The organism is Pseudonocardia sp. ICBG1142 (assembly GCF_020496255.1).
Lineage (GTDB): Bacteria > Actinomycetota > Actinomycetes > Mycobacteriales > Pseudonocardiaceae > Pseudonocardia.
Genome location: NZ_JAHLJC010000004.1, coordinates 111,638 through 573,010 on the forward strand (window position 1 = coordinate 111,638; position 461,373 = coordinate 573,010).

418 protein-coding genes, 6 tRNA genes, 3 rRNA genes and 6 pseudogenes (2 of these 433 only partly in view) are annotated in these 461,373 nt (G+C 73.6%); 219 read left to right on the top strand and 214 right to left on the bottom strand.

Annotated features, from left to right (window positions below; all coding sequences use genetic code 11):
- On the bottom strand, window positions 1-343 hold the 5' end (the start) of the coding sequence (locus tag KPL59_RS02990) for an MSMEG_0569 family flavin-dependent oxidoreductase (protein WP_226359855.1). It extends 992 nt beyond the left edge of the window; 343 of the gene's 1,335 nt are visible here — the first part of the coding sequence; its start codon is at window positions 341-343; its stop codon lies off the left edge, out of view.
- 290 nt (window positions 344-633) lie between these two features.
- On the opposite strand from KPL59_RS02990, the gene KPL59_RS02995 reads away from it, so the two are divergent.
- The gene (locus tag KPL59_RS02995) at window positions 634-771 is read left to right on the top strand and encodes a hypothetical protein (RefSeq protein WP_226359856.1); all 138 of its coding nucleotides are present in this window, start codon (window positions 634-636) and stop codon (window positions 769-771) included.
- 18 nt (window positions 772-789) lie between these two features.
- Here the strand turns inward: KPL59_RS02995 and KPL59_RS03000 are convergent, their stop codons facing one another.
- Entirely contained in the window at window positions 790-1,554 is a 765-nt protein-coding gene (locus KPL59_RS03000) for a transposase (protein ID WP_226359735.1), read from the bottom strand.
- A gap of 129 nt (window positions 1,555-1,683) precedes the next feature.
- On the opposite strand from KPL59_RS03000, the gene KPL59_RS03005 reads away from it, so the two are divergent.
- The 8 genes from KPL59_RS03005 (at window position 1,684) to KPL59_RS03040 (ending at window position 9,272) form a co-directional block, all read left to right on the top strand.
- Complete coding sequence (locus KPL59_RS03005) at window positions 1,684-2,058, top strand: MSMEG_0572/Sll0783 family nitrogen starvation response protein (protein WP_255676293.1); 375 nt, start codon at window positions 1,684-1,686, stop codon at window positions 2,056-2,058.
- A gap of 187 nt (window positions 2,059-2,245) precedes the next feature.
- Window positions 2,246-3,448, top strand: coding sequence for an MSMEG_0568 family radical SAM protein (locus KPL59_RS03010; protein ID WP_226359858.1), 1,203 nt, complete (start codon window positions 2,246-2,248; stop codon window positions 3,446-3,448).
- A 2-nt stretch (window positions 3,449-3,450) separates the two neighbouring features.
- Window positions 3,451-4,977 (top strand): MSMEG_0567/sll0787 family protein, encoded by a 1,527-nt coding sequence (locus KPL59_RS03015; RefSeq protein ID WP_226359859.1) that lies wholly within the window; start codon window positions 3,451-3,453, stop codon window positions 4,975-4,977.
- Complete coding sequence (locus KPL59_RS03020) at window positions 4,974-5,840, top strand: carbon-nitrogen hydrolase family protein (protein ID WP_020623658.1); 867 nt, start codon at window positions 4,974-4,976, stop codon at window positions 5,838-5,840. Before KPL59_RS03015 ends, KPL59_RS03020 begins: the two co-directional genes overlap by 4 nt.
- A 1-nt stretch (window position 5,841) precedes the next feature.
- A complete protein-coding gene (locus KPL59_RS03025; protein ID WP_075312088.1) occupies window positions 5,842-6,675 on the top strand; it encodes a carbon-nitrogen hydrolase family protein in 834 nt (277 codons plus the stop codon).
- A 3-nt stretch (window positions 6,676-6,678) separates the two neighbouring features.
- Window positions 6,679-7,779 (top strand): MSMEG_0565 family glycosyltransferase, encoded by a 1,101-nt coding sequence (locus tag KPL59_RS03030; RefSeq protein WP_226359860.1) that lies wholly within the window; start codon window positions 6,679-6,681, stop codon window positions 7,777-7,779.
- A 65-nt stretch (window positions 7,780-7,844) separates the two neighbouring features.
- On the top strand, window positions 7,845-7,988 hold the full coding sequence (locus KPL59_RS03035; protein ID WP_226359861.1) for a hypothetical protein: 144 nt from the start codon (window positions 7,845-7,847) through the stop codon (window positions 7,986-7,988).
- A gap of 378 nt (window positions 7,989-8,366) precedes the next feature.
- The gene (locus KPL59_RS03040; protein ID WP_226359862.1) at window positions 8,367-9,272 is read left to right on the top strand and encodes a hypothetical protein; all 906 of its coding nucleotides are present in this window, start codon (window positions 8,367-8,369) and stop codon (window positions 9,270-9,272) included.
- A gap of 250 nt (window positions 9,273-9,522) precedes the next feature.
- Here the strand turns inward: KPL59_RS03040 and KPL59_RS03045 are convergent, their stop codons facing one another.
- The 5 genes from KPL59_RS03045 to KPL59_RS03065 form a co-directional block, all read right to left on the bottom strand.
- Window positions 9,523-10,737, bottom strand: coding sequence for a helix-turn-helix domain-containing protein (locus KPL59_RS03045; protein ID WP_226359863.1), 1,215 nt, complete (start codon window positions 10,735-10,737; stop codon window positions 9,523-9,525).
- 71 nt (window positions 10,738-10,808) lie between these two features.
- Window positions 10,809-11,000: a ferredoxin gene (locus KPL59_RS03050; protein ID WP_020622593.1), complete on the bottom strand. Its 192-nt coding sequence runs from the start codon at window positions 10,998-11,000 to the stop codon at window positions 10,809-10,811.
- A complete protein-coding gene (locus KPL59_RS03055; RefSeq protein ID WP_020622592.1) occupies window positions 11,000-12,418 on the bottom strand; it encodes a fatty acid desaturase in 1,419 nt (472 codons plus the stop codon). The genes KPL59_RS03050 and KPL59_RS03055 overlap by 1 nt, the downstream gene beginning before the upstream one ends.
- A gap of 131 nt (window positions 12,419-12,549) precedes the next feature.
- Entirely contained in the window at window positions 12,550-13,323 is a 774-nt protein-coding gene (locus tag KPL59_RS03060) for an ABC transporter permease (RefSeq protein WP_226359864.1), read from the bottom strand.
- The gene (locus KPL59_RS03065) at window positions 13,320-14,261 is read right to left on the bottom strand and encodes an ABC transporter ATP-binding protein (protein ID WP_226359865.1); all 942 of its coding nucleotides are present in this window, start codon (window positions 14,259-14,261) and stop codon (window positions 13,320-13,322) included. The genes KPL59_RS03060 and KPL59_RS03065 overlap by 4 nt, the downstream gene beginning before the upstream one ends.
- 104 nt (window positions 14,262-14,365) lie before the next feature.
- Here KPL59_RS03065 and KPL59_RS03070 point away from each other — a divergent pair, with 104 nt between their 5' ends.
- From KPL59_RS03070 to KPL59_RS03090, 5 genes are all read left to right on the top strand, one after another.
- Window positions 14,366-15,499, top strand: coding sequence for a histidine kinase (locus KPL59_RS03070; RefSeq protein ID WP_226359866.1), 1,134 nt, complete (start codon window positions 14,366-14,368; stop codon window positions 15,497-15,499).
- Window positions 15,496-16,200, top strand: coding sequence for a response regulator transcription factor (locus KPL59_RS03075; protein ID WP_226359867.1), 705 nt, complete (start codon window positions 15,496-15,498; stop codon window positions 16,198-16,200). Before KPL59_RS03070 ends, KPL59_RS03075 begins: the two co-directional genes overlap by 4 nt.
- Window positions 16,201-16,380: 180 nt before the next feature.
- Window positions 16,381-16,629 carry a three-helix bundle dimerization domain-containing protein gene (locus KPL59_RS03080; protein ID WP_226359868.1) on the top strand — a complete coding sequence of 83 codons (249 nt, stop codon included), beginning with the start codon at window positions 16,381-16,383 and terminating at the stop codon, window positions 16,627-16,629.
- 48 nt (window positions 16,630-16,677) lie between these two features.
- Complete coding sequence (locus KPL59_RS03085; protein ID WP_226359869.1) at window positions 16,678-16,914, top strand: hypothetical protein; 237 nt, start codon at window positions 16,678-16,680, stop codon at window positions 16,912-16,914.
- 163 nt (window positions 16,915-17,077) lie between these two features.
- A complete protein-coding gene (locus KPL59_RS03090) occupies window positions 17,078-18,367 on the top strand; it encodes an aromatic acid/H+ symport family MFS transporter (protein ID WP_226359870.1) in 1,290 nt (429 codons plus the stop codon).
- A 122-nt stretch (window positions 18,368-18,489) separates the two neighbouring features.
- On the opposite strand, the gene KPL59_RS03095 is transcribed toward KPL59_RS03090, so the two are convergent.
- The 3 genes from KPL59_RS03095 to KPL59_RS03105 form a co-directional block, all read right to left on the bottom strand.
- Window positions 18,490-20,097 carry an NAD(P)/FAD-dependent oxidoreductase gene (locus KPL59_RS03095; RefSeq protein ID WP_226359871.1) on the bottom strand — a complete coding sequence of 536 codons (1,608 nt, stop codon included), beginning with the start codon at window positions 20,095-20,097 and terminating at the stop codon, window positions 18,490-18,492.
- A 3-nt stretch (window positions 20,098-20,100) separates the two neighbouring features.
- Entirely contained in the window at window positions 20,101-20,874 is a 774-nt protein-coding gene (locus KPL59_RS03100) for a cyclase family protein (protein ID WP_226359872.1), read from the bottom strand.
- 123 nt (window positions 20,875-20,997) lie between these two features.
- Window positions 20,998-21,972: an AraC family transcriptional regulator gene (locus KPL59_RS03105; RefSeq protein ID WP_226359873.1), complete on the bottom strand. Its 975-nt coding sequence runs from the start codon at window positions 21,970-21,972 to the stop codon at window positions 20,998-21,000.
- A 151-nt stretch (window positions 21,973-22,123) separates the two neighbouring features.
- Between KPL59_RS03105 and KPL59_RS03110 the strand changes: the two genes are divergently transcribed.
- The 3 genes from KPL59_RS03110 (at window position 22,124) to KPL59_RS03120 (ending at window position 25,451) form a co-directional block, all read left to right on the top strand.
- Window positions 22,124-22,915: an SDR family oxidoreductase gene (locus KPL59_RS03110; protein ID WP_226359874.1), complete on the top strand. Its 792-nt coding sequence runs from the start codon at window positions 22,124-22,126 to the stop codon at window positions 22,913-22,915.
- Between the two features lie 5 nt (window positions 22,916-22,920).
- Entirely contained in the window at window positions 22,921-24,447 is a 1,527-nt protein-coding gene (locus KPL59_RS03115) for an NAD(P)/FAD-dependent oxidoreductase (RefSeq protein WP_226360116.1), read from the top strand.
- A 164-nt stretch (window positions 24,448-24,611) separates the two neighbouring features.
- Entirely contained in the window at window positions 24,612-25,451 is an 840-nt protein-coding gene (locus KPL59_RS03120) for a PaaX family transcriptional regulator C-terminal domain-containing protein (protein ID WP_226359875.1), read from the top strand.
- Between the two features lie 492 nt (window positions 25,452-25,943).
- Here KPL59_RS03120 and KPL59_RS03125 read toward each other — a convergent pair whose 3' ends face one another.
- The 5 genes from KPL59_RS03125 to KPL59_RS03145 form a co-directional block, all read right to left on the bottom strand.
- On the bottom strand, window positions 25,944-26,357 hold the full coding sequence (locus KPL59_RS03125; protein WP_020625041.1) for a RidA family protein: 414 nt from the start codon (window positions 26,355-26,357) through the stop codon (window positions 25,944-25,946).
- 1 nt (window position 26,358) lies between these two features.
- Window positions 26,359-28,059: an indolepyruvate oxidoreductase subunit beta family protein gene (locus tag KPL59_RS03130; protein WP_226359876.1), complete on the bottom strand. Its 1,701-nt coding sequence runs from the start codon at window positions 28,057-28,059 to the stop codon at window positions 26,359-26,361.
- On the bottom strand, window positions 28,059-30,290 hold the full coding sequence (locus KPL59_RS03135; RefSeq protein ID WP_226359877.1) for an indolepyruvate ferredoxin oxidoreductase subunit alpha: 2,232 nt from the start codon (window positions 30,288-30,290) through the stop codon (window positions 28,059-28,061). The genes KPL59_RS03130 and KPL59_RS03135 overlap by 1 nt, the downstream gene beginning before the upstream one ends.
- Before the next feature lie 81 nt (window positions 30,291-30,371).
- Window positions 30,372-30,632 carry a hypothetical protein gene (locus tag KPL59_RS03140; RefSeq protein ID WP_226359878.1) on the bottom strand — a complete coding sequence of 87 codons (261 nt, stop codon included), beginning with the start codon at window positions 30,630-30,632 and terminating at the stop codon, window positions 30,372-30,374.
- A gap of 38 nt (window positions 30,633-30,670) precedes the next feature.
- Window positions 30,671-31,999, bottom strand: a complete 1,329-nt coding sequence (locus KPL59_RS03145; RefSeq protein WP_226352330.1) for a phenylacetate--CoA ligase family protein — start codon at window positions 31,997-31,999, stop codon at window positions 30,671-30,673.
- A gap of 241 nt (window positions 32,000-32,240) precedes the next feature.
- On the opposite strand from KPL59_RS03145, the gene KPL59_RS03150 reads away from it, so the two are divergent.
- The 4 genes from KPL59_RS03150 to KPL59_RS03165 are packed head-to-tail and all read left to right on the top strand — an operon-like array spanning window position 32,241 to window position 36,719.
- Window positions 32,241-33,074: a fumarylacetoacetate hydrolase family protein gene (locus tag KPL59_RS03150; protein ID WP_226359879.1), complete on the top strand. Its 834-nt coding sequence runs from the start codon at window positions 32,241-32,243 to the stop codon at window positions 33,072-33,074.
- Window positions 33,071-33,526, top strand: coding sequence for a cupin domain-containing protein (locus tag KPL59_RS03155; protein ID WP_051050234.1), 456 nt, complete (start codon window positions 33,071-33,073; stop codon window positions 33,524-33,526). The genes KPL59_RS03150 and KPL59_RS03155 overlap by 4 nt, the downstream gene beginning before the upstream one ends.
- Window positions 33,523-34,413, top strand: coding sequence for an acyl-CoA thioesterase II (locus KPL59_RS03160; protein ID WP_226359880.1), 891 nt, complete (start codon window positions 33,523-33,525; stop codon window positions 34,411-34,413). The genes KPL59_RS03155 and KPL59_RS03160 overlap by 4 nt, the downstream gene beginning before the upstream one ends.
- A complete protein-coding gene (locus tag KPL59_RS03165) occupies window positions 34,410-36,719 on the top strand; it encodes a bifunctional salicylyl-CoA 5-hydroxylase/oxidoreductase (RefSeq protein WP_226359881.1) in 2,310 nt (769 codons plus the stop codon). Before KPL59_RS03160 ends, KPL59_RS03165 begins: the two co-directional genes overlap by 4 nt.
- Window positions 36,720-36,791: 72 nt before the next feature.
- Here the strand turns inward: KPL59_RS03165 and kynA are convergent, their stop codons facing one another.
- From kynA to KPL59_RS03180, 3 genes are read right to left on the bottom strand one after another with little or no spacing between them, the layout of a single operon-like run.
- On the bottom strand, window positions 36,792-37,640 hold the full coding sequence (kynA, locus tag KPL59_RS03170; RefSeq protein ID WP_226359882.1) for a tryptophan 2,3-dioxygenase: 849 nt from the start codon (window positions 37,638-37,640) through the stop codon (window positions 36,792-36,794).
- Window positions 37,637-38,866: an aminotransferase class V-fold PLP-dependent enzyme gene (locus KPL59_RS03175; RefSeq protein WP_226359883.1), complete on the bottom strand. Its 1,230-nt coding sequence runs from the start codon at window positions 38,864-38,866 to the stop codon at window positions 37,637-37,639. Before KPL59_RS03175 ends, kynA begins: the two co-directional genes overlap by 4 nt.
- Before the next feature lie 27 nt (window positions 38,867-38,893).
- On the bottom strand, window positions 38,894-39,280 hold the full coding sequence (locus KPL59_RS03180; RefSeq protein WP_226359884.1) for a DUF5313 family protein: 387 nt from the start codon (window positions 39,278-39,280) through the stop codon (window positions 38,894-38,896).
- Window positions 39,281-39,327: 47 nt separating this feature from the next.
- Here KPL59_RS03180 and KPL59_RS03185 point away from each other — a divergent pair, with 47 nt between their 5' ends.
- Window positions 39,328-39,777: a MarR family winged helix-turn-helix transcriptional regulator gene (locus KPL59_RS03185; protein WP_020625052.1), complete on the top strand. Its 450-nt coding sequence runs from the start codon at window positions 39,328-39,330 to the stop codon at window positions 39,775-39,777.
- Between the two features lie 52 nt (window positions 39,778-39,829).
- On the top strand, window positions 39,830-40,345 hold the full coding sequence (locus KPL59_RS03190; RefSeq protein ID WP_226351525.1) for an isochorismatase family protein: 516 nt from the start codon (window positions 39,830-39,832) through the stop codon (window positions 40,343-40,345).
- Window positions 40,346-40,351: 6 nt separating this feature from the next.
- On the opposite strand, the gene KPL59_RS03195 is transcribed toward KPL59_RS03190, so the two are convergent.
- Both KPL59_RS03195 and KPL59_RS03200 read right to left on the bottom strand, forming a co-directional pair.
- The gene (locus KPL59_RS03195) at window positions 40,352-42,538 is read right to left on the bottom strand and encodes a transglycosylase domain-containing protein (protein ID WP_226359885.1); all 2,187 of its coding nucleotides are present in this window, start codon (window positions 42,536-42,538) and stop codon (window positions 40,352-40,354) included.
- 64 nt (window positions 42,539-42,602) lie between these two features.
- Window positions 42,603-46,061, bottom strand: coding sequence for an indolepyruvate ferredoxin oxidoreductase family protein (locus KPL59_RS03200; protein WP_226359886.1), 3,459 nt, complete (start codon window positions 46,059-46,061; stop codon window positions 42,603-42,605).
- 153 nt (window positions 46,062-46,214) lie between these two features.
- Between KPL59_RS03200 and KPL59_RS03205 the strand changes: the two genes are divergently transcribed.
- The 5 genes from KPL59_RS03205 (at window position 46,215) to KPL59_RS03225 (ending at window position 50,282) form a co-directional block, all read left to right on the top strand.
- On the top strand, window positions 46,215-46,658 hold the full coding sequence (locus tag KPL59_RS03205; protein ID WP_226351489.1) for an Lrp/AsnC family transcriptional regulator: 444 nt from the start codon (window positions 46,215-46,217) through the stop codon (window positions 46,656-46,658).
- Between the two features lie 39 nt (window positions 46,659-46,697).
- Window positions 46,698-47,366: a hypothetical protein gene (locus KPL59_RS03210; protein ID WP_226359887.1), complete on the top strand. Its 669-nt coding sequence runs from the start codon at window positions 46,698-46,700 to the stop codon at window positions 47,364-47,366.
- Window positions 47,367-47,382: 16 nt separating this feature from the next.
- The gene (locus KPL59_RS03215; RefSeq protein WP_226359888.1) at window positions 47,383-48,891 is read left to right on the top strand and encodes an IS1634 family transposase; all 1,509 of its coding nucleotides are present in this window, start codon (window positions 47,383-47,385) and stop codon (window positions 48,889-48,891) included.
- 20 nt (window positions 48,892-48,911) lie between these two features.
- Window positions 48,912-49,547, top strand: a complete 636-nt coding sequence (locus KPL59_RS03220; RefSeq protein ID WP_226359889.1) for a glycosyltransferase — start codon at window positions 48,912-48,914, stop codon at window positions 49,545-49,547.
- A gap of 120 nt (window positions 49,548-49,667) precedes the next feature.
- Window positions 49,668-50,282: a hypothetical protein gene (locus tag KPL59_RS03225; protein ID WP_226359890.1), complete on the top strand. Its 615-nt coding sequence runs from the start codon at window positions 49,668-49,670 to the stop codon at window positions 50,280-50,282.
- On the opposite strand, the gene KPL59_RS03230 is transcribed toward KPL59_RS03225, so the two are convergent.
- From KPL59_RS03230 to KPL59_RS03245, 4 genes are all read right to left on the bottom strand, one after another.
- Entirely contained in the window at window positions 50,279-50,704 is a 426-nt protein-coding gene (locus KPL59_RS03230; RefSeq protein ID WP_226359891.1) for a zf-HC2 domain-containing protein, read from the bottom strand. The genes KPL59_RS03225 and KPL59_RS03230 overlap by 4 nt on opposite strands.
- Before the next feature lie 666 nt (window positions 50,705-51,370).
- Window positions 51,371-51,487: ribosomal RNA gene (gene rrf, locus KPL59_RS03235) — 5S ribosomal RNA — on the bottom strand.
- Between the two features lie 105 nt (window positions 51,488-51,592).
- Window positions 51,593-54,696 (bottom strand): 23S ribosomal RNA (locus KPL59_RS03240).
- A 316-nt stretch (window positions 54,697-55,012) separates the two neighbouring features.
- A 16S ribosomal RNA gene (locus KPL59_RS03245) occupies window positions 55,013-56,532 on the bottom strand.
- Together the 16S, 23S and 5S rRNA genes form the textbook arrangement of a ribosomal RNA operon.
- A 733-nt stretch (window positions 56,533-57,265) precedes the next feature.
- Here KPL59_RS03245 and KPL59_RS36680 point away from each other — a divergent pair.
- The gene (locus KPL59_RS36680; RefSeq protein WP_226351639.1) at window positions 57,266-57,889 is read left to right on the top strand and encodes a methyltransferase domain-containing protein; all 624 of its coding nucleotides are present in this window, start codon (window positions 57,266-57,268) and stop codon (window positions 57,887-57,889) included.
- A 3-nt stretch (window positions 57,890-57,892) separates the two neighbouring features.
- Here the strand turns inward: KPL59_RS36680 and KPL59_RS03255 are convergent, their stop codons facing one another.
- Window positions 57,893-58,696, bottom strand: coding sequence for a PP2C family serine/threonine-protein phosphatase (locus KPL59_RS03255; protein WP_020624704.1), 804 nt, complete (start codon window positions 58,694-58,696; stop codon window positions 57,893-57,895).
- A 192-nt stretch (window positions 58,697-58,888) separates the two neighbouring features.
- Between KPL59_RS03255 and KPL59_RS03260 the strand changes: the two genes are divergently transcribed.
- Window positions 58,889-58,962: transfer RNA gene (locus KPL59_RS03260), tRNA-Arg, on the top strand.
- 96 nt (window positions 58,963-59,058) lie between these two features.
- Here KPL59_RS03260 and KPL59_RS03265 read toward each other — a convergent pair.
- The 4 genes from KPL59_RS03265 to KPL59_RS03280 all read right to left on the bottom strand — a co-directional run bounded on the left by KPL59_RS03265 (window position 59,059) and on the right by KPL59_RS03280 (window position 62,027).
- Entirely contained in the window at window positions 59,059-59,529 is a 471-nt protein-coding gene (locus KPL59_RS03265; RefSeq protein WP_226351638.1) for a nuclear transport factor 2 family protein, read from the bottom strand.
- Between the two features lie 246 nt (window positions 59,530-59,775).
- Window positions 59,776-60,597, bottom strand: a complete 822-nt coding sequence (locus tag KPL59_RS03270; protein ID WP_226359892.1) for a family 1 encapsulin nanocompartment shell protein — start codon at window positions 60,595-60,597, stop codon at window positions 59,776-59,778.
- A gap of 2 nt (window positions 60,598-60,599) precedes the next feature.
- A complete protein-coding gene (locus KPL59_RS03275) occupies window positions 60,600-61,172 on the bottom strand; it encodes a hemerythrin domain-containing protein (RefSeq protein WP_226351636.1) in 573 nt (190 codons plus the stop codon).
- A 9-nt stretch (window positions 61,173-61,181) separates the two neighbouring features.
- Window positions 61,182-62,027, bottom strand: a complete 846-nt coding sequence (locus KPL59_RS03280; protein WP_226359893.1) for a serine/threonine-protein kinase — start codon at window positions 62,025-62,027, stop codon at window positions 61,182-61,184.
- A 358-nt stretch (window positions 62,028-62,385) separates the two neighbouring features.
- On the opposite strand from KPL59_RS03280, the gene KPL59_RS03285 reads away from it, so the two are divergent.
- Window positions 62,386-63,198 carry an LmeA family phospholipid-binding protein gene (locus tag KPL59_RS03285; RefSeq protein ID WP_075307712.1) on the top strand — a complete coding sequence of 271 codons (813 nt, stop codon included), beginning with the start codon at window positions 62,386-62,388 and terminating at the stop codon, window positions 63,196-63,198.
- A 120-nt stretch (window positions 63,199-63,318) separates the two neighbouring features.
- On the opposite strand, the gene KPL59_RS03290 is transcribed toward KPL59_RS03285, so the two are convergent.
- Window positions 63,319-64,818, bottom strand: a complete 1,500-nt coding sequence (locus tag KPL59_RS03290) for an FAD-dependent oxidoreductase (protein ID WP_226359894.1) — start codon at window positions 64,816-64,818, stop codon at window positions 63,319-63,321.
- A 13-nt stretch (window positions 64,819-64,831) separates the two neighbouring features.
- Window positions 64,832-65,761, bottom strand: a complete 930-nt coding sequence (locus KPL59_RS03295) for a diiron oxygenase (RefSeq protein ID WP_020627538.1) — start codon at window positions 65,759-65,761, stop codon at window positions 64,832-64,834.
- A 186-nt stretch (window positions 65,762-65,947) separates the two neighbouring features.
- Between KPL59_RS03295 and KPL59_RS03300 the strand changes: the two genes are divergently transcribed.
- Both KPL59_RS03300 and KPL59_RS03305 read left to right on the top strand, forming a co-directional pair.
- Window positions 65,948-66,772 carry a collagen binding domain-containing protein gene (locus tag KPL59_RS03300; protein ID WP_075307718.1) on the top strand — a complete coding sequence of 275 codons (825 nt, stop codon included), beginning with the start codon at window positions 65,948-65,950 and terminating at the stop codon, window positions 66,770-66,772.
- Entirely contained in the window at window positions 66,765-67,577 is an 813-nt protein-coding gene (locus KPL59_RS03305) for a YceI family protein (RefSeq protein ID WP_226359895.1), read from the top strand. The genes KPL59_RS03300 and KPL59_RS03305 overlap by 8 nt, the downstream gene beginning before the upstream one ends.
- Before the next feature lie 106 nt (window positions 67,578-67,683).
- Here KPL59_RS03305 and KPL59_RS03310 read toward each other — a convergent pair whose 3' ends face one another.
- From KPL59_RS03310 to KPL59_RS03360, 11 genes are all read right to left on the bottom strand, one after another.
- Window positions 67,684-68,013, bottom strand: coding sequence for a hypothetical protein (locus KPL59_RS03310; protein ID WP_226351631.1), 330 nt, complete (start codon window positions 68,011-68,013; stop codon window positions 67,684-67,686).
- A 38-nt stretch (window positions 68,014-68,051) separates the two neighbouring features.
- The gene (locus KPL59_RS03315; protein ID WP_226359896.1) at window positions 68,052-69,347 is read right to left on the bottom strand and encodes a YeeE/YedE family protein; all 1,296 of its coding nucleotides are present in this window, start codon (window positions 69,345-69,347) and stop codon (window positions 68,052-68,054) included.
- A gap of 23 nt (window positions 69,348-69,370) precedes the next feature.
- Window positions 69,371-71,377, bottom strand: a complete 2,007-nt coding sequence (locus tag KPL59_RS03320) for a hypothetical protein (RefSeq protein ID WP_226351629.1) — start codon at window positions 71,375-71,377, stop codon at window positions 69,371-69,373.
- Entirely contained in the window at window positions 71,377-73,209 is a 1,833-nt protein-coding gene (locus tag KPL59_RS03325) for a selenium-binding family protein (RefSeq protein WP_226359897.1), read from the bottom strand. The genes KPL59_RS03320 and KPL59_RS03325 overlap by 1 nt, the downstream gene beginning before the upstream one ends.
- Complete coding sequence (locus tag KPL59_RS03330; protein WP_226359898.1) at window positions 73,206-73,556, bottom strand: hypothetical protein; 351 nt, start codon at window positions 73,554-73,556, stop codon at window positions 73,206-73,208. Before KPL59_RS03330 ends, KPL59_RS03325 begins: the two co-directional genes overlap by 4 nt.
- Window positions 73,557-74,328: 772 nt before the next feature.
- Window positions 74,329-75,201, bottom strand: coding sequence for a 4-hydroxyphenyl-beta-ketoacyl-CoA hydrolase (gene couO / locus KPL59_RS03335; RefSeq protein ID WP_164514865.1), 873 nt, complete (start codon window positions 75,199-75,201; stop codon window positions 74,329-74,331).
- Window positions 75,202-75,215: 14 nt separating this feature from the next.
- Window positions 75,216-76,199 (bottom strand): 3-hydroxyacyl-CoA dehydrogenase NAD-binding domain-containing protein, encoded by a 984-nt coding sequence (locus KPL59_RS36685; RefSeq protein ID WP_226359899.1) that lies wholly within the window; start codon window positions 76,197-76,199, stop codon window positions 75,216-75,218.
- Complete coding sequence (locus KPL59_RS03345) at window positions 76,196-78,139, bottom strand: acetoacetate--CoA ligase (protein ID WP_226359900.1); 1,944 nt, start codon at window positions 78,137-78,139, stop codon at window positions 76,196-76,198. The genes KPL59_RS36685 and KPL59_RS03345 overlap by 4 nt, the downstream gene beginning before the upstream one ends.
- Window positions 78,136-78,909 (bottom strand): crotonase/enoyl-CoA hydratase family protein, encoded by a 774-nt coding sequence (locus KPL59_RS03350; RefSeq protein ID WP_226359901.1) that lies wholly within the window; start codon window positions 78,907-78,909, stop codon window positions 78,136-78,138. The genes KPL59_RS03345 and KPL59_RS03350 overlap by 4 nt, the downstream gene beginning before the upstream one ends.
- Window positions 78,909-80,417 (bottom strand): long-chain fatty acid--CoA ligase, encoded by a 1,509-nt coding sequence (locus KPL59_RS03355; RefSeq protein ID WP_226359902.1) that lies wholly within the window; start codon window positions 80,415-80,417, stop codon window positions 78,909-78,911. The genes KPL59_RS03350 and KPL59_RS03355 overlap by 1 nt, the downstream gene beginning before the upstream one ends.
- A 57-nt stretch (window positions 80,418-80,474) precedes the next feature.
- Window positions 80,475-80,954, bottom strand: a complete 480-nt coding sequence (locus tag KPL59_RS03360; protein WP_226353383.1) for a MarR family winged helix-turn-helix transcriptional regulator — start codon at window positions 80,952-80,954, stop codon at window positions 80,475-80,477.
- An 85-nt stretch (window positions 80,955-81,039) separates the two neighbouring features.
- Here KPL59_RS03360 and KPL59_RS03365 point away from each other — a divergent pair, with 85 nt between their 5' ends.
- On the top strand, window positions 81,040-82,371 hold the full coding sequence (locus KPL59_RS03365) for an MFS transporter (RefSeq protein ID WP_226359903.1): 1,332 nt from the start codon (window positions 81,040-81,042) through the stop codon (window positions 82,369-82,371).
- Between the two features lie 70 nt (window positions 82,372-82,441).
- Here the strand turns inward: KPL59_RS03365 and KPL59_RS03370 are convergent, their stop codons facing one another.
- The gene (locus KPL59_RS03370) at window positions 82,442-83,893 is read right to left on the bottom strand and encodes a DHA2 family efflux MFS transporter permease subunit (RefSeq protein WP_226359904.1); all 1,452 of its coding nucleotides are present in this window, start codon (window positions 83,891-83,893) and stop codon (window positions 82,442-82,444) included.
- 163 nt (window positions 83,894-84,056) lie between these two features.
- On the opposite strand from KPL59_RS03370, the gene KPL59_RS03375 reads away from it, so the two are divergent.
- The 4 genes from KPL59_RS03375 to KPL59_RS03390 all read left to right on the top strand — a co-directional run bounded on the left by KPL59_RS03375 (window position 84,057) and on the right by KPL59_RS03390 (window position 87,587).
- Window positions 84,057-85,223: a geranylgeranyl reductase family protein gene (locus KPL59_RS03375; RefSeq protein ID WP_226359905.1), complete on the top strand. Its 1,167-nt coding sequence runs from the start codon at window positions 84,057-84,059 to the stop codon at window positions 85,221-85,223.
- Between the two features lie 52 nt (window positions 85,224-85,275).
- Entirely contained in the window at window positions 85,276-85,815 is a 540-nt protein-coding gene (gene idi / locus KPL59_RS03380; RefSeq protein ID WP_226359906.1) for an isopentenyl-diphosphate Delta-isomerase, read from the top strand.
- Window positions 85,816-85,839: 24 nt separating this feature from the next.
- Window positions 85,840-86,850: a small ribosomal subunit Rsm22 family protein gene (locus KPL59_RS03385; protein WP_226353387.1), complete on the top strand. Its 1,011-nt coding sequence runs from the start codon at window positions 85,840-85,842 to the stop codon at window positions 86,848-86,850.
- A gap of 164 nt (window positions 86,851-87,014) precedes the next feature.
- Entirely contained in the window at window positions 87,015-87,587 is a 573-nt protein-coding gene (locus KPL59_RS03390) for a hypothetical protein (protein ID WP_020625846.1), read from the top strand.
- 17 nt (window positions 87,588-87,604) lie between these two features.
- Here KPL59_RS03390 and KPL59_RS03395 read toward each other — a convergent pair whose 3' ends face one another.
- Entirely contained in the window at window positions 87,605-88,606 is a 1,002-nt protein-coding gene (locus KPL59_RS03395; RefSeq protein ID WP_226359907.1) for a GTP-binding protein, read from the bottom strand.
- A gap of 98 nt (window positions 88,607-88,704) precedes the next feature.
- On the opposite strand from KPL59_RS03395, the gene KPL59_RS03400 reads away from it, so the two are divergent.
- A complete protein-coding gene (locus KPL59_RS03400; protein ID WP_226353389.1) occupies window positions 88,705-89,715 on the top strand; it encodes a carbohydrate kinase in 1,011 nt (336 codons plus the stop codon).
- Window positions 89,716-89,730: 15 nt separating this feature from the next.
- Here KPL59_RS03400 and KPL59_RS03405 read toward each other — a convergent pair whose 3' ends face one another.
- The gene (locus KPL59_RS03405) at window positions 89,731-90,678 is read right to left on the bottom strand and encodes a glycoside hydrolase family 16 protein (RefSeq protein WP_226359908.1); all 948 of its coding nucleotides are present in this window, start codon (window positions 90,676-90,678) and stop codon (window positions 89,731-89,733) included.
- Window positions 90,679-90,898: 220 nt separating this feature from the next.
- On the opposite strand from KPL59_RS03405, the gene KPL59_RS03410 reads away from it, so the two are divergent.
- Window positions 90,899-91,300, top strand: a complete 402-nt coding sequence (locus tag KPL59_RS03410) for a cupin domain-containing protein (RefSeq protein ID WP_226359909.1) — start codon at window positions 90,899-90,901, stop codon at window positions 91,298-91,300.
- A gap of 10 nt (window positions 91,301-91,310) precedes the next feature.
- Here the strand turns inward: KPL59_RS03410 and KPL59_RS03415 are convergent.
- The 4 genes and pseudogenes from KPL59_RS03415 to KPL59_RS03430 all read right to left on the bottom strand — a co-directional run bounded on the left by KPL59_RS03415 (window position 91,311) and on the right by KPL59_RS03430 (window position 96,617).
- Window positions 91,311-92,344 (bottom strand): annotated as a pseudogene (locus tag KPL59_RS03415) (PHP domain-containing protein).
- A 10-nt stretch (window positions 92,345-92,354) separates the two neighbouring features.
- Window positions 92,355-93,938 (bottom strand): CHAD domain-containing protein, encoded by a 1,584-nt coding sequence (locus tag KPL59_RS03420; protein ID WP_226353392.1) that lies wholly within the window; start codon window positions 93,936-93,938, stop codon window positions 92,355-92,357.
- A gap of 59 nt (window positions 93,939-93,997) precedes the next feature.
- Complete coding sequence (locus KPL59_RS03425) at window positions 93,998-95,485, bottom strand: FAD-binding oxidoreductase (protein ID WP_226353393.1); 1,488 nt, start codon at window positions 95,483-95,485, stop codon at window positions 93,998-94,000.
- A 178-nt stretch (window positions 95,486-95,663) separates the two neighbouring features.
- Window positions 95,664-96,617 carry an NAD(P)/FAD-dependent oxidoreductase gene (locus KPL59_RS03430; RefSeq protein ID WP_305080513.1) on the bottom strand — a complete coding sequence of 318 codons (954 nt, stop codon included), beginning with the start codon at window positions 96,615-96,617 and terminating at the stop codon, window positions 95,664-95,666.
- A gap of 74 nt (window positions 96,618-96,691) precedes the next feature.
- On the opposite strand from KPL59_RS03430, the gene KPL59_RS03440 reads away from it, so the two are divergent.
- Window positions 96,692-97,303 (top strand): MSMEG_1061 family FMN-dependent PPOX-type flavoprotein, encoded by a 612-nt coding sequence (locus tag KPL59_RS03440; protein ID WP_226359910.1) that lies wholly within the window; start codon window positions 96,692-96,694, stop codon window positions 97,301-97,303.
- Here the strand turns inward: KPL59_RS03440 and KPL59_RS03445 are convergent.
- Window positions 97,290-98,261 carry an o-succinylbenzoate synthase gene (locus KPL59_RS03445; protein ID WP_226353395.1) on the bottom strand — a complete coding sequence of 324 codons (972 nt, stop codon included), beginning with the start codon at window positions 98,259-98,261 and terminating at the stop codon, window positions 97,290-97,292. The genes KPL59_RS03440 and KPL59_RS03445 overlap by 14 nt on opposite strands.
- A 50-nt stretch (window positions 98,262-98,311) precedes the next feature.
- On the opposite strand from KPL59_RS03445, the gene KPL59_RS03450 reads away from it, so the two are divergent.
- From KPL59_RS03450 to KPL59_RS36695, 5 genes and pseudogenes are all read left to right on the top strand, one after another.
- Complete coding sequence (locus KPL59_RS03450; protein WP_226359911.1) at window positions 98,312-98,917, top strand: TetR/AcrR family transcriptional regulator; 606 nt, start codon at window positions 98,312-98,314, stop codon at window positions 98,915-98,917.
- A gap of 26 nt (window positions 98,918-98,943) precedes the next feature.
- A complete protein-coding gene (locus tag KPL59_RS03455; RefSeq protein WP_226353396.1) occupies window positions 98,944-99,705 on the top strand; it encodes a siderophore-interacting protein in 762 nt (253 codons plus the stop codon).
- A gap of 52 nt (window positions 99,706-99,757) precedes the next feature.
- The gene (locus tag KPL59_RS03460; protein ID WP_060711037.1) at window positions 99,758-100,498 is read left to right on the top strand and encodes a response regulator transcription factor; all 741 of its coding nucleotides are present in this window, start codon (window positions 99,758-99,760) and stop codon (window positions 100,496-100,498) included.
- A gap of 274 nt (window positions 100,499-100,772) precedes the next feature.
- Window positions 100,773-101,459 (top strand): annotated as a pseudogene (locus tag KPL59_RS36690) (histidine kinase dimerization/phospho-acceptor domain-containing protein); the annotation flags it as partial.
- Between the two features lie 295 nt (window positions 101,460-101,754).
- Window positions 101,755-101,994 (top strand): annotated as a pseudogene (locus KPL59_RS36695) (ATP-binding protein); the annotation flags it as partial.
- Here the strand turns inward: KPL59_RS36695 and KPL59_RS03470 are convergent.
- The 3 genes from KPL59_RS03470 to KPL59_RS03480 all read right to left on the bottom strand — a co-directional run bounded on the left by KPL59_RS03470 (window position 101,980) and on the right by KPL59_RS03480 (window position 103,973).
- Window positions 101,980-102,786 carry a MerR family transcriptional regulator gene (locus KPL59_RS03470; RefSeq protein WP_226359912.1) on the bottom strand — a complete coding sequence of 269 codons (807 nt, stop codon included), beginning with the start codon at window positions 102,784-102,786 and terminating at the stop codon, window positions 101,980-101,982. The pseudogene KPL59_RS36695 and the gene KPL59_RS03470 sit on opposite strands and share 15 nt — an antisense overlap.
- Before the next feature lie 383 nt (window positions 102,787-103,169).
- A complete protein-coding gene (gene speG / locus KPL59_RS03475) occupies window positions 103,170-103,709 on the bottom strand; it encodes a spermidine N1-acetyltransferase (protein WP_020626815.1) in 540 nt (179 codons plus the stop codon).
- A 63-nt stretch (window positions 103,710-103,772) separates the two neighbouring features.
- Complete coding sequence (locus KPL59_RS03480; RefSeq protein WP_143510313.1) at window positions 103,773-103,973, bottom strand: hypothetical protein; 201 nt, start codon at window positions 103,971-103,973, stop codon at window positions 103,773-103,775.
- Window positions 103,974-104,136: 163 nt separating this feature from the next.
- On the opposite strand from KPL59_RS03480, the gene KPL59_RS03485 reads away from it, so the two are divergent.
- Together KPL59_RS03485 and KPL59_RS03490 are read left to right on the top strand one after the other, a co-directional pair.
- A complete protein-coding gene (locus tag KPL59_RS03485) occupies window positions 104,137-105,807 on the top strand; it encodes an AMP-binding protein (protein ID WP_226359913.1) in 1,671 nt (556 codons plus the stop codon).
- 53 nt (window positions 105,808-105,860) lie between these two features.
- Window positions 105,861-106,799 (top strand): sucrase ferredoxin, encoded by a 939-nt coding sequence (locus KPL59_RS03490; RefSeq protein WP_226359914.1) that lies wholly within the window; start codon window positions 105,861-105,863, stop codon window positions 106,797-106,799.
- On the opposite strand, the gene KPL59_RS03495 is transcribed toward KPL59_RS03490, so the two are convergent.
- Both KPL59_RS03495 and KPL59_RS03500 read right to left on the bottom strand, forming a co-directional pair.
- Entirely contained in the window at window positions 106,796-107,581 is a 786-nt protein-coding gene (locus tag KPL59_RS03495) for an HAD family hydrolase (RefSeq protein WP_226359915.1), read from the bottom strand. The genes KPL59_RS03490 and KPL59_RS03495 overlap by 4 nt on opposite strands.
- Window positions 107,578-108,096: a GNAT family N-acetyltransferase gene (locus KPL59_RS03500; RefSeq protein ID WP_226359916.1), complete on the bottom strand. Its 519-nt coding sequence runs from the start codon at window positions 108,094-108,096 to the stop codon at window positions 107,578-107,580. The genes KPL59_RS03495 and KPL59_RS03500 overlap by 4 nt, the downstream gene beginning before the upstream one ends.
- Window positions 108,097-108,306: 210 nt before the next feature.
- Between KPL59_RS03500 and KPL59_RS03505 the strand changes: the two genes are divergently transcribed.
- The 5 genes from KPL59_RS03505 to KPL59_RS03530 all read left to right on the top strand — a co-directional run bounded on the left by KPL59_RS03505 (window position 108,307) and on the right by KPL59_RS03530 (window position 116,349).
- Window positions 108,307-110,454, top strand: coding sequence for a glycosyltransferase family 39 protein (locus KPL59_RS03505; RefSeq protein WP_226359917.1), 2,148 nt, complete (start codon window positions 108,307-108,309; stop codon window positions 110,452-110,454).
- Window positions 110,455-110,537: 83 nt separating this feature from the next.
- On the top strand, window positions 110,538-111,824 hold the full coding sequence (locus tag KPL59_RS03510; RefSeq protein WP_226351823.1) for a bifunctional glycosyltransferase family 2/GtrA family protein: 1,287 nt from the start codon (window positions 110,538-110,540) through the stop codon (window positions 111,822-111,824).
- A complete protein-coding gene (locus KPL59_RS36485; RefSeq protein WP_308187826.1) occupies window positions 111,821-113,974 on the top strand; it encodes a glycosyltransferase family 39 protein in 2,154 nt (717 codons plus the stop codon). The genes KPL59_RS03510 and KPL59_RS36485 overlap by 4 nt, the downstream gene beginning before the upstream one ends.
- 156 nt (window positions 113,975-114,130) lie before the next feature.
- Window positions 114,131-114,682 carry a PH domain-containing protein gene (locus tag KPL59_RS03525; RefSeq protein ID WP_020627359.1) on the top strand — a complete coding sequence of 184 codons (552 nt, stop codon included), beginning with the start codon at window positions 114,131-114,133 and terminating at the stop codon, window positions 114,680-114,682.
- A complete protein-coding gene (locus tag KPL59_RS03530) occupies window positions 114,679-116,349 on the top strand; it encodes a PH domain-containing protein (protein WP_226351825.1) in 1,671 nt (556 codons plus the stop codon). Before KPL59_RS03525 ends, KPL59_RS03530 begins: the two co-directional genes overlap by 4 nt.
- Here the strand turns inward: KPL59_RS03530 and KPL59_RS03535 are convergent.
- Window positions 116,312-117,871, bottom strand: a complete 1,560-nt coding sequence (locus KPL59_RS03535) for a helicase HerA-like domain-containing protein (RefSeq protein ID WP_226359919.1) — start codon at window positions 117,869-117,871, stop codon at window positions 116,312-116,314. The genes KPL59_RS03530 and KPL59_RS03535 overlap by 38 nt on opposite strands.
- A 79-nt stretch (window positions 117,872-117,950) precedes the next feature.
- Between KPL59_RS03535 and orn the strand changes: the two genes are divergently transcribed.
- From orn to KPL59_RS03555, 4 genes are all read left to right on the top strand, one after another.
- Window positions 117,951-118,583 carry an oligoribonuclease gene (gene orn, locus KPL59_RS03540; protein ID WP_043280303.1) on the top strand — a complete coding sequence of 211 codons (633 nt, stop codon included), beginning with the start codon at window positions 117,951-117,953 and terminating at the stop codon, window positions 118,581-118,583.
- Between the two features lie 64 nt (window positions 118,584-118,647).
- A tRNA-His gene (locus KPL59_RS03545) sits at window positions 118,648-118,720 on the top strand.
- Between the two features lie 49 nt (window positions 118,721-118,769).
- Window positions 118,770-118,842, top strand: a tRNA-Lys gene (locus KPL59_RS03550).
- Between the two features lie 24 nt (window positions 118,843-118,866).
- A tRNA-Lys gene (locus KPL59_RS03555) sits at window positions 118,867-118,942 on the top strand.
- Window positions 118,943-119,032: 90 nt separating this feature from the next.
- On the opposite strand, the gene KPL59_RS03560 is transcribed toward KPL59_RS03555, so the two are convergent.
- Window positions 119,033-119,803, bottom strand: a complete 771-nt coding sequence (locus KPL59_RS03560; RefSeq protein WP_226360117.1) for an amidohydrolase family protein — start codon at window positions 119,801-119,803, stop codon at window positions 119,033-119,035.
- A gap of 63 nt (window positions 119,804-119,866) precedes the next feature.
- Window positions 119,867-120,289, bottom strand: a complete 423-nt coding sequence (locus tag KPL59_RS03565) for a MarR family winged helix-turn-helix transcriptional regulator (protein ID WP_226359920.1) — start codon at window positions 120,287-120,289, stop codon at window positions 119,867-119,869.
- Between the two features lie 91 nt (window positions 120,290-120,380).
- Between KPL59_RS03565 and KPL59_RS03570 the strand changes: the two genes are divergently transcribed.
- The gene (locus KPL59_RS03570; protein WP_226359921.1) at window positions 120,381-121,298 is read left to right on the top strand and encodes an alpha/beta hydrolase; all 918 of its coding nucleotides are present in this window, start codon (window positions 120,381-120,383) and stop codon (window positions 121,296-121,298) included.
- 83 nt (window positions 121,299-121,381) lie between these two features.
- Window positions 121,382-122,830 carry a DHA2 family efflux MFS transporter permease subunit gene (locus KPL59_RS03575; RefSeq protein ID WP_226359922.1) on the top strand — a complete coding sequence of 483 codons (1,449 nt, stop codon included), beginning with the start codon at window positions 121,382-121,384 and terminating at the stop codon, window positions 122,828-122,830.
- Between the two features lie 16 nt (window positions 122,831-122,846).
- Here the strand turns inward: KPL59_RS03575 and KPL59_RS03580 are convergent, their stop codons facing one another.
- The 7 genes from KPL59_RS03580 to KPL59_RS03610 form a co-directional block, all read right to left on the bottom strand.
- Entirely contained in the window at window positions 122,847-123,656 is an 810-nt protein-coding gene (locus tag KPL59_RS03580; protein WP_226359923.1) for a D-glutamate cyclase family protein, read from the bottom strand.
- A complete protein-coding gene (locus KPL59_RS03585; RefSeq protein WP_226351832.1) occupies window positions 123,653-124,984 on the bottom strand; it encodes an MFS transporter in 1,332 nt (443 codons plus the stop codon). Before KPL59_RS03585 ends, KPL59_RS03580 begins: the two co-directional genes overlap by 4 nt.
- A 181-nt stretch (window positions 124,985-125,165) precedes the next feature.
- Window positions 125,166-125,639 (bottom strand): VOC family protein, encoded by a 474-nt coding sequence (locus KPL59_RS03590; protein ID WP_226351833.1) that lies wholly within the window; start codon window positions 125,637-125,639, stop codon window positions 125,166-125,168.
- A gap of 11 nt (window positions 125,640-125,650) precedes the next feature.
- Entirely contained in the window at window positions 125,651-126,598 is a 948-nt protein-coding gene (locus KPL59_RS03595; RefSeq protein WP_083695674.1) for a biotin-dependent carboxyltransferase family protein, read from the bottom strand.
- Window positions 126,595-127,248, bottom strand: a complete 654-nt coding sequence (locus KPL59_RS03600; RefSeq protein WP_226351834.1) for a carboxyltransferase domain-containing protein — start codon at window positions 127,246-127,248, stop codon at window positions 126,595-126,597. Before KPL59_RS03600 ends, KPL59_RS03595 begins: the two co-directional genes overlap by 4 nt.
- A complete protein-coding gene (locus tag KPL59_RS03605; protein ID WP_226360118.1) occupies window positions 127,245-128,033 on the bottom strand; it encodes a LamB/YcsF family protein in 789 nt (262 codons plus the stop codon). Before KPL59_RS03605 ends, KPL59_RS03600 begins: the two co-directional genes overlap by 4 nt.
- Complete coding sequence (locus KPL59_RS03610) at window positions 128,033-128,707, bottom strand: GntR family transcriptional regulator (protein WP_226359924.1); 675 nt, start codon at window positions 128,705-128,707, stop codon at window positions 128,033-128,035. Before KPL59_RS03610 ends, KPL59_RS03605 begins: the two co-directional genes overlap by 1 nt.
- Before the next feature lie 145 nt (window positions 128,708-128,852).
- Here KPL59_RS03610 and KPL59_RS03615 point away from each other — a divergent pair, with 145 nt between their 5' ends.
- Together KPL59_RS03615 and KPL59_RS03620 are read left to right on the top strand one after the other, a co-directional pair.
- Window positions 128,853-129,521, top strand: coding sequence for a class I SAM-dependent methyltransferase (locus KPL59_RS03615; RefSeq protein ID WP_083702270.1), 669 nt, complete (start codon window positions 128,853-128,855; stop codon window positions 129,519-129,521).
- Window position 129,522: 1 nt separating this feature from the next.
- Window positions 129,523-130,482: an asparaginase gene (locus tag KPL59_RS03620; RefSeq protein ID WP_226351836.1), complete on the top strand. Its 960-nt coding sequence runs from the start codon at window positions 129,523-129,525 to the stop codon at window positions 130,480-130,482.
- A 55-nt stretch (window positions 130,483-130,537) separates the two neighbouring features.
- On the opposite strand, the gene KPL59_RS03625 is transcribed toward KPL59_RS03620, so the two are convergent.
- The gene (locus tag KPL59_RS03625) at window positions 130,538-131,515 is read right to left on the bottom strand and encodes a YafY family protein (RefSeq protein ID WP_226359925.1); all 978 of its coding nucleotides are present in this window, start codon (window positions 131,513-131,515) and stop codon (window positions 130,538-130,540) included.
- A 105-nt stretch (window positions 131,516-131,620) separates the two neighbouring features.
- Here KPL59_RS03625 and KPL59_RS03630 point away from each other — a divergent pair, with 105 nt between their 5' ends.
- Window positions 131,621-131,950, top strand: coding sequence for a putative quinol monooxygenase (locus KPL59_RS03630; RefSeq protein WP_020623433.1), 330 nt, complete (start codon window positions 131,621-131,623; stop codon window positions 131,948-131,950).
- Between the two features lie 22 nt (window positions 131,951-131,972).
- Here the strand turns inward: KPL59_RS03630 and KPL59_RS03635 are convergent, their stop codons facing one another.
- Together KPL59_RS03635 and KPL59_RS03640 are read right to left on the bottom strand one after the other, a co-directional pair.
- Window positions 131,973-132,977, bottom strand: a complete 1,005-nt coding sequence (locus KPL59_RS03635; protein WP_226359926.1) for a TerC family protein — start codon at window positions 132,975-132,977, stop codon at window positions 131,973-131,975.
- Between the two features lie 110 nt (window positions 132,978-133,087).
- On the bottom strand, window positions 133,088-133,987 hold the full coding sequence (locus tag KPL59_RS03640) for a hypothetical protein (RefSeq protein WP_226359927.1): 900 nt from the start codon (window positions 133,985-133,987) through the stop codon (window positions 133,088-133,090).
- A gap of 119 nt (window positions 133,988-134,106) precedes the next feature.
- Between KPL59_RS03640 and KPL59_RS03645 the strand changes: the two genes are divergently transcribed.
- Together KPL59_RS03645 and KPL59_RS03650 are read left to right on the top strand one after the other, a co-directional pair.
- Window positions 134,107-135,579, top strand: coding sequence for a glycosyltransferase (locus KPL59_RS03645; protein WP_226359928.1), 1,473 nt, complete (start codon window positions 134,107-134,109; stop codon window positions 135,577-135,579).
- Between the two features lie 440 nt (window positions 135,580-136,019).
- A complete protein-coding gene (locus KPL59_RS03650; RefSeq protein WP_226359929.1) occupies window positions 136,020-136,565 on the top strand; it encodes a MarR family winged helix-turn-helix transcriptional regulator in 546 nt (181 codons plus the stop codon).
- 107 nt (window positions 136,566-136,672) lie between these two features.
- Here the strand turns inward: KPL59_RS03650 and glpK (KPL59_RS03655) are convergent, their stop codons facing one another.
- On the bottom strand, window positions 136,673-138,190 hold the full coding sequence (gene glpK, locus KPL59_RS03655; protein ID WP_226359930.1) for a glycerol kinase GlpK: 1,518 nt from the start codon (window positions 138,188-138,190) through the stop codon (window positions 136,673-136,675).
- Entirely contained in the window at window positions 138,187-138,945 is a 759-nt protein-coding gene (locus KPL59_RS03660; RefSeq protein WP_149664096.1) for an IclR family transcriptional regulator, read from the bottom strand. The genes glpK (KPL59_RS03655) and KPL59_RS03660 overlap by 4 nt, the downstream gene beginning before the upstream one ends.
- Window positions 138,946-139,247: 302 nt before the next feature.
- On the opposite strand from KPL59_RS03660, the gene KPL59_RS03665 reads away from it, so the two are divergent.
- The 8 genes from KPL59_RS03665 to KPL59_RS03700 all read left to right on the top strand — a co-directional run bounded on the left by KPL59_RS03665 (window position 139,248) and on the right by KPL59_RS03700 (window position 147,781).
- Entirely contained in the window at window positions 139,248-139,988 is a 741-nt protein-coding gene (locus KPL59_RS03665; RefSeq protein WP_374111595.1) for an MIP/aquaporin family protein, read from the top strand.
- A gap of 55 nt (window positions 139,989-140,043) precedes the next feature.
- Window positions 140,044-141,561, top strand: coding sequence for a glycerol kinase GlpK (gene glpK / locus KPL59_RS03670; RefSeq protein WP_226359932.1), 1,518 nt, complete (start codon window positions 140,044-140,046; stop codon window positions 141,559-141,561).
- Between the two features lie 130 nt (window positions 141,562-141,691).
- Entirely contained in the window at window positions 141,692-143,404 is a 1,713-nt protein-coding gene (locus tag KPL59_RS03675; RefSeq protein ID WP_226359933.1) for a glycerol-3-phosphate dehydrogenase/oxidase, read from the top strand.
- A gap of 16 nt (window positions 143,405-143,420) precedes the next feature.
- Window positions 143,421-143,723 (top strand): hypothetical protein, encoded by a 303-nt coding sequence (locus KPL59_RS03680; RefSeq protein WP_020624847.1) that lies wholly within the window; start codon window positions 143,421-143,423, stop codon window positions 143,721-143,723.
- 110 nt (window positions 143,724-143,833) lie between these two features.
- Complete coding sequence (locus tag KPL59_RS03685) at window positions 143,834-144,427, top strand: DinB family protein (protein ID WP_226359934.1); 594 nt, start codon at window positions 143,834-143,836, stop codon at window positions 144,425-144,427.
- 93 nt (window positions 144,428-144,520) lie between these two features.
- Complete coding sequence (locus KPL59_RS03690; RefSeq protein ID WP_226359935.1) at window positions 144,521-145,597, top strand: cytochrome c oxidase assembly protein; 1,077 nt, start codon at window positions 144,521-144,523, stop codon at window positions 145,595-145,597.
- A gap of 44 nt (window positions 145,598-145,641) precedes the next feature.
- Window positions 145,642-146,598: a threonine/serine dehydratase gene (locus KPL59_RS03695; protein WP_226351847.1), complete on the top strand. Its 957-nt coding sequence runs from the start codon at window positions 145,642-145,644 to the stop codon at window positions 146,596-146,598.
- Window positions 146,599-146,665: 67 nt separating this feature from the next.
- Window positions 146,666-147,781 (top strand): NAD(P)/FAD-dependent oxidoreductase, encoded by a 1,116-nt coding sequence (locus tag KPL59_RS03700; RefSeq protein ID WP_226359936.1) that lies wholly within the window; start codon window positions 146,666-146,668, stop codon window positions 147,779-147,781.
- Here KPL59_RS03700 and KPL59_RS03705 read toward each other — a convergent pair.
- Window positions 147,758-148,228, bottom strand: a complete 471-nt coding sequence (locus KPL59_RS03705; RefSeq protein WP_226360119.1) for a DUF2127 domain-containing protein — start codon at window positions 148,226-148,228, stop codon at window positions 147,758-147,760. The two genes, KPL59_RS03700 and KPL59_RS03705, sit on opposite strands and share 24 nt — an antisense overlap.
- A 176-nt stretch (window positions 148,229-148,404) precedes the next feature.
- Here KPL59_RS03705 and KPL59_RS03710 point away from each other — a divergent pair, with 176 nt between their 5' ends.
- Entirely contained in the window at window positions 148,405-150,357 is a 1,953-nt protein-coding gene (locus KPL59_RS03710; protein ID WP_226359937.1) for an MFS transporter, read from the top strand.
- Here KPL59_RS03710 and gndA read toward each other — a convergent pair.
- From gndA to KPL59_RS03725, 3 genes are all read right to left on the bottom strand, one after another.
- Entirely contained in the window at window positions 150,245-151,681 is a 1,437-nt protein-coding gene (gene gndA, locus KPL59_RS03715; protein ID WP_226351851.1) for an NADP-dependent phosphogluconate dehydrogenase, read from the bottom strand. The genes KPL59_RS03710 and gndA overlap by 113 nt on opposite strands.
- A gap of 94 nt (window positions 151,682-151,775) precedes the next feature.
- The gene (locus KPL59_RS03720) at window positions 151,776-152,651 is read right to left on the bottom strand and encodes an alpha/beta fold hydrolase (RefSeq protein WP_226351852.1); all 876 of its coding nucleotides are present in this window, start codon (window positions 152,649-152,651) and stop codon (window positions 151,776-151,778) included.
- A 223-nt stretch (window positions 152,652-152,874) separates the two neighbouring features.
- Window positions 152,875-153,051, bottom strand: a complete 177-nt coding sequence (locus KPL59_RS03725) for a hypothetical protein (RefSeq protein WP_226359938.1) — start codon at window positions 153,049-153,051, stop codon at window positions 152,875-152,877.
- 15 nt (window positions 153,052-153,066) lie between these two features.
- Here KPL59_RS03725 and KPL59_RS03730 point away from each other — a divergent pair, with 15 nt between their 5' ends.
- Window positions 153,067-155,127: a UvrD-helicase domain-containing protein gene (locus tag KPL59_RS03730; RefSeq protein ID WP_226359939.1), complete on the top strand. Its 2,061-nt coding sequence runs from the start codon at window positions 153,067-153,069 to the stop codon at window positions 155,125-155,127.
- On the opposite strand, the gene KPL59_RS03735 is transcribed toward KPL59_RS03730, so the two are convergent.
- The 4 genes from KPL59_RS03735 to KPL59_RS03750 form a co-directional block, all read right to left on the bottom strand.
- Complete coding sequence (locus KPL59_RS03735; protein ID WP_226351866.1) at window positions 155,124-155,981, bottom strand: SCO1664 family protein; 858 nt, start codon at window positions 155,979-155,981, stop codon at window positions 155,124-155,126. The two genes, KPL59_RS03730 and KPL59_RS03735, sit on opposite strands and share 4 nt — an antisense overlap.
- Window positions 155,982-156,031: 50 nt before the next feature.
- The gene (locus tag KPL59_RS03740) at window positions 156,032-156,616 is read right to left on the bottom strand and encodes a DUF3090 domain-containing protein (protein WP_020624835.1); all 585 of its coding nucleotides are present in this window, start codon (window positions 156,614-156,616) and stop codon (window positions 156,032-156,034) included.
- A gap of 96 nt (window positions 156,617-156,712) precedes the next feature.
- A complete protein-coding gene (locus KPL59_RS03745) occupies window positions 156,713-157,426 on the bottom strand; it encodes a histidine phosphatase family protein (RefSeq protein ID WP_226351854.1) in 714 nt (237 codons plus the stop codon).
- 30 nt (window positions 157,427-157,456) lie between these two features.
- Window positions 157,457-158,278: an undecaprenyl-diphosphate phosphatase gene (locus KPL59_RS03750; protein ID WP_060710947.1), complete on the bottom strand. Its 822-nt coding sequence runs from the start codon at window positions 158,276-158,278 to the stop codon at window positions 157,457-157,459.
- 168 nt (window positions 158,279-158,446) lie between these two features.
- Here KPL59_RS03750 and KPL59_RS03755 point away from each other — a divergent pair, with 168 nt between their 5' ends.
- Both KPL59_RS03755 and KPL59_RS03760 read left to right on the top strand, forming a co-directional pair.
- A complete protein-coding gene (locus tag KPL59_RS03755) occupies window positions 158,447-159,394 on the top strand; it encodes an aldo/keto reductase (protein ID WP_226359940.1) in 948 nt (315 codons plus the stop codon).
- A gap of 104 nt (window positions 159,395-159,498) precedes the next feature.
- A complete protein-coding gene (locus KPL59_RS03760) occupies window positions 159,499-159,783 on the top strand; it encodes a DUF5703 family protein (RefSeq protein WP_020624831.1) in 285 nt (94 codons plus the stop codon).
- 29 nt (window positions 159,784-159,812) lie between these two features.
- On the opposite strand, the gene KPL59_RS03765 is transcribed toward KPL59_RS03760, so the two are convergent.
- Both KPL59_RS03765 and KPL59_RS03770 read right to left on the bottom strand, forming a co-directional pair.
- The gene (locus tag KPL59_RS03765) at window positions 159,813-160,583 is read right to left on the bottom strand and encodes an SDR family oxidoreductase (protein WP_226359941.1); all 771 of its coding nucleotides are present in this window, start codon (window positions 160,581-160,583) and stop codon (window positions 159,813-159,815) included.
- A 51-nt stretch (window positions 160,584-160,634) separates the two neighbouring features.
- A complete protein-coding gene (locus KPL59_RS03770) occupies window positions 160,635-161,966 on the bottom strand; it encodes a M20/M25/M40 family metallo-hydrolase (protein ID WP_226351856.1) in 1,332 nt (443 codons plus the stop codon).
- 99 nt (window positions 161,967-162,065) lie between these two features.
- Here KPL59_RS03770 and KPL59_RS03775 point away from each other — a divergent pair.
- Both KPL59_RS03775 and KPL59_RS03780 read left to right on the top strand, forming a co-directional pair.
- A tRNA-Leu gene (locus tag KPL59_RS03775) sits at window positions 162,066-162,150 on the top strand.
- A gap of 348 nt (window positions 162,151-162,498) precedes the next feature.
- On the top strand, window positions 162,499-162,822 hold the full coding sequence (locus tag KPL59_RS03780; protein WP_226359942.1) for a nuclear transport factor 2 family protein: 324 nt from the start codon (window positions 162,499-162,501) through the stop codon (window positions 162,820-162,822).
- A 13-nt stretch (window positions 162,823-162,835) separates the two neighbouring features.
- Here KPL59_RS03780 and KPL59_RS03785 read toward each other — a convergent pair whose 3' ends face one another.
- The 10 genes from KPL59_RS03785 to KPL59_RS03830 form a co-directional block, all read right to left on the bottom strand.
- The gene (locus KPL59_RS03785; RefSeq protein ID WP_226359943.1) at window positions 162,836-163,585 is read right to left on the bottom strand and encodes a Glu/Leu/Phe/Val dehydrogenase family protein; all 750 of its coding nucleotides are present in this window, start codon (window positions 163,583-163,585) and stop codon (window positions 162,836-162,838) included.
- A 55-nt stretch (window positions 163,586-163,640) separates the two neighbouring features.
- Entirely contained in the window at window positions 163,641-164,405 is a 765-nt protein-coding gene (locus tag KPL59_RS03790; protein ID WP_226359944.1) for a transposase, read from the bottom strand.
- Between the two features lie 92 nt (window positions 164,406-164,497).
- Window positions 164,498-164,797 carry a Glu/Leu/Phe/Val dehydrogenase dimerization domain-containing protein gene (locus tag KPL59_RS03795; protein ID WP_374111587.1) on the bottom strand — a complete coding sequence of 100 codons (300 nt, stop codon included), beginning with the start codon at window positions 164,795-164,797 and terminating at the stop codon, window positions 164,498-164,500.
- A gap of 63 nt (window positions 164,798-164,860) precedes the next feature.
- On the bottom strand, window positions 164,861-165,781 hold the full coding sequence (locus KPL59_RS03800) for an LnmK family bifunctional acyltransferase/decarboxylase (RefSeq protein WP_226359945.1): 921 nt from the start codon (window positions 165,779-165,781) through the stop codon (window positions 164,861-164,863).
- Between the two features lie 4 nt (window positions 165,782-165,785).
- Window positions 165,786-166,037, bottom strand: a complete 252-nt coding sequence (locus KPL59_RS03805; RefSeq protein WP_020626707.1) for an acyl carrier protein — start codon at window positions 166,035-166,037, stop codon at window positions 165,786-165,788.
- Entirely contained in the window at window positions 166,037-167,071 is a 1,035-nt protein-coding gene (dmpG, locus tag KPL59_RS03810; RefSeq protein WP_226359946.1) for a 4-hydroxy-2-oxovalerate aldolase, read from the bottom strand. Before dmpG ends, KPL59_RS03805 begins: the two co-directional genes overlap by 1 nt.
- Window positions 167,068-167,961, bottom strand: a complete 894-nt coding sequence (locus KPL59_RS03815; RefSeq protein WP_226359947.1) for a hypothetical protein — start codon at window positions 167,959-167,961, stop codon at window positions 167,068-167,070. The genes dmpG and KPL59_RS03815 overlap by 4 nt, the downstream gene beginning before the upstream one ends.
- Complete coding sequence (locus KPL59_RS03820; protein WP_226359948.1) at window positions 167,958-168,779, bottom strand: 2-keto-4-pentenoate hydratase; 822 nt, start codon at window positions 168,777-168,779, stop codon at window positions 167,958-167,960. Before KPL59_RS03820 ends, KPL59_RS03815 begins: the two co-directional genes overlap by 4 nt.
- Window positions 168,776-169,759, bottom strand: coding sequence for a methyltransferase domain-containing protein (locus KPL59_RS03825; RefSeq protein WP_226359949.1), 984 nt, complete (start codon window positions 169,757-169,759; stop codon window positions 168,776-168,778). The genes KPL59_RS03820 and KPL59_RS03825 overlap by 4 nt, the downstream gene beginning before the upstream one ends.
- A gap of 32 nt (window positions 169,760-169,791) precedes the next feature.
- On the bottom strand, window positions 169,792-170,412 hold the full coding sequence (locus KPL59_RS03830) for a response regulator transcription factor (protein ID WP_226359950.1): 621 nt from the start codon (window positions 170,410-170,412) through the stop codon (window positions 169,792-169,794).
- Window positions 170,413-170,752: 340 nt separating this feature from the next.
- On the opposite strand from KPL59_RS03830, the gene KPL59_RS03835 reads away from it, so the two are divergent.
- A complete protein-coding gene (locus KPL59_RS03835; RefSeq protein ID WP_226351754.1) occupies window positions 170,753-171,976 on the top strand; it encodes an ISAs1 family transposase in 1,224 nt (407 codons plus the stop codon).
- On the opposite strand, the gene KPL59_RS03840 is transcribed toward KPL59_RS03835, so the two are convergent.
- The 3 genes and pseudogenes from KPL59_RS03840 to KPL59_RS03850 all read right to left on the bottom strand — a co-directional run bounded on the left by KPL59_RS03840 (window position 171,884) and on the right by KPL59_RS03850 (window position 175,673).
- Entirely contained in the window at window positions 171,884-173,218 is a 1,335-nt protein-coding gene (locus KPL59_RS03840; protein ID WP_255676266.1) for a M20/M25/M40 family metallo-hydrolase, read from the bottom strand. The two genes, KPL59_RS03835 and KPL59_RS03840, sit on opposite strands and share 93 nt — an antisense overlap.
- A gap of 8 nt (window positions 173,219-173,226) precedes the next feature.
- Window positions 173,227-174,636, bottom strand: coding sequence for an MFS transporter (locus KPL59_RS03845; RefSeq protein ID WP_226359952.1), 1,410 nt, complete (start codon window positions 174,634-174,636; stop codon window positions 173,227-173,229).
- 179 nt (window positions 174,637-174,815) lie between these two features.
- Window positions 174,816-175,673: pseudogene (locus tag KPL59_RS03850) on the bottom strand (transposase family protein).
- 154 nt (window positions 175,674-175,827) lie between these two features.
- Between KPL59_RS03850 and KPL59_RS03855 the strand changes: the two are divergent.
- Both KPL59_RS03855 and KPL59_RS36700 read left to right on the top strand, forming a co-directional pair.
- Window positions 175,828-177,231 (top strand): PLP-dependent aminotransferase family protein, encoded by a 1,404-nt coding sequence (locus tag KPL59_RS03855; protein WP_226359953.1) that lies wholly within the window; start codon window positions 175,828-175,830, stop codon window positions 177,229-177,231.
- A gap of 1 nt (window position 177,232) precedes the next feature.
- On the top strand, window positions 177,233-178,414 hold the full coding sequence (locus KPL59_RS36700) for a CdaR family transcriptional regulator (protein ID WP_226359954.1): 1,182 nt from the start codon (window positions 177,233-177,235) through the stop codon (window positions 178,412-178,414).
- Here KPL59_RS36700 and KPL59_RS03865 read toward each other — a convergent pair.
- From KPL59_RS03865 to KPL59_RS03875, 3 genes are all read right to left on the bottom strand, one after another.
- Window positions 178,365-179,762 carry a DHA2 family efflux MFS transporter permease subunit gene (locus tag KPL59_RS03865; RefSeq protein WP_226359955.1) on the bottom strand — a complete coding sequence of 466 codons (1,398 nt, stop codon included), beginning with the start codon at window positions 179,760-179,762 and terminating at the stop codon, window positions 178,365-178,367. The two genes, KPL59_RS36700 and KPL59_RS03865, sit on opposite strands and share 50 nt — an antisense overlap.
- A gap of 109 nt (window positions 179,763-179,871) precedes the next feature.
- Window positions 179,872-180,720, bottom strand: coding sequence for an NAD(P)H-binding protein (locus tag KPL59_RS03870; protein WP_226359956.1), 849 nt, complete (start codon window positions 180,718-180,720; stop codon window positions 179,872-179,874).
- Window positions 180,721-180,764: 44 nt separating this feature from the next.
- A complete protein-coding gene (locus KPL59_RS03875; protein ID WP_226359957.1) occupies window positions 180,765-182,078 on the bottom strand; it encodes an MFS transporter in 1,314 nt (437 codons plus the stop codon).
- Between the two features lie 122 nt (window positions 182,079-182,200).
- On the opposite strand from KPL59_RS03875, the gene KPL59_RS03880 reads away from it, so the two are divergent.
- Together KPL59_RS03880 and KPL59_RS03885 are read left to right on the top strand one after the other, a co-directional pair.
- Window positions 182,201-182,341, top strand: coding sequence for a hypothetical protein (locus KPL59_RS03880; RefSeq protein WP_226359958.1), 141 nt, complete (start codon window positions 182,201-182,203; stop codon window positions 182,339-182,341).
- 6 nt (window positions 182,342-182,347) lie between these two features.
- Window positions 182,348-182,764 carry a transposase family protein gene (locus KPL59_RS03885; RefSeq protein WP_226359959.1) on the top strand — a complete coding sequence of 139 codons (417 nt, stop codon included), beginning with the start codon at window positions 182,348-182,350 and terminating at the stop codon, window positions 182,762-182,764.
- Here KPL59_RS03885 and KPL59_RS03890 read toward each other — a convergent pair.
- Window positions 182,761-183,984: an ISAs1 family transposase gene (locus tag KPL59_RS03890; RefSeq protein ID WP_226351754.1), complete on the bottom strand. Its 1,224-nt coding sequence runs from the start codon at window positions 183,982-183,984 to the stop codon at window positions 182,761-182,763. The genes KPL59_RS03885 and KPL59_RS03890 overlap by 4 nt on opposite strands.
- A 138-nt stretch (window positions 183,985-184,122) precedes the next feature.
- Here KPL59_RS03890 and KPL59_RS03895 point away from each other — a divergent pair, with 138 nt between their 5' ends.
- The 3 genes from KPL59_RS03895 (at window position 184,123) to KPL59_RS03905 (ending at window position 186,390) form a co-directional block, all read left to right on the top strand.
- Entirely contained in the window at window positions 184,123-184,452 is a 330-nt protein-coding gene (locus KPL59_RS03895; protein ID WP_226360120.1) for a transposase family protein, read from the top strand.
- A 157-nt stretch (window positions 184,453-184,609) separates the two neighbouring features.
- Window positions 184,610-185,374 (top strand): transposase, encoded by a 765-nt coding sequence (locus tag KPL59_RS03900; RefSeq protein ID WP_226359944.1) that lies wholly within the window; start codon window positions 184,610-184,612, stop codon window positions 185,372-185,374.
- A 251-nt stretch (window positions 185,375-185,625) separates the two neighbouring features.
- Complete coding sequence (locus KPL59_RS03905; RefSeq protein WP_226359944.1) at window positions 185,626-186,390, top strand: transposase; 765 nt, start codon at window positions 185,626-185,628, stop codon at window positions 186,388-186,390.
- Here the strand turns inward: KPL59_RS03905 and KPL59_RS03910 are convergent.
- Entirely contained in the window at window positions 186,383-186,538 is a 156-nt protein-coding gene (locus tag KPL59_RS03910) for a hypothetical protein (protein WP_226359960.1), read from the bottom strand. The two genes, KPL59_RS03905 and KPL59_RS03910, sit on opposite strands and share 8 nt — an antisense overlap.
- A 755-nt stretch (window positions 186,539-187,293) precedes the next feature.
- Between KPL59_RS03910 and KPL59_RS03915 the strand changes: the two genes are divergently transcribed.
- From KPL59_RS03915 to KPL59_RS03925, 3 genes are read left to right on the top strand one after another with little or no spacing between them, the layout of a single operon-like run.
- Window positions 187,294-188,748, top strand: coding sequence for an aldehyde dehydrogenase (locus KPL59_RS03915; RefSeq protein WP_226359961.1), 1,455 nt, complete (start codon window positions 187,294-187,296; stop codon window positions 188,746-188,748).
- Window positions 188,745-189,998, top strand: a complete 1,254-nt coding sequence (locus tag KPL59_RS03920; RefSeq protein WP_226359962.1) for an aminotransferase class V-fold PLP-dependent enzyme — start codon at window positions 188,745-188,747, stop codon at window positions 189,996-189,998. The genes KPL59_RS03915 and KPL59_RS03920 overlap by 4 nt, the downstream gene beginning before the upstream one ends.
- The gene (locus tag KPL59_RS03925) at window positions 189,995-191,125 is read left to right on the top strand and encodes an FAD-dependent oxidoreductase (RefSeq protein WP_226359963.1); all 1,131 of its coding nucleotides are present in this window, start codon (window positions 189,995-189,997) and stop codon (window positions 191,123-191,125) included. Before KPL59_RS03920 ends, KPL59_RS03925 begins: the two co-directional genes overlap by 4 nt.
- A gap of 23 nt (window positions 191,126-191,148) precedes the next feature.
- On the opposite strand, the gene KPL59_RS03930 is transcribed toward KPL59_RS03925, so the two are convergent.
- Window positions 191,149-191,883, bottom strand: a complete 735-nt coding sequence (locus KPL59_RS03930) for a GntR family transcriptional regulator (RefSeq protein WP_075333077.1) — start codon at window positions 191,881-191,883, stop codon at window positions 191,149-191,151.
- An 883-nt stretch (window positions 191,884-192,766) separates the two neighbouring features.
- On the opposite strand from KPL59_RS03930, the gene KPL59_RS03935 reads away from it, so the two are divergent.
- The 17 genes and pseudogenes from KPL59_RS03935 to KPL59_RS04015 all read left to right on the top strand — a co-directional run bounded on the left by KPL59_RS03935 (window position 192,767) and on the right by KPL59_RS04015 (window position 212,235).
- On the top strand, window positions 192,767-194,143 hold the full coding sequence (locus tag KPL59_RS03935) for a histamine oxidase (RefSeq protein ID WP_226359964.1): 1,377 nt from the start codon (window positions 192,767-192,769) through the stop codon (window positions 194,141-194,143).
- Between the two features lie 85 nt (window positions 194,144-194,228).
- Complete coding sequence (locus KPL59_RS03940) at window positions 194,229-195,599, top strand: Rieske 2Fe-2S domain-containing protein (protein WP_075307835.1); 1,371 nt, start codon at window positions 194,229-194,231, stop codon at window positions 195,597-195,599.
- Window positions 195,600-196,122: 523 nt separating this feature from the next.
- Window positions 196,123-197,114, top strand: a pseudogene (locus KPL59_RS37400) (hypothetical protein).
- Window positions 197,115-197,131: 17 nt separating this feature from the next.
- Entirely contained in the window at window positions 197,132-198,727 is a 1,596-nt protein-coding gene (locus KPL59_RS03950; RefSeq protein WP_226359965.1) for an amidohydrolase, read from the top strand.
- Window positions 198,728-198,893: 166 nt separating this feature from the next.
- Complete coding sequence (locus KPL59_RS03955) at window positions 198,894-200,543, top strand: ABC transporter substrate-binding protein (protein ID WP_226359966.1); 1,650 nt, start codon at window positions 198,894-198,896, stop codon at window positions 200,541-200,543.
- On the top strand, window positions 200,540-201,406 hold the full coding sequence (locus KPL59_RS03960) for an ABC transporter permease (protein WP_226359967.1): 867 nt from the start codon (window positions 200,540-200,542) through the stop codon (window positions 201,404-201,406). The genes KPL59_RS03955 and KPL59_RS03960 overlap by 4 nt, the downstream gene beginning before the upstream one ends.
- Entirely contained in the window at window positions 201,403-202,491 is a 1,089-nt protein-coding gene (locus KPL59_RS03965) for an ABC transporter permease (RefSeq protein ID WP_226359968.1), read from the top strand. Before KPL59_RS03960 ends, KPL59_RS03965 begins: the two co-directional genes overlap by 4 nt.
- 7 nt (window positions 202,492-202,498) lie before the next feature.
- Entirely contained in the window at window positions 202,499-203,197 is a 699-nt protein-coding gene (locus KPL59_RS03970; protein ID WP_075307841.1) for an alpha/beta fold hydrolase, read from the top strand.
- On the top strand, window positions 203,194-204,201 hold the full coding sequence (locus tag KPL59_RS03975; protein WP_226359969.1) for an ABC transporter ATP-binding protein: 1,008 nt from the start codon (window positions 203,194-203,196) through the stop codon (window positions 204,199-204,201). Before KPL59_RS03970 ends, KPL59_RS03975 begins: the two co-directional genes overlap by 4 nt.
- Complete coding sequence (locus KPL59_RS03980) at window positions 204,198-205,214, top strand: ABC transporter ATP-binding protein (RefSeq protein ID WP_374111588.1); 1,017 nt, start codon at window positions 204,198-204,200, stop codon at window positions 205,212-205,214. Before KPL59_RS03975 ends, KPL59_RS03980 begins: the two co-directional genes overlap by 4 nt.
- Complete coding sequence (locus KPL59_RS03985; RefSeq protein ID WP_226359971.1) at window positions 205,211-205,975, top strand: amidohydrolase family protein; 765 nt, start codon at window positions 205,211-205,213, stop codon at window positions 205,973-205,975. The genes KPL59_RS03980 and KPL59_RS03985 overlap by 4 nt, the downstream gene beginning before the upstream one ends.
- A complete protein-coding gene (locus KPL59_RS03990) occupies window positions 205,972-206,433 on the top strand; it encodes a cytidine deaminase (RefSeq protein WP_226359972.1) in 462 nt (153 codons plus the stop codon). The genes KPL59_RS03985 and KPL59_RS03990 overlap by 4 nt, the downstream gene beginning before the upstream one ends.
- Window positions 206,434-206,459: 26 nt before the next feature.
- Window positions 206,460-207,272, top strand: coding sequence for a creatininase family protein (locus KPL59_RS03995; RefSeq protein WP_226359973.1), 813 nt, complete (start codon window positions 206,460-206,462; stop codon window positions 207,270-207,272).
- Window positions 207,273-207,294: 22 nt separating this feature from the next.
- A complete protein-coding gene (locus KPL59_RS04000; protein WP_075307848.1) occupies window positions 207,295-207,933 on the top strand; it encodes a cyclase family protein in 639 nt (212 codons plus the stop codon).
- The gene (locus KPL59_RS04005; protein ID WP_226359974.1) at window positions 207,930-209,426 is read left to right on the top strand and encodes a gamma-glutamyltransferase; all 1,497 of its coding nucleotides are present in this window, start codon (window positions 207,930-207,932) and stop codon (window positions 209,424-209,426) included. Before KPL59_RS04000 ends, KPL59_RS04005 begins: the two co-directional genes overlap by 4 nt.
- A gap of 106 nt (window positions 209,427-209,532) precedes the next feature.
- A complete protein-coding gene (locus tag KPL59_RS04010) occupies window positions 209,533-210,726 on the top strand; it encodes an aminotransferase (protein ID WP_226351860.1) in 1,194 nt (397 codons plus the stop codon).
- A gap of 72 nt (window positions 210,727-210,798) precedes the next feature.
- Window positions 210,799-212,235, top strand: a complete 1,437-nt coding sequence (locus KPL59_RS04015) for an MFS transporter (RefSeq protein ID WP_226359975.1) — start codon at window positions 210,799-210,801, stop codon at window positions 212,233-212,235.
- A gap of 51 nt (window positions 212,236-212,286) precedes the next feature.
- Here KPL59_RS04015 and KPL59_RS04020 read toward each other — a convergent pair whose 3' ends face one another.
- On the bottom strand, window positions 212,287-213,942 hold the full coding sequence (locus KPL59_RS04020; RefSeq protein ID WP_226351861.1) for an FAD-dependent oxidoreductase: 1,656 nt from the start codon (window positions 213,940-213,942) through the stop codon (window positions 212,287-212,289).
- A gap of 165 nt (window positions 213,943-214,107) precedes the next feature.
- Between KPL59_RS04020 and KPL59_RS04025 the strand changes: the two genes are divergently transcribed.
- The 5 genes from KPL59_RS04025 (at window position 214,108) to KPL59_RS04045 (ending at window position 219,518) form a co-directional block, all read left to right on the top strand.
- Window positions 214,108-215,262 (top strand): DegT/DnrJ/EryC1/StrS aminotransferase family protein, encoded by a 1,155-nt coding sequence (locus tag KPL59_RS04025; RefSeq protein WP_226359976.1) that lies wholly within the window; start codon window positions 214,108-214,110, stop codon window positions 215,260-215,262.
- 203 nt (window positions 215,263-215,465) lie between these two features.
- A complete protein-coding gene (locus tag KPL59_RS04030; protein ID WP_226359977.1) occupies window positions 215,466-216,065 on the top strand; it encodes a sigma-70 family RNA polymerase sigma factor in 600 nt (199 codons plus the stop codon).
- A 216-nt stretch (window positions 216,066-216,281) separates the two neighbouring features.
- Window positions 216,282-217,142, top strand: coding sequence for a DUF5134 domain-containing protein (locus KPL59_RS04035; protein WP_226359978.1), 861 nt, complete (start codon window positions 216,282-216,284; stop codon window positions 217,140-217,142).
- Window positions 217,139-218,545 (top strand): PepSY domain-containing protein, encoded by a 1,407-nt coding sequence (locus tag KPL59_RS04040; RefSeq protein ID WP_226359979.1) that lies wholly within the window; start codon window positions 217,139-217,141, stop codon window positions 218,543-218,545. Before KPL59_RS04035 ends, KPL59_RS04040 begins: the two co-directional genes overlap by 4 nt.
- Window positions 218,546-218,624: 79 nt before the next feature.
- Window positions 218,625-219,518 carry an oxidoreductase gene (locus KPL59_RS04045; RefSeq protein ID WP_226359980.1) on the top strand — a complete coding sequence of 298 codons (894 nt, stop codon included), beginning with the start codon at window positions 218,625-218,627 and terminating at the stop codon, window positions 219,516-219,518.
- 51 nt (window positions 219,519-219,569) lie between these two features.
- Here the strand turns inward: KPL59_RS04045 and mftD are convergent, their stop codons facing one another.
- Window positions 219,570-220,787: a pre-mycofactocin synthase MftD gene (mftD, locus tag KPL59_RS04050; RefSeq protein WP_043282775.1), complete on the bottom strand. Its 1,218-nt coding sequence runs from the start codon at window positions 220,785-220,787 to the stop codon at window positions 219,570-219,572.
- Window positions 220,788-221,409: 622 nt separating this feature from the next.
- Between mftD and KPL59_RS04055 the strand changes: the two genes are divergently transcribed.
- From KPL59_RS04055 to KPL59_RS36710, 8 genes are all read left to right on the top strand, one after another.
- Entirely contained in the window at window positions 221,410-222,261 is an 852-nt protein-coding gene (locus KPL59_RS04055; RefSeq protein WP_374111596.1) for a LytR/AlgR family response regulator transcription factor, read from the top strand.
- A gap of 104 nt (window positions 222,262-222,365) precedes the next feature.
- The gene (locus KPL59_RS04060) at window positions 222,366-223,376 is read left to right on the top strand and encodes a hypothetical protein (RefSeq protein ID WP_226359982.1); all 1,011 of its coding nucleotides are present in this window, start codon (window positions 222,366-222,368) and stop codon (window positions 223,374-223,376) included.
- Window positions 223,377-223,561: 185 nt separating this feature from the next.
- The gene (locus KPL59_RS36705) at window positions 223,562-226,510 is read left to right on the top strand and encodes an LCP family protein (protein ID WP_226359983.1); all 2,949 of its coding nucleotides are present in this window, start codon (window positions 223,562-223,564) and stop codon (window positions 226,508-226,510) included.
- Between the two features lie 157 nt (window positions 226,511-226,667).
- Complete coding sequence (locus KPL59_RS04070) at window positions 226,668-227,438, top strand: ABC transporter substrate-binding protein (RefSeq protein ID WP_226359984.1); 771 nt, start codon at window positions 226,668-226,670, stop codon at window positions 227,436-227,438.
- Window positions 227,435-227,668, top strand: coding sequence for a hypothetical protein (locus tag KPL59_RS04075; protein ID WP_226359985.1), 234 nt, complete (start codon window positions 227,435-227,437; stop codon window positions 227,666-227,668). Before KPL59_RS04070 ends, KPL59_RS04075 begins: the two co-directional genes overlap by 4 nt.
- A 77-nt stretch (window positions 227,669-227,745) precedes the next feature.
- Window positions 227,746-228,723, top strand: coding sequence for an iron ABC transporter permease (locus KPL59_RS04080; RefSeq protein WP_226350907.1), 978 nt, complete (start codon window positions 227,746-227,748; stop codon window positions 228,721-228,723).
- Window positions 228,720-229,772, top strand: a complete 1,053-nt coding sequence (locus tag KPL59_RS04085; protein WP_226350908.1) for an iron chelate uptake ABC transporter family permease subunit — start codon at window positions 228,720-228,722, stop codon at window positions 229,770-229,772. The genes KPL59_RS04080 and KPL59_RS04085 overlap by 4 nt, the downstream gene beginning before the upstream one ends.
- Window positions 229,769-231,244, top strand: coding sequence for an ATP-binding cassette domain-containing protein (locus tag KPL59_RS36710; RefSeq protein WP_308187827.1), 1,476 nt, complete (start codon window positions 229,769-229,771; stop codon window positions 231,242-231,244). Before KPL59_RS04085 ends, KPL59_RS36710 begins: the two co-directional genes overlap by 4 nt.
- A 7-nt stretch (window positions 231,245-231,251) precedes the next feature.
- On the opposite strand, the gene KPL59_RS04100 is transcribed toward KPL59_RS36710, so the two are convergent.
- A complete protein-coding gene (locus KPL59_RS04100) occupies window positions 231,252-232,880 on the bottom strand; it encodes an asparagine synthase-related protein (protein WP_226359986.1) in 1,629 nt (542 codons plus the stop codon).
- Window positions 232,881-233,140: 260 nt separating this feature from the next.
- Here KPL59_RS04100 and KPL59_RS04105 point away from each other — a divergent pair, with 260 nt between their 5' ends.
- The 4 genes from KPL59_RS04105 to KPL59_RS04120 all read left to right on the top strand — a co-directional run bounded on the left by KPL59_RS04105 (window position 233,141) and on the right by KPL59_RS04120 (window position 236,795).
- Window positions 233,141-234,571, top strand: coding sequence for an NAD(P)/FAD-dependent oxidoreductase (locus tag KPL59_RS04105; protein ID WP_226359987.1), 1,431 nt, complete (start codon window positions 233,141-233,143; stop codon window positions 234,569-234,571).
- A 92-nt stretch (window positions 234,572-234,663) separates the two neighbouring features.
- Window positions 234,664-235,107, top strand: a complete 444-nt coding sequence (locus KPL59_RS04110) for a nuclear transport factor 2 family protein (RefSeq protein WP_226359988.1) — start codon at window positions 234,664-234,666, stop codon at window positions 235,105-235,107.
- Between the two features lie 247 nt (window positions 235,108-235,354).
- Window positions 235,355-235,666 carry an integration host factor, actinobacterial type gene (gene mihF, locus KPL59_RS04115; RefSeq protein WP_020621796.1) on the top strand — a complete coding sequence of 104 codons (312 nt, stop codon included), beginning with the start codon at window positions 235,355-235,357 and terminating at the stop codon, window positions 235,664-235,666.
- Window positions 235,667-235,778: 112 nt separating this feature from the next.
- The gene (locus KPL59_RS04120) at window positions 235,779-236,795 is read left to right on the top strand and encodes an alpha/beta fold hydrolase (protein ID WP_226359989.1); all 1,017 of its coding nucleotides are present in this window, start codon (window positions 235,779-235,781) and stop codon (window positions 236,793-236,795) included.
- On the opposite strand, the gene KPL59_RS04125 is transcribed toward KPL59_RS04120, so the two are convergent.
- Complete coding sequence (locus tag KPL59_RS04125; protein WP_226359990.1) at window positions 236,777-237,475, bottom strand: response regulator; 699 nt, start codon at window positions 237,473-237,475, stop codon at window positions 236,777-236,779. The genes KPL59_RS04120 and KPL59_RS04125 overlap by 19 nt on opposite strands.
- Window positions 237,472-239,109: a sensor histidine kinase gene (locus KPL59_RS04130; RefSeq protein ID WP_226359991.1), complete on the bottom strand. Its 1,638-nt coding sequence runs from the start codon at window positions 239,107-239,109 to the stop codon at window positions 237,472-237,474. Before KPL59_RS04130 ends, KPL59_RS04125 begins: the two co-directional genes overlap by 4 nt.
- Before the next feature lie 238 nt (window positions 239,110-239,347).
- Between KPL59_RS04130 and KPL59_RS04135 the strand changes: the two genes are divergently transcribed.
- The 8 genes from KPL59_RS04135 to KPL59_RS04165 all read left to right on the top strand — a co-directional run bounded on the left by KPL59_RS04135 (window position 239,348) and on the right by KPL59_RS04165 (window position 248,898).
- Window positions 239,348-240,370, top strand: coding sequence for a Bug family tripartite tricarboxylate transporter substrate binding protein (locus KPL59_RS04135; RefSeq protein ID WP_374111589.1), 1,023 nt, complete (start codon window positions 239,348-239,350; stop codon window positions 240,368-240,370).
- 139 nt (window positions 240,371-240,509) lie between these two features.
- A complete protein-coding gene (locus KPL59_RS04140; protein WP_226359992.1) occupies window positions 240,510-241,589 on the top strand; it encodes a tripartite tricarboxylate transporter substrate binding protein in 1,080 nt (359 codons plus the stop codon).
- Entirely contained in the window at window positions 241,586-242,110 is a 525-nt protein-coding gene (locus tag KPL59_RS04145) for a tripartite tricarboxylate transporter TctB family protein (RefSeq protein WP_226359993.1), read from the top strand. Before KPL59_RS04140 ends, KPL59_RS04145 begins: the two co-directional genes overlap by 4 nt.
- Before the next feature lie 16 nt (window positions 242,111-242,126).
- Window positions 242,127-243,635, top strand: coding sequence for a tripartite tricarboxylate transporter permease (locus tag KPL59_RS04150; protein ID WP_075312238.1), 1,509 nt, complete (start codon window positions 242,127-242,129; stop codon window positions 243,633-243,635).
- 195 nt (window positions 243,636-243,830) lie between these two features.
- On the top strand, window positions 243,831-245,801 hold the full coding sequence (locus KPL59_RS04155) for an amino acid transporter (protein ID WP_226359994.1): 1,971 nt from the start codon (window positions 243,831-243,833) through the stop codon (window positions 245,799-245,801).
- Window positions 245,802-246,130: 329 nt separating this feature from the next.
- On the top strand, window positions 246,131-247,249 hold the full coding sequence (gene sfnG, locus KPL59_RS04160; RefSeq protein ID WP_043276063.1) for a dimethylsulfone monooxygenase SfnG: 1,119 nt from the start codon (window positions 246,131-246,133) through the stop codon (window positions 247,247-247,249).
- A gap of 163 nt (window positions 247,250-247,412) precedes the next feature.
- Window positions 247,413-247,484 carry a putative leader peptide gene (locus tag KPL59_RS37405; RefSeq protein ID WP_350590274.1) on the top strand — a complete coding sequence of 24 codons (72 nt, stop codon included), beginning with the start codon at window positions 247,413-247,415 and terminating at the stop codon, window positions 247,482-247,484.
- 184 nt (window positions 247,485-247,668) lie between these two features.
- Entirely contained in the window at window positions 247,669-248,898 is a 1,230-nt protein-coding gene (locus KPL59_RS04165; protein ID WP_226350914.1) for an acyl-CoA dehydrogenase family protein, read from the top strand.
- A 173-nt stretch (window positions 248,899-249,071) separates the two neighbouring features.
- On the opposite strand, the gene KPL59_RS04170 is transcribed toward KPL59_RS04165, so the two are convergent.
- A complete protein-coding gene (locus KPL59_RS04170; protein WP_075312242.1) occupies window positions 249,072-250,385 on the bottom strand; it encodes a TMEM165/GDT1 family protein in 1,314 nt (437 codons plus the stop codon).
- 316 nt (window positions 250,386-250,701) lie between these two features.
- On the opposite strand from KPL59_RS04170, the gene KPL59_RS04175 reads away from it, so the two are divergent.
- The gene (locus KPL59_RS04175) at window positions 250,702-251,871 is read left to right on the top strand and encodes a thiolase family protein (protein ID WP_226359995.1); all 1,170 of its coding nucleotides are present in this window, start codon (window positions 250,702-250,704) and stop codon (window positions 251,869-251,871) included.
- A 214-nt stretch (window positions 251,872-252,085) separates the two neighbouring features.
- Window positions 252,086-253,582, top strand: coding sequence for a S1C family serine protease (locus KPL59_RS04180; RefSeq protein WP_226359996.1), 1,497 nt, complete (start codon window positions 252,086-252,088; stop codon window positions 253,580-253,582).
- Window positions 253,583-253,693: 111 nt separating this feature from the next.
- Here the strand turns inward: KPL59_RS04180 and KPL59_RS04185 are convergent, their stop codons facing one another.
- The 3 genes from KPL59_RS04185 to KPL59_RS04195 are packed head-to-tail and all read right to left on the bottom strand — an operon-like array spanning window position 253,694 to window position 255,598.
- Complete coding sequence (locus KPL59_RS04185) at window positions 253,694-254,350, bottom strand: DedA family protein (RefSeq protein ID WP_020621552.1); 657 nt, start codon at window positions 254,348-254,350, stop codon at window positions 253,694-253,696.
- Window positions 254,347-255,147, bottom strand: coding sequence for an MBL fold metallo-hydrolase (locus KPL59_RS04190; RefSeq protein ID WP_226359997.1), 801 nt, complete (start codon window positions 255,145-255,147; stop codon window positions 254,347-254,349). Before KPL59_RS04190 ends, KPL59_RS04185 begins: the two co-directional genes overlap by 4 nt.
- 16 nt (window positions 255,148-255,163) lie before the next feature.
- The gene (locus KPL59_RS04195; protein WP_020622685.1) at window positions 255,164-255,598 is read right to left on the bottom strand and encodes a TIGR03618 family F420-dependent PPOX class oxidoreductase; all 435 of its coding nucleotides are present in this window, start codon (window positions 255,596-255,598) and stop codon (window positions 255,164-255,166) included.
- 209 nt (window positions 255,599-255,807) lie between these two features.
- Here KPL59_RS04195 and KPL59_RS04200 point away from each other — a divergent pair, with 209 nt between their 5' ends.
- Complete coding sequence (locus KPL59_RS04200) at window positions 255,808-256,464, top strand: hypothetical protein (protein WP_226350919.1); 657 nt, start codon at window positions 255,808-255,810, stop codon at window positions 256,462-256,464.
- The gene (locus KPL59_RS04205; protein ID WP_226350920.1) at window positions 256,461-257,186 is read left to right on the top strand and encodes a class F sortase; all 726 of its coding nucleotides are present in this window, start codon (window positions 256,461-256,463) and stop codon (window positions 257,184-257,186) included. The genes KPL59_RS04200 and KPL59_RS04205 overlap by 4 nt, the downstream gene beginning before the upstream one ends.
- Here the strand turns inward: KPL59_RS04205 and KPL59_RS04210 are convergent.
- On the bottom strand, window positions 257,126-258,355 hold the full coding sequence (locus KPL59_RS04210; protein ID WP_226350921.1) for a citrate synthase: 1,230 nt from the start codon (window positions 258,353-258,355) through the stop codon (window positions 257,126-257,128). The genes KPL59_RS04205 and KPL59_RS04210 overlap by 61 nt on opposite strands.
- 69 nt (window positions 258,356-258,424) lie before the next feature.
- Between KPL59_RS04210 and KPL59_RS04215 the strand changes: the two genes are divergently transcribed.
- From KPL59_RS04215 to KPL59_RS04240, 6 genes are all read left to right on the top strand, one after another.
- Entirely contained in the window at window positions 258,425-259,597 is a 1,173-nt protein-coding gene (locus KPL59_RS04215) for a citrate/2-methylcitrate synthase (protein WP_226350922.1), read from the top strand.
- A 104-nt stretch (window positions 259,598-259,701) separates the two neighbouring features.
- Window positions 259,702-261,180: an MFS transporter gene (locus tag KPL59_RS04220; protein ID WP_226359998.1), complete on the top strand. Its 1,479-nt coding sequence runs from the start codon at window positions 259,702-259,704 to the stop codon at window positions 261,178-261,180.
- Window positions 261,181-261,710: 530 nt separating this feature from the next.
- On the top strand, window positions 261,711-261,950 hold the full coding sequence (locus KPL59_RS04225) for a hypothetical protein (protein ID WP_226359999.1): 240 nt from the start codon (window positions 261,711-261,713) through the stop codon (window positions 261,948-261,950).
- 60 nt (window positions 261,951-262,010) lie between these two features.
- Window positions 262,011-263,753 carry a 3-oxoacyl-ACP synthase III family protein gene (locus KPL59_RS04230; protein ID WP_226360000.1) on the top strand — a complete coding sequence of 581 codons (1,743 nt, stop codon included), beginning with the start codon at window positions 262,011-262,013 and terminating at the stop codon, window positions 263,751-263,753.
- A 183-nt stretch (window positions 263,754-263,936) separates the two neighbouring features.
- Complete coding sequence (locus KPL59_RS04235) at window positions 263,937-269,564, top strand: biotin carboxylase N-terminal domain-containing protein (RefSeq protein ID WP_226360001.1); 5,628 nt, start codon at window positions 263,937-263,939, stop codon at window positions 269,562-269,564.
- The gene (locus KPL59_RS04240; protein ID WP_226360002.1) at window positions 269,548-270,327 is read left to right on the top strand and encodes a beta-ketoacyl-ACP reductase; all 780 of its coding nucleotides are present in this window, start codon (window positions 269,548-269,550) and stop codon (window positions 270,325-270,327) included. The genes KPL59_RS04235 and KPL59_RS04240 overlap by 17 nt, the downstream gene beginning before the upstream one ends.
- 63 nt (window positions 270,328-270,390) lie before the next feature.
- On the opposite strand, the gene KPL59_RS04245 is transcribed toward KPL59_RS04240, so the two are convergent.
- Together KPL59_RS04245 and KPL59_RS04250 are read right to left on the bottom strand one after the other, a co-directional pair.
- Window positions 270,391-271,575 carry a glycoside hydrolase family 3 N-terminal domain-containing protein gene (locus KPL59_RS04245; protein ID WP_374111597.1) on the bottom strand — a complete coding sequence of 395 codons (1,185 nt, stop codon included), beginning with the start codon at window positions 271,573-271,575 and terminating at the stop codon, window positions 270,391-270,393.
- Window positions 271,576-271,745: 170 nt separating this feature from the next.
- Complete coding sequence (locus KPL59_RS04250) at window positions 271,746-272,735, bottom strand: glutathione S-transferase family protein (protein ID WP_226360004.1); 990 nt, start codon at window positions 272,733-272,735, stop codon at window positions 271,746-271,748.
- A gap of 35 nt (window positions 272,736-272,770) precedes the next feature.
- Here KPL59_RS04250 and KPL59_RS04255 point away from each other — a divergent pair, with 35 nt between their 5' ends.
- The 3 genes from KPL59_RS04255 (at window position 272,771) to KPL59_RS36720 (ending at window position 275,975) form a co-directional block, all read left to right on the top strand.
- Window positions 272,771-273,976 carry an acetyl-CoA hydrolase/transferase C-terminal domain-containing protein gene (locus KPL59_RS04255; RefSeq protein ID WP_226360005.1) on the top strand — a complete coding sequence of 402 codons (1,206 nt, stop codon included), beginning with the start codon at window positions 272,771-272,773 and terminating at the stop codon, window positions 273,974-273,976.
- 338 nt (window positions 273,977-274,314) lie between these two features.
- Complete coding sequence (locus tag KPL59_RS36715; protein WP_083907896.1) at window positions 274,315-275,130, top strand: class I SAM-dependent methyltransferase; 816 nt, start codon at window positions 274,315-274,317, stop codon at window positions 275,128-275,130.
- Window positions 275,127-275,975: a methyltransferase domain-containing protein gene (locus KPL59_RS36720; RefSeq protein ID WP_083907895.1), complete on the top strand. Its 849-nt coding sequence runs from the start codon at window positions 275,127-275,129 to the stop codon at window positions 275,973-275,975. Before KPL59_RS36715 ends, KPL59_RS36720 begins: the two co-directional genes overlap by 4 nt.
- A 13-nt stretch (window positions 275,976-275,988) precedes the next feature.
- On the opposite strand, the gene KPL59_RS04265 is transcribed toward KPL59_RS36720, so the two are convergent.
- From KPL59_RS04265 to KPL59_RS04285, 5 genes are all read right to left on the bottom strand, one after another.
- Window positions 275,989-276,900, bottom strand: coding sequence for an alpha/beta fold hydrolase (locus KPL59_RS04265; RefSeq protein WP_226350881.1), 912 nt, complete (start codon window positions 276,898-276,900; stop codon window positions 275,989-275,991).
- Window positions 276,864-277,436, bottom strand: coding sequence for a GtrA family protein (locus KPL59_RS04270; RefSeq protein ID WP_226350880.1), 573 nt, complete (start codon window positions 277,434-277,436; stop codon window positions 276,864-276,866). Before KPL59_RS04270 ends, KPL59_RS04265 begins: the two co-directional genes overlap by 37 nt.
- A gap of 128 nt (window positions 277,437-277,564) precedes the next feature.
- Entirely contained in the window at window positions 277,565-278,251 is a 687-nt protein-coding gene (locus KPL59_RS04275) for a protocatechuate 3,4-dioxygenase subunit alpha (protein ID WP_226360006.1), read from the bottom strand.
- The gene (gene pcaH / locus KPL59_RS04280) at window positions 278,248-278,946 is read right to left on the bottom strand and encodes a protocatechuate 3,4-dioxygenase subunit beta (RefSeq protein ID WP_020625980.1); all 699 of its coding nucleotides are present in this window, start codon (window positions 278,944-278,946) and stop codon (window positions 278,248-278,250) included. Before pcaH ends, KPL59_RS04275 begins: the two co-directional genes overlap by 4 nt.
- A 28-nt stretch (window positions 278,947-278,974) precedes the next feature.
- Complete coding sequence (locus tag KPL59_RS04285) at window positions 278,975-280,198, bottom strand: 4-hydroxybenzoate 3-monooxygenase (RefSeq protein WP_226360007.1); 1,224 nt, start codon at window positions 280,196-280,198, stop codon at window positions 278,975-278,977.
- Window positions 280,199-280,268: 70 nt separating this feature from the next.
- On the opposite strand from KPL59_RS04285, the gene KPL59_RS04290 reads away from it, so the two are divergent.
- Complete coding sequence (locus KPL59_RS04290; RefSeq protein ID WP_226350878.1) at window positions 280,269-281,027, top strand: IclR family transcriptional regulator; 759 nt, start codon at window positions 280,269-280,271, stop codon at window positions 281,025-281,027.
- A 57-nt stretch (window positions 281,028-281,084) separates the two neighbouring features.
- Window positions 281,085-282,212: an epoxide hydrolase family protein gene (locus KPL59_RS04295; protein ID WP_226360008.1), complete on the top strand. Its 1,128-nt coding sequence runs from the start codon at window positions 281,085-281,087 to the stop codon at window positions 282,210-282,212.
- Window positions 282,213-282,216: 4 nt separating this feature from the next.
- On the opposite strand, the gene KPL59_RS04300 is transcribed toward KPL59_RS04295, so the two are convergent.
- Entirely contained in the window at window positions 282,217-283,392 is a 1,176-nt protein-coding gene (locus KPL59_RS04300; protein WP_226360009.1) for an FIST N-terminal domain-containing protein, read from the bottom strand.
- A 137-nt stretch (window positions 283,393-283,529) separates the two neighbouring features.
- Window positions 283,530-283,997 carry a S26 family signal peptidase gene (locus KPL59_RS04305; RefSeq protein WP_226360010.1) on the bottom strand — a complete coding sequence of 156 codons (468 nt, stop codon included), beginning with the start codon at window positions 283,995-283,997 and terminating at the stop codon, window positions 283,530-283,532.
- Here KPL59_RS04305 and sodN point away from each other — a divergent pair.
- The 4 genes from sodN to KPL59_RS04325 all read left to right on the top strand — a co-directional run bounded on the left by sodN (window position 283,950) and on the right by KPL59_RS04325 (window position 285,862).
- Entirely contained in the window at window positions 283,950-284,357 is a 408-nt protein-coding gene (sodN, locus tag KPL59_RS04310; RefSeq protein WP_020628231.1) for a superoxide dismutase, Ni, read from the top strand. The genes KPL59_RS04305 and sodN overlap by 48 nt on opposite strands.
- Before the next feature lie 128 nt (window positions 284,358-284,485).
- The gene (locus KPL59_RS04315; RefSeq protein WP_020628232.1) at window positions 284,486-284,818 is read left to right on the top strand and encodes a helix-turn-helix transcriptional regulator; all 333 of its coding nucleotides are present in this window, start codon (window positions 284,486-284,488) and stop codon (window positions 284,816-284,818) included.
- Window positions 284,815-285,300 carry an SRPBCC family protein gene (locus KPL59_RS04320; protein ID WP_020628233.1) on the top strand — a complete coding sequence of 162 codons (486 nt, stop codon included), beginning with the start codon at window positions 284,815-284,817 and terminating at the stop codon, window positions 285,298-285,300. The genes KPL59_RS04315 and KPL59_RS04320 overlap by 4 nt, the downstream gene beginning before the upstream one ends.
- 28 nt (window positions 285,301-285,328) lie before the next feature.
- Window positions 285,329-285,862, top strand: a complete 534-nt coding sequence (locus tag KPL59_RS04325) for an AAA family ATPase (RefSeq protein ID WP_226360011.1) — start codon at window positions 285,329-285,331, stop codon at window positions 285,860-285,862.
- 9 nt (window positions 285,863-285,871) lie between these two features.
- Here the strand turns inward: KPL59_RS04325 and KPL59_RS04330 are convergent, their stop codons facing one another.
- Window positions 285,872-286,168 (bottom strand): hypothetical protein, encoded by a 297-nt coding sequence (locus tag KPL59_RS04330; protein WP_226360012.1) that lies wholly within the window; start codon window positions 286,166-286,168, stop codon window positions 285,872-285,874.
- 7 nt (window positions 286,169-286,175) lie between these two features.
- On the opposite strand from KPL59_RS04330, the gene KPL59_RS04335 reads away from it, so the two are divergent.
- Window positions 286,176-286,727 (top strand): DUF1697 domain-containing protein, encoded by a 552-nt coding sequence (locus tag KPL59_RS04335; RefSeq protein ID WP_226360013.1) that lies wholly within the window; start codon window positions 286,176-286,178, stop codon window positions 286,725-286,727.
- A 282-nt stretch (window positions 286,728-287,009) separates the two neighbouring features.
- Window positions 287,010-287,609 (top strand): superoxide dismutase, encoded by a 600-nt coding sequence (locus KPL59_RS04340; protein WP_149666649.1) that lies wholly within the window; start codon window positions 287,010-287,012, stop codon window positions 287,607-287,609.
- 67 nt (window positions 287,610-287,676) lie between these two features.
- Here the strand turns inward: KPL59_RS04340 and KPL59_RS04345 are convergent, their stop codons facing one another.
- Window positions 287,677-288,969, bottom strand: a complete 1,293-nt coding sequence (locus KPL59_RS04345) for a competence/damage-inducible protein A (RefSeq protein ID WP_020624980.1) — start codon at window positions 288,967-288,969, stop codon at window positions 287,677-287,679.
- 406 nt (window positions 288,970-289,375) lie between these two features.
- On the opposite strand from KPL59_RS04345, the gene KPL59_RS04350 reads away from it, so the two are divergent.
- Window positions 289,376-290,818, top strand: a complete 1,443-nt coding sequence (locus KPL59_RS04350; protein ID WP_226360014.1) for a glycosyltransferase family 2 protein — start codon at window positions 289,376-289,378, stop codon at window positions 290,816-290,818.
- 84 nt (window positions 290,819-290,902) lie between these two features.
- Here KPL59_RS04350 and KPL59_RS04355 read toward each other — a convergent pair whose 3' ends face one another.
- Window positions 290,903-291,382 carry a thioesterase family protein gene (locus tag KPL59_RS04355; RefSeq protein ID WP_226352964.1) on the bottom strand — a complete coding sequence of 160 codons (480 nt, stop codon included), beginning with the start codon at window positions 291,380-291,382 and terminating at the stop codon, window positions 290,903-290,905.
- A gap of 255 nt (window positions 291,383-291,637) precedes the next feature.
- On the opposite strand from KPL59_RS04355, the gene KPL59_RS04360 reads away from it, so the two are divergent.
- Both KPL59_RS04360 and KPL59_RS04365 read left to right on the top strand, forming a co-directional pair.
- Window positions 291,638-292,030 (top strand): STAS domain-containing protein, encoded by a 393-nt coding sequence (locus KPL59_RS04360; RefSeq protein ID WP_226360015.1) that lies wholly within the window; start codon window positions 291,638-291,640, stop codon window positions 292,028-292,030.
- Between the two features lie 141 nt (window positions 292,031-292,171).
- A complete protein-coding gene (locus KPL59_RS04365) occupies window positions 292,172-293,425 on the top strand; it encodes an amidase family protein (protein WP_226352965.1) in 1,254 nt (417 codons plus the stop codon).
- A 19-nt stretch (window positions 293,426-293,444) separates the two neighbouring features.
- On the opposite strand, the gene KPL59_RS04370 is transcribed toward KPL59_RS04365, so the two are convergent.
- On the bottom strand, window positions 293,445-294,491 hold the full coding sequence (locus KPL59_RS04370; protein ID WP_226352986.1) for a PLP-dependent cysteine synthase family protein: 1,047 nt from the start codon (window positions 294,489-294,491) through the stop codon (window positions 293,445-293,447).
- 306 nt (window positions 294,492-294,797) lie between these two features.
- Between KPL59_RS04370 and KPL59_RS04375 the strand changes: the two genes are divergently transcribed.
- From KPL59_RS04375 to KPL59_RS04385, 3 genes are all read left to right on the top strand, one after another.
- Window positions 294,798-295,673 (top strand): hypothetical protein, encoded by an 876-nt coding sequence (locus tag KPL59_RS04375; RefSeq protein WP_226360016.1) that lies wholly within the window; start codon window positions 294,798-294,800, stop codon window positions 295,671-295,673.
- A gap of 93 nt (window positions 295,674-295,766) precedes the next feature.
- Window positions 295,767-296,180: an STAS domain-containing protein gene (locus KPL59_RS04380; protein ID WP_226352967.1), complete on the top strand. Its 414-nt coding sequence runs from the start codon at window positions 295,767-295,769 to the stop codon at window positions 296,178-296,180.
- Window positions 296,181-296,436: 256 nt separating this feature from the next.
- Window positions 296,437-296,763, top strand: a complete 327-nt coding sequence (locus KPL59_RS04385) for a WhiB family transcriptional regulator (RefSeq protein WP_060710891.1) — start codon at window positions 296,437-296,439, stop codon at window positions 296,761-296,763.
- Between the two features lie 94 nt (window positions 296,764-296,857).
- Here KPL59_RS04385 and KPL59_RS04390 read toward each other — a convergent pair whose 3' ends face one another.
- Window positions 296,858-297,319: a hypothetical protein gene (locus KPL59_RS04390; RefSeq protein ID WP_226360017.1), complete on the bottom strand. Its 462-nt coding sequence runs from the start codon at window positions 297,317-297,319 to the stop codon at window positions 296,858-296,860.
- Between the two features lie 393 nt (window positions 297,320-297,712).
- Window positions 297,713-300,010 (bottom strand): SpoIIE family protein phosphatase, encoded by a 2,298-nt coding sequence (locus tag KPL59_RS04395; RefSeq protein ID WP_226360018.1) that lies wholly within the window; start codon window positions 300,008-300,010, stop codon window positions 297,713-297,715.
- A 215-nt stretch (window positions 300,011-300,225) separates the two neighbouring features.
- On the opposite strand from KPL59_RS04395, the gene KPL59_RS04400 reads away from it, so the two are divergent.
- From KPL59_RS04400 to KPL59_RS04415, 4 genes are all read left to right on the top strand, one after another.
- The gene (locus KPL59_RS04400) at window positions 300,226-300,654 is read left to right on the top strand and encodes an STAS domain-containing protein (RefSeq protein WP_158071457.1); all 429 of its coding nucleotides are present in this window, start codon (window positions 300,226-300,228) and stop codon (window positions 300,652-300,654) included.
- 37 nt (window positions 300,655-300,691) lie between these two features.
- Entirely contained in the window at window positions 300,692-301,168 is a 477-nt protein-coding gene (locus tag KPL59_RS04405; protein ID WP_083907735.1) for an ATP-binding protein, read from the top strand.
- 1 nt (window position 301,169) lies between these two features.
- On the top strand, window positions 301,170-301,946 hold the full coding sequence (locus tag KPL59_RS04410) for a SigB/SigF/SigG family RNA polymerase sigma factor (protein ID WP_020624056.1): 777 nt from the start codon (window positions 301,170-301,172) through the stop codon (window positions 301,944-301,946).
- A 90-nt stretch (window positions 301,947-302,036) separates the two neighbouring features.
- A complete protein-coding gene (locus KPL59_RS04415; RefSeq protein WP_226352972.1) occupies window positions 302,037-303,254 on the top strand; it encodes an NAD(P)/FAD-dependent oxidoreductase in 1,218 nt (405 codons plus the stop codon).
- A 63-nt stretch (window positions 303,255-303,317) separates the two neighbouring features.
- On the opposite strand, the gene KPL59_RS04420 is transcribed toward KPL59_RS04415, so the two are convergent.
- The gene (locus KPL59_RS04420; protein WP_226352973.1) at window positions 303,318-303,539 is read right to left on the bottom strand and encodes a DUF3618 domain-containing protein; all 222 of its coding nucleotides are present in this window, start codon (window positions 303,537-303,539) and stop codon (window positions 303,318-303,320) included.
- 275 nt (window positions 303,540-303,814) lie between these two features.
- Between KPL59_RS04420 and bcp the strand changes: the two genes are divergently transcribed.
- The 3 genes from bcp (at window position 303,815) to KPL59_RS04435 (ending at window position 305,041) form a co-directional block, all read left to right on the top strand.
- On the top strand, window positions 303,815-304,282 hold the full coding sequence (bcp, locus tag KPL59_RS04425) for a thioredoxin-dependent thiol peroxidase (protein WP_060714385.1): 468 nt from the start codon (window positions 303,815-303,817) through the stop codon (window positions 304,280-304,282).
- A gap of 35 nt (window positions 304,283-304,317) precedes the next feature.
- Window positions 304,318-304,968, top strand: coding sequence for an HNH endonuclease (locus KPL59_RS04430; RefSeq protein WP_226352974.1), 651 nt, complete (start codon window positions 304,318-304,320; stop codon window positions 304,966-304,968).
- Window positions 304,968-305,041: transfer RNA gene (locus KPL59_RS04435), tRNA-Leu, on the top strand. The genes KPL59_RS04430 and KPL59_RS04435 overlap by 1 nt, the downstream gene beginning before the upstream one ends.
- Window positions 305,042-305,059: 18 nt before the next feature.
- On the opposite strand, the gene KPL59_RS04440 is transcribed toward KPL59_RS04435, so the two are convergent.
- Entirely contained in the window at window positions 305,060-305,773 is a 714-nt protein-coding gene (locus KPL59_RS04440) for a TVP38/TMEM64 family protein (protein WP_226352975.1), read from the bottom strand.
- Window positions 305,774-305,903: 130 nt separating this feature from the next.
- On the opposite strand from KPL59_RS04440, the gene KPL59_RS04445 reads away from it, so the two are divergent.
- Window positions 305,904-306,302 carry a carboxymuconolactone decarboxylase family protein gene (locus tag KPL59_RS04445; RefSeq protein WP_226360019.1) on the top strand — a complete coding sequence of 133 codons (399 nt, stop codon included), beginning with the start codon at window positions 305,904-305,906 and terminating at the stop codon, window positions 306,300-306,302.
- A gap of 3 nt (window positions 306,303-306,305) precedes the next feature.
- On the opposite strand, the gene KPL59_RS04450 is transcribed toward KPL59_RS04445, so the two are convergent.
- The 10 genes from KPL59_RS04450 to KPL59_RS04495 form a co-directional block, all read right to left on the bottom strand.
- Window positions 306,306-306,992, bottom strand: a complete 687-nt coding sequence (locus KPL59_RS04450; RefSeq protein ID WP_226352977.1) for a non-canonical purine NTP pyrophosphatase — start codon at window positions 306,990-306,992, stop codon at window positions 306,306-306,308.
- Window positions 306,989-307,789, bottom strand: a complete 801-nt coding sequence (gene rph, locus KPL59_RS04455) for a ribonuclease PH (RefSeq protein ID WP_020624063.1) — start codon at window positions 307,787-307,789, stop codon at window positions 306,989-306,991. The genes KPL59_RS04450 and rph (KPL59_RS04455) overlap by 4 nt, the downstream gene beginning before the upstream one ends.
- A 22-nt stretch (window positions 307,790-307,811) precedes the next feature.
- Window positions 307,812-308,597, bottom strand: a complete 786-nt coding sequence (locus KPL59_RS04460; protein WP_226360020.1) for an MBL fold metallo-hydrolase — start codon at window positions 308,595-308,597, stop codon at window positions 307,812-307,814.
- 8 nt (window positions 308,598-308,605) lie between these two features.
- On the bottom strand, window positions 308,606-309,022 hold the full coding sequence (locus tag KPL59_RS04465; RefSeq protein ID WP_020624065.1) for a hypothetical protein: 417 nt from the start codon (window positions 309,020-309,022) through the stop codon (window positions 308,606-308,608).
- The gene (locus KPL59_RS04470) at window positions 309,015-309,389 is read right to left on the bottom strand and encodes a hypothetical protein (RefSeq protein WP_043278538.1); all 375 of its coding nucleotides are present in this window, start codon (window positions 309,387-309,389) and stop codon (window positions 309,015-309,017) included. The genes KPL59_RS04465 and KPL59_RS04470 overlap by 8 nt, the downstream gene beginning before the upstream one ends.
- A gap of 81 nt (window positions 309,390-309,470) precedes the next feature.
- Window positions 309,471-310,301, bottom strand: a complete 831-nt coding sequence (gene murI / locus KPL59_RS04475) for a glutamate racemase (RefSeq protein WP_020624067.1) — start codon at window positions 310,299-310,301, stop codon at window positions 309,471-309,473.
- Window positions 310,302-310,304: 3 nt separating this feature from the next.
- Window positions 310,305-310,901, bottom strand: coding sequence for a rhomboid family intramembrane serine protease (locus KPL59_RS04480; protein WP_226360021.1), 597 nt, complete (start codon window positions 310,899-310,901; stop codon window positions 310,305-310,307).
- Between the two features lie 49 nt (window positions 310,902-310,950).
- On the bottom strand, window positions 310,951-311,898 hold the full coding sequence (locus KPL59_RS04485; protein ID WP_020624070.1) for a PLP-dependent cysteine synthase family protein: 948 nt from the start codon (window positions 311,896-311,898) through the stop codon (window positions 310,951-310,953).
- 62 nt (window positions 311,899-311,960) lie between these two features.
- A complete protein-coding gene (locus KPL59_RS04490; RefSeq protein WP_043278539.1) occupies window positions 311,961-312,236 on the bottom strand; it encodes a MoaD/ThiS family protein in 276 nt (91 codons plus the stop codon).
- A 115-nt stretch (window positions 312,237-312,351) separates the two neighbouring features.
- Window positions 312,352-312,846: a Mov34/MPN/PAD-1 family protein gene (locus KPL59_RS04495; RefSeq protein WP_075312262.1), complete on the bottom strand. Its 495-nt coding sequence runs from the start codon at window positions 312,844-312,846 to the stop codon at window positions 312,352-312,354.
- A 134-nt stretch (window positions 312,847-312,980) separates the two neighbouring features.
- Between KPL59_RS04495 and KPL59_RS04500 the strand changes: the two genes are divergently transcribed.
- Window positions 312,981-314,666 (top strand): bifunctional UDP-sugar hydrolase/5'-nucleotidase, encoded by a 1,686-nt coding sequence (locus KPL59_RS04500; RefSeq protein ID WP_226360022.1) that lies wholly within the window; start codon window positions 312,981-312,983, stop codon window positions 314,664-314,666.
- 19 nt (window positions 314,667-314,685) lie between these two features.
- Here the strand turns inward: KPL59_RS04500 and KPL59_RS04505 are convergent, their stop codons facing one another.
- Window positions 314,686-315,237, bottom strand: coding sequence for a DUF2017 domain-containing protein (locus KPL59_RS04505; protein WP_075307921.1), 552 nt, complete (start codon window positions 315,235-315,237; stop codon window positions 314,686-314,688).
- 2 nt (window positions 315,238-315,239) lie between these two features.
- Window positions 315,240-315,548: an ATP-dependent Clp protease adapter ClpS gene (gene clpS / locus KPL59_RS04510; RefSeq protein ID WP_060710877.1), complete on the bottom strand. Its 309-nt coding sequence runs from the start codon at window positions 315,546-315,548 to the stop codon at window positions 315,240-315,242.
- A 150-nt stretch (window positions 315,549-315,698) separates the two neighbouring features.
- Between clpS and KPL59_RS04515 the strand changes: the two genes are divergently transcribed.
- Window positions 315,699-316,985 carry a nicotinate phosphoribosyltransferase gene (locus KPL59_RS04515; RefSeq protein WP_226352983.1) on the top strand — a complete coding sequence of 429 codons (1,287 nt, stop codon included), beginning with the start codon at window positions 315,699-315,701 and terminating at the stop codon, window positions 316,983-316,985.
- A 3-nt stretch (window positions 316,986-316,988) separates the two neighbouring features.
- Window positions 316,989-317,564 carry an isochorismatase family protein gene (locus KPL59_RS04520; RefSeq protein ID WP_226352984.1) on the top strand — a complete coding sequence of 192 codons (576 nt, stop codon included), beginning with the start codon at window positions 316,989-316,991 and terminating at the stop codon, window positions 317,562-317,564.
- A gap of 57 nt (window positions 317,565-317,621) precedes the next feature.
- Here KPL59_RS04520 and KPL59_RS04525 read toward each other — a convergent pair whose 3' ends face one another.
- Window positions 317,622-319,454 carry a BCCT family transporter gene (locus KPL59_RS04525; RefSeq protein ID WP_226360023.1) on the bottom strand — a complete coding sequence of 611 codons (1,833 nt, stop codon included), beginning with the start codon at window positions 319,452-319,454 and terminating at the stop codon, window positions 317,622-317,624.
- A 735-nt stretch (window positions 319,455-320,189) separates the two neighbouring features.
- On the opposite strand from KPL59_RS04525, the gene KPL59_RS04530 reads away from it, so the two are divergent.
- Window positions 320,190-321,338 carry an aromatic ring-hydroxylating dioxygenase subunit alpha gene (locus KPL59_RS04530; RefSeq protein WP_226360024.1) on the top strand — a complete coding sequence of 383 codons (1,149 nt, stop codon included), beginning with the start codon at window positions 320,190-320,192 and terminating at the stop codon, window positions 321,336-321,338.
- A 325-nt stretch (window positions 321,339-321,663) separates the two neighbouring features.
- On the opposite strand, the gene purU is transcribed toward KPL59_RS04530, so the two are convergent.
- Window positions 321,664-322,512: a formyltetrahydrofolate deformylase gene (purU, locus tag KPL59_RS04535; protein WP_020627394.1), complete on the bottom strand. Its 849-nt coding sequence runs from the start codon at window positions 322,510-322,512 to the stop codon at window positions 321,664-321,666.
- A gap of 137 nt (window positions 322,513-322,649) precedes the next feature.
- On the opposite strand from purU, the gene KPL59_RS04540 reads away from it, so the two are divergent.
- The gene (locus KPL59_RS04540; RefSeq protein ID WP_020627393.1) at window positions 322,650-323,315 is read left to right on the top strand and encodes a GntR family transcriptional regulator; all 666 of its coding nucleotides are present in this window, start codon (window positions 322,650-322,652) and stop codon (window positions 323,313-323,315) included.
- Window positions 323,316-323,321: 6 nt separating this feature from the next.
- Here KPL59_RS04540 and KPL59_RS04545 read toward each other — a convergent pair whose 3' ends face one another.
- The 10 genes from KPL59_RS04545 to KPL59_RS04590 form a co-directional block, all read right to left on the bottom strand.
- Complete coding sequence (locus KPL59_RS04545; protein ID WP_226360025.1) at window positions 323,322-324,206, bottom strand: bifunctional 5,10-methylenetetrahydrofolate dehydrogenase/5,10-methenyltetrahydrofolate cyclohydrolase; 885 nt, start codon at window positions 324,204-324,206, stop codon at window positions 323,322-323,324.
- The gene (locus tag KPL59_RS04550; protein ID WP_305080514.1) at window positions 324,203-324,823 is read right to left on the bottom strand and encodes a cyclodeaminase/cyclohydrolase family protein; all 621 of its coding nucleotides are present in this window, start codon (window positions 324,821-324,823) and stop codon (window positions 324,203-324,205) included. The genes KPL59_RS04545 and KPL59_RS04550 overlap by 4 nt, the downstream gene beginning before the upstream one ends.
- A gap of 86 nt (window positions 324,824-324,909) precedes the next feature.
- Window positions 324,910-327,390 carry an FAD-dependent oxidoreductase gene (locus tag KPL59_RS04555; protein ID WP_226360026.1) on the bottom strand — a complete coding sequence of 827 codons (2,481 nt, stop codon included), beginning with the start codon at window positions 327,388-327,390 and terminating at the stop codon, window positions 324,910-324,912.
- A 32-nt stretch (window positions 327,391-327,422) separates the two neighbouring features.
- Window positions 327,423-328,076, bottom strand: a complete 654-nt coding sequence (locus tag KPL59_RS04560) for a sarcosine oxidase subunit gamma (protein WP_226360027.1) — start codon at window positions 328,074-328,076, stop codon at window positions 327,423-327,425.
- The gene (locus KPL59_RS04565; protein WP_226360028.1) at window positions 328,066-330,861 is read right to left on the bottom strand and encodes a 2Fe-2S iron-sulfur cluster-binding protein; all 2,796 of its coding nucleotides are present in this window, start codon (window positions 330,859-330,861) and stop codon (window positions 328,066-328,068) included. The genes KPL59_RS04560 and KPL59_RS04565 overlap by 11 nt, the downstream gene beginning before the upstream one ends.
- The gene (locus KPL59_RS04570) at window positions 330,858-331,148 is read right to left on the bottom strand and encodes a sarcosine oxidase subunit delta (protein WP_020627387.1); all 291 of its coding nucleotides are present in this window, start codon (window positions 331,146-331,148) and stop codon (window positions 330,858-330,860) included. The genes KPL59_RS04565 and KPL59_RS04570 overlap by 4 nt, the downstream gene beginning before the upstream one ends.
- A 9-nt stretch (window positions 331,149-331,157) precedes the next feature.
- A complete protein-coding gene (locus KPL59_RS04575; protein WP_226360029.1) occupies window positions 331,158-332,429 on the bottom strand; it encodes a sarcosine oxidase subunit beta family protein in 1,272 nt (423 codons plus the stop codon).
- A complete protein-coding gene (glyA, locus tag KPL59_RS04580) occupies window positions 332,426-333,730 on the bottom strand; it encodes a serine hydroxymethyltransferase (RefSeq protein WP_226360030.1) in 1,305 nt (434 codons plus the stop codon). Before glyA ends, KPL59_RS04575 begins: the two co-directional genes overlap by 4 nt.
- A 171-nt stretch (window positions 333,731-333,901) precedes the next feature.
- Window positions 333,902-335,071, bottom strand: a complete 1,170-nt coding sequence (locus KPL59_RS04585) for an NAD(P)/FAD-dependent oxidoreductase (RefSeq protein WP_226360031.1) — start codon at window positions 335,069-335,071, stop codon at window positions 333,902-333,904.
- Window positions 335,071-335,424, bottom strand: coding sequence for a bifunctional 3-phenylpropionate/cinnamic acid dioxygenase ferredoxin subunit (locus KPL59_RS04590; protein WP_020627383.1), 354 nt, complete (start codon window positions 335,422-335,424; stop codon window positions 335,071-335,073). Before KPL59_RS04590 ends, KPL59_RS04585 begins: the two co-directional genes overlap by 1 nt.
- Before the next feature lie 322 nt (window positions 335,425-335,746).
- Between KPL59_RS04590 and KPL59_RS04595 the strand changes: the two genes are divergently transcribed.
- The 6 genes from KPL59_RS04595 to KPL59_RS04620 all read left to right on the top strand — a co-directional run bounded on the left by KPL59_RS04595 (window position 335,747) and on the right by KPL59_RS04620 (window position 342,442).
- On the top strand, window positions 335,747-337,186 hold the full coding sequence (locus KPL59_RS04595; RefSeq protein WP_226360032.1) for an MFS transporter: 1,440 nt from the start codon (window positions 335,747-335,749) through the stop codon (window positions 337,184-337,186).
- 108 nt (window positions 337,187-337,294) lie between these two features.
- The gene (locus KPL59_RS04600) at window positions 337,295-338,668 is read left to right on the top strand and encodes an L-serine ammonia-lyase (RefSeq protein ID WP_226351311.1); all 1,374 of its coding nucleotides are present in this window, start codon (window positions 337,295-337,297) and stop codon (window positions 338,666-338,668) included.
- 3 nt (window positions 338,669-338,671) lie between these two features.
- Complete coding sequence (locus KPL59_RS04605) at window positions 338,672-340,018, top strand: folylpolyglutamate synthase/dihydrofolate synthase family protein (RefSeq protein WP_226360033.1); 1,347 nt, start codon at window positions 338,672-338,674, stop codon at window positions 340,016-340,018.
- Window positions 340,015-340,686: a GntR family transcriptional regulator gene (locus KPL59_RS04610; RefSeq protein WP_226351309.1), complete on the top strand. Its 672-nt coding sequence runs from the start codon at window positions 340,015-340,017 to the stop codon at window positions 340,684-340,686. The genes KPL59_RS04605 and KPL59_RS04610 overlap by 4 nt, the downstream gene beginning before the upstream one ends.
- Window positions 340,687-340,715: 29 nt before the next feature.
- Window positions 340,716-341,804, top strand: a complete 1,089-nt coding sequence (locus tag KPL59_RS04615) for an S-(hydroxymethyl)mycothiol dehydrogenase (RefSeq protein ID WP_226360034.1) — start codon at window positions 340,716-340,718, stop codon at window positions 341,802-341,804.
- Entirely contained in the window at window positions 341,804-342,442 is a 639-nt protein-coding gene (locus KPL59_RS04620; protein WP_226351307.1) for an MBL fold metallo-hydrolase, read from the top strand. Before KPL59_RS04615 ends, KPL59_RS04620 begins: the two co-directional genes overlap by 1 nt.
- Before the next feature lie 901 nt (window positions 342,443-343,343).
- Here KPL59_RS04620 and KPL59_RS04625 read toward each other — a convergent pair.
- On the bottom strand, window positions 343,344-344,234 hold the full coding sequence (locus KPL59_RS04625; RefSeq protein WP_226351306.1) for a thioesterase family protein: 891 nt from the start codon (window positions 344,232-344,234) through the stop codon (window positions 343,344-343,346).
- A gap of 178 nt (window positions 344,235-344,412) precedes the next feature.
- On the opposite strand from KPL59_RS04625, the gene KPL59_RS04630 reads away from it, so the two are divergent.
- Window positions 344,413-346,473 carry an ATP-dependent DNA helicase gene (locus KPL59_RS04630; RefSeq protein WP_226360035.1) on the top strand — a complete coding sequence of 687 codons (2,061 nt, stop codon included), beginning with the start codon at window positions 344,413-344,415 and terminating at the stop codon, window positions 346,471-346,473.
- A gap of 72 nt (window positions 346,474-346,545) precedes the next feature.
- Window positions 346,546-346,962, top strand: a complete 417-nt coding sequence (locus KPL59_RS04635) for an organic hydroperoxide resistance protein (protein ID WP_226360036.1) — start codon at window positions 346,546-346,548, stop codon at window positions 346,960-346,962.
- On the opposite strand, the gene KPL59_RS04640 is transcribed toward KPL59_RS04635, so the two are convergent.
- From KPL59_RS04640 to KPL59_RS04660, 5 genes are all read right to left on the bottom strand, one after another.
- Window positions 346,963-347,574, bottom strand: coding sequence for a carboxymuconolactone decarboxylase family protein (locus KPL59_RS04640; protein WP_226351304.1), 612 nt, complete (start codon window positions 347,572-347,574; stop codon window positions 346,963-346,965). It abuts the gene before it with no gap.
- 10 nt (window positions 347,575-347,584) lie between these two features.
- A complete protein-coding gene (locus tag KPL59_RS04645) occupies window positions 347,585-348,340 on the bottom strand; it encodes a peptidyl-tRNA hydrolase (RefSeq protein WP_226351303.1) in 756 nt (251 codons plus the stop codon).
- Window positions 348,337-349,596 carry a phosphoserine phosphatase SerB gene (gene serB, locus KPL59_RS04650; RefSeq protein ID WP_075307959.1) on the bottom strand — a complete coding sequence of 420 codons (1,260 nt, stop codon included), beginning with the start codon at window positions 349,594-349,596 and terminating at the stop codon, window positions 348,337-348,339. The genes KPL59_RS04645 and serB overlap by 4 nt, the downstream gene beginning before the upstream one ends.
- A complete protein-coding gene (gene ctaD, locus KPL59_RS04655; protein WP_043280148.1) occupies window positions 349,596-351,350 on the bottom strand; it encodes a cytochrome c oxidase subunit I in 1,755 nt (584 codons plus the stop codon). The genes serB and ctaD overlap by 1 nt, the downstream gene beginning before the upstream one ends.
- A 275-nt stretch (window positions 351,351-351,625) precedes the next feature.
- The gene (locus tag KPL59_RS04660) at window positions 351,626-352,429 is read right to left on the bottom strand and encodes a PIG-L family deacetylase (protein WP_226360037.1); all 804 of its coding nucleotides are present in this window, start codon (window positions 352,427-352,429) and stop codon (window positions 351,626-351,628) included.
- A gap of 206 nt (window positions 352,430-352,635) precedes the next feature.
- Between KPL59_RS04660 and KPL59_RS04665 the strand changes: the two genes are divergently transcribed.
- On the top strand, window positions 352,636-354,219 hold the full coding sequence (locus KPL59_RS04665) for a benzoate-CoA ligase family protein (protein WP_226360038.1): 1,584 nt from the start codon (window positions 352,636-352,638) through the stop codon (window positions 354,217-354,219).
- A gap of 94 nt (window positions 354,220-354,313) precedes the next feature.
- Entirely contained in the window at window positions 354,314-354,757 is a 444-nt protein-coding gene (locus tag KPL59_RS04670) for a hypothetical protein (RefSeq protein WP_020625596.1), read from the top strand.
- Between the two features lie 39 nt (window positions 354,758-354,796).
- Here KPL59_RS04670 and KPL59_RS04675 read toward each other — a convergent pair whose 3' ends face one another.
- Window positions 354,797-355,330 carry a DUF3558 family protein gene (locus KPL59_RS04675; protein WP_226360039.1) on the bottom strand — a complete coding sequence of 178 codons (534 nt, stop codon included), beginning with the start codon at window positions 355,328-355,330 and terminating at the stop codon, window positions 354,797-354,799.
- Between the two features lie 187 nt (window positions 355,331-355,517).
- Here KPL59_RS04675 and boxC point away from each other — a divergent pair, with 187 nt between their 5' ends.
- Together boxC and boxB are read left to right on the top strand one after the other, a co-directional pair.
- Window positions 355,518-357,227: a 2,3-epoxybenzoyl-CoA dihydrolase gene (boxC, locus tag KPL59_RS04680; protein WP_226360040.1), complete on the top strand. Its 1,710-nt coding sequence runs from the start codon at window positions 355,518-355,520 to the stop codon at window positions 357,225-357,227.
- Between the two features lie 3 nt (window positions 357,228-357,230).
- Window positions 357,231-358,643, top strand: a complete 1,413-nt coding sequence (gene boxB / locus KPL59_RS04685) for a benzoyl-CoA 2,3-epoxidase subunit BoxB (RefSeq protein WP_020625593.1) — start codon at window positions 357,231-357,233, stop codon at window positions 358,641-358,643.
- Window positions 358,644-358,667: 24 nt separating this feature from the next.
- On the opposite strand, the gene KPL59_RS04690 is transcribed toward boxB, so the two are convergent.
- Complete coding sequence (locus KPL59_RS04690) at window positions 358,668-359,945, bottom strand: ferredoxin reductase family protein (protein WP_226360041.1); 1,278 nt, start codon at window positions 359,943-359,945, stop codon at window positions 358,668-358,670.
- A 146-nt stretch (window positions 359,946-360,091) separates the two neighbouring features.
- On the opposite strand from KPL59_RS04690, the gene KPL59_RS04695 reads away from it, so the two are divergent.
- Complete coding sequence (locus KPL59_RS04695) at window positions 360,092-361,114, top strand: YdcF family protein (RefSeq protein ID WP_226360042.1); 1,023 nt, start codon at window positions 360,092-360,094, stop codon at window positions 361,112-361,114.
- Window positions 361,115-361,121: 7 nt separating this feature from the next.
- On the opposite strand, the gene KPL59_RS04700 is transcribed toward KPL59_RS04695, so the two are convergent.
- The gene (locus KPL59_RS04700; RefSeq protein WP_226360043.1) at window positions 361,122-362,642 is read right to left on the bottom strand and encodes an alpha/beta hydrolase; all 1,521 of its coding nucleotides are present in this window, start codon (window positions 362,640-362,642) and stop codon (window positions 361,122-361,124) included.
- A 127-nt stretch (window positions 362,643-362,769) separates the two neighbouring features.
- Complete coding sequence (locus KPL59_RS04705; RefSeq protein ID WP_226360044.1) at window positions 362,770-363,969, bottom strand: macrolide family glycosyltransferase; 1,200 nt, start codon at window positions 363,967-363,969, stop codon at window positions 362,770-362,772.
- Between the two features lie 27 nt (window positions 363,970-363,996).
- Here KPL59_RS04705 and KPL59_RS04710 point away from each other — a divergent pair, with 27 nt between their 5' ends.
- The gene (locus KPL59_RS04710; protein ID WP_226360045.1) at window positions 363,997-364,809 is read left to right on the top strand and encodes an alpha/beta hydrolase family protein; all 813 of its coding nucleotides are present in this window, start codon (window positions 363,997-363,999) and stop codon (window positions 364,807-364,809) included.
- Between the two features lie 144 nt (window positions 364,810-364,953).
- Here KPL59_RS04710 and KPL59_RS04715 read toward each other — a convergent pair whose 3' ends face one another.
- Genes KPL59_RS04715 through KPL59_RS04725 form a run of 3 tightly spaced genes read right to left on the bottom strand, consistent with a single transcriptional unit; the run spans window position 364,954 to window position 366,031 of the window.
- A complete protein-coding gene (locus KPL59_RS04715; protein WP_226359033.1) occupies window positions 364,954-365,382 on the bottom strand; it encodes an META domain-containing protein in 429 nt (142 codons plus the stop codon).
- Between the two features lie 38 nt (window positions 365,383-365,420).
- Window positions 365,421-365,795 carry a cupin domain-containing protein gene (locus KPL59_RS04720; protein ID WP_060714438.1) on the bottom strand — a complete coding sequence of 125 codons (375 nt, stop codon included), beginning with the start codon at window positions 365,793-365,795 and terminating at the stop codon, window positions 365,421-365,423.
- A gap of 17 nt (window positions 365,796-365,812) precedes the next feature.
- On the bottom strand, window positions 365,813-366,031 hold the full coding sequence (locus tag KPL59_RS04725) for a hypothetical protein (protein ID WP_143510301.1): 219 nt from the start codon (window positions 366,029-366,031) through the stop codon (window positions 365,813-365,815).
- 126 nt (window positions 366,032-366,157) lie between these two features.
- Here KPL59_RS04725 and KPL59_RS04730 point away from each other — a divergent pair, with 126 nt between their 5' ends.
- Window positions 366,158-368,212 (top strand): copper-translocating P-type ATPase, encoded by a 2,055-nt coding sequence (locus tag KPL59_RS04730; RefSeq protein ID WP_226360046.1) that lies wholly within the window; start codon window positions 366,158-366,160, stop codon window positions 368,210-368,212.
- On the opposite strand, the gene KPL59_RS04735 is transcribed toward KPL59_RS04730, so the two are convergent.
- A complete protein-coding gene (locus tag KPL59_RS04735) occupies window positions 368,205-369,230 on the bottom strand; it encodes a LacI family DNA-binding transcriptional regulator (RefSeq protein WP_226360047.1) in 1,026 nt (341 codons plus the stop codon). The genes KPL59_RS04730 and KPL59_RS04735 overlap by 8 nt on opposite strands.
- An 83-nt stretch (window positions 369,231-369,313) precedes the next feature.
- On the opposite strand from KPL59_RS04735, the gene KPL59_RS04740 reads away from it, so the two are divergent.
- Window positions 369,314-370,966, top strand: a complete 1,653-nt coding sequence (locus KPL59_RS04740) for a glycoside hydrolase family 13 protein (RefSeq protein ID WP_226360048.1) — start codon at window positions 369,314-369,316, stop codon at window positions 370,964-370,966.
- Window positions 370,967-371,060: 94 nt separating this feature from the next.
- On the opposite strand, the gene KPL59_RS04745 is transcribed toward KPL59_RS04740, so the two are convergent.
- Window positions 371,061-372,014 (bottom strand): SDR family NAD(P)-dependent oxidoreductase, encoded by a 954-nt coding sequence (locus tag KPL59_RS04745; RefSeq protein WP_226360049.1) that lies wholly within the window; start codon window positions 372,012-372,014, stop codon window positions 371,061-371,063.
- 175 nt (window positions 372,015-372,189) lie between these two features.
- On the opposite strand from KPL59_RS04745, the gene KPL59_RS04750 reads away from it, so the two are divergent.
- The 3 genes from KPL59_RS04750 (at window position 372,190) to KPL59_RS04760 (ending at window position 374,674) form a co-directional block, all read left to right on the top strand.
- Window positions 372,190-372,768 carry a TetR/AcrR family transcriptional regulator gene (locus KPL59_RS04750; RefSeq protein ID WP_149664784.1) on the top strand — a complete coding sequence of 193 codons (579 nt, stop codon included), beginning with the start codon at window positions 372,190-372,192 and terminating at the stop codon, window positions 372,766-372,768.
- Between the two features lie 88 nt (window positions 372,769-372,856).
- The gene (locus KPL59_RS04755; protein WP_226360050.1) at window positions 372,857-373,381 is read left to right on the top strand and encodes a MarR family winged helix-turn-helix transcriptional regulator; all 525 of its coding nucleotides are present in this window, start codon (window positions 372,857-372,859) and stop codon (window positions 373,379-373,381) included.
- A gap of 135 nt (window positions 373,382-373,516) precedes the next feature.
- Complete coding sequence (locus KPL59_RS04760; protein WP_226360051.1) at window positions 373,517-374,674, top strand: FAD-dependent monooxygenase; 1,158 nt, start codon at window positions 373,517-373,519, stop codon at window positions 374,672-374,674.
- On the opposite strand, the gene KPL59_RS04765 is transcribed toward KPL59_RS04760, so the two are convergent.
- Window positions 374,667-375,890, bottom strand: a complete 1,224-nt coding sequence (locus KPL59_RS04765) for an ISAs1 family transposase (protein WP_226351754.1) — start codon at window positions 375,888-375,890, stop codon at window positions 374,667-374,669. The genes KPL59_RS04760 and KPL59_RS04765 overlap by 8 nt on opposite strands.
- A gap of 139 nt (window positions 375,891-376,029) precedes the next feature.
- On the opposite strand from KPL59_RS04765, the pseudogene KPL59_RS04770 reads away from it, so the two are divergent.
- From KPL59_RS04770 to KPL59_RS04805, 8 genes and pseudogenes are all read left to right on the top strand, one after another.
- A pseudogene (locus KPL59_RS04770) lies at window positions 376,030-376,179 on the top strand (FAD-binding dehydrogenase); the annotation flags it as partial.
- Between the two features lie 12 nt (window positions 376,180-376,191).
- Entirely contained in the window at window positions 376,192-377,598 is a 1,407-nt protein-coding gene (locus KPL59_RS04775; protein WP_226360053.1) for an MFS transporter, read from the top strand.
- The gene (locus KPL59_RS04780) at window positions 377,595-378,380 is read left to right on the top strand and encodes a xanthine dehydrogenase family protein subunit M (protein WP_226360054.1); all 786 of its coding nucleotides are present in this window, start codon (window positions 377,595-377,597) and stop codon (window positions 378,378-378,380) included. Before KPL59_RS04775 ends, KPL59_RS04780 begins: the two co-directional genes overlap by 4 nt.
- Window positions 378,373-380,727 (top strand): xanthine dehydrogenase family protein molybdopterin-binding subunit, encoded by a 2,355-nt coding sequence (locus KPL59_RS04785; RefSeq protein WP_226360055.1) that lies wholly within the window; start codon window positions 378,373-378,375, stop codon window positions 380,725-380,727. Before KPL59_RS04780 ends, KPL59_RS04785 begins: the two co-directional genes overlap by 8 nt.
- On the top strand, window positions 380,724-381,308 hold the full coding sequence (locus KPL59_RS04790; protein WP_226360056.1) for a (2Fe-2S)-binding protein: 585 nt from the start codon (window positions 380,724-380,726) through the stop codon (window positions 381,306-381,308). Before KPL59_RS04785 ends, KPL59_RS04790 begins: the two co-directional genes overlap by 4 nt.
- On the top strand, window positions 381,305-381,958 hold the full coding sequence (locus KPL59_RS04795) for an isochorismatase family protein (RefSeq protein ID WP_226360057.1): 654 nt from the start codon (window positions 381,305-381,307) through the stop codon (window positions 381,956-381,958). The genes KPL59_RS04790 and KPL59_RS04795 overlap by 4 nt, the downstream gene beginning before the upstream one ends.
- Window positions 381,955-382,812, top strand: coding sequence for an alpha/beta fold hydrolase (locus tag KPL59_RS04800; protein WP_226360058.1), 858 nt, complete (start codon window positions 381,955-381,957; stop codon window positions 382,810-382,812). Before KPL59_RS04795 ends, KPL59_RS04800 begins: the two co-directional genes overlap by 4 nt.
- 62 nt (window positions 382,813-382,874) lie before the next feature.
- Window positions 382,875-383,360: a hypothetical protein gene (locus KPL59_RS04805; RefSeq protein ID WP_226360059.1), complete on the top strand. Its 486-nt coding sequence runs from the start codon at window positions 382,875-382,877 to the stop codon at window positions 383,358-383,360.
- Window positions 383,361-383,536: 176 nt separating this feature from the next.
- Here KPL59_RS04805 and KPL59_RS04810 read toward each other — a convergent pair whose 3' ends face one another.
- From KPL59_RS04810 to KPL59_RS04845, 8 genes are all read right to left on the bottom strand, one after another.
- A complete protein-coding gene (locus KPL59_RS04810) occupies window positions 383,537-384,454 on the bottom strand; it encodes a PfkB family carbohydrate kinase (RefSeq protein WP_226350760.1) in 918 nt (305 codons plus the stop codon).
- Window positions 384,451-385,896, bottom strand: a complete 1,446-nt coding sequence (locus tag KPL59_RS04815) for a cytosine permease (RefSeq protein WP_226360060.1) — start codon at window positions 385,894-385,896, stop codon at window positions 384,451-384,453. The genes KPL59_RS04810 and KPL59_RS04815 overlap by 4 nt, the downstream gene beginning before the upstream one ends.
- Before the next feature lie 12 nt (window positions 385,897-385,908).
- A complete protein-coding gene (locus KPL59_RS04820; protein WP_075312282.1) occupies window positions 385,909-386,886 on the bottom strand; it encodes an ADP-ribosylglycohydrolase family protein in 978 nt (325 codons plus the stop codon).
- Between the two features lie 20 nt (window positions 386,887-386,906).
- Entirely contained in the window at window positions 386,907-387,611 is a 705-nt protein-coding gene (locus tag KPL59_RS04825) for a GntR family transcriptional regulator (protein WP_226350759.1), read from the bottom strand.
- A 203-nt stretch (window positions 387,612-387,814) separates the two neighbouring features.
- Window positions 387,815-388,561, bottom strand: coding sequence for an aspartate/glutamate racemase family protein (locus KPL59_RS04830; protein ID WP_305080515.1), 747 nt, complete (start codon window positions 388,559-388,561; stop codon window positions 387,815-387,817).
- A complete protein-coding gene (locus tag KPL59_RS04835) occupies window positions 388,558-389,604 on the bottom strand; it encodes a leucyl aminopeptidase (RefSeq protein WP_226360061.1) in 1,047 nt (348 codons plus the stop codon). Before KPL59_RS04835 ends, KPL59_RS04830 begins: the two co-directional genes overlap by 4 nt.
- Before the next feature lie 98 nt (window positions 389,605-389,702).
- Complete coding sequence (gene aroQ, locus KPL59_RS04840) at window positions 389,703-390,302, bottom strand: gamma subclass chorismate mutase AroQ (protein WP_226360062.1); 600 nt, start codon at window positions 390,300-390,302, stop codon at window positions 389,703-389,705.
- Window positions 390,303-390,508: 206 nt separating this feature from the next.
- Window positions 390,509-390,664, bottom strand: coding sequence for a hypothetical protein (locus tag KPL59_RS04845; protein ID WP_020622688.1), 156 nt, complete (start codon window positions 390,662-390,664; stop codon window positions 390,509-390,511).
- A gap of 196 nt (window positions 390,665-390,860) precedes the next feature.
- On the opposite strand from KPL59_RS04845, the gene KPL59_RS04850 reads away from it, so the two are divergent.
- Window positions 390,861-392,597, top strand: a complete 1,737-nt coding sequence (locus KPL59_RS04850) for a pyruvate dehydrogenase (RefSeq protein ID WP_226360063.1) — start codon at window positions 390,861-390,863, stop codon at window positions 392,595-392,597.
- Between the two features lie 10 nt (window positions 392,598-392,607).
- On the opposite strand, the gene KPL59_RS04855 is transcribed toward KPL59_RS04850, so the two are convergent.
- Window positions 392,608-393,828 carry an ROK family transcriptional regulator gene (locus tag KPL59_RS04855; RefSeq protein ID WP_226360064.1) on the bottom strand — a complete coding sequence of 407 codons (1,221 nt, stop codon included), beginning with the start codon at window positions 393,826-393,828 and terminating at the stop codon, window positions 392,608-392,610.
- A 45-nt stretch (window positions 393,829-393,873) separates the two neighbouring features.
- Between KPL59_RS04855 and KPL59_RS04860 the strand changes: the two genes are divergently transcribed.
- Together KPL59_RS04860 and KPL59_RS04865 are read left to right on the top strand one after the other, a co-directional pair.
- Window positions 393,874-395,082: an MFS transporter gene (locus tag KPL59_RS04860; RefSeq protein WP_075308010.1), complete on the top strand. Its 1,209-nt coding sequence runs from the start codon at window positions 393,874-393,876 to the stop codon at window positions 395,080-395,082.
- Between the two features lie 104 nt (window positions 395,083-395,186).
- Window positions 395,187-396,764 (top strand): AMP-binding protein, encoded by a 1,578-nt coding sequence (locus KPL59_RS04865; RefSeq protein WP_226350754.1) that lies wholly within the window; start codon window positions 395,187-395,189, stop codon window positions 396,762-396,764.
- On the opposite strand, the gene KPL59_RS04870 is transcribed toward KPL59_RS04865, so the two are convergent.
- A complete protein-coding gene (locus KPL59_RS04870) occupies window positions 396,752-397,540 on the bottom strand; it encodes an RNA methyltransferase (protein WP_226350753.1) in 789 nt (262 codons plus the stop codon). The genes KPL59_RS04865 and KPL59_RS04870 overlap by 13 nt on opposite strands.
- A gap of 79 nt (window positions 397,541-397,619) precedes the next feature.
- On the opposite strand from KPL59_RS04870, the gene KPL59_RS04875 reads away from it, so the two are divergent.
- The gene (locus KPL59_RS04875) at window positions 397,620-398,435 is read left to right on the top strand and encodes a crotonase/enoyl-CoA hydratase family protein (RefSeq protein WP_020626272.1); all 816 of its coding nucleotides are present in this window, start codon (window positions 397,620-397,622) and stop codon (window positions 398,433-398,435) included.
- 7 nt (window positions 398,436-398,442) lie between these two features.
- On the opposite strand, the gene KPL59_RS04880 is transcribed toward KPL59_RS04875, so the two are convergent.
- The 7 genes from KPL59_RS04880 to KPL59_RS04910 form a co-directional block, all read right to left on the bottom strand.
- Window positions 398,443-399,285 (bottom strand): SAM-dependent methyltransferase, encoded by an 843-nt coding sequence (locus KPL59_RS04880; RefSeq protein ID WP_064485377.1) that lies wholly within the window; start codon window positions 399,283-399,285, stop codon window positions 398,443-398,445.
- A 5-nt stretch (window positions 399,286-399,290) separates the two neighbouring features.
- Window positions 399,291-400,139, bottom strand: a complete 849-nt coding sequence (locus KPL59_RS04885) for an energy-coupling factor ABC transporter ATP-binding protein (protein WP_226350752.1) — start codon at window positions 400,137-400,139, stop codon at window positions 399,291-399,293.
- Complete coding sequence (cbiQ, locus tag KPL59_RS04890; RefSeq protein ID WP_226350751.1) at window positions 400,136-400,867, bottom strand: cobalt ECF transporter T component CbiQ; 732 nt, start codon at window positions 400,865-400,867, stop codon at window positions 400,136-400,138. Before cbiQ ends, KPL59_RS04885 begins: the two co-directional genes overlap by 4 nt.
- On the bottom strand, window positions 400,867-401,157 hold the full coding sequence (locus KPL59_RS04895; RefSeq protein ID WP_020626268.1) for an energy-coupling factor ABC transporter substrate-binding protein: 291 nt from the start codon (window positions 401,155-401,157) through the stop codon (window positions 400,867-400,869). The genes cbiQ and KPL59_RS04895 overlap by 1 nt, the downstream gene beginning before the upstream one ends.
- On the bottom strand, window positions 401,154-401,912 hold the full coding sequence (locus tag KPL59_RS04900) for an energy-coupling factor ABC transporter permease (protein ID WP_226360065.1): 759 nt from the start codon (window positions 401,910-401,912) through the stop codon (window positions 401,154-401,156). Before KPL59_RS04900 ends, KPL59_RS04895 begins: the two co-directional genes overlap by 4 nt.
- A 130-nt stretch (window positions 401,913-402,042) precedes the next feature.
- Complete coding sequence (locus KPL59_RS04905; protein WP_226350750.1) at window positions 402,043-402,555, bottom strand: hypothetical protein; 513 nt, start codon at window positions 402,553-402,555, stop codon at window positions 402,043-402,045.
- A gap of 290 nt (window positions 402,556-402,845) precedes the next feature.
- Window positions 402,846-403,661 carry a SigB/SigF/SigG family RNA polymerase sigma factor gene (locus KPL59_RS04910; RefSeq protein WP_020626265.1) on the bottom strand — a complete coding sequence of 272 codons (816 nt, stop codon included), beginning with the start codon at window positions 403,659-403,661 and terminating at the stop codon, window positions 402,846-402,848.
- A gap of 151 nt (window positions 403,662-403,812) precedes the next feature.
- On the opposite strand from KPL59_RS04910, the gene KPL59_RS04915 reads away from it, so the two are divergent.
- Complete coding sequence (locus KPL59_RS04915) at window positions 403,813-404,259, top strand: ATP-binding protein (protein WP_226350749.1); 447 nt, start codon at window positions 403,813-403,815, stop codon at window positions 404,257-404,259.
- Window positions 404,260-404,396: 137 nt separating this feature from the next.
- On the opposite strand, the gene KPL59_RS04920 is transcribed toward KPL59_RS04915, so the two are convergent.
- From KPL59_RS04920 to KPL59_RS04935, 4 genes are all read right to left on the bottom strand, one after another.
- The gene (locus tag KPL59_RS04920; RefSeq protein WP_158071455.1) at window positions 404,397-404,546 is read right to left on the bottom strand and encodes a hypothetical protein; all 150 of its coding nucleotides are present in this window, start codon (window positions 404,544-404,546) and stop codon (window positions 404,397-404,399) included.
- Between the two features lie 94 nt (window positions 404,547-404,640).
- Window positions 404,641-406,050: a Re/Si-specific NAD(P)(+) transhydrogenase subunit beta gene (gene pntB, locus KPL59_RS04925; RefSeq protein WP_226350748.1), complete on the bottom strand. Its 1,410-nt coding sequence runs from the start codon at window positions 406,048-406,050 to the stop codon at window positions 404,641-404,643.
- 3 nt (window positions 406,051-406,053) lie between these two features.
- Window positions 406,054-407,580 (bottom strand): Re/Si-specific NAD(P)(+) transhydrogenase subunit alpha, encoded by a 1,527-nt coding sequence (locus KPL59_RS04930; protein WP_226360124.1) that lies wholly within the window; start codon window positions 407,578-407,580, stop codon window positions 406,054-406,056.
- A gap of 293 nt (window positions 407,581-407,873) precedes the next feature.
- Window positions 407,874-408,593 (bottom strand): SDR family oxidoreductase, encoded by a 720-nt coding sequence (locus KPL59_RS04935; protein ID WP_226360066.1) that lies wholly within the window; start codon window positions 408,591-408,593, stop codon window positions 407,874-407,876.
- 102 nt (window positions 408,594-408,695) lie between these two features.
- On the opposite strand from KPL59_RS04935, the gene KPL59_RS04940 reads away from it, so the two are divergent.
- Window positions 408,696-409,520: a helix-turn-helix domain-containing protein gene (locus KPL59_RS04940; protein WP_226360067.1), complete on the top strand. Its 825-nt coding sequence runs from the start codon at window positions 408,696-408,698 to the stop codon at window positions 409,518-409,520.
- A 153-nt stretch (window positions 409,521-409,673) separates the two neighbouring features.
- Here KPL59_RS04940 and KPL59_RS04945 read toward each other — a convergent pair whose 3' ends face one another.
- The 9 genes from KPL59_RS04945 to KPL59_RS04985 form a co-directional block, all read right to left on the bottom strand.
- Window positions 409,674-410,741 (bottom strand): aromatic ring-hydroxylating dioxygenase subunit alpha, encoded by a 1,068-nt coding sequence (locus KPL59_RS04945; protein ID WP_226350746.1) that lies wholly within the window; start codon window positions 410,739-410,741, stop codon window positions 409,674-409,676.
- A gap of 28 nt (window positions 410,742-410,769) precedes the next feature.
- Window positions 410,770-411,555 carry a class I SAM-dependent methyltransferase gene (locus tag KPL59_RS04950; RefSeq protein WP_226350745.1) on the bottom strand — a complete coding sequence of 262 codons (786 nt, stop codon included), beginning with the start codon at window positions 411,553-411,555 and terminating at the stop codon, window positions 410,770-410,772.
- The gene (locus KPL59_RS04955) at window positions 411,552-412,907 is read right to left on the bottom strand and encodes a cytochrome P450 (protein WP_075333043.1); all 1,356 of its coding nucleotides are present in this window, start codon (window positions 412,905-412,907) and stop codon (window positions 411,552-411,554) included. The genes KPL59_RS04950 and KPL59_RS04955 overlap by 4 nt, the downstream gene beginning before the upstream one ends.
- Window positions 412,908-412,935: 28 nt before the next feature.
- Complete coding sequence (locus KPL59_RS04960; protein ID WP_226360068.1) at window positions 412,936-414,147, bottom strand: cytochrome P450; 1,212 nt, start codon at window positions 414,145-414,147, stop codon at window positions 412,936-412,938.
- Window positions 414,144-415,136 carry a 3-oxoacyl-[acyl-carrier-protein] synthase III C-terminal domain-containing protein gene (locus tag KPL59_RS36725; protein WP_226350743.1) on the bottom strand — a complete coding sequence of 331 codons (993 nt, stop codon included), beginning with the start codon at window positions 415,134-415,136 and terminating at the stop codon, window positions 414,144-414,146. Before KPL59_RS36725 ends, KPL59_RS04960 begins: the two co-directional genes overlap by 4 nt.
- A gap of 10 nt (window positions 415,137-415,146) precedes the next feature.
- On the bottom strand, window positions 415,147-420,912 hold the full coding sequence (locus KPL59_RS04970) for an SDR family oxidoreductase (RefSeq protein ID WP_226360069.1): 5,766 nt from the start codon (window positions 420,910-420,912) through the stop codon (window positions 415,147-415,149).
- Window positions 420,909-422,327, bottom strand: a complete 1,419-nt coding sequence (locus tag KPL59_RS04975; protein ID WP_226360070.1) for an acyltransferase domain-containing protein — start codon at window positions 422,325-422,327, stop codon at window positions 420,909-420,911. The genes KPL59_RS04970 and KPL59_RS04975 overlap by 4 nt, the downstream gene beginning before the upstream one ends.
- 288 nt (window positions 422,328-422,615) lie before the next feature.
- On the bottom strand, window positions 422,616-422,867 hold the full coding sequence (locus KPL59_RS04980) for a ferredoxin (protein WP_075334157.1): 252 nt from the start codon (window positions 422,865-422,867) through the stop codon (window positions 422,616-422,618).
- A 20-nt stretch (window positions 422,868-422,887) separates the two neighbouring features.
- Window positions 422,888-423,400: a group 1 truncated hemoglobin gene (locus KPL59_RS04985; RefSeq protein ID WP_226360071.1), complete on the bottom strand. Its 513-nt coding sequence runs from the start codon at window positions 423,398-423,400 to the stop codon at window positions 422,888-422,890.
- A gap of 112 nt (window positions 423,401-423,512) precedes the next feature.
- On the opposite strand from KPL59_RS04985, the gene KPL59_RS04990 reads away from it, so the two are divergent.
- Window positions 423,513-424,436: a helix-turn-helix domain-containing protein gene (locus KPL59_RS04990; RefSeq protein WP_158071454.1), complete on the top strand. Its 924-nt coding sequence runs from the start codon at window positions 423,513-423,515 to the stop codon at window positions 424,434-424,436.
- Window positions 424,437-424,499: 63 nt separating this feature from the next.
- Here the strand turns inward: KPL59_RS04990 and KPL59_RS04995 are convergent, their stop codons facing one another.
- The gene (locus tag KPL59_RS04995) at window positions 424,500-425,609 is read right to left on the bottom strand and encodes an epoxide hydrolase family protein (protein ID WP_226360072.1); all 1,110 of its coding nucleotides are present in this window, start codon (window positions 425,607-425,609) and stop codon (window positions 424,500-424,502) included.
- A 113-nt stretch (window positions 425,610-425,722) separates the two neighbouring features.
- On the opposite strand from KPL59_RS04995, the gene KPL59_RS05000 reads away from it, so the two are divergent.
- The 5 genes from KPL59_RS05000 to KPL59_RS05020 all read left to right on the top strand — a co-directional run bounded on the left by KPL59_RS05000 (window position 425,723) and on the right by KPL59_RS05020 (window position 434,991).
- Window positions 425,723-426,286 (top strand): CGNR zinc finger domain-containing protein, encoded by a 564-nt coding sequence (locus KPL59_RS05000; RefSeq protein WP_308187831.1) that lies wholly within the window; start codon window positions 425,723-425,725, stop codon window positions 426,284-426,286.
- A 254-nt stretch (window positions 426,287-426,540) separates the two neighbouring features.
- The gene (locus KPL59_RS05005) at window positions 426,541-427,050 is read left to right on the top strand and encodes a hypothetical protein (protein ID WP_226360074.1); all 510 of its coding nucleotides are present in this window, start codon (window positions 426,541-426,543) and stop codon (window positions 427,048-427,050) included.
- A 747-nt stretch (window positions 427,051-427,797) separates the two neighbouring features.
- Window positions 427,798-429,768: a DNRLRE domain-containing protein gene (locus tag KPL59_RS05010; RefSeq protein ID WP_226360075.1), complete on the top strand. Its 1,971-nt coding sequence runs from the start codon at window positions 427,798-427,800 to the stop codon at window positions 429,766-429,768.
- A 92-nt stretch (window positions 429,769-429,860) separates the two neighbouring features.
- On the top strand, window positions 429,861-430,625 hold the full coding sequence (locus KPL59_RS05015; RefSeq protein WP_226360076.1) for a transposase: 765 nt from the start codon (window positions 429,861-429,863) through the stop codon (window positions 430,623-430,625).
- A 106-nt stretch (window positions 430,626-430,731) separates the two neighbouring features.
- Window positions 430,732-434,991, top strand: coding sequence for a hypothetical protein (locus KPL59_RS05020; protein WP_226360077.1), 4,260 nt, complete (start codon window positions 430,732-430,734; stop codon window positions 434,989-434,991).
- On the opposite strand, the gene KPL59_RS05025 is transcribed toward KPL59_RS05020, so the two are convergent.
- The gene (locus KPL59_RS05025; protein ID WP_226360078.1) at window positions 434,959-435,192 is read right to left on the bottom strand and encodes a hypothetical protein; all 234 of its coding nucleotides are present in this window, start codon (window positions 435,190-435,192) and stop codon (window positions 434,959-434,961) included. The genes KPL59_RS05020 and KPL59_RS05025 overlap by 33 nt on opposite strands.
- 9 nt (window positions 435,193-435,201) lie before the next feature.
- Between KPL59_RS05025 and KPL59_RS05030 the strand changes: the two genes are divergently transcribed.
- Complete coding sequence (locus KPL59_RS05030) at window positions 435,202-436,227, top strand: RHS repeat-associated core domain-containing protein (protein WP_226360079.1); 1,026 nt, start codon at window positions 435,202-435,204, stop codon at window positions 436,225-436,227.
- Here the strand turns inward: KPL59_RS05030 and KPL59_RS05035 are convergent.
- The 4 genes from KPL59_RS05035 to KPL59_RS05050 form a co-directional block, all read right to left on the bottom strand.
- The gene (locus KPL59_RS05035) at window positions 436,220-436,984 is read right to left on the bottom strand and encodes a transposase (protein ID WP_226359656.1); all 765 of its coding nucleotides are present in this window, start codon (window positions 436,982-436,984) and stop codon (window positions 436,220-436,222) included. The two genes, KPL59_RS05030 and KPL59_RS05035, sit on opposite strands and share 8 nt — an antisense overlap.
- Window positions 436,985-437,076: 92 nt before the next feature.
- The gene (locus tag KPL59_RS05040) at window positions 437,077-437,235 is read right to left on the bottom strand and encodes a hypothetical protein (protein ID WP_226360080.1); all 159 of its coding nucleotides are present in this window, start codon (window positions 437,233-437,235) and stop codon (window positions 437,077-437,079) included.
- Window positions 437,236-437,289: 54 nt separating this feature from the next.
- The gene (locus tag KPL59_RS05045) at window positions 437,290-437,709 is read right to left on the bottom strand and encodes a PEP-utilizing enzyme (protein WP_226351416.1); all 420 of its coding nucleotides are present in this window, start codon (window positions 437,707-437,709) and stop codon (window positions 437,290-437,292) included.
- Between the two features lie 345 nt (window positions 437,710-438,054).
- Complete coding sequence (locus tag KPL59_RS05050; protein WP_226360081.1) at window positions 438,055-439,104, bottom strand: NADP-dependent oxidoreductase; 1,050 nt, start codon at window positions 439,102-439,104, stop codon at window positions 438,055-438,057.
- Window positions 439,105-439,110: 6 nt separating this feature from the next.
- Between KPL59_RS05050 and KPL59_RS05055 the strand changes: the two genes are divergently transcribed.
- Window positions 439,111-439,446 (top strand): helix-turn-helix transcriptional regulator, encoded by a 336-nt coding sequence (locus KPL59_RS05055; RefSeq protein WP_226351418.1) that lies wholly within the window; start codon window positions 439,111-439,113, stop codon window positions 439,444-439,446.
- Between the two features lie 50 nt (window positions 439,447-439,496).
- On the opposite strand, the gene KPL59_RS05060 is transcribed toward KPL59_RS05055, so the two are convergent.
- The 9 genes from KPL59_RS05060 to KPL59_RS05100 form a co-directional block, all read right to left on the bottom strand.
- The gene (locus tag KPL59_RS05060; protein WP_226351419.1) at window positions 439,497-439,979 is read right to left on the bottom strand and encodes a DinB family protein; all 483 of its coding nucleotides are present in this window, start codon (window positions 439,977-439,979) and stop codon (window positions 439,497-439,499) included.
- 2 nt (window positions 439,980-439,981) lie between these two features.
- Window positions 439,982-440,638 carry a class I SAM-dependent methyltransferase gene (locus KPL59_RS05065; RefSeq protein ID WP_374111590.1) on the bottom strand — a complete coding sequence of 219 codons (657 nt, stop codon included), beginning with the start codon at window positions 440,636-440,638 and terminating at the stop codon, window positions 439,982-439,984.
- Window positions 440,639-440,685: 47 nt separating this feature from the next.
- A complete protein-coding gene (locus tag KPL59_RS05070) occupies window positions 440,686-441,675 on the bottom strand; it encodes an alpha/beta fold hydrolase (protein ID WP_226351420.1) in 990 nt (329 codons plus the stop codon).
- A 178-nt stretch (window positions 441,676-441,853) separates the two neighbouring features.
- A complete protein-coding gene (locus KPL59_RS05075; protein ID WP_226351421.1) occupies window positions 441,854-442,303 on the bottom strand; it encodes a hypothetical protein in 450 nt (149 codons plus the stop codon).
- A gap of 54 nt (window positions 442,304-442,357) precedes the next feature.
- A complete protein-coding gene (locus tag KPL59_RS05080) occupies window positions 442,358-443,335 on the bottom strand; it encodes an asparaginase (protein WP_226360082.1) in 978 nt (325 codons plus the stop codon).
- 55 nt (window positions 443,336-443,390) lie between these two features.
- Window positions 443,391-444,047 carry a FadR/GntR family transcriptional regulator gene (locus KPL59_RS05085; RefSeq protein ID WP_226360083.1) on the bottom strand — a complete coding sequence of 219 codons (657 nt, stop codon included), beginning with the start codon at window positions 444,045-444,047 and terminating at the stop codon, window positions 443,391-443,393.
- Window positions 444,048-444,201: 154 nt separating this feature from the next.
- Window positions 444,202-446,799 (bottom strand): rifamycin-inactivating phosphotransferase, encoded by a 2,598-nt coding sequence (gene rph / locus KPL59_RS05090; protein WP_226360084.1) that lies wholly within the window; start codon window positions 446,797-446,799, stop codon window positions 444,202-444,204.
- Between the two features lie 125 nt (window positions 446,800-446,924).
- Window positions 446,925-448,352, bottom strand: coding sequence for a GntP family permease (locus KPL59_RS05095; RefSeq protein ID WP_226360085.1), 1,428 nt, complete (start codon window positions 448,350-448,352; stop codon window positions 446,925-446,927).
- 70 nt (window positions 448,353-448,422) lie between these two features.
- Window positions 448,423-449,592, bottom strand: a complete 1,170-nt coding sequence (locus KPL59_RS05100; protein WP_226351424.1) for a lipase family protein — start codon at window positions 449,590-449,592, stop codon at window positions 448,423-448,425.
- A 198-nt stretch (window positions 449,593-449,790) separates the two neighbouring features.
- Between KPL59_RS05100 and KPL59_RS05105 the strand changes: the two genes are divergently transcribed.
- Entirely contained in the window at window positions 449,791-450,876 is a 1,086-nt protein-coding gene (locus tag KPL59_RS05105) for an alpha/beta hydrolase (RefSeq protein ID WP_226360086.1), read from the top strand.
- 110 nt (window positions 450,877-450,986) lie between these two features.
- Here KPL59_RS05105 and KPL59_RS05110 read toward each other — a convergent pair whose 3' ends face one another.
- Window positions 450,987-451,763, bottom strand: coding sequence for a DUF2382 domain-containing protein (locus tag KPL59_RS05110; protein WP_226351426.1), 777 nt, complete (start codon window positions 451,761-451,763; stop codon window positions 450,987-450,989).
- A gap of 296 nt (window positions 451,764-452,059) precedes the next feature.
- Here KPL59_RS05110 and KPL59_RS05115 point away from each other — a divergent pair, with 296 nt between their 5' ends.
- From KPL59_RS05115 to KPL59_RS05135, 5 genes are all read left to right on the top strand, one after another.
- The gene (locus KPL59_RS05115) at window positions 452,060-452,992 is read left to right on the top strand and encodes a hypothetical protein (RefSeq protein ID WP_226360087.1); all 933 of its coding nucleotides are present in this window, start codon (window positions 452,060-452,062) and stop codon (window positions 452,990-452,992) included.
- A 100-nt stretch (window positions 452,993-453,092) separates the two neighbouring features.
- The gene (locus KPL59_RS05120; protein WP_043279661.1) at window positions 453,093-454,790 is read left to right on the top strand and encodes a GNAT family N-acetyltransferase; all 1,698 of its coding nucleotides are present in this window, start codon (window positions 453,093-453,095) and stop codon (window positions 454,788-454,790) included.
- Between the two features lie 25 nt (window positions 454,791-454,815).
- Window positions 454,816-456,003: an esterase family protein gene (locus KPL59_RS05125; RefSeq protein ID WP_226351428.1), complete on the top strand. Its 1,188-nt coding sequence runs from the start codon at window positions 454,816-454,818 to the stop codon at window positions 456,001-456,003.
- A 13-nt stretch (window positions 456,004-456,016) separates the two neighbouring features.
- Window positions 456,017-456,289 (top strand): hypothetical protein, encoded by a 273-nt coding sequence (locus KPL59_RS05130; protein WP_060710731.1) that lies wholly within the window; start codon window positions 456,017-456,019, stop codon window positions 456,287-456,289.
- Window positions 456,290-456,313: 24 nt separating this feature from the next.
- On the top strand, window positions 456,314-458,368 hold the full coding sequence (locus KPL59_RS05135) for an NAD(+) synthase (RefSeq protein ID WP_226360088.1): 2,055 nt from the start codon (window positions 456,314-456,316) through the stop codon (window positions 458,366-458,368).
- Here the strand turns inward: KPL59_RS05135 and KPL59_RS05140 are convergent.
- A complete protein-coding gene (locus KPL59_RS05140) occupies window positions 458,365-459,810 on the bottom strand; it encodes an amino acid permease (RefSeq protein WP_226360089.1) in 1,446 nt (481 codons plus the stop codon). The genes KPL59_RS05135 and KPL59_RS05140 overlap by 4 nt on opposite strands.
- Window positions 459,811-460,233: 423 nt before the next feature.
- On the opposite strand from KPL59_RS05140, the gene KPL59_RS36495 reads away from it, so the two are divergent.
- Entirely contained in the window at window positions 460,234-460,560 is a 327-nt protein-coding gene (locus KPL59_RS36495; RefSeq protein WP_075310428.1) for a hypothetical protein, read from the top strand.
- A 44-nt stretch (window positions 460,561-460,604) separates the two neighbouring features.
- Here KPL59_RS36495 and KPL59_RS05150 read toward each other — a convergent pair whose 3' ends face one another.
- On the bottom strand, window positions 460,605-461,373 hold the 3' portion of the coding sequence (locus KPL59_RS05150; protein ID WP_226360090.1) for an MFS transporter. Its footprint extends 575 nt past the window's final position; the window shows 769 of its 1,344 coding nt (coding positions 576-1,344); its start codon lies beyond the right edge, outside the window; the stop codon is at window positions 460,605-460,607.

A 461,373-nucleotide genomic window follows, 5' to 3' on the forward strand; every position in this document is an offset into this window, starting at 1 on the left:
CCTCGATCAGCGGCGGGTCGACGAACGCCCGGTAGGCCTCCAGGTAGTCGACGATCTCGCTGCGGACCATGAACCCGTGCGGGTCCGGCCCGGCGTAGGGGAAGTCCGGCAGGTCGCACTGCCAGTTCGGCGTGACCAGGCTGAACGTGTCCCAGCGGTGCCGCTTCCAGGACGAGGCGACGACGTCGCGTTCGAGCACGAGGTGGTCGATGCCGCGCACGTCCAGGCACCGGCTCATCGACAGACCCGCCTGCCCGCCGCCGACGACGACGACCGTCCGGTGCTCACCGTCCAGCTCGGCGGGCGGGGGACGCCGGTCCTCGCGTCGGATCATCGCGGTCATGGGGCCTCCTCGTGGGTGGTCGGGGAACGGACCCACGGTCGACCCGTCGCATTACCGAATCGTGTCGTTCGGACGACGGGAGTATTGCCCCGTGTTACGCAACACGACGGTCACACAGGGCTGATCCGGAATTGTTGTCGTAGTCCGCTCTCAACGTTCCGGCAACAGAACACTGGTGTCGTAGTGATCGCCGGAAACGGTGGGACCCGATTCCATCGCATTCTCCCTCTCCGGCGCTCCCACGCACACGTTTCCCGGCGTGGATCCGTCACACCACGAGGAGCATCCCCATGACCAGCGCCGAGCTGTCCGACGTCGAGAAAAAGAGCCTCGAGGAGATCCCGCACCCCTCGCTGCCCGAGGGTTCGAGCATCTACGGCGGGACGAAGGTCTTCCCCGACCTGCAGGCCGAGGACGGCGAGACCTAGAGGCTTATTCAGGCTCCGTCAGGTAAGTGTGTAGAAGATGAGTCCGATGACTGCCGAGATTGTCGTTTTAAATGTGGCGTAGGGCCGCCGGTAGTCTGTGTGGAGAACTTTCCACGTTTTGATATGGGCGATGACTCGTTCGATGGTGGCGCGTGTGTGGTTGAGGCTCTTGTTGAATGTTTTTTGCCAGTCGAGAAGTTCCCGGCCGGGTGGTTTTTTGAACGGGGTGAGCATGCCGCGCCCGATGTATCCTTTATCGCCGATCGGGGGGTATGTGGCGAGGTGGTCGAGGGCGCCGGATTGGTCGAGGCAATATAGGTCGTGTCGGGAGCCTGGGGTCGGGTCGGAGATCCACGACAGCTGCCCTTCCAGGGTGGCTGCGACCTGGACGACGACGCCGGTGGTGCGATGCTTGCCCGACCACAGACCCGGCACCGCGGCCCATGACCAGCAGGGCAGCAAGGTTCCATCGATGATGTACTGCCGATCGGCACAAAGCTCCTCTGCCGTCGGAACGACACTCCGCAGCGCCTGTGCCAGCAACGGTGTCACCCCCGTGATCGCTCGACTAACCGTCGACTGCGACACCCCATAGGTTTCCGCCAACTCCCACTGCACACGATTCCCGCGCAGATACGCCAACGTGATCACCACCGACCAGAACAACCCCAGAACCGGCGGCCAAGACAAACGTGCCTCCGTCGCGTCCCGCTGATCCTGCTCATACACTATAGCGACAAGATCCTGAATTTCATCACGCCGGAAACCAGTGGTATAGTACATACTGCGGCAGCCCGTTCATCTCGGATTGATTCGGCAAACCAATCTTCGCGATGGACGGGCTGTCGCCCAACCCGACACGCCGGGCTAGATCGTTATTTCACGGGGCCTGAATAAGCCTCCTACTTCACCCTGGTGCACGGCATCGCCCACGAGTCCTCGGTCAGCTTCGTGGCCGTGCTGCAGGCGACCCGTGCCCTGCGCAAGGGCTTCGAGTCGGCCATGTACTTCTACGGCCCCGGCTCGCTGAACTGCCTGGCCACCCGCGGCTTCCCGACCACCGGCACGTCCGCGTTCCCCGGCGAGCACAACATCAACGACCAGCTCAAGACGTTCATGAGCGAGGGCGGCAAGGTCTACTGCTGCCGCTTCGGGCTGTCGCTGCACGGTGCCCGCGAGGAGGACCTGATCGAGGGCGTCATCCCGACGCACCCGCTCGACGTCCAGGACGCCCTCATCTACTACGCCCGCAAGGGCGCGATCATCAACTCGACCTACCAGCTCTGAGGAGACGGCGGGACGCCGTCGCGTACCGGATCCCGCACCGAGATGCAGCACAGGGCGCCCCCGTCGCCCGCCACGCCCGCCGTGGGCTGCGTCTCGGTGCGGGCGGGCGCACCGGTCGCCCCACCGCACCCGGCCCGTCGCATCCGGCCCGTCGCACCCGGCCGTCGCATCCACGGAGGTCCGCCGCATGTCCGCACCGTCCCGTACCGAGCCCGGTCTGCGGGCCCGCGCCGAGCTCGCCGTCCGCGGCGTGGGGCTCGACCCCGACACCGACTCCGACACCGGCTCCGGCTCCGGCACCGACACCGGCGCTGACACCGGCACCCGGCCGGACCGACCCTCCGGCGTGACCGACCTCGGCTCGGTCATCCCGCTGCGCCGCCCCGGCGGGGCGGGACCGTCCGCGGACGGGCACGTGCTCGTCGACGGGCTGGCGACCACGGTCCCGATCGTCGCCGACTCCCCGTACCGGCTGCGGGACGGACGGCTGCTGCGCCGCGAGCCCGGCGGCGGCGTGACCGACATGGGCGTCGCCGTCGACACCGTCGCCCGGCCGGCGTTCTACGACCTCACCACCGCCGACGGCGTGTCCTACGAGAAGATCGCCCGCCTGCACGGCAACGACGTGCTCGCCTCGACGGTGGTACAGACCTGCGTGCGCTACGGCGAGGCCGACCGCTGCCGGTTCTGCGCGATCGAGCAGTCCCTGGCCTCCGGCGCGACGACGGCGGTGAAGACCCCCGACCAGCTCGCCGAGGTCGCCGAGGCCGCGGTCCGCCTGGACGGGGTGCGTCAGATGGTGCTGACCACCGGCACCTCGAACGGCCGCGACCGCGGCGCCCGACACCTGCTGCGCTGCGTGCGCGCGATCCGCGAGCGCGTCCCGGCGCTGCCGATCCAGGTCCAGTGCGAGCCGCCCGCCCCCGACGATCTCGGCGTGGTCGCCGAGCTGGCCGCCGCGGGCGCCGACGCGATCGGCATCCACGTCGAGTCCCTCGACGACGACGTCCGCCGCCGCTGGATGCCCGGCAAGGCCACGGTCCCGCTGTCCCAGTACTGGGCGGCCTGGGACGAGGCCGTGCGGGTGTTCGGCCCGAACTCCGTGTCGACCTACCTGATCGTCGGTCTCGGTGAGGACCCCGACGAGCTCGTCGCCGGCGCCGCGGAGCTGGTCGCGGCCGGGGTGTACCCGTTCGTCGTCCCCTACCGGCCGCTGCCCGGCACCCTCGCGTTCGCCGACGGGGTGCCCGCACCCGACCCGGACCTGCTCGCCGACGTCACCGAGCGGGTCGCCGCGGTGCTCCGCGCCGCCGGGATGCGCGGCGCCGACCAGGCCGCGGGCTGTGCGGCCTGCGGGGCGTGCAGCGCCCTGTCGGCGGCGGGGGGCTGAGCGTGAGCACCACCGACCCGCGCCCCCGCTTCGTGACCGGTGCGCCCCGGCACCTGACCCCGGCACCGCGCTGGATCGCCGACGAGCTGCTCGGCGGCCGCCCGACCCGCGCGGGCGGCCCGCCGGCGGTCACGATCCGTGAGGCCCGCGCCGACGATGCACGCGACCCCGGCGTCGCCGCGTACCGGGCGCTGCGCCGCGCGGTGTTCTGCGTCGAACAGGGCCTGTTCCCCGACCGGCCCACCGCCGACCTCGACGACCACGACGCCGACGGCCGCGTCGTCGTCCTGCTCGCCCACGACGCCGACGGGACCCTGCTCGGCGGGGTACGCCTCGGCCCGACCGGGGCGGCCCACCCCGACATCGGGTGGTGGACCGGCAGCAGGCTGGTGGTGGCCCCCGCCGCGCGCCGCCGCGCCGGTGTCCGCGTCGGCGCCGCGCTGGTCCGCGCCGCGTGCGCGCGCGCCGAGGCCGCGGGTGCCCTGCGCTTCGACGCCGACGTGCAGGCCGCGGGCGCGGTCCTGTTCGAGCGGCTCGGCTGGACCCGGGTGCGCGACAGCGTGGTCGCCGGGGCCCCGCACGTCACGATGCGGTGGCCGGTGACCCGCGTCCAGGATCTCGTCGTCGCGACCAAGGCCCCGCTGGGGGCGCTGCTCGGCGGGCTCGGCCCGGCCGGGTTCGTCGGCGACGACGGCGCCCCCGTCCCGGGCAGTGACCTGATCGCCTGCTGCGACGCGATCGTGCCCGCCATGGTCGAGCGCGACCCTGAGTGGGCGGGCTGGGCCGGGGTGCTGGTCAACGTCAACGACCTCGCGGCGATGGGCGCCGCCCCCGTCGGGCTGCTCGACGCCGTCGGCGCCCGGGACGCCTCCTTCGCCCACCGCGTGCTCAGCGGCGTGCGCGACGCGGCCGCCGCCTACGGCGTCCCGCTGCTCGGCGGGCACACCCAGCTCGACGTGCCCGCGTCGCTGTCGCTGACCGCGCTCGGGCGCACCGACCGGCCCGTCCCCGCCGGTGGCGGGCGTGCCGGGCACCGGGTGCGGCTCACCACCGACCTCGGCGGCGGCTGGCGACCCGGCTACGCCGGACGCCAGTGGGACTCGACGACCTCGCGCACCCGCGCCGAGCTCGCCGCGACCGTCGGCGCCATCGGCCCGGACGCACCGCACCGCCCGGCCGCCGCGAAGGACGTGTCGATGGCCGGGCTCGCCGGGACCCTCGGCATGCTCGCCGAGGCCTCCGGGGTCGGCGCCGTGCTCGACGTCGCCGCCGTCCCCCGCCCCGACGGTGCCACCGCGGGCGACTGGTTCACCTGCTTCCCCGGGTTCGGTCTGCTCACCGCGGACGACCCCGGCGCCCCCGCCCCCGACGCCGGGCCCGCGGTCTCCGCCGAGTGCGGCGAGCTCGTCCCCGGTGCCGGGGTCCGGCTGCGCTGGCCGGACGGCGAGGAGACCGAGGCCGTCGCCGCGGGCGTCACCGGCATGGGCCGTGCCGGCACCCCCGCCCCCCACCCTGAGGAGACCCGATGACGCCCACGACCTTCGGCGCCGCCGCGCAGGGCTTCGTCCGTGACCTCGACGAGGACTTCGACCGGATCGCCGCCACGATCGCCCGCGCCCGCGCGGCCGGGGTGCAGGTGCTCGCGCTGCCCGAGGCGGCGATGGGCGGTTACCTGTCGTCGCTGCACGACGTGCCCGGCACCCCGGCCGACCGGCCCCCGCAGCTGGACCCGGACGGACCGGAGATCCGGCGGCTGGCCGCGCTGGCCGGGGACATGGTCGTCGCGGCCGGGTACTGCGAGATCGGGGACGACGCGTCCGGCGGGCTGCCCTACAACTCCTGCGTCGCCGTCACCGGTGACGGGGTGCTCGGCCGGCACCGCAAGGTGCACCAGCCGATCAACGAGAACTCCAGCTACGCCGCCGGTGACCGGTTCGCCGCGTTCGACACGCCGTACGGCCGCACCGGCATGATGATCTGCTACGACAAGGCGTTCCCGGAGGCGGCCCGCGCGCTGGCCGACGACGGCGCCCGGACCGTGCTGTGCCTGTCGGCGTGGCCGGCGTCGCGGACGAACCGGGCCCCGGTGCTCGCCGACGATCGGTGGGCCCGCCGCTTCGACCTGCACGACCGCTCCCGGGCGTTGGAGAACCAGATCGTCTGGGTCTCGGCGAACCAGGCCGGTACCTTCGGCGACATGCAGCTGGTGGCGAGCGCGAAGATCGTCGACCCGGGAGGCGAGGTGCTGGCGACGACCGGCAGCGAGGCCGGTCTGGCCGTCGCGACCGTCGACGTCGACCAGTCCGTGGACGCCGCCCGCCGCGTGATGGGGCACCTGCGTGACCGCCGTCCGGCGGCCTACGGACCGGGTCCGGTCCGCGCGGGGGTGTGAGGTGCGTGTCGCCGCGGCGGCCGCGAACTTCACCCGGGACGTCGCGTTCGACCTGGAGCGGATCGGCGTGATCGTCGCGCACGCCCGGGAGCAGGGCGTGAGCGTGCTGGTGCTGCCCGACGGCGCGCTCGGCGGCTACGTGCACGACCTGCGCAGCCCCGACCCGGCCGACGACGCGGTGCTGCCGCCCGAGCTCGACCCGGACGGCCCCGAGGTGCGCGCGGTCGCCGCGCTCGCCAGGGAGATGGTGGTGTGCGTCGGGTTCTGCGAGGCCGGACCCGAGCCGGGGGTCCGCTGGAACTCCGCGGTCTGCCTGACCGGCGACGGCGTGCTCGGCAGGCACCGGAAGGTGCACCAGCCCGCGGGTGTGGCCGGGCTGTTCGCCGCCGGGGACGGGTTCACCGCGTTCGACACCCCCGCCGGCCGGATGGGGATGCTCATCGACCACGACAAGACCTTCCCCGAGTCGGCCCGCTCCCTGGCGCTCGACGGCGCGCAGCTGCTGGCCTGCCTGTCGGCCTGGCCGACCTCGCTGACCAACCGGGCTCCCCGGATGGCGCAGGACCGCCAGGCCCGGCTGTTCGACCTGTACGACCAGTCCCGCGCCGCGGAGAACCAGGTGCTGCTGCTCTCGGCGAACCAGAGCGGGCGCAACGGCTCGCTGCACTTCCTGGGCCGGGCGAAGGTCGTCGGGCCGGGCGGGGACATCCTGGCCCGCACCTGGTCCAAGGGCGGGCTCGCCGTCGCCGACGTCGAACCCGCCGAGATGATCGGCTCCGCCCGCGCGGTGCTGCACCACCTCAAGGAACGCCGACCCGACCTCTACCGGGGCTGAGCTGTGCGGATCCGGCTGTCCACCTACTCCACCAAGCCGCGCGGCGGGGTCGTGCACACCCTCGCGCTGGCCGAGGCGCTCGCCGCCGCCGGGCACGACGTCGCGGTGTTCTCACTGGCCCGGGGCGGGGACGCCGGCTTCTTCCGGGCCGTCGACCCCCGCGTCGCGGTGCACCTGGTCGAGGTGCCCGAGGTCGAGGGCGAGACCGTCGGCGCCCGCATCCTCCGCTCGATCGACCTCCTGGCCGCCGGGTTGGCCGAGGCCCCGCCCGTCGACGTGCGGCACGCCCAGGACTGCCTGTCCGCCAACGCCGAGGGTCGCGCGCACGGCTACGGCTCGCTGCTGCGCACCGTGCACCACCTCGACGAGTTCAGCACCCCCGAGCTGGCCGCCTGCCACGAACGCGCCCTGGTCGGACCGGCGGCGCTGGTGTGCGTCTCCCGGGCCGTCGCAGCCGAGGTGCGCGCCGGCTGGGGGCGGGAGGCGACCGTGATCGGCAACGGTGTCGACGCCGCCCGCTTCGCCCGGGCCGCCGACACCGGCGCCGGCTCGCCGTGGCGGGACCGGTTCGGTCGCTACGTGCTCTCGGTCGGCGGGATCGAACCGCGCAAGGGCACCGCCGACCTGGTCGAGGCGATGGCGCTGCTCGGCCCGGGGACCCGCCTGGTGATCGGCGGCGGCGAGACACTGTTCGACTACCGCGACTACCGGTCCCGGGTGCTCGCCCGGGCCGAGGAGCTGGGCGTCGTCCCGGAGATCCTCGGCCCCGTCGACGACGACGCGCTCCCCGGTCTCATGGCCGGCGCGGCGGCGTTCGCGTTCCCGTCGGCCAAGGAGGGCTTCGGCCTGGCCGCGATGGAGGCACTGGCGGCCGGGGTCCCGCTGGTGACCCGGGACCTGCCGGTGCTGCGCGAGGTCTTCGGCGACGCGGCACGGTTCGCCCACGACCCGGCCGGGTTCGCCGCCGCACTCACCGACGCGCTGGCCGCCCCCGACCCGCGGCGCGCGACCGCCGGGCGGGCACTGGCCGCCGCACACACCTGGTCGGCGGCGGCGGAGCGGCACGCGGACCTCTACCGCGCCCGCCTCGCCACCGTGGGGTGACGGAGGACACACCGACTGCGCTAGCCTGGGGCGAACACACGACGTCGACGTCCGGGGGTACGCCGATGCCTGCTCACGAGGCACCCGCTGCGGCCACCGCCGGGGCCCGCTGCCCGCACTGCGCCCGCCCCACCCGCGACGACCGCGACGCCGTCGTGCTGCCGCTGCCCCGCCTGCGCGGCCACGAGGTGCTCGCCGGCGAGCTCTGACCACTGGTCTCACGCCGCTCGCACGCCGCTCGCATATCGCTCGCGCACCGCTGCGCCCACCCGCGGTGGTGACCCGCCTGTACCCGCGCCGATCGCCCTGTACCTGCGCTGATCCGCCGCCGCGCGGGCATCCTCGTTCGCGCGGTGATCCCCTGTTCGCGCGGTGATCCGCCATGCGCGCGGTGATCCGCCTTGCGCGCGGTGATCCGCCTTGCGCGCGGTGATCCGCTGCGCGCGCGTGTCCGGATGCGCGCACCGAGCGGATCAGCGCGCGCACCGGGGATCACCGGTACCGGTGCCCGTCCACAACCGTGGGATTGCTCCACAGGAGGCGAGCCCGTCCCGGTGTGGTGGCCGGATCCGGGCAGGGTCGGGACCGTGGACGAACCGCTGCTGCGCCGCGACCTGCTGAGACTCGGGACGACCGAGGCCGAGATCCGCACCGCCCTGCGCACCGGTCGCTGGACCGGTCTGCGTCCGGGCGTGTACCTGGAGACCGGCGACGAGCGTCTGCGGTTCGCCTCCACACGGCACGCGACCCTGGTGGAGGCGACGTTCCCCACCCTCGCCCCCGGGGCCGTGGTCAGCGGTCCCTCCGCCGCCGTACGGCACGGCCTGCCGGTCTGGGGCGTCCCCCTGACCACGGTGCACGTCACCCGGGACCGCCCGTCCGGCGGGCGCGGCAGGCCGCGGCTGCGCGTGCACGCCTCACCCCTGGCCGACGGCGAGGTCGTCGACGTCGACGGCATCCCGACGACGTCGGTGGCCCGCACCGTCGTCGACGTGGCCCGCACCGCCCCGTTCGAGACCGCCGTGGCCGTCGCCGACGCGGCGCTGCACCGGCATCTGGTCACGCCCGACCGTCTGCGCGACGCGGTGCTCGCCGCCTGCGGACGCCATGGGATCGGCCGGGCCCGGGCCGTCGTCGCGTTCGCCGACGCCCGCGCGGACGGGCCGGGCGAGTCGCGCAGCCGCGTCCGGATGGCGCGCCTGCACGTGGCGACACCCGTACTGCAGCACCCCGTGCTCGACGACCGCGGTCACCGGATCGGCGTCGTCGACTTCTGGTGGCCGGACCACGGGGTGATCGGGGAGTTCGACGGCCTGGGCAAGTACGGGCGGTCGGTGCATCCGGGAGAGGGCGCGGCGGACGCCGTCGTCCGGGAGAAGCGGCGCGAGGACGCCCTGCGGGCCCGACCCGAGGTGCGCACGGTCGTGCGCTGGACCTGGGACGACCTGGACGACTTCGCCGCCGTCGCGCACCGTCTCCCCCGGGCAGCATGATCCGCACCCCGCGCGGTGATCCGCGGCCCGCGCGTGCTTCGACGCGCGCGCGGAGCGGATCACCGCGCGGCAAAGGGATCACCAGGCGGACGGGGGATCGCCGGAGCAAGCGGGGGATCACCGCGGCGGGCTGCGCGGATCGGCGCGGTGCCGGTAGGCCGGCGCGGCAGCGGACCGGCGCGGCGGCGGATCGGCGCGGCGGCGGATCGGCGGACCGGCGGCCGGCGGCGGACCGGCGTCGGGACCCCGGTCAGTCGGGCGGGCGCAGGACCGTCGACCCGAGTACGCGGCAGGCCAGCAGCGCCACCTCGACGTCGAGCCGGTCGTCGCCGAGGGGCCTGCCCCGCACCTCCTCGGCGCGGCGCAGCCGGTACTGCACGGTGTTCTTGTGCAGGTGCAGCTCGCCCGCCGCGGCGGCGAGGCTGCCGCCGCCGCGCAGGTAGGCCGCGAGGGTGTCGCGGAGCCGGGCGTGCTGCTCGTCGTCGATCGCGAGGTCGCCGAGGATCTCGGCGACCCGGTCGGCGAGCAGGTCGGTGCCCGCGTCGAGCAGCAGCAGCGGACCGAGGTCGTCGGCGGTGGTGACCGGGAGCCGGGCCGCGGGAGCGGCGGCGGTGACCACCTCCTGCCCCCGGCGGGCCCGGCGGTGCGCGCCGCGGAACCCGTCGAGGCCGCGGCCGGGACCACCGAGCGCGACCCACACCGGGCCGGGCGGCAGGGTGACCGGACCACCCCCGCCCTGGTACCAGGCCCAGGAGGTGACCGCGTCCGGGGCGACGACCAGCGGGGCGCGCGAGCAGCCCAGGGCGACGCCGAGGTCGGCGACGGCGCGCTCCAGGGCCCGGCCGGGATCCGGGGCGTCCGGGTCGACCCAGAGCACCGCGGCCACGTGCTCCCCCGCGACCGGGTGACCGAGCGCCGCCTCGACCTCGGTGACGGTCCCGCCGCGCCCGGCGAGCACGGCGTCGACCATCGCGAGCCGGGCGGCGTCGCGGCGGCGGACCCAGCCGTCACGTTCGGCCTGGTGGACCGCGACCATCTCCTCGGAGACCCGGTCGACGTAGCCGAAGGCGACCGCCGTGAGCGCGCCGACGGCGTCGCCGACCTCGGCGGTCCCCAGCCCGGACCCGGCGATGCGGCCGATGAGCTCCTGCTGGAACACCGACTGCCCCAGCCGATAGGCCCGCAGGACGACCGTGACCGGAACCCCCTGCTGGGCGAGGCGGCGGGCGATCTCCCCGGCGACCGGGGGCAGTGGCACCTCGCCCGGCGCCCGGCCGGTCAGCACGGCCAGCGCCCCCTCCAGCGACCCCTGCACGGTGGCGACCAGCAGCTCGCGCACGCGGGGGTCGCGGCCGAGCTCGGGCAACCCGGCGTCGATCTCGGCGAGCACCCGGGCGCCGAGCGCCTCGACGTCGTCGCGGACCTCGGTCGCGAGGCGGGCGAGCAGGTCGGTCACCGTCGACACGGGACCGACCGTAGCGCGACGCCCGCCCGGCTCCGGGGATCCGGTGCGGGGCGGGCGTCGCGCGGAGGTGCTCAGCTCTCCAGGGCCAGCGCGCGGGCGGGGCAGGCGCGGACGGCGGCGTCCACGTGCGACCGCTCGGACTCGGGCGGGTGCTCGTCGCGGACGACGACCACGTCGTCCTCCCCCACCTCGAACCAGCCGTCGGCCATCGCCTCGCACATCCCGATGCCCTGGCAGGCGTCGAGGTCGGCGACGATGCGCATCAGACCTCCTCGGTGGTGAGCGCGACGAAGTCGACCTTCTCGCGGACCCCGCAGTCCGGGCAGCACCAGTCGTCGGGGATCTGCGACCACGGGGTGCCCGCCGGGAAGCCCTCGGCCTCGTTGCCCACGGCGACCTCGTAGGTGTAGCCGCAGCCGGGGCAGCGGGCGGCGGTGACGGCGTCGCTCTGGGCCCGCCGGGTGACGTCGGCCGCGGTCTCCGCGGCCGGGGCCGGGTCGGCGGGCGGCGGGTACGCGGCGAGCAGCTTCTCGCGCTTGCCGGGCTGCAGGTTGGCGTAACGCAGGTCGCCGTCGTAGTGGGCCACCACCAGCGGGTCCATCAGCCGGCGGAACACCGGCGGGACGGTCGCGGCCAGCATCATCCCGGTGTAGCCGGTCGGCAGGACCGGGGCCTCCGGGAAGTCGCGCAGCGTCTGGAACCGGCGGACCGGGTTCGCGTGGTGGTCGGAGTGGCGCTGCAGGTGGTAGAGCAGCACGTTGGTGGCGATGTTGTTGGAGTTCCAGGAGTGCTCGGGCAGCACGCGCTCGTAGCGGCGGCGGTCCGGGGGGCCGACCTTCTGGCGCAGCATCCCGTAGTGCTCCATGTAGTTCACCAGCTCGAGCAGGGTGAACCCGAAGACGGCCTGGATCAGCAGGTAGGGCAGCACGCCCCAGCCGAACAGCGCGATGATCGCGCCCCAGAGCACCACCGACATCAGCCAGGCGTTCAGCACGTCGTTGCCGATCCGGAACGGGTGCCGGTCGCGGCGGGCGTAGCGCTTGCGCTCCAGGCGCCAGGCGCTGGTCAGCGAGCCCAGCACGGTGCGCGGCCAGAAGCGGTAGAAGCTCTCGCCCATCCGGGCCGAGGCCGGGTCCTCCGGGGTGGAGACGCGCACGTGGTGGCCACGGTTGTGCTCGACGTAGAAGTGGCCGTAGAAGCTCGGGGCGAGCGCGATCTTCGCGGCCCAGCGCTCGACGTCCTCGCGCTTGTGACCCAGCTCGTGGGCGGTGTTGATCGCGACGCCGGCGACGGTGCCGAGCGTGACCGCGAGGCCGATGTTGCCGACCACCGGGGCGCCCGCGGTGGCGATGTACCCCATGCCCGCGAACAGGCCCGCGTACTGCAGCGGGAGGTAGGCGTAGGTGACCCAGCGGTAGTACCGGTCCTCCTCCAGCTCCTCCATGATCTCGTCCGGCGGGTTCGTCGGGTCCTTGCCCGCGAACAGGTCGATCACCGGGACGATCACGAGGACGACGATCGGGCCCAGCCACAGCGCCACCGACCAGCCGGTGGCCAGGTGCAGCCCGATCGCGAGGAACGGCAGCACCGGCACCAGCAGGCCGAGCAGCCAGGCGTAGCGCTTGCCGTCCTGCCAGGTGTGTTCACCGTTCACCGGTTCGGACAGTGCATAGGTCCGCATCGGGTTCCTCCTCGCGTCGGCTCTGACGGAACGTCGCGAGCAGACGGTAGGGAGATCGGTCCGCGATTCCTCGGTCGTCGGGACCGAAGATCGGCGCCCCGTTCGGTCCCGCGGACCGAACGGGGCCCTGTTCAGCGGTCCCAGCGGAACAGCCGGACCGCACCCACCGCACCGACCAGCACCGCGACGACCAGCCCGACGACGGCGCCGGTGTCCGGCGGGACCCCGCGCCACGCCGTCCCGAGCAGCTCCGACGTCGCGCCGTAGGGCAGGGTCCGGCCGATCTCGGCGAGCGGACCGGGCAGCGTCCGCGGGTCGCCGAACATGCCGCCCAGGAGCCCGGTGGCGAAGAACAGCAGCACCCCGCCCGCGACGGCCGCGTTCGCCGTCGGCGCCAGCGCCGCGACCAGCGCCCCCACCGCGAAGAACGCCGCCGTGCCCAGGACGAGCCCGCCCAGCGCCGCCCACGGCGCGGCGGGCATCCGCGCGCCGAACACCGGCACCGCGACCGCCAGCGCGACGCCGACACCGGCCGCGACCTGCCCGACCCCGACCACCGTCTGCGCCACCAGCACCGGGGCCGGGCCCGCGGGGGTGACCCCGAGCCGGCGCAGGACCCCGCCGCGGCGGTAGGACGCGACGAAGCTCGGCACGTTCACGATGCCGACCAGTGCGAGCACCGTGGCGACCGCGATCGGGAGCCCGACGACCTCCACCACCGAACGGCCGCCGAGCACATCCGGGGGCAGCTCCGGCACCGTCGCGCCGACCATCACCAGGATCAGCAGCGGCAGCACCAGCGGGACCACCAGTCCCGCGGTGTCCCGGGCGACCATTCTGGACTCCGCGGCGACGAGTGCCCGCCACCCGGCGAGCGGCAGCCCGGACCGGACCGGGGCGCTCACGCCGCCACCTCCCCCGCCGTCGCCGGGCGGTCGGCGCGGACCCGGTGCCCGGTCAGCGCCAGGAACGCCTCGTCGAGGCCGGGGCGCTCGGCACGCAGCCCGGTGGCGACGACACCCTGCCGGACGAGCTCCGCGCCGACCGGGCCGAGCAGCTCGCCCTCGCCGGTCACGGTGACGTCGTGCCCGACCCGGCAGACCTCCGCGACGCCGGGCAGGGCGAGCAGCGCGGCCCGGTCGAAGGCGGCGTCGGTCCGGAACCGGACGCGGTCCGCGAGCCCGGCCGCCGCGACGAGCCCGGCCGGGGCGGCGTCGGCGACGACCCGGCCGGCGTCGAGCAGCAGGACCCGGTCGCAGAGCCGCTCGACCTCGTCCATCCGGTGGCTGACCAGCAGCACCGCGACCCCGTCGACGGTGAGGTCGCGCACCAGGTCGAGCACGGTCTCCCGGGAGGCCGGGTCCAGACCGGTGGTCAGTTCGTCGAGGATCACCACCCGGGGTGCCCCGACCAGCGCGAGCGCCACCGACAGGCGCTGGGCCTGGCCGCCGGAGAGCCGGTCGAACCGGGTCCCGGCCTGCGCGGACAGCCCGACCGCCTCGAGCAGCTCCACCGGGTCGCGCCCGGTGCGGTGCAGGGACCGGTGCAGGTGCACCAGCTCGGCGGCGGTGAGCATGTCGTGCAGGGCGGCCTCCTGCAGCTGCACGCCCAGGACCGCGCGGACGGCGCGTCGGTCCCGGCGCGGGTCCAGCCCGAGCACCCGTACCGTGCCGGAGTCGGGGGCGCGCAGCCCCGCGACGCACTCGACGGTCGTCGTCTTGCCGGCCCCGTTGGGTCCGAGCAGCCCGACGACCGACCCCGCGGGCACCGACAGGTCGACCCCGTCGGCGGCCACCGTCTCGCCGTAGCGCTTGTGCAGCCGGTGCACCTCAATCGCATCCATGCCGGTCACAGTGGCGGCCGGACCGGGGCCGGGGTCAGTGCCGGACGTCGTGAACCCGAGCCATGACTTCCGGCACTGGGGACCCCGCCGCACCGTGCCCTACCGTGTCCGACGTGCGCCGGATCGACCCGAACGTCGTGGCCGGACTCATCATGAGTGTGCTGTGCGGGGTCCTCGCCGTCCCGGTGGCGCTGGAGCAGGCCGCCGGCGCCGCGAGCCCACTCGGCCCGCCCTGGCTGTGGTGGGTCGCCTACGCCGCCTTCCTCGTCGCGCTGGTGGTGGGGGGCTGGCTGGACGAGGTCGTCGGCGTGACCGCGACCCGGGCGCTGCTCGCGCTGATGGTGGTCGCCGCGGCGGCGCTGGTCCTGATCGGCGCGCCGTTCGGCTGGCTGCCGATCTTCCTGGTCGTGACCGCGGCCATCTCCACCTACCACCTGCCGGGCCGGGTCACCGCGGCGATCGTCGTGGTCAACGTCGGGGTGGCCGCGGTGGCGACGCTGATCGCGGGGGATTCGGTGCAGGTCGCGGCGGTGACCGGCGCGATCTACCTGCTGCTGCAGAGCGCCTCGGTGCTGCTCCTCGTGACGCTGCACCGCGAGGAGGCGTCACGACGGCGACTGGCCGCCGCGCACGCCGAGCTCGCGGCCGCGGGCGCCGCGCTCGCCGAGACCAGCCGGACACAGGAACGGCTGCGGATCTCCCGCGAGCTGCACGACCTCGTCGGGCACCAGCTCACCGCCCTCGCCCTGGAGCTGGAGATCGCGACGCACACCGGCGCCGACCCGGGCGGGCACGTCGCGCGGGCCCGCGCGCTGGCCGGTGACCTGCTCACCGACGTCCGCACGACCGTCGGGCAGCTGCGCGGCCGCGCCCCCGACCTGGCGGCCACCCTGGAGCGGATCGCCGAGCAGCTGCCCCGCCCGGTGGTGCACGTGCACGTCGCCGACGGGGTCGCCGCCGACGAGGAGCGGACCCTCGCGGTGGTCCGCTGCGTGCAGGAGATCCTCACCAACGCCATCCGGCACGGCGACGCGGACACCGTGTGGATCGACCTGTCCCCCGTCCCCGGCGGCGGCCTGCGGCTGTCCGCCCGCGACGACGGCCGCGGCCCCGCCGCCGACGTGGTCCCCGGGAACGGGCTGCGCGGCCTGGCCGAACGGGCCGAGGCGTTCGGCGGGTCGGTCGACTGGGGCCCCGCCGCACCGCGCGGGTTCGTCGTCACGGCGGTCCTGCCGTGACCGGGCCCACGACGCCCGGTGACCGGCCGGTGCGCGTGGTGCTCGTCGACGACCAGACCCTGGTCCGGCACGGCGTCCGCGGGCTGCTCGGCCTGGCCGACGGGGTCGAGGTCGTCGCCGAGGCCGGGGACGGCGCGGAGGGGGTGGCCGCCGTCGTCGAGCACGACCCGGACGTGCTGCTGCTGGACCTGCGCATGCCCCGTCACGACGGGCTGTGGGCGCTGACCGAGCTGCGCTCGCGCGGGCTCGACGTGCCGGTGCTCGTCCTCACCACCTTCGACGACGACGAGCTGGTCCTGTCCGCACTGCGCGCCGGGGCCCGCGGATACCTGCTCAAGGACGTGACCCTCGACCAGCTCGTCGGCGCGGTGCGGACCCTCGCCGACGGCGGCACCCTGATCAGCCCGGCCGTCACCGACCGGTTGCTGCGCGCGGTGCGCGACGGCCCGCCCCCGGCCGACGACGGCTCCGGCGTCGCCCCGCAGGACCTGTCGGCCCGCGAGGTCGAGGTGCTGCGGCTGCTCGCCGCCGGGCACAGCAACCGTGAGATCGCGCAGGTCCTCGTGCTGGCGGAGGGCACGGTGAAGAACCACGTGTCCAGCGTGCTGCTGAAACTGGGCACGCGGGACCGGACCCGCGCGGTGCTGCGGGCCCTGCACCACGGCCTGCTCGACCCGCCACGGGGCCGGGACGGTGCCTGAACCGACCGTCCGACGGTGACGCGGCGGCGGGTCACGATCGCGCTCCGTGGTCACGGGTGTCACCCGTTCCGACGCGATTGAGCTGCCCGTTCCCGGGTAACTCTCACTCAGCCGGGTGAGGATCGACGGAAGGATCGTCATGACCGACACACAGAGGGACCTCCGTTCCGGACTCCGTCGGTGTCGTCGTCGGACGGGCGCCTGCCGCCGATCCGCCGGCGGCCTCCGGTGACGCCGGACCTCGCCCGGGCCACCGACGCCGTCAGCAGGTTGATCGACGAGCTCGGTCCGGCCGTCAGCCGGGACGACGTGGTCGCCGCCGTCGCGCAGGCCTGCGACGACCTGCGCGGCAGCCCGGTGGGTGCGCTGCCCGAGCTGGTCGAGCGGCTGGCCCGGGCCCGCCTGGAGCAGTCGACCGCCGGCCTCTGAGCCGCTCGGCCCGGCATGGGGAACCGGGCGTCCGGGTACCCCCGCCCGATGAGCGACGACGAGAACGACACCGGACGCGCCAGTCCCCCGATCGACCCGGCACGTGCGCTCGACGAACTCGAGGAACGCGTGCTCGGCAAGCGGATCGACGCCGGCGACACCGAGGCCGACCGCGAGGAGTCTTCTGAGGACACGACGTCCGAGGGCGCGGCCGAGCCGGAACCCGTCGAGGGTGCCGGCGAGCCGGGCGACGCCGGAACCGGGGTGGACGCCCCCACCGACTGAGGCCATCCCGCCCACCGGGCGACCCTCGCGGCCCCGGCACGGACGTCCGGGTCCGGACGCAGCCCGACCGGACCCGGACGCACTGCGTCATGTCCCGACGGTGACGTACGGAACACAACCGACATAAGGTGCCTTCTCGACGATGCCGTCCCAGGAGGTACGCATGACCGACGTGTCCGACCGTTCCGCACCACCGGGCACCGGGACCCGTTCCCGCGCCTGGGTCATCGCCCTGTGCTGGACGGCGATCGTCGTCGACGGCTACGACCTCATCGTCTACGGCACCGTGCTGCCCACCCTGATCTCCGGCGAGTGGGCGCTCGACGCGGGCACCGCGGGCTGGATCGGGTCACTGGCACTGGTCGGCATGCTCGTCGGCGCGCTGCTCGCCGGGACCGTCACCGACCGCATCGGCCGACGCCGACTGATGATCATCTGCATCGCCTGGTTCTCGGTCGCGATGGCGCTCTGTGCCCTCGCCCCGTCCCCGGAGGTGTTCGGCCTGCTGCGGTTCGTCGCGGGCATCGGGCTGGGCGGGGTGGTGCCGACCGCGATCGCGCTGACCGTCGAGTACGCCCCGGCCGGGCGGCGCAACGCGGCGAACGCCCTGATGTTCTCCGGCTACTCCGTCGGCGGCGTCGTCGCGGCGCTGTCCGGGATCGTGCTGCTGGAGCAGCTGGGCTGGCGGGCGCTGTTCTGGATCGGCGCCGGGGTCGGCGCGGTGCTGCTCGTCGTCGTCGCGGTGGCGCTGCCGGAGTCGGCGGCCTACCTGGTCGGGCGCGGTCGCCGCGCCGAGGCGGCCGCACTGGCCGCCCGCTACGGGATGCCGGTCCCCGACGACGCCCCGCCCGGTGCCGGCCGCGCCGGGCTGCGTGCGCTGCTCGACCGCCACCACCTGCGCGGCACGCTGCTGTTCTGGGTCGGCACCGGGTTCGGGCTGCTGCTGGTCTACGGCCTCAACACCTGGCTCGCCCAGATCATGCGTCAGGCCGGCTACCCGCTGGGCGGGGCACTGGCGTTCCTGCTGGCGCTCAACCTCGGCGCGATCGTCGGGGCGCCGCTGCTCGGGGCGCTCGCCGACCGCATCGGGCCGCGCCCGGTCGTCACCGGGATGTTCCTCACCGCGGCGGCGTCGATCCTGCTGCTGATGAACCGCTTCCCGACGCCGGTGCTGCTCGGCCTGATCGCCGTCGCCGGGGCCTGCACGATCGGCACGACGATCATCGTGAACTCCTACACCGCCACCTTCTACCCCGAGCACCTGCGCGCCGCCGGGCTCGGCTGGTCGCTGGGGATCGGCCGGATCGGGGCCATCGCGGGTCCGCTCTACGGCGGCGTCGTGATGGCGACCGGGGCCGGGTTCGCCGCGAACTTCCTCGCCTTCGCGATCCCCGCCGTGCTCGGCGCGATCGTCATGGTGCTGGTCCCGCGGGGCGCAGCGACGCACCCGTGACGGGGCACGTGCGCAGGCCGCGTGCGACCGTCGACACCACCGGATGATCGCCGGGAGTGGAGCGCGCAGCGCAGTGCGCCGCCCCGTGCACTCCACTCCCGGCGATCACCGACGGCCCCGCGTCACCGCCCGGACAGGCGCGAGCGCAGCCGTGCCACCGGCCCGGGGGTCGCGAGCCGGTCGGCGACCAGGAAACCCGACGCCCCGCCCAGCCCCGGACCGGGATGGGTGGACGCGCCGATCTGCCACAGCCCGGGCACCGGCGTCGCGTGCCCGCCGGAGGTCGGCAGCGGCCGCCACCAGAAGTTCTGGTCCAGCTCGGCCGACCCGGCGTAGGGGTCCCCACGCAGCGCGTTCGGGTTGTGCGCGGCGATCGCGGTCGGGTCGAGCACGTCGACCCGGCCGACGAGCTCGCGCAGGCCCGGCGCGTGCGCGGCGACCCGGTCGAGGACCCGCTCGGCGTAGCCCTCGGCGAGGGTGGCGTCCCAGCCGTCGGCGGGGTCCAGCTCGCCCGCCGCGTCGCCGACCGGGGCGAAGGGCAGCTCCTGGAGCTGCAGCCACAGCGCGGCGGCGCCCTCGGGGACCCGGGTCGGGTCGAGCACGTGCTGCTGCCCCACGACGACGGTCGGCCGGCGCGGCAGCAGCCCCGCCTCCGCCTCGGCGCAGGCGATCGCGGTCGAGTCGGACCCGTCGCAGACGTGGACCAGGGGGACCTCGCGCAGCCGGGTGTCGGCCCACGGGACCGGCCCGGACAGCGTCACGTGGATCTGCATCGCGGCCCGACCCGGGCGGTAGCGGGCGGCGGCGGCGGCCACCGGCGGTGGCACCACGGTGGGCGGGAGCAGCGATCCGTAGAGCGCCGGCGGGGTCACCGAGGCCAGCACCGCGCGCCGCGCCCGGAACGCGAACCCGCCACCGGCGACGCCCGTCGCGCGCCCGGAGGCGACCGTGACCCGCTCGACCCGGCAGCCGGTGTGCACCGCGACGCCGAGCTCGTCGAGCAGCCGCTCCCAGGCGGTGAGGAAGTGGCCCGCCCCGCCGGTGACGACCGGCAGCCCGGCACCGTGCATGGTCGCGGCGAAGATCGGGACCATGAGCCCGCCGGACGCGGAGTCCGGGGCCAGGCCGGCGTGCAGCAGCCACGGCGCCCAGAGCCGGTCGGTCTCCGGACCGGTGAACCGGGCGCGCATCCAGGACCGGCCGGAGGTCAGCGCGTCGCGGGCGTAGGTCTCCATCCCGGCGACGCCCGCGGCGCGGGCCAGCGTCGCGACCGGGCCGAGCGTGCCGGGGGCGTGCAGCTCGGCGCCGAGGAGCCCGCCGATCCCGGCGGCGTGCGTGCCGAACCGGTCGATCATGGCCCGGTAGGCGTCGCGGTCGGCCGCCTCGGCGAACCCGGCGACGGTCGCCTCGACCGACCGGTGGGCGAGCGCGACCGAGCCGTCGCCCGCGACCGTCGCGGTGAGCGGGCCGTCGGTGTTGGCGTAGGCGAGACCGTGCCGGTGCAGGTCGTCGCCGAAGGCGGCGTAGGCCGGGCCGGTGACGAACAGCGGGTGCCAGCTCGACCAGGTGTCGTGGACGAACCCATCGTGCTCCTGGGCGGCGACGAACCCACCGACCCGGTCGTGGTCGTCGACGAGCGCGACCGACCAGCCCCCGCGGGCGAGTCGGGCGGCCGCGGCCAGACCGTTGATGCCGCCGCCGACGACGACGGCGTCGTACGTGGCGTGCACGGCTCAGCCCTCGACCAGTGCGAGCACGCGCGCCGGGCTGCCCGAGCCGCCGACGATCGGCAGCGGGCACACCACCAGCACCGCGCCGGTGGCCGGGAGCTGGTCGAGGTTGCGCAGGCTGGTCAGCCCCCACTTGTCCGCGCCCATCAGCTCGGAGTGGCACGGGAACGCGGGCTCCAGGTTCGGCGCCTGCCCCGCGTCGGTGCCCACGGTCTCCACGCCCAGGCCGGTGATCGGGGTCTCGCGCGCCAGCCACCGCGCGCACTCCGGTGCGACGCCCGGGGTGTGCGGGCCGTTCTCGTCGGCGTTGGCGAAGGCCGCCTCGTCCTCGCCGCGGGCCGACCACCCGGTGCGCAGCAGCAGCCACCCGCCCGCGGGCAGCGGGCCGTTCTCCGCCTCCCACGCCGCGACGTCGGCGATCTGCAGCAGGTAGTCGGGGGCCTTCTCGGCCTCGGCGGTCCGGTCGATCACCGCGACCGGCGCGACGAGGGTCGACAGCGGCGCCTGCGAGACGTCGAGGCCGTCCCTGCCGGTGATCCAGTGGTTGGGCGCGTCGAGGTGGGTGCCGGTGTGCTCGCCGGTGCGGATGTTGTTCCAGTACCAGGCCGGGCCGCGGTCGTCGTAGCGGGAGATCTCCTCCAGCTCGAACCGCGCGGTCTGGCCGAACGGCTCGGGCAGCTCGAGGATCGGCGTCGAGGCCTGCAGCGGGGTCGTCAGGTCGACGACCCGGACCGAGCCGGAACGCGCGGCGTCGAGCAGGGCGGAGAGGACGGACACGGGGACCTCCAGGTCGGTCGGGACGTGCCGGACAGCTTCGTCGCACCGATGCGTGTCCGGCCATCCGTTCCGCGCGGCGGCTGTCCGCTCAGAGTCAGCCCCCCAGAGGTCGGCCGCCCGGGGTCAGCCGCGCAGGGTCTCCGAGGGCGACTCCCCGAACCGCTCCCGGTAGGCAACGGCGAACCGGCCCAGGTGCGCGAAGCCCCAGTCCGCGGCGACCTGGGACACCGTGCGCCGGGTCGGGTCGGACTCGGTGAGCTCGGCCCGCACACCGGCCAGCCGTGCCTCGCGCAGCCGCGCGGTCGGCGTGGTGTCGAGGTGGCGGCGGAAGCCCTCCTGCAGGCTGCGGACCGAGAGCCCGACGGCCTCGGCGACGTCGTCGACGGTCAACGGCTCGCGCGCGTGCCCGTCGATCAGCGCCTCCGCGCGGCGGATCACCTTCGGCACCGCGGGCGGCGGGTCGGCCGCGGCGAGCAGCTCGTCGCTGGACGAGTGCGGCACCGCGGCGAGCAGCTGGCTCATCAGCAGCTGCTCGGCCTGGGCACGCAGCACGGGGTGGGTGAGGCCGCCGGGGCCGTCGAGGTCGGTGCGGACCATGTCCACCGTCGACAGCCAGGACCGCGCGGCCGGGGTGGTGAGGTCGACGCTGGTCGCCAGCCGCAGCGGCTTCGACGGCGGGCGGCCCAGCAGCCGGTGCAGCTGCCCGGTCAGCGCTTCGCGCTCGACCCGCACGATGAGCTGCTCGTTCCCGGACTCCCAGGTCATGTCCAGGCCGGCGTCCGGGTCGGGCACCGACGCCGTGCGGGCGTCGGAGACGACCTCGGTGCCGCCGGTGCGCACCAGGGCGCGCCCGGAGAGCGGGATCTGGACCAGGACGAACGAGCGCAGCGGCTGCGGCCTGATCCGTACCGCCGCCCCGTAGGACAGGTAGGACAGCCCGACCGCCCCGAACGCGGCCGTGTTGAACCGGACCGGCGCCGGTGTCGCGCGGTCCACCGGCTCCAGCCGGTGCGGGCAGAACACCTCGCCGACCCGCTCGCGGGCCTCCTCCAGGTCCGGCGAGTGCACCCGTCGGAAACCGCTCAGCACCTCGGTCATGGCACCTCCTCGTGCTCGACCCCGGTTCGTGCGTCCCGGCCGCGTCCCACGGACAGCGACCGCGTGGTGGGGATAGTCACGCCAACCATATAGCCAAATGATGACTGCCATCACGCGTCCGCTAGATGACCGTCATGTTTCGGAGGCTCCCATGACTGACCTGCACGGCCGCACGGTGCTGGTGACCGGCGGATCGACCCTGGTCGGGCACGGTGTCGTCCGTGCCCTGCACGCCGCCGGGGCGTCCGTCGCGATCGCCGACATCGACGAGGCCGGCGCGAAGCCGCTGCTCGACGAGCTCGGCGGGCGCGTCGCGTTCCACCGCACCGACATCACCGACGACGACGCGGTGGCCGCCACCGTCGCCGCCGTCGCCGCCCCGTCCGGCCTGCACGGCCTGGTGAACCTGGCGTGCAGCTACCTCGACGAGGGCGCCGACACCGGTCGGGCCGACTGGCTGCGCGCGCTGGAGGTCAACCTGGTCAGCGCGGTGCAGGCCACCCGGACCGCGCGGCCCCACCTCGCGGCGGCCCGCGGCGCGGTGGTCAACCTGACCTCGATCTCGTCGAAGGTCGCCCAGACGGGGCGCTGGGTCTACCCGGCGTCGAAGGCCGCGCTGGTGCAGGTCACCCGCTCCATGGCGATGGACCTCGCCGGCGACGGCATCCGGGTCAACTCGGTCTCCCCGGGCTGGACCTGGTCGAAGATCATGGACGACCTGTCCGGCGGCGACCGTGCGCACACCGACCGCGTCGCCGCCCCGTTCCATCTGACGGGCCGCGTCGGCGACCCGGACGAGGTCGGCGCCGTCGTCGCCTTCCTGCTCTCCCCGGCCGCCTCCGCCGTCACCGGCGCCGACTGGGCCGTCGACGGCGGCTACTCGGCGATGGGTCCGGAGCAGGCCGTTCCCGCCATCCCCCAGCTCGCGACCGCTTCGGAGTGACCACCATGAAGATCGCCGTCGTCGGGGCCGGATTCGCCGGCCTCTCCTCCGCCAAGGTCCTGACCGGTTTCGGTCACGACGTCACCGTGTTCGAGAAGGCGCCGGACGTCGGCGGGGTGTGGAGCGCCAGCCGCCGCTACCCCGGCCTGACCACGCAGAACGACAAGGGCACCTACTCGCTGTCGGACTTCCCGATGCCGAAGCACTACCCGGAGTGGCCGTCCGGGCAGCAGGTGCAGGAGTACCTGGAGTCCTACGCCCGCCACTTCGGCATCCGCGACGCGGTGCGCACCGACACCGAGGTGCTCTCCGCCGAGCCGCGCGAGGGCGGCGGCTGGACCGTCACCACCGCGGGCGCGGCCGCCGGGGTGGGCGAGTTCGACCACCTCGTCGTCGCGAACGGGATCTTCTCCGAACCGTTCCTGCCGCCGCTGCCCGGCACCGAGGAGCACCGCGCCGCCGGCGGGCGGTACTGCGCGCCGTCGGACTTCACCGACATCGACGACGCCCGCGACCGCGACGTCGTCGTGATCGGCTACGGCGAGTCCGGCTGCGACGTGGCGGTGGCCCTGAACAGCGTGTCGCGCACGACCACCGTGGTGGCCCGCGAGCTGCTGTGGAAGATGCCCCGCCGGATCGGCGGTGCCCTGAACTACAAGTACCTGCTGCTCACCCGGCTCGGCGAAGGCCTGTTCCGCTACGCCCACCTCGCCGGCTTCGAGAAGTTCCTGCACGGCCCGGGCAAGGGCGTGCGCAACGGGATGATGTCGAGCCTGCAGGGCCAGATCGTGCGCCAGCTCGGGCTGCAGAAGCTGGGCCTGGTGCCGGACGGGACGCTCGAGGACATCGCGCGCTCCACGGTGTCGCTGGCCACCGAGGGCTTCTACGAGGCCGTCGCCGACGGCTCGATCACCGTCCACCGCGACACGCTCATCAGCGCGCTCGGTGCCCGCGACGGCAGGCCCGTCGCGATCCTGTCCGACGGCACCGAGGTCCCGGCCGACGTGGTCGTCGCGGCGACGGGGTTCCACCAGCGGGTGCCGTTCCTGTCGCAGGACGTGCGGGACCGGCTGGTCGACGAGCGCGGCAACTTCGAGCTCTACCGCCAGATCCACCCGCACACCGTGGCGGACCTGAGCTTCTGCGGGTACAACTCCTCGTTCCTGTCCCCGCTGTCGGCCGAGGTCGCGGCGCTGTGGATCGGGGTGCACCTGGCGGGCGGGATCGACCTGCCGTCGGTGGAGCAGCGGCGCGCCTTCGTGCAGGAGCGGCTGCGGTGGATGGAGGAGCGCACCGAGGGCAAGCACGCCCGCGGTACGAACATCATCCCGTTCTCGCTGCACAACATCGACGAGATGCTCTCCGACCTGGGCGCCGGCATCGGACGGCGCCGCCGCCTGGCCGAGTGGCTGTTGCCGGTCGACCCCGGTGCGTACGCCCGGATCACCGCCGAGCTGACCGCCCGGCACGCCCCGCTCACCGCGGCCGGGGCGGACCGGCGGACGGGGGCCCCGCTGCGGGCCGCCGGGTGACGAGCACCGCTCCCCCGCGACGCGCCGCACCGTCCCTCCCGGACGGTGCGGCGCGTCGCCGCGTGGCGGGGGCCGACCCGACCACCGCCCTGACCACCGCGCCGACACCCCGCCGTCGGCCCGGCGCGCGGCCCGGCCGCCGCTCGCGGCCGTACGATGCCGACGTGACGACCGTCGCCGAACCGGAGGAGATCCTGGCGCCCGTCCCGCCGCGCCGGCTGATCGTGTCGGTGTACGGGCTCTACGCCCGCGAACGCGGCGGCGCCCTGTCGGTGTCGTCGCTGGTGCGCCTGCTCGGCGGGCTCGGGGTCGACGGCCAGGCCGTGCGCTCGGCGGTGTCGAGGCTGAAGCGGCGTGGTCTGCTGGAGCCGCAGAAGGTCGGCGGCGCCGCCGGGTACCGGCTGTCGGCCGCGCTGGCCGACGTGCTCGCCGAGGGCGACGAGCGGATCTTCTCCCGTCGCCGCGCCGGCGCCGGGGAGGGCTGGCTGCTGGTGGCCTTCTCGGTGCCCGAATCGGCCCGTGACCAGCGTCATCAGCTGCGCAGCCTGCTGATCCGGCTCGGCCTGGGCACCGTGGCTCCGGGCCTGTGGGTCGCGCCGGCGCACCTGGAGGCCGAGGTCTCGCACGCGCTGGACCGCGCCGGTCTGCGCGGGTACACCGAGCTGTTCCGCAGCCGGCACGTCGCCGGACGCCCACTGTGCGAGACCGTCGCGTCCTGGTGGGACCTCGACGCCCTCGCCGCGCAGTACTCGGCGTTCGTCGCCCGCCACGAGCCGGTGCTGCGCGCCTGGCGCGACGCCGACGGCACCGCCGAGCAGGCCTTCGCCGACTACGTGACGCTGGTGACCGTCTGGCGACGCCTCCCCTACCTCGACCCGGGCCTGCCGCTGGAGGCGCTGCCCGAGAACTGGGTCGGCGACCGCGCCGAGGACCTGTTCGGCGACCTGCGGGCCCGCCTGGCCGGCCCGGCACGGGAGCACGTCAGCAGCGTCCTGGACGCCTGAGCCTCCGGGAACCGCGCCGTGCGACCGGCGGCCTGCGGGGGCAGCGCAGTCGTGCCCACCGGCCACGGGCCCCGTGCGTCGCCGGAGCAGGGACGGGCCGTCGCCCGGCAGGACGATCACGGGCAGGCGCCCGCCCGGCAGGGCAACCGCCCGGCTGGGCAACCGCCCGGCGGAGCGACCGCGCGGGCAGGAGGTCGAACGATTCGCTTACCCGGTAAGCGAGTTCGCCGGGGTCGGGCGCCGGGGCGACGGTGCCGCACCGCACCGCGAGTGCACCCTGCCCCGGGTCAGGCCGAGGGCCGACGGCACCCGGGATCCGCCGGCACCGCACACCACCTCCGGTGAATTCGCTTACCGGGTAAGCGAATTCACCGAACCCCCTGGTCCGACACGCTCCACCCGGCCACGGAACACCTCCGCCCACGCCGGAGCCCACGCCGGAGCGCCGGGCCCGGTGGTCCGGACCCGGCGCGAGCGGGCGGGTGGCCGCGCTCAGACCCGGCGCGCCGCGACCGCCTCGATCTCGATCAGCGCCTCGGGCTGCCACAGCGCGGTGACCCCGACACCGGTCATGGCCGGGTACGTCCGCCCGCACAGCTCCTTCCAGATCGCGCCGATCTCCCTGCCGCGGGCCTGGTAGCCCGGCACGTCGAGCAGGTAGATCCGGACCGACAGCAGGTCCGCGGGCTCGGAGCCCGCCGCACGCAGGGCGGTGATCACGTTGGTCAGGGCCTGGCGGAACTGGTCGACGATGTCGCCGTCGACGATCGTGCCGGTCGCGTCCATCGCGGTCTGGCCGGAGAGGTGCACGGTGTCGCCGTGCCGGACGGCGTGGGTGAAACCGGACGGCCTCGCGAGGGTGTCCGGGTTGATGAGCTCGACGTCGGATGCGGTGCCGGTGGTCATGTCAGTGCTTCCCCTTCTTCGACGGGACGGTGGTGGGCAGCCCGGCCCCGGACAGCTGCTGCCGCAGGGCGGCGCCGTCCTCGTCGGCCAGGGCGGCGGACCGCAGCCGGGCGAGCACCGCCGCGGCGTCGGCGCGGCCGCGCAGCTCGCCGGCGGCCCGGCAGAGCAGGGCGAAGCTGTCGTTGCCGTGGGCGTAGGTGGCGCCGTAGCCCTTGAGGACCTTCTGGCAGACGACGACCTCGGTGGCGAGGTCGGTGTCCTCGGCGGCGATCCCGAGCGCGAGCGCCGTCCACGCCTCGATCGCCTTCTGCTCCTCGACGAACCGCAGCGACCGCGGCCGCAGCGGACGCATCCGCGCCATCGTCGCGAGCATCGCGTAGCCGGACACCGAGGTGGTGTCGAGAACCATGCCCTCACAGGTGACCCGGTCGACGGTGCGGGTGAACGCCCGCGACCGGCGCAGCACCTTCCCGAGCCGGTACGGCAGCGTGTCGGTGATCTCCTCGGCCTGCGGGTGCAGGTACTCACGCACCTGGGACAGCTGCGCCGAGGTCACCCGGGCCTCCTCACGGACCCGTTCGAGACGGCGCTTGCGGGTCTTCTGCAGCGCGACGTGGATCGTGTCCTGGTAGCACATCCACAGCGCCAGGTGCCGGGCCGCCTCGGTGGTGAGGCGGGCATCGCCGGACCGGTCGGGGTCGACGGCGGCGAACGCGCGGACCCGGTCGAGGTAGCGGGCGGCGTAGTCGAGGTCCTGGTAGACCCCGGTCCGCACGAGCCCGTGCAGGACCGTGGACCGCGACGCGGCCGGCAGGTCGGCGACGGTGCGGGCGAGCGGCCGCAGGTCCTCCCCCACCAGGGACTCCGGGTCGGTCGCGGCGATGTCGTTGCGCCGCGCCTCCTCGCGCTCCTTGCGCTCCTCGGCGGAGACGGGGCGGGGCCCGATCGCGATGTCGACGGTCGCCGGCGCGCTGGGCGCGGGCGGCGCGGGCGGTGCGGGGGCGAGTGCGGCGGTGGCGGCGTCGAACCCGCCCGCGAACGCGGCCAGGCTCGGCTCGACGCCCTTGCCGGCGTCGCGGATGGCCTGCTCGAAGCGGTCCCGGGAGAAGGGCAGCGCCCCCGACCCGGCGAGCGCCCCGAACAGCGCCGCGGAGATCACGCTGCGGTGCTCCTCGGCGATCGCGGCGAAGTCCGCGGCGACCAGGTGCCGCGCGGCGCGGCCCGCCGCGGCGACGAGCTCGTCGGAGTCGACGCGGCCGTCACCGAGGTGCATCTTCTCGTCGATGGAGTAGACGCGGTTCGTCGAGGTGATCAGCGTGGTGCGGTCGGGGGTGGCGAAGCCGCGTTGCACGGCGCGGCCGCACTCCATCAGCTCCGAGGCGACGACGACGTCGACCTCGCCGGGCGTCGGGAACACCGACAGCACCGGCTCGGCCCGGCCCGCGCCGTCGGCCGAGTCGCTCTCGGGCAGCGGGGGGTGCAGCTCGGCGTAGTAGACGGTCGCCCCGGTCCGCTGGGCGACGCCGGCGACCGAGGTGGTCTGCGCGTGGTAGCCGGCGGCCTCGGCGACGGCCACGACCCAGTCGGCGAGCACCCCGCCGCCCTCGCCGCCCATCGCGAGGATCGCGAGGGTGATCGGGCGGTTCCCGGCGTACCAGGACGCGGTGCCGGTCCGGGTCGGTGCGGGCATCACGGTGGGCATCAGGCTGCCTCCATCCGGGCGGCGCGGCGCTCCAGGCCGCGTCCGACGAGGGTGATCCACCAGGACCGGACGCGGGCGCGGACCCGCTCGCCGGCCGTGGGGTTGTCGACGACGTCGGTGCGGTAGAACGACGGACACAGCACCGCCGCGTGGGCGTTGTTGCCGCAGACCCCGCACCCGACGCAGGAGTCGAGCACGGTCGCGATCGGGTCGGTGCGCAGCGGGTCCGGGTTGTCGGTGATCGTCAGCGACGGGCAGCCGGAGATCCGGATGCAGGCGTGGTCGCCGGTGCAGGTCTCCGGGTCGACGCCGAAGCGTTCGCGCACGACGCGCTCGCCGCGCTTGAGCCTGGCCGCGCGGTCCTTCTTGACCCGGCGCTGCCGGTTGAGCTGGCACTCCGACTGCATGACCAGCAGCTCGGGGCCGGGCTCCCTGCGGCGGAACGCCTTCAGGAAGGTGTCGCGGACGCGGGCCACGTCGTAGGTGTTGTCGATCGTGGTGGCGTTGTTGATGCCGAGCCCCCGTGCGGCCTTCTCGATGGGGTGCTTGGTCGAGCGGCGCTCGAGGGCGGCGTGGCTGGACAGCACGTCCTGCCCGCCGGTGGCGGCGGCGTAGTCGTTGTCGACGACCACCATGACCTGGTCGGACTTGTTGAACACCGCGTTCCCGACGCCGGACACGAGCCCGTTGTGCCAGAAGCCGCCGTCGCCCATGATCGACACGGGCCGCTTCTCGGCGCCGCCGCCGGCCAGCGCGGACGAGCCCGCGGCGCCCATGCCGTAGCCCATCGTCGTCGCGCCCAGGTCGAACGGGGCGTTGATGGCGAACAGGTGGCAGCCGATGTCGGCGGAGATCTGGTGCTGCCCGGTCTCGCGCTCGGCGAGCTTGAGGCCGGAGAAGATCGGGCGCTCCGGGCAGCCGGTGCACAGGCCCGGCGGGCGCGGGCGCACGACCTCGGCAGCGACCCGCGGCGCGAACGGGCTCGCCGGGTCGGCCGGGTCGCGCAGCAGCGACGGCCGGTGGGTGACGACGTCGGGGGCGTACTTGCCGAGGAACTGGTCCAGTCCGCGGGTGATGACCTGGGCGGTGTACTCGCCGCCCGCGGCCAGCATGTCCTTGCCGTGCAGCACGGTCGGGACGTCGGCACGGCGCAGGATCGCGTGCAGGTTCTGCTCGATGTAGTCGGGCTGCCCCTCCTCGACCATGATCACGGCGCGCTTGCCGGCGCAGAACTCGACGATCTCGGAGTCGACGACCGGGTAGGTCACGTTCATGACGTAGGTCGGGACGCGGGTGCGGCCGAGCGTGTCGGAGGCACCGAGCAGCTCCATCGACCGGTTCAGGGTGTTGTACAGCCCGCCCTGGACGATGATGCCCACGTCGGAGGCGGTGCCGTCGCCGGGGAACAGCTCGTTGAGTCCGTGCTCCCGGATGAACTCGACCGCCCGGGGCCAGCGGTCCTCCAGCTTCTCCCGCTCGTGGGCGAACGACGCGGGCGGCAGCACGATCCGGTCGACGCTGCGCCGCGGGGCGTCCGCGGCCTGGGCGACGGTCATCGGCGGCCGCACGTTGTCCTTGGCGACGAACCCGCCGTGCAGGTGGCAGGACCGCAGCCGCAGCTCCAGGAAGACCGGGGTGTTCGACGCCTCGGACAGCGCGAACCCGGACTCCACCGCGTTCACGATCGCGGTCGTGTCGGCGCGCGGGTCGAGCAGCCACATCTGCGACTTCATCGCGAACGCGTGCACCCGCTCCTGCATGATCGAGGAGCCCTCGCCGTAGTCCTCGCCGAGGATCACCAGCGCACCACCGGTGACCCCGCCCGAGGCGAGGTTGGCCAGGGCGTCGGAGGCGACGTTCGTGCCGACCGGGGACTTGAAGGTGATCGCGCCGCGCAGCGGGTGGTGCACCGACGCGGCCAGCATGGCCGCGGCCGTCGCCTCGGAGGCGGAGTTCTCGAACCGGACGTCGAGCTCGTCGAGGATCTCGCGGGCGTCGCCGAGGACGTCCATGAGGTGCGAGATCGGCGCGCCCTGGTAGCCGCCGACGTAGGCGACGCCGGACTGCAGCAGCGCCTTCGTCACGGCCAGGATGCCTTCGACGTGCAGCGTCTCGCCGGCACCGGCGCGCAGCTTCTGCACCTCGGCGGCGGAGGACCGTTCGGCCATGGCCGTCCTCTCGTCGTGGTGGTCGTGGTGGTGGGTGTGGTCGTCGGCACCGACGCTAGGCATCGGATCGCGCGGCGCCTATCCCGTGGACGTGGTCGCTGTCCGATCGGCGCCGCGGGGCGGGTACGGGGGCGGGTACGGCGGTCAGACGCCCACGTCGGTCAGGTGCTCGAAGCGCAGGCCGAGGTCGGTGACGGCGACGGCCACCGGGGCGAGCGCGGCGCGCAGGTTCGCGGCGACGCAGGGCGAGAGGTCGTCGCGGCGCAGCGCGGCGACGATCCGGTCGTAGACGTCGAGCAGGGCCTGCTCGGCGTCGTCGAGCGGGACACCGAGCAGGTCCGTCGCCCGGTCGGCGGCGGCGCGCGGGGCGGACGGCGCGGTGGTCGTGGCGGTGGTCGTGCTCATGGGGGGCTCCTCGCGGGTCGGGTCGGCGGCGGGCCCGGTCAGATGGCCGGACGCAGGTCGGTGAGCCGCTTGGCCTTCAGCTCGAAGCGGGGCAGCTCCCCGGTCGCGGCGCGGCGGACGTGGAAGCGCAGGCCCTCGTGCGCGTCGGCCAGCTCGGCCGCGACCCGCCCGGAGAGCAGGTCCCAGGCGGTGCCGTCGACGGTGGCCGCGGGTTCGAGCAGCAGCTCGATCTCGTCGCGGTCGCCGGGGCGGGAGATGCGGATCTGGAACTCCTCGACACCGTCGAAGCCGCGCACGATCGCCTCGACGGCGCCCGGGTAGACGTTGGTGCCGCGGACGAGCTTCATGTCGTCGACCCGGCCGATGATCCCGCCCTGGTACAGGTCCCAGGTGCGCCCGGAGGTCGTCGCCGTGCCGGGGACCTTCACCACCAGGTCGGCGGTGCGGTACCGCAGCAACGGGGTGGTCGAGCGCCCGAAGGAGGTGCAGACCCGCTCGCCGCGCTCGCCGTAGCCGACCTCGCGCCCGGTCTCGGGGTCGATCACCTCCTCCAGGAGGTGGTCCTCGATGACGTGGCAGCCGCCGGGCTGCTCGGCGGGGGTGAACATGACGATCGTCGACACCTCGGTCATGCCCGCGGTGTCGTAGGCCCGCGCGCCCCACTTCCGCTCGATCAGCGCCGTGGTCTCCGGGATCGACCCGGCGGGCTCGCCGGAGAGGATCACCCGGCGGACCGGGCCGTTCACCAGGTCGATGCCCAGCTCCTCGGCCTCCGCGGCCAGGCGCAGCGCGTAGGTCGGGGTGGACGCGACGACGGTCGCGCCGAAGTCGTGGATCTGGCGCACCCGCTGGGCGGTGGACTGCGCCCCGCCGGGGATGGTCAGCGCCCCGATCTTCTCCAGCCCGTTGTGCAGGCCCCAGAACCCGATGAACGAGCCGTAGCCGAACGCGACGTAGCCGACGTCGTGCGGGCGGACCCCGGCGCCCCACAGCGCGTAGCACCACATCTCCGCCGACCACGACCAGTCCTTGCGGGAGTCCAAGGCACGCAGCGGGGTGCGTCCGGAGGTTCCAGAGGTGGTGTGCAGCCGGATCGCCGACTCCGGCCCGGTGACCGGCAGCTCACCGAAGGGCGGGTGCGCGTCCTGGGACGCCATCCACTCCTCGCGGGTGAGGAACGGGATGCGCGCCAGGTCGTCGCGGGTGCGGATCCGGTCCGGGTCGACGCCGGCGAGGGTGCGCCGGTAGTGCGGGCTGCGGTCCTTCGCCCAGGCCAGCACCCGGCGCAGCTTCGCGAGCTGCAGCTCGACGAGCTCCGCGCGCGGCATGAGCTCGGTCTTGGGGTTCCAGAACGGCTGGTCGGTCACGACGTCCCCTTCTCCCGGCACAAGCCGTATATCGCTGACGTGACGACAGTCATCACAGCACGGAACGGCGACCGCCGACAACCCCCACCACCGAGGCATCCGGAGAACGAGATCAGCACGTCATGGCCGCGAAACGCGGACGCTGTCCACCTGACGCAGATGATCGCGACGCGCTTGCCGCGACACCGTTCATCGTGTTTCAGTGGTTCCCGTCAAGGAGGCGACACAACAGGAGGTCGGGATGCGCCTGGCGACCCTGCGCCGCGCGGACACCACCGTCGCCGCCGTCGCCGCCGACGGGCGGTGGGTGCCGCTGGGGTACCGCGACGTCGGTGCGCTGCTGGCCGACCCGGACGGCCCCGGCCGGGCCCGCGCCGTCGCCGCACCGGGTGCGGTCCCCGGGGGCGAGGACCTCGCCGCGGTCGTCCCGCACCCGGCGAAGGTCGTGTGCTGCGGGCACAACTACGCGGGACACATCCGCGAGATGGGCCGTGAGCTGCCCGCCCACCCGACGCTGTTCACCAAGTTCGCCGACACCCTCACCGGGCCCGCGGACACCGTGACGGTGCCGGACTGGGCCGAGGGCCTGGACTGGGAGGCCGAGCTCGCCGTCGTCGTCGGGGCACCGCTGCACCGCGCGGACCGCGACGAGGCGACCGCCGCGAACGACCTGTCGGTCCGCTCCTGGCAGCGCCACACCGGGCAGTGGCTGCCGGGCAAGGCGTTCGACGCCACCACCCCGCTCGGCCCGGTGCTCGTCACCCCCGACGAGCTGGACCCGGCCGCCGGTCTCTCACTGACCTGCCGGGTCGGCGGCGAGCTCGTGCAGTCCGGCGACACCGCGGACCTGGTGTTCGACGCGCCCGCGCTGCTCGCCTACGTCTCGGCGTTCACCCGGCTGTCCCCCGGCGACGTCGTGCTCACCGGCACCCCCGCCGGGGTCGGCGCCGGGATGTCCCCGCCCCGCGCCCTGGCCGACGGCGACGTCGTCGAGGTCGAGCTGGTCGGCGTCGGCGTCCTGACCACCCCGATCCGCATCGAGAAGACCGGCACCGAGCACAGGGAGTGCGCATGAGTGAGCAGAGCAAGGACGCCACCGAGCTGGCCTGGTCGGCCGTCCCCGTCGTGACCCGGGCCGGGTCCGAGGACACCGGCACCGGCCAGTCCGGTGGCTGCGTCCGTGTCTCCGGCGTGTCGCCGCAGCACACCCCGGCCACCCGGATCTGGTTCGGCCGGGTCTCCAACGAGCCGGGCTACCGCTCGCTGCCGCACCACCACGGCGAGGCCGAGACCGGCGGCTACGTGCTGAAGGGCACCGGCCGCATCTGGTACGGCGAGAACTACGCGCAGTGGATCGAGATGAACGAGGGCGACTTCGTGTTCGTCCCGCCGTTCATGCCGCACGTCGAGGGCAACATGTCGACCACCGAGGAACTGGTGTGGCTGACCTGCCGGACACCGGACAACATCGTCGTCAACCTCCCCGAGGTCGACGACGCGAGCCTCGAGGGATACCGCCGCGCATGAGCACCGAGCACACCACGCCCATGCCCGCGGACACCGAGCGGTCGGTCGCCCCGCTGCTCACCGCCCTGGACCTGCAGAAGGACGGCGACGACGCGTTCCTCGCCCGCCACCAGGTCATCCCGTCGGGCCGCGCCTACGGCGGCGAGCTCGTCGCACAGGCCGAGCGGGCCATGACCCTCACCGTCGGCGAGGACCGCCGCGTCGCGAACCTGCACGGCTACTTCCTGCGCGCCGGCGACGTGCACGCACAGACCCGCTGGGAGGTCGAGCGCGTCCGCGACGGCCGCGGCTTCTCCCACCGCGCGGTGCGCGGCCTGCAGGGCGGCAAGGAGATCTTCCGGGCGATGGCCCAGTTCGCGGTGCCCACCGCGGGTGCCGTCGAGCACTCCGACACGCTGCCGCCCGAGGCGGGTGACCCGAGCGAGCTGCCGAGCACCGCCGACGTGCTCGTCGGCGCGGACACCCGCGACGCCGAGTACTGGCGCTTCCACCGCGGCTTCGACATCCGGCACTCCCCCTCGGCGCTCTACACCGACGCCGGCGGCGAGCGCGTCGCCCGGCAGACCGTGTGGCTGAAGGCCTGGGAACGGCTGCCCGACGACCCGGCGATCCACCGCAGCGCCCTGGCCTACGTCTGCGACTACACCCTGCTCGAGCCGATCCTGCGCCGCCACGGCTCGGCCTGGGCCGACGACGGCGTCGTCACCGCCAGCCTCGACCACGCCATGTGGTGGCACCACGACGGCCGCATGGACTCCTGGGTCGCACTGGTCCAGACCTCCCCGGTCGCCACCCGCGGCACCGGGCTCGGCACCGCCCGCCTCTACTCCGCCGACGGCCGGCTGCTGGCCTCGGTCGTCCAGGAAGGACTGGTGAGTCTCCCGTGAGCTCTCCCGTGGGCGCTGCAGCCCAGAAGATCGTCTCCGTCGGTGGCGGCCCCGGTGGGCTGTTCTCGGCGATCCTGCTCAAGAAGTCCGACCCGTCACGCGAGGTGGTGGTCTACGAGCGCAACCGCGCCGACGACACCTTCGGCTTCGGCGTCGTGTTCTCCGAGGAGACGCTGGACAACATCCGCGCCGCCGACCCGGAGTCGCTCGACCGCATCGCCGCGAAGTTCCGGCACTGGTCGGCGATCGACGTCGACGTCCTCGGGGTACGCGATCGCAGCGACGGGCACGCCTTCGCAGCGCTGGAGCGCAAGCGGCTGCTCGGCATCCTCGGCGAGCGGGCCGCGGAGCTCGGGGTCGACCTGCGCTTCTCCACCGAGGCGCCGGACCTGGACACCCTGCGCCGCGACCACGACCTGGTCATCGCCGCCGACGGCGTGAACTCCCGCATCCGCGAGGCGCTGGCCGAGGAGTTCCGGCCCACCCTGGACCGGCGGACCGCCCAGTACGTCTGGTTCGCCACCACCCGGCCGTTCGACTGCTTCACCTTCCAGTTCGTCGAGACCAGGTTCGGGCTGTTCTGGGCGCACATCTACCCGTTCGACGGCGAGCGCTCCACCTTCATCGTCGAGACGGACTCCGACACCTGGGAGCGGGCCGGGCTCGCGGAGTTCGCCGCCGCCGAGCGCAGGCCCGGCGAGAACGACGAGCGCTCCCTGCGCTTCTGCGAGGAGGTCTTCGCCGACCTGCTCGACGGCCACGGCCTGATCGGCAACAACTCCGGCTGGCTGTCCTTCGGCGTGCTGCGCAGCGGGTCCTGGCGCGCCGGGAACGTGGCGCTCGTCGGCGACGCCGCGCACACCGCGCATTTCTCCATCGGCTCGGGCACCAAGCTCGCGCTGGAGGACGCGATCGGGCTGGTCGGCGCGGTGGACCGGGAACCGACCGTCGAGGCCGCGCTCAAGGCCTACCAGGAGGACCGCAAGCCGGTCGTCGAGTCGCTGCAGCGCTCCGCGCAGACCAGCCTGGAGTGGTTCGAGGGCGTGCGCCGCTACCGTGGCCTGGCCCCCGAGCAGTTCGTGTTCCAGCTGCTCACCCGCTCGCAGCGGGTCACCTACGACAACCTCAAGCTGCGCGACGCCGGCTACGTCGGCCGGGTCGACGCCTGGCTCGCCGACCGCACCCGCGAGCTGGGCTGCGACGTCGAGACCGGCACCCCGCCGATGTTCCACCCCTACCGGCTGCGCGGCATGACCCTGGCGAACCGGATCGTCGTCTCGCCGATGGCCCAGTACTCCGCCGTGGACGGCGTGCCGACCGACTGGCACCTCGTGCACCTCGGCGGGCGGGCGCAGGGCGGCGCCGGGCTGGTCATGACGGAGATGATCTGCACCTCCGCCGACGGCCGGATCACCCCCGGCTGCCCCGGCCTGTACACCGACGACCAGCGGGACGCGTGGGCCCGCGTCGTGCGCTTCGTGCACGAGAACACCGGCGCGAAGATCGCCGCCCAGATCGGCCACGCCGGGCGCAAGGGCTCGACGAAGGTCATGTGGGAGGGCATCGACGAGCCCCTCTCCGACGGCAACTGGGAGATCCTGGCGCCGTCGCCGGTGCGCTACCGGCCCGACAGCCAGGTCCCGCGCGAGGCGACCGAGGCCGACCTCGACCAGGTCGTCGCCGACCACGTCGCCGCGGCACGCCGCGCCGCCGACGCCGGGTTCGACATGATCGAGCTGCACTTCGCGCACGGGTACCTGGTGTCGAGCTTCCTGTCCCCGGTGTCGAACCGGCGGACCGACTCCTACGGCGGCAGCCTGGCGAACCGGGCCCGACTGGGCCTGCGGATCCTCGACGCCGTGCGCGAGGTGTGGCCGGCCGACCGGCCGATCAGCGTCCGGATCAGCGCCACCGACTGGGTCGAGGGAGGTTTCGACGGCGACGACGCGGTGGCCCTGGCCCCGATGCTGCACGCGCACGGCGCGGACATCGTCGACGTCTCGACCGGCCAGACCAGCACCGAGGCGAGGCCGCGCTACGGGCGGCTCTACCAGACGCCGTTCGCCGACCGGATCCGGCAGGAGACCGGCGTCCCGACGATCACCGTCGGCGCGGTGTCCAGCGTCGAGGACGCGAACACGATCATCGCGTCCGGCCGGGCGGACCTGTGTGCCATCGCCCGTCCGCACCTGGTGGACCCGTACTGGACGCTGAACGCAGCCCTGGACCAGGACTTCCGCGGGCACGCGATCCCGAAGCAGTACCGGTCGGGGCTCTCGGCGCGGCGCCGCGCACAGGAGCCGTGAGCCCACACGTCCTGCCCCTGCGGGTGACGCGCGGACGCCGACGGCCGGGCCGGGAGCGTCGGTGCTCCGTGTTCAGAGGGCCGTGCGGACGTCGTAGAGCTCGGGGAAGAAGGTGAGGTCCAGCGCCCGGCGCAGGAAGTCCCGGCCGCTGGACCCACCGGTTCCCCGCCGCACCCCGATCGTCCGCTCGACGGTCTTGAGATGGCGGAAGCGCCACAGCTGGAAGTTCTCCTCGACGTCGACGAGCTCCTCGCAGGTCTCGTACAGGTCCCAGTGGGTCCGCGGGTCTGCGTAGACCGCCGCGAACACCGGCACGAGGTCCTCGCGCCGGGTGTGGGCGACGGTGACGTCGCGGTCGAGCAGGTCCGACGGGACGGCGAAGCCGCGGCGGGCGAGCAGCCGCAGGAACTCGTCGTAGAGGCTGGGCCGGTGCAGCGCCGCCTCCAGCAGCGCGTGCGCGGCCGGGTCCTCGCCGAACAGCTCCAGCATGGCGGCGTTCTTGTTGCCGAGCAGGAACTCCACCGCCCGGTACTGGTAGCTCTGGAACCCCGACGACGTGCCGAGGGCGCCGCGGAACTGCCCGTACTCCGACGGGGTCAGCGTGGCCAGCACCGACCACTGCTCGATCAGCGTGCGCTGGACGGGCTTCACCCGGGCCAGGCGTTTGAGCGCGCGGGCCAGCTCGTCGGCGGCCATGTCGTCGGCGGCGGTGCCCAGCTCGTGCAGGACCAGCTTCAGCCACAGCTCGGAGGTCTGGTGCTGCACGATGAACAGCAGCTCGTCGTGGTGCTCGGGCCGGCTGGGCGGGTGCTGGGCCCCGAGGATCCGGTCCAGGTCGAGGTAGCGGCCGTAGGACAGGTTCTCCCGGAAGTCGCGCACGACGCCGTCCTCGACCACACGCGTGTTGTCCTCCGTGCTCATCGCGCGACCTCCTCGGCCAGCGCGGCCATGCCCGCCGCGACCTCGGCGAACGACGTCGACAGCGGCGCGAGCCCGATCCGGATGCCGTCCGGGGCGCGGAAGTCGCCGATCACGCCGCGCTCCCACAACCGGGCGTTGACCTCGGCGAAGTCGGACCGGCGCAGCGTGACGTGCCCGCCGCGGCGGTCGGGGTCGCGCGGTGAGGCGACCTGCACGCCGTGCTCGGCGAGCAGGGTGTCGGCCAGGTCGAGGGCGAACGCCGTCAGCCGCAGCGACTTCGCCCGGACCGCGTCGATCCCGGCCTCGGCGAGCAGCTCCACGCCGCACTCCAGCGGCACCGAGGCCAGCACCGGCGGGGTGCCGGACAGCAGCGCCCGCACGTCGGGCGCCGGCTCGTGGCCGGGGCCCATCGCGAACGGGGCGCGGTGGCCGAACCAGCCGGTGATCGGCTGGCGCAGCGCGCCGGTGTGCCGGGCGGCGAGGTAGCCGAATGCGGGCGCCCCCGGCCCGCCGTTCAGGTACTTGTAGCCGCAGCCGACCGCGAGGTCGGCGCCCCAGGCGTCGAGCTCGACCGGGACCGAGCCGACCGAGTGCGACAGGTCCCAGAGCACCAGGGCGCCGGCGTCGTGCGCGACCCTGGTGATCGCGGGGCCGTCGGCGAGGAACCCGGACCGGTAGGCGACGTGGGACAGCAGCACCAGCGCGGTGCGCGGCCCGACGGCCGCCGCGACCTGCTCCGGCGTTACCCCGGCGGTCGGGTCGGACTCGATCCAGCGCAGCGACGCGCCGCGCTCGGCGGCGATGCCCTCGACCACGTAGCGGTCGGTCGGGAAGTTGTCGGTGTCGACGACGATCTCGTCCCGGCCGTGCGCCGCGCGCTCGTCGAGGGCGGCACGGGCCAGTTTGTAGAGCAGGACCGTGGTGGAGTCGGCGACGACGACCTGCCCCGGCCCCGCCCCGAGCGCGGCGGCGCCGATCCGGTCGCCGAGGGTGCGCGGGCGGTCGATCCAGCCCTCGTCCCAGCCGCGGATCAGCCGGGTGCCCCAGTCCGCGCGGACGAAGCGCTCCATCCGCTCGGCCGCCGCGCGCAGCGGGCGGCCGAGGGAGTTGCCGTCGAGGTAGGCGACGACGCCGTCGGCGGGCAGGAACCGCTCCCGGAGGGCGGCGAGCGGGTCCTCGGCGTCGAGGCGGGCGGCGACGGCCGCCGGGTCGGGGTGGACGGTCACGGGGCCCATCCTGCCGGGTTCCGGCCCCTAACCGCGCCAGCGGCGCTCGTAGCGTTCCCGCGCGGCCTCGCGGGTCCCCTCGTCGGCCTTCTCGCGCACCGCGGCGGCGCGCCCCACCGGGTACCCCGCCTTGGCGACGCGGTGCTCGGCGGACTCGTACATGTAGGCGAGCGAGTAGAAGTAGCCGAGGATCGCCCCGGCCAGCACCGACAGCGCCCGGACGTACACCGGGCCGGGGATCAGCAGGTAGAGCAGCACGCCGATCGGCAGCAGCTGCACGGTGGTGCGCACCAGGTGACGCAGCTGCCAGGTCCGGGTGGTGACGTCGTGCAGGACCCAGCCCCGGAGCCGGGAGGGCAGCCCGGCGCCGTAGGCGTAGGCCACCCACTGGACGGGGTTCGGCCGCTGATCCATTGTTGGTCCCCCAATTCTTGGTGCACCAACAATGTACGATGGGTGCCATGCCGAGCGCATCCCCGGGTGACGACGACCTCCTCCGGCTCGACCGTCAGGTCTGCTTCGCCCTCGCCGTCGCGGCCCGCAACGTCATCGCGCTGTACCGGCCGCTGCTGGAGCCGATGGGGCTGACCCACCCGCAGTACCTGGTGCTGCTCGCGCTGTGGGAGCGCTCCCCGCGCTCGCTCGGCGACCTGGCCCGGGAGCTCGCGCTCGACCCCGGCACGCTGTCGCCGCTGCTCAAGCGGCTCGAGGCCGCGGGTCTGGTCGACCGGCGCCGGGTCCCGGGTGACGAGCGGACGATGGCGGTGTCGCTCACCGACGCCGGGTGGGCGCTGCGGGCGCGGGCCGAGGCGATCCCGGCGGCGATCGTGGACCGGCTCGGGATGCCGCTGCCGGAGCTGGAGGAGCTGCGGACGGTGCTGGACCGGGTGATCGCCGCGTCGCGCGGCTGACCGGGGCGGTGGTGCGGGACCGGTCGCCGGCCGTACCGTCTCCGCCGTGCTGATGACCGCAGGCAAGGCCGTCCTGCTCCTGGTCGACCTGCAGGAGCGCCTGGTCCCCGCGATGCACGACGGCGATCGCGTCGTCGAGCGCGCCGCCCGGCTCGCCGAGGCCGCGACCCTGCTGGAGGTCCCGGTGCTGGCCACCGAGCAGGTCCCGGAGAAGCTCGGCCCGACCGTCGAGCGGCTCGCCGGCCTGCCGCACCTGGTGATGCCCAAGACCCGCTTCGCCGCCGACGACGGCGTGCTGTTCCCACCCGGCCGCACCGAGATCGTCGTCGCCGGGGTGGAGGCGCACGTCTGCGTGCTGCAGACCGTGCTGGAGCTGCGCGCCGAGGACCGCCGGGTGGTGGTCGTCGCCGACGCCGTCGGGTCCCGGTTCCCGCAGGACGAGCAGCTGGCGCTGGAGCGGGCGCGCGCGGCCGGGGCGGAGGTCGTCACCTCGGAGATGGTGCTGTTCGAGTGGCTGCGCGACGCCGCGCATCCGCGCTTCCGCGAGGTCCAGACACTGCTGAAGTAGGCCCGGTCACCCGGTGCGGGGCTGCAGGTAGGCCGGGTCCGGGTCGGGCAGCGGCACGTCGGCCCGCCCGGCGACCAGCGGGTCGACGGCGGCGAAGAACGGCGGCGCCGCGACGGTCCCGCCGAACGCGCCGTGCCCGCAGTCGCCCAGGTGCACGGGGTCGCCGGGGCAGATCTCCGACGGGTTCGGGCCGTCGGCGAACACCATCGAGGACCCCGCCACGCCGTCGATCCCGCCGGTGGCCCCGACGAACGCGACCGACTCCGAGGAGTTCGTCGTGCCGGTCTTGCCGATCGTGGGGCGCGTCCAGCCCGCGGCCCGCGCCGCGGCCGCCGAGGTGCCGGTCACGGTGTCGCCACCGAGCCCGGCGGCCAGGGTGTGCGCGACGCCGGGGGCGACGGCCTGCTCGCAGGCGGGCCGGTTCACCGGCACCGCCGCACCGTCGCGGCCGGTCACCGACAGCACCGCGTCCGGGGCGCACCAGACGCCGTCGCTCTGGATCGTCGCCGCGACGTTCGCCTCCTCCAGTGTGGACACCGGGCTGACCCCGAGGGTGAACGACGGGAGGTTCGCGAAGAACTGCGACTGCGGCTGGGAGATCCGCGCGTCCGGCGACGAGGGGTCCGGCGTCCCGCCCGCCGCGTTCGACGCGAGGGTGTCGCCCAGCCCGAGCCGGCGCGCCATGTCCACCACCCGGGGGATACCGGTGCGTTCCTCGAGGTCGACGAACGCGGTGTTCGGCGAGGTCGCGAGCGCGACGGGCAGCGGGATCGGGTCCGGGTAGTTCGGGGTGTCGTTGCTGACGGGGTAGCAGCTGCTCCCCGCGCCGGGGAAGCACGCCGAGGCCGGGTCGGGCAGCGTGCTGTCGTAGCCGACGGTGCCCGCCTCCAGTGCCGCGGCGGTGGTGAAGATCTTGAAGGTGGAACCGGCACCGAAGACGTTCGACGGCGCGGCGACGAGGTCGCGCGTGGTGTCGCCGGCCGCGGCGTCGGTGCCGGGCCGCCGGTTGGCGACCATGGCGAGGATCTGGTGGTCGCCGGTGGCGGCGTCGCCGTGGCCGGGCCGGATCAGCGCCAGGGTGTTGGCGACGCCGTCCTGGGTGCGCGGCACATTCGCGTCGACCGCCTGCTGCGCCGACGCCGTCGCGGCCGGGTCGAGGGTGGTGCGGATCGTGTAGCCGCCGGTGTCGAGCTGCTGCTCGGTGAACCCCGCCTTCTCCAGCTCGGACACCGCGTACTCGCAGAGGAACCCGGCGCCGTCGGTGGCGCCGTAACAGTTGTGCCCGGGGACCTGCGGCCCGCCGGGGCGCACCCCGAGCGGCGCGGCCGTGGCCTCGGCGGCCTGGGCCGGGGTGAGCGACCCGGCGTCGCGCATCGCCGCGATCACGGTGTTGCGCCGGTCGGTCGCGGCCTGCGGGTGGCGGAACGGGTCGAACAGCGTGGGGTTGTTGACCGCACCCGCGAGCAGCGCGGCCTGCGGGACCGTCAGGTGCGCGGCGTCGGTGCCGAACCAGGCACGCGCGGCGGCCTCGACGCCGTAGACGTTGCCGGTGAACTCGACGGTGTTGAGGTACCCGGCGAGCACGTCCTGCTTGGACGTGCTGTGCGCCAGGCGCTGGGCGAGCACCGCCTCGCGGATCTTGCGGGTCGGGGTGTCGGCGTGGTCGGCCCGCTGGGCGGCGGGGTCGTCGCGGTCGACGACGTCGATCAGCCAGTTCTTCACGTACTGCTGGGTGATGGTGGAGCCGCCCTGCACGGCGCCGCCCGCGGCGTCGGTGACCAGTGCGCGCAGGGTGCCGACGGGGTCCACCCCGGACTCGTCGAAGAACCGGCGGTCCTCGACGTCGACGATCGCGGCGACCATCGACGGGGAGATCCGGTCGTAGGGGACGGGGATCCGGTACTGCTCGTCGAGGTAGGCGATCGGGGTGCCGTCGCGGTCGGTGAGAACCGTCGCCGCGGGCAGCGCCGCCGCGTTCGGCAGGTCGCCGGTCGTCCCCGGCGGCACGACCGAGGCGACGGCGGCGACGCCGGCCGCGGCGGGGGCCGCGCACCCGGCGAGGACGAGCCCGCCGGCCAGGATCCCGACCCCGAGCCGCCGCAGCACCGACGGGTCCGGGCGGCGCCACCGTCGCCCGGTGCGGGTCTCCCGGAGACGGTCGTTCCAGTGCTGTGCGATCAGGCGTTCCCCCACGCGGGCGATTGTGCGCCGCAACGCTGAGGGATGCCTGAGGCGCGCCCGCGCGAGTCGCTGAGAGTCAGCCGGTCAGGGCGGCGAGCGCGGTCCGGGCCTGCTCCCGGAACCGCTCGACGTTGCCGAGCTTGACGTCCTCGTAGCCGCGCACCAGGTCCGCGGTCTCGGCGACGGCGACCACACCGTCGACGGTGTCGTGCGTGAGCCGGTCCAGCGCGGCGCGGACCAGCGTCTGGTACTCCCCCACCAGCTCGCGCTCCACCCGGCGGACCCCGGCGCGGCCGAACACGTCCAGCGGGGTGCCGCGCAGCCGCCGGGCCGCGCGCAGCGCGCGGAACGCGGGGCCGGCCAGCCGGCTGTCGAGGGCGATCTTGCGGTTCATCCCCAGCGCGCGCAGCACCGGCGGGTGCAGCATCACCGAGACCCGGGCGTCGGGACCGAACGCGGCGTCGCGGCGGGCGGTCTCGACCGGGTCCAGGTGCAGGCGGGCGACCTCGTACTCGTCCTTGTAGGCCATGAGCCGGTGCAGGCCGCGGGCGTAGGCGGCGCCGACGCGCTCGCCGGCCGCGTCACCGGCCCGCGCGGCGGCGATGGCCGCCACCCGGCGGACCTCCTCGGCGTAGCGGTGCGCGTAGGCGGCGTCCTGGTAGCCGGTGAGGTCGGCGATGCGGGTGGCCAGCGCCTCGGTGAGCTCGGGGCCCGTGGCGACCGAGCGGGCCAGCGCCGCGGACACCTCGTCGACGGCGACCGGGGCCGGCTGCGGCGCGAGGAGCGCCCGGCGCACGGCGGCGGCATCGATCGCGGCGGCCCGGCCCCAGCGGAACGCGGTCAGCGTGGTCTCCACGGCCGCGCCGTTGACCCGGATCGCCTCCTCCAGCGCCTCGACCGACACCGGGAGCACCCCGTGCTGGTAGGCGGCACCGAGCAGCAGCATGTTGGTGGGCAGGTGGTCGTCGAACAGCGCCTCGGACAGCGTCTGGGCGTCGACGGCGAGCAGGTCGCGGGTGACCGCGCCGATCCGCTCGACGGCGTCGTCGGTGGAGCCGGGCAGCACGACGCGTCCGGTGACCATGGCCGCGGTCGGCACGAGCGAGGTGTTGACGACGGCGACGGTGTGCCCGGGCCGGGCGACCGCGAGCGTCGCGTCGGAGGCGGTGCCGACGAGGTCCATCCCGATCAGCACGTCCGCGGTGCCGCGGGAGGCGCGCAGGATCCCGTGGTGGGGCTGCTTGGCGATCCGGACGTCGGAGACGACCGGGCCGCCCTTCTGCGCGAGCCCGACCTGCTCCAGCCCGGCGGCGAACAGCCCGTCGAGGTGAGCGGCCATCTGCAGGATCGCCGAGGCGGTGACCACGCCGGTGCCGCCGATGCCGGGCATCCGGATCAGGGTCGCGTCCGGGTCGACCCGCGACTCAGGGGCGACGAGCGTGACCGGCAGCGGCGGGATCTCCCGGCGCGGCCGGGTGCCGGGCACCACCGTCAGGAACGACGGGCAGTCGCCCTTGAGGCAGGAGTAGTCGGTGTTGCAGGACGACTGGTGGATGGTGGTCTTGCGGCCGAACTCGGTCTCCACCGGGAGCACCGACAGGCAGGTCGACTGGTCACCGCAGTCGCCGCAGCCCTCGCAGACCCGCTCGTTGATCAGCACCTTCTCCGCCGGGGCGGGCAGCTTCCCGCGCTTGCGCAGCCGGCGCTCCTCGGCGGCGCAACGGTCGTCGTGGATCAGGACGGTGACGCCGTCGAGGGCCGCGAGCTCCTGCTCGACCGCGGCCAGCTCGTCGCGGTGGCGGACGCTCGCGATCGGGTCGAGGGCGACGCCGCGGTAGTCGCGCGGGTCGTCGGTGGTGACGACGATGCGGCGCACGCCCTCCAGGGCGAGCGAGCGGGTGATGTCGGGGACGTTCATCCGCCCCTCGGCACGCTGCCCGCCGGTCATGGCGACGGCGTCGTTGTAGAGCAGCTTGTAGGTCATGGTGACCCCGGCGGCGACGGCGGCGCGGATCGCGAGCGAGCCGGAGTGGTGGAAGGTGCCGTCGCCGAGGTTCTGCACGAGGGTGCGGTCGTCGGTGAACGGCGCCAGGCCGATCCACTGGGCGCCCTCGCCGCCCATCTGGGTCAGCCCGATCTGGCGGCCGCGGTGCTCGCCGTCGAGGGCGATCATCGCGTGGCAGCCGATCCCCACGCCGACGAGCGTGTCGTCGCCGGTGCGGGTGGAGGTGTTGTGCGGGCAGCCGGAGCAGAAGTACGGCGTCCGGTTCCCGAGCAGGTCCAGACCGATCCGCGACGGCTTCGGCGGGGCGAGGCGCTCCAGGTGCGCGCTCGCCGCGGCGGGCAGCGTCCGTCCGGCGGCGGTGAGCCGGGCGGCCAGGGCGCGGGCGACGTCCTCGGCGCCGAGCTGGCCGCGGGCGGACAGCAGCGGGCGGCCGCGGTCGTCGCGGCGGCCGGTGACCGTGGGCCGGTGGTCGCGCCCGTAGAGCGCGTCGCGCAGGTGGCCCTCCAGGAACGGCACCTTGTCCTCGACCACGAGCACCTCGGCGCAGCCCTCGACGAGTCCGGCGAGCGCGTCGGCGTCGACCGGGAACGGCATGGCGAGGCGGATCAGGCGCACGCCCAGTGCGTCGAGCTCGGCCTCACCCAGGCCCAGGTCCTCGCACGCCCGCAGCACGGTGGCGTACCCGGTGCCGGAGGCGAGCACGGCGAGGTGCGGGTCGCGGGAGGTGAAGGTGACGCGGTTGAGCCCGGTCTCGCGGGCGTACTGGCGGGCGAGGTCGAGCCTGCGGGTGAGCTGGTCGTGCTCGGCCTCGACGGCGGCGGGCCCGACGAGCGGGCCGGCCTGCGCGCGGTCGGTGGCGGGCGGGGCCGGGACGCCGACCAGCTCCGGGCGCAGCGCGCCGAGGTCGACGGTGCAGGAGGCGTCGGCGACGTCGGCGATGATCTTCAGACCGGTCCAGAGACCGGTGGCCCGGGACAAGGCGACCGCGTGCAGCCCGAACTCGATCACCTCGGACACCGAGCCCGGCGCGAGCAGCGGCATCGTCAGGGACTGCGCCATCGGCTCGCAGGAGCTGGGCACGGTGGAGGACTTGCAGGACGGGTCGTCGCCGATGATCGCGACGGCGCCGCCGAGCCGGGCGGTGCCGGCCAGGCTGCCGTGCCGGATCGCGTCGGCGGCCCGGTCGAGGCCGGGGTTCTTGCCGTACCACCAGCCGACGACGCCGTCGTGGCGGCGACCGGGGACGGCGTCGAGCAGCTGGGTGCCGGCGACGGCGGTGGCGGCGAGCTCCTCGTTGAGCCCGGGCCGGAAGACCACGCGCTCGGCGTCGAGGTGGGTCCGGGCGCGGCCGAGCTCGGCGTCGAAGGTGCCGAGCGGGGAACCCTGGTAGCCCGAGACGAACGAGGCCGTGTCGAAGCCGCGCGCGGTGTCGAGGCGGGCCTGTTCGAGCACGAGCCGCACCAGCGCCTGGATCCCGGTCATCGGAGCCCGCCCGTGGGTGGCGAGGTACTTGTCGTCCAGCACGGTCATCGGTGACAGCTCCTCGTCGGGTGGGCGGCGCGGTCCGCTCAGGACAGCGTGACGAGCGCCACGACGCAACAGCCGAGGGAACTCTGACCGAGAGAACGCAACGGATACCGTGCGACGACCACACAGACGTGAATCCGTTGCGCCGGAGGTGCCGTGCCCGAGACCGAGGTCGACGAGCTGGACCACGCGATCCTGCGGCTGCTGCACGAGGACGCGCGCCGCACCTACGCCGACATGGCCGCACGGGTCGGGCTGTCCACCGCCGCGACCAAGCGCCGGGTCGACCGGCTGCGCGAGTCCGGGGTGATCACCGGCTTCACCGTGCAGATCGACCACGCCAAGCTGGGCTGGCCGGTCGAGGCGTTCAGTGAGATCCGCTACGCCGGCACCGCCAGCGTCTCGGAGATCGTCGACACGGCGTCGCGCCAGCCGGAGGTGCAGGCGGTCTACACCCTCGCCGGTGACCTCGACGCCCTGGTGCAGGTCCGGGTGCGCGATCTCGCGCACCTGCAGGAGGTCATCGACCGGCTGCGGCGCAACGGCACGGTCACCGGGACCCGGACGCTGATGGTGCTGGGGCGCTGGACCCGCACGTGATCAGTTACCTATCGCAACGATCCGACCGATCATGATCGGGTGCTCGTTCTCTGCAGTGTCACCGGTTCGCCCTCGCACGGCCGGGCCGTGCTCCCCTTCGTCCGGGCGCTGGGCGATGCCGGCCACCGGGTCGTGGTGGCGTGCCCGCCCGACGTCGCGGGGGTGTTCGACGGTGCGTCTGTCGTCGTCGAGCCGGTACTCCCGACGATGGCCGCCGCCGCCGGACACCTCGGCCCGGTCCTCGCCCGGCTCGGCGGGCCCGCCGCACTGGCGACGCTGACCGCGGCCGAGGTGACGACGGCGCTGCTGCCGACCCTGTTCGCGGGTCCGCAGGTGACGGGCTCGGCGCGGGCGCTGCTCGCACTCGTGCGGACCCACGGGGTCCCGGACCTGGTGCTGCGCGACGGCGGCGAGACCGCGGGGTTCCTGGTGGCCGAGCACCTGGGGGTGCCGTGTGTGAGGGCACCGTCGGGCGCGGGCAACGTCCTCGACCCGCACCTCGTCGCCGACGCGCTGACCGAGCGTCGCGAGGAGCTCGGCTTCGCCGTCCCGGACGACCCGGCTGCGCTGCACCGGTGGGGGCGGCTGGACTGCATGCCGCAGCAGTTCTCGCTGGCCGGACACCAGACCCGAGTTGCACAGGTAGTCAGGGGTCGTGAGCCGTCGGTGCTGGTCAGCTGGCTGCTTGATCGGGATCTGGGGCACTAATCGGTAGTCTCGGGTAGTGCCGTTCGTCCGGAAGGTGAAGACGGCCTCCGGGGCGACAGCGGTGCAGGTCGTGGAGAAGCGCCACGGCGTCCGCCGGATCGTCGCCCACGTCGGCTCCGCGCACGATGACGCCGAGCTCGCAGTCCTGATCGCCTCAGCACGAGACCGCATCCATGCAAGCCAACAGGCGCTGGACCTGGACACCCCGGCCGCTGGGGGTGCAGGTGGGGCGATCGTGACCGAGTCGTCGAGCGAGGTCCTGTGGAACGTCCTGATCGAGGCCTACCGTCGCCTCGGCTTCGACCAGCTCGCAGACGAGGCGTTCCGGGCACTCGTGCTCGCGCGAATCGTCGAGCCCACCAGCAAGTCCGCCGCAGTAGGGGTCCTCGACGAGCTCGGCGTGGCCGCGCCGCACCGCAACACCTTCACCGCGGCGTTGCGCCGCTGCGTGGACAAGGACTACCGAGCCGCCCTCGCCGCCGCCTGTGCTGCGGCCTCGCGCCGGTCGGGTCCGGTGTCGCTGGTGCTCTACGACGTGACCACGCTGCACTTCGAGGTCGAGAACGAGGACAAGCTGCGCAAGGTCGGGATGAGCAAGGAACGCCGGGTCGACCCGCAGATCCAGGTCGGGCTGCTCGTGGACCCGTCCGGGTTTCCACTCGAGGTCCGCTGCTTCGAAGGGAACAAGGCCGAGACCACCACCCTGCTCCCGGTGCTCGACGAGTTCCGTAAGCGGCACCAGGTCAGGGACATGGTCGTCGTCGCGGACGCCGGGATGTTGTCCGCGAGCAACCTAAACGCGTTGGAGGACAACGAGTTCTCGTTCATCGTTGGGTCGAGGATCAGCAAGGCGCCCTACGACCTGGCCATGCACTTCGAACGCCACGGCAACGCCTTCGACGATGGCCAGATCCTCGAGTCACGCCGCGACATAGGGACGGGTAAGGCGAAACGCTCGCGCCGGACCGTCTACCAGTACCGGTTCGCCCGGCACAAACACGACGACCGGGCGATCAACGCCATGGTCGACCGCGCCGAGAAGGTCGCCGCCGGCACCCGGCCGTTGAAGAAGGACCGCTTCGTGCGCATCGCCAACAGCGGAACCGAGGTCGACTGGGCCCTGGTCGAACGCGCCCGCCAGCTCGCGGGTTTGAAGGGCTACGTCACCAACCTGCCAGAGGCCACCATGGGTGGACTCGCGATCGTGGCCGCCTACCACGACCTGTGGCAGGTCGAGGCCAGCTTCCGCATGACCAAATCCGACCTACGCGCCCGGCCGGTCTTCCACCGCGAACGCGACACCATCGAAGCCCACCTCACCGTCGTCTTCGCCGCCCTCGCAGTCTCGCAGCACCTACAGGACGCCACCGGAGTGACCATCAAGACACTGATCAGGACCCTGCGTCCGCTACGCACCATCCGCGTCGACGTCGGCGGTCACCCGATCACTGCAGCGCCGCAGATCACCGACCAGGCCCGCGCCATCCTCAACCGGCTACCCGCCATCAACGCCCCGGGGCACTAAACCTGTGCAACTCGGGCCAGATGGTGCCGGCGCGGGCGTTCCGCCAGGACGACCAGGTCACCCGCGGCGAGACGGTGCCCGGCTGGGTCGCCGCGCTGCCCGGGAACCGGCCGCTCGTGCTCGCGGGGCTGGGGACGGTGGTGCCGACGTTGGCCGGGCGCGCCGAGCGCAGTGCGCCCGTCGACCCGCACGCGGCGCTGCGCACCGTGGCGGAGGCGGCGTCCCGGCTCGACGCCGAGGTGGTGCTGTCCACCGGTGGCCTGCCGGTCGACGACCTGGACCTGCCCCCGCACGTGCATCCTGCTTCGTGGGTTCCGCAGCCGCTGCTGCTCCAGGTCGCGGACCTGTTCCTCACCCACGGCGGCTACAACGGCATCCGCGAGGCCGTGCGGCACGGCGTCCCGCTGGCGGTGCTGCCGCAGTTCGGGGACCAGGAGCACAACGCCGGGCGGGTCGCCGAGCTCGGGCTGGGCGCGCACTGCGGTCCCGACGCCGCCGAGATCGCCGCGACCTGCACGCGTCTCCTGACCGACGACGACGTCCGCGCGCGGATCCGCTCGGCCCAGCGCGCAATGCTGGCGCTGCCGCCGGTGGAGGACGCCGTCGGTGTCCTGGAGGACCTGGCCGCGCGCCGGGTAGCCGTGCTGGCGGCCTGAGCCGCAGGGGTCAGGCGGGGCGGGCCGTGCGGGGCGCGGGGCCCGCAGGCGACGACGGTGCGTGCCCAGGTGCCGAACAGCACGAGCACCCCGAGCACGGTGACGACCAGACCCGGTCCGATGTCGTCGGTGCCGGCGACGGCGGTCTGGCGCGACCACACCGCCCAGAGCCCGGTGACCGCGCCGACGCCGGTGACGGTGGCCGCGGTCCAGGCCAGCGGCCAGAAGCGGGTCAGCAGGGCGAGCACCGACACCCCCACCGCGACGACGGCGACCACGGTGAACAGCCACGGCAGCGGCCCCATGGCGGCCCGGCCGGTGAGGACCTCCCACCCGGCGCCGTGGGTCGACCAGGGCATGAGCAGGGCGGCGACGACGGCGGCGACCCCCGCACCCGCGACGACCGACGCCGGACCGGGGTCGATCCAGCGGTCGACCCGCCACGCGATGCGGGTGAGCTCGTCGGCGAGCTCGGGTGTCGCCTGCGGGGACAGCGCGCCCGGGCCGGGCGTGCGCGGTGCACTCATGCGGCTCCCTCGTCGTCACTGCGGTGTCGTCGCTGCGTGTAGTCGCTGCGGTAGCGGGACGTCGGCACTGCTATTGCACCACGCCGGTAGCGGTCACGGCGCCACCGACGGGGTGGCTCCGGGGGCCGGTCGGCGAGCCCGCCGTGCGCACCGCCCGGCGGTCGCGGCGGTACCGGACCGGCCGCCGCGGTCGGCACCGCTCGCCTAGGCGGCGCGGACGGCGCAGCGGCAGGGCGCGCCCTGCTGGCAGCCGCAGCCACAGGTACTCGCGCATCCGCACGCCGAGGTCGCCGCGCCCACCGGGGCCGGTGCCGCCGAGCCGCCGCAGCAGCCGCAGCAGCCGTCGAGGCAGCTCAGCCGGGGGACGGCCGCGGGCGGTGGTGCCGGAGCCGGAGCGGCGACGCCGAGCGCGGCGAGCACCCGGTCGGTGAGATCGGGGACCGGTTCCGCCGGACCGACGCGCGTGAGCCGGCCGAGCCGGTCGGCACCGTCGGTGAAGGCACGGCAGGACGCGCAGCCGGCGAGGTGGTCCTCGGCCATCGCGCGCTCGTCGTCGGCCGCCTCGCCGTCGAGCCGGGCGGACAGCACCTCGCGGTAGCCCTGACAGTCCATACCATCACTGTCGTACACGAGGCCCGTCCGGTTCCACCCGACCCCCGTCCGTGTTCCGCGGTTCGTACGGCGCGTTCCTCGGTGGCACCGGCACCTGGCGTCCCACTGACAGCCCCGCGGGCCCTCGGGGAACCCGCCCCTTGCCCTTCCCGCGCGCAGCAGAAGGACGCCACCGGCGTGCGTCGCCCCGCTCCCGCCGCTCGCACCGGTACAGCAGCGTCGTCTGGTGGAGCAGCGTCGTCGATGAGGCAGCGTCGGCGGTGGAGCCAGCATCCTCGGTGGACCGGGGGTCACCGTGGCCCCGGCCCCGGGCCGAGTCCCCGCCTACTCTCACCCGCCCTGCCTTACCGCGCCTCATCTATCGCCGCGGGTGCGTGTTCGACCTCGCACACCGTCCTGCGACCTCGCAGCCCTTGCAGCAGATGCGAGGTCACAGAAACCTGTGCAACGTGCCCCGCCCGGCTCACAGCCAGCGCAGAACAGAACAGAACGGGACGGGACGGGTGCGACTCCACGACAGAAGGCGCCCAGAGCACAGGCACACAACGCCCCGCACCCCGCCGGCCGCACTGTGGGCAGCGCTGTCGTGCCCTGGCAGCCTACGAAGAGCCGACCGGAACAGAGCCCAGAAAACAGGAAACGCCCCGGACAATGAAGTCCGGGGCGTTTCCAGTTCATGTTGAATGTCGGCGGCGACCTACTCTCCCACACCCTGGCGAGTGCAGTACCATCGGCGCTGGAAGGCTTAGCTACCGGGTTCGGAATGGGACCGGGCGTTTCCCTACCGCAATGACCACCGACAACACTATTCAACAAACCCCCACACAAACATGGGGGGACCTACGAACACACAACCCGCACAGGGGTTGTGGGCTCAGGGTCACACAGTGGATGCGAACAACTCGTTGTGGCAAGCCCTCGGCCTATTAGTACCGGTCAACTCCACCCCTCACAGGGCTTCCATCTCCGGCCTATCAACCCAGTCATCTCCTGGGAGCCTTACCCACTCAAAGGTGGTGGGAGACCTCATCTTGGAACAGGCTTCCCGCTTAGATGCCTTCAGCGGTTATCCCTCCCGAACATAGCCAACCAGCCGTGCCCCTGGCGGGACAACTGGCACACCAGAGGTTCGTCCGTCCCGGTCCTCTCGTACTAGGGACAGCCTTCCTCAAGTCTCCAACGCGCGCGGCGGATAGGGACCGAACTGTCTCACGACGTTCTAAACCCAGCTCGCGTACCGCTTTAATGGGCGAACAGCCCAACCCTTGGGACCTACTCCAGCCCCAGGATGCGACGAGCCGACATCGAGGTGCCAAACCATGCCGTCGATATGGACTCTTGGGCAAGATCAGCCTGTTATCCCCGGGGTACCTTTTATCCGTTGAGCGACACCCCTTCCACAAGGTGGTGCCGGATCACTAGTCCCGACTTTCGTCCCTGCTCGACCCGTCAGTCTCACAGTCAAGCTCCCTTGTGCACTTACACTCAACACCTGATTGCCAACCAGGCTGAGGGAACCTTTGGGCGCCTCCGTTACTCTTTGGGAGGCAACCGCCCCAGTTAAACTACCCACCAGGCACTGTCCCTGAACCAGATCATGGCCCGAGGTTAAGACACCCAATTCGACCAGAGTGGTATTTCAACAACGACTCCACCACCACTGGCGTGATAGCTTCACAGTCTCCCACCTATCCTACACAAGCCGAACCGAGCACCAATACCAAGCTATAGTAAAGGTCCCGGGGTCTTTCCGTCCTGCCGCGCGTAACGAGCATCTTTACTCGTAGTGCAATTTCGCCGAGTCTGTGGTCGAGACAGCGCCCAAGTCGTTACGCCATTCGTGCAGGTCGGAACTTACCCGACAAGGAATTTCGCTACCTTAGGATGGTTATAGTTACCACCGCCGTTTACTGGCGCTTAAATTCTCCGCTTCGCCCCCCGAAAGGGACTAACAGGTCCTCTTAACGTTCCAGCACCGGGCAGGCGTCAGTCCGTATACATCGTCTTGCGACTTCGCACGGACCTGTGTTTTTAGTAAACAGTCGCTTGGGCCTGGTCTCTGCGACCGGCCATCCCTAGCCCGCACGGGGCATCAAGACAACCGGCCCTCCTTCTCCCGAAGTTACGGAGGTATTTTGCCGAATTCCTTAACCACAGTTCGCTCGATCGCCTCGGTATTCTCTACCTGACCACCTGTGTCGGTTTGGGGTACGGGCCGCAACAACACTCGCTAGAGGCTTTTCTCGACAGCATGGGATCACCCTCTTCGCCTCAATCGGCTACGCATCACCTCTCACCCCTCACGACCCCCCGGATTTACCTAGGAGATCAGGCTACAGGCTTACACCACGACAACCACCGCGTGGCGGAGCTACCCTCCTGCGTCACCCCATCACTTGCCTACTACCAGATCGGATCCCACGCTCCCCCACAAACAACACTCCCGAAGGAGCGAAGGTGGGTTCGGATGGTTAGCATCACCAGCCTCGGCATGGACGCACTATCACGAGCACGGGAATATCAACCCGTTGTCCATCGACTACGCCTGACGGCCTCGCCTTAGGTCCCGGCTCACCCTGGGCGGAACAACCTGGCCCAGGAACCCTTGGTCATCCGGCGGCAGAGATTCTCACTCTGCATTCGCTACTCATGCCTGCATTCTCACTCCCACACCCTCCACCCGTAAATCACTCCCGGGCTTCACCAGACGCAGGACGCTCCCCTACCCAACAACACCACAAAGATGTCATTGCCACGGCTTCGGCGGTGCGCTTGAGCCCCGCTACATTGTCGGCGCAGGACCACTTGACCAGTGAGCTATTACGCACTCTTTCAAGGGTGGCTGCTTCTAAGCCAACCTCCTGGTTGTCCGGGCGATCCCACATCCTTTCCCACTTAGCGCACGCTTAGGGGCCTTAGCCGGTGATCTGGGCTGTTTCCCTCTCGACCACGAAGCTTATCCCCCGCAGTCTCACTGCCGCGCTCTCACTCACCGGCATTCGGAGTTTGGCTGACTTCGGTAAGCTTGTCGGCCCCCTAGGCCATCCAGTGCTCTACCTCCGGTGAGAAACACACGACGCTGCACCTAAATGCATTTCGGGGAGAACCAGCTATCACGAAGTTTGATTGGCCTTTCACCCCTACCCACAGCTCATCCCCCAGGTTTTCAACCCTGGTGGGTTCGGGCCTCCACGACGTCTTACCGACGCTTCACCCTGGCCATGGGTAGATCACTCCGCTTCGGGTCTACACCCCGCGACTCAACCGCCCTATTCGGACTCGCTTTCGCTACGGCTACCCCACACAGGTTAACCTCGCCACGAAGCATAACTCGCAGGCTCATTCTTCAAAAGGCACGCCATCACCCCGCCCCGAAGGACTCAAGGCTCTGACGGCTTGTAAGCACACGGTTTCAGGTACTATTTCACTCCCCTCCCGGGGTACTTTTCACCTTTCCCTCACGGTACTTGTCCGCTATCGGTCACCAGGTAGTATTTAGGCTTGACGGGTGGTCCCGCCAGATTCACAGCGAATTTCACGGGCTCGCTGCTACTCGAGAACAATGCCCACAACAGAACCAAACATTTTCGCGTACGGGGCTATCACCCACTACGGCCGACCATCCCAGAATCGTTCCGCTAACACCGGTTCTCGTTGTCCCATCCTCGGCAGAAGATGAACGACACGCCTCACAACCCCGCACCCGCAACGCCTGCCGGCTTGACACGGACACGGTTTAGCCTCATCCGCTTTCGCTCGCCACTACTCACGGAATCACTATTGTTTTCTCTTCCTGTGGGTACTGAGATGTTTCACTTCCCCACGTTCCCTCCACGCACCCTATGAATTCAGGTACGGGTAACGCCCCATGACGGGCGCTGGGTTTCCCCATTCGGACACCCTCGGATCACAGCTCGGTTGACAGCTCCCCGAGGCCTATCGCGGCCTCCCACGTCCTTCATCGGCTCCTGATGCCCAGGCATCCACCATGTGCTCTTAACAACTTGACCACAACAAGATGCTCGCATCCACTATGCAACACTCAACCCACAACCACACCCAACCAAGAAACAACCACCACCCACCACAAGCAGGCGTTAGGAAGCCCCCGACCAGAGCGGCCAAAGAAAACAACCCGTTCACCAGGTGTCTCCTCAGGACCCAACAGTGTGCCAAGCCAAACCGGTCCAACGAACTGCGTTCCACCCAACGCACCCAACCCACAGACGGAGTTGATGGCGCGATTCAATGAAGGAACCACAGAAACCCACAGAGCAAAACCCTGTGAAGCCATGTGGTGCCCCATCACATGATGGGACTCCTTAGAAAGGAGGTGATCCAGCCGCACCTTCCGGTACGGCTACCTTGTTACGACTTCGTCCCAATCGCCAGTCCCACCTTCGACAGCTCCCTCCACAAGGGTTGGGCCGCCGGCTTCGGGTGTTACCAACTTTCGTGACGTGACGGGCGGTGTGTACAAGGCCCGGGAACGTATTCACCGCAGCGTTGCTGATCTGCGATTACTAGCGACTCCAACTTCACGGGGTCGAGTTGCAGACCCCGATCCGAACTGAGACTCACTTTAAGGGATTCGCTCCACCTCACGGTCTCGCAGCCCTCTGTATGAGCCATTGTAGCATGTGTGAAGCCCTGGACATAAGGGGCATGATGACTTGACGTCATCCCCACCCTCCTCCGAGTTGACCCCGGCAGTCTCCCATGAGTCCCCACCATAACGTGCTGGCAACATGGAACAAGGGTTGCGCTCGTTGCGGGACTTAACCCAACATCTCACGACACGAGCTGACGACAGCCATGCACCACCTGCACACCAACCACAAGGGAAGCCCTATCTCTAGGGATGTCTGGTGCATGTCAAACCCAGGTAAGGTTCTTCGCGTTGCATCGAATTAATCCACATGCTCCGCCGCTTGTGCGGGCCCCCGTCAATTCCTTTGAGTTTTAGCCTTGCGGCCGTACTCCCCAGGCGGGGCGCTTAATGCGTTAGCTGCGGCACAGAAACCGTGGAATGGTCCCCACACCTAGCGCCCAACGTTTACGGCGTGGACTACCAGGGTATCTAATCCTGTTCGCTCCCCACGCTTTCGCTCCTCAGCGTCAGTATCGGCCCAGAGACCCGCCTTCGCCACCGGTGTTCCTCCTGATATCTGCGCATTTCACCGCTACACCAGGAATTCCAGTCTCCCCTGCCGAACTCAAGTGATGCCCGTATCGACCGCACGCTCAGAGTTAAGCCCCAAGTTTTCACGGCCGACGCGACACACCGCCTACGAGCTCTTTACGCCCAATAATTCCGGACAACGCTCGCACCCTACGTTTTACCGCGGCTGCTGGCACGTAGTTGGCCGGTGCTTCTTCTCCAGGTACCGTCAATCACTCTTCGTCCCTGACGAAAGAGGTTTACAACCCGAAGGCCGTCATCCCCCACGCGGCGTCGCTGCGTCAGGCTTCCGCCCATTGCGCAATATTCCCCACTGCTGCCTCCCGTAGGAGTCTGGGCCGTGTCTCAGTCCCAGTGTGGCCGGTCGCCCTCTCAGGCCGGCTACCCGTCACCGCCTTGGTAGGCCATCACCCCACCAACAAGCTGATAGGCCGCGGGCCCATCCCCCACCGAAAAAACTTTCCACCACCAACCATGCAGCCAGTGGTCCTATCCGGTATTAGACCCAGTTTCCCAGGCTTATCCCAGAGTGGAGGGCAGGTCACCCACGTGTTACTCACCCGTTCGCCGCTCGTGTACCCCCGAAAGGGCCTTACCGCTCGACTTGCATGTGTTAAGCACGCCGCCAGCGTTCGTCCTGAGCCAGGATCAAACTCTCCAACAAAACCCTGACAAACAAACACTAGCCACAACACCCGACGGAGGCCGAATGCTGCAACCAAACAAACAATTTGGCACAAAACGCCAAACCGATTCAAATAGCTCGACACACTGTTGAGTTCTCAAAAGACACCCGCACCGCAATCACCCACACCCTCCAACAGAGAGCGGGATCCTGAAGACGGATCGCCTCGACCCACCAAGACAATCACACCGAGAAACTCGGCGAACCACCGGGGGTCAGCTGTCCGCGGGGCCTGTTGACCGAACCACTCAGGGCCCGTTCTGTCCGGCTCACTCGCTGACAGGAAGAAAGTTACGCCATGCGATTCGGGCACGTCAAACCGGGGTCGGAAACACCCGCTGACCTGCGCAAACCCGTCTCCGGGCCGCACAACACCGCGGTCGAGCCCGACCCTGCCGAGCGACGAACGGTCGCCCTGACGAGCTCACCTCGGATACTGGTTGACCAGCACCGATCGCGCAAGTGGAAGCTCGCGGTGGGGGTTCGAACCGGAGCTCCATCCGTCGTTCGTCCCACGCCTGCCTGCTCGCCAACTGTTTTCAAGATTTTTTTCGACCGTCCGTCGTGGCGTCCGGCCGCGACAAACGGTCGGTGGCCTGGAGGTCGTCCCCGGGGGCGACGGGCTCAGGCGGTGATCACGATCGTCGACCGCGGGTGGCCGTTCGTCGTGGTGCCTCGTAGGCCCGGTGCGTCGCCGCGCGAGACTCGACGCGTGCACTCCGACGGAGACGTCCTCCCGCCCGTCCTGCACCGGCTGCGTGCCGGCGCGGAGCTCACGGCCGCGGCTTGGTGCCGTACCCCGGGTGCGACGGGTCGGTTCCGGGCGACCGTCGTCGCCGAGCAGCTCGTGGTGGAGGCGGGCGACAGTGAACCCCTCCGGATCACGGCGTCGCCCGTGGCGCTCCCCCTACGGACCCGGTCGGTGGACCGGGTCGCCGTCCCGATGCTGCTCCCCCACCTACGGGACATCGACGGTCTGTTCGCGGAGCTGCGGCGGGTCCTCGCACCGCACGGGCTCATCTCGGTCCTGGTGCCGGCGCCGCGGTCGTTCGGCTGGCACGGGTCCGCGTTGCGGAAGGCGGTCCGTGGTGCGTGGCGGCACAGGGCGGCCGTCGAGCACCCGGAGTGGCTGGCGGCCGCCGCGGACTTCGCCGTACTCGCCGACGACCGTCTCGACTTCACCCTCGACGGGGACGCAGCGTCGGCCGGCGCCGACGAACTGTGCGCGGCCGGCGTCTACCCGCCCGATCTCCCGGACCGGGCGCGTGCGGACCTCGCGGCGCACCGCACGGCGCTGCGGACGGTCCGGTTGCGGCGGGTGGTGGCCCGGCGCTGAGGATCAGTCCGCGGTGGCGATCTCGGCGACGGCCCCGGCGATCCGCAGATCCTGACCCGGGCCGTCGGCGTCGTCGACCTCCACGACGTCGGCGACGATCGCGGTGATGTTGTCGGGCCCGCCGCCCTCGTTGGCGAGCCTGATGAGCTCATCGACGACCTGCTCCGGCTCGGCGCCGGAAGCGAGCTCGCGGTGCAGGACGTCGTCGTCGAGCACGGCGGTCACACCGTCGGAGCAGAGGAGATAGCGGTCCCCGACGAGGATGTCGACACGGTCGAGGTCCGGTTCCGGCGCGTGGTCGGTGCTCAGCGCGCGCATCAGGACGGAGCGGCGCGGGTGGTGCGCCGCCTCCTCGAGGGTGATCTGCCCCTGGTCGACGAGCTGCTGGACCATCGTGTGGTCGTGGGTGAGCCGGCTCAGCTCGCCGTCCCGCAGCAGGTAGATCCGGGAGTCCCCGATGTGGGCGAGCGCGAGCTGGTCACCGGTGAGGAGCAGCGAGACGACGGTCGTGCCCATCCCCCGCATCTCCGGCTCGTCCGCGGCGCGGCGGGCCAACCGGTCCGTGGCGTCGTTGAGCGCTTCGATCATCTCGGCCGCGAGGTCGATGTCGGTGAGGTCCTGCGGGAGTCGAGACTCCAGCTCGGTGAACACCGACACCGTCGTCGCACTCGCGATCTCGCCGTGGGCGTGACCGCCCATCCCGTCGGCCACGATCAGCAGTCGGCCGGTCGTCGCTCCGGAGTCCTGGTTCGACGTCCGGCGACGGCCCACATCCGACCCGAGCGCGGATCGCAGTCCCAGCACCATGGGGACAGTATGGACGTCACGGTCCGTCAGCGTCGCAGGCGAGGCCCGTTCGGCGTGTGCTTCAACCGGTCGGATGGCGCTATGCCCTGCGCACGGGCCGGATCGGGTGGTTCGTGACGGCGGAGCCGCAGCTGTGATCGCTTGCCCTCCTCGCTACGGTGGGGGCGCACCGGACGAGGTCCGGGGCGGCCGGCCCTCGTAGCTCAGCTGGATAGAGCAAGAGCCTTCTAATCTCTAGGTCGCAGGTTCGAATCCTGCCGGGGGCACTCACCTACACACCGAGTCGGTTGCTCCCGGCACGGGTGTGCTCGTCGTCGGCGTACATCGCCTCCAGACGCGGGCACGTCACTCGGCGGGACCACTCACCGGCCCTGCTGGTCGCGGAGAAGTGCGGCGACCTCGTCCCGCGTGTGCTCGTCGGGTTCGTAGCTGGTTCCCTGCTGGGTGAGGCATCGCCAGCCGTCGCTCCCGTGAACCCAGGTTGCGGTGAACCGGGTGTGCGCGGAGAGGTCCTCGCCGTCGTTGGTCACAGAGTGGGTGAAGTAGTCGCCGTCGAGCTGGGCGATCGGGCCGTTCACCCGGGCCGCGGCTCGATGGACGATGTAGGTCGCTCCTGGTTCGAGGCTCCGGACGAGCGTCAGGTAGCCGTCACGGTCGTAGCGGCGGCCGAAGACGCTGACGTAGAGGAACGCCGGGTGCAGGTACTGCTCGAGCTGGTCGACCAGCCCCGACGAGTTGCACCGGGTCCACTGCTGAAAGCGCAGTCGTAGTGCGGTCGCGATCTCGTCGTCCCACGTCCACGCGGGCGGCGGTCGGTCGGTAGCTGGGGACATCAGGATCTCCGACTCGGGAGGGGGCCGCGGGATCCGCGCGCTGCCGGACCGACCGCAGGGACACACCCATCGTGCGAGCGACCGGTGCCACCGCCCATGCACCTGTCGGAGAAAGGAATCCGTCCGGGTTGTGCGCGGCGACGGAGCGCGGATCCGCGGAGCCACGGAGGTGCGGGCCCGTCCCCCGACACACGACCGTGCCCCGCCGGACGACGACGGGGCACGGTCTCGCGGACGAGCGGCAGGTCAGAGCAGGCGCACGCTCGCGTCCGGCTCGACGGCGCGGAAGGTGAAGCTCTCCTCCAGGTAGAGGTGCACCTCGCGGGCGTCGTGGTCGGAGTAGCCGATCGCCAGGTCCTGGCCGACGTCGAGCAGGAAGTCCCCGCCGCGTTGGCTGACGACGACGGCACCGTCGAGACCGTGTGCACGCAGGATCTGCCCGCCGAGGATCCGGCTCAGGTGCTCGAACAGCGGGTAGCCACCGTGCTCGGCGGTCTCCACGATGCGGGTGTAGCCCTCGGGCGCGATCGCCATCGCGTAGGGGCCCTCGATACCGTTGCGGCGCAGCTGGTCCACCGCACGGGCGACGGCCCCCGGGTAGGTCTCGGGGTCGTCGCCCAGGGCCACCGTGTCGTACGGCGAGACGCCCGCGATGCCCTCGAAGCCGGCCTCGGGCCAGCCGTGGAAGATCGCGCGGTTCTCGATCGCGGCGGCCGCGCGGGCGGCGCGGGCGAGGTCGTCGAACTCCGGGTCCTTCGCGCCGCGCTGCAGGTCGTCGATCTCGTCGCGGGAGACCGTGAACGGGACCCGGAACTCGGCGAACGGCTGCACCCGACGCAGGCGCGCGGTGATGCCGGCACCCGCGACACCGGGCGGCGGCCCGTCGAGCCGCTGCGAGCGGCCGAGGTCGACCGAGGACGTCTGCCAGCCCGCGGTCCCGGTCCAGTCCGCGAGGCGACGCCCGGCCAGCAGCGGCGTCAGGCGCTCGCGGGCCTCGTCGTCGACGGCCTTCCAGGCCGTCGTGGGGATCGGCGCCTTCTCCCGCATGAGGTGGTCGTGCACGGCCATGTCTACTTTCCCTTCAGGCTGCCGATGCCGAGCCCGTCGCGGGTCGGGTCGGACGGGTCGATCTCGGCCTGGATCGCCTCGACGTAGTTCTCGGGGTCCTTGTCGGAGTTGTCGAGACCCGCGGTGGTGGGATGGGCGTCGAGGAACTCCGCGAACTGCTGGCCGAGGGCGTCGCGCAGGCCGGTGGTGGCGTTCAGGCGGAAGTTGGCGAGGCCCTCGTTCTCCTCCTCGCCCATGTGCTCGTCGTTCGCGCGGCGGGCAGCCCAGACACCCTCCCACCACTGCCCGCTGCCGACCGGGCTGCGTTCGGCCTGCGCCACGCCGTCACGGATCTCGTTGTGGTCCCCGATGGCGTCGAGCGTCTCGTCCTTCGGGTCCTCCCCGTGGGCGAGCAGCTGCGGGTAGAAGATCTTCTCCTCGGCCAGGGCGTGCACGTCGAGGCGCGCGGCGAGCGGCTCCCAGAGGCGGGCGAGCTCACGGGGGTCGGCGTCGCGCGCCTGGAGCTCGTCCAGGGCTGCGAACTGTCGGCGGAACCAGGCGTGGTCGTCGAGGATCAAGGTGGTGATGTCCGGCACCCGCGCAGGCTACGACGGTCCGGGGCCGCCGGCTCGCCGGAGATCCATCGGTCGCCGGTGGTGCCGGAGGAGCAGGGCGAGGTCGTCGGCGGCCGACCGTTCGTCCGGGTGCCGGCAGGTCGCGGCGGCCAACGCCCGGTGCAGCCGGGGCGACAGCTCCCCGGGGACCCGCGGAGGCCGGTGCAGCCGGGCGACGGCGGACTCCACCGTGGTCCCCGGGTACTCCCGCTCCCCGCTGAGCGCTTCGAGCAGGACCAGGCCCAGGGCGTACACGTCCGCGGCGGGGCCGACCGTCTCACCGGCGACCTGCTCGGGCGCGAGGTAGGCCGCGGTGCCCAGGACGGTGTCGGTCCGGGTCAGCGCCGAGCAGCCCAGCACGCGGGCGACGCCGAAGTCGGTGAGACGTGCCCGGCCGGTCTCGGCGCAGAGCAGGATGTTGGCGGGCTTGACGTCGCGGTGCACCACCCCACGGGCGTGCAGGTGCGCGAGGCCGGACGCGATGTCGGCACCGATCCCGGCGACCTGCTCGACCGGCAGCGGACCGTGGGCCAGCCGAGCCGCGAGCGTCCCGCCGACGACGAGCTCGGACACCATGAACGGGCGGCCGCGGTCGACGCCCCCGCCCAGCAGCGGCACCAGGCTCCGGTGGTCCAGGTGCGCCATGGTCCGCAGCTCGCGGCACAGCCGGTCGAGGCTGCCGTCCTCGCAGCGGTCGAGGAACAGCTTGACCGCGACCGCCCGGTCCTCGTGCGGGTCCCAGGCCCGGTAGACGGTCGCGGTCGACCCGATGCCGACATGGGTCGCGAGGATGCAGCGGCCGGCGATCACGTCGGTCTCCGGGACCGCAGAGCGCATCACTGCCATGACAGACGGTGCCGCCACCACCCGGGCCCGTGTCCAGACCGGAGCAGGTCCATCACTCTCCCGGGTTGTCCTAAACGCCCCGATGGGGCTGTTCCCGGACCGGATGCCTTGCGGGACAACACCCGGGCGACGGGGTGCCCGCCCCGGGCCGGTGTCGACCGCGGCACGCGGCCGGGCGTCCGTCGACGGCGGGCCGCGCCGTGCGCCGGTGCCGACCGACCGCCGTCGTGCCACCGGCCGACGACGGCGTGCGGGTCGTCGCACATCCCCGACGCGGCCGCGCGGAGGAGCGCCCGGCCTGCGACGCTCGGACCGACCGCGTCCACCGTTCGAGGGAGCCAGCAGCGTCATGGCAGTCGAGACGCCGGCCGGCCCCTCCGCGGCGACGGCCCTGCTCGACGCGGGGACCGCGCCCGGATCGGCGTTGCTCCTGCGCGCGCTGCTGGAGGCCGCGCGGCTGCGCTACGTCGGGCGCCCGACCACGCTGCGCTCCCGCGGGGCCCAGGTGCGGCTGGTGCCGACGGCCGTCGCGTCGTCGGGGCTCGGTGCCCGGGCGCTGACGACCGGGCGGTTCGCCACGGTCACCCTCGCCGCACGCGACGTCGTCCGGCCCGGTCTCACGCTGCGCGGGCTCACCGTGACCGCCGCGGACGTGCGGCTGCGTCCCGGCCTCGCGCCGGAGCTGGTGACCGGCCCGGTGGAGATCGAGGCCGAGCTCGACCCGGCCTGGGTCGCCGGGCGGCTGCGGGAGCACCTCCCGCAGGTCGAGGTGGGTGTCGACGACGACGGCGTCGCCCGGGCCCGGCTGCGTCGCCGTCCCGGGCTCGGGGCCGCCGACCTCGCGGTGTCGGTGGACGGGCATACCCTGTCCTGGAAGGTCACCGGTCTGACCGTCGCCGGGCGGTGGATGGGTCCACCCCGCTCGGCGGACACCCGTCGCTCGGTGCGGGCGATGGTCGACCGCAGCCCGCTGGCGGCGATCCGCTCGGGCCGGGCCGAACTCCCCGGGCTGCCCGGCGCGCTGCGGCTGCACGGGCTGGACCTCGCCCCCGGGCGGATCCTGGTGCGCGGCACGCTCGACGAGTGGCGCCGCAGCGTCCCGGTCGCGCGGATCGACGACGTGCTGCGCGGCGCGCTGTCCCTGCTGGACCTGAGCCGCTGACCCGGGACAGCTGCCCGTGCCCGCCCGTGCCCGAGCCGCCCGCACGTCGATCAGTACTTGAGCGTCGTCGTCCGACCGCGGGACAGCGCTGAGGTACTGATCGACGCGCAGGGTGGCCGGTCAGCTCCGGCGGAGCCGCCGGGTGATGGCGCCCAGGCGCGAGGTCGGGCGGCGCGACGGGAGCAGGCCGGCGACGGCGTCGTCGAGCAGGGACCCGATCGTCTCGGCCGCGCAGGTGCGGTTGGTGCCGATCCCTCCGGACGGGCCCCGCTTGATCCAGCCGACGACGTAGTGGCCGGGACGGCCCTCGACGCGGCCGGCGTCGTGCGGGACGACGCCGCGGTCGTCGTCGAAGGGCAGGCCGGCGACGGAACGGCCGCGGTGCCCCACGGCGCGCACGACCAGACCGGCCGGGATGTCGGTCCCGTCCGCGGTGTGCACCCCCTGGGCCCGGACGGTGCCGTCGATCCGCTCGGGCGCCGAGTGGAACCGGAACACCACCCGTGGGCGCTCGGCCGGCACCGACCAGTCGATCTTCTCCCGGCGGGCGCCGCGCAGCAGCGCGTGCGACGGGGACGCGGCGGGGCCGTCGAGGGACTCGGCGATGCGCGGGTCGTGCTCGTCGACGACGACCTCGACGCCGCTGCGGCCGAGCAGCTCGCGCAGCTCCGGTGCGGTCGCGGCGACGGCCTCGGGGCCACGGCGGGCGAGCAGCACGACCTCGGTGATCGCACCGGTGCGCAGCGCGGCGAGCGCGGCCGGGTCGATCGGCGTGCCCTCCAGATCGGCGGCCGACGCGGTGAGGACCCGGGCGACGTCGATCGCGACGTTGCCGGTGCCGACCACGACGACGCGCTCCACCGAGGTGTCGACGGCGTCGCGCGGCACGTCGGGGTGGCCGTTGTACCAGCCCACGACGGTGTCGGCGGCGATGCTGCCGGGCAATCCCTCCCCCGGCAGGCCCAGGTCGCGCGGCGCGGGCGCACCGACGGCCCAGACCACGGCGTCGTGCCGGGCGGCCAGCTCGTCGGCCGAGACGTCCCGGCCGACCTCGGTGCCCAGCCGCATCCGCACCCGCGGGTGGGAGTGGAACCGGGCGAAGGACTCCCCGATCCCCTTCGTCGACGGGTGGTCGGGCGCGACCCCGAACCGCACCAGCCCGCCCGCGACGTCGAGCCGGTCGTAGAGCGTGACCGTCGACGAGGTGTGCAGCAGCAGGTCCTGTGCGGCGTACATCCCGGCGGGCCCGGTCCCGACGACGGCGACGTCGAGCGGGGCCATGTCCGCGGGCAGCGACCGCGTGAACTTCAGCGGGTACCACTCGTGGAACAGCGGGGAGTCGCCCTCCAGCTTCCCGGCGACCGGCTTGCCCTCGAAGTAGTCCGCGTTGACCTCGGCGTACCCGGCGAGTGATGCGCTCAGCCGCTCCACCGGGAAGATCGCGTCCACCGGGCAGGCGTCGGCGCAGGCCCCGCAGTCGATGCACGCCCGCGGGTCGATGTAGAGCATGTCGGTCGTGGCGAAGTCGGCCTCGTCCGGCGTGGGGTGGATGCAGTTGACCGGGCAGGCGGCGACGCACGACGCGTCGGTGCAGCAGGTCTGGGTGATCGCGAAGGGCACGGCCGGCTCCGGATCAGATCAGGTTGGCGCGACGGTAGAGGGCCAGCGCCGGCTTGGTGAGCAGGCCGCAGGAGGACAGGAACTCCATGAGCCCGGCGCAGGAGGACCGCAGCAGTGCCTTGTGGTGCTCGTTGTTCCGCGCCTCGCGCAGCGCGCGCTTCCGGTCGAGGCCCGCGTTCTCGTACAGGTCCTCGTTCCACATGGCGGTGACGATCTCGTAGGCGGCCAGCGCCACGAACAGGGCCTGGACCTGGCGGCGCAGCGGGCCCGCCCCGCGGAGACGGTCACGCGTCTCCTCGCGGGCGAACTTCATGTGCCGCGACTCCTCGACCACGTGGATGTTGTTGATCGTCCGGACGAACGGGACGACGCGCTCGTCGCGCATCCAGTCCCGCTGCATCACGTCGAGGACCTCCTCCGCGACGAGGATGGAGGCGTAGGCGGCCTCACCGGAGTAGACGGCCGCGCAGAGCCGGCCCATCGCGACGACGCGCTTCTTCGGGATGTAGGCCGGGGCGCCGAGCTTGGCCGAACCGCGGGCGAACATGATCGAGTGGCGGCACTCGTCGGCGATCTCGGTCAGCGCCCACTGGAACGCCGGGTCGGTCGGGTCCTTGGCGTAGAAGTCCCGCAGGATCAGCTGCTGCAGGATCATCTCGAACCAGATGCCGGTCGAGGCGACCGACGCCGACTCCTGGCGGGTCAGCTCCTTGCGCTGCTCCTCGGTCAGCTCCGCCCAGTAGGCGGTGCCGTAGAGACTGCTCCACTCCGGGCTCATGCCGTGGTAGTCGCGGTCCAGCGGCGTGTCCCAGTCGACCTGGGTGGCCGGGTCGAACGAGAGCTCCTCGGAGGACCGCAGGAGGCGCTCGGCGGTGTCGTGCCGGTCCTCCGCGTGCCGGTCGTTCCCGGCCTCGAGCCCGTGCTCCGGAACGGTGGCGGTCATGTCGACTCCTCGCAGACAACGACGTCAATGCTGTAACCACCGGTAACGTTACCACCGGTTACACGTGACGCAAGCCCCCCGAGCGCACGGCGGCCCGATCACCGGCCGGCGACACCGGTGCGGGTGACGCACCGCCCACCCGGGAGGGTTATCGTTGCGATGCGCAACTAACTGGGAGGTCGCGACGTGACACCGGAACGGGACGGACCTGCGGTCGTCGGCACCGTGCGGGGGCGGTCCGGCACCCCCGTGCCGGGCGCGACCGTCACCGTCACCGACCTCGACGGCCGCCAGCACGGGCGGACCGCCAGCGGCGACGACGGCACCTACGCCGTGCCCCTGGGCACCGGCGGGACGTACCTGGTGGTGACCCGCACCGACGGCGCCGGGCCCGACGCCGGGCTGGTCGCCGTCGGCGCGTCCCCCGCCCGGCACGACGTGACCGTCGCCGGCGGCGGCACGGTGCGGGGCACCCTGACCGACGCGACGGGCCACCCGGTCGGTGCCGCCGCCGTCACACTGATCGACACCGCGGGCGAGGTCGTCGCGCACACGCCGACCGACCCGGCCGGCCGGTTCCTGGTCGAGACCCCCGGCACCGGCCCGCACACCCTCACCGCGACCGCACCCGGGCACGGGCCGCTGGCCCGCACCGTCGACGCCGACCCGGCCGCGCCGCCGGTGGAGCTGCGTTTCCCCGCCCTGGCCGGGATCGCCGGTGTCGCCCGCAGCGGCGACGGCCGCCCGGTGCCCGGGGCTCGGATCGTGATCGGCGACAGCGACGGCCGCACCGTCGCCGAGACCACCACCGGCCGGGACGGCAGCTACGAGCTGCACGGACTCCCGCCCGGACGGCACGAGCTGACCGCGAGCGGCTGGGCGCCGGTCGTCGTCGCGGTACAGGTGGCACGGGGGGCGACCACGCCGGTCGAGGTGCGCTTCGGCGCCCCGGACCCGACCGACGACGACCGGATCGGCGGCCCGACGAGGACGGAGCACGGACATGGCTGAGCTCTACGGACGGCTGAGCACCCCCGACGGCTGGCCGGTGACCGGCGCGACGGTCACCGTCATGGACGCCACCGGCGTGCAGCGGGGCCGGGCGGCCAGCCGGGCCGACGGCGGGTTCGCGGTGGCGGAGCTGGCGCCGGGACCGCACACGGTCGTCGTCGCCGCGGCGGGGTACGAGCCCTCCGCGCGGGCGGTCTCCCTCGCCGGGGACGGCGTCGACCTGGGCCGCGTCGAGCTCGCCAGGGCCGGCGGCGCGGTGCTGCCCACCCCGGGGCTGTGGCGGATCGACCCGCAGCACTCCAGCATCCGGGCCACCGCGCTGCACCTGGGCATGAGCCGCATCCACGGCAGGCTGCGCCGGTTCTCCGGCGACCTGCGGGTGGCCGACCCGTTCGAGGCCAGCTCGGTCAGTGTGTCGATCGACGCGGGATCGGTGGACTCCGACGACCCCGACCGCGACTCCCACCTGCGGACCGCGGACTTCCTCGACGTCGAGACCCACCCGGCCATCGGCTACGAGGGCGACGGCCTGACCCGGGTCGACGCCACCCGCTGGACGGTGCACGGGATGCTCTCGCTCAAGGGCGTCAAGGCACCGGTCGACCTGCACATGACCTACGGCGGCACCGGCCCCGACCTGTGGGGCGGCACCCGGGCGGCGTTCACCGCCACCACCGAGATCTCCCGCGACGAGTTCGCGATCGACTGGAACCAGTCGGTGCTGGCCGGCGTGCTCGCCGTCGGGCGGACGCTGCGGATCGACCTCGACGTGCAGGCCGCCCTGCAGGAGGCCCCGCACGCGTGATCGCCCCGCCCGGGAGATCCCGGACGGGGCGATCCCGGCCCGCCTGCCCCGTGCGAGCCGGTTGCACCCCGGGCGGCCCTGTGCACGACCGCCCGGGGCGGACCGGTCAGCTCAGGCCGGCGAGCGCCCCGAACACGGGCGCGGTCAGGTCGACCGGGGTCAGCAGGTCCTTCGGCAGCGGCGCCGCCGGGACGTCCTTGAGCAGGTACACAGGGGTGTTCCCACCCGGCCGGTCACCGGCGGACGGGTTCAGCTCGGCCGAGTCGCTCGGGGTCGCCTCGCCGTCGTAGTGCCAGACGGTGCCGTCGTAGTGGGCGTCTCCGTGGCCGTGGCCCTGGTGGCCCTCGTCGGCGTGCGCGAGCCCGCCGGCCAGGGTGGCCAGCGCCCCGGCGCCGGCGACGGCGGCCAGTGCGCGGGCGGTGGTGCGTGCGGTCATGGTGTGAACCTCTCTGGTGGGGGGAGCGTCCGGCCTGCTCAGCAGAGCGAGTCGACCGGCTTGGGGTTGGTCAGGCCGAACAGCGGCCGAAGCCGCAGCCCGACCCAGGTGCCGCCGAGTGCGACGACGGCCCAGATCCAGCCGTGCAGGCTGAACGAGGCGATGCCGGAGAAGTAGGCACCGATGTTGCAGCCGCCCGCGAGGCGCGCGCCGTAGCCCATCGCGATGCCGCCGAGGACGGCGCCGAGACCGAGCTTCCAGGGGATGCGCTTGTGCAGCACGAACGCGCCGCCCACCGCGGAGGCCACCAGCGCGCCGATCATGATGCCGACGTCGAGGTTGGAGATGCGGTCGGCGAGCACCGGCGCGGCCAGCGACCGGGCGTTCGCCGGGACCTGCCAGTAGGCCAGCCCCGCCATGTCGAACCCGACCGCCTGCAGGACCTTCGAGCCCCACAGCGCGAACGCCGAGGTCACACCCCACGGGGCGGCGGAGACGAACAGGACGGCCGCGTTGAGCACCGCGAGCACGAGCGCGCCGACCCACATCGGCCACGAGCCGCGCAGCACGCGTGCCGCACCGCGGGCCGACGGCGGCCGCTCGACCGGGGGCGGGGTGCGGCGCCGGGCGACGACCCAGGTCACCACGGTGATCCCCGCCGTGACCAGCAGCGTCACCGCGACCGCACCCGGGTAGCCGAGCAGCTGGGCCAGGTTGATGCTCGGACCCTGCGGGACGGTCTGCGTCCAGAAGGTGTGGGTGAACACCGCGAACATCGACCCGACGATGAACCCGAACAGCGTCAGCACGATCGCGGACTGCCCGCTGCCGACGGCGAACAGCGTCCCCGACGCGCACGACCCGCCGACCTGCATGCCGACGCCGAACAGGAAGGCGCCGACGACGAGCCCGATGCCGATCGGGTTGGTGAAGCCCCGCGGGTCCCCGGCGAGCGCGAACCCGGACGAGAGGATCACCGCGAACAGCACCGACGCCGTCGCCAGCATGAGCATGTGCGCGCGGATCGCGGCGCCCTGCCCGACGGCGACGAACTGCCGCCAGCCGGAGGTGAAGCCGAACCGGGAGTGGAACAGCGTGAAGCCCAGGGCCAGGCCGAGCGCGGCGGTGCCCACCATCGTCGCCGGGGCGACGGCGCCCACCCCGACGAGGAACAGCACCGCCAGGACCAGGCCGACCGCGACCACCGGCCACTGCGGCGGGGCGGCCTCGCGGTCCTGCGGGCCGTAGGCGGTGCGCCCGGCGGCGGGCAGCTCGCGCAGGGCACGGACCAGGGAGCCCGGCGACCGGCCGGGCGGATCCTTCGTGATCGACACGGGACTCTCCTCGTGGGTGGCGGTCAGGGGGTCGGGCCGGCGGGGGTGCCGGGACCGGTGTCGAGTGCGGAGCCGATCCGGACGACCGCGCCGCCCGGGAACCACGCCGCCTCGTTGGGCGACCCGTGGTGGCCGCCGTCGGTGTCGGCGGTCATGGGCACATCGACCGGTGCGGCGGCGTACAGCGACGGCACCGGGTCGGCGTAGGTCTCGCCGGACGTGGCGGCCCAGGCTCGCAGCCCGGACAGCGACGGCGCCGAGCCCGGGGCGACGGCGGCCAGCAGCCGCACGTAGCGCTGCGGGGCCGGCTCCTGCGGACCGAAATCCAGCGGGAGCAGGGTGCCCGGGCTCTGGCCGAGCACGCCGCCGGTCAGCAGCCAGGGTGCCAGGTAGGTCCCGCCGAGCGCGGTGGGCGTGGTGAGCGCCGCGCGGGCGGTGTCGCGCACCGTGGTGGCGGCGAGCTGCCAGCCCGAGACGACCAGCAGCGCGTCCTGGGGGCCCGCGGCCGGGCGGACGGGCAGCCCGGCGGCCGCGGCCTCGGCCCGCACGACGTCGGCGGCGGCCCGCGAGCGCGGCGACGCGTCGCCGGCGATCGCGAGGCCCGGCGCGCCCTGGCCGCCGAGCGCACGCACGGTGCCACGCAGGGCACCGGCGTCGGCCGGGTCGAGCACCTCGGACGGGCAGTTCCCGACGGTGGCGTCGCCACCGGCGACGATCCGGCCGACCGTGGCCGACAGGCACTCCGGGGCGTCGGGCCCGGTCGCGCCGGCCGGGGCGGTGCGCTCGGTGCCGACGTCGACCGGCACCGAGCGGGTCAGGCCACCCGCGGTGAGGGTGATCGACGAGGTCCCCGCGGGCAGGTCGACGAGGGCCCAGCCGCCGCGGACCTCCGTGCGGGCGGTGAACGGGACGACCCGGTCCCCCACCCGTACCGCGTACCCGGCGGGGGCGCCCGGGTCACCACCGTGCCCGGCGGGCATCCGTGCGTCCGGGCCGGTCACCTCGACCCCGCCGCCGGTGAGCTGCACCAGGTTGGGTCCGGGGCGCATCGGGGACACCGCCAGGGTCAGCGGGCCCGCACCGAGGTCGACCGAGCGCAGCAGCGCCTGGCCGGGGGTGGCCCCCGGGGCCGGGGCGGGCAGTGCGGCCGGCAGCGTCGCCGCACCGACCGCGGCGAGGGCGGCCAGCACGACCGGGGTGCGGAGACGGTCGCGCAGCTCGGCGGCACGCACCGCGTCGGAGCGGGTCCCGGCCGTCGCACGGCGGGTCACCCACGCCTGCACGGCGAGCAGGGCCGCGACCGCGGCCGGGGCCAGCACGGTGACCAGCACCGCCCGGCCGTAGCCGGTGCCGTGCAGGTCGGTGAGCGAGAACGGTCCGGCGAGGGCGACCCGGACCGCGGCGAGCACCACCCCGACCGTCCCCGCCGCGATGCCGACGATCCGCACCCGGGCGGCCCGCGGCGCCGGGTCGGTAGCGGTGGCCAGGTGCAGCGCGGCACCGGCGGCCAGGGCACCCGCGACCGCGTACCCGGCGTCGAGGACGAACCACGGCGCCGACGGGGTCCCGGCCAGCTGGATCGCCAGCAGGCCGGTCACCACCACCGCGGGGACGACGGCGAGCACCGGCCGCGGGCCGGCGAGCAGCGCGGGCACCGCCACCGTCGCCAGCAGGAGCAGCAGGGTCCAGCCGGAGATCCCGGCGCCGGACCGGGTCACCGCGGCAACCGCGGCGGAGACGGCGACGAGCGCCGCGACTCCCGCGACGACCCGCTCGGCGCGTCCTGGCGTATCGGCGAGGACACGCACCAGGCCGGATCCGGCCACCACGGCGAGCGCGGTGAGCAGGACCAGGCGCAGGGCCGTGTCCGCGAACGGCACGCCGTCGGAGGGTCCTGCGGCGAGGACCGCCGGGGCGGCCCCCGCCACTGCACGGAGCAGGGCGGGGGCGTCCCCGGCCGGGCCGGCGGGCAGGAGCCCGCCGGCCGGCACGAGTGTCGCGAACGACGTCGAGAACGACACGGACGTCATCAGTCCTTGATGTCCTCGTCCGCGGCGACGAACAGCATCGAGTGCGGCTTGGCATTGCCGAACGCACCGTGCGGCCAGTTCTCGCGGTTGAAGTTGACGCAGGTCTCACCGGTGTCCTCGTCCTTGAACGACTCGTCCAGGGACAGCGAGCCGTCCGGGGCGATGTCGGTCATGCAAAGGCGGTGGTCGCCGTCCAGCCCGGTGCGGGCCACGAAGTAGTTCGCGGTCGCGAGGCGCTTGGGCTGGTCGGTGTGGTGGTAGTAGCCGTCGTCACCGAGCTCCAGGTTGTCCAGCGCGCCCCAGTGCGGGCCGGCGCCGGTCTGGTCGGAGTTGATGCCGACGGTGCCCTTGATGGTCGGGCAGTCGGCCTCGGCGCCACCGGCTGTGGTCTCGGAGATCGTGTCGATCGAGCAGCTCGGGTTCGGTCCCGAGGCCAGCAGCTTCTCGATGTCGAGCGCGATGACGCCGCCCGCGGTGCCCTTGTCGTCCGGGCCCAGCGTGCCGGCCTTGCGGCCGATCGTGGCGTGGTAGAGCGTCTTGTCGTCGGCGCTGGTCTGGATCCAGCCACCGTTCGCGCTCGGGCCACCGTTCTCGCCCCCGACGCCCAGGTGCGGCGCGGCGGTCCCCAGGTCGAAGACCTCCTTCCACTCCGGGTTGTCGGCGGTGATGTCGGGCGTGTAGAAGATCGCGCCGCCCTGCATCGTCTGGGCGAAGGCGCCCTTGTGCTCCGGCCGGTTGGTGACCGTGGTCTCCATGACGGCGCGGTTCTCGTTGCGCAGCGGGTCGACGCCGTTGCTCCGCGGGCCGGTCGGCAGGTACTGCACCGACTTGACCTTCGGCTTGTTCAGGTCGGAGATGTCCCAGGTGCGCACCGTGGGCCGCCGCAGGTACGGCGACGGGTTCTTCACCGGGTCGAGGATGATCGTCCGCGGCTCGGCGTAGTCACTGGTGATCATGGTGTTCAGGTCCTCGCGGACCTGGATCCCGTGCGGGTTCGCGCAGGTGGGGTTGCCCAGGGCCGGCATGTTGAGGCACTGGGTCGGGTCCTCGGGCGTCTCCGTCGCGGCCGGGGCCTCGACGAGGTTGCGGCCCTCCTGGTCGAACCTGATGACCGAGCCCGGGGCGCCCGCGAAGCCGTTGCCGGTGCGGACCTCGCCGTTGGTGTAGCGGCACGGACCCGGGGCGACGGGGCCGCCCATGTAGGTGCCGTACGCGGTGCCGTCCTTGAGGACCCAGTAGGCGTCCGGGACCGACCCGCACAGCGTCTGCGACGGCAGCGAGATGCCCGAGAGCTTGACCTCCGGCAGCGCGGCGACGTCGAAGACGTAGGTCGCCGCGGTGAACAGGCCGCCCGCGTAGATCTTGTCGCCCTTGCGCCACGAGTACTGCATGTGGTGCGGCTCGTTCTCCACGAGCGGGCCGACGGTCGCGGTGTTGACGACCTTGCCGTAGTCCGGGGTGCCCTTGGTGACGTCGACGACGGCCAGGAAGTCCGGACCCGGCAGGGCGTCGCGGACCTTGTCGACCGGGTCGAGCAGCGACCCGGGCAGGTTGCGCACGTCCGCCACCGCGGTGTCGGCGATGTTCTCGTCGCCGGCCCAGACCAGGGCGTACTCCTTCTTGGGCCCGTCGGTGGACTGCTGACGGGCCTCCGGCGTGAGGTTGTTCTCGACCCAGTAGTTCTTGCCGTCGGCGCCGGTGACCTCGGACTTGACCTTGTCGATCGTTCCCTGGGCCGACGCGGGGATCGCGACGACCCCGGCGACGACGGCGGCGCTCGCGAGGGCGATCAGCCCCCGCCGCGCCCAGCGGGACTGCGGGAGCAGGCTCATTCGCCGGCCCCGCCGCTCAGGAACGTCGGGGTGATCTGCTTCGGCGCCTTCGACACGACGTCGACCAGCCCGGCGACGGGGACGCCCGCGGGGGCGAAGTCGCGCAGTTGCTGGATCGGCTGGTCGGAGTCGAACGCCTCGTAGGACGACTCGACCGGGGGCGCCGTCGGCGCCGGGTCGGGCTGGTCGTCGTCGGGGGCGCTGAGGATCGGACCGAGGTCGGGGACCAGGTCCGGGGTGGCCGCCTGGGCCGCGCCGGAGAGGCCGATCAGGGCGGTGCCGGCGAGTGCGGCGCCACCGGCGATCAGCCGGATCCGGGAGGCGGACCGTGCGCGGTGCTGAGGCACGACGTGTCTCCTTCTTTCGTGACGGGGAGCGGTTCGGGGCCGATGTGGACGTCCGTCGAGCGGCGGACCGCGGCACCGTCCGGTGTGGACGGTGTCGCGGGGCGCGGGCAGGCGCGGACGTGCGGTGGGCGTCGGACTCCGACCTCCCGGGCCGCCGGGAGGCGGGGCGGGAGGGTCCGCGCGGGGGCGCGGTGGTCGACCGGGAAATCGGGGTACTGGGGCGGTCCCGTGGCTACCGCGGCCGCGGTCCCCGTGGCGGGGACGGCGAGCGGCGGAGCGCGGGCGCGCCCCGGGAGCCGGGCGCGGTCAGGCGCCGGAACAGAGCGCGCTCGCCTGGCGGCGCAGGTCGACGTGACGCCGAACCGCGAACCGGGAGACGAGGTGCATGCGGACCAGTAAACAGACCCGTTCGGAGTAACCACACATCGGACCGGTCCACATCGTGAGATCGGGCCCGCAGCGCCCCCGAAACGGGCGCGGAGGGTGACCTGGACTACTCCGGACGGACCGGGACGACCCACTCCAGAGCATCGGAACGCGGCAGAACAGATCACCCGATCGTGTCAACGACGTCGGGAACCGGATCGCTCCACGCTGCTGACCTGCGACGACGTCGCCGCTGATGATCTTTCCGGGAAGAAGTCCGGACACCTGGTCGTCCGGTGGGGACCGTGGCGAGCCGGATCCGGCGTCCTGCCGCGGTCCGGGCGGTGGTCGCGACGGGTGAGGGGTCCGGTGCCGGATACGGCACCGGACCCCTCACCGGGGCCGATCACCCCAGGCCGAGCACCCGCACGGCGTTGTCCTTGAGGATCATCGGCCGGACCTCGGGCTTCATCTCGAGGGTCTCGAAGTCCGCGAGCCACCGGTCCGGGGTGATGACCGGGTAGTCCGAGCCGAACAGCACCTTGCGGCGCAGCATCGTGTTCGCCGCGCGCACCAGCTGCGGCGGGAAGTACTTCGGCGACCATCCCGACAGGTCGATGTACACGTTGGACTTGTGGGTGGCGATCGAGATCGCCTCGTCCTGCCAGGGCACCGACGGGTGGGCGAGCACCACGGTGAGGTCGGGGTGGTCGGCGGCGACGTCGTCGAGCAGCATCGGGTTCGAGTAGCGCAGCTTGATCCCGCGCCCGCCCGGCAGCCCGGCGCCGATCCCGGTCTGTCCGGTGTGGAACAGCGCGGGCACGCCGAGCTCGGCGATGGCGTCGTAGAGCGGGTAGAAGCGCATGTCGTTCGGCTCGAACGCCTGCAGGCTGGGGTGGAACTTGAAGCCGCGGACCCCGTGCTCGGTGACCAGGCGGCGGGCGCGGGCGACGGCGGCCTTGCCGGTGTGCGGGTCCACCGAGCCGAACGGGATCAGGACGTCGGCGTGCGCGGCGGCCGCGTCGGCGATCTCCTCGCTGGACAGCGGCGGGTGCCCGGTGCCCGACGGCGCGTCGACGGTGAACACCACCGCGGCGATCCGGCGTGCCCGGTAGTGCTCGGCGATCGCGTCGATCGTCGGGGTGCGGTCCTGGTCGGCCTTGAAGTACGCGGCCGACGCGTCGAGCAGCTCCTGGTCGAGAGCCAGACAGCCGTGGCCGTCCTGCTCGACGTGGACGTGCACGTCGATCGCGACGACGCCGGCGGGGTCGATGGGCATGCGGGGAACCTCCGTCAGGGGAGCTCGGTACGGGACTTGGCCTCGAGCAGCGCGGCGAGGACGGCGTCGCGGCGGGCGGCGAGCGCGGGGCCGTCGAGGTCGCCCAGCTCGGCGTGGACGCCGTCGACCAGGGTCGTGGCCAGCTCGGGGGTGAGCGTGACCTGTCCGAGGTCGCGCCACCACCGCTCGGTGGGCGGACCGAGGTGCTCCAGGATGTGCGCGAGCCCGCCGGGGCCGCCGGACAGGTGCTGGTTGGCGAACGGGCCGAGCACCGCCCAGCGCAGGCCGGGTCCGTGGGAGATGGCGGCGTCGACGTCGGCGACGGTCGCGACACCCCGCTCGACCAGCGAGTACGCCTCCTGCCACAGCGCGGCCTGCAGCCGGTTGGCCAGGTGGCCCGGCACCTCGGCCCGCAGCCGGACCGGTCGCTTGCCGAGCGCGGTGTAGAAGGCCGTCGCGGTGTCCACGGCGGCCTCCGCGGTCCGTTCGCCCGGGACGACCTCGACCAGCGGGATGACCTGGGGCGGGTGGAACGGGTGCCCGACGAGCACCCGCTCGGGGTGCCGGGCCGCGCCGCGGGCGATCGTCGTCGGCAGCAGGCCCGAGGAGCTGGAGGCGAGGACGACGCCGGGTGCGGCGGCCTCGTCGAGCTCGCCGAACAGGGTGTGCTTGAGGTCCTCGCGTTCGGGGCCGTTCTCCTGCACGAACCCGGCCGGCCCGGCGGCGGCACCGGCGCTGTCGGCGAACGTCAGGTTGCCGACCGGGAGCGGGCCGTCGTGGCCGGGGAACGGGCCGAGCGCGGCGAGGTCGGCGCGCAGCCGGTCCTCGGCACCCGGGGCGGGATCGAAGGCACGCACGTGCAGGCCGCGGGACAGGAACAGCGCCGTCCAGCCGACGCCGATCACCCCCGTCCCGACGACGGCGACGGTGCCGATCCCGGCCGCCCCGCCGGTGCCCTCGCCGGTGCCGGTGCCGGCGGGGTTCCCGGGCGCGCTCACGCCGGCGTCCCGGAGACGAGGCGGACGAACGCGTCGAGCGCGGTGGGGTCGGCGAGCACGTCGCGGGAGGCGACGTCGTCGACGGCCGCGCCGAGCAGGATCCGCTTCACGGGGACCTCCAGCTTCTTGCCGGTGCGGTTGCGCGGCACGACCGGCACCGCCTCGACCCGGTCCGGGACGTGGCGCGGGGTGAGCTCGCGCCGCAGCGCGGTGCGGATGCGGGCGACCAGGGCGTCGTCGAGGGGGGTGCCGGCGGCGGGCTGCACGAACAGCAGCAGCTCGCCGTTGCCGCCGGCGGGGTCCTCCAGGTGCACGACGAGCGAGTCCTCGACCTCGGGCAGCTCCTCCACGACGCGGTAGAACTCGGCAGTCCCCAACCGGACGCCGCCCCGGTTGAGGGTGGCGTCGGAGCGGCCGGCGACGACCGCGGAGCCGTCGGCGGAGAAGCGGACCCAGTCGCCGTGCCGCCACACCCCGGGCCAGGTGGCGAAGTAGGTGTCGCGGTAGCGGCTGCCGTCGTCGCCCCAGAAGCCGACCGGCATCGACGGCATGGGGGCCCGGATGACCAGCTCGCCGAGCTCGCCGACGACCGGGTGGCCCGCGTCGTCGAACGCGGCGGCGTCGACCCCGAGGCAGGGCCCGGAGATCTCGCCGGAGCGCACCGGCTGGAACGGACTCCCCTGCACGATGCCGGAGCAGACGTCGGTCCCGCCGCTGCCCACGTTGAGCAGCACGTCCGGCCCGAACTGCTCGGTCACCCAGCGGTAGCCCTCCGGCGGCAGCGGGCTCCCGGCGGCGCCGATCTGACGGACCGCGGACAGGTCGTGCTCGACGGCCGGGCGCAGCCCCGCGGCGCGCGAGGCCATGAGGAACCCGGGGCTCGCGCCCAGCAGCGTCGCGCCGGTCTCGGCGGCCAGGCGCCACTGCCAGCCGAGGTCGGGGTGGGCGGGGTTGCCGTCGATCAGCACGATCGACGCCTGCCGCAGCAGCCCGGAGACCAGCGCGTTCCACATCATCCAGGCGGTCGTGGAGTACCAGAGGATCCGGTCGCCGGGACCGAGGTCCCAGCTCAGGGCGTGGTTCTTGAGGTGCTCCAGGAGGATGCCGCCGTGGCCGTGCACGATCGCCTTGGGCAGCCCGGTGGTGCCGGAGGAGAACAGCACGCACAGCGGGTGGTCGAACGGGACCGGGTCCGCGCCCGGCTCCGGGTCGGCGGCCAGCAGTGCGTCCCAGGTCATGGCGTCGGGCACGGTGTGCGGCCCGTACGGCACGGCGACGACGTGGCGCACCCCGGGCAGCCCGGCGCGCAGGGCGGCGACCTCGTCGCGGCGGTCGACGTCGCGTCCGGCCCAGCCGTAGCCGCCGACGGTGAGCAGCACGACCGGATCGACCTGGCCGAACCGGTCGAGGACGCTGCGCGCGCCGAACTCGGGTGCGCAGCTGGTCCAGACCGCGCCGAGCGAGGCCGTCGCGAGGAACGCGACGACCGTCTCGGGCAGGTTCGGCAGGTAGGCGGCGACCCGGGCGCCGCGGCCGACACCGAGCCTGCGCAGCCCGGCGCGGGCGCGGGCGACCTGCTCGCGCAGCTCCGCCCAGGTCAGCTCGACCCGGTCGCGGGTCTGGGAGTACGCGACGACGGCGGTGCGGTCGTCGGGCCCGTCCAGGGCGTGCGCGGCGTAGTTCAGGGTCGCGCCGGGGAACCACTCGGCACCCGGCATCTCCCGGCGCCCGAGCACCGCCCGGGGCGGGGTGTCGAACCGCACCCCGAGGTGGGTCGCGACCGCCGACCAGAACGCCTCGGGCTCGGCCACCGACCAGCGGTGCAGCGCGGCGTAGTCGGGCAGGGCCAGGCCGTGCTCGCGCTCGACGGCGGTGACGAAGCGGCCGATCTGCGTGGTCTCCCGGACGTCGTCGGCGACGGGGCGCAACAGCTCGCTCACCGGCGCACCTTCCCACCGCGGCCGTCGAGGAAGGCCCGCATCCGCTCCTGGGCCTCGGCACTCGACGAGGCGACCGCAGCGACCAGCGACTCCATCATGAAGCCGTGGTCCGGGGACGCCTCGGCGATCCGCGGCAGCGCCTGGAGCACCGCGACGTTGGTGATCGCCGAGTTCCCGGCCACGGTGCGGGCCAGCTCGCAGGCGCGCGCCAGCCCCTCCCCCGGCCCGGCGCGGTAGTGCGACAGACCCAGCGCGTGCCCCTCGTCGGCGTCGAGGACGCGGCCGGTCAACATCATGTCGGTCATCCGGTGCACACCGATGAGCCGCGGCACCCGCACCGAGCCGCCGCCGCCGACGAACAGCCCGTGCTGGCCCTCGGGCAGTGCGTAGAACGTGGAGTCCTCGGCGACCCGCAGGTGGGTGGCCGAGGCCAGCTCCAGCCCGCCGCCGACGACGGCGCCCTTGAGCACCGAGACCACCGGCAGCCGTCCCTCGGCGAGCCGGGCGAACGCGCGGTGCCACATCCGGGAGTGCTCCATCGCCGCGACGACGTCGCGGACGCCGAGCTCGGACAGGTCCAGCCCGGCGCAGAAGTGGTCCCCCTCGGCGTCGAGGACGACGGCGCGCACCCCCTCGGGCGGGCGGGCGAAGAAGTCCTCGATGCCGAGCACGGTCGCGTCGTCGAGGGCGTTGCGCTTGCGCGGCCGGGACAGGCGCAGCACGGCGACCTCGTCGTGCCGCTCCACCGTCAGCGACTCCGGGAGTCCCATCACGACACCTCTTCCCCGGCGGCCGCGGCCGCACGCAGGTCGACGCGCCGGACCTTGCCGGACGCGTTGCGGGGCAGCTCCTCGACGAACCGCACGTACTTCGGGACCTTGTACCGGGCCAGCCGACCGGCGAGCAGTGCGCGCACGGCGTCGGCGTCGAGGTCGGCGCCGGGGCGCAGCTGCACCCAGGCCGCGCCGACCTCGCCCCAGCGCTGGTCGGGGACCCCGACGACGGCGCAGTCGGCGATGTCGGGGTGGGTGACGGCGACGGCCTCGACCTCGGCCGGGTACACGTTCTCGCCGCCGGAGATGATCATGTCCTTGACCCGGTCGACGGCGAACGCCCAGCCCTCGTCGCCGGCCCGGAGCACGTCACCGGTGCGGAACCACTCCCCCCGCCGCGACGCCGCGGTCTCGGCCGGACGGTTCCAGTAGCCCGGGCTGACGTGCGGCCCGCGGACCAGCAGCTCGCCGGGCTCCTCGTCGAGGGGGACGAGCTCGCCGTCGCGCTCGACGGCGACGTCGGTGAAGAAGTGCGGCACCCCGACCGAGGTCGGTGGGTGCGCGGCCGTCCCCTCGCGGGTCGCCATGTGCACCCCGGGCGAGGCCTCGGTCATCCCGTAGCCCTGCTGCAGCGCGACGCCGCGCTCCAGCCAGGCCCGCGCGACCCGCTCCTGCACCGGGGAGCCGCCGTAGACCACCGTGCGCAGCGACGACAGGTCGGTCCGCTCCCACGCCGGGGACTCGCACAGCATCTGCAGCATCGTCGGGACGGCGGCGAAGCTGGTGATCCGGGCGACGGCGATCCGGTCGAGGACCGCCACCGGGTCGAACCGGGCGACGAGCTCGACGCTGCCGCCCTTGAACAGCGTGGGCAGCGTGACCTGGGAGAGCCCGACGCAGTGGAACAGCGGCGAGATGCACAGCGTGCGCTCGTCGGAGCAGACGTCGACGTGGGCGAGCTGGTTGACCGTGTTCCAGGTCAGGTTCCCGTGGGTCAGCACGGCCGCCTTCGGACGGCCGGTGGTGCCGGAGGTGTAGAGCAGCACGGCCGGGTCGTCGAGACCGGCACCGGCGTCGTCGCGGGCGGGCCCGCGGGCCAGGTCCTCGACGCCGCGGACGACCGGGATCCGCGGGGCGGTCGCGGCGACGAGGTCGTCGGCGTCGGGGCCGTGCACGAGCAGCGTCGCGCCGCAGTCGTCGAGCATGTAGCCGATCTCGGCGGGGGCCAGGCGGAAGTTCAGCGGGACCGCGACCGCGCCGAGCCGCCAGGCGGCGAAGCAGGTCTCCAGGGTGGCGACGGCGTTCACCCCGAGCCAGGCGACTCGGTCCCCCCGGCCGACCCCCCGCTCCGCCAGGCCGCCCGCGATCCGGGCGGCGCGCTCGGCCAGCTCGGCGTGGTCGACCGCCCGGTGCCCGTCGGACAGGGCCGGGGCGTGCGGGCTGATCCGCGCCCGGCGGGCGGGCCAGGTGCCCAGCCCGAGGCCGGGACCGGTGATCGGGCTCATGGGGCTCCCTCGCTCCTTGATATCAATCAAGTTGATAGCAAGGTCCTTGCCATGAGGTCAAGCGTCGCCGTCCGGCGGGATCGGGTCGCGACCGACCAGGGCGGCCAGGCACCGTTCGAGGGCGTCGGCGAACACCTCGGCCTGGTCGGGCTCCAGCGCGCCGAGCATCCGGCGCTCGACGACCCCGGCCGCGGAGTGGCAGTCGGCCAGCACCTCGTCCCCGTGGGCGGTGAGCCAGACCTGCAGGACCCGGCGATTGTCCGGCGCCGCGCGGCGCTCGACGAGCCCGTCGCGCTCCATCGCGGCCACGAGCTGCTGCATCGCCTGCGGGGTCACGAAGTGCCGCCGGGCGAGCTGGGCCGAGGAGAGCCCGCCGCGACGCTCCAGCACGCTGAGCGCCGTGTACTGGGCCAGCGTGACCCGCAGCGGGCGCAGCGCCTCCTCCATCCGCGCCCGCTCGGCCATCTCCAGGCGTTTGACCAGGTAGGTCAGTCGCTGTCCGCGCGTCCCCGTCGGTACCGGCACCGCATCCGTCACGTGCGCGATCCTAACGACCCTGGCGTGAATGACAAGCTACTTGCTATAAAGCTGCTTTCCATCTCACCGAAGGCAGGGAGCTGCGATGACGCACCCCCGGTTCTCCCCGACCCAGCGCCGACGCGCGGTCCTGTCGAGCTACCTCGGCAGCCTGATCGAGTACTACGACTTCCTGCTGTACGCGACGGCCTCGGCCGTGGTGTTCAACCGGGTCTTCTTCTCCGACCTCGACCCGCTCGTCGGCACCGTCGCCGCGTTCGGGACGCTCGCCACCGGCTACCTGGCCCGCCCGCTGGGCGGGATCGTGTTCGGCCACTTCGGCGACCGCGTCGGGCGCAAGAAGATGCTGGTCATCAGCATGGTGCTGATGGGTGTGGCGAGCACCCTGATCGGGGTGCTGCCCACGTACGCGCAGGTCGGCGCGCTGGCCCCGGTGCTGCTGATCGTGCTGCGGGTCGTGCAGGGCGTCGCGGCCGGCGGGGAGTGGGGCGGCGCGGTCCTGATGTCGGCCGAGCACGCGTCGTCGCGACGGGGGCTGTGGGCCAGCTTCACCAACGCCGGTGCGCCGAGCGGCATGGTGCTCTCGACGCTGGTGCTGGCGCTGTCGGCGTCGCTGACCGGGGACGCGTTCCTCACCTGGGGCTGGCGGATCCCGTTCCTGCTGAGCGTGGTGCTGCTGGGCATCGGGCTGTTCGTGCGGCTGTCGGTCACCGAGACCCCGGTGTTCGCCGCGTCCGCCGCCGCCCGGCCGACGGCGCCGCGCCGGGCGCCGCTGCTGGAGGTGCTGTCCCGCCCGCGCAACCTGCTGCTCGCCGTCGGCGTGGGGTTCGGAGCCTTCGTCGCGCAGGGGACGCTGACCACCTTCCTCATCTCCTACGCCGTGCGCGCCGGGTTCGAGCGTCAGACCGTGCTCAACGCGCTCACCCTGTCCTCGGTGGTCGCGATCGTCGGCATCATCGGGTTCTCCGCACTGTCGGACCGGGTCGGACGCCGACCGGTCGTCCTGGGTGGGGCGGTCGCGACCGGGCTGTGGTGCGTCGCGATCTTCCCCATGATCGACACCGGCTCGGCGGTGCTGCTCACCCTGGCCGTGGTGGTCGGACAGGGCGTGACGCACGCGGCCTGGTTCGGGCCGACCGCGGCCCTGTACTCGGAGATGTTCTCCACCGGCTCGCGCTACACGGGGGCCTCGCTGGGCTACCAGATCTCCGGGATGGGCGCGGGGCTGTCGCCGGTGCTGTTCGCGTCGCTGCAGGCCGCCGGCTTCGGCACCGGGGTGCTGTCGGCGGTGATCGGGCTGCTCGCGCTGGTCTCGGTCGGGTCGGTGCTCGCGCTGCGCGAGACCGCCCGCGACGGTCTGACGGGCCCGGACGTCCCCGCAGCCGCGGGGACCACCGAGGGCGCCGCCACCCGCTGACCGCCGGCCCGCGCCGGTGTCCGCCCGCGGTCACGGCCCGGGTGTTCAGCGGCGCGGCGGCCCGGCCGTCTCAGACCCGGGCGTCCTGCGGGTCCGACGCCGGGGCGGGCAGCCGGGACGCGACGACCGCGACGACCACCGTCACCAGGGACACGACCGCCGCGACCAGGAACGCCGCGTGCACCCCGGCCGCGTCGACACCGGCGCCGGCCGAGGCCAGCGTCATCACGGTGATGAACAGCGCCGTCCCCGCCGCGCCCGCGACCTGCTGGAGCGTGGTGAGGATGGCGCTGCCGTGCGAGTACAGCTCGCCCGGCAGCGATCCCAGCGAGTCGGTCATCAGCGGCGTGAACATCAGCGCCAGCGCCGCGGACAGGCCCACGTGCAGCACCACGACCAGCCAGAGCGGCGTCGTCGCGGCGAGGGTGGTGAACCCCCACATCACGACCGCGAGCAGCACAGCGCCGGGCAGCACCAGCGGACGGGCGCCGAACCGGTCGTAGGCGCGGCCGACGAACGGACCCAGCAGCCCCATCACCAGCCCGCCCGGCAGCACCACCAGGCCCGCGACGAACGCGCTGTCACCCAGCACGTCCTGGATGTAGAGCGGCAGCAGGATGATCGCGCCGAACAGCGACATGAACCCGGTCGCGACGAGCACCAGCGACAACGTGTACCGGCGGACCGCGAACGGGCGCAGGTCCAGCAGCGGGGCCGTACCGGTGCCGCGCTGCAGCCGGACCTGGCGGTGCACGAACACCGCGAGCGCCACCGCGCCGAGCACCAGCGGCACCCACGGCGGCACCGCGGTGTGCGCGCCCCCGGCGGCGGACTCGCCGATCGCGGACAGCCCGTAGACGATCCCGGCGAACGCGACGGCCGAGATCAGGACCGAGGCGACGTCGAGCGGGGCCCGCGTCGTCTCCGCCTCGACCCGCAGCCGCAGCGCACCCGCGACCAGTGCGACCAGTGCGATCGGCAGCACGATCCAGAACATCCAGCGCCAGCCCAGCGCGGAGAGGATCACCCCGGACAACGTCGGGCCGACCGCGGGCGCCACCGCGATGACGATCGAGATCGTGCCCATCGTCTGCCCGCGGCGGCTCGCCGGGACCAGGCGCAGGATCGTCGTCATGAGCAGCGGGACCATCACCGCGGTGCCGGTGGCCTGCACGACCCGCCCGGCCAGCAGGAACCCGAACGCGGGCGCGACCGCGCACAGCAGGGTCCCGACGCTGAACAGACCCATCGAGGCGAGGTAGACCGACCGCGGCGGGAACCGCCCCAGCAGGTACCCCGTGATCGGGATGACCACCGCCATCGTCAGCAGGAACCCGCTGGTCAGCCACTGCGCGGTCGCCGGGGTGACGCGCAGGTCGGCGATCAGGGCGGGCAGCGCCACGCTCATGATCGTCTCGTTCAGGATCATCACGAACGCCGAGCCGACGAGCAGCCCGATGATCAGCAGGGCTCCGGCGGGCAGCCGCTCGGTGTCGCGGTCGGGGGCCGGCTCGGTGGTCACAACGTGCTCCTCGTGGACGGGACGGACGCGCCACCCACGGCGCCGACGGCACGGCGCCGGCACCCGTCGCGGCCGGGCGACGGGGTGGCGGTGTGGGAGTGGACCACGGCCGGGCGGGCGATGGCGAACCGTTTCCGCCCGGCGCCGGGGGGACAATGGCGCCATGTCCACCTACGACGTCGTCGTGGTCGGGGCGGGTCCCGCCGGCTGCGCCGCGGCGCTCAACGTGTTGCGGCTGCGGCCGTCGGCGTCGGTGCTCCTGCTCGACGCGGCGGCCTTCCCCCGCGACAAGACCTGCGGAGACGGCGTCGCGGCCGAGGTGTTCGACCTGCTCGACGAGCTGGGCGCCACCGGGGTCCGCACGCTCGGCGTCGCGGCGCCGCGACTGCGCCTGCGCACCCCGGCGGGCCGGGTCGTGCACCGCACCGCGCGCCGGCCGAACCGGGTGGTCCCGCGCCGGGAGCTGGACGCGGCGCTGGTCGACGCGGCCGTCGCCGCCGGGGCGCAGCTGCGCCGCCACCGGGTCCGCACCGTCGTCCCCCGCGGGGACCGGGTGCTGGTCGACGACGTCGCCGCCCGGGTCGTGATCGGCGCCGACGGGGCGAACTCGGTGGTCCGCCGCGCACTCGGCGCGCCGGCCGTGCCGCCGTGGTCGACGGCGGTGGCGATCCGCGGGTACGCCCCGGTGGCCGCCGAGCCGGGGACGCTGTCGATCGAGTACGCCGGCGGCGCCGTCCCGGCCTACGCCTGGTCGTTCCCGATCGCGAGCGGCGGCGCCAACGTCGGCTACGGCGTGTTCGACGAGCGCGGCGCCGGGAACCGGGCGTCGCTGCTGGAGCGGCTGGCCGCTCTGCTGCCCGGCCAGGAACCCGACCCGGCCACGCTGCGCGCGCACCACCTCCCACTGTCGACCGCGCCCCGGTTCCAGCCCGACGGACGGGTGCTGCTGACCGGTGACGCCGCGGCGAAGGTGAACCCGCTGACCGGCGAGGGGATCTTCGACGCCGTCGCCTCCGGGATCCTCGCCGGGCGCAGCGCGCTGCGCGGTGACGACGCGGGCGCCGCCCACCGCGCCGCCATGGAGCAGACCTTCGCCCGGCACCACCGCCACGTCGGTGCGCTCGCCCGGCTGGCGGCCCGCCCCGCGTTCCTCGACGCCGCGATCGGCGCCGCCGCACGGCACCAGCGGGTGTTCGACTGCGCGGTGGGGCTGGGGCTGGCGCGGGGCACGGTGTCCCCCGCCGCGCTCGCGGTCGTCGCCGCGCACCTGCCGGCCGCCGCGCTCGGCGCCGTGGTCCGGCGCCGGGCAGCCGCCCGCTCGGGCGTGTGAGCCGGTCCCGTCCCAGGAGCCGCCGCGGCCGGGCTCCGGTAGACAGGACGGCATGGAACAGGTTGTGCTGCTGGACGACGACGGCAACCCGGTCGGCGTCGCGGACAAGGCCACCGTGCACGGTGCAAGCACCCCGCGGCACCTGGCGTTCTCCTGCTACGGCGTCGACGACGCCGGCCGGCTGCTGGTGACCCGGCGCGCCCGCACCAAGACCGCCTTCCCCCTGGTCTGGACCAACACCTGCTGCGGCCATCCCGCACCCGGTGAGGACATGGCCGACGCGGTGCACCGCAGGCTGGCCGACGAGCTGGGCGTCCGCGCGACCGAGTTGCGGATGGTGCTGCCGGACTTCAGCTACCGCGCGTCGCAGGACGGGATCGAGGAGAACGAGCTCTGCCCGGTGTTCGTCGCCCGGATCACCGGTGAGCCCGAGCCGCGCCCCGACGAGGTCGAGGACCTGGCCTGGTGGAGCTGGTCGCGCTTCCGCGCCGCCGCCGACGACCCGGACTCCGGGCTGTCGCCGTGGGCCCGGCTGCAGGCCCCGCTGCTCGACGCGCTGGCCGACCCGCTGCTGGTCGGCGCCCGGAGCTGAGCCCGGGGCTGGTGGAATGGGCAGGTGGTCCCCGAGCCGTCCTCCGCGCTGTCCCACGACCTGTCCGGCGCGCTGGCCGCCGCCCTCGACGACGCACTCGACCGCGTCCCCGCCGCCCGGCTCGCGCCGGTGGTCGAGCGGCTGATCCGCGACTACCGCAGCGGCACGGTGCCCACCGCGCCGATCCTGCGCACCGACGACGACGCAGCCGCCTACGCCGCGTACCGGATGCCCGCCACGCACGCGGCGGTCCTCGACGTGCTGGAGCGGGCGGCCGCGCGGGTGCCCGAGCCGGTGTCGCTGCTCGACCTCGGCGGCGGGACCGGCGCCGCGGTGTGGGCGGCGGCACAGGTGTGGCCGTCGCTGGAGCGGGCCACGGTGCTGGAGGCCGCCACGCCGGCCCGGGCGCTGGGCCGCAGGCTCTCCTCCGGTGCGCCGTCGGCGCTGCTGCGGGCGGCCCGCTGGGAGGCCGCGGTGCTCGGCACCGCCCCGGTGCTGCCCGAGACCGACCTGCTGACCGCCTGCTACCTGCTCGGTGAGCTGCCGGTACCGGTGCGCGAGGCCGTCGTCGACGCCGCCGCCCGGGCCGCGCGGGTCGTCGTGCTCGTCGAACCGGGGACGCCGGCCGGGCACGCGCGCATCCTCGACGCCCGCGCCCGCCTGCTCGCCGCGGGCCTCACCGTCGCCGCGCCCTGCCCGCACGACGGGGCCTGCCCGGTGACCGGCGACGACTGGTGCCACTTCGCCGTCCGCGTCGGACGCAGCTCGCGGCACCGGGCGCTGAAGGCCGGCTCGCTGGGGCACGAGGACGAGAAGTTCTCCTACGTCGTCGGCGTGCGTGACGACGACGACGGGAGCGTCGGCCGGGCCCCGGGCCGCGTTGTCCGGCACCCGCAGACCCGCAAGGGTCTGGTGACGCTGCGTGTCTGCGAGGCGGACGGGACGCTGCGGGACACCCCCGTCCCGCGCAGTCGTCGGGAGCTGTTCCGGCACGCCCGTGACACGGCGTGGGGCGACGCCTGGCCACCCGAGTGAGCCTCGCAGGTTGCTCGCAAGTGGTGGAGGCGAACGTCACAGACGGAACGCGCCGAGGAACGTTGTGAATCCGTAACACGGACCGGCATCGTGGGCGACTGACCGGGCGAGACGGCCATCAGGTGGGCCGCGAGCAGCAGCATTCTCACAGATCGAGCACGACCATGAACGACTTCGTCGCCGGCGCTCCCGCCGACCGCCTGCCCACCCTCGTCCGCACACGTACCGGGTACCGCGTGTACGACCCGGCCCTGATCGCCGGCACCGACTACGTCGTCGACGACGCGGGCGACCTCGTCTACACCCGGCTCCCGGCCGGCGCGCTGACCGGCACCGCCGTCGTCGCGGCCGTCGTGGTGGCCCTCACCGTGGGCGAGAACAGCTGGTCCCGGTCGGCGCTCGCGTTCCTCGTCTGCCTGCCCCTCGCGCTCGGGCTGGTGATCGGGGTGCTGTCGATCATCCACGCGGTCACCGACCCGGTCCGGGCCTACCGTGCCCGCACCGGGCACACCCGCTTCGCCCGCGACATCACCGAGTCCGACGCCGCCTCCTGGCAGCTCTGCGCGCGGGCCGAGCGGCTCGCGGCGACGCCGTCGTGGCAGGCGGGCCGGATCGACCCGTCCCGCAGCCTCGGTGTCCTGCTGTGGACCGCCGTCGCCGGTGGGGAGGCCTGGGCCGCCGAGGCACTGACCCAGCTGGCCGAGCCGGCGACGGGCCCGGACCTCACTTCGGTCTGAGCACTCCCCCGGGACCGTCAGACCGCGTAGCGGGCGACCGGGAGCAGGGCGTCGGCGTCGCGACGGTCGGCGTCGGTCGCGACGCAGGCCCGCAGCGACCGCTGCAGCGCGTCGGAGTCGAGACCGGTGCCGATCAGGACCAGGGTGGTGCGCCGGGGCTCGTCGACGTCCCACCGGGTCCGGTGGAACCGCACGTACCGGCCGACGGTGTGGAGGTCCCAGCGTTCCCGGGCCGGGGCGGCGGCGAAGCGCACCGAGCCCTTGATCCGGTACAGCCCGGACGGCCGGGCGTCGAGCAGGTCCTGCAGGCGGGCGGCGTCGAGCGGTTCGTCGCTGAGGAACGTCAGGCTCTGGTAGCCGGCGTGCAGGTGCTGGGCGTGCGGCTCGTCGACGCGCTCGCCGAGCATCAGCTGCCGTCCCGGCACGATCTCGATGTCGAACAGCAGCGCCGGGTCCACCGCGCCGTCGCGGACCGGGACGATCGGCGCCCGCGGGTTCGCCTCGCGGCACCGCCTGCGGACCCGCCAGAGCGGCCCAGGCCCCACCCTGTCGATCTTGTTCAGGACGACGAGGTCGGCCATCGCGACGTGCTTGTCGAGCTGGGGGTGACGGCGCCGCGAGGTCTCGAACTCCGCGGCGTCGACGACCACGACGAGCCCGCCGAAGCTCAGGTGCTGGCCGAGTGCGGCGAGCACGAGCTGGACCAGGGTCCCGGGCTCGGCGATGCCGCTGGCCTCGATGACGACGACGTCGATCTCGTCGCGGCGACGGGTCAGCGTCTCCAGCACCGAGGAGACGCCACCCTCGCCGACCTCGCAGCACAGGCAGCCGTTGCCGAGCCCGACGACGTCGCCGGCCTGTCCGGCCACACGCATCGCATCGATGCCGACCGACCCGAAGTCGTTGACGACCACGCCGATCCGCGCGTCCCCGCCCGCGGCGAGGAGGTGGTTCAGCAGCGTCGTCTTGCCGGCTCCGAGGAATCCGGCCAGCACCACGACCGGGATCTTCCGGGGCATCCGTTATGCCTACCACGAGAGTGTCGACGCACCGTGACGCGGGCGTGACCCGTCACGGACCCCACCGGGACCCCCGATCGGACCACTACAGTGCCGCCATGCCCGACACAGCCGCCGGACGCCCGCGACGCGGAGTGATCGCCGTCGCCGGAGAAGCACTCGTCGACATCGTCCCCGCGCCGACGCAGGCGGACCGCACACCCGCCGAGCAGTACTGGCAGTTCGCGCCCGGTGGCAGCCCGGCGAACGTCGCGGTCGGACTGTCCCGCCTCGACGTGCCGGCCCGGATGCTGGCCCGCCTCGCCGACGACCTGCTGGGGCGCAAGCTGCGCGCCCACCTCGCCGACAACGGGGTCGACCTGTCGCACTCGGTCGAGGCGGCCGAGCCATCGTCGCTGGCGATCGTGGAGCTGGCCGCCGACGGGCAGGCGTCCTACGACTTCCGGATCGCGGGCACCGCGGACTGGCAGTGGACCGACGACGAGCTCGCCGGTGCCCTCGACGACGGCCCGACCGGCCCCGTCGTCGCCGTCCACTCGGGATCGCTGGCGCTGACCACCGCGCCCGGCCACGACGCGCTGCGCGAGCTGCTCGCCTCCGCCGTGGACACCGCGACGGTCAGCTACGACCCGAACTTCCGGCCGATGCTGATGGGCTCACCGGAGGAGGTCCTGCCCGGCGTGCACGAGCTGCTGGGCGTGGCCGACGTGGTGAAGGTCAGCGAGGAGGACCTGGCCTGGCTGCACCCGGGCCGCAAGCCCGGCGACGTCGTCGGCGAGTGGCTCGAGCTGGGCCCGGCGGTCGTCGTGGTCACCCTCGGGGCGGACGGGGTGCTGGCCGGGACGTCGTCGGGGCTGCACCTGGTGCTGCCCGGCCGCACCGTCGAGGTCGTCGACACGGTGGGGGCCGGGGACAGCTTCTCCGCCGCGCTGCTCGCCGGACTGCACCGACGCGGGCTGCTCGGCGCGACCGCCCGCGACGACCTCTACCGCATCGACCGGCCGACGCTGGAGGCCGTGCTGACCGAGGCCGTCGCGGCGTCGGCGATCACCTGTTCGCGGCACGGCGCGAACCCGCCCACCCGGGCGGAACTCGACGCCGCTATCTGACGCGGCGGTCCGGCCTCAGCGCTGCTCGCGGGCGAGCATCGCGGTCTGCGCCTGCTGTTCGGGCCCGGACAGCTCGCGCGGCCTCCGGCCCGGGAAGTCGCGGGGCTGCCCGGTCGCGGCCGAGCCGGGCGGCAGACTCAGCGTGGCCGCGCTGCTCTGCGGCAGCGCCCACTGCCGGGCCCAGTCCATGTGCATGGCGGTCGGGCCGCCGGCGTTGCCGAAGTAGTCGAGCTGCATGGTCATGTTCATCGGGCGGGGCGGGAACTGGTCGGTGTCGGTGTTGGAGTACCACTCCTTCCCGTTCACGTACCCGGTGATCTTCTCCGGGGTCCACTCCAGCGCGTAGGCCGACCACTGCGTCGAGTCGTGCTCCACCGACCCGTAGTCCTGGTCGTTGTCGGGTCCGTAGTGCAGGAAGAAGCTGGTCTTCTGGCGGGAGTCGTCCATGATCTCCATCCAGTCGATCTCGCCGCCCACCGGGAAGTCCTCGGCGACCGGCCAGAGCAGCAGCAGCGCGTTGATCCCGCCCTGTCCCTCGTCCGACTTCACGCAGGCCTCCCACCGGCCGTAGCGCTGGCCGGGGTGCCAGCTGACGGCGCCGGTGTTGCCGTCCGCGTCGGCGGAGATGCTCATCGCCCCGTCGGCGACGGTGACCGCCTCCGGGGTGCGGGTGCCCTTCTTGTTGTGGCCGGGCTCGGGACCGTAGGGATGCCAGTCCGGCGGGACCGTGGTCCCGTCGAAGTCGGACTCGCGGGTGGGGGCGCCCCAGCCGAGCTTCTGCGCCGCGGTCTCGGTGCAGTGCGACGACGCCGGGGGTGCCGCGGGGTCGGCGACGGTCCGGGTCACGGCGCTCGCCGGAGCGGCGGGTGCCGCCGACGCCGTCGACGCCCCGGCCGTGGTGACCGCCGAGAGCGCGAGCGTCGCGGCCAGCATCGCCACCGTCGTCCTGGTCCTGGTCCGCACCGTGGATCACTCCTGTCACTCGGTCACCTGCAGCCCCATCTCACGTGCGGTGGGTGAGGAGCACCAGTCGAACCACCCGTCCGAGGAGCGCGCGCACGGGTGGGATGCGGTCGCCCGCGTACGGACGGTGATCCTCCTGCGAGCACCGGTGACGTCGGGTGACCGGCCGGTGTGCGACGGCGGGTGTGGCACCCGTGCGTCCGCCTGCCACAGTGGCGGCGTGACACGTCCCGACCTCGCCGTCGCGCTGGACCTCGCCCCGCACCCGGAGGGCGGCTGGTACCGGCGGACCTGGACCTCGCCGGTCGCCGTCGGGACCCCGTACGGTCCGCGTCCCTCGGCGACGGCGATCCTCTACCTGTTCGACGCCCCCGGCCGCTGGCACCGCGTCCGGTCCACCGAGCTGTGGTGCCGGCACTCGGGCCCGGAGGCCGACCTGGTCCTCGGTGGCGACGGGCCGGACCCCGTCCCCGCGGCCCGGTTGCGGCTCGGGCCGGGAAGCCCGCAGCAGGAGGTCCCGGCCGGGGTGTGGCAGCGGGCGGAGCCGGTCGGGCCGGGGCCGGTCCTGGTCAGCTGCGTCGTCTCCCCCGGCTTCGACGTCGCCGACTTCGAGCTGCGCTGAGGGGACGGGCTCAGCGGCGCAGCAGGCCGGCCCGGTCGCGGGTGTTGCGGATCCGCTCCGGGTCCACCCCGCAGGCGACGGCGCGGGCGCAGCCGTGGTCGAGCCAGTCGAGCTGCCCGGGGGCGTGCGCGTCGGTGTCGATCGTGAACTCGCACCCCGCCTCGACGGCCAGGCGCAGCAGCCGCTTCGGCGGGTCCAGGCGTTCCGGCCGGGAGTTGATCTCGACCGCGACCCCGTTCGCGGCGCAGGCGGCGAACACCGCGGGCGCGTCGAACTCCGACTCCGGGCGCTTCCGGCGGCCGGTGACCATCCGCCCGGTGCAGTGCCCGAGCACGTCGACGTGCGGGTTCGCGACGGCGGTGAGCATCCGCTCGGTCATCTCGTCGCGGGGCATCCGCAGCTTCGAGTGCACGCTGGCCACCACCACGTCGAGCGAGGCGAGCAGGTCCTCGGACTGGTCGAGGGCGCCGTCGTCGAGGATGTCCACCTCGATGCCGGTGAGCACCCGGAAGTCCGACCCGGACGCGGCGATCCGCTCGTCGAGCTCCGCGATCTGCTCGACCTGGCGGCGCAGCCGGTCCGCCGACAGCCCGTTGGCGACGGTCAGGCGCGGCGAGTGGTCGGTGATCACGAGGTAGTCGTGGCCCAGCCCGATCGCGGTCTCGGCCATCTCGGCGAGCGGGGAGCCGCCGTCGGAGGCGTCGGTGTGGCTGTGGCAGTCCCCGCGCAGGGACTCCCGCAGCCGCAGCGCCGCCTCCGCCAGGGGATCCCGGTGGCGTCGGCGCGGGCGACGGCGTCCTCCAGCCGTCGCAGGTAGACCGGCTCCTCCCCGGCGACCGACTCCCCCACGCAGCGCGCGGTCACCTCGCCGACGCCCTTGAGGTCGGTCAGGCCGCCCGCGGCGTGCAGCCGGGCCAGCTCCTCGGCGCTGCGGCCGCGCAGGGCGGCGGCCGCGGTGCGGAACGCGCGGACCCGGTAGGTCGACTCCTGCGCGCGTTCGAGCAGGAACGCGATCCGGCGCAGGTCGGCGACGGCGTCTCTCACGCCGCGCAGGCTAGCGGCGCATCCACCGGCGGGCGCGCCGCGTCCACGCCGTCTCCCACACCGTGGGCAGCCTGCGCTCGAGGTCGAGCATGGTCGCGGTGTCCCGGCCGTGCAGCACACCGAAGGTGAACCCGTTGCCGTGCTCCGCACCGGCGCGGGCCCCGAGGGTCCGCAGGGTCTCGCGGGAGACGACGGCGTCCTGGTGCTCGCCGAGCACGTCGGAGACCTTCTTGAGCCGCTTCGCGAACGCCCGCGCCTCCTTCCCGACACTGGGCCGGGCGACCTCGGTGACGTAGCGGAGCTGCTTGCCGGTCTTGCGAGCGTCGTGCAGCGACTCGGGGGCGACGTGGCCGGCGTCGAGGTCGGCCAGCGCCCGCTCCATCCGCCGCTCCAGCTTGCGGGCCGTGCGCCCCACCATCGCCGGGACGACCGTCGCGGCGGGCCTGCGGGCCCGGCGCGACAACGGCGGGTCGGCGAGCAGCCGGCGCAGGGCGCCCTGCAGCGCGGCGTAGCGCTCGCCGTCGACGACCTCCAGCACGGCGGCCCCGGTCTCGGCGCGGGTGCGGGCGAAGTGCCGGGTGACCGCGGCCTGCACCGGGCCCAGCAGCAGCTCGGGCTCCAGCGCGGCCAGCCGGGCGGTCAGGCGCTCCTCCTGCACCTCGGCGTCGCGCTCCCCGGCCAGCGCCCGGCCGAGCCAGCGCAGCTCGCCGACGAGGTGCCCGACCCGCGGCCCCTCCAGGAGCCCGCCGAAGGTGCGCAGCGCGCTGCGGAGCCGGCGGGCGGCGATGCGCATCTGGTGGACGGCGTCGGGCCGGTCGGCGCGCAGGTCGGCCTCGCGGGCGGCCAGGGTGTCGACCTGGTCGCCGAGGTAGCGCAGGAGCAGTGCCCCGGCGCTGCCCTTCCGGCCGGTGCGGCGCGGCGGTTCTGCGGGCGCGGCGGCGGCGAGCAGCGCGGCGAGCCGGGCGTGCGCGCCGCGTGGGGCACGCACGAGTCCGGTGTCACGCAGCGCCTCGTCCAGCTGCCGGAGCCCGGCGGTGTCGGCCGCCCCCGGCTCCACGACGGCCTCGGTCCAGCTCTCGACGGTCGCGACCTCCCCGAGCAGCGCGACGTCGACCTGCTCGCGGGCCAGCGTGGCGAGGTCCGCCCCGGTCGCGTCGCGCAGTCGGTCGACCTGGCGAGTGACGTGCACCCGGCCGACCGGGACGAGCGGCTCGTCGCCGCGGACCCCGCGGACCAGGGCGTCGACACCGTCCGGGACGGCGCGCTCGCCGGTGACGCCCTCGACCTCGCTCGCGGGCAGCGGCACGCGCAGCGGCTCGTCGGCGTCGGGCAGGCGCAGCACCCAGGTCGTGGACGGCGGCACCGCCGACGCGCGGTCGGGCACGGTGTGTTCGACGACGAGCTCGATGCCCGCGGCGACCAGCCGCAGGTCCGCGGTGTCGACCCGTTCCACCTCACGGACCTCGGCCTCGACCACCGGCACGACCTCGGCGACCCCGGCGACGCCGATCAGGCGCGGCGCACCGGTGTGCGACGGACCGCGATAGGTCAGCGCGAGGGCGGAGGGGACGAGGGCCGGGTCGATGGTGCTCATCGAAGAGTGTTCCCGCTCTCCCGGCGACCACGCGCGGCCATCCGGGCGACACGCGCGGTTCAGACCGCCTTGCCCGGGTTCAGGATGCCGTCCGGGTCGAGCGCGGCCTTCACCGAGCGCTGCAGGGCCAGCACCCCGGGGCCCAGCTCGCGTTCCATGCCGTCGCGCTTGAGCAGGCCGACGCCGTGCTCCCCGGTGACCGTCCCACCCAGTTCGACGGCCGCGTCGATGATCTCGTCGAACGCGGCGCGGGTGCGGTCCCGGGCGTCCGGGTCGTCGTGCGGGGTGAGCATCAGCGGGTGCAGGTTCCCGTCGCCGGCGTGCGCGACGGTCGCGATCCGGACCGCGTGGCGGCGGCCGATGTCCTCGATCCGGGCGAGCATCTCCGCCATCCGGGGGCGGGGGACGCAGACGTCCTCGGTCAGCATGCCCATCCCGAGCTGCTCCAGCGCCGGGTAGGCCATCCGGCGGGCGGCGAACAGCGCCTCGGACTCGGTCGCGTCGGTCGCGGCCATCGCCTCGGTCGCGCCGTGCTGCTCGAAGGCCGCGAGGATCGCGTCGGCCTCGGCGGTCGCGGCGGGCTCGGGCAGGTCGGTCTGGGCGAGCAGCAGCGCGGCGGCCCCCTCGGGCAGCCCGGCGTTGCGCCAGGCGTTGACCGCGGCCAGGCACTCCCGGTCGACCAGCTCGAACACCGCGGGCTGCAGCCCCTGCTCGGTGACGGCGGCGACTGCGGCCCCGCAGTCGGCGAGGGAGTCGAAGAACCCGACGACGGTGCGCGGCGCGGCCGGGCGGGCCGGGCGCAGCTTCACGGTGATCTCGGTGATGATCCCGAGCGTCCCCTCCGAGCCGACCATCAGCCCGGCCAGGTCGTAGCCGACGACGCCCTTCGCGGTGCGCCGCCCGACCCGCACGACCTCACCGGTGGCGGTGACGACCTCCAGGGCGAGCACGTAGTCGCGGGTGACGCCGTACTTGACGCAGCACAGCCCGCCCGCGTTGGTCGCGACGTTGCCGCCGATCGTCGACCAGGGCGCCGACGCCGGGTCCGGCGGGTACCAGAGGCCCCGCTCCGCGCAGGCGGCGCGCAGGTCGTCGTTGACCACCCCCGGTTCGACGACGGCGAGCCGCTCCCCCGCCGAGATCTCCCGGATCGCGGTCATCCGTTCCAGGCTGACCAGCACACAGCCGTCGACGGCGTTCGCCCCGCCGGACAGCCCGGTGCCCGCGCCCCGCGCGACGACCGGCACCCGGTGCGCGGCGCAGGCCCGCACGGTCGCGGCGACGTCGGCGGTGGTCCGCGCCCGCACCACGCACAGCGGCGTGCCGTACTCGGCCCACTCGGCCTCGTCGTGCACGTAGGGACGCACGACGTCGGGGTCGGTCAGGATCCGGTCGGCGTCGAGCGCGGCCGCCAGCTCGGCGAGCACCGCGCGCCCCGCGGCGTCCGGGCCGGAGGCGTCCAGCTCCACGGGCGCGGTGGACCCGCCGAAGGGCCGCCCCTCCGGCGCGACGACGACGGGGGCGGCGGCGGTGACGCGGTCGGGCATGACCCGACGGTAGGTCGCCGACGCCCACGCGGCCAGGGCCCGCCACTACCCACCCTCCCCGGGACCTGTCGGGGCTCGTCGAAGTTCGTCGAGATGCGGCTCAGGGCTGCCCGCCGCGACAGCCCTGAGCCGCATCTCGGCGACGGGGCGTGGCGGGCCTGGGGCGGTGCGTGCGGGTTCAGCGGCCCAGGCGCCCCGCGAGCTCCCCCGCCAGCTCCAGCCCGGACAGCCAGGCCGTCTGCACCCGGGACCGGCCCCAGCCGTCCCCGGCCAGGGCGACGCCGTCGTCGCCGAGGTGGAAGGTCTGCTCGCGCTGCGCGGCGGGGGCGGCGAAGCGCCAGCGGTGCACGTGCGTCCACTCCGGCGCGGCGGTGATGCCCAGCAGCTCACGGACGGCGGCGGTCATCGCGGGCACCGCGGCGGCGGGATCGGCGTCGTGGGCGCGCGCGAGGTCACCGGTGGAGTGCGCGACGAGCACCGGCGCGTCGTCGCCGCGGCGGTCGCCGTCGTCGGCGACGAGGGACAGGACGGGGTGGTCGTTGACGAACGCCGCGGGCAGCCGCGGCCAGTCCCGGCCGGCGAACCCGGCGGTCAGGGCGAGCACCGGGTTCCACGCCCGCCCGGCGACGGCGGCGCCCGCGGGGGTGTCCGGGTCGAGCAGCCGGGCGGCCTGCGGGTCGGGCATAGCCAGGACGACGGCGTCGACGCGCTCGCCGTCGACGGTCGGGCCGTCCGGGCCGGGGCGGACCCGCTCGACGGCCCGGCCGGTACGGACGTCCAGGCCGCGGGCGGTGTCGGTGACCAGCGACCGCAGCCCGGCCGGTGCCGCGAACCGCAGCGGGCCGGGGCTGTCCGGGCCCCGGGTGGCGCCGTCGAACACCGCGAGGGTGTCGGTCCACCCGCGGACCAGGCCGTCGTCGCGCCAGCGTCGGACGCGGTCGTCGAACCGGTCGTCGGAGACGGTGAAGTAGGCGGCACCGATGTCGGCGGGACGGTCCCCGTGGCGGTGCACCGCCAGCCGTCCTCCGACCTCGGGGGACCGCTCGTACACCGTCACGTCGACACCGCGGGCCGCCAGCTCCGCGGCGCAGGTCACCCCGGCGATGCCGGCCCCGATCACGATCACGCCCATCCCCGGGACCCTAGGCGGGGGTCGCCAGTGAAGCATGTTCACGGTTAGGGTGACCTAAGAGCGAAGGGGATGCGATGGAACACGTGACCGACGAGGCTAGACTCCGCGAGATCATCGGCGCGGTGCCCGCGTTCATCCGGGACAAGGCGCGTGAGCGCATCGACCCGGTGACCGCGGAGTTCCTGGCGGCGTCGCCGTTCTTCCTGCTGGCGACGGCCGGGCCGGACGGCGTCGACGTCTCACCCCGGGGCGACCCGGCGGGCTGCCTGCTGGTGCTCGACGAGCACACGGTCGCCTTCGCCGACCGCAAGGGGAACCGCAGGCTCGACTCGATGCGCAACATCCTGCACGACCCGCGGGTCGGGATGATCGTCGTCGTGCCGGGGTCGAACGACACCGTGCGGATCAACGGACGGGCCCGGATCGTGTACCGGCCGGACTTCGCCGAGCGGCTCACCGTGAAGGGCTCGACGCCCGAGCTGGCGATCGTCGTCGAGGTCGACGAGCTGTTCCTGCACTGTGCGAAGGCGTTCCTGCGCTCGTCGCTGTGGGACACCGCGACCTGGCCGGACCGGGACACGGTGCCCAGCGCCGGGAAGCTGGTGAAGGGCCAGTACCGGATGCCCGGTCCGGCGCGGGTGATCGACGCGGCCATGCGCCGCGACAGCCGGGTCAACCAGTACTGACCCGGTCGGCCCCGGCCGCGGCGTCGAGCAGCGTGGCGACGCGGTCGTGCCGGTCGCGCCACCAGGCGGCGCGGTCGGCAGTGGCCGCGACCCCGGCCCGGTGCACCGGCTCGGGCGCGACCCGCGGCACGGGCAGGAACCCCCGCTCGGGGACGAGAGGCTCGGCGACGACGTCGGCGGCCAGCAGCGAGACCGTCCCGAGCCCGCAGGCGTGGTGCAGCTCCGGCAGCGCCCCGGCCAGCGCGAGCCCGGCGGCGAGACCGACGCTCGACTCCACCGCCGAGGACACCACGACCGGCAGCCCGACCTCCTCGGCGATCCGCAGGGCCCGGCGCACCCCGCCCAGCGGCGACACCTTCAGCACGACGACGTCGGCCGCTCCGGCCCGCACCACCCGCATCGGGTCCTCGGCGCGGCGGATCGACTCGTCCGCGGCGATCGGCACGTCCACCGCCCGGCGGACGGCGGCGAGGTCGTCGACCTCCCAGCAGGGCTGCTCGACGTACTCCAGGCCCCCGGCGGCCCGGTCGAGCTCGCCGATCGCGGCGACGGCCGTCGCGACGTCCCAGGCAGCGTTGGCGTCCACCCGGACCAGCCCGGCGGGGCCGAGCGCGTCGCGGACGGCGGCGACGCGCTCGAGGTCCTCGGACAGCGGGGCGCCCGGTTCGGCGACCTTGACCTTCGCGGTGGCGCAGCCGGAGGCGCGCACGATCCGCTGGGCCTGCTCGGGCCCGACGGCGGGCACGGTGCAGTTGACCGGCACCCGGTCGCGCACCGGTTCCGGCCAGCCCGTCCCGGCCGCCTCGCGAGCCGCGGCCAGCCACGCGACGGCCTCGCGGTCGTCGTACTCGGGGAAGGGACAGAACTCGCCCCAGCCGGCCGGGCCGGACAGCAGCAGGCCCTCGCGCACGGTGATCCCGCGGAACCGGGTGGTCATCGGCAGGGAGTAGACGTCCATTCCCGCTCACTTCCTACCGTCAGTAACTTACTGAGGGTAAAGTCTCCGGCGTGACCGCGCAGACCGTACCCGGCCCCCGCCGCCGCGTGCCCAGGGCGGAACGCGAGCGCCAGATCGTCGACGCGGCCGTCGCCGTCTTCGGGGAGCGGGGCTACGCCGAGGTCTCGATGGAGCAGGTCGCGGAGCGGGTGGGTGTCACCAAGCCTGTGCTCTACACCCACTTCGGGTCCAAGGAGGGCCTGCTGCTGGCCGCGATCACGCGGGCCCGGGCCGAGCTGCTCGACGTCGTCGCGCAGGCGGCGGGGGCCGCGGACTCGCCGGAGGCGATGCTGCGGGGCGGGACGCTGGCCTTCTTCCACTACCTGGACCGGCGGGCTCCGGCCTGGCAGCTGTTCTGCTCCGAGGCCGGGGTCACCGACACCGCGCTGGAGGAGATCCGCGCCCAGCAGACCGACTTCATCGCCGCCCTGCTCGCCGCGCAGGTCCCCGGCACCGAGCCGACCCGGCTGACCGGCTGGGCGCAGGTGATCGTCGGGGCCTGCGAGCGGCTCGCCGTCTGGCGAGGCCAGGACGAGGCGGTCACCGCGGACCAGGCCACCGAGTACCTGATGGACCTGGTCTGGACCGGCCTGGCGGGCCTCGGCGACCGGACCTGAGCGCGCGTCCGGGACAATTCCCGGCCATGAGCACGACCGCACCACGCCTGCTGCAGGTGGCCCGCACCGAGCGGGTCACCCCTCGCATGGTCCGGGTGACCCTGACCGGCGAGGAGCTGGCCGGGTTCCCCGGGCACGGCCCGGACCGCCGGATCAAGATGTTCTTCCCGGTCGAGGGCCAGGAACGACCCGCCGTGCCGCGCGCCTCGACCGGCGGCCCGGTATGGCCCGCCGGGGAGGCCCGCCCCGCGATCCGCACCTACACGGTGCGCCGCTTCGCCCCCGACGCCGGCGGCCACGGTGAGCTCGACGTCGACTTCGTCGTCCACGCCGGGCACGGGCCGGCCGCCGCCTGGGCCGTGTCGGCCGCCCCCGGGGACTGGGTCGGGGTGTCCGAGCCCGGCGGGCGCTGGGAGCCGGACCCGGCCGCCGCGCACCACCTCGTGATCGGCGACGAGTCCGCCCTGCCCGCCATCGCGACCGTGTGCGAGACCCTCGCCGAGGCGGCCCCCGGGGTGCCGGTCCGGGTCGTCGCCGAGGTCGCCGACGCCGGCGAGGAGCAGACCCTGCCCGGCGACGTCGCCGTCACCTGGGTGCACCGCGGCGCCGCCCCGGCGGGTGAGCCGCTGGTCTCGGCGGTGCGGGCCGCCGAGCTGCCCGACGGCCGCGGCCAGGCGTGGCTGTCCGGGGAGTCCGCCGCGGTGAAGGAGCTGCGCGCGCACCTGCTCGACGAACGGGGGTTCGACCGGCGCGCCGTCTACGCCACGGGGTACTGGCGCGCGCGGTGAACCGACAGCGGACACACAGCCGTCGCACAGGTCCGTGCGGTGTGCTCCTAGCATGACCGAGGTGATGGACCGGGACGCCGACCCGCTGCGCCGCGCCGACGGCGGCCCGATCCGGGTGCTCGTCGTGGACGACGAGCCCACGTTGTCGGACCTGCTCTCGATGGCCCTGCGCTACGAGGGCTGGGAGGTCCGCGCCGCCGCCGACGGGATGTCCGCGGTGCGCCACGCCCGCGACTTCCGCCCGGACGCGATCGTGCTCGACGTGATGCTGCCCGACGTCGACGGCTTCGAGGTGCTGCGCCGGGTCCGCGCCGACACCCCCGAGGTGCCGGTGCTGTTCCTGACCGCGCGCGACGCCGTCGAGGACCGGGTCGCCGGCCTCACCGCGGGTGGCGACGACTACGTCACCAAGCCGTTCTCGCTGGAGGAGCTGGTCGCACGGCTGCGCGGGCTGCTGCGTCGCGCGGGGATGGCCGCCGCCCAGCGCTCCTCGGAGCTGGTGGTGGGCGACCTGGTGCTCGACGAGGACGCGCACGAGGTGTCCCGCGCCGGCGAGCCGGTGGAGCTGACCGCGACGGAGTTCGAGCTGCTGCGCTACCTCATGCGCAACCCCCGCCGGGTGCTGTCGAAGGCCCAGATCCTCGACCGGGTGTGGAACTACGACTTCGGCGGCCAGTCCAACGTGGTCGAGCTCTACGTCTCCTACCTGCGCAAGAAGATCGACGCCGGTCGCCGGCCGATGATCCACACGGTGCGCGGCGCGGGCTACGTGCTGCGGCCTGCCGCGGACTGACCCGATGGTCGTCACCCGCGTCTCCGGCCAGGTCCGCTCGCTGCGGGCCCGGCTCGTCGGCACGGTGCTGCTGCTGTTCACGGTGGCGTGCGTGGCGATCGGCGTCGCGACGACCCTCTCGCTCGACCGCTACCTGTCCACCCGGCAGGACCGCGAACTGTCGTTCTCCCTGGAGGGCTTCGTCGCCCAGCAGACCGGGCGCGCCCCCGGCCGGCTCACCCACGACGACGGCACCCCCACGCCGGGCGGCCAGGGCGGGGGCCCGCCCGGGGGGATGTTCCTCGGCCCGGGCCCCGGCACGAACGCGATCGGGGCGGTGCTGGACGACGGCCGCGTCGTGAGCGCCCGCCTGGCCCAGCGGGGCGGGACCACCACCGCCGTCCCCGAGGCCGACCTGGCCGCGCTGCGCTCGGTGCCCGCCGACACCACCGCCCGCGACGTGACGCTGTCGCTGGGCGACTACCGGGCGATCGGCTGGACCGAGGGGACGACGACCTACCTGATCGCACAGCCGGACAACGCCGGTGCCACCGTGAGCAGGCTCGTCGTCATCGAGCTCGTCGTGCTGGGCGGGGCCGTGGTGCTCACGGGCAGCGCGGCGGCCGTGCTGGTGCGGCGCGCGCTGCGCCCGCTCGAACGCGTCGCCGGCGTCGCCGCACAGGTCGGGAACCTGCCGCTGGACCGGGGCGAGGTGCACCTCGCCGCACGCGTCCCCGACCCCGACCCGCGCACCGAGGTCGGGCAGGTCGGCACCGCGCTCAACCACATGCTCGACAACGTCGAGGGAGCACTCGCCGCCCGCCAGGAGTCCGAGACGCGGCTGCGTCGTTTCGTCGCCGACGCCAGCCATGAGCTGCGCACCCCGCTGACGGCGATCCGCGGCTACGCCGAGCTGTCGCGCCGCGAGCGCGAGCCGGTCCCGGAGCGGACCACCCACGCACTCGCCCGGATCAGCTCGCAGGCCGAACGCATGTCGACGCTGGTCGAGGACCTGCTGCTGCTCGCCCGGCTCGACGCGGGCCGTCCGCTGGAGCGCGCCGAGGTGGACCTCACGCGGCTGGTCCTCGACGCCGTCGGGGACGCCCACGTGGCGGGCCGCGACCACCGCTGGTTCCCGCAGCTGCCCGACGAGCCGGTCACCGTCACCGGCGACGCCCACCGGCTCGCCCAGGTGGTCACCAACCTGTTCGCGAACGGCCCGCACCCACACCCCGCCCGGCACGACGGTCACCGTCACCCTCGGCCACCCCGTCCCCGGCCGGGTCCGGCTCCAGGTCGCCGACGACGGCCCCGGCATCGCCCCGGACGTGCTGCCCCGGGTGTTCGAGCGGTTCGCCCGCGGCGCGGAGGGGCGCACCCGCGCCGGGAACGACACCCCCAGCACCGGGCTGGGCCTGGCGATCGTGGCGGCGGTCGTCGCCGCCCACGACGGGACGGTCGGGGTCGACAGCGCCCCCGGCCGGACGGTGTTCACCGTCGAGCTACCGGTCCGCTGACGGTTCGGCTGCCTCGGAGTCGGCTTCGGGGTCGGCTCGCGGGTCGGACGGGGCGAGGTCGATGGACAGCCGGCGGATGAAGTCGTCCATCGCCTGCTGCATCGTCTGGCGGAAGGCACCGAGCAGGGACTGGGTGGCGACCGGCTGCAGGGCCTCGACCGCCGTGCGCAGGTCCGCGACGCCGTGCCGGGGCAGCCCGGCCGCGACGTGCGCCGCCCAGACCTGCTCGCGGAACAGCTCGACGAAGATCTCGGCGATCTCCCGGGTGCGGGTCAGCAGCTCCTCGCCGACCTGCTGCACCGCCTCCGGGGCCAGCCCGAGCGCGACGGCGTGCGCCCCGGACCGGACCATCGACGGGTTGAGCACGCGCAGCCGACCCGGGCCGGTGCGCTCGATCAGCCCGGACGCGGCCAGCCGCTCGACGAACTCCGGGAACGTCCGGGCGCCGGCCCACTCGGCCAGGTCCTCCTCGGCGAGCTCGACCGCCTCCTCCGGCTGCCACGGCGCGAGCATGCCGCGGTAGAGGCGCAGCGCCTCCTCCGCGCTGCTGGAGGGGGTCTGGTTGATCAGCACGCCGATCGCGGCGAGGGAGAACCCGCGCCGCTGCAGCCCGGCGATCAGCTCCAGCCGGGCCAGGTGGACCGGGCCGTACCAGGCGGTGCGCCCGCGCATCTCCCCCGGCTGCAGCAGGCCGCGGGACAGGTGGGCGCGCACGTTGCGGACGGTCATACCGGCACGTGCGGCGAGCGTGTCGATCGGGAACTCGTCCCCGGCCGTCGGGGTTCCGGACATCGGGGCAGATCCTACTCGCGACGGCCGGGCGCGCACGGTGACGACGAGCGGACCGCAACCACCCCGTGACCCACCGCGACGACGGTCGCGGGCACTCGCCGACGATCAACGATGTCATCGGTCGGCCGGTCCGCACCGCGACATCGGTCCGACACCGGCCAGCACCCGATTCCCGCTGGTCACAGGAGCACCATGGCGAACGTTGACACGAATACGTGTCGAGATAGTAGTGTTCTCGGGTGTCGTCGTCATCAAGGTCGACGCGCCCGACTCCGGTCGCATGCCCGCGGCCGGTGCACGCCGGGCCGGCCGACGGGTCCCCCTCCCTGCCGGCCGGTCCGGTCAGCTCGGTGCGGCCCGTCGACCCGGTGCGGTCCGTCGACTCACTGCGGCCCGTCGACGGTGCGGCCGAGATGGTCGCGCTGCAGCACCGCCATCCGGTAGGCGTCGTGGTAGCGGCCGCTGGCGAAGTACTCCTCGCGCAGCTCCCCCTCGACAACGAAACCGGTGCGCTCGTAGGCACGCACGGCGCGGGTGTTCTCGATGTCGACGACCAGGTACACCTTGTGCAGGTTCAGCACGCCGAAGGCGTAGTCGAGGGCCCCGGCGGTGGCGCGGGCGGCGAGCCCCCGGCCCTGGAAGGCGGGGGCGACGATGATCTGGAACTCGGCGTTGCGGTGGATGTAGTCGATCTCCACCAGCTCGACCAGACCGGCCCGCTCACCCGCGCAGTCGATGATGAACCGCCGCTCGCGGTTGTCGTGCACGTGCCGGGCGAAGATCTCCTGCAGCTCGACGAGCGACTCGAAGGGCTCCTCGAACCAGTACGACATGATCCCGGAGTCGTTCGACAGCCCGTGGACGAACGGCAGGTCCTCCCGCTCCAGGGCGCGCAGCCGCATCTCGGGGGTGGTCGTGCTCATGGGGGCCTCCGCGGTCGACGGACACCGTGCCCGTCGCCCCGGAAACCTACGAGGCCGGTGCGCTCAGCGTCCGACCCGGGCCCGCTGCGGCGTACACGACGGACAGTCGCGCCACGGCAGGCTGCGCGAGTCGGCGGGGCGGGCCGCGCCGCAGCGGCAGACGCCGGCGATGCCGCCGAACCCGGGCATCGACTTGGTCGGACGTCCCGCACGGACCAGCGTGCGGCCAGAAGCGGACGTGTGCGTGGGCAGGTACAGGCGCATCAGGATCCCCGACGGTGTGTGGTGGAGTTCGGCGACCTGTGGGCCACCGAAGGACACATCGTCTTCACCCTACGAAACATGACGGACATACTCAGTGACCTCTGACACAGATCCCCCCACCGGACCCGACGGCCCGGCGGGTCGCCCTGCCAGACTGCGCCGCATGGCTGGCTCCCCGCTGCTCCAGAACCTCTCCGGCACCGCCCGCACCGCCTACGAGCTGGGAAGCGGCACCGCCCGCGCCGCCGTGGCCCTGACCCGCTCGGGAGTCGTCCGCCCGCTCGGCCCCGGGAAGCTGTACGGGATGGGCCGGGCGCTGGTGCGCTACGGCAACAGCATCACCGCGGCGTTCGCCGTCGGGGCGGCCCGCCACCCGTACCGGCTCGCCGTCGTCGACGACGACGGGGTCACCACCTACGCCGAGCTGGAGGAACGCACCGACCGCCTCGCACTGGCCCTGCTCGACTCGGGCGCCGGACCGGGCGCCCCGGTCGGGGTGCTGTGCCGCAACGCCCGCGCACCGATCGAAGCGATGGTGGCGGCGGGCAAGGTCGGCGCCGACGTCGTGCTGGTCAACACCGGGCTCTCGGCCGAGCAGCTACGCGGGGTGCAGGAGCAGCAGAAGCTGCACACGCTCGTCGCCGACCCGGACTTCCTCGACATCGTCCCGCCCGGACCGCGCGTCGTGCTCACCTCCACCCCCGACGGGCCGCGTCCCGCCGGCGACCGGGTGCTCGACGATCTCGACGCGATGGTGGAGCGGGGCGGGCCGGGCGAGCTCCCGTTCAAGCCGGAGCCGTCCAAGCAGATCGTGCTGACCTCCGGCACCACCGGGACGCCGAAGGGCGCCAAGCGGCCGCACCCGTCGACCCTCGCCCCGGCGGCGTCGATCCTCTCGGCGATCCCGCTGCGCGCGGGCGAGCCGACGCACATCGCCGCTCCGCTGTTCCACACCTGGGGCAACGCCGGGCTGCTGCTCGCCTCGCTGCACGGCGCGACCGTCGTGCTGCGCCGCAAGTTCACCCCGGAGGGGTTCCTCGCCGCCGTGCGCGAGCGCCGGTGCACCACGGTGTTCGCGGTGCCGGTGATGCTCCAGCGCGTCCTGGAGTCCGGCGCCGAGGGCTGGGGCGACGACCGGGACGACCCGGCGGGCCCGCGGATCGTGGCCGTCTCCGGGTCGGCGCTGCCCGGCGGGCAGGCCAACCGGTTCATGGACCGCTTCGGCGACTGCCTCTACAACCTCTACGGATCCACCGAGGTCTCCTGGGTCTCGATCGCCGGACCGGAGGACCTGCGCGACGCCCCCGGCACCGCGGGCCGCGCCCCGGCCGGGACCACCCTGGTCATCCTCGACGAGGACGACCAGCCCGCCCCGGCAGGCGTCGACGGGCGGGTGTTCGTCGGCAACGACCTGCCGTTCGAGGGCTACACCGGCGGCGAGGAGGGCCTGGAGGAGCACGACGGGCTGCTGGGGACCGGCGACGTCGGGCACCTCGACGAGCACGGACGGCTGTTCCTCACCGGCCGGGCCGACGACATGATCGTCTCGGGCGGGGAGAACCTGCACCCCGGCCCGGTGGAGGAGCTCATCTCCGGGATGGACGGGGTGCGCGAGGCCTGCGTCCTCGGGGTGGACGACGACGAGTACGGCCAGCGGTTCGCCGCCTGGGTGGTGCTGGAGCCGGGTGCCGACGTCACCGCGGACGCGATCCGCAGCCGGGTGAAGTCCGACCTGGAGAAGTTCGCCGCACCACGGGACGTGCACTTCCTCGACGAGCTGCCGCGCAACCAGACCGGGAAGGTGCTGCGCGCCGAGCTGCCCGGCCGGGACTGACCCGTCCGGGCGGCCCGGGTTGAACTCAGGCAAACCTTCCCTAAGATGGCCCGATGACGGTCACCGCGACACGTGGCGCAGCCGGCGGTCCCGCCGGGGCGCCCGTCGCGGGCTGTTCCGGGCTGAGCGAGGCGCTCGGCGAGCCGATGACCGGCACCGCGCCGCACGTGCGTCGCCTCGTCGCCGTCGAGCACATCGGCGCCTGGCCGCGGAAGGTCGCCGACCACCCGGACCCGGCCGTGGCCGCGCTGTTCGACCGGCTCCGCGCCGACGACGTCATCCTGCTGCTGATCCGCCGCCCCGGCCGCGAGGGCCGCTGCGACGCCGACGGTGCCCGCACCGTCTACGTCGCCGACCTCGCCCCGGGCGGCTCACGGGCGTGGTCGCGCACCGTGCGCAGCACCGACGACCTCGCCGGCATCGACCTCGACCCGGGCGCGGGCACACCGGTGCTCGACCCGGTGATGCTGGTGTGCGCGCACGGCAGGCGTGACGTCTGCTGCGCCGTCCGTGGCCGCGCGCTCGCCGGGGACCTGGCCGCCGAGGGCGCCGACGTGTGGGAGTGCACCCATCTCGGCGGGCATCGGTTCGCCCCGACCGCGCTGGTGCTGCCGACCGGCTACGCCTACGGCCGCCTCGACACCGGCGGCGCGCTGGCCGCGCTGAAGGCCGCGGCCGGCGGCGGTGTGGACCCGTGGTGCTGTCGCGGGCACACCGGGCTGGACCCGGTCGGCCAGCTCGCCGAGCTCGCCGTGCGCGAGCACACCGGGATCGGGGACGCCACGGCGCTGCTGGTCGACGCCGCCGAGCCGAGCATGGGTGGTGACGGCGGGCGTCCGGACGGGCACCTGGTCACCGTGCGCTCCCGCGACGGCCGGAGCTGGACGGTGCCGGTCACGACCGACACGACGCTGCCGCCGCGGCCGCCGTCCTGCGGGGCGGCCCTGGAGGCTGCGACGCCGCTGATCGCGGGCACCCCCGTCGAGCACTAGCCGAACACGCGCTCCAGGGCGCGGGCCAGGCCGTCCTGCTCGACGGTGTCGGTGGACTCGTCGGCGTCGGCGTGCACGTCCGGCGGGGCCTGCCCCATCGCGATCCCGCGGCCCGCCCAGCGCAGCATCGCGCGGTCGTTGTCGCCGTCGCCGACGGCGAGGACCTCGCAGCGGTCGACACCGAGCCGGGCCGCGACCCTCGCGAGCCCGGACGCCTTGGACACCCCGGCCGGCACCAACGTCACCCACGGCAGCTCGTGGTCGAGCGTCGGCTCGGTGCCGGGCACCCGGAGCCGGGAGGCGCGGGCCGCGGTCTCCGCCGGGTCGTGCCCCGGCCAGTACATGACCAGCTTGGGCGTCGGCTCGTCGAGCAGACCGGCGCGGCCGACCTCGGTGACGGTGCCGGCGAGCACGCCGTCGGGGAACGGGGCGCTGACCCGCTGCCCGACGCCGACGTGCTCGCAGGCGAACACCGCCCCCGGGAACAGCTCGGTCATCGTGTCGAGGGCGGCGGTCACGGCCTCGGGGGCGAGCCGCTCCATCGTCAGCACCCGGCGGGTCGCGGTCTCCATCTCGACCGCGCCGTTGGAGGTCAGGGTGACGCCGTCGCGCAGCCCGATCGCGTCCAGCGCACCGGCCACGCCGACGACGGTCCGGCCGGTGCACAGCATCACCTCGGCCCGGGTCCCGGCGAGCGCGATCGCGTCGAGGACCGCGGGACTCGGGGGCCTGCGCCCGTGGACGATGGTGCCGTCGATGTCGAGCGCGACCAGCCGGATCACGTCCCCGACCCTACGTCGAGCCGGAACCGGGCGACGCCGTCGCGGGTCCCGTTGGGGCGCATCCCGATCCGCTCCAGCACCCGCTCCGACGCACGGTTGCCGGGCTCGACGCCCGCGACCAGCGGCGACGCCCCGGCCGAGCGGGCCAGGGCGAGCAACAGGCCGGCGGCCTCGACGGCGTAGCCGCGGCCGCGGCGCGACGGCACCACGCCGTAGCCGAGCTCGACGGCGGCCGGGCCGTCGTCGGGGGCGGGGAACAGCCCCGCACCGCCGACGACCGTGCCGCCGTCGCGTTCGACGAGCAGCCGGTGGCCGAGCTCGCCCCAGCCCGGGCCGCCCGGGTCGCGGGCGAGCAGCCGGGCGACGATCCGGTCGCCCTCGGCGGGGAAGTCCGGCGCCCAGTCGGCGCGCCGGACCCCGGCGACGACGGCCGCGGCGACCTCCGGGGTCCAGCCGGGGAGCACCAGCCGCGGGCCGGCGGGGACCGACGCCGGGAGCGGGGCGGAGATCGGCACGCCGTCGATCCTCCCCCGGGCCCGCCCACCCCGCGCGGCGCCGGCCCGCCCCCGCCGTCCCAGCGCCCCGGCGTCGATCAGTACCTGAGGGCTGTCGCAGCACGGACGAACCGCCCACATGTACTGATCGACGGGCCGGGACGGACCGGCACAGGTGGTTCACAGGTCGATCACCGGCTCCGCACAGCGCGGCGGAGCAGCGTCCCCCGGGTGACGAGCACCCTGTCCCGGCCCCGGCCCGCCCCCACCCCGTCTCCCCCGCCGACCCGCCGGTGGCGGCACCTGCCGCTCGCGGTGCTGCTCGCCGCGACGGCCGCGCTCTACCTGTGGGGGCTGTCGGCCTCGGGCTGGGCCAACGCGTTCTACGCCGCGGCCGCGCAGGCCGGTGGGCAGAGCTGGTCGGCGTGGTTCTTCGGCGCCTCCGACGCGGCCGGGGGCATCACCGTGGACAAGGCGCCGGGGGCGCTGTGGCCGATCGGGCTGGCGGTGCGGCTGTTCGGGCTGTCGAGCTGGAGCGTGCTGGTGCCCCAGGCGCTGATGGGCGTCGGCGCGGTCGCGTTGCTGCACGCCACGGTGCGGCGGGTCGCCGGGCCGGGGGCCGGTCTGCTCGCCGGGGCCGCGCTCGCGCTCACCCCGGTGGCGGTGCTGATGTTCCGCTTCGACAACCCCGACGCGATGCTCGTGCTCGTCCTGACCGGCGCCGCCTACGCCCTCACCCGGGCGGTCGAGCAGGGCCGCACCCGGTGGCTGGTGCTCGTCGGCCTGCTGGTCGGCTACGGCTTCCTCACCAAGATGCTGCAGGCGTTCCTGGTGCTGCCGGCGTTCACCGCGGTGTGGCTGCTCGCCGCCCCGCTCGCCTGGTGGCCGCGGATCCGGGCGCTGCTCGCCGCCGGGGTCGCGCTGCTGGTCTCGGCGGGCTGGTGGGTGCTGGTCGTGGAGCTGTGGCCCGCCGCGGACCGGCCCTGGATCGGCGGCTCCCAGGGCAACAGCGTGCTGGAGCTGGTCCTCGGCTACAACGGCGTCGGCCGGCTCACCGGCGACGAGGTCGGCTCCGTCGGGGGAGGCGCGGGCGGACGCGCCGGTGGCTGGGGCGAGACCGGGCTGCTGCGGCTGTTCGGCTCGGAGATGGGCCGGGAGGCGTCCTGGCTGCTGCCCGCGGCGCTGGTGCTGCTCGGGGTGCTGCTGTGGCGGACCCGGCGGGCACCGCGCACCGATCCGCTGCGCGCCGCGACGGTGCTGTGGGGCGGCTGGCTGCTGGTCACCGGGCTGACCTTCAGCCTGATGGCCGGGATCGTGCACAGCTACTACACCGTCGCGCTCGCCCCGGCGGTCGCCGCGCTGGTCGGGATCGGCGGGGCGACGCTGTGGCACGACCGTGCGTCCGCGGCCGCCCGGTGGTGGCTGGCCGCTGCGGTCGCGGCGACGGCGGTGTGGGCGTACGCGCTGCTGCCCGCGGAATGGCTCTGGTGGCTGCGCCCCGCGGTGCTCGTCGTCGGGCTCGGCGCGGCGCTCGCGCTGCTCGGGGTGCACCGGATGCCGCGGGTCCTCGCGGCCGGGGTGCTCACCGCGGCGCTGCTGGCCGGGGCCGGCGGGACGACCGCCTGGGCGCTGGCGACGGCGGCGACGCCGCACACCGGGGCGATCCCGAGCTCCGGGCCGGCGGGCTACGCGTCCGGCCCGGGCGGGGTCCGGGGTGGTCACGGCACGATGCGCGGGCCGTGGGCCGGCTCCCCGGGCGGCGCATCCGGTGCGGCCGGAGCAATCACCGGTGGGGCCGCCGGGGCACCGGGCGCGACCGGGCCCGGCGGAGCGGCCGGGCAGAGCGGAGCGGCCGCGGGCGCCAGCGCGACCGGGGCCGGGACCGGTGGGACCGCGGGCGCACCGGGTGCCGCGACGGCGGGCGGGCCGGGCGGGCCGGGCGCCCGGTGGGCCGGTGGCGGACCCACCCGGGGGCCGGGCGGCGCCGGCGGGCGCGGCGGCGGCCCCGGGGGCATCCTCAGCGCGCCCACGCCGTCGTCGCAGGTCACGGGGTTGATCTCGGCGGGCGCGGGCAGCTTCACCTGGGCCGCGGCCACGGTGACCTCGATGCAGGCGGCGGGCTACCAGCTCGCGTCGGGGGCTCCGGTGCTCGCCGTCGGCGGGTTCAACGGCACCGACCCCTACCCGACGCTCGCGCAGTTCCAGCAGATGGTGGCGCAGCACCGGATCCACTGGTTCATCGGCTCCGCGGGCACCGGGATGATCTCCACCGCCTCCGGTGGCAGCGACGACGCGCGCCTCATCGCCGAGTGGGTCGCGGCGACGTTCCCGGCCCACACGGTCGACGGCGTCACCCTCTACGACCTGGGCGCGTCGTGATCCCACGACAGGACGCCCGGCTCACAGCCGACGCACAGGTCGATCACACCGCCACGACAGCCCGGGACCCGATCGTCGACCCCATGACCACAGTCGTCACCGGCCCCGCAACCGGCACCCACCCGGGACGCCCCGGAGCGCGTCCGTCCGACCGCGACCGGACCGTGCTCGACATCGTCGTCCCCGTCTTCAACGAGGAGCGCGACCTGGAGTCCTCGGTGCGGCGCCTGCACGAGTTCCTCTCCTCCGGGTTCCCCTACACGTTCCGGATCACCGTCGCCGACAACGCCAGCACCGACGCCACCCCGCAGATCGCGCAGCGCCTCGCCGCCGAGATCGCCGAGGTCACCACGGTGCGCCTGGACCAGAAGGGCCGCGGCCGCGCGCTGCGCCACGTCTGGTCCGGCTCCGACGCCGACGTGCTCGCCTACTGCGACGTCGACCTCTCCACCGACCTCGGCGCGCTGCTCCCGCTGGTCGCCCCGCTCGTGTCCGGGCACTCCGACCTGGCGATCGGGACCCGGCTGGGTCGCGGGTCACGGGTGGTGCGCGGACCGAAGCGGGAGTTCATCTCGCGCAGCTACAACCTGATCCTGCGCGGCGCGCTCTCGGCCCACTTCTCCGACGCCCAGTGCGGGTTCAAGGCGATCCGCTCCGACGTGGCCCGGCGGCTGCTGCCGCTGGTCGAGGACACCGGCTGGTTCTTCGACACCGAGCTGCTGGTGCTGGCCGAGCGGTCCGGGCTGCGCATCCACGAGGTGCCCGTCGACTGGGTCGACGACCCGAACTCCAGTGTGGACATCGTGGCGACGGCCGTCGCGGACCTGAAGGGCGTGTGGCGGGTCGGCCGAGCACTGGCGACGGGTGCGCTGCCGCTGGCCGAGGTCCGCGCGCAGCTCGGGCGGGCGCCGCTGGCCCCGCCGGAGGTCCCCGGGGTGCCGCGGGCGATGCCGTTCCAGTTGGCCCGCTTCGCCGCGATCGGCGTCGCGTCGACGGTGGCGAACCTGCTGCTGTTCCTGGCGCTGCGCGGGACGCTCGGACCGATCGCGGCGAACGTCGTCGCGCTGCTGGTCTGCGCGGTCGCCAACACCGCGCTGAACCGGCGGTTCACCTTCGGCGTCCGTGGTCGGGACCGCGCGGTCACCCACCAGTTCCAGGGCCTCATCGTGTTCGCGCTCGGCCTCGTCCTGACCACCGGCGCCCTCGCCGTGCTCGGCGCCATCGCCCCCGGCGCGCACCTGGCCGTCGAGGCCGCGGTGATCGTCGCGGCCAACCTGGTCGCGACGGTGCTGCGCTTCGTCCTGTTCCGCTCCTGGGTGTTCCGCACCCGGTCCACCCCCTCCCAGCTCGAGAAGGCGACCGCCGCGTGACCAGCACCCTCGACCGGTTCCCCACCCGGTCCGACGCTCCTCCGCCCCCGTCCGACGGTCCGCGCCGCTGGACCCGACCCGTCTCGGTCGTCGCGCTGCTCGTCGCGACGGGCGCGCTCTACCTGTGGAACCTGGCCGCCTCGGGCTGGGCCAACTCCTTCTACGCCGCCGCGGTGCAGGCCGGGGCGAACGACTGGACGGCGTTCTTCTTCGGGTCCCTCGACCCGGAGAACGCGATCACCGTCGACAAACCGCCCGCATCGCTGTGGCCGATGGAGATCTCCGCACGGATCTTCGGGTTCTCGTCCTGGAGCCTGCTGGTGCCGCAGGCGCTGATGGGCGTCGCGGCGGTCGGGCTGCTGTACGCCGCGGTCCGCCGGGTGTCCGGGCACGGCGCCGGGCTGCTGGCCGGGGCGCTGCTGGCGCTCACGCCCGTCGCGGCGCTGATGTTCCGCTTCGACAACCCCGACGCGATGCTCACGCTGCTGCTCGTTCTGGCGGCGTACCTGCTGGTCCGGGGCCTGGAGGACGGCCGGACCCGGTGGATCGCCGCGGTCGGACTGGTGCTGGGGTTCGCGTTCCTGGCCAAGTCGCTGCAGGCGTTCCTGGTGCTGCCCGGTCTGGCCCTGGCCTGGCTGTGGGCCGCGCCCGGCCGTCCGTGGCGACGGGTGTGGCAGCTGCTCGTCGGGGGTGCCGGGATCGTCGTCGGTGCCGGCTGGTGGCTGCTCGCCGTCGCGCTGTGGCCGGTCGACGCCCGCCCGTACATCGGCGGGTCCGGGGACAACACCCCGCTCGGCCTGGCCTTCGGCTACAACGGGCTGGGCCGGATCGTCGGCGGCGAGGGTGGCCGGGGCGGTGACACCGCGCGCGACGCCGCGGCCGGTGCGTTCCCCGGCGGCGCGTTCCCGGGCGGTGCGTTCCCGGGTGGCGCCCCCGGCGGTGGCGGCATGCCCCCGGGCGGTCCCGGCGGCGCGGTCTTCGGCGGTCAGGCCGGGTTCCTGCGGATGTTCGGGACGTCGTTCGGCACCCAGGTCTCCTGGCTGCTCCCGGCGGCGCTGCTGCTGCTCGTCGCGGCACTGGTGCTGCGTGGACGCGCACCGCGCACCGACGCCGTCCGCGGCTCGCTGCTCGTGTGGGGCGGCTGGACGCTGGTGACGGTGCTGGTGCTGTCGTTCATGGAGGGGATCGTCCACCCGTACTACACGGTGGCGCTGGCGCCGGGGATCGCGGCGCTGGTCGCGGTCGGCGGCCGCGAGCTGCTCGGACACCGTGACCTCCGGTGGGTCCGCGGGGTGCTCGCCGTCGCCACCGTCGGGACCGCGGTCTGGGCGTTCGTGCTGCTCGGCTGGTCGCCGCAGTTCCTGCCCTGGCTGCGCTGGGTGGTGCTGGTGGCGGGCGTCGTGTCCGGTGCGGCGCTGCTGGCCCCCGCGCGGGGACGGCGGTGGCTCGCCGTGGCCGTCGGCGTCGCGATCCTGAGCGGTGTGGCCGCGCCGGCGGCCTACGCCGTCCAGACCGTGGCGACCCCGCACGAGGGCTCCATCCCGACCGCGGGGCCGGAGGTCGCCGGGGCCGACCGGGGCCCGGGCGGGTTCCGCGACGGGCGGGGCGATCGCGACCGGGCCGACGGCGCCGGGACGGCCGCGCCCGGGGCCACCGGGGCCCCGGCCGACGCCGGTGGTGGTCTCCCGGACGGTGCCGCGCAACCCGGTACCGGACAGACCGGTACCGGACAGACCGGTGCGGGACAGACCGGTGCGGGTGGGCCGGGCGGGATGTTCGGGGGTGGTCCGGGGACCGAGCGGACCGGCCCGCAGCTCGTCGCGCTGCTACGGGACGCGGGTCCGGCCCGCTGGGCCGCGGCGACGATCGGCTCCCAGGGCGCGGCGTCGATGATGCTCGCCGCGGGCGGGGACACCGCGGTCATGGCGATCGGCGGCTTCTCCGGCAGCGACCCCTCCCCCACCCTGGACCAGTTCCGGCAGTACGTCGCGAACGGCGACATCCGGTACTTCGTCAGCGGCGGCCAGCGGGGCGGCCCCGGCGGCGCTCGCGGCACCGGGGCGGAGATCACCGCCTGGGTCGCGCAGCACTACACCGCGACGACCGTCGACGGCACCACGGTCTACGACCTGTCCGCGCAGACCCACTGACCGTCGCCGCTCGCCGAGTGGCACACCAGGTACCCGTCACCGGTCGACGGGTGCAGCTGGTGTGCCACTCGGCTGCACCCCACTTTCGGCCACAGTGTGCTGCCCCGACGGCGCGCGCGGATGCTCCCGGCGCGCTCCGTTCGGCAGAGTGGGGCCATGACCGCCACCGGCCCCCGCACCGGCGACCCCGGACCCGGGATCCCGACCGACGCGCTGCCGCTCCCGTTGCGCCCACCCGCGAACCGGCTGGATCCCCGCGCGATCTGGTGGTGGCGGCTCTCGGCGGTGCCGGTCCCGCTCGTGCTGCTCGTCGGCCAGGTCGTCGCGTGGTTCCTGCTGCCCGCGGTCCCGTGGCACGGGCTGCTGATCGCGACCGGGGTGCTGACCGTGCTGTGGCTGCTGGTCGGGACGCTCGTCGTACCCGGTCTGCGGTACCGGCTGCACCGCTGGGAGGTGACCGAGGACGCCGTCTACACCCGGTCCGGCTGGCTGGTCCGGGAGTGGCGGATCGCGCCGATCCCCCGGGTGCAGACGGTCGACACCGAGCACGGGCCGCTGCAGCAGGCGCTGGGTCTGGCCACGGTGACCGTCACGACCGCGTCGGCCCGCGGCCCGGTCCGCATCGCCGGGCTCGACGCCGAGGCCGCCGCCGAGCTCGCCCGACGGCTCACCGAGACGACCGGGCGGCACAGCGGGGACGCGACGTGACCGAGCCCGACGCACCCGCCACGGGCACCGGCACCGGCACGCCCCCCGACGAGGTCGAGTGGCGGCGGCTGCCGGTCCAGATGCTGCTCGTCGGCCCGGCCACCGCGCTGCTGCGTCTGGCCCCCGCGCTGGTCGTGCTCGTCCTGTTCGGCGCGGGAAGCGGCAACTCGACCCAGGTCTGGATCGCGGGGGCGGCGGTCGTCGTCACCGTCGCGGCGGGTGTCGTGCGGTGGCGCACGACCCGCTACCGGATCACCGACGAGCGCGTCGAGCTGCACAGCGGGCTGCTGATCCGGCAGCGCCGCTCGGTGCCGCGGGACCGGATCCGCACCGTCGACCTGACCGCACCGCTGCTGCACCGGATCGTCGGGCTGTCGGTGGTGAAGGTCGGATCCGGGCAGAGCAGGTCGGACGCGGGCCTCGACCTCGACGCCGTCACCACCGACGAGGCCGAACGGCTGCGCCGCGAACTGCTCGCCCGGCCCGCCACGGCGGCCGGCCCGGCGACGGCCGCCGCCGGGAGCGACCCCGGCGGGACCGGGACGGCGCCCGTCGGGGTCGACGGGAGGGATGCCGACGGGAGCGGCTCCGCCGGCGGCCCGGCGGACCGGGAGGAGCCCGCCGGCGAGGAGCTCGACCGGATCGACTGGTCCTCGCTGCGCTATGCCCCGCTGACGGTCAGCTCGCTGGCCGCGATCGGCGCGCTGGCCGGCGCGGGCTGGAACCTGCTGAACGAGACCGGTCTCGACCCGCGCTCGCTGCCCGGCGCCGACACCGTCGCCGGGGAGCTGGCGACCGCGCCGGTCTGGGCGACGGTGCTCGTCGCGGTCGGTGCGCTGCTGCTGGTCATGGTGGTCGGCAGCATCGTGCTGTTCGTCGAACGCTGGTGGGACTACCGGCTCAGCCGCGAGCCCGACGGCACGCTGCGGGTGCGCCGCGGCCTGCTGACCAAGCGCTCGCTGTCGGTGTCCGAGCAGCGGCTGCGCGGGGTGACGGTGTCCGAGCCGCTGCTGGTGCGGGCCCTGGGTGGCGGCGCCCAGGCCGGGGCGCTGGCCGTCGGCCTGGCCGGCGACGACGCCGACTCCGGCAGCGGCGCGCTCGGCCCGCCGGTGCGCCGCACGCACGCCCACACGGTCGCCGCGACGGCCACCCGCGCGACCGGCCCGGTCACCGACGGACCCCTGCGGGCGCACCCGCCGCGGGCCCGGACCCGGCGCCTGGTCCGCGCGGTCGGCCCCGCGCTCGTCCCGGCCGCAGCCCTCGGGGTGTTCGCCTGGTTCGACGCCGCGGTGTGGCCGGTCGTGGTCGGCGTCGCGCTGGTCATGGTGGCCGTACCGCTCGCGCTGGACCGCTACCGCGCCCTGGGCCACCGACTCGACGAGCACTACCTCGTCGCCCGACACGGGTCACTGCTGCGCACCACGACCGCGCTGCGCCGCGACGGCGTCATCGGCTGGCGGATACGGCAGAGCCTGTTCCAGCGCCGCGCCGGGGTGCTGACGCTGGAGGCGACCACCGCCGCGGGCGGCGGCTCGGTGCAGGTGCTGGACCTGGACCCCACCGACGCCGTCGCGCTCATGGCCGCGGTCACCCCGGACCCGGTCGCGCCGTTCCGGGTCCCCCCGCGGGTCAGCGACGCCGACGGGTCCCGAACAGACTGCGGGTGATCTCGCGGGTCACCGTGGTGGTGAGCTGACGACCGGTCGGTGACTGCAGGAAGTCCCCGATCTTGGAGAAGATCCCGCCGCCCGGCGAGTCCTGCGGCGGGGGTGGCGGGGCCTGGCCCGGTTCCGGAGCGGGGGCGGGCGCCCCGACCGGCGTCGCCTCGCCACCCGGCCCGGCCGCGATGCTCGCGGTGAGCTTCTCGTAGGCCGACTCGCGGTCCACCATCTGTCCGTACTTCGCCTGCAACGACGAGGCGGCGGCGTCGGCGCGGACGTCGTCGACGGGCAGGGCGGCCATCAGCGAGCGCGGGGCCCGCAGCCGGGTCCAGGCGACCGGTGTGGGCGCGCCGCGCTCGGACAGCACCGTGACGATCGCCTCACCGGTGCCCAGCGAGGTCAGCGCCGACTCCAGGTCGTAGACCTCGGACTTCGGATAGGTCCGTACCGTGCGCGACAGCGCCTTCTGGTCGTCCGGGGTGAAGGCCCGCAGCGCGTGCTGGATCCGCGCGCCCAGCTGGGACAGCACCTCGTTCGGCACGTCGGTGGGCAGCTGGGTGCAGAAGAACACCCCGACGCCCTTGGACCGGATGAGCTTGACGGTCTGCTCGATGCGGTCGAGGAACGCCTTCGAGGCGTCGGTGAACAGCAGGTGCGCCTCGTCGAAGAAGAACACCAGCTTGGGCCGGTCCAGGTCGCCCGCCTCGGGCAGCTCCTCGTACAGCTCGGCGAGCAGCCACATCAGGAACGTGGAGAACAACACCGGGTTCGCCGCGCGTTCGGCCAGCTCCAGCAGGGTGACGACCCCCTTCCCGTCGACCTGACGCATCAGGTCCGCGGGATCGAACTCGGGCTCGCCGAAGAACTCCTCGCCGCCCTGGGCCTCCAGGTTGACCAGCGCCCGCAGGATGACCCCGGCCGTCGCCGGGGAGACCCCGCCGATGCCCTTGAGGTCGGCCTTGCCCTCGTCGGAGGTGAGGTGGGTGATGACCGCGCGCAGGTCCTTGGTGTCGAGCAGCGGCAGCCCGCGCTGGTCGGCCCAGTGGAAGATCAGGCCGAGGGTGGACTCCTGGGTGGCGTTGAGGCCGAGCACCTTCGCCAGCAGGATCGGGCCGAACTGGGTCAGCGTCGCCCGCACCGGGACGGCGACGCCGCCGTCGCCCAGGGACAGGAACTGCACCGGGTACGCGGTCGGGACCCAGTCGTCGCCCGTGTCGGTCGCGCGGGCGGTGACCTTGTCGTTCGGCTCACCCGGCCGGGCCATGCCGGACAGGTCGCCCTTGACGTCGGCGAGCAGGACCGGGACCCCGGCGTCGGAGAGCTGCCCGGCCAGCGCCTGCAGCGTCTTCGTCTTACCGGTACCGGTCGCCCCGGCCACCAGGCCGTGCCGGTTCAGCGTCGCGAGCGGGATCCGGACCCTGGCCTGCGGGTCGCACACGCCGTCGACGAGGACGGTGCCGAGCTCCAGCGCGGCCCCGTCGGTGGCGTATCCGGCGGCGATGGTGCGAGCGGGTGTGTCGTCAGCCACGGCGCGAGCCTAGGGCACACCCCCGACGGTGGCGGGCGAGGCTCGCGCCCGTCGCACCGATGTCACCTAGGCTGTGACGATGACCGATCGGCTGGTGTGGATCGACTGCGAGATGACCGGGCTCGATCTGGGGTCCGACGCCCTCATCGAGATCGCAGCCCTGGTCACCGACGGCGACCTGAACATTCTCGGCGAGGGCGTGGACGTCGTCATCGCCTGCGACGACGCGAAGCTCGACGCGATGCCCGACGTCGTGCGCGACATGCACGCCCGGTCCGGGCTGACCGAGGAGGTCCGGCGCGCGACGGTCACGGTCGAGCAGGCCGAGAAGATGGTGCTCGACTACGTCCGCACCCACGTCCCGGACGCCCGGTCCGCGCCGCTGGCCGGCAACTCGATCGCCACCGACCGCGGCTTCATCGCCCGGGACATGACCGAGCTCGACGGGTACCTGCACTACCGGATGATCGACGTCAGCTCGGTGAAGGAGCTGGCACGGCGCTGGTTCCCCCGGGTGTTCTACGCCAAGCCGGAGAAGGGCCTCGCGCACCGCGCGCTCGCCGACATCCGCGAGTCGATCCGCGAGCTGGCCTACTACCGGCAGGCGCTGTTCGTGGCCCCGCCCGGTCCGACGACCGAGCAGGCGCAGGCCGCGGCGGCCGCGGTCGCGCACGTCGCGGCACCCCCGCAGACCGGTACGACCCCCGGCTGAGGGCTCCCGCGGACCCCGGTCTATAGTTTCTCCAGCGCTTCCGGGAGTCCGGGAGATCGCGATGGTGGGTGTAGCTCAGTTGGTAGAGCACCTGGTTGTGGTCCAGGGGGCCGCGGGTTCAAGTCCCGTCACTCACCCGGTCGCCGATTCTGCAGCAGCAGAGCCGTGCGACGGACAAGTACACATGCGCCGTTAGCTCAATTGGCAGAGCAGCTGGCTCTTAACCAGCGGGTTCGGGGTTCGAGTCCCTGACGGCGCACGCACGATCACAACCGAATAGCACGCGCCGTTAGCTCAATTGGCAGAGCAGCTGGCTCTTAACCAGCGGGTTCGGGGTTCAAGTCCCTGACGGCGCACCACCGATTCTGTGGGGGTAGGACGTCATCGTCCTACCCCCACAGCTCGTCCTGTCCCCTCCAGCTCATGGTGCCGACGGTTCCCGGCCGTGCTCATCCCGGCAGCCCCAGCAGCCGTTCGGCGTTGAGGTGGGCGATCTTCTCCATCGCGAGCGGGGGCAGGTCCGCCTCGCGGAGGAACGCCCGGGCGCCGTCGTTGCCCAGCATCGGGTAGTCGACGCTGAACATGATCCGGCCCACCCCGACCGTCTCGACGCAGAACCGGAGCTGGGCCTGGTTGAACATCCCGCTCGGGGTGATGTGGACGTTCTCCCGGAAGTAGTCCCCGACCGGACGGTCCAGGCGGGTGATCCGCTGCGGAAGGGCCTCCTCGATCCGCTCGAGGTAGAAGGGGACCATCTCGCCCCAGTGGCCGAGGACGAGCTGCAGGTCCGGGTACCGGTCGAACACCCCGGCGAGGACGAGATGGAGGAAGTGGGTCCCCGTCTCGACGTGCCAGCCCCAGGCACTCGTCTGCAGCCGGGCCGTGACGATCGGGTCGAGCCCGCCCTCGTAGTTCGACCGGGAGGTCTCGACCGGCGGGACGCCCGGGTGCAGATGGATGGGCACCCGCAGCTCCGCCGACCGCCGCAGGACGGGGTCGAACCGGGGCTCGTCGAGGAACCCGCCCCCGATCCGGCCGTTGATCATGGATCCGACGAACCCGAGCTCACCGACGGCGCGGGCGAGCTCGTCCGCGGCGGCCTCCGGCACGGCCGTCGGCAGCGCGGCGAAGGCGGCGAAGCGGTCCGGGTGCGCCGCGACGGCCGCCGCCGTGCGGTCGTTGACCTTCCGGACGAGCTGCCCGGCGACGTCGCCGGGCAGCTGCGAGGCTAGCGGGCTACAGGGCTGCCGGCCCCCGACGAGATCCTGCGAGGCCCCGGCGGTCTACTCCACCGGCCCGAGCAGGGCGAGCAGGATCCGCGCCAGCTCGGCCCGGTCCTGCGGCGGGATCCGCGCGAGCCTGCGGTCGAACTCCCGCGCGAGCGCGGCGAGCGCCCGGTCGCGGGCCGCCTCCCCCTCGGCGGTCAGGACGAGCCGGTGGCGGCGCAGGTCGGCGTCGTCGATCTCCCGGCGCAGGTAACTGAGGCCGACCAGGGTGCGCACGTACGCCGTCACGCTCGCCTTCGGGATGACCAGCGTCGCGGCGAGCTGGGCCGGGTAGGGGGACGTGGCGACCTCGGCGAGGACGAAGAACTCCTTCGTCTCCAGGCCCAGCTCCGCCAGGTCGGCGACGCACTCCTCCAGCACGACGGTCAGCAGCCGATGGTTCAGCGACCACAGCTGCGCGGCGTCGACCGACACGAGCACCTCCCATTCCGTACGATGTCGAACAGAGTCGAAGTCGAACTACCTGCATGTCGAACTTCGACCGCTGTCGACCCTAGACGGAGGGGCTCCCGTGCCACTGCAGCACATCACGATCCCGCGCGGGCCCATCCGGCTCGCCGCCGATCTCCACCTGCCCCCCGGCACCGACGGGTCGACTCCCCGGCCTGCCGTGGTGCTGTCGCCCCCGGGCAGCAGCGTCAAGGAGCAGATCGGCGCCGAGTACGCCCGCCGCCTCGCCGACCGCGGCATCGCCGCGCTCGTGTTCGACCCGGCCCACCAGGGGCGCAGTGGTGGCGAGCCGCGCGACCTCGAGGACCCGTACCGGCGGGGCGAGGACATCAGCTACGCACTCGACGCACTGGACACCACGGCCGGGATCGACCCCCGGCGCATCGGCGTGCTCGGCATCTGCGCCGGTGGCGGGTACGCCGTCCACACCGCCCGCACCGACCACCGCATCAGGGCCGTGGGCGTGGTCGTCCCCGTGGACATCGGCACCGCGTTCCGCCGCGGCGCGCCCGACGGCCCCGTCGCCGCACTCGACGCCATGGCGGACGCCCGTTCGGCCGAGAACCGCGCAGGACACCTCACCCGCGAGAAGTGGCTCCCCGACAACGCCGAGGAGGCCGCCGCGCTCGGAGTGGACGACATCGACACGACACAGGCGATCCGGTACTACCGCACCAGACGGGGCGGGAGCGAGTACTCGACGAACCGCCGCCTCGCGCGAGGGGACTCCCTGCTGCTCGGGTACGACGCGTTCCACCTGGTCGACCCGCTCATGACCCAACCCCTGCAGGTCGTCCTGGCCGGGCGCGTCGGCACCACCGGCTCCTCCGAGGCCGGCATGCGGCTCTGGGAGACGGCCCCGAACCCCGTGGACCTCATGGTGGTCGACGGGGCGGGCCACTACGAGATGTACGACGAGCCCACCTACGTCGACGCCGCGGTCGACCGGCTCGCCGGCTTCTACTCCACCCACCTGTAGGCATCGGGCACGACCGCCGCACCCGGCACCGCGGGGCAGGCTATCGTCGCTCCCAGTTCGTTAGCTCCGGACAAGGAGATGCCGTGGGGAACGACGTCGTCGTACCGGCCGGTCCCGCCGGACGCCGGCACCGGCTGCTGATCCTGGCCGTGCTCTGCACCAGCATCCTGATCGTCTCGATGGACGTCACGATCATCAACGTGGCGCTGCCCGCGCTCGTCGCGGACCTGCACGCCTCGATCACCGAGCTGCAGTGGACCGTCGACGCCTACACCGTCGTCCTGGCCTGCTTCCTGATGCTGGCCGGCGCGACGGCGGACCGGGTCGGGCGCCGCCGCGTCTTCCGGACCGGGCTCGTCGTGTTCGGCATCGGGTCGCTGCTGTGCAGCCTGGCTCCGACGGTCGGCTGGCTGATCGGGGCGCGGGTGGTGCAGGCCCTCGGCGGCGCGATGCTCAACCCGGTCGCCATGTCGATCATCACCAACGTCTTCACCGACGCCCGGGAGCGGGCCCGCGCGATCGGGGTGTGGGGCGCGATGGTCGGCATCTCGCTGGGCCTCGGCCCGGTGCTCGGCGGGCTGCTCGTGGACACCGTCGGCTGGCGGGCGATCTTCTGGGTGAACATCCCCGTGGTACTGGCGGCGTGGGTCCTGACGGCGCGGCTCGTCCCGGAGTCGCGGGCCGCCCGTCCGCGGCGGGCCGACCCGGTGGGGCAGCTCCTGGTGGTGGCGCTGCTCGGGTCGACGGTGGCGGCGGTGATCGAGGGGCCGCGGCTGGGCTGGTCGTCGGCGGGGGTGCTCGGGCTGGTGGCGCTGGCCGTCGGCGCGCTGATCCTGCTGGTCGTCTGGGAGCGGCGGCATCCCGAACCCCTGGTGGAGCTGCGGTTCTTCCGGAGCGCCCCGTTCACCTCGGCAACGGTGATCGCGGTCTGCGCGTTCGCGGCGTTCGGCTCACTGCTGTTCCTGTCCGCGCTCTACCTGCAGGACGTGCGGGGGCTCAGCGCCCTGCAGGCCGGGCTGACCCTGCTGCCGGCCGCCGTCGCGACGACGGTGGTCGCGCCGCTGGCCGGGCGGATGGTCGCCGCGCGCGGGGCCCGGCTGCCGCTCGTCCTCGGCGGGACGGCGATGGTGGCGGTCGCGCTGACCTTCTCCCAGCTCTCCCCCGCCACCCCGCTGTGGCTCGTGCTCGTCGCGCACGGGGTGTTCGGCGGCGGGTTCGCGCTGCTCAACCCGCCGATCACGAACACGGCGGTGAACGGGATGCCGCCCGAGCGGGCCGGCGTCGCCGCAGCGGTGGCCTCGACCAGCAGGCAGGCCGGGCAGTCGTTCGGCGTCGCGATCAGCGGGACCGTGGTCGCCACCGCGGCGAGCACCGCCGCCGGGGTGGCGACGGCGTGGGCGGTCGTGGTGCCGCTGACCGTCGTGGTCGTGGTGCTCGGTGTGCTGGGGACCACGGCGCGGTCGCAGGCGTCCGCGGCCCGGGTCGCGGCACTGTTCCCCGCGGCACCGTCGTCCCCCGCCCGCGCGGCCTGAGCGGGGGACGGCGGCGTCATCCGTGCGGAGCGGCGCCCGCGGCGGCGTCGACGGAGTGGTCCAGCACGACCATGTGCCCGGCCGCGTGGGTGAACACGTACTCGGCACCACAGCCGGGCAGGGCCAGCTGCGGGGTGACCCCGCAGGCCCAGAAGACCGGCACGTCACCCTCCTCGACCACCGGCTCCGGCCCGAAGTCCGGCCGGGCCAGGTCGGAGATCCCGATCGCGGCGGGGTCCCCGACGTGCACCGGCGCGCCGTGCCCGGTCGGGTAGCGCGCCGTCACCTCGACGGCCCGGTCGACGAGCGCGGCGGGCACCGCGCGCATGCTCACCACCAGCGGTCCGTGCACCCGGCCCGCCGGCACGGTCGGGCGGGTCGTGACGTACACGGCGGGCGCGGACGAGCGCGGGTTGCGCCGCACCGGGACCCCGGCCCGTTCCAGGGGCTCCTCGAAGGTGTGGCTGCACCCGAGCAGGAACGCCACCGAGTCCGCGCGCCACCGGTCGCGCAGGTCGGTCGGCTCGCCGTCCTCGACGCCGTGGAGCCAGGTCCGGTAGCGCGGGAAGTCGGTGCGGACGTCGACCCGGGTGTCCCCGACGGTGACGACCGGGTCGCCGGTGTTGCCGACGCCGAGCAGCGGGCACGGCGTCGGGTTCCGCACGCAGAAGAGCAGGAAGTCGTACGCCGTCGCCTGCGGGACGACCACCAGGTTGGCCTGCTGATACCCGCCGAACAGGCCCGCGGTGGGCCCGGTCCAGCTCCCGGCGGCGGCCAGTGCCCGCAGCTCGGCCGGGGTGGCTGGCGCCGTCGTCGCGGCGGTCACCGGGCCAGCTCCCGGCGGGCGGTCTCGCGGACGGTGAGCAGGGTCAGCAGTGCGACGACCGTCGCGACCATCAGCAGGTAACCGGGTGCGAGCGGGTCGCCGGTGACCGAGGTCAGCCAGGTCGCGAGGAACGGGGTGAGACCGCCGCCGATGATCGTCCCGCCGTTGAAGGCCAGGGACAGGCCGGTGTAGCGGACCCGGGTCGGGAACTGCTCGGCGTAGGTCGGGTAGGTGACGGCCTGCACGACCGGCATCGGCAGGGCCAGCAGGAACATGCCGAGGACGGCCAGGGTGAAGTCGCCGGTGCCCATCAACGCCATCGTCGGGAGGATCAGCACGGAGTAGCCGAGGAACCCGGCGACGATGAGCTTCTTGCGGCCGTAGCGGTCCGACAGCGCTCCGGCGAGCGGCATCAGGCACGCCACGAACAGCCCGATCGCGGCCATCAGCCAGAACGTGCTCGACTTCGGGTAGCCCAGCTCCGAGGTCAGGTAGATGTTCATGAAGATCAGGCCGATCCAGTAGCCCGCGTTCGACCCGGTGGCCAGCAGCAGCACGGTCACCAGCGCGCGCCGGTGGTGGGTGAGCACCTCCCGCACCGGGGCCTTGGGCAGCTCGCCCGCCGCGCGGCTGTGCTCGAACTCCTCGGAGTCCTCCAGCCGGTGCCGGGCGATCAGGGTGAGCACCACCAGCGGCAGCGCGAGCAGGAACGGGATCCGCCAGCCGAACGCGCTCAGCTGCTCGGCGGTCAGTAGGGTCGAGGTGACCCCCGCGACCAACGCCGCGGTGCCGCCACCGAGGGCGACCCCGACCGGCGTGAAGGACCCGAAGAAGCCGCGTCGGCCCGCCGGGGAGGACTCGGCGAGGTAGGTGGCCGACCCGGTCACCTCACCGCCGGCGAAGAAGCCCTGCGCGAGCCGGGCGAGGACCAGCAGCGCGGGGGCGAGCAGGCCCGCGGTGGCCGCGGTCGGCAGCAGCCCGACCAGGGCGGTCGCGGTGCCCATCCCGGTGATCGTGAACACCAGGACCGGCTTGCGGCCCAGGCGGTCGCCGAGCCGGCCGAGGACGATGCCGCCGAGCGGGCGCATGAGGAACGCGCTGCCGAACACCGCCAGCGTCGACAGCAGTGAGGCGACCGGGTCGGCGCTGGGGAAGAACAGCGGCCCGATGACGACGGCGAGGTAGCCGTAGACGCCGAACTCGTAGTACTCGACGGCGGTCCCGGACGCGGCGGCCAGCGCCGCGCGGCGGGACCGGGCCGGGCTCGGCGACGGGGTGGAGGGGCTCTCGGCGGCCCGCCCGGTGGGGGCGTCGCTTGATAGGGTCATGGGTGTCTCCCGGTGGGGATCCCGCTGCTGCGGGCAGGCGTGATCGCGGTGTGGTGGGCGGAGCAGACCCGGCGCGCGCGAGACGGCGACACCGGTGGCACAGCGGGTCATCGGCGGGCGGCATCCCGCCGATGACCCCGGCCGCGGGCCCGTCCGGGGACGGGCCGCGACCGTGTGGGGATCAGACGGCGAACAGCTGCTCGGGATCGGCGAAGGCCTTGAACTCGAGCGCGTTGCCCGCGGGGTCGAGGAAGAACATCGTCCACTGCTCCCCCGGCTCCCCCTCGAACCGCACGTACGGCTCGATGACGAACCGCGTGCCGGCGGCGGTCAGCCGCTCGGCCAGCGCGCGGAACTCCGGGACGCTCAGCACGAGCCCGAAGTGCGGGACCGGCACGTCGTGGCCGTCGACGGGGTTGGTGCCGGCGACGCCCGCGCGCGGGGTGTCCGACGGCTCGCCGACCTGGTGGGTGACGACCTGGTGGCCGGCGACGTTCCAGTCGGTCCAGCGCTCGGCGGAGCGGCCGCGGGGGAAGCCGAGCAGGGTGCCGTAGAACTCGCGGGCCGCCTCGATGTCGTCCACCGGGATCGCCAGGTGGAACGGCGGGCGCACGGAGGTGACGATCGCGGCGGGTTCCGTGGTCGGTGCGGACACAGGGGTACCTCTCATCCTTCGGTGTCGCGCCCGGACGGGATGGCGTCCAGACGCAGGGGGTCCCCGGGCCGGAGCTGGCCGAGGAGGTCGATGTCGGCGTCGGCGACGACGCCGACCACCGGGTAGCCGCCGGTCACGGGGTGATCGGCGAGGAACAGGATGGGCTCGCCCGAGGGCGGGACCTGGACGGCGCCGAGCGGCACGCCCTCGCTGGGCAGCGACCGGTCGCCGACGGCGAGGGTGGCGCCGGTGAGCCGGATACCGACCCGGTCGCAGTGCCCGGAGACGCGCCACGGCGCGCGCCGGAGCAGGGCGCGGTCGGCAGGACCGAGGACACCGTCGCGGGGGCCCCAGTGGAACCGGACCCGGGTCGCGGGGCCGGGCAGCCGGGGCGCAGCGAGCTCGACCGGCACGGCGGGCGGCTCGCCCGGCACGGGGCCGAGCGGCAGGTCGACGCCCGGGGCGACGGCGGGCGGGCCGAGCCCGGTCAGCGAGTCCCGGGCGCGGGACCCGAGCACGGGGGCGGGTCGGATCCCGCCGCCGACGGCGAGGTAGCTGCGCAGCCCGCGCGGCGGGGTGCCGAGCCGCAGCCGCGCGCCGGCCGGGACCCGCACGCAGCGGGGGTCGGCGACCGGGCGGCCGTCGAGGGTGACCGGGACCGGGGCCCCGGTGACCGCGACCCAGCGCGGCACGTCGAGGACGACCGCGAGACCACCCAGGGTGACCTCGACGGCGGCCTCTCCGGGCCGGTTGCCGACCAGCCGGTTCGCGGTGGCGAAGGCGGCCCGGTCGACCGGACCGGACGCGGTGACGCCGAGATGCGCGAGCCCGGGGCGGCCCGGGTCCTGCACGCTGGCGCCCGGCCGGGCGTCGAGCACCCGCAGCCGCGGGCCGGGGCCGGGTCCCGCTGCGGGCGGGACGGTGGCGGCGCGGGCGGGCGGGTCGAGCAGCGCGGTCATGCGGGCACCTCCACGAAGCGGACGCGGTCGCCGAGCCCGAGCCGGTTGGGCGGGGTGGCGTCGACGTCCCAGAGGACCGCCGTGGTCGTGCCGATCTGGTGCCAGCCACCGGGCGTCCCACCCGGGTAGACCACGGTCTGGTTCCCGGCGATCGCGACCACGCCGGCCTCCACCCGGGGCCGCGGGGTGGACAGCCGCGGCAGCCGCAGCGCGTCGGGGAGCCCGTCGAGGTAGGCGAAACCGGGGGCGAAGCCGAAGAAGCCGACCTGGTGGGTCGCGGCGGCGTGCGCCCGGGCGACCCCGGCCGGGGTGGTCCCGAGCCGGTCGGCGACGGCGGGCAGGTCGGCGCCGTCGTAGCGGACACCGACCTCGACCGTCCGGGCCGGCGGGACGGGGGTGCCCGCGTCGGTGACGGTGGCGGTGACGTCGGGCGCGCCGAGGGCGAGGGTGCGCAGGTGGCGGCGCAGCGCGGCCATCCGGGTGCCGGGGCGCGCGACGACGAGCACGGTGGCCGCGGCCGGGACGACGTCGGTCACCCAGGCGTCCCAGCCGTCGGTCACGGCGCCGTCGGCGACCGCGCGCACGGTCCCGGGGAGGCAGTCCACGATCCAGGACCGGTCGCCGGCGCGGTGCACGGCGGGCGCGGTCACCGGGCCGCCCCGGCGAACGGGGCCAGCGGGGCCGCACCGCAGCCGATCCCCGCGGCGGACAGGGCGTCGCGGGCGGCGCGGGCCAGTGCGTCGGCGCCGGGAGTGTCGCCGTGCACGCACAGCGCGGCGACCGCGCCGCCGGGCGGGCGGACGCTGACGACAGTCCCGTCGACAGCGGTGACCGTCCCGTCGCGGGCGACCGAGACGGCGCGGGCGGCGGCCTCGGCGGGATCGCGGACCAGGTCACCGGGCCGTCCGCGCGGGACGAGACCCCCGGCCGCGGTGTAGCCGCGGTCGAGGAACGCCTCGGCGCGCGGCCCGAGACCGGCCGCGAGCGCGCGGTCCCACACCTCGGTGCTGGGCAGGCACAGCAACGGCAGGCCCGGGTCGACGAGCCGGACCGCCTCGACGAGGGCGTCGGCGTGGTCGGGGTGGGTGCCGGTGGCGTGGTAGAGCGCGCCGTGCGCCTTGACGTACCCGACCCGGGTGCCGGCGGACGCGGCGAACACCGAGAGCGCGCCGATCTGGTAGACGACGTCGTTGACCAGCGTGTCGCGGGCGACGTCGACGAAGCGGCGGCCGAACCCGGCGAGGTCGCGGTAGGAGACGTGCGCCCCGACCGCCACGCCGCGGGCCGCGCAGTCGTCGCAGGTGCGGCGCATGACGTCCGGGTCGCCGGCGTGGAAGCCGCAGGCGACGTTGGCGGCGTCGACGACGTCGAGCAGCGGTCGGTCGTCCGGCACCCAGGCGCCGAAGCCCTCCCCGACGTCGGTGTTCAGCGCGATCACCGCGCGTCCCGTCCGGCCCAGAACGCCGACAGCTCGCCGCGGTCGGCCGACCAGGCCGCGTGCAGGCCGTCCTGGCCGCCGTCGATGTGGGCGAGCACGAGACGGCGGAGCTCGTCGGCGTCGCCGTCGGCCAGTGCCTGGACCATCCCGCGGTGCTCGTCCTGCACGCGGTCGTAGGCGCCGGTGCCGTGCACGTAGAACCGGGAGTACGGCTCCAGGCGGTGGTAGAGCCGGGAGATCAGCTCGTAGCGCAGCGGCAGCCCGGCGAGCCGGTACATGTCCAGGTGGAACGCGAGGTTGGTGCGCGACCAGGCGGCGGCACCGGTGTCGGCGACCCGGTCCATCTCGCCGGCCATGCCGTCGAAGCGGGCGACGTCGCGCCGCGACACCCGTTCCGCGACGTGCGGGGCGAAGCTGGGCTCGACCATCCGGCGCAGGTCGTAGATCTCGTCGATCTCGGCCAGGTCCAGCTCGGTGACGAAGGTGCCGCGCCCGGGCTCGCTGCGCAGCAGCCCCTCCCCCACCAGGGTGCGCAGCGCCTCCCGCAGCGGGATGCGGCTCACGCCGTAGCGGTCTGCGAGCTCCTCCTGCACCAGCCGGTGACCGGGCGGATACACGCCCTCCACGATCGCGCGACGCAGGGCGTCGACCAGCGCGTCATCCGATGCCATGCGTTCTGTATACGGTGGATCCAGCGTGTACGAAAGCCCCTGCCGTCGCGCTTAACAGGACCGACACCGCAGAACACACAGCAGGAACACACGGCAGGAGACACGGTCGCCGCGGCCGCGGCGGAGTGACCCGGGTCGCCCCGACATGACCGCGGAGCCCGCGGCCGCCACGATGGTGCGCATGGCCCGACCCGACCACGCCGTCTTCTTCAAGCGCTCGTTCTCGAAGATGGACCAGCTCGCGACCCCGTTCCTGACCGGGCGGCGGCTGTGCCGCCAGCTCGCCGGGGTGGTGCCGCGCGGCACGAACGGCGTCGTCGTCGAGCTGGGGGCGGGGCCGGGCGTGCTCGCCGAGCCGATCCGCGAGCGCCTCGGCCCGCACGCGCGCTACCTCGCGATCGAGATCGACGAGGAGCTGGTCGCCCACCTGCGCCGGCACAAGCCGTGGCTGGAGGTCGTGCAGGGCGACGTCGCCGACCTGGACCGGATCCTCGACGAGGCCGGCATCACCGAGGTCGACGCGTTCGTCTCGACCCTGCCGTGGGCGGTGTTCCCGCAGACCCTGCGCCTGCAGGTCATGGGGACGATCGCGCGCCGGCTGACCCCGGGCGGGGTGATGAGCATGATCATCACCTGGATGGCGCTGCCGAACCGCGTGCGGGTGCTGCGCGACCTGCTCGACACCCACTTCGACGAGGTCGTGGAGACCGCGACCGAGTGGCGCAACCCGCCGCCCGCCCGCACCTTCTTGTGCCGGCGACCGCTCCCCCAGTTCAACTCCCTCGGCGGGCAGGACACTCGCTCGGCGAGCTGACATGGTCGTCCCGCCCGGGGTCGCCGCCGCCGTCCCGCTGGCCGTCGTCGAGCGGCAGGGCACCGTCGAGTCGGTGCACCTGGGCACCGTGGCGGTGCACCACCCCGACGGCACCGTGACCGGCCGCGGCGACCCGGACGTGGTGTTCCTGCCGCGCTCGGCGCTCAAGCCGGTGCAGGCGGTGGCGATGCTGCGGGCCGGGCTGGACCTCGACGGAGAGCTGCTCGCGCTGGTCTGCGCCTCGCACTCCGGCGAGCCCGGCCACGTCGACGGTGTGCGGCGCATCCTCGCCGGCGCCGGACTCGACGAGACCGACCTGGACAACACCCCGGACCTGCCGCTGGGGGCGGCGGCCGCCGCGGACGCCCGCGCGGCGGGGACGGCGCCGTCGCCGGTGCTGCAGAACTGCTCGGGCAAGCACGCCGGGATGCTCGCCGCCTGTGTGGCCGCGGGCTGGCCGACGGCCGGCTACCGCGATCCCGCGCACCCGCTGCAGCGGCTGGTCCGGGACACCGTCGCCGAGCTGACCGGGGTGCCGGTCGGGGTCACCACCGTCGACGGCTGCGGCGCGCCGCTGTTCGGCAGCACCCCGGCCGGGCTGGCCCGGGCCTTCGCGACGCTGGCGACGGCCGCCCCGGACACCGTCGAGGGGCGGGTCGGGGCCGCGGTCCGCGCGCACCCGTGGTGGGTCGGCGGCACGGACCGGCCGGTGACCCGGCTCGCCGGGGCGGTGCCGGGCCTGGTCGCCAAGGACGGCGCCGAGGGCGTGCTGGCGGCGGCGCTGCCCGACGGGCGGGCGTTCGCCGTCACCGTGCTGGACGGGTCGCCGCGGCCGCTGCCGGTCGTCGCCCGCGCGGTGCTGGAGTTCCTCGGCGCCGGGTCGGCCGCGCTCACCGGGGCGACCCGCACCGATGTGCTCGGCCACGGCACGCCCGTAGGCGCGGTCCGCGCGCTGCTCTGAGCGGCCCGCCCCGCTCCGGGGACACCCCGGCCCCCGCTCCTGCGCGGGCACCGGGTCAGCCCGCGCCGCCCGTACGCGCGTGGTCCGCGGCCCGGCCGAGGCGGGCGGCGACCGCGTCGAGGTGCTCGACCAGCTCGACCGGTTCGACCACCTCGAAGTCGACGCCGAAGAAGCACAGCCACACCGCCAGCGACTCCAGCGTCCAGGCCCCGGCCGCGAGCTCGCAGCGGTCCCCGCCCAGGTCGGTCACGATCCCCGACGCCGGGGTGACGTGCTCGGCGATCCGCTCCGCCGGGGCGTGGAACACGATCCGCGCCCGGTGCGGGTAGGCGCCGGAGGAGATGCCGCGCTGGGCGAACGCGGCGATCCCGCCCTCTGGTTCCGGGCGCGGGGTGAAGCGGGGCCCGGCCGGCAGCTTCGGGCGCATCCGGTCCACCCGGAAGGTGCGGCGGTCGTCGCGGCCGGTGTCCCAGGCGACGAGGTACCAGCGGCGCCCGGTGTGCACGAGTCCTTCCGGCTCGGCGATCCGGCGGGTCTCGGTCCCGTCCCCCGCGACGTAGTCGAACCGGAGGACCTCGTGGTCGCGGCAGGCGGCGGCCAGCGCGGACAGCACGTCCGCGTCGACGGTCGGGCCGCGCGCGGCGAGTGTCGAGGTCGCGGTGCCCAGCGCGGCGACGCGGCGGCGCAGCCGGTTCGGCAGGACCTGCTCCAGCTTGGCCAGGGCCCGGACCGAGGTCTCCTCGATGCCCGAGACCGACCCGCCCGCGGCGGTCCGCAGCCCGACCGCGACGGCGACGGCCTCGTCGTCGTCGAGCAGCAGGGGTGGCAGCGCGGCCCCGGCGCCGAGCCGGTAGCCGCCGGTCACCCCGGGTGTGGAGTGGACCGGGGAGCCGAGGGTGCGGAGCTTGTCGACGTCGCGGCGGACGGTGCGCACGTCGACCTCGAGGCGCTCGGCCAGGGCGGGCCCCGTCCAGTCGCGCGGCACCTGCAGCAGCCCGAGCAGGCGCAGCAGCCGCGCCGATGTCCCCATCACGACGACCAGTGTGCCCCCGATCGCGGTCGGTTCCTGTCCTGGTTGCGGGTCGGCGAGCCCGCCCCGACCCCGGGGTGCCCGGACCGGCCGTCTACGGTCGCCGCCGTGGACACGAGCGAGCGGGTCGGCCGGTACGTGCGGATGGTGGCCCTGGAGGGACAGGGGACCGAGCTGGCGGGCGCGCTGCTGCGGGTCGCCGACGACATGGCCGCCCAGCCCGGCTGCCTCGCCTACGTCGTGAACGCCACCCCCGACGAGCCCGACGTCGTCTGGGTCACCGAGATGTGGTCCGACGCCGCGTCGTCGGAGGCGGCGCTGAGCCGCGACATCGGCGAGAGCGGGCTCGGCGACGTGCTGGCGCTGCTCACCGCGCCGCCGGACTACATCGAGGTCACCCCGCTCGGCGGGCCCGGTCTGGCCGGCCTGCCCGGCTGAGCGCCGGGCCGGCCGGACCGGCTCAGTCGCGCTGCTCGGGGCGCTCCTTGCGGGCTCGCAGCGACCCGGCGTGCGCGGTCGCCGTCGGGTCGCCCTTGGTCTTGATCAGGCTGGCGACGGTGACGATCGCGAGGATCCCCAGGATCACGACGAGGCTGACCATGGTCGGGATCTCGGGCACGGCCGGCGAGATGTCGACGTGCAGCCAGTGCAGGATCAGCTTCACGCCGATGAACGCGAGGATGACCGCGAGCCCGGCCGACAGGTAGACCAGCCGGTCCAGCAGACCCTTGACCAGGAAGAACAGGGCCCGCAGACCGAGCAGCGCGAAGGCGTTGGCGGTGAAGACGATGAACGCCTCCTGCGTCACCCCGAACACCGCGGGGATCGAGTCCAGCGCGAACAGCAGGTCGATGCCGCCGATCGAGACCAGCACGATGAACATCGGGGTCGCGACCCGGCGGCCGTTGTCCCGGGTGAACAGCTTCCCGCCGTGGTACTCCTCGGTGACCGGGAAGAGCTTGCGCGCGCCCTTCACGACCATGTTGTCCTCGATGTCGGGGTCCTCGTCCTTGTGCCGGTAGAGCTGCACCGCGGTCCACAGGAGCAGCAGACCGAAGACCAGGAACATGAAGGAGAACAGGTTGAGCAGCGTCGCCCCGACCGCGATGAAGATCGCACGCATGATCAGGGCGAGCACGATGCCGAAGGTCAGCACCTTGTGCTGGTGCTCCTCCGGGACCGCGAACGTCGTCATGATCACGACGAAGACGAACAGGTTGTCGACCGACAGGCTCTTCTCGACGATGTAGCCGGTGAAGTACTGGGTGCCGAAGTCCCAGCCGTGCATCGTCGCGAACACCAACCCGAACACGATCGCGATCGCGATGTAGAACACCGACCACGCGGTGGCCTCGGTGAATCCCACCCGGTGCGGCCGCATCCAGCCCAGGACGAGGTCCAACGCGAGCAGCGCGACGATCACGCCGATCGTGACGGCCCATTCGAGGCCGCTGATCTCGAGCACCGGAGGTCCTCCTGCAGGTCACCGCACCGGCCACGGTGGCCGGTCGCGGAGCGCACCATATCGGGCAGTCAGGACACCGCGCCCGTCGTGAGGCCGGGCGCGGACGACGATCAGCCCTTCGGACGCGCCGCGAAGACCCCCTCGGCGGGGAACGCGCCGTTCGCCAGAGCAGTCCGGACGAACGCCCCGCCGAGGTCCCCGAGCCGCGCGGCCCCGTCGGCGCCGAGTGCCGTCCACGGCGCGGCGCCGAGGTGGTGGGTGTCGTTCTCGATCCGCTTGCGCAGCGCCGTGCCCTCCTCGGTCAGGGCCGGTTCGACGGCGTCGTCCTCGGCCGTGTCGGCCGGCTGCAGCAGGCCGCGGTCGGCGAGTCCGGCGACGGCGGCGTTCCACTCGGCGGCCGACCAGCCGCGGCTGCCGCGGGCGAAGGCCACGATGAACCCGGTGCCCGTCGCGGTCGCGGTGACCAGGGCCTCCAGCCCGGACAGCCCGGCCTCGACCAGCAGCGCGATGTGCCCGTCGCCGCGGTGCTCGCGCAGGATCGACAACGCGTGCCAGAGGACCAGGTGCGGCGCGGTCGGCCAGGGCACGTCGAGGTGCCCGGCGGCGAGCGGACGCCCGTCGGGGGTGACGGCCTCGGCCGCGGTCCGGGCCAGCCCGGCGGCCTCGGCCATCTCGGGCGAGGCGACGGCGTCGTCGCCCAGGGTGCGGCGCAGCGAGGCGTCGGCGACGGCGAACCGCACGTCGAGCAGATCCGAGGGGGACGCCAGCTCCCAGGCCCGCGGGACCGACTTCGCGACCAGCCTCGGGGAGAAGTTGTAGAACGTCGCGGTGACCACCGACGGCCCGACCGCGCCCATGGGCGCAGCGCGCGGGGCGAAGTAGCTCATCCGGCCCGGTTCCAGCCCCGCGGCGGTGTAGGCCGGCTCGGCCTCGGCGGCGAAGTAGACCTGGGAGTGCAGTGGTTCCAGCCCTCGGGCGAGGCGCCCGGCGGCGACGGCGGTGTCGTTCATGACCGCGACGCTAGTCGGGAGGATCTGAGGATGCCGAGCAGTGCCGGCTCACCCACACGGACACACTCTGCGTGACATGATCATCACGCAAAGTGTCTCCCGGCTAGCGTGGCCGGGCCATGCCCCCGCCCCTCGACGACCGGCCCGCCGACCCGCCGCTCCCCGCGCCCGGCCCCGCCGGACCGGCCGCACCGCCGGTCCTGCCGGTCTCGCCGGTCCCGTCCGACGGCGGCCGGCGCCCGGCGCACCGGCCGGCGCCCGTGGCCCGCCGACGGCTGCGCGACCTGCTCCGCACCCCGGTCCAGATCCTCGCGACGACCGCGGCCGGGGTCGGTCTCCCGCTGCTGACACTGGACGCGGCCTGGCGGCTCGGGACCGACCTGACCGGGCCGGCGTACCTGGTCGTCGTCGCGGCGCTGGTCATGACGGCGACGACGGTGTGGCTGGAGGGCCTGCGTGCACTGCGCCCGTACCGTCCCCCGGCAGCGCCCGCCGCGCCGTGGCCGCCCGCGGTGCTGGTCGTCCCGGCGTACCTGCCGAACGAGGCCGGGACCATCCTCGACACCGTCTCGCACGCCCTGGCCCAGGACTATCCCGGCCCGCTGACCGTCGTCGTCGCCTACAACACCCCCGGTCCGCAGCCGGTGGAGGCGCAGCTGCGGACCCTCGCCGCGGCCGACCCGCGGCTGGTCGTCGTCGAGGTGGCGGACTCGACCACGAAGGCACAGAACGTCAACGCGGCGCTGCGGGCCGCCGACGGCGAGGTCACCGGCATCCTCGACGCCGACCACCACCCGGCACCCGACGCGCTGCGCCGGGCCTGGCGGGCGCTGTCGCACGGCGCCGACGTCGTGCAGGGGCACTGCAGCGTCCGCAACGGCACGGCGTCCTGGGTCGCCCGGACGGTCTCGGTGGAGTTCACCTGCATCTACGGCGTGAGCCACCCCGGGCGGGCCGGGCTGTTCGGGTTCGGCCTGTTCTGCGGCTCCAACGGGTACTGGCGCACCGAGGCGTTGCGCGCGACCCGGATGCAGGCGCAGATGCTGACCGAGGACATCGACGCATCGGTCCGCGCGCTACTGGCCGGGCGGCGCTGCGTCGTCGACCCGGGCCTGCTCTCGCGCGAGCTCGCCCCGCTGACCGTGCGCGCCTGGTGGCACCAGCGGCTGCGCTGGGCACAGGGCTGGTTCCAGGTCTCGCGCCGGCACCTGCGCACCGCGCTGCGCACCCGTGGGCTGCCCGGACGCGCCCGGCTCGGGCTGCTGTTCCTGCTGGGCTGGCGGGAGCTGTGCCCGTGGGTGACCCTGGCGATGGTGCCGGTGCTGGCGTTCGGCCTGCACCACCACGGTCCCGGCGACGTCGTGCCGCTGCTGCTCGCGACGACGGTCTACACCCTCGCCGTCGGCCCGGGCCAGACGCTGCTCGCCTGGCGGGCGGCGCCGCCGGAGCTGCGCCGGCCCGGCTGGTTCCTGGGGTACCTGCTGCTCTCCCCGCTCTACGTCGAGCTGCGCAACGTCGTCGCCAGGGTCGCGCAGCTGCGCGAGCTCACGGGCGACCGGACCTGGGTCATCACCCCGCGGAAGGGGCGCTGAGCGCACGTCACGCCGTCCGGCCGACGCCGGGGCGTTCACCCGCTGATCGGCGCCACGATCGCGAACCGCTCACGCGGAATCCGCCGCGGCGGCCCGACCGGGCTGCTACCGCTTCGCCCGTGCAGCGCGACACGGACCACTCCCGCGACACCGACGACTCCACACCAGGCGACGGACCCGGCCGGGACCTGAGGGACACCCCTGTTCCGCGAACTCGCTTACCGGGTAAGCGAATTCGGGGAACAGGGTCCCCGGAGCCGTCGCACGGCGGGGCGCCACCGGATCCGGGCGCCACACGCGGCCACGGCGGCCACGGCAGTCACGGGGCCGGGGCCGGGACTGAACGGCCAGGCGCGGAGCCCCCGCCGACCCCGCCTCCCGGTGAGGAGGCCGACCGAGTTCGCTTACCCGGTAAGCGAGTTCGGCGGGAGACCCCTCCGGTGAGCCCCGGCCCCACCACCGGGCCGGAGGAGGACCGACGGACGCGAGCCGAGACCGCGGAGGCGCTCGGACCGCTCCTCGCCCGGGCGGAGCTGCTCGGCTTCTACCGGATCCGATCCGTCGCCGAGCGCTTCGGGCTGACGGTGCACGAGTACACGGTGCTCGCCGAGCTGCTGCTCGCCCGCCGTGCCATGACCGGCGCCGAGGTCGCGGAGACCGTCGGACTCGCCACCGGGGGCACGACCCGGCTGCTCGCACGGCTGGAGGAGCGCGACCTGATCGAGCGCGAGCCGGACCCCGACGACGGCCGCCGACTGCTCGTCCTGGTGACCACCCGGGCCCACGAGATCCTCTGGGACGACGTCACCGACACCGGTGCCCGGCGGATGGTGACCGGCGTCCCGGCGGAGTGGGTCGACTGGTTCCGGCCGGTGGCCGGGCGGCTCCTCGACGTCGCCGTGCGCCGGACCCAGGAGATGCGCGACCGCGAGCACCGGGACCGGGTCCGACGACGGCGGCACCAGCAGCGGGCCGCGGAACACTGAGGCCCGCGGCACGGGGGACACGGCACCGGGAGGCACGACACCCGGTCTCACGACACCGGGGGCACTGCACCCGGGGGGACGACACCGGGGCTCCGGACCGTCGCTGCTCAGTCCGACCGCGCCCACCCCGTGCTCCGCTGCACCGCGCGGCGCCAGTTGTCGTGCTCGCGGCGGCGCAGGCCGGGGTCCATCGTCGGCTCCCAGGCGGCCGCCCTGTGCCAGTTGCGGCGCAGCACCTCCGGGTCCGGCCAGTAGCCGACGGCAAGGCCGGCGGCGTAGGCCGCGCCGAGCGACACCGCCTCCGAGCCCAGGGGACGTTCCACCGTGAGGTCCAGGACGTCGGCGACGCACTGCATGAGCAGGTGGTTCGCGGTCATGCCGCCGTCGACCTTCAGGCGGGTGACGGGCAGGCCGGAGTCGGCGTTCATCGCGTCGAGCACCTCGCGGGTCTGCCACGCGGTCGCCTCCAGCACCGCGCGGGCGAGGTGTCCACGGTGGATGTAGGAGGTCAGGCCGACCATCACGCCACGGGCGTCGGGGTACCAGTGCGGGGCGTAGAGACCGGAGAAGGCGGGGACGACGTAGCAGCCGCCGTTGTCCGGGACGGTCAGTGCGAGCGTCTCGATCCGGGCCGCCGTGGAGATCATGCCCAGGGCGTCGCGGAACCACTGCACCAGCGAGCCGGTCATCGCGATGGAGCCCTCGAGTGCGTAGACCGGGTGGTCACCGAACAGGTACCCGACGGTCGGGATCAGCCCCGCCTCGGAGCCCGGGATGCGCGAGCCGGTGTTCTTCAGCAGGAACGCGCCCGTCCCGTAGGTGCACTTCGCCTCGCCGGGTGCGAAGCAGGTCTGGCCCACCAGCGCCGCCTGCTGGTCGCCGAGCGCACCGGCCACCGGCACCCCGTCCAGCAGGCCCGCGCACCGGCCGTAGACGCGCGCGTTCGGCACGATGGTCGGCAGCATGCCCCGCGGCACCCGCAGCGCCGAGCACAGCGCGTCGGACCACTCCAGCGTGCGCAGGTCCATCAGCATCGTGCGGCTGGCGTTGGTGACGTCGGTGACGTGCACGCCGCCGTCGGGGCCGCCGGTGAGGTTCCAGATCAGCCAGGACTCCATCGTCCCGAACAGGACCTCACCGCGTTCCGCGCCCTCGCGCGCGCCCGGCACGTGGTCGAGCAGCCACTGCAACCGCGGTCCGGCGAAGTAGGTCGCCGGACCGAGCCCGCTGATCCGGGCCCAGCGGGCGGCGTCGGTGTCGGCGGCGAGCCCGGCGACGATGTCGGTGGTCCGGGTGTCCTGCCAGGTGATCGCCCGCGCCAGCGGGATCCCGGTGCGCCGGTTCCAGATCACCGTCGTCTCGCGCTGGTTGGCGATACCGAGCGCGACGACGTTCTCCGGGCCCAGCCCGGCCCGGCGCAGCGCCGCGGGCACCACCCGGGTCACCGCCCGCCAGATCTCCGACGCGTCGTGCTCGGCGCGGCCCGGGCTCGGGAAGTGCTGCCGGTGCTCGCGCTGGGCGACCGCGACCATCCGGCCCGAGCGGGTGAACAGCAGGCAGCGCGTCGACGTCGTCCCCTGGTCGATCGCGGCCACCACCCGCTCCCCCGCCGACAGGCCGCTCACGTCAGCCCCTCCAGCCCGTCGGCGATCTCGGCGGCCGCGGAGACCAGCTCCACGACCACCTCCGGCCGGGCGCGGCCGTCGGCGGCGAACAGCTCCTCCACCGGGGCGCCCACCCCCAGCGCCGCGACGGTCAGCCCGCCCCCGCTGCGCACCGGCACCGCGAGCCCGCCGACGCCCGGCTCCCAGCCGCCGGCGTCGGCCGCCCAGCCGCGCCGCCGCGTCGCGGTCATCTCGCGGGCCAGCGCCGCCGGATCGGTCACGGTCGCCCGGGTCCAGGCCGCCAGCGGCTCGACCGCCCGCACCGACGCCGGCGCGAACGCGAGCAGGCACCGGCCCCACGCCGTCGCGTGCAACGGCTGGGTGGTGTTGGTCCGCAACCGCTGCGGCGTGTCGTCGGGCCGGAACACGTGGTGCACCACGTCGACCCCGGCGCCGTCGGCGGACGGCACGCCCAGGTAGACCGCGCAGCCGGTGCCCGCCGCCAGCGCGTCGGCCCAGTTCATCGCCCGCGCGCGCAGGTCGTGCCGGTCCCACGGGGTGCCCAGCCGCCCCAGCCCCTCGCCCAGCAGGTAGCGGCCCGACGACTCCTGCGCCACCAGGCCCTCCTCCCGCAGGGTGCGGAGCAGCCCGTGGGCCGTCGGGCGCGGCAGATCCAGCGCCGCCGCCAGCTCGGCCAGTGCCAGCGGACGCCCCGCGCCGCCGAGCAGCCGCAGCAGCGCCGCCGCCCGCTCCACCGACTGGATCGCCCGTGCCACGCAGCGATCGTAGGCCGTCCGGGCGCCCGACGGACTCGATCATGGGCCGATCGACCCGCAACGTTCGGCATCGTCGAACGGATCGCGTTGCCCACCGACGCGCACGCTCCTAGCGTCGCGCAGCACATGGCGGGGCCGCCCGGTCCCGTGAGGGGGACTCACCAGGAGGGGGTTCGATGACGAGCTCCGAGAACAGCGCGGGCGATCCCGCACCCGCGGCAACGACCACACGGGCGACCCCGGCGACCGCCGAGAAGGCGCCGTCGCTGCTCGGCGAGCTGAGTGCCGAGTTCGCCGGGACGATGATCCTGATCCTGTTCGGCGTCGGCGTCGTCGCACAGGTCGTGACCACGCCCGACGGCAGCAACGGCGGGCACGACTCGATCGCCTGGGCCTGGGGCTTCGGCGTCATGCTCGGCGTCTACGTCGCCGGCCGGATCTCCGGCGCGCACCTCAACCCGGCCGTCACGCTGGCGTTCGCCGTGTACGAGGGCTTCCCGTGGCGCAAGGTCGCCCCGTTCGTCCTGGCCCAGACCCTCGGCGCGTTCGTCGCGGCGCTGATCGTCCGGTTCGTCTACGCGGACTTCATCCGCTCGGTCGACCCGAACCTGACCGAGACCCAGGGCATCTTCTCGACCTCGCCGGGCACCCCGACGACGATCACGACGGCGTTCTTCGACCAGGTCGTCGGCACCGCGATCCTGGTGTTCGTGATCTTCGCGCTGGTCCACCCGCGCAACAAGGGCCCGCTGGCCAACATGGCCCCGTTCATGATCGGCATCCTGGTGGTGGGCATCGGCATGGCCTGGGGTGCGAACGCCGGCTACGCCATCAACCCGGCCCGCGACTTCGGGCCGCGGCTGGCCTCCTGGATCACCGGCTACGACACCGCCTGGGTGACGAGCGACGGCACGCCCTACTGGTGGCTGCCGATCGTCGCGCCGGTGGTCGGTGCTCTCGTCGGCGGCGGCCTGTTCAAGCTGCTGATCGACCGCTACATCCCCGTCGAGGACGCTCCGCAGGAGGTCGGCGACATGCGCTGAGCGCACCCGCCGCACCCATCCCCGATCCACCCGCTCGAGACACACAGGAGAACTCATGGCCGAGTTCGTCGGCGCCGTCGACCAGGGCACCACCTCCAGCCGTTTCATGATCTTCGATCACGGCGGCAACGAGGTGGGACGCCACCAGCTGGAGCACGAGCAGATCCTGCCGCAGGCCGGCTGGGTCGAGCACGACCCGATCGAGATCATCGAGCGCACCAACACCTGTCTCCAGCAGGCGCTCACCAAGACCGGCCTGACCGCGTCCGACCTGGTCGCGCTGGGCATCACCAACCAGCGTGAGACCACCGTCGTGTGGAACCGGCGCACCGGGCGCCCGTACTACAACGCGATCGTCTGGCAGGACACCCGCACCGACCGGATCGCGACCGCGCTCGACCGCGACGGCCGCGGCGACGTCATCCGTCGCAAGGCAGGCCTCCCACCCGCCACCTACTTCTCCGGCGGCAAGATCCAGTGGATCCTGGAGAACGTCGACGGCGTCCGCGAGGCCGCGGAGAACGGCGACGCGGTCTTCGGCAACACCGACACCTGGGTCATCTGGAACCTCACCGGTGGCGCGAACGGCGGACTGCACGTCACCGACGTGACCAACGCCAGCCGGACCATGCTGATGGACCTCGAGACCCTCGACTGGGACGACGAGCTGCTCGGCTTCTTCGGCATCCCGCGGCAGATGCTGCCGGAGATCAAGCCGTCGTCGTCGGCGACCGCGTTCGGCACGACCCTCGCGAACGGTCCGCTCGGCGGCGAGGTCCCCATCACCGGTGACCTCGGCGACCAGCAGGCGGCGACCGTCGGCCAGGTCTGCTTCGCCCCCGGCGAGGCCAAGAACACCTATGGCACCGGCAACTTCATGCTGCTCAACACCGGCACCGAGCTGGTCCGCTCGGAGTCCGGCCTGCTCACCACGATGTGCTACCAGTTCGAGGGCGAGCGCCCGGTCTACGCGCTGGAGGGCTCCATCGCGGTCACCGGCTCGGCCGTGCAGTGGCTGCGCGACCAGCTCGGCATCATCTCCGGGGCCTCGCAGTCGGAGTCGCTGGCCCGCCAGGTCTCCGACAACGGGGGCGTGTACTTCGTGCCCGCGTTCTCCGGCCTGTTCGCGCCGTACTGGCGTTCCGACGCCCGCGGCGCGATCGTCGGCCTGTCCCGGTTCAACACCAACGCGCACCTGGCCCGGGCCACGCTGGAGGCGATCTGCTACCAGTCCCGCGACGTCAGCGACGCCATGACCAAGGACTCCGGGGTGACCCTGGAGACGCTCAAGGTCGACGGCGGCGTCACCCAGAACGAGCTGTGCATGCAGATCCAGGCCGACGTGCTGGGCGTGCCGGTCTCGCGGCCGGTCGTCGCCGAGACCACCGCGCTCGGTGCGGCGTACGCGGCCGGGCTGGCCGTCGGGTTCTGGAAGAACACCGACGAGCTGCGGGAGAACTGGAACGAGGCCCGGCGCTGGGAGCCCACCTGGTCGCAGGAGCAGCGCGACGAGGGCTACGGCCGCTGGAAGAAGGCCGTCGAGCGGACCCTGGACTGGGTCGACGTCGAGTAGGACCCCCGCCCGGTGTCGCCCTCACCACACGTGGGGGCGACACCGGGCACACCCGCGATCGGACGGGTGTTCACCGGGTACTCCCCCGGCAGGACACCCGCGAGCAGGAACCACTCAGGAAGGTCTGATCATGAAATCGGTGGCGCTCTCCCCGGAGGCCCGTACCACGGCGCTGCAGGCGATGGGCGACCGCGAACTGGACGTGCTCGTCGTCGGCGGTGGCGTCGTCGGCACCGGCGCAGCCCTCGACGCGGCCACCCGCGGTCTGACGACCGGACTGGTCGAGGCCCGCGACTTCGCGTCCGGCACGTCGAGCCGTTCCTCCAAGCTCATCCACGGCGGCCTGCGCTACCTGGAGATGCTCGACTTCCGCCTGGTGGCCGAGGCCCTGCAGGAACGGGGCCTGCTGATCCAGACCCTCGCGCCGCACCTCGTCCGTCCGGTGCCGTTCGTCTACCCGCTCAAGCACCACGTGTGGGAGCGCTTCTACGCCGGTGCCGGCGTCGCGCTCTACGACTCGCTCGGGCTGCTGTCGGGCCGGGCCCGCGGCCTGCCGCACCACCGGCACCTGACCCGTCGCGGCGCCCGCAAGGTCGTGCCGTCGCTGCGCAAGGACGCACTGGTCGGGGCCCTGGAGTACTACGACGCCCAGGTCGACGACGCCCGCCACACCATGGAGATCGCCCGCACCGCGGCCGCCTACGGTGCGCACGTGGCGACCCGGGCCCGCGTCGTCGGGCTGCTGAAGGACTCCGGCCGCGTGATCGGCGCGACCGTGCAGGACCTGGAGTCCGGCGACCGGTTCGACGTCCGCGCCAAGGAGGTCATCAACGCCACCGGGGTGTGGACCGACGACACCCAGGGCCTCGCCGGCGAGCGCGGCCAGTTCAAGGTGCGCGCGTCCAAGGGCATCCACCTGGTCGTCCCGCGGGACCGGATCCGTGGTGACGCCGGGCTGATCCTGCGCACCGAGAAGTCGGTGCTGTTCGTCATCCCGTGGGGCCGGCACTGGATCATCGGCACCACCGACACCGACTGGGACCTGGACAAGGCGCACCCGGCGGCGAGCGCTGCCGACATCGAGTACCTGCTCGCGCACGTCAACGAGGTGCTGGAGCAGCCACTGACCCACGAGGACGTCGAGGGCGTCTACGCCGGTCTGCGCCCGCTGCTGCACGGCGAGTCCGAGGCGACCTCGAAGCTGTCCCGCGAGCACGCCGTCGCCACCCCGGTGCCCGGGCTGGTCGTCGTGGCCGGGGGCAAGTACACGACCTACCGCGTGATGGCGCGCGACGCCGTCGATGCCGCCGTGCACTCGCTCGACGCGAAGGTGCCCGCCTCCTGCACCGAGAAGATCCCGCTGCTCGGCGCCGAGGGCTTCACCGCGCTGCGCAACTCCACCCACCAGCTGGCCGCGCGCAGCGGTCTGCACCCGGTGCGCATCGAGCACCTGCTCGGCCGGTACGGCTCGCTGATCGACGAGGTCCTCGACCTCCTCATCGCCGACCCGACCCTCGCCGAGCCGCTCACCGGCGCGGAGGACTACCTGCGCGCCGAGGTCGTCTACGGCGCCTCGCACGAGGGCGCGCGGCACCTGGAGGACATCCTGGCCCGCCGCACCCGGATCTCGATCGAGACGTTCGACCGGGGCGTGGGTGCCGCCGAGGAGACCGCGAAGCTGGTCGCCCCGGTCCTGGGCTGGAACGACGAGCAGATCGCCCGCGAGCTCGACCACTACGTCAAGCGGGTCGAGGCCGAGCGGGAGAGCCAGAAGATGCCCGACGACGCCACCGCCGACGCCGCCCGCCTCGGCGCGCCGGACGTGGTCCCGGTCGTCGGCTGAGCACCGCCGTCCTCGCGTGAGCGGACCCGAGCGGACCCCGGACGGGCGCTACGTCGTCGTCCGGGGCCGCCGGTGGCGCGCGACCGACCCGGCGATCCCGGACGACGTCCGGTCCGCGCTGCAGCAGCACCTCGGGAAGGCCCGCGCCGAGATCGGAGCGGGGCGGCGGACGGGCGACGACGACCGCGTCGCCGCCGCCAGGACGCGGGTGTCCGCCGCCAAGCACGGACTCGGCGAGCGCGGCACCCCCTGGTGGGACCTCGACGACGACGCCCGCCGCGAACGCTGGGAGACCGCGCTGCGCGACCTGGCGGACTGATCGCCCCGGACGGCCCCTCGTCGAGGACCGGACCTGTCCGCGATCGGTCCTATCGTCGTTCCCGTCGGACCGGGATCGCCCCGGTCCGCGGACCCGAGAGGCGGCCCCGGATGAACGCCACCGACGAGAAGCAGGTCCTGACCGGCGAACGTGCCGAGCTGATCAGCACCCTGGAGCGCCACCGTGGCTTCCTGCTGCAGACCGCCGACGGCCTGACCGAGCAGCAGGCGCGCACCCGCAGCACGGTCAGCGCACTGACGATCGCCTCGCTTCTCAAGCACGTCGCGGACACCGAGGAGCAGTGGTTCCGCTTCGCCGTCGAGGGCGCCGCCGCGTTCGGCGAGGTCGACGTCTACAACGACTCCGTCGACTGGGACGCCGTCGACGCCGAGGCCGACGCCAACGGCGGCGACTGGTCCGCCTCCGGCGAACAGTGGGTGGACACCCGGTTCGTCCTGGCCGACCACGAGACCCTGGAGCACCTGCGGGCCCGGGTCGAGCAGGTCGCCGCACGCACCGAGGAGGTCCTGCGTACCGCGGACCTGGACAGCGCACATGCCCTGCCGGTCGCCCCCTGGTTCGAGCCGAACACCTCCTGGTCGGTGCGCCGGGTCGCGATCCACATGCTCGCCGAGATCAGCCAGCACGCGGGCCACGCCGACATCATCCGCGAGGCGATCGACGGCGCCCGGACGATGGGCTGAGCCCCGGGCACGACGGCCCGTGGGCACCGGGGCGGCGGCGGCCGGGACGACCCGGGCGAACGTCGCCGAACGGATCCCGGGCGGGTTCGACGCATGCGTGCCGACCCGCCCACCGTCCCTTCCGCCGGCAGCCGGGTCGGCGCAGGATGGCGCCGTGACCCGCTCCCCCGCGATCCCACGGTGACGGCCGCGGCGCTGCTGCCGCCGCTGACGGCGCTCCGGCTGTTCACGACGTGGCGGTTCGCGCCCCTGCTGCTCGGGACGACCGCCGCGGCGGCGGTGGGCTACGGGGTCGCCGCCCGGTCCCGCCCGGGGTGGTCCCGGAGCCGTGCCGTCGCGTTCGGCGCCGGGCTGGTCGTCACCGTGCTGGCCGGGTCGTCGTTCGTCGGGGTGTACGACGACACGCTGTTCTGGGTGCGCGCCGTGCAGAACCTGCTGCTGCTCATGGTGGTACCGATGCTGCTCGCGCTCGGCGCGCCGCTGACGCTGCTGGCGGCGAGCGTGCCCCGGGATCGGCGGCCGGCCTGGCGCCGGGTGCTGCGCTCCCGGGCCGCGCGGCTGCTGACCGGCCCGTTCGCGGCGACCGTACTGCTCGTCGCGCCCCTGATGGTCCTGTATCTCACCCCGCTCTACGTCGCGACCCTGCGCGACGGCGTCGTGTCCGGTGCCGTCGGAGCGGGTCTCGTGGTGTGCGGGTTCGTCTACTTCTGGACCCGGCTGCGGATCGACCCGACGCCCGCGTCGACGCCGTACCCGGTGACCCTGGTGCTCACGATCGCCGAGATGGTCGGCGACGCCGTGCTCGGGATCGTGCTGTGGCTGGGCCCGACCCTCGCGGCGGCGTACTACCTGGGGCTGCACCGCGGCTGGGGGCCGGACCCGCACACCGACCAGGTGCTCGGCGCCGGGGTGCTGTGGATCGGCGGCGACGTGGTCGGGCTGCCGTTCCTCGGGGTCGTGCTGTGGCTGTTCTCCCGGGAGGACGCACGCCGGGCCCGCGCGACCGACGCCGAGCTCGACGCGGCCGAGGCCCGCGACGCCGAGCTCGGCGCCGCACGGACCCGCGCCGCCGAGGTCACCGGGTCCGACCCCGCCGCGGAGCCCGCCCCGTCCCGGCTGTGGTGGCAGGACGACCCGCAGCTCGCCGACCGCTTCCGCCCCCGCACCTGACCGGGCCGAGGGGCCGGGGTTACGTTGCGGCGGTGGCGGACCAGGTGAGCATCGCAGACATCGAGACGGCGGCGGAGCGGATCGCCGGGGGCGTGGTGCGCACCCCGACCGTCCCCTCCCCCGGGCTGTCCACGGCCCTCGGCGCCCCGGTGCTGCTCAAGCTGGAGCACCTGCAGCGGGCCGGGTCGTTCAAGCCGCGCGGGGTGCTGGCCAAGCTCGCGTCGCTGACCGGCGAGGAACGCGCCGCCGGGATCGTCGCCGTCTCCGGCGGGAACCACGGGCTCGCCGTCGCCGAGGTCGCGGGTGCGGCCGGGGTCGACGCCGTCGTCGTGATGCCGGAGAACGCGCCGGCCCGCTCGGTGACCGCGGCCCGCGCGGCCGGGGCCGACGTGCGGCTCACCCCGGACATCGCGGCCGCGTTCGCGCTGGCCGGGGAGCTGCAGCGGACCGGACGGACGCTGGTGCACCCGTTCGACGACCCGGTGATCGTCGCCGCGCAGGGCACCGTGGGGCTGGAGCTGGCCCACGACGCGGTCGCCCTGGGGCAGCCGCCGACCGACGTGCTCGTCTCCGTCGGCGGTGGGGCGCTGGTCTCCGGGATCGCGGTCGCGGTCCGCGCGTTGCTGCCCGGCACCCGGGTCTGGGGGGTGGAGACCGTCGGCGCGGAGTCGATGTCGACGGCGCTGGCGGCCGGCGGCCCGACCCCGGTGACGATCACGTCCGCGATCACCACGCTCTCGGCGCCGTCGGTGTCGCAGCTGACCTACGACCACGCCCGCGCCCTGGTGCACGAGGTCCTCGTCGTCGACGACGCCGAGGCCGTCCGCGGCACCCTCGCCCTCGCCGAGCACGCCGGGATCTGGGCCGAGCCGGCCGCGGGCTGTCTGGTCCCGGCCGCCCGCCGGATCGTCGAGCGGCACCCGGACGCCCGGCTCGCCCTGGTGGTCTGCGGCGCCAACGCCGACGTCGCCGACGTGGTCCGCGCCGCCGCGCAGCCGTGATGACCGGTGGTGGAGCGCAGCGTCCGCGAGGCGGGCGTGACATTCCACCACCGGCGATCACCGCGGGATGACCGCGTGCGTCCGGGGCGTTGACGCGGGCGTGGAGCGGACCGGGGTCGTGGTGATCGGCGCAGGCCAGGCGGGCCTGTCGACGGCGGCCGGGCTGCGGCGCGGCGGGCTGGAACCGGGCCCCGGGTTCGTCGTGCTCGACGGCGAGGACGGCCCCGGCGGCGCGTGGCGGCACCGCTGGCCGACGCTGCGGATGCGCACGGTGAACGGCATCCACGACGTCGCCGGGATCCGCTCCGGCTTCGACGACCCCGGCGCCGACCCCGACCTGCCCGCGCGGGACGCCGTGCCGGCCTACTTCGCGCGCATCGAACGCGAGCTCGACCTGCGGGTCGTGCGCCCGGTGCACGTCCACCGGGTGTCCGACACCAGCGGGTTGCTGACCGTCGAGACCGACCGCGGCACCTGGGTCACCGACCACCTGGTCAACGCCACCGGCACCTGGACCCGCCCGTTCGTCCCCGCCTACCCGGGCCTGGCGACGTTCCGCGGCACGAGCCTGCACGCCCGCACCTACCCGGGCCCGGAGGCGATGACCGGGAAGCGGGTCGTCGTGGTCGGCGGCGGGATCACCGCGGTGCAGCTGCTGCTGGAGATCGCCCCGTACGCGGCCGCGACGACCTGGGTCACCCGCCGGGAGCCCGAGTGGACCGACACGCCGTTCGGGCCCGAGCAGGGTCGCGCCGCGGTCGCCCGGGTCGAGGAGCGGGTCCGGGCCGGGCTGCCCCCGCGCAGTGTCGTCGGGGTGACCGGGCTGCCGCGCACGCCGGAGGTGCGGGCCGGGATCGCGAGCGGTGTGCTGGTCCGCAGGCCGATGTTCGCCCGGGTCGTGCCGGACGGCGTGGAGTGGTCCGACGGCGCTCGCGTGCCCGCGGACGTGCTGGTGTGGGCGACCGGCTGGCGACCCGCGTTGGGTCACCTCGCGCCGCTGCGGCTGCGCGGGCCGGGCGGCGGGATCGTCATGGGCGAGCCGCTCGACACCGGCGTCGTCGCCGACCCCCGGGTGCACTTGGTCGGCTACGGCCCCTCGGCGAGCACGATCGGCGCGGACCGGGCCGGTCGCGCGGCGGCCCGCGACGTCCTGGCGCGGCTACCCGTCGCGACCGGCGCCTGACCCGTCGGCCTCCCGGCCGAGCAGCCGGTACTCCCGGACGACCATCACGATGATCGCGATGTCGAGCGCGGCGAGGAACGGCAGCACGATGGAGTGCGCGTGCCAGGCGTGGACCAGCTCGTAGACGACGAACACCGCCAGGATCGCCACCGCGGGCGGGTAGGCGGGGCGCCAGCGGGTCAGCAGCGCCGCGACCAGGCCGAGCTTGAGCACCCCGTGCAGCCCGAGGTAGACGACGACGAAGGTGCGGTCCCCGCCGGCGAAGCGGTCGACGCCCTCGGTCAGGTGCCGGGCCAGGGTGCCGTCAGGCGGGCCGATCAGGTCGCGGGCGAGGATCTGCGCGACGACCCGGTGCAGCCAGTCCCCCGACACCAGCACCAGCGCGACGGCGCCCAGCAGCTCCGCGGCCCCGTCGATGCCCTTCACGACCAGGGCGACGCGGAACAGCTGCTCGGTACGGCGGGCCGCGGGCGTCGTGGCCGTCGGACCGGACGTTAGCCATGCGGGGACTGTAGACCCCGCCCGACCTGGGAGTTCCTTTACCCGAGGGAGGATCGGGACGGACGGGACGAGCCGGGCGAGACCGTGGCGCGAACCCGCGCCGGAGAGTACGGTCATTAGCGATGCTCAACAACACGGGGCCGGTCGACCGGTACAAGTGGGTCGCGCTGTCGAACACCACGATGGGCGTGCTGATCGTGACGATCAACATGTCGATCCTGCTGATCGCACTGCCGGACATCTTCCGCGGCATCGGGATCGATCCGCTGGCGCCGGACGACATCGACTACCTGCTGTGGCTGATCATGGGGTACCTGGTCGTCACGGCGGTGCTGGTGGTCAGCTTCGGCCGGCTCGGCGACATGTACGGCCGCACCCGCATGTACAACCTGGGCTTCGCCGTCTTCACGGTGTTCTCGGTGCTGCTGGCCGCCACCTGGCTCCACGGCGACGCCGGCGCGGTCTGGCTGATCACGATGCGGGTGCTGCAGGGCGTCGGCGGTGCGCTGCTGCTCGCCAACTCCACCGCGATCCTCACTGACGCCTTCCCGGTCCACCAGCGCGGGCTCGCGCTCGGGATCAACTCGGTCGCGGCGATCGCCGGCTCGTTCCTCGGGCTCGTCGTCGGCGGGGTGCTCGCCCCGGTGAACTGGCACCTGGTGTTCCTGGTGTCGGTGCCGGTCGGGGTGTTCGGCACGGTCTGGGCCTACGCCCGGCTCCGCGACACCGGCGCCCGTCGCGCGGCGCGGATCGACTGGTGGGGCAACCTGACGTTCGCGGTCGGGCTCGTCGCCGTCCTGATGGGCATCACCTACGGCATCCAGCCCTACGGCGGCGACGTCATGGGCTGGACCAGCCCGCTCGTCCTCGGCCTGATCGGCGGCGGGATCGCGGTGCTGGCGCTGTTCACCTGGATCGAGCGTCGCGTGGCCGAGCCGATGTTCCACGTCTCGCTGTTCTCGATCCGCGCGTTCACCGCGGGCAACCTCGCGAGCCTGCTGGCCGCGCTCGGCCGCGGCGGGCTGCAGTTCATCCTGATCATCTGGCTCCAGGGCATCTGGCTGCCCGAGCACGGCTTCCCGTTCGAGACGACGCCGCTGTGGGCGGGCATCTACATGGTCCCGCTGACGATCGGGTTCCTCGTCGCCGGACCGGTGTCGGGCGTCCTGTCCGACCGCTACGGCGCCCGTGCCTTCGCCACCGTCGGGATGGTGGGCGCGGCCGCGACGTTCCTCGCGCTGCTGGCACTGCCGGTGGACTTCGACTACCGGGCGTTCGCGGTGCTGCTGGCGCTCAACGGCCTGGCGATGGGCCTGTTCAGCTCCCCGAACCGGGCGGCGATCATGAACTCGCTGCCGGCACACCAGCGCGGTGCCGGGGCCGGGATGACCTCGACGTTCCAGAACGCCGCGACGGTGCTGTCGATCGGGGTGTTCTTCTCCCTGCTGATCGCGGGCCTTCCGAACACCCACCACCGACATGCCCATGTACTCGGCAGCTCGCGCTATACGCATCTAAATCAGTATGAGCTAGTACCGGATACTTTGTCAACAGTCGATGAGCCTGTCGACGACGCTGCCCGCGTCCCTGCACGACGGGCTCATGGCCCAGGGCGTGCCGGAGCTCGCGGCGGACCGGGTCGCGGCGCTGCCGCCGGTCGGGATCCTGTTCGCGGCCCTGCTGGGCTACAACCCGATCGCGACGCTGCTCGGCCCGCAGGTCCTCGGGGCGCTGACGCCCACGCAGTCGGCGTACCTGACCGGACGGCAGTTCTTCCCGCAGCTGATCTCCGGCCCGTTCGCCGACGGGCTGACCCTCGCCCTCGGGTTCGCCGCCGTCGCCTGCCTGGTCGCCGCGGTGGCGAGCGCGCTGCGCGGCGGGAAGTACCACCACGTCGACGACGAGGCCGACGTGGCGGTCCCGGTCCCCGCCCGGAGCTGAGCCCGGGCGGGGACCGCGGGGTCAGCCCGTGGCGACCTCACTGCCGTCCTGGCTCCAGCGGGTGTGGAACGCGCCCTCGGCGTCGGTGCGCGCGTAGGTGTGCGCACCGAAGTAGTCGCGCAGCCCCTGGATGAGGTTGGCGGGGCCGCGCTCGCGCCGGTAGCCGTCGTAGTAGGACAGGCTGGAGGAGAACGCGGGGATCGCGACGCCCTGCTCGGTCGCGGTCACCACGACCCGCCGCCACGCGTCCTGCGCGTTCGCCACGGCCTCGGTGAAGTACGGGACCATCAGCAGGTTGTCCAGGTCCGGGTGCGACTCGTAGGCCTCGGTGATCCGGTTCAGGAACTGGGCCCGGATGATGCAGCCGCCGCGCCAGATCCGAGCCATCGCACCGAGGTCGAGGTCCCAGTCGTTGGCCCGGGAGGCGGCACGCATCTGCGCGAAGCCCTGGGCGTAGGCGACGACCTTGGACGCGTAGAGCGCCTGGCGGATGTCCTCGACGAGCTCCTCGCGGTTCGCGCCCGAGCCCGGGGTCGGGCCGCCGAGCGTGGTCGACGCCTCCTTGCGCTCGTCGCGCAGATTGGACAGCGTCCGCGCGAACACCGCCTCGGTGATGCCGGTCAGCGGCACGCCGAGGTCGAGGGCGTCGATGGCCGTCCAGCGACCGGTGCCCTTCTGCTCGGCCTGGTCGACGATGACGTCGACGAGCGGCTTCCCGGTCTTCTCGTCGGTCTTGGCGAGCACGATGCCGGTGATCTCGATCAGGAACGACTCGAGATCACCGGTGTTCCACTCCTCGAAGATCTTCCCGATCTCCGGCGCGGACAGCCCGGCGACGTGCGTGAGCAGGTCGTAGGCCTCGGCGATGAGCTGGATGTCGGCGTACTCGATGCCGTTGTGCACCATCTTGACGTAGTGCCCGGCGCCGCCGGGGCCGACGTGGGTGCAGCACGGGGTGCCGTCGACGTTCGCGGCGATCGCGGTGAGGATCTCCTCGACCTCGGCGTAGGCCTCCTGTGGGCCGCCGGGCATGATGCTCGGCCCGTTGAGGGCGCCCTCCTCGCCGCCGGACACACCGATGCCCATGAAGCGCAGCCCGCGCTCGGCGCAGTACGCGGCGCGGCGGTCGGTGTCGGGGAAGTGCGAGTTGCCGGCGTCGATGATGATGTCGCCCTTGTCGAGCAGCGGGGCGAGCTCGTCGATGACGGCGTCGACCGGCTTGCCGGCCTTCACCATGACGACGATCTTGCGGGGGGTCTCCAGCGCGTCGACGAACTCCTTCAGCGACTCGGCACCGGTGAAGGCGCCCTCGTCGCCGTAGTCCTTCATGAACTCGGTCGTCTTCGAGGTGGTGCGGTTGTGCACCGCCACCGGGAAGCCGCGGCGGGCCATGTTGCGGGCGAGGTTGGCTCCCATCACCGCCAGCCCGGTGACCCCGATCCGGCTCTTCTCCGCCATCAGTGCTTCCTCCGTGTCGTTGCGACGCCGCTGTACCCGACCCATCCTGGCCCGCGGCTACCGGCCGCGCAGCGAGGGACGGCTGTCCCCTCGGTCACCCTTCCCGGCCGCCGGCGAGGAAGTCCAGGAGCAGCGCGCTCGCGGCCTCCGGCGCCTCCTCCGGGATCCAGTGCCCGCAGCCCTCGACGCGCTCGAAGCGGAAGCCGTCGACGTAGGCCGATGACCCCCGCATCTGCCCCTCGGTGAGCGCGAGGTCGCCGTCGCTCCACACCCCCATCGTCGGCACCGTGATCCGCGGGGGCTCCGGCATGGTGGTGGGCACGAACCTCGCCGGGTCGACGTTGGCGCGGTACCAGTTCAGCGACGCGGTGAGCGCACCCGGCCGGGACAGGTCGGCGACGTGCCGCGCGGCCATCGGGTGCCCGTCGGGCAGCGTCGCGTGCAGCCAGCCGCGCAGGAACTGCCAGTCCTCGGCCGGCATCACCTGCTCGGCGACGCCGGGGAACTGGAACCAGAGCATGTACCAGGACATCGCCTTCTGCCGGAACCCCGCGGTGGCGAACGCGGCGGGATGCCCGACGGAGAACGCGGCGTAGCGGGTCACCCGCGGCGAGGCGAGGGTGACGGCCCAGCCGAGCGAGGCGCCCCAGTCGTGCCCGGCGAGGGCGAACCGGTCGATCCCGAGCGCGTCGGCGACGCCGAGGACGTCGGCGACCAGCGCCCGCATCCGGTAGTGCTCGACCTCGGCGGGCCGGTCGGAGTCGCCGAAACCGCGCAGGTCCGGGACGACGACGCGGTACCCGGCCCCGGCGAGCGCCGCGGCCTGGTGGGCCCACAGGGCGGCCCGGTCCGGCCAGCCGTGCAGCAGCAGGACGGGGCTGCCGACGCCGCCGGTGTCGTGCACGGACAGCGTGATCTCGGGCAGCGTCGTGCCGGGGACGGTGATCCGCCGGGGCTCGGGCAGCGTCATGGCGGTGACCGTAACCCGCCCCGCCGATGGGGTCGGGCTCCCCCGACCGCGCCCGCCGGGGCGGCGCTGACGGCAACCGCAGCGCTGGTACACGACCATCGCGCGAGAAAGGTGCACAGGAGGGCGGAGACGCGCTAACCTATGGGGTGCGCTTCGAATCCGAGAACACATCCGTGCACGTTCACCATAACACGAGGGGCAAGGACACACCAGCCCCCGCCCGTCAAGTCCGCGCTCCCCGTACGAGGCCGAACTCGCCGCCGAGACCGACCGGCTCCGCCGGCTGCACGCCCTGCTCGACGACGAGCTCACCGCGGCCACCGAACGCTCCCGCGGCGCCCAGGCCACCCGGGCCGGCGAGGAGCTCAGCGCCCGTTGGGAACGCGACGTCTCGGTGCACCGCTGGCAGGAGCGGGTGCGTGCGCTCACCGCCGCCCGCTCCGGCCTGTGCTTCGGGCGGCTCGACCACGCCGACGGCGCCGACCCGACCCGGGTCGGCCGGATCGGGCTGACCGACCCCGCCGACGGCGAGAGCGCCCTGGTCGACTGGCGGGCACCCGCCGCGCGGCCGTTCTACTGCGCCACCCCGGTCTCGCCCCTGGGGGTGACCCGGCGCCGGCACTACGAGGTCACGGGCACCGCACCGCACGAGCGGGTCACCGCGTACCACGACGACCTGCTCACCGATGCGGTCCCGGTCGACGCCGACCCCGCGTCGGCGTCGGACCCGGCACTGCTCGCCGCGCTCACCGCGCCGCGCGGGGACCGCATGCGCGACATCGTCACCACGATCCAGTCCGAACAGGACGAGATCATCCGGCTGCCGCTGTCGGGCACCGTCGTGATCGAGGGCGGCCCCGGGACGGGCAAGACGGCCGTCGCGCTGCACCGGATCGCGTACCTGCTCTACACCCACCGCGACCGGCTCGCCCGCAGCGGCGTGCTCGTCGTCGGGCCGAGTGCGGGGTTCGTGCACTACGTCGGCGGCGTACTCCCCGCACTCGGCGAGTCCGCGGTCGTGTTCACCACCCCGGGACGCCTCGCGCACGGCGTCGTCGCGGAGGCGACCGACCCGCCGGAGACGGCCCGGCTCAAGGGCGACCTGGCGATGATCGACGTACTGCGCCGGGCCGTCGACGACCGCCAGGAGCTGCCCGGGCGGCCGATCACGATCGAGATGGACGACGTCACCGTCGAGATCGACACGGCCCTGGCCGCCGAGGCGCGCCGCCGCGCCCGCGCCACCGGCCGTCCGCACAACGAGGCCCGCACGACCTTCCGCGACACCCTGAGGCGGCTGCTCGTCGACCAGGGTCTGGAGCGGCTGGAGGTCGGGCTGGAGGACCCGCCGGAGCTCGCGGAGCTGCTGGCGGGGCTGAACATCCCGGAGATCGAGCCCGCCGGGGCGGCCGAGGTGTCGGCCGAGATGCGCGCCGAGCTGCGCGACGGCGTGCGGACCGACCCGCGGTTCCACGCCGCCGTCGAGTCGCTGTGGCCGGTGCTGACCCCGCAGCGGGCGCTGGCCGAGCTCTACGCCGACCCGGACCGGCTGGCCACCGCGGGCGACGGACGGGACCTGTCCGCGCTGCGCTGCCCGCCGGGGACACCGTGGACGGTGGCCGACGCCCCACTCCTCGACGAGCTCGCCGAGCTGCTCGGCCCGGTACCCGAGGACTCCCCCGCCGCAGCCCCCGAGCCGGACGCCGCCTACGCCGCCGAGGTCCTGACCGTGTTGGACTCCGCGGACCGGACCCTCGCCGGGGAGGACCCCGACGAGCTGCGGCCCACCGACTTCGTGACCGCGGACATGCTGGCGAGCCGGCACGTCGCCGGGGTGCCGATGACGGTGGCCGAGCGCGCGGCGGGCGACCGGGACTGGCGCTACGGGCACCTCGTCGTCGACGAGGCGCAGGAGCTGTCCCCGATGGACTGGCACGTGCTGCTGCGCCGCTGCCCGTCGCGGTCGATCACCGCGGTCGGCGACCTCGCCCAGCGCAGTGCCCCGGCCGGTGCCCGGGCCTGGGACGACGTGCTCGCCCCGCACCTGGCCGGGCGCTGGACGCACCGCACGCTGACGGTGAACTACCGGACGCCGTCGGAGATCATGGACGCCGCCGCGGAGGTGCTGGCGACCTACGCCCCGGACCGTCGCCCGCCGGAGTCGGTGCGCAGCACCGGCGAGCCGCCGTGGACCCGCACCGTCACCGCCGCCGGGCTGGCCGACGCGGTGCACGCCGCCGTCGCCGACGAGCGGGCCCGTGCCGGGCGCGGCACGGTCGCGGTGATCGCCCCGGCCGGGACCGACCTCGGTGCGCAGGACGTGCCGGTGCTCACCCCGGCGGCGTCGAAGGGCCTGGAGTTCGACGCCGTGGTGATCGTCGACCCGGAGCGCATCCGGGCGGCCGACCCGGCGGACCTCTACGTCGCGATGACCCGCGCGACGCAGCGGCTCGGCATCCTGGAGGTGGCGGGCTAGAAGGCGGGCCAGGGGATGGCCGGGCCGTAGCCGTCCGGGCCGGGGAAGCGCGGTTCGGCGAGCAGGTGGTCGATCCGGGAGCGCAGCGCCGCGACCTCGCGGCGGGTGACGTGCTCGCCGAGGACGTCGGCGAACGAGTCCGCCAGCCGGGCGCGCAGCTCCTTGAGGGCGGCCAGGTGCTCCTCGCCGAGCTCGTCGCCGACCCAGCCCCACAGGACGGTGCGCAGCTTCGGCTCGCTGTGCAGGGTGAGGCCGTGGTCCACGCCGTAGACCCCGCCGTCACCGGCGAGGATCACGTGCCCGCCCTTGCGGTCGGCGTTGTTGACGACGACGTCGAACAGCGCCATCGCCCGCAGCTGCGGGTGGTCGGCGTGGACGAGCACGACCGGGTCCCCGGCGCCGTCGCGGGCACGGAGCACGGGCAGCCAGCCGCTCGGGATCTCGTGCGGCTCGCACAGCTCGACCAGCGACTCGGTGGCGAGCTGGATGGTCTCCTCGGTGATGTCGCCGGCCTGCTCGCAGTCCGTGCCGTCGTCCGTGTCGCCGTCCGTGCCGTCGCCGCGGGGCTCGGACAGGGCGCTCTCGTCGCCGGAGGAGACCCATGCCTGCACCATGCCGGTGCCGAACGGGGCCTGCTCGCGCAGCACCGTCGGCGGCACGACGTCGAGCCCGGAGACCTGCGAGACGAGGTACGCGCCGACCTCGCGACCGGCGAGCGTGCCGTCGGGGAAGTCCCACAGCGGACGCTCGCCGCGCACCGGCTTGTACACGCAGCGCAGGTCGACGCCGTCGAGCGAGACGGTGCCGAACAGGGTGGCGTTGGAGGCGTCGACCATCCGGCCGGTGATCTCCATGCGGCCGCGCAGGAGGATCTCCGGGACGGCCGGATCGCGCGGGTCGAGCGTCACTCCGTCCCGGCCACGGGGTTGCGGTCGTGGTAGCCGTTGAGGCGCACGCAGACGTGGCCCTCCGGGTCGAGCGGCTCGGCGCACAGCGGGCACGGCGCTCGGCCGGCGTCGACGACCTTCTCGGCGCGCTCGGCGAAGGACTTCGCCGCGGTCGGGGACAGGAACACGCGCAGCGCGTCCGGGCCCTCCTCGGTGTCGTCGAGGACGACCGACTCGTCGATCTCCTCCTCGGTCACCGCGAGCAGCTCGACGACGATCGAGCTCGAGTCCGCGTCCCAGCCCAGACCCATGGTCCCGACCCGGAACTCCTCCTCCAGCGGGACAGCGAGCGGGTCGTTGTCCGACGAGCCGGTGGCCACCGTCGCGCCGAGGAGGTTGTCCTCGCCGAAGCGCTTGGACACCTCGCCGAGCAGCGCCGTGATGCGTTCGGCCAGCACCGAGACCTGCTGTTTCTCCAGCAGGACGCTGATCGTGCGGCTGCTCTCGATCGCCTGCAGGTAGAAGGCGCGATCGCCGGGCTCGCCGACGGTCCCGGCCACGAAGCGGTCGGGTCGGCGGAAGACGTGGATGACGCGTGCCATGACCCTTCCCAGGGTAGGCGTATCCGGCTCCGGGGGCATCCCCGCGGTCACCCGCGGGTGCCGTCATCGCGGCGATGCGAGGTGGATCACTCCGCCTCAGGCGTTGGTGGATCCCCCGACCACGGCGTCGGAGGCGCTCACCGGCTGCCCCTCGCCGTCGGCCGGCTTCGGCTTCGGCTTGGGGACCAGGCTCGCGACGTCGCCGGACTGCTCGTTCATCCGCGCGACGAACGGCCGCAGCTCGGTGTAGGTGACGACACTCACCGAGCAGGTGTCGACGACGATCCGCTGGAAGTTGTCGAGGTGGGTGGCCAGCGCGTCGGCGAGGACGGCCTTGATCACGTCGCCGTGGCTGCAGGCCAGCAGGATCGCGTCCTCCCCGCGCTCGGCGCGGACCCGGGCGACGTGCCGGCGGATCGCCGCGACCGAGCGGGCCTGCATCCCGGCCAGGGACTCGCCGCCCGGGAAGGTCGCGGCCGACGGGTGCGCCTGGACGACCTTCCAGAGATCCTCCTTCAGCAGGTCGGTGATCTTCTGCCCGGTCCACGTGCCGTAGTCGACCTCGGCCAGGTCGTCCTCGACGACCGGTTCCAGCCCGCGGGCCGCCGCGAGCGGCGCGACGGTCTGGCGGCACCGCTCCATCGGGGAGGTCACGACCGAGGCGATCGGGAGGGCCGCGAGGCGGTCGACGACGGCCGCGGCCTGCTCCCGTCCGCGGTCGTCGAGCTCCACGCCCGGGGTGCGCCCGGCCAGCACGCCCGCGGTGTTCGCAGTGGACCGGCCGTGTCGCAGGAGGATCAAGGTCGTCACGCCGACCGAGGCTACGCGGCGCGGCGCCGGTCAGTACGCGCTGACCGCGCCGAGCGACAGGGCGGCGAGCAGGGCGACACCCAGCGCGATCCGGTAGGCGACGAACACGTAGACGGTGTTGTTCTGCACGAACCGGAGCAGCCAGGCGATCACCGCGTAGCCGACGACGAACGCGACCACCACCGCCACCAGCATCTGCGGTCCGGACGGGCCGTCGCCGGCGAACACGTCGGGCAGGGTGAACAGGCCGGCCCCGAACACCGACGGGATCGCCAGCAGGAACGAGTACCGCGCGATCGCGGGCCGGGTCAGGCCCAGGAACAGGCCGGCGGTGATCGTGCCGCCGGACCGCGAGACACCCGGGATCAGCGCCATGGCCTGGGCGAGACCGAGCAGGACACCGTCCCGCCAGGTGATCTTCTCCATCGGCTTGACCTGCGAGCCGAAGCGCTCGGCCAGCCCGAGCAGGGCACCGAACACGATCAGCATGACCGCGACCAGCCACAGGTTCCGGGCGACGCCCTCGATCTGGTCCTTGAACAGCACCCCCAGCACCGCGATCGGGACCGAGCCGATGATGACCAGCCAGGCCAGCCGGTAGTCGTCGGTGGCGCGGACCTCCGCGTTGCCGAACCCGCGCACCCAGGTGATGAACAGGTGCCAGATGTCCTTGGCGAAGTAGACGATCACCGCTGCCTCGGTGCCGATCTGGGTGACGGCGGTGAACGCCGCGCCCGGGTCCCGGCCGAATCCGACCGCCGAGACGATCCGCAGGTGGGCCGAGGAGGACACCGGGAGGAACTCGGTGAGCCCCTGGACGATCCCGAGGACGACGACCTCGATCCAGCTCACGACCGGCTCCCGTCGCGGCCACGGGCGGTGGTGTCCCGGTCGGGGGTCGTCCGGCCCTGGCGGCTCGGCTCCTGGGTGATCACGGGCCGTCACCGTACTCGCCGAGACGGGCGTCACTCTGCGCGCCCTCACCGGTCCGACGGGCCCGCGCGCCTAGGCTCGGCGACCGTGCAACGCAGACCGGTGGGCAGCAGCGGCCTCGAGGTGTCGCGGGTCGGCCTGGGCACGATGACCTGGGGAGAGGACACCTGCCCCGCCGACGCGGCGGACCAGCTGCGGGCGTTCGTCGACGCCGGCGGGACATTCGTCGAGACCGCCGAGGACTACGGCGGCGGCGCCGCCCAGCAGGTGCTCGGCGGGCTGCTGCGGGGCACCGTGCGTCGCGACGACATCGTCCTCGCCGGGCGCGGCACGGCGACCCCCGACACCGGTGAGCGGGCCTCGCGGACCGCGCTGCTGCGCTCACTGGACCGCACGCTGCGCCGGCTGGGCACCGAGTACCTGGACCTGTGGCAGTTCCCCGGCTGGGATCCCCGGGTGCCGCTGGACGAGACGCTGTCCTCCGTGCAGGTCGCCGTCTACTCCGGACGGGTCCGCTACGCCGGGCTGGTCGCCCCGGCGGGCTGGCAGCTGGCCACGGTCGCGGGCAGCGCCACGGCCGGGCCCGACCCGGCCGTCTGCCGCCCGGTGTCGGCGCAGGTGGAGTACTCGCTGCTCGCCCGGGAGCCGGAGGCCGAGCTCCTGCCCGCCGCCCGGCACCACAGCCTCGGGCTGCTGGCCTGGGCCCCGCTCGGCCGGGGCGTACTGACGGGCAAGTACACCGACGGCACACCGGCGGACTCGCGGGGCGCGAGCGCGCTGCTGGCGTCGTACGTGGAGGCGCGCCGCACCGAGCACTCGGCGCGGATCGTGCAGTCGGTCCTCACCGCCGCCGACGGGCTCGGGACCTCGCCGCTGTCGGTGGCGCTGACCTGGGTGCGGGACCGTCCGGGGGTGGCCTCGGCCGTCGTCGGGGCGCGGGACGCGGCCCAGCTGCGGGCCTCGCTCGCGGCCGAGGACCTGGTGCTGCCCGCCGAGATCCGCACCGCGCTGGACGACGTGAGCGATCCCGTCTGAGCCTCCCCGCCGGCCCTGGTGCCCCTTACAGTGGGAATGCCCGACGCGACACCCACCGTTCACCCGGTGGGCACCGACGAGCACGGCACGACCGGGAGGCACGCATGACCGAGGGCGCTGAGAACGGGTCGGAGGACTCCGCCGCCGGGAATCGGGTGGCCGGGACTCGGGACGGCGACGGCTGGACCGACGACCGGTACGAGTACCGCCCGGTGCGCATCGAGGGGGACGTCTCCCGGCTCACGGCGTCGGTCCGGCTGGCGATCCAGGCCGAGTTCTCCGGCTGGGAGCTGTCCCGGCTGCGTCTCTACCCCGGCGGCGTACGCAAGATCGTGCTGCGACGACGGCTGGGCGCCCAGCAGGGGCTGCTGCCCGAGCCCACCTTCTGACGCCTCCCGCCGCTCACCCGCGGTAGGGGTCAGGCGTCCTGCCAGCCGACCTCCGGCGGTGTGCCGGCCCCGCGCGGGCTGGGCACCCCGCGGAACCCGTAGGGCGCGGGCTCGCGACCGGGCTGGACGTACCAGCACTCCCCCGGCTCACCGCGCTCGATCATCTGCTCGATCGCCGCGGCGACGTCGTCGGCCGTCAGCAGCGGGAAGTCGCCGAACTGGGCGCGGACGTTGCCGATCAGCGGGGTGTCGGCGAACCCGGGGCACACCGCGGTGACCCGGATGCCCTCCCCCGCCAGCGCCGGGCCCGCCGCCCGGACGTAGCCGACGACGGCGTGCTTGGTCGCGGTGTAGAGCGCGTCGCCGGGCAGGCCGATCAGCCCGGCCAGCGACGCGGTCGCCACCACGTGCCCGCCCCCGGCGCGCCGCAGTGCCGGGACGGCCGCGGTGAGCCCGAACACCACGTGGTCGAGGTTCACCCCGAGGATGCGGCGGTAGCCGTCCAGGTCGAGGTCGGTGACGCCGGACTGGCCCGCGGTGACGCCGGCGTTGAGCAGTACGACGTCGAGCCGTCCGAACCGCTCCTCCGCCGCGGCCACCGCGGCGGGCAGCGCCGTCGGGTCGGTGACGTCGGCCGGGAACGCCAGCCCGCCCGCCTTCTCCGCGACGGCCGCGGCGCCGTCGGCGTCCCGGTCGACGACGACCACCTGCGCACCCGCCGCCACCAGCCGGTCCACCGCGGCCGCGCCGATGCCCGACGCGCCCCCGGTGACCAGGGCGACCTTGCCCGAGAGATCCATGCTGCCACCCTGCCACCCGCGGGCCGGGTACGTCACGGCGCCGGGCGGAGGTCAGACGGTCCGCAGGAAGCGGTCGAGCACCCGGGTGCCGAACGTCAGCGCGTCCACCGGCACCCGCTCGTCGATGCCGTGGAACAGCGACGCAAAGTCCAGCTCCGGGGGCAGCCGCAGCGGCGCGAAGCCGTAGCACTTCATGCCCAGCGTCGAGAACGCCTTCGCGTCGGTTCCCCCGGACAGCATGTAGGGGACGATCTCGGCGGTCGGGTCCTCGGTGCGCAGCGCGGCCTGCATCGCGTCGGTCAGCGCGCCCTCGAACGGCGTCTCGACGGCGGGCAGGTCGGTGACCCACTCGCGCTCGACGTCCGGTCCGAGCAGCTCGTCGACCTCGCGCAGGAACGCCTCCTCGCGGCCCGGCAGCACCCGGCAGTCGACGACCGCCTCCGCCGTCGACGGGATGACGTTGGCCTTGTACCCGGCGCTGAGCATCGTCGGGTTCGCGGTGTCCCGGACGGTCGCGCCGATGATCCGCGAGATCGGCCCGAGCTTGGCCAGGGCACCCTCGAGGTCGTCCTCCGGGTACTCGACGCCGGTCAGCTCGGTCATCCGGTCCAGGAACGCCCGCACCGTGTCGGTGATCGTGAGTGGGAACGTGTGGTTCCCCAGCCGGGCGACGGCCTCGGCGAGGATGGTGACGGCGTTGTCGTCGTGCAGGAACGAGCCGTGGCCGGGCTTGCCCTTGGCCCGCAGCCGCATCCAGGCGATGCCCTTCTCCGCGGCCTCGATCAGGTACGCCCGCTGGTCCTCACCGAGGGTCAGGGAGAACCCGCCGACCTCACCGACGGCCTCGGTGCATCCTTCGAACAGCTCCGGCCGGTTCTCCACCAGCCACTGCGCGCCCCACTTCCCGCCGGCCTCCTCGTCGGCGACGAAGGCCCACACGATGTCCCGCGGCGGGACGACGCCCTCACGCTTGAAGCGGCGGGCGACCGCCAGCATCATCGCGTCCATGTCCTTCATGTCGACGGCGCCGCGGCCCCAGACGTAGCCGTCCTGGACCGCGCCGGAGAACGGGTGCACCGACCACTCGCTGGCGTCCGCGGGGACGACGTCGAGGTGGCCGTGCATCAGCAGCGCGCCGCGGGTGCGGTCGGCACCCTCCAGCCGGGCGATCACGTTCATCCGCTTCGGCATGCCGGACTCGACGAGCTCGACGTCGTAGCCGACCTCGCGCAGTTTGTCCGCCACGTAGTCGGCGGCCTCGGCCTCACCGGCCAGGGTCTCGGGGTCGCCGGTGTTGGTCGTGTCGATCCGGATCAGCTCCGAACACAGCTGCACGACCTCGTCCTCGGCGCTGGTCGGGTGGTCGTTCGCTGGAGCGGTCATGGGCGTCGTTCTACCACCGGCGGCCCGTACCGACCCCGCCGCAACCCGGTCCCCGGCCTCGGCTATGCTTCCCCCACGACGCGATCGAGAGATCGCGACGTCCGAGTGGCGGAATGGCAGACGCGCTAGCTTGAGGTGCTAGTCCCCGTATAAGGGGGTGGGGGTTCAAGTCCCCCCTCGGACACAGTTTCACGGCTTTCGTGCCATACCTGGCACACCGGTGGTGGAAGGTACTCCGACACCACTGCAGCGGCTGGGCCGCCAGCTCCGGCTGGGCCCAGTGAGCGCCGGCTCCGTCCCACCGCTGCTGGCCCCGGCAGCCGTTGCGGTCGCATCGCGTCACGGCACCCCACTGCGCGTGCCACTCCCCCTCGCCACGCGGCCGACCGGGGCAGCGGCCACGACCATCGCCCTCCCGTCGTCCGCGGCATGTGACTTTCGGGGTAGCGACGTGTGCCGATCGGGGCTTCTACTGCGGTCGCCACGCATTTACATTTCAGCCATGGGCGCACACGGTGACCGGGTCGCTGGAATGTTCGCGGCCATCGACACCCGGAATTGGGACGAGCTGTCGGAGTTCTTCCATCCCGAGATGGTCTACGAGCGGCCCGGATACGATCCGTTCGTCGGCCGCGCTCGCATCATGCGTTTCTACCGCGAAGAACGGGTCATCGCCAACGGGCGCCACACCCTCGACGGCGCGATCGTCGAGGAGGAACGAGCGGCCGCGTGGGGCCGGATCGAGGCCGTGCGCAACGACGGCGAACCCGTCACCCTCGGGTTCGCCGACATCTACCTGTTCGAGGACGGTGCGATCAAGGTGCGCCGCAGCCACTTCTTCGTGCCTGCGGTCTGACCGCACCGCCCCGTCAGGCCTGGGAGACCAGCGGCGGGCCGACGTGGCGCAGCGCCTCGATGCGCCGCTTCGCGAGTTGCTCGGCCGCCGTCGCCGTGTCGATGCCGTCGGCGCGGGCCGCGGCCAGGATCTCGCCGGTGGTACGGCCGATCCGCAGCACCGTCGCCCGGGTCTGCTCGGGGTCGTTCCCCAGCCAGTTGCCCACGTAGAGCAGCAGGCCACCGGCGTTGGCCACGTAGTCGGGCACGTACAGGATGCCGGCGTCGGCCAGCGCCACCGCGTGCCGCGGCTCGGCGAGCACGTTGTTGGCCCCACCTGCGACGATGCGGCAGCGCAGTGCCGGGATCGAGGCGTCGTCGACGACCGCGCCGAGCGCGCAGGGGGCGAACACGTCGCAGTCGACGCCCAGGATCTCGTCCGGATCGACGACCTCGACGGGCAGATCGACGGCCAGTCGTTCGACCTTCGTGCGGTCGACGTCGGAGATGACGAGCTTCGCACCCTCCTGCGCGAGGTGCCTGATCAGCGGCTCGCCGACGTGGCCCGCGCCCTGCACGGCGATGCGGCGGCCCTCCAGCACCGGGGACCCGTCGACGAACTCGACGGCGGCGCGGATCGACTCCAGCACCCCCAGCGCCGTCAGCGGCGACGGGTCCTGAGTGCCGGAGAAGACGCGCTTCGCCTCGACGGCGAGCACGTCCATGTCCGCCTGGCTGGTGCCCACGTCGACACCCGGGATGTAGCGGCCGGCGAGGCTCTGCACGAAACGCCCGTGCGCGCGCAGGAGCGCCTCGGTCTTGAGGCTTATTCAGGCTCCGTCAGGTAAGTGTGTAGAAGATGAGTCCGATGACTGCCGAGATTGTCGTTTTAAATGTGGCGTAGGGCCGCCGGTAGTCTGTGTGGAGAACTTTCCACGTTTTGATATGGGCGATGACTCGTTCGATGGTGGCGCGTGTGTGGTTGAGGCTCTTGTTGAATGTTTTTTGCCAGTCGAGAAGTTCCCGGCCGGGTGGTTTTTTGAACGGGGTGAGCATGCCGCGCCCGATGTATCCTTTATCGCCGATCGGGGGGTATGTGGCGAGGTGGTCGAGGGCGCCGGATTGGTCGAGGCAATATAGGTCGTGTCGGGAGCCTGGGGTCGGGTCGGAGATCCACGACAGCTGCCCTTCCAGGGTGGCTGCGACCTGGACGACGACGCCGGTGGTGCGATGCTTGCCCGACCACAGACCCGGCACCGCGGCCCATGACCAGCAGGGCAGCAAGGTTCCATCGATGATGTACTGCCGATCGGCACGAAGCTCCTCTGCCGTCGGAACGACACTCCGCAGCGCCTGTGCCAGCAACGGTGTCACCCCCGTGATCGCTCGACTAACCGTCGACTGCGACACCCCATAGGTTTCCGCCAACTCCCACTGCACACGATTCCCGCGCAGATACGCCAACGTGATCACCACCGACCAGAACAACCCCAGAACCGGCGGCCAAGACAAACGTGCCTCCGTCGCGTCCCGCTGATCCTGCTCATACACTATAGCGACAAGATCCTGAATTTCATCACGCCGGAAACCAGTGGTATAGTACATACTGCGGCAGCCCGTTCATCTCGGATTGATTCGGCAAACCAATATTCGCGATGGACGGGCTGTCGCCCAACCCGACACGCCGGGCTAGATCGTTATTTCACGGGGCCTGAATAAGCCTCCTTGTGCCGTGCCGGATCACCGATGATGACGCTCTTCGCGCCGCCGAAGTTCACACCGGCGATCGCCGCCTTGTACGTCATTCCCTGGGAAAGCCGCAGGACGTCGTCGAGCGCCGTCTGCTCGTCGGGATACGGCCACATCCGCACTCCGCCGATGCCGGGTCCCAGGGCCGTATTGTGCACCGCGATGATGGAACGGAGGCCACTGTTCGGGTCCGAGCAGAAGACCACCTGCTCGTGTTCCATCGATGCCATCGTGTCGAACAGGTTCATGGAGCAACTCTGGCCGCGTCGACCAGGTTCGGAAATGGCCACCCGCAGCCGAAGTGGACCCTTTCAGCCGGCCGCCACCTCCGCCTCGATCGACGTGGCCGCGAGCAGCTTGCCCGTCGTCGAGTCGTGCAGGCTCAGGTCGGCGATCTCGACCTCCGGCCGTGTCTCGCTGGTCCATCGGCGGACGTTCACGGTGAACACCGCGCCCAGGTCGGCGTTGCCGAAGTAGCCCATCTTCTGGTCGACCACGCGGCGCTCCAGGAACCGCGCGTCGGCGCGGCCGAGCTCGCGCCACAGGCGCAGCAGGGCGGTGTCGAAGATGGCGAAGTAGGACGCGAAGTAGACCAGCCCGGCGCCGTTGACGTCGCGCACCGTGTCGAGCGGGTAGGTGAGGCTGGTGGTGGGACCGGCGACGAAGCCCGGTGGTGCGTCGGTGCAGAACGTGCCCGCCTCCCGCGCCCGTCCGACGATGCCGCGCGGGGAGAACCGGTTCGGGATACGCGGCAGGTCGGCGAACTCGAAGTCGGGCGGCGCCGTGGTGGCCAGATCGGCGTTGGTGCCCGGCCGGGTGCGCGCGATCCAGCGGTTCCAGTTCTCCACGTACATGCAGTCCGGGTGCGGGTTCTCGTAGAACTCCTCCGGTTCCAGCGGCACGTCGGCCCGGTCGAGACCCGCGGGCGCCAGCACGTGCAGCGTCAACGTCGACTGGCTCCCGAACTGGAACACCCGCGAGGTCAGGTCGAGCTCGTCGCCGAACGCGAGCCCGTGCGGGTGGACGACCTTCCCGCCGCGGACCCGGTAGTAGTAGAACGACAGGTAGGCCGGGTCGCCGGTCGCGGTACGGGCGGCATGCACGTTGGTGCGGCACGCCGCGGCCACGGCCTCCCACGTCCAGTCCCCCACCTCGCCGAACACGAGCGAGCCGCCGCTGCACATCCCCGGCGAGACGATCACCCGGCGGGCCAGCGTGTTGACCGTCTGCACGGCCTCAGCCCTGCCGCTGGTCGGCCGGCAGGCGCGTCTCCACCAGCGCGGCGACGTCGCCGAGCGTGGGCAGCTCCAGCAGCTCGTAGTCCTGGACCTCGACGCCCAGGCGGCTGCGCAGCAGTCCTGCGAGCTCGGCGGCGGTCAAGGAGTCCAGCCCCACCTCGCCGCACCGCGCGTCCGCGCTCAGGTCCTCGGCACAGAGCTGGAACTCGTCCACCAGGATCTCGGTGAGGACCGAGTAGGTCGAGATCATCACGCACTCACTTTCTCTGCGGCGGCACGGGCCATCGTCTGGGCGACGTCGACGATCAGGTCCTCCTGACCGGCGACCGCCTGGAGCCGGCCCAGGGCGAAGAACACATCGCGCGGATCGACGCCCTCACGGGCCGACACCTCGATCACGCGGGTCTTGAACCCGGAGAACACTCCGGCGAGCCCGCTCACGATCGCGACCGAGTCGACGGCCGGCGGCGCCGTCATGAGATCGCGTTCGGCGAGGTCGGCGGCGTCGAGGAGCTTGTAGAGATCGATGCCGGTGTCGAACCCGATCCGGTCCAGGACGGGCACGAGCACCTCGAGCTGGGTGTTGCCGGCGCCGGCGCCGAAACCGCGGGCGCACGCGTCCAGGATCGACGCGCCGGCCTCGGCCGCGGCCACCGAGTTCGCCACGGCCATGCCGAGGTTGTTGTGCCCGTGGAACATCACCGGGACGTCGACCGCGGCGCACATGGCCGTGATCCGCTCCGTGACGTCGCCGGGCAGGTAGTGCCCCGACGAGTTCATGATCCCGACTCCGGTGGCGCCGAACCCGACCAGTCGGGCGCACTCCTCGGCGAGGCCATCCGGGGTGGCCATGTGGCTCATCAGGAGCACGGCATGTGCCTCCACGCCACGCTCGCGCAGGTGCTCGAGGTGGCGTTCGGCGAGATCGCCCTCGGTGCAGTGGGTGCCGATGCGCACGAGATCGACACCGTGCGCGACGGCATCGTCGAGATCGCGCACGGTGCCCCAGCCCGGCAGCATGAACACCGCCATCTTGCTGGTGGTGAGCGCCTCCCGGACGGTCGCGAGCATCTCGTCGTCGCTCAGCAGTGCCCGTCCGACCTGCAGCGACGACGCGCCCAGACCGTTGCCGTGCCCGACCTCGACGACGGGCACACCGGCTGCGTTCGCCGCCTCGGCGTACCCGCGGAGCTGCTGCGCGTCGAGCTGGTGGCGAACCGCGTGGTGGCCGTCGCGCAACGTCGGATCGTGGATCTGGATCGTTCGTGCCGGTGCCGCACTCATGACGCCTCCGCCTCGGCGATCGACCGCCGGTCGTCCGCACATCGCTCGGCGATGCTGAGCGCGGCGGAGTTGATGATGTCGAGATTGCCCGCGTAGCGCGGGAGCCGTTCGCCGGAGGCCGTGACCTCGACGGCGACGAACGCCCGCTCGTCCTGCACCGAGCACGCCGACACGACGAACCCGCCGACGAACCCGCGCAGTTCCTTGGCCACGCCCTCGGCGAGGTCTCGGACCGAGTCCTCGCGGAAGCCCGAGCCCAGCATCGACATGGCCACCCGGAAGGTCGCCGGCGGCCGGGCCGGGCTGATGTTGAGGATCGCCTTCACGTCGCCGACGCCGGTGAAGGTGCGGACGGCGTCCTGGGTGGTGTCGACGTACTCGTCGAGGTTGATGCGCGTGCCGTGACCGACGCTGAGCGTCGCGGCCGTGGTGACCACCTCGACGTAGTCGACGCGGTGTTCCGCGGTGATCGCGTGCAGCACCGGGATCGCGGCCTGCCCGCCGCAGGTGACCATGCTGATGTCGCGCAGGCCCGCCGCGCTCGCCCCGTTCACGGTCGGGACGACCATCCGCCCGGCCCGGCTCGGGGTCAGGTCGACCAGCATCGTGTCGAAGGGGGCGAGCCGTTCGGCGTGCTCGGTGTGCGCGACGGCGTTGGTGGCGTCGAAGACGACGTCGAAGGGCTCGTCCACCTCGATGATCGAGGAGATGCCGCGGTCGGCGATCGGCATGCCGAGCCGGGCGGCCTGGCGGAGCCCGGCGTTGGCTCCGTCGCGGCCCACGACCAGGGCCAGGTCCAGCACGTCCGAGTGCATGATCTTGTCGGCCAGGTCGACACCGATGAGCCCGGCGCCGAGCACTGCTGCGGAGAGCCCGCCTGTTCGCTTCATCGGGGAATCCCCCTCTTCTCATCCGGTGGGACGGCCCGTCCCGCGTGGACGGTGATCGCGCCGAGCTGGTCGAACTCGGCGGTGCAGGTGTCGCCGTGCTCCAGCGGGACCGCGGCGTGCAGCGCGCCGGTCATGACCAGGTGCCCGGCTTCGAGGGTGATCCCTTGCTCGCCGAACACGTTGGCGAGCCACGCGACGACCGCGACCGGGTCGCCGAGTGCGGCGGCGCCGGTCCCGCTCGCCACCACCTCGCCGTTGCGGCGGAACGTGACACCGAGTCGTCGGTAGTCGGTGCCGGACGTGGCCTCCACCCAGGAGCCCAGCACGGCCGCCCCGCTGGAGGCGAGATCGGCGATCGTGTCGGCCAGGCGGATGCGCCAGTCCACGATCCGGGAGTCGACGATCTCCAGCCCGGCCGCGACCTCACCGATCGCGGCGCGCGCCTGCTCGACGCCGACGCCGGGCCCGGTCAGCGGCGACGCCAGCCGGAACACGATCTCCGCCTCCACCTTGGGCGCGATGAACCTGCCGCGGTCGAGGACGGCGCCGTCCGCGTGGAGGGTGGAGCCGAACACCGGGGCGAAGTCGGGGGTGTCGACCCCGAACATCTCCTGCATCGGAGCCGAGGTGAGCCCCGCCTTGTAGCCGACGACACTGTCGCCGTCGGCCAGCAGCAGCGCCGTCAGCTCCCGCTGGACGGCGTAGCCCCCGGCCGCGCCCAGGGTCGGGTCGTCGTCGGTGAACGGGGCGACCGGCTGTTGCGTGGCGCGGGCCTCGTACAGGATCTCGGCGCGGCTGCGCGCGTCGGGCGCGATCATCGGCTCGCGATGATCAGGCGGCTGCCCGGCATCGGCAGCGGGGTGAGCGTCACGTCGCCGAACCCGGCACGGGTGAACGCCGCGCGCCACTCGGTCTCGGTCGGGAGGTTCACCTCCATCGACGCGGCGTGCAGGTAGGTGAACAGCGCGCTGAAGGCGCGTTCCCGCGGATCCTGGGCGTACGGGACGCAGTCGGTGACGATGACGCTCCCGCCCTCGGCGAGGCCCTCGCGGCAGGTGCGCAGGATCCCCTCGAGCACCTCCGGCTGCGCCGCGGTGTCGTGCATGACGAACCCGGCGTGGACGACGTCGGCGCCCTGCACCGGCTCCGGGTGCTCCAGCAGCGACTCGATGGGCCGGTTGACCATCGTGAGCCGGTCGCTCACCCCGGCCAGCTCCGCGGCCTGCTCGGCCGCTTCGCAGGCGCCCGCGCTCATGTCCAGGGCCAGGCCGGTGCTGGTCGGCAGCGCCGTCAGCAGCTGGATCAGGAGCCCGCCCGCGCCGGACCCGAGATCGACGATGCGCTGCGGCTTGCGGCTGAGGATCTCCGCGACCTGGCCGGGATAGAAGCCGGCCGAGCCGATCCAGCGCGACGAGATCGCCACGCTGCGCCCGTCCCGGCTGTACCTGCCGGCCACGGCATCGGGTTCGCGCAGGAACTCCGCCGCGTGGTCGAGGTAGGGCCGGTTCGCGGTGAGCGACCAGGACAGGTAGCCCGCGGCGTAGCGCCGGTCGGCCATGTCGGCGCACGGGGTGAAGCTGTCGTCGCCCGCGGGATCGAGCAGGCCGGCGGCGACCAGCGCCCCGAGGAAGGACCGCGCCCCGGCCTCGGGGACCGAGGCGAGCGCGGTGACCTCGGCCAGGGAGAACGGGGCCTCCCCGTCGAGCAGCGCGGAGATGCCGACGTTCTCGGCGATCTCCAGGAGCGCGGCGTCGGCCGCGAGATCGGCGGCGATTTCTCGGACTGAATTCGTGGTCATTCGTCGTCTCCCCATGTCGGACAGTGGGCCATTCAGAGGATCTGCAGGGCCGCCGCCCGGTTGATGGCATTCGTCCGTGAATGCACCCCGAACTTGGCGTAGATGTTTGTGAGATGCCTTTTCACCGTGCCGGCGCAAATGGACAGCCGGGCGCCGACCTGGGCATTGCTGAGCCCCTGCGCGACCAGGTCGAGCACCTCCACCTCGCGGGGCGACAGCGGTCCGCGAGGTGTTTCACCGAACCGGTGAACGGCGATTGCCGGCAGCGCGAGGAGCACCTGGTCGCTGCGTGCGCCGACCGTGCGGACGACGGCGAGCAACTCTGCCCGCGTCGACCGCTTCGAGACGTATCCGTGGGCGCCGGCCGCCATCAGCCTGCGCACGGCACGTGTGTGCCCGTGGACGCCGAGCACGACCACACGCGGCGCCGACGGCGCTGTGACCAGGGAATGAAGCACGTCGACGGGCCCATCCGCGGTCTCCGCGTCGAGCAGCACGACATCGGGCCGGTCGCGCCGCACGAGCGCCACCGCGGCAGGGCCGCCGTCGGCCTGACCGATCACTCGCAGATCGGGCTCGATGTCGCAGAGCTCGGCCAGACACTCCCGCAACAACGTGTCGCTGTCGATGAGGGCCAGGCGCAACTGATTCACCGAAGCCCCTTTCGGATCCACTCGAAGATACTGTCCAGAATACGGTTCTCACGTTTCCTGGATGGAGGTCAACGTTACGCGTCGGTTACTGTTGGACCGCTCTCGGGCGGGACTCAGCACCGATCGAAGAAGTCGTCGAGCACGGGTACGCCGAAACGCAGGGCATCGACCGGAACACGCTCGTCGACACCGTGGAAGGCAGGGCCCCGGCAAAGTCGTGATGGGTGGGTCCTGAGCTGCGGTGATGTGGGGGGTGGGGGTGGGTGCGGACACAGGCTTGGCGTGATCATGAGGGTGTCGAATCCTTGCTCACGTCAGGAAGCCTGTGTCCGCAGTGTCAGTGTCTCCGATCGTTGCTGCTCTGGAAGGCCTGGAGGTCGGTCCTGACGCGGGGAGAGCCGCGCCGGTCGGTGAGGCGGCGGGGTTGTCGCTGGTGGAGGCCCTGTCGCGAGTGCCGGACCCGCGGAAACCACGCGGTGTCCGCCACGGTGTCCTCGCGGTGTTGCTACTGGGGGCGTGCGCGGTGTTGGCGGGGGCCCGGTCGTTCACCGCGATCGCCGAGTACGCCCATGACGTCGGCCGCGCCGTGCTGGACGTGCTCGGGGTGGGCGCGGTCGCTCCGCACGAGTCGACCATCCGCCGGGTCCTGCAACGGGTCGACGCCTCGGCGCTGGAGGCGGCGTTGCAGTCCTGGGTGTTGCCCCAGCTCAGCGCCCAGCCGGCGGCGGAGGGCACACCCCGGCGAGAACAGCGTCGCGTGCTGGCCTTGGACGGCAAGACCCTGCGCGGCGCCCGCGTCCGTGCCGCCGACGGCAGGGTCTGGCTCCCGCATCTGGTGTCGGTGCTCGACCAGACCAGCGGTGGCGTGCTCGGCCAGGTTCAGGTCGCAGAGAAGGGCAGCGAGATCACCGCGTTCACCGCGCTGCTCGACCCCCTCGACCTCGACGATGTACTGGTCACCGCGGACGCTCTGCACACCCAGCGAGCCCACGCCGACTACCTACACCGCCGCGGCGGGCACTACCTGATGACGATCAAAGCGAACCAGCCCACGCTGCTGGCACGGGTACGGGCGCTGCCCTGGACCCAGATCGGCGTCGCTGATCGTCAACGCGGGCGTGGGCACGGCCGCGTCGAGACCCGCACGATCAGCGTGGTCAGCCTGCACCCCTGTCCCGACCTGGGCGCAGAGTTCTTCCCCCACGCATCCCAGGCGATCAAGCTGGTGCGCCGGCGTCGCCCACTGCGGCCTGGCGGGAAGTGGAGAACCGAGACCGCCTACGCGATCACCAGCCTGACCAGCACCGACGCCGATCCAGGACTGCTCGCCCGCTGGATCCGTGGGCACTGGTCGATCGAGAATCGCCTGCACTGGGTCCGTGATGTCTGCTTCGACGAAGACCGCGCCACCGCCCACACCGGTCACGCCCCGCAGGTCATGTCGGCGTTGCGGAACCTCGCGATCACCGCGCTACGCCTGCACGGCGTCAGCAACATCGCCGCAGCACTCCGCCACCACGCCCGCGACCCCCATCGACCACTGACCACCTACAAGATCATCTAGCGACTTTGCCGGGGCCCTGCCGTGGAAGGCGACCGGGAAATCGAAGTCGGCCGGCAGCTTGAGTGGGGCGAAGCCGTAGCAGGCGATGCCGAGCCGGCTGAAGTGCTTCGCGTCCGTACCCGCGGGCAGCAGGTACGGGATCACACCGGCGCCCGGGTCGTGGCGGGCCACGCTGGCCGCCATCGCGTGCGTGAGCGGGGTCGGGAAGTCCGTCTCGACCGCGACGTCCCGATAGAAGATCTCGCACGTCGCGTTCGGCCCGACCAGCGCGACGAAGGACGCGATGAACTCGTCCTCGTGCCCCGGCAGGAACCGGCAGTCCAGCTCGGCGCTGGCCAGGCTCGGGATCACGTTGGTCTTGTTGCCGGCGCTGATCAACGTCGGCGACGCGATGTTCTGCAGCGACGCGCCCACGATCCGTTCGAGCGGGGAGATCGCCTTGAGCAGCGCGTCCGGGTCGTCCGGGTGGAACTGCTCGTCCAGTTCGGCGGACAGCGCGTCGATGAACTGCCGGGTCGTCGGGGTGAGCTGGACCGGGAACCGGTGCTCGCCGACCCGGTGCATGATCTCACCGAGCTGCGCGATCGCGTTGGAGGAGTTGAGCATGGAGCCGTGCCCGGCGATCCCCTTCGTGGTCACCCGGAACCAGATGACCCCCTTCTCCGCGGTCTCCACCAGGTAGAGCCGGCGGCCGTTCGGCAACGTCGCCGAGAAGCCGCCGACCTCACCGATCGCCTCGGTGCACCCCTCGAACAGCTCCGGTCTGTTGTCCACCAGCCATCGCGCGCCGAGCCGACCTCCGTTCTCCTCGTCGGCGACGAACGCGAGCACGACGTCGCGCGCCGGCGGGCGCCCCGCCCGCATCCGCGCCCGGACCACCGCCAGCATCTGCGCCGCGAAGTACTTCATGTCGACCGCGCCACGGCCCCACAGGCAGCCGTCGGCGATCTCCCCGCCGAACGGGTGGTGGCGCCAGAGCGCGGGCTCGGCCGGCACGACGTCGGTGTGGGCGTGCACCAGCAGGCCGGGCCGCTGGGGATCGGCCCCGGGCCAGCGCGCCATCACCGTCGTGCGGCCCGGGCGCGGCTCGATCAGCTCGACGTCGAGACCCACCTCGGTCAGCAGCCCCGCCGCGTACTCGGCGGCGAGCCGCTCACCGGGCCCGCGGTCGTCGCCGTAGTTGGACGTGTCGAACCGCATCAGGTCGCGGCAGATGGAGACGGCCTCGTCCTCGGCACTCATCGGCGCACTCATCGGGCGGGACCCTTCGGCAGGTCGACCTCCGTGAGCGGGCCGGGCCCCTCGACCGCGGGTGTGACCGACTCCAGCGACCTGCCGGTGGTCCGCGGGCCAAGCACCAGCACGTTCACGATCAGGACGGCGAGCGCGGCGGCGACCACGCCGAACACGAACTCCGGCCCGATGACCAACGCGGGGAGCAGGACGTAGGGCAGTGCGGCCGTGGTCAGCCGGCTGATCGAGTACGCGACGCCGGCACCGGTCGCCCGGAGGGCCGTCGGATAGATCTCGCCGTGATAGACGTGGTAGGCATTCGAGTAGATGTTGCTCACCAGCGTGAAGATGAATCCCCACAGGATGATCGTGGCGGGCGACTGGGCGTACCCGAAGAGCAGCCCGGCCACCGCCATGCCACCCGCGGTCACCGCGATCAGCACCTTGCGTTCCACGCGTTCCACGATCGGCAGGGACAGTGCCGAACCGAGCGGGTAACCGATGAAGATGAACCCGAGATAGGCCAGGGAGGCGACGATCGAATAGCCCTTCGCGGCCAGCACCAGTGGGGCGATGGTGCCGAATCCGTAGTAGCCGAACGCCGAGCAGAAGTTGAGCACCCAGGCCATGGTGGTGGTGCGCCGAAAGCGAGGGGCGAAGATGGCCGACAGCGGCATCTTCTCGGCAACGGTCGGACTCTCCGGTTTCTGCTCGGGTTCCGGCAACACCTTTCCGCTCGCGCGGGCAGCGTCCTCCCACTTCGTCATCAGCGCGTCCGCCTCGTCGTGGCGACCGACGGCCTCCAGCCAGCGGGGTGACTCCGGCAGCATCCGCCGCAGCACCCAGACGATCAACGCACCGAGCGCACCGAGGATGAACATCCACCGCCAGCCGTCGACGCCGAATGGGCTCAATGGCACGAGAATGCTGGCCAGGAACCCGGCCGTCGGCACGCCGAGGAAACCCACGGCGTAGGCGAGCGCGGTGAACCGGCCACGCAGCCTGGCCGGCAGCAGATCGGCCAGGTAGGCATCGGCCAGTGCCAGCTCGGCACCCAGGCCCACTCCGGCGAGGAATCGCGACACCACGAGCACCTCGACGTTCGGAGCGAGGCCACCCACGAGCGAGAAGAAAGAATAGATCCCGAGATTCAGCAGGAACGCCCGCCGCCGACCGATCCGGTCGGCCACCCGGCCGAGGAAGATAGCTCCGATGAACTGTCCGACGAACGCGCTCGCCAACACCGCCTTCAACGGGTCCGCGCCGAGCTCGAAATGCTGCTTGAGCACGCCGGAGAGCGTGCCGGCGAGGAAGACCTCGTAGGTGTCGAAGAACAGTCCGAGGCCGACGCACACCACTGCCATGACGTGCAGCCGGGTGATCGGCATTCGGTCCAGCCGCGCCGATATCGTCATCGCATCAGACATAGGAGCCTCGTTCCGTCAAGGAGTCTGCCTAACGAGTTAACACAACCTTGTGTCAGCTGTAACATGTGGCGCGGCGATCACTCGCCGGCGCCGCCCCCGTCGACTACCATCGGCGAGTCTTCCTGCGGCGCGCACCTTTGGATATGGCCAATGACATCGGGAGGCTTATTCAGGCTCCGTCAGGTAAGTGTGTAGAAGATGAGTCCGATGACTGCCGAGATTGTCGTTTTAAATGTGGCGTAGGGCCGCCGGTAGTCTGTGTGGAGAACTTTCCACGTTTTGATATGGGCGATGACTCGTTCGATGGTGGCGCGTGTGTGGTTGAGGCTCTTGTTGAATGTTTTTTGCCAGTCGAGAAGTTCCCGGCCGGGTGGTTTTTTGAACGGGGTGAGCATGCCGCGCCCGATGAGGCTTATTCAGGGCCGCCTGGCGGGCTACCTCGCTGCGGTCCCGACCTGGAGAAACACCGCACTTCATGATCACCCTGAATAAGCCTCGATGTATCCTTTATCGCCGATCGGGGGGTATGTGGCGAGGTGGTCGAGGGCGCCGGATTGGTCGAGGCAATATAGGTCGTGTCGGGAGCCTGGGGTCGGGTCGGAGATCCACGACAGCTGCCCTTCCAGGGTGGCTGCGACCTGGACGACGACGCCGGTGGTGCGATGCTTGCCCGACCACAGACCCGGCACCGCGGCCCATGACCAGCAGGGCAGCAAGGTTCCATCGATGATGTACTGCCGATCGGCACGAAGCTCCTCTGCCGTCGGAACGACACTCCGCAGCGCCTGTGCCAGCAACGGTGTCACCCCCGTGATCGCTCGACTAACCGTCGACTGCGACACCCCATAGGTTTCCGCCAACTCCCACTGCACACGATTCCCGCGCAGATACGCCAACGTGATCACCACCGACCAGAACAACCCCAGAACCGGCGGCCAAGACAAACGTGCCTCCGTCGCGTCCCGCTGATCCTGCTCATACACTATAGCGACAAGATCCTGAATTTCATCACGCCGGAAACCAGTGGTATAGTACATACTGCGGCAGCCCGTTCATCTCGGATTGATTCGGCAAACCAATATTCGCGATGGACGGGCTGTCGCCCAACCCGACACGCCGGGCTAGATCGTTATTTCACGGGGCCTGAATAAGCCTCCGGAAATGGACCGTTTTCCGACCGATATCCTCGGCGTGCTCGGAGACTGGTCGGCCGGCAGTGGGCCGCTCCACCTGCGCATCGCGGGGGCGGTCCGCGACGCGATCGAGTCCGGCGCGCTGCTGCCGGGGCGGCGGCTCCCGTCGGAGCGTCAGCTCGCCGACCAGCTGGCCGTGAGCCGCACGACCGTCGTCGCGGCCTACGACCGGCTGCGCGGCGAGGGCCTGCTCGTGAGCAGGCGCGGCAGCGGCACCCGGGTGAGCCTCGAGGCGCGGCCCCGGCGCGAGTTCACCGCGGCCGTGCCGGAGGGCCGCACCACCTCGATCGTGCGCCGGCTCATCACCGGGCAGAAGGACGTCATCTCACTCGCCATCCCCGACTGGGACGACAGCGCGGGGATCGGCCAGGCGGTCCGGGAGACGGTCGAGTCCGACCTCAAGGAGCTGCTGTCAGGCACGGGCTACCAGCCGCGCGGCCTGCTCACCCTGCGGGAGGCGGTCGCCGACTCCTACACCCGTGCCGGGCTGCCCACCAGCACCGACCAGATCCTGGTGACCAACGGCGCGCACCCCGCGGTGCTGCTGGCCACCCAGCTGTACGTGCGGCCGGGGGTGAGCGTCGTCGTGGAGAACCCGAGCTGGCCCGGCTACCTCGACATCTTCACCAACGCCGGTGCGCAGCTGGTCGGGGTGCCGCTCGACGACGAGGGCATCGACGCCGTCGAGCTGGACCGCACGCTCGCCGAGCGGCCGCCCGCGTTCGTCTACGTGATGCCGACCTACCAGAACCCCACCGGCATCCTCATGTCGCAGGCCCGCCGGCAGGCGCTGGCCCGCATCACCGCGCGCCACCGCGTCCCGGTGATCGAGGACCACTCCTACATCGGGTTGGCCCACGGCGACGCGCCACCACTGCCGATCGCCGCGTACGGCGCTCCGCAGGCCGAGGTCCTCACCGTCGGGTCGCTCGACAACGCCGTCTGGCGGGGACTGCGGGTCGGCTGGCTGCGGGCGTCCGCCGACATCATCGACTCCCTGACCTACCGCAAGAGCCTCATCGACCTGGGCGGCCCGCTGCTCGACCACGCCATCGCCGCCCGGCTGCTGCGCCGTCACGGCTGGCCGATGGCGACCCGCTCGGCCGAGCTGTCGCACCGGCTCGACGTGCTGGAGGAACTGCTGCGCGATCGCTTGCCGAGCTGGCGCTGGCGCCGTCCCGACGGCGGGATCGCGCTGTGGGTGACGCTGCCGCGGCCGAACGCCACCGCCTACGCCCAGCTCGCCCTGCGCCACGGCGTGGAGGTGCTGCCCGGCCCCGCGCTGGACGCCACAGGTCGCGACGACACCCACATCCGCGTCCCGTTCACCCAACCGTCGCACGTGGCCGCCGAGTTCGTCGATCGGCTGGCGCTGGCGTGGGCCCAGCTGGAACGGTCGTGAGGTGGGTAGCGCGCTCGACGAGGACTGGCCCGAGGTCCGCGGGCTGTGTGCCGAGGTGCGCCGCGACGTGCCCGTCATCGTCCCGGAGATCGTCACGCACATCCGGGCAGCGTCGCCCGACTACGAGCACGTCCCGCGCGCCGACCACGAGAAGCACGTCGGTGAGCAGTTCCGCGGCCTGCTCGACGGGCTCGCCGCCCGGTGCCCGCCCACGGCGACGCAGACCGAGGCAGCCCGGGAGCTGGGGCGGCAACGGGCCCGGCAGGGGGTGCGGGTCGAGGAGATGATCGGCGCGTACCACGTCGGCTACCGCGAGATGTGGAACGTGCTGCTGGCCAGGGCCGACGAGCGGGAGCCACCGCTCGCGGCGCACCTGGTGCGCGTCGTGGACCTGTGGTGGACGTGGATCCGGCTGATCAGCAGTGCCTCGGCCGACGCGCACGCCGAGACCCTGCGTTCCCAGCACGCCGTGCAGATCACCATGACGCACCGGTTCCTGGAGATCCTGCGCGCCGGCGAGGACCCGTCGGGTGAGGCCGTGCACCTCGCCCGTGCGCTGACGTTCGACCCGGACGGGTCGTTCCAGGCCGTCTGCTTCCTGCTGCCGAGCCGGCCCGAGGACGGGCTCGACCAGCTGCGCCAACGGCTGCGGCGGCTGCCGGGCACGATCCACTCCGCCACCCGCGGAACGCACGGCGTCGTGCTGGGCCAGGCCGCCGCGGCCGACCTGGTGACCGCGACGGTGCACGAGGCGCTGCCCGGGGAGGCCGTCGGCATCGGTCTGCCCCGGCCGGGCCTGGCCGGGGCCGAGGCCAGCATCGTCGACGCCGAACGGGCACTGGCCGTGGCGGGCGCCGGCGAGGCGGTGCTGTTCGGCGAGGAGTGGCTGCCCGCGACGTTGCTGCCGCACGGGCCACGGCTCGCACCGCTGCTGCAGGTCGGCAGCGACGTCGCCGCCGACCACCCTCATCTCGCCGACGCCGTCCTCGGGTACGCGGAGTGCGGGTTCTCGATCACGTCGGCCGCGAAGTCGCTGAACCTGCACCCGAACTCGGTGAAGTACCGCCTGGACCGCTGGACACAGCTGACCGGCTGGGATCCGCGCGAGGTGCGCGGCCTGCTGAACTCGTGGATCACCCTGCGGATGCGGGAACGGTCGCGTACCGGACGAGCAACGCGATGACGCCGACGCCGACGCCGACGGCGCAGATGACCATGCCGATGTGCATGCCGGTCACCACCGAATCGGCGGAGCTCATGATGCCGCCCAGCACCGCGACGCCCAGCACACCGCCGAGCTGGCGGCTGGCGTTGAACACGCCGCTGCCCGTGCCGGTCAGGCCCGGTGGGGGGCTGACCACCGCGAGCGAGGCCGTCGGTGGCAGCGCCAGCCCGCTCCACAGGCCCTGCAGGGCCATCGCGGCGCCGAGCACCCAGTACGGCGAGGTGGCATCGCACAGCAACATGAGGAGGAAGCCGGGCACCCCGACCAGCGCGGCCAGGTAGACCGGCACGCTCAGCCCGCGCTCGATCATCAGGCGGCTGGTGAGCAACGGCGGGGCGAGCGCCGTCGCGATGGTGATCGGGAGCAGCTGCAGGCCGGCGACCAGCGCACTCGTCCGGTGCACGGTCTGCAGGTAGATCGCGAGCAGGAACAGGGTGCCGAAGAAGACGAACTGGAACACCAGCCCGTTGACGGCGGCGACGGTGAACCGGCGATCGCTGAACAGCCGCGGCGGGACGAGCGGATGGGCGCTGCGGGCCTGGACGACGACGAACGCGGGCACCGCCAGCACGACGAGCGCCCCGGCGGCCAGGATCAACGGCGACGTCCAGCCGTACGACGGGCCCTCCATCAGGGCGAACGCCAGCGCGCCCAGCGCCGCGATCGCCAGCACCTGCCCCCACCCGTCGATCGGACGGCGCGGCCCGCGCGGGATGTCGGTGATCGTGCGGCGGGCCAGCAGGTAGATCCCGACGCAGATCGGCACGTTCACCCCGAAGATGGCCCGCCAGCCGAGCGTGTCGATGAACAGTCCGGAGATCAACGGGCCCGCGGCGAGCGCGGCCGCGCCGGTGCTGCCCCAGATCGCGACAGCGCGCGACCGGGCGGCCGGGTCGGCGAACAGGTGCGGGATCAGCCCGAGCAGGGCCGGCAGCAGCAGTGCCGCCGCGACCCCCTGCAGCAGCCGGAAGCCGATCAGCAGCTCCAGGCCCGGTGCCAGGCCGCACAGCAGCGAGGTGACCGCGAAGCCGAGCACACCGAACCGGTAGGCACGGTCGTTGCCGAGCCGGTCACCGATCGCGCCACCGCACAGGATCAGCGCGGCCACCGCCAGCGTGTAGCCGTTGACGACCCACAGCAGCCCGCTGAACGAGCCGCCGAGCGACTCCTGGATGTGCGGGACCGCCAGGTTGACGATGTTGGTGTCCAGCATGATCACGAAGTTGCCCAGGCACACCGCGAAGAAGCCGAGTGACCGCCGTCGAGTCGGTCCGGCTCCGATCCCGACCTCCACATGCTGCGACATGCACCCAGCGTCTCCCTCGACGGCCGACCGGGTAATGCGCTCGACCACGATTTTCCGGGCCACGAGTTCGTGGAAACCACGAACACCCGGCTCGACGCCGCGTCGCCCGTCAGCGGAAGAGCGCGATGTTCTCGGTGACCCAGTCGTGGAGGGTCAGCGGCGCCCGGCCCGTGACGCGCTCGACCATGTCGAACACCGTCCGGTCCCACTCGACCGACTGGCGCTTCAGCTCGAGGAGCGCCTCGAGCCGAGGCCCGCCCCAGCCGCGCTCGGCGTACTCGGCCCGGGCCTCGGCCGGGGTTCGCTCGACGTGCGCGACGGGCCGGCCGACGACCTCGGCGATGACCTCCACCATGCGGGCCGGCGAGATGGCCTCACCGCCCGTGATCGGCAGAGCCGCGCCGAGGTGGTCGTCGGTGAGGAGCGCCCGGTACGCCACCGAGGCGATGTCACGCGGGTGGACCATGGCGGACGTCGGATCCCCCTGGGTGGTGTGGACGACGCTGTCCGACGCGACGGACCGGGCGTACTGACCCACGAACGACATGAACGTGCCGGGTCGCAGGATGGTCCACCGCATGCCCGACTCCCGCACCACGTCCTCACCACTGCTGTGGCCGAGGCTCAGGGGGTCGGTGGCACCGAACTCGACCCCGCTGGTCGAGAGCTTCACGAGCTTGCCGACGCCGGCCGCTCGGGCCGCCGCGACGAGGTTCGTCTCGTGCACAGGGCCTTCGGGCCCGTAGCCGGGCGGGACGACGAACACGGCGTCCACGCCGGTGAACACACCGTCCAGGCTCTCGGGGCGTTCGAGGTCGCCTCCGACGACCTCGACCCCCTCGGGCAGGTCGGCCTTCTCGGGGAACCGGGTCAGCGCGCGGACGGGTTCGCCGGCCGCCACGAGCTGCGGGACGAGCTCGGAGCCGACGGTGCCGGTGGCACCGGTGATCAGGTACATGGGTGTCTCCTTCGTGGAGGGGTGGATCGGGGAGGAGGTGGGGGTCAGGGCGTGCCGTCGGCCGCGACGCCGGGGGCCGCACCGTCGCCCGTCGCGTCCTCGGGCAGGCGGGTGCTCGGGAAGAACAGCGAGACCACGAACCCGACGACGACGACCGGGACCATCGCGGCGAACACCCGGTGCAGGGAGTCGGCGTAGGCGCCGGCCAGGTCGAACTGCTGCCCGGGCGAGAGGGGCGTGGCGGCATCGGGTGCCACCGAGCGGCCCGCGGCGCCGGGGACGCCACCTGCCGGTCCGAGGTGCTGCGCCGTCTCGATCGCGAATCGCGAGGCGAAGATCGCGGCGAACACGGAGACACCCAGGGACGTGCCCATCTGCCGCAGCATGGTCGTGACGCCGTGGACCGCGCCCATGTCGTGGGTTCCCCCGCCGCTGCGCGCGGCGACGGTGAGCGCCTGCTGGTTGAGCCCGGCCGCGACGCCGAACATCAGCAGGTACAGGATCGTCAGCGGGAGCGGCGTCGCCGGACCGGCGGTGACGAAGAGCAGCGCCGTCAGGGCGAAGAGAGCCATGCTCGCCGGCGGGTACCAGCGGAACGAGCCCGTGCGCCCGATGAGCCGGGCGCTCCCGTACTGGCTCACGACGACGGCCAGCATCATCGCCGCGAGGATCAGGCCCGACTGGCCCGCACCCAGCCGGTCGACCGACTGCAGCCAGAGCACGAGGTAGTTGATGCTGCCGAGGCCGACGAACCCGGCGATGACGTCGACCACCGAGACCACGCTGATCGTCCGGTTCCGGAAGAGCGCGAGTGGGATGACCGGATCGGCCGCGCGCCGCTGCGACAGCACGAACGCGACGACGAGCAGCACCGATGCCACGCAGAGACCGATGACCACGCCCGGGCTCCACGGGTCCGACGTGCCGGCCTGGTTCGCGAGGAGGTTGAGCGCGACGATGGCAGAGGTCAGCAGCACCGCGCCCAGGTGGTCGATCCGCACTCGACCGGGCGCGGATCGCGGAGGCAGGTGCAGCGTCGCCGAGACCATCGCGATCACCGCCAGCCCGATCGGCAGGTTCATCAGGAACGTCCAGCGCCAGCCGAACAGGTCCGTGACGACACCACCGACGGTCGGCCCGGCCAGAGAGGCGACCCCGACGGTGACGGAGATCCAGCCGTAGTACCTCGCGCCCGCTCGCGGCGAGAACATCTCGCCGATGATCGCGAGCACGCAGACGAACAGACCGCCGCTGCCGACGCCCTGGACGACGCGGAACGCGACGAGCTGCCCCATGGTCTGCGCGAGACCGGAACCGGTCGAACCGACGAGGAAGACGACCACGGAAACGACCAACACCTGGAGGCTTATTCAGGCCCCGTGAAATAACGATCTAGCCCGGCGTGTCGGGTTGGGCGACAGCCCGTCCATCGCGAATATTGGTTTGCCGAATCAATCCGAGATGAACGGGCTGCCGCAGTATGTACTATACCACTGGTTTCCGGCGTGATGAAATTCAGGATCTTGTCGCTATAGTGAGGCTTATTCAGGGCCGCCTGGCGGGCTACCTCGCTGCGGTCCCGACCTGGAGAAACACCGCACTTCATGATCACCCTGAATAAGCCTCAGTGTATGAGCAGGATCAGCGGGACGCGACGGAGGCACGTTTGTCTTGGCCGCCGGTTCTGGGGTTGTTCTGGTCGGTGGTGATCACGTTGGCGTATCTGCGCGGGAATCGTGTGCAGTGGGAGTTGGCGGAAACCTATGGGGTGTCGCAGTCGACGGTTAGTCGAGCGATCACGGGGGTGACACCGTTGCTGGCACAGGCGCTGCGGAGTGTCGTTCCGACGGCAGAGGAGCTTCGTGCCGATCGGCAGTACATCATCGATGGAACCTTGCTGCCCTGCTGGTCATGGGCCGCGGTGCCGGGTCTGTGGTCGGGCAAGCATCGCACCACCGGCGTCGTCGTCCAGGTCGCAGCCACCCTGGAAGGGCAGCTGTCGTGGATCTCCGACCCGACCCCAGGGCCCCGGCAAAGTCGCTAGATGATCTTGTAGGTGGTCAGTGGTCGATGGGGGTCGCGGGCGTGGTGGCGGAGTGCTGCGGCGATGTTGCTGACGCCGTGCAGGCGTAGCGCGGTGATCGCGAGGTTCCGCAACGCCGACATGACCTGCGGGGCGTGACCGGTGTGGGCGGTGGCGCGGTCTTCGTCGAAGCAGACATCACGGACCCAGTGCAGGCGATTCTCGATCGACCAGTGCCCACGGATCCAGCGGGCGAGCAGTCCTGGATCGGCGTCGGTGCTGGTCAGGCTGGTGATCGCGTAGGCGGTCTCGGTTCTCCACTTCCCGCCAGGCCGCAGTGGGCGACGCCGGCGCACCAGCTTGATCGCCTGGGATGCGTGGGGGAAGAACTCTGCGCCCAGGTCGGGACAGGGGTGCAGGCTGACCACGCTGATCGTGCGGGTCTCGACGCGGCCGTGCCCACGCCCGCGTTGACGATCAGCGACGCCGATCTGGGTCCAGGGCAGCGCCCGTACCCGTGCCAGCAGCGTGGGCTGGTTCGCTTTGATCGTCATCAGGTAGTGCCCGCCGCGGCGGTGTAGGTAGTCGGCGTGGGCTCGCTGGGTGTGCAGAGCGTCCGCGGTGACCAGTACATCGTCGAGGTCGAGGGGGTCGAGCAGCGCGGTGAACGCGGTGATCTCGCTGCCCTTCTCTGCGACCTGAACCTGGCCGAGCACGCCACCGCTGGTCTGGTCGAGCACCGACACCAGATGCGGGAGCCAGACCCTGCCGTCGGCGGCACGGACGCGGGCGCCGCGCAGGGTCTTGCCGTCCAAGGCCAGCACGCGACGCTGTTCTCGCCGGGGTGTGCCCTCCGCCGCCGGCTGGGCGCTGAGCTGGGGCAACACCCAGGACTGCAACGCCGCCTCCAGCGCCGAGGCGTCGACCCGTTGCAGGACCCGGCGGATGGTCGACTCGTGCGGAGCGACCGCGCCCACCCCGAGCACGTCCAGCACGGCGCGGCCGACGTCATGGGCGTACTCGGCGATCGCGGTGAACGACCGGGCCCCCGCCAACACCGCGCACGCCCCCAGTAGCAACACCGCGAGGACACCGTGGCGGACACCGCGTGGTTTCCGCGGGTCCGGCACTCGCGACAGGGCCTCCACCAGCGACAACCCCGCCGCCTCACCGACCGGCGCGGCTCTCCCCGCGTCAGGACCGACCTCCAGGCCTTCCAGAGCAGCAACGATCGGAGACACTGACACTGCGGACACAGGCTTCCTGACGTGAGCAAGGATTCGACACCCTCATGATCACGCCAAGCCTGTGTCCGCACCCACCCCCACCCCCCACATCACCGCAGCTCAGGACCCACCCATCACGACTTTGCCGGGGCCCTGGACCCGACCCCAGGCTCCCGACACGACCTATATTGCCTCGACCAATCCGGCGCCCTCGACCACCTCGCCACATACCCCCCGATCGGCGATAAAGGATACATCGGGCGCGGCATGCTCACCCCGTTCAAAAAACCACCCGGCCGGGAACTTCTCAACTGGCAAAAAACATTCAACAAGAGCCTCAACCACACACGCGCCACCATCGAACGAGTCATCGCCCATATCAAAACGTGGAAAGTTCTCCACACAGACTACCGGCGGCCCTACGCCACATTTAAAACGACAATCTCGGCAGTCATCGGACTCATCTTCTACACACTTACCTGACGGAGCCTGAATAAGCCTCCTGCTTGCGGCCGAACAGGGAGGCTTATTCAGGCCCCGTGAAATAACGATCTAGCCCGGCGTGTCGGGTTGGGCGACAGCCCGTCCATCGCGAATATTGGTTTGCCGAATCAATCCGAGATGAACGGGCTGCCGCAGTATGTACTATACCACTGGTTTCCGGCGTGATGAAATTCAGGATCTTGTCGCTATAGTGTATGAGCAGGATCAGCGGGACGCGACGGAGGCACGTTTGTCTTGGCCGCCGGTTCTGGGGTTGTTCTGGTCGGTGGTGATCACGTTGGCGTATCTGCGCGGGAATCGTGTGCAGTGGGAGTTGGCGGAAACCTATGGGGTGTCGCAGTCGACGGTTAGTCGAGCGATCACGGGGGTGACACCGTTGCTGGCACAGGCGCTGCGGAGTGTCGTTCCGACGGCAGAGGAGCTTCGTGCCGATCGGCAGTACATCATCGATGGAACCTTGCTGCCCTGCTGGTCATGGGCCGCGGTGCCGGGTCTGTGGTCGGGCAAGCATCGCACCACCGGCGTCGTCGTCCAGGTCGCAGCCACCCTGGAAGGGCAGCTGTCGTGGATCTCCGACCCGACCCCAGGCTCCCGACACGACCTATATTGCCTCGACCAATCCGGCGCCCTCGACCACCTCGCCACATACCCCCCGATCGGCGATAAAGGATACATCGGGCGCGGCATGCTCACCCCGTTCAAAAAACCACCCGGCCGGGAACTTCTCGACTGGCAAAAAACATTCAACAAGAGCCTCAACCACACACGCGCCACCATCGAACGAGTCATCGCCCATATCAAAACGTGGAAAGTTCTCCACACAGACTACCGGCGGCCCTACGCCACATTTAAAACGACAATCTCGGCAGTCATCGGACTCATCTTCTACACACTTACCTGACGGAGCCTGAATAAGCCTCAGGTCACCCCACTTGCCGCAGATCGGCAATGCGACCGTACCGCCGATGAGATAACCCGCGGTGACCCATCCGAACTGGTTCAGGGAACCCAGGTCGCCGACGATGCGTACCAGGAGGCTTATTCAGGCCCCGTGATATAACGATCTAGCCCGGCGTGTCGGGTTGGGCGACAGCCCGTCCATCGCGAATATTGGTTTGCCGAATCAATCCGAGATGAACGGGCTGCCGCAGTATGTACTATACCACTGGTTTCCGGCGTGATGAAATTCAGGATCTTGTCGCTATAGTGTATGAGCAGGATCAGCGGGACGCGACGGAGGCACGTTTGTCTTGGCCGCCGGTTCTGGGGTTGTTCTGGTCGGTGGTGATCACGTTGGCGTATCTGCGCGGGAATCGTGTGCAGTGGGAGTTGGCGGAAACCTATGGGGTGTCGCAGTCGACGGTTAGTCGAGCGATCACGGGGGTGACACCGTTGCTGGCACAGGCGCTGCGGAGTGTCGTTCCGACGGCAGAGGAGCTTCGTGCCGATCGGCAGTACATCATCGATGGAACCTTGCTGCCCTGCTGGTCATGGGCCGCGGTGCCGGGTCTGTGGTCGGGCAAGCATCGCACCACCGGCGTCGTCGTCCAGGTCGCAGCCACCCTGGAAGGGCAGCTGTCGTGGATCTCCGACCCGACCCCAGGATCCCGACACGACCTATATTGCCTCGACCAATCCGGCGCCCTCGACCACCTCGCCACATACCCCCCGATCGGCGATAAAGGATACATCGGGCGCGGCATGCTCACCCCGTTCAAAAAACCACCCGGCCGGGAACTTCTCGACTGGCAAAAAACATTCAACAAGAGCCTCAACCACACACGCGCCACCATCGAACGAGTCATCGCCCATATCAAAACGTGGAAAGTTCTCCACACAGACTACCGGCGGCCCTACGCCACATTTAAAACGACAATCTCGGCAGTCATCGGACTCATCTTCTACACACTTACCTGACGGAGCCTGAATAAGCCTCCAGCGCGGTGGCGACGACCTGGGCATCGAGCAATGACAGGAAGACGGCGGCCATCAGCGCCACCATGACGGTGCGCACCCGAGTGGAGGACAGCTCCGCCGTCAGCGAGCCGGAACGAGGCGTGGACACGACGACATCCCTACGAGACGGTCGACCGGCGCTCGGCTCTCAGCGCGAACGCCAGGTCAACGGTGTGGTCAGAAGTAGACGAAAAGACAGCGCGCGGTGGCGCCGGAGTGGGGTCTCGACCTCTGCGTTATCGCGCGAGTACAGCGAGACAGAGATCTGACCGAGCGTGGCTTCGCTCTCCTCAACCGCGGGTCCTTGTCGTCCGGCTCTGCCGGAGGACCCCCGGTCCTCTTCATTCGCACTTCTTGACCGATCACATCCTCACACAGGAGATCGTGCCCACCATTGAATGCCGGCGAGGACGCTAGCAGGCGAACACTTCAGCGGCAATGCGATATCAGCACGATCCGCTGTCCATGAAACGACACCACGGTCCTGCGACGCCGGCTCGGACACAGATCCTCCGAAACCGGTCACGGGCCTTCGGGCGGTCCCGTGCTCTCCGGACCCGCGCGCGTGACCCCGGCCGCATCCGCAGCGGCCGCCCGGATCGACGGGGCGACCACTCGAGCGAGGGCGAGCCAGAGCAGGTCGGCACCCCTGGTCCGGTCGAGCCCCACGCGGCACCACCGGCGACCTGCGCCGCGTCGGCCGTTCGGCCACCACCACCGCCGGATCGCACGGCCCGTGCGGCCCGTCGGCACGTCTCGTGCCGGCGTCGTTCGACCACGCGCACGGTGTGTGTGGAATCTCTTGCACATCGGATCCAAAGAATCCTAATGTTGGATCCAATCTACGTCAGGTCAGGAGAGTCCGTGCGTTCTTCGTTGCCCTCGCTCGCGCCGTCGGCCGGGCTGTACATCGACGGGGCCCGGATCCCGGCCGGCGACCGGGCCACGTTCCCGGTCGTCGACCCCGCCACCGAGGAGGTCCTGACCCACGCCGTGCAGGCCGACGACGCCGACGTGGACGCCGCCGTCGCCGCCGCGGGTACCGCGCTGCGGGACCGCCGGTGGTCCGGACTCGCCCCGCTGGAGCGGACGGCCGTACTGAACCGGGTGGCCGACCTGATCGAGCGGGATCTCGAGGACCTCGCGATCCTCGAGACCCGCGACAACGGCAAGCCGATCGAACGCTCACGGGCCGACACCGGCCAGGCGGCGCGCACGTTCCGGCACTTCGCCGGCGCCCCGAGCCGGTTGACCGGCAGCACCGTCCCGATCGACGGCGGGTCCCATCACGTCTACACGACGCTGCAGCCGGTCGGGGTGGCCGCGCTGATCCTGCCGTGGAACTTCCCGATCATGACAGCCGCGTTCAAGCTCGCCCCGGCCCTGGCCGCAGGCTGCCCGGTGGTGGTCAAGCCCGCCGAGCAGACACCGCTGACGATGCTGCGCCTGGCCGAGCTGCTGATCGAGGCGGGCGTGCCCCCTGGCGTGGCGAACGTGCTGACCGGCGACGGCCGTGTCGGCGCGGCGCTGACCGCCCACCCCGGCGTCGCGACGGTGTCGTTCACCGGCAGCACCGCCGTCGGCCGGGAGGTCGGGGGCGCCGCGGCAGGCCGGCTCCCGCACTCGACGCTGGAGCTGGGCGGCAAGAGCGCCAACATCGTCTTCGACGACGCCGACCTCGACGCCGTCGTCACCACCGCGATGCGTGCGTCCTTCGGGCACTCCGGCCAGATGTGCACCGCCGGCAGCCGACTGCTCGTGCAGCGCTCGATCCTGCCCGAGCTCACCGAACGACTGCGGGCCGCCGTCGGGCGGGTCCCGATGGGCGACGGGCTCGCCGGCGGGATCTCGGTCGGACCGCTGGTCTCGCACGAGCAGCGCAGCCAGGTACTCGGCTACATCGAGAAGGGCCGGGCGGAGGGGGCCGAGCTCGTCGTGGGCGGGGGTTGTTCGGACGGGCCCGGCTACTACGTCGAACCGACCCTGTTCACCGGCGTCACGAACAACATGGTGATCGCCCGGGAGGAGATCTTCGGCCCGGTCCTCGGCGTCCTCGCCTTCGACGACGAGGACGAGGCACTCGCCCTCGCGAACGACTCGACCTACGGGCTCGCCGCCGGTGTCTGGACCCGGGACCTCGGTCGCGCCCACCGCATCGCCGCGCGTCTCGAGGTCGGGACCGTATGGGTCAACACCTACAACGTGTTCGACCCGGCCCTGTCGTTCGGCGGGGTCAAGGACAGCGGCCTCGGCCGGGACCTCGGTGACGAGGCGCTGCTGGGCTTCGTCGAGTCCCGGGCCGTCGTGGTGGCGCTGTGAGCCCCGAGTCGATCACCGGCCCGGCCCCCCGGCCGGCCCTCGGGACGGCACCCGTGCCGGGGATCGACGTCGCCGCGGAACGGGCCCGCACCCCCGGTGTCACCGAGTCGCACCACCTCAACGCAGCCGGCGCGGCCCTGCCGACCGCTGCTGTCGTCGACGCCGTGGTCGAGCACCTCCGCCGCGAGGAGCGCGACGGAGGTTACGAGGCCGCAGCCGCGGTGGGTGAGGCGGTCGAGGCCGTCTACGACGACGTCGCCGAGCTCGTCGGTGCCCGGGCGGCGGAGATCGCGTTGTTCGACACGGCCACCACCGGCCTGCGGGTGCTGGTCGACGCGCTCGTGAGCAGCGGGACACCGCGGCTGCTCGTGAGCCGCTCGGCCTACGTGAGCCACGCCCTGCACCTCATGGCCCACGCCCGGCGCACCGGGACCGGGCTCGAGATCCTCCCCGTCGACCCCGCGACCGGTGCCGTCGACCTCGACGCCCTCGCGCTGAGCCTGCACGGTGGTGGGCCGGCGATCGTGTTCGTCGCTCACCTGCCGACGTCGTCCGGGCTGGTGGAGCCGGTCGCCGCGCTCGGCGCGCTGACCCGCCGGCACGGGGCCCGCCTGGTCGTCGACGCCACCCAGTCGGTCGGCCACCTGCCCGTCGACGTCGGCGAGATCGGCTGCGACGTACTGGTCACGACCGGGCGGAAGTTCCTGCGGGCCCCGCGGGGTACGGCCTTCGCCTGGGTGCACCCCGATGTGCTGCCCACCCTCGAACCGGGCGCCCCGGACGTGCGGGGTGCCGCGTGGACCGCGGAGCGCGAGTGGACCCTGGCCGGCACCGCACGCCGCTTCGAGACCTGGGAGCACTCGGTTGCCTGCCGGCTCGGCCTGGGGGTCGCGGTCCGTGAGACGGTCGAGCGGGGTCTCGACGTCACCACCGCACATCTGGTCGCACTCGGCGCGAGGCTGCGCGAGCAGCTGCGGTCGCGACCCGGGGTGACCGTGCGCGACCCGGCCGCGAGCACCTCCGGGATGGTGACCTTCACCGTCGACGGCGTCGAGCCCGCCGAGGTCAAGCACCGGCTCGCCGCGGCGCGGGTCCGGGTCGTGACCGTCCCGGCGAGCCACGGTCAGTGGGATCTCGGCGCACGCGAGGTTCCCGCGGTCGTGCGCGCCTCGGTGCACGTCTACAACGACGCCGACGACCTCGACGCCCTGCTGTCCGTCGTGGACACGATCACGGCGGGACACCGGTGACCCGCACCGTGCTCGACGCCGACGTCGTCGTCGCCGGGCTGGGCGTGCACGGCACCGCCGCGGCGTACGAGCTCGCCGCGCGCGGCCGGCGGGTGATCGGCTTCGACCGGTTCGGCGAGGGCCACCGGCGTGGTTCCTCGCACGGGCGGACCCGGATGATCCGCCGCGCCTACCCGAACCCGGTGTGGAACCCGCTGGTCGAGCGGGCCTACGTCGGCTGGCGGCGCTGGGAGCGGCGCACCGGCGAGACGCTGCTGCACCGCACCGGCGGGCTCTACGCCCACCCCGAGCCCGGGCAGCTGCAGGGCCCCGGTTGCGAGACCGTCTCGGACCCCGACCGGCTGCGCGAGCTCGCCCCGGGACTGTCGCTGCCGGACGGCTGGCACGCCGTCTCCGACCCGGACGCCGGTGTGCTGGAGGCCGGGGCCGCGCTGCACGCGGCCCGCGCGGCCGCCCGCACGGACGGCGCCGAACTGAGCTTCGACGAGCCCGTGCTGAGCTGGATGCCCGTCGGCTCCGGGCCGGACGCGGGCGTCGTCGTCCACACCGGACGACGCAGCGTCCGGGCCCGACGCCTGGTCGTCGCCACCGCGGGCTGGGTCCCCGATCTGGTACCCGAGCTCGGCGGACTGTTCAGCACCTGGCGGATCCTCACCGTCACACTGCGTCCGGGGCACCCCGCCGCCGTTCCCCCGTCGCTCCCCGCGTTCTCGGTGCACCGGCCACAGGGGCTGATGTTCGGGCTGCCCGACGTGGCGGGCAGCGGCTACAAGGCCGGCACCGACACCGAACGGATCTGGGGCCCCGAGCGTCCCGTCGACCCGGCGGCCGCGGACGAGGTCGCCGCGCTGTGCACCCTGATGTCCCGGCACGTACCGGAGGTGCCCGCCCACCCGTCCACCGACGTCGCCGAGGCGAGGGCATGCCTCTACACGATGACGACGGACCGCCGCTTCGTCATCGGGAGGCTCCCGGCGACGCCGCAGGTGGTGGTCACCGCGGCCTGCTCCGGCCACGGGTTCAAGTTCGGGCCCGCCGTGGGCGAGGCGGCCGCCGACCTGTGCGACGGGATCGACCGTCCCGACCTCGACTTCGTCGGCGTCACCCGACGACTGACCGCAGCATGACCGCGACGGTCGGCGGATCCGTCTCAGCCGACGAACACCGTGGCGGAGCGCTGCTCGTACCAGCGGGCCAGCGCGTCACCGGCCGCGATGACGTGCGCCCGCATCTCGGCGGCCGCGGCGTCGGCATCTCCGGCGCGGAGCGCGGCGATGATCCGCTCGTGCTCGGCGAAGTTCTCGTCGCGGTGCCGGCTGTCGTTGACGATCAGCTGCGAGGACACGTTGCGCGGGAACGCGCCGTTGATGTCCTCGATGGAGCGGGTGAGCCGGGCGTTGCCCGCGACCTCGGAGATCAGGGTGTGGAAGGCATCGTTGGCCGCCCGGTGCACCGGTGTGCGGCCCTCGCCCTGGGCGGCGGACTGCTCGTACATCTCCCGGTTGTCGCTCTCCAGCTCGTCGAGCTGCTCGCGGGTGATCCGGGCGACCGCGCGGCGGGCGGCGAGCGCCTCGAGCTCGGCGCGCACCTCGTAGGCCTCCCGGACCTCCCACGGCGCGGGCACCCGCACGACCGCGCCGCGGTGCGGGTGCACCGCGATCAGCCCGCCGTTCTGCAGCTGGCGGATCGCCTCACGGATCGGGGTGCGGCTGACGCCGAACAGGGTGGCGAGCTCGGCCTGACGCAGCTGGCCGCCGATCGGGATGTCCCCACCCATGATCATGTCCCGGATGCGGGCGGCGAGATCGTCGACCAGCGTGGCACCCGGCGCTCCCTGCGCGGCCCCACCCTCGGTCCCGTCGGTCTCCGGTGTACGCCGGACCATGCCCGTCCCCCCGTCCTCAGCGCCGTCGCGTGGCGGCGATACCGCGCCGGTGGACCCGAAATGATAGCTGACGGGTGCGTGCTCACCCGGGATGGATCCCAACCCGTGGGTCGTGGATCAGTTCCGCAGGCGGCCGTCCGCCGTCGTCGTCGAGCCACAGCCGTCACTTTCGGATCCACTTTAGTCCGTCATGGATACCAACCGTCGACCCGTGGTCGCTCCGGACTCGTCCGGGCACCCGGTGGAGGAGGACCGACCCGATGAGCGTGATCGAGGGCGTGGCCGCGTCCGGACCGGAACGGACACCGGGAGCCGGGAGTGGCCCGCGGTTCGGCCGGCAGACCCCACCGTCCCCGGCCGAACGGCACTGGACCGAGCCCCTCGCCGAGTCGGAGATCGCCGAGATCGTCGACCTGGTGAAGGCCGACCCGCGGATCGGCGAGCACCCCCGGTTCTGGGGGGTGTCGGTCGACGAGCACCGTGCCCGGGACCTGCCGGCGGGCGTCGGTCGGCCGGTCCGGTCGATCGTCATGAACCCCGACGCGCACGCCGCATGGGAGGTCACCGGCTGGACGTCGGGGACCGACCGGCCGGCGACGTTGCAGACCTGGACCCCGGTGGACGCCCGCCGGCCCGGGATCTCCAGCGAGGAGGCCCGGATGATGGCCCAGGCCTGCCGTGACGATCCCGGGATGCGCGCGGCACTGGCCCGCCGCGGGATCACCGACCCGTCGCTGGTCTGGGTCGACCCGGAGTCGATCACCGGCTTCGAGCCCCCGGAGTTCGCCGGGCGGCGGCTGTCCTGGGGGCGGTCTGGCACCGCGAGCACCCCGACGACAACGGCTACGCGCGCCCGGTCCCCGGCCTGGTCCCGATCGTCGACATGGAGACCTTCGAGGTCCTGCGGATCGAGGACCACGACTCCGGCCCGCCCACCGCCGAGGCCGGGAACTACCGATCCGGTGCCTGGGGCCCGGACCGTGTCGTCGCCCCGCTGGAGATCGTCCAGCCCGACGGGCCGGGCTTCACCGTCGACGGGCACCTGGTGCGCTGGCAGAACTGGTCGTTCCGGGTGGGCTTCACCCACCGCGAGGGCATGGTGCTGCACGACGTGCGCTACCTCGACGGCGACCGCGAGCGCACGGTGCTGCGCCGGGCCGCGGTCAACGAGATGTACGTGCCCTACCTCGACCCGGACCCGACGGCGTACCGGAAGAACTTCTTCGACTGGGGCGAGTACGGCGCGGGCCCGCTCACGGCATCGCTGGCGCTGGGCTGCGACTGCCTCGGCGAGATCCGCTACCTCGACGCCGCCGTGCTGGGCGGGCACGGCGAGCCGCGGACCGTCCGGAACGCGGTGTGCCTGCACGAGGAGGACGCCTCGATCCTCTGGAAGCACGTCAACACCCGCACCGGCCACGCCGAGGTGCGCCGGAGCCGGAAGATGGTCGTCTCCTCCTTCGCCACCGTCGCCAACTACGACTACGGCTTCTACTGGTCGTTCCACCAGGACGGCACGATCGACCTGGAGATCAAGCTGACCGGCATCATGTCGGTCACCGGGCTCGGACCGGACGGGGCCGCCCGGCACGGTCGCCGGGTCGGCGCCGACGTGCAGGCGTCGAACCACCAGCACTACTTCGGGCTGCGTCTGGACACCGCGGTCGACGGGCCCCGGAACCGGCTCAGCGAGATCCACGCCGAGGTCGAGCCCGACCCGGAGCTCGACCCGTACGGCAACGCCTGCCGGATGGTCCGCACGCCGATCACCAGCGAGGCGGCCGGCGCCCGGAGCGCCGACCCGTCTCGCGCGGTGCATTGGCTGGTCGAGAGCACCGAACGGACGAACCGCTTCGGCGACCCCACCGGCTACCGGCTGGTGCTCCCGAACACGACCCGGCTGTTCGCCCGGCCCGGCAGCGTCGTGGAGCGCAAGGCGCCGTTCGTGTCCCGGGCGCTCTGGGCCAGTGCCTACGCCCCCGACGAGCGCTTCATCGCCGGTGAGTACCCGAACCAGGGCCCGCTGGGCGAGGACGGCGTGCACGTGTGGCAGCGGGCCGACCGCCCGCTCGACGACGCCGAGCTGGTGCTCTGGCCGGTCGTCGGCGTGCACCACGACCCGCGTCCCGAGGAGTGGCCGGTCATGGCCGTGCACCGGATCGGGATGCGGATGGAGCCCGACGGGTTCTTCGACCGCAACCCCTCGCTCGACCTGCCGGCCCCGGCCCCCGCCCGGTCCGACGACGGGTGCTGCCACTGATGGCCGCCCTGCGCGGGCGGCCCGGCGCGCGATCCGCGGCCGGAACTCGACCTGTGAACCGATCCCGACGCGAGAGAGGCCCGTCGTGCTGAAGCGCGAGGACAACGAGAAGCTGACCCGCACCGGCCCGGACGCCCCGCTCGGCAGGCTGATGCGCTCCTACTGGCAGCCCGCCGCGCTGGTCTCCGAGATGCCGGAGGACCGGCCGGTCAAGGCCGTCCGGCTGATGAGCGAGGACCTCGTGCTGTTCCGGCGCGACGACGGCGGCTGGGGCCTGATCAGCCGGTTCTGCGCGCACCGCGGCGTCGACCTGTCCTACGGCAGGCTCGAGGACGGCGGCTTGCGCTGCCTCTACCACGGCTGGCTCTACGGGCCGGACGGCCGCTGCCGGGAGCAGCCGGCCGAGCCGCCGTCGAGCACCTTCGCCGACAAGATCCGGATCCGCAGCTACCCCTGCGAGGAGCGCAACGGCATCGTCTTCGCCTACCTCGGCGCGGGCGATCCGCCGCCGTTCCCGGCGTTCGACTGCTTCACCGCGCCACAGGCCTACACCTTCGCCTTCAAGGGGCTCTGGGAGTGCAACTGGCTGCAGGGCGTCGAGGGCGGGATCGATCCGAGCCACGTCTCGTTCCTGCACCGCTTCGTGGGTGAAGACCCGCGTGAGGTCTACGGCCGGCAGTTCAGCGAGGAGGTCGCAGGAACCGGGCAGAAGCTGTCCAAGCTGGTCGGTGACCACGTCCGCCCGGACATCGAGGTCGAGCGGGCCGAGCACGGGCTGCGGGTGTTCGCGATCCGTGAGCTCGACGGGGAGCGCACACACGTCCGGATCACGAACCTGATGTTCCCGAACGCGTTCGTGGTGCCGTTCGGCAACGACAAGGTCTTCGCGCAGTGGCACGTGCCGATCGACGACGAGAACCACTACTGGTACATGGTCCTCTACGACTTCGCCGAGCGGACCGACGCCGAGACCCTGCTCGCGCAGCGGCTGGCCGAGGTGACCCTCCCGGACTACCGGCCGATCCGGAACCGCGGCAACGACTGGGGCTTCGACGCGACCGAACAGAGCGAGCTGACCTACACCGGGATGGGTCTGGACATCAACGTCCACGACCAGTGGGCGGTCGAGAGCATGGGCCGGGTCCAGGATCGGACCGTCGAGCGGCTCGGGGTCTCCGACCGGGCGGTCACCGCGAACCGGCGGCTGCTGCTGAAGTCGCTGGAGGCCTTCGAGGCGGGTTCCCCGCTGCCGGCCCAGCCCCTGGACGCCGACGGCGCCGCGCGGCTGGTGGGTCCGGTCGCCGTCGACATGGTCGGCCCGACCACGGGGTGGCAGGGGCAGTGGGCCGCCCACGACGCCCGTCGCCGTGCCGAGTCCCCGTGGGCGACACCGCTCGGTTCCCCCGCACTGTCCGACGACACGGCGGCCGGAGCGGGGGCGACCGCCGATGCGTAGCGTCGACGAGCGGCCGGTGGCCGAGGGCGGCGGCGGGCACTCCGCCCGCCCGATGCTCGACGCCGACCGCGGCGGCTTCGTCGAACGGCACGGACTGTGGTCCGAGCAGCAGTACGCCGCCGCGGCGCAGCTGCGCCGGGTGGTCGACGAGCTCGGCATCGAGCTGGTCCGGGTCTGCTTCGTCGACCAGCACGGGGTGCTGCGCGGCAAGTCGATCACCAGTACCGCACTGCCGGGCGTCCTGCGCTCCGGACTGACCGCGCCGTCGTCGCTGCTGCTGAAGGACCCGTCCGGGCGCTCGACGTTCGCGGTGTTCGACGGGCTGCGGCTGGACGGCCACCGCGGCTTCTCCGGCGCTGGTGACGTGGTGCTCGTCCCCGACCCGGCCACCTTCCGGGTGCTGCCGTGGGAGAACCGGACCGGGCTGCTGCTCGCCGATCTGCACTACCCCGACGGCGGGGTGGTCCCGTTCTGCACGCGGGGTCTGCTGCGTCGGCAGCTGGGCGCGCTGGCCGGGCGCGGCATGAGCCTGACCGTCGGCCCGGAGCTGGAGTTCCACGTGTTCGCCCGTGCGGACCCGGCGATGGACCCCGCGCAGGTCGGCCGGCCCGGCGCGCCGGGCACCGCTCCCGCGGTCCGGCCGCTCACCCCCGGCTCCCAGCTGCTCGACATCGGTGGCCTGGACCGCTGCGACGAACTGGTCACCGGGATCCACCGGACACTGACCCGGCTGGACCTGCCGCTGCGCTCGATCGAACTCGAGTTCGGGCCCAGCCAGTTCGAGATCACCCTGGAGGCGGGCGAGGCGGCGGTGGTCGCCGACCAGGTCGTGCTGGCCCGTACGGCGATCAAGCAGCTGTGTGCACGGATGGGCCTGCACGCCACGTTCATGTCCCGGCCGCAGGGGGCCGAGACCGCCTCCACCGGCTGGCACCTGCACCAGTCGCTGTGCGATCTCGACACCGGCGCCCCGGTGTTCCCCGGGGCGGGGACCGACTCGGTCCTCTCACCGCTCGGCAGGTCCTACCTCGCCGGCCTGCTGGAGCACGCGGTCGCCGCGGCGGTCTTCGGCACACCCACCGTCAACGGGTACAAGCGCTACCAGCCGCACTCGCTGGCCCCGGACCGCGTGCTGTGGGGGCCGACAACAAGGGGGCGATGGTGCGGGTGGTCGGTTCGGCCGGCGACCCGGCCGCCCGGCTGGAGAACCGTTCGGGGGAACCCGGCGCGAACCCCTACCTCTACATCCTCTCCCAGCTGGTGTGCGGTCTCGACGGGATCGACCGCGGGCTCTCGCCCGGGGAGCCGTCGGACTCGCCCTACCGCGACGAGGCGCCGCGGCTGCCGCGCACCCTGGGCGCCGCGGTCGACGCGCTCGACGCCAGTGCCCTGTTCCGGCGCGAGCTCGGTGACGTCGTCGTCGACTGGTACGTCCACCTCAAGCGGGCGGAGTTCGAGCGCTACCTGGCCGACGTGTCGGCCTGGGAGCAGCGCGAGTACTTCGACCTGCTGTGACCAGCCCGATGAACGACATGGGTGCACTGCTGGTCGTCGGTGACGTCCGCACCATGGACCCGGCCCGCCCACGGGCCGGCGCGGTGGGGATCCGGGGCGACCGGATCGTCGCGCTCGGGTCGGTCGACGAGGTACGGCGCGAGCTGCGCCGGGGGCGCGTCGTCGAGCACGACGCCGGCGGGTTCGTCGTGCCCGGGTTCGTCGACAGTCATGTGCACGTGCTGTGGGCCGGACGGGCGCAGGAGCGGGTCGGCCTCGACGATGCGACGAGCATCGCCGAGATCGGGCACCGCCTTCTCGCGCACGACGCCCGCCACCCCGGTACGGGCTGGATCGAGGCCGAGGCCGGTTTCGACCCCGGGGACCTGGCCGAGGGCCGGCTGCCCACCGCCACCGACCTCGACGCCGCCGTGCCGCACCGTCCGGTCCTCCTCGACCGCAAGGGGCACGACGCGATCGTCAACACCGCGGGTCTGCAGGCTGCCGGGATCGATGCCACCACCCCCGACCCGCCGGGCGGGCGGATCGAGCACACCCGCGACGGCCGGCCGACCGGCCTGCTCGTCGAGCATCCGGCCGCCGATCTCGCACGCGCCGCGATCGGCGAGCCGGACGACGCGCGTCGCGCGGGTTGGATCGAGACCGGCACCCGTCTGCTGCGCGGGCACGGGTTCACCGGCGTGATGGACCCGGCCGTCGGCCCCGCCGAGCTCGCCGCCTACGCGGCCGCGGCACGTTCCGGGCGCCTCGCCACGCGGGTGGTGGTGATGCCGCTGGGCGACGACCACCTCGACGACGCCGCGCTGCAGGCCGCCGTACGACGGTCCGGGGTCGCCGGCGCCGATCCCGGCCGGCTGCGGGTGGGCCCCACCAAGCTGTTCCTCGACGGCGGCGGATCCCTCGGCACGGCCTGGCGGTCGACCCCGTGGCCGGGCACCGACGGCTACACCGGCAACCGGACGCTGAGCATCGAGGCGCTGCGGACACACTGCCGGAGCGCCGCGGCAGCCGGGCGGGGGGTCGGGATCCACGCCGTCGGCGACGCCGCCGTCGACCTCGTGCTCGACATGCTGGGGGAGGTCGACCGGCGGACACCGGTGGCCGGCCTGGGCTTCCACCTCATCCACGCCTACCTCGAACCGAGCGCACGGGCGATGCGGCGCACCGCATCGCTGGGGGTGGCCCTCTCGGCCCACCCTGCTCTCTGGTGGAACGCCGGGGCGTCCGTCGTGGACCGGCTCGGCGAGGCGGTGGCCGCCCGGTCGAACCCGCTCCGTTCCTGGATCGACGCCGGGGTGCTCGTCGGAGGCGGCTCGGACGGGCCCGGGCCACCGCTGTCGGCGCTGCACGGCATGTGGCAGGCGCGCACCCGGAGGATCCGCGGATCCGAGCACCCGGTCGGCCCCGGCGAGGCCATCACCGCCGAGGAGGCGCTGGCCCTGTTCACCACCCGGGCCGCGGCGGTCGCCGGCCTCGACGGGCTCGGCCGGCTACGGGTGGGCGGACCGGCCGATCTCGCCGTGACCGACGTCGACCCACTGGGGCCCGCCGGCCCGCTGCCCGGGGGACGCGTCCTGGCCACGGTCACAGCAGGTGCGCTCCACGTTCCGTGACACCGCATGCGCGCGCTGCACCGCACGTGGTGCACGCCATGCCCTCCGCCTACCCGTTCATGACGACGTAAAGGAACGGAAACAGATCCCGACCTAGACTTCGGTCGGGATACCACTCACAGCATTTTGGATCCATACCACCGACACGTCCTCCGAGGAGATCGCGATGCCGCCCACCACCCCGACCGATCGACGGCAGCTGTCGCGCCGCAGCCTCTTCCGCGGTGCGGGCGCGCTCGGTCTCGGCGTCGGCCTGACGAGCCTGCTGAACGCCTGTGGCGTGGCCTCCCCGGGAGGGGGCGGCGGGGGCACGGCGGGAGGCACGCTCACCGTGGGCACCGACGCGACCAGCGGGGTGTTCGACCCGGCGTTCTACACCACCCTCGGCGACTGGATGGTCGTCGACTCGGTCTGCCGCGGACTGACCTTCTGCGACTTCACCGATCCCGAGCCACGACCGGACCTGGCCGAGAGCTGGACCGTCTCCGAGGACGGGCTGACCTACGAGTTCGCGCTGCGGCAGGGGGTGACCTTCCACGACGGGACGACCCTCACCTCCGCCGACGTGCTGGCCAGCCTGAACCGTCAGCTGAACGCGGACGACCCGACCCTGCCCGACGGCGCCTCTCGCCCGTTCCAGAGCCTGGGCCGCAACCTCGTCTCCCTCGACGCACCGGACGAGCGGACCGTACGCATCGTCCTACAGGGCCCGGACGGCACGCTGCTCGCCCGGCTGTCCGACATCGGGGCGCGCGTGATCTCGAAGGCGGCTCTCGACCAGCACGGCGCCGACATCGGCAAGCACCTGGTCGGCACCGGCCCCTTCCGCCTCACCGCCGCGACCGCCGGGCAGTCGGTCACCCTCGAGGCCTTCGACGGCTTCACCGGCGGGCGGCCGCCGGTCGACCGGGTGGTCATGCAGCAGGTCCAGGACTCCTCCACGATGATCGGCTCACTGATCAGCGGAGCCGTCTCGGTCACCCAGTTCACCCCGTACTCCGCGGTCGGGCAGCTGCGGGCGAACGACGCGGTGACCGTGCACGACACGCCCTACTGCTACGACGCGATGCTGCTGATGGACGTCCGCCGACCGGCACTGGCCGAGCTCGGGGTGCGTCGGGCGATCAACCTCGCGATCGACCGGCAGGCCATCCTGGACCAGGCCTTCTTCGGAGTGGGCACCCTGCCGGCGGGGTATGCGGTACCGCCGTCGATGCCGGGCCACGACCCGTCGCTGGCGGACCTGAGCCGGACCGACGTCGCCGAGGCCCGCCGGCTGATCGAGGCGGCCGGTGCGGTCGGCCGCGAGGTACGACTGATGGCGGCCAGCGACACCTGGCACCCGCGGGCCGCCCAGGTGATCGCCCGAAACCTCACCGACATCGGCCTGACGGTGGTCTCCGACTCCGTCGACCCGGCCGCGTTCTTCAGCCGCGTCATGGACACCGACGACCCGTACCACGAGATCATCGTGTGGGAGCGCAACTCCTACGTCCCCGACCCGGACAACACGGTCGGGAACATGGCCGTCCCGCGGGGCGTGTACGGATCGAGCGCCACCGGTTTCGACACCCTGCCCGGCACCGCGCGATTCACCGAGGACACCGTCGCCGCCCGGAACATGCCGATCGGGCCGGAACGCACCGCCGCCTACTCGGCGATCCAGCGCCGCTGGGCGGAGGACTTCATGGTGCTCTCGATGCTGGTGCACTCCACGAACCTGGTGGTCACCGGCGCGAGCGTGAGCGGTGTCAACGTCAACGCCCTCAGCACCCACCGCTGCTTCCTCGAGGACGCAAGCGTGAGCGGCGCATGACCGCGCCGGCCGTCGGCGGCACGGGCACCGTGCGGCGCGGGGCACGGCGCCGGTTCGCCCGCACACCGGTCGCAGTCGTGTCCTGGGCACTGGTCCTGGCCTATGTACTGCTCGCGGTGGCCGGTCCGCTGCTGGTGACCGGTGACCCGCTGCGCCAGTCGCCGTCGGCGTTGCTGCCGATGGGGTCGCCGGGGCACCTGCTCGGGACCGACGACCTCGGCCGCGATCAGCTGGTACGGCTGGTGCACGGTGCGCAGCCGCTGCTCATGGTGGCCCTCGCCGCGACCGCGCTGGCGACCGTCGTCGGTGTCGCGATCGGGCTCGCCGCCGGCTACCTCGAGGGCCGGGCCGAGCAGCTGCTGATGCGGCTGACCGACGTCGCGCTGGCGTTCCCGTCCGTCCTGCTGATCATCCTGCTGGTCGCCGCGGCGGGGCCCGGCACGTCCAGCCTGGTCGTCGGTGTCGGCATCGCGCTGGCCCCCGGGATCGCCCGGCTGATGCGGGCGCTCGCAGCGCGCGAGTCTGCGCGCGACCACGTGCTCGCCTCCCGGATGGCCGGGACGGGCGGGCTGCGGATCGCACTCACCGAGGTGCTTCCCGGCACCGTCGGACCGCTGCTGGTCCAGGTGCTCACCACGCTGTCGGTGGCCGCCGGGTTCGCGGCCGGCATGTCCTATCTCGGGCTCGGTATCCAGCCCCCCACCCCGGACTGGGGCTACATGGTCCAGTCCGGTCAGGAGTTCCTCTACACCGCGCCGTCGCTGGTCGTGCTGCCTGCGCTGGCCACCCTGGTGTTCGTGGTCGCCTGCAACTTCGTCGGCGACGACGTCCGCGACGCGCTCGACCGGAAGGGGACACCGTGAGCGCCCCGACCACGACGACGACCCGACGGGCGCGCCCCGCCGTCCGGCCGGGAGGCTCCGGGCTGACCCGGCTGATCGTGCGCAGGCTGCTCGCCGTACCGGTGGTGCTGCTCGTCCTGGCCACCCTGGTCTTCCTGGCGATGCGGCTCATCCCCGGCTCGGCGGCCACCGCGCTCGGCGGCGCCGGCGACGGGCTGTCCTCGGAGCAGATCGCGCAGAACCAGCAACGGATCGCCGAGTCACTCGGGCTGGACCGGCCGCTCCTGGCCCAGTACCTGACCTACCTCGGCGACCTGGCCCGGCTCGACCTGGGCAGCTCGTTCTTCGGCGGGAACGACGTGCTCGGCCTGCTCGGCGCCGCGCTCCCGGCCACGCTCGAACTCACCGTCGCGGCGATGGGCATCGCCGTCCTGATCGGCGGGGTCACCGGCCTGGTCGCCGCGGTGTACCGCGGGACCTGGATCGACACCCTGATCCGGGCGGTCGGCACGGTCAGCTTCTCGTTGCCCTGGTTCGCCCTCGGCGTGCTGTCCGTCGTGGTGTTCGGGGTGTGGCTGGGCTGGCTCCCGGTCCTGGGCCGGCTGCCGAACTCGCTGGGCTACGAGCCGACGACCAACATCGTGCTGCTCGACGCGATCCTCCAGAACCGCCCGGACCTCGTCCTGCCCTGGATCGCCCATCTGATCCTGCCGGCCACCACGCTCGCCCTCTCGATGGCCGGCTTCATCACCCGCATCGTCCGGGCGTCGGTCCTGGAGGTGCGCGGCGAGGACTTCGTGCGCACCGCCCGGATGAAGGGCATGACCGAGAACGCGATCCTGCTCCGGCACGTACTGCGCAACTCGGCGCTGCCCATCGTCACCGTGCTCGGGCTGCAGTTCGGCTCGCTGCTGGGCGGCGCGGTCATCACCGAGACGGTCTTCGCCTATCCCGGTGTCGGCGGCATGGTCGTCGCCGGGGTGCTGCAGCGCGACTACCCCGTGGTGCAGGGCGCCGCGCTGGCCATCGCCCTGCTCTACACGCTGGTCAACCTCGCCGTCGATCTCTTCTACCTGGTTCTCGACCCACGTCTGCGGAAGGGATGAGTCACCCGTGCGGATCCTGCTCGTGCACGGCGCCGGCGGTACGCCGGCGACCTGGGACGCCGTGCTGCCGGAGCTGCGGCGCCGCGGCCACGACGTCACGACGGTCACCAACCCGATGACGTCGTTGACCGACGACGTCGCCCACACCACCACCGCCCTCGACGCGCTGCAGGCACCGGTGCTGCTCGTCGGCCACTCCTACGGCGGGGCGGTGATCACGAACGTCGGCCGGGACCCGCGGGTGGCCGGGCTCGTCTACATCGCCGCGTTCGCCCCGGACGCCGGCGAGACCGTGCAGCAGATCGTGGAGCGTTACGACCCCGCGCCGGTCTCGGCGCACATGCGGCGCGGGCCGGACGGCGAGTGGCGCTCCGAACGCAGCGCGGCCTACTGGGCCGAGATCGGCTGGGACCTCGGCCCGGAGCTGCGCGCCGGCCGCATCGCGGAGAACCGGGTCGCCGACAGGAAGATCTTCGAGGAGCCCACCGGTGAGCCGGCCTGGCGCGTGTTGCCGAGCTGGTACCAGGTCGCCGACGGCGATGCGACCCTGCTCCCGGCCGCCCAGCGGGACATGGCCGCGCGGGCCGGCGCCACCACCAGCTCGGTCCCCGGCAGCCACTTCTCCCCGCTGGTGCACGCCGACGAGGTGTGCACGGTGATCGGGACGGCCGTCGCGGAGCTGACCGGCGTCCGGAGCGGACCGTGACCGGACCGCCGGAGATCGTCATGCGGATCCGCGACCTGCGCGGCGGCTTCGACACCCCGGACGGCCGGCTGCCCGCCGTCGACGGTGTCGACCTCGACCTGCGCCGCGGCGAGATCCTGGCCCTGGTCGGGGAGTCCGGCTCCGGCAAGTCCGCGCTGACGATGAGCCTGGTCGGGCTCAACCGCGGCCCGCGCACGCACGTGAGCGGGCAGGTCGAGTTCGGGGGCCGCAACCTGGTCGAGGCGAGCGAGGCCGAGTTGCGCGAGGTCCGTGGCCGCGACGTCGCCGTCGTCTTCCAGGACTCGCTGGCCGCGCTCAACCCGCTGCACCGGGCGGGCGCACAGGTCTCGGAGATGCTGCGGCTGCACCAGCCGCTGCGCCGCGCCGCGGCCTGGGAGCGAGCCGAGGAGCTGCTCGACGACGTCGGCATCGCCAACCCCGCACGCACTGCCCGGTCCTACCCGCACCAGCTCTCCGGCGGGATGCGGCAGCGGGTGATGATCGCGACCGGGCTCGCCAACGATCCCGCCGTGCTGATCGCCGACGAGCCGACCACCGCGCTCGACGTCACCATCCAGGCCCAGGTCCTGGAGCTGCTGCGGCGGCTGCGCGCCGAGCACGACTCGTCGATCGTGCTGATCACCCACGATCTCGGCGTGGTCGCGGAGGTCGCCGACCGGGTCGCGGTGATGTACGCGGGCCGGGTCGTCGAGCACGGCACCCGCGACGAGGTGCTGCGCCGGCCCCGCCATCCCTACACCGTCGGGCTGCTCCGATCGGTCCCGCGGATCGACGGCCCGCCGGCCGAGTCCCTGTTCGCGATCCCCGGCGCCCCGCTGACCGGGGTCGACCGGCCGGAGGGGTGCGCGTTCCGACCGCGCTGCGCGGACGCCGTCGAGGAGTGCGGAACCCGCCCGCCGCTACGGCCCCGAGAGCCCGGCTCGGGACACCTCGACGCCTGCGTACGCGAGCCGGCGACCGCCGGGAACGGGGGTGCCCGGTGAGCGTGCCACTCGTGCGTACCGAGAACCTGCAGGTCTCCTACCGCGACGGCGGGGGCCGCCCGGTGCGCGCCGTCGCCGGGGTGGATCTCGACATCCTCGAGGGCGAGACGCTGGGCCTGGCCGGCGAGTCCGGCTGCGGCAAGTCGACGCTGGGCCGGGCGCTGCTGCGTGCGGTCGGTCCCTCGGGCGGGCGCATCCACTACCGGGGGCGCGACATCACCGACCTGACCAGCACCCGGATGCGGCCGCTGCGTGGGGACATGCAGATGGTGTTCCAGGACCCGTTCGGTTCGTTGAACCCGCGACGCACGGTCGCCGACATCGTCGCCGAACCGCTGCTGCGGGCCCGCGGCATGTCCCGGGGTGCGGCCCACGAGCGCGTCGGCGAGCTGCTGGAGCGGGTCGGGCTGGGACGGGCCGCCGGGAGCAGGCGCCCGCACGAGTTCTCCGGTGGGCAGCGGCAGCGGATCGGCATCGCCAGGGCGCTCGCGCCGTCGCCGCGCTTCGTCGTGGCCGACGAGCCGGTCTCGGCACTCGACGTCTCCATCCAGGCCCAGGTGATCAACCTGCTGACCGGGCTGACCCGCGACGAGGGCCTCACCCTGCTGTTCATCTCGCACGACCTGGGCGTGGTCCGCCACATCGCCGACCGGATCGCGCTCATGTACCTCGGGCAGATCATCGAGGTGGCCCCGAGGGGGGCGTTCTTCTCCGCACCCGCGCACCCCTACGGCGAGGCGCTGCTCTCCGCGGTACCGGTGTTGGAACGGACCTGGGAGCGGATCGTGCTGTCCGGCGAGCTGCCCGACCCCGCCGTCCCGCCGTCGGGGTGCCGCTTCCGGACCCGCTGCCGGCACGCCGTCCGGCGCTGCGCCGACGAGGAACCCGCCCTGCGGCCGATCGGCGAGGGCCGCTCGGTCCGCTGCCACCTGCCACTGCTCGACCTCACCCCACCCGTCCCCGACCCGGCCGCACCGGCCGGCTCCGCCCCCAGGAGGCCCGTCCACCCGTGATCATCGACGCCTACAACACCACCCAGGACGTCCGGGGCCGCTCCGACTACCTGACCGGCGCCCGTCCCGGCCAGGCGCCGCCGCCGTACACCCCGTTCGACCCGCAGCGGATCCTGGACCGGATGGACGCCGCCGGCGTCGACATGGCGATGGTCTGCTCGCTCGCCCAGCGGATCGAGAACGACTTCCTCGTCGAGCTGGTCGGCAAGCACCCGGACCGGCTGATCGGGTTCGGACAGGTCCGCCCGCAGGACGACGACGCGCTGGAGGAGATCGAGCGGATCGCCGCGGCCGGGCTGCGGGGGCTGAAGCTGCATCCGAGCATGCACGGCTACCACGTCGCCGACCACGGGCTGCTCGACCCGGTGTTCGACCTCTGCGCGCGGCTCGGCCTGCCGATCCTGATCAACGCCCTGGACGACGCGTTCTGCGCGCCCCTGGCGATCGAGGAGATCGCCAAGGACCACCCCGGGGTCCCGACGATCATCGCGCACATGGGGGCGGTGTGGAACGTCCCCGAGGCGATCATCGTCGCGGAGCGGCGTGCGCACGTGTACCTGGAGACCTCGGCGACCCTGGTCTCCGACGTCAGGCGGGCCTACTCCCGGCTGGGCCCGGAGAAGATCCTCATGGGCAGCGAGTGGCCCGGCTCCGACTTCGACCTGGAGCGGATGAAGATCGCCAAGGCGATCCCCGACGACGCCGACCGGGCCCTGGTCGAGGGCGGGAACTACGCCCGCCTGCTCGGACTCGGCCGATGAGCGCCGCCGCGGCCGCCGCACTGCTGCGGGTCACGCCGCCCGCCGAGATGACCGCCGCCGACGCCGCGCTGCTCGACACGGCCCAGGCCCAGCTCGGCCGGGTCGTCGTGCCCGGCCGGCACGAGGTCGCCTCCGCGCTGCGCGCCGGTGACGGCACGGTCCACACCGGAGTGCACGTCGAGGGCTCCTGCCGGCGCAGCTCGGTCTGCGCCGAGGGCGTGGCGCTGGGTGCCGCCCGGGCCGCCGGGGTGTCCCTCGCGACCGTCGAGGCCGTGGTATCGGTGCAGGTCAAGCCGGCGGACCGGTTCCGGATCATCGCCCCGTGCGGGGTGTGCCGGGAGCTCATCAGCGATTACGCACCGGACGCGCGGGTGTGGCTGACCCGCCCGGACGACGACACCGTCGTCGTCCGCCGGGCGCTGGACCTGTTGCCCGAGAAGTCGGACCGGCGTTGGTGAGCGCCGGCGAGGAGAGGACCGTTCCCGTGATCACTGCACCACCCCTGGGCCCCGAGGTCGCCGGACTCGCCGCCGAGCTCGGTGGCACCGGATCCCCGGTGCTCTGGGACCGCATGACGTGGCCCGAGGCCGAGCAGGCGGTCACCGGGGCCGACTCGGTGATCATCCCGGTGGGAGCCACCGAGCAGCACGGGCCGCACCTACCGCTGGCCGTCGACTCGATGATCTGCGAGGCCGTCGCGCACGGGGTCTCGGCGCTGACCGGCGTCCCGGTCGTGCCGACCCTCACCTACGGGGTGTCCGGCTCGCACGGCGGGTTCGGCGGGACCGTCTCGGTGCGCCCCGAGACGATGATCGCCCTGGTCGAGGACCTGGTGGACTCGCTGTACCGCGCCGGGGTCCGCCAGTTCGTGCTGCTCAACGGCCACATCTGGAACAACGGTTCGCTCGACGTGTCCGCCGAGAAGCTGCGGGTCCGCCACGGTGACGCCCGGGTCCGGGCGCTGGGCTACGTGACGATGTACCCCGGCCCCGAGGTCGACGGACGCGTCACTTACGGCCGCGGCCTGATGCACGCCAACTTCTTCGAGACCTCGGTGATGCTGCACCTGTTCCCGGACCTGGTCCGGATGGAGCGCGCGGTGTCCCACCGCGACGTCGACTCGTTCTGGGACTACCGGATGGACCAGGTCAGCGACACCGGCGTCTGGGGCCGCGACGTGGCCGAGGCGAACGCCGCGCAGGGCAGCGCCGAGTTCGACCGCTGCGTGCGCACCACCGCGGCCGCGGTGTCGGCCGCCGTGCGCGAGCCGTGGCCGGACCCGTCGCACCGTCCCTGATCGTCCCGGAGGAGAGACCGTCATGAAGATCTACGACATCACCCTGCCCATCCACCCCGAGATGCTGCACTGGGGCCGCAAGCCCGAGGTCGAGGTCGTCGAGTCACTCGCGGCCGGTGACGCCTCGAACGTGACCCGCTGGCGGATCGGGGCCCACACCGGCACGCACGTCGACGCGCCGGCGCATTTCGTCGACGGGGCGACACCGATCGACCAGGTCTCGCTCGACTCGCTGGTCGGGCAGGCCGTGGTGGTCGACATGACCGGTCTGACCGCCGACGTCACCGCCGCGGACCTGGAGGCCGCCGGCGTGGCGGGCGAGAGGCGGATCCTGCTCAAGACGTCCAACTCGGCCGGCATCCTCAAGGAGACCGAACGGGCGCCCAGCTGGATCGGGCTGGCACCGGACGCCGCGACGTGGCTCGTCGCGCACGGCGTCGAGCTGATCGCGATCGACTACCTGACCATCGAGGGCCACTCGCGGACCGACAGCTGGGACGTCCACCACGAGCTGCTCGGCAACGGCGTGCTGATCCTCGAGAACGCCGATCTCGACGCGGTCGAGCCCGGCCGCTACGAGCTGGTCTGCCTCCCGGCGAAGCTCGCGGGCGCGGACGGCTCGTTCACCCGCGCCATCCTGATCGAGCGGGACCGGGTGTGACGACCCGGGTCGCGATCGCGGCACCGCACGTCGCCGGGGTCGACGCGGCGCGGGCGGTCACCGGCCGCGGCGGTGGCGCGCTCGACGCGGTGATCGCGGCCGCGGCGGCGCTGACGGTCGCCTATCCGCACCAGTGCTCTGTCGGAGGGGATCTCGTCGCGGTGGTGCGGCCGGCGGGCGGAGCCCCACGCGCGGTGCTCTCCGTCGGTGCGGCGCCGGCCGGGCTCGACGTCGGCGGGCTGCGGGCCGCCGGCCCACGGATGCCACCCGGTGGCCCGCTGTCGGTGACCGTGCCGGGCTGCGTCGCGGGCTGGGCCGCGGTACACCGGCTCGGCGCTCGCCTCGACCTCGCCGAGCTGGTCGCACCGGCGGTCGAGCTCGCCCGTCGCGGCGTGGGCGTGAGCGCGGGACTCGCCAGGGCGATCTCCCGCCGCAGCGCCGTCGTCGAGGCCGATCCCGGCCTGTCAGCGCTGTTGCTCGACGACGCCGGCCGGCCACGGGGGCTCGGCACGCCGATCACGCAGCCGGCACTCGCCGCCACCCTGACCGCCGTCGGCGCCGGGTGGCGCACGTTCTACACCGGCGCGGTGGGTGCCCGCCTGGTCGCGGGCCTGCGCGAGCTCGGCTGCCCGCTCACCACCGACGACATGGCCTCCCACGCCGCCGAGGACGGCCCGGCCCTGTGCCGCGACGCGCTCGGCGCGACCTGGTCGGTGGCACCGCCGCCGAGCCAGGGGGCGTCGTTGCTCGCGATGCTCCGGTCGGACGGGGACCGGCTCACCACCGCCCGCCGGGCGGAGCTGGCGCGCGACACCCTGCTCGGTGACCCACGCGGCGGACCGATCGACGTCGCCGGCCTGCTGCTGGAACGGGAACCGGCCGGGACGCCGGTCGCCCCCGGCCCCCGACCGGCCGGGGACACCGTCGCCATCACGGCCGTGGACGACACGGGTACCGCGGTCTCGTTGATCCAGAGCGTCTACCAGAGCTTCGGCGCCGGCATCCTGGAACCGGAGACCGGTGTCGTCCTGCACAACCGCGGATCGGCGTTCGCCCTCGACCCGGCGCACCCCGGAGCGGTCCGGCCCGGACACCGCCCCCCGCACACCCTGTGCCCGGTGCTCGCCGAGCGCGGCGACGACGTCGTCGCGCTCGGCTGTCAGGGCGGCCGAGCGCAGGCGTGGATCCTGGCCCAGACCGCCGAGGACGTGCTCGGCACCTCCGATCCGGCCGGGGTCCTGGCACGCCCGCGCTGGGTGATCGGATCACGGGACCTCGGCCGGGAGCGGCCGTCACTCGTCCTGGAGCCGGGCGTCTCCGACGCCGAAGGGCTGTCCGCCGCGGCCCGTGCGCTGTCACTCGACGTGGACACCGTGCCCGAGCTGCACGACGACGCGGGACACGTGCAGGTCGCACGCCTGCGGGCCGGGGTGCTCGATGCCGCGAGCGACGTGCGCGCCGACGGCGCCGCCGACGTTCTCGGTGGTGGCTGAGGGCTCGGATCACGGTCGCGGGAGGGCCGCTGGACCGCCCGGTACGGCGTCGGCGACGATCGGTTCCCACAGGATCCGACGACGACCCGGAAGGCGGCACCCGACGGTGCGACTCGACCCCACGACGGCGGCCGGCAGCGACTCCCCCATCGGCGCGGCCCTCGCGCTCGCCGGTGAGCGGGACCCGGCCCGGAACGCGACGCACCCGCTGCTGGACCTGTCGCAGGCCGCGCCGCCGTACCCGCCGGCACCAGAGGTCGTCGAACGGGTGGTGGAGGTGGCCCGCGACCCTGCCCTGTCCGGCTACGCGCCGGTGCCCGGCATCGCCCCGCTGCGCCGCGCGGTCGCCGAGGAGCTGGCGCGCGACTACGCCGGGGACGTGACGCCGGACGACGTCGTCGTGACGGCGGGCTGCAACCAGGCGTTCGCCGTGGTCGCCGACGCCCTCGCCGGGCCGGGCGACGAGGTGATCTCGCCCCTGCCCTACTACTTCAACCACGACATGTGGCTCAGAATGCGCGGCGTCACCCCGGTGTACCTGGAGCCCGACGCCGACCTGGTCCCCAGGGCCGCCGACGCCGAGGCACTCATCACGCCCCGTACCCGGGCGATCGTGCTGGTCAGCCCCGGCAACCCGAGCGGGGTGACGGTGCCGCCGGAGGAGATCGTCGCGTTCGCCGAGCTGGCGCGCCGCCACGATCTCGCGCTGGTCGTCGACGAGACCTACCGCTCGTTCCGGCCCGACGCGCACGCCCCCGCGCACCCGCTGTTCGCCGACCCGTCGTGGCGCTCGACCGTGGTCAGCCTGCACTCCTACTCCAAGGACCTGGCCATCCCGGCCTACCGGGTCGGGTCGGTGATCGCGGGTCCCGAGCTGCGGCGCCAGGTGCTCAAGCTGCTCGACTGCGTCGCCATCTGCGCACCGCGGGCCGGACAGGAGGCCGCGGTGGCCGGGCTCACCCGGGCCGGGGCGTGGCGGGCCGACCGGGTCGCGGAGATCGCCCGGCGACGGGAGTGGGTCGGGTCCGCGCTCGCCGACCGACCGGGCGGGTTCGAGATCGCCGCGCTCGGCGGATTCTTCGCCTGGGTCCGCCACCCGTTCCCGGATCGCCCGACCCTCGACGTCGTCCGGACCCTGCTGCTCGACCACGACACCCTGACCATCCCGGGCACCGCGTTCCTGCCCGACGACCGGCAGATGCTGCGGCTGTCGGTGGGGCGGGTGGACGAGGCCGCCGCGGCGCTGCTGGCCGAGCGGCTCACCGAGGCCGGGCGGCGGGCGGGGGTGGCCGCCGGCTGACCCGGCCGGGGCGCTCGACGATCGGGGTGAGTGGCACGGAAGAGACCCGGGCGTCGCGGTGTTCGGCCGACCATGGACACCGGACTGCGTACCGGCACCGCGGCCGGCCGCTGGGTCATCACGGCCTGCGTGCTCGGCTCGGGCATGGCGATGCTCGACAACACCGTCGTCACGATCGCGCTGCCCCGCATCGCCGAGGACCTCGGCACCGGTTTCGCGGGGCTGCAGTGGACGGTCAACGGCTACACCCTGACCCTGGCCGGGCTGATCCTGCTCGGCGGCTCACTGGGTGACCGGTTCGGCAGGCGGCGGATCTTCGTGACCGGTGCGGTGTGGTTCGCGGTGGCCTCGCTGCTGTGCGGGCTGGCGCCGAGCGTCGAGGTGCTCGCCGCGGCCCGGGCGTTGCAGGGGGTCGGCGGTGCGCTGCTGACCCCGGGCAGCCTGGCGCTGATCTCGGCGTCGTTCCACGGTGCGGACCGGGCGGCGGCGATCGGGGCCTGGTCCGGGCTCGGCGGGGTCGCGGGGGCGCTGGGCCCGTTCGTCGGCGGGACGCTCGTGGAGTGGTCCTGGCGGGCGGTGTTCCTGATCAACCTGCCGCTCGCGGCGGTCGTCGTCGCGGTGGCGGTGCGGCACGTGCCCGAGTCGCGTGACCCCGATGCCGCGCACCGGCTCGACGTTCCGGGCAGCGTGCTCGCCGTCGCCGGGCTGGCATTGCTGACCTGGGCCGGGACGGCGGCCGGCTCCGGTTCGTCGCCCGGGCTGCAGGTGTGGGGAGCGGGCGCCGCCGGGGTGGCGGCGCTGGTGGCGTTCGCGCTGGTCGAGCGGCGCAGCCGGTCCCCGCTGGTGCCGCCGGAGCTGTTCACCGGCACCGGCGACGCCGGGGACGGGCGCCGGTTCACCGGCGCGAACGTGGTGACGGTGGCCGTCTACGCGGCGCTGGGGCTGCTGTTCGTGCTGCTCGCCGTGCAGCTGCAGATCGTGGCCGGGTTCTCCCCGTTGCTGGCCGGGACCGCGACGCTGCCGGTCACCGTGCTCATGCTGCTGCTGTCGGCCCGCGCCGGGCGGCTCGCGACGCGCACCGGCCCGGCACCGCTGGTCACCGGCGGGCTGCTGCTGGCCGCGGCCGGGATGCTGCTGGCGTCACGGATCGGGCCGGGAGCGGGCTGGTTCACCGACGTGCTCCCGGCGACGGCGCTGGTCGGGCTGGGGCTGTCCGCGGCCGTCGCGCCGCTGACCACCGCGGTGCTCGACGCGGCGGCGGACCGGCACGCCGGCGTCGCGTCGGGGGTCAACAACGCGATCGCGCGGGCGGCCGGCCTGCTCGCGGTGGCGGCCGTGCCCGCCATCGCGGGGATCCGCGGGGACGCCCCGGCCGACCCGGCGTCGTTCGGGCCGGGGTTCACCGTCGCCATGACGATCGGGGCAGGGCTCCTCGCGGTCGGCGCGGCACTCGCCGCCGCCCTGTTGCGGGGTCGCCCCGCGTCTCCGGTCGCAGCCCCGCCCGCCTAGCGGCGACGCGAGGTTCCCGCGGCGACCACCCGGTCACGCCGACCGCGGTGCTCAGCCCCGGACGTCGACCGCGATCAGCTCCGCGGTCCGGCAGGCCAGCGCGACCAGCGCGAGCGTCGGCCCGACCGCCCCGGCCGACGGGAACACCGCGCTGGAGGCGATGTGCACGTTCGGCGTGCCGTGCACCCGGCACGCCGGGTCCACGACACCGGTGCGCGGCGAGTCCGACATGCGCAGCAGGCCCATCTGATGGGTGCCGTCGGTCATGTCCATGTCGTGCACGCGCTCCACGTCGGACAGGTCGACGTGGGCGATCCCGGTCCGCTCCAGCTCCTTGCCGATCAGCGACAGCGAGGTCGCGATCGCCTCCCGGTCGCCGGCGGAGACCCGGTAGTCGACCCGCAGCCGGTGCTGGCCCAACGCGTCGCGCTCGCGGTCGAGCGTGACCCGGTTCGCCGGGTCGGGGGTCTGCTCGGCGTCGAACCGCAGCCGGCAGTGCGCGGAGTCCAGCGGCATGAACGACGGCAGCCGCCGTTCCCCGGTGATCCGCGGCCGCACCCAGCCGCGGGCGAACCGCGCCACCCGCAGCGGGTCGGCGGCGACGTTGCGCATGTGGTGGCCGATGTCGGTGGTGTGGCTGTACTGGGCGTGCGTCCCGGCGGCCTTGAACCCGGCACGGAGCTTGCCCAGGCCCCAGTAGGTCAGGGCGAACGTCGACAGCAGCGCGTCGCCGTGCTCGGCGTCCTTCGGGTCGGCGAACCACAGTGCCGCCTTCAGGTTGCCCAACCGGTGGTCGGCCTGGGCCTGCGGGGACAGCGAGAGCATCCGGCGGGCGTAGACGCCGTCGTCGGTGGGCAGGTAGCCCAGGCCCAGCGCGCGCCCGGCCGTGGTCAGCTGCAGCCGTCCGACCTCGCCCACCGGGTGGGTCATGTAGTGCCGCCCGACCTGGCCGTACTCGTCGCCGATCCCGGCTCCGGTCCCGGTGCCGCCGTAGCCGTCGGAGGCGAGCAGGATCCGGACCGACTCCAGACCACCCGCCGCGACGACGAAGTGCTGCGCCCGGATCCGGATGTCGCACCCCGGCCGCGGGACGACGACGGCCTCGGTCGCGGTGCCCGACACCGGGTCGCGCTCCAGGCGGGCCACGGTCGCGTGCAGGAACAGCCGGATCCGGCCGGCCTTCGCCATGTTCTCCACCGTCGGCGCGAACGACGTCGGCGGGCTCCAGCGCCACAGGTCGTCCCAGCGCAGGGTGTCGCTGCGGAGCCCGGGCGGGGGCGCCGGGAAGCCCGATTCCGCGGCCGAGTACTCGCAGGCGCCGGCGTCGAGGTGCCGCTGGGCAACCGGGTACCAGGCGCGCAGCTCGTCGTGCGGGATCGGCCACGCGGCGCCCGGCATCCACTCGCGGTCGGCGAAGTCGATGTCGTCGAGCGGGGCGCAGCGGCCGCCCCAGACCAGCGAGGTGCCGCCGAGGCGCTTCTGCCGGACGGCGTCGACAGGGTCGTGCTTGCCCCGCCCGCTGATCCCCCGGTAGGTGTCGCGGGCCGTGCGGCTCAGGCCCGGGCCGCCACCCTCCAGGACGACGACGCGCAGGCCGCGGTCGGCCAGCTCGGTCGCGGCCGCGGCCCCGGCCGGACCGCTGCCGATCACGCAGACCTCGGCCTCGAAGATGGAGCCGGGGAGCGCGCGCCGGGTGTCGATGAGCATGGAGGGCGGTTCCTTCCGAACGTGGTGCGGTACTGCCGTTGATGGTGCCCCGGCTCCGCTGTGAGGACGCTGTGGCTGCCCCTACCCTCCCGTCCCCCGGTCGTGCCGACCCCGCCCGGTACCGTGTTGCCCGGTTCACACGGTTCGTATCCGGAGGAGCACGGTATGGGACTCGCCGCCATGGCGACGACCGCACGGGGGATGGCCGCGACGGTCCGGGTCCTCGGGCGCGGGGAGCTGGGCCGCTTCACCGGCGGCGACCGCTCGGAGGTCGCACGGTTCGAGTCCGAGCTCGCCGGGTTCCTCGGGACCCCGCACGCACTGGCCGTCAACAGCGGCACCAGCGCCCTGGTCGCGGCGCTGGTCGGCGCCGGGATCGGCCCCGGCGACGAGGTGCTCGTCCCCGCCTACACCTGGGTGTCGACGGCCGCCGCGGCGCTCGCCGTCGGGGCCGTGCCGGTCCTGGTCGAGGTCGACGCCTCGCTCACGATGGACCCGGCCGACCTCAAGGACCGGATCACCCCGCGCAGCCGGGCGGTGCTGCCGGTGCACATGCTCAACCACGTCGCCGACATGGACGCGATCATGGACGTCGCGGCCGCCCACGACCTCGTCGTGATCGAGGACGCCTGCCAGGCCATCGGCGTCACGTACCGGGGGCGCCCGGCCGGGTCGATCGGCCACGCCGGGGCCTTCAGCTTCAACCAGCACAAGAACATCCGCTCCGGCGAGGGCGGCGCCCTGGTCACCCGGGACCCGAAGTTGTTCGAGCGGGCGTCGATGTACCACGACGTCGGCAGCTACGAGCGCGCCGGATTCGCCGGGGCCGACGCGGACCTGATCGTCGGGGGCAACCTGCGGATGCCCGAGCTGTCCGCGGCGGTGCTGCGGCCGCAGCTGGCCGGGCTGCGTGCGCAGATCGCCCGGCGCAGGCGGCACCGCGACATCATGCTCTCGGCGCTGTCGGACCGGATCGGGCGTGACCTGCAGCCGGTGCCGCACCACGACCCGGCGAACGCCGCCGGGCTGGCGCTGGCCTTCGCGACCCCCGAGGCGGCCACGGAGTTCGGTGCCCGCCGCGGCGTGCACCGGCTGATCGACACCGGGCGGCACGTCTACACGAACTGGCGCTCGCTGCAGGCCCGCAACCCGCTGCACCCCGGGTTCGACCCGTACGCGGCGAACGGCACCGAGATCGACCACGGCCCCGGCGCCTGCCCGCGCACGCTGGAGATCCTGGCCCGGACCTGCGTGGTCGACCTCGCTCCCGAGCTGCCGACGCCGGCGTTCCGACTGCTCGCCTCCCGCACCGCGGGCTGAGCCGCCCGCCGCCCTGCCGGCGGGATCCTCCTCCGCGGCGGGCGGCCTCCGGCGACGCCGCGGAACCACTGATCCACATGTCGGACACCCCGCGACGGCCGCGTCCGGACAGCATCGGCCCGGTCACGCACCGTGTTCCCATTGAGCGGACGGTGACCGGGTCGGGCTTCGTCCCCGAACGGGCGACGGCTACCGTGACCAGCGTGCCCGAACGCCACGACGACGCCACCGTGACGGCGTGGGCGTTGGCCGCGGGGGCCGGTGACACCGCCGCGCTCGCGGAGTTCGTGCGGGCGACCCAGGTCGACGTCCACCGCTTCCTCGTCCACCTCGCCGGCCGCGACGACGCCGAGGACCTCGCGCAGGAGACGTTCCTGCGGGCGCTGCGGTCGCTGCCCTCGTTCGCGGGCCGCTCCACCGCCCGCACCTGGCTGCTGTCGGTCGCCCGCCGGGTCGCCGTCGACGCGGTGCGCACCGCGGTCCGGCGGCCCCGCGTACGCGACCTCGGCGAGGACACCCAGGACGTGCTGGAGCGCGCCGTGCCCCGCACGGGCGCGCAGGAGGCCGTCCTGCTGCGGACGCTGATCGACGCGCTGCCCGACGAGCGTCGCGAGGCGTTCGTCCTGACCCAGGTCCTGGACCTGGGCTACGCCGAGGCCGCGCAGGTCTGCGGCTGCCCGGTCGGCACGATCCGGTCCCGGGTCGCCCGGGCCCGCGAGGACCTGCTGCGCGCCCTCGGCGAGGACGGCACCGGGACCGCCGGGGCGCCCGCCCCCGGTGTCCGGCGCGCCGCCCGCACCTGAGCCCGCGCCGCGTCCCGGCCCGCTCCGCCCGGCCCGCTCCGCCGGGCCAGCTCCACCCGGGCCCGCTCTGCCCGGACCGCCGCCGCGTGCCGTCCCCCACGACGGGGTGACCGGCGTCGCACCCACCGGAGGGGTACCGGCGGGAACCGGACCGGCCGCGCCGACGACCACTCCCGTCGTGCGCCCCCGCACCTCCCCCGCCCCCGAGGAGGACCTGTGATCTCGTCGTTGCCGCTGGCCTGGGCCCTGACGGCGTTGTTCGCCGCGACCGGGTTCTACGCCCTGGCCCGCTGGGCCACCGCGGTCTCGGAGCGCCGCTCCGCCGCGCACCGCACCGCGGAGCTCGCCCACCTGCTGATGAGCGCGGCGATGATCGTCATGACCTGGACCTGGTACGGCAGCGCCGGCCTGTGGACCCAGATCGTCCTGTTCGGTGTCCTGGGCGTGTTCTTCCTGGTCACCGCCTCCCGCGGGATTCCGTGCGGCCCCTCGGGGCGGCTCGCGGGCGCGGCGCACGCGCTGATGGCCGCGGCGATGGTCTGGATGCTGGCCGCGATGCCGCTGATCATGGCCTCGCCGGCGGAGGCCGCGGGCGGCGGCGGTGCCCACGCCCACCACGGCGGCGGCGACGCCATGGACATGGCCGGGACCGCCCACGCAGCGGGCCCGGCCGGATGGGCGGTCGCGGTGACCGTGGCGCTGTGCGCCGTGCTGCTGGCCGCCGCCGGGTACTGGGGTGCCCGCGCGCTGAGCCACGACCGCGTCGCCGGGGACCCGCTGACCCCCGACGACGCCCGCGCGACCGGCGACGCGACCGACCCCGCCGCCTGCGACTGCGCCGACCCCGCCGGGGGCACGGCGGCCGGTGCCGCGCGGACGGCGCCGGCCGAGGTCGGTGGGACGGCAGAGACGACGGGCACAGCGGGCACGGGGGGCACGACCACCGCGGTCGCCGAGCGGGTCGAGGCCCCGGCGGCACCGGTGCGCCGGCTGGGCGCGCGCTCCGACGCCGCCTGCCACGCGGCGATGAGCCTCGGCATGGTCGTCATGCTCGCGGCGATGGTGGCGGGCTGGTGAGCGCCGGCCTCGACACCCGGCCCGGGACCCCCGTCCCGCCGCCCGGGCGCCCGCCGCTGTTCCGGGGCCTGAAGGGCCTCGTCACCCGGATCCACTTCTACGCCGGGCTGTTCGTCGGCCCGTTCCTGCTCGTCGCGGCCCTGACCGGGCTGCTCTACACGCTGTCGCCGCCGATCGAGCGCTGGCTCTACGCCGACGCGCTGACCGCCCCGGTCAGCGGCCCGGAGCTCCCGCTGTCCCGGCAGGTCGAGGCGGCCGTCGCGACCCAGCCGGGCCTGCCCGTCACCGAGATCCGACCCGCGCGCGAGCCCGGTGCGACGACCCGGGTGTCGTTCGACGCCGACCTGCCCGAGAGCTACAGCCGCACCGTGTTCGTCGACCCGTACACCGCGCAGGTGCGGGCCACCCTCGACACCTACGCCGAGTGGCTCCCGGCCCGCGGGGTGATCGACAACCTGCACCGCTCGCTGCTGCTGGGCCCGCCCGGGCAGGTCTACACCGAGCTCGCGGCGTCGTGGCTGGCCGTGCTCACGCTGTCCGGCCTCGTGGCGCAGGTGACCCGCCGGGTACGACGACGCCGTGAGCGACTGCTACCGCGGACCGGCGGCTCGTCGCGGTCGCGGCTGCGGTCCTGGCACGGCGCGGTGGGCGTCTGGGCCTCGGTCGGGTTCCTGTTCCTCGCCGCGACCGGCCTGACCTGGTCGCAGTTCGCGGGGGCCAACGTGAGCGCGCTGCGCACCGCCCTGGACTGGACGACGCCGTCGGTCAGCAGCACACTGCCCGCCGCCGGTGGCGACGCGGCCGCGCCCGTGGCGGGTTCCGCGACGGCTCCGGTCGCCCCGCAGGCGGTCCCCGCCGTCGCCCAGCGGGTCCTCGACGCCGCCCGCGCCGACGGCCTCGCCGGGCCGGTGGAGCTCACCCCGGGCGACCCCGGGGAGGCCTGGAAGGTCCAGCAGACGGTGCGCAGCTGGCCGTCGCAGCAGGACTCCGTGGCCGTGGACCCGGCGACCGGGACGGTCACCGACCGGCTCGCCTTCGCGGACTGGCCGGTCGCGGCGAAGCTCGCCCGCTGGGGCATCGACGCGCACATGGGCCTGCTGTTCGGCACGGTCAACCTGGTGGCGCTCGCCGCGCTCGCCTGCGCCGTGGTCGTGCTGGTCGTGTGGGGCTACCGGATGTGGTGGCTGCGCAGACCGACCCGGCCGGACGGTTCGCGTGGCCTCGCCGGACCGCCCGGGTCGCGGGAGCGGCCCTCCCCCGCCGCGGTGGCGCTGGTCGGGTTCGCCGCGGTGGCGGCCGGGCTGGTCCTGCCGGTGCTGGGGGTCTCGCTGATCGTGTTCCTGCTCGTCGACGCCCTGGTCTCGGCCCGGCGCGACCGGAGGGCCGCCGAGGTGGCGGGCTGACCCGTCCGGGGTGTGGGCGGGCGGGACCCGGGCCGACCGGGTAGACCTGGGGACCCGTCCCCCGTGAAGGAGTCCTCCCGTGTTCCGGACCTCACCCGCCCCCTGGACGACGGCGGACATCCCGCCCCAGCAGGGCAGGACCGTGATCGTCACCGGCGCCACCAGCGGCCTCGGACTGGAGACCACCCGGGCCCTGGTGCACGCCGGTGCACGCGTCGTGCTGGCCGTGCGGAACACCACGCGCGGCGAGGAGATCGCCTCCGAGCTCGGTGGTGCGGTGTCGGTGCGCCGGCTCGACCTGGGCGACCTCACCTCGGTCCGCGAGTTCGCCGCCGGGTTCGAGGGCACCGCCGACGTGCTCGTCAACAACGCCGGGCTGATGGCGGTGCCGTTCTCCCGCACCGCGGACGGCTTCGAGACCCAGCTCGGGGTCAACTTCCTCGGCCACTTCGCGCTGACCGGTCTGCTGGCCGACCGGATCACCGACCGCGTCGTGACGCTGTCCAGCGTGGTCCACCGGATGGGCCGGATCGGCATCGACGACCTGAACTTCGAGCGCCGCCGCTACGAGCGCTGGACCGCCTACGGCCAGTCGAAGCTCGCCTGCCTGATGTTCGCCTACGAGCTGGAGCACCGGTTCGTGGCGGCCGGGTCGCGGCTGCGCTCGATGGCCGCGCACCCCGGCTACGCGGCGACCAACCTGCAGTCGCGCACCGAGTCCGTCCAGGACGCGCTGATGGGCGTGCTCAACAAGGTGGTCGCCCAGTCCGCGGCGGCCGGGGCGCTGCCGACGCTGTTCGCCGCGACCGTCCCGGACCTGCCCGGCGGCGCCTACATCGGACCGGACGGCATCGGCGAGACGCGCGGCAACCCGCGCCCGGTCGGGTCCAGCGCGGCCTCGCACGACCGGCGGATGCAGCGGGCGCTCTGGGAGCGCGCCGAGGAGCTGACCCGGGTCACGTTCCCGCTCTGAACCGACGGTGGTGCGGGGCCCGGTCGCGCCGGGCCCCGCACCACCCGGCGCTCAGAACTTCGAGACGCGGGTGAAGTTCTCCGGGACGATCAGGTCGTCGCGGGAGAGCTCGTGGATCGACTTCTTCCCCAGGCCCAGCAGCGCCTCGTCGATGCCCTTGTAGAGGATCGACAGGACGTTGGTGACCCCGCGCTCGCCCTGCGCGGCCATGCCCCACAGGTAGGCGCGGCCGATCAGGACCGCGCGGGCCCCGAGCGCGAGCGCCTTGACGACGTCGCCGCCGCGGCGGATGCCGCCGTCCATCACGACCTCGACCTGGTCCCCGACGGCGTCGACGATCGCGGGCAGCGCCCGGATCGCGGCCGGGGTGCCGTCGAGGTTGTTGCCGCCGTGGTTGGACACCGAGATCGCGGTGGCGCCCGCGTCGACGGCGCGGCGGGCGTCGTCGGGGTGCATGATGCCCTTGACCATGAACGGGCCGCCCCACTTCTCGCGGAGCCAGGCGATGTCGTCCCAGGTCGGCAGCGGGGTGGTCCACCAGACGCCGTAGGCGCCGAAGAAGGTGGGGGCCTCACCACCGCCGGGGGGCGCCATGTTCGGGGCCTTCAGGTCCGGGATCCTCCCGGACTTCGCCCAGTCCAGCAGGTAACGCGGCTTGGTGATCATCTCGGGCGCGAACTGCAGCGCGGCCTTGACGTCGACCTTCTCCGGGATGGGCGGGCTGCCCCAGTCACGGCGGGTGGCGAAGGTCCAGTCGAGGGTCACGATGAGGCCCTTGGCGCCCGCCCGCCTCGCACGCAGGGCGCGCTCGAGGATGTCCTCCTTGGACCCGGCCCAGTAGACCTGGAAGAAGACCTTGTCGTGGACGGCGCAGACGTCCTCGACCGAGCGGGACGCGAACGACGACAGCCCCATGGCCGTCGACACGGTCTGCTCGGGGTTCAGCGGGTTCTGGATGTTGGAGCTGTGCGCGGCCCGCGCGACGGCGACCTCGCCCTCCGGGTCGACGGCCTGGACGCCGGTCGGCGAGATCAGGACCGGGAGGTCGATCTCCTGGCCCATCACGGTCGTCTTCTGGTCCCGCTGCGGCGGGAGCCCCGCGATGTGCGGGCGGAAGCCGAGCTCGTCGAAGGCGGCGACGTTGTCCGCCAGCGTGATCCCCTGCTCCGCACCGGCGACCAGCGCGTAGTAGACCGACTTCGGCAGGCGCCTGCGCGCCCGTCGCTGCGCCTCCGCGACCGTCTCGAACCAGTCCTTCGTGCTCGCCATGGCTGCCCCTTCGCAGTCGGAGGTGTGCGCCCGGCCGTCGTCGGTCACGGCCGGTCCGACACGCCGACCGGATACGAAACGGTCCCACGTGTCGGTTCTCACGCACGGTAGCGTTTCGGCACCGAGTGCCACAATGACACCCACCCACGGACCGTCCGATCGGCGAGGGCGCGACTCTCCGCCCGACCAGCCACGACGCCGACCCCGGTCCACTCCCCCCGGCCGGACGGCGCCGCTGACACGACCGGCAGCCACGACTCGTGACGCTCCGCTGTCACTCCCCCTCCGACGGCCCACCCCGGATCGTGTGGGGCGCGAGGCGGGACCGGCCGTCGGTGACGCTCCGCGGTCTCGCTACGGTGTGCCCGCAGTCACCGGTCAGCGGGCGGTGTGCCCGCGGCAAGGAGGAGCCGTGTACAGCCACGCGCGGGGTGGGCACGCTTCGGGCGCGACGCCCGGCCCGGTCGGCCATGTGCTGCAGCCCGGGTACGGCGCCGCGAGCAACCACCGGCCCATCGGGGTCCCGGGTCAGCTCCGCGCCCCGGAGCCGCCGCAGCCGTCCCCCGCCGCCCCGGCGGGGACCCGGCTCACCGTCCTCGCCGTCGACGACGAGGAACCGGCCCTGCTCGAGCTGGCGCACCTGCTCGGCGAGGACCAGCGGGTCGAGACCGTGCTGACCGCGCCGAACGCCACGGAGGCGCTGCGCATCCTGCACGGCTCGCAGGCCGACGCGACCACCCCGACCGTCGACGTCGTGTTCCTCGACATCCGGATGCCCGGCCTCGACGGCCTGGAGCTCGCCCGGGTGCTGAACGCGATGGCCGACCCGCCGCCGGTGGTGTTCGTGACCGCCCACGACGACCGGGCCGTCGACGCCTACGAGGTCGGTGCCGTCGACTACCTGTTCAAACCCCTGCGCACCGAGCGGCTGTCCGGCTCGCTGGACCGCACCCTGGCACTGCGCGCGGCCCGGCGGGCCGAGAACGGCCCGCCCGCGGCGCCCGCCCGCCACGGCGCCGACCCGGGTGGCGCGGCCGCGCCACCGGTCGCCCGCCGGGGCGCCCCGGCCGCGACCACCGACGACGAGGTCGTGCCGGTGGAGCTGGCCGGCACCACGAAGCTCGTCCCCCGCTCCTCGATCCGGTTCGTCGAGGCCCAGGGCGGCTACGCCCGGCTGCACACCAACGAGGGCAGCCACCTGGTCCGCATTCCGGTCTCGGTACTGGAGGAGCGCTGGGGCGAGGCCGGGTTCGTCCGGATCCACCGTGCCTACCTGGTGTCGCTGCCGCTGATCACCGAGCTGCGCATGTCCGGGTCGGGGTACGTCGTCCGCCTCGGCAACGGGCCGAGCGCGGTCGAGCTGCCCGTCAGCCGCCGGCACACCGCGGGCCTCAAGCGGATCCTGCGGGGCCGGCCGACGCGGCCGCAGCGCGGCCCCGAGGACGGCCCGGACGGGCCCGTCGTTCCGCGCTGACCCGGGGCGGATGACCGCGGCGGGCCACGGCCCGTCGCCTCACCGACACGCCCGGTGACCGTTCGGACTGCCGGGCGTGATCCTGTCGCCTAGCCTGGTGACCGGTGTCCATCTCGGGTGAGTCCTCGCACGTCCTGTCCGTCACGAACCGTCGTCGCCCCGGGTGGCGCGCACGTCCGCCGGTGCTGCTCCTGGCGCTGCTGACGGCCTGCGCGGTGGTCGCGGGCTGTTCCTCCGCCGCTGCCCCGGCCCCGGCCGCGCCGCCCCCGCCGGCCCCCGCGCAGCCGGCGCCGACCTCCGCCGCGCCCGCGGTGCCGGAGCTGCCCGGCGGCGGCACCGAGGTCTTCCCGGGCCGCCGGATGGCCGCGCTCTACGGCCACCCGGGCACCCCGTCGATGGGGGTCCTCGGCGAGCAGGACCTGCCCCGCTCGATCGCCCGCGCGAAGGACCTCGCCGCCGACTTCCAGCCGCTCGTACGCGAACCCGTCGTGCCGGCGTTCGAGATCATCACGACGGTCGCCGACCGCGTCCCCGGCCCGGACGGCGACTACTCCGCGGAGATGAGCGTCGACGAGCTGCGGCCGTGGGTCGAGCAGGCCGGGAAGGCCGGCGTCTACGTGGTGCTGGACCTGCAGCCCGGCACCACCGACTTCACGACCCAGGCGAAGCGTTACGCCGAGCTGCTCGCGCAGCCGCACGTCGGGCTCGCGCTCGACCCCGAGTGGCGGCTGGAGCCGGGCCAGCGTCACGGCGCGCAGATCGGGTCCGTGACCGCAGCGGAGATCAACCGGACCTCGGAGTGGCTGGCCGCGCTGGTGCGGGAGAAGGGGCTGCCGCAGAAGGTCTTCCTGATCCACCAGTTCCGGGTCTCCATGATCTCCGACCGGCAGACCGTGGTCACCTCCCACCGCGAGCTCGCGACCGTGCTGCACGCCGACGGCTACGGCACCCGCCAGGAGAAGACCGAGACCTGGAACGCGCTGCACGCCGCGCCCCGCCCGCAGGGCCTGTGGTGGGGCTGGAAGAACTTCATCGACGAGGACCGGCCGACCTTCACCCCGCGGGAGACCTACGCCGTCCGGCCCGAGTCGCCGGTCTTCGTGTCCTACCAGTGACGGGTGTGTCCCCCCTGTCCGGAAGCCCCTCCCGGGTGGGTGGCCGCCCACCGAGATCGTGATCACGGCAAGTACTCTCACCGGAACCCGAGCGCCGTCGTCGCCGCCGGGTGCGCAGGCACGTGCCGCTCCTCCGCGCGGCACGGCCGTCCTGCCCGTGCCGACCAGTGAAGGGGGTGCTCCGGGTGGACGAACGACCGCCGGAGGGCTCCCGCCCGACCGGTCCGGACCGGCCACGACGACCCGGCCCTCCCGAGCACGCCCGCCGCGACGACCGTCCCCACCTGCGGGACGAGGCACGGCACGGCGGCCCGCCGCCCCGGGACCGCGCCGAGGTCCCGCCGCACGACCGTCGCGACACTCCGCCGCCGCACCCCCGTGGCGGCGCCGCTCCCCCACCCGGCTCTGCCGGGGGCCCGGCCCCGCAGTCCGGTAGGCCCGGCGACCGCAGACAACCCCGGTCCGGCAGGCCGCCCCAGGAGCCGTCGGGCGGCCCGCGACGTCCCGGGCCGCCCGCCACCGGTGCACCGCGTCCGCCCGCCGGTGACCAGCGCCCGGGAACCGGTCCCGCGGCGCGTCCCGACAGCGGGCGTCCCGGCCGGCCGGACGGAGCCGGGCGTCCCGCCGAGGACGAGTCCTGGCTCCCCCGGCGCGAGCGCGAGGCCCGGGCCGCCGCCCGGCGGGCCGCCGCTTGGACGTCCCGCTCGACGCGGTCGGAGGCCCCGGGCCGTGGTGGGCACAGCGACAGCAGGCCCACCGACATCCGGTCCATCCGCGCGACCCGTCGCGGCATCGGAGAGACCGTGAAGGTCCCCGGCCGGCCGGACACCGCCGCCGAGCACCGGCGGCACCGCGCGTCCGAGCCCGACGCCCCGCCGCAGGAGCGCGACCGCGCGGCCCGGCTGAGCGGCGAGCTGCCGATCGTCCCGCGCCGGCCCGGCGACCGTCCCGGTGGCTCCGTGTCCGGTGGCGCCGTGTCCGGTGGTTCGCGCCCGGACGCACCGTCGCGCCCCGGCGCACCCTCGGCCCCGAGCGGCCCGGGGCGGTCCGGTCCCGGGCCGGTGCCGCCGGGTGGGCCCCGGCGCCCCGGTGACCCCCGTCCCGGTGGCCCCGACCCGCGTTCCGGCGGCCGGCCCGGCGGTGCCCCCGGTGCCCACGGTGCCCCCGCCGGATCCGGTGCGCGGTCCTCCGGCGCGGTCCGCCCGGACACCGTCCCCGGCCGGCCCGACACCGGCAGACCCGACGGCGGCAGGCCCGACGGCCCGCAGGGGCGACCCGCCGACGCGCGCCCGGCCGGCCCGGGTGGCGCCGCACCGGATCCCGCGCGCGACGCCGCACGTCCCGCCCCGCCGCGGCCGCCGCACCCCGGCCTGGCCGCCGGTGCCGCGGCAGGCACGGCAGCGGCCGGCTCCGCAGCGGCCGGCGCCGCGGCATCCTGGAACCGACCCGCCCGGGACGGCCGCGGCGACGACGGCAGCGTCGACGACGACTACGGCGACGGCGAGACCGCGCTGGCCCCGCCCGCCGGCCCGTCGGCCGCGCCCGATCCCGCGCGGCGCACCCTCGCCGCCGCACTCGGCCTCACCGCGGCGTCCACCGTGGTGCCCGGCAGCGGCCATCTCGCGCTGCGCCGTCGTCGTACCGGCGGGCTGATCCTCGGCACGCTGGTCGCGATCGTCGTCGGGCTGGCGGCGGTGGCGCTGCTGGCCCGGCGGTCGACGCTGCTGCAGAACCTGTTGTCGACGACCACGCTGACCGTCATCGCGGGCGCGCTGGTGGTCGCCGGCATCGCCTGGATCGCCCAGGTCGCGCGGACCTACGCGCTGGCCCGGCCGCGCGGGATGCCGCTCGGCCAGAAGATCGTCGGCACCGGGACAGCGGCCCTGCTGTGCCTCGCCGTCGCCGTCCCGTTCGGCTACGGCGTCGAGCTGGTCAACTCCCAGCGCGGGCTGCTGAACTCGCTGTTCCAGGGCGGCGGGACCTCGGCGGCCGAGGCGCTGGGCAAGCCCCGGCTCAACGTGCTGCTGCTGGGCAGCGACGCCGGCGACGACCGGACCGGCACCCGTACCGACACCATGATGGTCGCCAGCATCGACACCCGCTCCGGCCGGACGACGCTGTTCAGCCTGCCCCGCAACATCCAGCGGGCCGAGTTCCCGCCGGGCAGCCCGGCCGCGGAGAAGTTCCCGAACGGCTTCCACGACCCGTCGCAGCCGTTGTCGGGCGACTACCTGCTCAACGCCATCTACGCCTACGCCGAGCAGCACCCGGAGATCGCCCCGTCGGGACCGACCTCGTCGCCGGGCATCAACCTGCTCCAGTCCTCGATCGCGTACATGACCGGCCTGCCGCTGGACTACTACCTCGAGGTCAACATGGCCGGGTTCTCCTCCATGATCGACGCCGTCGGCGGGGTCACCGTGAACGTCGGGCCCGAGCCGATCCCGGTCGGTGGTGTCACCGCGTTCGGCCGGCATGTCACCCCGGACCGCTACATCAGCCCCGGGGTGCAGACCCTGGGCGGCGAGGACGCGCTGTGGTTCGCCCGTTCCCGCCGTGACGGCACCGACTACCAGCGGATGGGCCGCCAGCGCTGCCTGATCCAGGCCGTCATCTCACAGACGACCGCGACCGAGCTGATCTCCCGGTTCCAGAGCATCGCCGCGGTGACCCGGGACAACGTGGCCACCGACATGCCCCAGCAGGTGCTGCCCGCGCTGGCCGTCCTGGCCGACGAGGGGTTCCGGCTGGAGAGCGTCGCGTTCGACCCGTCGCTGCCGGACCCGAACTCCCCGACGGGCTACTTCGTCACCGCCGACCCGGACGTCCCCTACATGCGCGAGGTCGTCCGCAACGCCATCGCCGACCCGCCCCCGGAGCCGGCGCCCGGGACCGCACCGTCACTCGCCGCCCCGACGACGCAGCCGTCGACGAGCTCGGAGTCGTCCCGGTCGTCCTCGTCGAGCGCGTCGCCGACCCCCGACCCGGCCGCGGCCCGGCCGCAGTCGGTCGAGGAGTCCTGCGCGGCGACCGGCGCGGCCGACGTCCCCGCCGGGGCCGAGCCCGGGAACTCGCAGGAGCCGTCCGCGACCGGCTCCGAGCAGGTCGACGGTCTCCGCCCCGACCAGAACTGAGCCCGCCGCAGCCGAGCCGTCACGGTCGAGGCCATCGGAGCGCCGGTGCGGCCGCCCGGCGGCATCTGTGGCGCACACGGCTGCGGTCCGCTCTTCCGTCCGCCGCACCGGGATGATGAAGTGAGGGTCACCTATAAGTTGGAGAGGCGGCCCTTCCGTGCGACGAACGCTCCCCCTGTTCGCCGGTCTGCTCATCGTGCTGATGCTGCTGGCCGGATGCGGCTCACCGGAGCCCGGGACCACACCGTCGGGGGCCACCCCGTCCGGGGACGGTGCGTTCCCGGTGACGGTCCCGACCGCGTTCGGCGACGTCACCGTCCCCGAGCAGCCCCGCCGGGTCGTCGCCCTCGGGTGGAGCGACGCCGAGACCGCGCTGGCCCTGGGCGTCGAGCCGGTCGGGGCCGCGGACTGGCTGGCCGTCGGCGGTGACGGCCTCGGACCGTGGGGGCAGGCCCGCTACACCACCCCGCCGCAGATCCTCGGCACGCTCGAGGTCGACCTGGAGGCCGTCGCGGCCCTGGACCCGGACCTGATCCTCGACACCCGCTCCTCCGGCGACCGGGAGCGCCACGACCGGCTGACCCAGCTGGGCGTGCCGGTGATCGGCATCCCGGCCGGCGGCGAGAACTACAAGACGACCTGGCGCGACCAGCTCCGCATGGTCGGAGCCGCGGTCGGCAAGCCGCAGGAGGCGGCGCGCGCGCAGGCCGACCTGGAGCGACGCTTCGCCGACGCCCGCGCGCAGCACCCGCAGCTGCAGGGCGCCACGGTCGTGTCCGGGGCCCGCAACACCCTCGGCGAGTACGCCGCCTACACCGGCGAATCCGGGCGCCTGGCGTTCCTGAAGGAGCTGGGCATGGTCAACGCCCCGCAGATCGAGTCGCAGCGCACCGACGGCTTCCCGTCCCGATCTCGCGGGAGCGGATGAACCTCCTCGACGCCGACGTCACCGTCATGCAGGCGATCTCGAAGGACACCTCGGCCATCGCGAACGACCCGCTGTGGAAGGCCGTGCCGTCGGTCGCCGCGGGGCGCGGTGTGCTGCTGTCGGACCGCGACGTGTCCCAGGCCTTCTCCAGCGCCTCGGTCGACGGCTGGCGCTACGCCCTCGACCGCACCGTGGGCCAGCTCGCGGACGCGGCGGCGAAGGCGCGGTGACCGCCCCGACGGCCACGCCCACCGTCCCGTCCCCTCCGGATGCGCCGGCGACGGTCCGGCGGCGGCGGTGGCCCGCCGTGGCCGGCCTGACCGTCGCCCTGCTGGCCGTGGCCGCGCTCGGCCTGCTGGTCGGTGCCCGGCCGCTCGCGCCGGGGTTCGTGCTGGACGTCCTGACCGGGGCCGTCGACCGGACCTCCCCGGACGCGCTCGTGGTCACCGAGGTGCGGCTGCCGCGCACGGTGCTGGCGGTCCTGGCCGGGGCCGCGCTCGGTGTGGCCGGGGTGCTCGCCCAGGGCATCACGCGCAACCCGATCGCCGAGCCCGGCATCCTCGGGCTCAACACCGGCGCCGCCCTCGCCGTCGTGCTCGGGATCGCGCTGCTCGGTGTCGACACCCTCAGCGGCTACGTCTGGTTCGGCTTCGCCGGGGCGGCGGTGGCGGCCGTCGTCGTCGCCGGAGTGGCCGGCATCGGCCGCCGCGGCAGCGTCTCCCCCGCGACGCTCGCCCTGGCGGGCGCCGCGCTCGCCGCGGGCCTGCAGTCGATCACCACCCTGTTCCTGCTCACCGACCCCCAGGCCTTCGACGACTACCGGTTCTGGCAGGTCGGCTCGGTCGCCGGCCGGGACCTCGGGATCGCAGCGCAGGCGGCCCCGTTCGTCGTCGCCGGGCTCGCACTGGCCCTGACCTGCGGTCCGCGGCTGAACGCGCTCGCGCTCGGCGACGACGTCGCCCGGTCCTTCGGCCGCCCGGTCGGGACCGACCGCGCCGTGTGCGGGGTGGCCCTGGTCGTGCTGGCCGGGGCCGCGACCGCCGCCGCGGGGCCGATCGCGTTCCTCGGGCTCGCCGTGCCGCACCTGGTGCGGCGCCTCGCCGGGACCGACCACCGGGTGGTGCTGCCGCTGGCGGCGCTCGCCGGACCCGTCCTGCTGCTGGCCGCGGACGTGCTCGGCCGGGTCGTCGCCCCGCCGGGCGAGGTCCAGGCCGGGGTGGTGACGGCCGTCGTCGGCGCCCCGCTGTTCGTCGCGCTGGTCCGGCGGCGGAGGTTCCTGCGATGAGCACCGGGACCGTCACCGGCGGGGATCCCACCGCGGTGTTGCGCCGGATCCGGGCCCGGGCCCGGCGCCGTCGTACGACGGCCGGGCTCGCCGTCGCCGTCGCCGTGCTCGCCGCGTTCGTCACCTCCCTCTCGGTGGGTGCACAGGGCCTCGGGCCCGGCGACGTGCTGGCCGCGCTGACCGGGCTCGGCACGCCGCGCACCGAGCTGGTGGTGCTGCGGCTGCGGATGCCGCGGGCGTTGACCGCGCTCCTGGTCGGCGCGGCCCTCGGCCTGGCCGGGGCCCTGTTCCAGCGGGTGCTGCGCAACACCCTGGCCAGCCCGGACGTGATCGGTGTGGGTGCCGGCGCCGCCGTCGGTGCGGTGACCGCCTCGATCGTGCTCGGTCTGTCCGCCACCGGGACCTCGGCCGGTGCGGTGCTGGGCGCCGTCGCGGCGGCGCTGCTCGTCGCCGTCCTGGCCCGCCGCGACGGCCTCGGCGGTACCCGCTTCGTGCTGGTCGGGGTCGGGATCGGGTCGGCCGCGATGGCCGTCGTCTCCTACCTGATGATCACCGCGTCGCTGACCACGGCGCAGCAGACGCTGGTCTGGCTGACCGGCAGCGTCACCGAGACCGGCTGGTCGACGGCGGTCCCGCTGGCGACGGCCTGCGCGGTGCTCGTGCCCGCGGCGCTGCTGCTGGCCCGCGCGCTGCCCCGCCTGGAGCTCGGTGACGACACCGCGACCGCGCTCGGGCTGCCCGTCGGCCGGGCCCGGGGCGCGCTGCTGGCGGTGGCCGTCCTGCTCGTCGCCGCCGCGGTCGCCGCGGCCGGGCCGGTGTCGTTCGTCGCGCTCGTCAGCGGGCCGCTCGCCGCCCGGCTCGCCGGCCCCGGGCGGGCGTCGCTGCCGCACGCCGCTGGTGTCGGGGCCGCGCTGGTGCTGTTCGCCGACGTCGTCGCCCGCACGCTGATCGCCGAGGTCGCCCTGCCCGCGGGTGTCGTCACCGGTGCGATCGGCGCCCCCTACCTGCTGTGGCTGCTCGCCCGCTCCCGGACCGGAGGAACCCCGTGACCACCCCCGCCACCGTGCCCGCCGGGCCCGCGCTGGACGCCGACGGCCTGGTCCTGCGCTACGACGAGCGCGTCGTCGTCGACGGCCTGACCGTGCACGTCCCGCCCGGCCGGATCACCGTGATCGTCGGCCCGAACGCCTGCGGCAAGTCCACCCTGCTGCGCGGGCTGGGCCGGATCGTCGCCCCGGCCGCCGGGACCGTGCGCCTCGACGGCACCGACGTCCGGTCGCTGTCCGGTCGCGAGCTGGCCCGCAGGCTCGGGCTGCTCCCGCAGTCCCCGACCGCCCCGGACGGCATCACCGTCGCCGACCTGGTGGAACGCGGCCGGTCCCCGCACCAGGGCTGGTTCGGCGGCCGCGGCGACGCCGACGACGCCGCCGTCGCCGAGGCGATGCGCGCGACCGGGGTGCTGGAGCTGGCCGACCGCCCGGTCGACGAGCTGTCCGGCGGTCAGCGCCAGCGTGTGTGGATCGCGATGGTGCTGGCCCAGGACACCGGGGCCCTGCTGCTCGACGAGCCGACCACGTTCCTGGACCTGCCGCACGCGGTGGAGGTGCTGGACCTGCTCGTCGACCGGAACCGGGAGCGGGGCAGCACGGTCGTCGTCGTCCTGCACGACCTGAACCTGGCCTGCCGCTACGCCGACCACCTGATCGCGATGGCCGACGGCGCGATCGTCGCGCAGGGCCCGCCCGCGACGACGATGACCGCCGACCTGGTGCGCCGGGTCTTCGGGATGGAGTCGCGGGTGGTGCCCGACCCGGTCGCGGGCACCCCGATGATCGTGCCCGCCGGACGGCACCACCCGGTTCCCGCGCCGGCCGCCCCGGCCCCCGAACCGGACGCGGTGCGGACCGAGGACGAGCTGCGCGAGGTCGTCGCCGCGCCGCACCCGATGGTCGCGGGCAAGTCCACCGACCGGGTCGACGAGGTCGCCGCCCGGTTCGTCGCCGCCTCCCCGCTGGTGTTCCTGGGCACCACCGCGCCGGACGGCACGGTCACGGTGACCCCGCGCGGCGACGCCCCCGGCTCGGTCCGGGTGCTCGACGGCGGCCGGCGCCTCGCGGTCCCGGAGCGGCCGGGCAACCGGCGCGTCGACAGCATGCGCAACCTGCTCGCGCACGACGGCATCGGACTCACCTTCTGCGTGCCGCGCGCCACGCACGTGCTGCGGGTGCACGGCCGCGCCCGGGTGACCCGCGACCCCGCGGTGCTGGCGCTGTGGGGCCCGGCCGACGCCGAGGGCCAGGGCCCGGCCGGGCACCGGCCGCCGCCGCTCGCGCTGCTGGTCGACGTGCACGACGCCTACGTGCACTGCGGCCGGGCGCTCGCCGCCGCCGGGCTGTGGGACCCCGACAGCTGGGACGGCGACGACGTCCCGGGGGTGAAGGAGCTGGCCGACGCCGCCCGGGCCGACCGCGCGAGCCGCGCCGAGGACCCCGACACCGTCGGACCGGCCGCACGGGTGTGAGCGGGGCTCAGGCCGTCGCGAAGGCCCCGAGCACGTGGTCCGGCCGGATCCCGTCGAAGTGGGACCGCCAGATCCCGTGGTAGAGGATCTCCTCCTCGCTGCGCAGCGGCCAGGAGTCGGACGGGTGCTCGGGCACCTCGTCGGTCAGCCCGGCGGCCGCCGCGGCGGCGGCCTTGCCGGCGGCCAGCTCGGCCAGCACGGTGCCGGCGCCGGAGCCGTCGCCGAACTGCTCCTTGCCGCGCCACAGCAGGTCCTCGGGCAGCCAGCCCTCGAACGCCTCGCGCAGGATCGCCTTCTCCGGCCGGCCGCCGGGGCGCTGCTTCCACTCCGGCGGCAGCGCCAGCGCGGCGCGGACCAGGCCGGAGTCGAGGAACGGCTCGCGGGCCTCCAGCCCGAAGTACATGGTGGTCCGGTCGCAGCGCTGCAGGTTCAGGTGGTGCAGCTGCTCCAGGGAGCGGACCAGCTCGGCCTGCAGGGTGTCCGGGTCGGCGTACTCGGGCCCGTGGACGTAGGAGTAGCCGGCGAACAGCTCGTCGGCGCCCTCCCCGGTCAGCACGACCTTGACCTTCTTCGCCGCCTCGCGGGCGAGGATCAGGTTGGGCACGGCGCTGCGGACCAGGGCCGGGTCGTAGTGCTCGATGACCTCGACGGCGTGGTCGAGGGCCTCGGCGATGTCCTCGGGCGTCACCAGGACCTCGTGGTGGTCCGAACCGATGTGCGCGGCGACCTTGCGGGCCGCGATCAGGTCGCCGGACTCCGCGGTCCCGACGGCGAAGGTGGGCAGCTGCTCGCCACGGGCCCGTGCCTCCTGCGCGGCGATGGCTGCGACCAGCGCCGAGTCGAGGCCACCGGACAGGAACACCCCGACGCCGACGTCGGACATCATCCGGCGGCGCACCGCGGACACCACGGCCTCGCGCACCCGGGACAGGTCGGCGTCGTCCCAGCCGGGGCGGATCGCGCGGCGGGCCGGGCGGACCTCGACCGGCACGGCGTCGGCGAACCGCACCAGCCCCGACGACGGGCTCCACAGGCAGCCGGGCGGGAACGAGCGCACGTACGGACGGTCCTCGGGGTCGAACGCACGGAGCTCGCTGGCGAACAGCACCGTCTCCGACGGGTCCGGCGCGGTGTACGGGACGGCCCCGGCCGCACCGCCGCCGTCACGGAACTCTGCCGGCGGCACCCAGTACAGCGGCTTGACCCCGAATGGGTCCCGGGCGACGAGCCCGGGACCGTCGGTGCGCCCCATGGCGACGGCGAACATGCCGTTGAGCGAGGCGACCGCGGCCTGGCCGTCCCACATCACCGCGTGCAGCGCGGCCTCGGTGTCGGACTTGGTACGCACCGTGCCGTCCGGGAACGCCTTGGCGATGCGCTCGTGGTTGTAGATCTCGCCGTTGCCGACGATCCAGGCGGTACGCGCGGCGTCGGACATCGGCTGGTGCCCGCCGCTGACGTCCATGATCGACAGGCGCTGGTGGCCCAGCCAGGTGTTCCCGACGACCTGCACGCCGGTGTCGTCGGGTCCGCGGTGCGCCACCCTGGCGAGCATCCGCTCGTACTTCTCGGGGTCGGCGGGCTCACCGCCCGGCCATGCCGTGGGTCCACCGAACGCAGCCACGATCCCGCACATGGGCTCCATCGTCGCACGGTCGGCGAGCCCGCATCCGGCTTCCGTTCCCCCACCGTGTGAGTTCGGACTCTGAAAGGCGTTTCCGGAGCGATCCGAATTGCCCCGGCGGCCGAGGGTTCGTACGGTCGGAGACCGGCCAGGACGGCCGCCGTCCACCGCCGACACCAGGACTCAGGGTCCGGAGGCGGGGACCGACACCGGCCATCGAGCAGGTGCGCGGTGACGCCGCGCCAGGACCGACCGACAAGGGGCGGACTCAGGTGAGCACGGCAGAGCACGACGAGCGGCAGGGCCGGCACAAGGTCGTGATCGTCGGCGGAGGGTTCGGCGGTGTGCAGGCCGCCAAGGCGCTCAAGGGCGCCGATGTCGACGTGACCATCGTCGACCGCACGAACCACCACCTGTTCCAGCCGCTGCTCTACCAGGTGGCGACGGGCATCCTGTCCCCCGGCCTGATCGCCCCGGCGCTGCGCCGGGTGCTGAAGAAGCAGCGCAACGTGCGCACCCTGCTCGCCGAGGTCGGCGACATCGACCTCGAGGCCAAGGTCGTGCACGCGGCCGCGCCGGACGGACAGCGGATCACGCTGCCCTACGACACCCTCGTCGTCGCCGCGGGCGCCACGCACGCCTACTTCGGGCACCCGGAGTGGGCCGAGCACGCCCCCGGCCTGAAGTCGATCGAGGACGCCCGGCTGCTGCGCTCGCGCATCCTGGGTGCCTACGAGCTCGCCGAGGTCGCGACGACCGAGGAGGAGAAGCAGGCGTGGATGACCTTCGTGGTCGTCGGCGCCGGCCCCACCGGTGTCGAGCTGGCCGGTCAGCTGGCCGAGCTGGCGCAGTACGTGCTGCCCCGCGAGTACCGGTCGATCGACACCCGTTCCGCGCGGATCATCCTGCTCGACGCGGCGCCGGCGGTGCTCCCGCCGTTCGCGAAGAAGCTGCAGGACTACACCCGCAAGACCCTGGAGAAGAAGGGCATCGAGGTCCGCCTGAACACCATGGCGACCGACATGGACGCCGACTCCATCACGGTCAAGGGCCCGAACGGCGAGGAGCGCATCGTCGCCCGCACCAAGGTGTGGGCCGCCGGTGTGCAGGCGTCCCCGCTGGCCGAGCTGCTCGCGAAGGCCTCCGGCGGCGAGGTCGACCGGGCCGGGCGCCTGGCGGTCGACCCGGACTGCAGCCTGCCGGGCCGCAGCGACGTGTTCGCCATCGGCGACATGGTCTCCACCATCGACCGGCTGCCCGGTGTCGCGCAGGTCGCGATGCAGCAGGGCACCTACGTCGGCAAGCTGATCAAGGCGCGGGCCAAGGGCGACGACACCACCCCGGCCCCGTTCCGCTACTTCGACAAGGGCTCGATGGCCACGATCGGCGCGCGCGAGGCCGTCGCCGACGTGCGCGGCATCAAGCTCACCGGCTGGATCGGGTACTTCATCTGGTGCTACGTGCACGTGATGTTCCTGATCGGCTGGGGCAACCGCTTCGGCACGCTCTACAACTGGCTGCGGTCGCTGCGTTACGCCCGCTACCGCGGGCACCGGCTGATCAGCGTCACCGCCTCCTACGACAAGGCGGTCGACCCCGAGAAGCCGCTGGGCGCCGAGACCGACGAGCGCGCCGAGCTGGACCCGCGGGTCTCGCCCGGCTCGCCACCGGCGCCCGACGAGCGCCCGGCCGCCACGGCCTGAACGGGCCCACGTACCACGACCGACGCCCGGGGGCACGCGCCCCCGGGCGTCGTCGCGTGCGGGGGTGGGTCGCGACGTGGCACCGTGCTCGGGTGACCCCGGCGATGCAGGTCCTGATGCGTGACATCGCGCGGCTCTGGGACACCGCGGCCGGCGCGCTCTACGACGACGGGGACCCCGGCCCGGCGACGGCCGCGCTGGCCGCCGACGTGCGCTGGACCGAGCTGCCCACCGGCGCCGGGGGCCACGGCCGGGACGCGGTCGCCGCGCACCTGGCCGCCGTCGCCGGTGCCCGGCCGTCCGGGCTGACCCGGACCCGGTTGTCCCGCACCGTCGACGTCCGTCGGGTCGTCGACGAGGTCCGCGTCGGCTTCACCCACGACCGGGAGCTGCCGTGGCTGCTGCCCGGGCTCGCCCCCACCGGGCGCGCGGCGGAGGTGTTGGCGGTGCAGCTGGTGCGGGTCCGGCAGGGCCGGATCGACGAGGTCCGGACCCTCTGGGATCTCGCGGGACTGCGCTCCGTGCTCGACGGGTGAGCCCGCCGTCACCGCTTCCGCGGCATCATCGCGCTGACCTGCGGCAACAGCCCCACTCGTCGAATGTGCGACGGGCGGTCGCCCGGGTGCGGTGAACAGCGCCACGGAAGGCCGTGACCAGGCCCGACACGCCCTGAAGAGGGGGTTCCCGCAGGTCGTGGCGATGTCTCTGCCAGTCTGTACCGCGATCGGAGATAGCAGTCCACCCCGGTGAGCGGGGTGCGTGAACCGAGAGGAGTTGTCAGCGATGGCTCTGCCCACCCTGACCCCGGAGCAGCGCGCCGAGGCGCTCAAGAAGGCGGCTGCGGCCCGTACCGCCCGCAAGGAGCTCCGCGACAAGATCGCCAGCGGCGAGGAGACCATCCCCGCTGTGCTGGGGCGCGCGAAGACCGACCAGATCGTCGGCAAGACCAAGGTCGCCGATCTGCTGAAGAGCGTCCCGGGCTGGGGCCCGGCGAAGGTCTCCAAGGTGATGGAGGAGGCCGGCATCGACGTGTCGCGTCGTGCCGCCGGCCTCGGCGACCGTCAGCGCGCCGCGCTGATCGAGAAGGTCGGCTGACCTTCCCCCAGCGCCTCGCGACGGCCCGGCCCGCCCTGTGCGGACCGGGCCGTCGCGTGTTCCGGGCCGGGCGCCGGCGGGGCGTCCGTGCCGGTCTGGCAGCCTGCCCGGTGTGGAGCGGCCCGGTGTCGAGCGGCACGGTGTGGAGTCGCAGGGCACCGTGCGCACGGTCGAGGCCGAGCCGGGCGTGACCCTCTGGGTGCAGGACCTGCCCGCGCACCGGCCGACGCCGGCGGCCCCGGTGCTGCTGATGAACGGGGCGGGCTCGGCCGGGTACGGCTGGCCGGACGCATTGGTCGAGGCGCTGCGCGAGCGGCACCGGGTGGTCCGCTACGACCACCGTGACACCGGTCGTTCCACCCACGCGTTCGAGGACCGGCCCTACGCCGTCGCCGACCTGGCGACCGACGCGCTCGCGGTGCTCGACGGCTGTGGGATCGACCGGGCGCACCTGGTCGGGATCGGGCTGGGCGGGACGCTGGTCCAGCTGCTGGCGCTCGACGCGCCGCACCGCATGGTCAGTGCGGCGCTGCTGTGTTCCGCGGCGCTGCCGTGCTCCGCGGCGCTCGACACCGGCGACGCCGACCTGCCCGGCCCGACCCGCGACGTCCGGCGGATGTGGCAGGAGCTGGGCGACCCGCGCGACGAGGCCGGGGAGCTGGCCTGGCGGGTCGAGTACTGGCGGCGCGTCTCCGGCGGGGTGCTGCCGTTCGACGGCGTCGAGTTCGCCGCACGTGAGCGGCGGATCATGGACCACACCGGGCGGGTCGAGCCGTGCACCGCACATGCCCAGGCCGACCTCGACGGGCTGGACCGCGGCGGCGAGCTGGGCTCGGTCACGGTGCCGACTCTCGTCGTCGAGGCGCCGGAGGACCCGGTGCACCCGCCGCCGCACGCCGACCACCTGGCGGCGCGGATCGGGGCGGCGGCGCAGCTCGTCACCGTCGACGGGATGGGGCATGCGCTGCCGGACCTGCTGTGCGAGCCGATCGCGGCGGTGCTGCTGGAGCACGCCGCCGAGGCCGAGGAGGCGGAGGCCGACCCTGCGACACCGCAGGCGGAGGCCGTCCCGGCGGCACAGCAGGCGGAGCAGGCGCCGCCGGGGGCCGGTCAGCCGACCCAGCGGTAGCGGCGCTCCGGGCGGCCGGTGCCGCCGTAGCGCAGCCGTACGGTGACCTGCCCGGTCGACACGAAGTGCTCCAGGTACCGGCGGGCGCTGACCCGGGACAGCCGGGTGGCCTCGGCGCACTCGGTCGCCGACAGGTCCGCCTCCGCGTCGGTCCCCGAGTGGTCGCGCAGGGTGCCCGCGACGAGCTCGGCGGTCGGGGGGGTGAGGCCCTTCGGCATGCGTTCCGGGCCGCCGGGGGTGCGGGCGGGGGCGGCACCGGTGCCGCCGAAGATCCGGTCGATGTCGGACTGGTCGCGGACGCGGTCCAGGTCGCGCCGTATCCGCGTCGCGCGGTGCACCTGGGCGGCGAGCGCGGCGGAGTCGAACGGCTTGACCAGGTAGTGCAGCGCCCCGCCGTGCAGCGCAGCGGCGACCGTGTCGGAGTCGTCGGCGGCGGTGACGACCAGCACGAACGGGTCGTCGGCGGCCCCGGTGCGCAACCGCGTCAGCACCTCCAGACCGGACATGTCGGGGAGGTAGACGTCGAGCAGCACCAGCTCCGGGCGGAGCCGGGCGGCGGCGTCGAGGGCGGCGGCGCCGTTGTGCGCGACGCCGACCACGGTGCAGCCCTCGATCCGCTCCACGTAGCCGGAGTGGACCTTCGCGACCATGAAGTCGTCGTCGACGACCAGGACCCTCACACCCGCACCCCCGTCGGCGCCACCGGCAGCACCGCCTCGAAGACCGCACCGGCCCTGCCGGCCGGCGCCGGCCGCACCGCGATGGTGCCACCCCGGCGCAGGCACGCCTGCCGGGCCAGGGCCAGACCGAGCCCGCGGCCGCCGATCTCGGCGGCCTTGGTGGAGTAGCCGGCCCGGAACACCTCCTCGGCGAGCTCCGAGGCGATCCCGGGACCGGAGTCGCGGACCTCGATCCAGACCTCGTCGCCGTCGGTGTCGCCGCCGCCGGCGAGCCCGATCTCGATCCGGCGCGGGCCCTCGTGCCCGGCGGTCGCGTCGATCGCGTTGTCGATCAGGTTGCCGAGCACGGTCACGAGGTCGGCGGACAGGTCCGGGTCGTGGTCGGGATCGGTCGGGTCGAGCCGGGACTCCGGGTCCAGGGCCAGCTCGACGCCGCGCTCGGCGGCCTGGCTGTTCTTCGCGCCGAGCAGCGCGGCCGTCGCCGGGTCGCCGACGCTGGCGGTGACCTCGCGCCGCCAACCCTCCGAGGCGGCGACGATCCCGGCGACGAACCGGCGCACCTCGTCGTGCTCGCCGAGCTCGGTGAGCCCGGCGATGGTGTGCAGCCGGTTGGAGAACTCGTGGGCCTGCGCGCGCAGGGTGTCGGTGACGGTGTGCGAGGCGTCGAGACGGTGCTGCAGGGTGGTGAGCTCGGTGCGGTCCCGCAGGGTCACCACGGCGCCCACGATCCTACCGTCGCGTCCCTCGATCCGGACCGGGCGGCGGTTGAGGACCAGGGCCCGGGCGTCGAGCAGGACGAGCTGGTCCTCGCCGTCGGCGGCGCCGGTGAGGACCTCGCGGAGCCGGTCGTCCAGCCCCAGGTCGGCGACGGCGTCGCCCTCCCGGGCACCGGGCAGCTGCAGCAGCTCGCGGGCCACCGGGTTGAGCAGGGTGATCCGGTTCGCGGTGTCCAGCCCGACCACGCCCTCCTTGATCCCGAGCAGCATCGCCTCCCGGCGCTGGACCAGCTCGACGATCTCGTCCGGCTCCAGGCCGAGGGTCTGGCGGCGGACGCGGCGGGCGAGCAGCAGCGACCCGAGGACGCCGACGCCCAGGGCCAGTCCGAGCAGCGCGCCGGTCTCGGCGCGGGCCCCGGCGAGGGACTCCCAGAGCGACGGCGCGCGGATCCCCGCCGACACCAGCCCGGCGACGGCGCCCCGGTCGTCGATCACCGGCACCTGGGCGACGACGGTGCGCCCGTCGGAGTTGCCGACCCAGGCGCGGCCCCGCGGCGCGGTGCTGGCGCCGGGATCGAAACGCTGCCGGACCCGGGACGGGTCGGGTGAGGTGCGCACCACCAGCCCGGCGTCGACGATCTCGATCTCGTCGGCCCCGGACAGGTTCTCCGCGCTGCGGGCGAACGACGGCAGCAGGTCGTAGCGGCGGGTCTGCAACGCCTCGCGGACGGTCGGCACGGACGCGACGTCCTCGGCGACCGACAGCATCCGGCGCCCCTCGGTCCCGCGGAACGACTCCGACGACTGCACCGCGGCCAGCGCCGCGACCGCGCCGAGCAGCACGACCACGACCACCAGCTGCCAGACGAGGAACTGGCGGGCCAGTGGCCCTCCCGTTCCCCCGGCGCTCCGTCGCATGCGCCCAGCGTAGGGCGCGTGCCCGCGGCGGCGACCGCGCGACCGGTGGGACCGCGATCCGTGGGACCGAGCCCGCGGACGACGACGCGGCGCGCGGCTCACCCTCGGTGGACCGGCCCGGCCGCGGGCGCGCAGACTCCGACGGCGGCGGCAGGCAGCGGCACGACAGCGGCACGACAGCGGCGCTGCAACGGCACGGCAGCGACACGGCGACGGGGGGGCGGGCATGGTGGGGACGGTGGCGCGCCTCGGAGGGCCGCCGCCCGCCCGCCGCGCCCGCCGGGGCCAGGTCACCGCGCTGGTCGCGGTGCTCGTGCTGGCCCTCGCCGCGGTCGTCGTCCCGATCGTGCTGACCGGCGGGCCCCGGCCGCTGTCCGACCTGCGCATCCTCGTGCCCAACCCGCCGGGCGGCGGCTACGACGTCACCGCCCGCAGTGCGGCGAAGGTGTTGTCCGACAACGGGATCACCGGTCCGGTCGAGGTGTTCAACCTGTCCGGTGCCGGCGGGATCGCCGGGCTCGGCCGGATCGAGGGCGAGGCCGGCAACGGCAGGCTGCTGATGAGCATGGGGCTCGGGGTGGTCGGGGCGACCGCCTCGCGCGACACCCCGCTCTCGCTCGCCGACACCACGCCGATCGCACGGCTGACCGAGGAGTCGGAGATCGTCGTCGTGCCCGCGGACTCGCCCTACCGGGACGTCCGCGCCCTGCTCGACGCCTGGCACGCCGCTCCCGGCGGGCTCACCGTCGGCGGCGGCTCGACCGTCGGCGGGCCGGACCACCTCGCGACGATGCTGCTGGCCGAGGGCGCCGGCATCGCGCCGGCCCGGGTCCACTACGCGTCCTACGAGGGCGGCGGTCCGCTGCTCGCGGCGGTGCTGCGCGGCGAGGCGGCCTTCGCGGTGTCCGGGGTGGGCGAGTTCGCCGACCAGATCGGGACCGGTGACCTGCGGGGGCTCGCGGTGACCGCGGGCGAACGCGTGCCCGGCCTCGACGTGCCGACACTGCGCGAGTCCGGGGTGGACGTCGAGTTCAGCAACTGGCGCGGGCTGGTCGCGCCGCCCGGGCTGTCCGACGCCGACCGCGCCGCGCTGGCCGACGCCGTCGCCGCGATGCGTGCCACCCCGCAGTGGCGGCAGGTGCTGGCCGCGAACGGATGGCACGACGCCTGGCTCCCGGGCGCGGACTTCGCCCGGTTCACCACCGCCGAGAACGAACGGGTGGAGCACGTCCTGGGCGAGCTGGGCCTGCGGTCGCGCTGACCACTCGGGCCCGCGGGCGGCGCCGTGTCCGTGATGACCGTAACGACCACAAGGACCGTTGTGGCCGTTACGGAGACACCGTTCGGGTGACCCCGCACACTTCAGCGCGTTCGCTTCGCAACGGTGAGATCGGACGCACATGCCCCAGTCGATGGCCCCTCCGCAGTCGCAGGAACCGCCCTCGCAACACCGGCCCACGCCGGACGACCCCGCGCCGCCCGTGCCGCGGCCCCGGGTCGGACCTCTCGTCGGCACGGTCCTGGCCGTCCTGGCCGCCCTGCTGCTCGTCCCGCCCGCGGTCGGTGCGATCGGCGGCGGTGGCGACGGCACCCAGCTCCGCGGACTGCGGATGCTCGTCCCCAACGCCCCCGGCGGCGGCTACGACGTCACCGCCCGCAGCGCGGCCAAGGCCATGGAGGACGCCGGGCTGACCGGGTCGGTCGAGGTCTTCAACCTGCCCGGTGCGGGCGGCACGGTCGGGCTCGGCCGGACCGTCAACGAGGCCGGCGACGACCGGCTCGTGATGAGCATGGGCCTGGGTGTGGTCGGCAGCGTGCACTCCAACGACTCGCCGGCCACGCTGGAGCAGACCACGCCGATCGCGCGGCTGACCGAGGAGACCGAGATCGTCGTCGTCCCCGGTGACTCGCCCTTCCGGAACGTGGGCGACCTGCTGGCCGCCTGGCGGGCGGCGCCCGGGAAGACCCCGGTGGGCGGCGGTTCCTCCCCCGGCGGCCCGGACCACCTGGCCCCGATGCTGATGGCCGAGGGAGCCGGGGTGGACCCGCGCGCGGTCAACTACATCTCCTACGACGGCGGCGGCGAGCTGCTCGCCGCGGTCCTCGGCGGCAAGGTCGCGTTCGGGGTGTCCGGGCTCGGCGAGTTCGCCGACCAGATCGCCTCGGGCGACCTGCGGGTGCTCGCGGTGACCGCGGGCGAACGCGTGCCCGGCCTCGATGCGCCGACACTGCGCGAGTCCGGCATCGACGTCGAGTTCACCAACTGGCGCGGCGTCGTGGCGCCGCCGGGGCTGGACCCCGAGGGCGTCGCGGAGCTGGAGCGCGCCTACGCCGAGCTGCACACGACGCCGGAGTGGCGCGAGGTGCTGGCACGCAACGGCTGGCAGGACGCCTACCTGCCGGGGCCGGAGTTCGGCCGGTTCCTGGCCGACGAGGACGCCCGCGTCGAGCGGGTGCTGACCGGGTTGGGGCTGACGTGACGACCATCGGGGACACCGGGACCGCCCGCTCCTGGTGGAAGGAGCACTCCGAGCTGGGTGTGTCGGTCCTGCTGGCCCTCACCGGCCTGCTGGTGCTCGGCGACACCCTCGCCGAGGGCGGCGGCGGCACCGCGTCCGACCCGCTCGGGCCGCGCACCGTCGCGTTCGTGCTCGGCGCGGCGCTGCTGGTGCTGGCCGCGCTGCTGACCGTCGACGTCCTGCGCGGCGGCCGCGGCGAGGCCGAGGGCGGCGAGGACGTCGACCTCGAGGTGCCGATGGACCTGCGCACGGTCGGGATGCTGGCCGGGGTGATCGTCGCGACGGCGGCGCTGATCCCGCTCGCCGGGTGGCCGATCGCCGGGACCGTCCTGTTCGCGGGTGCCACCTACGCGCTCGGCTCGCGCGCGGTGCTTCGCGACCTCGGCATCGCCGCCGGGGTCTCACTGCTGACCTGGGTGCTGTTCGACGCCGTGCTCGGCGTCGACCTGCCCGGCGGCCCGCTGATGGGGGTTCTGGGATGACCGAGGTGCAGTGCTGATGGGCACGTTCGACCTGCTCATGAACGGGTTCGCGCACGCGCTGACCCCGCAGAACCTGTTGTTCGCCGCGTTCGGGGTGCTGCTCGGCACCGCGATCGGCGTGCTGCCGGGCATCGGCCCGGCGATGGCGGTGGCGCTGCTGCTGCCGGTGACCTACGCCTTCGACCCGACCGGTGCGTTCATCATGTTCGCCGGCATCTACTTCGGGGCCATGTTCGGCGGGTCGACGACGTCGATCCTGCTCAACACCCCCGGCGAGTCCGCGTCGGTGATGGCGGCCATCGAGGGCAACCCGATGGCGAAGTCCGGGCGCGGCGCCCAGGCGCTCGCCACCGCCGCGATCGGGCACTTCATCGGCGGCATCGTCGGCGTGACCGGGCTGGTCCTGGTCGCCCCGCTGATCGCCTCGGTGGCCGTCGACATCGGCGCCCCGGACTACTTCGCGATCATGGTGCTGGCCTTCGTCGCCGTGAGCGGTGTGCTGGGCGCCTCGCGGGTCCGCGGGTTCGCCGCGCTCGCGCTGGGCCTCACGATCGGCCTGGTCGGGCTCGACCCGATCTCCGGGCAGCCGCGGCTCACCTTCGGGGTGCCGCAGCTGGCCGACGGCATCGACGTCATCATCGTCGCGGTCGGGTTGTTCGCGATCGGCGAGGCGCTGTGGGTGGCCGCCCACCTGCGACGACGCCCGCAGGAGGTCATCCCGGTCGGCCGTCCGTGGCTGGGCCGCGAGGACCTGCGGCGCACCTGGAAGCCGTGGCTGCGGGGACCGTTCATCGGGTTCGGCTTCGGCTCGATCCCGGCCGGCGGCGCCGAGATGTCGACGTTCATGGCGTACGTGACGGAGCGGAAGCTGTCGAAGCACCCGGAGCAGTTCGGGAAGGGTGCCATCGAGGGCGTCGCCGGGCCGGAGTCGGCGGCCAGCGCGTCGTCGGCGGGGACGCTGGCGACGATGCTGACCCTCGGCCTGCCGACGACGGCGATCGCCGCCGTCATGCTCGCCGCGTTCCAGCAGTTCGGCATCCAGCCCGGCCCGCTGCTGTTCCAGAAGGAGCCGGACCTGGTCTGGACACTCATCGCGAGCCTGTTCATCGGCCTGGTCATGCTGCTGGTGCTGAACCTGCCGCTCGCCCCGGCCTGGGCGAAGCTGCTGCGGATCCCGCGGCCGTACCTGTACGCGGGGATCCTGTTCTTCGCCTGCGTCGGCGCCTACGCCGTGTCCGGCCAGCCGGTCGACCTGCTGGTGCTGCTCGCGATCGGCGGAATCGGGTTCCTGATGCGCCGGTTCGGGCTGCCGGTGCTGCCGGCGATCATCGGGGTCATCCTCGGCCCGGATGCGGAGCTGCAGCTGCGCCGCGCCCTGCAGATCGCCGACGGCGACGTCACGACGCTGGTCTCCACCCCGCTGGCGGTGGTGGTGTACTCGCTGATCGCGATCTTGTTGGTCGCCCCGGTCGTGCTCCGGGCGGTCCGCGCCCAGCGCGGCGACCGGGAGTCCGAGACGGTCTGACCCGGCCGGCGACCCCGACGACGTCCCGCGGCCGCACCGGCCGCGGGGCGTCGTCGGCACGACAGCGCTGCCCACGGTGCGCGCGGTGATCCGTTCGCCGCGCACGTCCGGACGCACGCGCGCGACGGATCACCGCGCGCGCAGCGGATCACGTCATGGCTGGCGACGACCGTGTCGTAGCGCAATCCTGGGCCGGTGGCGATCACCAAGACCCCGCGACGGGTCCGCGACCGGGTGGGCTCCTGGTTCCTGCAGGACGCGCACCGGCCCGAACGGCACGGGCCGCACACCCGGCCCGAGCCGGAGCACCCGCGCCATCCCTGGTGGAAGGTCATGTGCCTGACCGGCGTCGACTACTTCTCGACGCTGGGTTACCAGCCGGGGATCGCGGCGCTCGCCGCCGGCGTGCTCTCCCCCGTCGCCACCCTGGTCCTGGTCGCGGTGACGCTGCTCGGCGCGCTGCCGGTCTACCGCCGCGTCGCCCGGGAGAGCCCGCACGGCGAGGGCTCCATCGCGATGCTGGAGCGGCTGCTGCCCGGGTGGCGCGGCAAGGTGTTCGTCCTGGTCCTGCTCGGGTTCGCGGCCACCGACTTCCTCATCACGATGACGCTGTCCGCGGCCGACGCCACCGCGCACCTGGTGCAGAACCCGCTGGCCCCCGCCGCGCTGCAGGGGCAGAACGTGCTGATCACGCTGCTGCTGCTCGCGCTGCTCGGCGGGGTGTTCCTCGCCGGGTTCTCCGAGGCCATCCGCATCGCGGTCGCGCTGGTCGCGGTCTACCTGGTGCTCAACGCCGTCGTCGTGGTCGACGGGCTGGTCCGGATCGTCACGGCGCCGCACGTCGTCGCGGACTGGTCGGCGCTGCTCGTGTCCCGCTACCCGGACCCGCTGCTGATGGTGGGGATCGCGCTGATCGTGTTCCCCAAGCTCGCGCTGGGCCTGTCCGGGTTCGAGACCGGGGTGTCGGTGATGCCGCTGGTCCGGGGCCGCGACGGTGACACCGAGGACCGCCCGGAGGGCCGGATCGCGGGCACCCGGCGGCTGCTCACCGTCGCCGCGCTGATCATGAGCACCTTCCTGGTGACTTCCAGCGTCGTGACCGTGCTGCTGATCCCCGAGGCGGACTTCGCCCCCGGCGGGCAGGCGAACGGCCGGGCGCTGGCGTTCCTCGCCCACCGCGACCTGGGGAACGTCGTCGGCACCGTCTACGACCTGTCCACGATCGCGATCCTGTGGTTCGCCGGGGCCTCGGCCATGGCGGGCCTGCTCAACCTGGTGCCCCGATTCCTGCCCCGCTACGGCATGGCGCCGTCCTGGGCCAGGGCCGCGCGGCCGCTGGTCCTGGTGGTGCTGGTCGTCGCGTTCGGGGTGACCGTGCTGTTCGACGCCGACGTCGACGCCCAGGGCGGGGCCTACGCCACGGGCGTGCTGGTGCTGATGACCTCCGCGGCGGTCGCCGTCGCCTTGTCGGTGCGGCGCACCGGGAGCCGCCCGGCAGTCGTCGCGTTCGTGCTGATCGCGCTCGTGTTCGTCTACACGACGGTGGCGAACGTCGTCGAACGGCCGGAAGGGGTGAAGATCGCCGCCTGCTTCATCGCGGGGATCCTGGTGGTGTCGCTGCTGTCGCGCACCCTGCGCGCGTTCGAGCTGCGCGTCACCGACGTCACCCTCGACGACACCGCCCGCGGGTTCCTCGACGAGTGCTCCGGCTCCGGCCGGCCGCTGCGCCTGGTCGCGCACGAGCCCCGCCCCGGCGAGCGGGACAGCGTCGCCCGCGACGAGGAGTACCGGGAGAAGCTCGCCGAGGAGACCGAGGACCACCACATCCCCGACCCCGACCGGGTGGTGCTGGTCGAGGTCACCGTCACCGACCCGTCGGAGTTCGAGTCGGGCATCACCGTGCGCGGCGAGCGGCGCGGCCCCTACCGGGTGCTGACGACGTCGGCGCCCTCGGTCCCGAACGCGATCGCCGCGCTGCTGCTGCACCTGCGCGACGTCACCGGCACCGCCCCGCACGCCTACTTCGACTGGACCGAGGGCAACCCGGTGCGCCACTTCGGCCGGTACCTGTTCACCGGCGTCGGCGAGGTCGCGCCGATCACCCGGGAGATCCTGCGGAAGGCCGAGCCCGACGTGGCCCGGCGCCCCGTGGTGCACGTCGGTTAGGACGGCTCGTGGTGGCCGGCGTGGGTCTCGCAGACGACGTTCCCTGCGGATCTCGACGAAGGCCCCGCGGTGATCTCCCCGGCATCCGGTTGACACCCACCGGCTCTGCGGGTTCGGTGGGACCGTGACCGGCTTCCTGCTGACCCGACGCCGTCACGTCGACAACCTCGTCGTCGTGAGCCAGGCCTGTCGCTGATCGCGTCACCGCAGGTCCGTTTCCTCCCTCTTTCCTCTCTTTCCGGCGCCGTCGTGCGCCCGTCTGCCGTGCCCGGCACACCCCCGAGGAGTCTCCCGTGTCCGATGCTCTCGACACCACGCCCAACACCCGGATCCAGGAGCCGCTGAAGTTCGCGTACTGGGTCCCGAACGTCTCCGGTGGGCTGGTCACCAGCACCATCGAACAGCGCACCGACTGGGGCTTCGAGTACAACAAGAAGCTGGCGCAGACCGCCGAGAACAACGGCTTCGAGTACGCGCTGTCCCAGATCCGCTACATGGCCAGCTACGGCGCCGACCACCAGCACGAGGCCACCGCGTTCTCCCTCGCGCTGGGGCTGGCCACCGAGCGGCTCACGGTGATCGCCGCCGTCCACCCCGGTCTGTGGGAGCCCTCGGTGCTGGCCAAGTGGGTCGCCACCGCCGACCACCTGACGAACGGCCGGCTCGCGGTCAACGTCGTCTCCGGCTGGCTGAAGGCCGAGTTCACCGCGATGGGCCAGCCGTGGCTCGAGCACGACGAGCGCTACCGCCGCAGCAACGAGTTCATCCGGGTGCTGCGCGAGATCTGGACCTCCGACGGCGGCGCCGAGTTCGCCGGCGACTTCTACCGGATCCGCGACTTCGACCTCAAGCCGCGCCCGCTCGACGTCCCGGGCCGTCCGCACCCGGAGATCTTCCAGGGCGGCAACTCCACCGCGGCCCGCTACAACGGCGGCACCGTGTCGGACTGGTACTTCTCCAACGGCAAGGACTACGACGGCTTCTCCGAGCAGGTCGAGGAGGTCCTCGGCCACGCGAAGACCGCCGAGCGCCTGCAGCCGGTCCGGTTCGGCCTCAACGGCTTCATGATCGCCCGCGACGACGAGAAGGAGGCCAGGGACACCCTCCGCGAGATCATCGAGAAGGCCAACCGGCCGGCCGTCGAGGGTTTCCGCGACGCCGTCCAGCAGGCCGGCAACTCCACCGGCGACAAGCGCGGCATGTGGGCCGACTCCTCCTTCGAGGACCTCGTCCAGTACAACGACGGTTTCCGGACCCAGCTCATCGGCACCCCGGAGCAGATCGCCGACCGCGCGATCGAGTACAAGCGGCGCGGCGCGAACCTGCTGCTGCTCGGCTTCCTGCACTTCCAGGAGGAGGTCGAGTATTTCGGCGCGAAGGTGCTCCCGATCATCCGGGAGAAGGAGGCCGAGCTCGCCGCCCGCGAGCCGCAGCTGACCGCCGTCTGACCGGCGGCGTCCGACCGACAACCTGCCCGCACGGGCCCGGCGACCGACGTCGCCGGGCCCGTGCGCGTCTCCGGGGACCGTCCTGACCGGACATCCCGCGCCGCGTCCCATTTCCGGGAACGTCTCGTTGACTTCCGCGGCGATCTACCCGAACACTGGGACCGTGCTGTTCACCGAGCTCACCCGTCGACGCCACGTCGACCTCTCGCGTGTGACCTCCTCGCTCTGTCGCTGACCGGCATCCCCGTCGCACCTCTCCACGTGTGACGGCCGGCGGGCGTCCGTCCCGCCGGTGATCGCCCGGCACCGTTCCCGCAGCCGGGTCCCCTCCCCCCGCGCACCGTCGTGGCGCGCCCGCACCCGGGTGCCCGTGGCGTGCCGTCGAGGTGCCCGGCTCCCTGCACCACGAGGAGTCACCCATGACCACCACCGAGATCCGTCCCGAGACCGTGACCGAGTCCTGGGACCCCGTACCCACCGACGCCGCGGGCTGGATCGCCCGCGCCCGCGAGGTCCGCGCCGTTCTGGCCCGCGACGCCGCCGCCCGCGAGCGCGCCGGCGCCACCCCGCACGCCGAGGTCGCCCTGCTCAAGGCCTCCGGCCTGGTCACCCTGCTCGGCCCGGTCGAGCACGGGGGCGGGGGCCAGGACTGGACCGTCGCCTACCGGGTGATCCGCGAGGTCGCGGCCGGCGACGGCTCGATCGGGCAGCTGCTCGGCTACCACCTGCTGTGGTTCTGGGCCGCGCGCCTGGTCGGCACGCCCGAGCAGATCGCGGCGGTCGAGGAGCAGGCGACCCGCGAACGCTGGTTCTTCGGCGGCGCGGTCAACCCCCGCGACGACGACCTGACCATCCGCGACGAGGGCGACGAGCTCGTCTACGACGGGCGCAAGAGCTTCTCCACCGGCAGCCGGGTCTCCGACGTGACCGTGCTGGAGGGCGTCATCGAGAACACCGACACCCACGTGTTCGCCATCGTGCCGAGCGCCCAGGAGGGCATCGTCTACGGCGACGACTGGGACAACATCGGCCTGCGCCTGTCGGAGTCGGGAAGCGTCACGGTCTCGGGCGTGCGGGTGCCGTGGGCGTCGGCCGCCGGGTTCACCGACAAGGTGTTCGCCCCGCGCGTCTACAACACCTTCAACGTGCCGGTGATCCAGCTGGTGTTCGTCGCGTTCTACCTGGGGATCGCGCGCGGAGCCCTGGAGGCGGGCGCGGAGTACACCCGCACCCGGACCCGGCCGTGGCTCTACGGCGGCCACGAGCGGGCCGTCGACGAGCCCTACCAGCTCGACCTCTACGGCGACTACACGGCCAAGCTCTGGGCGGTGGAGGCGCTGGCCGACGCCGTCGCGGCCGAGCAGCAGCGGCTGCACGACGACGCCGACGCCGTGACCGCCGAGCAGCGCGGCGAGCACGAGGTGCGCGTCGCCGCGGTGAAGGCGCGGGCCACCGAGGTCGCGCTGGAGATCACCGGGGGGATCTTCGAGGGACTCGGCGCGCGGGCGACCCGGACCGAGCTCGGCTTCGACCGCTTCTGGCGCGACGTGCGCACCCACACGCTGCACGACCCGGTCGCCTACAAGCGGCGCGAGGTCGGGGCGTGGGTGCTGCGCGACGAGCTGCCCGAGCCGACCTGGTACACCTGATCCCGGAATCCCCCGGACACGACACCGCCCGCCCCGGTCGCACTGGGGCGGGCGGTGTCGTCGCGCGGCGGTGCCGCGGAGTCATCGGTTTCGGAGCGGCGGCGGGGTCGTGGAGCCGGCGGGGTCGTGGAGCCGGCGGGGTTGTGGAGCCGCCGGGGCCGTCGGCGGGGCGCTCAGCCGACGGTCGTGCGGTCGCCCTCGCCCGCGGGGGTGCGGTCGGTGCGGACCCGCGGGAGGAACCGGCCGGTCCGGGCCCGGTACTCGGCGTACTCGGGGCCCAGAGCACTGCCCAGGCCGGGCTCGTAGACCGCGCGGGCCTGGATCTGCACCGCGACCAGGATCAGCACCCCGGCGAGCACACCGAGCAGGGTCGGGGCCATGAACAGCATCCCGGCGCACCCGACGATCAGGCCGGTCAGCGCGGGGTTGCGGACACGACGGTAGATCCCGCCGGTGGCGAGCACCGGGCGTCGTGCGGCGTCCGGGTCCCCGGCCGCGGCCGCACCGGCCTCGGCGGCCGAGCGGCGCCACACCGTGCCGAGCTGCAGCATCGCGACCGCGACGACGGCGAACCCGAGCAGCAGCAGCCCCGCCCCGACGACGGCGACCGCCGGCCGGGCCAGCACCGAGATCGGCTGCAGCACGTCGAGGGCCACCAGCAGCGGCGCCCCGAAGCCGAGGACCGCGGCCAGCACGAACAGCGTGCGGGCCCACCAGGCCGGGCTGCCCGGGTTCCGGGCGACGTCGAGCCTGCGCTCCCCGCGGGCACGGTGCGCGCGACCGCGGAACCAGAGCCCGACGCCCACGGCGAGCGCCCCCAGCACCAGTGCGGCCCATCCGAGCCCGTGGTGCCCGGCGACGTCGAACACGCGGGCCCAGGCGTTCTCGCCCCACACCTGCGGGACGGCCTCGTACAGCAGCCAGGCGCCGAAGACGAAGAACATCACCGCGGCGCCGATCGAGATGGCCCGCTCCGGGAGCCGCTTGCCGAGCTGGCGCCCGACGACGATGGCCAGCGCGTCCGCGGCGACCATGCCGGCCGTGGACCCGGCCCAGATGCCGATCGACCCGGCGAGGGTGCCGTGCTGGGCGGCCAGGGTGATCGTCGCGAGCATCGTCTTGTCACCGAGCTCGGCGAGGAAGAACGCGACCGACGCGGCGACGACGGCGGATCCGCCGGCCCGCCTGGCCTTGGCCTCCTCGTCCTCGGAGAGGCTGTCACCGCGCAGCGTCCAGGCGCCGAACGCCAGGAAGGCGACCGCGGCGACCAGCGCGATCCAGCCGGTCGGGATCGACGCACCGAGGCCGTAGCCGACGGCGACCGACACGAGGTGGGTCACCGAGGTGGCGATCGTGATCCCGATGAGGACCGGGATCGCGTTGAAGCGCGTCGCGAACGTGAGGGCCATGAGCTGCGACTTGTCGCCCAGCTCGGCCACGAAGATGACGCCGAAGCTGACCGCGAACGCGATCAGGAATCCATCCATGTCCATCCCTCGATCTCGACCGGACCGAGGATGGGTGCCCTCGATCCGGTGTATCCGGATCGAAGGTCTCGCTCGCCTGGTGGTGGTCAGGCCGCTGCGCCCGGGTCGGCCGTCGCAGGACGAGGCGGACCAGTATGTCGAGCGCAGCGTTGGGAGCTACTCCCCTTCGCGTACGAGGAGACGGTACCTCATCGATCCAGAGCGGCTCGACACCTGATGCGCATCCGATGGTGTGACCGCCCTCTCAGCGCCGACCCCCTGCGATGGCTTAGCGTCGCGAACGAGTCGTGTCACCGGTGACCGAGGAGGACCCGTCATGCCCGAGGCCGTCGTCTGTGCCGCCGTCCGCACACCGATCGGGAAGCGGAAGGGTTCGCTGGCCGAGGTCCACCCGGTCGACCTGTCCGCCGCCGTGCTGACCGCCCTGGTCGAGCGGACCGGGATCGACCCCGCCGTCGTCGACGACGTCGTGTGGGGCTGCGTGAACCAGGTCGGCGACCAGGCCGCGCAGATCGGCCGCTACGCCCTGCTCGCCGCGGGCTGGCCGGAGTCGGTGCCCGGGGTGACGGTGAACCGGGCGTGCGGGTCGAGCCAGTCCTCGTTCGACTTCGCGGCCGGGATGGTGCTGGCCGGGCAGTACGACGTCGTCGTCGCCGGTGGGGTGGAGTCGATGACCCGGGTGCCGCTGGGCGCGGGCCGCGACCTGGGGCGTCCCTACGGACCGCTGGTGCGCGAGCGCTACCGCGCCGACCTGGAGTCCGGGGAGTTCCCGAACGGCGACTTCAACCAGGGTGTCGGCGCCGAGCGGATCGCCCGGGACTGGACGCTGTCGCGGACCCGGCTCGACACCTACGCCGCCCGGTCCCACGAGCTCGCCGCCGCCGCGATCGACGCCGGCGCGTTCGACGACCAGCTCGTCGAGGTACCCGGGGCGCCGGGGTTCACCGCCGACGAGGGCCTGCGCCGCGGGACGACCACCGACACCCTGGCCGCGCTGAAGCCGTCGTTCTCCGCGGACGGGGTGATCCACGCCGGGAACAGCTCGCAGATCTCCGACGGCGCGTCGGCGGTGCTGGTCACCACCCCGGAGAAGGCCCGCGAGCTCGGCCTGACCCCGATCGTCCGCTACCACTCCGGGGCCGTGTCCGGCGCCGACCCGCTGCGGATGCTGACCGGCCCCATCCCGGCGACGCAGAAGGTGCTGAAGCGCTCCGGGCTGTCGATCGGTGACATCGGCGCGTGCGAGGTCAACGAGGCGTTCGCGCCGGTCCCGCTGGCCTGGCAGGCCGAACTGGGCGCCGACGACGCCGTGCTCAACCCGCTCGGCGGGGCGATCGCCGTCGGGCACCCGCTGGGCGCCTCGGGCACCGTGCTGCTCACCCGCCTGGTGCACCACATGCGCGACCGCGGGATCCGCTACGGGCTGCAGACCATGTGCGAGGGCGGCGGAACCGCCAACGCGACGATCGTGGAGCTGGTCGCCTAGACCGTCCAGGTTCCGCCCCGTGCTGTGGGTGGGGGTCCTCGGCGGGGCCGCGCTCGCCGCGCCGGGGCCGGGTCGTCACCGTGGGACGGCGCCCTCTCCTGACCAGGGCGTCCCGACCGACCGGCGCGGCCGCGACGGGCACTCTCACCCGATGCCCGAGCGATTCCCAGCGCGGTCACAGGGTCGTCTCAGGGTCGCGGCGCACAGTTGCACCATGACCGAGAACGGGCCGGGAACGGGCGAGCCGTCCGACGGACGGACCTCCACCGCAGGCGGCGCCACCGACCCCGTCCGGCCCGCACCGCGTCACGAGGGGGCGGCCCCCGCCCACCCGACCGGCGACGACGACACCCGCGCACAGGAGGCGACCACCGTGACCGACACCGACCACCGGCAGCAGGGCGGCAGCCAGGGGCCCCAGACTCCGCCGCCGTGGGCGACGACGAGCAACCCCACGATCCCGGCGTACGGCGCGGGGAGCCCGCCCACCTCGGTCTACCCGCCTTTCCCCCAGCAGGGGCCGGCACCGAAGCCGCCGCGCCGGTTCGGCGCGGGCCTGGCCGCCGTCGCGCTGACGGCCGCCCTGGTCGGCGGCGCGGCCGGGGTCGGCGGTGCCTACCTCGTGCTCGACGGCCCCTCCTCGCAGGCCACGCTGACCAGCGCCCCCGCACCCGGCACCCCGGCCACCCCCGCCGACGGCTCGATCGCCGGCGCCGCGGCCGCGATCACCCCGAGCACGGTGGACATCCAGGTGCGCACCGCGCAGGGTCTCGCCGAGGGCTCCGGGGTCATCCTGACCTCCGACGGCCAGATCCTCACCAACAACCACGTGGTGGCGAACGCCGCCGGCGGCGGCCGGATCACCGTGTCCACCTCCGACGGCAGGCAGTACACCGCGACCGTCGTCGGCACCTCCCCCAGCTACGACCTCGCCGTCATCAAGCTGCAGGGCGCCCGGGACCTCAAGCCCGCCACCCTCGGGGAGTCCTCGAGCGTGCAGGTCGGCGAGCAGGTCGTCGCGAACGGCTCCCCGCAGGGCCTGTCCGGCACCGTCACCGCGGGCATCGTCTCCGCGCTGAACCGGACCGTCACCGCGGGCGGCGACGGCCAGCCCCTGGTCGTCTACAACGGCCTGCAGACCGACGCCCCGATCAACGAGGGCAACTCCGGCGGCCCGCTGGTCAACCTGGCCGGGCAGGTCGTCGGCATCAACTCCGCGATCGCCACCGCCGGCCAGAGCTCCGGATCGATCGGACTGGGCTTCGCGATCCCGGTCGACACGGCCAAGCGGGTCGCCCAGGAACTGATGGACTCCGGCGTCGCGACCAAGCCGCAGCTCGGTGTGCAGGGCGCGGTGTCGGCCTCCCGCGGCGCCCCGAGCGAGACCGCGGGCGCACAGATCGCGGCGGTGGAGCCGAACTCGCCCGCGGCGACCGCGGGGATCAAGGCGGGCGACGTGGTCACCAAGGTCAACGAGTACCCGGTGTCGAGCTTCGCGGACCTGATCGCCCGGGTCGGCAACTTCGCCCCCGGCCAGCAGGTCACGCTGACCGTCGGCAGCGGCTCCGGTGCCCGCGAGGTGCCGGTGACCCTGGGCAGCGTGAAGGACACCGCCGCCGCGACCGCCCAGAACGGGGCGCGGACCGTGCCGCAGGACGGCTCCTCCGGCGAGCTGCCGTTCGGCATCAACCCCTTCGGCGACGGCAACTGATGCGATCTCCCCGGGGCGACGCCACGCCCCGGGCACCCACTCCGGCCGGGCGCGACACCCCCCTCCCGTCGCGCCCGGCCGGTTCCGTGTGCGCCGGTGGGCCGTCCGGTCTCAGCCGACCCGGTGGCGGGCCCGCAGCCGGGACCGCACCCGTCCGGCCAGCGCCGTGACCCCGGCGACGACGGCCACCAGCCCGACCGCGAGCAGCGCCGCCACCACCGGGGAGTCGGTGAGGTTGCCGGTCAGCACCCCGAGCACGCCGTAGAGCAGCGTCCACAGCACCGCACCGGCCGCGACGGCGGGCACCAGCTTCGCCCAGGTCATCCCCGACACCGCGGCCGCGATCAGGGTCGGCACCCGCCCCGCCGGGGCGACCCGTCCGACCAGCACGACCAGCCAGCCGCGCTCGGCGAACGCGCCGCGCATGCGTTCGATCCGGGCCGCGGTGCGCGCACCACCGAGCCGCCCGCCCGCGACCGCGGCGCGGACCGGGTCACCGGCCAGCCGGGCGACGGCGAAGGTGACGAGGTCACCCAGCAGGGCCGCGGCGAAGGCCAGCAGCAGCACCACCGGCAGCGACAGCGCGGAACTCGTCATCGCCGTCGCGGCGGCGGCACCGACGATCGCGCCGGTCGGCACCACCGGCAGCACCGACCCGAGCAGCACTCCCCCGGCGACGACGAGGTAGGCGATCCGCCCGGCGTCCGGGCTGAGCTCGGCCTCGAGCCAGTCCTGCGCGGGTGCGGCCAGCAGCTGCAGCGCGCTCACGCCGGCGTCCCGACGGCGGCACCGGGCGGGAGCACCAGAGTGCGGGTGGGCAGCCCGGCCGCGGCGACGGCGTCGGCGAAGTCGTGCGGCGGGCGCACGAGCAGCTCCCGCATCCGGGACCCGGTCCGCCCCGGGACCGAGCACAGCCCGGCGACGGCGAGGGTCCCCCAGTGCACCGGCACCGCGACGGCCGGTGCGAGCCGCCGGACGGCCTCGGCGGCGCCGGCCGGGTCGAGGTGCCCCGGCCCCAGGTTCGGGCCCCAGCCCCACACCGGCAGCGCGGCGAGGTCGATCGGACCCTGGGCGGCGACGTCGTCGAGCCCGGGGAACAGCCCGGTGTCCCCCGCGACGTAGACGCGCAGCCCGTCGCCCTCCAGCAGGTGGCCCATCGCGTCGGTCTGCGGTCCGTGGGTGAACCGCGGCCCCCACCGGTGCCCGGAGTGGTCGGCCGGGGTGCCGGTGACGCGCAGCCCGTCGACGACGCGGGTCTGCCCGACGGCGAGCTCGGAGACCCGGGCGACGCCGCGGCGGCGGAGCCAGTCGCCCGCCCCCGTGGGCACCACGACCTCCACCGACCGGGGCAGCCGGCGCAGCGAGGCCAGGTGCAGGTGGTCGGCGTGCAGGTGGGAGATCAGGACCAGGTCGACCCCCGCGGGTCCCGCCGGGTCGACGGCCGGCGCGGTACGGCGCAACGGGCCGACCGAGTTCCCCAGCACCGGGTCGGTGAGGACGGTGCGGCCACCGATCCGCAGTCGCAGGGTGCTGTGGCCGAGGAAGGTCGTCTCCGGCAGGTCCACACCGGCGAGTATCCCCTCAGGCGTTGCCGAGGACCCGGTCGACCGCGATCTGCAGCACCACCCGCCGGGGGTTCGGCCGGGGCTGCTTGTACTCGGCGGCGTAGCGGCGCTCGGCGTCGGCGACCACGTCGGGCTCGTCCCGCACGACGGCACGGCCCTCCAGGGTGGACCAGGTGCGCCCGTCGACGACGGTGACGCTGACCCGGGCCCCGTCCGGTCCGGCCGCGGCGACGTTGCGCGCCTTCTGCGACCCGCCGCTGCAGATCACCCGGGCGGTGCGCTCGGCCACGTCGACGGTCACCCCCACCGGCGCCGCGTGCGGGGTGCCGTCGCGGCGCAGGGTCACCAGGACGCACGGCCGGCGCTGGGACCAGAGCTCGACGAACGCGTCGGAGACGCCGTCGTCGAGCGACCGGCGACGGCGACGGGGCGGGACGGGGGTGGTGGTCACGTCGCCATCCTGGACGTCGCACCGCCCCGGGCGCGCCCGGCGCGCCGAGGAGCCGGTCACTCCGGGCGACACCACTCGCCCCGGTGATCCCCGTACGGGCGACTTGTCTGGCCCCGCCGACCGGGTGTCGCTTCACTCTCCGCCATCGGACAGGGCGTCCCGTTCGCCCCACCGGTCACGAGGATCACGTTCGTCACAGGGAGTGGATCATGACCGCACGTTCGCTCGTCCGCCGCACCGGCGCCGTCGCCGCCACCGTCACCCTCGCCGCGCTCGCCGGGCTCCCGCTGGCCGGGGCGGCGTCGGCCGCGGAACCGGCCGCCACCCCGGTGACGAGCGCCGTCACGGCCCCGGCCCAGGAGGACACCGAGGAGCCGCCGGCCGAGGACCCCACCGACGACGCGACGCCGGCCGACGACGACCCGGACGCCACCGACCCGGACGAGACCGACCCCGAGGAGACGGCGCCCGAGGAGACGACCACGGCTCCGCAGACGACCACTCCCGCGGCCGGTGCTCCCGCCGCCGGGCGGGGCAGCGACCTGGACTGCGTCGACCTCTCCCGCGCCCAGGCCCAGGCGGTGCTCGCCGCCGACCCCTCGGACCCGAACAACCTGGATCGCGACGGCGACGGCCGGGCCTGCGAGGGCCCGGACCTCGTCGCGGCCGCCGGCACCGGGCAGGTGCGCGCGGTCCCCGGCGGCGGTGTCGAGGCCGGTGACGGCTCCGGCGGCGCCGGGGTCGACCCGACGGTGTTCCTGCTGGTCGGGACCGGTGCGGTCCTCGCCGCCGGGGCGGGTGTCGTCGTGTGGAGCGGGCGCCGCACCGGCCGCGCGTCGCTCCCCCTGACCACCCGCCACTCGTGACCCGCACCCCCGCGCACACCGGTCCGCCGGGCACGAGGCCGGTCGGACGCGGGCGCTGCGGCCCCGCGTGCGGGGCCGGTCCGCGGGAGCTGCCCGGGCCGCACGGCCGCCGCGGGCCGCGCGGGGTGCGACGGGTGTGGTGGGGGGTGCTCGTCGTGCTGGCGCTGGCCGTGCCGCTCGGGGCGCCGCCGGTGGCGATCGGCGGAACGGTTCCGCCGCTGCCCACGAGCACGCTCCGCCCGGCGGCGGCCCCGCTGCCGCCGTCGGACCCGGTGCGGGTGCGGGCGACCTCGATCGGGCTCGACAGCGGGCTCGTCCCGCTCGGCCTGACCGGGCGGGGGACGCTGGAGGTGCCACCCGACGGTGCCGCCACCGGCTGGTACACCGGCGCCCCCGCGCCGGGCTCCCGGGGGCCTGCGGTGCTCGCGGCACACGTCGACTGGGACCACGAGCCGGGCCCGTTCTTCCGGCTGCACGCCCTCGCCCCCGGTGACCTGGTGTCGGTCGACCGCGCCGACGGCACCACCGCGACCTTCGAGGTCCAGGCCGTCCGTCGCTATGCCAAGGACCGCTTCCCCACCGCGGCCGTCTACGGCGATCTGCCCGGCGCGGGCCTGCGGATGATCACCTGCGGTGGGACGTTCGACCGGGGCGTGCGCAGCTACACCGACAACGTGGTGGTGCTCGCCTCGCTGGTCGACCCGGGCCGCGGCCCGGTGTAGACGCCGGTCGGCCGGAACCGCAGGCCGGGCTCGGCGTACTCCTCCAGGGCGTGCGCCACCCAGCCGACGGTCCGGGCGCAGGCGAACAGCAGCTCGCCGGCGTCGGGGCGCAGGTCGTGGGCGTGCATCAGCGCGGCGAGCGCGAGGTCGACGTTCGGGGCGGGGCCGTCCCCACCCCGGTCCATCCCCGCGACGACGGCGTCGACGCAGGCCACGACGCGGTCCGCGGCCGGGTCCGCGCGGAGCCGGTCGAGCAGCACCGTCGCGCGCGGGTCGGCGCCCCGGTACACCGAGTGCCCGAAGCCCGGAACCCGCTCGCCGGCCCGCAACCGCTGGGCGAGCGCGCCGGACGGGTCGTCCCGGGCCTCGGCGAGGAAGCGGTGGGCGAGCCCGCTGACCAGTCCGTGTCGGGGCCCGTCCAGGGCGCCGAGCCCGGCTGAGACGACGGCGTGCACGTCGGCCAGGGTGCTCGCGGCGACCCGGGCGGCGACCGTCGACGACGCCAGGCCGTGGTCGGCGAGCAGGACCAACGCGGCGCGGACGTGCCCGGCCGTCGCCGGCGCGGGTGCCCGGCCCGGGTCACGCAGGAGCGCCGGCAGCAACCGCTCCGCCAGGTCGGCCGGTCCGGACCCCGGGTCCCCGGCGAGTGCGGTCACGACCGTCCCCAGCAGCGCCGACGCCGTCGCCACCACCGCGCCCGGCCGGGCGGTGGCACGCAGCGGGTCGGCGGCGGCCACCGCGGCGACGGCGAGCCGGAACCGGTCGGTCGCCCGTGCCCCGGCGGGGGCGGCGGCGAGCACGGCGCGCGCCGGGGCGAGCAGGTCCGGGGCGGCGTCGAACGACACCCGGCCCGGGACCTCCCACAGCAGCGCGGCGACCTGCTCGAGGTCCGCCGACCCCGCGAGCGCCGGCGCCGCCACCCCGCGGAACCACGGCCCCCCGTCGGCGACGAGTGTGATCCGCGTCCTGATGCGCTCGACCGTCCCGGACGGTTCCCCCGCCTCCCGGCCGCGCGCGGCGAGGGCCTCCACCTCGTCCTGGGCGAACCGGCTGCCCCGCCGCTGCGCGCCGCGCACGCTGGTCAGCAGCCCGCGGCTGGCGTAGGCGTAGACGGTCTCCCGCTTCACGCCGAGGCGTTCCGCGGTCTCGGCGACGGTCAGGTACTCCACGAGATGGACCGTATCAACATTGATCCGATCAATATTGACAACGATTCCCGACGGGCGGACGGTCCGGTCATGACCAGCACCGACAGCACCGGCACCGCCGCCCCGCAGGTCCCACCGGGCCTGCGCGGCGTCGCCGTCACCACTACCCGGATCGGGGACGTCCGCGGGGACGAGGGCTTCTACCACTACGGCCCGTACTCCGCGGTCGACCTCGCGCGCACCCGCACCTTCGACGACGTGTGGTTCCTGTTCGTCCACGGCCGCCTCCCGGGCACCGCCGAGCTCGCGAAGTTCACCGCTACCACCGCGCAGCGCCGGGCCCTGCCCGACGCCGTCGCCGCGCAGCTGCCCGCGATCGCCGAGGCCTGCGGACCCGACCTGCTCGCCGGGCTGCGCACCGCCCTGTCGCTGCTCGGCCCGCAGCACGGGATGCGGCCGCTCTGGGACGACCCGACGGCGGGCCCCCGCGACGCCGCGACCGTCTGTGCCGCGACACCGACCGTCCTCGCCGCGCTGCACCGGCTGCGTCACGGTCTCGACCCGGTCGCCCCGCGCACCGACCTGTCGTCGGCCGCGAACTGGCTGTGGATGCTGGCCGGCGCCGAGCCCGCGCCGGCGCACGTCCGCGCGCTCGACGCCTACCTCGTGGCGACGGTGGACCACGGCTTCAACGCCTCCACCTTCACCGCCAGGGTGGTCGCCTCCACCGGCGCCGACGTCGCGTCCTGCGTGGTCGCCGCGCTCGGCGCGTTCGCCGGGCCGCTGCACGGGGGCGCCCCCGACCGCGCGCTGGAGAGCCTCGACGCGATCGACCGTGACGCCGGCGGCTCGCCGGAGCGCTGGGTGGCCGACCGGCTCGCCGCGGGGATGCGGATCATGGGGTTCGGCCACGCCGTCTACCGCGGGCCGGACCCGCGCTCGGCGCTGCTGCGCGAGGTGGCCGCGGAGCTGGGCGGACCGCTGCCCGCGCGGGCCGCCGACGTCGAACGGCGGGTCGCCGCCACCCTCGCCGAGCTGCGTCCGGACCACCCGCTGTTCGCGAACGTGGAGTTCCACGCGGGCGTGGTGATGGAGGGCTGCGGGATCCCCCGCAGCATGTTCACGCCGACGTTCGCGGTCAGCCGGGTCGTCGGCTGGTGTGCACACGTGCTGGAGCAGGCCGCGCAGCGCCGGCTGATCCGCCCCTCCGCGGTCTACGACGGCCCGCCGCCGCCCGAGCCGGTCCCCCCGCGCGCGGAGTGACCCGGCTTGCCGGACGGGTGACCGGCGTGCTCATCTGATGGGTGACTCCCGCTTCGGCGGGGGTCCGCCGTCAGCACGATCCGTCACCCCACCACGGAGGTCGAGTGTTCCGGGCACGCCGTCCGCACCAGCAGCCCGAGAGCACCCACCCCGGGGGAACCGCACCGGCGCCGCCGCGCCCCGGCGTCGCGATCGCCGTCCTGGCCTCCTGCGGACTGCTCGTCTCACTGGTCCAGACCATGGTCGTGCCGCTGCTGCCGCGGTTCCCGGAGCTGCTCGACGTCAGCGGGTCGACGGCGTCGTGGCTGATCACCGCCAACCTCGTCGCCGGCGCGGTGTCGGCGCCGGTGCTGGTGCTGGGGCGGCTCGGCGACATGTTCGGCAAGCGCCGGATGCTGCTCGTGGCGCTCGGCCTGGTCGGGGCGGGGTCGCTGCTCGGCGCGCTGGCGCCCGGGATCGAGCTGCTGCTCGTCGCCCGAGTGCTGCAGGGCGCCGCGTTCGGCGTGATCGCGCTCGGGATGAGCCTGATGCGCGACGTCCTGCCCGCCGACCGGGTCGGGTCCGGGGTCGGGCTGATGTCGTCCTCGCTCGGCTTCGGCGGGGCCATCGGGCTGCCGATCACCGGCGTCGTCGCCCAGTTCGCGAGCTGGCGCTGGCTGTTCGCCGGGGCCGCGGTGCTCGGCGTGCTGCAGATCCTGCTGGTCCGGCGGCTGGTGGCCGAGTCACGGCTGCGCACCGGCGGCCGGTTCGACGTGCCGGGGGCGTTCGGTGTCGGCGGGGCACTGGTGTGCCTGCTGCTGGCGATCTCCAAGGGCGACGACTGGGGCTGGACGTCGGCGACCGTGCTCGGCCTGTTCGCCGGCACCGTGGTGCTGGTCGCCGCGACCGCCTGGTACGAGCTGCGCGTCCCCGCGCCGCTGGTGGACCTGCGGGTCTCGGCACGGCCCGCCGTGCTGCTGACCAACCTCGCCTCGGTGCTGGTGGGCTTCGCGATGTTCGCGGGCTTCGTGCTCGCCACCCAGATCCTGCAGGCCCCGGTCTCGACCGGCTACGGGTTCGGGCTCTCGCTCGTCGTCGCCGGGCTGGTGCTGCTGCCGATGGGCGGGTCGATGGTGGTGTTCTCCTCGGCCTCGGCCCGGCTGTCGCGGCTGCGGGGCCCGCGCACCACCCTCGTGGTCGGCACGCTGCTCCTCGGGGCGGGCAACTTCGCCTTCGCCGCGATGCCCTCGACGGTGCCGCTCCTGATGGCCGCCTCGACCGTGGCCGCGGTCGGCGCCGCGCTCGCCTACTCGGCGATCCCACTGACGATCATGCGGGCGGTGCCGGAGTCGGAGACCGCCGCGGCGAACAGCCTCAACACCCTGGCCCGGCAGCTCGGCACGAGCTCGTGCACCGCGGTCGTCGCCGCGGTGACGGCGACCTACGTGCTCGGCGACGGCGGACCGCCCTCGGCCACGGCGTACACGATCTCCTTCGTCGCGGCGGGCGCCGCCGGGCTGCTCGCCACGGTCCTGGTGCTGCTCACGCCCGCGCCGAAGGCGGAGACCGTCGCGGCCCCGGCCCCGGCGACCGCCCACGGCTGAACACCGGAGTTCCCCGGAACGGTGTCCGGGAATTCGGGATCGCATTCCGCAGTCGCATTCCCACCGTGCGCCGCCGGGCGGCCGCCGCGGCTCCCGCGTACGACCGTCCACATCGGAGGACGAGCCCCGTCCTCCCCCGTTCGGACGATGGCGCGCACCCCGGAGCGCGGGTGACGATCACCGCGCGGACTGTGACGCCGACGACCATGCCCCCGTCGGCGTGTGCACGTGCCGGGACCGACCGGCCACGCCCGGTGATCGTTCCACTGTGGACCAGCCCGCCCGTCAACCTGCGGGTCTGCGGAGCTCTTTCCGAGAACCGGCGAGTAGACCGACCGGTAACATTCTCGCCGGTAACAGTCGGAGTTGACCGACCATCCGTGAGAGCGCACACTCGGCGGCTGGATCACATTCCGATCGTGACTGTTCATCGATAGCGTTGCAGGCACCGCAACCGATCCGATCGACCAGGCCGCACCGCGTCCCGCCTGGCGATTCCGCCGGTCGTCGCCGCTGCTGGAGGTCGTCACATGAAACCGTTCGTGGTCAACAACCACGACCGACTGGTCTTTCCCGCCAATTTTCTCGGTGAACTCGATTTTTCCGTCATCGACGATCTGGAACAGTTCACGGCCATCGTCGGTCGCGATTTCGAGGCAAAGGCGCCCACCGGCACCGACATCCTGAGGCTTATTCAGGGCCGCCTGGCGGGCTACCTCGCTGCGGTCCCGACCTGGAGAAACACCGCACTTCATGATCACCCTGAATAAGCCTCCCTGGAGCGGGTCACCAACGGTGCCTACGAGAGTCGCTTCGCGCTGCTGCGCGACATGAGCCAGAACCTGTTCTGGGTCAACCGGTACACGCTCACCATGTTCGAGAAGCGCCCGACCCGCTGGCGTGACCTCCCCCGCCACCGCGCCGACGTCTTCCTCCCGCTGCTCACCCCCTGGCGCGACGGCGACAAGAAGATCCGGGCCGTCGCCGACGCCTTCGCCGCGCTCCCCACCACCTGGGACGAGGAGACCGAGCGCCGCATCTTCGACCTCCTCTTCGACGTCTACGGCAACCGCCGTCACCACGCGACCGAGCTGCCCGCGGTCAAGCCGACCGTCGAACAGTTCCTCACCACGCCCGGCGCGCAGACCTTCGTCGTGCCCCACCACGACCCGGACTACCCAGTCTTCTCCTTCACCGAGATCCTCGACGCGCACGCCGAGCGCCCCGAGCTCGAGGCCCTGACCCGGTGGGCGATGGTGCTGCACAACCAGTACCCCTGGGACCGTGCCTCCACCGAGCTGCGCACCGCCGAGGAGATCGGCGACGACGAGTACGTCATCGCCTTCCACCCGCGCAACCGCGACGTCGAGCAGTTCCTGGACCGCGCCACTGGCGCCCGTCCGGCGCGGCGCGGCCGGCTCTCCACCCAGTCCGACCCGGTCGAGCCCGTCGCCCCGCTGCCCCCGATCCGGGTGCGCGAGGCGTTCGCGGTGCAGCCGAAGGTGGAGGCCCTCGCCGTCGTCCGGGGTGAGCACGTCTGCTCCAACGACGACGTCGTCCGCAACTCCGCGTTCTCCTGGTCACCGATGAGCGCCGACGAGATCGCCGCCAAGACCGGCATCGACCAGCGCCGCTACACCGAGCTCGACATCGAGGACCTGGCCTGGGCCGCAGCGGTCCGCGCGCTGGAGCACTCCGGCCGCGACCGCTCCGAGATCGGCGCCGTGCTCGTCGCCACCTGCACCAGCGAGCGGCTCATCCCGTCGCTGTCGACGTGGCTGTCCGGTCGCCTGGGCCTGCTGCAGACGCACTGCTCGGCCGACATCATCGCCGCCTGCGCCGGGCTGCCCTACGGCCTGTCCGAGGCCGTGCGCCAGCTGCAGGAGGTGAACCGGCCGGTCCTGCTGGTCTGCGTCGAAAAGTTCTCCGACAAGATCGGCAACGTCCGCACCTCGCGGATGATCTTCGGCGACGGCGCGGCCGCGATGGTCATCGCCCCGGCCGCCGAGGGCGAGCGCGGCGACGTCGACCTGCTGCAGACCTACGCGTCGGGCCCGGACACCCAGGTGAACTCGATCATCTGGCCGAACCCGGAGTTCGACAACGACATCACCGTCTACGGCCCCGAGGTCAAGGCGCTGGTCGCCCGCTACCTGGCGCAGATGATCGACGAGCTCACCGAGCAGGCCGGACCCGACGGCGAGGGCACGATGCTCGACGCGGTCGACCTGATCGTCCCGCACCAGGCGAACAAGACGATGATCCTGCAGCTCGCGGGCAAGGCGGGGCTCTCGGCCGACCAGCTGTACTTCAACATCGAGTCGATGGGCAACGTGTCCGCGGCATCCATCCCGATCGCGCTGTTCGACTCCGTGGCCGACGGCGTGGTGGCCGGCCGGACCCGGGTCTTCGCGCCCGGCTTCGGGGCCGGCGCGGTGGGCGGCTACGCGGTGCTGGAGATCGACCCGGCCGTGATGGCGCCGGAGGTCCACCTGGACCCGACGGCCGCCGCGGTGGCCGAGCCGGCCGTCGCCCCGACCTCCGACGACGTCCGCATCGCCTTCGGCGAGTAGCACGACCGGGTGACACGGGCCACAGTGGGCGGGAAGATCCCTGTCCGAGAGGTGAGCCCGCCCGCATTCCGGCACAGCCCGGGCGACCGTCCGTACCGACCCGCCGACCGCACGACGACGATGTCGGTGCGGCACCCCGCCGCCACCTCGTCGTCGCACTCGTAGGAGCAGTGAACCCCAGCCATGTTCTCGCGCATCGCCATCGTCAATCGCGGCGAGCCCGCCATGCGGCTCATCAATGCCGTCCGTGAGTGGAACGCCCAGAACGGGCCCGACCGCCGCCTGCGCACGATCGCGCTGCACACCGCCGTCGACCGCCGCGCGATGTACGTCCGCGAGGCCGACGAGGCCGTCCTGATCGGTCCGGACGACCCGGACCACATGGGCGCGAGCCCCTACCTCGACCACGCCGAGCTGGAGCGCGCGCTGCGTGTCACCCGCGCCGACGCGGTCTGGCCCGGATGGGGCTTCGTGTCGGAGAAGGCCGAGTTCGCGGAGCTGTGCGAGCGGCTGGGGATCACCTTCGTCGGGCCGTCGGCGGAGGTCATGCGCCGGCTCGGGGACAAGATCGCGTCCAAGCAGCTGGCCGAGTCGGTCGGGGTGCCGATGGCGCCGTGGTCGGGCGGCCCGGTGGCCGACGTCGAGGCGGCCCGCAAGACCGCCGAGACCGTCGGCTACCCGCTGATGGTGAAGGCCACCGCGGGCGGCGGGGGGCGCGGCATCCGCTACGTGGCGGGCCCCGAGCAGCTCGACGAGGCCTTCGAGCGGGCCGCGTCGGAGGCGTCGAGGACCGCGGGCGACGCGACCGTGTTCCTGGAGCGCGCGGTGTCCGGCGGCCGGCACGTCGAGGTGCAGGTCGTCGCCGACGCCACCGGCGACGTCTGGACCCTCGGGGTGCGCGACTGCTCGGTGCAGCGGCGCAACCAGAAGGTGATCGAGGAGTCGGCCTCCACCGCGCTCGACCCCACGCAGGAGGAGCTGCTGCGCAGCTCGGCCGCCGAGCTGGCCCGCGCCGCGGGCTACGTCAACGCCGGCACCGTCGAGTTCCTCTACCAGCCCGAGGAGAAGCTGCTCTCCTTCCTCGAGGTCAACACCCGGCTGCAGGTCGAGCACCCGGTCACCGAGGCCTGCACCGGTGTCGACATCGTCAAGCTGCAGCTGCACGTCGCCGCGGGCGGCACGCTCGCCGAGGTCGCGCGTGAGGTCCCGGCGGCGCAGGGCTGGGCGATCGAGGCCCGGCTGACCGCCGAGGACCCGGAGCGCGAGTTCGCCCCCGCCCCGGGCCGGATCGAGCACCTGGCGCTGCCGTCGGGTCCCGGCATCCGGGTCGACACGGGCGTGGCCGCGGGTGACGTCATCCCGCCGCAGTTCGACTCCATGATCGCCAAGGTGATCGCCTGGGGCCGCGACCGCGACGAGGCCCGCGCGCGGCTGTCCCGGGCACTGCGCCAGACCGCCGCGGTGATCGACGGCGGCTCCACGAACAAGGCGTTCCTGCTGGACCTGCTCGACCGCGACGAGTTCCGCTCGGGCGAGCTGCAGACCACCTGGCTCGACGGCATGATGGCCGAGGGCTACGCACCGCCCCGCCGGCTCGACGTCGCGCTGCTCGCCACCGCCGTGCTGAGCCACGACGGCCACGTCGCCCGCCAGCAGGAGCGGCTGTTCCGCTCCGCGGAGGCCGGCCGGCCCGAGGTGGGCTACGAGACCTGGCACCAGACCGACGTCACCGTCGCCGGGCAGTCCTACAAGCTCAAGGTCGCCCGGACCCGCGCCGGGCGCTACACCGTCGAGCTGGACGGGACCTCGGTCGACGTCGACGTCGAGCGCAACGGCGCCTACGAGCGCCGGCTCACCGTCGGCGACCACTCCTGGACCGTGCTTTCGGTCGCGCAGGAGGCGGACTACCTCGTGGAGGTCGACGGCGCCGTACACCGCATCTCCGGCGGCGAGGCCGGCATCGTCCGCGCCCCCGCCCCGGCGATGGTCGTCGCGCTGCCGGTCACCGTGGGCCAGACCGTGGCCGAGGGGGACACCCTCGCGATCGTCGAGTCGATGAAGCTGGAGACCTCGCTGCGGGCGCCGTTCGACGGCACCGTCGCCGAGATCCTCGTCCCGGCCAACACCCAGGTCGACGGCGGCACGAAGCTGGTGCGGCTGGAGCCGTCGGCCGACGCGGACGCCGCAACCCCCAGCGGGGAGCGCGCCGACCTGTCCGCGTTCGCCGCGACCGGCGCCGACACCGACCCCGCCGCGACCGCGGCCGCGGCCGACGCGCTGTCCGCGCTGCGCTTCCAGGTGCTGGGCTTCGACGTCGACGAGCGCCAGGCCCGCCCGCAGCTGCGCCGCCTCGCCGGCGCCCGCGAACGGCTGGCGGCCGACGACCCGGCCGTGCTGGCCGGGGAGACCGCCGTCCTGCAGATCTTCGCCGACCTGTGCCAGCTCTCGCGCAACCGGTCCGAGACCGACGACGAGACCGGCGAGACCGAGCGCAACCCGCAGGAGTACCTCTACGCCTACCTGCGCTCCCGCGACGCCGAGGACGAGGGCCTGCCCGAGTCCTTCCAGGCCAAGCTGCGCCGCGCCCTGGCCCACTACGGCGTCGCCGAGATCGACGGCGGCGCGGGCCGCGGCGACGATCTCGGCCCGGCGCTGTACCGGATGTTCCTGGCCCACCGCCGCGCGCCGCAGCAGGTGCCGGTGGTGCTGGACCTGCTGAACTGGCGGCTGCGCCACCCGGAGTCGGTCGCGCACCTGTCCCCCGCGGCGCGCGAGGACTACCTGCGCACGCTCGACGAGGTCGTCGTCGCCACCCAGCTGCGGCACCCGGTCGTCGGCGACACCGCCCGGCTGGTGCGCTACCGCGCGTTCGACGCGCCGGTCGTCGCGGCCGAGCGGGACCGGGCGCTGGCCGAGGTCCGGGAGAGCCTCGACGTGCTGGCCGAGAACCCCGACGCCGAGGACCGGGCGCGCCGGATCGACGCGCTCGTCAGGTCCTCGGAGCCGATCCTCGGCGTGTTCGGCGAGCGGCACGACGCCGTCCTGCTGGAGGTCATGACCCGGCGCTACTACCGGGTGCGGGTGCTGCGCGACCTGGAGCTCGTCGAGCACGCGGGCAAGCCGCTGCTGACCGCCCGCTACCAGCACCTGGGCCGGGACCGCACGCTCTTCGCCTCGGTGATCGACAACAACGACCCGGCCGCCGCGCAGGCCGTGGCCGACGAGCTGCGCCGCCGCGTCGGCGAGCTCGACGGGGACCGCACCGCGCTCGTCGACCTCTACGTCACCTCGACCAAGGCCGACGACGGCGGCGACCCCGACGCCCGCGCCGAGCGCGTCCGCGCCGCCCTGGGGAAGGTGCCCGCGCACCTGCACCGGGTCGCCGTCGCCGTCCGCCCGAACCCGCGCGCCGCGGGCACGGCGAGCGAGGAGGCCGAGCCGCCGACCTGGTTCACCTTCCGGCCCGACGAGACCGGCGAGCTGGTCGAGGACCGCACGCTGCGCGGCATGCACCCGCTCGTCGCGGACCGGCTGCGGCTGTGGCGCTTCCGCGACTTCGAGCTGCACCGCCTGCCCGCCGCCACCGACGTGCACCTGTTCCGCGCCACCGGCCGCGAGGTCACCGCCGACGACCGGCTCGTCGCGATGGCCGACGTCCGCGAGCTGACCGTGCTGCGCGACGAGGAGACCGGCAAGGTCCGCTCGCTGCCGCAGTTCGAGCGGGCGCTCGACGCCTGCATCAACTCGCTGCGTGCCGCCCGCGCCGGGGACCGCACGCTGGCCCGGATGTCGTGGAACCGGATCGCCCTCTACGTGTGGCCGGAGGTCGACGTCCCGCTCGCCGAGCTGGACTCGGTGGTCCGCCGGCTCGCGCCGCGCACGGCCAACCTCGGCCTGGAGCAGGTCCTCGTCGAGTTCCGCACGGCCGATCCGCAGGTCACCGGGGGTCAGGGCGGTCCGCGCTCGATGCTGCTGCGCATGTCGCGCCCGCCCGGCGCGGGGCTGCAGGTCAAGCTCGACCAGCCCCCGACCGAGCCGATGCGCGAGCTCGACGCCTACGACCAGAAGGTGCTCAAGGCCCGTCGCCGCGGCGCCGTCTACCCGTACGAGATCGTCCCGCTGCTCACCGCCCCGATCGACGCCGGCCCCGGCACCTGGCAGGAGTACGACCTCGTCGACTCCGACGACCCGGCCCTGCCGGTGCCGGTCGACCGCGCGCCCGGCGGCAACACGGCCAACCTCGTGCTCGGCGTCGTCTCGGTGCCGACCCGGCGTTACCCGGAGGGCATGAAGCGGGTCGTGCTGCTCGGCGACCCGACCCGGGCCCTCGGCGCGATCGCCGAGCCGGAGTGCCGCCGGGTGCTGGCCGCGATCCACCTGGCCCGCGAGCTGGACGTACCGATCGAGTGGTTCGCCGTCTCGGCCGGCGCGAAGATCGCGATGGACTCCGGCACCGAGAACATGGACTGGATCTCCCGGGTGCTGCGCGGGATCATCGAGTTCACCCAGGACGGCGGGGAGCTCAACGTCGTCGTCACCGGCATCAACGTCGGCGCCCAGCCCTACTGGAACGCCGAGGCCACGATGCTCATGCACACCAAGGGCATCCTGGTGATGACGCCGGACTCGGCCATGGTGCTGACCGGCAAGCACTCGCTGGACTTCTCCGGCGGGGTGTCGGCCGAGGACAACTTCGGCATCGGCGGCTACGACCGGATCATGGGCCCGAACGGGCAGGCGCAGTACTGGGCGCCGGACCTGAGCGGCGCCGTCGGCGTGCTGCTGGCGCACTACGCCCACACCTGGACCCAGCCGGGCGAGCGGTTCCCGCGGCCCGCCCCGACCACCGACCCGGTCTCCCGCGACGTCACGACCGCCCCGCACTCCGGGCCGAACTGCGAGTTCACCACGCTCGGCGAGATCTGGGCGCCGGAGACCAACCGGGAGCGCAAGAAGCCGTTCGACATCCGCTCGGTGCTGCGCGGCGTCGCCGACGCCGACCACCCGACGTCGGAGCGCTGGGCCGACATGCACGACGCCGAGTCGGTCGTCGCGCTCGACGCCCACCTCGGCGGCCAGCCGATCGCGATGATCGGCATCGAGTCGCGGCCGCTGCCGCGGCGCGGGCCGCGCCCGGTCGACGGGCCGTCCCAGTTCACCGCCGGGACGCTGTTCCCACGCTCGTCGCGCAAGTGCGCGCGGGCCATCAACGCCGCGTCGGGCAACCGGCCGCTGGTCGTGCTGGCGAACCTGTCCGGGTTCGACGGCTCGCCGGAGTCGCTGCGCGGCCTGCAGCTGGAGAACGGCGCCGAGATCGGCCGGGCCATCGTCAACTTCGACGGCCCGATCGTGTTCTGCGTGGTCTCCCGCTACCACGGCGGCGCGTTCGTGGTGTTCTCCGGAACGCTGAACGACAACATGGAGGTCGCCGCGATCACCGGCTCCTACGCCTCCGTGCTCGGCGGGGCGCCCGCGGCGGCCGTCGTGTTCGCCGGCGAGGTCAACGACCGCACCGCCAAGGACGAGCGGATCACCGACCTGGAGGCCCGGATCACCCGGGCCGTCACCGACGGGGACGAGGCGACGGCGGCCCGGCTGCGCGGAGACCTCGCCACGCTCCGGCCGGACGTCCGCTCCGAGAAGCTCGGCCAGGTCGCGGAGGAGTTCGACACCAAGCACTCCATCGAGCGGGCGCGGTCCGTCGGCTCGGTGCACCGGATCGTCAGCCCCGACCAGCTCCGGCCCTACCTGGCCGATGCGGTCCAGCGGGGCATGAAGCGCACACTCGACACCCTTGGAGGAACCGCATGACCGCGATCACCGACACCAACCCGGAGCAGCGCGTCGCCATCGTGACCGGGGGGCGCGCGGGATCGGTGCGGCGATCACCACCGCGCTGGCCCGCACCGGCGTGCACGTGGCCGCCGGGTACTCGTCCAACTCCAAGGCCGCCGACGAGCTGAAGGGCAAGCTGGAGGCCGAGGGCGCGTCGATCTCGGTGCACCAGGGCAACGTCGGCTCGCCCGAGGACTGCCAGCGGGTCGTGTCCGAGGTGCTGGAGCAGAAGGGCCGCGTCGACTACCTGATCAACAACGCCGGCATCACCGTCGACAAGACCGTCCGCAAGCTGACCGTCGACGATTGGCACGCCGTGCTGCGGATCAACCTGTCCGGCGCGTTCTACATGACCAAGGCCGTGCTGGAGCACATGACCGGCAACGAGTTCGGCCGGATCGTGAACATCTCCTCGGTGATCGGCCAGATCGGTTCGATCGGGCAGGCGAACTACGCCTCCTCCAAGGCGGGCCTGATCGGCTTCTCCAAGTCCCTCGCCCAGGAGGTCGCGAAGAAGGGCGTCACGGTCAACTGCGTCGCACCCGGCTTCATCGAGACCGAGATGGTCGCCGCGGTGCCGGAGAAGGCGCTCGAGAAGATCGTCTCGAAGATCCCGGTCGGCCGTCTCGGCCAGGCCGACGAGATCGCCCGGGCCGTGCAGTTCCTCGTCGACGACCGCGCCGGGTACGTGACCGGCTCGGTGATCAGTGTGAACGGCGGGCTGGACATGGCGTCCTGACCGTCGTTCTCCCCGGCCGAGGGCCTCGCACAGAGTCGTGCGGGGCCCTCGTGCGTACCCGGGTCAGCCGCGGTGGCAGAGGCCCTTGGCCGCCAGTACCCGCGCGACGGCGGTGTCGTTGTCCTGCGCCGTGAGCCGCCCGTCGGCCAGCGCCTTCTCCGCGGCGTCGAGCAGCGGTGCGACCGGGGTGACGTTGGAGAACAGCGCCATGTCCGCGCCCGCGGTCAGGGCCCGGGTGGTGGCCTCGGCCAGCCCGAAGCGGTCGGTGATCGCCTTCATCGCACCGAGGTCGTCGGTCATGGCGAGACCGTCGAACCGGTAGTTCTCGCGCAGCAGCCGGTAGGCGGCCGGGGCGATGCTGGTGGGCACGTCGGTGGTCAGGCCGGGGACGTCGAGGTGGCCGAGCATGACCCCGACCCGCCCGTCGAGCGGCTTCCCCGGTCCGACGAGGTCGGCGTAGGGCCGCAGGTCACCGGCGCGCAGCTCCTCCAGCGGCGGGGTGCTCACCGACCCCTTGTGCGAGTCACCGGAGCTGTGCCCGTGGCCGGGGAAGTGCTTGAGGACGCCGAACACCCCGCCGGCCTCCTGGCCCTGCACCCAGGCCGCGGCGTAGCGGGTCACGGTGGCCGGGTCGTCGGAGAACGACCGGTCCCCGATGACGGCGGTGCGCGGCTGGTCGGAGACGTCCACCGACGGCGCGAGGTTCCAGGTCACGCCGCGGGCCTTCAGCTGTTCGGCACGCTCGCGGGCGATCTCGGTGACCTGCTCGGGGCTGTCGGACGCGGCCATCTGCCGGGCGCTGGGGACGTCGCCGTCGAGCTCGTCGATGCGCTGGACCCGGCCGCCCTCCTCGTCGACGGCGACGGCCAGCGGCGTGCGGGACGCCTCCTGCAGCGCCGCGAGCCGGCCGTCCTGCAGCAGCGCGGTCGCGTTGCCGCCGAGGAACACCCCGCCGACCTGCGAGTCCCGCACGATCGCGGTGGCGCCGGCCGGGTCGGCCGCGTCCACCCCGACCATCAGACGCTGGGCGAGCCGGTCGCGGGGGGACAGCGCCGCCACCATCGGGGCGCAGGTGTCCGGGTCCGGCGCCGGCTGTGCCCGAGCCGCATCCGGACCGGCGTCCGGCTGTGGGACGCCGGTGCTGTTCGCGGTGAGCTGCGGCCCGGCGACGGCGACGAGCCCCGCCGTCAGCGCGCCCACGACGGCGGCGGTGAGCAGTCCGGTGCTGCGACGACGTCGCTGCCGGATCACGGGGTGGGGTCGTCCAGGCACTCGCATCGCGACCATCGTGACAGGCCCTCGCCGGTCCGGCGCCCCCGCCGCGCCGCCACCGGCTCCCCCGGACCGCACGCGGCCGGGTCCTCCCGCCGGTGCCCGGACGCCCCGCCGTCGCCACGGCGGGGACTCCGACGCCGCGGTCAGCCGATCGCGGGGACTCGCTCGGACTCCGGCGGCGGACCGGGCGGGGTGCCGTCGCCGAACGGGCGCCCGCCCAGCTCCTCGCGGCCGTGTGGGGTCGTCCAGCCGGCGAGGTCGGGCCCCTTCGGGACGATCCCGGTCGGGTTCACCGACGCGTGCACGCCGTAGTAGTGCTGCTTGACCTGCTCGAAGTCGATGGTGTCGCCGAAGCCGGGGGTCTGGAACAGGTCCCGGGCGTAGGCCCACAGCACCGGCAGCTCGGTCAGCTTGTGCCGGTTGGCCTTGAAGTGGCCATGGTAGGCGGCGTCGAAGCGGACCAGGGTCACCCACAGCCGGATGTCGGCCTGGGTGATCGAGTCCCCGACCAGGTAGCGGCGCGTCGACAGGTGATCGGACAGCTCGTCCATCCGCGACCAGAGGGCGTCGTAGGCGCGGTCGTAGGCGCGCTGGGACGAGGCGAACCCGCACTTGTAGACGCCGTTGTTGACGTCGTGGAAGATCCCCTTCCCGATCTGCTCGATCGCCTCCGGGTCGGTCCACAGGTCCGGTGCGCCGTCGCGGTGGAACTCCCGCCACTCGGTGGACAGGTCCCGCTCCAGCAGCGCGTATTCGTTGGTGACGACCTTGCCCGAGGCCACCTCGACCATCGCGGGGACGGTGACGCCCTCGGCGTAGCCGGGAACGGCCTTCTCGTAGGCCTCGCGCAGGTACTCGATCCCGAGCACCGGGTCGACGTTCCCGGGGTCGAGATGGAAGCGCCAGCTGCGCTCGTCGTGCAACGGGCCCGCGATGCCCAGCGAGATCGCGCCCTCCAGCCCGAGCAGCCGCCGGGTGATGATCACCCGGTTCGCCCACGGGCAGGCGCGCGCACCGACGAGGCGGTAGCGGCCCGCCTCCACCGGCCACGGCGACGACCCGTCGGCCGTGATCCGCTCGGCCACCCCGAGCGCCTCCCGTACGAACTCACCGCTGTCCTGGTCGGTCCCCATGCCCGCCAACGCTAGCCCTGTGGTCGGATGGGCGCATGAGCGTCGACGGTGACCTCGAACGCGGTCTGTCCGAGCTGGTCGCGCCGGGCTCCCGGGTGGCGCTGGCCGACGGCTGTGGGCTCCCCTACGCGCTCGCCCGTCCGCTGTCGCGTGTGGCGGCCCGGGCCGGGGGTGTGCGGCTCGTGCTGGGCTGGGTGCCCGGCCCGGCCCCGGATCTCGACCCGGACGCGTTCGCCGACATCCGCACCGTCGTCGGCGGGCCGGGGGCGCGGGTGTTGATCGAGGCCGGGCACGCCCACCGGGTGCCCGCCCGGCTCTCCGCGGTTCCGGCCCTGCTCGCCGGTCCGCTGCGGCCGGACCTGCTGCTCGCCACCGTCGTCCGCGACGACGCCGGTGACCTGCGGTTCGGCGCCGAGGTGTCCTGGATGCGCGGCCTGGCCGAGGCCGGTGTCCCGGTCGCCGCGCTGGTGTCGGCCTCGGCCCCGCACGCCGACACCGGACCGCCGCTACGCGGGGTGGCCGTGCTCGGCGAGGTCGACGGACCGATCGGGGCGCCACACACCGTCGGCACCCCGGCCCCGACCGAGGCCGACCGGGCCGTCGCGGCCGCGGTCGCCGCGCTGGTCCCGGCCGGGGCACGGATCCAGTTCGGGCCGGGCCGGCTGGCCGCGGCGCTGGTCGCGGCCCTGGACGTACCGGTCGCGGTGGACTCCGGGCTGCTCGCCGACCCGGTCGTCGACCTCGACGAGCGCGGGCTGCTGCGCGGCACCCCGACCTCGACGGCCCTCTACGGCAGCCCCCGGCTGCACGACTGGGCCGACCGGCTGGGCCGGGCCGGGCGGGCGACCGTGCGCCCGATCGAGTACACCCACGACGTCTCCCGGCTGACCTCGACCCCGGGGCCGCTGGTCGCGCTGAACACCGCCCTGGAGATCGACCTCGACGGCCAGGTCAACGTCGAGGGCGTCGCGGGGTCGGCGGCCGGGATGATCGGCGGGCACCCGGACTTCGCGGCCGCCGCGGCCCGCGGGCCGGGCCTGTCGGTGATCGCGTTGCCGTCGGCGCACCGCGGCCGCCCGACGCTGGTCGAGCGGCTCGGCGGGCCGGTCACCACGCCGTCGCACGACGTCGACGTGGTCGTCACCGACCGGGGCACGGCGGACCTGCGGGGGCTCGGCCGCGGCGAACGGCGGCGCGCGCTGAGCTCCCTGTGGGGCGGCGCCGTTGCGCCGGACGGATGAACTCGAATCCATGGCGTGACCGGAGTCACTCATCACCCGGGGTGAGTGGATGGGCGCCGCCCCGGGCGCGGCCCGTCGTGGCCGGGCCTCGGTGACTCCGCGTCCCCACCGGACCGACGGCGTGTGACGGCCGTATGACGTCACTGGTGGGCCCGCGCGCGGCCCGGCCCTGTCCCGGCCCGGCCGCCGCCGTCCGGTGAGACCCCGGATGACCGGCCGAGTTGCGCATAGCACAACGCGGCCGGCCGATCCAGGATCACCCTCGGTGAGCGGACAGGGGCCGCGGGGGCACCTACGGTCGGGCCGTCCAGCACCCGAGCGCCGAGGAGGCGCGCCACATGACGGCAGACCAGGAGTTCGGCGACGCGCCGACCGAGGTCCGCGAGTCCACCCACTACCGGCAGGAGTACGTGCAGACGTTCGTCGACAAGTGGGACGAACTGATCGACTGGCGGGCCCGCTACGCCAGCGAGGGGAAGTTCTTCGTCGAGCAACTCCGCAGGCGCGGGGTCACCAGCGTCCTCGACGTGGCGACCGGCACCGGCTTCCACTCCGTCCGGCTGCTGGAGGAGGGCTTCGAGACCGTCGTCTCCGCCGACGGCAGCGCCGAGATGCTGGCGAAGGCCTTCGCCAACGGGATGAAGTTCGGCGGGCACGTGCTGCGCGTCGTGCAGGCCGACTGGCGGTGGCTGAACCGGGACGTGCACGGCGAGTACGACGCGATCATCTGTCTCGGGAACTCGTTCACGCACCTGTTCTCCGAACGTGACCGCCGCAAGGCGCTCGCCGAGTTCTACGCCATGCTCTCCCATGACGGTGTGCTGATCCTCGACCAGCGCAACTACGACGCGATCCTGGACAACGGCTTCAGCTCCAAGCACCAGTACTACTACTGCGGCGACGACGTCGTGGCCGAGCCGGAGTACGTCGACGACGGCCTGGCCCGGTTCCGCTACAGCTTCCCGGACGGCTCCCGCTACCACCTCAACATGTTCCCGCTGCGCAAGGACTACACCCGGCGGCTCATGCAGGAGGTCGGGTTCCAGCGGATCGACACCTACGGCGACTTCCAGTCGACCTACGCCGACGACGAGCCCGACTTCTTCGTGCACATCGCCGAGAAGGCCTACCTCGACCAGGAGGACGTCGCGTGACGCGGACGCCCGAGCACACCGCCGAGCACACTGCCGAACACACCGCCCGGTCGTACTACGACTCCGACGACGCCGACACCTTCTACGCGCGGGTCTGGGGCGGTGAGGACATCCACGTCGGCGTGTACGAGGACCCGGACGAGCTGATCTCGGTCGCGAGCGCCCGCACGGTGACCCGGATGGCGCAGGTCGCCGGGGTCGGCCCGGGCACCCGGGTGCTGGACCTGGGAGCCGGTTACGGCGGCGCGGCCCGCAGGCTGGCGGCCGGGCACGGGGCCGCAGTGCACTGCCTCAACCTCTCCCCCGTCGAGAACGCCCGTAACGAGCGGATGACCCGGGAGCAGGGGCTGGACGAGCAGGTCACCGTCACCACGGGCAGCTACGAGGCCGTTCCGGTCGAGGACTCCTCGGTGGACCTGGTGTGGTCCCAGGACGCGTTCCTGCACTCCGGCGACCGGGACCGGGTGCTCGACGAGGTCGCCAGGGTGCTGCGCCCGGGCGGGCAGGTGGTGTTCACCGACCCGATGGCCGTCGACGGGCTGGACCAGTCCTCGATCCAGCCGATCCTGGACCGGATCGCGCTGTCCACGATGGGCACACCCGGCTTCTACACCGACGGGCTGGAACGACGCGGCTTCACCGGTGTGCGGTTCCACGACCACGCCGGGCAGCTGCCGACGCACTACCGCCGGGTGCGCGAGGAGCTCGTCGCGCACGAGGAGGAGCTGTCGTCGTCGATCTCGCGGCCCTACCTCACCGCGATGAAGGCCGGCCTGCAGCACTGGGTGGACGGCGGGCGGGCCGGGAAGCTCACCTGGGGCATCGTGCACGCCGTCCGGTCCTGAGGACCGCCTGCGGTCAGCCGCCCAGGAACGCGCGGACCGCGGCGGTGGTCGCGGCGGGCTGCTCGTCGACGAGGAAGTGCCCGGCCCCGGCGAGTGCCTCACCGGTGACCAGGTCCGGGTCGGCGGCGGCGCGACGCCACACCTCCAGGGGGCTCTCGGCGTTGGCACCGACGACACCGCGCTCGCCCCACAGCACCAGGGTGGGCGCGGCGATCCGCTCCCCCGCCCGCTCCGAGGCGGCGTCGTGGTCGAGGTCGATCGAGGCGCCCGCCCGGTAGTCCTCCAGCATCGCGTGCCGGGCGGCCGGGTCGGCGAACGCGCGCTCGTAGGAGGCCAGCGCCTCGGGCGGGTGCGCGTCGAGCCCGGAGCCCCAGCCGCCGAGCAACGAGTGCAGGAAGCCGATCGGGTCGCCGGCGATGAGCCGTTCGGGCAGGTCGGCGGGCTGGATGAACAGGAACCAGTGGAAGTACGCCGTCGCCAGCGCCCGGTCGGTGTGGGCGTAGACGTAGGCGGTGGGGAGGATGTCCAGCAACGCCGCCCGCGTGATGCGCTCGGGATGGTCGAGCAGCATCCGGTGGGTGACGCGGGCGCCGCGGTCGTGGGCGACGACGGCGAAGGTGTCGAAGCCGAGGCGGGCCATCACGTCGACCTGGTCGGCGGCCATCGCCCGGAACGAGTAGCCGGCGTGGTTCTCGCCGTCGGCGGGGCGGCCGGACTCGCCGTAGCCGCGCAGGTCCGTGGCGACGACGGTGTGGTCGCGCGCCAGGTCCGCCGCGAGCGGCCCCCACATGGCGTGGGTCTGCGGGAAGCCGTGCAGCAGCAGCACCGGCGGGCCCTGTCCGCCGCGCACCCCGTGGACGACGACCCGCTCCTCGGGCGGCCCGACGGTCAGGTCGAAGGCGTCGAACTCGGCTGTTCCGGGCACGGATGCCGTCCTCCCTGGTCGCCTCGCGCACCGGCGGCGGCCGGGCGTGCCACATCGAACACCCAGAACCGCAGCACCGCGAACCGCAGCAGCCCGCCGACGAGGCTGGCGGCGACGACCGCCGCCTCCTCCCCCGGTGTGGTGTCCCCGGCGACCTGGTGCAGCGCGAGCAGCACCGCGGAGGTGTAGGTCGCGTAGAACGCGACGGTGCCCGCATCGTGCACCCACTCGCGCAGCCGGTGCGCGGGGGCGCCGTCGAAGGCGAAGCGGCGGCTGGCCTCGGTGCTGACCGCGGTGGTGAGGACCAGCGCGACCAGGTTCGCCGGGACGGCCGGGAGCACCGGGCGCAACAGCAGGAACAGCGCGGCGTTCAGCGCGGTCGCCCCGCCGCCGACGACGGCGTAGCGGGCGAGCTGCACGGCGAGGGGGTACCGCCGCGACACCGCGGCGACGGCGCCCGTCACGCGCCCGCGTACCCGGGCGGCGGACTGCGCCGGGTCACCGAACGGCACGTGTGCCGACTGCGCTGCGTCCACCGGTCCTCCCGCCCCTGCTGGGTAGATCTTCGCAGGAGTACCCCCGAAGGATCACCCGAATCAACCGGACGCGTCACACCCGCCACACCGGTGAGGTCCCGGGCGGGTGCCGGCGCGGCCGGGCGCCGTCACAACGCGAGGAACACCGTCTCCCCCTCGCCGCGCAGCCGGATGTCGAACCGGTACCGGCCCGGCCCGTCCGCGACGGCGACGAGCGTGTGCCGGCGGTCGGCCGGGACGGCGGTGAGCAGCGGGTCGGTGGCGTGCGCCGCGGCGTGCTCGGGGAAGTAGATGCGGGTGACGACGCGGTCGAGCAGGCCGCGGGCGAACACCGAGACGTTCACGTGCGGAGCCTCGGCGGAGCGCGCATCGGCACCGTGCGGAGCGCCGGCGGAGCGCGCATCGGCCCCCTGCGGAGCCCCGGCGGAGCGCGCATCGGCCCCCTGCGGAGCCCCGGCGGAGCCCGCATCGGCACCCTGCGGAGCCTCGGCGGGCAGCGCACCCGGCAGCACGGTGCGGATCCACCACCGGCCCTCGTCGTCGGTGGGGCAGCGGCCGAAGCCGCGGAAGCCCTCGACGGACGGCTTCGCCGCGCCGCGGGGGTCGTCGGGGTGGTCGAAGCGGCCGTCCGGGTCGGCCTGCCAGGTCTCGACCAGCGCGTCCGGGACGAGTGCCCCGTTCCCGTCGAACACGGTCCCGCCGATCAGGACGGCGCCCGGGGTGCCGTCGGGCACGACGTCCGGGCCGTCCGGCCAGGGCAGGCCCAGCGCGAGGTAGGGGCCGACGGTCTGGGTCGGGGTCAGCGGCAGGCTCATGCGTGGGGCTCCTCGAACGGGGTGGCGCCGCGGCCGCGCAGCACGATGTCGAACCGGAACGCCAGCGCCCACTCCGGGCGGGTGGCCTCCAGGTCGAAGGTGGACACCAGCCGCGTCCGCGCCTGCTCGGGCGTCGCGTTGTAGATCGGGTCCTGGGCGAACAGCGGGTCGTCCGGGAAGTACATCTGGGTCACCAGCCGCTGGGTGAACGCGCGCCCGAACAGCGAGAAGTGGATGTGCGCGGGGCGCCAGGCGTTGTGGTGGTTGCCCCAGGGGTAGGCGCCGGGCTTGATCGTGGTGAACGAGTAGCCGCCGTGGGCGTCGGTGAGGACCCGGCCGCCACCGGTGAAGTTCGGGTCGAGCGGGGCGGGCCAGTTGTCCCAGCGGTGGGCGTAGCGGCCCGCGGCGTTGGCCTGCCAGACCTCGACCAGGGTGTCCGGGACGGGGCGGCCGTCGGAGTCGAGGACCCGGCCGAACACGACGATCCGCTGTCCCTGGGCCTCCCCGTGCGCACCGACGGTGAGGTCGTCGTCGCCGGGACGGACGGGCCCGGTGAGCAGCGGCCCGGTGATCTCGGTGAGCCGCTGGGGCAGGATCACCGGCTGCTCGGACGGCGCCCGCAGCGCGGTGCTGCGGTAGTCCGGTGAGAGCAGCGGTGCGTGGGTCCCGGCCGGGACGGGGGCGTAGCCCTGCATCGGCGGTCCTTCCTCGTGGTGGGTGGGTCTAGACGGCGCCGTGCGGGAGGCCGACGTAGTTCTCGGCGAGGCTCGTCGCGGCGGCGCGGGAGGTCACGGTGTAGCGCAGCTGGGAGCGTTGCAGCCCGACGCCGAACGCGTCGCCGCCCTCGGTGGCGGGGTCGAAGCGGTGCAGCATCGAGGTCATGAACCAGGAGAAGTGCTCGGCCCGCCAGACGCGGCGCAGGCAGGTCTCGGAGTAGCCGTCGAGGCCCGCGTCGTCGCCGTCGCGCAGCGCGCGGACGACCGCGTCGGCCAGCACCCGGACGTCGGCGATGGCGAGGTTCATGCCCTTGGCGCCGGTGGGCGGCACGATGTGCGCGGCGTCGCCGGCGAGGAACAGCCGTCCGCGGCGCATCGGGGAGGCGACCATGCTGCGCATCGGGGTGACCGAGGGCTTCTCGATGAACTCGCCCTCGTTGATCGTGAAGCCGTCGCAGGCCAGGCGGGTGTGCAGGGCGTCCCAGATGCGGGCGTCGGACCAGTCGGACGGGTCGGTGTCGTTCGGGACCTGGACGTAGAGCCGGGTCACCTCGGGGCTGCGCATCGAGTAGAGCGCGAAGCCGTCGTCGTGGTGGGCGTAGACGAGTTCGTCGGTGGTGGGGGCGGCCTTCGCGAGCACGCCGAGCCAGGAGAACGGGTAGACGCGCTCGGCGATCTCCGGGGCGACGAGCGGGCGGGAGACGCCGTGGAAGCCGTCGCAGCCGGCGATGACGTCGCAGCGCAGGACGTGCGCGGTGCCGTCGGCCGCGGCGTAGGTGATCGACGGGGTGTCGGTGTCGACGTCGTGCAGGGCGACGCCGGTGACGCCGAACTCCACCGGCAGCCCGGCGGCGTCGACGCGGTCGGCGAGCAGGTCCTTCACGACCTCCTGCTGGCCGTAGACGGTGATGCCGGTGCCGACGAGGTCGGCGAAGTCGATGCGGTGGTCGGCGGCGGGTGCGCCGGGGGCCTCGGCGAAGCGCAGCGCGATGCCGGTGTGCGGCATGCCCTCGCGGTCCAGCCGACCGGCGACACCCATCTCCCGGAGCAGCTCCACGGTCGGTGCCTCCAGCACGCCGGCGCGGACCCGCGCCTCGACGTAGGCACGGTCGCGGGACTCCAGGACCACCGACTCGATCCCGGACAGCGCCAGCAGCTTCGCCAGGACGAGCCCGGCGGGGCCCGCTCCGACGATGCCGACCTGGGTCCGGGTCTCGCGTCGCTGCGTCATGGGCATCACCTTCCCGGCCCGGCACCGGAGCATTCGACCCCGCTTCCGCTCTGCGGAAGAATGCCCGGCCATGGGGACACGTCCGGTCCGGTCGGGGGTCACCGCGCGGGTGCTGGACGTGCTGGGTGCGTTCAGCCCGCAGGCCCCGGTGCTCGGGCTGACCGACATCGCCCGGCGCACCGGGCTCCCGCTGACGACGGTGCACCGGATCGCCGGTGAGCTCGCCGCGGGCGGGGCGCTGGACCGCGGCGACGACGGCCGCTACCGGATCGGGCTGCGGCTCTGGGAGATCGCGCAGCTGGCCCCGGCCAGCCACGGGCTGCGGGAGGCGGCGATGCCGTTCCTGGAGGACCTGCACGAGGTCACCCGGCACAACGTGGCGCTCGCCGTGCTCGACCCGGACGACCCCGGCGAGGTCGTCTACGTCGAGCGCCTGTCCAGCCGCGGCGCAGTCTCGATCGTCTCGCGGACCGGGTCCCGGCTGCCGTCGACGGCGACCGGGGTCGGGCTCGTGCTGCTCGCGCACGCCGACCCGGCGGCGGTGGAGACGGTGCTGGCCCGCCCGATCCGCCGGTTCACCCCGTGGACGGTGTGCCGCCCCGACGGCGTCCGTGCGCTGCTCGCCCAGGCCCGGACCAGCGGGTTCGTGGTGTCCGACCGGCAGATCGAGGAGGTGTCGATGTCGGTGGCCGCGCCGGTCCGCGGCGGGGACGGGCCGGTCGTCGCCGGGCTGTCGATCGTCGTTCCGGCCGCGACGAACCCGCACACCCTGGTGCCCGCGGTGCGCGCGGCGGCCCGCGGGATCAGCCGGGCCCTCGCCGCATCGTGATCGTTCCGATGCCGTGGCCACGGCGCCCGTCGTCACGTTCCGTGCCACCGTGGCCGGGTGCGCGACTTCCGGATCGAGATCCCCGACGCCGAGCTGGACGACCTGCGCGAGCGGCTCGCCCGCACCCGCTGGCCGGACCCGGCGACGGTCGACGGCTGGTCCCAGGGCGTGCCGCTGGACTACGCCCGTGAGCTCTGCGACTACTGGCGCACCCGCTACGACTGGCGCCGCGTCGAGGCCGAGATCAACCCGTGGCCGCAGTTCCGCACCGGTCTCGACGGCGGCGGCGACGACGCGGTCGAGATCCACGTGCTGCACGCCCGGTCGAAGCACCCGGACGCGATGCCGCTGCTGCTCACCCACGGCTGGCCGGGCTCGCTCGTCGAGTTCCTCGGCGTGCTGCCCGCGCTGACCGACCCCGAGGACCCGGCCGACGCCTTCCACGTCGTCGTGCCGACGCTGCCCGGGTTCGGGTTCTCCGGCAAGCCCACGACGACCGGGTGGGGGGTCGAGCGGATCGCCGTCGCCTGGGCGCAGCTGATGGACCGGCTCGGCTACGAGCGCTTCGCCGCGCAGGGCGGCGACTGGGGCTCGATGATCACCTCGGCGCTGGGGACCGCCGCCCCGGAGATGCTGATCGGCATCCACCTGACGATGGCGCTAGCCCCCAAGCCCGACGACGCCGAGGCCCTGTCGGCGCAGGAGAAGGCCGACATCCGCTTCTCCAAGGAGTTCTCGCGCTACGGCTCCGGCTACTCCGCTGAGCAGTCCACCCGTCCGCAGACCATCGGCTACGGCCTCGCCGACTCCCCCGCCGCGCAGTGCACGTGGATCGTGGAGAAGTTCTGGGACTGGACCGACTGCGCGGGCCACCCGGAGAACGTGATCAGCCGGGACCGGCTGCTGGACAACGTCATGCAGTACTGGCTGGGGTCGGCCGGCGCGTCCTCGGCGCGGATCTACTGGGAGAGCTTCGCCCGCCGCCGCCTCGACGACGTCGACGTCCCGACCGGTGTCGCCCAGTTCCCGCAGGAGATGGTGAAGCTCCCCCGGTCCTGGCTGGAGCGCCGCTACACCGACCTGCGCTGGTTCTCCCGCCCCGACGTCGGCGGGCACTTCCCGTCGCTGGAGCAGCCCGAGTCCTTCGTCGACGAGGTGCGGGGGTTCTTCCGGACCCTGCGCTGAGCGCTCAGACCACCAGCACGGACGCGGTGAACGCGTGCAGGTGGTTGCCCGGCCCGACCGGGCCGATCTCGCCGGCGGCGAAGAAGCCGGCCACCCGGGGGCCCGTCGCACCGGGGGCGGTCCCGTGCGGGTCGAGACCGACGCGCACGGCGTGCACGTCGTGGTCGGCGTCGCCGAACATGCCGGCGCCGCGGCCGTTGCAGGAGAACAGCAACGCGCCCGCGGCCGGCGCGGCGCGGCGCACCGGGGCGAGCAGCTCGTGCAGGTCCTGGGCGGCGCCCGCGGCGTCGCGGACCTGGAAGCGCACGGTGGTGCCGACCTCGACGAGGTCACCCGCGATGACGGCGCCGTCGCCGACGTCGACGGCCAGCACCGCGCGGACCAGGAAGTCGCCGCGGTCGTGGGACTCGGCGTACTCGTCGACGGCGACGCCCAGGTGCAGCCCGGTCAGCGCCTGCTCCTGCTCCTCGGGCGGCAGGGCGGTGACGATCTCGCGCAGTCGCTCGGCGGCGGGCCGCCCGGCGAGCTCGGCGATCCGGTTGTCCCGGGCGCTGGTGACGACCATCGGCGGCCCGATCGGGCGGCATCCCTGGCTGACGACGACCCGCGCGTCGGACGCACCGCCGAGCAGCACCCCGACCGCCCCGCCGTGGTGCACGGTGCCCCCGGCGAACAGCCGGTCGGCCCCGGGGCCGCCGGTCAGGCCCCCGGTCACCGGGAACCCCGGATGGGTCGACGCGAGCCGGTCCAGGACCCCGCTGACCGGGAACACGGACGGGTCGGCCAGCAGGACGGCGACATGGTCGTCCTCGGCGGGTGGGACCAGGCCGCGCACCGCGATCGCGTCGCGTCCGTCCGGTCCCGCGCCGGGGCGGCGCTGCGCGACCGGGAAGAACGTCCGGACCCGGGTGCCGGGCAGCGACGCCGCCCAGACGGCGACGGCGGGCTCGCCCTCGACGCCGCGGCCGTCGGCCATCACGCCGTGCGCGGTGGTCCCGATCGTCGCACCGGGTCCGGCGAGCTCCATCACCCGCAGTCCGGCGGCCTCGGCCTCCTCGACCGGGACGGCGGGCCCGGCACCGGGGCAGACGAAGAACGCCACGAGGTCGGGGACCGCACCGAGCGCCGCCAGCGCCTGCCCCGTCGCGACCTCCGCGGCCCCGACGAGATCCGGCCCCACGGCCAACCCGTCCCCCACCCGAGCGCCCCCACCGACCACCACGCCCCCGACGCTACGTCAGCGAGCCGCTCCCACACGGGATCCGGCGTCCCACACGGGATCGGGACCCGTGTGGGAGACCGGATCCCGTGTGGGACTCAGCGGCGAGGGGCGGGGATGCGGCCGGGGCGGGGGCAGAGGCGGTAGTGGGCGACGGCGTGGATGCTCGCGGGGCCCAGGGTGGTCGAGTCCGTGGAGCCGAACGGGTTGTCGCCGCGGACGTGCCAGCCGTCGCCGTCGGGGTGCACGGCCCGCTTCACCGACAGCTGCCCGGGGCGGGACTCCCAGGTCACGAGGACGACGTCGCCGGGCCGGACGGGTGCACCGAACCGGACCAGCACGACGTCGCCGTCGGAGAGGGCAGGGGACATCGAGGGCCCCCGCACCGTCACCCGCCGCAGGCGCATCGCGGACTCCCTCCAGAGTGGATCTCTCGTGACGTGGTCGTCCTGCCCGACCACCGTCGCGAGGGTAGGGTCGCCGGTGCCAGAACGATCACCCCACCAGGGAGGACACTCATGCGGCTGTCCCGCATTCTCCGTCCGCGACTGGAGGCCACCGCGCACTGCGACCTCCCCTGCGGCGTGTACGACCCGGCCCAGGCCCGGATCGAGGCCGAGTCGGTCAAGGCGATCCAGGAGAAGTACCAGGGCAACGAGGACGCGGACTTCCGGGCCCGCGCCATCGAGATCAAGGAGCAGCGCTCCGACCTGGTCAAGCACCACCTCTGGGTGCTCTGGACCGACTACTTCAAGCCGCCGCACTTCGAGAAGTACCCGGAGCTGCACGAGCTGTTCAACAAGGCCACCAAGGCCGCCGGCGCGTCGGGCACCAAGGGCTCGAACGACCCGGCCACCGGCCAGGAGCTGCTCGACTACATCGCCCAGATCGACAAGATTTTCTGGGAGACCAAGCAGGCTGCCTGATCGCAGTCCCTGAGACGGCGCTGACCAGCGGGAACCATCTCCCGTCGGTCAGCGCCGTTGTCGTCTCCGAGGCACGGTCACAGCTATATGCCTTGACCGGCATATGCCTGCTGTGGCATGTTCATCGAGTGCGTGATTCCTTCGACGTCCTGGCGGACCCGACGAGACGAGCCATCCTGGACCGGCTGCGGACGCCGCAGGGCTGCGTCGTCGGAGAGCTCGCGACCGCGCTGGAGCTGAACCAGACCGCGGTGTCGAAGCACCTGCGCGTGTTGCGCCACATGGGCATGGTCGACGTGGTCGTCGAGTCCCAGCGCCGTCGCTACGTACTCCGGGCGGATGCGCTGGCCGAGATCGAGACCTGGCTCGCGCCGCATCGCGCCTTCTGGCAGGAACGACTCGACGCCCTGGGCGCACACCTCGACTCACTCGACAGTCCCCCCGGAGAGGAACCATCATGAGCATCCAGGTCACCGTCGATCCCGACGGCCCGGTCCTGCGCTTCGTGCGCCGCTATCCGCATCCGATCGAGAAGGTCTGGGCCGCACTGACCGAACCCGCCCAGATGAGCCGCTGGTTCCCCTGCGAGGTGCAGGCGGAGATGCGCGTCGGGGGAACGATCACACTGACCTTCGAGGGCGGCGAACAGGACCACGCCGAGATCACCGAGCTCGAGCCACCGACGGCGTTCGGGTTCACCTGGGCCGACGAGAAGCTGCGCTGGACCCTCGAACCCGACGGCGACGGCTGCGTGCTGCGGCTCAGCAACACCGTGCTCGACCCCCGCTGGTCGGCGAACACCGCCGCCGGGTGGGACCGCTGCTTCGAGGCACTCGCCGCACACCTCGGCGGGAGCGACCCCGACACCACACCGGGCCCCGACGAGGCCCTCATCGCGCACTACCGTGCGGTGCTCGGGTCAGGAGCCCCGGCAGCTCGGTGACTCCGGACCCCGGCGCTACGGTGCCCCGGTGATCGTGTGGCTGAACGGCGGGTTCGGGGCGGGCAAGACGACCCTGGCCGCCGAGCTGCACCGCCGCCTCCCGGACGCGGTCGTGTACGACCCCGAGGACGTCGGCCTGATGCTCTGGAAGTGGCTCCCGCCGAACGAGGACTTCCAGGACCTGCCGAGCTGGCGGGAGCTGGTCGTCGCGACGGCCCTGTCCCTGCGCAGACACCACGCGCGGACGCTGGTGGTGCCGATGTCGCTCCTGCGCGACGGCTACCGGGCGGAGATCCTCGACCGCCTGGCCGACGCGGGCGAGGAGGTTCTGCACGTCTTCCTGGACGCCGCCCCCGAGGTGCTGCGGGATCGGCTCCGCGCCCGTACGCCGCCACCCGGCGACCACCGACCGGACGGGTCGGCCCTCGACTGGGCCCTGCGCCGACTCGACCCGACCGCCGCGGGCCGGCAGCCGGCGGGGACCCTGGTCCTGCGCTCGGACCGGCTCACCCCGGCGGAGCTGGCCGACGCCGTCCTGGCCGCCGCCGACCGTCCGTCGTGACCGTCGGGGTCAGGACGGCTCCTCGTCGACCTGCGCCGTGAGGTCGTCCACCATCCGCCCGAGCAGCCGGGTGAGGTCGGCGCGGTCCTGCTCCGACCAGCCCGCCATCGCACCGGAGAACCAGCCGAGCACCTCGCGCAGGTAGCGCCCGCCACCGGGGGCGGCGGGCTCGTCGCACCCCGAACGGCCGAGGACCTGGAGCGGCGCGACGCGGCGCTGCGCGAGCCGGTGGGCCCCACCGGCGACCGCATCCGCGAGGCCGCCTCGGCCTTCACCCTCCCGGCCGCCGCGTAGCCGCGGCACCATTCCCGGCGTGCGTACCCACATCGCGCTGCTGCGCGGGATCAACGTCGGCGGCCACGGGAAGGTCCCGATGGCCGACCTGCGCCGGGTGCTCGGCGAACGCGGCTGTGCCGACGTCGTCACCCACATCCAGTCCGGCAACGTCGCCCTGACCAGCCCCGCGGGCGACGACGAGGTCGCCGCGACGATCGCCGCGGCGCTGGTGGAGGAGTTCGGCATCGAGCGCCCGGTGGTCGTGTTCGGCCGTGCCGACTACCTCACCGCAGTGGCGGCGAACCCGTTCCCGCAGGTCACCGACCCGAAGCAGCTGCACGTCCTGTTCCGGGCCGGTCCACGGCCCGACGACCACGAGCGGATCGCGGCCGCGCTGGCGGCCGAGCGGGCGAAGGGCGGCCGGGGCGACGCCGTCGTCCGTGGCCGGACGGTGTGGCTGCATCTGCCCGACGGGCTGAGCCGCAGCGAACTCGCCACCCGGATCTCGGCCCGCACGACCGCGTCGGACCAGGGCGGCACGATGCGCAACCTCGCCACCGTCCGGAAGCTCGTCGACCTCCTGGGCTGAGAACTCCTGGGCTGAGCGCTCCTGGGACGGGACGCGACGAAGCCGTGGCCCGCGCCCGATCGGACGCGACGCCACGGCGCCGTCGACGGCGGATGTCGAGCTGCCAGAACGATCTCCACCGCGTCACCGGCATTCCTGCAAGTGACTTGCAGCAGAGTACATGTGGCGGATCGATCCGTCCACGCGTGCGCGTGGCCGGTCGCGGGTAGTCGGCAGTTGCTACATAGTGGCAAGTGAATCCGCGTGGCACACCGCCGCGCGTTCCCGACCCAGGAGAGGACCATGGCCGAGTACACGCTCCCGGACCTGCCCTACGACTACTCCGCGCTCGCCCCGCACATCGCGCCCGAGATCATGGAGCTGCACCACTCCAAGCACCACAACACCTACGTCCAGGGCCTCAACACCACCCTCGACAAGCTCGCCGAGGCCCGGGACCGCAACGACTTCGGCGCCATCGTCGGACTCGAGAAGACCCTCGCGTTCAACCTCGGCGGCCACGTCAACCACTCCGCCTTCTGGAACAACCTCTCCCCCGACGGCGGCGACAAGCCCACCGGCGACCTCGCCGCCGCCATCGACGAGGACTTCGGCTCCTTCGACGGATTCCAGGCCCACTTCACCGCCGCCGCCACCACCATCCAGGGCTCCGGCTGGGCCATCCTCGGCTACGACCAGCTCGGCGGCCGCCTGCTGATCCACCAGCTCTACGACCAGCAGTCCCAGCTCCCCGCCGGACAGACCCCGATCGTCCTGCTCGACATGTGGGAACACGCCTTCTACCTGCAGTACAAGAACGTGAAGCCCGACTACGTCAAGGCCTGGTGGAACGTCGTCAACTGGGCCGACGCCGCCCAGCGCTTCGCCGCCGCGAAGGGCTGAGCCTCCCCGCACAGCGCAGCGCCCCGTCCGGGTCCCCCGGGCGGGGCGTCGTGCGCAGAGGGTCCGCTCAGCGGTGCGCGCCCGGCCCCGTGACGCCGGTGGCTCGCAGCAGCAGGTGCATGGCCAGGTCGACCGAGCGCTCGCGCACGTCGGCCCGCCCGCCGGGCAGCTGCGGGTCGCGCGCGATGACCTGGCCGTCGGCGGTGGTCACGCAGAAGCAGACGTAGCCGACGGGCTTGGCCTCGGTACCGCCACCGGGGCCCGCGACGCCGGTGATCCCGACGCCGACGTCCGCCCCGAACCGCGCCCGCGCACCGTCCGCAAGTGCCCGCGCGACCTCCGGCGACACGGCCCCGTGCGCCTCGATGAGCGCGGCGGGGACGTCGAGCAGCGCGGTCTTCGCCTCGTTCGAGTAGGCGACCACGCCCCCGGCGACGTAGGCCGACGACCCGGCCCGGTCGACGAGCCGCCCGGCGAGCAGCCCACCGGTGCAGGACTCGCCGGTCGCGACCGTCCAGCCCTTCGCGCCGAGCGCCGCGGCGAGCAGCTCGTCGGTGGTGCTGCCGTCGTCGCTGATGAGCGCGCGGCGGTGCCGGTCGACGATGCGCGCGGCCAGCTCGCGGGCCGCCGGCTCGGCCCCGGGCAGCGGGTGCAGGTCGACCTCCAGCTCCGAGCGACGCAGGCAGGTGGTCACCTCCACCCCGGACACGTCGAGCTCGGTCTCCAGGACGCGCAGCGTCTCGGCGATCTCGGACTCCGGCAGCCCCGCGAAGCGCAGCAACGTCGCCTCCGCGCGGGGTACCCGGGTCAGCAGCTCCGCGACCGGGGCCGACTCCAGCGCGGCGGGCCACATGCCCTGCAGCTCCCGCGGCGGCCCCGGGAGCACGACGACGAGCGGCCCGCCCGGCCGCGTCACGGCCAGCCCCGGCGCGGTCCCGACCGGTTCGAGGACGCTCGCCCCGCGCGGGACCCTGGCCTGCTTGGCCGTCGCCGCGTCGAGCGCGGGCCCGGCCCAGCCGGCGCGGCTCGCCCACCCGGCGACCCGGTCGTGGATCCGACCCTGCAGCGCGGTGTCGACCTCCATCTCCGCTCCGGCGAACTCGGCGACGACCTCGGCCGTCAGGTCGTCGGCGGTCGGTCCGAGCCCGCCCGAGGTGACGACGAGATCGTCGGAAGCGACGAACTCCAGGGCCGAGCGCAGGTCCTCGGCGCGGTCCCCCACCAGCAGGACCCGCGAGACGGCGAAGCCGAGCTCGCCGAGGGAGCGGGCGACGAAGGGGCCGTTGGCGTCGGCGACGTGGCCGGTCAGCAGCTCGCTCCCGGTGACCAGGACCGAGGCGGTGGGGCGGGACTCGCTCATGATCCGAACCTACCCGCGCCCGGACACCCGCACCCCGTCCCGCGGGAGGTCACCATCGGTGCTGGTCCGGGGCGTCGAGGGATCGTCCGGTGTGGACCTCGCACCCGTTCGGGTGACGCGAGAGGCGCGACACGCCAGAAACCAGACCTCTACGGCGTGTCGTCGCAGCAACGATGCCGCTCGTCGTGCCCCGGGAGCGCCGCGGGCAACCGCGCTGCGCGGCCGCCGTCGTCACCCGTACGGCGCATGATCGGGCGCCACGGCTCCGACCTGGGCCGACGCCGTCCGTCGCACCGCATCCGGTGAACTCCGCGACCGCGCACACGCACAGTGTCCGAAATCCGGCAACTGCGCACTCTCAGTGTGAGCACAGCTCGCATACCCGACACTGTGACCCATGTCAGCGATGTCTGCGCCGAACGACGCCGCGACCTGGGTGGGTGAACTGGACCGGCTCGGGCCGCTGCGTGATCTGCGGGTCGCCCCGGGCTTCCACGCAGCCCGTCTGCTCGTCACCGTCGGGGGCACTCCACAGGGTCAGGTGACCGTGCCGCTGCGTGGCGGACGGGCCACGATCGCAGAGCTGCGATCCGCGCTGATCACCCTGGGGCCGCCCGAGGAGGTGACCCCGGCACCGGTGGCGAGCGACCCGGTGACGGTGGTGATCGCGACGCGCAACCGCCCCGAGTCGCTGGCCCGCTGCCTGCGCGCGGTCCTCGCCTCCGACCACCCGGCGCTGTCGGTCGTCGTCGTCGACAACGACCCGCCGGACGAGTTCACCCGCGACGCCGTCGCCGCGGCCGGGTCCCCACGGGTCCGCTACGTCCGCGAGCCGCGCCGCGGGGCCTCGGTCGGGCGCAACCGCGGACTTGCCGAGGCCCGCACCGAGATCGTCGCCTTCACCGACGACGACACCGAGGTCGACCCCGCCTGGGCCTCCCGCATCGCCGGCGCCTTCGCCGCCGACCCCGAACTCGCCTGCGTCTCCGGCCCCGTCCTGGCCGCCCGCCTCGCCAGCCCCGAGGAACGCGCCGCCGACGTCGCCCTGGCCTGGAACAAGGGCTTCACCCCGCGCCGGTTCACCCTCGCCGAACCCCCCGCGGACTCCCCGATCTTCCCCTTCGCCCCCGGCCTGTTCGGCATCGGCGCCAACCTCGCCGTCCGCGCCAGCGCCGCCCGCGCCGTCGGCGGCTTCGACGAGGCCATGGGCCCCGGCACCCCCACCCACGGCGGCGAGGACTGCGAGTTCCTCGTCCGCATGATCCTCGCCGGCCACGTCCTGGGCTACGCACCCGGCGCCTACCTGTGGCACCACCACCGCCCCGACCAGGCCGCCCTGCGCAAGCAGATGGAGGGCTACGCCGTCGGGCTGGGCAGTTTCCTGGCCAAGGTGGCGCTGTCCCCGCAGGGCCGGTCGGTCGCGCTGCGCCGGCTCCCGGCCGCGGTCGCCCGGCTGCGCCACATCTCCGACCGCGAGGCCGGCGCCGGCGTGGCGATGCCCGCCGACGCCGACCAGACGCGCAACCGGGGACTGCTGACCGGCCCGCGCGCCTACCTCCGGTCGCGCCGCGCGGTGCGACGGGCCGGCGGAGCGGTGCCGCCGCTCGTCGGCCCGGCCCGGGCCGGGACCACCGCCCCGCACAAGATCCTCGCGACCGGCGGCCACCGGGCCGTCACGCCCACCCGGCCGCACGGCACCGGCGGGTATCCCGCGGTCGCTCCGTCCGGGGCCGAGGGCACCGGGGGCCGTCCGGCCGCCGCACCCCGTCCGCAGGACAGCGGTGGGTACCGGCCCGTCCCCGCCCGCACCGGCGGCCCGTACGGCGCGGACCCCGCCCGGCGCGGCTGAGCCGTCGCGGGCCCGCACCCGCGGCACCCCGCCACGGAGCCTCCGGCACCTCGACGCCCCCGCCGCGAGGGCGCGCCCCCGCCGTCACGACGGCGTCGGGGCCTCCGGGCCCGGCCCCAGCAGGGCCGGGTCCGACGCCGCGGCCACGAGCCGGCCGTGCGGGTCGGCGACCAGGCGTCGCGTCGTCGTGTCGAGCACCCCGAGGGTGCACTCCACCTCGGCCGCGAGATCGTCCGTCCGGGCCCCGTCGGCCGCGGTCTCCCGGACGATCCGGTGACGCATCGTGAACGGCTTGCGGGTCGTGAACGCGATCGCCGAGTCGATCCACAGCTCGTCGCCGGCGCGCAGCTCGGCCCGGAAGTGTGCCGTCGTCGACAGCAGCACGATCGTCAGGCCGTGCGCCCCGAGCGCGTGCTGGGACAGCCCGGCCGCACGGAGGTGCTCCATCCGGGCGTGCTCGCCGTACTGGTGGTAGACGGCGTGGTTGACGTGCCCGTTCACGTCCATCTCGTAGCTGCGGACACCGATCCGGACCCCGAACGGCGGAGGCATCTCGACGCTCATGGTGGCCACCCTGCCCGCCGGGCCGGACCACCCCCGCCGACGCACCGGACCACGTCGCGGAACGTTTGTGCCACCGCCGACCGCGGTCGTAGGGTGGGTGACCGCGCTGACTAGGCTGGTGCGGAGGCAGCACGAGCGGCACGTCAAGCAACGGCGGCCGGTTGTCACTCACGGTGAAGTCGACGGCGCGTCCGGGACCGGACCACGAGCACGTCGACGGCGCCGACGGCGACGACTCGCGAGGGAGCACGACACATGAGCAGTGAGACGCCCACCGGGGTGGGGGGAGACCAGGGCCCCGACGTCGGCGAGGTCGTCCGCTTCGAGGTGACCGAGCACGGTGACGGCGCCGTCGTCGTCGGTGTGCACGGCGAGATCGACACGGTGACGGCGCCCGTGCTGAGCGAACGCCTCGCCGAGCGGATCGGCTCCGCGAGCCTGCTGGTGGTGGACCTGACCCGGGTCACGTTCCTCGGGTCGGCCGGGCTGGCGGCGCTCGTCGAGGGCAAGGAGAAGGCGGAGAACGCCGGCAGCCGGCTGCGGCTGGTCTGCGGGTCGCACGCCGTCACCCGGGCGCTCGAGGCGACCAACCTGATGTCCCTGTTCGACGTGGCCGACGGTGTGCCGGAGGCACTCCGCACGGCCTGACGACCCGCAGGTCCACGGGTGCCCGGTGGCGCCCGCGGTCCTCGACGCCGACATGGCCGAGCATCTCGGCCGGGCGGGCGCGATTCCCGTCCCTTTTCCCGACCACTCCCTCCGACGACCGGGACGACGAGCCCCACCGCGATGAGCACTCTGCACCTGGACGAGCCGTCCCCCACCTCGGGAGACGGCCCGTCCGGTGTGTCGGGGCTCGCGGCCGCGGTGCGCGAGGGACGGCTGAGCGCGGCCACCGTCGCCGAGCGGCTCCTCGCCGCCCTCGACGACGCGGTACCCGTGGGCGCCGGGCTCGTGGTGGACGCCGGACCGCTGCGCGCGGCCGCCGCGGCGCTCGACCGGCGCACCGACCGGTTCGCCCTGCCGCTGGCGGGGGTCCCGGTGGTGGTCGAGGACGGCATCTCCGTCGCCGGTCGCGGGGACGAGGTCGTGCGCAGGCTGCGGGCCGCGGGCGCGCTCGTCGCCGGGCGGGCGCGGACCGCCGAGCACGAGGTGGGCCTCGACGGCACCCCGGGCGGCCGGGCCACCGCGACCGTGGTCGCCTCCGGTGTCGTCCCGCTCGGGATCGGCGTGGACGGCGACGGGACCCTGCGCTGCGCCGCCGCCGCCCACGGGATCGCCGCGCTCAAGCCGGGCCGCCGGGTGCTCCCGCTGCCCGACGCCGCCGAGCGCCGCTGGTGCGGGCTGGCCGAGCCGACCCTGATCGCCGGGTGCGCGGAGGACCTCACCGTGGTGCTCGACGCCCTCTCCCGCGGCACCGGGGGGCCGGCCGCGCCGTCGTCGGTGCTGCGGCTCACCGCCCCCGCCGGTCCCGGCCCCGGGTCCGGCGCGACGCCCGTCTCCTCCCTGGCCGCGTCGCTGCGGACCGGACGCACCCGGCTCGCCGGGCCGGACGCGGCGTCCGCGGTGCACACGGCGATCCGGCTGCTGCAGGACGCCGGGCTGGGCCTCGTCGCCGCCGACCCGCCGTACCGGGCCGTGCTGGTCGTCCACTCGGCCCGCCGCCGGCAGGCCGGGCTCGCCCGCCGGGTGGAGGACCTCGGCCTCGACCCGGCCGAGCTGCCGCGCAGCGCCCGCAGCCTCGTCCGGCGCGGCCGCCGCGTCCGGCGCCTGGGCGGCCTGCGTCCCGCGACGCCCGCGTCGTGGCGGCAGCGGATGGTCGCCTGGCTCGACGACGCCGGCGCCGAGGCCGGCCTGCTGCCCGCCCCGCCCGGGGCATCCGGTGCCGGATCCACCGGGGTGGCGGCGTGGAACCTGGCCGGGCTGCCGTCGCTGGTCGCGCCGGTGCACCGGCCCGGGGAGCACGGCTGCGTGCAGCTCGTGGGGCGGCCCGGATCGGAGCGACGGCTGCTCGCGACCGCCGCCCTGCTCGCCGAGGGCTGACCCGGCCCGGCGGAGCCGCTCAGTCAGCGGGCGAGGACCAGACCCCGGTCGCGACGAACCGGTCGAGGGTCGCCGTGTAGGGCGCCAGGTCCATCCCCTGGGCGGCGACCCAGGCGTCGTCGTAGTAGCTGTGCCGGTAGCGCTCGCCGCCGTCGCACAGCAGGGTCACGACGCTGCCCGACCGTCCGGCACGCAGCATCTCCGCGACGACCTGGTAGACGCCCCACAGGTTGGTGCCGGTCGACCCGCCGGCCCACCGGCCGGTGCGGTCGCGCAGGTGGCGGGCCGCGGCGACGCTGGCGGCGTCGGGGACCGGGACCATCCGGTCGATCACCGACGGGACGAAGCTCGGCTCCATCCGGGGCCGCCCGATCCCTTCGATCCGCGACGCCGCACCCGTCGCGTACGACGGGTCCCCCGCCGTCCAGCCGGGCAGGAAGGCCGAGCCCTCCGGGTCGACGACGGCCAGCCGGGTCGCGAGCCGCCGGTAACGCAGGTAGCGGCCGATCGTCGCCGAGGTGCCCCCGGTCCCGGCGCCGACGACGATCCACTCCGGCACCGGGTGCGGCTCCTCGGCGAGCTGGGCCAGAATCGACTCGGCGATGTTGTTGTTGCCGCGCCAGTCGGTGGCACGCTCGGCGTAGGTGAACTGGTCGAGGTAGTGCCCGCCGGTGGCCGCGGCGAGCCGCTCGGCCTCGGCGTAGACCTCACCGCCGTGGTCGACGAAGTGGCAGCGCCCGCCCTCCCGCTCGATCAGCGCGACCTTCTCCGGGCTGGTCGAGCGCGGCATGACCGCCACGAACGGCACCCCGATCAGCCGGGCGAAGTAGGCCTCGGAGACCGCCGTCGACCCGGAGCTGGCCTCGACGACCGTGGTGCCGTCGGTGATCCAGCCCGACGCGAGCGCGTAGAGGAACAGCGACCGGGCCAGCCGGTGCTTGAGGCTGCCGGTGGGGTGCACGGACTCGTCCTTGAGGTAGACCTGCACACCCCACTCGGCGGGCAGGTCCAGCACGTGGAGGTGGGTGTCGGCGGAACGGTTCGCGTCGGCCTGGACGCGGCGCATCGCCTCGTCGACCCAGGCGCGGGTACGGGCACAGGAACGGTCGACGGGGTGCACGCCCCCGACCCTAGATCGGTCTCGGAGCCGGCCCGGCCCGGTCCCTCGGTCACGGCGCCGATCCGGGTCACGTCGTGCCCGCGCGGCCCTGCCCCGCGCCGCCCTCCGTGCCCGCAGCGGTGCTCCGTGATCGCGCACGTCACACACCGTCGACCGCCGCACCGGGGCCGTCCGCCGAACGGGGGCTGTCGGGGTGCGTCACGGAGCCGGAGACTGACGCACCGTGAACAGCTGCCCGGGGAGTGCGACGAGGTGACCGACGGTGTCACGGAGACCGGTGCCGAGGTGACGGCCGAGGACGTGCGCGACGACGAGGCGACCCGGCCCGGGGACGCGACGGCCCCGACCGGGCGCGTTCCCGAGGCCACGCCCCCGGGCACCACGGCCGCCGGACTGCCGCAGCGCAGCCCGCGCGGCGGCGACGGTGCCCGCATCGTCGAGCACATCGTCGAGGACCTGATGGTCCGTCTCGCCGCGGCCGAGCACGCGCGCGACACCGCCGAGCGCCGGGCCGACGCGCTCGCCGCCACCCTGGAGGAGGCCCGCTCCCGGCCCGCGGAGACCTTCGGCATGCGCGCGGACAAGGTGCTCCGGATGGCCGAGCACGAGGCCGCGATGCGGCGGCGCACCGCCGAGATCGAGGCCGCGCAGCTGGTGGACGCCGCCCGCGACGAGGCCGCCCGGATGGTCGACGACGCCCGCGCGGAGGTCGACCGGCTGCGCGCGGCCGGGGCGGCCGCACGGCGGGACAGCGAGCTCGTCGCGGACACCGCGGCGTCGATGCACGCACACGTGTCCGGCCTGCGCTCGTCGGTGCGCGACGAGATCGCCCGGCTGCACGCGATGCTGGGGGCCGAGCTGGGCAGGCTCGACGCGCCCGCCCGCGCCTCCCGGGGCGCCGACCAGGGCGAGCGGGTCCGGCGCCCGGTGGGCGGCCCGGCGCACGCGCTGCGCACCGGGGAGACCGCAGGGCCGGACGAGGCCCCCGACGCCGTCGCGGACCGGGACGAGGCTGCCGCCCTCCCGGCGGTGGTGCTGCCGGAGCAGCGGGACGCCGAGCCGTCGCCGCCTGCCGCCCCCGTCTCGTCCACCGCCGGTTCCGAGGGCAGCGCGCAGCAGACGTCCTGAGCCGGGACGGTGCGGTCGCCCGACGGGACGCGTCGCCGGCACCGAGCGGGCTCCGAGTGGCGACGCCGTGCCGCGGTGCCTACCGTCGACCCAATGACCGACCCCCGTCCACCCGGCGCCGGCACCAGCGACGGCTCGGGCACGGCGTCACCCGACGTCACCGACAGCTGCGACGGGCTGCGACTGGAGACCACCTGGCCCGCGGACGGGACGGTCGTCGTCGCGGTGACCGGCGAGCTGGACATGCTGACCGCGCCGGAGCTGCGGCACTCGGTGGCCGAGCAGATCTCGGTGTCCTCGCTGGTCGTGCTGGACCTCGACGGGGTCCGTTTCCTCGGCACGTCCGGACTGGCGGCCCTGATCGAGCTGCGCGAGCAGGCCCACCGGGCCGGCGTCGAGCTGCGTCTGGCGTGTACCGAGCGGCGTGTCCTGCGCCCGATCGGCATCGCCGGGCTGCACCATCTGTTCGACATCCACGACGACGTGCAGGCCGCACTGGCCTCCTGACAGGTGACGTGAGTCATACATCGTCGGTCCGATTCCGCCCGATACCGGCGTGCCGGTCGCAGCGCGCAGGTGCGGGGTGGTGTCGTGAACAGGGGTGATGGCGGTCGGTCCGATCGACCGCCCGCCCCCGGGGGCCGCACGCGGCCGATCGCCGGCACCGATCCCGCCACCCCGCAGGTTTGATCTCGGAGCCCCTCGGGAACCGGGTTGGGGAGCCAACCCGGTCCGCCCGGGCCCCGAGCGACGAGGTGAGCACGTGAGCGACGTTTCCCGGCTTCCCGGCCCGATGGACGACGTGTGGCAGTGGCAGCGACTGGGCGCGTGCCGCGGCATGGACAGCGCCGTGTTCTTCCACCCCGACGGCGAGCGCAACCCCTCCCGGTCGCGTCGCACCGAGCGCGCGAAGCAGGTCTGCCGGGGTTGTCCCGTGCTGCAGGAGTGCCGCCGCTTCGCGCTGGCCAGCCGTGAGCCGTTCGGCGTGTGGGGCGGGCTGGGCGAGTCCGAGCGTCGCGCCATCATCGAGCGCCGCGACGCCGAGCGCATCGTCGCCGAGCAGGGCCCGGGCCTCGCCGCCGTCGTCTGACGGCACCGCTCGACGGCTCACCGATCCGACACGGCCCGCCCGGGCATCGGGCGGGCCGTCCTGCTGCCCGGACGTCCTGCCACACCTCCGGGCGTCACACCGCGGAGGGCAGGGCCTCCGGCCTGGTGATGTCCCCGGTGATCTCCTCCGCGACGGGCCCCACGGGCCGGTAGGGCAGCACCGGAAGGCCGTAGACCCGCGCGACGCGGCGCACCGCGCGACGGACCACCTCGATCTCGGGGTCGGACACCGGTCCGGCGGCGGCCGGGGCCACGCACCAGGTGTCGTCGTCGGGGTCGAACCCGACCAGCTCCGAGAGCGCCGCGACGAGGTCCGCCTCGTCGCCGTCCTGCACCGCCCAGCGCAGCCCGAGGCGGTGCACCCGCACCCGCTCGACCGGCAGCATCACCACCGGCACGTCCCCGGTGCCGTCCCCAGAGCCGTCCTGGGTGCCGTCCTCGGTGTCGTCATCGAGATCGTCCTCGGCGGCCAGCAGCTCCCGCGCCTGCGCCGGTGTCAGCGGACGCCGGACGGGGGCCGGGTCGTCCCGCACCACCAGCAGGTCGGTCTCCCCCGCCGCGCCGGAGAGCGCCGCGAGCGGTCCCCCGCCCTCTCCGACTCCGCAGCGGTCAGCGCCACGGCGACCAGCCTCCGCGGTCGCGTCGTCCCCTGCCCCACGCTCGCCCCCGGCGATCCCGCACGTCCTCGTCCGTCGAGTACAACGCCCGGGTCCCCCGATCGATCGCCGATTACCCACCCGGACGGACGAGTGGGGTCACCCGTTCCACGAGCGGGAGACGACTCCCTGTCCCGAACCCCCGGACGGCCCCGACCGCAACTCCGCCGTGACCTCGGCCCGCCCACCGGTAGTACGGAGGGGCCGGACGGTCGAACGGCGCCGGCCGGTCAGGGCGGCCGGTCAGGGCGGTACGTCAGGCGGGGCGGTACGTCAGGCGGGGCGGTCCAGGCGGATCGCGAGCAGCGCGATGTCGTCGTCGAGCCGGTCCGGCAGGCACACCTCGAGCACCCGCTCGACGACCCGCTCCGGGTCCGCGTCGGACGGCAGCTGCTCCACGGTGCGTTCGATGAGCTCGGTGCGGGCGTCGGCGTCCTCGCCGACGATGTCGGTCAGGCCGTCGGTGTAGAAGACCAGCAGCGACCCCGCCGCACACGGCACGGTGGCCCCGTCGCGGTGCGCCCCGGTGGCCCGCCCGAACTCCGGCACCGCCCCGAGCATCGGCGAGTGGTGCGCGTCGAGCCGGTGCAGCCGGCCCTGCGGATCGCGCAGCAGCGGCGCCGGGTGCCCGGCGTTGGCGTAGGTCAGCTCGCGCGCGCCGTCGGGGCCCGCCGGGCCGAACCGGGCGTAGACCGCGGTCGCCATCGCGGCGATGTCCAGGCCCTGCACCAGCTGGTCGCAGCGGTCGAGCACCGGCCCTGGCGCGTCGCCGCCCCAGGCATAGGAACGCAGCACACCGCGCAGCTGCCCCATCGCGGCCGCCGCCGACAGGTCGTGGCCCACCACGTCGCCCACCGCGGCACCGACAGAGCCGTCCGGCATCGGCAGCACGTCGTACCAGTCCCCACCGACCTGGTTGCCGTCCGCGCCCACCAGGTAGCGGGCCGCGACCCGCATCCCCGGGACCTGCGGCAACGCCGGGAGCAGGCTGTGCTGCAGGGTCGCCGCCGCGGCCCGCTCCACCTCGTAGAGCCGGGCGTTGTCGACGGCCAGCCCGGCGCGGCCCGCCAGGTCCGAGGCCAGGTGCACGTCGCGCTGGGTCCAGCGACGGCCGTAGGGGAACTGGGTGGACAGCGTCACCAGGCCGAGCACCCGGCCGCGGCCGAGCAGCGGGACGACCATCGCCGAGCGGAGCCGCAGCCGCTCGTAGGCGTCGGCCGCCTCCGGGTCGTCCGGATGGACCTCGCGTCCGTCGTCGGGCAGCTCCTGCACCAGGTAGGGCTTGCCGGTCCGCACCGCGGTCTTGGCCTCCTGCTCGATCCGGCCCGTCCCCAGCGGACCGGACCGGGACAGCAGTGCCTCGTCGTCGGCGTCGCGGGCCGCGACGGCCATCCGCTCGCGGCTGGCCCCGTTGGGGGTGTCGAGCAGGTCCACCGTGCACAGGTCGGCCAGCTCCGGCACCACGATCCGGGAGAAGCGACGGCAGGCGTCGGCCACGTCGAGCGCCGAGGTCATCTGGGTGGTCGCCTCGGCGAGCAGCCGCAGCTGGGCCCGCGCCGCCTCGGCGTCGGCCAGCGCCGCCCGCCGCTCCTGCTCGACGACGACCCGTTCGGTGACGTCGCTCTGCACCCCGACGAAGTTGACCAGCTCGCCGTCGCCGTCGTGCACCGGCGAGACGGACACCTGGTTCCAGAACGCGGTGCCGTCGCGGCGGTAGTTGAGCAGCACCTCGGTGATCGGCCGCTGTTCCCGGAGCGCCTCGCGCAGCCGGCGGACCGCGGACCGGTCGGTGTTGGGCCCCTGAAGGAACCGGCAGTTGCGCCCGACGACCTCGTCGAGCGGATACCCCGTCAGCCGCTCGAACGACGGGTTCACCCAGGCCAGCGGGTCGTCCTCACGCTGCGGGTCGGAGATCGTGAACGACATCTCGGTGGCCAGCACGGCGCGGTCGCGCAGGAACCCCATCCGGTCGCGGTCCCCGCCCTGGCCGACCTCGGAGTCCGACAGCGGCAGCAGCACGGCCAGCGCCCGGCCGGGCCCGGTGGTCGGGGGCTGGGCGAACGCGCCCTGTCCCTGGGCACCGGGGTCCGACAGCGCGAACCCGGTCACCCAGACCAGCGTGCTGCTGGCCGTCGCGCCCTCACCCGGGACCGGGACGCCGTCGCGGTCGGGCATCAGGCCCGGCCCGTGCAGCGCCACCGGCTCGCCGGACACCGCCTCGCCGGAAGCGATGCGGGACAGCGGTGACCCCTCGTCGGTGTAGGGCCGGCCGTCCAGATCGGTCAGCCGCACGGACTCGCTCCACTCGCGGACCCCGATCGGCAGCCGCACCGGGCGGTCGCCGGCCAGCTCCAGCGCGGTGGTGTTGGCGTAGACGATCCGGCGGTCCGCGATGTCGATCATCAGGACGGCCACCTGGGTCCCGCCGCGCACGTACGGCATCGCGGGGGTGCTCGGCTGCTCGCCGAAGGACTCCACCGAGGTCGCGACCGCCTGGTCGACGGCCCGGTCCACCGCGTCGCCGGGCGGGCCGGCGGGGGTGTCGGAACCGAGATCGGGATACCGCGTCACCCTGGCGAGCCTAAGGGCAGGCGCCGTGCCGGGCGCACCGAGCCCGGCCGGTATCGTCGGTCCCGGTCTCCTGTCGTGGGTGGACCGGACCGGCGCGGGCCAGGAAGGCTCCGCCGCACCCCCGGTGCGTCGTCGCGATGCGAGAAGGCATCTGCCCGTCGAGAGCACGGCGGCGCTCCACCACGCTTCCGCGCCGCCCGGCGCCCGACACGGAGGTGATCACCCTGCCCGGATCCGCGCCGGCGCAACCGTCCCGGGGGGACGGCGACGCCGAGCTGGACCCCGCCGACTCCGCCCACCTCGGGGTCCGCCTGTCCTCACCGCGCAGTGGCCTGACCGTGCTCACCGTGCGTGGCGAGGTCGACACTCTGACCGCGCCGCGTCTCGAGACGGCCCTCGACGAGCTGCTGAACCTCCCGCCCGACGGCGACGGCCGCGACCTCGCCGTCGACCTGGAGGGCGTCACGTTCCTCGCCTCCAGCGGCCTGGGCGTGCTCATCCACACCGCCCGTCGGGCCGCCCGGGACGGACGGCGGCTGTTCGTCGTCGCCACCAACCGGGCCGTGCTCCGGCCGCTCGAGGTCACCGGCTCCGCCCAGCTGTTCACCGTCCTGCCCGATCAGGAAGGCATTCCCGGCGCCTGAGCGGGCACCCGGTCTGCACATCCCCGCCGGAGGCGACATGATCCGGCCCGACACCCCCCGTCGTACGAAAGGACTCGTCAGCGTGGCCCAGGAGGACGTGGCAGGCACGGCGCACCCCGCCGGCACCGACAACACCGTCGAGATCCGGGTCGCCGCGCGGCCCGCGTTGATCCCCACGGTCCGCGCGGTGGCCTCCGACCTCGCCGCGCGCGCGGACTTCGACCTGGACGCGGTGTCCGATCTGCGGATGGCCGTCGACGAGGCGTGTGCGACGCTCGTCGCGATGGCCACTCCCGGCACGCCGCTGCGGTGCACCTTCGCCGTGTCCGACGAGCGCATCGAGGTCACCGCCCGGGTCGAGACCGGCAGCGGCGCGCAGCTGCCCACCGACAGCTTCGGCTGGCGGGTCCTGCAGACCCTGGCCGACCACGTCGCCGTCGAGACCGGTGAGGAGGACGGCGGCCGCCCCGCCCTCACCATCCGGCTGCACAAGCTCGCAGGTCACGGACTGTGACGTGACGGTGGACCCCCAGTACGCCCACCTCACCCCGCTGCTCGAGCAGTACGCGGGCCTCGACGACGGCGATCCCCGCCGGGAGCGGCTGCGCGAGCAGCTCGTCACCGGCTACCTGCCCGTCGCCCAGCACATCGCCCGCCGGTTCAACCACCGCGGCGAGCCCCTCGACGACCTCGTGCAGGTCGCGACGGTCGGGCTGATCAACGCCATCGACCGGTTCGACCCGGAGAAGGGCGGCGAGTTCTTCTCCTTCGCCGTCCCCACGATCTCCGGTGAGGTGCGCCGGCACTTCCGGGACCAGAGCTGGTCGATGCGGGTACCGCGACGGCTCAAGGACATGCACGTGTCGATCAACGGTGCGGTGTCCGAGCTGTCCCAGACCCTCGGTCGCGCGCCCCGGCCCTCGGAGCTCGCGGAGTACCTCGACCTGCCCGTCGGCGAGGTGCTGGAGGGCCTGGAGGCCGCCGAGGCCTACCGCAGCTCCTCGCTCGACGAGATGCTGTCGTCGGAGGACGGCAGTGCGACCGTGGGCGAGCTGGTCGGCGACGCCGACGCCGAGCTCGACCGGGTCGACTATCGCGAGTCGCTGCGCCCGCTGCTCGCCGAGCTCGCGCCACGGGAGCGGACGATCGTGATGCTCCGGTTCTTCGGCAACCGCACACAGACCCAGATCGCCCAGGAGGTCGGCATCTCCCAGATGCACGTCTCCCGGCTGCTCGCACAGACCCTGTCACGGCTGCGCAACCGGCTCGACCCGGACGACCGCACCTTCTGACGGCCGGGCCGCGCGGCCGCGTCGCACGCCGTCCGCGAAGATCGGGACGGGACCGGCGCACCGTCCGGCCCCGGAGCGGGGAGGTAGGAGATGAGCGTGCCGGAACACGTGCTGGTGGTCGGCGCAGGGCTGGCCGGGCTGCGGACGGTGGAGAACCTGCGCCGGGACGGCTACGAGGGCCGGATCAGCCTGGTGGGGGCCGAGGAGCACCTCCCCTACGACCGCCCCCCGCTGTCGAAGCAGTTCCTCGCCGGCGCGTGGGAACGCACCAAGATCGACCTGTGCACCGCCGAGGATCTCGCCGAGCTCGGCGTGCGCACCCATCTCGGCCGCTCCGCGGTCGCCCTGCGGCCCGGTGAGGACCCGGCCGACGGCTCCGAGGTCGAGCTCGACGACGGCACCGTGCTGCACGCCGACGCCGTCGTCCTCGCCGTGGGGGTCACCTCCCGGGTACTCGACGGCCAGCCGGACTCCGCGCACCTGCTGCGCGCCGTCGACGAGGCCGAACGGCTGCGCGACGCGCTCGCCTCGGCGTCGTCGCTGCTCGTGGTCGGTGCCGGGTTCATCGGGGCCGAGGTCGCGAGCACCGCCCGGGACCGGGGTGTCGCGGTCACCGTGGTCGAGACCGGCACGGTGCCGATGGCGCGGCTCCTGGGCGAACAGGCCGGTGCGGTGGTGGCCCGGCTGATGGTCGACGCCGGGGTCGACCTGCGCACCGGGGTGGCGGTGTCGGAGCTGACGTCCTCGGGTGCCACCCTCTCCGACGGGTCGACGGTGACGGCCGACGAGATCGTCGTCGGCGTCGGCGGGATGCTCGACCTGGGCTGGCTGGAGGCCACCGGCGTCGACGTCTCCGCCGGGATCCCGTGCGACCACCGGGGCCGGGTCGACGGGCTGCCCGGGGTGTGGGCGGCGGGCGACGCCGCCGCCTGGACCGACCCGGACACCGGCGAGCGCACCCGGCTGGAGCACTGGACCTCGGCGAGCGACCAGGCGGCCGCGGTCGCCGCGGACATCACCGGCACCGACCTGCCGCCCGCCGCGGTGCCGTTCTTCTGGTCCGACCAGTTCGGCATGAAGATCCAGCTCGTGGGGTGGCCGGACCGCGCGGACTCGCTGCTGCCGTTGCACGGCGAGGGTCTCGGCGACGGCCCGGTGAAGGGCACGGTACTCGGCTACCTGCGCGGCGACGACCTCGTCGCCGTCGCCGGGTTCGGCGCGGCCCGGCTCGTCGCCCGCTACCGCCGTCCGCTGGCGGAGGGCGCCGACCGCGCCGCGGTGCTGGAGCTGCGCGACGAGCTGGCCTGAGCGGGTTCCGACACACGTCGGGCCCGGCCGGTGACGACACCGGCCGGGCCCGACGGGTACGGATCAGCGGAAGATCGAGCGGACCACGGCAAGTCCGACCAGCGCGCCGACCGCGATGAGCGAGTACTTGATCTTCGGGTCGGCGAGCCGCTCGGCGAGCTGCGCCTTGCCGCCCTCGATGAGGTTCTTCGGGTTCGCCCGGTCCGCCAGGGCGTCCAGACTCTCGGCCAGCGCGTCCCGGGTCTTCTCGATCTCGCGCTGGATGTTCTCGGGGTCGCGGGCCACCACGTCCACCTCCGGTTCGGCCGGTACGCGTCCGCGTCCGGGACTCCTGCTGCTCGCGCCCGACACTGCCCCGACAGCTCTGTCCGGGCACCGCGAGCGGCGTGGGACACACCGTAGCCACCGACGGGGGCGGACCGCGCGCCCGGCCACCGGCGCGCCGCCGATCGGGTGCGCCCGACGGTCGTCGGTGTCGCATCCGTCCACAACCGGCCGGTACGTCCACAGGCACCACACTCGTGGCAGCGCCGCGGCCGGCGGGTGGCACGCTGATCGACATGAGTACACGGCTGCAGGCGGGCGACCCCGCCCCCGACTTCACCCTCGACGACGCCGACGGCACGCCCGTCTCCCTGGCCGACTACCGCGGCCGCAAGGTCGTCGTCTACTTCTACCCGGCGGCGAGCACCCCGGGCTGCACGAAGGAGGCCTGCGACTTCCGCGACAACCTCGCCGAGCTGAACGAGGCGGGCATCGACGTGCTGGGCATCTCCCCGGACAAGCCCGCCAAGCTCGCGACCTTCCGCGACAACGAGAAGCTGACCTTCCCGCTGCTGTCCGACCCCGACCGCGAGGTCCTCACCGCCTGGGGCGCCTTCGGGGAGAAGAAGCTCTACGGCAAGACCGTCACCGGCGTGATCCGGTCGACCTTCCTGGTCGGCGAGGACGGCACGATCGTCGACGCGCAGTACAACGTGAAGGCGACCGGGCACGTGGCGAAGCTCCGCCGGGACTGGAAGGTCTGATGCCGGCCCGGCCGGCGGGCGCGGGGTGAGCGGGCGTGCCCCGCGCCCGCCGGTGGACCGACGAGGAGCTGGTCGCCGCGGTGGCGGCGTCGCAGCGGCTGAGCGAGGTGTGCCACCGCCTCGGGATCCGGACCGGCCGGTACGACCAGCTACGGGCGCACATCGCCCGTACCGGCGCGGACGCGAGCCACATCCCGGGGGCGCTCGACCCCGGGCACCGCAACCACCGCCGGCGCTACACCGACGAGGCGCTGCGGGCGGCCGTCGAGGCGGAGGTCAGCGTGTACGCCGTGCTCCGGCGGCTCGGGTACGAGCCCAGCGGCGGGATGTTCCGGGCGGTGGTCGCGCACATCCGGGCGCTCGAGCTCGACACGACGCACTTCACGGGCCGTTCCTGGGCCCGGGGCCGGACCTTCCCGGGGCGGCGGGCCCGTCCGCTGGCGGACATCCTGGTCCGCGGGTCGAGCTACCGCAGCAGCGCGACCCTGCGCCGGCGGCTCGTCGCTGAGGGGCTGAAGGCCGCCCGGTGCGAGGAGTGTGGCCTGACCGAGTGGCGGGGACGGCCCGTCCCGCTCCAGCTCGACCACGTCAACGGCGACCACACCGACAACCGGCTCGAGAACCTTCGTATCCTGTGCGCGAACTGCCACGCCCTCACCGACACCTGGTGCGGCCGAAAGAACTAGCCGGCGTACTCCAACTGGCAGAGAGACACGGTTTAGGTCCGTGCAAGTGCGGGTTCGAATCCCGCCGCCGGCACGCGTCGCGGCGCCCGCCTCACCCGGCGGGCGACGCGGTCCCGGTCGGCCCGGCATCCCCGGGCGTGACGCCGTCGGGCTCGTCGGGCAGCGGCCGGCGGGCGGCGAGCAGCACCCCGCCGAGCCCGAGCACCGCGCAGATCCCCGACACCAGCAGCAGCGCGGGCGGCACGTGCCCGGTCACCGCGTCGCCGAGGGCCACGACGGCGATGGTGCTCGGCGCCGACCCGATCACGGTGCCGACCAGGTAGGGCCAGAACCGCACCTGGGACAGGCCGGACAGGTAGTTGAGCACCGCGAACGGCACCATCGGGATCAGCCGCAGCGACGTCACCGCCAGCACGCCGTGGTGGTCGAGCCTGCGGCGCACCCACACCGCGCGCGGGTGGCGCGCGTAGCGGGCGACGAGCCCCCCGCCGGTGGCACGGACGAGCGCGAACGCCACGACCGCGGACAGTGCGGTCGCGAACAGGGTCAGCGCGGCCCCGCCGACGGCACCGAACAGCACCCCGGCGGACACGGTGAACACCGTCCGGGGGAAGGGCGGGACGTTGAGCGCGACCTGGAGCAGGACGAACACGACCGGGCCCCAGAGCCCTGCCGACTCGACGGCCCGGCGCAGCTCACCGAACCGGGGGAACGCGGACAGCCCCAGCGACCGGGCCACGAGTACGACGAGTGCGGCCGCGAGCACCAGCCCGAGGCAGCCCAGCAGAAACCGCCACCACCGCACGGACGTCACGGTACCGAGCCCCGCGCCGGCGCCGTCGGCCGCGTCGCCGCACCGACCGGTCCCCCGCCGCCGGTCGTCGGGCGACCTCGGCCGGCGTGCCGTGGGGATGGGCCGTGAGAGGCTGCCGACCATGAGCGACTCGGGTATCGACCCCGCCGAACTGGACGCCGACGGGCTGGCCGTGCGCCGCGAGGTCCTCGGCCAGGACTACGTCGACGCGGCGCTGGGCCGCGTCGACGACACGACCGCGGACTTCCAGAAGCTGATCACCCGCTACGCATGGAACGAGATCTGGACCCGCCCCGGGCTGGAGCGCCGGATGCGCTCGGCGGTGACGCTGACCGCACTGGTCGCGCACGGGCACTGGGAAGAGTTCGAGCTGCACGTACGGGCGGCCCGGCGCAACGGCCTGGCCACCGACGAGATCGTCGAGATCATCCTGCAGACCGCGATCCACTGCGGGGTCCCGGCGGCGAACTCGGCGTTCCGGATCGCGCAGCGCGTCCTGGCCGAGCCGGCCCCCGAGTAGCCCTCAGTCGCGGGCGAGCAGCGCCTGCAGGTGCGGGACGAGTGCGCGCAGCGCGGTCCCGCGGTGGGAGGCGGCGTCCTTCTCCTCGGCGCTGAGCTCGGCCGAGGAGCGGGTGTCGCCCTCCGGGGCGAAGATCGGGTCGTAGCCGAACCCGTTCTCCCCGCGCGGGGCGCGCAGCAGGGTGCCGCGCCACGTCCCGTGCACCACGGTGCGCCCGGGCACGGAGTCCTCCGCGTCGGGGCCGCCGGTGTCGGCAGTGCCGTCGGAGCCGTCGGAATCACGGAGCCCGGCCGCCGCCTCGGGCGTGACGAGCGCGGCGGCGCACACGAACGCGGCGCCGCGGCGCTCGTCGGGGACGTCGGCGGTCTGTCCGAGCAGCAGCGCCAGGTTGGCCGCGTCGTCGCCGTGCCGGCCGGACCAGCGGGCGGAGAAGATGCCCGGCATGCCGTTGAGGGCGTCGACGGTGATGCCCGAGTCGTCGGCGATCGCGGGCAGCCCGGTCGCGGCGGCGGCGTCGCGGGCCTTGGCGAGCGCGTTCGCGGCGAAGGTCGCGCCGGTCTCGGGGGCCTCGGGGAACTCGGGGACGTCGGCGAGCCCGACGATCTCCACCCCGGAGAGCCCCGCGGCCTCGGTGATCCGGCGCAGCTCGACGAGCTTCTTGGCGTTGCGGGTGGCGAGCAGGATCCTCACGCGTCGCCCTCCCCCGCGGTGCCCGGGGCGGCGGGGGCGGTCTGCGCGACGATCTTCGGGTGCGGCGCGGCGAGCACCTCGACCTGGAGGCGGGACAGCTCGGCGATCCCGGCGAGCGCGGAGTCGAGCATCGCGTCGAGGGTCGAGCGGGAGAACGTGGCGCCCTCGCCGGTGCCCTGGACCTCGATGAGGGTCCCGGTCTCGGTGGCGACGACGTTCGTGTCGACCTCGGCCCGCGAGTCCTCCTCGTAGGGCAGGTCGAGCCGGACGCGGCCGTCGACGACGCCGACCGACACCGCGGCGACCTGGCAGGAGATCGGCTTGGGGTCGGACAGCTTGCCCTGCTCCCCGAGCCAGGTGACGGCGTCGCACAGGGCCACGTAGGCGCCGGTGATGGCCGCGGTGCGGGTGCCGCCGTCGGCCTGCAGGACGTCGCAGTCGATCGCGATCGTGTTCTCGCCGAGCGCGCGCAGGTCGATGCAGGCACGCAGGGACCGGCCGATCAGCCGGGAGATCTCGTGGGTGCGGCCGCCGATCCGGCCCTTCACCGACTCCCGCGACGAGCGGGTGTCGGTGGCCGAGGGCAGCATCGCGTACTCGGCGGTGACCCAGCCGAGGCCGGATCCCTTGCGCCAGCGCGGTACCCCGTCGGTGACGCTGGCGGCGCACAGCACCTTCGTGTCACCGAACTCCACCAGCACCGATCCCGCGGGGTGCTTCTGGAAGCCCCGGGTGATGGTCACCGGCCGCATCTCGTCGTCGGTCCGGCCGTCGGCCCTGCCCTCGGTTCGTGTCACCCGACCATCGTAGGAAGCCGGTTCAGACCTCGAACACCGCGTCGGGCCGGGCGAGCTCGACGGTCCCGCCGAAGGCCGCCTTGGCCTCGGCGCCGAGGGACTCGCGGTCGAACCAGGCCGGGACGTGGGTGACGACCAGGCGCCGGGCGCCGGCAGCCGCGGCGTGCTCGCCCGCCTCCCGTCCGGACAGGTGCACCCCGGGCGGTCCGGCCTCGGCGTGCGGCCAGCTGGCCTCGCAGAGCAGCAGGTCGGCGTCGCGGGCGGCCTCGACGAGTCCGGGGCAGGCCGCGGTGTCCCCGGAGTAGGTCAGCACCCGGCCGCGGTGCTCGAGGCGCAGCGCCCAGGCGGGGCAGACGTGCACGACCTCGTACGCGGTGACGGTGACGACGTCGTCGCCGGCGCCGACGGTGAACGGCTCCCCCGCCACGAGGTCGTGGAAGGAGAAGACGTCGGTGAGGTCGGTGCGGGCGTAGTCGGCCTCGGTGACGGCGTCGGCGCGGGCGAAGCGGGCGTGCGCACCGGCCGGGGCGTGCACGGGCAGCTTCCGCGCGGTCGCGTCGAACGGGGGCCGGGGATGGTAGCGACGGTGCACCGCCAGCGACGGGAAGTCCGAGCAGTGGTCGGGATGCAGGTGGCTGAACACCGCGGCGTCGAGGGAGAACGGGTCGGCGTGCCGCTGCAGGGCGCCGAGGGTGCCGTTGCCGAGGTCGAGGGTGAGGCGGGTCGACCCGGCCTCGACGAGGTAGCCCGATGCCGGGGACTCGGGTCCGGGGCCGCTGCCGGAGCACCCGAGAACGATCAGCCGCATGCGCGACCCTAACCCGTTCGTGAGGTGCGCCGCAGCCACCAGAGTCCGACGAACGGCAGGACGAGCGGGACGAAGCCGTAGCCGGCGCCGAAGTGCGACCAGACCGTCTCGCGGGGGAAGTCGGCGGGGACGAACGTGGTGAACGCGCCGACCCCGAGCACGCCGACGAGCTCGAACACCACGGCGGACCAGGCGAGACGGCGGAAGCCGGGCCCGGTGCCCGCCAGCCCGACGGTGGCCAGGATGTAGACGAACCCGGCGAGCGCGGACAGCGAGTACGCCAGCGGTGCCTCGCCGAAGCGTTCGGCGATCTGCACCCCGGCCCGCGCCGAGGCCGAGAGCGCGAAGATGCCGTAGACGGCGATGAGGATGCGGCCGGGGCCGGTGGCGGTGGCGCGGGGCCCGGGGGCGTGGGGCTCAGGCACCGGGCACCCCCGGGATCCACAGGCCCTGCAGGCGCAGCACGGCGACGAGCGTCCCGATCGCGCCGACGGCGATCACGGCCCCACCCCAGCGGCTCGGCTCGGCGGTGGCGAACTGCAGCGCGATCACCGGGACGCAGACCGCGACGGCGAGGTAGATGAGGAAGGTCGACTGTTCGGGCAGGGTGACCCCGCCGAGCAGGACCCGGTACGCCGCGATCGCGGCCTGCACGACGATGAGCGCCACACAGACGCCGACGGCGACGGCGTGCACCCGGCTCGGGGGCCGGTTCAGCGCCGTCGTGACCAGCCCGAACAGCGCGGTGGCCGAGAGCGCCACGGTGATCACCAGGACGAGCGTTCCGATCACGGCGGGAACGCTACCCCCGCGCCCCTCCGACACGGCGCCGGACCCACCGTCGTGGCCGGTGGGCATCCACACCCCCGGCCGTCAGGCGGACGGGAGCGCGGCACCCGCGCGGCCCACGACCGACCCGATCTCCGGGCCCAGGAACCGGCGGCCCAGGCGGGCGAAGGGCTCCGGGTCACCGGTGGCGAGGAAGCGGTGCGGTGCGGGCGGGGCGGTGTCGTCGCGCAGCAGGTCGTGCGCGTGCAGGGTCCGGACCAGGGTGCGGGCGGTCTCGTCGGCCGAGGACACGAGCGTCACGTCCGGGCCGAGGACGATCTCCAGCACCCCGGACAGCAGCGGGTAGTGGGTGCAGCCCAGGACGACGGTGTCGACCCCGGCGCGCTGGAGCGGCTCCAGGTAGCCCTGGGCGACGCCGAGGACCTGGCGGCCGCTGGTGGTGCCGCGCTCGACGAAGTCGACGAACCGGGGGCAGGCGACCGAGGTGATCTCGGTGTCGGGGGCGGCGTCGAAGGCGTCGGCGTAGGCGCCCGAGGCGATCGTCGCGGCGGTACCGATGACACCGATCCGGCCGTTGCGGGTGGTGGCGACGGCGCGGCGCACGGCCGGGCGGACGACCTCGACCACCGGCACCGGGTAGCGCTCGCGGAAGTCGGCCAGGCACGCCGCCGAGGCGGAGTTGCAGGCGATGACCAGCGCCTTGACCCCGGAGTCGACCAGCTCGTCGCCGATGCCGAGTGCGAGGCGCCGGATGTCGGCGAGCCGGCGCGGCCCGTACGGGCTGTGCGCGGTGTCGCCGACGTAGACGATCTGCTCGGCGGGCAGCAGGTCGATGACCGAGCGGGCGACGGTCAGACCGCCGACCCCGGAGTCGAAGATGCCGATCGGGGCGTCGAGCCCGGGTGCGTCGCTCACACCCTAGGAGGGTAGGCGGTCGGCCCGGGACACCCAGTAGGCGGCGAGCACGCCGCCGACCGCGCCGAACAGGTGGCCCTGCCAGGACACCGACGGGTCCGAGGGCAGCACGCCCCAGAGGATGGAGCCGTAGAACAGGAACAGCACGACGGCGAGCAGGATCTGCCTGCCGTTGCGGGCGTAGAAGCCGCGGGTGAGCAGGAACAGGAACCAGCCGAACACGATCCCGGAGGCGCCGAGTACCGGCAGCGGCGAGGTCAGCCACACCCCCAGCCCGCTGATCACCCAGATCGTCGCGGTGACCACGATCCACTGCACCGGCCCGCCGGACATGGCCAGGAACCCGAAGATCAGGAACGGCAGGCTGTTGGCGGCCAGATGCGCCCAGTCGCCGTGCAGCAGCGGCGCGGTGAGGATCCCGGCCAGCCCGTCGATGTCGCGCGGGTAGATCGCCGAGGCGGCGTCGACCATCCCGCCCGACGCCTGGTCGACGGCCTCGAAGACGTACAGCGCGGCGGTGAACACCAGCATGATCGCCGCCGCGCGCACCGGCGCGGGCGGCAGCACACGGGCGGGGCGGCCGTCCGGGGGTGCGGTCATGCCGTCCACGGTACCGGCGCGCCCGCCCGCTATGCCCGTTGTGACCGGTTCAGGCCCAGAGGTGCCCGTCGATGCCCTGCGCGGCGGTGCCCAGGTCACCGGAGTAGGCGCCGGTGGACAGGTACTTCCATCCGCCGTCGCAGACGATCATCACGACGTCGGCGCGCTGACCGGCGTCGAGCGCCTTGTTCGCGACGCCGAGGGCGGCGTGCAGGATCGCGCCGGAGGAGATCCCGGCGAAGATGCCCTCCTGCTCCACCAGCTGGCGGGTGCGGCGAAGCGCGTCGTAGGAACCGACCGAGAAGCGACCGGTCAGCACGGTCTCGTCGTAGAGCTCCGGGACGAAGCCCTCCGACAGGTTCCGCAGGCCGTAGACGAGCTCGCCGTAGCGGGGCTCGGCCGCGACGACCTGCACGTCGGGCTTCTGCTCACGCAGGTAGCGCCCGGCCCCGACGAGGGTGCCGGTGGTGCCGAGCCCGGCGACGAAGTGGGTGATCGACGGCAGGTCGCGCAGGATCTCCGGGCCGGTGCCGCGGTAGTGCGCGTCGGTGTTGGCAGGGTTGCCGTACTGGTAGAGCATCACCCAGTCCGGGTGCTCGGACGCCAGCTGCTTGGCGAGGGCGACGGCCTGGTTCGACCCACCGGCCGCCGGCGAGGAGATGATCTGCGCGCCGTACATCGCCAGCAGCTGGCGACGCTCCTCGGAGGTGTTCTCCGGCATCACGCAGATGATCTCGTAGCCCTTGAGCTTCGCGGCCATCGCCAGCGAGATGCCGGTGTTGCCCGAGGTGGGCTCCAGGATCGTGCAGCCGGGCGTGAGCAGCCCCTGCTTCTCGGCGTCCTCGATCATGGCCAGCGCGGGCCGGTCCTTGATCGAGCCGGTGGGGTTGCGGTCCTCCAGCTTCGCCCACAGCCGCACGTCCTCCGACGGCGACAGGGACGGCAGCCCGACGAGCGGGGTGTCGCCGACGGCGTGCAGCAGCGAGTCGTAACGCACGGGATCTCCTCACGCGCCGGTGCCGGGCGGGCGGGCCGCCCGGCACCGATCTCCGGTGGGGCTCAGCGACCGCCGGCCACGGCCGGGAGGATCGTGAACGTCGAGGACTCCTTGACCGGGGCCTCCAGGCCGCCGGCGAAACGGATGTCCTCGTCGTCGACGTAGATGTTGACGAAGCGGTGCAGCTTGCCGTCGGTGATCAGACGGTCCTTGATGCCGCTGTGCCGCGACTCCAGGTCGTCGATGACCGCGGAGACGGTGTCGCCCTTCGCCTCGACGGTCTTCTCGCCGCCGGTGTGGGTGCGAAGGATGGTGGGGACGGACACGGAGACGGCCATGTCGGTGATCACTCCTGGTGGGGTCGCTCTGGCGTGGACTTCTGCACGCGGCAACGCGGCCGGAGTACGGCGACATTCCCGCGCAACCTCCGGCGCGGGTGCGCGAGAGGGTCGATCAGGCCCGGTCGGGCACGTCGTCGGAGCCGGTGTGGGAGAACATGTAGGACTCCACGACCGCCAGCTCGTCCTCCACGACCTCGCCGTCGGCGAGGTGGTAGGAGCGCACCTCGGGCTCGGCGTCGGCGGTGGCGAGGCCCACGATCAGCCAGTGCTGGTCGGGGGTCCACTCCATCTGGGCGACGTCCTTGGGCGACGGGTAGGCCTCGGGCAGGCCGGTGTGCGCCACCGGGCGCCGCGGCAGCCGCGTGTGGGAGTGGACGACGAGCATGCGGCGCTCACCGGACGCGTCCAGCTCGCGCTCCAGGCGGATGTCCTCGGCCGGGGAGAAGGCGAAGTCGCTCGCCACCTCGTCGGCGTTGGTCATCGGCACGTAGCGCTCGGGGTGCTCACCGGTCTCGGGACCGACGAGCTGCCCGCACGACTCGACCGGGAAGTCCCGGCGGGCGTGCGCGACGATCGCATCGAGGAGGTCGGACCGGAGGACGAGCACGACGTGAGGATACGCGGCCCCGGCGGCGGGACCGAACACCCGCCGGGCCCGCACTCGGCGTTCACGCACTCGACACCACGGTCTGTGATCCCGGCCACGGCCCGGCGGTCGGCGGTGCCTCCATACTGCCCTGCGTGTCCTCCCCCGGTCGCCGTGTCGGAATCGTCCTCGCTGCCCTGCTCGCCGTCGTCCTGGCGGTGGGGGTCACCGTCGAGGCGGTGACGCTCTCCGGCCGTTCCGCCCCGGGTGCCCCCGGCCCCGGCACGGTGCGGCTCATCGCGCTCAACGACCTGCACGGCAACCTGGAACCGCCCTCGGGGTCCTCGGGCCGGGTGACCGACGACGCCGGCGCGCAGGTCGAGGCCGGCGGTGCCGCGTTCCTCGCCGCGCACGTCGCGGCGCTGCGGGCACAGGCTCCGGCGAGCGTGGTGCTGTCCACCGGCGACAACGTCGGCGCGTCCCCGCTGGCGTCGGCGCTGTTCCACGACGAGCCGACCGTCGAGGTGCTGGAGCGGATGGGTGTCGCCGCGTCCGTCGCGGGCAACCACGAGTTCGACGAGGGCATCGCCGAGCTGCGCCGGTTGCAGCACGGCGGCTGCCACCCGGCCGACGGCTGCCGCTTCACCCCGTCCTACGACGGCGCGTCCTTCCCGATCCTGTCCGCCAACGTGACCGACGACTCCGGGCGGCCGGCGCTCGCCGCGTCGACGGTGGTGGAGGCGGGCGGGACCCGGATCGGTGTCATCGGCGCCACCCTGTCCGAGCTGCCCGACCTGGTCTCCCCCGACGGCATCCGCGGCCTGGCCGTCGGCGACGAGGTCGCCGCGGTCGACGCGGCGTCGCGCGGGCTGACCGCGCAGGGGGTGCGGGCCCAGGTGCTGCTGCTGCACCAGGGCGACGAGACGACCGGTGACGGCGGCCCGGACGCCTGTGCGATCGAGCCCGGCGGGCCGGCGTCGCGGATCGCGGCCGCGGTGTCCGCCGACGTCGACGCGGTGTTCTCCGCGCACACCCACCAGCAGTACCTGTGCTCGGCGACCGACCCGGCCGGGAACCCCCGACCGTTCGTGCAGGGCCTGTCGTTCGGCAGGCTGCTGTCGGTGGTCGACCTGGCCCTGACCGGCGACGGCGACGTGGACCGCGGCGCGACGACGGCCCGCAACGAGGTCGTCACCCGCGACGTCACACCCGACCCGGGCGTGGCCGAGGTCGTCGACCGTGCGGTCGCGCAGTCGCGGCCGCTGGCCGAGCGTCCGGTCGGGACGGTGGCCGGGCCGCTGCTGCGCGCGGCCGGGCCGACCGGGCTGTCCCCGCTCGGCACGGTGATCGCCGACGCACAGCTCGCCGCCTCCCGCGGCGACGGCGCGCAGATCGCGCTGACCAACCCCGGCGGGGTGCGCGCGGACCTGGTGCCCGGCGCGGGCGGCCGGGTCACCTACGGGCAGGCCTACACCGTGCAGCCGTTCGGCAACATCCTGCAGACGATGACGCTCACCGGTGCCCAGCTGCGGGCGGTGCTCGACCAGCAGTTCACCGTCGAGGACGGCCCGACGGTGCTGCAGAGCTCGTCGAACCTGCGCTACACGGTGCCGGGGAACCGGGTGGGCGACATCGCGATCGGCGGTGTCCCGGTCACCGACGGCGGCCGCTACCGGGTCGCGACGAACAACTTCCTGTCCGCGGGCGGCGCCGGCTTCGACACCTTCACCGCCGGGACCGAGCTGGTCGGCGGGCCGGTGGACCTCGACGCGTTCGTCGCGTACCTGGGCGCGAACCCGGGATTGACCCCGCCGTCCACCGACCGGATCGTGCGGCGGTGACGGGGCCCGGCCCGTCGGGTCAGAGCCCCCGGACGCGAACCCGGACCAGGGAGTCCTGCACGTAGGTCAGCCAGTGGTAGACGCCCAGGTGCTGGGCCCTCGGGTCGTCGTCGGGCAGCTGCTCGGGCATGTCCTCGCTGACGTCGAGGGCGGTGCCGAGCGCGAGCCGCACGTCATTGAGGGCGGCCAGCCAGGCGTCGACCTGGGCCTCGGTGAGCTCCAGCCGTCCGCCCGCCTCGGGCAGGGTGTCCAGCACGGTCGCCGCGGCGGCGTCCTTGGCCTCGATCAGCGACGGCTCGTGCAGCGAGCGCATTCCGCCGGCGAGGTCGGAGTCCTCGGTGGTGAAGTCCGGCAGCAGCCGGGCCAGCACCCGGTCGGTCGGCCGCGACGTCGGGCCGGTGCGGATGCCGGTGAGCTCGGCGAGCTCGTCGGTGGACGCGAGCTCGGCGCGACCGGCGAGCATCTGGCGGATCTCGGTGAACAGCCCCCGCAGGACGACGGCCTCCTCGCCGGAGAACCCGGACGTGTAGCGGACGCGGTCACCGCGGCCGCTGCGCTTCCAGCCGTTCACCCTCAGGCCCGCTGCATGGTGGCCCACAGGCCGGCCGCGTGGAGCTGGGCGACGTGCCCCTCCACGGTGTCCTTGTCACCGGCCGACACGGCGGCGCGTCCCTTGTGGTGCACGTCGAGCATCAACGCGGTGGCCTTCGCCTCGGGGTAGTGGAACACCTTCTGCAGCACGTAGGTCACGTACGACATGAGGTTGACCGGGTCGTTCCAGACGATGGCCTGCCACGGCGTGTCGGGGCCGGCGGACTCGTCCAGGTCGGGCGTGACCTGCTCGGTGGGCGCCGGGGACGGCGCTGGTGACGGCGCGGACATGCGCCCCATGGTGGCACAGCCGGGACGACGGTCCCGGCCCGACCGCACAGCCCCCGACACGGCCCCCGACACCGGCCCCGGCCCGACCGCTCCGGCACCGACCAGCGCGGCCCCGACCACGTCGGCGGGCGCGGCCGTAGGCTCCCGACCATGACCGGCACGGCCCTGCTGACCGACCGCTACGAGCTGACGATGGTGGCGGCGGCCCTCGCCGACGGCACCGCCGAACGGCACTGCGTCTTCGAGCTGTTCGCGCGCCGCCTCCCCGACGGGCGCCGCTACGGCGTCGTCGCCGGGACGGGGCGGCTGCTGGAGGCGCTGTCGCGCTTCCGCTTCTCCGACGCCGACCTGGAGTTCCTCACCCCGGTCGTCGACTCCGCGACCCTGGACCGGCTCCGCGACTACCGCTTCTCCGGCGACGTCGACGGCTACCCGGAGGGCGAGCTGTACTTCCCCGGCTCCCCCGTCCTCACCGTGACCGGCACCTTCGCCGACGCGGTGATCCTCGAGACCCTCGCGCTGTCGATCTACAACCACGACAGCGCGATCGCCTCGGCCGCGGCGCGGATGGTGACCGCGGCGGCCGGGCGGCCGCTGATCGAGATGGGGTCGCGGCGCACCCACGAGGAGGCCGCCGTGGCCTCCGCCCGGGCCGCGTACCTGGCGGGCTTCGCGACGACGTCGAACCTCGCCGCCGGCGCCCGGCACGGCATCCCGACCGCGGGCACGGCCGCGCACGCCTGGGTCCTGCTGCACGACGACGAGCCGTCCGCCTTCGCCAGCCAGGTCGCCGCCCTGGGCACCGACACCACGCTGCTCGTCGACACCTACGACATCCGCCGCGGCATCTCACACGCCGTCGCGGCCGCCGGCCCGGGGCTGGGTGCGGTCCGCATCGACTCCGGGGACCTCGGGGTACTGGCCCGCCAGGCCCGCGAGCAGCTCGACGCGCTCGGTGCCACCGGGACCCGGATCGTCCTGTCCGGCGACCTCGATGAGTACGCGATCGCCTCGCTGCGCGCCGAGCCGGTCGACTCCTACGGGGTGGGGACCTCCCTGGTCACCGGGTCGGGCTCGCCGACGGCCGGGATGGTCTACAAGCTCGTCGAGGTCGACGGGCGCCCGGTGTCCAAGCGGTCGAGCGCGAAGGAGTCCCGCGGCGGGCGCAAGGCGGCGCTGCGTCGGTTCAAGCCGACCGGCACCGCGGTCGAGGAGGTCGTGTACCCCTACGGCACCGATCCGGCCCCCGGCCCGCACGACCGGGTGCTGCCGGAGCCGCTGGTACGGGGCGGCGAGGTCGTCGCCGACGACTCCGTCACCGGTCTGGAGTCCGCCCGGGAGCGGCTGCGGACGGCGTTGGTCGCCGTACCGTGGGAGGGGCTGAAGCTGTCCCGCGGCGAGCCCGCGATCCCGACCACCTTCCTCACCGGGAGCTGAGCCATGGCCCGAGCGTTGATCGTCGTCGACGTCCAGAACGACTTCTGCGAGGGCGGCGCCCTCGCGGTGGCCGGTGGGGCCGCCGTCGCCGCCGGGATCGGGCCGCTCGCGACCGGCGGCCGGGACGGCACGGCCTACGACCACGTCGTCGCCACCCGGGACGTGCACGTGGACCCGGGGCCGCACTTCTCCGACACCCCGGACTTCGTCGACTCCTGGCCGCCGCACTGCCGCGCGGGGACGCCGGGCGCGTCGTTCCACCCGGCGCTGGACGTCGCGCCGATCGAGTGCGTCTTCGACAAGGGCGCCTACACCGCCGCCTACTCGGGCTTCGAGGGCGCGAGCGCCAACGAGTCGGGCCAGCCGCTCGGCGACTGGCTGGGCGGGCGCGGGGTGACCGAGGTCGACGTCGTCGGCCTGGCGACCGACCACTGCGTCCGGGCGACCGCGCTCGACGCCGCACGGCTCGGACTCGCGACGACGGTGCTGCTGCACCACTGCGCGGGGGTCTCCCCGGAGACGACGGAGCGGGCGCTGGCCGAGCTGACCGAGGCCGGCGTGGAGCTCCGCACGGCCTGAGCCCGGCACCGGCCGGGAACGCGTCCCGGCCGGTGCCGATGCCTCAGTGCCAATCTCTCAGTGGCGCTCGAACGTCGTGACCTGGGTGCCCCGGTCGCCGTCCACAGGGGTGGCGTCGCCGTCCGCCGGAGCCGCGTCGCCGTCGGGGCGCTGCGGGTCCGCCGGGACGCTCAGCGGGTCGACCGCCGCGACCGGGACGGCCGCTCCCCCGGGGTCCGCGTCGGTGGCCCCGTCGTCCTTGGCGAAGGAGCCGACCTTCACGTAGAAGTCGTCGCCGTGGTTGTCGGTCGCCCAGTCGACGGCCTGCTCCATCACCTCGGCGCTCTTGACCGCGCGCAGGATGACCCGGTCACGGCGGACGTCGCGGTGCAGGGCCACGCACAGCAGCACCATGATCACCACGAACGGTGCCGCGACCAGGATCGTGAGGTTCTGGATGCCCGACAGTGCGTCCTCCCCCCCGGTGAGCAGCATCAGCACCGCGACCGCGCCCATCGCGGCGCCCCAGAAGACGACCACCCACTTGCTGGGCTCGATGGTGCCGCGCTGGGACAGGGTGCCCATGACGATCGACGCGGCGTCGGCGCCGGAGACGAAGAAGATCGCGACCAGGACCATGACGAGCAGACCGGTGATGGTCGCCCAGGGGTAGGCGCCGAGTACCTGGAACAGCTGGACGTTGGAGTCGTCGGAGAACTGTGCGCCCTGCTGGGCCTGGGTGATGGCGGTGCCGCCGAAGATGCAGAACCAGACCAGCGAGACCAGGCTCGGCGCGAGGATGACGCCGCCGACGAGCTCCCGGATGGTGCGCCCGCGCGAGATCCGGGCCAGGAACATGCCGACGAACGGCGTCCAGGAGATCCACCACGCCCAGTAGAAGACGGTCCAGCTGGACAGCCATTCGAGCATCGGCTCGCCGCCGACGGCCTCGGTGCGCCCGACCATCTCGAAGAACTGGGAGAAGTAGGCGCCCAGCGCGGTCGGTACCAGGTCCAGGATGATCACCGTCGGGCCCACGACGAACAGGAACAGCGCCAGCGCCCCGGCCAGCACCATGTTGATGTTCGACAGCCACTGGATGCCCTTGGCCACCCCGGAGACCGCGGACAGGATGAACGCCGCGGTCAGCACGACGATGATCGCCGCGAGCACGCCGGCCCCCGGCGCCCCGTCGACCCAGCCGACGGTCTGCATGCCGCCGCCGATCTGGAAGGCGCCCAGCCCGAGCGAGGCCGCGGAGCCGAACAGCGTCGCGAAGATCGCGAGGATGTCGATCGCCTTGCCGATCGCCCCGTCGGCGGCCTTCTGCCCGATCAGCGGGACGAACGCCTGGCTGATGAGCTGCCGGCGGCCCTTGCGGAACGTGGAGTAGGCGATGGCGAGGCCGACGACGGCGTAGATCGCCCACGGGTGCAGCGTCCAGTGGAACAGCGAGGTCGCCATCGAGGTCTGCAGCGCGTCGACGGTGCCGGGCTCGGCGGAGCCGGGGGGCGGTGACCGGAAGAAGGTCAGCGGCTCGTTCACGCCGAAGAACATCAGTCCGATGCCCATGCCGGCGGAGAACATCATCGCGATCCAGGAGACCGTGCGGAACTCGGGTTCCTCGTCGTCGGCGCCGAGTTTGATGCGTCCGAACCGGCTGAAGGCCAGGAAGAGTGCGAAGGCGACGAAGGCGGTCGCGGCGAGGATGAAGCCCCAGCCACCGCCACGCATCAGCGCCCCGATCATCGTGGACGCGGTCGTGCGCAGGCTCTCCGGCGCCGCGACCCCCCAGACGACGAACAGCAGCGCCAACGCGGCACCGATCCCGAAGACCGTCCGGTCCGTGCGGGGGCGTTCCGGTGGTGCTCCGGGGTCCTCGGTACACGACCGGGGATCGACCTGCGTCATGACGTCTCCACCTCTGTCCGGGTGCGGGGAAAGTGCGGTACGTGCGCCGCTCCGTGGGGTCGTGCGGATCCGCGGCCGGGATCACCGGCGCGACGGGTGGACGGGCAGCGGGTGCCGCCGGCCCGGGGACGGGCGACGGTCGGGCGGCGGTCGGCCGGGACCCGGCACCACCTGCTCCCCATCAGATACTCGATTAATATATCTGTGCACGTTATGATGCGGCCGGAGCGGCGGTCAAGACCCGATCCGTCGCCCGGAGCCCGAGGACACCGGAGTCGCCACCGTGCCCCCAGCAGTTCCGACGCCCGACCCGCGGCGACCGGCCCACGCCTCGGGCCTGCACGAACACCACCGTTGCAGCCCCTTGACACCGACCAGGGCGACGCGCTCCCATCGTGGTGCGTATTGAGCGACTCGTTGCTTGTTACGCAACAGTTTCGGTGTTTCTCGTGTGTTACCGCGGCCCCGATCGCCGTCGTCGTCATCGCGCCCAACCCCACTGCAGGAGGTGATCCGCTGTGCCGCAACGGTTCTGCCGCTACCGCACGCCGGCCGCCTCCGGCGCCCGGTCGTCGCACGGGCCCCCGGTCCCGCGGCGCCGGCCTCCGTAACGAACCGATGCCGTCGCACCGGTCCCGAGCTCGACCCGCGAGGGCGACCCCCGCCGGCGCGCCCGATCTCGCCCCAGACCCGCCAGCCGCCCCACACCGACCGTCGCCCACGAGGAGTACCGCCATGACGACCGGCGAGTTGTCGAACCCCGCCACCGAGGGGCAGAGCCTCCCGGACAGCCTGCGAGAGACCCTCGCCGGCCACTACTACACCGACCCCGCGATCTTCCGGGCCGAGCAGGACAACATCTTCCACAAGACGTGGTTCTGCGCGGTGCTGGCCGCGGACCTGGACAAGCCCGGCGCGTTCGAGACCGTCCAGATCGGACGTGAGAGCGTGATCGTCACGCGGGCCAGGGACAACTCCGTACGGGCCTACCTCAACGTCTGCCGGCACCGCGGCGCGCGGCTGTGCACGGAGGAGAAGGGCGAGGTCAGGCGCTCGTTCCAGTGTCCGTACCACGCCTGGACCTACGGCCTGGACGGCAAGCTCATCGCGGCGCCGAACCTGAACTCGATGCCCGACGTCGACAAGGTCGAGTACGGCCTGCACACCGTGCACGTCCGCGAGTGGCTGGGCTACGTGTGGCTGAGCCTGGCCGAGGAGCCGCCGTCGTTCACCGAGACCGTGATCGGCGACGTCACCACCCGGCTCGGCTCGCCGGACGCGATCGTCGGCTACGACGTCGAGAACCTGAAGCGCGGCCGGCGCATCTCCTACGACGTCAAGGCGAACTGGAAGCAGATCGTCGAGAACTTCATGGAGTGCTACCACTGCGCGACGATCCACCCCGAGCTCACCGAGGTGCTGCCGGAGTTCGCCGACGGCCTCGCCGCCCAGTACTTCGTCGGGCACGGCGCCGAGTTCGGCGAGGAGATCAAGGGCTTCACCGTCGACGGCTCCGAGGGGCTCGCCCGGATCCCGAGCATCACCCAGGAGCAGGACCGCCGCTACTACGCCATCACGGTACGGCCCTCGGTGTTCATCAACCTGGTCCCCGACCACGTCGTGTTCCACCGCATGTTCCCGCTGACCCCCGAGCGCACCCTGGTCGTCTGCGACTGGCTCTACCTCCCCGAGGTCGTCGACTCCGGCGCCGACATCGACCGCTCGGTGGAGCTGTTCCACCGGGTCAACGTGCAGGACTTCGACGCCTGCGAGCGCTGCCAGCTCGCGATGGACTCGCGCTCCTACGAGAAGGGGGGCGTGCTCGTGCCCAGCGAGCACCACATCGGCGAGTTCCACGACTGGGTGCGCGACCGGGTGGGCTGATCCCCCGCATCGCACCGCGCCTCACCGCGCTCCCCCGCACCACGACGAACGCCCCGCCCGGCCCCGCCGGCGCGGGGCGTTCGCGCATGCCCCCGGGCCCGACCGGATCAGGCCGGCACGGACGGGTGCCGTGGCACCCCGTCACCACCCCCCGCACCCCACGCGAGGGGTGCGGCGGGACGCGGGGAGGTGCCACGCCGTGCCCCCGCGAGCGGGACCGCAGCTGGGCAAGCGGGACGGCGGCCGGGCAGCAGGGCGGCGACCGGGACGCGGAACGGCCCCGCCCCCGCGGTGCGGGGACGGGGCCGTGGGAGAGCCGCCGCGGCTACCGGAAGACGACCGTGCTGCCGCCGGTGAGCAGGACCCGGCGCTCGCAGTGCCAGCGGACCGCGCGGGACAGGGCCAGTGCCTCGGCGTCGCGGCCGACCATCTGCAGGGCCTTCGGGTCGTAGGAGTGGTCGATCCGGATCACCTCCTGCTCGATGATCGGGCCCTCGTCGAGGTCGGGGGTGACGTAGTGGGCGGTGGCGCCGACCTGCTTCACGCCGCGCTCGTAGGCCTGGTGGTACGGGCGGGCACCCTTGAAACCGGGCAGGAACGAGTGGTGGATGTTGATGGCACGACCCTCGAGCGCCTTGCAGGTCTCGTCGGAGAGCACCTGCATGTAGCGGGCGAGCACGACCAGCTCGGCGTCGAACTCGTCGACGAGCGACAGCAGCCGGGCCTCGGCGTCGGGCTTGGTCTCGGCGGTCACCGGGACGTGCACGAACGGCAGCCCGGCGGCCTCGGCCATCGGCCGCAGGTCGGGGTGGTTGGACACGACCGCGACGATGTCGGCGCCCAGGCTGCCGGCCCGCCACCGGAAGATCAGGTCGTTGAGGCAGTGCCCCAGCTTGGAGACCATGACCAGGATCCGGGCGGGGGCGCCGTCGTGGAAGGTGAAGCTCATGCCGAACTCGGCCGCGACCGCCTCGAAGTCCCGGCTGATCACGTCGAGGTCCACCTCGTGCTCCGCCCCGACCTGGGTGCGCAGGTGCAGCCGGCCGCGCAGCGGGTCGTCGAACTGCTGGTACTCGCCGATGTCGCAGCCGTGCTCGAACAGGAAGGCGCTGACCGCGCGCACGATGCCGGTGCGGTTCGGGCAGCTCAGGGTCAGGATGAAGGAACGGGACACGGCGGCCTCTCCTCGGGTCGGACGCGGTCCGCGGCGACCACGGACCCCTAGATGGTGCATTGATATATCAGTCATAGTCAAGAGGTGTGGGCATGTCCGAGAACTGTTACGCACACATGACGGGTTAGCATGCGACGGTGACCGCACTGCCCGACGACGCCGAGCCGGAGTACACCTCGCTCGCCGACAAGGCGTACACGGTGATCCGGGACCGGCTGATCATGCTCGACATCCCGCCGATGACCGCGATCGACGACGTCGCCCTCGCGAAGTCCCTCGAGGTCGGTCGCACGCCGGTGCGGGAGGCCCTCAAGCGCCTGGAGATCGACCGGCTGGTCGTCTCCTACCCACGGCGCGGGACGTTCGCGACCGGGGTCGACATCACCGACCTGGCCTACATCTCCGAGATCCGGGTGCAGCTGGAGCCGCTCGCGGCGCGTCGCGCGGCCGAGTACGCCGGCCCCACGACCCGGGCCGACCTCGCCGAGCTGGCCGACACGATCGACCGGATCGACGTGCGCACCCTGGACCGCGACGCGCTGATGCGCTGGGACCTGCACGTCCACCGGACGATCTACGAGGCGGCGGCCAACCCGCACCTCGAGGACACCCTGATCCGCTATGACAACCTGGCGACCCGGATCTTCTGCCTGTTCCTGGACCGGATGACGCACTTCGACCAGCACGTCGGCGAGCACTCGGGCCTGCTGCGGGCCATCGCGGGGCAGCAGGCCGACGAGGCCGCCGACCGGGCCCGCGCGCACGTCATCGGGTTCGAGAAGGCGGTCCGCGAGGTCGTCTGACCCGGCTCAGACGTGGGCGCGTGCCGAGCGGACGGTGTGTGCCAGCAGCAGCGCCGTCGTCACCGGTCCGACGCCGCCGGGCACCGGCGTGAGCGCACCGGCGCGGGTCGCGACGTCGGCGGCGTCGACGTCGCCGACCAGGCTGCCGTCGGGCGCGGTGTTCGTCCCGACGTCGACGACGACCGCGCCCTCGGCGACGTGCTCGGCGCGGATCAGCCCGATCCGCCCGACCGCGACCACGAGCACGTCCGCGGTGCGGGTGTGCTCGGCGAGCTCCTTGGTGTGGCGGTGGCAGATGCCGACCGTCGCGTCGCGTTGCAGCAGTAGCTGGGCGGTCGGCTTGCCGACGACCAGCGAGCGCCCCACGACCACGGCGCTGCGCCCGGCCAGCTCGACGCCGTGGTGGTCGAGCAGCTCGAGCACCGCGGCCGCGGTGGCCGGCGGGTAGGCGGGCAGGCCCGCGGCGAGCCGGCCGGCCGAGAGCGGGTTGGCGCCGTCGACGTCCTTCTCCGGGACGATCGACGCGGCCAGCTCCTCGACCCGCACACCGTCGGGCAGCGGGGTCTGCAGGATGATGCCGTGCACGGTGTCGTCGCTGCTCAGCCGGGCCAGGGTGGCGCTGATGGACTCCGCGTCCGCGTCCGGGCCGAGGTCGAGCACCTCGCACTCGACGCCGACCCGGCGGGCGGCCCCGGACAGCGAGCGGACGTACCAGCCCGCGCCCTCGTCGGCGGTGGCGACGACGACGGCCAGCCGCGGCACGACGCCGAGGACGGTGAGCGCGGCGGCCTCGGCCTGCACCCCCTGGCGCAGCTCGCGGGCGCGCGCGGTGCCGTCGAGGACGACGTGGTCGGGGTGGGGGGCCGGCCGGGTGGTGGGTGGCGGGGTCATCGGCGGATCTGCTCCCGGACGTCGTCGGTCACCTTGTCGGCCCGGCGCAGCAGGTCGTCGACGCCGGTCAGCGCCGCGGACAGCTCGCCGCGCGCCTGCGGGTCGGTGAGGCCCGCCAGGTTGATCTCGACGTTGAGCCGGGCGGTGCTCGCCGCGGCCCGTGCGGCGTCGGCCGCCGCGCCCACGTCGCTGATCACGTTGGGGTTGCCGATCGGCCGCAGCCGCTCGGCGAGGTCGACCACCTGCTCGGCGGCGCGGATGACCTGTGCGGGAATCCGTCCCGCCTCGACCGTCGCGGCGGCGATCGCCGCGCTGCGGGCCTGCTTCGCCTCGTCCGTGTCGCGCGGGAGCTTGTAGGCCGCGCCGACCGCGCCGAACGCGCGGGCGTCGTCCTCGGCGAGGCCGAGGCCGGTGATGCGCAGTGCGTCGGCCCGGTTGCGGACGTCGAGGACCGTCTCGGCGTGCTCGGCGTAGCGCTCGCCGTCGGTGTAGCGGGCGACCATGCCGAGCAGGGCCGCGGCCTGGGCGAGGTGCAGGCCGGCCGTCGCGCCGCCGCCGGGGGCGGGGACGCGGGCGGCCAGGTCCCAGAGGAACCGGTCGAGGGTGTCGGAACGCATGGGGGTCCTTCCGTGCGGCGGAGCGACGGTGCGTCGTCGGGTGCGGAGGCGGGGGCGGCCGGTCGGGCCGCCCCCGCCCCACCGGGTCAGCGCCGGATGCGGCTCATCTCCGGGTCGAACAGCGGCTCGGCCGCCACCGAGGCACGGATCCGGCGGTCGAAGTACTGGATCTCGACCGTCGCCCCCACCGGCAGCCCGGCGGGCAGCCAGGCGTAGGCGATCGGGGTGCCCAGGGTGTAGCCGTAGGCCGCGGAGGTGACGTAGCCGGCGGGCTCGCCGTCGACCAGCACCGCCTCGTGACCGAGGACGACGCTGCGGCCGTCGTCGACCGTGAGGCAGGTCAGCCTGCGGGTGACGGCGTCCGGGTCGATCTTCTCGACGGCCTCGCGGCCGACGAAGTCGCCCTTGGTGTGCGGGCGGACCGCGAAGCCGAGCCCGGCCTCGTAGGGGTTGTGCTCGGTGGACATGTCCGCACCCCAGGAGCGGTAGCCCTTCTCCAGACGCAGGCTGTTGAACGCCGCGCGCCCGGCCGCGACCACACCGAGCGGGCGCCCGGCCTCGTAGAGCACGTCCCACAGCTTCCGGCCGTACTCGGCGCTGGTGTAGATCTCCCAGCCGAGCTCGCCGACGTAGGACAGCCGCATCGCGGTCACCGGGATCCCGGCGATGTGCGCGGACATCGCGCGGAAGTACTTCAGGCCTTCGTGGGAGAAGTCCTCGCCCGACAACGGCTGGACCAGGTCGCGGGCCAGCGGCCCCCACACGCCGATGCAGCAGGTGCCGCCGGTGATGTCACGGACGGCCACCGAGTGGTCGTCGGGCAGGGCGCGGCGCAGGTGGTCGAGGTCGAGGTGGGAGTTCGCGCCGACCTGGAACAGCTGCTCGCCGAGACGGGCGACGGTGAGGTCGGACCGGACGCCGCCCGCCTCGTCCAGCATCAGGGTGTAGGTGACGGCGCCGACGGACTTGTCCATCTTGCCGGTGGTCAGGCCCTCCAGGAACGCGCACGCCCCCGGCCCGGAGACCTCCAGGCGGGTCAGCGGGGTCATGTCGTACATCGCGACCGCGGTGCGGGTCTTCCAGGCCTCGACCGCGACGACCGGCGAGTGGAACATCGCCGACCAGGCGTCGCGGGACGGGGCGCGCCACTGCGGCGGCATGTCCTTGGCCAGGGCGGCGTTGGCCTCGTACCAGTGCGGGCGCTCCCAGGCGTGGGACTCCAGGAAGAACGCGCCCAGCTCCCGCTGCCGGTCGTGGAACGGGCTGGTCCGGATGCCGCGCGGGGACAGCTTGGGCTGCAGCGGGTGCAGCACGTCGTAGATCTCGACGAAGTTCTGCTGGGAGGTCTCGTCGACGTAGGCGTCGGTGGTCTCGACCTCGTCGAACCGGTTGACGTCGCAGCCGTGCAGGTCGAGCTCGCTGCGGCCGTCGACGAGCAGCTGCGCGACCGAGCGGGCGACGCCGGAGGAGTGCGTGACCCACACGGCCTCGGCGACCCAGAAACCGGCGACGTCGGGCGACTCCCCGATCAGCGGGCCGCCGTCGGGGGTGAAGGAGAAGACACCGTTGAACCCGTGCTCGATCTTCGAGCGCTGCAGACCGGGCAGCAGCTGCTGGCTCTGCTCCCACTGCTGCGCGAAGTCCTCCTCGGTGAAGGGCAGCATCGAGGGCTGGGTGCGCTCGCCGACCTCGCCGTCGCCGACCTCGGGCAGCTCGGAGATCGACACCGGCATCGGGCGGTGGGCGTAGGAGCCGATGCCGAGGCAATCGTTGTGCTCGCGGTAGTAGAGGTCGGCGTCCTGGTGGCGCAGGATGGGCAGCCGCGCCTCGACGAACTCGTCGTTGCGGCCGACGAGCTGCTCGACCTGGGTGGTGCGGGCGTACTGGTGGGCCAGCGGCAGCAGCGGCACCCGCATGCCGACGAGCTTCCCGAGCTCGCGGCCCCAGAACCCGGCGCAGGACACCACGATGTCGGCGGGGACGGTCTCGCCGTCGGCGGTCTCGACGCCGGTGACCCGGCCGCCGGACTGCGCGATGCCGGTGACCCGCACCGAGCCGCGGAAGACCGCGCCGCGGGACTCGGCCCGCCGGGCCAGCGCGACGACGGCGCGAGCGGCCTTGGCCAGGCCGTCGGTGGGGGTGTGCAGGCCGCCGAGGACCTGGTCGGGGTCGAGCAGCGGGTGCAGCCGCGCGCACTCGGCCGCGTCGACGACCGCGGCCGGCACGCCGCGGGAGATCGCCCAGCCCTGCTTGCGGTGCAGGTCGGCGAGCCGCTCCGGGGTGGTCGCGACCTCCAGGCCGCCGACCTGGTTGAAGCACCAGCCGTCCGCGGTGGTGCCGTCGTCGAGACCGAGGAGCTTCTCGACGGTGTAGGTGGCGAACGCGGTCATGGTCTTCGACCCGGTGGTCTGGAAGACCAGGCCGGGGGCGTGCGAGGTGGAGCCGCCGGTCAGGGGCAGCGGCCCCTGGTCCAGGACGGTGACGTCGGTCCAGCCGCGGGTGGTGAGCTCGTCGGCCAGGTTCGCCCCGACGATCCCGGCTCCGATGATGACGACACGGGGGGTCATGGTGGTCTCCTTGTGCGTGGTCGTCGGGCGGGTCAGCGGGCGAGGGACGGGACGTCGGAGCCGCCGAACTCGAGGGCGGCGTCGAGCAGCCAGTCCGCGAGGTAGCCGGCGAACGAGCTGCGCACGTGCAGGTCGAACACCGCTCCCCCGTCGGCGTCGGACCGGTCGTCGCGGGCCAGCAGGAGCACGGCGGCCCGGCCGAGCAGCGTCTGGGCGCTGCTCCCGGCCGGGAACGAGCGCGGGTGCAGGTCGAGCGCGCAGCCGAAGGACAGCAGCTCGCGGGCGAGCCGGCCGCCGATCCGCAGGACGACGCGCTGGGCGGAGGTGTCGGTCGCGGCGCCCCCGACGCCGGTGTCCCCGGCGACGAGTGCGCGCAGCGCGGCCTCGCCGACGCCCCGGTTCCCGGTGTGGCTGGTGACCAGCCACTCGTCGGGGCCGAGCCAGACGACCTCGCCGTCACCGGTGTCGACCCAGGTGTTGGGCCGGACCGGCAGCGGGACCCCGAGCGCGGCGTCGACACCGGCACGGGCCGGTGCGGACGGGTCGAGCCGCAGCGTCACCGACTGCGCGACCGGGAGCACCTCGACCGTGAGATCGCCCCGGGTGTCGCGGGACAGGGCGGCCAGCGCCGGGACGTGGGCGTCGAGCGGGTGGGTCGTGGGCAGCGGGATCGACTCAGCCGTCACGGCGGGCTCCTTCCGGGTCGACGAGGACGGGTCCGGTGATCTCGACCGGGACCAGCGCCCCCTGGTGCGGGACGTGCACGACGTCGCCGATGCGGTCGCGGCCACCCGTGAGCAGGGCCAGGGCGAACGGCCGCTCCAGCTCCGCAGACAGGTAGCTGGAGGTGACGTGGCCGAGCATCGGGACCGGCGGCGGGGGCAGGGTGCCGTCGGGGGAGAACTCGACGATCTGCGCGCCCTCCGGCAACCGGGTGCCGCGGTCGGTCGGGAGCAGCCCGACCAGGTGCTTGCGCATCGGGTCGGTGTTGGAGGCGCGGGCGAAGGAGCGCTTGCCGACGAAGTCGACCTTCTTCTTCGACACCGCCCAGCTCATCCCCAGGTCGTGCGGGGAGACGGTGCCGTCGGTGTCCTGCCCGATGATCGGGTAGCCCTTCTCGGCGCGCAGGACGTGCATCGTCTCGGTGCCGTAGGGGGTGATCCCGTACGGCTCGCCGGCCGCGATCAGCCGCACCCAGACGGCCAGGCCGTACCGGGCGTCGACGTTGACCTCGAAGGCCAGCTCGCCGGAGAAGGAGATCCGGGCCAGCCGGACCCCGACGCCGTCGAGCTCGGTGTCGCGCCAGGTCATGAACTCGAACGCCGCGGCGGAGGCGTCGACACCGGGGAACACGGCGGAGATCACGTCGCGCGAGCGGGGCCCGACGACCGGGAACACCGCCCAGTGCTCGGTGACCGACGTGAGGTTCACCTTCAGGTGCGGCACCTCGGTCTGGCGCCAGTCCTCGAGGTGGTCCAGCACCGAGGCCGCGCCGCCGGTGGTCGTGGTGAGCAGGAACCGGTCCTCGGCGATGCGCAGCACGGTGCCGTCGTCGGTGACCATGCCGTCGTTGCCGCACATGACGCCGTAGCGGACGCGGCCGACCTTCAGGCTGCTCATCAGGTTCGTGTAGACGAGGTCGAGGAACTGCCCCGCGTCCGGCCCCTGGACGTCGATCTTGCCCAGGGTGGAGCCGTCCATGATCGCGACGCCGCGGCGGGCCGCAGCGCACTCGCGCAGCACGGCGGCGTCCATGTCCTCCCCGGCCAGCGGGTAGTGGCGCGGTCGCTTCCACTGGCCGACGTCCTCGAACACCGCGCCGTGGGCGACGTGCCACGGGTGCACCGCGGTGGTGCGGACCGGGTCGAACAGGTCCCCGCGCTCGCGGCCGGCGAGCGCGGCGAACGACACCGGGGTGTAGGGCGGGCGGAACGTGGTGGTCCCGAGGTCGCCCGCCGGGCGGCCCAGCAGCTCCGCGGTGATCCCGGAGGCGATGGTGCCGGAGGTCTTCCCCTGGTCGTGGGCGGTGCCGATGGTGGTGTAGCGCTTCACGTGCTCCACCGAGCGCAGCCCGGCGCCGACGGCCCGCTCGATGTCGGCCACCGTCGCGTCACGCGCGATATCGACGAACTGGCGCGTGGAGTCGCCCGCGGTGCGCCACAGCACCAGGCCGGGGGTGCGCGCCGGCTCGGGTGCCGAGCTCGGGGCGTCGCCGCCCGCGCCGTCGTACAGGCAGCCGGCCAGGTCGAGGGTGCCGTTGGCGGCGCCGATCACCTCGGTGCCCGCGACCGCGGCGCCGGGGCGGAAGGCGCCCAGGCCCGCGTCGTAGACGAGCTGGCCGCGGACGTGGCTGAACAGGTGCGCGGTCGGCGTCCAGCCGCCGGAGACCAGCAGCAGGTCGCACGCCAGCACCTCGGTGCCGTCCCCGGTCGCGACGTGCGCGGCGGACACCCGTCCCGCGTCGTCGCCGTCGGAGCCGACGACGGTGGCCCCGGCGCGCAGGGTCACCCCGGCCTCGGTGCACTCCCGCGCGCGCTCGGCGGGCAGCTCGGAGCGGGCGTCGACGAGGGTCACCCGGGCGCCGGCACCGGCCAGGTCGGCGGCGGCGAGGTAGGCGGCGTCGTCGGTGGTGAACACGACGACCTCGCGGCCGGCGAGCACGCCGTAGCGGTGCAGGTACTCGCGCGCCGCGGAGGCGAGCATGACGCCCGGCCGGTCGTTGTCGGCGAACACCACGGGGCGCTCGATCGCGCCGGCCGCGACGACGACCTTCCCGGCGCGGATGCGGTGCACCCGCTGGCGGGACCGGTGCGCCGGGGCTGTGCCGAGGTGGTCGGTGCCGGTGCTCGTGCGCCGCTCCAGGGCCAGGACGAACCCGTCGTCGTAGTGGCCGAAGGCGGTGGTGCGCTGCAGGTGGTGCACCTCGGGGTTCTCGGCCAGCTCGGCGACGACGTCGGCGACCCAGCGGTGCGCGGCGCGGCCGTCGATCCGGTCGGTCGGGACGAGCGAGCCGCCGGCCTCCGGACGGTCGTCGACGAGCACCACGCGGTCGCCGCGGCGGGCCGCGGTGCGCGCGGCGAGCAGCCCGGCCGGGCCGGCGCCGACCACCAGGGTGTCGCAGTGGGCGTGGCGGCGGTCGTACCGCGCGGTGTCGGGCACCGTCGCCAGCCGGCCCTGCCCGTTCAGCCCGCGGGCGACCAGGCCGTCGTACAGCTCGACGGTGGCGGCCTGCAGCATCGGCTCGGGGAACGGCTCCTCGATCTGCACGAGGCCGACCGGGTCCTCGGTCCAGGCCCCGCCGATGCCGCGGGGGCGGCCGAGCTTGACCGAGCCGCCGAGCACGGTGACGCCGTGCGCGAGCAGTGCCGAGGCGAGCGTGTCGCCCGGGTGACCGGTGTAGGTGGTGCCGTCGAAGACGAAGGTCAGTGTACGGGTGCGGTCGATGCGCCCGTACCCGTCGATGCGGGTCATGTGCGGGTCCCCGGGATCTGCGGCCGGGCCTCGCCCATCGGGTAGACGGCGAGGAACCGGTAGGTGTGGGTGTCGCGGACGGCGTTGAACCAGCGGCGGCAGCCCGCGGAGTGGCTCCAGCGCTCGGCGAACGGGCCCTTCGGGTTGTCCCGGAAGAACACGTAGTGCGCCCACTGCTCGTCGTCGAGCTCGGCCGGTGCGGCCGGGTACGCGACGTGGGCCTGTCCGCCGTAGTGGAACTCGACCTCCTCGCGGGGGCCGCACCAGGGGCAGTCGATGAGTTGCACGTCGGGCTCCTAGTGGGCGACGCCGGCGGCGCCGTGCTCGTCGACGAGCGCGCCGGTGACGAACCGGTCGAGGGCGAACGGGGCGATGTGCGGGTGCAGCTCGTCGGTGGCGATGGTGTGGGCCAGGCACCAGCCCAGCCCGGGGGTCACCTTGAACCCACCGGTCCCCCAGCCGGAGTTGACCAGCACGTTCGTGTACGGCGTGCGGCCCACGATCGGCGACGCGTCCGGGGTGACGTCGACGATGCCCGCCCAGCTGCGCAGCAGGTGCGCCCGGGCGAACACCGGGAACAGCTCGACCGCGGCGGCCATCTGGCGCTCGATGATGTGGAAGGCGCCGCGCTGGCCGTAGCCGTTGTAGGAGTCGACGCCGGCGCCCATCACGAGCTCGCCCTTGTGCGCCTGGGAGACGTAGACGTGCACCGCGTTCGACATGACGATCGTCGGGTGCACCGGCTCCAGCAGCTCGGACACCAGCGCCTGCAGCGGGTGCGACTGCAGCGGGGTGTCGACGCCGAGCCGGTCGAGCAGGGTCGAGGTGTGCCCGGCCGCGCAGAGCGCGACCTGCCCGCAGGCGATGTCGCCCCGGCTGGTCCGGATCCCGGTGACCCGGGCCGTGCCGTCCTCGACGGAGCCCTCGGTGACGAAGTCCAGCACCTCGCAGTCCTGGATGAGATCCACCCCGGCCTCGTCGGCGCGGCGGGCGAAGCCCCAGGCCACGTAGTCGTGCTTGGCGATGCCGGCACGGGGCTGGTAGGTCGCGCCGAGCACCGGGTAGCGGATGTCGTGCGAGACGTTGACGATCGGGCAGATCTTCGCGACGTCGTCGGGGCCGAGGTACTCGGCGTCGATCCCGTTGAGCTTGTTCGCCTCGACCCGGCGGACCGAGTCGCGCACGTCCTGCTCGGTGTGGGCGAGGTTCAGCACGCCGCGCTGGGAGAACAGGATCGGGTAGCCGAGGTCCTCCTCCAGCCCCTCCCACAGCTTCAGGGCGTGCTCGTAGATGAAGGCCGACTCGTCCCACAGGTAGTTCGAGCGGATGAGGGTGGTGTTGCGGGCCATGTTGCCGCCGGCCAGCCACCCCTTCTCCAGCACCGCGACGTTGGTGATGCCGTGGTTCTTGACCAGGTAGTGGGCGGTGGCCAGGCCGTGCCCGCCGCCGCCGACGATGACCACGTCGTAGGAGCGCTTCGGCTCGGGGTTGCGCCACAGGGCATCGGGGTGCTCGGGCAGGTGGGCCCCGGGGGGCGCGTTCTCGGTGCCGGGGTGCTCGGTGCTCATGCCGTCAGCTCCGGGTAGAGGGGGTGGCGGTCGGCGAGGACGGTGACGCGGGCGGCCAGCTCGTCGAGCTCGGCGTCCCCCGCGGCGGGGCGCAGCGCGCGGGCGATGATGTCGGCGACCTCGGTGAAGTCCTCGGCGCCGAAGCCGCGGGCGGCCAGTGCGGGGGTGCCGATCCGGACCCCGGAGCTCACCATCGGCGGGCGCGGGTCGAACGGGACCGCGTTGCGGTTGACGGTGATGCCGACCCGGTGCAGCCGGTCCTCGGCCTGCTTGCCGTCGAGCTCGGAGTCGCGCAGGTCGACCAGGACCAGGTGGACGTCGGTGCCGCCGGAGACCACCCCGACGCCGGGCTCCTGGACCAGCCGCTCGGCGACGATCCGGGCACCTTCCAGGGTGCGCTGCTGGCGCTCGGCGAACGCGGGCTCACCGGCCAGCTTGAACGCGACGGCCTTGGCCGCGATCACGTGCTCCAGCGGGCCGCCCTGCTGGCCGGGGAAGACCTGCGAGTTGAGCTTCTTCGCGAGCTCGGCCCGGGCCAGGATGATGCCGCCGCGCGGGCCGCCGAGGGTCTTGTGCGTGGTGCTGGTGACGATGTCGGCGTGGGGCACCGGCGACGGGTGCAGCCCGGCCGCGACGAGACCGGCGAAGTGCGCCATGTCGACCATCAGGCGGGCACCGACCGCGTCGGCGATCCGCCGGAACTCGGCGAAGTCGAGCTGCCGCGGGTAGGCCGACCACCCGGCGACGATCAGCTTGGGGCGGCGCTCGTGGGCCAGGCGCTCCACCTCGGCCATGTCGACGCGGTGGTCCTCGGCGCGGACGTGGTAGGCGGCGACGTCGTAGAGCCGGCCGGAGAAGTTGAGTCGCATCCCGTGGGTGAGGTGCCCGCCGTGCGCCAGGTCGAGACCCAGGATGGTGTCGCCCGGGTCGAGCAGCGCGGCCATGGCGGCGGCGTTGGCCTGGGCACCGGAGTGCGGCTGGACGTTGGCGTAGTCGGCGCCGAACAGCGCCTTCACCCGGTCGATGGCGAGCTGCTCGACGACGTCGACGTGCTCGCACCCGCCGTAGTAGCGGCGGCCGGGGTAGCCCTCGGCGTACTTGTTGGTGAGCACCGAGCCCTGCGCCTGCATCACGGCCAGCGGCGCGAAGTTCTCGCTGGCGATCATCTCCAGGGTGCCGCGCTGGCGACCCAGCTCGGCGGCGACGGCCGCGTGCACCTCCGGGTCCACGTCGCGCAGCGTCCCGTCGAGGACCCCCGCCGCACCGTTCGACGGACCCCGATCCACGGCGAACGTCGTCATGGGCACCTCCAGATATCTTCTCCAGCGGACTGATATATCAACTGTCTGCGTTCAGCGTCGCACGGGCGGTCCCGGCAGGTCAAGAGGCTGATCGTGGCCCGTGCGACCGGGCCGGGACACGCCTGCGGCGCAGGTCCCCACGAGGACCTGCGCCGCAGGTGACGGGCCGGGTCAGCGGATCCGTTTCGCCAGCTCCCGGCGCATCCGCCCGAAGGGCCGGGGACGGTCGACGCCGAGCACGCCGACGGCCTCGCCCTCGGCGTCGAGGAACACCGCGAGGAAGCCGCCGTCGCCCTCGGGGTCGCCGTCGTCGATCCGGACCGTGCCGTCGGCGTCCCGGTGGCCGGCGAACTGGATGTTGTGTCCGTACTGGTCGGACCAGAAGTAGGGCACCGCGTGGTGCGCGGGCAGCGAGTGCTCGGCGCCGAGCAACGCCGCGGCCGCGACGGCGGGCTGCTGCAGGGCGTTGGTCCAGTGCTCCAGACGCAGCCGGTTGCCGGTGTAGGCGCGGTGCGCGCTCGCGCAGTCCCCCACCGCCACGATCCCGGGCAGGTTGGTGCGGCCCTCGGCGTCGGTGACCACGCCGTCGTCGAGCTCGACGCCGGAGCCCTCGAGCCACTCGACGTTGGGCAGCGCGCCGATCCCGACCACGACGACGTCGGCGGGCAGCTCCCGGCCGTCGGTGAGCTCTACCCCGGTGACCCGGGGCGAACCGACGAGCCGGGCCACACCCGTCCCGAGGAGCAGCGGCACCCCGGCGGCGGTGTGCAGGCGGCCGCAGGCGGCACCCATCTCGGGCCCGAGGGCCCGCTGCAGCGGCACCGGCGCAGCCTCGACGATCGTGACGTCCAGACCGAGGCCGTGTGCGGTCGAGGCGACCTCGGCGCCGACGAACCCGGCACCGATCACCACCAGCCGCCGGCCGGGGAGGAGGTCGGCGCGCAGCGCGCGGGCGTCGTCGAGGGTGCGCAGGGTGTGCACCCCGCCGGGCAGCTCGCCCGGCAGGTTCCGGGCGCGGGCGCCCGTGGCGAGGACGACGGCGTCGGACGAGAGGGTCGAGCCGTCGTCGAGGGTGACGGTCCGGGTCGGACCGTCGAGGGCGAGTGCGGTGCGACCGAGGCGCCAGTCGACGCCGAGCGCGGCGTCGTCGTCCTCGGTCAGGGCGATGGCGTCCTCGTCGGAGCTCCCGGCGAGGAACTCCTTGGACAGCGGAGGGCGGTCGTAGGGCGGGTGCTTCTCGTCCCCGACGACCGTGATCGTCCCGGTGAAACCCTGGGCGCGCAGGGCGCGCACGGTCGCGAGACCGGCGAGCGAGGCACCGACGACCGTGACGTCGCGCATCAGGTTCCGGCCTGTACGCCCGGACGGGCGCCGGTCGCGACGCCGGAGGCGGGGACGGACTCGACGACGTGGACCACGCCGTCGGCGACCACCACCTGGTGCGTGCGGACGGGTGTCTTCGCGGGCGGGCCACTCGGCATCCCGGTCCGCAGGTCGAAGCAGGCCGCGTGCAGCGGGCACTCCACCGCACAGTCCTCGAGCCACCCGTCGGACAGCGAGGCGTCCTGGTGGGTGCACGTGTCGTCGATCGCGTACAGATCGCCGTCGACGTTGAAGACGGCGATGGGCACCGTCCCCTGGACACGAACGGACTCCCCGACGGGGATGTCGGACAGCTCGCCCACGAAGATCATGGTTCCTCCACTGTTGCCTATCGCGAAACTCGCCATGCCATGCGCAACCGTATGGTGAGGCCGCAGGTCGCAGCCGTCAACGAGGGATTTTCTCGGCCGGCCGCGAGGGGCATCGGCGTCACGACGTGGAAATGTGAGCGGCTGCCCCCAGTGACCGAAAGGGCCCGGAAACCGGCACCGGCACATTCCGGGCCGCCCGTCGACGAAAGATATATCACTCGTGGACACGTGACACCATGGCCGCGAGAATGATGGTGTGGCGATACTGCATCGCCACGTCGGCGTGGCTGCCGCGACGCGGCCGATCGATCCGAGGGGGACCATGACCGAGGGACCGCGCAGGCCCCGACGTCGCGGTCCGGTCGCGGTCGAGGAGGAGCGCACTGTCCGCCGGGCGGCTGCGGCGGCATCGGTCGGAAACATCGCCGAGTGGTACGACTTCGGCCTCTTCTCCTTCCTCTCCGCGGTGGTGCTGAACCGGGTCTTCTACCCGGAGGCCGGCGAATGGTCGCTGACACTGACGCTGGCGACGTTCGCGGTCGCGTTCGTCGTCCGGCCGCTCGGCGGGTTCGTGTTCGGCCCGCTCGGGGACCGGATCGGCCGCACCCGGGTGCTCGCGTTCACGGTCCTGCTGATGACCGTCGCGACGCTCGCGCTGGGCCTCGTGCCCTCCTACGAGACGGCGGGGGTCGCCGCGCCGCTGCTGGTGCTGCTCATCCGGATGCTGCAGGGCTTCTCCGCGGGCGGGGAGTACACCGGTGCGCTGACCCTGGTCGCGGAGTACGCGCCCGACCGCCGTCGCGGGTTCTTCGGCAGCTGGCTCGAGTTCGGCACGATCACCGGCTACATGCTCGGCGCGGGTGTCTGCGGCGCGCTCGTCGCGGTGCTGCCCGAGCAGGACCTGCTCGACTGGGGCTGGCGGATCCCGTTCCTGCTCGCCCTCCCCCTCGGGATAGCCGGCATCTACCTGCGGATGCGCCTGGAGGACACCCCGGCGTTCCGGCAGCTGATGGAACGCTCCCCCGCGCTCGCGACGATGCCCTACCGGCGGGCGATGCAGATCCTGGTCCGCCGCTACCGGGTGCCGGCCCTGGTGACCGCGGCGCTGGCCGTCGCCTGGAACGTCACCAACTACGTGCTGACCAACTACATGCCCACCTACCTGACCGGAACGCTCCCCCGGCACGGCCAGCACGGTGCCTCCGGGGCCGCCACCGGCGCCATGCTCGTCGCGGTCATGCTGCTCATGCCGTGCGTGATCACCGGGGTGGGCAGGCTCAGCGACCGGATCGGCCGCAAACCGGTCCTGATGGTCACGAGCCTGACCCTCGTGGCCGTCGGACTGCCCGCGGTCTGGCTGATGCGCGACGGCATGGTCGGCCAGTTCGTCGGACTGCTGCTGATGGCCGTGGTCCTGGTCGGCTTCGCCGCGGTGCTGCCCTCGACACTGCCCGCGCAGTTCCCGACCATGGTCCGCTACGGCGGCCTGGGCGTGGTGTTCAACCTGTCGGTGTCGCTGTTCGCGGGCACCGCACCGACGCTGATCGAGACCGCCGTGACCGCCACCGGCAACCTCGACTGGCCGGGGTACTTCCTCGTCGCCGCAGGTCTGGTCGGCGTCGTCGCCGTGGTGTTCCTGCCCGAGTCCGCGGGCCGACCGCTGGCCGGCGCGGCACCGCTGACCTCCAGCGCGGACCTGCCCCCGCCGCCGATGTCGGCCGACGGCATCCCGCTCGAGCAGCCGTACGATCACACGCACTGACCCACCCGCGGCACCGGTGCGGGCCGACCCGCGCCCCCTCTTGGCACGACTGATATATCAGTCTAACATCGTCGGCATGACCAGAGCCCGGCGTGGATCGGAGCGACCGTGAGCATCTCCGTGTTCGACATGTTCAAGGTCGGCATCGGCCCGTCCAGCTCGCACACCGTGGGGCCGATGCGGGCCGCGTCCCGCTTCGTCGGGCGGCTGCGGGCCTCGGGCGACCTGACCCGGACGGCGTCGGTGCGGGTGGAGCTCTTCGGTTCGCTCGGCGCGACCGGGCACGGCCACGGCAGTGTGAAGGCGGTCGTGCTGGGCCTGGCCGGGCACGAGCCGCACCTGGTCGATCCGGTCGCCGCCGACCCGATGGTCGAGCGGGTGCGCGCCGAGGGCCGGATCCGCCTCGGCGGCGAGCACGAGATCGTCTTCGCCGCCGACGACGACGTCGTCCTGCACCGGCGCCGTCGGCTCGACTTCCACTCCAACGGCATGCTCTTGCAGGCCTTCGACGCCGACGGCGCCGTCCTCGACAAGCGCGAGTACTACTCGGTCGGCGGCGGCTTCGTCCTCGACTCCGACGAGGCGGGCCGCCCCGTCCTGGTGGAGGACGCGACCCCGGTCGCGTACCCCTTCACCACCGGCGACGAGCTGCTCGGCCTCACCCGCACCCACGGGCTGTCGATCTCCGACATCATGCTGGCCAACGAGCTGTCCCGGCGCTCCGAGGACGTGGTGCGCAGCGAGCTGCTGCACATCTGGTCGGTGATGCAGGAGTGCGTCGATCGCGGCGCCCGCACCGGCGGCACGCTGCCCGGCGGGCTCAGGGTCCGGCGCCGGGCGATGGCGCTGCGCGAGCGTCTGGAGGCGGCGACCGGCGAGCCGGACGCGCTGCACGCGATGGAGTGGGTAACCCTCTACGCCCTCGCCGTGAACGAGGAGAACGCGGCGGGCGGGCGCGTGGTCACCGCCCCCACCAACGGCGCCGCCGGGATCGTCCCGGCCGTGCTGCACTACGCGGAGCGCTTCCTGCCCGGCTTCGACGACGACTCCGTCGTCCGGTTCCTGCTCACCGCGGGAGCGGTCGGGCTGCTGTTCAAGGAGAACGCCTCGATCTCCGGCGCCGAGGTCGGCTGCCAGGGCGAGGTCGGGTCGGCCTGCGCGATGGCGGCCGCCGGGCTCGCGGAGATCATGGGCGCCACCCCCGAGCAGGTCGAGAACGCCGCCGAGATCGGCATCGAGCACAACCTGGGTCTGACCTGCGACCCGGTCGGCGGACTGGTGCAGATCCCGTGCATCGAACGGAACGCGGTCGCCTCGATCAAGGCCATCACCGCGGCACGGATGTCGGCGCACGGGGACGGGATGCACCACGTCTCGCTGGACAAGGCCATCAAGACGATGCGGGAGACGGGTGCGGACATGAAGGACAAGTACAAGGAGACCGCCCGCGGTGGTCTCGCACTGAACATCGTCGAGTGCTGAGCCGTGTTCTCCGATCAGGACGACCTGGAGCGGTTCCTGCTGTCGCGGCCGGCGACCGGGCGCCGCAACGGCACCGCGCCCGACGCGCCCCGGGAGCGCACCCGCGAGGTGCTGGCCGGGCTGGGTGACCCGCAGGAGGCCGTGCGGACCGTGCACGTCGCGGGGACGGCGGGCAAGGGGTCGGTGTGCGCGTTCGTCGCGTCGCTGCTGACCCGGCACGGGTTCCGGGTCGGGGTGCAGGCCTCGCCGCACGTCTACGGCATCCGCGAGCGGTTCCGCCTCGGTGACCTCCCGGGCCGCGCGGACGTGCTCGACGACCGGCTCGCCGCCGTCGCGGGCTCGGTGGCCGCGGTCGAGGCGCGCCGGGGTGAGCGCTGCTCGTTCTTCGAGGTGGTGACCGCACTCGGGTTCGCCGCCGTCGCCGGGCGAGCCGACTACGCCGTCGTCGAGACCGGCATCGGGGGCCGGCTGGACCCGACGAACGTCGTCGCCCGCACGGACAAGCTGGCCGTGCTCACCGCGATCGGCATGGACCACGTCGACATGCTCGGCAGCACGCTCGGCGAGATCGCGACGCAGAAGGCCGGGATCCTGCCGGTCGGCGGCCGCGCGGTGCTGGCCCGTGGGGGCCCCGAGACCGACGCGGCGGTGGCCAGGGAGGCGGCGCGGCGCGACACCCTGGTCGACGTCGTGGACGTCGCCGCCGCGGCCGCGCTGGCCCGGATCGGTCCGGGCGGGACCACCGTGGACCTGGCCGGCTGGTCGGACGTGCCGCTGGGCCTGCACGGCAGGCACCAGGCCGGGAACGCGGTGCTGGCCCTGCACGCGGTGTCGGTGCTGGCCCGACGCGACGGCTGGCGGCTCGATCCGCTCGCCGTCCGCCAGGGGCTGGCGCTGACCTCGCTGCCGGGGCGGTTCGAGCGGCGCACCGTCGCCGGGACCCCGGTGGTGCTCGACGGTGCGCACGACGCTCTGAAGCTGTCCGCGCTGGCCACCACGGTGGCCGAGACCCACCCGGGCGCCCCGGTGACCTGGGTGCTGGCGCTGGCCAGGGACAAGGACCTGGGCGAGGCCGTCCGGGCGGTTGCCGGGGCCGGGGCGCGGGTCGTCGCGACCGGGCTGCCGGGCGGGGAGCACCCGTCGCGGCACTGGAGCCCGTCCGAGATCGCCGCGGCGGCGACGGCGGCCGGGGTGTCCGCCGTCGCCGTCGCGGACCCGGCCGACGCCGTCGACCACGCGCTGGCCACCGGCGGGGGCGACCCCGTGGTGGTGACCGGGTCGTTCCGGCTGCCCGGCGCGGTCGCGTCGCGGCTGGACCGCGCGGCCGTCCCCGAGGGGCAGCCGGCATGACGATCACCGAGGACGTGTTCGTGGACTTCGACAGCCCGCGGTCGCTGGCCGACCGGGCCTACGTGGCCATCCGGGACCAGCTGATCATGCTGGAGATCCCGCCGCTGGCCCCGATCGACGACGAGGCCCTCTCGACCCGGCTCGGCCTGGGCCGCACCCCGGTGCGCGAGGCGCTCAAGCGGCTGGAGACCGAGCGGCTCGTCGTGTCCTATCCGCGACGCGGGACGTTCGCGACCGCCGTCGACATCTCCGACCTGCGCGACGTCGGCGAGGTACGGACGGTGCTGGAGCCGACCGCTGCCCGGCGGGCCGCCACCGTCGCCCCGGCGTGGCGGCGCGAGGAGCTGCGTGAGCTGGCCGGGCGGGTCGCCGCCCTCGAGGCGCCGCGGATGAGCCGGATCGAGCTCATGCGGTGGGACGTGACGGTGCACCGGTCGGTCTACCGGGCCGCCGGGAACCCGTACCTGGAGGACACGCTCACCCGCTATTACCACCTGGCCACCCGGATCCACTGCCTGTTCGTCGACCGGATGGACCAGGTCGGCCACCACGTGCACGAGCACATCGCGCTGCTGGAGGCGATCGCCGACGGCGACGCCGACCGCGCCGAGGCCGTCAGCCGCGAGCACGTCCTCGGCTTCGAGACCGCCGTCCGCGCGGTCCTCTGAACCCGCTCCCCTACGGAAAGGAACCCACTGTGCCGCAGCGTGTCCAGGGCGTCGTCGCCCTCGAGAAGGGCAAGCCGGTCTCGGTCGAGACGATCATCGTCCCGGATCCCGGCCCCGGTGAGGCCGTGGTGAAGATCCAGGCCTGCGGGGTCTGCCACACCGACCTGCACTACAAACTCGGCGGCATCAACGACGAGTTCCCCTTCCTCCTCGGCCACGAAGCCGCCGGCATCGTCGAAACCGTCGGCGACGGCGTCACCGACATCGCCCCCGGCGACTACGTCGTCCTCAACTGGCGCGCCGTCTGCGGACAGTGCCGCGCCTGCAACAAGGGCAAGCCCCAGTACTGCTTCGACACCCACAACGCCACCCAGAAGATGACCCTCGACGACGGCACCGAACTGTCCCCCGCCCTCGGCATCGGCGCCTTCATCGAGAAGACCCTCGTCCACTCCGGACAATGCACCAAGGTCAACCCCGACGCCGACCCGAAAGCCGCCGGCCTCCTCGGCTGCGGCGTCATGGCCGGCCTCGGCGCCGCCATCAACACCGGCGGCGTCGGGCGCGGTGACTCCATCGCCGTCATCGGCTGCGGCGGCGTCGGCGACGCCGCCATCGCCGGCGCCAAGCTCGCCGGCGCCACCACGATCATCGCCGTCGACACCGACCCGCGGAAACTCAAGTGGGCCGAAGAGTTCGGCGCCACCCACACCGTCAACGCCACCGAACAGGATCCGGTCGAGTTCATCCAGTCCGTGACCGACGGCAACGGCGCCGACGTCGTCATCGACGCCGTCGGACGACCCGAAACCTACAAGCAGGCCTTCTACGCCCGCGACCTCGCCGGCACCGTCGTCCTCGTCGGCGTCCCCACCCCCGACCTGCACGCCCCCCAGATCCCGCTCATCGACTACTTCGGCCGCGGCGGCGCCCTCAAATCCTCCTGGTACGGCGACTGCCTCCCCTCACGCGACTTCCCCACCTACATCGACCTCTACCTCCAAGGCCGCTTCCCCCTCGACAAGTTCGTCACCGAAACCATCGGCATCGACGACATCGAAACCGCCTTCGACAAAATGCACGCCGGCGAGGTCCTGCGCTCGGTCGTGATCCTCTGATGGCCCCGACCGAGACCCCGATCGACCACGTCGTGACCTCCGGCACGTTCAACCTCGACGGCGGATCCTTCGACGTCGACAACAACGTCTGGATCATCGGCGACGACCGCGAAGTGTTCGTCATCGACGCCGCCCACGACGCCGACGCCATCACCCACGCCGTCGGCGACCGCACCGTGAAGGCGATCGTGTGCACCCACGCCCACGACGACCACATCAACCAAGCACCCACCCTCGCCGACCGCTTCGACGCACCGATCCTGCTCAACCCCGCCGAACACGTCCTGTGGGACATGACCTGGCCCGACCGCACACCCGACCAGGAACTGTCCGACGGGCAGACCCTGACCGCGGGCGGGATCGACCTACGCGTCCTGCAGACCCCCGGCCACTCACCCGGCTCGTCCTGCCTCTACGCACCCGAACTCGGCATCGTGTTCACCGGCGACACCCTGTTCCACGGCGGACCCGGCGCCACCGGACGCTCCTACTCATCGTTCGACACCATCATCGAATCCATCCGCACCACCCTGCTCACCCTCCCCGCCGACACCCGCGTCCGCACCGGACACGGCGACCCCACCACCATCGGAGACGAAGCACCCCACCTCGACGAATGGATCCGCAACCGATCCTGACCCGACACCCCCACCGCGGCCCGGCCCCTCACACCCGGGGCCGGGCCGCAGCGGTTCCTACACCGAGATGCAGCTCAGCGGGCTCGGACGAGCCACGGACCCCGCTGAGCTGCATCTCGGTGCGGGTCGGCATCGACGGTTCGGACCCACCCGGCCGACGCACCCCGCCCCAGCGGCCGTCAACTCCGCGGCCTGACCATCGTCGACGCCGAGATGCAGCGCAGCGGGGCACGGAGATCCACAACTCCCCCTGAGCTGCATCTCGGCGACCGACCACCGGCACCGGAGCAGGCCCGACAGGGACACGCCGGACGAAGCGGCGGACCGGGTACTCCACGAACATCGGCTGGCCACCCACGACCTGCGACGATGACGCCAGCCGTGCCGCGCACAGCGCTACGCCCGCCGGTCCGCCCGCAGCACTGAACCGCGTCGTGACCGCGGCCGGGAGCCGGACGGGCTGAGCACGCCGTACGGCGCGACGGCCCGGGCACGGTGACCAGAGAGTGAGCCGGTCCGGGCGCGCAGCCGCCGGGGCGGGACCCCGCACCCAGCCGGAGAGCGGGACGAGCCGAGGCGGGCGCGCGGACGCCCCGGGTCTGCACTCGCAGGGAAGACCTGCGTCGAGATGCAGCTCAGCGGGCTCGCGCGAGCCACGGACCCCGCTGAGCTGCATCTCGACGAGCGGCCGAGCAGACAGCGCGGAACGAGCGGCAGCGCCGAACGAGGGGCGGCGCCGAACGAGGGGCGGCGCCGAACGAGGGGCGGCGCCGAACGAGGGGCGGCCGAGGGCGAGGGGCGGCCGAGGGCGAGGGGCGGCCGAGGGCGAGGGGCGGCCGAGGGCGAGGGGCGGCCGAGGGCGAGGGGCGGGGGCCGTGACGGCGCACGGCCCCCGGCGGGCTCAGCCCCGGAAGCGGAACGGGGCGAGCTTCTCGGCCAGCTCGACCGGGTCGCCGTCCTCGCCCGGGGCGTGGTGGAAGCCCTCGGCCTCGGCGAGACCGATCAGCCGGCGCTCGTCGAACAGGCCGCAGACGTAGCGGACGGTGTCCTCGCCGATGTCGGTGACCGCGACGCGGAGCTGGTAGATGCCCGGGTAGTAGACCTCCTCGAGGTACTGCACCGACAGCGACGACGGGGACAGCCCGTCGAGCGGGCCGCCCGCCGGGTAGCCGAGCACGTCGGAGTGCAGCTCGGCGAGGCCGTCGAGGTACCAGGCGGCCAGCGCGACGTTGTTGACGTGGCGGTTGGTGTCCAGGTCGGTGAAGCGGGTCCGCACGTCCCAGCGGAACGGGTAGTTCTCACGGACCGCGCGGGCCTCACCGCGGTCGGGACGGCTCGGGGCCGGGGCGTCGATGCGCAGCGTCGTCAGGGCGCCGCGGACCTCGTCGGTCAGCGGGGCCGGGGCGGTGCCGTCGGTGTGCACCGAGGTGGACTCGCCGGTGGCGACGCACTCGTCGCCGGCGAAGACCGCGTAGCGGTAGGAGAACGACGTGGTGCCGATGTGGCTGACGCCGACGCCGATCCGGTAGGAGCCGGCGACCCGCAGCGGGGCCAGCACGTCCACTCGGATGGCGGCGAGCAGCAGTCGTACGCGGGACTGCAGGCGGGCGACGAGGTCGGCGCCGAAGGTGTCGCGCTCGACGGCGACGCGGGCGTCCTCGAACCAGCGCACCAGGGCGTCGCGGCCGATCCGGCGGCTCGGGTCGAGGTCGGCGTACCGGGCCTCGTGCTCGATCAGCACCGGGAACATCCCGGGCTCGGGCACGGTCGGCGTGGTGATGGTTGCTGTCACCCCTCCATCGTGACGCTGTGTCGCCGCTCACCGGTAACCGGCCGTCGGATATCACACCTGGTGAGCTGTCCGGATACACCGGGTGCGCGGTCCCGGGTGCCGGGCGGCCCGGTCACGGCCGGGCCTGTCGGAGGTGCTCGGTAACCTGCCGGACGTGCCTCCCCCCTCGACGGCCCCCGTGCGTACCCAGGACCTGCCCGGTGTGCACGAGCTGCTCGAGGTGGCCGTCACCTCGGTCGGCGGTGCGCGCCGCGAGGGTCAGGACCGGATGGCCGACGCGGTGCGCCGCTCGCTGTCGTCCGGGGAGCACCTGGCCGTGCAGGCGGGCACCGGCACCGGGAAGTCGCTGGCCTACCTCGTGCCCGCCATCCGGCACGCGATCGCCCGTGACACCACGGTCGTGGTCTCGACGGCGACGATCGCGCTCCAGCGCCAGCTCGTGGACCGGGACCTGCCGCGCGTCGCGAAGAGCCTGAAGCAGGTGCTGGGGCGCGAGCCCACGTTCGCCATCCTCAAGGGGCGGCGCAACTACCTGTGCATGAACAAGCTGCACGGGGACATGGGAGACACCGCCGACGAGGCGGACCAGCTGTTCGACGCGTTCGCCATCTCGGCGCTCGGGCGGCAGGTGAAGCGGCTGCACGAGTGGTCCTCGGACACCGAGACCGGGGACCGCGACGAGCTGGTCCCCGGCGTCCCGGACTCCGCGTGGCGGCAGGTGTCGGTGACGGCGCGGGAGTGCCTGGGCGCGAGCCGCTGCCCGGTCGGTGAGGACTGCTTCGCGGAGAAGGCGAAGGCCGAGGCGGGTCGGGCGGACATCGTCGTCACCAACCACGCGCTGCTCGCGATCGACGCGATGGGCGAGGCGCAGGTGCTGCCCGAGCACGACGTCGTGATCGTCGACGAGGCGCACGAGCTGGTGGACCGGGTGACCGGCGCGGCGACTGCCGAGCTCACCGCGGGCACGGTCGCGACCGCGGCCCGGCGCTGCGGCAAGCTCGTCGACCAGGACACCGCGGACCGGCTCGCGGAGGCCGGTGAGGGCCTGGCGGCGGTGCTGGAGGACATGCCCCCCGGGCGCTGGGAGTCGCTGTCCACCGCCGCCGCGGGCGCGCTGAACGCCATCCTGTCGGCCGGGGCGGGCTGCCGGCAGGCGATGGGCGCGAACAAGCGCAGTGACGACTCCGACCCGGAGGGCGCGGCCGCCCGCAAGCTCGCCCAGGCCGTGCTCGACGAGGTCGTCGACACCGCCGCGCGGCTGCTGGAGACGTTCAAGGAGACAGACGCGGCCAAGCGCCGTGACGTCGTCTGGCTGGGGGAACAGGGGCCGGACGGGTCCCGGCACAAGGTGCTGCGGGTCGCACCGCTGTCGGTGGGCGGGCTGCTGCGCGAGCGGCTGTTCAACACCCGCACCACCGTGCTGACCTCGGCGACGCTGGCCCTGGGCGGGTCGTTCGACGCGCTGGCCCGGCAGTGGGGCCTGCCCGCCGCGCAGCCCAAGGGGGCCGGCTCCACCCCGCCGTCGAGCGTCGACGAGGGGCACGGCCCCGTCCAGGACCCGGAGGCGCCGCGCTGGCAGGGCCTCGACGTCGGCTCGCCGTTCGCGCACGCCAAGTCCGGGATCCTCTACCTGGCGCGCCGGCTGCCCAACCCGGGCCGCGACGGGCTGGCGCCGGAGACCCTCGAGGAGATCGAGGGACTCGTGCGCGCCGCCGGGGGCCGCACGCTGGGTCTGTTCTCCTCCACCCGCGCGGCGAAGCAGGCCACCGAGGCCCTGCGCGGAAAGCTCGACACGCCCCTGCTGTGCCAGGGCGACGACTCCACGATGCTGCTGGTCAAGCGGTTCGCCGAGGACCCGGAGACCTCGCTGTTCGGCACGCTGTCGCTGTGGCAGGGCGTCGACGTGCCCGGCCCGTCGCTGTCCTGCGTGATCATCGACCGGATCCCGTTCCCCCGCCCGGACGACCCGCTGGTCGCGGCGCGGCAGAAGGCCACCGACGCCCGGGGCGGCAACGGTTTCCTGTCGGTGTCGGCGACGCACGCGGCGCTCCTGCTCGCCCAGGGCGCCGGACGGCTGCTGCGCGCCACCGACGACCGCGGCGTCGTCGCCATCCTGGACCCGCGGATCGCGACCGCGCGCTACGGCGGGTTCCTGCGGGCGAGCCTGCCCCCGTTCTGGGAGACCAGCGACCGCGAGAAGGTGCACGGCGCGCTGCGCCGGCTGCGCGGGTCCTCGTGACCGGCTCCATACGGCGGACGACCCTCCTCCCGAGATAGGTTGTGCACAATCAATGAAATCGGAGGAGTACCCATGGCGAACTACACGACCGAGGCCACCTCGACCGGCGGCGGCCGCGACGGCCACATCCGCAGCGAGGACGGCTTCATCGACCAGGACCTGAAGATGCCGCCGGAGCTGGGCGGCCCCGGCGGCGCCACCAACCCCGAGCAGCTCTTCGCCGCCGCCTACGCGGCCTGCTTCCACGGCGCGCTGCGGCTGGCGGCCCGGAAGGCGAAGGTCGCCGTCCCGGACGACGCACAGGTCACCGCGACCATCCAGCTGCAGCCCGACGACGTGAGCTTCCACGTCGCCGCCGACATCACCGCCCACCTGCCGGGCCTGGAGCAGTCGGCCGCCGACGAGCTGGTCGAGGCGGCGCACCAGGTGTGCCCCTACTCCAAGGCGACCCGCGGCAACATCGAGGTCACCCTCACCGCCACGGTCTGATCAGGGACCGTCCGGCGCCGGGATCTCGAAGGCGTTGAGCAGCGCCGACACCGACAGGTACATGCCGGTCAGGTGGACGGCGTCGAGCACCCCGTCGCGGCCGAGCGCGGCCTCGGCCGCGGCGTAGGTGTCGTCGGTGACCCGGTGGGTGCGGACCAGCTCGTCGACGAACCGGTGCACGACGAGCTCGTCGCCGGTCAGCACCTGGGCCGCGGTGCCGTCGAGCAGGGCCTGCACCGCGTTCTCGTCCAGCCCCACCGAGCGGGCGACGGCGGTGTGCGCGTACAGCTCGTAGGCGGCGCCCCAGGCCGCGCCGACGGTGAGGATGACGACCTCGCGCACGGTCGCCGGCAGGGACGACTCCTGCTGGTCGGTCGCGACCCATCGGTTGAACGCCGCACCCGGGCGCGGGCGCAGCACGAACGCGTTGAACGGGCCGATGAGGCCGCCCTCGTCGTCGGTCGCGGCGAAACCGGACTCCTCGGCCCAGCGGGCCGTGCCGGAGCGGATCCGGTCGACGGCGGCACGCTGCTCGTCGTCGAGGTCGAGGGTCTCGTTGCGGGGCAGCCGGCCGCCCCAGTTCCGGGCTCCGGCAGGCGGGTGTGTGGTCACACCCGGTGGATCACCGCCGGGGTCCGATCGCAAACGCGGCGTGAGCCACTGCCAGGCACGTCATGGTGCCCGGGTCGACCTCGGTGAAACCCGCGTCGCGCACCCCGACGACGCCGTCGGTGCCGTCGTCGGCGGCCGGGGCCAGGCGTGCCCAGGTGGCCGGGTCCGCGGTGCGCACCGCGCACACCGGTGCCGCGCCGACCGGCCACCCGGCGGCCGCACCGAGCAGCATGGTGGCGTGCCCGACCTGCGCGGCGGCCTTGCCAACGGTCATCTCGGCGTGCGGTGACAGCAGCACCAGCGGAGCGTCCGGGTCCGGCGGGCCGGGCTCGTCGGCGGGCAGCTCGGTGCCGCCGATCTGCAGCCGTGCGACGACCTTCGGCACGTCGTCGACCGGGCCGGGCAGCAGGGCGCGGGCCTCGGCGTCACCGACCCGCACCGTCACGCCGGGGAGTTCCGCCACGGCGCGCCAGTGCGCGCCACGGGCCCGCCGCGCGATCTTGCGGATGCGTCCGTCCACCCACGGGGCGACGGCATCGTGCCAGTCGCCACCGGGCTGGGCCCGCGGGTCGGTGCAGACGGCGAGCGCCGCGGTGGCCGCCGCCTCCAGCAGCGCGGTGCGCACGGGCAGCGGGTCGCGCTCGATGCGCAGCACGACCGGCATCGCCCGCACGACGCCGTCGGCCTCCGGCGCGATGTCCCGGCCGCGGGCCCCGGCCCCGTAGCGGCCCGCGAGCAGCGCCAGCACCGGTGCGGGAGCGGTCACGCCAGCGGGACCCGGCGCAGCACGCCCTCGGCGGCGTCGGCAGCCTCGACCTCGGTACGGGTGATGCCCAGGACGAACAGCACGACGTCGAGGTATGGCACCGACACCGAGGTGTCGGCGACCTCGCGCAGCGCCGGCTTGGCGTTGAACGCGACGCCGAGCCCGGCGGTGGAGAGCATGTCGATGTCGTTCGCGCCGTCGCCGACCGCGACCGACTGCTCCAGCGGGATGTCGTGGGCCGCGGCGAACCGGCGCAGCGCGACGGCCTTCCCGGCCCGGTCGACGACCTCGCCGACCACCCGTCCGGTCAGCTTCCCCCCGGAGATCTCCAGCTCGTTCGCGGCGACGAAGTCGAGCTTGAGCTCGCGCGCGAGCCCGGCGATGACCTGCGTGAACCCACCCGAGACGACGCCGCAGCGGTAGCCGAGGCGGCGCAGCGTGCGGATCGTGGTGCGGGCACCGGGGGTCAGCTCGATCTCGGCGGCCACCTCGTCGACGACGGAGGCTGGCAGCCCCTCCAGGGCCGCGACGCGCCGGGTCAGCGACTCGGTGAAGTCGAGGCGGCCAGCCATGGCCTCCTCGGTGACCCGGCGGACCTCGGCCTCGACGTCGGCCCCGGCACGGGCGGCGAGCATCTCGATGACCTCGCCCTGGATCAGGGTGGAGTCCACGTCGAACACGATGAGCCGCTTGCTGCGCCGGGACAGCCCGGCCCGGGACACCGCGACGTCGACGCCCGCCTGCCGCGCCACCCGGACCAGCCGCTTGCGCAGCGTGCCGGGCGGGTAGGCGTCGGCGTCACCCTGGGGGACCGGGGAGACGAGCAGCTCCAGCCCGGTCACCGGGTAGTCGGCGACCCGGCGGATGGAGTCGATGTTGGCGCCGACCGCGGCGAGCTCCGCGGCGATCGCGCCGAACGCGCGGGCCGTGATCGGCCGGCCCAGCACCGTGACGACGTGCGTCGACGGCGTCCGGGTCGCCCGGCGGCCGTCGCGCTGGATCTCGATGTGCACGCTCATGGCGATGGAGTCCATCGCCGCGCCGACCGTGTCCTGCAGATCCTCCGGGTCCCCCTCGGGCACGACCAGCGCGCCCAGGGTGAGCCGGCCGTTGACCACGACCTGTTCCAGGTCGAGCAGCTCGACACCGGCCGCGGTCAGCGCGGTGAACAGCACGGAGCTGACACCAGGACGGTCCGGCCCGGTCACCGTGACGAGCACGGTGGGCCGGGCCGGACCGGGAAGTACTGGGGTCACTACTTCGACTTGGGGTCGCTGTCCGGCATGGACTCCTTGCCGACCTCCTGCGCGAGCACCTCGCTCGGGTGCGCCCGGTTGCCGACGTGCGCCTCGGCGCGCGCCTTCTCGACCAGGTGCGGGTAGTGCAGGTCGAACGCCGGGCGCTCGGAGCGGATCCGGGGCAGCTCGGTGAAGTTGTGCCGCGGCGGCGGCGACGAGGTGGCCCACTCCAGCGAGTTGCCGAAGCCCCACGGGTCGTCGACGGTGCAGACCCGGCCGAACCGGTAGCTCTTGAAGACGTTGTAGAAGAACGGCAGCGTCGAGGCGCCGAGGATGAACGCGCCGATCGAGGAGATCGTGTTCAGCGTCGTGAAGCCGTCCGAGGGCAGGTAGTCCGCGTAGCGACGCGGGTAGCCCTCGTTGCCCAGCCAGTGCTGCACCAGGAACGTCAGGTGGAACCCGACGAAGGTCAGCCAGAAGTGGATCTTGCCGAGCTTCTCGTCGAGGAAGCGGCCGGTCATCTTCGGGAACCAGAAGTAGATCCCGCCGAAGGTCGCGAACACGATCGTGCCGTAGAGCACGTAGTGGAAGTGCGCGACCACGAAGTAGGTGTCCGACACGTGGAAGTCCACCGGCGGCATCGCGAGCAGGATGCCGGTCAGGCCGCCGAAGAGGAACGTGACGAGGAAGCCGACCGAGAACAGCATCGGCGTCTCGTAGGTGATCTTGCCCTTCCACAAGGTGCCGATCCAGTTGACGAACTTGACGCCCGTCGGGATGGCGATGAGGAACGTGGTGAAGGCGAAGAACGAGAGCATGATCGCGCCGGTGGCGTACATGTGGTGCGCCCACACCGCGACCGACAGCGCCGCGATGGCGATGGTCGCGAAGACCAGGCCCTTGTAACCGAAGATCGGCTTGCGGGCGAACACCGGGAAGATCTCGGACACGATGCCGAAGAACGGCAACGCGACGATGTAGACCTCCGGATGGCCGAAGAACCAGAACAGGTGCTGCCAGAGCACCACACCGCCGTTGGCGGGGTTGAAGATCTGGGCGCCGAGGTGGCGGTCCGCGGCCAGCGCGAGCAGCGCGGCGGTCAGGATCGGGAACGCGATCAGCACCAGCAGCGCGGTGATGAAGATGTTCCAGGTGAAGATCGGCATCCGGAACATCGTCATGCCCGGCGCGCGCATGCAGACGATGGTCGTCACGAAGTTGACGCCACCCAGGATCGTGCCCAGACCGGAGACGACCAGACCCATGATCCAGAGGTCACCGCCCGGCCCCGGCGACCGCACCGCGTCCGACAGCGGGGTGTAGGCGAACCAGCCGAAGTCCGCCGCGCCGCCCGGGGTCAGGAAGCCGGAGACGACGATGATGCCGCCGAACAGGTACAGCCAGTAGGAGAACGAGTTGAGCCGCGGGAACGCGACGTCGGGGGCACCGATCTGCAGCGGCACGATGTAGTTCGCGAAACCGAAGACGATCGGCGTCGCGAACAGCAGCAGCATGATCGTGCCGTGCATGGTGAACAGCTGGTTGTACTGCTCGGTCGACAGGAACTGCAGCTCCGGCCGTGCGAGCTCGGCGCGGATCAGCAGCGCCATGACACCGCCGACGGCGAAGAAGCCGAACGACGTCGTCAGATAGAGGATCGCGATGTCCTTCGGGTCCGTCGTCCTCAACATCTTGAGGAACGTGGATCCCTTGCCCTCACGCCGCGCCGGATACGGGCGCGTCGAGATCGGCTTGGGCTCGACGGCTGTCACCTGGGCCTCCATGCACTTGCCTGACCTGAGCACGTCCTCGCGGACGGGCAGACTCTACTTCCCGACCGGCGAGCGGCGCCCGTCCGGTCCGGGAGATCCACTTCGTGGGTCCCGGCTCGTCGCACGGCGCGCGCCGATTGTGCTCTACGGAGAGTAGAACCGACAGTCCCCGACCGCGCACTCAGGGCGCCCTTCACCCGGACCGGCAGGTGGGCGAGGGCCCGCGACGGTGGCGGCGTGGCGCTCCCGGCACTGCCCGGAACCGGCGCGGGGCGTCACCGCAGCGGCTCGAAGACCTCGGTCCAGAGCTCCGGCGCGCTGGCCGGGTTGGGCTGGGCGTCGACGATGTAGAACTCGGTGCCCAGCCCCATCGCGAACACCGGGTCCGGCATCGCCAGCAGGAAGTGGTCGGGCCCCATCTGGCTGGCGTGTGCGCGCATCGAGGCGCGCTTGGCCTCGGCGTACTCGACGGACTCGACCCGGTGGGTGATCTCGGACTCGGGCTTGCCGAACGACGGGTCGTCGGGGATGTCGAGGGAGAAGTCGGCGCCGCCGTCGGCGCGCAGCCCCTTCATCCCGCGCAGCAGCCAGTCCCGGTTGGTGGTGTTCTGCGCGACGACCGGCACCCCGGCGAGCTCGCCCGCGCGGGCACCCACCCGGTGCACCTGGATGTGGTCGGGGTGGCCGTATCCGCCGTTGTCGTCGTAGGTGGTGAGGACGTCGGCCTCCTCCTCCTCGAGGATCAGCGCGAGCCGCTTGGCCGCGTGCTCCACCGAGGCCTGCCAGAAGCAGTACGGGGCGTCGTTGGACGGCTCGCCCATCATCCCGGAGTCGACGTAGCCGAGGAACTCCACGCGGGCCGCACCCAGCACGCGGGCCGACTCGTGGCACTCCGCGGAGCGGCGCACCGGCAGCTGCTCCCCCTCGGCCAGGACGCCGGGCACCGGCTCCCCCAGCTCGCCACGGGTGGCGAAGACGAGGACGACGCGGTGGCCGAGCGCGGCGGCCTTGGCGAGCGTGCCCGCGGTGCCGATCGACTCGTCGTCGGGATGGGCATGGAAGCTGACGAGGGTCCCCACGACGGTGAGCCTAGGAGCCGACCCCGCCCGCCCCGCACCGGGCCGTCGTCGATCTACAGACCGTTGACGCGCCGTCGGATGTGTGTAGCATCACAGCTCCCCGAACCGGCACAGGAGCCACCCACCATGGCCGATGTCGTCAGCGTCGACAACGTCGATTCCCGCCGCACCACCGTGCCCGTCCCCGCAGCGCGCAGGAGGCGCCGGTGTTCAACGCCGCCGCGCACCTGACCGCGGCCAGGGTCGAGGCCGGGGACGGCGCCCGCACCGCCGTCCGGTACCCCGGCGGCTCGCTCAGCTACGCCGCCCTGACCGACCGGGTCCGGCTCGTCGCCGGAGCCCTGCGCCGGGCCGGCGTACGGCCCGAGCAGCGGGTGCTGCTCGTGATGCCCGACGACGTCGAGCTGTTCACCGCGATCCTCGCGACCCTGTGGGCCGGCGCGGTCGCCGTGCCCTGCTCGACGATGCTGACCGGGCGCGAGCTGGCCGTGCTCGTCCGGGACTCGCGGGCGACCACGGTGATCGGCGGCGAGGCGTTCGCCGCGCACCTCACCGAGGCCGTCGCGCAGGCGCCCGACCTGGAGCGCGTGGTGCTCACCGGGGCGGACCCGCTGGTCACCGGGGCCACCTCGCTCACCTGGGACGCGCTGCTCGACGGCGCCGACCCGCTGCCCGAGCCGCACCCGACCTGGCCGGAGTCCCAGGCGCTGTGGCTCTACACCTCGGGCACGACCGGCAAGCCCAAGGGCGCCATGCACCGGCACGACGACATCCGGTTCGTCGCCGACACCTACGGCCGGCAGGTCCTCGGCATCCGTCGCGACGACGTCTGTCTGTCGGTCGCGAAGCTGTTCTTCGCCTACGGCATCGGCAACTCGATGTTCTTCCCGCTGTCGGTCGGCGCCTGCACGGTCCTCGAACCGTCCCGGCCGGACCCGGAGCACTACTCCCGCCTCGTCGAGCAGCACGGCGCGACGCTGTTCTTCGCCGTCCCCAGCTTCTGGGGCCCGATGATCGCCGCCGGGCTGCCGCGCGAGCGGTTCGCCACCGTGCGCCGCGGCGCCTCGGCGGGCGAGGCGCTGCCCGCGCGGATGTTCCACGGTGTGCTCGACCGCTACGGCTTCGAGGTCCTCGACGGCATCGGCTCCACCGAGGCACTGCACATCTTCATCTCCAACCGGCCGGGCGAGGTCGTCCCGGGCAGCTCCGGCTTCCCGGTACCCGGCTACGAGGTGGAGCTGCGACGGCCGGACGGCAGCGTCATCGACGGCCCCGGCGAGCAGGGCATGCTCTACGTCGCGGGCGACTCGGTGTGCACCGGCTACTGGTGTCGCACCGAGGTCAACCGCGCGGTGTTCCAGGGCCGCTGGATGCGCACCGGCGACCAGTACGTCCGCGGCGAGGACGGGTCGTGGACCTGCCTGGGCCGGGCCGACGACGTCCTCAAGGTCGGGGGCATCTGGGTCTCCCCCGGCGAGGTCGAGACCCGCCTGCTGGAGCACCCGGGGCTCGTGGAGGCGGTCGTCGTCGGGATCCCGGACGACGACGGACTGGACAAGCCGGTCGCGTTCGTGGTGCCCCGCGACCCGGCGGCGGCGCCGTCGGAGAGCGAGCTGGTCGCGTTCTGCCGCGAGGGGCTGGCCGCGTTCAAGCGGCCGCGCGCCGTGGTCACCGTCGACGAGCTGCCCAAGACCCCCACCGGGAAGATCCAGCGCTACCGGCTGCGCGCGCACGCGGCCGCCCTGCCGGGGGCCGCCGGCCGCCCCGGCACCACGGAGACCGTGGTCTGAGGCCCCTCCGGGTGTCTCGATGTAGGACGTTCGCTCGACCCGGAGTGCCCCGCCGGGGTTCACTCACCGGACACACCGACGGCGAGGAGGCCGCGTGGACACGTGGGACTGGATCCCGGAGACCCCCGCGACCTGGGACGACCGCAAGCGCCGGGTGCTCGACGGGCTCGACCCCGCGCTGTTCGGCCTCGGCCGGCCCGGGGACGGCGACCCGCTCGGCGACGAGTGGTGGCGCGTCGAGGACGCCGACGGCGCGACCGTCGCCTACGGCAGGCTCGACGGCAGCTGGGGCGACGCCGAGATCCTGGTCCTGGTCGCCCCCGCTGCCCGGCACACCGGCGTCGGCTCGTTCGTGCTGGAGCGTCTGGAGGCCGAGGCGGGCCGGCGGCGGCTGAACTACCTCTACAACGTCGTGCCGCACGGCCACCCCGACCCCGAGCCGGTGACCGGCTGGCTCACCGCGCGGGGCTTCGTCCGCAACGACACGGGTGAGCTGCGCAAGCAGGTCCCGTCCGCGGCGGTGCGCAACCGGGGCTGAGACCCGGACCCCGGCGGTGACTCGGACCCCGGCGGTGACTCAGGCCCCGGCGGTCCGCAGCGCGGTCTCCAGGATCCGCCGGGCCGCGCCGCAGGGATCCGTCGGGGCCGACGCGACCACCGACAGGGCCCCCGACCCGGCGTCGACGACGGCCATGCAGGTGCCCTCGGTCTCCGACACCGCGGCGCGGCGCCCGTCGAGGGTCTCCTCGGTGAGGGTGCTGCCCTGGGCCCGCAGCTGGGCGAGACCGGCGTCGTAGGCGCCGGGCTGCGCGGCGACGATCAGCGTGGTCGGGATCGAGTACGAGAACCCGGTCGTTCCCCCGCCGGTGCCGGCGGTGTCCCAGCGGCAGCTGGGGGCGGGCTGTCCCGTGGCCTTCCCCGGCCCGGTGAGGCCGAGGCCGGACAGCTCGCCGTCGGGGACGAGGGAGCAGGGCGGCACCGAGAGGTTCGCGTCCGCGGGGGCGTCGGCCGTCGGGCCGACGGCGGATCCGCCGCCCGCGCCGGCGCACCCGGCGAGCAGGGACACGGCCACGGTGGCGAGCGCGAGGCCCGCGAGCTGGGGTCGATTCACGAATGGATCATGCACGGCGCCGGACGCCGCCACGTGTGATTCGCAGAACGGGCTACCGCGGGCTGGTCGTGGGGACGGACCGGCGGCGACACCGTCCGTGACCCCGAACACTCCACACTCTTCCGTCGCAGCGTCGCTTGGTTGTAGTCTTTACAGCGTCGCAGTGACGCGAGGAGGAGTGGACTCCATGAGCAGTGACGACCCGGTCGCCGGCACGGACGTCCCCCGGGTGGACTTCGACCGCGACCCGTCGGGCTACCGGCACTGGCAGCTCGCGATCGACCCGGACGACCCCAGGGTCGCGTACGTGCGGCTCGACGTCGACGAGGCGGGCGGCCTCGTCCCCGGCTACGAGCTCAAGATGAACTCCTACGACCTCGGCGTCGACATCGAGCTCTACGACATCACCCAGCGCCTGCGCTTCACCCATCCGCAGGTCAGGGCCGTCGTGCTGACCAGCGCGAAGGACCGCAACTTCTGCGCGGGCGCGAACATCCGGATGCTCGCCGGGTCCTCGCACCCGTGGAAGGTGAACTTCTGCAAGTTCACCAACGAGACCCGCAACGGCATCGAGGACGCGACCGCGCACTCCGGCCAGACCTGGATCGCCGCCGTCAACGGCACCGCCGCCGGCGGCGGCTACGAGATGGCGCTGGCCTGCGAGCGGATCCTGCTGATCGACGACAACTCCTCCACCGTCTCCCTGCCCGAGGTCCCGCTGCTGGGCGTGCTGCCCGGCACCGGCGGCCTCACCCGCGTCACCGACAAGCGCCGCGTCCGCAAGGACCGCGCCGACGTGTTCGCGACGAAGCCCGAGGGCTTCGGCGGGAAGCAGGCCGTCGAGTGGAAGCTCGTCGACGAGGTGATCCCGAAGCGCCGCTGGGACTCCACGGTGGCCGAGCGGGCGGTCGAGGCCGCGGCGGCGTCGACCCGGCTGCCCGCGGGCGAGGGGATCGAGCTGCCCCCGCTGGAGCGCACCGAGACCGCCGACGGCATCACCTACCCGCACGTGCGGGCGGAGTTCGACCGCGACCGCGGCCTCGTGGAGATCACCGTCGACGGTCCCGCCGGCGGTGTCCCGGAGAGCATCGAGCGCGTCCACGCCCTCGGCGCGGAGTTCTGGCCGCTGGCCATGACCCGCCAGCTCGACGACCTGATCCTGCGGCTGCGCAGCAACGAACCGGAGCTGGGCACCTGGGTGATCCGCACCCGGGGCGACGTCGAGGACGCGCTGGCGTTCGAGCGCGTCATCGAGCAGCACTCCGGCGACGACTGGCTGGTCAACGAGATCCGGCACTACTTCAAGCGCACCCTCAAGCGCCTGGACGTGACCAGCCGCAGCCTGATCGCGCTGATCGAGCCGGGGTCCTGCTTCGCCGGGGCGCTGCTGGAGCTGGCCCTGGCCTGCGACCGCCAGTACATGCTCGACGGCACGCTCGACGAGGACGGCGACGAGCAGGGCGACGAGGCCCAGATCATGCTCACGGCGTCGAACTTCGGCACGTTCCCGATGCCCAACGGGCCGTCCCGGCTGGCGAGCCGCTTCCACGGCGACGACGACCACGTCGCCGTGCTGCGCAAGGAGGTGGGGCGCCGCCTCACCGCGGGCGAGGCGCTGGAGCTGGGCCTGGTCACCGACGCCCCGGACGACATCGACTGGGACGACGAGGTCCGCATCATGCTCGAGGAGCGGGCCTCGCTGTCGCCGGACGCGCTGACCGGGATGGAGGCCAACCACCGGTTCGTCGGGCCGGAGACGATGGAGAGCCGCATCTTCGGCCGGCTCACCGCCTGGCAGAACTGGATCTTCGTGCGGCCGAACGCCTCCGGGCCGGAGGGCGCGCTGCGCAAGTACGGCACGGGCCGCAGGGCCGACTTCGACCGCAAGCGGGTGTGAGCCATGAGCATCGACTACTCCGAGAAGATCCCCAACAACGTCGACCTCGCCGGGGACCGCAAGCTGCAGCGCGCCCTGGAGTCGTGGCAGCCCAACTTCCTCACCTGGTGGAAGACGATGGGCCCGGCCGTGCCGACCCAGGACGTCTACTTGCGCACCGCCGTCGACGTCGGCAAGGAGGGCTGGGCGCAGTTCGGGCACGTCGCGATGGAGGAGTACCGCTGGGGCGTGTTCCTGGCCGAGCGCAGCGACGACCGCCGGATCGCGTTCGGTGAGAACCGCGGCGAGCCGGTCTGGCAGCAGGTCCCCGGCGAGTACCGCGCCGACCTGCAGCGCCTGATCGTCATCCAGGGCGACACCGAGCCGGCCTCGGTCGAGCAGCAGCGCCGCCTCGGCGAGACCGCCCCCAGCCTCTACGACCTGCGCAACCTGTTCCAGGTCAACGTCGAGGAGGGCCGCCACCTCTGGGCCATGGTGTACCTGCTGCACGCCTACTTCGGCCGCAACGGCCGCGAGGAGGCCGAGGCGCTGCTGCAGCGCAACTCCGGTGACCTCGACAGCCCCCGCATCCTCGGCGCGTTCAACGAGGAGACCCCGGACTGGCTGTCGTTCTTCATGTTCACCTACTTCACCGACCGGGACGGCAAGTACCAGCTCGGCACGCTGAAGGAGTCCGCCTTCGACCCGCTCTCGCGCACCTGCGAGTTCATGTTGAAGGAGGAGGCCCACCACATGTTCGTGGGCACCACCGGCATCGACCGGGTGATCCAGCGGACCTGCGAGCTGATGCGCGAGCACGACACCGCCGACATCGCCCCGCACGGCGGCATCCCGCTGGACGTGATCCAGAAGTACATCAACTTCCACTACTCGGTCAGCCTCGACCTGTTCGGCTCCGAGCAGTCGACCAACGCCGCGAACTACTTCACCGCCGGGCTCAAGGGCCGCTGGCAGGAGGAGCGGCGCCGCGACGACCATGTGCTGACCGAGGACGGCTACGGCATGGAGCAGGTCCGCGACGGCCGCGTCGTCACCGACGAGGTCCCGGCCCTGCTGGCGCTCAACCTGGACCTGCGCAACGAGTACGTGAAGGACTGCGGCTCCGGGCTGAAGCGCTGGAACCGCATCCTGGAGAAGAACGGGTTCGACGACCGCGTCTACCTCCCGCACGTCGGGTTCAACCGGCAGGTGGGGCTGTTCTCCTCCCACGAGCTGACCCCGAAGGGCGACCTGATCTCGTCCGAGGTGTGGGCGTCCCGCCGGGACGACTGGCTGCCGTCGGAGGCGGACCGGACGTTCGTGCAGAACCTGATGCGCCCGGTCTACGAGCCCGGGAAGATCGCCGGCTGGATCGCGCCGCCGTCGAACGGGATCAACGGCAAGCCCGTCGAGTACGAGTACGTCCACCTCGCCTGACCCCGGGGGCTCCCGGACCGCCCGTCAGCCGAAGTTCTCCACGTGCACGCGACGCTCCGGCACCCCGGCGGCGAGGACGGTGCGCCGGACCATCGCGGTCCACCGGCCGGGTCCGCACACGTACACCTCGCGCACCGCGATGTCCGGGATCCGGGCCCGCAGCGCGGCGAGGTCGTCGGCCCGGCCCGCGTCGGCGCCGAACCACGACCCCGACCGCCGGCGTGGCCCGGGCGAGGTCACGACGTGCAGCTTCCGCTCCCGGGCGAGACGGGTGAACTCCCGGGCGAACAGCGGCTCGCGGGTGAAGCGGTGCACCACCACGACGTCGGCGGACTCGTTGAGGAACTTCTCCGCCAGCGCCCGCAACGGGGTCATCCCGACGCCGGCACCGATCAGCGCGACCCGCGGGCTGGTCCGCGTGCGCGGGGTGAGCCTGCCGTAGGGGCCCTCGATGTAGACCCGGGTGCCCTGCCGCAGGTTCGGGACGGCGGCGCTCCCGTCGCCGAGCTGCTTGACGGTGATCCGGAGCGAGCGGGCCGTCGGCTGCGCCGACAGCGAGTACGGGTTGCCCGCGGGCCAGCCGCGCCCGGACCGGAACCGCCAGACCGCGACGGCGAGCACCGCGGCGGTCCACAACCCCCACCAGAACACCGTCCGCAACGGCGAGGTGGTGAACTCCCGCCCCGCCCACAGCTGGTGCGGCAGCGCGAGGAACACCCCGGCGTAGCCCCACAGGTGCAGCAGGTGCCACCACTCGTAGCGCAGGCGGGTGCGGATCCAGCGTGCGCTGGTCACGACGACCAGCACCACCAGGACGGTCCCGAGCGAGGCGACCGCCATCCCGGGCCAGGTCCAGGTCAGCTCCCAGAAGCCGGCGGGGACACGACCGGCGCCGGCGGGGCCGTGCGCCCAGCTCGCGCATCCGACGTGCGCCAGCACCCCGGCGAACGAGGCGATGCCGGTCCCGCGGTGCAGCGCGATGAGGTGCCGCTGGCCGAACGCGTGCTCCAGCAGCGGGATCCGGGCGGCGAGCAGCACCTGCCCGAGCAGCAGCAGCGACGACAGCAGCCCACAGAGCCGTCCGGTCTCGGCGACCGCGCTGGTGCCGCCCTCCAGCAGCCCGACGGGGCCGCCGCCGTCGACCCACCAGGCGATGACGAGCAGCACCGCCAGGGCGGCGAGCACCCCCGACGCACGGCGGACCCTGCGGTCGGCGCGCGCGACGTCGCGTGCGGGGACCGGTGGGTCCGGTTTGAAGCGGCCACCGGGCACCCGGACGGTGGGGGCGAAGAGGGATGACACAGTGTGGTCATCCTCCCCGACCGCCGGGCGGCGCCGTCGCCGGACCCGGTGTTCGGCGCGCCGACGCGACCACCGACCGCCACGACCGGGTGGCCGTCCGCACCGCCCGGGGCCGGTCCGCGCGGCGGCGACGAGGATCGACGTCGATGTCCGAGTCGAACCTCCTCCTGCTCGTGACCGTCCTCGCGGTCGTGCTGCCCGTCGTCGTCGCGGTCGTCGTCACGGTGGTCACCATGCGGCGGGTCCGGCGCGATCCCCGGCGGCTGGGCAACGCCTACTGGCTGCTCGCCACGGCGGTGCTCCTCGGGTGGGTGCTCTCGATCGCCGGGTCGAGCGGCAACCCGGTGTTCGGCGCGCTCGTGCTCGCCGTGGTGCTGTCGCCACTGATCACGCTGGTGTTCGCGGTGTTCTGCGTCCTCAACGGCGCGGTCATGCTCCGCCGGGAGCGCCTCTCGCTCGGCAACTCGCTGTCACTGCTCACCGGCCTGGCGATCATCGGCCTGCTCGTCGCCGTCTGGCCGGTGCTGGCGCTGGACTCGCTCGTGCTGCGCGCGCTGTGGCTGGCCTGCCTGCTCGCGGCGGCGTTCCTGGCGTTCCAGTTCGCCGCGTTCCTCGGCTACGCGTGGCTCTACCGGTGGCTGGTGCGCGACCGGCCCGCGGACTGGGTGGTCGTGCTCGGCTCCGGGCTGCACGGCAGCGAGGTGCCACCGCTGCTGGCGTCGCGGATCGCGACCGGGATGGACGAGCTGGCCCGGCGTGGCGCCGGGCGGCTGGTGCTGTCAGGCGGCAAGGGCGACGACGAGCGGCTCGCCGAGGGCGAGGCGATGGCCCGCTGGGCCGCGGCGCACGGCGCCGACCCGGCGGTGCTGACCGCGGAGACCGGCTCGCGGACCACCGAGGAGAACCTGCGGTTCAGCTCGGCGCTGGTCGGCGACGGCCCCGGGGTCATCGTGACCAGCAACTACCACGCGTTGCGGGCCGCGCTGCTGGCCCGGCGGCTGGGCATCGACGCCCAGGCCGTCGGGGCGCCGACCGCCGGCTACTACTGGCCCAGCGCGGTGCTGCGCGAGTTCGTCGCCGTGCTGCGGGAGTACCGAGTGGCCAACGCGGTGCTGCTGGCGCTGGTCGCCGTCCCGGTGCCGCTGGCGCTCGTGCTGCTCGCCGGCTGAGCCCCGCTCAGCTGCCCGCGGTCGTCGGGGACGGCGGTGGCAGCGGCGGGCACTGCTTGTCCGACCGGTCCCCGCCGGTCCGCTTCGGCAGCACGCCGGTGAGCAGGTAGTCGGCGACCGCGTCGTCGGTGCAGGCGATCCCCGACAGCGACGACGAGTGGGTGTGCCCCCCGACACCCTCGATCAGCGACGAGCCGGGGAAGGTCCGCCGGGCCTGCAGCGCGCCGGCGTAGGGGGTGGCTCCGTCGTAGGTCTCGGAGATCAGCAGCGGACCGGTCTTCAGCGTCCCGGCGACCTTCGGGGCGGGCCCTGGCTTCACCGGCCAGTCCCGGCAGGGCGCGTTGTACCAGGCGTTGCCCCAGGTCTCGAATGGCGCCTTCCGGTCGGTGGCGGTGTTGTCGCGCTTCCAGGTGGCCCAGTCGCGCGGGAACGGGGCGTCGGTGCACTGGGTGGCGAGGTAGACGGCGTAGTTGTTGTCGTCGGTCGGCGAGCCAGCCTGGTCGAAGGCGGCCTTGAGCGTCGCGGCGTCCTTCTTCGCCCCCGCGACGAACGCGTCGGCGACGGAGGTGTACTCCGCCACGTTGTAGCCGGCCCGCAGGAAGATGTCGGTCCACTCCGAGGAGCCGATCTTCCCGCCCAGCGGGGCCCTCCGGAACTCGTCGTAGAGCGCGTAGAAGCGCTTCTCGACGGCGTCACCGGTGTTGCCGAGGTGGTAGACGGCGTCGTTCTTGGCGACCCAGTCGAAGAAGGTCTCGATGTTGCGCTGGAACGCGACGTCCTGGTTCAGGTTGGCCCGGTACCACCAGTCGCGGGGGTCGACGACGCCGTCGAGGACCATCCGGCGGACCTTGTCCGGGAACATCGTCGCGTAGACCTGGCCGAGCAGCGTGCCGTAGGAGAAGCCGTAGTAGTTGATCTGCTTCGCGCCGAGCGCCTGGCGGATCAGGTCCATGTCACGGACGGTGTCCTCGGTGCGCAGGTGCGCGAGCAGCTCGCCGCCGGCCTTCCCACAGGCCTGGGCGTAGGCCTTGGCCTTCGGCAGCCACGCCTTCTCGGCGCCGTTCTCCGGCCGGTAGTCCGGGCGCGCGTAGCCGCCGTAGTCGGGGTCGCAGCTGAGCGCGGGCCGGCTGGTGCCGACCCCGCGCGGGTCGAAGCCGATCCAGTCGTAGGCGGCGCCGGCGTTCTTCGGGACGGCGGCGCCGAGCCGGGACAGGCCCAGCCCGGGGCCGCCCGGTCCGCCCGGGTTCACGAGCACGACGCCCTGGTACTGCGCCTGCGGGACGGTGTGCCGGATCCGCGAGACCGCGATCTCGATCTTCTTGCCGGCGGGCTTCGCGTGGTCCAGCGGGACCTTCAGGAAGCCGCACTCGGCCTTGGCCTGCTGCAGCGACGGGCTGGTGCAGGCGCCCCAGACGATGCCCGCCCCCGGCGGGGGCGGCGCGGGTGCCGCCGGCGCGGCGACGGCGGGACCGGCGGTCCCGAGCGTCACCCCCACGGCGACGAGCAGCGTGATGATCGTCCTGCGCACCGGCTCCACCTCTCCGGGCGCACGCGCCCGCCCCCCGACCGAGAGCCAGACCGTGCCACCGGCGACGCTGCGTCCACAATCGCCACGCCCGACGGTAGCCCGAACGGATCAACGAGAAACGGACGTCTCAGCCTCGACCGCCACAACCTCCGACGAGCGCGCAGGTCGCGCACCGTGCGGACGGCACCAGTCCCTCGATGACGTCCGCGGCCGCCGCGGCCCCGCCGGCCGCACGGGCGGTCGCCTTCTCCTCGGCGCAGCGACGCGCGACCTCCTCCGACGACGACACCCGCAGCACCGCGTCGCGCAGGCTCTCCGGGGTGACCGCGTCGGCGGGCAGGTGCTCCCCCACCCCCAGCGCGGCGATCCGGTCGGCGTTCCCGAACTGGTCCACGGCCTGCGGCACGGCGACCATCGGCACCCCGTGCCAGAGGCCCTCGGTGCAGCCGCCCATCCCGGCGTGGGTGACGAACGCCGACGCGTGCGCCAGCACCGCCAGCTGCGGCACCCACTCCCGGACGGTGACGTCGTCGGGGATCGCGCCGAGGTCGGCCGGGGAGACGTGCGGGCCGGTGGCGAGCACGGTCTGCCAGCCGGTGCCGGTCATGGCCTCGATGCAGTCCCACCAGAACGCGGGCCGGTCGGTGTAGGCCGAGCCGAGTGACACCAGCAGCAACGGGGCCTTCGGCTTGGGCCACAGCCCCTGGTGGGAGCGGTCGCCGATGACCGGGCCGACGAAGGTGTAGCGGTCGCGGTCGACCCGGTCGAGCTCGGGCTGCATCGCCTCCGGGATCAGCACCACCGAGCGGTCCGGCCGGCCGAGGAACTCCCGGTTCCCGACGCCCGCGCCGACCTCGTCGAGCCAGGCGTCCAACTCGGCCCGCCAGGCGAGCCCCTCCGGGGTCTCCAGGAACGCGAAGGCCTCTGCCATGTCGGTCTCGAAGCCGTCCCAGGCCACCATGTGCGGGGCCAGCTCGACCCGCGAGATGCCGCGGACCCGGGAGAAGGCGTGCCCGGCCCAGCCGGAGCCGTCGTAGCAGACGACGTCGGGGTGCTCGTACTGCAGCGCGTCGGCGATCTGCTCGTAGGCGGAGCGGGCCTCGGCGGAGAACAGCCGCATCGCCGCGACGCCGCCGTCGGGCCACTGCTCGCCCTTCGCCGGGTCGGGCAGGTCGGTGCGGATCCGCAACGGGGTCGCCCCGGTCGCGGCGACGGCCTCGGCGAACCGCTCGGGGACCGGGTAGGTGACGCGGTGGCCACGTGCGACCAGCTCGGCCATCACCGGCAGGTTCGGGTGGACGTGGCCGTGCGCGGCGGTGGTCGACATGAGGACGTGCACACCCGCGAGTCTGCCTTGACCGTCCCGGGACGCGCCGACGAGTATCGCCGGATGGCCCGGCTGCGCTGCGACGTCGTCGCCGACTCCCTCGGACTGGCCACCTCGGTCACGGTGCTGCTGCCCCAGCCGTCGCGGACCCGGATCGGGGGCGGGGTGCGCGACCTCGACGCCCCGCCGCCGGTGCTCTACCTGCTGCACGGCCTGTCCGACGACGACACCGCCTGGACCCGCTACACCTCCGTCGAGCGTTACGCCGACGAGCTGGGGCTGGCCGTGGTGATGCCGCAGGTGCACCGCAGCTTCTACACCGACCAGGCCTACGGCGGCCGCTACCGCACCTGGGTGACCGAGGAGCTGCCCGCGCTGGTGGCGCGGTTCTTCCGGGTGTCGGCCGACCCGGCGGAGACGTTCGTGGCCGGGCTGTCGATGGGCGGCTACGGTGCGCTGTCCTGGGCACTGTCCGAGCCGGACCGCTTCGCGGCAGCGGCGTCGCTGTCCGGGGCGCTGGACCTCGCCGCGCTGGCCGCGGGTCCGCCGCGCGAGGAGGACCCCCGGATCTGGGAACGGATCTTCGACGGCGCCCCGGCGGCCGGGAGCGACGCCGACCTGTTCGCGCTGCTCGACCGGCTCGACCCGGGAGCGGCGCCCGCCCTGTACGTGTGTGCCGGGACCGAGGACCCGCTGCACCCGCAGTCGGTGCGGTTCGCGGAGCGGGCCCGGGCCGCCGGGGTGGCCGTGACCTCGTCGTTCGGCCCCGGCGAGCACGAGTGGGGCTACTGGGAGGCCCGGATCCGCGACGTCCTGGACTGGCTGCCGCTCCCCCACTGACCCCGTCCCGGTTCCGCGGCGTTCGACGGTCGCGGCCGGCGTCGAGCTGCACGTTTCCGCCCCGCGCGGGGCGGAAACGTGCGGCTCGGCGTCGGCCGGGGTGCCGTGTCGGCGAGGTGGGGCGGGGCAGGGCGGGGCGGGGTGTCAGCGGGGCGCGGGGACCAGGCGGACGGGCTCGCCCGCCGCGGGGTGCAGGAGCAGGGCCTCACCGTCGGTCTCGACGCGGACGGCCCCGGAGACCCAGCGCGCGACCGGCACGTTCTCGCAGCCGATCAGCGTGCTGGGGCCCGCCGTCGCGCGCAGGGCGCCGTCGCCGCCGAGGGTCCACTCGCCACTCTGCCCGTTGCAGCCGTCCGAGCCGGTCCAGGTGCCGTCCGGGGCGAACTCGGCGAACGCGCGGCCCTGCGCGGTGCCGTCGGCGGGCAGCCAGCGCACGCCGGTGAGGTCGGAGGCCTCGGCGGCGCGCGGGCCGTCGCGGTCCGCCGCGCCGTCGGGATCGCCGGCCGCACCGCAGCCGGACAGGACGAGCGCGGCGGCGGCGAGTGCGGCGAGTGCAGTTGTCCGGTTCGTCACCTCCCCGGTGTACCGGATCGCGGCCCCGGCCGGGGCGGTCAGCTCCCGGCCTCGTCGTCGCGGTGCGCGGCACCGATCTCGAAGGCGGGCAGGCAGACGGCCACGTACTCCGCCCCCTCCGGACCGGGCGAGCTGTAGCGCACCCACTCCCCCGGCGCGGTGTGCACGGCCTGCCCGGCGGCCACGGTGAGCTCGCCGCCGTCGTACTCGACGCGCAGCGCGCCCCGCAGGACCAGGGTGTACTCGTCGAACTCCGGGGTCTGGCCGGGCTCTGCCCAGCCGGACGGGCTGCGCATGTGGGCGACCGACACCGCGTCGTCGCCGGAGTTCACCCGGCCCACGTACTCGTCGATGGTCTTGGGCGGGGTCCCGGCGGCGGTGACCCGGCTGGCGTTCTCGATCAGCTTCGGCACCGCACCATCCTGCCGCCTCAGTGCTCGGCGGGCGGCCGGGGTGCGGGCAGCGGTGGCGCGGGGCGCCCGTCCACCGGCTCGGCGGGGAACGGTCCGCCGTGCGCGGACAGGTCGATGCACACCGACCAGGCGGGCGGCGCGACGAGCACCGTCTGGTCGGCGCCGGGCCGCATCGGGTGTCGGTAGTGCGCGGCGACCCAGCTGCGGTTGCGCCAGTGCCCCTCGACCCTGACCACGCCGACCACCTCCCGTGGTGTCCCCGCGGGACGACCGCGACGGTACCCCGCGGGAACCGCACCGGGGGAATACCCTGGGGGGGTATTAACGCTCCAGCGGGCGTCCACGACGTCGGGAGGTAGACGATGCACGGCGAGCCACGGGCGGCCTCGGCCCCGCAGGAGCACGGGACGCACCCCGGGGGTGGTCACGGAGGGCACGACGACCACTCGGGACACGGGCACGCCGACCACGCGGCGGCGTTCCGGGACCGGTTCGTCGTCGCACTGGTGCTCGCCGTCCCCGTCGTCGGGTTCAGCGCGATGACCGGGATGCTGCTCGGGTACACGCCACCGGCGTGGTCGGCGTGGGTCCCACCGGTGCTCGGCACCGTGATCCTCTTCTGGCCGGGGTGGCCGTTCCTGTCCGGCGCCGTCGCCGAGATCCGGGCGCGCCGGCCCGGGATGATGCTGCTGATCGGCATGGCGGTGGGCGTCGCGTGGGTGGCGAGCCTGCTGAGCTCGCTCGGCGTCGGCGGGCTGGACTTCTGGTGGGAGCTGGCGCTGCTGGTCGTGATCATGCTGCTCGGGCACTGGCTCGAGATGCGTGCGCTCGGCCAGGCGTCCGGAGCCCTCGACGCACTGGCCGCGCTGCTGCCCGACACCGCCGAGCGGATCGGGGCCGACGGCGCGATCGGCACGGTCGCACCGGCCGACCTGACCGTCGGCGACGTCGTGCTGGTCCGGTCCGGCGCCCGGGTGCCCGCCGACGGCACGGTCGTCGACGGTGCTGCCGAGGTGGACGAGTCGATGATCACCGGCGAGTCCCGGCCGGTCGCGCGCGGGACCGGCGACCGCGTGGTCGCGGGCACCGTCGCCACCGACTCCGCGCTGCGGGTCCGGGTCGACGCCGTCGGCGAGGACACCGCACTGTCGGGCATCCGCCGCCTGGTCGCGAACGCGCAGGCCTCGCGCTCCCGGGCCCAGGCACTCGCCGACCGCGCGGCGGCGCTGCTGTTCTGGTTCGCCGCGGGTGCCGGGGTGGCGACCTTCGCCGCGTGGACGCTGCTCGGCGACACCGCGCAGGCGGTCACCCGCACCGTCACCGTGCTGGTGATCGCCTGCCCGCACGCGCTGGGGTTGGCGATCCCGCTGGTCATCGCCATCTCCACGGCCCGCGCGGCGCGGTCGGGGGTGCTGGTCACCGACCGGCTCGCGCTGGAGCGCACCCGCACCGTCGACACGGTGCTGTTCGACAAGACCGGCACGCTGACCACCGGCAGCCCCCGGGTCGTCGGGACCGCGGGCGCCGAGCAGACCCTGGCCCTGGCCGCCGCCGTCGAGGCCGACAGCGAGCACCCGCTGGCCCGGGCGGTCGTCACCGCGGCCGACGGGCGGGACGTCCCGGTCGCCGAGGGGTTCCGCTCCTACACCGGACGCGGTGTCTCCGCGACCGTCGACGGGCGGCCGGTCGCGGTGGGCGGCCCGGCGCTGCTGCGCGAGCGCGGTCTCGGTGTGCCCGCCGAGCTCGCCGGTGACGTGCGCCGGTGGGGCGACGACGGAGCCACCGTGCTGTACGTGGTGACCGGTGCGGAACCCGGCGAGGTGGTGGGCGCGCTCGCGCTCGCCGACGCGGTCCGCCCGGAGTCCCGGGCCGCGGTCGACGCACTGCACGCCCGCGGTGTGCGGGTCGTGATGCTCACCGGCGACGCGCGCCCGGTAGCCGAGGCGGTCGCCCGCGACCTGGGCGTCGACGAGGTGGTCGCCGAGGTGCTGCCCGAGGGCAAGGACGAGGCGGTGGCCCGGCTCCAGGCCCGCGGCGCGGTCGTGACGATGGTCGGCGACGGCGTGAACGACGCCCCGGCGCTGGCCCGGGCCGACGTCGGCATCGCGATCGGGGCCGGAACCGACGTCGCCGTCGCCTCGGCCGGGGTGGTCCTCGCCTCGTCCGACCCGCGCGGGGTGCTGTCGGTGATCGCACTGTCCCGCGCCGGGTACCGGAAGATGCTGCAGAACCTGTGGTGGGCGGCCGGCTACAACCTGGTCTCGGTGCCGCTCGCGGCCGGGGTGCTCGCCCCGGTCGGGTTCGTGCTCCCGCCCGCGGTCGGTGCGCTGCTGATGAGCCTGTCGACGGTCGTCGTCGCGCTGAACGCGCAGCTGCTGCGCCGGGTGGAACTGCGCCCGGACCGGCTGGTCAGCTGACCCGCGGTGGCGCCGTCGTCGCCCGGACCACCAGCCGGGTCGGCACCTCGATGTCGCCGGGGACATCACCGGGGACGCCGCCGCCCAGCGCGGCGAGCAGCGCCCGGGCGGCGAGCTCGCCCTGGCGGCGGACCGGCTGGGCGACCGTGGTGAGCTCGGCGACGGCGGCCGAGTCGTGGTCGTCGAACCCGACCACCGACACCTGCCCCGGCACCGTCACGCCGGCGCGGCGCAGGGTGCGCAGCACGCCGACGGCGAGCTCGTCGGACATCGCGAACACCGCGGTCGGCATCACCGGCAGCGAGAGCAGCTCGGCGGCCGCGGCGTCGCCGTCGGCCACCCCGGCCCCGGTGGCGACGACCGGGCCTCGGGGGCGCCCGGCCTCGGCGTGCGCGTCGGCCCAGCCGTCGCGCCGGTCGGTCGTCGTGGCGCGGCCGTTGGCCTCGTCGGGGTCGAACGACACCAGCGCGACGCCGCGGTGGCCGAGCCCGAGCAGGTGACGGACGGCGGTCCGGGCACCGGCGCGGTCGTCGATGCCGATCCGCGGCCGACCGGGCATGTCCCCGCCGAGTACGACGACCGGGATCCCCAGCGCGTCCAGCGCCGCGGCCTCGGTGGTGTCGATGGCCGAGGCGACGACGATCAGCCCGTCGGCGCGACCGCGCACCGGCAGCGTCGCGAAGAAGTGCGTCCGCGCCTGAGGGTCGCCGAGGTTGTGCAGCTGGGTGACGTGCCCGGCCGCGGACAGCACGCCCTCCACCCCGGCGACGGCCTCGGCGAAGAACCAGCGGGTCGGGAAGCGGGCGAGCACGGCGACCGTCAGCGGCCGGACCGGGACGGAGTAGCCGAGGGAGGCCGCCGCCCGCCGGACGCGTTCGCGGGTGTCGTGCGAGACGGGGGTGCCCTCGCGCAGGGCGCGCGACACCGTCGCCGGCGAGACCCCGGCGAGCTCGGCGACCCGCCGGACACCCACCCGGCGTACGACCTCGCGCACCGGCTCGTCCGTCACGGGGGTCATCGTGCCCGCCTCTCGACAGCGGTTGCAACCGGATGAAACACTCTGCAACACCGCCCCGCCCACGATCCGTCCCCGGGAGCATCATGTCCGTGCACGAGCAGGACTGGTGGCGCAACGCCGTCGTCTACCAGGTCTACATCCGCAGCTTCGCCGACGGGAACGGCGACGGGACCGGTGACCTCACCGGCCTGCGCAGCAGGCTCGACCATCTCGACCGGCTCGGCGTCGACGCGATCTGGATCAACCCCTGGTACCCGTCTCCGCTGGCCGACGGCGGCTACGACGTGGCCGACTACCGCGCGATCAACCCGATGTTCGGCGACACCGCGCAGGCCGAGGCCCTGATCGCCGAGGCGCACGAGCGCGGCATCAAGGTGCTGCTCGACATCGTCCCGAACCACCACTCCGACGAGCACGTGTGGTTCCGGCAGGCGCTGGCCGCCGGCCCCGGCTCGCCGGAGCGCGAGCGCTACATCTTCCGCGACGGCCGCGGCACCGACGGCGCGCTGCCGCCGAACAACTGGCAGTCGATGTTCGGCGGGTCCGCGTGGGAGCGGGTCGTCTCCCCCGATGGGACCCCGGAGCAGTGGTACCTGCACCTGTTCGACATCCGGCAGCCGGACGTGAACTGGGAGCACCCGGAGATCCGCGCCGATTTCGAGGAGACACTGCGCTTCTGGTTCGACCGGGGTGTGGACGGGTTCCGCGTCGACGTCGCGAACTCGATGGTGAAGGAGCCCGGGCTGCCCGACATCGTCGAGGGCGTCAACGACGTCCAGGACGGCAGCCACCCCTACCTCGACCGCGACGGCGTGCACGACATCTTCCGGTCGTGGCGCCGGATCGGCGACACCTACGACCCGCCGCGGGTGTTCGTCGCCGAGGCCTGGGGGCCGGACCCGCAGCGGCTGGCCCGCTACCTGCGCCCGGACGAGCTGCAGACCGCGTTCAGCTTCAACTTCCTCACCGCCGCCTGGCTGGCCGACGACCTGCGCGCCAACATCGACGACGCGATCGCCGAGAACACCCGGGTCGGCGCACCGGCGACCTGGGTGCTGTCCAACCACGACGTCTGCCGGCACCCCAGCCGGCTGGCCCGCAAGCCCGAGGCCGGGCGCGGCTGGAACCTCGACGACGTGATCGCCCTGCCTGCCGACCCGGAGCTCGGGCTGCGCCGGGCCCGCGCGGCGACGCTGCTGATGCTCGCGCTGCCCGGCACCGCGTACCTCTACCAGGGCGAGGAGTTCGGGCTGCCCGAGGTCGAGGACATCCCGACCGACCGGCTCGACGACCCGACCTGGGAGCTGTCCGGGCACACCCTGCGCGGACGCGACGGCTGCCGCGTCCCGCTGCCGTGGGTCGCGGACGCGCCGGGCTTCGGCTTCGGCCCGTCCGGCGAACCGTGGCTGCCCCAGCCCGCGGTCTTCGCCCGGCACGCCGCGGACGCCCAGGAGGCCGACCCGGACTCGGTGCTGCACCTCTACCGCGACGCGCTGGCCATCCGCCGCGCCCACCCCGCGCTCGGCGGCGGCACCCTGGCCTGGCAGGAGTCGCCGGAGGGCACGCTGGCCCTGACCCGTACCTCGGACGCCGGCGACGGCGGCTTCACCTGCCTGGTGAACGTCTCCTCCGCGCCGGTGTCGCTGCCCGAGGACGCCGAGGTGATGCTGGCCAGCGGCCCGCTCACCGCGCGCGGCGAGGTCCCCTCCGACACCGCGGTGTGGCTGCGCCACTGAGCTGCGGCACTGAGCCGCACCACTGAGCCGCGTCGCCGGCCGGTCCGCCCACGACGGCCGGGCCGGGCACCCGCCCGGCCCGGCCGTCGGCGGCTCAGGCGACGATGGGCAGCCCGGCGAACCAGACCTCGCGCAGCGTGCGCTCGGTCCAGCGCCACACCCGCCGTGCGACGACCGGGTCGAGCGCGTGGGTGGCGACCCCGCCCTCCACTCCCGGCCCGACCGGTCCCGCCTCCGCGAGCCCGGCGAAGTAGCGCCCGCTGATCCCACCGACCAGCGGTGACGCCGCGGCCAGTACGACCGTCGCGGCCCCCTGCTCGGGGTCGACCCCCACCGGGCCGGGGTCGGCGGCGTTCACCGCGATCCCGTCGCCCGACCAGCAACGCGCGGCCTCGACCGCGTGCAGCAGCGCCGCACTCCGGGACCGGGCGTGGGCGAGGTGGGCGTCGTAGCGCTGGTCGGAGAAGTGCGGGTCCTCCGGGTCGAAGGCCGCGTCCCGGTGGGCGGCGGAGGTCACGGTGACCACCCGGGCGCCGTCGACCGCGGTGAGCGCCCAGTGCAGCCCCGAGGTGAGCGACGCCGGCCCGAGGTGGTTGACGGCCAGGTGCAGCTCCCAGTCGTCGACGGTGCGGGTCAGCGGGGCACCGGCGACGGCGGCGGCGTGCACGAGCATGTGCAGCGGGCCGTCCCACAGCCGCACGAAGCGGGCGACCGAGCGCTGGTCGGACAGGTCGAGCTCGCCGACGGCGACGCGCTCGTTGCCGGTGTCGGCGACGATGCCGTCGCGGGCGACGGCCCCGGCCTCGGCGTCGCGCACGGCGAGGGTGACCTCGGCCCCGGCGGCGGCCAGTGCGCGGGCGGTGGCGAGGCCGACCCCGGTGGTGGCACCGGTGACGACGGCGCGCCGCCCGGTGAGGTCAACGCCGGCGAGGACGTCGGCGGCGGTGGCCGCGGCCGGTGCGACCGGGAGGACAGCGGCCGCCGTCGAGGTGGTCGAGGTGATGGTGGAGACGGGACGGGATCGGTCGGTCGTGGAGCGGAACAGCATGGCGTGATCCCTTCTGAGCACCGGGTACGCGGTCGGTGACGTCGTCGTTGCGTCGCCGTGTCCCCGGGGACAAGTAAGCGGAGGATCCTCCGTATGACTCGGGACTCTATCCGGAGCATCCTCCGGATCGCAAGACGTATCGTGGGATCGTCAGTCCACCCGAGGAGGCACCGTCATGGGCACCAGCACACGTTCCGGCCTGCGCGCGGACGCCGCGCGCAACCGTGAGCTACTGCTGGCCGCGGCCGTGCGCGCGTTCACCGCGGAGAGCCGCGGCGGCCCCGCCACGACCCTCGACGGCATCGCGAAGGACGCCGGTGTCGGCATCGGCACGCTCTACCGGCACTTCCCGAACCGGGACTCCCTGGTCGAGGCGGTCTACCGCAACGAGCTCGACCGGCTCTGCGCCGCGGCCGAACAGCTGCGCACCGAGCTGCCCGCGGACCAGGCACTGCGGGCCTGGATGGACCGCTTCGTCGACTACGTGATCACCAAGAAGCACCTCGCGGACTCGCTGCACGCCCTCGTCGCCTGCGGGCACAACCCGTTCGCCCAGAGTCGCGAGCGGATGGTCGAGGCCGTCCGCCTGCTCCAGCAGGCCGGCGTCGCCGACGGCACCCTGCGCGACGACGTCGACGCCGCGGACGTGCTCGTCGGCACCAGCGGGATCTGCATGGCCGTCGCCGACCCGCAGGGACGCGAGCAGGCCGGACGACTGCTGGACCTGCTCGTCGACGGCCTGCGTCCGCGCTGAGCCCCGGCCCGGGCACCCGGGGTGATCGTCCGGACACGTAGGATCCGTCCCGGACGAGGGCACCGGCCCGGACGAGCACGGAGGCATCATGGGCGAGCCGTTGCGCCGCGGAACGGACCGCGGGGAACACCGCCGTCCGGCCGTCGCGACCGCTCCGCCGGCCGACCTGGTCGCCGCCCCCGGCTACGGCGCGCGCCGCATGTACCAGGCGTACCTCGCCGCCTGGAGCCGCCACGTCGACCCGGTGCTGACCGGCCCGCAGTTCGCGGTGCTGTCGGCGATCCGCGCCTACCCCGAGTCCGACCAGAGCTCGCTGGCCGGCGCCGTCGCCCTGGACACCTCCACGATGGCCGACGTCTGCCGCCGGATGGAGCGCCGAGGACTCATCGAGCGCACCGAGTCCCCCCGCGACGCCCGGCGCAAGATCCTCTCCCTCACCGACGACGGCGCGGCCGCCCTCGCCGAGGTCACCCGCCGGACGCGGCGCCTGGACGCGGAGCTGCTGGCCGCGGTCCCGCAGGACCGGCGCTCGGAGATCGCCGGCCTGCTCAACACCCTCGGCGCCCACTGGGAGGCGGTCGCGGAGCGGACGTCGCTGCCCGGCGACGACTGAACCCGCCCGCCCGGTTACACCCCCGTTTCCCTTCCGGGTCGTTCCCGCGAGAACCTTGCGTATCCGGATAGTACGTGCTCGGATTACTTCTCGTGCGGGCCACGTCACAGGTCCGCCGGATGCGAGGAGGTAGTCGTGGCACCCAGCCAGTCCCTGGAGATCACGGTCACGGGCGGCGGCCTCGGCGGGCTGACCGCCGCACTGGCCCTGCGCCGCCAGGGCTTCCGGGCCACCGTGCTCGAGGCCGCGCCGCAGCTCGGCGAGGTCGGCGCCGGGATCCAGACCGCCCCCAACGCCAGCCGCATCCTGTTCGGCCTGGGGCTGCGCCGGTCGCTGGAGCGGATCCACACCGCCCCGCAGGACCAGGTGCGGCGGCGCTGGGCCGACGGCTCGATCATCGCCCAGCTCCCGCTCGGGCAGCAGGTCGTCGAGGCCTACAGTGCGCCGTACTGGCACTACCACCGCGCCGACCTGCACCGGGTCCTGCTCGATGCCTGCCTCGACCCGGACGGCCCCGGCCCCGCCGTGACCGTGCACACCGACGCGAAGGTCGTCGAGCTCGACCGCAGCGACCCGGGCCGCCCGGTGGCGGTCACCGCGCGCGGGCTGCGGGTCGCCGGCGACGTGCTGGTCGGCGCCGACGGCATCCGGTCCGGGGTGCGCGACCTCGCCGGGTTCGACGACACCCTCGCCTTCTCCGGCGAGATGGCCTACCGCGCCCTGATCCCCGGCGAGCTGATCGCCGCGGACCCGGCGACCCGGTTCCTGCTCGACCGCTACCACTCCACGATCTGGTACGGCCCCGGCAAGCACCTGGTGCACTACATGATCCGCCGCGGCGAGTACCTCAACGTCGTCGCGATCGTGCCCTGCACCGAGCAGGTCGAGCGCGACTGGAGCGCCCCCGCCACCGCCGAGGACCTCGTCGCCGACTTCGCCGACTGGGACGACCGCGTCCCGGCGATGCTGTCCAAGGCCAAGGACGACGTCTCGGTGTGGGCGCTGTACCGGCGCCGCCGCGACCCGGTCTGGCTCGACGGCCGGGTCGCCCTGCTCGGCGACGCCTGCCACGCGATGCTCCCCTACCAGGCCCAGGGCGCCTCGCAGGCGATGGAGGACGCCGCCGTGCTGGCCGAGGAGCTCGGCGCGGCCGGCCGCGGCGGGATCGACACCGCGCTCGCGCGGTACGTGCAGCGCCGCGCCAAGCACGCGGGCGTCGTCCAGGATGCCTCGCTGCAGAACATGGACTTCTACCACCTGCCCGACCAGGGCCCCGGCAAAGTCGCTAGATGATCTTGTAGGTGGTCAGTGGTCGATGGGGGTCGCGGGCGTGGTGGCGGAGTGCTGCGGCGATGTTGCTGACGCCGTGCAGGCGTAGCGCGGTGATCGCGAGGTTCCGCAACGCCGACATGACCTGCGGGGCGTGACCGGTGTGGGCGGTGGCGCGGTCTTCGTCGAAGCAGACATCACGGACCCAGTGCAGGCGATTCTCGATCGACCAGTGCCCACGGATCCAGCGGGCGAGCAGTCCTGGATCGGCGTCGGTGCTGGTCAGGCTGGTGATCGCGTAGGCGGTCTCGGTTCTCCACTTCCCGCCAGGCCGCAGTGGGCGACGCCGGCGCACCAGCTTGATCGCCTGGGATGCGTGGGGGAAGAACTCTGCGCCCAGGTCGGGACAGGGGTGCAGGCTGACCACGCTGATCGTGCGGGTCTCGACGCGGCCGTGCCCACGCCCGCGTTGACGATCAGCGACGCCGATCTGGGTCCAGGGCAGCGCCCGTACCCGTGCCAGCAGCGTGGGCTGGTTCGCTTTGATCGTCATCAGGTAGTGCCCGCCGCGGCGGTGTAGGTAGTCGGCGTGGGCTCGCTGGGTGTGCAGAGCGTCCGCGGTGACCAGTACATCGTCGAGGTCGAGGGGGTCGAGCAGCGCGGTGAACGCGGTGATCTCGCTGCCCTTCTCTGCGACCTGAACCTGGCCGAGCACGCCACCGCTGGTCTGGTCGAGCACCGACACCAGATGCGGGAGCCAGACCCTGCCGTCGGCGGCACGGACGCGGGCGCCGCGCAGGGTCTTGCCGTCCAAGGCCAGCACGCGACGCTGTTCTCGCCGGGGTGTGCCCTCCGCCGCCGGCTGGGCGCTGAGCTGGGGCAACACCCAGGACTGCAACGCCGCCTCCAGCGCCGAGGCGTCGACCCGTTGCAGGACCCGGCGGATGGTCGACTCGTGCGGAGCGACCGCGCCCACCCCGAGCACGTCCAGCACGGCGCGGCCGACGTCATGGGCGTACTCGGCGATCGCGGTGAACGACCGGGCCCCCGCCAACACCGCGCACGCCCCCAGTAGCAACACCGCGAGGACACCGTGGCGGACACCGCGTGGTTTCCGCGGGTCCGGCACTCGCGACAGGGCCTCCACCAGCGACAACCCCGCCGCCTCACCGACCGGCGCGGCTCTCCCCGCGTCAGGACCGACCTCCAGGCCTTCCAGAGCAGCAACGATCGGAGACACTGACACTGCGGACACAGGCTTCCTGACGTGAGCAAGGATTCGACACCCTCATGATCACGCCAAGCCTGTGTCCGCACCCACCCCCACCCCCCACATCACCGCAGCTCAGGACCCACCCATCACGACTTTGCCGGGGCCCTGCCTGCCCGACGGCCCCGAGCAGCGTGAACGCGACGAGAAGCTGCGCCGCTTCCAGGGCGAGTCCGACGTGTCCTACGACTGGCTGTGGCGGGGTTCCCCGTTGAACGATCCGGACGACGAGTCCGTCACCTACCCCTTCGCCCGATAGAGGAGCACCGACATGCGTACCGGAGACCAGGTCGTCCAGGACCTGCCCTGGCGCTGGGGCGTCCAGGGGAAGATCTTCCTCATCGGCGGCCTCGGCTACATGTTCGACGCCTGGGACGTCGCCCTCAACGGCTTCCTCACCCCACTGCTCGGCGTCGAGTTCGACCTCTCGACCGGCCAGCGCGGCCTCGTCGCGACGGCCAACCTCATCGGCATGGCCGTCGGCGCCGTCGCGTTCGGCACGATCGCCGACCGGATGGGCCGCAAGCGGGTCTTCAGCATCACGCTGCTGATCTTCGCCCTGTTCTCCGTACTGGGCGCCTTCTCCCCCAGCTGGGAGGTCTTCCTGGCACTGCGCTTCCTGGCCGGCATCGGGCTCGGCGGCTGCATCCCGGTCGACTACGCGATCGTCAGCGAGTTCTCACCCCGGCGCTACCGGGGCAAGGTGCTCGCCGCGATGGACGGCTGGTGGCCGATCGGCGCCACCCTCGCCGGGCTGTCGGCGACCCTGCTGGTGCCCGTCGAGGGCAACTGGCGCTGGATGCTCGCGCTGATGGTGCTGCCCGCGCTGCTGCTGGTCTGGGTCCGCCGCGGCGTCCCGGAGTCCCCGCTCTACCTGGCCCGGACCGGCCGCGAGGCCGAGGCCCGCGCCGTCATCGACGACATGGTCCGCCGCACCGGCGCCCCCGTCGAGCAGTACACGATCACCGCCGCCGCGCCGGAGCCGACCACCTCGCGCCGCCGCGGTCTCGGCGCGCTGGCCGAGCAGCTACGCATGGTGTGGTCGTTCAACCCGCGCATCACCGGCGTCGCCTGGTCGCTGTTCATCACCGTCATGGTCGTCTACTACGCCGCGCTGTCCTGGATGCCGTCGATCCTGCGGGCCCAGGGCATGGGCGAGGTGGCCGCGTTCGCCTCCACCACGGTCATGAACGCGGTCGGCATCCTCGAGGTCATCACCTCGGTGCTGCTGGTCGAGGTCGTCGGCCGCAAGTGGGTCATCGGCGTCGCGGGACCGTGCGCCGCACTGTCGCTGGTCGTGTTCTCGCTGGTCATGGGCTCGTCCACGGCTGCGGTCGCGATGATCGCGGTGTTCGGGTTCTTCGCCCTGGTCGTCATCCCGGTCATGTACGCCTACGTCTCCGAGCTCTACCCCACCGAGCTGCGGGCCTCGGGCTTCGGCTGGGCGTCGTCGTCGAGCCGGGCGGTGACCGGCTTCGTCCCGCTGATCTTCGGCAGCCTGCTGTGGCCGGTGCTGGGCCTGCCGCTGACCTTCACGCTGATGGCGCTGCTGGTGGTGGCTGCGGTGACGTTCATGGCGCTGGGCGCCCCCGAGACCCGGGGTCGCGAGCTGGACCGCATCACCGGCGACGAGCAGACCCTCGACGCGCCGGCCGTGGAGCGGGTGGAGAAGGCGTGAAGCCCGCCGCGTTCACCTACCACCGGGCGTCGTCGGTGCGCGGGGCGGTCGACCTGCTGACCGAGCTGGCCGACGACGAGCCCAAGCTGCTCGCCGGCGGGCAGAGCCTGGTCGCGATGATGAACTACCGGATGGCCCGCCCCGGGCACCTGATCGACCTCACGCACGTGCCGGGTCTGGCCGGCATCCACCGCACCGGCGGTGCACTCCGGATCGGCGCACTCACCACGCACCGGGCCGTCGAGCGGGCCGACCTCGGGCCGGACTTCGCGGTCCTGTCGGCCGCGATGCGCTGGGTCGGGCACCTGCCGATCCGCACCCGCGGCACCGTCGGGGGGTCGATCGCGCACGGCGACGCCACCGCCGAGTGGTGTCTGCTGGCCGTGCTCCTCGACGCCGTGGTCGTCGCCGAGGGGCCGGGCGGGCGCCGCGAGATCCGGGCGCGGGAGTTCTTCCTCGGCCCGTTCACCACCGCCCTGGCCCCCGACGAGGTGATCGTCGAGGTCGTGTTCCCCCGGCCCGCGCCGCGGGCGGCGCTCACCGAGTACGCCGACCGGCGTGGCGACTTCGCCGTCGTCGCGGCGGGGGTGGACCTGGACACCGAGGAGGTCGTGCTCGGTGGGGTCGGCGCCGTCCCGGTGCTGGTCGGCCCGGCCGGGACGCCGTCGGAGATCGCCGACGGGCTGGAGCTGCGCGACGAGGCCGGGATCCCCGCGGCGTACCGCCGCGGCCTGGTCCGCACCCTCGTCGCCCGGGCACGGGAGGAGGCCGCCGGTGGCTGAGCCCGGATTCCGCCGCGACGGCAGCTGGGTCGGCGCGTCCGTCCCGCGCCGGGAGGACCCGCGGCTGCTCACCGGCCGCGGCCGGTTCGTCGACGACATCACCCTGCCCCGGATGCTGCACGCCGCGTTCGTGCGCAGCACCGAGGCACACGCCAGGGTGGTCGACGTCGACCTGTCCGAGGTCCGTGCGGTCCCCGGCGTCGTCGCCGCGTTCGCCGCCGCCGACCTCGCCCTGCGCGACATCACCGCGTTGCTCGACCGGCCGATCGAGGAGTTCGTCCCGACCTCGATGCCGGTGCTGGCCGGGGAGAAGGTCCGCTACGTCGGCGAGCCCCTCGCGATCGTGCTCGCCACCGACCCCTACGCCGCCGAGGACGGGGTGGAGGCCGCCGTCGTCGAGCTCGACCCGCTCGACCCGGTGGTCACCGAGGCCGCCGCGCTGGCCGCGGCCGGCCCACCGGTGCACGACGAGGCCCCCGGCAACGTGCTCGTGGACGTGTCGCTGTTCGCGACCGAGGGCATCGACGACGTGTTCGCCGACGCGCACACGGTCGTCTCGGTCGAGGCACGGACCGGTCGGCAGAACGCGCTCCCGCTGGAGACCCGCGGCGTCGTCGCCGACTGGGACGACCGCGACGAGCAGCTGGTCGTGCGCACCTGCACCCAGGTCCCGCACCAGGTCCGCACGGTCCTGGCCCGCTGTGCCGGGCTCGACGAGAGACAGGTCCGGGTCCTGGTGCCGGACATGGGCGGCGGGTTCGGGCAGAAGTGCGTCGTCGGCCGGGAGGAGATCGTCGCCGCGGCCGCCGCGAAGCGGCTCCGCCGTCCGGTGAAGTGGATCGAGGACCGGCGCGAGGCGCTGACCGCGAGCTTCCTGGCCCGCGAGCAGCACTACACCGCCCGCGCCGCGTTCACCGCCGACGGGGAGATCCTCGCCCTGGAGTCCGACGTCGTCTGCGACATGGGCGCCTACTCCTGCTACCCGTTCACCGCGGGCATCGAGCCGCTGATGGCCTCGGCGGAGATGCCCGGCGTCTACCGGGTGCCCGCCTACCGGGTGCGCGGCCGCGCGGTCACCACGAACAAGGCGCCGACCGCGCCGTACCGCGGGGTGTCCCGGCCGCAGTACGTGATGGTGATGGAGCGGCTGATGGAGCGCGCCGCCCGCGAGCTCGGGCTCGACGCCCTGGAGGTCCGCCGCCGCAACCTGATCACCGAGTTCCCCTACCGCGGGGTCAACGCGATCACCTACGACCCGGGGTCCTACCGGGAGTCCCTCGACCTGTGCGAGCAGGTGCTGCGCGACGAGGGCTGGCCCGGGCGCAGCCTGTCCGACGGCCGGGTCCTCGGCATCGGCTACTCCTGCTTCTCCGAGCGCACCGGCTACGGCTCCGGCGCGTTCGCGGCGCGGAAGATGCAGGTCGTCCCCGGGTTCGACCTGTCCCAGATCACGATGGACCTGGACGGCACGGTCACCGTCACCACCGGCACGCTCTCGCACGGCCAGAGCCACGAGACGACCTTCGCCCAGATCGTCGCCGACCGGCTCGGCCTGCCCTACGACAAGGTCACGATCGTCCAGGGCGACACCGACCGGATCACCTACGGCTGGGGCTCGTTCGCGTCCCGCTCGGTGACGATCGGCGGGTCCGCGGCGGCCGCGGCGGCGGTGAAGCTGGGCGACCAGCTCCGTGCCCTGGCCGCACACCTGGCCGGGACCGACGTGGACTCGGCCCGGCTCGACGGCCGCGGCGGGGTGCGCGCCGGGGACCGCACGTTCTCCTACGCCGAGCTGGCCGACGTCGCCTACCTGCGCGCGCACCTGCTTCCCAAGGAGGTCGGGCCGGGCCTGACCGCGACGGCGAGCTTCGACGTCGGCGGCGACGGCACGTTCTCCAACGCCACGCACGGCTGCGTCGTCGCGCTGGACCCGGGCACCGGCGGCGTGGAGATCCTGCGCTACGTCTGCGTCGAGGACTGCGGCGTCGCCATCCACCCGCGCGTCGTCGAGGGGCAGGCCCGCGGCGGCATCGCCCAGGGCATCGCCGGGGCGCTGTTCGAGCAGGTCGTCTACGACGAGCTCGGCCAGCCGCTCGCGCCGAGCTTCATGGAGTACAAGGTCCCGACCGCCGCCGAGATCCCCGACGTGCGCATCGAGCACCTCGAGACGCCGTGCGCGTTCACCGCCGACGGCGCGAAGGGCGCGGGCGAGGGCGGCACGATCGGCGCCCCCGCGGCCGTGCTCAACGCCGTCAACGACGCGCTGCGCACGACCGGCGTCGAGCTGGACTCCACCCCGATCCCCCGCGCCGCCCTCTTCGCGGCCCTGAACCAGGAGGCATCGTGACCGACGTCCAGCTGGTCGAGCTGACCGTCAACGGCGAGCGTCACGAGCTGGCGATCCCGCCGCGCCGCACGCTGGCCGACGTGCTCCGCCACGACCTGGGGCTGACCGGCACCCACGTCGGCTGCGAGCACGGGATCTGCGGGGCGTGCACCGTGCTCGTCGACGACGCGCCCGCCCGCGCCTGCCTGCTGTTCGCCGTGCAGGTGGAGAACGCGGCGATCCGTACGGTCGAGTCGCTGTCCGGGCCCGACGGCGGGCTGTCGGACCTGCAGCAGTGCTTCGGTGAGCACCACGGGCTGCAGTGCGGCTTCTGCACCCCCGGGTTCCTGATGCTGGCCGAGGGCTACCTCGCCGAGTCCCCCGACGCGGATCGTGAGCAGATCCGCGAGGTCGTGGCGTCGAACCTGTGCCGGTGCACCGGCTACCAGACCATCGTCGACGCCGTGGAGGACTGCGCGGGCCGGCGCCGCGCCGCGCTGCAGTCCGCACTGGACTCCGCACCCCGTTCCGCACCGCAGTCCGCACCGCAGTCCGCACCGCAGTCCGCACCGCAGTCCGCACTGGACGGAGCGTCCGCATGAGCCCGCACGCCACCGGTCTGCACGGGGCCGGCACCGACGCGACCTATGCCACGGCCGGGTTCGGCGCGGCCGCGCGGCGCGGGACCCGGCCCGCGGTCGTCGTCGTGGACCTGACGGTCGGGTTCACCGATCCCGCGCTGCCCACCGGCAGCGAGCTGTCCGAGGTCGTCGCGGCGACGTCGACCCTGGTCGGGGCGGCCCGCACCCTCGACGCCCCGGTGGTGTGGACGACGATCGCCTACACCCCCGCCGAGCTCGACACCCTGCCCTGGCTGGTGAAGGCGCCCGGCATGCGCTCGCTCGTCGAGGGTTCGGCCGCCGTCGGCTTCGACCCCCGGCTCGACGTCCGCGGCACCGACCACACCCTGACCAAGAAGGGTGCCTCGGCGTTCTTCGACACCGGGCTCGCGACCCTGCTGCAGTCCTCCGGTGTGGACACCGTGCTGGTGTGCGGGGCCACCACCTCGGGCTGTGTCCGCGCGACCGCCGTCGACGCCGTCCAGTCCGGTTTCGGCGTGCTGGTGCCGCGTGAGTGCGTCGGCGACCGCGCGGCCGGGCCGCACGAGGCGAACCTGTTCGACATCCACGCCAAGTACGGCGACGTGATCGGTCTCGACGACGCGCTCGCCTACCTGAAGGGACTCCTGTGACCGTCACGTCCACCCGTCTCCGGCAGGTCCGCCAGGACGCGCTCGCCGACCTCGCCGACGTCCCCGCCGTGTCCCGCTGGGTGCGGCACGGCGACCTGGCGCTGCACGCCCTGGACTACGGCGGCGACGGCGTCGCCGTGCTGGTCCTGCCCGGCATCACCAGCCCCGCGGTGACGATGGACTTCGTCGCCCGCGAGCTCGTCGACCTGTGCCGCCCGGTGGTGCTCGACGTCCGCGGTCGCGGGCTGTCCGACACCGGCGGCTCCTGGACCCTCGACGACTACGCCGGTGACGCGCTGGCCGTGCTCGACGCGCTGGAGCTCGGCCCCGACACCATCCTGTTCGGGCACTCGATGGGCGCCCGGATCGCCGCCGTCGCCGCGACGCGACGGCCGGTCGGCGGCGCCGTCCTCGTCGACCCGCCGCTGTCGGGACCCGGCCGCTCGCCGTACCCGACGACGCTGGAGGCGTTCCTGGGCCAGCTGCACAAGGCGCAGCACGGCACCGACGCCGACGGGGTCGCGCGGTCCTGGCCGCGCTGGCCCCGCCGCGAGCAGGAGCTGCGCGCGCGCTGGCTGTCCTCCTGCGACGAGGCCGCGATCGCCGCGACGCACGCCGGGTTCGAGTCCGAGGACTTCTTCGACGTCTGGCCGAGCGTCCCGGCGCCGGTGACGCTGCTGTACGGCGCGGACTCTCCCGTCGTGCCCGCGTCCGGGGTCGCCGAGCTCGCCGCCGCCCAGCCGGACGCCCGGCTCGTCGCCGTCCCGGACGCCGGGCACATGGTGTTCTGGGACAACCCGGCCGCGGCGCTGGGGCTGCTGCGCACGACGCTCACCGGGCTCCTCCGGGGCTGACCCCGCCCCGCCCAACGCCGCCCCGGCTCCCGGGGCGATCGGCGCGGGCCTACCGTCTCGGTGTGCAACCGTGCCCGCGCCCGATCACGTCCCTGCTGCGGGCGGCCGTCCTGCTGGTGGCCGCCCTGCTCCTGGCAGGCTGCTCCGCCGACCGTCCCGCCAGCTCGTCGGCGCAGGACACCGAGCCCTGGCCGGGACAGACCGCCTCGGAGCGGGTCGGCGCCCCCGGGCTGGAGGCGCTGCGGACCAAGTTCCGCTTCTACGCCCAGGACCCCTGCTGGTCGGGCGACGCGGCGAAGGTCTTCCCGCGCTGCGGCCGGTTCACCACCGAGATCCGCAACGTGCTGCCCCAGGTCCGGCAGGACGCACCCGCCGCGGCCACGCAGGCCGACCTCGTCGGGAAGGCGCTGGACGACTTCGCCGCGAAGGGCTGCCAGGCCGACCCGGGCACCCTCGCCGAAGGCGACGCCACCGTCTGCGGCCCGGCGTTCCGCGCGGTCCAGGAGACCGTCCAGGGCATGGCGACGGCGGCGGGCGCCGGAACCTGAGGGCCCTGCGCCGTCCATGATCGCCAGGAGTGGAGTCCGGAGCGCAGTCCACCGGCCTCGGCGCTCCACTCGTGCCGATCATGGAGCGACGACGCCGCCGCGCCGCCCGGCGGCCGCACCGTACCGACGGGCGCGCCCTGCCCGACGGAGCGCAGCTCTACCAACGGCGCACACCCTCACCCCGCGGCAGCCCCGGTGAGGAACGCGTCCAGCTCCGCCCGGGTCGGCGCCGTGGCCGGCCCGTGCCGGGTGACCGCGAGTGCCGCGGCCGCACCGGCCCGGGCGACCGCCTCGGACCACGCGGTGCCGCGCAGCAGCTCCGCGGCCAGGACACCGCAGTGCGCGTCCCCGGCGCCGTTGGTGTCGACGGCGTCCACCACCGGCGCCGGGACGGCCTCCACCGTCCCGTCGCGGACGACCACGCAGCCCGCGGCTCCGTCGCGGACGACCACGGCCGCGTCGTCGCGCAGTTGCCGGGCCAGCGCCCCGGCGGCACGCGCCGGGGTCGGCTCCCCGGTCAGCAGCCGCGCCTCCCGGGCGTTGGTGCTCAGTACCCCGGTCGCGGCGAGCATCCGCTCCCACAGCGTGTCCGGCACGTCCGTGACCAGCGGCCCCGGATCGAGCAGGACCGTCGCCGACGACTCCTCGGCCGCGGCGAGCAGCGCCCCGGCCTTGTCCGGGACGAGCAGGCTGTAGCCGGACACGTAGAGCACGTCGTCGGCGGTGGTCGCGGGGAGCCCGGCGGGGAGCGCGGTCTCGACCCCGCTGCCGGTGACGAAGGTCCGCTCCCCGGAGGGGTCGACCAGGGTCACGCAGATCCCGGTGTCGCCACCGGGGTCGGGCGGCGCGGTCACCGTGACACCCTCCGCGGCCAGCGCGGCCCGCACCAGGTCGCCGTGCGGACCGGTGCCGTGCCCGCCGGCGTAGAGGACCTCGGCCCCGGCCCGGGCGGCCGCGGCGACGACGTTGAACCCGCCGCCGGGCAGCATCGTGGTGCCGGTGGCGAGCACGTCACCGCCCGGCGGGGGCAGCGCGGGAACCTGCATGACCAGGTCGACCAGGACCTGTCCGGAGTGGACGAGCCGGCCGGTCACCGCTGCTCCCGGGCCCCGCCCAGCGCGGCGTACACCCCGGCCGCGACGACGAAGGTGATCACCCAGGCCAGCCCGTTCTCGCCGAACCAGGTGCCGGCGAGCGGCCCGGTGAACCACGGCTCCGACGACGGCCCGACGGTGGCGAACAGGTAACCGACGACGATCGCCAGCGCCCAGGCCGCCGCCGCCCGCGGCTCGATCCCGCCGCGGTACCAGTAGCCGCTGCTGTGCGAGGTGTCCATCAGGGCCACCGGGTCGTAGTGACGGCGACGCAGCATGTCGACGGCGAACACCCCGACCCAGGCGGTGATCGGCACGGCGAGGGCGCTGATGAAGGCGATGAACGGCGGGTAGAAGCCGTCGGCGATCAGCATGAAGTAGATCGCGCCGACGAAGGTCACGAGCACGTCGACGACGACGACGGCGTACACCCGCGGCAGCCGCACGCCCAGGGTCAGCGTGGTCAGCCCGGCCGAGTAGACCGACAGGTGGTTGGACAGCAGCAGCCCGCCGAACGCGGCGACCAGGTACGGGATCGCCATCCACGCGGGGAGCAGGTCGCGGATCGCGGCGACCGGGTCCTCGGCGGTGGCCAGGGTCGGGTCACCGGCGGCGAGCAGGCTGCCCAGCGAGATCAGCAGCACCAGCGGGATGCCCGCACCGGCCGCGGCCGAGGCGACCAGGGAGCCGGCCCGCATCGACGGGGACTGGTAGCGGGACATGTCGGCCGAGGCGTTGGCCCAGCCGATGCCGGTGCCCGCCGCGATCACCCCGACCGCGGCGACGACCGCACCCGACGGCGCGGGGGCGGCCGCGGCGACCGCGGCCCAGTCGACGGTGGCGACCAGGAACCCGCCGACGACGATGTTCAGCGCGCCGAACACCCAGGTCGCCCAGCGCTGCACCGCGACGAGCACCGCGTGCCCCAGCCCGGCGACGAGCACCGTGCACAGCACGAACACCGCGATGCAGACGATCGTGATCACCGGGTGGTCCTTCGCCGACGGGCTGGTGCCCGCGACGATCGTGACCAGCGACAGCAGCGCGAACGCGGCCGTGGTGGTGTTGACCGTCTCCCAGCCCAGCCGCGACAGCAGCGAGACCAGGGTCGGGCCGATGTTGCCGCGGGCGCCGAACACCGCACGCGACAGCGTCAGCCCGGGGGCCCCGCCGCGCCGCCCGGCGATCGAGACGGCGCCGACGATCGCGAACGACCCGACGCTGCCGAGCACCGCGGCGATCACCGCCTGGGTGATGTTCAGCCCGGAGGCGACCAGCGTCGCGCCGAGCGGGAGACCGAGGATGGAGATGTTCGCGGCGAACCAGACCCAGAAGAGCTGCCCCGGGCGGCCGTGCCGTTCGGCGACCGGGACGGGTTCGATGCCGCGGGTCTCGAGCGTGCCGGTCCCGGCGGTGCCGGTGTCGGTCGTGCTGGTGGCCATGTCGGCCTCCTGTCAGGATGGAAGGCGGAGGCGGAGCAGCCCCTCGACCACGTCGTCGAGGGGATCGAGCAGGGCGGCGTTGACCCGGCGAACGGTGCCGACGAGGTCGGCGGGCAGTGCGGCGGCGCCGTGCACCGCTCCGAGGACCGCGCCGCAGATCGCGGCGACGGTGTCGGTGTCACCGCCCAGCGAGGCGGCGGTGACCAGCGCGGCCCGGGGATCGTCGCCGAGGGCGGCGGCGAGCCCGAGGGCCGCGACGACGGACTCGGTCGCGGTGACCGAGGTGCCGACGACGTCGACGACGGTGTCGGCGAGCGCGGCGCGGTCGAGCCCGGGCAGGACCCGGAACGCGACGTCGAGGCGGGCGGCGACGTCGGCGCCCGCCGCCCAGCCGCCACGTCGCGCACCGGCCCGGGCGGCGTCGAGCGCGGCGTCCAGCGCGGCAGGGAGCCCCGCGCCGGACACCCCGGCCGACACCGCGGCGGCCACCGCGGCGGCGGCGGCGATCCCGGGTGCGGTGTGGTGGGTGACGACCGCGGACTCCACCACGGCGTCGAGGAGCCGCGGACCGGTGTGCGCGATGCCGACCGGCGCGACGCGCATCGCGGCGCCGTTGGTGACGCCGTCGCGGCCCGCGAGCTCCGGCGGCTCACCGTCCGCGAGCCGGGTCAGGGCCCGGCGGGTGGACGGGCCGAGCAGGTCCAGCGACCCGCGCCGGATCATGTCCTGCTCCCACGCCTCCAGGGCACCGGCGAACACCCGGGCCGGGACATGGCCGCCGTGGTCGAGCAGGATCCGGGCGAGCAGCAGCGCCTGCTCGGTGTCGTCGGTGACGGTGCCCGCCGGGAGCTTCGGGGCGATCGGCTGGTCGTCGGCGCCGTCGAGGAGCCGGTCGACGACGCCGTAGCGCTCGGTGATCGCGGCCCGGGACAGCGACTGGGTGGGCATCCCGAGGGCGTCGCCGACGGCGAGGCCGAGCAGCGCGCCCATGGCGCGGTCGTGCGGGTCGCTCACCGCTGCTCCCCGAACGCGAGGTGGAACCGGAAGCGCTGCGGATCCAGCAGGCTGACGACGTGCTCGACGAGCCCGCCGCGGGCGTCGCGGGTCGCCCGGACGGCGCGCAGGAACAGCTCGCCGGGCTCGCGTTCGAGGGTGACGGCGTCGGCGGTGTCGAGCGGGGCGACCGAGATCCACTGCTCCCCCGCGACGCCGAGCAGGCCCGCCGCGGCGAGGGTGGCGGTGATCGAGCCGTCGACGAGACCGGTCTCCGGGAGCCGGGCGAGGTCACCGGTGGCGGGCAGCGAGGCGGTCTCCAGCGAGACCGGGACGGACCCGGCCCGCCGCAGCCGGCGCACGGTGACCAGCGGCCCCTCGTACCCGGTGGGACCGGGGTCGCCGCCCGCGGCGATGCCGAGCAGCTCGGTGCGGACGGCCGCGCCGGACGCGGCGAACGCCTGCGCCCAGCCGAGCCGCTGGTCCAGGGGCGACCCGTCGAAGGTGACGAACGAGCCGACACCGGTCTCGGTGGTGATGAGGTCGCGCCGCGCGAGCTCGGCCAGCGCGCTGCGGACCGTGCCGCGGGAGACGGCGTAGGTGCGGGCGAGCTGGTTCTCCCCCGGGAGCTGTTCACCGTTCGGCAACCGGCCGGAGCGGATCCGCCCGGCGAGGTCCTCGACGAGGCGCGCCCTCTTGGAGCGGCCACCCTGTTCAGACATGTACAAACATGTACAGCAGCAAGGCGCCCCCGTCCACCCCCACGTCGGCACCGGTCCCGACGTCGTGATCGCCGGGCGTGGAGTGCGGACGCCAGCCCGGCGACCCCTGCGCTCCACACCCGGCGATCACGGAGGCGGTCGGGCCGCGGACACGACGAAGACCCGCGTGCCGGTGCGGCACGCGGGTCCCGGCCCCACGGGGCTCAGCCGGCGAGCCGCGCCCCCGCCCCGGGCACCCGCGGCTCCAGCCCGAGCTCGGTGAGGATGCGGTGCGCCGTCGCAGTGGCCGCGGACAGCACCGGGATCCCCACTTCCTCCTGCACCGCCTCGATCGACGGCAGCGACGGCATCTGCACGCACGCGCTGAGCACCAGCGCGTCGGCACCGGTCAGGTCCAGCCTGCGCCAGTGCTCGCGCAGGTCGGCCGGGTCGAGCCGGGCGACGGCGAGGTTGTCGGGCACCTCCAGCGACAGCGAGTCGACGACCCGCACCCCCGCGTCCTCGAGGTAGTCCACGACCGCCTTCGTCAGCGGCTCCAGGTACGGCGTGATGATCGCGACCCGCTGCGCCCCGAGCGCGGCGATCCCGGACAGCAGCGCCCCCGCACTGGAGACGACGGGCGCCTCGGAGCCCTCGACCCGCAGCGCGGCGGTGATGTCGTCCTCGGCGGTGCAGTGGTAGCCGGGGCCCTGCGCCATGATCGCCACCAGACAGGCGGTCGCGACGACGTCCGGGCGGGCGTCGGCCAGCTCGGCCGCGGCCCGCCGGGCCTGGGAGTTCATCGCACGCAGCTGCTCGGGCGTCACGTGCTGCATCCGGGCCCGCGCCGCGTGGAAGACGAACCGGTCGTCGGGCAGCACGTCCTCGCGGGCGCGCAGCATCCGCGGGAGCTCGGTCTCCATCGTGAGGTTCGAGCTGGGGACGATCATCCCCACGTGGTGGTCGGTCATCGCTTCCCCACCGGGCGCATCTCCGGGACGGTCAGCTCCCCGGCGTCGACGATCAGCTCGTCGTCGAGGAACAGCGAGTTGCCGCGCATCGGGATGTCGAAGTGGCAGGCGGTGTCGTTCGGGCCGCCGAGCTCGTTGTTCGGGCCGATCGAGAACATGACGTTGCCGTAGAAGCTGCGCAGCTCCATGCCCATGCCACCGCCGAACTGGGTCAGGCCGTGCCAGTGGGCGCGCTCGTCGAGACCCCAGCCGACGTGGCTCATGCCGTAGCCTCGCGGGTCGTCGAAGCTCTCGATGTAGGAGCGCAGCAGGTCCGCGTCGAGCCCGGAGGAGCCAGCGCCACCGCGGATGTCGCGGATGAAGCCCTCCTCGATGGTGATCTCGACGGGGGTCTGCACGTAGGTGTTGAACGGCAGCAGCACGTCGCCGGGGGCGAGGACGATCTTCCCGTCGACGCCGTCGTCGGCACCGCCGGTGAACACGAAGGCGGCCGGCCAGTGGTCCCAGCGGCCTGAGGTGTCGGTGTAGCCGTACTCGCTCATCGTCGGGTACATGCCGAGCCGGTAGGTGACGTCGGTGCCGTGCGGGCTGGTGATCCGCATGGTCGACGCCTTGGCCAGCAGCTCCGCGCCGGTCTCGACGCGCTCGCGCAGCTCGGTGGTCGGCATCAGCCGGGCCAGCAGCTCGGGCGGCTCGACCGCGGTGAGGATGCGGGTGCCCGCGTCCTGGATCGCGAACTGCTCCTTGCTGAACAGCAGGAACGTGCAGTCCACGACCATGTCCGCGGCCTTGAGCGCGTCCACGGCCAGCGGGATGTTGCCCAGGCCGGAGTCGCCGACCGCCCAGGCGCCGCCCGCGCTCGCCGGCGACGGCAGCCGCATGTGGTAGCCGGTCGCACCCAGCTTCTGGATCGCCCAGAGGAAGGCGTCGGCGTACTCGGTCCGTTCCGCGCCCCGGGTGAGGACGACGACCGTCTCCCCCTCGTGCACGCCCGACAGCGTCAGCTGCTGCAGGCAGATGTCGTTGAACAGGTTCTGGTCCATCGCGCACCTCCGTGTCTCGTCCGATTAATCCGAGCACGTACTATCCGGATACGCAATACCTTGCGACGAGCGGAAACGGCACCGTCACACGGGACGGATCAGCCGGGGGCGCCGTCGCAGACCGACTTCAGCGACCGCCCGAGGGCGTTGCGGTGGACCTCGTCGAGCCCACGGGCCTGTTCGACCGCGGCCTGGGCCAGGGTCGACGGGCACTCCTCGTTCGCCCGGGCCGGGCCGGCCAGCTTCAGCGCGGCCACCAGCTCGTCGCCGATCCGGTCCAGCTGCGGCCGCACCCGGGCCAGCTCGGGCCGCTGCGCGGGACGGGTGTCGGGCCGGTCGGTCCACTGCCGGATCAGGTCGTTCTGCACCTGAGTGCTCGCCGCGATCTGGTCGGCGACGATCCGGGCCGCCCAGTCGGGGTCGGCGCCGTCGCGGGTCGCGTCGGCCCGGGTCTCGGCGACGACGGCCGCCTCCCGTGCCGGGTCGGTGACGGCCGTTCCGGTGCCGAACTTCGCCGCGGCCACCTGGTCCGAGATCCGGGCGCGCTGCGCGGACAGCTCGACGATCCGGATGAGCCCGTCGGCCGGGGACGCGCCGGGCGGGCCCTCGGTCAGCGGGAGGGGCTGGTCGCCGCACCCGGCCAGCAGTCCCAGGGCCAGGACGGCCCCGGCCAGTGCGGTACCGCGTCTGCCGATCACAGCCGCGAGCCTACGACCGCAGCGGTCGCGACCCCCCGACGCCCGCGACATTCCCGGAATCCGCCCCCTGCCCCGGTGATCCTTTCGCCACGACACACCGCGGGGGTGCGTTTCCGGTCTTCCGGAGACGCACCCCCGCGGAGAATGCAACGACGCCGGCCGTCACCCGGTCCGCGGATTCCCGTGGCCGAGTCCGGCCAGCCCGGTCAGAACCAGGCCTTGCGCCCTCCCACCGGCCGTCCGATCGCCCCCAGGATCAGCAGGACCACACCGACGATCACCAGCAGGCCGCCGAGGTAGTAGAGAATGGAGATACCGGTGAAATAGCCCACCAGCAGCAGGATCAGACCAAGAATGATCATTTCGCGTCCCCTCCCAGGAATGTGAGGGGAAAGTACTCACGTCCGGATGGTTCCGCAGCGCGGGAATCGATTCCGATGCCCGATTCGTGACCTGCCGTGCGCCGGGCGGTACGCGGGGACCGTCACACGCCGGAACGGTTCGGCCCGGCGCCGGAGGGGGAACACGGCTCTCGCACCCGAGCGCGAGGAGGACGACATGGGCCGCACCGTGGCCGACCAGATGATCGAGCTGCTGCACCAGGCCGGCGTCGAACGGATCTACGGCCTGGTGGGCGACAGCCTCAACCCGATCGCGGACGCGATCCGCCGCGACGGCCGCATCCGGTGGGTGCACGTGCACAACGAGGAGGCCGCGGCGCTCGCGGCCGCGGCGGAGGCCCAGCTCACCGGGCGGCTCGCGGTCTGCGCCGGCAGCTGCGGCCCCGGCAACACGCATCTGATCCAGGGCCTGATGGACGCCCACCGCACCGGTGCGCCGGTGCTGGCGATCGCCTCGCACATCCCGTCGGTCCAGATCGGCACCGGCTACTTCCAGGAGACCCACCCGGAACGGCTGTTCACCGAGTGCTCGGCGTACTGCGAGCTGATCTCGCGGCCCGAGCAGATGCCCCGGATGCAGCGGATCGCGATGCAGACCGCGCTCGCCGAGTCCGACGTGTCGGTGCTGGTCCTGCCGGGCGACGTCAGCGCGCTCGACGCCCCGAGCGACACCGGCTCCTCGCACCTGTCCCCGCCCACCGGCGTCGTGCGACCGTCCGAGGAGCAGGTGGCCGAGCTGGCCCGGCTCGTCGACGCCGCGGACACCGTGACGCTGTTCGTCGGGGCCGGCATCGAGCGCGCCCGCGAGCAGGTGCTCGCACTCGCCGACAGGGTGAAGGCGCCGATCGGCCACTCGCTGCGCGGCAAGGAGTGGATCCAGTACGACAACCCCTACGACGTGGGCATGTCCGGACTCCTCGGCTACGGCGCCTGCTACGAGGCGACGCACGAGGCCGACCTGCTGATCCTGATCGGCACCGACTTCCCCTACGACTCGTTCCTGCCCCAGCGCGGAACCGTGCAGATCGACGTCGACCCCGCACGCCTCGGGCGTCGCACCCTGCTGGAGCTGGGCGTGCACGGCGACGCCGCGTCCACCCTGGACGCGCTGCTGCCGCGGATCGCGGAGAAGACCGACCGCTCCTTCCTCGACCGGATGCTGCGCAAGCACGCGGAGGCGCTGGAGAAGGTCGTCGGCGCCTACACGCGCAAGGTCTCCGACCTGCGCCCGATCCACCCCGAGCACGTCGCGGCGGTCCTCGACGAGGAGATGGCCGAGGACGCGATCGCCACCGTCGACACCGGCATGTGCAACGTGTGGGCGGCGCGCTACCTGTCCCCCAACGGCCGGCGCCGGATCATCGGCTCCTACCGGCACGGGACGATGGCCAACGCCCTGCCGCACGCGATCGGTGCGCAGTTCGCGTACCCGGACCGCCAGGTCGTGTCCCTGTCCGGCGACGGCGGGCTGACCATGCTGCTCGGCGAGCTGCTGACCGCGGCCGAGCACGACCTGCCGCTGACCGTCGTCGCGTTCAACAACGGGTCGCTGGGCATGATCCGGCTGGAGATGATGGTCGCGGGCTACCCGTCGTTCCAGACCGACCACGGCCCGGCCGACCTGGCCGGGATCGCCCGCGCCGCCGGCCTGTACGCCGAGGCCGTCGACGACCCGTCGGACGTGCGCGCCGCGCTGCGCCGGGCGCTGGACCACCGCGGCCCGGCACTGGTCGACGTGCGCACCGACCCGAACGCGCTGTCCATCCCGCCGCACATCACCGCCGCGCAGGTCCGCGGGTTCGCCCTCGCCGCGACCCGCACGGTGCTCGACGGCGGCGTCGGGAGGATGGTCGAGCTGGCGCGCAGCAACCTGCGCTCGATCCCGCGCCCCTGAGCGGGGTGCGTCAGCCGGCGCGGGCGGCGAGCCCGGGGGCCGAGACCGCGTGGTCCAGCGCGATCGCGGCGGCGCCCCGGAGCACGCCGTCCTCGCCGTGCGCGTCGTCGTGCACCGGCGGCGCGAGGGCGCGACGGAAGGCCATCAGCCCGTCGTCGTAGGCGACGGCGAACGCCTCGGGCGCCGCGGCCCGCAGGGCGGGGCCGAGCCCGGCCAGCACGACGACCTCCGGGTCGTGCGCGTTGACCAGCCCGGCGGTCCCACGGGCCAGCGACGCCGACGCGCTCGTCACCGCGGCCGCCGGGCCGGGCTCGCCGGCCGCGGCACGGTCGAGCACGGCGCGGGCGTAGCTGTACGGGGCGTCCGGCTCGGGCTCGCCCAGCATCCTGGCCAGCGCCCGGCCGTCGACGCCGGTGGTCCAGCAGCCCCGCGCGCCGCAGGCGCAGCGGGCCGCCGGGTCGCCGAACGGCAGGTGTCCCAGCTCCCCCGCCGCGCCGCGGGCACCGGCCTGGGCGCGCCCGTCGAGCAGCAACGCGCCGCCGATGCCCACCTCGACGGTGAGGAACAGCGCCGTGCCCGCACCGGCCGCGGCACCGTCGCGGACCTCGGCGATGCCCGCGAGGTTGGCGTCGTTGCCGACCAGCACGGGCAGGCCCGGCCCGGCGCCGATCCGGCGCACGTCCAGCGGGCTCCAGCCCTGGCCGCCACCGGTCTCGGCGAAGTGCTCGTCGACGACCGTCGCGGCCACACCGACCCCGACCGCCACCACCGGTCCGGGTGCCTGCGCGACCAGCTCACCGACCACCCCGTCCAGCTCCGTGGCGACGGAGTCCGGGTCGCGACGCCGGTGCGGGCCCGACCGCACCGCGAACGGCACGCCGTCCAGCCCGGCGAGTCCGGCCCGCCATCCCTCGAACCGCACGTCGACGGCGACGACGCCCGGCCCGTCCGGGTTGGGCGTCAGGGTGGTGGTCGGCCGCCCGCGCCCACCGCAGGGGGCGCGCTCCTCGGTGACCCAGCCCAGGTCACGCAGCCGGGCCGCGATCTCGGTGGCCGAACCGCTGGCCAGGCGCAGCCGCCGGGCGAGCTCGACACGGGTCAGGCCGGGCTCGCGCCGGACCTCGGCCAGCACCTCGGCGGTGGCACGCCAGCGGTCGGTCTCGGCCCGTCCGGGGCGTTCGCCCGGATCGGCGACGGGCCCGGAACGTGAACCCGCTGACATCGCGGTCATCGTCGTTGACACCTCCGGCCTGCCACGATTTATCCTCGTGTCACGATGAAAAAGGCTCTCACCTCGCCCCAGTCTCCCACCACCGGGCTCGCGCTCGCCGCGATGGCCCTCGGCGGCCTGGCCATCGGCACCACCGAGTTCGCCTCGATGGGTCTCCTGCCCGCCTTCGCCGCCGACCTCGGCGCCACCGTGCCGCAGGCCGGAACCGCCATCAGTGCCTACGCGATCGGCGTCGTCGTCGGCGCGCCGGTCCTCGCCGTGCTCGGCGCACGGTGGCCGCGCAAGCACCTGCTCCTCGCCCTGGCGGGCGCGCTGGCGGTGGCCAACGTGGCGTCGGCGTTCGCCCCGACCTTCGGCACCTTCGTCGTGACCCGGTTCCTGGCCGGACTGCCGCACGGCGCCTACTTCGGCACCGCGTCGGTGCTCGCGGCCTCGCTGGTGCCGCGGGAGCGGCGCCCGCGCGCCATCGCCACCGTCATGAGCGGGCTGATGATCGCCAACATCGTCGGTGTGCCCGGGGCGACCTGGCTCGGGCAGGCGGCGGGCTGGCCGGCCGCCTACCTGACCGTCGGCGTCGTCGCGGTGGTCACGATGCTGGCCGTGTGGCGCCTGGTCCCCGACGTCCGCGAGGAGCGCCGGGGCTCGATCCTCGGCGAGCTCTCCGCGCTGCGCCGCGGCCAGGTGTGGATCACCATGGCGGTCATCGCGACCGGGTTCGGCGGGTCGTTCGCGGTGTACAGCTACATCACCCCGGTGCTCACCGAGGTGTCCGGCCTGGCCGCCGCGGCCGTGCCGCTCGCGCTCGCCGTGTTCGGCCTCGGCATGACGCTGGGCAACCAGGTCGGCGGCCGGCTCGCCGAGGCGGCGCCGGTGCGCACGATCGCGGCCGGGCTCGGCGCCGCCACGGTGTCGATGGCCCTGTTCGCGCTCACCGCGTCCTCGCCGGTGTTCGCGCTGCTGGCGCTGTTCTCCCTGGCCTTCACCACCACCGCGACCACCCCGGCGCTCGCGACCCGGCTGATGGACGCCGGCCGCGAGGGCCCGACGCTGGGCGCGGCGCTGCACCACGCGGCGTTCAACGTGGCGAACGCCCTCGGTGCCGCACTGGGCGGACTCGTCCTGGCCGCCGGGTGGGGCTGGACCTCGCCCGCCGCCGTCGCGACGGTGCTGCCGCTGCTGGGCCTGGTCGCCCTGTGGCAGGCGGTGCGGATGGAGCGCGCCGAGCGGCGCGCGGAGCTCGCCCTGGCCGCCTGAGCACTCCGGTGTAAACGAGAGGTGTCGATCGGATCACCTCTGGGAAGCCTGCCTCCGAGTTGATCGTTGCGTTAAACAACGATCCCGACGGGAGGAGACCCGCGATGACCACCGGTCTGCACGAGGACGTCCTGGACGGCGCTGTCCCGGACGGCGGGGGCCTGTACAGCGACGTCGAGGAGCTGCTCGACGCCCTCGCCACCGACCGCGACCGCGAGGCGCTGGTGCACCGCGACCGCCGGATCCGCGCCGGCGAGCTGGTGGACACGGTGCACCGGCTCGCCCACGTCCTCGACGAGCGGGTCGAGCGGGGATCGGTCGTCGCGCTGCTGGCGGGCAACACCCCCGAGGCCGTCGTCGCGCGGCTCGCGGTGACCCTGCTCGGTGCCGGGATCACCCAGCCGCACGAGGGCCTGTCGGCCGCCGCCACGGCCCGGATCGTCGCCGACGTCGAGGCGCCGCTGGTGCTCGCCGACGCCGACGCCGCCGCGTCCGCCGAGGCGGTCCTGGCTCTCGTCGACGGCGTCGAGGTCCTCTGGCTGGGTGCCCACGACGGCGGCACCGACCTGCTGGAGCTCGCCGCGACCGCGTCGGCCGAGCCGGTCCGGGGCCGGGCCCTCCCGCACGACGTCGAGCAGATCCGCCACACCGGCGGCACCACCGGGCACCCGAAGGGCATCACCTACACCTTCGACCACCACCGGCGCGGCGCCGAGATGCGCCGCCGGGCCGGCAACTTCGGCGCGGGCGCCACCGGCGGGCGGCTGCTCGTCGCCACCCCGGTCGCCCACGTCGGCGGCTCGATGGCCGACCGCACGCTGGCCGAGGGCGGCACCGTCGTGCTGCAGGACTCCTTCGAGCCGGGTGCGTTCCTCGCCGCGATCGAGCGGGAGCGGATCACCCACACCTTCCTGCTGCCGCCGCTGATCTACCGCCTCCTCGACCACCCCGACCTGGACCGGACCGACCTGTCGTCGCTGCGGTCGCTGGTCTACGGCGGTGCCCCCGCCAACCCGCGCCGCATCGCCGAGGCGCTGCGCCGGATCGGCCCGGTGTTCACCCAGTTCTACGGCCAGACCGAGGCCGGCGGGATCAGCGTGCTCACCGCCGAGGAGCACCGGAACCCCGACCTGCTCGGCACCGTCGGGCGGCCGATCCCCACCACCACGATCGCCATCACCGACGCCGACGGCCGGCCCGTCGCCCCGGGCGAGCGCGGCGAGCTGTGGGTGCACACCGGCATGGAGATGGACGGCTACTGGAAGCAGCCGGAGCTGAGCGCCGCGACGGTCGTCGACGGCTGGGTCCGCACCGGTGACGTCGCCCGCCAGGACGCCGACGGCTACCTGCACCTGCTCGACCGCGTGAAGGACATGATCGTCGTCGTGGGCGGGCACGTGTACACCTCCGAGCTGGAGGACCTGCTCATGGAGCACCCGGCCGTCCGGCACGCCGCGGTCTTCGGCGTGCCCGACGACGACGGCACCGAGACCGTGCACGCCGCCGTCGTCACCGACTCCCCGTCCCCGAGCGCGGACGAGCTGACCGAGCTGGTCGCCGACCGCGCCGGTGCGATGTACGTGCCGCGCACCGTGGAGTTCGTCGAACGGATCCCGCTGACCGGGATCGGCAAGACCGACAAGAAGCGGCTGCGCGCCGAGCTCGCCGGTCAGCCGCGCTGACGGACCGCCTCGTAGAGCACCACGGCCGCGGCGATCGAGGCGTTGAGCGAGTTGACCCGCCCACGCATCGGGATGACCACCGTGGCGTCGGCCCGGTCGAGCCACGCGTCGGTCACCCCGGTCGCCTCGGTCCCGATGACCAGCGCGCTCGGCCCGGTCAGGTCGGTGGCGGCGAGCCCGGTCGTCCCCGCCGGGGTTGTGACGAGGGTGGCGATGCCGCGCCGGTCGAGCCAGTCGAGGACCTCGGGGGTCGACGCGGACGCGACCGGCACCGCGAACACCGTCCCCTTGGACGCGCGCACCACGTTGGGGTTGGCGAAGTCGGTGCCGCCCCGCTCCGGCGTCGCGATGACCACCGCGTCCACCCCGCACGCCTCGGCGGTGCGCAGCATCGCCCCGACGTTGCCGGGCTTCTCGACGCCCTCGGCGACCAGCACGAGCGGGTCCGGCCCGAGGTCCAGCTCGTCGAGCGGGCGGCCGGGGGCCGGTGCGACGGCGAGCCAGCCGTCCGGGGACTCGCGGTAGGCGATCCGGGCGAACACCTCCCGGCTCACCGAGAACACCCGCGCCGACGGCATCCGGGGCAGCAGCGCGTCGGACCGCACCAGGTCCGGCGCCCAGTACACCTCGCTCGGCTCGACGCCGGCGTCGAGCGCGAGCGCCAGCTCGTCGTGCCCCTCGATCACGGTGACGCCCGCCGCGTCGCGGTGGCGACGGGTGCGCAGCCGGACCAGGTTCTTGACGCGCGGGTTGGCGGTGCTGGTCAGGTCGGGCACCGGACGAGCCTAGGACACCGCCGTCCTACTCCGGGGTAACCTCCCGGTGACCGGGCTGGACACGTGGAGGGTGGGACCGATGGGCGAGCCGACGGGGATCGCGGTCGAGGTGACGGACGGGGTCGCGCGGCTGCGCCTGGACCGCCCGAAGGCGGCGAACGCGCTGCACGAGCCGATGTGGTTCGGGCTGCGTGACGCGGTGCGCGAGCTGGACGCCGACCCCGCCGTGCGGGTCGTGGTGATCAGCGGCAACGGGCGGCACTTCTGTTCGGGCATCGACGTGTCGATGCTGGGCGGGCTGCGCGAGAAGGCCTCGGGTGACTCGGTGGGTCACGGCGCCGACGCGCTGCGCCGCACGATTCTCGACCTGCAGGACTGCCTGACCGCGATCGAGCGCTGCCGCACACCGGTGATCGCCGCGATCCACGGCGTCTGCCTCGGCGCGGGCCTGGACCTGGCCGTCGCCTGCGACCTGCGCTACGCGACCGCCGACGCGTCGTTCGTGCTGAAGGAGGTCGACATGGGCCTGGCCGCCGACGTCGGCGTCCTGCAGCGGCTGCCGCGCATCGTCGGCGAGGGCGTCACCCGCGAGCTGGCCTACACCTGCCGCCCGGTGTCCGGCACCGAGGCGAAGGAGCTGCGCCTGGTCAACGGCGTGTACGACGACGCCGAGGCGCTGGAGAACGGTGTCGCCGAGCTCGCCGCGTCGCTGGCGGCGAAGTCCCCGCTGGCGCTGCGCGGCACGAAGTACGCGATCACCTACGCCCGTGACCACTCCGTCGCCGACGGGCTCGACCAGATCGCCACCTGGAACGGCGGGCAGCTCGTGTCGGCCGACCTGACCGAGGCCGTCACCGCGTTCATGGAGAAGCGCCAGGGCGTCTACCGGGACTGACCCCGCCCTACCGTCGCGGGACGACCTCACCGACGACCGCGTACATCCCGGCGGGCCCGGCGGGCGACCGCCCGGCCTCGGCCCGCCAGTCGGCGACGTCGACCATGCCCGGCTCCAGCAGCTCCAGCCGGTGCCCGGGCCGGTCGACGAGCAGCCTGCGCAGCAGGGCCCGGTCCCGGGACCGGGCCGGCTGCGCGGTGTCCTGGGTGAACCGCTCGACGGTGCGCATCCGTTCGGCGATGCGCGGGTCGTCGACATCGGTGCTGCCGTGCGAGACGACGAGCATGCTGCCGGGTCCGAACGCCGTCGCGTAGCGGTCGAACAGGGCGCCGAGCAGGTCGTCGTCGCCGACGAAGTGCAGCACCGAGACCGCGAGCACGGCGACCGGCTCGGCCGGGTCGAGCAGGCCCGCCACGCCCGGGGCGGCGAGCACGGCCTCGACGTCGGTGAGGTCGGCCGCGGTGATCGAGGCCCCCTCCACACCGGTCAGGAGCTGGCGGCTCATCGCGACCGACACCGGCTCGACGTCGACGTAGGCGACGCGCGCCGTCGGGTCGGCACGGTGGGCGATCTCGTGCACCGGCTCGGCGGTGGGGATGCCGGAGCCGAGGTCGAGGAACTGGCGCACCCCCCGGTCGAGACAGGCCCGCACGGCCCGGCCGAGGAAGGCCCGGTTGGCGAGCGCGAGCTCCCGCGTGTCGGGCAGCGCGACGAGCAGGCGCTCGGCGAACTCCCGGTCGGTGGCGAAGTTGTGGCCGCCGCCGAGCATGTAGTCGTAGATCCGCGCCGGGTTGGGCAGCGTCAGGTCGATCTCGTCCACCGGGACGGGTGCGGGTTCCGGGACGGTCATGGACCTCACCCTCCCGCCGGTGTCTCCCTGGCCGCAAGTCCCGACAGGACCTCGTGCAGCTCCGCCGCCGTGGCGGGGGTCGTCCCCGGGAGGCCCACCAGCGCGAGCAGCCGCGCGACGGCCGGCGCCCAGGCCGGGCCGAGCCGCGCGTCCGCGAGCAGCGCGGCGTCGCCGAGGATCTCGGCCGCCGGACCGCGCCGCACCCGCCCCCGCGCGACAACGGCGACGTCGTCGGCCCAGCGGTGGGCGAGGTCGACGTCGTGGGTGGACAGCACGACCGCGGTCCCGGCGCGCTGCAGGTCCTCCAGCACGACGACGAGCTCCTCCACCCCGGCCGGGTCCAGGCCCGCGGTCGGCTCGTCGAGCACCAGCACCTGGGGCCGGACGGCGAGGGCACCGGCGATCGCGACCCGCTTGCGCTGTCCGAACGACAGCCGGTGCGTCGGCCGGTCGGCGAGGTCGGCGATGCCGACGGCGGCCAGCGCGTCGTGCACCCGGGCGTCGACCTCGGCCCCGTCGAGACCGAGGTTGAGCGGCCCGAACGACACGTCCTGCGCGACGTCGGCGGAGAACAGCTGGTCGTCGGGGTCCTGCAGGACGAGCTGGGCGGACTCGCGCAGCCGCGCCAGCCCGCGGCGGGTGCGCCGGACCGGCTCACCGTCGAGCAGTACCTCCCCGGCCGCCGGGGCGAGCAGCCCGAGCAGCAGCCGGAACAGGGTGGTCTTGCCGCCGCCGTTGGGTCCGAGCACGGCGAGCCTGCGCCCCGGGTCGACGGCGAGGTCCGCCCCGTCGAGCACGACCGGCCCGTCCGGGTAGGCGAAGACCAGTCCGCGGGCCTCCAGGACCGCGGTCACGGGAGGACCACCAGTGCCGTCAGCGGGACGGCGACGAGCAGCGCCGCACTCGCCGCGACGAAGGCGGGCGAGACGGTGCGGGCGGGCACCCGGACGCGCAGCGATCCGTCGTAGCCGCGGGAGGCGAGGCCCGCCTCGAGGCGGCGGGCACGGTCGAAGGCCCGGACGAACACCGCGCTCCCCTGCGCGGCCAGCGACCGGAAAGTGGTCCGCCGCGTCCGGAACCCCATCCGGAGGGACTGGGCCTCCCGGACCGCGGTGAGCGAGTCCAGCAGCAGGAACAGCATCCGGTAGACGAGCAGGGTGATCTCCAGGACGGCGGGTGGCACCCACCGCAGCCGCGGCAGGGTGTCCGCGAGCGGCGTCGTCGCGGCAAAGAGGATCAGACAGGACACCGCCGCCAGCGAGCGTCCGACGAGCGCGGCCGCCCGGGCCGGTCCACCCGGTGCGAGTGCGAGCCACGGGTCCCCGCCCACGGTCACCAGCAGCGGCAGCGCCCCCACGACGACGAACCCGAGCGGCAGGGCGAGCAGCCGCAGCGCGGTCCGCCACGGCACCCGGGCCCCACCCAGGAGCAGCGCCAGCGCCGCGCCGCCGGTCAGCACGGCACCGGGCCACGGCGGGAGGACGACCGCGAGCAGCAGGAGCCCCAGGGCGAGGAACGCCTTCTCCCCCGGGTGCCGGGACCGCCAGCGGTTGGCGTGGGCGGTCTCGTCGATCAGCAGCATCAGGTCTGCCGGGCGGCCTTCTCCCGGCTGCGCGTGCGGGCGACGCCGATGCAGTAGCCGAGCACGCCCGCGCCGGCCGCGGCCTGCATCGCGAAGATCCCGGACTCGATCTCGCCCGACGGCGGCTCCCACACCGGGCTGAACCACGGCTGGTAGCCGGTGGCCTCGATGGCCTCGCCCGCCTGGCCGTCGGACCCGGCGTACTCGCCGGGCACGAACAGCACCGGCACCGCGAACAACGCGACGACGGCGACGACCAGCAGGATGTTCACGACGGTCGAGCGACTCACGCCGACGCCTCCTTCTCCGGGCCCTGCGCGGTCGCGGCCGGGGCGGCGCCACCGGTGTCGGTGGTCGTGCTCGTCGTCGTGGCCGTGCTCGTGGCCAGACGCAGCACGCCGAGGCGGCGCAGCTCGTCCGGGGTGATGCGCACGAGCAGCCGCACGACGAGCACGGTCAGCAGCCCCTCGGCCACGGCCAGCGGGATCTGCGTGATCGAGAAGATCGAGGCGAAGGTGACGAAGGCTCCGCCGAACCCGGAGGTGGGGTCGGGGAACGCGAGCGCCAGCTGCGCGCTGGTGATCGTGTAGGTGCCGAGGTCACCGAGGAAGGCCGCGGCGAACACCGCGGGCCCCAGCGACCCCCCGAACTTGCGGACCACGACGTAGGCGCCGTAGGCGATCCACGGCCCGGCGATCGCCATGGAGAACGCGTTGGCGCCGAGCGTGGTCAGCCCGCCGTGGGCGAGCAGGACGGCCTGGAAGAACAGCACCACCGTCCCGAGCAGCGCCATCACCGGTGGTCGGAACAGCACCGCGCCCAGCCCGGTGCCGGTCGGGTGCGACGACGACCCGGTCACCGACGGGATCTTGAGCGCGGACAGGACGAAGGTGAACGCGCCGGCCGCGGCGAGCAGCAGCTTGGTGTCCGGATCCTCCCGCACGCGCTGTACCACGGCCCGGGCGCCGTGCACGACGAACGGCGCGGCGACGACGGTCCAGGCCGCCGCGTGCAGCGGCGGGAGATAGCCCTCGGCGATGTGCACGGACGAACGCTACGGCCCCGCCGTTAGCTCGTGCAAGCCTGAATATCCGGACAGGTGTGCAGTGCCTGACATACGTCGACGCCCGGACCCGGCCGGGTCCGGGCGTCGACGGTGCTGCGGAGTGCGGTGGTCAGACGCGCGCGCCGTTGGTGTGGTGCACCTCGGCGGGGCGCTCGGCGGTGGCCTTGTGCTCGGCCGCGGCGGCGAGCCGGCCGGCCGCCTGCTCGGCCTCACGACGGCGCTGCTCCCGCTCGGCGGGCGTGGTCTCGGGCGTACCGACACCGCTGCCCGGCTGCCCGGCGACGACCCGCTCCTTCGCCAGCTTCCGGGCCTTCTTCTCCGCCTTCGCGGCGGCGTCGCGCTGGGCGACCTTCTCCAGCCGCGCGGCCTTCGCCTTCGCGGCGGCCTTCTTCTCGGCAGCCGCCGCCTTCTTCTGCGCAGCACGCGCGGCCTTCGCCTGCTCGCGGGCCTTCTTCTCGGCCTTGCGGGCGGCGCGGACGGCCTTCTCGGCGGCCTTCTCCTCCGCGCGGCGGGCCTTCTTCGTCTCGGCCTTCGCGGCCTCGACGGCCTCCCGGCCGCTCTTCTTGCCCTTCTTGCTCTTCGTGCCCTTCTCGGTCACGGACTTCTTCTCCTGCACGGCCATACCCGGGTCCTCTCCTGTCCTCGCGACCGACGGCACGACGCGGGACCGGCCGACGGGGACACCGGCCGGGCGCCGAGGTGCGGGTGAGGGTCGCGGGACGACGGTCTCGCCGACATCGTCGGATGCGCGACACCGCGACCCGGTGAACGGGCGGCGGCGTGCGCGGAACACGACAGGGTGCCCCCGGAGACCGGTGGGGAAACGCCCAGGTGACGGCGAGGCAACGACGACCGGTCCGGCTGCCCCGGTCGGACCATCACGGGCACCCGACCGTCGTAGCGGGAGGGCGGTCAGCCCGCCTCGGGGACCCCGTCGTGCTGGTCCTGGTCGTCGGCGAGATGACCGCGCAGGGTCACCAGGGCCCGGGCGAGCAGCCGCGACACGTGCATCTGCGACAGCCCCACCTGGGCGGCGATCTGGGTCTGGGTCTGGTTGCCGAAGAACCGCAGCATGAGGATGGTCCGCTCCCGCTCGGGGAGCTTGCGCAGGGCCGGGCGCAGCGACTCGCGGGCCTCGACCGCGTCCATCCCGGCGTCGATGCCCCCGACGATCTCGCCGAGCGGGTTGTCGGTGTCGCCGACGAGCTTGTCGAGCGAGTCCGACCGGTAGGAGTCCTGGGCCTGCAGCCCCTCGATGACCTCCTCCCGGCTGATGTCGAGGTGCTCGGCGAGCTCGGAGACCTTCGGGGCGCGGCCGTGCCGCGAGGCCAGCTCCTCCTGGGCGCGGGTCATGCGGCTCTGGATGTCCTTGAGCCGCCGCGGCACCCGCATCGACCAGGTGCGGTCGCGGAAGTACCGGCGAATCTCCCCGGTGATCGTGGGGACGGCGTAGGCCAGGAACGGGGTGCCCTGGTCCGGGTCGAACCGGTCCAGCGCGTTGAGCAGACCGATCGCGCCGACCTGCTCCAGGTCCTCGACGGGCTCGCCGCGGTGCCGGTAGCGCCCGGCGATGTGCCGGACCACCGGGTGGAAGCCCTGTGCCAGCTCGGAGCGCAGCCGCTCCCGTTCCGGGTCCCCGGGGCCGGCGGCCGCGAAGGCACGGAGAGGCTCGACGAGGTGGGTGTACTCGTCGGGGCGGGTGTCCGCATCCGTACTCGGCTCAGCCATGCCGTCTCCGCGGCCGGCAACGATCGACTGCCATCACCGATCGACGGTAGGCCGCGGGCCCGCACGTCGAACTTCGCGTGACCTGGTCGACATTTTCGATCGGCGGTCACTCCGATGAGTTGCACGGCGACCTGGTGGGTACTGCTGCCCCATGCCCCCGACTCTGCGTGTCGAGCTGCCCGTCGAACCCGCGTCGGCAGGTCGCTCCCGCCGGGAGACCGGCAGGTGGCTCGCGTCGCTGTGCGGGACCGACGAGCAGTGCCCGACCGTGCAGGACCTCGTCCTCGCGGTGAACGAGGCCGTGTCCAACTGCATCGAGCACGCCTACGGGGCCGCCGGCTCGGAGGACGCAGGCTCGGAGGGCGCCGCGACGGTCCTGCTGCACGGCGAGGCCGAGGGGTACCGGGTGCGGATGGAGGTCAGCGACCGCGGGTGCTGGCGCGACCCGCCCACCGACCCCGGCCACCGTGGACGGGGCATCGGGATGATCGAGGCGGTCGCGGAGGACGTGCGGGTGGAGCCGGGTCCTGACGGGACCACCGTCACGTTCCGGGGCCGGATCGGCCGCTGCCCGGGGCTGTGCACCCCCGCGTCCTGAGACGCCCGGGCCCACGACGGGCCCCGCAACGACGGGCCCCGCAACGACAGGGTCGCCGCACCCCACGCCCGAGGGCGGGTGACGGCGACCGGTTCTCATCGAGCCCGATCCGTCGCGGACCGGGCGGTGGGGTCAGATCAGTCCCACATGGCGGTCGACGGGTCGTCGGACCGGTGGCCGCGGTGGCCCCCGCGGGCGACCGGGGTGTAGCGCCCGTCGTGTCGGGCCTGCTCGCTCTCGGGGTGGGGCCAGGTCTCGTTCGCGTGCTGCGTGCTGCTCTCACTCATGGTCACAGGGTGCCCACCGGACGTTCCGGGCAAGCGGAGCGCAGGAGTCGGCTCGGTAACACCTGCGCCCCGCCCGGGTGAAGACGCCCGACGGTCAGCCCGTCCTCGCGAGGCTCTTGATCGAGGCCAGGATGTCCTGCACGCGCTCCTTGGCGTCGCCGAACAGCATCTGGGTGTTGTCCCGGAAGAAGAGCGGGTTCTGGACGCCCGCGTAGCCGGTGGCCATCGACCGCTTGAAGACGATCACGTCCTTGGCGTCCCACACCCGCAGCACCGGCATCCCGGCGATCGGCGAGCCCGGGTCCTCCGACGCGGCCGGGTTCACCGTGTCGTTGGCGCCGATCACCAGCACGACGTCGGTCTCGGCGAGGTCGTCGTTGATCTCGTCCATCTCCAGGACGATGTCGTAGGGCACCTGGGCCTCGGCGAGCAGCACGTTCATGTGGCCGGGGAGCCGTCCCGCGACCGGGTGGACACCGAAGCGCACGTTCACGCCGGCGTCGCGCAGTGACCGGGTCAGCTCCGCCACCGGGTACTGGGCCTGGGCGACCGCCATGCCGTAGCCGGGCGTGATCACGACGCTCTCGGCGTTCGCGAGCAGCTCGGCGACGCCGTCGGCGTCGATCTCGCGGTGCTCGCCCTCCACCGCCGCGGCCGCCGAGGAGGTGGCCCCGAAGCCGCCGGCGATGACCGAGATGAACGACCGGTTCATCGCCTTGCACATGATGTAGGACAGGTAGGCACCGGAGGACCCGACGAGCGCGCCGGTGATGATCAGCAGGTCGTTGCCGAGCAGGAAGCCCGCCGCCGCGGCGGCCCATCCGGAGTAGGAGTTCAGCATCGACACCACGACCGGCATGTCACCGCCGCCGATCGAGGCGACCAGGTGCAGACCGAGCAGCAGCGCCAACACCGTGAGCACGGCCAGGATCCACATCTGCGGCGTGATGACGAAGAACACCGTCAGCACCGCGAACGCGACGAGCGCGCCGAGGTTGAGGACGTTCTTGCCGGGCAGCATCAGCGGCGCCGACTTGATCTTCGCCGACAGCTTCAGGTAGGCGATCACCGAGCCGGTGAAGGTCACCGCACCGATGAACACCCCGACCGCGACCTCGGCGTGGTGGATGCCCAGCAGCGGCCCCTCCAGCACCAGGTGCCCGGCCTCGACCTCCAGGAAGCCGTTCCAGCCGACCAGCACCGCGGCGAGGCCGACGAAGCTGTGCATGAGCGCGATGAGCTCGGGCATGCCCGTCATCTCGACGACGCGTGCCCGCCAGAGCCCGATCGCCGCACCGACGACGACGGCCGCGAGCAGCAGCGCGACGCCGAGCCCGGACGCCTGCCCCAGCGCGACGACGGCGGTGGCGACCAGGGCGATGGTCATGCCGGTGATGCCGAACAGCACACCGGACTTGGCGGTGTCGTGCCTCGACAGCCCGGCGAGGCTGATCACGAAAAGGATGGCGGCGATCAGGTACGCCGCAGTGGTCCACGTCTGCACGGCTCAGCTCCTCGTGAACATCTGCAGCATGCGGCGCGTCACCGCGAAGCCACCGACGATGTTGATGGCGGCGAGCAGCACCGCGACCGCGGCGAGCCCGATGACCAGGGCGTCGCCGCCGGTGCCGATCTGCAGGATCGCGCCGACGACGATGATCCCGGAGATCGCGTTCGTGACCGACATCAGCGGTGTGTGCAGCGCGTGGTGCACGTTGCCGATGACGTAGAAGCCGATGACGATCGCCAGCACGAACACCGTGAGGTGCCCTGCGACCTCGGCCGGGGCCAGTGCCGTGACCGCGAACAGCGCCACCGCGCCGACGACGCCGGCGGCGAGCCCGGCGTAGGGGGACCGTGGCTTCTCCGGCTCCGTCGCCACGGGCTCGGCGGCCGGCTGGGCCGCGGGCGCCGCACTCACCTTCACCTCGGGCGGGGGCCAGAGCGTCTCACCCGCGTGCGCGATCGTGATGCCACGGACCACCGTGTCGTCCAGGTCGAGCGCGAGCCGCCCGTCCTTCTCCGGGGTCATCAGCTTGAGCAGGTTCAGCACGTTCGTGCCGTAGAGCTGCGACGCCTGCGCGGGCAACCGGGCGGCGAGGTCGGTGTAGCCGATGATCGTCACGCCGTGGTCGGTGACGACGGCCTCGCCGGCCACCGACCCCTCCACGTTGCCGCCCTGCGAGGCCGCCATGTCGACGACCACGCTGCCCGGGCGCATCGACGCCACGTCCGCGGCGGTGATCAGCTTCGGCGCGGGCCGCCCCGGGATGAGAGCGGTGGTGATGATGATGTCGCAGTCCGCGGCCTGCTCGGAGTAGATCTCGGCCGCGCGCTTGTCGTAGTCCGCCGAGGTCGCCTTGGCGTAGCCGTCGGTGGACGCCTCCTGCTCCACCTCGACGGCCAGGTACTCCCCGCCGAGCGACCGCACCTGGTCGGCGACCTCGGAGCGCGGGTCGGTCGCCCGGACCACCGCGCCCAGGCTGTTGGCGGCGGCGATGGCGGCGAGCCCGGCGACGCCCGCCCCGGCCACGAGCACCTTCGCCGGCGGGACCTTGCCCGCGGCGGTGACCTGACCGGTCAAGAACCGGCCGAACACGTGGGCCGCCTCGATCACCGCCCGGTAGCCCGCGATGTTCGCCATCGACGACAGCACGTCCATCGACTGGGCCCGCGAGATCCGGGGCACCGCGTCCATCGACAGGGCGGTGACGCCCTGGGCGGCGAGCGCGGCCGTGCGTTCCTCCTCGAAGCGCGGCGCGAGCATCGCGATCAGCACGGAGCCCTCGCGCAGCTTGCCGATCTCGTCGGGCTGCGGGGCGTTGATGCGCACCACGACGTCGGCGTCCCAGACGGGACCGGCGGCGACGTCGGCGCCCGCCTCGGCGTAGGCCTCGTCGGTGAACCCGGCCCGGGCACCGGCCCCGGACTCGACGGTGACGGCGTAGCCGAGACCGACCACCTTCGCGACGGTCTCGGGGCTCATCGCCACGCGCGTCTCGGGCTCGGACTCCGCGGCCACACCGATCCGCATCACCGGTCCCGACGGCTCAGGGCTGTCGCTCATGCACTCTCCTCGATCTTGCGCGTGCTTCGTCGCTCGCACCGGTCGTGGGTCTTTCGGAAGGTAATGCCGGAAGCGGGCGCGTGCAGTCACGACTACGTCACAGGCCGGACCGGTACCCCGGCGAGGCACGGCTGACGTGGGCGGCAGCGTAGCGCCGGGAAGAAGCTCGCAGCCCCTCCGATGTGCTCGGCGGGGGAACCCGGACCCGGTCCCGGCGCGGGCGGCACCGGGCCGGCGCGGGCCCGCGCCGGGGCGAGCGGTCAGCGCTGACGGGCGGGCCGCACCACGATCTCGTTGACGTCGACGTCCTCGGGCTGGGCGAGGGCGAAGGACACCGCGCGGGCGATGGCATCGGGGTCGATCGCGTGGGCGCGGTAGGTGCGCATCCCGCCCGCTGCGTCCGGATCGGAGATCGAGTCCGCGAGCTCGGACGTGACCACGCCGGGGGTCAGGGTGGTCACGCGGATCGAGGGGTCGCTCTCCAGGCGGAGGCCCTCGGTGATCGCCCACGCCGCGTACTTCGTGCCCGAGTACACCGCCGCCGTCGGGACGACCTGGTGCGCGCCGATGCTCGCGGTCGTGACGAAGTGCCCGCCACCCTGCTCGGTGAACACCGGCAGGGCCGCGGCGATGCCGTGCAGCAGACCGCGCAGGTTCACGTCGACCATCCGGTCCCACTCGTCGACGAGCAGGGCGTCGAGCCGGGACAGCGGCATCACGCCCGCGTTGTTCACCAGGACGTCCACCCGGCCGTGTCGTTCCCGGGCGGAGTCGACGAACGCCCGGACGTCGTCGCGGTCGGTCACGTCGACGCGCACGGCCTCCACAGCGCCCTCCGCGCTGTCGGCCAGCGCGACGAGCCGGTCCGTACGGCGCGCCCCGGCCACGACGACGTGCCCCTCGCCCGCGAGCCGGCGCACCACCGCCTCCCCGATCCCGCTGCTGGCCCCCGTCACCAAGATGATCTTCTGTGTAGTCATGGGCCCACCGTCGCCGGTGCACGCCCGCACCGGCAGGCCCCGGTCGTCCGGGGGTGTGCCACACCCACCCACGGCCGCGGCGGACCTCCTACCGTGTGCGCCATGGCTTCGGAGCTCGGCGCGTACCTCGCCACCCGGCGCGCCCGGATCACCCCGGACGCGGTCGGTCTGCCCTCGGCGGGGCTGCGCCGGGTCCCGGGGCTGCGCCGGGAGGAGGTCGCGATGCTCGCCGGGATGAGCGTGGACTACTACGTCCGTCTGGAGCAGGGGCGCGAGCGCCGCCCGTCGGCGGAGGTCCTCGAGTCGCTGTCGACGGTCCTGCAGCTCGACGCCGACGAGCGCTCGCACCTGTTCGCCCTCGGTGGGTCCACACCCAGGAAGGCCACGGCCGTCGCGACGGACCGGGTGGACCCCGCGCTGCGGCAGCTGATGGACGCGTGGCCGGACAACCCGGCGCTGGTCCACAACCGGGCCTACGACGTCCTGGCGACCAACGAGATCGCCGATGCGCTCTTCGGCGGCTGGCCGTTCTCGCGGAACCTGATGGAGATCGTGTTCTGCGACCCGGCCGCCCGCAGCTTCTACGTCGACCGGGACGCCGTCGCGGCGAACACCGTCGCGGGGTTCCGGCTCCACCACGGTCGCGACCCGGAGGGCCCGCGGATCAGGGCGGTCCTGCACCGGCTGCTCTCGAGCGGCCCGGAGTTCGCGACGCTGTGGGCGGCGCACGACGCGCGGGGCAAGTCGCTGGAGCGCAAGCGCCTCCGGCATCCCCGGGTGGGGCCGCTGACCCTGACCGTGCAGACCTTCGACGTCCGCTCGGCCCCAGGCCAGCAGCTCGTCGTCTACCACGGTGAGCCGGGTCCCTCCGGCGACGCCCTGCGGCTGCTCGGCTCGCTGGCCGCCACGGACCGGGCACGGGGCTGAGGCGGCTCCCCGCTCGACGTCGTCCCCCGGCCCCGGCGGGCCCGCTGTTCCGCCCGTGACGGCCGACCCCGCCCGTCGCAGGAGGGGACACCGACCGGCCCGTCGAGGCCGAGCCGCCCCGACCGCAGGCGGGCGCCGGGCCGGTCGGCCGGGTCAGGTCCGGGGCGGGGCCACCGGAACGTCCCCGCCGGTCGGAGCGGAGTAGAATTGCCTGGCCCACCGCCGGTAGCGGCCGACGGGCCCGTCACCGGGGGCGAGCTTCGGGTGCTCGACGTAGATCTGGTGATTCCACACCGGGAAGTCGGGAGCGGCGTCCCGGAGGGTGATGTGGTGCGCCAGGCGGCTGAACAGCTGCGAGAGCGGGTCGGTGATCAGCCGGCCCAGGACGTCGGGTACGAACGGGACCTTCTCCAGCGCCACGGTGGCGCCCAGGCGCAGGTGGAGCCTGCCCGGCGCCGTGGGGGTCGCGTGCAGCAGGACGTACATGTCACCGAGCGGGCCGAGCCGCGCCACGGCCGCCAACGTCGAGAGGCCGACGACGGTCAGCTCGTAGGACGCGCTGGGGACCAACGCCCGCCCGCCCGCGGTCACCGGGATCGTGCAGGTGGGCTCCCCGATCACCGGATCGGCGTCGATGGTGAGCCCGCTCAGGCCGTGCAGCTGGGTGAGGTGCCCGAAGTCGAACGCGTTCTCGACGATCATCTGCGGATGGCCCGCGAGGTCGACCGTGGTGTGCCGGAAGACGCTGGGCCGCGGGCCGTGCAGGGCGGGCACCTCCCAGGTCGGCGGCTCTCCCAGCGCATGCCGCCACACGTAGACGGAGCTGTTCACCTCGCACACGTCGTACCGCGTCAGCGCGGCCTTCGGCGGCTGCAGCCCGTAGCCGGTCGCCACGCAGGTCCCGCTCGTGTCGAAGGCGAACCGGTGGAACGGGCAGACGATGGTCTCGCCCTCGACCGCGCCGCCCGCCCCCAGATGTGCTCCCAGGTGCGGGCAGTAGGGCCGCACGGCCCGCAGCACTCCCCCGCGGGTGCGGTAGAGCACCACCTCCTCCCCCATCAGCGTGCGGGTGAGGACGCCACCGGGCGGGAGCTCGTCGGAGAAGGCGAGGCAGAACCAGCCGTCGGGATAGGGCAGCGCGGTCGCGGTGGCGGTTGCGGTCAGCGCATCGGCGCGGGCGGGACCGGAGTCGTCGTGGACGTAGCGGGTGAGACCGGACATCGCAGGTCCTCCGTGGTGGTGGGGGTGCTCACGGGCGGGGCCGCCGGCCCCAGGCGGAGATCAGCAGGAACGGCAGGTCGGCATGCCCCGGGTCGTCGAGCAGGGCGAGGCAGTCGGAGATGTCGTCGTCGGAGACGAGATCGTGCTCGCGCAGCAGCGGGCCGAACTGCGCCAGCGAGACACGCACGAGGCTGGTGGCGTTGCCGGTCGACCCCACGACGCCGGGGGTGCAGAGCACGCCGACCTCCACCAGCCCGGCTTCGGCGAGCATCAGCGGCAGGCCGGTGGCCCACCCGATGTCGGCGCCCATCCGGCCGGACGCGAGCCGGGAGAGCCCCTCCAGGCAGCGGTGGAAGGCGGTGCGGCTGCCGCCGGGCGGCGTGATGCGGAGCGTGGCGTCGACGCAGACCCACCCGCCCGGCGCGGTCCACCCCACCATCCTGGCCAGCGCGGCGGCCCGGTCGGGCAGGTGCTCCAGCAGGGCGCGGGCGTGCACGAGGTCGAACGAGGCGGCCGGGAAGTCGTCGTGCAGGACGTCGTGCCGCAACGGCGTCAGGTTCGCGATGTCGGTCGGGAGCAGGGTGGTGTCGAGATCGGTGACCACCACCTCGCCCGGCGCACAGCGCCGGGCCAGCCAGCGCCCCACCGACCCGGTCCCCCCGCCGAGCTCCAGGCACCGCCAGCCGGGCATCGGGTCCAGTCCGTCGAGGGCCCGTCGGGAACCTGCGTCGGCGAACTCCTCGTGGGCCCGGAGTCTGCGCAGCTCCAGCGGCTCGTCGTGGTCGAGGTGACCCGCTCCGTAGCCCGCCGTCATGCCGGGCACCCGGCCCCTGCCGAGGGCTCGCCGACCGCCGGTGCGGCGTCCCGTGCCACGACCCGCAGGGTCAGGCCGCGTGCGGTGATGGTGGCCTCCACCGCGGGCCGGAACGGCTCCGGTGAGAGCGGCTCGACGCGCCAGCGCCGGAGGACCGCGTGCAACGCGGTGACCATCTCGGTCAGTGCGAAGCGGTCGCCGATGCACTTGCGGGCCCCGGCGCCGAAGGGGAGGTAGGCACTGCGGTCGGGAGCCCGGCCGACCCACCGGCCGGGATCGAACCGATCGGGATCGCGGTAGAGGTCGCCGCGGTGCTGGATCAGGTACGGGCTGACGGCCACCACGGTCCCGCGCGGCAGCTCGACCCCGCCCAGCTCGGTGTCCGCGGTCAGGGTGCGGGTGAACAGCCACGCGGGCGGGAACAGCCGCAGGGTCTCGGTGAGGACCCGGCCGGTGACACCGTCGAGCGGCGGCGGCCGGACTCCGTCCGCTGCCCGCGCCTCCGCCGTGACCTGCTCCTGCACGTCGGGGTGGGTGGCCAGCAGGTGCAGCGCCCACGCGAGCGTGTTCGCGGCGGTCTCGGTGCCGCCGATGAAGAACGTGAGCACCTGGTCGGCCAGCTCGGCATCGGTGAGGGTCGCGCCGTCGTCCACCGCCCCCAGCAGCGAGGACATGAGGTCGCCGTGATCGGTGGGGTCGGCGCGGCGGTTCGCCACGATCGTCGCGACGACGTCGAGGAGCCGCGCGCGGGCCTCGTCGAACCGGCGGTTGAACGGGATGGGCAGCCGGCTCAGCAGCGGCGGCGTGAGCATCCGCCGGAACACACCCCGCACGAGCGTCGTCGTGTCGTCGATGCTCCGGTCGACCACATCCGCGGGCAGCTCACCACTGAAGATCGTCTCCATGGTCGCGCGGGCGGTGAGAGTCATCATCTCGCGGGTGACGTCGAGGTGCTGCCCGGTGTGCCACGCGCTGCTGCTCGCCTCGGCCGTCGCGGCGAACACCTCGGCGTAGCCGGGGAACCGGTCGTTCTGGAACGAGGGCTGGCACAACCGCCGCTGCCGGCGGTGGCTGCTGTGCGGACAGGTCGACAGGCCGTTGCCGGCGACCTCGCGGATCCGCTCGATCACCGGGCCCTCCTTGTCGTAGGTGCGGTCGTCGAGCAGGACCTGGCGGGTCACGTCCGGGTCGCAGGCCATCACGACCGAGAAGGGGCCCAGACGGATCCGCGCCAGCGGCCCGAGCGCGGGCAGCGACGAGGTGAACGCGAGCGCGTCCCGCAGCAGCGGCACCGCGTGGCCCAGCACCGGCAGCGCGCCGGGTGCGAGCGGGATCGACGGGGGGCGGGGCATGGTCACCTCGTTGTCTCGGAGGGTCCGGTCACCACGTGACGGGCAGGTCGTGGACGCCGTAGATCAGGCCGTCGTGCTTGAACCGCACCTCGGACGGCTCGACGGCGAGGCGCAGGGTGGGGATGCGGCGGTAGAGCGTGCCGTAGACGACCTGCAGCTCGACCCGCACGAGCGGCTGCCCCAGGCACTGGTGCGGGCCGAAGCCGAACGCGACGTGGTGCCGGGCGTCGCGGCGGATGTCGAGCCGCTCGGCGTCGGGGAAGGCCTCGGGGTCGCGGTTGCCGACGTCGTTGGGCAGCACGATGCCGTCGCCGGCGCGGACCGTGGTCCCGTCGGGGAGCTCGATGTCGGCCAGCGCCACCCGGCGCCGCGCGGAGTGCACGATGGGCAGGTACCGCAGGAGCTCCTCGGTCGCGCCCACCACCAGCGCGGGGTCCTCGGTGGTGCGCAACGCCGCGAGCTGCTCGGGGTGGCCGAGCAGCGCGAGCGTACCCAGCGCGATCATGTTGGCCGTGGTCTCGTGACCGGCGACGAGGATCAGCAGGAGCATCGACGCCAGCTCGGACGAGGTCAGCTCCCCAGTGGCGACGTGCCGGGCCGCCATCCGCGACAGGATGTCCTCGGCCGGGTCGGTGAGCCGCCGCGCGATCAGGTCCTCCAGGTACCCGACCAGCCCGCGCTGCGCCGCGAGCACCTGCTCCACCGTCGAGTACCGGTGGATGAGCACGTGGCTCGACCGCTGGAAGAACTCGTGGTCGGCGTAGGGCACCCCGAGCAACTCGCAGATCACCATCGTCGGCACGGACAGTGCGAAGGCCGTGACGAGGTCGACGGGACGCGGTCCGTCGAGGATCGCGTCGATCCGCTCGTCGACGATCCGCCGGATCGTGGGCCGGAGGGCCTCGACCCGCCGTACGGCGAACGGGCTGGTCAGCATCCGGCGCAGCCGCCGGTGCTCCGGATCGTCCATGGTGATGAAGGAGCGCGCGTCGGCGTGGCGTGCCTTGATCCCTGCCGTGACGTGCGGATAGCCGTCGTGGGTGGGGTCGGCGCTGACCCGCGGGTCGCTGAGCAGCTCGCGCTGCAGCGCGTGTCCGGTGACGAACCACGGCGTGCTGCCGTCCCAGATGCGGACCCGGCCGACCGGCCCGCGCGCGTGCAGTCCGAGCAGCTCCGGCGGCGGGTCGAACGGGCAGCCGGCCGCACGCGGCAGGGGGAACTCGGGGATCGGGGCGGTCATGCCGCGGTCCGTCCGGGGACGGGCGCGGTGATCTCCAGGACCGCGGCGGTCCAGCGGAACCCGAGGCCGAAGCTCACCACGAGCACGCGGTCGCCGGGCACGACCGTCCCGCCGCGGAGCAGCCGGTCGACGGCCAGCAGCAGGTCGCACGGTCCGGCATGGGCGACGTGGCGTCCGAACGTCCAGCTCGTGTCGGCCGCACGGGCGTGCAACGGTGGCCCCGACAGCAGGACGTCCAGCACCGCCGACCCGATCGCGACGACGGCGATGTGCGCGACGTCCGCCGGTGCGAGACCGGCCTCGTCCAGCACCTGCTCGACGCAGGAGCGCGTGGCCTCCTGCAGGGAGGTGACGTGCGGGGCGAGCCCCGTCTCCTCGACCGCCATGCGCCGGCCCGTCGCCCCGCCCGCCACGCCGGCCGCGGCCCTGCTCATCTCCTCCAGACGGGGCACCGCGGCGTGGGCGGTCGCCACCAGCCGGGCCCGGCCCGGCGCGCGGGTGAGCACCGCGGCCCCGCCCGCGTCACCGGCGAGGTAGCCGATCTCGTGGACGAAGTCCCAGCGTTCGGCGGGGAAGCGGGACCCCGCGGTGACCATCGCCGCCCGTGCGTCCGGCCGTGCGGTGAGGTGCTCGGCCGCCGTGACCAGCGCGGCCGCACCGCCGTCACTCGCGGCGCCGATCTCCATCCCCGTCGCCACCGTGGTGCCCAGGGCGCGCAGCAGGTAGGGCGAGGGGGTGTAGTGGTCGACGTCCTGGAAGCTCGCGTGCACGAGCAGGCTCAGGTCGGAGCCGACGGCACCGGCGTGCCGCAGCGCCTTCAGCGCTGCGCGTGCCGCCATCCCGACGGCCGTGTCGCCCGTGGCCACGGCGGCGGAGCCGAACCCGTTGGCGTCGGCCGCCGAGGGGGTGTCCGGCCGGGCACCTGCCCGCGGCCGGATGGGCGGGATCCACGACCCGCTGCCCGCGATGTTCACGTCGGACCAGAGCACGAGTGCCTCCTCAGGCGGGGACGGGCCGGTGGTCGTCGGCTCCCGGACGGACCAGGCGCCCCGGTTCGCTGCTCGAGAAGGCGGTGACGCCGCGGACCCGGACCAGCACCCGGTCGTCGGCGGCCGCGGTGAGCACTCCGGACGCGGTGTCGTTGCCGAGCCGGACGACCGGGTGGCGAGCGGCGAGGTCGCAGTCGTTGCCGGCACACCCCAGATCGACCTCGGCGATACCGGCGAGGGGGCCCGGCACCGGTGGTTCGCCCTCGGCCCCGTCCCGCGGCACGAGCAGCAGGTGGGCGAGCGCGTCGATCAGGATCGAGGGCACCGTCGTCCCGCCGAGCTCGGCCGAGAACCCCGCGTGGTCGAACGAGAACAGTGCACTCGTCCCGCCCGGCCCGTGGGCGTGGGCCGAGGTCCCGGCGAACGGCCCGCTCAGCGCCAGTACGGGATGTCCGTCGTAGATCGGCATCCGGAACCCCGGGACGGGGGTGTGCGCCCGCAGGTCCGGCGCCGGGCCGAGGTGGGGGCGGACCGGGGCGAGCAGGACGTCCGCCTCGTAGCAGAGGTCGCCGAACCGGAGCACCTTGCCGGTCGCGCTGACCCGGTTCGTCGTGACCCGGACCGACACCCGGGCGCCCGCGGGATCCTCGGTCGTCACCCGCGCGGAGACCGTGACGGTGCGGGGAGGACCGTCGGGCCGCACCGTCACCGAGGCGTGGCAGGCGAGGTCACGGAAACCGGTGACGACCATGTCCGGTCGAAGCCGGGTCGCGGCGGCCGCGGCGGCCTCGAGCGCGAACGTGCCGGGGAGCACGACGGCGCCGTTGACCCGGTGGTGGCGCATCCACCGCCCGTCCCGCTCGTCGAGCGTGCGGGGGTCCCACGTCTTCGTCGCGACCACCCAGGACCGGCCCTCCATCGTGATGCCGTCGAGGAGCGGCGAGGCCGGTTCCGGACCCGGTACGTCGGGGGGCGGGACGTCGGGGGGCGGCATCGGCGGGGCGTCCGGTCCGATGCCCCGGCGGGCGAGCATGGCCCGTTCCGGCCCGCGCAGGAAGAACGTCAGTCCGTTCGCCGGCGGGTGGGCCAGCGACGAGAGGAACTGCGCGCACCCCTGGGCCGGCGTGATGTAGGCGTCCATGTTGTTGCGCCGCAGCGTCTCCTCCATGGCGACGCCGCTGGCCACGCCGACGTCCTTCCAGCCGCTCCAGAGGATCGCGATCTCCCGGTGCCCCGTGGGCAGGCCCCGGTTGGCGGCGGCCGTGGCGTACTCGAGGTAGGAGTTCACCGCGCAGTAGTCGACGTCGCCGGGCGCCGGCGCGACCGTGGCGAGGGTGCTGAAGGTGGCGAGGATCGTCGGTGGTCGTCCGGCGAGGGCGTGCTTCAGGTTGCGGTAGCCGGTGGCCTTCGTGGCCCGCACGGCCCGGAAGTCGGCGAGCGCCTTGGCGTGCAGCGCGCGGGGACGCAGGTCGAGCACGGCGTTCACCACGAGGTCGACGCGGCCGTGCCGGTCGTGGATCTCGTCGAGGACGGCGGTGGTGGCCTCGCCGTCGAGCACGTCGCAGACGCGGTGGTGCACGCGGTCGGGACCGCAGACCTCGGCGAGCCGCCGCAGTGTCGCCCGTACCTCCCGGGCGGCGTCGAGACGGTCGTACCGCGCCTTGAGTTCGCGCAGGCTCAGCTCGGGATGCAGGCGTCGCTGCTCGGCGATGAACTCCGCCTGAGGTGCCGGCTCGGTGGGCGGGCCGTCCGGGACCGGGGTGCGGCCGATCAGGTAGACGTGCGGCCGCTCGACGCGGACGGCGAGCGCGTGCAGCAGCTCCGGCGTGATCCCGCGCGCGCCGCCGAACGCGACGACGACCGAGCCCGGGGCCAGCGGGGTCCCGCCCGGGCCGGCGGGCACGCCGTCCGGGCAGACGTCCATCCGGGCCCAGCTCCCGTCCCCGCGGGCCGCGACCGTGTGCAGCGGACCGGCGTCGCCGCTCGCGCGGGCCAGCTGGTGCAGCGCGGTCAGCGCGTCGGGCGCCGCGGTGAGCAGCGCGGCTCCCCCGCACTGGGTGATCTCGGCGCGGACCGAGCGGACGAACCCGGTGAACAGACCGGCGAGCGGGTGCGGACGGTCGCCGGGCAGGGCGTCGAGCAGCGCGGCGCCGACGGTTCCGCCGTTGCGCAGGGCCGGGAGCAGGGCCTGGGTCGTGGTCAGGAGCAGGTCCTGCAGCGTCTCGGCGCGCAGGGCGTCGGTGGGGGCGTCACCGCGGTCGGTGAACCGCGTCAGTACCCGCACGTGGGCCGGGACGAACGGGAGCTCCGCGAGCGCGCCGGCCGCGTCCTCCGCGGCGACGGCGTCGGTCGTCCACACGGCGACGTCGACGCAGCCCTCCAGCGCGGCCACGACGTCCGTGGAGTCGGTGACGACGACGGTGCCCGGCGGGACCGGGTGCGGCGGGGTCGCCCCGGTCGGGACGGGTATGTCGACGAGGTCCACCGTGCCCCGGGCACCGATGTCGGGTTCCGGTGCGTCGGCGGGCCGTACACCGGTGAAGCGCAGGCCCGGTGTGGCCGGGTCGCTCGCGCCGACGATCGTCCCGCGGCCGGTGACGACACCGTGCAGCAGCGCGAACAGCGCGTCGACGGCGAGGTAGGTGCGACCGGGCGCCGGGGGCGCGGGCGGCACCGCCGCCGGACCGGCCGTCGCGACCGTTCCCAGGATCGGCAGACCGTGGTGCTCGGCGGTCGAGCGCCGGGCCAGTGCCACGACGGCGGCGCCCTCCGCGATCGTCGCCCCGTCCGGTACGAGCGGACCGAGATGTCCGTCCCAGCCCCGGACCGGTGCCACACTCACGGCCCCCACCAGCGCCAGCTCGCAGGCCCCGTGGCGGAGCTGACGCATCGCGAGGTCGAGTGCGGCGGTGCCGGAATCCCGGTGGTCGTAGACGGCGACGCCGAATCCCTGCAGGTCGTCGTAGTTGGTCACCCGGCCGGCCGCGATGCAGGAGACGGCACCGGTGAAGTCGTCCTCGCTGATGTCGGGAGCGGACGCGTCGACGGCGGCGGCGAGCCGCTCACGCAGCGTCGCGACCATGTCGGGGTCGGGCAGCAGCCCGAGCGCGTCGGCGCACTCGGCGGCGTGCACCCGCACGGCCATCCGGGTGGCGTGCCTGCTGGGCAGCGCCGACCCGATCAGCAGCGCGGTGTCGGGACGCAGGTCCGCGGCCGCGTCGCCCAGCTGCGCCAGCAGCGGGTCCACCGCCTGCAGCATCATCAGGTGGCTCGGGTCCATGTGCGCGGTGGTGCGCGGCGGGATCCGCACCTCGCGCGGCGACGAGGCGGGGTACGGGTCGCCGAACCCCGCCGAGGGACCGGGCCCGGTACCCGCCAGCCAGGCAGCGGTCGCGTCGCGGTCGGAGCCGGGCAGGTGTGTGTTCCAGCCGACGACGACGAGGTCCTCCGGGATCGCCCTGGCGGGCCGCGGGGTCGGGACGCGGTCGGCCAGCACGGCGTGCGCGTCGGCGCCACCGAGCCCGAACGACGAGACGCCGACGACACGTGGCCGGTCCGAGGGCCGCCAGTCGACCTCGGTGACGGGCACCCCGAGCCGTTCCTCCCCGTCCAGCAGCGCGTGCGGGACGATCCGGTCCGTCTGGGCCGGGATCGCCCCGTGCTCGATCGCGGTGAGCGCGTGCGCCACCGAGACGAGCCCCGCGAGCACACCGGTGTGGCCGAAGACCTGCTTGTTGGAGCTGAGCAGGCAGGTGCGCGGGCCCTGCCCGAGCCGCGCCAGCAGGGCTCGGACCTCGACCTCGTCACCGGTCGGTGTGCCGGTGCCGTGGGCCACGACCCAGTCGAGGTCGTCCGCTCCGACACCGGCGTCGGACCAGGCGCGGGAGATCGCCAGTTCCTGACCGCGTTCGGCCGGGGCGTGGATGCCCTTGCCCCGGCCGTCGGCGGCCAGGCCGGTGCCGAGCACCAGCCCCAGGATCTCGTCGCCGTCCGCGACGGCCCTCGCGTGGGTCTTCAGCACGAGCGCCACCGCACCCTCGGCGAGCAGCGTCCCGTCCGCGTCCCGGTCGAATGGGCGCACCCGGACGCTGGGGGTGATGCCCTGGGCCTTGCAGAACAGGGTCAGCAGGGTCGGCTCGGCCACCGAGGTGCCGCCGGCGAGCGCCACGTCGCAGGAGCCCTCCCGCAGTGCCTTCACGGCGGCGTCGAGCACGTAGAGGCCGCTGGCGCAGGCTGCATCGAGCGTGAGGTGGCGGGCGTCGTCGGGCACGAGCCCGCCGAGTGCCATCCGTGAGACGGACGCGGGCTGGTGCATGAGCGGGTCGGCACCGCTGCCGGAGTAGTGGGCGAGCACCGCGTGCTCGGCCATCTCACCGAGCCAGTCACCGTCCGGGTCGGCTGCCGTGGCCCCGCGGAGCATGCTCGCGTACTGCGCCCCCAGCACCGGGGCCCGGTCGCCGAGCCCGATGTGGTCGTGCGCTCCCGTGGTGACGGCGAGCCACCGGTCACCCGCTCCGCGGCGCACCCCGTCGAGTGCCTGGACGGCGCAGTGCCGCAACCAGCGCGCGGTCGGTGCCACCCCGGGGTGGTCGCGCAGTCCGTGTGGCTCGCTGAGCGAGCGCGGATCCGGGACGAAGCCGCTGAGATAGCCGGCCCGGCGGGCGTGGAAGCGGTCGGGCACCGTGGGGTCGGAGGCGTGGAAGTGCTCGAGCGCGAAGCCGGTCGGTTCGCTCGCCTGCAGCGTGGCCTCGCGCAGCCGGTCCCACAGCTCGCGCCGGTCGTTCGCGCCGGGCAGCGCCACCCCGATCCCGACGACGGCGACGGCGTCGTCGTCGGCAGCGACGGTGTCGGTGTCGGTGCGGGGCTCCTCGGAGGGGGACCCGGCCACGGTCTCCGCCGGCTCGGGGTCCCCGCTCGGCGGTCCGGCGGGTGCGGGCGACGTCCCCCGGACGGGAGCGGCGTGCGCGGCGAGGTTGCTGTGCAGCTGGAGCGTCTGCATCCCGGTGAGGCCGATGCCGCCGCCGGCGACGAGGGTCTGCCCGGTGACGAACCCGGCGTGCGGGTGCAGGAAGTGGCAGATCAGGTCGGCCGCGTCCGGCGTCGAGATCGTGCGTCGGAGCAGCCGCTCGTCGTCGGAGCGGTCACCGATCGTGTCCGGGTCGGCGAGTGATCTCACGATGTCGCTCGCCACCGAGCCCAGCAGGACCGTGTTCACCCGGATCCCCCGCGGGGCCAGCTCCAGCGCCAGGTAGCGGACCAGCGACTCGGCGGCCGCCTTCGTCACGCCCCCGGGCCCGTAGCCGGGCACCGGCAGGTGGGACCCCACGGCGGACAGGCACAGCACCGCCGCGCCCGGACGGCCGTCCATCAGCTCGGCCGCCCGCCGCGCGCAGTGGTAGGGCCCCATGACGTTGGTGCGCCAGGCCCGTTCCCAGTAGACGTCGTCGACGTCGAGCAGCGGGAGGAAGGCGCCGGCCGCGGCGTTGTTCACCAGGATGTCGAGGCCACCGTGCCGCTCCCGGACGAGGTCGAACATCCGGTCCACCTCGGCGGTCTTGGCCACCGAGGCGCGGATGAACTCGCAGGAACGGCCTGCGGCACACAGCTCCGCCTCCAGCTCCCGGGCCGCCTCGACCGAGTGGAAGTAGTTGACGATCACGTGCGCGCCCCGGCGGGCCAGGCTCCGCACGATGTCGGCACCCAGACTGCGTGCCGCGCCGGTGACCAGCGCGATCCGCCCCGTCAGGTCGTCCGGGGAGCCCTCGTGCCCGTTCACGCAGCCTCGCCGACCGCTCCGCCGGCCACGACGGCGGGTGCGATGCGCCGCAGTGAGCCGAAGCCCAGCAACGAGGCGTTCGAGCGCAGGTCGGGCAGGTTGAACAGGTCCGCGACCTGACCCAGCAGTGCGACCTGCTTGAGGGACTCGACGCCGAGGTCGGCCTCCAGGCTGTCGTCCTCGCCGAGGAGGTCCGGCGGGTAGCCGAGGTAGCCGCCGTAGAGGTCACGCAACTGCGCCAGGACGGCGTCGTAGTCGCGGGCCCCGGCGGAGGGGGCTCCGCCGGAGAGGGCCGGGGCGGAGGGGGCCGGGGCGGGTTCGACCGGCTCGGGGCGCGCCGCCGGTGTGGCCACCGCGGCCGGCGACGGTGGCCGGACCGCGGCCGGCGGGTCCGTCGCGGGGGTGGGTACGGCGACGGTCGACTCGGGGCGCACGACGACCGGGACACCCGGGTGCGCGCCGTTCCGTGACGGGGTGCCGGTCGTGAGCCCGGCCAGGACGGCGGGGGCGTCGCGCTCGGCCAACGGCACGGTGCACCGCACGCCCGGAACGCTCGCCTGGATCATCTTCGCGACGACCGCACGCTCGCCGCACTCGACGAACACGTCCGCGCCGGAGGCGTGCAGCTCGCGGATCGTGTCCAGGATGCGCACGCGGGCGGTGAGGGCACCGGCCATGAGCTCCACGGGATCGTCGTCGGCGACGTCACGGCCCAGCCACGGCGAGCACACCCGCACCCGGCCACCGCCGTAGGGCACACGGGGCGCATCGGCGCGGAGCTCCCTGGCCGACCGGGCCAGTGCGGGCGAGTGCGTGGGGTGGGGCACGTCGAGCCGGTTCGTGGGCCAGCCCGCCGCCGCGGCCACCCGTTCGATGTCGGCGGTGAGCGCGGTCGGCCCGCTCAGCACACTCTGGTGCGGCGCGTTCTCACAGGCCAGCACCAGATCGGGGTGTCCGAAGAGGCCGGCGAGGTGCTCGGCCCGGCGGCCGTCCACCCCGACGGCGATCATCGTGCCCTGCCAGTCCTGCCGGGTGAGGGCGCGGGACCGGGCCACCGCGAGCCGGACCGTGTCCTCGACCGAGATGTACCCGGCCGCGGCGAGCGCCCACAGCTCCCCCACGCTCTGGCCGACGAGGGCCGCCGGCTCGACACCCGTCCCGACCAGCGCGCGGTGGGTGGCGATGCTGACCGCGAAGATCTCCACGTACTGCAGGTCGGGGCCCCGCCCGGGAGCCACCTCGCCGCCCTCGACGAGCCGTGGCGACACCGCGGGGAGGTCCAGGCCGCGGGCGGCCTCGTCGATCCGGGCGAGTACCTCGCGTACGCCGTCGTGCCGGGCGTGCAGATCGTGCAGGATCCCGCCGCGCGGCGCGGGCACCGTTCCGGGCATGACGAGGACAGGGTTGGTGTTCACGCGTCGTCCCTCTCGGTTGGACAGGCCGAACACCTCCGATCGTCGAGGACGACCGCCCGGACTTTCCTTAGTGATCACAAGAATCCTTGGTGATCACAAGAAGAAGCAGCCGGGCGCCGCCCCGTCCGACGTGGTGGCAGGGGCGTCCGCCGGCGCACGGAGGGGCGGGCGGGGCGTCCCCGGGCACGCCCGCCCCTCCCACTGCGCGGCCGGGTCGCCGGTGCGGACCAGGTGGTCGCGGGCATCGTGCCGGCCCGCGGAGGTCGGTCCCTGCGCGCGCCGGACGGCTCAGGCCGGGGACGACCCGGTGACCACCGTGATGGCGGCGGCCGGGCACCGGTCCGCGGCGTCGAGGACCGCCGCGGCGCCCTCCTCGTCGAGCGGTTCGCCGGTGGGCCGGGCCCGGACCCCCACGAACTCGAAGTGGTCCGGCGCGATCGCCAGGCACAGACCCGCGGAGATGCAGCCCCGTGACACGTCGATCCGCCACGCCGTCGGGTCGCCGTCGCGTCCGTTCTCACCCCTGTGGTGCTCACCCATGCAGTGCTCCCGGTGCCTCGTCAGCCCGCGGCGCGGGAAGCAGGCCAGTGCACGCCCACGCTCTCCATGTCGGCCAACACGTCCATCTCGGGGTTCGCGACGAGGACGTCCTTGAACGTGGGGCTGCCGACGACGACGTCCTTGAACGAGCGGAGGAACTCGTCGATCTCCTTCGCCTCGCGCTCGGGGAGGCCGAACTCGGCGTAGGCGGGCGTGACGATCTCGTCGAAGAGCGCGGTCCAGTACTCCTCCGTGACGCCCATCCCGCGGTGCGCGGTGGCCATGTCGCGGCCGGTGTAGGTGTGCGGGCCGCCCCAGTGCTCCCCGAGGAACTCCACGAAGCTGGTGATCTCCTCCTGCACCTCGGACTGGGTCTTGTGGTTCCAGATGTGGCCGATGGTGGGGTTGAGCATGGCCCGCTGCACGAGCGTCTTGGCCAGGAAGGTGACGACCGGCAAGCCGCCCAGGCGGTCGTAGAGCGGCCGGTCGTCGGTGGTGGGGGTCGTGGTGGTGGGGTCTGCTGCGTCGGTCATGGCGCGACCCTCCGACCTCGACTCTCGATGCGTCAACGTGAGGCGACGCATTGACAAGACATGTCACGCCGCTGCAACCCCCACCGGCGCGCCCGGTGGTCCACTGGTCGGTGTGGAGGTCGACACCAGGGTCGTTCCCGCCCGCGAGCGACTGGAGTACTGGCACGAGTGCGTGTGCGACCGCTTCGTGCCGCTCCTGGTCGTCCCGGCGAGCCAGCAGGTGCAGGGGCGGATCCGGTTCCGCGAGATCGGCGACACCAGGGTCCGACGCATCGCCGGGACGGAGCACACGTTCCGGCGCCGGGACAGCGACATCCGGCGGGGTGGCGACCCCGAGGAGCTCAACCTCCTCTTCGTCAACCGCGGCACGACGGTCGTCGAGCAGGACGGGCGGACGGCGACGCTCACGCCCGGGGACTTCCTGCTCTACGACAGTGCCCGACCCTTCGAGTTCCGCACCCGGGGCTCCCTCGACTACACGATCCTGCTCATGCCCAAGGGCCTCCTGGGGCTGCCCGACGGAGTGGACACCACCTGCACGGTCCGGCCCGGGTCCGCCCGCGACGGTCTGGCCGGGGCGGTGCGCCACCTCGTGGACTCCCTCGTCCTGCCCGACCGGACCTGGGCCGACCCGGAGGACGCCCTGGCCCTGCAGGAGCCGCTGCTGGCCGCGGTCTCCCGCCTGGTCCCCACCGCCCCGGCCGGCGAGCCCTCCCGGGTCCCCGTCGCCCTCGTCCGTGCCCTCGTCCGGCGTCACTTCCGGGACCCGGACCTGTCCCCCGCGACGATCGCCGCGGCGTGCGGCATCTCCGTGAGCCATCTGCACCGGGTCTTCGCCGGTGAGGAGCACACGGTCGCCGCTCTCATCCGGGAGGAGCGATTGCAGGCGGCGGTGCGGGCGCTCACCTCCCCGGGGAGTCGCCGCGAGTCCGTCGCCACGATCGGGCGTCGGTGCGGACTGCCCGATCCGGCGCACTTCAGCCGGGTGTTCCACCGGCGGTTCGGCGTCTCACCACGCGAGTTCAGGAACCGGTGACCACCGGGACGACCGGCCCGCACCGGCCGCCCGAGGCCGGGAGGCCACGCCGCGCAGCACCGCTCACCGGACGAGACGGAAGAAGCCGCGCACCTGCTCGACGAACGACGCCGGCTGTTCCAGCGCCGCGAAGTGGCCGCCGTGCGGGAGCTCGGCGAACCAGCGCAGGTCAGTGAACCGTCGCTCGGCCTCCCGTCGCGAGGGGCGGGTGATGTCGTGCGGGTAGACCGACAGTCCGGACGGTGCGTGCACCGGGCCGCGGAACCGGGCGAAGCTCTCCCAGTACAGGCGCGCCGACGAGGTGGCCGAGGCGGTGAACCAGTAGACCGAGATCTCGTCGAGGAGCGCCCGTCGTGGCACCGCGCTCGTCCCGTCGGTCCAGGCCAGGTACTTCTCGGCGATCCAGGCGGCCTGACCTGCGGGAGAGTCGGTGAGGGCGTAGCCGATCGTCTGCGGGCGGGTCGACTGCAGCGCCGAGTAGCCCCGACCGGAGCGGGCGAACTCCTGCTCGGCCTCCGCGGCGGCGCGCTCCGCCGGCGTCGGGTCGTCGAACCCGCCCAGCGCGACCGAGCCGAGGTTGACGTGGACGCCGGCGACCCGGTCGGGGGCCACCTCGCCCAACGCGCCGGACACCGCCGAGCCCCAGTCACCGCCCTGGGCTCCGTAGCGCGGATAGCCCAGCGAGACCATCACCGCGTCCCAGGCACGGGCCGTGCGCTCGACACCCCAGCCGGTCGTCGCGGGTTTGTCGCTCCATCCGTAGCCGGGCAGCGACGGCGCGACGACGTGGAACGCGTCGGCCGGGTCCCCGCCGTGCGCGCGCGGGTCGGTCAGCGGGCCCAGCACATCGAGGAACTCGAGCACCGATCCCGGCCATCCGTGCGTGAGGACCAGCGGGAACGCGGTCGGCTCGGGCGAACGGACGTGCAGGAAGTGGATGCCGAGGCCGTCGATCGTCGTGCGGAACTGCGGGAAGGCGTTCACCCGCTCGGCGAACCCGAAGTCGTAGTCCTCGGCCCAGCTGCGGCACAGCTCCTGCGCCTCGGCGAGCGGCAGGCCCTGCGACCGGTCCGCCACCGGCTCGCGCTCGGGCCAGCGTGTCCGACGCAGCCGGTCGCGCAGATCGGCGATCTCGGCGTCGGTGACGGTGACCTCGAACCGTTCGACAGCCACGTCGCCCCCTTCCTGTGACACGCTAGAGCCGCTACGAGTGTCACGATAGAAGGCGCCGGGAGATACGTCGAATGCGGAATGCGTGTTACACCCCGGCCAGGGTGGCCACGGCGGTGGACCTGGCCAACACCTGGCGGCCGGTCCGTGGCGAGGACGATCTCGAGACCCTGCCGCAGCTGCGGACCTTCCTCGTCGACCATCTGCCGGCCGTTGAGCGCGATACGTCGCCTCCGCTCACCGACGCCGACCTCACGGAGGTCCGGGCGGTGCGCGCGACGGTGCGCACCGTGCTCGAGACGGCCGGCGCCGACGCCGACCGCGCCGCGGAGATCGTCAACGCCGGACTACGTCACCACCGCGTCGTCCCCACGATCCGCCGGGACGAGGACGGATGGTGGGCCGACGTCGTCGCCGACGCCGACCGCCCTGCGGCCCACCTGGCCGCCGTCACCCTCGGGGCGCTCGCGGCCGTGATCACCACGCTCGGCCCCGACCGCCTGGGGGTCTGCGCCGGGGCGTCGTGCCGGGCCACGTTCGTGGACCTCTCCCGCAACGGCTCGAAGCAGTACTGCACACGGACCTGCGCCCACCGCGCCAGCGTCGCCGCCTACCGGAGCCGCCGACGACCGGCGGTCGGTGGTCCCGGCGGCGACTCGGGCGGAGTGGTCACCGACTGACCCGCTGCCGGGTGGCCACCGAGACACGTGCTCCGCACCGGACTGGGCGCGCAGGTCGACCCACTGCCGGGCGATGTCCCGGCAGAGCCCGGGCCTTGCCCCGTGAGGGCACGGTGCACTGCGCCGTCGGCAGCCACGGTGCGGGGCCGGCCGTGTCGCACGGAACACCCGTCCGACCACTCGCGTCCGGCATGCTCATCGGTCCCGGACTGGCGGAGAGGAGTCGTACCGAGTCGACCGAGTGAGGAGTCGTCATGTGGTGGAACCATGTCGTCGGAGTCGGACTGCCGCTGCTGCTGATCCCCACGGCAGCGCTGTTCGTCACCGCCAGATGGGGGTTCGCGGCGCTCGCCGGGGACGTCCCGGACGACGTGAAGGCGTTGTTGCCCGAGTTCACCCCCGCGGAGCGCCGACGCGGGATCGTCCTCTCGACGATCTTCCTGGTCACGCTGCTCGGATCCGTGTTCGTCACGACCTGGACCTGGATCGACGGTGTGCGGGCGGAGGGCTTCCTGCAGGCCTACGGGATGGCGTTCGCGACGTTCTTCGCGTTCTGCCTGATCGACCTGGTGATCGTCGACTGGCTCGTCATCTGCTGGTGGCGGCCGTCCTGGATCGTGATCCGCGGGACCGAGCAGGCCGAGGGGTGGGGGGACTACATGTTCCACGTCCGTGAACAGCTGAGCCCCGGGGGTCTGGCGGCCATGTTCGGGCTACCGGCCGTCATCGCCGGGGCGGCGACGGTGGCCCGTCTGGTGGGGTAGCGCCGACCGCGAGCGGGCGGCCGGAGTCGTTGTCACTGAGCGCTCGACGGACGTCCCGGAGCTCGTCAGCCACCGTGCGGCCCGCCCGTGTGGGCAGCCGAGGACGCGTGCTCGGACTCCCCGCCGGCACCCACACATCCCGGTCGCGCTGCCGCGCAGTCGGTGCCCGCAGTGTCCGAACGCGACAGTTGCGTTGTCACACAGTCCTTGGCGGCGTCGAGGGTTACCGCCTCGCGATCGTCCAAACGACACGATCGGGGGTTGCGCACGTCCACTTGGGACTGAGGTGACTGGTGGGGTCGTCGATTTCGGTCCTGTTCGTAGCCCTTGGGGTGAGTGCGCTTCACCCTGAGGCTTATTCAGGGCCGCCTGGCGGGCTACCTCGCTGCGGTCCCGACCTGGAGAAACACCGCACTTCATGATCACCCTGAATAAGCCTCCCTGTTCTCCGGCTTAGCTTCCGTTGCTCGGTGAACGTGTCCTGCTGGTCGATCCGGAATTGGATTCCGTGGTCCGGCTTTCTGGGTGGCTACAGTGGATCCGGTTCGTCCTTCACGTTTCTCGTTCTTCCTGGCGATCGGCAGTGACGAGTCGGGGTGGCATCCCGGCATGCGGATCATGTCGACGTTTCTGGCGTTCATCGTGGCCATTGGTGTGGTCATCGTGCTGGACCCGTCGGAAGCCTCGGCGGCGCCAGCTCCGGAAGTGACGGCTGCGCAGCGACTGGGCCCTGCCGAGGCTGCGGACGTGGACTCGGCGCGGGTGACCGCACGGCTGCAGAACCGGCGGATCGAGGCGCTGTCCGAGCGCACCGAGACCGAGACGACGTGGGCGAACCCAGACGGTTCGCAGACCACCGAGCTCAACGCGGGCCCGATCCGTGTGCAGCGTGAGGGCGGCTGGGTGCCGCTGAACCTGGATCTGGTGGCCGGCGCGGACGGCAAGGTCCGCCCCGGGGCGCACCCCCGCGGCCTGGTGCTCGCCGGTGCTGGTGGGCAGGACGGGAAGGCCCAGGACCTGGCGGCGGTGACCGGCGCAGCCGGTGAGGTCGCGGTCCAGTATCCCGGGAAGCTCCCGGCCCCGGTACTGACCGGGAACGTGGCGACCTACCCGGAGGTGCGCCCCGGGGTGGACCTGCAGGTGAAGGCGACCCGAACCGGGTTCGAGCAGTTCTTCGTGGTGAAGTCCCGCCCCGCGGCAGGGGACCTGAGCTTCACCCTGCCGATCCGGGCGAAGGGCGTGCAGACCCGCGCGGACGCCGACGGCAACACCCAGATCATCGACGACGACGGCAGCGTGATCGGCGCGCTCCCCGGCCCGATGATGTGGGACGCCCGCGTCGACGAGGCCTCCGGCAGCCCCGCGACGGTGAAGAAGATCGGCACCCTCGAGCTGGACAAGCCCTCGGGGCGCGCACCGCCCCAGACCGAGCAGCAGCGCTCCCAGCCCAGCGCCCCCGGTCAGGGAGCCCCCGGAACCGGAGTGGTCGCCGCGACGGTGACCGCGGACGCCGCGTTCCTCGCCGACCCGGCCCGCCAGTACCCGGTGACGATCGACCCGGGCATCACCATCTGGACGAACTTCGACACCTTCACCCAGTCCAACATCGCCAACACCGACCAGTCCGGGCAGACCGAGCTCCGCCTGGGCACCTACGACGGCGGCACCACCAAAGCCCGCTCCTACCTGCACTTCGACGTCTCCCGTTTCCGCGGGAACAAGGTCCTGCAGTCCAACCTGAACCTGTACGCGATCCACTCCTCGGGCTGTCAGCCCCGCAACTGGGAGGTCTGGGACACCGCGCTGGCCGGGACCGGGACCCGCTGGTCGAACCAGCCCAACCCCTACACCCGCTGGGCCGTGTCGAACGTGACCCGCGGCAACAACGCCTGCGGCCCGACCTGGACCCAGACCGACGTGACCCGCCTGCTGGACTACTGGGCCTCGATCAACGTCGCGACCGGGTCGATGGTCCTCAAGGCCGAGAACGAGTCCGACACCCTGGGGTGGAAGAAGTTCTCCAGCGCCGAGGGCGGCGCGACCCCGCACCTGACGGTCACCTACAACACCCGCCCCAAGCCCGCCACCGGCCTGAACGTCTCCGACCGCGGCGGCACCAACAGCGCGGTCTACACCCGCTCGCTGACCCCGACGCTGTCGTTCACCCCGGTCGACCCCGACGGCGACGCGGTCACCGCCGCCTTCTACATCTACGAGGGCGACACCCTGATCACCGACTACTGGCGCTCCGGGGTGCCCTCGGGCAGCGTCGCCCAGTGGAAGGTCCCAGCAGGGCTGCTGCAGGAGGGCAAAACCTACCGGTTCCGGGCGACCACGATCGACGGGTCCCGCAACATCGCCGACGACGGCTGGGTCGCCCTGCGCTCGGAGAGATCCGGCCAGTTCGCCGACGTCGGCGGCTGCGCGAAGACCAACGGCTCCCCCATCAACCAATGGCCCGGCAACGGCGCCGAATGCCAGAAATTCTTCCCCTGGGGCACCGGCGACGGCTTCTACCAGTTCCGGGTCCGCCATTCCGGACAGGTCATCGACAACACCAACTGCGCCACCGCCAACGGCAACCCGATCTCCACCTACGACCAGGTGAACGGCGACTGCCAGAAATGGCGCATCGAGCGCCAGGGCGCCACCAACGGCATCTACAAGTTCGCCGTGAAGAACGCGAACAAGGAGGCTTATTCAGGCCCCGTGAAATAACGATCTAGCCCGGCGTGTCGGGTTGGGCGACAGCCCGTCCATCGCGAATATTGGTTTGCCGAATCAATCCGAGATGAACGGGCTGCCGCAGTATGTACTATACCACTGGTTTCCGGCGTGATGAAATTCAGGATCTTGTCGCTATAGTGTATGAGCAGGATCAGCGGGACGCGACGGAGGCACGTTTGTCTTGGCCGCCGGTTCTGGGGTTGTTCTGGTCGGTGGTGATCACGTTGGCGTATCTGCGCGGGAATCGTGTGCAGTGGGAGTTGGCGGAAACCTATGGGGTGTCGCAGTCGACGGTTAGTCGAGCGATCACGGGGGTGACACCGTTGCTGGCACAGGCGCTGCGGAGTGTCGTTCCGACGGCAGAGGAGCTTCGTGCCGATCGGCAGTACATCATCGATGGAACCTTGCTGCCCTGCTGGTCATGGGCCGCGGTGCCGGGTCTGTGGTCGGGCAAGCATCGCACCACCGGCGTCGTCGTCCAGGTCGCAGCCACCCTGGAAGGGCAGCTGTCGTGGATCTCCGACCCGACCCCAGGCTCCCGACACGACCTATATTGCCTCGACCAATCCGGCGCCCTCGACCACCTCGCCGCATACCCCCCGATCGGCGATAAAGGATACATCGGGCGCGGCATGCTCACCCCGTTCAAAAAACCACCCGGCCGGGAACTTCTCGACTGGCAAAAAACATTCAACAAGAGCCTCAACCACACACGCGCCACCATCGAACGAGTCATCGCCCATATCAAAACGTGGAAAGTTCTCCACACAGACTACCGGCGGCCCTACGCCACATTTAAAACGACAATCTCGGCAGTCATCGGACTCATCTTCTACACACTTACCTGACGGAGCCTGAATAAGCCTCAAGGTCCTCGACCAGAGCTGCTCGACCACCAACGGCACCAGGCTGGTCATCTGGGAACGGGTCTCCAACAACTGCCAGACCTGGAAGATGGTCCTCAGCCCCTACGCAGGTGCGACGGTCCAGTGGCTGAACTTCACCGTCGACACCACCGCCCCCGGCGCACCGCTGGTCACCTCCAGCGACTACCCCGCCGACGGCAGCTGGAACAAGGGCGCCGGACAGGCCGGGTCGTTCACCTTCACCCGCCCCTCGAACTCCCCGGATGTGACCGGGTTCGTCTACGGCCTGGACACCACCCCGGCCACCGAGGTCGCCGCGAACAGCTCCGGCGTCGCGACCGCATCGATCACCCCGCCGACCGACGGGTCGCACGTGCTCAACGTGCGCAGCAAGGACCGCGCCGGGAACCTGTCCGCAGTCGTCGCGTGGCGGTTCAACGTCGGCCGCGCCGGGCTTCTGCAACCCACCGAGTCCCAGCGCACCGTGTCCCGCCTCCCGATTCAAGTCCAGGCCCCGCCCGAGCTCACCCACGTGAAGTTCCTGTGGCGTCGCGGCCCCGGCGCAGCGATCGAGGCCGACATCCCCACCCCGCACCTACGCCGCGGCGACGGCGCACCGATGGACCCCGGCTTCGTCCCGGTCGCCTCCCTCGGCGGACCCGCCCCGGGCGGGCTCGCGGTCTGGACCGCGACAGACACCCTCGGCTCGGTCACCGGCGTCGTGCAGGTCAAGGCCATCCTCGCCAACGACGCCCAAGGCACCAACCCGTACTCCACGGCGTGGCAGACCGCGATCGTCGACCCCGACGCCGACGGCGCCGAAGCCGAAGACATCGGCGGAGCATCGCTGAACCTGCTCACCGGTGACCTGAGCCAGTCCTCCACCGACGCCGAAGAGTTCGGCCTGTCAGTCACCCGCTCCGCCTCCTCGCGCGACCCCCGCGCCGGTTACCAACCCCAGCGCGAACGCCTCACCGTCAACCAGCAGAAGATCAGCACCGACACCGCCGGGTTCGTGCCCACCGCCTCGACGCTGGCCCGGGTGACCGACCGCGGCCACGAGAGCACCGAGTCCCTGCAGATCACCCCACCCGCCACCGGGACCGGCACCGACACCTTCGCCGCGATCGAGGCCGACGCCGGCGCGATGCGCCTCGGGATGCGCGCCGGACGCCTCTACCGCGTCTCGGGCTGGATGTATGTCCCCGCCGCCACCGGCATCAACCCGCCCGACCCACGCGGCCAGACCATCACCCTGGTCATCAAGAACGCCGCCGGCGCCTACCAGGCAATCTCCACCCCGAAACCGACCGTCACCGACGCCTGGGTCGAACTCAAAGCCGACGCCCCGATCCCCGCAGGCGCCACCGAGGCGTTCATCCGCCTCTACAACGGCCAAGCACCCGGCTCCGGCAAGTCGATCCTGGTCGACGACCTGTCCGTGCGCGAACTCGTCGCCCCCTTCGGGCCCCAGTGGCTCGGTGGCACCTCCGTCGAAGCCGCCGACATCGCCTACTCCCGGCTGACCGTCGACCTCGACAACGTCGTACAGATCGACGGCGTCGACGGGGGGAAACTGTGGTTCACCCGCGCCGCGAACGGGACCTACTTCCCTGAACCCGGCGCAGAGGACCTCACCCTCACCCAGCAGGGCACCACCTTCGTCCTCGCTGACACCGACGGCACCCTGACCACCTTCGACCGCGCCGCGAACACCGGGCCCTACCTGGTCTCCTCCACCGCGCCGCCGATCCAGGCCGCCACCACCCGCTACGTCTACGAGACCGTCGACGACGTCGTGCGCGTCCGCCGCGTCATCGCACCCACCGAGACCGGCATCGGCGACTGCGCCACCACCACCCCCGCCCGAGGCTGCGAAGCACTCGAGTACTCCTACGCCACCGCCACCACCGCCGCGCCCGGGCAGCTCGGCGACACCGCCGGACAGATCCGCTCCGTCGCCGCATGGACCACCAACCCCGCCAACGGGGCGATGGAGAAGATCGACGTCGCCCGCTACAACTACGACGAGTTCGGCCGGCTACGCGAAGCATGGGACCCACGCCTGCCGCAGCCCATCAAGACCGTCTACAGCTACGACGCCGACGGCCGCGTCACCTCGGCATCCTCCACCGGTGAGCTGCCGTGGAACTACGACTACGGCGCCGCCGGCACCCTCGGGATCTCGCCGGTCCCCGACACCAACCCGGGCCGGCTGCTCAAGGTCCGCCGCCCCAGCCTCGTCCCCGGCACGGCCGACCAGCTCGACGACGAGATCGCCACCACCATCGTCTACAACGTCCCTCTCACCCGCGGTGCCGGCGGCCCGTATGACCTCGACGGCCCCTCCACGGCGGCCTGGTCCCAGGCCGACGTGCCCACCGACGCCACCGCGGTGTTCGGACCCGAGGACCCCGTCGACGACCCGACCGCAACACCCACGACCCCGGGCCCCGACGGCTACGGCGCCGCCACCGTCCACTACCTCAACGCCGCGGCACGGGAGGTCAACACCGCCACACCCGGCGGCTACATCGACACCACCGAGTACGACCGCTTCGGCAACACCACCCGCGTCCTCGAAGCCTCCAACCGGGCGCTCGCGCTCGGGCAGCTACCCGACTCCGACACCAAGCTCGCCGACCTCGGCCTCGCCCAGTACGACACCCGCACCCGCGCGACCTGGCTCGACACCCAGAGCACCTACTCCGGTGACGGCACCGACCTACTCGCCACCCTCGCCCCGCTCCAGCGCCTGGCTTTCAACGCCGACCCCGACGAACTCGTCAACGCACGCGCCCAGATCGTGAACACCTACGACGAAGGCAAACCCGACGGCACCAACTACCACCTGATCACCACCCAACGCAGCGGCGCCCAGGTCGTCGGCATGACCGGCCTCCAGGACGTCCGCGTCACCAAGACCGGCTACGACGCCACCCTCGGCGGCGTCTCCGGCTGGGCCATGCGCGCCGCGACCAGCACCATCCTCGACGCCGAAGGCCCCACCGGAGCGCCCCTGACCACCCAGGTCAAGCTCGACGACCGCGGCCGCGCCGTCGAGTCCCGCAAGATCGACGCCACCGGCACCGACGCCGGAACCACCAAGGCCGTCTTCTACAGCGCCGGCGCCAACTCCGCCGATACCGCCTGCGGTAACCGGCCCGAGTGGGCGGGCTCACCCTGCCTCTCCACCGTGGGAGGTGCGGTCACCGGGCACGACGCTGCACGGATGACCAGCACCCTGCCCTCCAAGCGGGTCGAGTCCTACAACCGCTTCGGCGAAGCCGACCGGATCTCCGAGACCGTCGCGGGCAAGACCCGCACCACCATCACTACCTTCGACGCTGCCGATCGCATCACCGCCGTGGAACTCACGGGCGATATCGGCACTCCCATCGGCAAGGTGACCACCTCCTACGACCCTGTCACCGGCGACGCAACCACCACGTCGTTGCCCGACGGATCGACCATCACCCGGGGTTACGACCTGCTCGGCCGGGTCCGCAGCTACACCGACGCCGACGGCGCCACCACGACCACTGAGTTCGACAAGTTCGGAAAGCCCGCCAAGGTCACCGACAGCATCGGCACCACACAGGAGTTCACTTACGACCGCACCGTCGACCCTCGTGGCCTGCTGACGTCGATGACAGACAGCGTTGCCGGAACCTTCACCGCCCGCTATGGCCCCGACGGGCAGCTCCTCGAACAAGGTCTTCCGGGCGGCATCCGGATGCTGAGCACGCAAGACCCCGCGGGAGATGTCACTGGACGAACCTACGTTCGCTCCAGCGACGCCATGATCGTCGCGTCGTCGAACAGTGTCGAGAACCTGCGTGGAGAGACCATCTCCCTCACAGGCCCCGGCTCAAACAAGACCTTCACCTACGACCGCTGGGGGCGACTGACCAGCGCCACTCAGGCCTCACTCTCGACGAGTGCCTGCACGATTCGCGACTATACTTACGACCGCCGATCCAACCGAACCGGAAAGACAACTCGCATCGGATCCTCTGCCGGTGCGTGCCCGGCCTCCGGGGACACCGCGCAATCTGAGACACACACTTACGACTCCGCTGACCGCATCACTGACGCCGGTTACATCTACGACGCCTTCGGCCGCATCACGGATACTCCATCCGGGCTGGCCAGCAGCTACTACACCAACGACCTCGTTGCCAGGCAGCAGCAGGGCGACCAGCGGATGTCCTGGTCACTCGACCCCGGACACCGTTTCCGCCAGATCACCAGCGAACGCAACGTCAACGGCGCCTGGCTGAATAACTACACCAAGAGGCTTATTCAGGGACGTTCAACAGGCTGCTGCGTTGAGGCGCTGACCTGAGGAAGCACCTCGCTTCATGATCACCCTGAATAAGCCTCCAAGATCAACCACTACGGCGCAGACAATGACGAGCCGAGGTGGATCGCTGAAGACATCACCCAGCCCGAGAATCTCACCCGCAATATCGAAGGCCCCGATGGCGACCTCGCCGCAACAACCGGGATCGATGGCAATATCACTCTCCAACTTCTTTCTCTGCACGGCGACGTGATGACCACCCTGCCGGTTGACTCGGCCGGCACCAGTGGCGCAGCGACGGTCCTCGACAGCGACGAGTTTGGGACACCCTCCAGCGACACCCCGGCAGCTGTAACAGCCCGCTACAGCTGGCTCGGCGGGAAGCAGCGCTCGAGCGAAACCCTCGGCGACACCGTTCTCATGGGCGCACGCGTCTACGACCCAGCTTCGGGGCGCTTCTTCCAGGTCGATCCCGAGCCCGGGGGCAACGCTACCGCCTACGACTACTGCAGCGGCGACCCTGTCAACTGCACCGACCTCGACGGCAGATGGAGCTGGCGATCCGCTTTCCGCTCTGTCGCCCGCGTGGCTGCGCAGGTCGGCGAACTCGCGTCCTGGATCCCGGGCCCCATCGGCGTTATCGGCGCAGGTGTAGCCGCTGGTGCCTACGCGGCCACTGGAAACTGGCGCAAGGCCGGCGAGATGGCCCTTGTAGGGGCTGCGAACTTCGTCGGCGGCGGCGCTGCGGTCCGCATCGACCTCCGGGTTGTCAAAGCTTCCGCTAAGTGGGGACGAAAAGTCGGTTCAGGCGCAGCGCGGCGATTCCGGCCTGCCGCTCGAAGCTGCCGACTCCCCAACTCATTCAGCCCAGAAACACGAGTTCTGATGGCTGACGGAACCACTCTCCCGATCTCTGCGGTACAGATTGGCGACCTGGTTGCATCCTCAGACCCAGTGACCGGAGCGAGCACAGTCGAGCCCGTGGTAAACGTGATCTCCGGTCACGGTGAAAAGAATCTAGTGTCACTCGCTGCAGCGGGAGCAGTCCGACCCATTATCGCTACGCAAGAGCACCCAATCTGGATTGACGAACGCGGGTGGGTTAGCGCTGGCGAAGTACGCGCAGGCGATCTTGCATCCGGCCATCGAGTTACTTCCGTATCCCAGCTGGGAATCCGACCAAACATCGCGGTTTTCAACCTGACCGTGAACGGCTTCCACACTTTCACGGTCACCTCGGGCGTCGTCCAGGAGGCTTATTCAGGCTCCGTCAGGTAAGTGTGTAGAAGATGAGTCCGATGACTGCCGAGATTGTCGTTTTAAATGTGGCGTAGGGCCGCCGGTAGTCTGTGTGGAGAACTTTCCACGTTTTGATATGGGCGATGACTCGTTCGATGGTGGCGCGTGTGTGGTTGAGGCTCTTGTTGAATGTTTTTTGCCAGTTGAGAAGTTCCCGGCCGGGTGGTTTTTTGAACGGGGTGAGCATGCCGCGCCCGATGTATCCTTTATCGCCGATCGGGGGGTATGTGGCGAGGTGGTCGAGGGCGCCGGATTGGTCGAGGCAATATAGGTCGTGTCGGGAGCCTGGGGTCGGGTCGGAGATCCACGACAGCTGCCCTTCCAGGGTGGCTGCGACCTGGACGACGACGCCGGTGGTGCGATGCTTGCCCGACCACAGACCCGGCACCGCGGCCCATGACCAGCAGGGCAGCAAGGTTCCATCGATGATGTACTGCCGATCGGCACGAAGCTCCTCTGCCGTCGGAACGACACTCCGCAGCGCCTGTGCCAGCAACGGTGTCACCCCCGTGATCGCTCGACTAACCGTCGACTGCGACACCCCATAGGTTTCCGCCAACTCCCACTGCACACGATTCCCGCGCAGATACGCCAACGTGATCACCACCGACCAGAACAACCCCAGAACCGGCGGCCAAGACAAACGTGCCTCCGTCGCGTCCCGCTGATCCTGCTCATACACTATAGCGACAAGATCCTGAATTTCATCACGCCGGAAACCAGTGGTATAGTACATACTGCGGCAGCCCGTTCATCTCGGATTGATTCGGCAAACCAATCTTCGCGATGGACGGGCTGTCGCCCAACCCGACACGCCGGGCTAGATCGTTATTTCACGGGGCCTGAATAAGCCTCCTTGATCCCGTCGGTGACGGGATCAAGGCCGACGAAGTTGCCGGTGTAGGTGAGGTCCTGGAACCGGAGGCCGTCGTCGCCCTCCTCGTACCGGTGCTTGTAGGTCGCCTTCTTGCCCTCGGTCGTGGTCACTGCGCTGTGCTCCTCTGTCGCGGTTCGCCGGCGTCGTGGAAGGGGTGGCTGCGGTCAGTCGTCGGCGACGACCCGGCCGACCTCGTTGTCGGTGCAGTCGAGCCGGACCTTGCGCCCGTCGAGGGCCGTGGCGATCTCGTCGAAGTGCGAGGGGTCGGTGCTGCCGACGACGTAGCGCGACTCGCTGTCGGTGAGGTGGGCGGTCATCACGCAGGGCGTCTGGAACTCGCGCGACAGGATCCCCAGGTGCGACTCCGGGGCGCCGGACATGGTGATCACGCCGATCGCGCCCATGCTGAGCGCCGGTGCGAGGAACGTGGTCGTCCCACCCTGCACGAGCAGGATGTGCTCGGCGAGCTTCCCGGACTGGATGAGGGAGATGACGTCCGCCGGGGACTGCAGGTACTTGACGGTTCCGCTCGGGGACTTGCCGGTGTCGAAGACGTTGAAGCCCTCGGCCAGGACGTCGGCCATGGAAGTTCCTCCTTGAACTCGGATGACTGTCGCAACTCGCGGGTCTGCCGGTCCCGGCACCTCGACGTTGTGCGGGTCACAGTGCCGTCAATCACTCACCACTCCGATGGAACCCGTGGACAAAACTGACCAGTGAGCTTGTCCTGCGGGGACAGAGTCAGACCAACAGCGACCGGCTGGCCGGCGCTACCTCCGAGAGGGTGGCGGCGGGGCGTCCGCCGTCGAGGCTCCGAGGCGGCGACCGCGGGAGCGGCCGACACCACGTCCGATGCCGGGGAACGTCCGATCAGCCGAGAGCACCGAGGAACAGTCCGGCCACGTAGAGCCGCAGGTCGCGATCGAGCCTCAGGAGAAGTCGAGGACCAGCCGGCCGCGGACGCCACCGGCCTCGAGCATGCGGTGCGCCCGGTGCGCCTGCGCCGCCGGCAGGACCTCCGCCACCCGCAGTGAGAGGACGCCGTCCTCGGCCTGGCGTGCGAGCCGGTCGAGCCCGACGGTGTCGGTGATGCCCCCGGGCGCAACCATGATCGGGCGGACCGTGATGTCGCGTTCGACGGGCCCGCTCCAGCCCTGGAGCTCGACGAGGGTTCCGCCGTCGGCGAGGGCGGGCGTGATCTCGGTGGTCTGCACGGAGCCGTCCACGAGGCCGGGGACCCCACCGGGAACGAGTTCGCGGATGCGGGCTGCGACATCGTTGCCGCGTTGCACGACGTGATCGGCGCCGAACCCGCGCACGAGTTCCGTGTCGACGCTCGACGCGTCCGCGATCACGACCAAGCCGTCGGCCTTGGCCAGCTCGACCGCGTATCCCCCCACTGCCCCGGCGGCGCCGGTCACGGCGACGGAGTCTCCCGGCTGCGATTCGAGTGCGTCGAGGGCGATGCGGGCGGTCATCGCGTTCATCAGCAGCGTGGAGGCAGCCGCGAAGTCGACTCCCGCAGGCGCTGCCACGACCGACTCGGCCGAGACGACGACGTGTTCGGCGTAGCCTCCGCCGCGCGGGCCGGTGAACAGGGGCATCGCGACGACCCGTTGCCCGACAGAGAGCCGCCCGTCGAGCTGCGGGCCGACCTGGTCGATCACACCGGCGACGTCCATCCCGGGTACGAACGGCGGTCGACGACCGGGCATGCGCACGGCATGGCCACCGGTGCGCAGCAGGACGTCCGTAGGACTGACCGCGGCGGCGTGGACGCGGATGCGTACCTCGCCGGCGCCGGCGTGCGGCTCGGGCAGGTCCATGAGCTGCAGGACCTCGGGCCCACCGAACTCGCACATGCCGATCGCCTTCACTGCGACGCCACCTCTCGACGGGGCCGGCAGCGACGCACAGACCACCCGGTCGACTCTTCTTCGATATTTCCAAGAACTTGGAAACACTGCAGAAGCTAGCATGTCGAGGTGGCCGCCATCGAGCGCGATCTGCGCCCCGTACCTGCCGACGACGTCGAGCTCGCGTCCGTGCTGCGAGCCCTGGGCGACCCGGTGCGCCTGGAGATCGTGCGACTCATCGCCGACGGACAGCGCCGGATGACCGGCCAGATCGCCGATCAGGTGGGCCTGCCTGCGTCGACCTGCTCGTACCACCTCAAGCAGCTCTTCACCGCCGGGGTCACCGAGTGCCGCAGCGAAGGCACCGCCCGGTTCCCCGCCCTCCGGCACACCATGCTCGACGAGCGGTTCCCCGGCCTCACCCACGCGATCCTCGCGACGGACCACACCGCGACCGTCCGCTGACGGGCGGCACCACGCCGTCACAACCGACCGTCTGACGTGCGCAGCGGGCCTCAGCGCCCGGTACGGCCGTCGATGCGTTCGCGGAGGATGTCGGCGTGCCCGGCGTGGCGTCCGGTCTCCTCGATCATGTGCACGAGCAGCCAGCGCCGCGACGGGGCCGACCTCCGTCCCGCGGGCACCGGCGCCGCCCGGTCCAGGTCGGACCAGGTGTCGATGACCGCGTCGGCGCGGGCGACGGCCTCCCGGTAGGCGGCCACGACCTGCTCGGCGGTGTCCTCGTCGCGCGGCCGGAAGGTCGCGGGCCAGTCGCGGACGGCCTCGCCGAGGAAGTAGTGGCGTTCGACGTGCGTCAGGTGCGTGAGCAGGCCGAGCAGGCTGGTCCCCGAGGGGACGCCGGGCTCGCGGGCGGCGGGGTCCCCGACCCCGTCGGCCTTGGCGGCGGCCGCGCCGCGGAGGTGTCCCAGGAACCCGGTCAGGACGCTCTTCTCGTCCGCGGCGTCGCGCGGGAGGGCGGTGTCGTGGTGGCGGGGCACGGTCAGCTCCGGCGGGTGCGGGCGTCGCCGGCGCGGCGCAGGACCAGGACGGTGTCGACGACCGTGGCGGTGCGGCCGTCGGGGCCGCTCGCGAGGCGCGTGGGCTCGTCGGCGCGCTCGACGGTCCACCCGTCGGCGTCGAGACCGATCCCGGCGGCGATCTCCGCGGCGCTGGGGTGGTGGGTGCCGGGGTCCTGGTTCCACGACCAGGGTGCGACGGACCCGTGGTCGACGACGAGGAGCAGCCCGTCCGGGCGCAGTGCGTGGGCGGCGGTCCGCAGCACCGCATCGCGGTCCAGCGTGAACGGGGTGTGCAGGTACTGGGCCGAGACCAGGTCGAACGTCCCGTCCGGGAACGTCGTCGCGAGGTCGTGGCGCTCGGCGCGGATCCGCTCGGCGAGCCCGTGGGCTCGGGCGCGGCGCCCGAGCCCGTCGACGGCGGTGGCGGAGATGTCCACCGCCGTGACGTGCCAGCCGCGTCGGGCGAGCCAGATCGTGTCGCCCCCGGCGCCGCATCCGAGGTCGAGCGCCGTTCCCGGTGCCAGCGGGCCGGCGACCTCGGCGAGCAGGGGGTTGACGCGGGCCTCTGCCCCGTCGTGGCGGCGGTACAGCTCGTCCCAGAAGGTCTCGGGATCGGACGCGGTCGGCATGGGGTCCATCGGTCGTTCCTCCGGAAGGTGTGGGCATGAGGTCGGACGGGTGGCCGTCACGACAGGAAGGTGAGCAGCTCAGCGAGGACGAACCCCGGGTTCTCCTCGGGCAGCCAGTGCCCGCTGCCGGGCACCTCCACCGCGCGGACCAGGTTCGGCAGGCACAACTCGACGGACGGTCTCGTCGACTCCAGCAGCCCCTGGGCGGTCATCAGCATCGTCGGCGTCGGGACGGGGGCGGCCGCGGTGTTGTCACGCTCGTCCCGGTCGAGCGCCCGGTAGAGCTCGAAGCCGCCGCTCAGGACCTGGGGTCGGCTGTAGGTCCGGGTGAACTCGTCGATCTCCCGCTCGTCGAACGGCGGCGCCGTGCGGCTGCCGCCGAAGCTCTCCCCGTCGAGCGCGACCTGGGCGTAGAACAGGCTCAGGTACTCGCGCACGTCGTCGGCGACGACGGCCTCGGGCACGACCCGCTTGGCGTGGAAGGCGATGTGCCAGCTGAACGTGCGGTACCTCGCGGCGCTGAGCGCGGGCCCCGGCAGTGGGTAGTCGAGGTGGGCGTAGCGCAGGACCTCGTCCGGGTACTGGGCCGCGTACCGGAACCCGACCCCGGCACCCAGGTCGTGCCCGACGAGGCGGACCTCGCGCACACCCAGGTGATCGGCGACCAGTCCGTGCACGTACCGGGCGAGGGTGGCCTTGTCGTAGCCGGTGGGGACACCCTCGCTGTCCCCGAGTCCCGGCAGGTCGACCGCGTAGACGGTGTGGTGCTCGGCGAGGGCGGGCATGATCGGCCACCACGCGTACCAGGACTGCGGCCATCCGTGCAGGAGCACCACGGGCGGGCCGGTCCCGCCGGCGACGTAGTGCATCCGCACCCCGTCGACGTCGGCGAACCCGTGCCGGAACGTGCCATCGAACTCGGGGTCGTCCCGGGTGGCGGCGTCGAACCCGGTCGCACCGGGCGGCACCGGTGCCGGGCCGGTGTCCGGGACGCCGCCGGTCCCGCAGCCGGCCGCGAGGACCAGCACGGTGAGGGCGACGACCACGCCATGACGTCGTGGGCCCTGCCCACCGCCCCTGCCGCGGAGGACTGCTCGGAGGAGGTTCACCTCCGCAGCATCGGCGCCCACCTACCCGAGCTGCAAGAAATCTTGCGAATCGGCAATCCGGTGGTGCGGACGGCCCCGCAGCGACGTGCTCGCCGGGGCCACGTCCGCGTCGTGCTCACGCGGGAGGGTGCGGCGCAGGGTCGTGACCGTCGCCGGCCGGGCGACGCCCGATCCGTTCCGCGACGGCGACGGTCTCGTCGGAGGTGTACGCGCCGCGGGTGCCGGAGATCGACATCCCGGCCGCCGCCGCGAGCGTCTTGAGCGGGTAGGGCCGTGGCGTGACGAACTCGCGGCCGTAGGCGATGAGCATCCGCATCCGGTCCTCGGCCTCCCGCATCTCGGTGCGCGCACGATCGATCTCGTTCAGCAGGACGTCCCCGTGCGGAGGCTCGCCGCCGCCGTCGGCGACGCGGAGGTAGCGCTGGAGGACCTCCCGCTGCCGGACGACCTCCTCGCGCACGGCCTCCTGCCCTGCTCGTGCCGGATCGTCCGCGTCCGGCGGGGCGGCCGGAGGGACCGGAAGGATGATGTCGATGATGTCGTCGGTTCGGTCCCGTCTGTTCACCGCTCCAGCGTGCGCCACCGGTTGCGCTGACCGCAATCGATTTCGGTGACCGCACTACTCCTGTGCATGCCGCCCGGCGTCGTCACGACCCAGGGCCGCCAGGGGGCCGGTGACCCGCAGATCGGTCCGCCCCGGCGGGAGGTGGACGCCGCACCGGGCGAGCGCGGCGGTGACGACGGGGCGCAGCGCACGCAGCCCGCCGTCGGCGATCTTCACGGCGACCGAGGTGCCGTCGGGCAGCGCGGCGACGGTGACGGCCTCGAAGCCGTCCTTGGCGAGCAGCCCCGGTACGGCACGCATCAGCGCGGTGACCGGACGCCGGGACCCGCCGACGAGCTCGGGGTGCCGACGCATCCCGGCCGCGACCAGGCCGTCCGGGGTCTCCGGGTCGGCCGTCACGAGCCGGGCCAGCGCGCCGGCCAGCCCCCGCAGCGAGATGGCGAACAGCGGTGCGCCGCAGCCGTCGACGGCGGTCCTGGCGACCGCAGCGCCGGTGAGGTCCTCGACGGTCTCCCGGATCGCCGTCTGCAACGGGTGCCGCGGGTCCAGGTAGCCCTCGGTCGGCCAGTCGCGCAACACACAGGTCCGCAGCATCGCGGCGTGCTTGCCGGAGCAGTTCTGCGCCAGCTGCGACGCGGACCGGCCCGCGGCGAGCCAGGCGTCCCGCTCCTCGGGGTCGTAGGGCAGGTCGGCGGGGTTGCGCAGCGCGTCGACGCCGATCGGGCCGAGCAGCGCCCGGACGGCGCCGAGGTGGGCCTGCTCGCCGGAGTGGCTCGCGGCGGCGATCGCGAACCCGGCGGGCCCCGGCCGCAGCCCGAGCCGGGCCATCGCCGCCGCCTGCAGCGGCTTCGCCGTCGAGCGAGGATAGAACGCGACGTCCGGGTCCCCCGCGGCGAACAGCGTCGAGCCGTCCGGGGCGAGGACCACGACCGAGCCGTGGTGCACCCCCTCGACCATGCCGTCACGCAGCAGGTGCACCAGCGGCTCGTGGGCCGGTACCCCGATCCTGGGTGGGACGGCCAGCTGGGTCATTCCGTGTCGTCCTCTCCGGCCGGGGTGCCGTGGCCCGTGGTCCGGGTGGCCCCGCTCATCGGGTCGCGCCGCCCTCGCGGACGATCCCGGCCAGCGTCCGTTCGACGTGGCCCAGGTGCGCGGTCATCTCGGCGGCGGCGCGCTCCTGGGAGCGCTCCGCGATCGCGGCGACGATCCGCCGGTGCTCGACGTTGGACTGCTCGCGCCGGTCGCCCAGCTTGTTGAGGAACGACGACTGCGCGGCCAGCGCCTCCCGGATCTCCTCGATGACCTTGGTGAACGCCGGGTTCCGCGAGGCCCGCGCGATCGTGATGTGGAACAGCGAGTCCAGCGCGACCCAGGTGGCGTCGTCGGTCTCGGCGTCCATCCGCCCGACCAGGTGCCACAGCTCGTCGAGGTCGGCGTCCTCGTGCCGCAGGGCGGCGTAGCCCGCGACCGGGATCTCGACGTGCCGGCGGACCTCGACGAGGTCACGGGCGCTGTAGGCACCGAAGGTCGGGTCGTCGGTCGGACCGGTCGCGACGACGAAGGTGCCCCGCCCGGTCCGCGACTCGGTCAGCCCGAGCGCCTGCAGACCCCGGAGCGCCTCGCGGACCACCGACCGGCTGACCTCGAACTCCGCGCTCAGCGCCGCCTCGGCGGGCAGCTTGTCGCCGACCTGGTACTCGCCCCGCTCGATGGTGGCGCGCAGGTGGGACAGCACGACCTCCATCGCGCTGACGCGACGGGGACCGTGCTGTCCGACTGTCCGGCTGTCTGACAGGTTCACGATGCACGAGGGTGCTGGGCGGGGCGGCCGCTGTCAAGGGACCGGGGGCGACCGGTCAGCGCGACGCGGATGCCCCCGGCCCCGTTCTCGACATGCCTCAGTCGAGGATCTCGACCAGCCCGCTTCCGCCGTCCACCCGGACCCGCCGGCCGTCCGGGATCAGCCGGGTCGCGTGCTCCACCCCGACCACCGCGGGCAGACCGTACTCGCGGGCGACGACGGCACCGTGGGTCATCCGCCCACCGACCTCGGTGACCAGCCCGGCGATCGTCACGAACGCCGGTGACCAGCTGGGATCGGTGTAGGCGGTGACCAGCACGTCCCCGGGTTCGAGTGCGGCGCCGGACAGGTCGGCGACGACGCGGGCGCGGCCCTCGACCGTCCCGGCCGACACCGCGAGCCCGGCGAGCGCTCCGGGCGGCACGTCGTCGCGGTGGTAGGAACCCTGGAGGCACTCGCCGTCCGAGGTGAGCACCCGCGGCGGGGCCAGCGTCTCGTGCACGGCGAACTCCGCCCGCCGGGTGCGCACCAGCGCGAGGTCGGCGGGCCCGGTCCGCGAGACCTGCTCCAGCTCGTCGAACCGCAGGTAGTAGGCGTCGGTGCGGTCGTCGAGCACCCCCGCGGCGACGAGCCGGTCGGCCTCGGCGAGCAGCGCGGCCCGGTAGATCGCGTAGCGGGAGACCATGCCGAACTTCGGGAACTCGCGGTAGCCGATGAAGGTCCGCAACCGTTCGATCATCAGCGCCGTCGCCGCGGCGCGGGCTTCGCCGTCGACGCCTGCGCGCAGCCGGGCCAGCAGGTCGTCGCGGGTCGCCTCGGCCTCGCGGCGGCCCTCGTCGAACCGGCGGCGCCCGGCACCGGGCTCCTCGCCGTCGACGTGACCGAGGATCAACGGCACGAGCGCGGCCGGCCGCTCGTGCCACCGCGGCCGGGTGATGTCGATCTCGCCGACACAGCGGGCCCCGTAGGCGTCGAGCCAGCCGAGGATCGCGTCCCGGGCCACCGTGCCGCCCTCGACCGACGGCAGCCGCTCCAGCACGTCGTCGCCGGCCCGGCGCAGCAGCGCCACCGCCTCCGGGTACGGGCGGATCGCGTCGGCGACGCCGAGCAGCGCGAGCCCCATCTGCGAGGTCACGTTGTCGGGCACCGACCGGGTCAGCACGTCCGACGGCCGCTCCCCCAGCCACTCGCCGACGTGCTCGTCGATCCAGTACGCCGCGTCCATCGCGGTCATGAACACCCGGGTGCTGCGCGGGTTGCTCAGCCGCGCCCGCAGCTCGGGGATGTCCTCGCGGATCGCGGTGAACAGCTCCGGCCCGACGCGGCCCCGGATCCGGCGGGCCGCCTCCGCCACCGAGGCCCTGCCCTCGGCCACCAGCTCGGCGACCGGTGCGGGGTCCGGGTCGAGCGGCTCCGTGGTCGGCGCACCGTGCACCGGCGCGGGCACCGCCGGGTCCGCACCGTGCTCGACCACGCCGCGGTCGAGCACGGTGCGCAGCGCGTCGGCCATCAGCGGGTCCGACCGGCCCATCACCGCGAGCAGGCCGGCACGTCCGGAGGGGGTGCCCAGGGCGTCGGTGACGTCGACGAACAGCCGCCCGCCCGCCTCGGCCATCGGGCGCGGCGTCGTCATCTGCCACACCGACAGCCCGAGCGGGCGCATCGCATCGGTCATCATCTGCTGGTAGCCGACCGACAGGTAGACGTGGAAGCGGTCGTCGTCGGTGTCGGGCACCGGGAACAACGTGGTGATCGGGCGGCTCTGGACGACCTGGAACCGGCCGCCGGACAGGCACCACTCGACGTCCTGCGGGCTCCCGAACCCGGCCTCGATGGTCCGGCCGAGCCGGACCAGGGCCAGCACCTGGTCCTCGGTGAGCAGCGGCCCGCCGTCGGGGTCGAGCTGCTCGGTACGGGTACCGCCGCCCGGCGCCGGCCGCACCGCGACCGTCCGCGGTGCCGTCCGTGCGTCGACGACCTCGGCGGTCCCGCCGGTGTCGCGGACCGTCCACGAGTCCGCCGCGACCAGGCCGGACACCAGCGCCTCCCCCAGCCCGGGCACCGCCTCGACGACGCTCACGGTCCGGTCCGAGGTCACCGGGTCGGCGGTGAACAGCACCCCGGAGACGTCCGGGACCACCATCTCCTGCACCACCACCGCCATCGCGACGGCCCGGTGGTCCAGTCCCCGGCTACGGCGGTAGGCCACCGCCCGGTCGGTGAACAGCGACGCCCAGCAGTCCCGCACCCGGTCGAGCACGGCGTCGGCGCCCACCACGTTGAGGTAGGAGTCCTGCTGCCCGGCGAACGACGCCGTCGGCAGGTCCTCGGCGGTCGCGCTGGAGCGCACCGCCCACGCCGTCCCCGCCGGGGCCCGGTCGACGGCCGCGGTGACCGCCGCGGCGACGTCGTCGGGGACCGGCCGGGAGGCCACCAGGCCGCGGATCTCGGCGGCGACCGCGGCGAGTCCGTCGTCGTCACCGGCGGGGAGACCGGCCAAGCGGTCCAGCAACGCGTCGAACCCGGGCGCACTCCCCACGACGGCCCGGTAGGCATCGGTGGTCACGCACCAGCCGCTCGGGACCGCGACCCCCGCCGTCCGGGTCAGCTCCCCCAGATGCGCGGCCTTCCCCCCGACGAGGTCCACCAGTTCCCGGCCGACCTCGTCCCACTGCAGCACCCCGTGCACGTCCACCCCCGTGTCGCCACGACGCCGCAGGTCACGGCGCCAGGCGCAGAGTCTGGCGCGGCCCGGGGGTCTTGCCGCAAGTCCCCGGGTGCGTTATACGTTGACCGTGGCGGGAGGAGCTCCCGCCACGGTCATGCCCCGGCGGGCAGCACCAGCGACAGCAGCAGCACCATCACCAGCCCGACCACGCTCACCACGGTCTGCACGGCGGTGTGCGAGCGCGTCGCCTGCCCCACCGTCATCCCGAACGACTCCTTGACCAGCCAGAACCCGGCGTGGTTGACGTAGTTCAGGCCGACCGACCCGGCGCCGACGGCGACCACGGCCAACGCCACGTACCAGGGGCCCGCCCCGGCGAGCAGCGGCGCGACCACACCGGTGGCCGCGACGATGCCGACGGTCGCCGAGCCGGTGGAGGTGGACAGCAGCAACGCGAGCAGCCACGCCAGCAGCAGCGGGCTGACCGGCAGCCCGGACGCGGCGGCACCGACGGCGTCGCTGATGCCGGAGTCCTTGAGGACCTGGTTGAACGCCCCGCCACCGCCGATGATGAGCAGGATTCCGGTCACCGACTTCACCGCGTCGGCGAGCGAGGTCCGCAGCTCTTCGGCCGGGCGACCCCGCAGCAGTCCGAGCGCGAACAACGCGTAGAGGAACCCGGCCAGCATCGCGACGATCGGCTGGCCGAGCAGGGTCGTGACCTGGCGGAACGAGGCACCGTCCGGCAGGGCGACCTCGGCCACCGTGCGGGCCAGCATCAGCACCACCGGCACCGCGACGGCGACGAGCGCGATCGGCAACGGAACCGGGGCGGGCTCCTCCCCGCGGCGGCCGTCCGGCCCGACCCCGGCCGGGGTCTTGGTCTCGGTGCCGGTCTCGGTGAACTGCGCGACCAGCTCGGCGTCGGGACGGACCGGCAACCGCGGAGCCATGAGACGTGCGTAGAGCGGCCCGCCCACCACGATCGCCGGGACCGCACACAGCAGCCCGACGACGATGGTGCGCCCGAGGTCGGCACCCAGCCCGTCGACGGCGATCAGCGGCCCGGGGTGCGGCGGCACCATTCCGTGCAGGGTCGCGAGCGTCGCGATCGCGGGGATCGCCACACTCGCGTACGGCGACGGCGCGGCCCCCTCCAGCTCCAGGCGGCGCGCGCCGCTGAACAGCAACGGCAGCAGCACGATCAGCCCGACCTCGAAGAACATCGGCACGCCGATGACGAAGGCGGCCGCGCACACCAGCCACGGCAGGCTGCGCGGAGTGGAGCGCGACACCACGGCGTCGGCGATCCGTCCGGTCGCGCCGGACTCGGCGAGCAGCCGCCCCAACATCGTGCCCAGGGCGAGGGTGAGGCCGACGTCGCCGAGGATGTCCCCGGCCCCCGTCGTGATCGAGTCGGCGATCGTGGCCGGGTCCTCGCCGCCCGCGAGCCCGACGCCGAGCGCCACCACCAGCAGGGCCACGAACGGGCTGAACCGGACCCGCGAGTTGATCAGGACGATCAGCACGACGATCGCCGCCACGAGCACGAGGACGAGGTACCACCCGGACCAGTTCACGACGCAATGGTCGCGTCAGGCCCGGGTGGCCGCACGCCCGGGTGGGTCGCTCGTGGACCGTCCGAACAGGTCAGTCGCAGGTGGAGTGCGTCGGCTGCCCGTCGAAGCGGGCCTTCAGGAACGCCAGCGCGCTGGGCGACCCGGCGGGGTAGCCGCCGACGTGCCCGGGGGCCGGCGTCGGCTGGAACTCGACGTCGGCGCCCTGTGCGCACCACCGCTGCGCCAGCTCGCGGGACTGCTCGAACGGCACGATGTCGTCGGTGAGGCTGTGCACGATGAGCACCGGGGCCTCGGGCGTACGGCGCCCGATCAGCTGCTCGTCCACCCGGCTCGCGAAGGGCTCCTCGTCGAGGAACGCCGAGATCGGCCGGCCGTCGACGGACAGGCTCTCCGAGCGCAGGCCCGGGTAGCGCAGCACGGAGTCCTGGGTGCACTGCTCACGCAGCTCGGCGATGACCTGACGGCCGCGGTCGTTGAGCAGGTCCTGCACCCCGAGGTCGGGGTAGGCGGCGTCGAACCCGGAGACGGCGTAGCCGAGCAGCGAGACGAAGGGGCCGCCGTCGAGCAGGCGGCCGGTGGCGCGCAGGTCCGCCGGGGGCGCGCCCGCGTAGGCGCCGACGAGGTTCAGCTCGGGGGCGTACTCCGGGGCCAGCTCGACCGCGGCCGCCGACGCCCCGCCACCCTGGGAGTAGCCGTAGAGCGCGGTCGGGGCGTCCTCCGGCACGCCGACGCCGGCACGCTGGGCCGCACGCGCGACGTCGAGCAGGGCGTGCGCCTGGGCGGCCCGGTTGACGTAGGTGTGCTCGCCGGGCGTGCCCAGGCCCTCGTAGTCGGTGACGGCCACGGTGTAGCCGCTGCTCAGCAGCGCACCGATCGCCGTGGCCTCGTACTCGGCGCCGGCCTGCAGCTGCCGCGACGGCGCGCAGCGGTCGGCGAGCCCCTGGGTCCCCGCGGCGAAGCCGATGACCCGGGTCGGCCCGGGCGCCGGGACGAGCGGGGTGAGGACGATGCCGCTCACCGTGACCGGGCGGTCGTCGGTGTCGAGGCTGCGGTAGAGGATCCGGGTCGCCGTCGCGGCGGGCACCGTCGGGGTGAGGACCCGCTCCGCGGACACGACGTCACCCGGTTCCCCGTCGGCTCCCGGTCCGTCCGGCGAGGCCATCGCCTGCGGCACCGCGACCACCGCCGCGACGACCGCCACCACCCCCGCCACGACCGTCGCACGCAGCCTCGTCCTCATGCACGTCCCCTCCGTAGATGATCTCCACTGGACTGAACGAGCATCCGGCGGCGGAGGAACGGACGGCGGAGGTTGCGATCCGGCGACGACCGGCGGGTGATGCGTGCCGCGCACAGCGGCACGCAACGGCACCCGGTGCCACAATCGAGGGCAGAGATCGAGTGGATGCGGGAGGTCGCCGTGGATCGTCGGGTGCGGGTGGCACGGGGAGCCCTGCGCGGTGTACTGGCCCTGCCGAAGCCGGTGAAGCGGGTGATCGCGGGCCCGCCCGTCCGCCGCGACGGCCAGCAGCTCGACCTCGACATCCAGCTGCTGCTGCGGCTGCTCACCCCCCGCCGGCCGCAGCCCGTCCCGCCGCCGGAGCAGATGCGGGCGGGCCAGTCGTTCGTCGACCGCGTCGTCGCCGGGCCCGCCGAGCCGGGGGTGCGACGCGAGGACCGGACGGTCCCCGGCGCGGTCGCCGACCTGCGGGCGCGGCTGTACGTGCCCCCGCCCGGACCGGACGTGCTCGACGGCGCACTGCTCGTCTACGTGCACGGCGGCGGCTTCGTCGCGGGCGACCTGGACACCCACGACGAGCTGTGCGCGACGCTGGCCGCCGAGTCCGGCGCCCGGGTGCTCTCGGTGGACTACCGGTTGGCGCCCGAGCACCCCTTCCCGGCCGCCGTCGACGACTGTCTGGCCGCCTTCGCGCACGTCGCGGCCCATCCGGAGGAGTTCGGGGCGGCCCCGGGCCGGATCGCGGTCGGCGGGGACTCCGCCGGGGCGAGCCTGGCGCTCACGGTGGCCCGCGAGACCAGCCGCGACGGCGCCGACCCGGCCGGGCGTCCGGTGTTCTGCCTGGCGTTCTTCCCCGTCACCGAACTCGAGGGGCACACCCGCTCGCGCGAGCTGTTCGGCGACGGGTTCCTGCTCACCGGCGAGGCGATCGAGGCGATGGCCGGCTGGTACGTCCCCGAGGCGCTGCGCGACGACCCACGGCTGCGGATCGCCGAGGGCGACCTGACCGGGATGCCACCGGCCTACGTCGCGACCGCCGGGTTCGACCCGCTGCGCGACGAGGGCGAGCACCTGGTCGCCCGGATGCGGGAGGCGGGCGTCCCGGCCACGCTGCGCCGCCACCCGGACCTGGTGCACGGCTTCGCGACCTCGCTCGGGATCGGGACGCGGCCCCGGCAGGCGGTCGCCGAGGCGTCCGGCGCGCTCCGGACGGCTTTCGCGCTGCTCGCCTCCCCGGTCCCGGCGCCCGCACCGGATCCGAGCAGGAGCAGCACCCCGTCCTGATGCCCGCGGGGCACCGTCGGTGCCGTACCCGCGCGGCCCGGACATGGGTCCGGCGCGTCACCGGGCCCGGGTGCGGGCTCCGGTGACGCGCCGGTGGCGCGGTGCGTCGCTCAGCTGCGGCGCTCGTCGCGGGGCAGGGCGTGCTGCGGGTCGTCGACCTCGATGCGCTCCTTGCGCACGGTGTCGGAGACCTTCTCGTCCTCGGTGACGGTGCGGGTGCCCAGGCGGACCTTCTCGACGGCCTCGGTGGTCTTGTCGACGACCGGGCGCTCGCGGTGCAGGGTCACCTCGTGCTCGGCCTCGCCCATGGCGCCCGGACGGGCCGTCGCCTCGGTGCCGTCGATCGGCTCGCGCTCGAGGCGGACCTCCTCGTGCGACACCGGGACGGTGACGGTCTGGTCCTCGGTCACCACGTACTTGCGCAGCGCGACGCGACCGGTCTCCTCGGTCTCGGTGCCGACGCGCAGGTTCTCCTCGTGCCGGACCATCGCGTCGTCACCGGTGCGGGCGGTGCGGTCGCGGCCGGTGCGGTCGGTGCGCTCACCGGTGGCGTGGCGGGCGTCGGCGCGGCCCTGGCCGATGCCGTAGTGACGGTAGAGCTCGTCCTCCTCCGACCCGGTCAGGCGCTCGTCGGAGCGGCCCACGTGCGGGCAGTCCTTGACGGCCTGCTTCTCCACACCCAGCGCGACGTCGCGGTCGTGCACGTCGGCGTTCTGCAGCGGCACGAAGCTCTCCTTGGTGCCGAACAGCCCGGTGTTGACCGTGGCCCAGGTCGGCTCCCCGCTCCGCTCGTCCAGGTAGATCTGGCCGATCTTGCCGACCTTCTCGCCGTGGTTGTCGACGACCTGGCGACCGATGAGCTCCCGGGTCATGTCCTTCGTGATCATGCTGCTGTCCTCCGTGGCTCGGTGCGATTGCTGTCGAACACCGGTGGGGTCGGCCCGAAACGGCCCCGGCATGCGGCGGGGACCCCGTTCCCCGTCGTCCGTGTGACGTCCGTCATCCAGCTGGCCCCACGGGATCGTCTGCGGGACAACGCTGGGTGCATCACGTTCCCGTCACGGGCGACCCCGGACGGCATGTTTGGGACAGTCTGTTCTGGACTTGATCTAGGACGTTCCCGACGACGGGGACGGATCGTCCCGCCGCCGGGGCCCCGGGACCGCCGTGGAATCGTGGTGAGGTGCTCGCCGGGACCGCACTGCTCCCGCTCGGGTCGGCCGTCACCGTCACTGCCGTCGCGGGCGCGGCCGTGCTCGCCCTCGTCCTGCTCGTGCTCCGGTGGGGCCGGTGGCGACCCGCGGTGCGGGCAGCCGCCCTGCCGGCCGTGGTCGCGCTCATCGTGCTCGCCCTCGCGGTCGCGACGAACGCCTGGTTCGGCTTCTACCCGACGCCCGCCTCACTGGCCGCCGGACCGGACCGCGGCGGCCTGCCGGCGCCGCCCGCCCCGCCGGTGACCGGCCCCGGCCGGGACACCGTGCTGACCGTCGACGGCGTCGAGGTGCCCGTGCACCTCCCGCCCGGCTACGACGACCACCTCGCCCACCCCGTCCTGGTGTGGACCGGGCCCCGTGACGGGTCGGCCGCGGTCGACGCCGCCGTCGACGCCGCGGTCACCGCGGGACTGATGCCGGCCGTGGTGGTGCTGTGGACCGACCGGGTGCCGGCGGCCCGGCTGCGTGCCTCCGCGGTCGCGGCCGGCTCCCCGGCGCTGCGGACCGACCGGGCCGCGTGGGCCCTCGCCGGACCGCCCGACGCGCCGGGGTGCCCACTGGGCCGGGCGCTCGCCGAGCGTGCCGACGTCGCGACAGCGGCCGGGCCTCCCGGCGGCGACGGCTGCCCGGACCCCGCGTCCGGTTCGCCCGATCCGTTGGACCTGGTCGTCGTGCGTACCGCGGCGACGCAGGATGACCCGGTGCCGGGCGCGCCGCAGCCGGGCCCGGCGCTAGCGTCGGGGTCGGTGACCGCGGCGCCGGGGACCCCGGCGGCCGACGTCGTCGCCGCGGAGCTGGACGCGCTCGGCGCCCGGCTGCCGGGTCCGGTGGCCCGCTCGGACGCCGCCGGTGGATCGCCACCGGGGACGGGATCGACAGGAGGAACGCGTGACGGGCTCTGAGGGCTCCGGTCCGCCCGGCGACACCACGGACGAGCGCGGGGACGTCCGCTCCACCCGCGGAGCGGCCCCGACGCCGGACCCGGAGGCCCGCAGACGACGGCTGTCCGAGGCCGCCGTCGTGCGCGCCGTGGTGTGGGCGGCACGGATCGTCGGTGCGCTGACCGTCGTCGCGGCGGTACTGCCCGCGCCGCGGCGCATCCTCGGCGGCGAGCTGCGCAGCACCCTGGGACTGCCCGCGGGGCTGGGGCTGGCGTCGCTGGTCGTGACCGCACTCGCCGGGGTCGGCCTGCTGCTGCTGGCCACCGGGCTGCGCCGGCGCAAGCAGCGCGCGTGGTGGGTGGCGACCGCGACGACGACGTTCCTCGTCGTGGTCAACCTGCTGCACGTGCTGGACCAGCGGCGCGGCATCGGGCCCGCGGTGCTCGTCGTCGCGCTGCTGGCGGCGCTGATCGCCACGCGCCGCTACTTCGTCGCCCGGCAGGACCCGGGCGGGCTGGGCCGGTCGGTCCGGTCGCTGCTGCAGTTCGGGCTGTCCGGCTTCCTCATCGTCTGGGTGCTGCTCGCGCTCAACCCGCGCCGGCTCGTCGGCGACCCGTCGATCGCCGCGCAGGCCGCGCACGCGGCGCTGTCGCTGATCGGGGTGACCGGCCCGGTCCAGTTCGAGCAGCGTGCCGTGTGGCTCGACGACCTGACCTCGGCGATCGGGCTGACCTTCGGGGTGGTGGCGCTCGTCGTCGCCGGGTACCACCTGCTGCGCTCACCGGAGCCGCGCCCGTCGCTCGCCCCCGAGGACGAGGAGCGTCTGCGCGCCCTGCTCGACCAGCGCGACGGCGACTCGCTGGGCTACTTCGCCCTGCGCCGTGACAAGGCCGCGGTGTTCGCCCACGGCGGGAAGTCCGCGGTGTCCTACCGGGTGCTCGCCGGGGTCGCGCTGGCCTCGGGCGACCCCGTCGGCGACGTCGGCGCGTGGCCCGGCGCCATCGAGGCCTTCCTCGACATCTGCACCCGGTACGGCTGGTCGCCCGCGGTGCTGGGCTGTTCCGAGCGCGGCGCGACCGCCTGGGCCAAGGCCGGTCTCGACGCCCTGGAGCTGGGCGACGAGGCGGTGCTGGAGACGGCGACGTTCAGCCTCGACGGGCGCCCCATGCGCGGGGTCCGCCAGACCGTCAACCGGATGCAGCGCAGCGGGCACACCGTCGAGGTGACGCGGCTGCGCGACGTCGACGAGGCCGAGCGGACCCGGATCGCCGAGCGCGCGCACCGCTGGCGCGGCGCGGAGGACGAGCGTGGCTTCTCGATGGCGTCCTCGCGGGTCGCGGACCCCTCCGACCCGGACGCGGTGATCGTCACCGCGTTCCGCGACGGCGAGCCGACCGGGATGCTGCAGCTGGTCCCCTGGGGCCGCGACGGGCTCTCGCTGGACCTCATGATCCGCTCCGCCGACGCCGACAACGGCGTCAACGAGCTGATGATCGCCGAGCTGATGGCGGCCGCGAAGGACCACGGTGTGAAGCGGGTGTCGCTGAACTTCGCGATGTTCCGCTCCGCCCTGGAGCGCGGCGAGCGGATCGGCGCCGGACCGGTCGCCCGCGGCTGGGCCCGGGTGCTGCGGATCGCCTCGCGCTGGTGGCAGATCGACTCGCTCTACCGGTTCAACGCGAAGTTCCGTCCCACCTGGTACCCGCGCTACGTGCTGTTCCCCGCCGTCCGCGACCTGCCGCGGGTGCTGTTCGTCGTGCTCGAGGCCGAGGGCTTCGGCGGCCGCCCGCCGACGCTGCTGCGGCTGCTGCGCCGGTGAGCCGGGACCACGTGGGGACGGTGTCGTGATCCACGCCTCCGAGCTGCGCCTCGACGTCGTCGCCGCGGCGGTGGTGCCGGCCGTCACGGCGCTACTGGCGCTCGTCCTCACCGGAGGGCTGTGGCACCGGCTGCGCCGGGTCGCGCGGACGCTGCTCGTGATCGTCTCGGCCGTGGCCGTGCTCGCGGCCGCCGGGGCCGGGGCGAACCTGCTCGGCGGCTTCTTCCCCACCGTCGGCTCGCTGATCGGGTCCTCCCCCGACCCGGGCGAGGGGTCGGTCGCCGACATCGGCCCGGACGGTGCCGGCCTCGACGCGGCGATGCCGTTGGTCGCCGCCCGGTCCGCGCAGGGACTGGGCTCCACGCTGCACATGACCCTGCACGGGGACGCCTCCGGCATCGACCGCGACGCCGACGTCTACCTCCCGCCCGGCTACACCGAGCACCCGCAGGCCCGCTTCCCGGTCGTCGAGTGGCTGCCCGGGTTCCCCGGCGAGCCCCGCGAGGTCGCCGCGCTGTTCCGGGTCCCCGAGGTCCTCGACGCCGCGATCGCCGCGCACCGCATCCCGCCGGTCGTACTGTTGATCCCCGACATCAACGGCGAACCCCGGTTCGGCCACGACCAGGAGTGCGTCGACGCCCAGCACGGCGCGGCCGACGACACCTACCTGACCACCGACCTCGTCGGCTGGACCACCCGGCACCTGCGGGTGCGCACCGACCGCGGCGCCTGGGCGCTGGCCGGCTGGTCCTCGGGTGGGTACTGCGCGATGAACCTGGCGCTGCGCCACCCGCGCACCTACGCGCTCGCGGTCAGCCAGAGCGGCTACGACCGCACCCCCGACGACGTCGTCACCGGGGAGCTGTTCGCCGGCCGGCCCGACCTGGCGGCCGCGAACGACGTCGTCGCACTGCTGCGCGAGCGGCCCGCACCACTGGCGATGCTGGTCACCGCGGGTTCCGACGAGCCCGAGGAACGGGCGGCGGCGGACCGGATCCGGGCCGCCGCGGCGCCGCCGGTGACCGTCGACACCCGGGTGTACCCGGGCGGCGGACACAACCAGAACGCCGTCCGCGCCCAGCTGCCGGACCTGGTGGACTGGCTGGGTGCGCACCTGCTGGGGCCGCTCACCCCGCCCGCGACGCCGGCGGGTGTCACGATCGACGACGGGCCCGGTGTGCCGCAGCGCGTGCTGCCGGTCCCCGACCCCTAGGAAGGAGACACGCGTGGTCTGGGAGGGAGTCGGCACCCTGCTGCTGGTCGGTGGGCTGCTCGCCGGGGTGGTGTGGATCGTGATCGCGGCCGGCGTCGGGGAGATCCCGGCGGTGCTGCACGGCCTGGCGCTGTGGTTGCTGGTGCCGCTGGCGTGGCTGGGGTCGCTCGGGGTCGTGCTGGCCGGCGGCTCGGTCGGGGCCGGCTGGGCGGTGCTGCTGGGGCTGCTCGTCGCCACCGGGATCGCCTGCGGGGCGGCGCGGATGCTGGCGGGTCGACGGGGCTGACCACCCACCGGTCAGAATGACGACGTGGACTTCCGCTCCGTCTACCGCCACCGCTTCCTGCGCACCGCCGCGGCGACCCTGCACACCACGATGGCCGACCCGGCCGCGAACGTCGCCACCGTGCTGGAGACCGCCCGGACCTGCGCCGACGACGGCGTCGGCCTGGTGGTGTTCCCCGAGCTGACGCTCTCGGGCTACTCCATCGAGGACGTCCTGATGCAGGACACCCTGCTGGACACCGTCGAGACCGAGCTGGTCTCGCTCGTCGCGGCGACGGCGGACCTGCTGCCGGTCCTCGTGGTCGGGGCACCGTTGCGGTACCGCCACCGCCTCTACAACTGCGCCGTCGTGATCCACCGGGGCCGGATCCTCGGCGTCGCCCCCAAGTCCTACCTGCCGACCTACCGCGAGTTCTACGAGCGCCGCCAGACCGCCGCCGGCGACGACGTCCGCGGCGCGACGATCCGGCTGGGCGGCGCGTCCGGTGTCGACGTGCCGTTCGGCACGGACCTGCTCTTCGCCGCCGAGGACCTGCCCGGCCTGGTGCTGCACGCCGAGATCTGCGAGGACTACTGGGTGCCGATCCCGCCGTCGTCGGAGGCGGCGCTGGCCGGGGCGACGGTGCTGGCGAACCTGTCCGGCTCGCCGATCACCGTCGGCCGGGCCGACACCCGGCACCTGCTGTCGCGCTCGGCGTCGGCGCGCTGCCTGGCCGCCTACGTCTACGCCGCAGCGGGCGAGGGCGAGTCCACCACGGACGTCTCGTGGGACGGCCAGACCATGATCTACGAGAACGGCGTGCTCCTCGCGGAGTCCGGGCGCTTCCCGCAGGGGGCGCGGCACGCCGTCGCCGACGTCGACCTCGACCTGATCGCCGCCGAGCGGCGCCGCCAGGGCACGTTCGACGACAACCGCCGCACCCACGCCGCCCGCACCGACGTCTTCCGCACCATCGGGTTCCGGCTGGACCCGCCCGGTCACGACATCGGGCTGCGCCGCACCGTGGAGCGCTTCCCGTTCGTGCCAGCGGACCCGGCACGGCTGGAGCAGGACTGCTTCGAGGCGTACTCGATCCAGGTCGCCGGGCTGGAGCAGCGGCTGCGCGCGATCGGCCAGCCGAAGGTCGTGATCGGGGTGTCCGGCGGGCTCGACTCCACCCACGCGCTGATCGTCGCGGCCCGGGCGATGGACCGCCTCGGGCGCCCGCGCACCGACATCCTGGCCTTCACCATGCCCGGCTTCGCGACCTCGGACCACACCCGCAGCAACGCCGTCGCGCTGTCCGAGGCCCTCGGCGTCACCTTCGACACGATCGACATCACCGGCACCGCGCGGACGATGCTGTCGGAGATCGACCATCCCTTCGGTCGCGGCGAGCCGGTCTACGACGTCACGTTCGAGAACGTCCAGGCCGGGCTGCGCACCGACTACCTGTTCCGGCTGGCGAACCAGCGCGGCGGGATCGTGCTCGGCACCGGGGACCTGTCGGAGATCGCGCTCGGCTGGTCCACCTACGGCGTCGGCGACCAGATGTCGCACTACAACGTCAACGGCGGCGTCCCGAAGACGCTGATGCAGCACCTCATCCGCTGGGTGATCTCCTCCGAGCAGTTCCCGGCCGAGGTCTCCACCGTGCTGCAGTCGGTGCTCGACACCGAGATCACCCCGGAGCTGGTGCCGTCGGACGGGACCACCGAGGTGCAGTCCAGCCAGGCCACCGTCGGGCCGTACGCGCTGCAGGACTTCACGCTCTGGTACACGCTGCGCCACGGCTACCGGCCGTCGAAGATCGCGTTCCTGGCCGGGCACGCCTGGTCCGACGCGACCGCGGGCGCCTGGCCGCCCGGCTTCCCCGACGACGAGCGGCCCGAGTACTCCCCGGCGGAGATCCGCCGGTGGCTGCAGGTGTTCGCCCGGCGCTTCTTCCAGTTCGCCCAGTTCAAGCGCTCGGCGCTGCCGAACGGCCCCAAGGTGTCCGCCGGGGGTGCGCTGTCGCCGCGCGGTGACTGGCGGGCGCCCTCGGACCTGTCGGCGACGATCTGGTTGGACGAGATCGAGCGCGAGGTCCCGGAGGGCTAGGCGGCGATCCGGTCCCGCTCGGCGAGCTCGGCGGCCACCTTCTCCCGGTGCGCGGCCCTGGCCCGGGCGTGCGCCGGGCTGCGGCGCAGCACCAGGTAGGCGACGGCGAGCACGGCGAACCAGATCGGCGTCACCAGCAGGGCGACCAGGGTGTCGTCCTGCTGGGTCAGCGCCCACAGCACGAACACGAAGAACGCCAGCACCGCGACGACCATCGGCACCCCACCCGGCATCGGGAACCTCGACGCCGCGTGGCGCTGCGGGCGGCGCCTGCGGTGCTCCAGGTAGCTCACCAGGATCATCGTCCACACGAACACGAAGCAGACCGACGAGATCGTCGTGACGACGGTGAACGCCCCCACCACGGACTGCCCCGAGTACAGCAGCGCCACCCCCACCAGCAGGAACGCGCACGAGAACGCGAGCGCGTTCACCGGGACCCGGCGCGCGGACAGCCGGGCGAACCGCGGGGGCGCGGCGCCGTCACCGGCGAGGCCGTAGACCATCCGCGACGTCGAGTAGATGCCGGAGTTGGCGCTGGACAGGGCGCTGGTGAGCACCACGAAGTTGACGACGCCTGCCGCCGCGGCGAGCCCGGCGAGGCCGAACATCGCGACGAACGGGCTCTCGTCGGCAGCGATCCGGCTCCACGGGGTGACCGCGCAGATGACGACGAGGGCGCCGACGTAGAACAGCAGGATCCGCACCGGGATCGTGTTGATCGCCCGCGGCAGCGTGCGCTCCGGGTCACGCGCCTCGGCGGCGGTGGTGCCGACGAGCTCGACCCCGACGAAGGCGAACACGGCGAGCTGGAAGCCGGCCACGAAGCCCGTCACACCGGTCGGGAAGAAGCCGCCGTCGTTCCAGAGGTTGGCGAACGCCGCGGTCGTGCCGTCCGGGGCGCGGAACCCGCCGAGGACCATCGCCAGCCCGACGACGACGAGCGCGAGGATCGCGACGATCTTGACCAGAGCGAACCAGAACTCGGCCTCGCCGAAGGCGCGCACCGTCGGCAGGTTCAGCGCGAAGAGCACCAGGATGCAGGCCAGCGCGGGGATCCAGAGCGGGACGTCGGCCCACCAGTAGGCGACGTAGCCGGAGATCGCGACGACGTCGGCGATGCCGGTGACCACCCAGCAGAACCAGTAGGTCCAGCCGGTGAAGAACCCGGCCCACGGGCCGAGCAGGTCGGCGGCGACGTCGCTGAAGGACTTGTAGCGCAGGTCCGACAGCAGCACCTCGCCCATCGCGCGCAGCACGAAGAACAGGAAGAAGCCGATGATCGCGTAGACCAGGATCACCGACGGCCCCGCGAGCGAGATCGTCTTGCCCGCCCCCAGGAACAACCCGGTGCCGATCGCGCCGCCGATGTCGATGAGCTGGATGTGGCGGTGGGCGAGGTCCCGGCGGAGCGGCGACCCGGCCGTCGCGTCGTCGTGCATCGTGCTGTCCCCCTTGCGCTCCCGAACCGTTCGGAGGCGCCCGACCGTATCGGTGCGCAATGCGGACGTCCCAACGTGACGGGTACGGACGGGGGCGGTCCACTGGTCCGGACGCGGTGACGACGAGTGCTCCGAGTGCGCGTCCGGCGCAGCGGTGGTGCGTGTCGTCGTGTCGTCGGCACCGACTGCCGATCGGTGACACGGTTCACCGAGCGGACGGGCCTCCACTGTGCCGACGGGACGGCGTCGCACCCGGCGACCGGGCGACCGAGCCGCTCCGCCCCGTCCGCCGGCACCCGGTGCGAGCAGCGGTGACGGACGATCCTGAGTGGATCGCCGGTCCGCGGTGGGCGGCTCCCCGCCCCGCCGGGCCCGGGTGAACCCGACCACTACTGTCGCTCGCATTCGACCTGGAGGTGAGTCGTGGCACTCGCGAACATCCTGTCCGAGATGCCGGATCTGCTGGAGCGGACCCTGGCGGAACACACCCCCGACACGCAGGGCTTCTGCCGTGAGTGCCGGGACGCGACGGGGGTCAGTGCCACCTGGCCCTGCGTGACCCGCGAGCTGGCCGAGCAGGCCCGCTCGATGTCCTCCCCCGGCACCGGAACCAGCACCGGCCCCGCAACCAGCGCCGTCGACGAGCGGGCGGTCGAGGGCACCGTGGCCGGGCGTCGCCGGGCCAGGGACCTCTCGTCCTCGGCCGGCGCCCCGGCCCCGCTCGGCAACGGCCGGCACCGTTCGCTCTAGGCCCCTCCGGCGCCCCGGACACCGCGTCCGGGGCGCCGTCGTCGTCAGGAGAGCCGGGCGGGTGCGTCCGGGCGGTGCGTCTCGCGGATGAGCAGCACCGCGACCAGCGAGACGACCGCGACGACGACCATGTAGGCCGCGACCGCCATCGACGTCCCGTAGCCCTGCTGCAGCGCGGCGGCGATCAGCGGCGCGAACCCGCCGCCCAGCACCGCACCGACGGCGTAGGAGAAGGACGCGCCGCTGTAGCGGAAGCGGGCCTCGAACATCTCCGCGAACAACGCGGACTGCGGGCCGTAGGACAGGCCCAGGCCCACCGTGAGGACGACGACCGCGACGACCATCGCGGCGAACCCGGTGGTGTCGAGCAGCAGGAAGAACGGCACCGGCCACACCACGAGCAGCACCGAGCCCGCCAGGTAGGCACGCTTGCGGCCGACCCGGTCCGACCAGACCGCGCCGGCGACGATGCTGACCAGCCAGCTCAGCGAGCCGATGATCACGACGACGATCATGGTGTTCCGCGGGACCTCCAGCACCTGGGTGCCGTAGGAGAGCAGGTAGGCCAGGAAGATGTAGCCGATCGCGTTGTTGGCGACGAAGCTGACCGAGGCCAGCACCAGCTCGCGCGGACGCTGCCGGAACACCTCCAGGATCGGGGCCCGGCTGCGGCCGCGGTGGGTCCGCAGCAGTGCGAACACCGGGCTCTCCTCGACCCGCATCCGGATCACGAGCCCGACGACGACCAGCAGGATCGACAGCAGGAACGGGATCCGCCAGCCCCACGCGGCGAACTGCTCGGCGGTGGTCAGG

Bases quoted from the DNA above. Each gene is read 5' to 3' on its own strand.
- KPL59_RS03710 (WP_226359937.1), top strand. From the start codon at position 148,405: ATGCTCAACAACACGGGGCCGGTCGACCGGTACAAGTGGGTCGCGCTG.
- KPL59_RS04910 (WP_020626265.1), bottom strand. From the start codon at position 403,661: ATGGCTGAGCCGAGTACGGATGCGGACACCCGCCCCGACGAGTACACC.
- KPL59_RS04490 (WP_043278539.1), bottom strand. From the start codon at position 312,236: ATGGCCGTCTCCGTGTCCGTCCCCACCATCCTTCGCACCCACACCGGC.
- KPL59_RS03390 (WP_020625846.1), top strand. From the start codon at position 87,015: ATGAACGACTTCGTCGCCGGCGCTCCCGCCGACCGCCTGCCCACCCTC.
- KPL59_RS03740 (WP_020624835.1), bottom strand. From the start codon at position 156,616: ATGGCACGCGTCATCCACGTCTTCCGCCGACCCGACCGCTTCGTGGCC.
- KPL59_RS03720 (WP_226351852.1), bottom strand. From the start codon at position 152,651: ATGACGCTGCCCGAGCCCCGGCGGATCACCGTCCCCGGCACGACGCTG.
- KPL59_RS04930 (WP_226360124.1), bottom strand. From the start codon at position 407,580: ATGCGGATCGGTGTGGCCGCGGAGTCCGAGCCCGAGACGCGCGTGGCG.
- KPL59_RS05050 (WP_226360081.1), bottom strand. From the start codon at position 439,104: ATGCTAGCTTCTGCAGTGTTTCCAAGTTCTTGGAAATATCGAAGAAGA.
- KPL59_RS04285 (WP_226360007.1), bottom strand. From the start codon at position 280,198: ATGACGCAGCGACGCGAGACCCGGACCCAGGTCGGCATCGTCGGAGCG.
- KPL59_RS03615 (WP_083702270.1), top strand. From the start codon at position 128,853: ATGACCGCGGAGCCCGCGGCCGCCACGATGGTGCGCATGGCCCGACCC.
- KPL59_RS04075 (WP_226359985.1), top strand. From the start codon at position 227,435: ATGAACCTCCTCGACGCCGACGTCACCGTCATGCAGGCGATCTCGAAG.
- glyA (WP_226360030.1), bottom strand. From the start codon at position 333,730: ATGACGACGTTCGCCGTGGATCGGGGTCCGTCGAACGGTGCGGCGGGG.
- KPL59_RS04345 (WP_020624980.1), bottom strand. From the start codon at position 288,969: ATGAGCGAGTCCCGCCCCACCGCCTCGGTCCTGGTCACCGGGAGCGAG.
- KPL59_RS04355 (WP_226352964.1), bottom strand. From the start codon at position 291,382: ATGAGCGTCGAGATGCCTCCGCCGTTCGGGGTCCGGATCGGTGTCCGC.
- KPL59_RS04520 (WP_226352984.1), top strand. From the start codon at position 316,989: ATGGCCCGAGCGTTGATCGTCGTCGACGTCCAGAACGACTTCTGCGAG.
- mftD (WP_043282775.1), bottom strand. From the start codon at position 220,787: ATGGCGAGCACGAAGGACTGGTTCGAGACGGTCGCGGAGGCGCAGCGA.
- KPL59_RS05045 (WP_226351416.1), bottom strand. From the start codon at position 437,709: ATGGCCGACGTCCTGGCCGAGGGCTTCAACGTCTTCGACACCGGCAAG.
- KPL59_RS05015 (WP_226360076.1), top strand. From the start codon at position 429,861: ATGTACTATACCACTGGTTTCCGGCGTGATGAAATTCAGGATCTTGTC.
- KPL59_RS04250 (WP_226360004.1), bottom strand. From the start codon at position 272,735: ATGGGGACCGACCAGGACAGCGGTGAGTTCGTACGGGAGGCGCTCGGG.
- KPL59_RS03620 (WP_226351836.1), top strand. From the start codon at position 129,523: ATGGTCGTCCCGCCCGGGGTCGCCGCCGCCGTCCCGCTGGCCGTCGTC.
- KPL59_RS04215 (WP_226350922.1), top strand. From the start codon at position 258,425: ATGACCAGCACCGACAGCACCGGCACCGCCGCCCCGCAGGTCCCACCG.
- KPL59_RS04170 (WP_075312242.1), bottom strand. From the start codon at position 250,385: ATGGATGGATTCCTGATCGCGTTCGCGGTCAGCTTCGGCGTCATCTTC.
- KPL59_RS04875 (WP_020626272.1), top strand. From the start codon at position 397,620: ATGGGCGAGCCGACGGGGATCGCGGTCGAGGTGACGGACGGGGTCGCG.
- KPL59_RS03790 (WP_226359944.1), bottom strand. From the start codon at position 164,405: ATGTACTATACCACTGGTTTCCGGCGTGATGAAATTCAGGATCTTGTC.
- KPL59_RS03780 (WP_226359942.1), top strand. From the start codon at position 162,499: ATGTTCGCGGCCATCGACACCCGGAATTGGGACGAGCTGTCGGAGTTC.
- KPL59_RS04225 (WP_226359999.1), top strand. From the start codon at position 261,711: ATGAAACCGTTCGTGGTCAACAACCACGACCGACTGGTCTTTCCCGCC.
- KPL59_RS03180 (WP_226359884.1), bottom strand. From the start codon at position 39,280: ATGGATCAGCGGCCGAACCCCGTCCAGTGGGTGGCCTACGCCTACGGC.
- KPL59_RS03675 (WP_226359933.1), top strand. From the start codon at position 141,692: ATGAAATCGGTGGCGCTCTCCCCGGAGGCCCGTACCACGGCGCTGCAG.
- KPL59_RS04085 (WP_226350908.1), top strand. From the start codon at position 228,720: ATGAGCACCGGGACCGTCACCGGCGGGGATCCCACCGCGGTGTTGCGC.
- KPL59_RS04365 (WP_226352965.1), top strand. From the start codon at position 292,172: ATGAGCACTCTGCACCTGGACGAGCCGTCCCCCACCTCGGGAGACGGC.
- KPL59_RS04015 (WP_226359975.1), top strand. From the start codon at position 210,799: ATGGACACCGGACTGCGTACCGGCACCGCGGCCGGCCGCTGGGTCATC.
- KPL59_RS04360 (WP_226360015.1), top strand. From the start codon at position 291,638: ATGAGCAGTGAGACGCCCACCGGGGTGGGGGGAGACCAGGGCCCCGAC.
- KPL59_RS04340 (WP_149666649.1), top strand. From the start codon at position 287,010: ATGGCCGAGTACACGCTCCCGGACCTGCCCTACGACTACTCCGCGCTC.
- KPL59_RS04445 (WP_226360019.1), top strand. From the start codon at position 305,904: ATGAGCGACTCGGGTATCGACCCCGCCGAACTGGACGCCGACGGGCTG.
- KPL59_RS03430 (WP_305080513.1), bottom strand. From the start codon at position 96,617: ATGGGCGTGATCGTGATCGGGGCCGGCATCGCCGGGGTGACCTGCGCC.
- KPL59_RS04935 (WP_226360066.1), bottom strand. From the start codon at position 408,593: ATGACTACACAGAAGATCATCTTGGTGACGGGGGCCAGCAGCGGGATC.
- dmpG (WP_226359946.1), bottom strand. From the start codon at position 167,071: ATGAGTGCGGCACCGGCACGAACGATCCAGATCCACGATCCGACGTTG.
- KPL59_RS04735 (WP_226360047.1), bottom strand. From the start codon at position 369,230: ATGACCCCCGTGACGGACGAGCCGGTGCGCGAGGTCGTACGCCGGGTG.
- KPL59_RS04955 (WP_075333043.1), bottom strand. From the start codon at position 412,907: ATGCCCCGCCCCCCGTCGATCCCGCTCGCACCCGGCGCGCTGCCGGTG.
- KPL59_RS03280 (WP_226359893.1), bottom strand. From the start codon at position 62,027: ATGCGCTCTGCGGTCCCGGAGACCGACGTGATCGCCGGCCGCTGCATC.
- KPL59_RS03265 (WP_226351638.1), bottom strand. From the start codon at position 59,529: ATGTCCCCAGCTACCGACCGACCGCCGCCCGCGTGGACGTGGGACGAC.
- KPL59_RS05080 (WP_226360082.1), bottom strand. From the start codon at position 443,335: ATGACCCAGCTGGCCGTCCCACCCAGGATCGGGGTACCGGCCCACGAG.
- KPL59_RS03685 (WP_226359934.1), top strand. From the start codon at position 143,834: ATGAACGCCACCGACGAGAAGCAGGTCCTGACCGGCGAACGTGCCGAG.
- KPL59_RS05140 (WP_226360089.1), bottom strand. From the start codon at position 459,810: ATGCACGACGACGCGACGGCCGGGTCGCCGCTCCGCCGGGACCTCGCC.
- KPL59_RS04820 (WP_075312282.1), bottom strand. From the start codon at position 386,886: ATGGGCGCGCTGCTCGGCCTCGCCGTCGGCGACGCCCTCGGGATGCCC.
- KPL59_RS04000 (WP_075307848.1), top strand. From the start codon at position 207,295: ATGAAGATCTACGACATCACCCTGCCCATCCACCCCGAGATGCTGCAC.
- sodN (WP_020628231.1), top strand. From the start codon at position 283,950: ATGCGGCTGTCCCGCATTCTCCGTCCGCGACTGGAGGCCACCGCGCAC.
- KPL59_RS03815 (WP_226359947.1), bottom strand. From the start codon at position 167,961: ATGAAGCGAACAGGCGGGCTCTCCGCAGCAGTGCTCGGCGCCGGGCTC.
- KPL59_RS04370 (WP_226352986.1), bottom strand. From the start codon at position 294,491: ATGCGCCGCGTCCAGGCCGACGCGAACCGTTCCGCCGACACCCACCTC.
- KPL59_RS04850 (WP_226360063.1), top strand. From the start codon at position 390,861: ATGGGCCGCACCGTGGCCGACCAGATGATCGAGCTGCTGCACCAGGCC.
- KPL59_RS36715 (WP_083907896.1), top strand. From the start codon at position 274,315: ATGACGGCAGACCAGGAGTTCGGCGACGCGCCGACCGAGGTCCGCGAG.
- KPL59_RS03640 (WP_226359927.1), bottom strand. From the start codon at position 133,987: ATGAACGACACCGCCGTCGCCGCCGGGCGCCTCGCCCGAGGGCTGGAA.
- KPL59_RS04200 (WP_226350919.1), top strand. From the start codon at position 255,808: ATGACCGCACGTTCGCTCGTCCGCCGCACCGGCGCCGTCGCCGCCACC.
- KPL59_RS03480 (WP_143510313.1), bottom strand. From the start codon at position 103,973: ATGCGCCTGTACCTGCCCACGCACACGTCCGCTTCTGGCCGCACGCTG.
- KPL59_RS03285 (WP_075307712.1), top strand. From the start codon at position 62,386: ATGGCAGTCGAGACGCCGGCCGGCCCCTCCGCGGCGACGGCCCTGCTC.
- KPL59_RS03400 (WP_226353389.1), top strand. From the start codon at position 88,705: ATGCCCGACACAGCCGCCGGACGCCCGCGACGCGGAGTGATCGCCGTC.
- KPL59_RS04730 (WP_226360046.1), top strand. From the start codon at position 366,158: ATGCACGGCGAGCCACGGGCGGCCTCGGCCCCGCAGGAGCACGGGACG.
- KPL59_RS04555 (WP_226360026.1), bottom strand. From the start codon at position 327,390: ATGACCCCCCGTGTCGTCATCATCGGAGCCGGGATCGTCGGGGCGAAC.
- KPL59_RS03765 (WP_226359941.1), bottom strand. From the start codon at position 160,583: ATGGATCTCTCGGGCAAGGTCGCCCTGGTCACCGGGGGCGCGTCGGGC.
- KPL59_RS04405 (WP_083907735.1), top strand. From the start codon at position 300,692: ATGATCCGGCCCGACACCCCCCGTCGTACGAAAGGACTCGTCAGCGTG.
- KPL59_RS03305 (WP_226359895.1), top strand. From the start codon at position 66,765: ATGGCTGAGCTCTACGGACGGCTGAGCACCCCCGACGGCTGGCCGGTG.
- speG (WP_020626815.1), bottom strand. From the start codon at position 103,709: ATGAGCACGACCACCCCCGAGATGCGGCTGCGCGCCCTGGAGCGGGAG.
- KPL59_RS05110 (WP_226351426.1), bottom strand. From the start codon at position 451,763: ATGATCACGAAGGACATGACCCGGGAGCTCATCGGTCGCCAGGTCGTC.
- KPL59_RS04515 (WP_226352983.1), top strand. From the start codon at position 315,699: ATGACCGGCACGGCCCTGCTGACCGACCGCTACGAGCTGACGATGGTG.
- couO (WP_164514865.1), bottom strand. From the start codon at position 75,201: ATGCCCATCGACCCCGCCGGCGTCGTCGCGATCGACGTGCACGTCCAC.
- KPL59_RS04255 (WP_226360005.1), top strand. From the start codon at position 272,771: ATGAGCGTCGACGGTGACCTCGAACGCGGTCTGTCCGAGCTGGTCGCG.
- KPL59_RS03440 (WP_226359910.1), top strand. From the start codon at position 96,692: ATGGAACACGTGACCGACGAGGCTAGACTCCGCGAGATCATCGGCGCG.
- KPL59_RS04905 (WP_226350750.1), bottom strand. From the start codon at position 402,555: ATGGCCGTGCAGGAGAAGAAGTCCGTGACCGAGAAGGGCACGAAGAGC.
- glpK (WP_226359932.1), top strand. From the start codon at position 140,044: ATGGCCGAGTTCGTCGGCGCCGTCGACCAGGGCACCACCTCCAGCCGT.
- KPL59_RS02995 (WP_226359856.1), top strand. From the start codon at position 634: ATGACCAGCGCCGAGCTGTCCGACGTCGAGAAAAAGAGCCTCGAGGAG.
- KPL59_RS04545 (WP_226360025.1), bottom strand. From the start codon at position 324,206: ATGACCCCGCCACCCACCACCCGGCCGGCCCCCCACCCCGACCACGTC.
- KPL59_RS04865 (WP_226350754.1), top strand. From the start codon at position 395,187: ATGACCACCGGTCTGCACGAGGACGTCCTGGACGGCGCTGTCCCGGAC.
- pcaH (WP_020625980.1), bottom strand. From the start codon at position 278,946: ATGCAGGGCTACGCCCCCGTCCCGGCCGGGACCCACGCACCGCTGCTC.
- KPL59_RS03295 (WP_020627538.1), bottom strand. From the start codon at position 65,761: ATGACCGCCACCGTTCCGGAGCACGGGCTCGAGGCCGGGAACGACCGG.
- KPL59_RS03805 (WP_020626707.1), bottom strand. From the start codon at position 166,037: ATGATCTCGACCTACTCGGTCCTCACCGAGATCCTGGTGGACGAGTTC.
- KPL59_RS03595 (WP_083695674.1), bottom strand. From the start codon at position 126,598: ATGACCGCGCTGCTCGACCCGCCCGCCCGCGCCGCCACCGTCCCGCCC.
- KPL59_RS03365 (WP_226359903.1), top strand. From the start codon at position 81,040: ATGACGCACCCCCGGTTCTCCCCGACCCAGCGCCGACGCGCGGTCCTG.
- KPL59_RS04695 (WP_226360042.1), top strand. From the start codon at position 360,092: ATGTCCGAGTCGAACCTCCTCCTGCTCGTGACCGTCCTCGCGGTCGTG.
- KPL59_RS03950 (WP_226359965.1), top strand. From the start codon at position 197,132: ATGGGTGCACTGCTGGTCGTCGGTGACGTCCGCACCATGGACCCGGCC.
- KPL59_RS04915 (WP_226350749.1), top strand. From the start codon at position 403,813: ATGCCCCCGACTCTGCGTGTCGAGCTGCCCGTCGAACCCGCGTCGGCA.
- KPL59_RS04330 (WP_226360012.1), bottom strand. From the start codon at position 286,168: ATGGTGCCGCGGCTACGCGGCGGCCGGGAGGGTGAAGGCCGAGGCGGC.
- KPL59_RS03110 (WP_226359874.1), top strand. From the start codon at position 22,124: ATGACTGACCTGCACGGCCGCACGGTGCTGGTGACCGGCGGATCGACC.
- KPL59_RS03610 (WP_226359924.1), bottom strand. From the start codon at position 128,707: ATGGCATCGGATGACGCGCTGGTCGACGCCCTGCGTCGCGCGATCGTG.
- KPL59_RS04980 (WP_075334157.1), bottom strand. From the start codon at position 422,867: ATGGGTGAGCACCACAGGGGTGAGAACGGACGCGACGGCGACCCGACG.
- KPL59_RS04635 (WP_226360036.1), top strand. From the start codon at position 346,546: ATGGCGAACTACACGACCGAGGCCACCTCGACCGGCGGCGGCCGCGAC.
- KPL59_RS03270 (WP_226359892.1), bottom strand. From the start codon at position 60,597: ATGGCCGTGCACGACCACCTCATGCGGGAGAAGGCGCCGATCCCCACG.
- KPL59_RS03420 (WP_226353392.1), bottom strand. From the start codon at position 93,938: ATGAGCACCATCGACCCGGCCCTCGTCCCCTCCGCCCTCGCGCTGACC.
- KPL59_RS03310 (WP_226351631.1), bottom strand. From the start codon at position 68,013: ATGACCGCACGCACCACCGCCCGCGCACTGGCCGCCGTCGCCGGCGCC.
- KPL59_RS03140 (WP_226359878.1), bottom strand. From the start codon at position 30,632: ATGAGCACGACCACCGCCACGACCACCGCGCCGTCCGCCCCGCGCGCC.
- KPL59_RS03700 (WP_226359936.1), top strand. From the start codon at position 146,666: ATGACCGCGTGCGTCCGGGGCGTTGACGCGGGCGTGGAGCGGACCGGG.
- KPL59_RS04585 (WP_226360031.1), bottom strand. From the start codon at position 335,071: ATGCGCGACGTCACGGTCGTCGGTGCCTCGCTCGCCGGTCTCGCGACC.
- KPL59_RS03865 (WP_226359955.1), bottom strand. From the start codon at position 179,762: ATGTCGCAGCATGTGGAGGTCGGGATCGGAGCCGGACCGACTCGACGG.
- KPL59_RS05030 (WP_226360079.1), top strand. From the start codon at position 435,202: ATGACCACCCTGCCGGTTGACTCGGCCGGCACCAGTGGCGCAGCGACG.
- KPL59_RS04130 (WP_226359991.1), bottom strand. From the start codon at position 239,109: ATGCGACGGAGCGCCGGGGGAACGGGAGGGCCACTGGCCCGCCAGTTC.
- KPL59_RS04595 (WP_226360032.1), top strand. From the start codon at position 335,747: ATGACCGAGGGACCGCGCAGGCCCCGACGTCGCGGTCCGGTCGCGGTC.
- KPL59_RS04590 (WP_020627383.1), bottom strand. From the start codon at position 335,424: ATGATCTTCGTGGGCGAGCTGTCCGACATCCCCGTCGGGGAGTCCGTT.
- KPL59_RS05065 (WP_374111590.1), bottom strand. From the start codon at position 440,638: ATGGACCCCATGCCGACCGCGTCCGATCCCGAGACCTTCTGGGACGAG.
- KPL59_RS04380 (WP_226352967.1), top strand. From the start codon at position 295,767: ATGACCGACCCCCGTCCACCCGGCGCCGGCACCAGCGACGGCTCGGGC.
- KPL59_RS03795 (WP_374111587.1), bottom strand. From the start codon at position 164,797: ATGAACCTGTTCGACACGATGGCATCGATGGAACACGAGCAGGTGGTC.
- KPL59_RS04530 (WP_226360024.1), top strand. From the start codon at position 320,190: ATGACGACCGGCGAGTTGTCGAACCCCGCCACCGAGGGGCAGAGCCTC.
- KPL59_RS03770 (WP_226351856.1), bottom strand. From the start codon at position 161,966: ATGACCGCTCCAGCGAACGACCACCCGACCAGCGCCGAGGACGAGGTC.
- KPL59_RS04180 (WP_226359996.1), top strand. From the start codon at position 252,086: ATGACCGAGAACGGGCCGGGAACGGGCGAGCCGTCCGACGGACGGACC.
- KPL59_RS04835 (WP_226360061.1), bottom strand. From the start codon at position 389,604: ATGGACCAGAACCTGTTCAACGACATCTGCCTGCAGCAGCTGACGCTG.
- KPL59_RS04175 (WP_226359995.1), top strand. From the start codon at position 250,702: ATGCCCGAGGCCGTCGTCTGTGCCGCCGTCCGCACACCGATCGGGAAG.
- bcp (WP_060714385.1), top strand. From the start codon at position 303,815: ATGAGTACACGGCTGCAGGCGGGCGACCCCGCCCCCGACTTCACCCTC.
- KPL59_RS04235 (WP_226360001.1), top strand. From the start codon at position 263,937: ATGTTCTCGCGCATCGCCATCGTCAATCGCGGCGAGCCCGCCATGCGG.
- cbiQ (WP_226350751.1), bottom strand. From the start codon at position 400,867: ATGCTGCTGATCGACGAGACCGCCCACGCCAACCGCTGGCGGTCCCGG.
- KPL59_RS04230 (WP_226360000.1), top strand. From the start codon at position 262,011: ATGAGCCAGAACCTGTTCTGGGTCAACCGGTACACGCTCACCATGTTC.
- KPL59_RS03820 (WP_226359948.1), bottom strand. From the start codon at position 168,779: ATGATCGCGCCCGACGCGCGCAGCCGCGCCGAGATCCTGTACGAGGCC.
- KPL59_RS03185 (WP_020625052.1), top strand. From the start codon at position 39,328: ATGCCGAGCGCATCCCCGGGTGACGACGACCTCCTCCGGCTCGACCGT.
- kynA (WP_226359882.1), bottom strand. From the start codon at position 37,640: ATGAGCACGGAGGACAACACGCGTGTGGTCGAGGACGGCGTCGTGCGC.
- KPL59_RS03845 (WP_226359952.1), bottom strand. From the start codon at position 174,636: ATGTCTGATGCGATGACGATATCGGCGCGGCTGGACCGAATGCCGATC.
- KPL59_RS03010 (WP_226359858.1), top strand. From the start codon at position 2,246: ATGTCCGCACCGTCCCGTACCGAGCCCGGTCTGCGGGCCCGCGCCGAG.
- KPL59_RS04920 (WP_158071455.1), bottom strand. From the start codon at position 404,546: ATGAGTGAGAGCAGCACGCAGCACGCGAACGAGACCTGGCCCCACCCC.
- KPL59_RS04795 (WP_226360057.1), top strand. From the start codon at position 381,305: ATGAGCCCGCACGCCACCGGTCTGCACGGGGCCGGCACCGACGCGACC.
- KPL59_RS03220 (WP_226359889.1), top strand. From the start codon at position 48,912: ATGGTGCCGGCGCGGGCGTTCCGCCAGGACGACCAGGTCACCCGCGGC.
- KPL59_RS04610 (WP_226351309.1), top strand. From the start codon at position 340,015: ATGACGATCACCGAGGACGTGTTCGTGGACTTCGACAGCCCGCGGTCG.
- KPL59_RS03055 (WP_020622592.1), bottom strand. From the start codon at position 12,418: ATGCGGACCTATGCACTGTCCGAACCGGTGAACGGTGAACACACCTGG.
- KPL59_RS03020 (WP_020623658.1), top strand. From the start codon at position 4,974: ATGACGCCCACGACCTTCGGCGCCGCCGCGCAGGGCTTCGTCCGTGAC.
- clpS (WP_060710877.1), bottom strand. From the start codon at position 315,548: ATGTCCGCGCCGTCACCAGCGCCGTCCCCGGCGCCCACCGAGCAGGTC.
- KPL59_RS04480 (WP_226360021.1), bottom strand. From the start codon at position 310,901: ATGACCGCACCCCCGGACGGCCGCCCCGCCCGTGTGCTGCCGCCCGCG.
- KPL59_RS04350 (WP_226360014.1), top strand. From the start codon at position 289,376: ATGTCTGCGCCGAACGACGCCGCGACCTGGGTGGGTGAACTGGACCGG.
- KPL59_RS03645 (WP_226359928.1), top strand. From the start codon at position 134,107: ATGCCCCCGCCCCTCGACGACCGGCCCGCCGACCCGCCGCTCCCCGCG.
- KPL59_RS03190 (WP_226351525.1), top strand. From the start codon at position 39,830: ATGACCGCAGGCAAGGCCGTCCTGCTCCTGGTCGACCTGCAGGAGCGC.
- KPL59_RS03735 (WP_226351866.1), bottom strand. From the start codon at position 155,981: ATGGAGATCACCGGCCGGATGGTCGACGCCTCCAACGCCACCCTGTTC.
- orn (WP_043280303.1), top strand. From the start codon at position 117,951: ATGACCGATCGGCTGGTGTGGATCGACTGCGAGATGACCGGGCTCGAT.
- KPL59_RS04855 (WP_226360064.1), bottom strand. From the start codon at position 393,828: ATGACCGCGATGTCAGCGGGTTCACGTTCCGGGCCCGTCGCCGATCCG.
- KPL59_RS03125 (WP_020625041.1), bottom strand. From the start codon at position 26,357: ATGACCACCGGCACCGCATCCGACGTCGAGCTCATCAACCCGGACACC.
- KPL59_RS04020 (WP_226351861.1), bottom strand. From the start codon at position 213,942: ATGCTCATCGACACCCGGCGCGCGCTCCCCGGCTCCATCTTCGAGGCC.
- KPL59_RS03525 (WP_020627359.1), top strand. From the start codon at position 114,131: ATGACCGCCACCGGCCCCCGCACCGGCGACCCCGGACCCGGGATCCCG.
- KPL59_RS04575 (WP_226360029.1), bottom strand. From the start codon at position 332,429: ATGAGCACCGAGCACCCCGGCACCGAGAACGCGCCCCCCGGGGCCCAC.
- KPL59_RS04275 (WP_226360006.1), bottom strand. From the start codon at position 278,251: ATGAGCCTGCCGCTGACCCCGACCCAGACCGTCGGCCCCTACCTCGCG.
- KPL59_RS03150 (WP_226359879.1), top strand. From the start codon at position 32,241: ATGCGCCTGGCGACCCTGCGCCGCGCGGACACCACCGTCGCCGCCGTC.
- KPL59_RS03960 (WP_226359967.1), top strand. From the start codon at position 200,540: ATGACCGCGCCGGCCGTCGGCGGCACGGGCACCGTGCGGCGCGGGGCA.
- KPL59_RS05020 (WP_226360077.1), top strand. From the start codon at position 430,732: ATGGTCCTCAGCCCCTACGCAGGTGCGACGGTCCAGTGGCTGAACTTC.
- KPL59_RS03160 (WP_226359880.1), top strand. From the start codon at position 33,523: ATGAGCACCGAGCACACCACGCCCATGCCCGCGGACACCGAGCGGTCG.
- KPL59_RS04775 (WP_226360053.1), top strand. From the start codon at position 376,192: ATGCGTACCGGAGACCAGGTCGTCCAGGACCTGCCCTGGCGCTGGGGC.
- gndA (WP_226351851.1), bottom strand. From the start codon at position 151,681: ATGGCGGAGAAGAGCCGGATCGGGGTCACCGGGCTGGCGGTGATGGGA.
- KPL59_RS03490 (WP_226359914.1), top strand. From the start codon at position 105,861: ATGACGGTCACCGCGACACGTGGCGCAGCCGGCGGTCCCGCCGGGGCG.
- KPL59_RS03155 (WP_051050234.1), top strand. From the start codon at position 33,071: ATGAGTGAGCAGAGCAAGGACGCCACCGAGCTGGCCTGGTCGGCCGTC.
- KPL59_RS03760 (WP_020624831.1), top strand. From the start codon at position 159,499: ATGACCGAGGGCGCTGAGAACGGGTCGGAGGACTCCGCCGCCGGGAAT.
- KPL59_RS03930 (WP_075333077.1), bottom strand. From the start codon at position 191,883: ATGGTCCGGCGTACACCGGAGACCGACGGGACCGAGGGTGGGGCCGCG.
- KPL59_RS03935 (WP_226359964.1), top strand. From the start codon at position 192,767: ATGGAGACCTTCGAGGTCCTGCGGATCGAGGACCACGACTCCGGCCCG.
- KPL59_RS03050 (WP_020622593.1), bottom strand. From the start codon at position 11,000: ATGCGCATCGTCGCCGACCTCGACGCCTGCCAGGGCATCGGGATGTGC.
- KPL59_RS03115 (WP_226360116.1), top strand. From the start codon at position 22,921: ATGAAGATCGCCGTCGTCGGGGCCGGATTCGCCGGCCTCTCCTCCGCC.
- KPL59_RS04320 (WP_020628233.1), top strand. From the start codon at position 284,815: ATGAGCATCCAGGTCACCGTCGATCCCGACGGCCCGGTCCTGCGCTTC.
- KPL59_RS03690 (WP_226359935.1), top strand. From the start codon at position 144,521: ATGCGTGCCGACCCGCCCACCGTCCCTTCCGCCGGCAGCCGGGTCGGC.
- KPL59_RS04415 (WP_226352972.1), top strand. From the start codon at position 302,037: ATGAGCGTGCCGGAACACGTGCTGGTGGTCGGCGCAGGGCTGGCCGGG.
- KPL59_RS03085 (WP_226359869.1), top strand. From the start codon at position 16,678: ATGAGCGACGACGAGAACGACACCGGACGCGCCAGTCCCCCGATCGAC.
- KPL59_RS04880 (WP_064485377.1), bottom strand. From the start codon at position 399,285: ATGACCGTCCCGGAACCCGCACCCGTCCCGGTGGACGAGATCGACCTG.
- KPL59_RS04745 (WP_226360049.1), bottom strand. From the start codon at position 372,014: ATGCTGTTCCGCTCCACGACCGACCGATCCCGTCCCGTCTCCACCATC.
- KPL59_RS04960 (WP_226360068.1), bottom strand. From the start codon at position 414,147: ATGACCGCCCCGATCCCCGAGTTCCCCCTGCCGCGTGCGGCCGGCTGC.
- KPL59_RS03000 (WP_226359735.1), bottom strand. From the start codon at position 1,554: ATGTACTATACCACTGGTTTCCGGCGTGATGAAATTCAGGATCTTGTC.
- KPL59_RS03105 (WP_226359873.1), bottom strand. From the start codon at position 21,972: ATGACCGAGGTGCTGAGCGGTTTCCGACGGGTGCACTCGCCGGACCTG.
- KPL59_RS04620 (WP_226351307.1), top strand. From the start codon at position 341,804: ATGGCCCCGACCGAGACCCCGATCGACCACGTCGTGACCTCCGGCACG.
- KPL59_RS04550 (WP_305080514.1), bottom strand. From the start codon at position 324,823: ATGCGTTCCGACACCCTCGACCGGTTCCTCTGGGACCTGGCCGCCCGC.
- KPL59_RS03880 (WP_226359958.1), top strand. From the start codon at position 182,201: ATGTACTATACCACTGGTTTCCGGCGTGATGAAATTCAGGATCTTGTC.
- KPL59_RS03990 (WP_226359972.1), top strand. From the start codon at position 205,972: ATGAGCGCCGCCGCGGCCGCCGCACTGCTGCGGGTCACGCCGCCCGCC.
- KPL59_RS05085 (WP_226360083.1), bottom strand. From the start codon at position 444,047: ATGGAGGTCGTGCTGTCCCACCTGCGCGCCACCATCGAGCGGGGCGAG.
- boxB (WP_020625593.1), top strand. From the start codon at position 357,231: ATGAGCATCGACTACTCCGAGAAGATCCCCAACAACGTCGACCTCGCC.
- KPL59_RS04025 (WP_226359976.1), top strand. From the start codon at position 214,108: ATGGGACTCGCCGCCATGGCGACGACCGCACGGGGGATGGCCGCGACG.
- boxC (WP_226360040.1), top strand. From the start codon at position 355,518: ATGAGCAGTGACGACCCGGTCGCCGGCACGGACGTCCCCCGGGTGGAC.
- KPL59_RS03035 (WP_226359861.1), top strand. From the start codon at position 7,845: ATGCCTGCTCACGAGGCACCCGCTGCGGCCACCGCCGGGGCCCGCTGC.
- KPL59_RS04945 (WP_226350746.1), bottom strand. From the start codon at position 410,741: ATGTCCGGTCTCACCCGCTACGTCCACGACGACTCCGGTCCCGCCCGC.
- KPL59_RS04830 (WP_305080515.1), bottom strand. From the start codon at position 388,561: ATGACCGACCACCACGTGGGGATGATCGTCCCCAGCTCGAACCTCACG.
- KPL59_RS04950 (WP_226350745.1), bottom strand. From the start codon at position 411,555: ATGACGGCGGGCTACGGAGCGGGTCACCTCGACCACGACGAGCCGCTG.
- KPL59_RS03130 (WP_226359876.1), bottom strand. From the start codon at position 28,059: ATGCCCACCGTGATGCCCGCACCGACCCGGACCGGCACCGCGTCCTGG.
- KPL59_RS04740 (WP_226360048.1), top strand. From the start codon at position 369,314: ATGTCCGTGCACGAGCAGGACTGGTGGCGCAACGCCGTCGTCTACCAG.
- KPL59_RS05005 (WP_226360074.1), top strand. From the start codon at position 426,541: ATGTGGTGGAACCATGTCGTCGGAGTCGGACTGCCGCTGCTGCTGATC.
- KPL59_RS03325 (WP_226359897.1), bottom strand. From the start codon at position 73,209: ATGAGCCTGCTCCCGCAGTCCCGCTGGGCGCGGCGGGGGCTGATCGCC.
- KPL59_RS03225 (WP_226359890.1), top strand. From the start codon at position 49,668: ATGTCGTCGGTGCCGGCGACGGCGGTCTGGCGCGACCACACCGCCCAG.
- KPL59_RS04150 (WP_075312238.1), top strand. From the start codon at position 242,127: ATGGGCACGTTCGACCTGCTCATGAACGGGTTCGCGCACGCGCTGACC.
- KPL59_RS03470 (WP_226359912.1), bottom strand. From the start codon at position 102,786: ATGTCCGGAACCCCGACGGCCGGGGACGAGTTCCCGATCGACACGCTC.
- KPL59_RS03825 (WP_226359949.1), bottom strand. From the start codon at position 169,759: ATGACCACGAATTCAGTCCGAGAAATCGCCGCCGATCTCGCGGCCGAC.
- KPL59_RS03445 (WP_226353395.1), bottom strand. From the start codon at position 98,261: ATGGACGTCTACTCCCTGCCGATGACCACCCGGTTCCGCGGGATCACC.
- KPL59_RS04825 (WP_226350759.1), bottom strand. From the start codon at position 387,611: ATGTCTGAACAGGGTGGCCGCTCCAAGAGGGCGCGCCTCGTCGAGGAC.
- KPL59_RS04460 (WP_226360020.1), bottom strand. From the start codon at position 308,597: ATGCGGCTGATCGTTCTCGGGTGCTCCGGCAGCGGCCCCGGACCCGAG.
- KPL59_RS03585 (WP_226351832.1), bottom strand. From the start codon at position 124,984: ATGACCCTATCAAGCGACGCCCCCACCGGGCGGGCCGCCGAGAGCCCC.
- idi (WP_226359906.1), top strand. From the start codon at position 85,276: ATGGAACAGGTTGTGCTGCTGGACGACGACGGCAACCCGGTCGGCGTC.
- KPL59_RS04750 (WP_149664784.1), top strand. From the start codon at position 372,190: ATGGGCACCAGCACACGTTCCGGCCTGCGCGCGGACGCCGCGCGCAAC.
- KPL59_RS03870 (WP_226359956.1), bottom strand. From the start codon at position 180,720: ATGTACCTGATCACCGGTGCCACCGGCACCGTCGGCTCCGAGCTCGTC.
- KPL59_RS03135 (WP_226359877.1), bottom strand. From the start codon at position 30,290: ATGCCTAGCGTCGGTGCCGACGACCACACCCACCACCACGACCACCAC.
- KPL59_RS03375 (WP_226359905.1), top strand. From the start codon at position 84,057: ATGTCCACCTACGACGTCGTCGTGGTCGGGGCGGGTCCCGCCGGCTGC.
- KPL59_RS03510 (WP_226351823.1), top strand. From the start codon at position 110,538: ATGACCACAGTCGTCACCGGCCCCGCAACCGGCACCCACCCGGGACGC.
- KPL59_RS03455 (WP_226353396.1), top strand. From the start codon at position 98,944: ATGAGCACGACCGCACCACGCCTGCTGCAGGTGGCCCGCACCGAGCGG.
- mihF (WP_020621796.1), top strand. From the start codon at position 235,355: ATGGCTCTGCCCACCCTGACCCCGGAGCAGCGCGCCGAGGCGCTCAAG.
- KPL59_RS03395 (WP_226359907.1), bottom strand. From the start codon at position 88,606: ATGCCCCGGAAGATCCCGGTCGTGGTGCTGGCCGGATTCCTCGGAGCC.
- KPL59_RS04940 (WP_226360067.1), top strand. From the start codon at position 408,696: ATGGCTTCGGAGCTCGGCGCGTACCTCGCCACCCGGCGCGCCCGGATC.
- KPL59_RS03665 (WP_374111595.1), top strand. From the start codon at position 139,248: ATGATCCTGATCCTGTTCGGCGTCGGCGTCGTCGCACAGGTCGTGACC.
- KPL59_RS04755 (WP_226360050.1), top strand. From the start codon at position 372,857: ATGGGCGAGCCGTTGCGCCGCGGAACGGACCGCGGGGAACACCGCCGT.
- KPL59_RS03425 (WP_226353393.1), bottom strand. From the start codon at position 95,485: ATGCCCGACCGCGTCACCGCCGCCGCCCCCGTCGTCGTCGCGCCGGAG.
- KPL59_RS03905 (WP_226359944.1), top strand. From the start codon at position 185,626: ATGTACTATACCACTGGTTTCCGGCGTGATGAAATTCAGGATCTTGTC.
- KPL59_RS04985 (WP_226360071.1), bottom strand. From the start codon at position 423,400: ATGACCGACGCAGCAGACCCCACCACCACGACCCCCACCACCGACGAC.
- KPL59_RS03255 (WP_020624704.1), bottom strand. From the start codon at position 58,696: ATGGTGCTGGGACTGCGATCCGCGCTCGGGTCGGATGTGGGCCGTCGC.
- KPL59_RS05035 (WP_226359656.1), bottom strand. From the start codon at position 436,984: ATGTACTATACCACTGGTTTCCGGCGTGATGAAATTCAGGATCTTGTC.
- KPL59_RS03090 (WP_226359870.1), top strand. From the start codon at position 17,078: ATGACCGACGTGTCCGACCGTTCCGCACCACCGGGCACCGGGACCCGT.
- KPL59_RS04525 (WP_226360023.1), bottom strand. From the start codon at position 319,454: ATGACGCAGGTCGATCCCCGGTCGTGTACCGAGGACCCCGGAGCACCA.
- KPL59_RS04815 (WP_226360060.1), bottom strand. From the start codon at position 385,896: ATGGCCACCAGCACGACCGACACCGGCACCGCCGGGACCGGCACGCTC.
- KPL59_RS04705 (WP_226360044.1), bottom strand. From the start codon at position 363,969: ATGTCGACCACCGCCGCGCACGGCCACGTCCACCCGAACCTGCCGGTG.
- KPL59_RS04290 (WP_226350878.1), top strand. From the start codon at position 280,269: ATGGGGACACGTCCGGTCCGGTCGGGGGTCACCGCGCGGGTGCTGGAC.
- KPL59_RS03955 (WP_226359966.1), top strand. From the start codon at position 198,894: ATGCCGCCCACCACCCCGACCGATCGACGGCAGCTGTCGCGCCGCAGC.
- KPL59_RS04845 (WP_020622688.1), bottom strand. From the start codon at position 390,664: ATGATCATTCTTGGTCTGATCCTGCTGCTGGTGGGCTATTTCACCGGT.
- KPL59_RS03065 (WP_226359865.1), bottom strand. From the start codon at position 14,261: ATGGATGCGATTGAGGTGCACCGGCTGCACAAGCGCTACGGCGAGACG.
- KPL59_RS04565 (WP_226360028.1), bottom strand. From the start codon at position 330,861: ATGACCCGCATCGACGGGTACGGGCGCATCGACCGCACCCGTACACTG.
- KPL59_RS03320 (WP_226351629.1), bottom strand. From the start codon at position 71,377: ATGACGTCCGTGTCGTTCTCGACGTCGTTCGCGACACTCGTGCCGGCC.
- KPL59_RS03840 (WP_255676266.1), bottom strand. From the start codon at position 173,218: ATGAGTGCCGAGGACGAGGCCGTCTCCATCTGCCGCGACCTGATGCGG.
- KPL59_RS03350 (WP_226359901.1), bottom strand. From the start codon at position 78,909: ATGGGACTCCCGGAGTCGCTGACGGTGGAGCGGCACGACGAGGTCGCC.
- KPL59_RS04165 (WP_226350914.1), top strand. From the start codon at position 247,669: ATGACCACCACCGAGATCCGTCCCGAGACCGTGACCGAGTCCTGGGAC.
- KPL59_RS03200 (WP_226359886.1), bottom strand. From the start codon at position 46,061: ATGACCGTGCTGGACGACAAGTACCTCGCCACCCACGGGCGGGCTCCG.
- KPL59_RS03485 (WP_226359913.1), top strand. From the start codon at position 104,137: ATGGCTGGCTCCCCGCTGCTCCAGAACCTCTCCGGCACCGCCCGCACC.
- KPL59_RS04140 (WP_226359992.1), top strand. From the start codon at position 240,510: ATGCCCCAGTCGATGGCCCCTCCGCAGTCGCAGGAACCGCCCTCGCAA.
- KPL59_RS03900 (WP_226359944.1), top strand. From the start codon at position 184,610: ATGTACTATACCACTGGTTTCCGGCGTGATGAAATTCAGGATCTTGTC.
- KPL59_RS03355 (WP_226359902.1), bottom strand. From the start codon at position 80,417: ATGAGCCCGATCACCGGTCCCGGCCTCGGGCTGGGCACCTGGCCCGCC.
- KPL59_RS04860 (WP_075308010.1), top strand. From the start codon at position 393,874: ATGAAAAAGGCTCTCACCTCGCCCCAGTCTCCCACCACCGGGCTCGCG.
- KPL59_RS03460 (WP_060711037.1), top strand. From the start codon at position 99,758: ATGACCGAGGTGATGGACCGGGACGCCGACCCGCTGCGCCGCGCCGAC.
- KPL59_RS05100 (WP_226351424.1), bottom strand. From the start codon at position 449,592: ATGAGGACGAGGCTGCGTGCGACGGTCGTGGCGGGGGTGGTGGCGGTC.
- KPL59_RS04100 (WP_226359986.1), bottom strand. From the start codon at position 232,880: ATGTGCGGGATCGTGGCTGCGTTCGGTGGACCCACGGCATGGCCGGGC.